This window comes from Saccharothrix sp. NBAS 001 (assembly GCF_056640475.1).
Genome location: NZ_CM153251.1, coordinates 3257591 through 3718963, shown reverse-complemented (window position 1 = coordinate 3718963; position 461373 = coordinate 3257591). Strand labels below are relative to the sequence as shown.

At 73.3% G+C, this 461373-nt stretch carries 367 protein-coding genes, 5 tRNA genes and 13 pseudogenes (2 of these 385 only partly in view); 217 read left to right on the top strand and 168 right to left on the bottom strand.

Annotation, left to right across the window (positions count from 1 at the left end):
• From AC0HI0_RS15655 to AC0HI0_RS15585, 15 genes and pseudogenes are all read left to right on the top strand, one after another.
• Nucleotides 1-1837, top strand: partial view of an ATP-dependent Clp protease ATP-binding subunit gene (locus AC0HI0_RS15655; protein ID WP_480933083.1) — the 3' portion only. Its footprint begins 647 nt before the window's first position; only the last 1837 of its 2484 coding nucleotides appear in the window; the start codon falls outside the window, past its left edge; its stop codon occupies nucleotides 1835-1837.
• Between the two features lie 98 nt (nucleotides 1838-1935).
• The gene (locus tag AC0HI0_RS15650; RefSeq protein WP_480933082.1) at nucleotides 1936-2592 is read left to right on the top strand and encodes a winged helix-turn-helix transcriptional regulator; all 657 of its coding nucleotides are present in this window, start codon (nucleotides 1936-1938) and stop codon (nucleotides 2590-2592) included.
• Between the two features lie 273 nt (nucleotides 2593-2865).
• Nucleotides 2866-4068, top strand: a complete 1203-nt coding sequence (locus AC0HI0_RS15645) for a DUF6004 family protein (RefSeq protein ID WP_480933081.1) — start codon at nucleotides 2866-2868, stop codon at nucleotides 4066-4068.
• A gap of 131 nt (nucleotides 4069-4199) precedes the next feature.
• Nucleotides 4200-5099, top strand: a complete 900-nt coding sequence (locus tag AC0HI0_RS15640) for a class I SAM-dependent methyltransferase (protein ID WP_480933080.1) — start codon at nucleotides 4200-4202, stop codon at nucleotides 5097-5099.
• Nucleotides 5099-5737 (top strand): NHL repeat-containing protein, encoded by a 639-nt coding sequence (locus AC0HI0_RS15635; RefSeq protein ID WP_480933079.1) that lies wholly within the window; start codon nucleotides 5099-5101, stop codon nucleotides 5735-5737. The genes AC0HI0_RS15640 and AC0HI0_RS15635 overlap by 1 nt, the downstream gene beginning before the upstream one ends.
• Before the next feature lie 16 nt (nucleotides 5738-5753).
• A complete protein-coding gene (locus tag AC0HI0_RS15630) occupies nucleotides 5754-7055 on the top strand; it encodes an ABC1 kinase family protein (RefSeq protein WP_480933078.1) in 1302 nt (433 codons plus the stop codon).
• A 69-nt stretch (nucleotides 7056-7124) separates the two neighbouring features.
• Complete coding sequence (locus AC0HI0_RS15625) at nucleotides 7125-7805, top strand: winged helix-turn-helix transcriptional regulator (protein ID WP_480933077.1); 681 nt, start codon at nucleotides 7125-7127, stop codon at nucleotides 7803-7805.
• A 181-nt stretch (nucleotides 7806-7986) separates the two neighbouring features.
• Nucleotides 7987-8778, top strand: a complete 792-nt coding sequence (locus tag AC0HI0_RS15620) for a crotonobetainyl-CoA--carnitine CoA-transferase (protein ID WP_480933076.1) — start codon at nucleotides 7987-7989, stop codon at nucleotides 8776-8778.
• A complete protein-coding gene (locus AC0HI0_RS15615; RefSeq protein WP_480933075.1) occupies nucleotides 8775-10049 on the top strand; it encodes an aminotransferase class V-fold PLP-dependent enzyme in 1275 nt (424 codons plus the stop codon). The genes AC0HI0_RS15620 and AC0HI0_RS15615 overlap by 4 nt, the downstream gene beginning before the upstream one ends.
• A 43-nt stretch (nucleotides 10050-10092) precedes the next feature.
• Nucleotides 10093-10932, top strand: coding sequence for a class I SAM-dependent methyltransferase (locus AC0HI0_RS15610; RefSeq protein WP_480933074.1), 840 nt, complete (start codon nucleotides 10093-10095; stop codon nucleotides 10930-10932).
• A gap of 81 nt (nucleotides 10933-11013) precedes the next feature.
• A pseudogene (locus AC0HI0_RS15605) lies at nucleotides 11014-11322 on the top strand (hypothetical protein); the annotation flags it as partial.
• Between the two features lie 3 nt (nucleotides 11323-11325).
• Complete coding sequence (locus AC0HI0_RS15600; RefSeq protein WP_480933073.1) at nucleotides 11326-11583, top strand: WD40 repeat domain-containing protein; 258 nt, start codon at nucleotides 11326-11328, stop codon at nucleotides 11581-11583.
• Nucleotides 11584-12282: 699 nt separating this feature from the next.
• Nucleotides 12283-13080, top strand: coding sequence for a GHMP family kinase ATP-binding protein (locus tag AC0HI0_RS15595; protein WP_480933072.1), 798 nt, complete (start codon nucleotides 12283-12285; stop codon nucleotides 13078-13080).
• Nucleotides 13080-14117 carry a cysteine synthase family protein gene (locus tag AC0HI0_RS15590; RefSeq protein ID WP_480933071.1) on the top strand — a complete coding sequence of 346 codons (1038 nt, stop codon included), beginning with the start codon at nucleotides 13080-13082 and terminating at the stop codon, nucleotides 14115-14117. Before AC0HI0_RS15595 ends, AC0HI0_RS15590 begins: the two co-directional genes overlap by 1 nt.
• Before the next feature lie 261 nt (nucleotides 14118-14378).
• Nucleotides 14379-14882, top strand: a complete 504-nt coding sequence (locus AC0HI0_RS15585) for an alanyl-tRNA editing protein (protein ID WP_480933070.1) — start codon at nucleotides 14379-14381, stop codon at nucleotides 14880-14882.
• Nucleotides 14883-14908: 26 nt separating this feature from the next.
• Here the strand turns inward: AC0HI0_RS15585 and AC0HI0_RS15580 are convergent, their stop codons facing one another.
• The gene (locus AC0HI0_RS15580; RefSeq protein ID WP_480933069.1) at nucleotides 14909-15769 is read right to left on the bottom strand and encodes a formyltransferase family protein; all 861 of its coding nucleotides are present in this window, start codon (nucleotides 15767-15769) and stop codon (nucleotides 14909-14911) included.
• Between the two features lie 264 nt (nucleotides 15770-16033).
• On the opposite strand from AC0HI0_RS15580, the gene AC0HI0_RS15575 reads away from it, so the two are divergent.
• The gene (locus tag AC0HI0_RS15575) at nucleotides 16034-17575 is read left to right on the top strand and encodes a peptide ligase PGM1-related protein (RefSeq protein WP_480933068.1); all 1542 of its coding nucleotides are present in this window, start codon (nucleotides 16034-16036) and stop codon (nucleotides 17573-17575) included.
• A gap of 362 nt (nucleotides 17576-17937) precedes the next feature.
• On the opposite strand, the gene AC0HI0_RS15570 is transcribed toward AC0HI0_RS15575, so the two are convergent.
• From AC0HI0_RS15570 to AC0HI0_RS15560, 3 genes are all read right to left on the bottom strand, one after another.
• On the bottom strand, nucleotides 17938-20010 hold the full coding sequence (locus AC0HI0_RS15570) for a hypothetical protein (protein ID WP_480933067.1): 2073 nt from the start codon (nucleotides 20008-20010) through the stop codon (nucleotides 17938-17940).
• Nucleotides 20011-20099: 89 nt separating this feature from the next.
• Nucleotides 20100-22352, bottom strand: a complete 2253-nt coding sequence (locus tag AC0HI0_RS15565; protein ID WP_480933066.1) for an EAL domain-containing protein — start codon at nucleotides 22350-22352, stop codon at nucleotides 20100-20102.
• 59 nt (nucleotides 22353-22411) lie between these two features.
• Nucleotides 22412-22993, bottom strand: coding sequence for an RNA polymerase sigma factor (locus AC0HI0_RS15560; RefSeq protein WP_480933065.1), 582 nt, complete (start codon nucleotides 22991-22993; stop codon nucleotides 22412-22414).
• A 548-nt stretch (nucleotides 22994-23541) separates the two neighbouring features.
• Between AC0HI0_RS15560 and AC0HI0_RS15555 the strand changes: the two genes are divergently transcribed.
• The 5 genes from AC0HI0_RS15555 to AC0HI0_RS15535 all read left to right on the top strand — a co-directional run bounded on the left by AC0HI0_RS15555 (nucleotide 23542) and on the right by AC0HI0_RS15535 (nucleotide 30542).
• Nucleotides 23542-24330, top strand: a complete 789-nt coding sequence (locus AC0HI0_RS15555) for an SAM-dependent methyltransferase (protein WP_480933064.1) — start codon at nucleotides 23542-23544, stop codon at nucleotides 24328-24330.
• A 144-nt stretch (nucleotides 24331-24474) separates the two neighbouring features.
• Nucleotides 24475-27402: a hypothetical protein gene (locus AC0HI0_RS15550; RefSeq protein ID WP_480933063.1), complete on the top strand. Its 2928-nt coding sequence runs from the start codon at nucleotides 24475-24477 to the stop codon at nucleotides 27400-27402.
• 320 nt (nucleotides 27403-27722) lie between these two features.
• On the top strand, nucleotides 27723-29387 hold the full coding sequence (locus AC0HI0_RS15545; RefSeq protein ID WP_480933062.1) for a hypothetical protein: 1665 nt from the start codon (nucleotides 27723-27725) through the stop codon (nucleotides 29385-29387).
• Nucleotides 29388-29540: 153 nt separating this feature from the next.
• Nucleotides 29541-29738, top strand: a complete 198-nt coding sequence (locus AC0HI0_RS15540; RefSeq protein WP_480933061.1) for a hypothetical protein — start codon at nucleotides 29541-29543, stop codon at nucleotides 29736-29738.
• A gap of 240 nt (nucleotides 29739-29978) precedes the next feature.
• Nucleotides 29979-30542, top strand: coding sequence for a hypothetical protein (locus tag AC0HI0_RS15535; RefSeq protein WP_480933060.1), 564 nt, complete (start codon nucleotides 29979-29981; stop codon nucleotides 30540-30542).
• Here the strand turns inward: AC0HI0_RS15535 and AC0HI0_RS15530 are convergent.
• The gene (locus tag AC0HI0_RS15530; protein WP_480933059.1) at nucleotides 30487-32556 is read right to left on the bottom strand and encodes a hypothetical protein; all 2070 of its coding nucleotides are present in this window, start codon (nucleotides 32554-32556) and stop codon (nucleotides 30487-30489) included. The genes AC0HI0_RS15535 and AC0HI0_RS15530 overlap by 56 nt on opposite strands.
• Nucleotides 32557-33107: 551 nt before the next feature.
• On the opposite strand from AC0HI0_RS15530, the gene AC0HI0_RS15525 reads away from it, so the two are divergent.
• Entirely contained in the window at nucleotides 33108-33857 is a 750-nt protein-coding gene (locus AC0HI0_RS15525; RefSeq protein WP_480933058.1) for a metal-dependent hydrolase, read from the top strand.
• 82 nt (nucleotides 33858-33939) lie between these two features.
• Here the strand turns inward: AC0HI0_RS15525 and AC0HI0_RS15520 are convergent, their stop codons facing one another.
• The 3 genes from AC0HI0_RS15520 to AC0HI0_RS15510 form a co-directional block, all read right to left on the bottom strand.
• Nucleotides 33940-34473, bottom strand: a complete 534-nt coding sequence (locus AC0HI0_RS15520) for a hypothetical protein (protein WP_480933057.1) — start codon at nucleotides 34471-34473, stop codon at nucleotides 33940-33942.
• 288 nt (nucleotides 34474-34761) lie between these two features.
• Nucleotides 34762-35898: a serine hydrolase domain-containing protein gene (locus AC0HI0_RS15515; protein WP_480933056.1), complete on the bottom strand. Its 1137-nt coding sequence runs from the start codon at nucleotides 35896-35898 to the stop codon at nucleotides 34762-34764.
• A gap of 183 nt (nucleotides 35899-36081) precedes the next feature.
• Nucleotides 36082-36522 (bottom strand): hypothetical protein, encoded by a 441-nt coding sequence (locus tag AC0HI0_RS15510; protein WP_480933055.1) that lies wholly within the window; start codon nucleotides 36520-36522, stop codon nucleotides 36082-36084.
• A 105-nt stretch (nucleotides 36523-36627) separates the two neighbouring features.
• On the opposite strand from AC0HI0_RS15510, the gene AC0HI0_RS15505 reads away from it, so the two are divergent.
• Both AC0HI0_RS15505 and AC0HI0_RS15500 read left to right on the top strand, forming a co-directional pair.
• Nucleotides 36628-37170 (top strand): hypothetical protein, encoded by a 543-nt coding sequence (locus AC0HI0_RS15505; protein ID WP_480933054.1) that lies wholly within the window; start codon nucleotides 36628-36630, stop codon nucleotides 37168-37170.
• Nucleotides 37171-37333: 163 nt separating this feature from the next.
• Nucleotides 37334-38071 carry a 2OG-Fe(II) oxygenase gene (locus AC0HI0_RS15500; protein WP_480933053.1) on the top strand — a complete coding sequence of 246 codons (738 nt, stop codon included), beginning with the start codon at nucleotides 37334-37336 and terminating at the stop codon, nucleotides 38069-38071.
• A 1-nt stretch (nucleotide 38072) separates the two neighbouring features.
• Here the strand turns inward: AC0HI0_RS15500 and AC0HI0_RS15495 are convergent, their stop codons facing one another.
• The 4 genes from AC0HI0_RS15495 to AC0HI0_RS15480 are packed head-to-tail and all read right to left on the bottom strand — an operon-like array spanning nucleotide 38073 to nucleotide 40460.
• Entirely contained in the window at nucleotides 38073-38564 is a 492-nt protein-coding gene (locus tag AC0HI0_RS15495; protein ID WP_480933052.1) for a methylated-DNA--[protein]-cysteine S-methyltransferase, read from the bottom strand.
• Entirely contained in the window at nucleotides 38531-39067 is a 537-nt protein-coding gene (locus AC0HI0_RS15490) for a hypothetical protein (protein ID WP_480933051.1), read from the bottom strand. Before AC0HI0_RS15490 ends, AC0HI0_RS15495 begins: the two co-directional genes overlap by 34 nt.
• Nucleotides 39064-39843 carry a methylated-DNA--[protein]-cysteine S-methyltransferase gene (locus AC0HI0_RS15485; protein ID WP_480933050.1) on the bottom strand — a complete coding sequence of 260 codons (780 nt, stop codon included), beginning with the start codon at nucleotides 39841-39843 and terminating at the stop codon, nucleotides 39064-39066. The genes AC0HI0_RS15490 and AC0HI0_RS15485 overlap by 4 nt, the downstream gene beginning before the upstream one ends.
• Nucleotides 39840-40460, bottom strand: coding sequence for an RNA polymerase sigma factor (locus tag AC0HI0_RS15480; protein WP_480933049.1), 621 nt, complete (start codon nucleotides 40458-40460; stop codon nucleotides 39840-39842). Before AC0HI0_RS15480 ends, AC0HI0_RS15485 begins: the two co-directional genes overlap by 4 nt.
• Before the next feature lie 184 nt (nucleotides 40461-40644).
• On the opposite strand from AC0HI0_RS15480, the gene AC0HI0_RS15475 reads away from it, so the two are divergent.
• The 7 genes from AC0HI0_RS15475 to AC0HI0_RS15445 all read left to right on the top strand — a co-directional run bounded on the left by AC0HI0_RS15475 (nucleotide 40645) and on the right by AC0HI0_RS15445 (nucleotide 49599).
• Nucleotides 40645-41436 carry an SDR family oxidoreductase gene (locus AC0HI0_RS15475; protein ID WP_480933048.1) on the top strand — a complete coding sequence of 264 codons (792 nt, stop codon included), beginning with the start codon at nucleotides 40645-40647 and terminating at the stop codon, nucleotides 41434-41436.
• Nucleotides 41437-41594: 158 nt separating this feature from the next.
• Nucleotides 41595-42566, top strand: a complete 972-nt coding sequence (locus AC0HI0_RS15470) for an aldo/keto reductase (RefSeq protein ID WP_480933047.1) — start codon at nucleotides 41595-41597, stop codon at nucleotides 42564-42566.
• A gap of 111 nt (nucleotides 42567-42677) precedes the next feature.
• Entirely contained in the window at nucleotides 42678-43535 is an 858-nt protein-coding gene (locus tag AC0HI0_RS15465) for an AfsR/SARP family transcriptional regulator (protein ID WP_480933046.1), read from the top strand.
• Entirely contained in the window at nucleotides 43520-44587 is a 1068-nt protein-coding gene (locus tag AC0HI0_RS15460) for an LLM class flavin-dependent oxidoreductase (RefSeq protein WP_480933045.1), read from the top strand. The genes AC0HI0_RS15465 and AC0HI0_RS15460 overlap by 16 nt, the downstream gene beginning before the upstream one ends.
• Nucleotides 44588-44592: 5 nt before the next feature.
• Nucleotides 44593-46182, top strand: coding sequence for an FAD-binding oxidoreductase (locus tag AC0HI0_RS15455; protein ID WP_480933044.1), 1590 nt, complete (start codon nucleotides 44593-44595; stop codon nucleotides 46180-46182).
• Nucleotides 46183-46286: 104 nt separating this feature from the next.
• Complete coding sequence (locus AC0HI0_RS15450) at nucleotides 46287-47966, top strand: FAD-binding oxidoreductase (RefSeq protein ID WP_480933043.1); 1680 nt, start codon at nucleotides 46287-46289, stop codon at nucleotides 47964-47966.
• Nucleotides 47967-47979: 13 nt separating this feature from the next.
• Nucleotides 47980-49599 carry an FAD-dependent monooxygenase gene (locus tag AC0HI0_RS15445; protein WP_480933042.1) on the top strand — a complete coding sequence of 540 codons (1620 nt, stop codon included), beginning with the start codon at nucleotides 47980-47982 and terminating at the stop codon, nucleotides 49597-49599.
• 13 nt (nucleotides 49600-49612) lie between these two features.
• Here the strand turns inward: AC0HI0_RS15445 and AC0HI0_RS15440 are convergent, their stop codons facing one another.
• Genes AC0HI0_RS15440 through AC0HI0_RS15425 form a run of 4 tightly spaced genes read right to left on the bottom strand, consistent with a single transcriptional unit; the run spans nucleotide 49613 to nucleotide 54798 of the window.
• Nucleotides 49613-50242, bottom strand: a complete 630-nt coding sequence (locus tag AC0HI0_RS15440) for a cupin domain-containing protein (protein WP_480933041.1) — start codon at nucleotides 50240-50242, stop codon at nucleotides 49613-49615.
• A gap of 25 nt (nucleotides 50243-50267) precedes the next feature.
• Complete coding sequence (locus tag AC0HI0_RS15435) at nucleotides 50268-52181, bottom strand: FAD/NAD(P)-binding protein (protein WP_480933040.1); 1914 nt, start codon at nucleotides 52179-52181, stop codon at nucleotides 50268-50270.
• A 26-nt stretch (nucleotides 52182-52207) separates the two neighbouring features.
• Nucleotides 52208-53191: a methyltransferase gene (locus AC0HI0_RS15430; RefSeq protein ID WP_480933039.1), complete on the bottom strand. Its 984-nt coding sequence runs from the start codon at nucleotides 53189-53191 to the stop codon at nucleotides 52208-52210.
• Entirely contained in the window at nucleotides 53188-54798 is a 1611-nt protein-coding gene (locus tag AC0HI0_RS15425; RefSeq protein ID WP_480933038.1) for a class I adenylate-forming enzyme family protein, read from the bottom strand. Before AC0HI0_RS15425 ends, AC0HI0_RS15430 begins: the two co-directional genes overlap by 4 nt.
• A gap of 179 nt (nucleotides 54799-54977) precedes the next feature.
• Between AC0HI0_RS15425 and AC0HI0_RS15420 the strand changes: the two genes are divergently transcribed.
• Together AC0HI0_RS15420 and AC0HI0_RS15415 are read left to right on the top strand one after the other, a co-directional pair.
• Nucleotides 54978-56366: an MFS transporter gene (locus AC0HI0_RS15420; protein WP_480933037.1), complete on the top strand. Its 1389-nt coding sequence runs from the start codon at nucleotides 54978-54980 to the stop codon at nucleotides 56364-56366.
• Nucleotides 56363-57127: an SDR family oxidoreductase gene (locus tag AC0HI0_RS15415; RefSeq protein ID WP_480933036.1), complete on the top strand. Its 765-nt coding sequence runs from the start codon at nucleotides 56363-56365 to the stop codon at nucleotides 57125-57127. The genes AC0HI0_RS15420 and AC0HI0_RS15415 overlap by 4 nt, the downstream gene beginning before the upstream one ends.
• Before the next feature lie 8 nt (nucleotides 57128-57135).
• On the opposite strand, the gene AC0HI0_RS15410 is transcribed toward AC0HI0_RS15415, so the two are convergent.
• Genes AC0HI0_RS15410 through AC0HI0_RS15395 form a run of 4 tightly spaced genes read right to left on the bottom strand, consistent with a single transcriptional unit; the run spans nucleotide 57136 to nucleotide 61312 of the window.
• Nucleotides 57136-58014 (bottom strand): bifunctional transcriptional activator/DNA repair enzyme AdaA, encoded by an 879-nt coding sequence (locus tag AC0HI0_RS15410; RefSeq protein ID WP_480933035.1) that lies wholly within the window; start codon nucleotides 58012-58014, stop codon nucleotides 57136-57138.
• A 22-nt stretch (nucleotides 58015-58036) separates the two neighbouring features.
• Nucleotides 58037-59356 carry a class I adenylate-forming enzyme family protein gene (locus AC0HI0_RS15405; protein ID WP_480933034.1) on the bottom strand — a complete coding sequence of 440 codons (1320 nt, stop codon included), beginning with the start codon at nucleotides 59354-59356 and terminating at the stop codon, nucleotides 58037-58039.
• A 13-nt stretch (nucleotides 59357-59369) separates the two neighbouring features.
• On the bottom strand, nucleotides 59370-60503 hold the full coding sequence (locus AC0HI0_RS15400; RefSeq protein ID WP_480933033.1) for a 3-dehydroquinate synthase II family protein: 1134 nt from the start codon (nucleotides 60501-60503) through the stop codon (nucleotides 59370-59372).
• On the bottom strand, nucleotides 60500-61312 hold the full coding sequence (locus AC0HI0_RS15395; RefSeq protein WP_480933032.1) for a 2-amino-3,7-dideoxy-D-threo-hept-6-ulosonate synthase: 813 nt from the start codon (nucleotides 61310-61312) through the stop codon (nucleotides 60500-60502). Before AC0HI0_RS15395 ends, AC0HI0_RS15400 begins: the two co-directional genes overlap by 4 nt.
• A 141-nt stretch (nucleotides 61313-61453) precedes the next feature.
• On the opposite strand from AC0HI0_RS15395, the gene AC0HI0_RS15390 reads away from it, so the two are divergent.
• Together AC0HI0_RS15390 and AC0HI0_RS15385 are read left to right on the top strand one after the other, a co-directional pair.
• Nucleotides 61454-62344 carry an AfsR/SARP family transcriptional regulator gene (locus tag AC0HI0_RS15390; protein WP_480933031.1) on the top strand — a complete coding sequence of 297 codons (891 nt, stop codon included), beginning with the start codon at nucleotides 61454-61456 and terminating at the stop codon, nucleotides 62342-62344.
• Nucleotides 62345-62779: 435 nt separating this feature from the next.
• Nucleotides 62780-63814: an FG-GAP-like repeat-containing protein gene (locus AC0HI0_RS15385; protein WP_480933030.1), complete on the top strand. Its 1035-nt coding sequence runs from the start codon at nucleotides 62780-62782 to the stop codon at nucleotides 63812-63814.
• A gap of 235 nt (nucleotides 63815-64049) precedes the next feature.
• On the opposite strand, the gene AC0HI0_RS15380 is transcribed toward AC0HI0_RS15385, so the two are convergent.
• Entirely contained in the window at nucleotides 64050-64769 is a 720-nt protein-coding gene (locus tag AC0HI0_RS15380) for a hypothetical protein (protein ID WP_480933029.1), read from the bottom strand.
• A 242-nt stretch (nucleotides 64770-65011) separates the two neighbouring features.
• Here AC0HI0_RS15380 and AC0HI0_RS15375 point away from each other — a divergent pair, with 242 nt between their 5' ends.
• From AC0HI0_RS15375 to AC0HI0_RS15360, 4 genes are all read left to right on the top strand, one after another.
• Nucleotides 65012-66208 (top strand): sensor histidine kinase, encoded by a 1197-nt coding sequence (locus tag AC0HI0_RS15375; protein WP_480933028.1) that lies wholly within the window; start codon nucleotides 65012-65014, stop codon nucleotides 66206-66208.
• A 184-nt stretch (nucleotides 66209-66392) separates the two neighbouring features.
• The gene (locus tag AC0HI0_RS15370; RefSeq protein ID WP_480933027.1) at nucleotides 66393-67034 is read left to right on the top strand and encodes a hypothetical protein; all 642 of its coding nucleotides are present in this window, start codon (nucleotides 66393-66395) and stop codon (nucleotides 67032-67034) included.
• Nucleotides 67035-67038: 4 nt separating this feature from the next.
• The gene (locus tag AC0HI0_RS15365; RefSeq protein WP_480933026.1) at nucleotides 67039-67941 is read left to right on the top strand and encodes an ABC transporter ATP-binding protein; all 903 of its coding nucleotides are present in this window, start codon (nucleotides 67039-67041) and stop codon (nucleotides 67939-67941) included.
• A complete protein-coding gene (locus AC0HI0_RS15360; RefSeq protein ID WP_480933025.1) occupies nucleotides 67938-69506 on the top strand; it encodes a hypothetical protein in 1569 nt (522 codons plus the stop codon). The genes AC0HI0_RS15365 and AC0HI0_RS15360 overlap by 4 nt, the downstream gene beginning before the upstream one ends.
• A gap of 75 nt (nucleotides 69507-69581) precedes the next feature.
• Here the strand turns inward: AC0HI0_RS15360 and AC0HI0_RS15355 are convergent, their stop codons facing one another.
• The 11 genes and pseudogenes from AC0HI0_RS15355 to gntD form a co-directional block, all read right to left on the bottom strand.
• Nucleotides 69582-70247, bottom strand: coding sequence for a response regulator (locus AC0HI0_RS15355; RefSeq protein ID WP_480933024.1), 666 nt, complete (start codon nucleotides 70245-70247; stop codon nucleotides 69582-69584).
• A gap of 63 nt (nucleotides 70248-70310) precedes the next feature.
• Entirely contained in the window at nucleotides 70311-70520 is a 210-nt protein-coding gene (locus AC0HI0_RS15350) for an MbtH family protein (RefSeq protein WP_480933023.1), read from the bottom strand.
• Nucleotides 70521-70529: 9 nt separating this feature from the next.
• On the bottom strand, nucleotides 70530-71864 hold the full coding sequence (locus AC0HI0_RS15345; RefSeq protein WP_480933022.1) for an MFS transporter: 1335 nt from the start codon (nucleotides 71862-71864) through the stop codon (nucleotides 70530-70532).
• Complete coding sequence (locus tag AC0HI0_RS15340; protein ID WP_480933021.1) at nucleotides 71861-73165, bottom strand: serine hydrolase domain-containing protein; 1305 nt, start codon at nucleotides 73163-73165, stop codon at nucleotides 71861-71863. Before AC0HI0_RS15340 ends, AC0HI0_RS15345 begins: the two co-directional genes overlap by 4 nt.
• Nucleotides 73162-84003 (bottom strand): amino acid adenylation domain-containing protein, encoded by a 10842-nt coding sequence (locus AC0HI0_RS15335; RefSeq protein WP_480933020.1) that lies wholly within the window; start codon nucleotides 84001-84003, stop codon nucleotides 73162-73164. Before AC0HI0_RS15335 ends, AC0HI0_RS15340 begins: the two co-directional genes overlap by 4 nt.
• Nucleotides 84004-84043: 40 nt before the next feature.
• Nucleotides 84044-93547 (bottom strand): annotated as a pseudogene (locus AC0HI0_RS15330) (amino acid adenylation domain-containing protein); the annotation flags it as partial.
• A 333-nt stretch (nucleotides 93548-93880) separates the two neighbouring features.
• A complete protein-coding gene (locus tag AC0HI0_RS15325) occupies nucleotides 93881-94774 on the bottom strand; it encodes an ArsR/SmtB family transcription factor (RefSeq protein ID WP_480933019.1) in 894 nt (297 codons plus the stop codon).
• Between the two features lie 393 nt (nucleotides 94775-95167).
• A complete protein-coding gene (gene mppR / locus AC0HI0_RS15320) occupies nucleotides 95168-95995 on the bottom strand; it encodes an enduracididine biosynthesis enzyme MppR (RefSeq protein WP_480933018.1) in 828 nt (275 codons plus the stop codon).
• Nucleotides 95992-97239 carry an aminotransferase class I/II-fold pyridoxal phosphate-dependent enzyme gene (locus tag AC0HI0_RS15315; RefSeq protein ID WP_480933017.1) on the bottom strand — a complete coding sequence of 416 codons (1248 nt, stop codon included), beginning with the start codon at nucleotides 97237-97239 and terminating at the stop codon, nucleotides 95992-95994. Before AC0HI0_RS15315 ends, mppR begins: the two co-directional genes overlap by 4 nt.
• Nucleotides 97236-98366, bottom strand: a complete 1131-nt coding sequence (gene mppP, locus AC0HI0_RS15310) for an enduracididine biosynthesis enzyme MppP (protein ID WP_480934307.1) — start codon at nucleotides 98364-98366, stop codon at nucleotides 97236-97238. The genes AC0HI0_RS15315 and mppP overlap by 4 nt, the downstream gene beginning before the upstream one ends.
• Before the next feature lie 53 nt (nucleotides 98367-98419).
• A complete protein-coding gene (gntD, locus tag AC0HI0_RS15305; protein WP_480933016.1) occupies nucleotides 98420-99436 on the bottom strand; it encodes a guanitoxin biosynthesis L-enduracididine beta-hydroxylase GntD in 1017 nt (338 codons plus the stop codon).
• Between the two features lie 316 nt (nucleotides 99437-99752).
• On the opposite strand from gntD, the gene AC0HI0_RS15300 reads away from it, so the two are divergent.
• Complete coding sequence (locus AC0HI0_RS15300; RefSeq protein ID WP_480933015.1) at nucleotides 99753-99905, top strand: hypothetical protein; 153 nt, start codon at nucleotides 99753-99755, stop codon at nucleotides 99903-99905.
• Nucleotides 99906-100463: 558 nt separating this feature from the next.
• On the opposite strand, the gene AC0HI0_RS15295 is transcribed toward AC0HI0_RS15300, so the two are convergent.
• From AC0HI0_RS15295 to AC0HI0_RS15280, 4 genes are read right to left on the bottom strand one after another with little or no spacing between them, the layout of a single operon-like run.
• The gene (locus AC0HI0_RS15295) at nucleotides 100464-101513 is read right to left on the bottom strand and encodes a 3-deoxy-7-phosphoheptulonate synthase (protein ID WP_480933014.1); all 1050 of its coding nucleotides are present in this window, start codon (nucleotides 101511-101513) and stop codon (nucleotides 100464-100466) included.
• Nucleotides 101510-102418, bottom strand: a complete 909-nt coding sequence (locus AC0HI0_RS15290) for a DMT family transporter (RefSeq protein ID WP_480933013.1) — start codon at nucleotides 102416-102418, stop codon at nucleotides 101510-101512. The genes AC0HI0_RS15295 and AC0HI0_RS15290 overlap by 4 nt, the downstream gene beginning before the upstream one ends.
• Entirely contained in the window at nucleotides 102415-103875 is a 1461-nt protein-coding gene (locus AC0HI0_RS15285; protein WP_480933012.1) for an AMP-binding protein, read from the bottom strand. Before AC0HI0_RS15285 ends, AC0HI0_RS15290 begins: the two co-directional genes overlap by 4 nt.
• Nucleotides 103872-104855, bottom strand: a complete 984-nt coding sequence (locus tag AC0HI0_RS15280) for an FkbO/Hyg5 family chorismatase (RefSeq protein ID WP_480933011.1) — start codon at nucleotides 104853-104855, stop codon at nucleotides 103872-103874. The genes AC0HI0_RS15285 and AC0HI0_RS15280 overlap by 4 nt, the downstream gene beginning before the upstream one ends.
• A 704-nt stretch (nucleotides 104856-105559) precedes the next feature.
• Between AC0HI0_RS15280 and AC0HI0_RS15275 the strand changes: the two genes are divergently transcribed.
• From AC0HI0_RS15275 to AC0HI0_RS15265, 3 genes are all read left to right on the top strand, one after another.
• Nucleotides 105560-105772: a cold-shock protein gene (locus AC0HI0_RS15275; RefSeq protein ID WP_480933010.1), complete on the top strand. Its 213-nt coding sequence runs from the start codon at nucleotides 105560-105562 to the stop codon at nucleotides 105770-105772.
• 121 nt (nucleotides 105773-105893) lie between these two features.
• On the top strand, nucleotides 105894-106922 hold the full coding sequence (locus AC0HI0_RS15270; RefSeq protein ID WP_480933009.1) for a hypothetical protein: 1029 nt from the start codon (nucleotides 105894-105896) through the stop codon (nucleotides 106920-106922).
• A gap of 187 nt (nucleotides 106923-107109) precedes the next feature.
• Nucleotides 107110-107298 carry a hypothetical protein gene (locus AC0HI0_RS15265; RefSeq protein WP_480933008.1) on the top strand — a complete coding sequence of 63 codons (189 nt, stop codon included), beginning with the start codon at nucleotides 107110-107112 and terminating at the stop codon, nucleotides 107296-107298.
• 70 nt (nucleotides 107299-107368) lie between these two features.
• Here the strand turns inward: AC0HI0_RS15265 and AC0HI0_RS15260 are convergent, their stop codons facing one another.
• Nucleotides 107369-108529 carry an alpha/beta hydrolase family protein gene (locus tag AC0HI0_RS15260; RefSeq protein ID WP_480933007.1) on the bottom strand — a complete coding sequence of 387 codons (1161 nt, stop codon included), beginning with the start codon at nucleotides 108527-108529 and terminating at the stop codon, nucleotides 107369-107371.
• Nucleotides 108530-108684: 155 nt separating this feature from the next.
• Here AC0HI0_RS15260 and AC0HI0_RS15255 point away from each other — a divergent pair, with 155 nt between their 5' ends.
• Nucleotides 108685-109800 (top strand): sensor histidine kinase, encoded by a 1116-nt coding sequence (locus AC0HI0_RS15255; protein WP_480933006.1) that lies wholly within the window; start codon nucleotides 108685-108687, stop codon nucleotides 109798-109800.
• On the top strand, nucleotides 109797-110510 hold the full coding sequence (locus tag AC0HI0_RS15250) for a response regulator (protein WP_480933005.1): 714 nt from the start codon (nucleotides 109797-109799) through the stop codon (nucleotides 110508-110510). Before AC0HI0_RS15255 ends, AC0HI0_RS15250 begins: the two co-directional genes overlap by 4 nt.
• A 56-nt stretch (nucleotides 110511-110566) precedes the next feature.
• Here the strand turns inward: AC0HI0_RS15250 and AC0HI0_RS15245 are convergent, their stop codons facing one another.
• Nucleotides 110567-111343, bottom strand: coding sequence for an IclR family transcriptional regulator (locus AC0HI0_RS15245; RefSeq protein ID WP_480933004.1), 777 nt, complete (start codon nucleotides 111341-111343; stop codon nucleotides 110567-110569).
• Between the two features lie 473 nt (nucleotides 111344-111816).
• On the opposite strand from AC0HI0_RS15245, the gene AC0HI0_RS15240 reads away from it, so the two are divergent.
• Complete coding sequence (locus tag AC0HI0_RS15240) at nucleotides 111817-112233, top strand: SH3 domain-containing protein (protein ID WP_480933003.1); 417 nt, start codon at nucleotides 111817-111819, stop codon at nucleotides 112231-112233.
• Nucleotides 112234-112381: 148 nt separating this feature from the next.
• Here AC0HI0_RS15240 and AC0HI0_RS15235 read toward each other — a convergent pair whose 3' ends face one another.
• Complete coding sequence (locus tag AC0HI0_RS15235; protein WP_480933002.1) at nucleotides 112382-113578, bottom strand: MFS transporter; 1197 nt, start codon at nucleotides 113576-113578, stop codon at nucleotides 112382-112384.
• A gap of 74 nt (nucleotides 113579-113652) precedes the next feature.
• On the opposite strand from AC0HI0_RS15235, the gene AC0HI0_RS15230 reads away from it, so the two are divergent.
• The 4 genes from AC0HI0_RS15230 (at nucleotide 113653) to AC0HI0_RS15215 (ending at nucleotide 121229) form a co-directional block, all read left to right on the top strand.
• On the top strand, nucleotides 113653-114102 hold the full coding sequence (locus AC0HI0_RS15230; protein WP_480933001.1) for a helix-turn-helix domain-containing protein: 450 nt from the start codon (nucleotides 113653-113655) through the stop codon (nucleotides 114100-114102).
• A gap of 225 nt (nucleotides 114103-114327) precedes the next feature.
• Nucleotides 114328-117465, top strand: coding sequence for an AfsR/SARP family transcriptional regulator (locus AC0HI0_RS15225; RefSeq protein WP_480933000.1), 3138 nt, complete (start codon nucleotides 114328-114330; stop codon nucleotides 117463-117465).
• A 96-nt stretch (nucleotides 117466-117561) separates the two neighbouring features.
• Nucleotides 117562-119370, top strand: coding sequence for a PLL family lectin (locus tag AC0HI0_RS15220; protein ID WP_480932999.1), 1809 nt, complete (start codon nucleotides 117562-117564; stop codon nucleotides 119368-119370).
• Between the two features lie 44 nt (nucleotides 119371-119414).
• Nucleotides 119415-121229 (top strand): PLL family lectin, encoded by a 1815-nt coding sequence (locus AC0HI0_RS15215; protein ID WP_480932998.1) that lies wholly within the window; start codon nucleotides 119415-119417, stop codon nucleotides 121227-121229.
• 67 nt (nucleotides 121230-121296) lie between these two features.
• Here the strand turns inward: AC0HI0_RS15215 and AC0HI0_RS15210 are convergent, their stop codons facing one another.
• Entirely contained in the window at nucleotides 121297-122178 is an 882-nt protein-coding gene (locus AC0HI0_RS15210) for a TIGR03619 family F420-dependent LLM class oxidoreductase (protein ID WP_480932997.1), read from the bottom strand.
• A gap of 153 nt (nucleotides 122179-122331) precedes the next feature.
• Between AC0HI0_RS15210 and AC0HI0_RS15205 the strand changes: the two genes are divergently transcribed.
• Complete coding sequence (locus tag AC0HI0_RS15205; RefSeq protein ID WP_480932996.1) at nucleotides 122332-123201, top strand: hypothetical protein; 870 nt, start codon at nucleotides 122332-122334, stop codon at nucleotides 123199-123201.
• 55 nt (nucleotides 123202-123256) lie between these two features.
• Here the strand turns inward: AC0HI0_RS15205 and AC0HI0_RS15200 are convergent, their stop codons facing one another.
• From AC0HI0_RS15200 to AC0HI0_RS15185, 4 genes are all read right to left on the bottom strand, one after another.
• Nucleotides 123257-124030 (bottom strand): TIGR03084 family metal-binding protein, encoded by a 774-nt coding sequence (locus AC0HI0_RS15200; RefSeq protein WP_480932995.1) that lies wholly within the window; start codon nucleotides 124028-124030, stop codon nucleotides 123257-123259.
• 69 nt (nucleotides 124031-124099) lie between these two features.
• The gene (locus AC0HI0_RS15195) at nucleotides 124100-124834 is read right to left on the bottom strand and encodes a hypothetical protein (RefSeq protein WP_480932994.1); all 735 of its coding nucleotides are present in this window, start codon (nucleotides 124832-124834) and stop codon (nucleotides 124100-124102) included.
• Nucleotides 124821-126404, bottom strand: coding sequence for a substrate-binding and vWA domain-containing protein (locus AC0HI0_RS15190; RefSeq protein ID WP_480932993.1), 1584 nt, complete (start codon nucleotides 126402-126404; stop codon nucleotides 124821-124823). The genes AC0HI0_RS15195 and AC0HI0_RS15190 overlap by 14 nt, the downstream gene beginning before the upstream one ends.
• Entirely contained in the window at nucleotides 126395-127564 is a 1170-nt protein-coding gene (locus AC0HI0_RS15185; RefSeq protein ID WP_480932992.1) for a hypothetical protein, read from the bottom strand. Before AC0HI0_RS15185 ends, AC0HI0_RS15190 begins: the two co-directional genes overlap by 10 nt.
• Nucleotides 127565-127899: 335 nt before the next feature.
• Between AC0HI0_RS15185 and AC0HI0_RS15180 the strand changes: the two genes are divergently transcribed.
• Together AC0HI0_RS15180 and AC0HI0_RS15175 are read left to right on the top strand one after the other, a co-directional pair.
• Complete coding sequence (locus tag AC0HI0_RS15180; RefSeq protein ID WP_480932991.1) at nucleotides 127900-128364, top strand: ricin-type beta-trefoil lectin domain protein; 465 nt, start codon at nucleotides 127900-127902, stop codon at nucleotides 128362-128364.
• Nucleotides 128365-128796: 432 nt separating this feature from the next.
• Complete coding sequence (locus AC0HI0_RS15175) at nucleotides 128797-130371, top strand: helix-turn-helix transcriptional regulator (RefSeq protein WP_480932990.1); 1575 nt, start codon at nucleotides 128797-128799, stop codon at nucleotides 130369-130371.
• Here AC0HI0_RS15175 and AC0HI0_RS15170 read toward each other — a convergent pair.
• On the bottom strand, nucleotides 130368-131513 hold the full coding sequence (locus AC0HI0_RS15170; protein WP_480932989.1) for a Dyp-type peroxidase: 1146 nt from the start codon (nucleotides 131511-131513) through the stop codon (nucleotides 130368-130370). The two genes, AC0HI0_RS15175 and AC0HI0_RS15170, sit on opposite strands and share 4 nt — an antisense overlap.
• Nucleotides 131514-131577: 64 nt before the next feature.
• Here AC0HI0_RS15170 and AC0HI0_RS15165 point away from each other — a divergent pair, with 64 nt between their 5' ends.
• A complete protein-coding gene (locus tag AC0HI0_RS15165; protein ID WP_480932988.1) occupies nucleotides 131578-132903 on the top strand; it encodes a right-handed parallel beta-helix repeat-containing protein in 1326 nt (441 codons plus the stop codon).
• A gap of 4 nt (nucleotides 132904-132907) precedes the next feature.
• Here the strand turns inward: AC0HI0_RS15165 and AC0HI0_RS15160 are convergent, their stop codons facing one another.
• Nucleotides 132908-133681 carry a hypothetical protein gene (locus AC0HI0_RS15160; RefSeq protein ID WP_480934306.1) on the bottom strand — a complete coding sequence of 258 codons (774 nt, stop codon included), beginning with the start codon at nucleotides 133679-133681 and terminating at the stop codon, nucleotides 132908-132910.
• Between the two features lie 130 nt (nucleotides 133682-133811).
• Here AC0HI0_RS15160 and AC0HI0_RS15155 point away from each other — a divergent pair, with 130 nt between their 5' ends.
• Nucleotides 133812-136283, top strand: coding sequence for an SdrD B-like domain-containing protein (locus AC0HI0_RS15155; RefSeq protein WP_480932987.1), 2472 nt, complete (start codon nucleotides 133812-133814; stop codon nucleotides 136281-136283).
• Between the two features lie 778 nt (nucleotides 136284-137061).
• The gene (rph, locus tag AC0HI0_RS15150; protein WP_480932986.1) at nucleotides 137062-139665 is read left to right on the top strand and encodes a rifamycin-inactivating phosphotransferase; all 2604 of its coding nucleotides are present in this window, start codon (nucleotides 137062-137064) and stop codon (nucleotides 139663-139665) included.
• Nucleotides 139666-140428: 763 nt separating this feature from the next.
• Here the strand turns inward: rph and AC0HI0_RS15145 are convergent.
• Complete coding sequence (locus AC0HI0_RS15145; protein ID WP_480932985.1) at nucleotides 140429-140611, bottom strand: hypothetical protein; 183 nt, start codon at nucleotides 140609-140611, stop codon at nucleotides 140429-140431.
• A gap of 662 nt (nucleotides 140612-141273) precedes the next feature.
• Here AC0HI0_RS15145 and AC0HI0_RS15140 point away from each other — a divergent pair.
• The 3 genes and pseudogenes from AC0HI0_RS15140 to AC0HI0_RS15130 form a co-directional block, all read left to right on the top strand.
• Nucleotides 141274-141528: pseudogene (locus tag AC0HI0_RS15140) on the top strand (IS256 family transposase); the annotation flags it as partial.
• A complete protein-coding gene (locus AC0HI0_RS15135) occupies nucleotides 141410-141916 on the top strand; it encodes a transposase (RefSeq protein WP_480934305.1) in 507 nt (168 codons plus the stop codon). The pseudogene AC0HI0_RS15140 and the gene AC0HI0_RS15135, both read left to right, overlap by 119 nt.
• Before the next feature lie 63 nt (nucleotides 141917-141979).
• A complete protein-coding gene (locus AC0HI0_RS15130) occupies nucleotides 141980-143455 on the top strand; it encodes an APC family permease (protein ID WP_480932984.1) in 1476 nt (491 codons plus the stop codon).
• A gap of 59 nt (nucleotides 143456-143514) precedes the next feature.
• Here AC0HI0_RS15130 and AC0HI0_RS15125 read toward each other — a convergent pair.
• Both AC0HI0_RS15125 and AC0HI0_RS15120 read right to left on the bottom strand, forming a co-directional pair.
• Nucleotides 143515-144420: pseudogene (locus AC0HI0_RS15125) on the bottom strand (IS630 family transposase); the annotation flags it as partial.
• 168 nt (nucleotides 144421-144588) lie between these two features.
• Entirely contained in the window at nucleotides 144589-145644 is a 1056-nt protein-coding gene (locus tag AC0HI0_RS15120; RefSeq protein ID WP_480932983.1) for an amidohydrolase family protein, read from the bottom strand.
• 371 nt (nucleotides 145645-146015) lie between these two features.
• On the opposite strand from AC0HI0_RS15120, the gene AC0HI0_RS15115 reads away from it, so the two are divergent.
• Nucleotides 146016-146588, top strand: a complete 573-nt coding sequence (locus tag AC0HI0_RS15115) for a peptidase inhibitor family I36 protein (RefSeq protein WP_480932982.1) — start codon at nucleotides 146016-146018, stop codon at nucleotides 146586-146588.
• Nucleotides 146589-146672: 84 nt separating this feature from the next.
• Here the strand turns inward: AC0HI0_RS15115 and AC0HI0_RS15110 are convergent, their stop codons facing one another.
• The 4 genes from AC0HI0_RS15110 to AC0HI0_RS15095 all read right to left on the bottom strand — a co-directional run bounded on the left by AC0HI0_RS15110 (nucleotide 146673) and on the right by AC0HI0_RS15095 (nucleotide 152687).
• Nucleotides 146673-146954, bottom strand: a complete 282-nt coding sequence (locus tag AC0HI0_RS15110) for a hypothetical protein (RefSeq protein WP_480932981.1) — start codon at nucleotides 146952-146954, stop codon at nucleotides 146673-146675.
• 294 nt (nucleotides 146955-147248) lie between these two features.
• Nucleotides 147249-149252 (bottom strand): hypothetical protein, encoded by a 2004-nt coding sequence (locus AC0HI0_RS15105; RefSeq protein WP_480932980.1) that lies wholly within the window; start codon nucleotides 149250-149252, stop codon nucleotides 147249-147251.
• A gap of 56 nt (nucleotides 149253-149308) precedes the next feature.
• Nucleotides 149309-151960 carry an nSTAND1 domain-containing NTPase gene (locus AC0HI0_RS15100; RefSeq protein WP_480932979.1) on the bottom strand — a complete coding sequence of 884 codons (2652 nt, stop codon included), beginning with the start codon at nucleotides 151958-151960 and terminating at the stop codon, nucleotides 149309-149311.
• Between the two features lie 94 nt (nucleotides 151961-152054).
• Entirely contained in the window at nucleotides 152055-152687 is a 633-nt protein-coding gene (locus AC0HI0_RS15095) for a CGNR zinc finger domain-containing protein (RefSeq protein ID WP_480932978.1), read from the bottom strand.
• Between the two features lie 51 nt (nucleotides 152688-152738).
• Between AC0HI0_RS15095 and AC0HI0_RS15090 the strand changes: the two genes are divergently transcribed.
• Nucleotides 152739-153512 carry an MBL fold metallo-hydrolase gene (locus AC0HI0_RS15090; protein WP_480932977.1) on the top strand — a complete coding sequence of 258 codons (774 nt, stop codon included), beginning with the start codon at nucleotides 152739-152741 and terminating at the stop codon, nucleotides 153510-153512.
• Between the two features lie 238 nt (nucleotides 153513-153750).
• Here AC0HI0_RS15090 and AC0HI0_RS15085 read toward each other — a convergent pair whose 3' ends face one another.
• Nucleotides 153751-156378 (bottom strand): helix-turn-helix transcriptional regulator, encoded by a 2628-nt coding sequence (locus AC0HI0_RS15085; RefSeq protein WP_480932976.1) that lies wholly within the window; start codon nucleotides 156376-156378, stop codon nucleotides 153751-153753.
• A 183-nt stretch (nucleotides 156379-156561) separates the two neighbouring features.
• Between AC0HI0_RS15085 and AC0HI0_RS15080 the strand changes: the two genes are divergently transcribed.
• Entirely contained in the window at nucleotides 156562-157719 is a 1158-nt protein-coding gene (locus AC0HI0_RS15080; protein WP_480932975.1) for an MFS transporter, read from the top strand.
• Between the two features lie 67 nt (nucleotides 157720-157786).
• The gene (locus AC0HI0_RS15075; protein ID WP_480932974.1) at nucleotides 157787-158593 is read left to right on the top strand and encodes an NmrA family NAD(P)-binding protein; all 807 of its coding nucleotides are present in this window, start codon (nucleotides 157787-157789) and stop codon (nucleotides 158591-158593) included.
• A gap of 16 nt (nucleotides 158594-158609) precedes the next feature.
• On the opposite strand, the gene AC0HI0_RS15070 is transcribed toward AC0HI0_RS15075, so the two are convergent.
• The 4 genes and pseudogenes from AC0HI0_RS15070 to AC0HI0_RS15055 all read right to left on the bottom strand — a co-directional run bounded on the left by AC0HI0_RS15070 (nucleotide 158610) and on the right by AC0HI0_RS15055 (nucleotide 162123).
• Entirely contained in the window at nucleotides 158610-159107 is a 498-nt protein-coding gene (locus AC0HI0_RS15070; protein ID WP_480934304.1) for a phosphopantetheine-binding protein, read from the bottom strand.
• Nucleotides 159108-159278: 171 nt separating this feature from the next.
• Nucleotides 159279-160307 (bottom strand): annotated as a pseudogene (locus AC0HI0_RS15065) (AMP-binding protein); the annotation flags it as partial.
• On the bottom strand, nucleotides 160304-161587 hold the full coding sequence (locus AC0HI0_RS15060; protein WP_480932973.1) for a condensation domain-containing protein: 1284 nt from the start codon (nucleotides 161585-161587) through the stop codon (nucleotides 160304-160306). The gene AC0HI0_RS15060 and the pseudogene AC0HI0_RS15065, both read right to left, overlap by 4 nt.
• A gap of 29 nt (nucleotides 161588-161616) precedes the next feature.
• Nucleotides 161617-162123 carry an FBP domain-containing protein gene (locus AC0HI0_RS15055; RefSeq protein WP_480932972.1) on the bottom strand — a complete coding sequence of 169 codons (507 nt, stop codon included), beginning with the start codon at nucleotides 162121-162123 and terminating at the stop codon, nucleotides 161617-161619.
• Nucleotides 162124-162486: 363 nt separating this feature from the next.
• Between AC0HI0_RS15055 and AC0HI0_RS15050 the strand changes: the two genes are divergently transcribed.
• The 13 genes from AC0HI0_RS15050 to AC0HI0_RS14990 are packed head-to-tail and all read left to right on the top strand — an operon-like array spanning nucleotide 162487 to nucleotide 183193.
• Nucleotides 162487-164352, top strand: coding sequence for a non-ribosomal peptide synthetase (locus tag AC0HI0_RS15050; protein ID WP_480932971.1), 1866 nt, complete (start codon nucleotides 162487-162489; stop codon nucleotides 164350-164352).
• Between the two features lie 12 nt (nucleotides 164353-164364).
• Complete coding sequence (locus AC0HI0_RS15045) at nucleotides 164365-164583, top strand: MbtH family protein (RefSeq protein ID WP_480932970.1); 219 nt, start codon at nucleotides 164365-164367, stop codon at nucleotides 164581-164583.
• The gene (locus AC0HI0_RS15040; RefSeq protein ID WP_480932969.1) at nucleotides 164580-166040 is read left to right on the top strand and encodes a lyase family protein; all 1461 of its coding nucleotides are present in this window, start codon (nucleotides 164580-164582) and stop codon (nucleotides 166038-166040) included. The genes AC0HI0_RS15045 and AC0HI0_RS15040 overlap by 4 nt, the downstream gene beginning before the upstream one ends.
• Before the next feature lie 27 nt (nucleotides 166041-166067).
• Nucleotides 166068-168338, top strand: coding sequence for a pyridoxal-phosphate dependent enzyme (locus tag AC0HI0_RS15035; protein ID WP_480932968.1), 2271 nt, complete (start codon nucleotides 166068-166070; stop codon nucleotides 168336-168338).
• The gene (locus AC0HI0_RS15030) at nucleotides 168335-169381 is read left to right on the top strand and encodes a GntG family PLP-dependent aldolase (protein WP_480932967.1); all 1047 of its coding nucleotides are present in this window, start codon (nucleotides 168335-168337) and stop codon (nucleotides 169379-169381) included. Before AC0HI0_RS15035 ends, AC0HI0_RS15030 begins: the two co-directional genes overlap by 4 nt.
• Nucleotides 169378-174663, top strand: a complete 5286-nt coding sequence (locus AC0HI0_RS15025) for an amino acid adenylation domain-containing protein (RefSeq protein ID WP_480932966.1) — start codon at nucleotides 169378-169380, stop codon at nucleotides 174661-174663. Before AC0HI0_RS15030 ends, AC0HI0_RS15025 begins: the two co-directional genes overlap by 4 nt.
• Nucleotides 174660-175559 carry a GHMP family kinase ATP-binding protein gene (locus tag AC0HI0_RS15020; RefSeq protein ID WP_480932965.1) on the top strand — a complete coding sequence of 300 codons (900 nt, stop codon included), beginning with the start codon at nucleotides 174660-174662 and terminating at the stop codon, nucleotides 175557-175559. Before AC0HI0_RS15025 ends, AC0HI0_RS15020 begins: the two co-directional genes overlap by 4 nt.
• Complete coding sequence (locus AC0HI0_RS15015) at nucleotides 175559-176242, top strand: hotdog family protein (protein WP_480932964.1); 684 nt, start codon at nucleotides 175559-175561, stop codon at nucleotides 176240-176242. Before AC0HI0_RS15020 ends, AC0HI0_RS15015 begins: the two co-directional genes overlap by 1 nt.
• A gap of 1 nt (nucleotide 176243) precedes the next feature.
• Nucleotides 176244-177935 carry a non-ribosomal peptide synthetase gene (locus tag AC0HI0_RS15010; RefSeq protein ID WP_480932963.1) on the top strand — a complete coding sequence of 564 codons (1692 nt, stop codon included), beginning with the start codon at nucleotides 176244-176246 and terminating at the stop codon, nucleotides 177933-177935.
• Nucleotides 177932-179218 (top strand): cytochrome P450, encoded by a 1287-nt coding sequence (locus AC0HI0_RS15005; protein WP_480932962.1) that lies wholly within the window; start codon nucleotides 177932-177934, stop codon nucleotides 179216-179218. The genes AC0HI0_RS15010 and AC0HI0_RS15005 overlap by 4 nt, the downstream gene beginning before the upstream one ends.
• The gene (locus AC0HI0_RS15000; protein WP_480932961.1) at nucleotides 179193-179963 is read left to right on the top strand and encodes a thioesterase II family protein; all 771 of its coding nucleotides are present in this window, start codon (nucleotides 179193-179195) and stop codon (nucleotides 179961-179963) included. The genes AC0HI0_RS15005 and AC0HI0_RS15000 overlap by 26 nt, the downstream gene beginning before the upstream one ends.
• Nucleotides 179960-181909, top strand: a complete 1950-nt coding sequence (locus tag AC0HI0_RS14995) for a carbamoyltransferase C-terminal domain-containing protein (RefSeq protein WP_480932960.1) — start codon at nucleotides 179960-179962, stop codon at nucleotides 181907-181909. Before AC0HI0_RS15000 ends, AC0HI0_RS14995 begins: the two co-directional genes overlap by 4 nt.
• On the top strand, nucleotides 181910-183193 hold the full coding sequence (locus AC0HI0_RS14990; protein ID WP_480932959.1) for an MFS transporter: 1284 nt from the start codon (nucleotides 181910-181912) through the stop codon (nucleotides 183191-183193).
• Nucleotides 183194-183242: 49 nt separating this feature from the next.
• Here AC0HI0_RS14990 and AC0HI0_RS14985 read toward each other — a convergent pair whose 3' ends face one another.
• The 4 genes from AC0HI0_RS14985 to AC0HI0_RS14970 are packed head-to-tail and all read right to left on the bottom strand — an operon-like array spanning nucleotide 183243 to nucleotide 187885.
• Nucleotides 183243-184751: an AMP-binding protein gene (locus AC0HI0_RS14985; RefSeq protein ID WP_480932958.1), complete on the bottom strand. Its 1509-nt coding sequence runs from the start codon at nucleotides 184749-184751 to the stop codon at nucleotides 183243-183245.
• The gene (locus tag AC0HI0_RS14980; protein WP_480932957.1) at nucleotides 184748-185404 is read right to left on the bottom strand and encodes an FMN-binding negative transcriptional regulator; all 657 of its coding nucleotides are present in this window, start codon (nucleotides 185402-185404) and stop codon (nucleotides 184748-184750) included. Before AC0HI0_RS14980 ends, AC0HI0_RS14985 begins: the two co-directional genes overlap by 4 nt.
• Nucleotides 185405-185415: 11 nt before the next feature.
• Nucleotides 185416-186684, bottom strand: coding sequence for a lysine N(6)-hydroxylase/L-ornithine N(5)-oxygenase family protein (locus AC0HI0_RS14975; RefSeq protein WP_480932956.1), 1269 nt, complete (start codon nucleotides 186682-186684; stop codon nucleotides 185416-185418).
• 19 nt (nucleotides 186685-186703) lie between these two features.
• Nucleotides 186704-187885: an NAD(P)/FAD-dependent oxidoreductase gene (locus AC0HI0_RS14970; RefSeq protein ID WP_480932955.1), complete on the bottom strand. Its 1182-nt coding sequence runs from the start codon at nucleotides 187883-187885 to the stop codon at nucleotides 186704-186706.
• A gap of 470 nt (nucleotides 187886-188355) precedes the next feature.
• Between AC0HI0_RS14970 and AC0HI0_RS14965 the strand changes: the two genes are divergently transcribed.
• Both AC0HI0_RS14965 and blsG read left to right on the top strand, forming a co-directional pair.
• Nucleotides 188356-193380, top strand: a complete 5025-nt coding sequence (locus AC0HI0_RS14965) for an amino acid adenylation domain-containing protein (protein WP_480932954.1) — start codon at nucleotides 188356-188358, stop codon at nucleotides 193378-193380.
• A gap of 14 nt (nucleotides 193381-193394) precedes the next feature.
• Entirely contained in the window at nucleotides 193395-194534 is a 1140-nt protein-coding gene (blsG, locus tag AC0HI0_RS14960; RefSeq protein WP_480932953.1) for an arginine 2,3-aminomutase, read from the top strand.
• A gap of 85 nt (nucleotides 194535-194619) precedes the next feature.
• Here the strand turns inward: blsG and AC0HI0_RS14955 are convergent, their stop codons facing one another.
• The 8 genes from AC0HI0_RS14955 to AC0HI0_RS14920 all read right to left on the bottom strand — a co-directional run bounded on the left by AC0HI0_RS14955 (nucleotide 194620) and on the right by AC0HI0_RS14920 (nucleotide 203426).
• A complete protein-coding gene (locus tag AC0HI0_RS14955) occupies nucleotides 194620-196158 on the bottom strand; it encodes a hypothetical protein (protein ID WP_480932952.1) in 1539 nt (512 codons plus the stop codon).
• Nucleotides 196159-196237: 79 nt separating this feature from the next.
• On the bottom strand, nucleotides 196238-197281 hold the full coding sequence (locus AC0HI0_RS14950; RefSeq protein WP_480932951.1) for a maleylacetate reductase: 1044 nt from the start codon (nucleotides 197279-197281) through the stop codon (nucleotides 196238-196240).
• Nucleotides 197278-198144, bottom strand: coding sequence for a dioxygenase family protein (locus AC0HI0_RS14945; RefSeq protein ID WP_480932950.1), 867 nt, complete (start codon nucleotides 198142-198144; stop codon nucleotides 197278-197280). Before AC0HI0_RS14945 ends, AC0HI0_RS14950 begins: the two co-directional genes overlap by 4 nt.
• 13 nt (nucleotides 198145-198157) lie before the next feature.
• Nucleotides 198158-199225: an alpha/beta hydrolase gene (locus AC0HI0_RS14940; RefSeq protein WP_480932949.1), complete on the bottom strand. Its 1068-nt coding sequence runs from the start codon at nucleotides 199223-199225 to the stop codon at nucleotides 198158-198160.
• Nucleotides 199222-200832, bottom strand: coding sequence for a bifunctional 3-(3-hydroxy-phenyl)propionate/3-hydroxycinnamic acid hydroxylase MhpA (gene mhpA, locus AC0HI0_RS14935; protein ID WP_480932948.1), 1611 nt, complete (start codon nucleotides 200830-200832; stop codon nucleotides 199222-199224). The genes AC0HI0_RS14940 and mhpA overlap by 4 nt, the downstream gene beginning before the upstream one ends.
• Nucleotides 200833-200953: 121 nt before the next feature.
• The gene (locus AC0HI0_RS14930) at nucleotides 200954-201952 is read right to left on the bottom strand and encodes a helix-turn-helix transcriptional regulator (protein ID WP_480932947.1); all 999 of its coding nucleotides are present in this window, start codon (nucleotides 201950-201952) and stop codon (nucleotides 200954-200956) included.
• A gap of 188 nt (nucleotides 201953-202140) precedes the next feature.
• Nucleotides 202141-202620, bottom strand: coding sequence for a GbsR/MarR family transcriptional regulator (locus AC0HI0_RS14925; RefSeq protein ID WP_480932946.1), 480 nt, complete (start codon nucleotides 202618-202620; stop codon nucleotides 202141-202143).
• The gene (locus AC0HI0_RS14920; RefSeq protein WP_480932945.1) at nucleotides 202617-203426 is read right to left on the bottom strand and encodes an alpha/beta fold hydrolase; all 810 of its coding nucleotides are present in this window, start codon (nucleotides 203424-203426) and stop codon (nucleotides 202617-202619) included. The genes AC0HI0_RS14925 and AC0HI0_RS14920 overlap by 4 nt, the downstream gene beginning before the upstream one ends.
• Before the next feature lie 305 nt (nucleotides 203427-203731).
• Between AC0HI0_RS14920 and AC0HI0_RS14915 the strand changes: the two genes are divergently transcribed.
• Nucleotides 203732-204118, top strand: a complete 387-nt coding sequence (locus AC0HI0_RS14915; RefSeq protein ID WP_480932944.1) for a hypothetical protein — start codon at nucleotides 203732-203734, stop codon at nucleotides 204116-204118.
• Between the two features lie 30 nt (nucleotides 204119-204148).
• On the opposite strand, the gene AC0HI0_RS14910 is transcribed toward AC0HI0_RS14915, so the two are convergent.
• Nucleotides 204149-205039 carry a hypothetical protein gene (locus tag AC0HI0_RS14910; protein WP_480932943.1) on the bottom strand — a complete coding sequence of 297 codons (891 nt, stop codon included), beginning with the start codon at nucleotides 205037-205039 and terminating at the stop codon, nucleotides 204149-204151.
• 96 nt (nucleotides 205040-205135) lie between these two features.
• Nucleotides 205136-205762, bottom strand: a complete 627-nt coding sequence (locus AC0HI0_RS14905; RefSeq protein WP_480932942.1) for a hypothetical protein — start codon at nucleotides 205760-205762, stop codon at nucleotides 205136-205138.
• A gap of 18 nt (nucleotides 205763-205780) precedes the next feature.
• Here AC0HI0_RS14905 and AC0HI0_RS14900 point away from each other — a divergent pair, with 18 nt between their 5' ends.
• Nucleotides 205781-205942: a hypothetical protein gene (locus tag AC0HI0_RS14900; protein WP_480932941.1), complete on the top strand. Its 162-nt coding sequence runs from the start codon at nucleotides 205781-205783 to the stop codon at nucleotides 205940-205942.
• A 126-nt stretch (nucleotides 205943-206068) separates the two neighbouring features.
• Here AC0HI0_RS14900 and AC0HI0_RS14895 read toward each other — a convergent pair.
• A pseudogene (locus AC0HI0_RS14895) lies at nucleotides 206069-206761 on the bottom strand (transposase).
• A 68-nt stretch (nucleotides 206762-206829) separates the two neighbouring features.
• A complete protein-coding gene (locus AC0HI0_RS14890) occupies nucleotides 206830-209415 on the bottom strand; it encodes a WD40 repeat domain-containing protein (RefSeq protein ID WP_480932940.1) in 2586 nt (861 codons plus the stop codon).
• A gap of 375 nt (nucleotides 209416-209790) precedes the next feature.
• Here AC0HI0_RS14890 and AC0HI0_RS14885 point away from each other — a divergent pair, with 375 nt between their 5' ends.
• Nucleotides 209791-210246 carry a hypothetical protein gene (locus tag AC0HI0_RS14885; RefSeq protein ID WP_480932939.1) on the top strand — a complete coding sequence of 152 codons (456 nt, stop codon included), beginning with the start codon at nucleotides 209791-209793 and terminating at the stop codon, nucleotides 210244-210246.
• A gap of 273 nt (nucleotides 210247-210519) precedes the next feature.
• Here the strand turns inward: AC0HI0_RS14885 and AC0HI0_RS14880 are convergent, their stop codons facing one another.
• On the bottom strand, nucleotides 210520-211614 hold the full coding sequence (locus tag AC0HI0_RS14880) for a hypothetical protein (RefSeq protein ID WP_480932938.1): 1095 nt from the start codon (nucleotides 211612-211614) through the stop codon (nucleotides 210520-210522).
• A gap of 177 nt (nucleotides 211615-211791) precedes the next feature.
• Nucleotides 211792-212523, bottom strand: coding sequence for a hypothetical protein (locus AC0HI0_RS14875; protein ID WP_480932937.1), 732 nt, complete (start codon nucleotides 212521-212523; stop codon nucleotides 211792-211794).
• Between the two features lie 343 nt (nucleotides 212524-212866).
• Here AC0HI0_RS14875 and AC0HI0_RS14870 point away from each other — a divergent pair, with 343 nt between their 5' ends.
• The 11 genes from AC0HI0_RS14870 to AC0HI0_RS14820 all read left to right on the top strand — a co-directional run bounded on the left by AC0HI0_RS14870 (nucleotide 212867) and on the right by AC0HI0_RS14820 (nucleotide 225773).
• Entirely contained in the window at nucleotides 212867-213445 is a 579-nt protein-coding gene (locus AC0HI0_RS14870; protein WP_480932936.1) for a hypothetical protein, read from the top strand.
• Between the two features lie 79 nt (nucleotides 213446-213524).
• A complete protein-coding gene (locus tag AC0HI0_RS14865) occupies nucleotides 213525-214781 on the top strand; it encodes a signal peptidase I (RefSeq protein WP_480932935.1) in 1257 nt (418 codons plus the stop codon).
• Between the two features lie 516 nt (nucleotides 214782-215297).
• Complete coding sequence (locus AC0HI0_RS14860) at nucleotides 215298-216716, top strand: hypothetical protein (protein WP_480932934.1); 1419 nt, start codon at nucleotides 215298-215300, stop codon at nucleotides 216714-216716.
• The gene (locus AC0HI0_RS14855) at nucleotides 216713-218323 is read left to right on the top strand and encodes a DUF4407 domain-containing protein (RefSeq protein WP_480932933.1); all 1611 of its coding nucleotides are present in this window, start codon (nucleotides 216713-216715) and stop codon (nucleotides 218321-218323) included. The genes AC0HI0_RS14860 and AC0HI0_RS14855 overlap by 4 nt, the downstream gene beginning before the upstream one ends.
• Nucleotides 218324-218337: 14 nt before the next feature.
• Entirely contained in the window at nucleotides 218338-219051 is a 714-nt protein-coding gene (locus tag AC0HI0_RS14850) for a vWA domain-containing protein (RefSeq protein ID WP_480932932.1), read from the top strand.
• Nucleotides 219051-220016 (top strand): protein phosphatase 2C domain-containing protein, encoded by a 966-nt coding sequence (locus AC0HI0_RS14845; protein WP_480932931.1) that lies wholly within the window; start codon nucleotides 219051-219053, stop codon nucleotides 220014-220016. Before AC0HI0_RS14850 ends, AC0HI0_RS14845 begins: the two co-directional genes overlap by 1 nt.
• Complete coding sequence (locus tag AC0HI0_RS14840; RefSeq protein WP_480932930.1) at nucleotides 220013-220960, top strand: hypothetical protein; 948 nt, start codon at nucleotides 220013-220015, stop codon at nucleotides 220958-220960. The genes AC0HI0_RS14845 and AC0HI0_RS14840 overlap by 4 nt, the downstream gene beginning before the upstream one ends.
• Before the next feature lie 2 nt (nucleotides 220961-220962).
• Entirely contained in the window at nucleotides 220963-221706 is a 744-nt protein-coding gene (locus AC0HI0_RS14835) for a protein DA1 (RefSeq protein ID WP_480932929.1), read from the top strand.
• Nucleotide 221707: 1 nt separating this feature from the next.
• Nucleotides 221708-222421 carry a nucleotidyl cyclase domain-containing protein gene (locus tag AC0HI0_RS14830; protein WP_480932928.1) on the top strand — a complete coding sequence of 238 codons (714 nt, stop codon included), beginning with the start codon at nucleotides 221708-221710 and terminating at the stop codon, nucleotides 222419-222421.
• On the top strand, nucleotides 222418-224646 hold the full coding sequence (locus tag AC0HI0_RS14825; protein WP_480932927.1) for a hypothetical protein: 2229 nt from the start codon (nucleotides 222418-222420) through the stop codon (nucleotides 224644-224646). Before AC0HI0_RS14830 ends, AC0HI0_RS14825 begins: the two co-directional genes overlap by 4 nt.
• The gene (locus AC0HI0_RS14820; protein WP_480932926.1) at nucleotides 224643-225773 is read left to right on the top strand and encodes a hypothetical protein; all 1131 of its coding nucleotides are present in this window, start codon (nucleotides 224643-224645) and stop codon (nucleotides 225771-225773) included. The genes AC0HI0_RS14825 and AC0HI0_RS14820 overlap by 4 nt, the downstream gene beginning before the upstream one ends.
• A 23-nt stretch (nucleotides 225774-225796) precedes the next feature.
• Here AC0HI0_RS14820 and AC0HI0_RS14815 read toward each other — a convergent pair whose 3' ends face one another.
• Both AC0HI0_RS14815 and AC0HI0_RS14810 read right to left on the bottom strand, forming a co-directional pair.
• The gene (locus tag AC0HI0_RS14815) at nucleotides 225797-226432 is read right to left on the bottom strand and encodes a hypothetical protein (protein WP_480934303.1); all 636 of its coding nucleotides are present in this window, start codon (nucleotides 226430-226432) and stop codon (nucleotides 225797-225799) included.
• Nucleotides 226433-226605: 173 nt separating this feature from the next.
• Nucleotides 226606-227151 (bottom strand): RICIN domain-containing protein, encoded by a 546-nt coding sequence (locus AC0HI0_RS14810; RefSeq protein WP_480932925.1) that lies wholly within the window; start codon nucleotides 227149-227151, stop codon nucleotides 226606-226608.
• A 534-nt stretch (nucleotides 227152-227685) separates the two neighbouring features.
• Here AC0HI0_RS14810 and AC0HI0_RS14805 point away from each other — a divergent pair.
• The 15 genes from AC0HI0_RS14805 (at nucleotide 227686) to AC0HI0_RS14735 (ending at nucleotide 247307) form a co-directional block, all read left to right on the top strand.
• On the top strand, nucleotides 227686-228699 hold the full coding sequence (locus tag AC0HI0_RS14805; protein WP_480932924.1) for an Lrp/AsnC family transcriptional regulator: 1014 nt from the start codon (nucleotides 227686-227688) through the stop codon (nucleotides 228697-228699).
• A gap of 19 nt (nucleotides 228700-228718) precedes the next feature.
• Nucleotides 228719-230344 (top strand): ABC transporter substrate-binding protein, encoded by a 1626-nt coding sequence (locus AC0HI0_RS14800; protein ID WP_480932923.1) that lies wholly within the window; start codon nucleotides 228719-228721, stop codon nucleotides 230342-230344.
• 4 nt (nucleotides 230345-230348) lie between these two features.
• On the top strand, nucleotides 230349-231299 hold the full coding sequence (locus AC0HI0_RS14795) for an ABC transporter permease (protein WP_480932922.1): 951 nt from the start codon (nucleotides 230349-230351) through the stop codon (nucleotides 231297-231299).
• Nucleotides 231296-232111: an ABC transporter permease gene (locus AC0HI0_RS14790; protein WP_480932921.1), complete on the top strand. Its 816-nt coding sequence runs from the start codon at nucleotides 231296-231298 to the stop codon at nucleotides 232109-232111. The genes AC0HI0_RS14795 and AC0HI0_RS14790 overlap by 4 nt, the downstream gene beginning before the upstream one ends.
• The gene (locus AC0HI0_RS14785) at nucleotides 232108-233916 is read left to right on the top strand and encodes a dipeptide ABC transporter ATP-binding protein (protein WP_480932920.1); all 1809 of its coding nucleotides are present in this window, start codon (nucleotides 232108-232110) and stop codon (nucleotides 233914-233916) included. Before AC0HI0_RS14790 ends, AC0HI0_RS14785 begins: the two co-directional genes overlap by 4 nt.
• Nucleotides 233913-235568 carry a gamma-glutamyltransferase gene (locus AC0HI0_RS14780; RefSeq protein WP_480932919.1) on the top strand — a complete coding sequence of 552 codons (1656 nt, stop codon included), beginning with the start codon at nucleotides 233913-233915 and terminating at the stop codon, nucleotides 235566-235568. The genes AC0HI0_RS14785 and AC0HI0_RS14780 overlap by 4 nt, the downstream gene beginning before the upstream one ends.
• A gap of 20 nt (nucleotides 235569-235588) precedes the next feature.
• A complete protein-coding gene (locus tag AC0HI0_RS14775; RefSeq protein WP_480932918.1) occupies nucleotides 235589-237376 on the top strand; it encodes a M28 family peptidase in 1788 nt (595 codons plus the stop codon).
• The gene (locus tag AC0HI0_RS14770; protein ID WP_480932917.1) at nucleotides 237373-238104 is read left to right on the top strand and encodes an SDR family NAD(P)-dependent oxidoreductase; all 732 of its coding nucleotides are present in this window, start codon (nucleotides 237373-237375) and stop codon (nucleotides 238102-238104) included. Before AC0HI0_RS14775 ends, AC0HI0_RS14770 begins: the two co-directional genes overlap by 4 nt.
• Complete coding sequence (locus tag AC0HI0_RS14765) at nucleotides 238101-239108, top strand: ketopantoate reductase family protein (protein WP_480932916.1); 1008 nt, start codon at nucleotides 238101-238103, stop codon at nucleotides 239106-239108. Before AC0HI0_RS14770 ends, AC0HI0_RS14765 begins: the two co-directional genes overlap by 4 nt.
• Nucleotides 239109-239287: 179 nt before the next feature.
• Nucleotides 239288-242467, top strand: a complete 3180-nt coding sequence (locus AC0HI0_RS14760) for a S8 family serine peptidase (protein WP_480932915.1) — start codon at nucleotides 239288-239290, stop codon at nucleotides 242465-242467.
• A 91-nt stretch (nucleotides 242468-242558) separates the two neighbouring features.
• Entirely contained in the window at nucleotides 242559-242918 is a 360-nt protein-coding gene (locus AC0HI0_RS14755; protein ID WP_480932914.1) for a hypothetical protein, read from the top strand.
• 90 nt (nucleotides 242919-243008) lie between these two features.
• Nucleotides 243009-244520 carry an alpha/beta hydrolase gene (locus tag AC0HI0_RS14750; RefSeq protein WP_480932913.1) on the top strand — a complete coding sequence of 504 codons (1512 nt, stop codon included), beginning with the start codon at nucleotides 243009-243011 and terminating at the stop codon, nucleotides 244518-244520.
• 445 nt (nucleotides 244521-244965) lie between these two features.
• Entirely contained in the window at nucleotides 244966-245529 is a 564-nt protein-coding gene (locus AC0HI0_RS14745) for a papain-like cysteine protease family protein (protein WP_480932912.1), read from the top strand.
• Between the two features lie 10 nt (nucleotides 245530-245539).
• Complete coding sequence (locus AC0HI0_RS14740; RefSeq protein ID WP_480932911.1) at nucleotides 245540-246406, top strand: LPXTG cell wall anchor domain-containing protein; 867 nt, start codon at nucleotides 245540-245542, stop codon at nucleotides 246404-246406.
• A 733-nt stretch (nucleotides 246407-247139) separates the two neighbouring features.
• A complete protein-coding gene (locus AC0HI0_RS14735; protein ID WP_480932910.1) occupies nucleotides 247140-247307 on the top strand; it encodes a hypothetical protein in 168 nt (55 codons plus the stop codon).
• A gap of 95 nt (nucleotides 247308-247402) precedes the next feature.
• Here the strand turns inward: AC0HI0_RS14735 and AC0HI0_RS14730 are convergent, their stop codons facing one another.
• Nucleotides 247403-249070 carry a serine/threonine-protein kinase gene (locus AC0HI0_RS14730; protein ID WP_480932909.1) on the bottom strand — a complete coding sequence of 556 codons (1668 nt, stop codon included), beginning with the start codon at nucleotides 249068-249070 and terminating at the stop codon, nucleotides 247403-247405.
• Nucleotides 249071-249190: 120 nt separating this feature from the next.
• Between AC0HI0_RS14730 and AC0HI0_RS14725 the strand changes: the two genes are divergently transcribed.
• Nucleotides 249191-249883, top strand: a complete 693-nt coding sequence (locus AC0HI0_RS14725) for a class I SAM-dependent DNA methyltransferase (RefSeq protein WP_480934302.1) — start codon at nucleotides 249191-249193, stop codon at nucleotides 249881-249883.
• 46 nt (nucleotides 249884-249929) lie between these two features.
• Entirely contained in the window at nucleotides 249930-250391 is a 462-nt protein-coding gene (locus AC0HI0_RS14720) for a VOC family protein (RefSeq protein ID WP_480932908.1), read from the top strand.
• 34 nt (nucleotides 250392-250425) lie between these two features.
• Here the strand turns inward: AC0HI0_RS14720 and AC0HI0_RS14715 are convergent, their stop codons facing one another.
• Nucleotides 250426-250632 carry a hypothetical protein gene (locus AC0HI0_RS14715; protein WP_480932907.1) on the bottom strand — a complete coding sequence of 69 codons (207 nt, stop codon included), beginning with the start codon at nucleotides 250630-250632 and terminating at the stop codon, nucleotides 250426-250428.
• 198 nt (nucleotides 250633-250830) lie between these two features.
• On the opposite strand from AC0HI0_RS14715, the gene AC0HI0_RS14710 reads away from it, so the two are divergent.
• The 7 genes from AC0HI0_RS14710 to AC0HI0_RS14680 all read left to right on the top strand — a co-directional run bounded on the left by AC0HI0_RS14710 (nucleotide 250831) and on the right by AC0HI0_RS14680 (nucleotide 255041).
• Complete coding sequence (locus tag AC0HI0_RS14710) at nucleotides 250831-251976, top strand: glycosyltransferase (RefSeq protein ID WP_480932906.1); 1146 nt, start codon at nucleotides 250831-250833, stop codon at nucleotides 251974-251976.
• Between the two features lie 192 nt (nucleotides 251977-252168).
• A complete protein-coding gene (locus AC0HI0_RS14705; protein WP_480932905.1) occupies nucleotides 252169-253113 on the top strand; it encodes a phosphotransferase in 945 nt (314 codons plus the stop codon).
• Between the two features lie 602 nt (nucleotides 253114-253715).
• Nucleotides 253716-253801: transfer RNA gene (locus AC0HI0_RS14700), tRNA-OTHER, on the top strand.
• Nucleotides 253802-253862: 61 nt separating this feature from the next.
• Nucleotides 253863-253934: transfer RNA gene (locus AC0HI0_RS14695), tRNA-Glu, on the top strand.
• Between the two features lie 23 nt (nucleotides 253935-253957).
• A tRNA-Thr gene (locus AC0HI0_RS14690) sits at nucleotides 253958-254029 on the top strand.
• 39 nt (nucleotides 254030-254068) lie between these two features.
• A tRNA-Leu gene (locus AC0HI0_RS14685) sits at nucleotides 254069-254151 on the top strand.
• A 482-nt stretch (nucleotides 254152-254633) separates the two neighbouring features.
• A complete protein-coding gene (locus AC0HI0_RS14680) occupies nucleotides 254634-255041 on the top strand; it encodes a hypothetical protein (protein WP_480932904.1) in 408 nt (135 codons plus the stop codon).
• On the opposite strand, the pseudogene AC0HI0_RS14675 reads toward AC0HI0_RS14680, so the two are convergent.
• The 4 genes and pseudogenes from AC0HI0_RS14675 to AC0HI0_RS14660 all read right to left on the bottom strand — a co-directional run.
• A pseudogene (locus AC0HI0_RS14675) lies at nucleotides 255036-255488 on the bottom strand (recombinase family protein); the annotation flags it as partial. The gene AC0HI0_RS14680 and the pseudogene AC0HI0_RS14675 sit on opposite strands and share 6 nt — an antisense overlap.
• 1125 nt (nucleotides 255489-256613) lie before the next feature.
• Entirely contained in the window at nucleotides 256614-258446 is a 1833-nt protein-coding gene (locus AC0HI0_RS14670; protein ID WP_480932903.1) for a hypothetical protein, read from the bottom strand.
• A gap of 239 nt (nucleotides 258447-258685) precedes the next feature.
• Complete coding sequence (locus tag AC0HI0_RS14665) at nucleotides 258686-258943, bottom strand: hypothetical protein (RefSeq protein WP_480932902.1); 258 nt, start codon at nucleotides 258941-258943, stop codon at nucleotides 258686-258688.
• A 142-nt stretch (nucleotides 258944-259085) separates the two neighbouring features.
• Nucleotides 259086-259292, bottom strand: coding sequence for a hypothetical protein (locus AC0HI0_RS14660; RefSeq protein WP_480932901.1), 207 nt, complete (start codon nucleotides 259290-259292; stop codon nucleotides 259086-259088).
• A gap of 265 nt (nucleotides 259293-259557) precedes the next feature.
• On the opposite strand from AC0HI0_RS14660, the gene AC0HI0_RS14655 reads away from it, so the two are divergent.
• Both AC0HI0_RS14655 and AC0HI0_RS14650 read left to right on the top strand, forming a co-directional pair.
• Entirely contained in the window at nucleotides 259558-261072 is a 1515-nt protein-coding gene (locus tag AC0HI0_RS14655; protein WP_480932900.1) for a helix-turn-helix domain-containing protein, read from the top strand.
• 418 nt (nucleotides 261073-261490) lie between these two features.
• Nucleotides 261491-262501 (top strand): cupin domain-containing protein, encoded by a 1011-nt coding sequence (locus AC0HI0_RS14650; protein WP_480932899.1) that lies wholly within the window; start codon nucleotides 261491-261493, stop codon nucleotides 262499-262501.
• Nucleotides 262502-262579: 78 nt separating this feature from the next.
• Here the strand turns inward: AC0HI0_RS14650 and AC0HI0_RS14645 are convergent, their stop codons facing one another.
• The 3 genes from AC0HI0_RS14645 to AC0HI0_RS14635 form a co-directional block, all read right to left on the bottom strand.
• On the bottom strand, nucleotides 262580-262846 hold the full coding sequence (locus AC0HI0_RS14645) for a hypothetical protein (RefSeq protein WP_480932898.1): 267 nt from the start codon (nucleotides 262844-262846) through the stop codon (nucleotides 262580-262582).
• Between the two features lie 195 nt (nucleotides 262847-263041).
• Nucleotides 263042-263896: a helix-turn-helix domain-containing protein gene (locus AC0HI0_RS14640; RefSeq protein ID WP_480932897.1), complete on the bottom strand. Its 855-nt coding sequence runs from the start codon at nucleotides 263894-263896 to the stop codon at nucleotides 263042-263044.
• Nucleotides 263883-264407, bottom strand: a complete 525-nt coding sequence (locus AC0HI0_RS14635; RefSeq protein WP_480932896.1) for a DUF6879 family protein — start codon at nucleotides 264405-264407, stop codon at nucleotides 263883-263885. Before AC0HI0_RS14635 ends, AC0HI0_RS14640 begins: the two co-directional genes overlap by 14 nt.
• A 517-nt stretch (nucleotides 264408-264924) precedes the next feature.
• Between AC0HI0_RS14635 and AC0HI0_RS14630 the strand changes: the two genes are divergently transcribed.
• A tRNA-Ser gene (locus AC0HI0_RS14630) sits at nucleotides 264925-265013 on the top strand.
• A gap of 99 nt (nucleotides 265014-265112) precedes the next feature.
• On the opposite strand, the gene AC0HI0_RS14625 is transcribed toward AC0HI0_RS14630, so the two are convergent.
• From AC0HI0_RS14625 to AC0HI0_RS14615, 3 genes are read right to left on the bottom strand one after another with little or no spacing between them, the layout of a single operon-like run.
• Complete coding sequence (locus tag AC0HI0_RS14625; RefSeq protein WP_480932895.1) at nucleotides 265113-266408, bottom strand: hypothetical protein; 1296 nt, start codon at nucleotides 266406-266408, stop codon at nucleotides 265113-265115.
• On the bottom strand, nucleotides 266405-267343 hold the full coding sequence (locus AC0HI0_RS14620) for an ATP-binding protein (RefSeq protein ID WP_480932894.1): 939 nt from the start codon (nucleotides 267341-267343) through the stop codon (nucleotides 266405-266407). The genes AC0HI0_RS14625 and AC0HI0_RS14620 overlap by 4 nt, the downstream gene beginning before the upstream one ends.
• A 53-nt stretch (nucleotides 267344-267396) precedes the next feature.
• Nucleotides 267397-268812, bottom strand: coding sequence for a hypothetical protein (locus AC0HI0_RS14615; RefSeq protein WP_480932893.1), 1416 nt, complete (start codon nucleotides 268810-268812; stop codon nucleotides 267397-267399).
• A 198-nt stretch (nucleotides 268813-269010) separates the two neighbouring features.
• Between AC0HI0_RS14615 and AC0HI0_RS14610 the strand changes: the two genes are divergently transcribed.
• Complete coding sequence (locus tag AC0HI0_RS14610; protein WP_480932892.1) at nucleotides 269011-269715, top strand: HEAT repeat domain-containing protein; 705 nt, start codon at nucleotides 269011-269013, stop codon at nucleotides 269713-269715.
• Nucleotides 269709-270737, top strand: coding sequence for a MerR family transcriptional regulator (locus tag AC0HI0_RS14605; protein WP_480932891.1), 1029 nt, complete (start codon nucleotides 269709-269711; stop codon nucleotides 270735-270737). The genes AC0HI0_RS14610 and AC0HI0_RS14605 overlap by 7 nt, the downstream gene beginning before the upstream one ends.
• A gap of 67 nt (nucleotides 270738-270804) precedes the next feature.
• On the opposite strand, the gene AC0HI0_RS14600 is transcribed toward AC0HI0_RS14605, so the two are convergent.
• Nucleotides 270805-271827, bottom strand: coding sequence for an LLM class flavin-dependent oxidoreductase (locus AC0HI0_RS14600; protein ID WP_480932890.1), 1023 nt, complete (start codon nucleotides 271825-271827; stop codon nucleotides 270805-270807).
• Nucleotides 271828-271968: 141 nt separating this feature from the next.
• Here AC0HI0_RS14600 and AC0HI0_RS14595 point away from each other — a divergent pair, with 141 nt between their 5' ends.
• The gene (locus AC0HI0_RS14595; RefSeq protein WP_480932889.1) at nucleotides 271969-272805 is read left to right on the top strand and encodes a spermidine synthase; all 837 of its coding nucleotides are present in this window, start codon (nucleotides 271969-271971) and stop codon (nucleotides 272803-272805) included.
• A gap of 22 nt (nucleotides 272806-272827) precedes the next feature.
• On the opposite strand, the gene AC0HI0_RS14590 is transcribed toward AC0HI0_RS14595, so the two are convergent.
• Nucleotides 272828-273838, bottom strand: a complete 1011-nt coding sequence (locus tag AC0HI0_RS14590; RefSeq protein WP_480932888.1) for a metallophosphoesterase family protein — start codon at nucleotides 273836-273838, stop codon at nucleotides 272828-272830.
• A 161-nt stretch (nucleotides 273839-273999) separates the two neighbouring features.
• Nucleotides 274000-274347, bottom strand: a complete 348-nt coding sequence (locus tag AC0HI0_RS14585; RefSeq protein ID WP_480932887.1) for a hypothetical protein — start codon at nucleotides 274345-274347, stop codon at nucleotides 274000-274002.
• A 137-nt stretch (nucleotides 274348-274484) separates the two neighbouring features.
• Here AC0HI0_RS14585 and AC0HI0_RS14580 point away from each other — a divergent pair, with 137 nt between their 5' ends.
• The 3 genes and pseudogenes from AC0HI0_RS14580 to AC0HI0_RS14570 all read left to right on the top strand — a co-directional run.
• Entirely contained in the window at nucleotides 274485-275405 is a 921-nt protein-coding gene (locus AC0HI0_RS14580; RefSeq protein WP_480932886.1) for a DUF4436 family protein, read from the top strand.
• A gap of 171 nt (nucleotides 275406-275576) precedes the next feature.
• Entirely contained in the window at nucleotides 275577-275840 is a 264-nt protein-coding gene (locus AC0HI0_RS14575) for a hypothetical protein (RefSeq protein WP_480932885.1), read from the top strand.
• Nucleotides 275841-276130: 290 nt separating this feature from the next.
• Nucleotides 276131-276358, top strand: a pseudogene (locus AC0HI0_RS14570) (IS481 family transposase); the annotation flags it as partial.
• A gap of 75 nt (nucleotides 276359-276433) precedes the next feature.
• On the opposite strand, the gene AC0HI0_RS14565 reads toward AC0HI0_RS14570, so the two are convergent.
• Entirely contained in the window at nucleotides 276434-277525 is a 1092-nt protein-coding gene (locus tag AC0HI0_RS14565) for an LLM class flavin-dependent oxidoreductase (RefSeq protein WP_480932884.1), read from the bottom strand.
• 27 nt (nucleotides 277526-277552) lie between these two features.
• Nucleotides 277553-277927: a hypothetical protein gene (locus AC0HI0_RS14560; protein ID WP_480932883.1), complete on the bottom strand. Its 375-nt coding sequence runs from the start codon at nucleotides 277925-277927 to the stop codon at nucleotides 277553-277555.
• 176 nt (nucleotides 277928-278103) lie between these two features.
• On the opposite strand from AC0HI0_RS14560, the gene AC0HI0_RS14555 reads away from it, so the two are divergent.
• On the top strand, nucleotides 278104-279108 hold the full coding sequence (locus AC0HI0_RS14555; protein WP_480932882.1) for a BUD32 family EKC/KEOPS complex subunit: 1005 nt from the start codon (nucleotides 278104-278106) through the stop codon (nucleotides 279106-279108).
• Between the two features lie 18 nt (nucleotides 279109-279126).
• Here the strand turns inward: AC0HI0_RS14555 and AC0HI0_RS14550 are convergent, their stop codons facing one another.
• A complete protein-coding gene (locus AC0HI0_RS14550) occupies nucleotides 279127-279975 on the bottom strand; it encodes an SDR family NAD(P)-dependent oxidoreductase (RefSeq protein WP_480934301.1) in 849 nt (282 codons plus the stop codon).
• An 87-nt stretch (nucleotides 279976-280062) separates the two neighbouring features.
• On the opposite strand from AC0HI0_RS14550, the gene AC0HI0_RS14545 reads away from it, so the two are divergent.
• Nucleotides 280063-280710, top strand: coding sequence for a TetR/AcrR family transcriptional regulator (locus AC0HI0_RS14545; protein ID WP_480932881.1), 648 nt, complete (start codon nucleotides 280063-280065; stop codon nucleotides 280708-280710).
• Here the strand turns inward: AC0HI0_RS14545 and AC0HI0_RS14540 are convergent, their stop codons facing one another.
• The 3 genes from AC0HI0_RS14540 to AC0HI0_RS14530 form a co-directional block, all read right to left on the bottom strand.
• A complete protein-coding gene (locus AC0HI0_RS14540; RefSeq protein ID WP_480932880.1) occupies nucleotides 280711-282834 on the bottom strand; it encodes an acyltransferase family protein in 2124 nt (707 codons plus the stop codon).
• Nucleotides 282835-283058: 224 nt separating this feature from the next.
• The gene (locus tag AC0HI0_RS14535) at nucleotides 283059-283235 is read right to left on the bottom strand and encodes a hypothetical protein (RefSeq protein ID WP_480932879.1); all 177 of its coding nucleotides are present in this window, start codon (nucleotides 283233-283235) and stop codon (nucleotides 283059-283061) included.
• A 122-nt stretch (nucleotides 283236-283357) separates the two neighbouring features.
• A complete protein-coding gene (locus AC0HI0_RS14530; protein WP_480932878.1) occupies nucleotides 283358-283972 on the bottom strand; it encodes a hypothetical protein in 615 nt (204 codons plus the stop codon).
• A gap of 229 nt (nucleotides 283973-284201) precedes the next feature.
• Here AC0HI0_RS14530 and AC0HI0_RS14525 point away from each other — a divergent pair, with 229 nt between their 5' ends.
• From AC0HI0_RS14525 to AC0HI0_RS14510, 4 genes are all read left to right on the top strand, one after another.
• On the top strand, nucleotides 284202-284744 hold the full coding sequence (locus AC0HI0_RS14525) for a hypothetical protein (RefSeq protein WP_480932877.1): 543 nt from the start codon (nucleotides 284202-284204) through the stop codon (nucleotides 284742-284744).
• 71 nt (nucleotides 284745-284815) lie between these two features.
• Complete coding sequence (locus AC0HI0_RS14520) at nucleotides 284816-286696, top strand: M48 family metalloprotease (RefSeq protein ID WP_480932876.1); 1881 nt, start codon at nucleotides 284816-284818, stop codon at nucleotides 286694-286696.
• 196 nt (nucleotides 286697-286892) lie between these two features.
• Nucleotides 286893-287090 (top strand): lasso RiPP family leader peptide-containing protein, encoded by a 198-nt coding sequence (locus AC0HI0_RS14515; RefSeq protein WP_480932875.1) that lies wholly within the window; start codon nucleotides 286893-286895, stop codon nucleotides 287088-287090.
• Nucleotides 287047-288888 (top strand): asparagine synthase-related protein, encoded by a 1842-nt coding sequence (locus tag AC0HI0_RS14510; protein ID WP_480932874.1) that lies wholly within the window; start codon nucleotides 287047-287049, stop codon nucleotides 288886-288888. The genes AC0HI0_RS14515 and AC0HI0_RS14510 overlap by 44 nt, the downstream gene beginning before the upstream one ends.
• 162 nt (nucleotides 288889-289050) lie before the next feature.
• Here the strand turns inward: AC0HI0_RS14510 and AC0HI0_RS14505 are convergent, their stop codons facing one another.
• Nucleotides 289051-289530 carry a hypothetical protein gene (locus tag AC0HI0_RS14505; RefSeq protein WP_480932873.1) on the bottom strand — a complete coding sequence of 160 codons (480 nt, stop codon included), beginning with the start codon at nucleotides 289528-289530 and terminating at the stop codon, nucleotides 289051-289053.
• A 486-nt stretch (nucleotides 289531-290016) separates the two neighbouring features.
• Between AC0HI0_RS14505 and AC0HI0_RS14500 the strand changes: the two genes are divergently transcribed.
• From AC0HI0_RS14500 to AC0HI0_RS14490, 3 genes are all read left to right on the top strand, one after another.
• Nucleotides 290017-290667, top strand: coding sequence for a peptidoglycan-binding protein (locus AC0HI0_RS14500; RefSeq protein WP_480932872.1), 651 nt, complete (start codon nucleotides 290017-290019; stop codon nucleotides 290665-290667).
• Complete coding sequence (locus AC0HI0_RS14495) at nucleotides 290646-291458, top strand: helix-turn-helix domain-containing protein (protein WP_480932871.1); 813 nt, start codon at nucleotides 290646-290648, stop codon at nucleotides 291456-291458. The genes AC0HI0_RS14500 and AC0HI0_RS14495 overlap by 22 nt, the downstream gene beginning before the upstream one ends.
• A 106-nt stretch (nucleotides 291459-291564) precedes the next feature.
• Nucleotides 291565-292266 (top strand): hypothetical protein, encoded by a 702-nt coding sequence (locus tag AC0HI0_RS14490; protein WP_480932870.1) that lies wholly within the window; start codon nucleotides 291565-291567, stop codon nucleotides 292264-292266.
• A gap of 97 nt (nucleotides 292267-292363) precedes the next feature.
• On the opposite strand, the gene AC0HI0_RS14485 is transcribed toward AC0HI0_RS14490, so the two are convergent.
• The 3 genes from AC0HI0_RS14485 to AC0HI0_RS14475 are packed head-to-tail and all read right to left on the bottom strand — an operon-like array spanning nucleotide 292364 to nucleotide 295491.
• The gene (locus AC0HI0_RS14485; RefSeq protein ID WP_480932869.1) at nucleotides 292364-293026 is read right to left on the bottom strand and encodes a response regulator; all 663 of its coding nucleotides are present in this window, start codon (nucleotides 293024-293026) and stop codon (nucleotides 292364-292366) included.
• A 3-nt stretch (nucleotides 293027-293029) separates the two neighbouring features.
• Nucleotides 293030-294304, bottom strand: a complete 1275-nt coding sequence (locus AC0HI0_RS14480) for a sensor histidine kinase (RefSeq protein WP_480932868.1) — start codon at nucleotides 294302-294304, stop codon at nucleotides 293030-293032.
• 2 nt (nucleotides 294305-294306) lie between these two features.
• Complete coding sequence (locus tag AC0HI0_RS14475; protein WP_480932867.1) at nucleotides 294307-295491, bottom strand: glycosyltransferase 87 family protein; 1185 nt, start codon at nucleotides 295489-295491, stop codon at nucleotides 294307-294309.
• A 200-nt stretch (nucleotides 295492-295691) separates the two neighbouring features.
• Here AC0HI0_RS14475 and AC0HI0_RS14470 point away from each other — a divergent pair, with 200 nt between their 5' ends.
• Nucleotides 295692-296573 carry an alpha/beta fold hydrolase gene (locus AC0HI0_RS14470; RefSeq protein ID WP_480932866.1) on the top strand — a complete coding sequence of 294 codons (882 nt, stop codon included), beginning with the start codon at nucleotides 295692-295694 and terminating at the stop codon, nucleotides 296571-296573.
• A 43-nt stretch (nucleotides 296574-296616) separates the two neighbouring features.
• Here AC0HI0_RS14470 and AC0HI0_RS14465 read toward each other — a convergent pair whose 3' ends face one another.
• The 8 genes from AC0HI0_RS14465 to AC0HI0_RS14430 all read right to left on the bottom strand — a co-directional run bounded on the left by AC0HI0_RS14465 (nucleotide 296617) and on the right by AC0HI0_RS14430 (nucleotide 305777).
• Entirely contained in the window at nucleotides 296617-298107 is a 1491-nt protein-coding gene (locus tag AC0HI0_RS14465; protein ID WP_480932865.1) for a bifunctional 3-(3-hydroxy-phenyl)propionate/3-hydroxycinnamic acid hydroxylase, read from the bottom strand.
• A gap of 216 nt (nucleotides 298108-298323) precedes the next feature.
• On the bottom strand, nucleotides 298324-301266 hold the full coding sequence (locus AC0HI0_RS14460; protein WP_480932864.1) for an ATP-binding protein: 2943 nt from the start codon (nucleotides 301264-301266) through the stop codon (nucleotides 298324-298326).
• A gap of 328 nt (nucleotides 301267-301594) precedes the next feature.
• Nucleotides 301595-302002 carry a hypothetical protein gene (locus AC0HI0_RS14455; protein WP_480932863.1) on the bottom strand — a complete coding sequence of 136 codons (408 nt, stop codon included), beginning with the start codon at nucleotides 302000-302002 and terminating at the stop codon, nucleotides 301595-301597.
• Between the two features lie 329 nt (nucleotides 302003-302331).
• Nucleotides 302332-302466 (bottom strand): hypothetical protein, encoded by a 135-nt coding sequence (locus AC0HI0_RS14450; RefSeq protein ID WP_480932862.1) that lies wholly within the window; start codon nucleotides 302464-302466, stop codon nucleotides 302332-302334.
• A 79-nt stretch (nucleotides 302467-302545) separates the two neighbouring features.
• Complete coding sequence (locus AC0HI0_RS14445; protein ID WP_480932861.1) at nucleotides 302546-302929, bottom strand: serine hydrolase; 384 nt, start codon at nucleotides 302927-302929, stop codon at nucleotides 302546-302548.
• 143 nt (nucleotides 302930-303072) lie between these two features.
• On the bottom strand, nucleotides 303073-303840 hold the full coding sequence (locus tag AC0HI0_RS14440) for a class I SAM-dependent methyltransferase (protein WP_480932860.1): 768 nt from the start codon (nucleotides 303838-303840) through the stop codon (nucleotides 303073-303075).
• 4 nt (nucleotides 303841-303844) lie between these two features.
• Nucleotides 303845-304570 carry a phosphatase PAP2 family protein gene (locus tag AC0HI0_RS14435; RefSeq protein ID WP_480932859.1) on the bottom strand — a complete coding sequence of 242 codons (726 nt, stop codon included), beginning with the start codon at nucleotides 304568-304570 and terminating at the stop codon, nucleotides 303845-303847.
• A gap of 52 nt (nucleotides 304571-304622) precedes the next feature.
• Nucleotides 304623-305777, bottom strand: a complete 1155-nt coding sequence (locus AC0HI0_RS14430) for a serine hydrolase domain-containing protein (protein WP_480932858.1) — start codon at nucleotides 305775-305777, stop codon at nucleotides 304623-304625.
• A gap of 107 nt (nucleotides 305778-305884) precedes the next feature.
• Here AC0HI0_RS14430 and AC0HI0_RS14425 point away from each other — a divergent pair, with 107 nt between their 5' ends.
• Nucleotides 305885-306538, top strand: a complete 654-nt coding sequence (locus tag AC0HI0_RS14425; RefSeq protein WP_480932857.1) for a TetR/AcrR family transcriptional regulator — start codon at nucleotides 305885-305887, stop codon at nucleotides 306536-306538.
• 15 nt (nucleotides 306539-306553) lie between these two features.
• On the opposite strand, the gene AC0HI0_RS14420 is transcribed toward AC0HI0_RS14425, so the two are convergent.
• Nucleotides 306554-307261 carry an SDR family NAD(P)-dependent oxidoreductase gene (locus AC0HI0_RS14420; protein WP_480932856.1) on the bottom strand — a complete coding sequence of 236 codons (708 nt, stop codon included), beginning with the start codon at nucleotides 307259-307261 and terminating at the stop codon, nucleotides 306554-306556.
• 178 nt (nucleotides 307262-307439) lie between these two features.
• On the opposite strand from AC0HI0_RS14420, the gene AC0HI0_RS14415 reads away from it, so the two are divergent.
• Nucleotides 307440-307685, top strand: a complete 246-nt coding sequence (locus AC0HI0_RS14415; RefSeq protein WP_480932855.1) for a hypothetical protein — start codon at nucleotides 307440-307442, stop codon at nucleotides 307683-307685.
• Between the two features lie 127 nt (nucleotides 307686-307812).
• Here AC0HI0_RS14415 and AC0HI0_RS14410 read toward each other — a convergent pair whose 3' ends face one another.
• Nucleotides 307813-309552: an ABC transporter ATP-binding protein gene (locus AC0HI0_RS14410; RefSeq protein ID WP_480932854.1), complete on the bottom strand. Its 1740-nt coding sequence runs from the start codon at nucleotides 309550-309552 to the stop codon at nucleotides 307813-307815.
• Nucleotides 309549-311237 carry an ABC transporter ATP-binding protein gene (locus tag AC0HI0_RS14405; RefSeq protein ID WP_480932853.1) on the bottom strand — a complete coding sequence of 563 codons (1689 nt, stop codon included), beginning with the start codon at nucleotides 311235-311237 and terminating at the stop codon, nucleotides 309549-309551. Before AC0HI0_RS14405 ends, AC0HI0_RS14410 begins: the two co-directional genes overlap by 4 nt.
• Before the next feature lie 258 nt (nucleotides 311238-311495).
• Here AC0HI0_RS14405 and AC0HI0_RS14400 point away from each other — a divergent pair, with 258 nt between their 5' ends.
• Complete coding sequence (locus AC0HI0_RS14400; RefSeq protein ID WP_480932852.1) at nucleotides 311496-311987, top strand: GNAT family N-acetyltransferase; 492 nt, start codon at nucleotides 311496-311498, stop codon at nucleotides 311985-311987.
• A 43-nt stretch (nucleotides 311988-312030) separates the two neighbouring features.
• Here AC0HI0_RS14400 and AC0HI0_RS14395 read toward each other — a convergent pair whose 3' ends face one another.
• Entirely contained in the window at nucleotides 312031-313071 is a 1041-nt protein-coding gene (locus AC0HI0_RS14395) for a hypothetical protein (protein ID WP_480932851.1), read from the bottom strand.
• 267 nt (nucleotides 313072-313338) lie between these two features.
• Between AC0HI0_RS14395 and AC0HI0_RS14390 the strand changes: the two genes are divergently transcribed.
• Together AC0HI0_RS14390 and AC0HI0_RS14385 are read left to right on the top strand one after the other, a co-directional pair.
• Complete coding sequence (locus AC0HI0_RS14390) at nucleotides 313339-313998, top strand: peptidylprolyl isomerase (RefSeq protein WP_480932850.1); 660 nt, start codon at nucleotides 313339-313341, stop codon at nucleotides 313996-313998.
• 131 nt (nucleotides 313999-314129) lie between these two features.
• Complete coding sequence (locus tag AC0HI0_RS14385) at nucleotides 314130-314702, top strand: DUF4240 domain-containing protein (protein ID WP_480932849.1); 573 nt, start codon at nucleotides 314130-314132, stop codon at nucleotides 314700-314702.
• A gap of 83 nt (nucleotides 314703-314785) precedes the next feature.
• Here the strand turns inward: AC0HI0_RS14385 and AC0HI0_RS14380 are convergent, their stop codons facing one another.
• Complete coding sequence (locus AC0HI0_RS14380; protein WP_480932848.1) at nucleotides 314786-316204, bottom strand: nitrilase-related carbon-nitrogen hydrolase; 1419 nt, start codon at nucleotides 316202-316204, stop codon at nucleotides 314786-314788.
• The gene (locus AC0HI0_RS14375) at nucleotides 316188-316769 is read right to left on the bottom strand and encodes a TetR/AcrR family transcriptional regulator (protein WP_480932847.1); all 582 of its coding nucleotides are present in this window, start codon (nucleotides 316767-316769) and stop codon (nucleotides 316188-316190) included. The genes AC0HI0_RS14380 and AC0HI0_RS14375 overlap by 17 nt, the downstream gene beginning before the upstream one ends.
• Before the next feature lie 108 nt (nucleotides 316770-316877).
• On the opposite strand from AC0HI0_RS14375, the gene AC0HI0_RS14370 reads away from it, so the two are divergent.
• Complete coding sequence (locus tag AC0HI0_RS14370; RefSeq protein WP_480932846.1) at nucleotides 316878-317975, top strand: calcium:cation antiporter; 1098 nt, start codon at nucleotides 316878-316880, stop codon at nucleotides 317973-317975.
• Nucleotides 317976-318007: 32 nt separating this feature from the next.
• The gene (locus AC0HI0_RS14365) at nucleotides 318008-318139 is read left to right on the top strand and encodes a hypothetical protein (RefSeq protein WP_480932845.1); all 132 of its coding nucleotides are present in this window, start codon (nucleotides 318008-318010) and stop codon (nucleotides 318137-318139) included.
• A 164-nt stretch (nucleotides 318140-318303) separates the two neighbouring features.
• Here the strand turns inward: AC0HI0_RS14365 and AC0HI0_RS14360 are convergent, their stop codons facing one another.
• From AC0HI0_RS14360 to AC0HI0_RS14350, 3 genes are all read right to left on the bottom strand, one after another.
• Entirely contained in the window at nucleotides 318304-318639 is a 336-nt protein-coding gene (locus AC0HI0_RS14360) for a hypothetical protein (protein ID WP_480932844.1), read from the bottom strand.
• A 116-nt stretch (nucleotides 318640-318755) separates the two neighbouring features.
• Entirely contained in the window at nucleotides 318756-319973 is a 1218-nt protein-coding gene (locus AC0HI0_RS14355) for a 4-hydroxybenzoate 3-monooxygenase (RefSeq protein WP_480932843.1), read from the bottom strand.
• 116 nt (nucleotides 319974-320089) lie between these two features.
• Nucleotides 320090-321463: an MFS transporter gene (locus AC0HI0_RS14350; protein WP_480932842.1), complete on the bottom strand. Its 1374-nt coding sequence runs from the start codon at nucleotides 321461-321463 to the stop codon at nucleotides 320090-320092.
• Nucleotides 321464-321580: 117 nt separating this feature from the next.
• Here AC0HI0_RS14350 and AC0HI0_RS14345 point away from each other — a divergent pair, with 117 nt between their 5' ends.
• Entirely contained in the window at nucleotides 321581-322465 is an 885-nt protein-coding gene (locus tag AC0HI0_RS14345) for a LysR family transcriptional regulator (RefSeq protein ID WP_480932841.1), read from the top strand.
• 45 nt (nucleotides 322466-322510) lie between these two features.
• Here AC0HI0_RS14345 and AC0HI0_RS14340 read toward each other — a convergent pair whose 3' ends face one another.
• Nucleotides 322511-323563: a S1C family serine protease gene (locus AC0HI0_RS14340; protein WP_480932840.1), complete on the bottom strand. Its 1053-nt coding sequence runs from the start codon at nucleotides 323561-323563 to the stop codon at nucleotides 322511-322513.
• A gap of 111 nt (nucleotides 323564-323674) precedes the next feature.
• Entirely contained in the window at nucleotides 323675-324178 is a 504-nt protein-coding gene (locus AC0HI0_RS14335; RefSeq protein ID WP_480932839.1) for a GtrA family protein, read from the bottom strand.
• Nucleotides 324179-324413: 235 nt separating this feature from the next.
• On the opposite strand from AC0HI0_RS14335, the gene AC0HI0_RS14330 reads away from it, so the two are divergent.
• Complete coding sequence (locus tag AC0HI0_RS14330) at nucleotides 324414-325226, top strand: S1 family peptidase (protein ID WP_480932838.1); 813 nt, start codon at nucleotides 324414-324416, stop codon at nucleotides 325224-325226.
• Between the two features lie 46 nt (nucleotides 325227-325272).
• On the opposite strand, the gene AC0HI0_RS14325 is transcribed toward AC0HI0_RS14330, so the two are convergent.
• Nucleotides 325273-325779, bottom strand: coding sequence for a GNAT family N-acetyltransferase (locus tag AC0HI0_RS14325; RefSeq protein ID WP_480932837.1), 507 nt, complete (start codon nucleotides 325777-325779; stop codon nucleotides 325273-325275).
• 33 nt (nucleotides 325780-325812) lie between these two features.
• The gene (locus AC0HI0_RS14320; RefSeq protein WP_480932836.1) at nucleotides 325813-326064 is read right to left on the bottom strand and encodes a hypothetical protein; all 252 of its coding nucleotides are present in this window, start codon (nucleotides 326062-326064) and stop codon (nucleotides 325813-325815) included.
• Nucleotides 326065-326286: 222 nt separating this feature from the next.
• Between AC0HI0_RS14320 and AC0HI0_RS14315 the strand changes: the two are divergent.
• Nucleotides 326287-326597 (top strand): annotated as a pseudogene (locus AC0HI0_RS14315) (hypothetical protein); the annotation flags it as partial.
• A 108-nt stretch (nucleotides 326598-326705) separates the two neighbouring features.
• Here AC0HI0_RS14315 and AC0HI0_RS14310 read toward each other — a convergent pair.
• Nucleotides 326706-328022, bottom strand: coding sequence for a sodium:proton exchanger (locus tag AC0HI0_RS14310; protein ID WP_480932835.1), 1317 nt, complete (start codon nucleotides 328020-328022; stop codon nucleotides 326706-326708).
• 349 nt (nucleotides 328023-328371) lie between these two features.
• Here AC0HI0_RS14310 and AC0HI0_RS14305 point away from each other — a divergent pair, with 349 nt between their 5' ends.
• The 3 genes and pseudogenes from AC0HI0_RS14305 to AC0HI0_RS14295 all read left to right on the top strand — a co-directional run.
• Entirely contained in the window at nucleotides 328372-328827 is a 456-nt protein-coding gene (locus AC0HI0_RS14305) for an STAS domain-containing protein (protein WP_480932834.1), read from the top strand.
• A gap of 103 nt (nucleotides 328828-328930) precedes the next feature.
• On the top strand, nucleotides 328931-330535 hold the full coding sequence (locus AC0HI0_RS14300) for an MFS transporter (protein ID WP_480932833.1): 1605 nt from the start codon (nucleotides 328931-328933) through the stop codon (nucleotides 330533-330535).
• 253 nt (nucleotides 330536-330788) lie between these two features.
• Nucleotides 330789-331169 (top strand): annotated as a pseudogene (locus AC0HI0_RS14295) (hypothetical protein); the annotation flags it as partial.
• A gap of 311 nt (nucleotides 331170-331480) precedes the next feature.
• Here the strand turns inward: AC0HI0_RS14295 and AC0HI0_RS14290 are convergent.
• A complete protein-coding gene (locus tag AC0HI0_RS14290) occupies nucleotides 331481-331861 on the bottom strand; it encodes an STAS domain-containing protein (protein ID WP_480932832.1) in 381 nt (126 codons plus the stop codon).
• A 112-nt stretch (nucleotides 331862-331973) separates the two neighbouring features.
• Nucleotides 331974-332858, bottom strand: a pseudogene (locus AC0HI0_RS14285) (nSTAND1 domain-containing NTPase); the annotation flags it as partial.
• A 351-nt stretch (nucleotides 332859-333209) separates the two neighbouring features.
• Here AC0HI0_RS14285 and AC0HI0_RS14280 point away from each other — a divergent pair.
• The 6 genes from AC0HI0_RS14280 to AC0HI0_RS14255 all read left to right on the top strand — a co-directional run bounded on the left by AC0HI0_RS14280 (nucleotide 333210) and on the right by AC0HI0_RS14255 (nucleotide 340239).
• Entirely contained in the window at nucleotides 333210-335720 is a 2511-nt protein-coding gene (locus AC0HI0_RS14280) for an AAA family ATPase (protein ID WP_480932831.1), read from the top strand.
• Between the two features lie 147 nt (nucleotides 335721-335867).
• Nucleotides 335868-336548 (top strand): hypothetical protein, encoded by a 681-nt coding sequence (locus AC0HI0_RS14275; RefSeq protein ID WP_480932830.1) that lies wholly within the window; start codon nucleotides 335868-335870, stop codon nucleotides 336546-336548.
• 185 nt (nucleotides 336549-336733) lie between these two features.
• Nucleotides 336734-336958 carry a hypothetical protein gene (locus tag AC0HI0_RS14270; RefSeq protein ID WP_480932829.1) on the top strand — a complete coding sequence of 75 codons (225 nt, stop codon included), beginning with the start codon at nucleotides 336734-336736 and terminating at the stop codon, nucleotides 336956-336958.
• 114 nt (nucleotides 336959-337072) lie between these two features.
• On the top strand, nucleotides 337073-337693 hold the full coding sequence (locus AC0HI0_RS14265) for an HAD-IA family hydrolase (protein WP_480932828.1): 621 nt from the start codon (nucleotides 337073-337075) through the stop codon (nucleotides 337691-337693).
• A 1389-nt stretch (nucleotides 337694-339082) separates the two neighbouring features.
• Nucleotides 339083-339532, top strand: coding sequence for a hypothetical protein (locus AC0HI0_RS14260; RefSeq protein WP_480932827.1), 450 nt, complete (start codon nucleotides 339083-339085; stop codon nucleotides 339530-339532).
• Nucleotides 339533-340035: 503 nt separating this feature from the next.
• The gene (locus AC0HI0_RS14255) at nucleotides 340036-340239 is read left to right on the top strand and encodes a hypothetical protein (RefSeq protein ID WP_480932826.1); all 204 of its coding nucleotides are present in this window, start codon (nucleotides 340036-340038) and stop codon (nucleotides 340237-340239) included.
• An 881-nt stretch (nucleotides 340240-341120) separates the two neighbouring features.
• Here AC0HI0_RS14255 and AC0HI0_RS14250 read toward each other — a convergent pair.
• The gene (locus AC0HI0_RS14250; protein ID WP_480932825.1) at nucleotides 341121-341402 is read right to left on the bottom strand and encodes a hypothetical protein; all 282 of its coding nucleotides are present in this window, start codon (nucleotides 341400-341402) and stop codon (nucleotides 341121-341123) included.
• Between the two features lie 511 nt (nucleotides 341403-341913).
• On the opposite strand from AC0HI0_RS14250, the gene AC0HI0_RS14245 reads away from it, so the two are divergent.
• Both AC0HI0_RS14245 and AC0HI0_RS14240 read left to right on the top strand, forming a co-directional pair.
• The gene (locus AC0HI0_RS14245) at nucleotides 341914-343161 is read left to right on the top strand and encodes a nucleotide sugar dehydrogenase (protein WP_480932824.1); all 1248 of its coding nucleotides are present in this window, start codon (nucleotides 341914-341916) and stop codon (nucleotides 343159-343161) included.
• A gap of 66 nt (nucleotides 343162-343227) precedes the next feature.
• Entirely contained in the window at nucleotides 343228-343761 is a 534-nt protein-coding gene (locus AC0HI0_RS14240) for an EF-hand domain-containing protein (RefSeq protein WP_480932823.1), read from the top strand.
• A gap of 117 nt (nucleotides 343762-343878) precedes the next feature.
• Here the strand turns inward: AC0HI0_RS14240 and AC0HI0_RS14235 are convergent, their stop codons facing one another.
• The 5 genes from AC0HI0_RS14235 to AC0HI0_RS14215 are packed head-to-tail and all read right to left on the bottom strand — an operon-like array spanning nucleotide 343879 to nucleotide 348043.
• Nucleotides 343879-344754 carry a Gfo/Idh/MocA family protein gene (locus tag AC0HI0_RS14235; RefSeq protein ID WP_480932822.1) on the bottom strand — a complete coding sequence of 292 codons (876 nt, stop codon included), beginning with the start codon at nucleotides 344752-344754 and terminating at the stop codon, nucleotides 343879-343881.
• A complete protein-coding gene (locus AC0HI0_RS14230; RefSeq protein WP_480932821.1) occupies nucleotides 344751-344960 on the bottom strand; it encodes a hypothetical protein in 210 nt (69 codons plus the stop codon). Before AC0HI0_RS14230 ends, AC0HI0_RS14235 begins: the two co-directional genes overlap by 4 nt.
• Complete coding sequence (locus AC0HI0_RS14225) at nucleotides 344957-346186, bottom strand: M20/M25/M40 family metallo-hydrolase (RefSeq protein WP_480932820.1); 1230 nt, start codon at nucleotides 346184-346186, stop codon at nucleotides 344957-344959. The genes AC0HI0_RS14230 and AC0HI0_RS14225 overlap by 4 nt, the downstream gene beginning before the upstream one ends.
• Complete coding sequence (locus AC0HI0_RS14220) at nucleotides 346183-347022, bottom strand: sugar phosphate isomerase/epimerase family protein (protein ID WP_480932819.1); 840 nt, start codon at nucleotides 347020-347022, stop codon at nucleotides 346183-346185. The genes AC0HI0_RS14225 and AC0HI0_RS14220 overlap by 4 nt, the downstream gene beginning before the upstream one ends.
• A complete protein-coding gene (locus AC0HI0_RS14215; protein WP_480932818.1) occupies nucleotides 347012-348043 on the bottom strand; it encodes a Gfo/Idh/MocA family protein in 1032 nt (343 codons plus the stop codon). Before AC0HI0_RS14215 ends, AC0HI0_RS14220 begins: the two co-directional genes overlap by 11 nt.
• A 317-nt stretch (nucleotides 348044-348360) precedes the next feature.
• Here AC0HI0_RS14215 and AC0HI0_RS14210 point away from each other — a divergent pair, with 317 nt between their 5' ends.
• From AC0HI0_RS14210 to AC0HI0_RS14175, 8 genes are all read left to right on the top strand, one after another.
• On the top strand, nucleotides 348361-349395 hold the full coding sequence (locus AC0HI0_RS14210) for a DegT/DnrJ/EryC1/StrS family aminotransferase (protein ID WP_480932817.1): 1035 nt from the start codon (nucleotides 348361-348363) through the stop codon (nucleotides 349393-349395).
• Complete coding sequence (locus AC0HI0_RS14205; protein WP_480932816.1) at nucleotides 349392-350537, top strand: DegT/DnrJ/EryC1/StrS family aminotransferase; 1146 nt, start codon at nucleotides 349392-349394, stop codon at nucleotides 350535-350537. Before AC0HI0_RS14210 ends, AC0HI0_RS14205 begins: the two co-directional genes overlap by 4 nt.
• A complete protein-coding gene (locus AC0HI0_RS14200) occupies nucleotides 350531-350665 on the top strand; it encodes a hypothetical protein (protein WP_480932815.1) in 135 nt (44 codons plus the stop codon). Before AC0HI0_RS14205 ends, AC0HI0_RS14200 begins: the two co-directional genes overlap by 7 nt.
• Entirely contained in the window at nucleotides 350662-351957 is a 1296-nt protein-coding gene (locus tag AC0HI0_RS14195; protein ID WP_480932814.1) for a protoporphyrinogen/coproporphyrinogen oxidase, read from the top strand. The genes AC0HI0_RS14200 and AC0HI0_RS14195 overlap by 4 nt, the downstream gene beginning before the upstream one ends.
• Nucleotides 351954-352886 carry a class I SAM-dependent methyltransferase gene (locus AC0HI0_RS14190; protein WP_480932813.1) on the top strand — a complete coding sequence of 311 codons (933 nt, stop codon included), beginning with the start codon at nucleotides 351954-351956 and terminating at the stop codon, nucleotides 352884-352886. Before AC0HI0_RS14195 ends, AC0HI0_RS14190 begins: the two co-directional genes overlap by 4 nt.
• Before the next feature lie 196 nt (nucleotides 352887-353082).
• Nucleotides 353083-354276, top strand: a complete 1194-nt coding sequence (locus AC0HI0_RS14185; protein WP_480932812.1) for a class I adenylate-forming enzyme family protein — start codon at nucleotides 353083-353085, stop codon at nucleotides 354274-354276.
• 382 nt (nucleotides 354277-354658) lie between these two features.
• Entirely contained in the window at nucleotides 354659-355672 is a 1014-nt protein-coding gene (locus AC0HI0_RS14180) for an alpha/beta hydrolase (RefSeq protein WP_480932811.1), read from the top strand.
• Between the two features lie 78 nt (nucleotides 355673-355750).
• Complete coding sequence (locus AC0HI0_RS14175) at nucleotides 355751-357310, top strand: outer membrane protein assembly factor BamB family protein (RefSeq protein ID WP_480932810.1); 1560 nt, start codon at nucleotides 355751-355753, stop codon at nucleotides 357308-357310.
• An 11-nt stretch (nucleotides 357311-357321) separates the two neighbouring features.
• Here the strand turns inward: AC0HI0_RS14175 and AC0HI0_RS14170 are convergent, their stop codons facing one another.
• Nucleotides 357322-357600 carry a hypothetical protein gene (locus tag AC0HI0_RS14170; protein WP_480932809.1) on the bottom strand — a complete coding sequence of 93 codons (279 nt, stop codon included), beginning with the start codon at nucleotides 357598-357600 and terminating at the stop codon, nucleotides 357322-357324.
• A 541-nt stretch (nucleotides 357601-358141) separates the two neighbouring features.
• Here AC0HI0_RS14170 and AC0HI0_RS14165 point away from each other — a divergent pair.
• The 12 genes and pseudogenes from AC0HI0_RS14165 to AC0HI0_RS14110 all read left to right on the top strand — a co-directional run.
• Nucleotides 358142-359071, top strand: coding sequence for a hypothetical protein (locus AC0HI0_RS14165; RefSeq protein ID WP_480932808.1), 930 nt, complete (start codon nucleotides 358142-358144; stop codon nucleotides 359069-359071).
• A 108-nt stretch (nucleotides 359072-359179) separates the two neighbouring features.
• Nucleotides 359180-360253 (top strand): isopenicillin N synthase family dioxygenase, encoded by a 1074-nt coding sequence (locus AC0HI0_RS14160; RefSeq protein ID WP_480932807.1) that lies wholly within the window; start codon nucleotides 359180-359182, stop codon nucleotides 360251-360253.
• Entirely contained in the window at nucleotides 360250-361536 is a 1287-nt protein-coding gene (locus AC0HI0_RS14155) for a bifunctional o-acetylhomoserine/o-acetylserine sulfhydrylase (protein ID WP_480932806.1), read from the top strand. The genes AC0HI0_RS14160 and AC0HI0_RS14155 overlap by 4 nt, the downstream gene beginning before the upstream one ends.
• A complete protein-coding gene (locus AC0HI0_RS14150; RefSeq protein WP_480932805.1) occupies nucleotides 361529-362335 on the top strand; it encodes an alpha/beta fold hydrolase in 807 nt (268 codons plus the stop codon). Before AC0HI0_RS14155 ends, AC0HI0_RS14150 begins: the two co-directional genes overlap by 8 nt.
• 19 nt (nucleotides 362336-362354) lie before the next feature.
• Complete coding sequence (locus AC0HI0_RS14145; protein ID WP_480932804.1) at nucleotides 362355-363899, top strand: ABC transporter substrate-binding protein; 1545 nt, start codon at nucleotides 362355-362357, stop codon at nucleotides 363897-363899.
• Nucleotides 363896-364846, top strand: a complete 951-nt coding sequence (locus AC0HI0_RS14140; RefSeq protein WP_480932803.1) for an ABC transporter permease — start codon at nucleotides 363896-363898, stop codon at nucleotides 364844-364846. The genes AC0HI0_RS14145 and AC0HI0_RS14140 overlap by 4 nt, the downstream gene beginning before the upstream one ends.
• Entirely contained in the window at nucleotides 364843-365673 is an 831-nt protein-coding gene (locus tag AC0HI0_RS14135; RefSeq protein ID WP_480932802.1) for an ABC transporter permease, read from the top strand. Before AC0HI0_RS14140 ends, AC0HI0_RS14135 begins: the two co-directional genes overlap by 4 nt.
• Nucleotides 365670-366461, top strand: coding sequence for an ABC transporter ATP-binding protein (locus AC0HI0_RS14130; RefSeq protein ID WP_480932801.1), 792 nt, complete (start codon nucleotides 365670-365672; stop codon nucleotides 366459-366461). Before AC0HI0_RS14135 ends, AC0HI0_RS14130 begins: the two co-directional genes overlap by 4 nt.
• The gene (locus AC0HI0_RS14125) at nucleotides 366458-367240 is read left to right on the top strand and encodes an ABC transporter ATP-binding protein (protein ID WP_480932800.1); all 783 of its coding nucleotides are present in this window, start codon (nucleotides 366458-366460) and stop codon (nucleotides 367238-367240) included. The genes AC0HI0_RS14130 and AC0HI0_RS14125 overlap by 4 nt, the downstream gene beginning before the upstream one ends.
• The gene (locus AC0HI0_RS14120; protein ID WP_480932799.1) at nucleotides 367237-367854 is read left to right on the top strand and encodes an LLM class flavin-dependent oxidoreductase; all 618 of its coding nucleotides are present in this window, start codon (nucleotides 367237-367239) and stop codon (nucleotides 367852-367854) included. The genes AC0HI0_RS14125 and AC0HI0_RS14120 overlap by 4 nt, the downstream gene beginning before the upstream one ends.
• Nucleotides 367851-368771, top strand: a complete 921-nt coding sequence (locus tag AC0HI0_RS14115; protein ID WP_480932798.1) for an LLM class flavin-dependent oxidoreductase — start codon at nucleotides 367851-367853, stop codon at nucleotides 368769-368771. Before AC0HI0_RS14120 ends, AC0HI0_RS14115 begins: the two co-directional genes overlap by 4 nt.
• A 16-nt stretch (nucleotides 368772-368787) precedes the next feature.
• Nucleotides 368788-369675 (top strand): annotated as a pseudogene (locus AC0HI0_RS14110) (LLM class flavin-dependent oxidoreductase); the annotation flags it as partial.
• Here AC0HI0_RS14110 and AC0HI0_RS14105 read toward each other — a convergent pair.
• Nucleotides 369588-370064 carry a GNAT family N-acetyltransferase gene (locus tag AC0HI0_RS14105; protein WP_480932797.1) on the bottom strand — a complete coding sequence of 159 codons (477 nt, stop codon included), beginning with the start codon at nucleotides 370062-370064 and terminating at the stop codon, nucleotides 369588-369590. The pseudogene AC0HI0_RS14110 and the gene AC0HI0_RS14105 overlap by 88 nt on opposite strands.
• 108 nt (nucleotides 370065-370172) lie before the next feature.
• On the opposite strand from AC0HI0_RS14105, the gene AC0HI0_RS14100 reads away from it, so the two are divergent.
• Nucleotides 370173-371330: an NAD(P)/FAD-dependent oxidoreductase gene (locus tag AC0HI0_RS14100; RefSeq protein ID WP_480932796.1), complete on the top strand. Its 1158-nt coding sequence runs from the start codon at nucleotides 370173-370175 to the stop codon at nucleotides 371328-371330.
• 3 nt (nucleotides 371331-371333) lie between these two features.
• Here AC0HI0_RS14100 and AC0HI0_RS14095 read toward each other — a convergent pair whose 3' ends face one another.
• Entirely contained in the window at nucleotides 371334-371603 is a 270-nt protein-coding gene (locus AC0HI0_RS14095) for a hypothetical protein (protein ID WP_480932795.1), read from the bottom strand.
• A gap of 360 nt (nucleotides 371604-371963) precedes the next feature.
• On the opposite strand from AC0HI0_RS14095, the pseudogene AC0HI0_RS14090 reads away from it, so the two are divergent.
• Nucleotides 371964-372821, top strand: a pseudogene (locus AC0HI0_RS14090) (transposase family protein).
• Here AC0HI0_RS14090 and AC0HI0_RS14085 read toward each other — a convergent pair.
• On the bottom strand, nucleotides 372716-373687 hold the full coding sequence (locus AC0HI0_RS14085) for a magnesium transporter CorA family protein (protein WP_480932794.1): 972 nt from the start codon (nucleotides 373685-373687) through the stop codon (nucleotides 372716-372718). The pseudogene AC0HI0_RS14090 and the gene AC0HI0_RS14085 overlap by 106 nt on opposite strands.
• A 48-nt stretch (nucleotides 373688-373735) precedes the next feature.
• A complete protein-coding gene (locus AC0HI0_RS14080; protein ID WP_480932793.1) occupies nucleotides 373736-374710 on the bottom strand; it encodes an Acg family FMN-binding oxidoreductase in 975 nt (324 codons plus the stop codon).
• Nucleotides 374711-374845: 135 nt separating this feature from the next.
• Here AC0HI0_RS14080 and AC0HI0_RS14075 point away from each other — a divergent pair, with 135 nt between their 5' ends.
• Entirely contained in the window at nucleotides 374846-376528 is a 1683-nt protein-coding gene (locus AC0HI0_RS14075) for a sensor histidine kinase (protein WP_480932792.1), read from the top strand.
• Nucleotides 376529-376545: 17 nt separating this feature from the next.
• Here AC0HI0_RS14075 and AC0HI0_RS14070 read toward each other — a convergent pair whose 3' ends face one another.
• A complete protein-coding gene (locus AC0HI0_RS14070) occupies nucleotides 376546-377436 on the bottom strand; it encodes an RNA polymerase sigma factor (protein ID WP_480932791.1) in 891 nt (296 codons plus the stop codon).
• 583 nt (nucleotides 377437-378019) lie between these two features.
• Here AC0HI0_RS14070 and AC0HI0_RS14065 point away from each other — a divergent pair.
• The 12 genes from AC0HI0_RS14065 to AC0HI0_RS14010 all read left to right on the top strand — a co-directional run bounded on the left by AC0HI0_RS14065 (nucleotide 378020) and on the right by AC0HI0_RS14010 (nucleotide 399358).
• Complete coding sequence (locus AC0HI0_RS14065; protein ID WP_480932790.1) at nucleotides 378020-378211, top strand: MbtH family protein; 192 nt, start codon at nucleotides 378020-378022, stop codon at nucleotides 378209-378211.
• 184 nt (nucleotides 378212-378395) lie between these two features.
• Nucleotides 378396-380099 (top strand): amino acid adenylation domain-containing protein, encoded by a 1704-nt coding sequence (locus AC0HI0_RS14060; RefSeq protein ID WP_480932789.1) that lies wholly within the window; start codon nucleotides 378396-378398, stop codon nucleotides 380097-380099.
• A complete protein-coding gene (locus AC0HI0_RS14055) occupies nucleotides 380096-384292 on the top strand; it encodes a type I polyketide synthase (RefSeq protein ID WP_480932788.1) in 4197 nt (1398 codons plus the stop codon). The genes AC0HI0_RS14060 and AC0HI0_RS14055 overlap by 4 nt, the downstream gene beginning before the upstream one ends.
• A complete protein-coding gene (locus AC0HI0_RS14050; protein ID WP_480932787.1) occupies nucleotides 384285-385472 on the top strand; it encodes a MupA/Atu3671 family FMN-dependent luciferase-like monooxygenase in 1188 nt (395 codons plus the stop codon). Before AC0HI0_RS14055 ends, AC0HI0_RS14050 begins: the two co-directional genes overlap by 8 nt.
• Nucleotides 385469-389422, top strand: coding sequence for a non-ribosomal peptide synthetase (locus AC0HI0_RS14045; protein WP_480932786.1), 3954 nt, complete (start codon nucleotides 385469-385471; stop codon nucleotides 389420-389422). The genes AC0HI0_RS14050 and AC0HI0_RS14045 overlap by 4 nt, the downstream gene beginning before the upstream one ends.
• Nucleotides 389415-390644, top strand: a complete 1230-nt coding sequence (locus AC0HI0_RS14040) for an MFS transporter (RefSeq protein WP_480932785.1) — start codon at nucleotides 389415-389417, stop codon at nucleotides 390642-390644. The genes AC0HI0_RS14045 and AC0HI0_RS14040 overlap by 8 nt, the downstream gene beginning before the upstream one ends.
• The gene (locus tag AC0HI0_RS14035) at nucleotides 390634-393516 is read left to right on the top strand and encodes a non-ribosomal peptide synthetase (protein ID WP_480932784.1); all 2883 of its coding nucleotides are present in this window, start codon (nucleotides 390634-390636) and stop codon (nucleotides 393514-393516) included. The genes AC0HI0_RS14040 and AC0HI0_RS14035 overlap by 11 nt, the downstream gene beginning before the upstream one ends.
• 27 nt (nucleotides 393517-393543) lie before the next feature.
• Nucleotides 393544-394869 (top strand): enoyl-CoA hydratase/isomerase family protein, encoded by a 1326-nt coding sequence (locus AC0HI0_RS14030; RefSeq protein ID WP_480932783.1) that lies wholly within the window; start codon nucleotides 393544-393546, stop codon nucleotides 394867-394869.
• On the top strand, nucleotides 394866-396377 hold the full coding sequence (locus AC0HI0_RS14025; RefSeq protein WP_480932782.1) for an AMP-binding protein: 1512 nt from the start codon (nucleotides 394866-394868) through the stop codon (nucleotides 396375-396377). Before AC0HI0_RS14030 ends, AC0HI0_RS14025 begins: the two co-directional genes overlap by 4 nt.
• Nucleotides 396374-397573, top strand: a complete 1200-nt coding sequence (locus tag AC0HI0_RS14020; protein ID WP_480932781.1) for an ATP-grasp domain-containing protein — start codon at nucleotides 396374-396376, stop codon at nucleotides 397571-397573. The genes AC0HI0_RS14025 and AC0HI0_RS14020 overlap by 4 nt, the downstream gene beginning before the upstream one ends.
• Nucleotides 397560-398228 carry an HAD family hydrolase gene (locus AC0HI0_RS14015; RefSeq protein ID WP_480932780.1) on the top strand — a complete coding sequence of 223 codons (669 nt, stop codon included), beginning with the start codon at nucleotides 397560-397562 and terminating at the stop codon, nucleotides 398226-398228. The genes AC0HI0_RS14020 and AC0HI0_RS14015 overlap by 14 nt, the downstream gene beginning before the upstream one ends.
• Nucleotides 398225-399358: a hypothetical protein gene (locus AC0HI0_RS14010; protein ID WP_480932779.1), complete on the top strand. Its 1134-nt coding sequence runs from the start codon at nucleotides 398225-398227 to the stop codon at nucleotides 399356-399358. Before AC0HI0_RS14015 ends, AC0HI0_RS14010 begins: the two co-directional genes overlap by 4 nt.
• Before the next feature lie 18 nt (nucleotides 399359-399376).
• Here the strand turns inward: AC0HI0_RS14010 and AC0HI0_RS14005 are convergent, their stop codons facing one another.
• The 3 genes from AC0HI0_RS14005 to AC0HI0_RS13995 form a co-directional block, all read right to left on the bottom strand.
• Nucleotides 399377-400459 carry a branched-chain amino acid aminotransferase gene (locus AC0HI0_RS14005; protein ID WP_480932778.1) on the bottom strand — a complete coding sequence of 361 codons (1083 nt, stop codon included), beginning with the start codon at nucleotides 400457-400459 and terminating at the stop codon, nucleotides 399377-399379.
• Nucleotides 400460-400718: 259 nt separating this feature from the next.
• A complete protein-coding gene (locus AC0HI0_RS14000; protein ID WP_480934300.1) occupies nucleotides 400719-401378 on the bottom strand; it encodes a response regulator transcription factor in 660 nt (219 codons plus the stop codon).
• A 38-nt stretch (nucleotides 401379-401416) separates the two neighbouring features.
• Nucleotides 401417-401554, bottom strand: coding sequence for a hypothetical protein (locus tag AC0HI0_RS13995; protein ID WP_480932777.1), 138 nt, complete (start codon nucleotides 401552-401554; stop codon nucleotides 401417-401419).
• Nucleotides 401555-401718: 164 nt separating this feature from the next.
• Here AC0HI0_RS13995 and AC0HI0_RS13990 point away from each other — a divergent pair, with 164 nt between their 5' ends.
• The 6 genes from AC0HI0_RS13990 (at nucleotide 401719) to AC0HI0_RS13965 (ending at nucleotide 410097) form a co-directional block, all read left to right on the top strand.
• A complete protein-coding gene (locus AC0HI0_RS13990) occupies nucleotides 401719-402591 on the top strand; it encodes a universal stress protein (RefSeq protein ID WP_480932776.1) in 873 nt (290 codons plus the stop codon).
• A gap of 88 nt (nucleotides 402592-402679) precedes the next feature.
• A complete protein-coding gene (locus AC0HI0_RS13985; protein ID WP_480932775.1) occupies nucleotides 402680-405016 on the top strand; it encodes a phosphoketolase family protein in 2337 nt (778 codons plus the stop codon).
• Complete coding sequence (locus tag AC0HI0_RS13980) at nucleotides 405016-406074, top strand: acetate/propionate family kinase (RefSeq protein ID WP_480932774.1); 1059 nt, start codon at nucleotides 405016-405018, stop codon at nucleotides 406072-406074. Before AC0HI0_RS13985 ends, AC0HI0_RS13980 begins: the two co-directional genes overlap by 1 nt.
• A gap of 126 nt (nucleotides 406075-406200) precedes the next feature.
• Nucleotides 406201-406893, top strand: a complete 693-nt coding sequence (locus tag AC0HI0_RS13975) for a GNAT family N-acetyltransferase (RefSeq protein ID WP_480932773.1) — start codon at nucleotides 406201-406203, stop codon at nucleotides 406891-406893.
• A gap of 50 nt (nucleotides 406894-406943) precedes the next feature.
• Entirely contained in the window at nucleotides 406944-407423 is a 480-nt protein-coding gene (locus AC0HI0_RS13970) for a nuclear transport factor 2 family protein (protein ID WP_480932772.1), read from the top strand.
• Nucleotides 407424-407565: 142 nt separating this feature from the next.
• Nucleotides 407566-410097, top strand: a complete 2532-nt coding sequence (locus AC0HI0_RS13965; protein WP_480932771.1) for a phosphocholine-specific phospholipase C — start codon at nucleotides 407566-407568, stop codon at nucleotides 410095-410097.
• A gap of 45 nt (nucleotides 410098-410142) precedes the next feature.
• On the opposite strand, the gene AC0HI0_RS13960 is transcribed toward AC0HI0_RS13965, so the two are convergent.
• From AC0HI0_RS13960 to AC0HI0_RS13950, 3 genes are all read right to left on the bottom strand, one after another.
• On the bottom strand, nucleotides 410143-410709 hold the full coding sequence (locus tag AC0HI0_RS13960) for a carboxymuconolactone decarboxylase family protein (protein ID WP_480932770.1): 567 nt from the start codon (nucleotides 410707-410709) through the stop codon (nucleotides 410143-410145).
• Nucleotides 410710-410838: 129 nt separating this feature from the next.
• Nucleotides 410839-412494 (bottom strand): cellulose binding domain-containing protein, encoded by a 1656-nt coding sequence (locus AC0HI0_RS13955; protein WP_480932769.1) that lies wholly within the window; start codon nucleotides 412492-412494, stop codon nucleotides 410839-410841.
• 109 nt (nucleotides 412495-412603) lie between these two features.
• Nucleotides 412604-413494 (bottom strand): DMT family transporter, encoded by an 891-nt coding sequence (locus AC0HI0_RS13950; RefSeq protein ID WP_480932768.1) that lies wholly within the window; start codon nucleotides 413492-413494, stop codon nucleotides 412604-412606.
• A 40-nt stretch (nucleotides 413495-413534) separates the two neighbouring features.
• Between AC0HI0_RS13950 and AC0HI0_RS13945 the strand changes: the two genes are divergently transcribed.
• Nucleotides 413535-414044, top strand: coding sequence for a MarR family winged helix-turn-helix transcriptional regulator (locus AC0HI0_RS13945; RefSeq protein WP_480932767.1), 510 nt, complete (start codon nucleotides 413535-413537; stop codon nucleotides 414042-414044).
• Here the strand turns inward: AC0HI0_RS13945 and AC0HI0_RS13940 are convergent.
• The gene (locus tag AC0HI0_RS13940; protein ID WP_480932766.1) at nucleotides 414034-415218 is read right to left on the bottom strand and encodes a cytochrome P450; all 1185 of its coding nucleotides are present in this window, start codon (nucleotides 415216-415218) and stop codon (nucleotides 414034-414036) included. The genes AC0HI0_RS13945 and AC0HI0_RS13940 overlap by 11 nt on opposite strands.
• Before the next feature lie 89 nt (nucleotides 415219-415307).
• Here AC0HI0_RS13940 and AC0HI0_RS13935 point away from each other — a divergent pair, with 89 nt between their 5' ends.
• The 9 genes from AC0HI0_RS13935 (at nucleotide 415308) to AC0HI0_RS13895 (ending at nucleotide 427775) form a co-directional block, all read left to right on the top strand.
• Nucleotides 415308-416510, top strand: coding sequence for an MFS transporter (locus AC0HI0_RS13935; RefSeq protein WP_480932765.1), 1203 nt, complete (start codon nucleotides 415308-415310; stop codon nucleotides 416508-416510).
• 57 nt (nucleotides 416511-416567) lie between these two features.
• Nucleotides 416568-417308 carry a class I SAM-dependent methyltransferase gene (locus tag AC0HI0_RS13930; RefSeq protein WP_480932764.1) on the top strand — a complete coding sequence of 247 codons (741 nt, stop codon included), beginning with the start codon at nucleotides 416568-416570 and terminating at the stop codon, nucleotides 417306-417308.
• A 7-nt stretch (nucleotides 417309-417315) separates the two neighbouring features.
• Entirely contained in the window at nucleotides 417316-418383 is a 1068-nt protein-coding gene (locus AC0HI0_RS13925; protein WP_480932763.1) for a FecCD family ABC transporter permease, read from the top strand.
• Nucleotides 418383-419189, top strand: a complete 807-nt coding sequence (locus AC0HI0_RS13920; protein ID WP_480932762.1) for an ABC transporter ATP-binding protein — start codon at nucleotides 418383-418385, stop codon at nucleotides 419187-419189. Before AC0HI0_RS13925 ends, AC0HI0_RS13920 begins: the two co-directional genes overlap by 1 nt.
• On the top strand, nucleotides 419186-420196 hold the full coding sequence (locus AC0HI0_RS13915) for an ABC transporter substrate-binding protein (RefSeq protein ID WP_480932761.1): 1011 nt from the start codon (nucleotides 419186-419188) through the stop codon (nucleotides 420194-420196). Before AC0HI0_RS13920 ends, AC0HI0_RS13915 begins: the two co-directional genes overlap by 4 nt.
• Nucleotides 420193-421245, top strand: coding sequence for a pyridoxal-phosphate dependent enzyme (locus tag AC0HI0_RS13910; RefSeq protein ID WP_480932760.1), 1053 nt, complete (start codon nucleotides 420193-420195; stop codon nucleotides 421243-421245). Before AC0HI0_RS13915 ends, AC0HI0_RS13910 begins: the two co-directional genes overlap by 4 nt.
• A complete protein-coding gene (locus AC0HI0_RS13905; RefSeq protein WP_480932759.1) occupies nucleotides 421242-422408 on the top strand; it encodes an ATP-grasp domain-containing protein in 1167 nt (388 codons plus the stop codon). Before AC0HI0_RS13910 ends, AC0HI0_RS13905 begins: the two co-directional genes overlap by 4 nt.
• A 66-nt stretch (nucleotides 422409-422474) precedes the next feature.
• Nucleotides 422475-426932: an nSTAND1 domain-containing NTPase gene (locus AC0HI0_RS13900; RefSeq protein WP_480932758.1), complete on the top strand. Its 4458-nt coding sequence runs from the start codon at nucleotides 422475-422477 to the stop codon at nucleotides 426930-426932.
• A 12-nt stretch (nucleotides 426933-426944) separates the two neighbouring features.
• Nucleotides 426945-427775 (top strand): hypothetical protein, encoded by an 831-nt coding sequence (locus tag AC0HI0_RS13895; RefSeq protein ID WP_480932757.1) that lies wholly within the window; start codon nucleotides 426945-426947, stop codon nucleotides 427773-427775.
• Between the two features lie 280 nt (nucleotides 427776-428055).
• Here the strand turns inward: AC0HI0_RS13895 and AC0HI0_RS13890 are convergent, their stop codons facing one another.
• The 3 genes from AC0HI0_RS13890 to AC0HI0_RS13880 all read right to left on the bottom strand — a co-directional run bounded on the left by AC0HI0_RS13890 (nucleotide 428056) and on the right by AC0HI0_RS13880 (nucleotide 431599).
• Nucleotides 428056-429897 (bottom strand): trypsin-like peptidase domain-containing protein, encoded by a 1842-nt coding sequence (locus tag AC0HI0_RS13890; protein WP_480932756.1) that lies wholly within the window; start codon nucleotides 429895-429897, stop codon nucleotides 428056-428058.
• Entirely contained in the window at nucleotides 429897-430541 is a 645-nt protein-coding gene (locus AC0HI0_RS13885; protein ID WP_480932755.1) for a hypothetical protein, read from the bottom strand. The genes AC0HI0_RS13890 and AC0HI0_RS13885 overlap by 1 nt, the downstream gene beginning before the upstream one ends.
• A gap of 185 nt (nucleotides 430542-430726) precedes the next feature.
• Nucleotides 430727-431599 carry a sigma-70 family RNA polymerase sigma factor gene (locus AC0HI0_RS13880; RefSeq protein ID WP_480932754.1) on the bottom strand — a complete coding sequence of 291 codons (873 nt, stop codon included), beginning with the start codon at nucleotides 431597-431599 and terminating at the stop codon, nucleotides 430727-430729.
• Between the two features lie 78 nt (nucleotides 431600-431677).
• On the opposite strand from AC0HI0_RS13880, the gene AC0HI0_RS13875 reads away from it, so the two are divergent.
• Nucleotides 431678-432670 (top strand): oxidoreductase, encoded by a 993-nt coding sequence (locus tag AC0HI0_RS13875; protein ID WP_480932753.1) that lies wholly within the window; start codon nucleotides 431678-431680, stop codon nucleotides 432668-432670.
• Here the strand turns inward: AC0HI0_RS13875 and AC0HI0_RS13870 are convergent.
• The gene (locus AC0HI0_RS13870; RefSeq protein ID WP_480932752.1) at nucleotides 432661-433578 is read right to left on the bottom strand and encodes a LysR family transcriptional regulator; all 918 of its coding nucleotides are present in this window, start codon (nucleotides 433576-433578) and stop codon (nucleotides 432661-432663) included. The two genes, AC0HI0_RS13875 and AC0HI0_RS13870, sit on opposite strands and share 10 nt — an antisense overlap.
• 74 nt (nucleotides 433579-433652) lie before the next feature.
• On the opposite strand from AC0HI0_RS13870, the gene AC0HI0_RS13865 reads away from it, so the two are divergent.
• Entirely contained in the window at nucleotides 433653-434558 is a 906-nt protein-coding gene (locus AC0HI0_RS13865; RefSeq protein ID WP_480932751.1) for a DMT family transporter, read from the top strand.
• Between the two features lie 164 nt (nucleotides 434559-434722).
• Here the strand turns inward: AC0HI0_RS13865 and AC0HI0_RS13860 are convergent, their stop codons facing one another.
• Together AC0HI0_RS13860 and AC0HI0_RS13855 are read right to left on the bottom strand one after the other, a co-directional pair.
• On the bottom strand, nucleotides 434723-435214 hold the full coding sequence (locus tag AC0HI0_RS13860) for a Gmad2 immunoglobulin-like domain-containing protein (protein ID WP_480932750.1): 492 nt from the start codon (nucleotides 435212-435214) through the stop codon (nucleotides 434723-434725).
• Nucleotides 435215-435326: 112 nt separating this feature from the next.
• On the bottom strand, nucleotides 435327-436172 hold the full coding sequence (locus AC0HI0_RS13855) for an SDR family oxidoreductase (RefSeq protein WP_480932749.1): 846 nt from the start codon (nucleotides 436170-436172) through the stop codon (nucleotides 435327-435329).
• Between the two features lie 82 nt (nucleotides 436173-436254).
• Between AC0HI0_RS13855 and AC0HI0_RS13850 the strand changes: the two genes are divergently transcribed.
• Complete coding sequence (locus AC0HI0_RS13850) at nucleotides 436255-436632, top strand: winged helix-turn-helix transcriptional regulator (RefSeq protein WP_480932748.1); 378 nt, start codon at nucleotides 436255-436257, stop codon at nucleotides 436630-436632.
• Nucleotides 436633-436694: 62 nt separating this feature from the next.
• Here AC0HI0_RS13850 and AC0HI0_RS13845 read toward each other — a convergent pair whose 3' ends face one another.
• Together AC0HI0_RS13845 and AC0HI0_RS13840 are read right to left on the bottom strand one after the other, a co-directional pair.
• Nucleotides 436695-438545 (bottom strand): ABC transporter ATP-binding protein, encoded by a 1851-nt coding sequence (locus AC0HI0_RS13845; protein WP_480932747.1) that lies wholly within the window; start codon nucleotides 438543-438545, stop codon nucleotides 436695-436697.
• Entirely contained in the window at nucleotides 438542-440272 is a 1731-nt protein-coding gene (locus AC0HI0_RS13840) for an ABC transporter ATP-binding protein (protein ID WP_480932746.1), read from the bottom strand. The genes AC0HI0_RS13845 and AC0HI0_RS13840 overlap by 4 nt, the downstream gene beginning before the upstream one ends.
• An 88-nt stretch (nucleotides 440273-440360) precedes the next feature.
• On the opposite strand from AC0HI0_RS13840, the gene AC0HI0_RS13835 reads away from it, so the two are divergent.
• Nucleotides 440361-440957, top strand: coding sequence for a TetR/AcrR family transcriptional regulator (locus AC0HI0_RS13835; RefSeq protein WP_480932745.1), 597 nt, complete (start codon nucleotides 440361-440363; stop codon nucleotides 440955-440957).
• Between the two features lie 250 nt (nucleotides 440958-441207).
• On the opposite strand, the gene AC0HI0_RS13830 is transcribed toward AC0HI0_RS13835, so the two are convergent.
• A complete protein-coding gene (locus AC0HI0_RS13830) occupies nucleotides 441208-441642 on the bottom strand; it encodes an N-acetyltransferase family protein (RefSeq protein WP_480932744.1) in 435 nt (144 codons plus the stop codon).
• A 92-nt stretch (nucleotides 441643-441734) separates the two neighbouring features.
• On the opposite strand from AC0HI0_RS13830, the gene AC0HI0_RS13825 reads away from it, so the two are divergent.
• A complete protein-coding gene (locus tag AC0HI0_RS13825; RefSeq protein ID WP_480932743.1) occupies nucleotides 441735-442397 on the top strand; it encodes a thiaminase II/PqqC family protein in 663 nt (220 codons plus the stop codon).
• A 175-nt stretch (nucleotides 442398-442572) separates the two neighbouring features.
• Here AC0HI0_RS13825 and AC0HI0_RS13820 read toward each other — a convergent pair whose 3' ends face one another.
• The 4 genes from AC0HI0_RS13820 to AC0HI0_RS13805 form a co-directional block, all read right to left on the bottom strand.
• The gene (locus AC0HI0_RS13820; RefSeq protein ID WP_480932742.1) at nucleotides 442573-442725 is read right to left on the bottom strand and encodes a hypothetical protein; all 153 of its coding nucleotides are present in this window, start codon (nucleotides 442723-442725) and stop codon (nucleotides 442573-442575) included.
• A gap of 41 nt (nucleotides 442726-442766) precedes the next feature.
• Nucleotides 442767-444836 (bottom strand): diguanylate cyclase, encoded by a 2070-nt coding sequence (locus tag AC0HI0_RS13815; RefSeq protein WP_480932741.1) that lies wholly within the window; start codon nucleotides 444834-444836, stop codon nucleotides 442767-442769.
• A gap of 388 nt (nucleotides 444837-445224) precedes the next feature.
• On the bottom strand, nucleotides 445225-447606 hold the full coding sequence (locus AC0HI0_RS13810; protein ID WP_480932740.1) for an HAD-IC family P-type ATPase: 2382 nt from the start codon (nucleotides 447604-447606) through the stop codon (nucleotides 445225-445227).
• A gap of 240 nt (nucleotides 447607-447846) precedes the next feature.
• On the bottom strand, nucleotides 447847-448623 hold the full coding sequence (locus AC0HI0_RS13805) for a PP2C family protein-serine/threonine phosphatase (RefSeq protein ID WP_480932739.1): 777 nt from the start codon (nucleotides 448621-448623) through the stop codon (nucleotides 447847-447849).
• 114 nt (nucleotides 448624-448737) lie between these two features.
• Between AC0HI0_RS13805 and AC0HI0_RS13800 the strand changes: the two genes are divergently transcribed.
• Nucleotides 448738-449289 carry a hypothetical protein gene (locus AC0HI0_RS13800; protein WP_480932738.1) on the top strand — a complete coding sequence of 184 codons (552 nt, stop codon included), beginning with the start codon at nucleotides 448738-448740 and terminating at the stop codon, nucleotides 449287-449289.
• A 12-nt stretch (nucleotides 449290-449301) separates the two neighbouring features.
• On the opposite strand, the gene AC0HI0_RS13795 is transcribed toward AC0HI0_RS13800, so the two are convergent.
• Nucleotides 449302-450219: a GAF and ANTAR domain-containing protein gene (locus AC0HI0_RS13795; protein WP_480932737.1), complete on the bottom strand. Its 918-nt coding sequence runs from the start codon at nucleotides 450217-450219 to the stop codon at nucleotides 449302-449304.
• A gap of 122 nt (nucleotides 450220-450341) precedes the next feature.
• A complete protein-coding gene (locus tag AC0HI0_RS13790; protein ID WP_480932736.1) occupies nucleotides 450342-452978 on the bottom strand; it encodes a winged helix-turn-helix domain-containing protein in 2637 nt (878 codons plus the stop codon).
• Nucleotides 452979-453494: 516 nt separating this feature from the next.
• Between AC0HI0_RS13790 and AC0HI0_RS13785 the strand changes: the two genes are divergently transcribed.
• Nucleotides 453495-454985, top strand: coding sequence for an amidase (locus AC0HI0_RS13785; RefSeq protein WP_480932735.1), 1491 nt, complete (start codon nucleotides 453495-453497; stop codon nucleotides 454983-454985).
• 34 nt (nucleotides 454986-455019) lie between these two features.
• On the opposite strand, the gene AC0HI0_RS13780 is transcribed toward AC0HI0_RS13785, so the two are convergent.
• From AC0HI0_RS13780 to AC0HI0_RS13755, 6 genes are all read right to left on the bottom strand, one after another.
• Nucleotides 455020-455664 (bottom strand): NUDIX hydrolase, encoded by a 645-nt coding sequence (locus AC0HI0_RS13780; protein WP_480932734.1) that lies wholly within the window; start codon nucleotides 455662-455664, stop codon nucleotides 455020-455022.
• A 20-nt stretch (nucleotides 455665-455684) separates the two neighbouring features.
• The gene (locus AC0HI0_RS13775) at nucleotides 455685-456932 is read right to left on the bottom strand and encodes an adenylosuccinate synthetase (protein WP_480932733.1); all 1248 of its coding nucleotides are present in this window, start codon (nucleotides 456930-456932) and stop codon (nucleotides 455685-455687) included.
• Nucleotides 456929-457915: a hypothetical protein gene (locus AC0HI0_RS13770; RefSeq protein WP_480932732.1), complete on the bottom strand. Its 987-nt coding sequence runs from the start codon at nucleotides 457913-457915 to the stop codon at nucleotides 456929-456931. Before AC0HI0_RS13770 ends, AC0HI0_RS13775 begins: the two co-directional genes overlap by 4 nt.
• A gap of 1 nt (nucleotide 457916) precedes the next feature.
• Complete coding sequence (locus AC0HI0_RS13765) at nucleotides 457917-458915, bottom strand: protein kinase family protein (RefSeq protein ID WP_480932731.1); 999 nt, start codon at nucleotides 458913-458915, stop codon at nucleotides 457917-457919.
• 78 nt (nucleotides 458916-458993) lie between these two features.
• Nucleotides 458994-459371 (bottom strand): AfsR/SARP family transcriptional regulator, encoded by a 378-nt coding sequence (locus AC0HI0_RS13760; RefSeq protein WP_480932730.1) that lies wholly within the window; start codon nucleotides 459369-459371, stop codon nucleotides 458994-458996.
• On the bottom strand, nucleotides 459260-459634 hold the full coding sequence (locus AC0HI0_RS13755; RefSeq protein ID WP_480932729.1) for an AfsR/SARP family transcriptional regulator: 375 nt from the start codon (nucleotides 459632-459634) through the stop codon (nucleotides 459260-459262). Before AC0HI0_RS13755 ends, AC0HI0_RS13760 begins: the two co-directional genes overlap by 112 nt.
• A 188-nt stretch (nucleotides 459635-459822) precedes the next feature.
• Here AC0HI0_RS13755 and AC0HI0_RS13750 point away from each other — a divergent pair, with 188 nt between their 5' ends.
• Entirely contained in the window at nucleotides 459823-460056 is a 234-nt protein-coding gene (locus AC0HI0_RS13750) for a hypothetical protein (protein WP_480932728.1), read from the top strand.
• 196 nt (nucleotides 460057-460252) lie between these two features.
• Here the strand turns inward: AC0HI0_RS13750 and AC0HI0_RS13745 are convergent, their stop codons facing one another.
• Nucleotides 460253-460702, bottom strand: a complete 450-nt coding sequence (locus AC0HI0_RS13745) for a DUF6069 family protein (protein WP_480932727.1) — start codon at nucleotides 460700-460702, stop codon at nucleotides 460253-460255.
• Nucleotides 460703-460890: 188 nt separating this feature from the next.
• Here AC0HI0_RS13745 and AC0HI0_RS13740 point away from each other — a divergent pair, with 188 nt between their 5' ends.
• Both AC0HI0_RS13740 and AC0HI0_RS13735 read left to right on the top strand, forming a co-directional pair.
• The gene (locus AC0HI0_RS13740) at nucleotides 460891-461250 is read left to right on the top strand and encodes a YciI family protein (protein WP_480932726.1); all 360 of its coding nucleotides are present in this window, start codon (nucleotides 460891-460893) and stop codon (nucleotides 461248-461250) included.
• A 24-nt stretch (nucleotides 461251-461274) separates the two neighbouring features.
• Nucleotides 461275-461373, top strand: partial view of an RNA polymerase sigma factor gene (locus AC0HI0_RS13735; RefSeq protein WP_480932725.1) — the 5' end (the start) only. Its footprint extends 1122 nt past the window's final position; 99 of the gene's 1221 nt are visible here — the first part of the coding sequence; its start codon is at nucleotides 461275-461277; its stop codon lies off the right edge, out of view.

The window sequence follows — 461373 nt, the reverse complement described above, 5'->3', positions numbered from 1 at the left end:
TGTGGGCAAGACGGCGGTGGTCGAGGGTCTGGCGCAGATGGTGGTCAAGGGCGAGGTGCCCGAGACGTTGAAGGACAAGCAGCTGTACACGTTGGACCTGGGTTCGTTGGTGGCGGGGTCGCGGTACCGGGGTGATTTCGAGGAGCGTCTGAAGAAGGTGCTCAAGGAGATCCGGACGCGTGGGGACATCATCCTGTTCATCGACGAGATCCACACGTTGGTGGGGGCGGGTGCGGCGGAGGGTGCGATCGACGCGGCGTCGATCCTGAAGCCGATGTTGGCGCGGGGCGAGTTGCAGACGATCGGCGCGACGACGTTGGACGAGTACCGCAAGTACGTGGAGAAGGATCCGGCGTTGGAGCGGCGGTTCCAGCCGATCCAGGTCGGTGAGCCGTCGTTGGAGCACACGATCGAGATCCTGAAGGGTCTGCGGGACCGGTACGAGGCGCATCACCGGGTGTCGATCACGGATTCGGCGTTGGTGGCGGCGGCGACGTTGGCGGACCGGTACATCAACGACCGGTTCCTGCCGGACAAGGCGATCGACCTGATCGACGAGGCGGGGGCGCGGATGCGGATCCGTCGGATGACCGCGCCGCCGGATCTGCGGGAGTTCGACGAGAAGATCGCGGACGTGCGTCGGGAGAAGGAGTCGGCGATCGACGCGCAGGACTTCGAGCGGGCGGCGAAGCTGCGTGATTCGGAGAAGCAGTTGTTGGGTCGCAAGGCGGAGCGGGAGAAGCAGTGGAAGGACGGCGACCTGGACGTGGTCGCCGAGGTGGACGACGAGCAGATCGCCGAGGTGTTGGCGAACTGGACGGGGATCCCGGTGTTCAAGCTCACCGAGGAGGAGACGACGCGTCTGCTCCGGATGGAGGACGAGCTGCACAAGCGGATCATCGGCCAGGTGGACGCGGTGAAGGCGGTGTCGCAGGCGATCCGTCGGACGCGGGCGGGGTTGAAGGATCCGAAGCGGCCGTCGGGGTCGTTCATCTTCGCGGGGCCGTCGGGTGTGGGCAAGACGGAGTTGTCGAAGGCGTTGGCGCAGTTCCTGTTCGGTGAGGACGACGCGCTGATCCAGATCGACATGGGCGAGTTCCACGACCGGTACACGGCGTCGCGGTTGTTCGGTGCGCCTCCGGGGTATGTGGGGTACGAGGAGGGCGGGCAGCTCACGGAGAAGGTGCGGCGCAAGCCGTTCTCGGTGGTGTTGTTCGACGAGATCGAGAAGGCGCACCAGGAGGTCTACAACACGCTGTTGCAGGTGTTGGAGGACGGCCGGTTGACCGATGGTCAGGGTCGGACGGTGGACTTCAAGAACACGGTGATCATTTTCACGTCGAACCTGGGTACGTCGGACATCTCGAAGGCCGTGGGGTTGGGGTTCACGTCGGGGCAGGACACGGCGTCGAACTACGAGCGGATGAAGAACAAGGTCAACGACGAGCTGAAGAAGCACTTCAGGCCGGAGTTCCTGAACCGGATCGACGACATCATCGTGTTCCACCAGTTGACGCAGGACGAGATCATCAGGATGGTGGATCTGATGATCGCGCGGGTCGAGGCGCAGCTGAAGAACAAGGACATGGCGATCGAGTTGACCGATCGGGCGAAGATGTTGTTGGCCAAGCGGGGGTTCGACCCGGTGCTGGGTGCGCGTCCGTTGCGTCGGACGATCCAGCGGGAGATCGAGGACCAGCTGTCGGAGAAGATCCTGTTCGGCGAGATCCAGCCGGGCCAGATCATCATCACCGACGTCGAGGGCGAGGACCCGGGGACGGAGGTGTTCACCTTCGCCGGCCGCTCGTCGGAAGTCCTCGTGCCCACCGCCGACTGAGGGCGGCGCCGCCCCGCCGGGCGGCGGACGGGGCGTTCCCCCGGCACGCCGATTGCTACGCTGGTCAGTACGTATCGGCCGGCGGAGGAGTGGGTGGCGTGGTGGTCGCGGGCAAGCGGGACTACGGGCAGTTCTGCGGGCTCGCGGCCGGCTTGAACGTCATCGGCGAGCGCTGGACCCTGCTCGTCGTGCGCGAGCTGCTGGTCAGCCCCGCCCGGTTCAGCGAGATGATCGACAACCTGCCGGGCATCGGGCCGAACCTGCTCGCCGAGCGGCTGCGGACGCTGGTCGAGCACGGGGTGATCGAGCAGCTCCCGGTGCCGGGCGACGGGCGCGGCAAGCTCTACCAGCTCACCGAGCGCGGCCGGGAGCTGCGCGGCCCGGTGCTGGCGCTGGCCCGCTGGGGCATGACGTTCCTCGGCGAGGACGACAGCGACGGTGCCGTGCGCGCGAAGTGGGCCTTCCTCGCGGTCCAGGCGATGGTGGAGCGGGACCTGGTGCCCGACGTCGACGAGGTCTACGAGTTCCGGGTCGGCGACCAGGCGTTCCTGATCGAGGTCAAGGCGGGGGAGGCGCGCTTCTCCCGGGGCAACGCCCAGGACCCGGACCTCGTGGTCACCAGCGGCCCGGAGACGTTCGTCCGCATCGGCGCACGGCTGCTCACGCCGTTCACCGCCATCGCGACCGGCAAGGTGACGATCGAGGGGCACCCCGACGCGATCCAGCGGTGCACGCGGATGCTCGGCCTGGCCTGACTCACCGATCGCGGTAGCGGAGCCACCCCACCCGACCGTGCCGCGCACGTCGGTCGTTCCGCCGTGCGGCGGATCCGGGACGCGCGGATGGCCTCATCCCACCGACTCCTGCGGCACCCGTGCGGGTGCCGGCGCACTTCGGCCACCTCCCCGTGTTGACAATACTTAAAAAAAATATAGCATTTTGGGTGCAGCTTGAGTGACCGCTCCGCCTGCCGATCACGGCGACGGGTTCCGGCGGTCCCAACGCGACAGACGCTGGAGGTGTCTGGATTGAGTTTCTCCAAGGAGAACTACGAGTCCCTGAACCTGGAGCCCAAGCCGATCCGCCCGCACATCCTCGCCGCGGCGACGGTGGTGTTCGGCGACGACTACTACGCGGGCCGGCGGGAGACGATCAACCTCTCCGGGTTCGTGCAGCTGAACAAGTGGCCCATGCCGGGCTTCGAGCACCGGGTGGACGAGAAGGGCTACGCCTCGTTCGAGACCGAGCTGATCAGCGCGCCCGAGGTCGGCATCAAGGGCTACAGCTACGAGCTGGACGACCGCCTCCAGGTGCTGTCCAACCCGTTCCTGCCCAACTCGGGCCACGTGAAGCAGATCGTGCCGGGCAAGAACTTCCCCGCGGAGTTCTACATCCGCCGCTTCGGCATCCTGGAGAGCAGCACGCTGCGCCTGGCGCACCGCAACGTCATCGACATCTACGGCATCGTGGACAACGTGCCGCCGTTCAAGAAGCCGCTCACCGGTCCGTACCTGGGCCGCCCGCGCGGCGACGGCCCGTTCGACGTCATGCCGGCGCCGAACGTCGCGCGCGGCACCACGCTGCCCGAGGCGTGGTACCCGGCCAACGACGAGAACGAGCCCGTCGGCATCACGCCGGAGGTCTTCTTCGCGCCGAGCGCGGGCCCCTGCATGTCGATGCTGGTCGACCCGTCGCTGATCATGCAGGTCACCCTGGAGGGCAGGCTGGAGCTGGAGGTCGGCGGCAAGACGGTCCGGGTCGACCTGGGCGGCGACTACCGCAAGGCCGCCGGCGCCGAGATCCTGCTGTTCGGCCCGGAGAAGCACCACGAGGGTCCGGGCGTGCTGGCGCAGCTGTCCCGCGTGGCGGTCAGCGGCCACTGCGCCGAGCTGGGCGGCCGGGTCATGCTGCGGGCGAGCTGGCCGCGCGTGTCGGGCGGCACCCTGGGCGACGGCACCGAGGACGGCCTGAGCCGCGTCACCTTCCCGAGCGACCTGCACATCGACACCAACTTCGAGCTGTGCACGCCGCAGGGCACGCTCTACGCCGACAACTCCGTGCACGTCGCGGGCAAGCTGCGCGACGTGGAGGCGACCGGCACCGAGCTGCGGATGGACGGCGTCGACTCGCCGCTGGTGTCGGTCGACAACGAGGTCAAGGCGCGGCTGACGGGCGTGCAGCTCGCCATGCGCGACGCGCACGTCGGCGAGACGGCGGCGGTCAACATCTGACCCGCCCCCCGTTCGCCCGGTTGCGGGCTCCGACAGTAGTGGTTTAAATTCGGATAGTGAGTTCGGTTGAGCGTCGTCCGCTCCGGCGGGCGACGCCCAAGCGTCCTGCCCGGCGACCGAGGGAGGCGCACGTGGATGCCCGGCTCCTCGTCATGCACCAGGTGATGCTCGCGGACCGACCACGCCTCGACGCCTACGACCGCGCGCTCGCGCAGGCCGTGCGACCCGGCGACGTCGTCGTGGACGTCGGCGCGGGCACGCTCGTGCTGTCCGTGCTCGCCCTCCGGCACGGCGCGGGGCACGTCTACGCCGTGGAGGCCGACCCGCAGATGGCGGCGCTGGCCGAGCGGATCGCCGCGGACAACGACCTCGGCGGCCGGCTCACCGTCGTGCAGGGGGACGCCCGCGTGGTCCGCCTGCCCCGCAAGGCCGACGTCGTGGTCGCCGAGCTGATGGGCAACCTCGGGCCGGAGGAGGAGATGGTCGAGGTCGTCTCCGCCGTGGTCCGGCGCAACCTCGCGCCCGGTGGCCGGGTCGTGCCGCGCCGGCTCACCACCCACCTCACCGCCGTCCAGTACGACGACGAGGGCTGGGGCGTGTGGCGCGACGACTACCTGGGCTACCGGCTCGGCGCGGTGCGCGACGCCGTGGCCCCCGGACCCCAGCTGCACTTCTTCCAGCGCGACCCCGTCCTGCTCAGCCCGCACGTCGTGGTCGCCACCAGCGAGGTCGGCGCGAGCCGCTCCGGCAGGCCGACCGGTTCGCGCGGTCTCGTCGTGCGCCGGGCGGGCGAGCTGCACGCGGTCATGGGCCACTTCAGCGCGGAACTGGCCGACGGCGTCACCCTGTCCAACTTCCCCTCCTACCCGGGCTGCAACTGGGCGGTGTGGATCTCGCCGGTCCGGCACACGCCCGTCCTGCCCGGCGACGAGGTGCGCGTCGAGTTGACCGCTCCACCGAGGTCCACCTCGGTCCGGGACGTCACCGGGTGGCGCCTGGACTGCGCCATCTCCCGGCGAAGGAGCGCCTGATGCCCATTTCGGTCGGCACCGTCCGCGACATCCCCGTCCGCGCGCTCAAGCTGTGCGGGCTCACCTGGTCCGGCGAGTTCCTGTGGTTCTCCGAGGCCGTGTCCAACCAGGTCATGGCCCTCGACCCGGCCAGCGGCGAGGTCGAGCGCCGCCTGCCGTGCCCGGAGGTCCGCACCGACCTCACCACGTTGTCCGGCAACCTCGTGCAGGTGGTCGGCGAGCGCCGCGCGCTGCGCGTCCTCGACCCGGTCACCGGGGAGTCCGTGGTCGAGATACCCAACCCGCGCCCCGGCAACGTGCTGTGCGGCCTGGAAGCGGCCCGCGACGGCCTCTGGCTGGGCTACGAGGACCTGCGGGTGCTCGAACTGCGCAACGTCGACAGCGGTGAGCTGATCGACGCCATCCCGGTGTCGCGCCCGCCGGCCGGCCTGACCGTCTCCGACCACTACCTCGCCTACGCCGACCACCGCGCCGGGACCATCAACCTGGTCGACATCGCCCAGCGGCGCGAGGTCGCCAGCTACGACGTCGCGGGCAACCCCACCGGGCTGACCTGGGACGGGAGTTGGATCTGGTACTGCGACTACACGACCTTCCAGCTGCGCGCGATCGAGGTCCCGGGCCTGAGCCGGGCCTGACCAGGCGGGAGCGACCATGGACCGGTCCGACGAGGGCGCGCCCACCCGCCTCGGCGCGGCGGCGCGCGCGGTGCGGGTGGGCGCGATCGTCCTGGCCGTGCTGGTGCCCGCGCTTGTGGTGGGCCTCGTGCGCGCCGCGGCGTCCGGCCGCGAGGCCGGGCTGCGGCACTTCTACCGCCGGGTGACCGCGTTGCTCATCCGGCTCGGGCCCACGTTCGTCAAGGCCGGTCAGGTGCTGGGCACGCGGCGCGACGTGCTGACGCCCGCGCTGTGCGCGGAGTTGGCCGTGCTGCAGGACGACGTGCCCCCGATGGGGCGGGCGCAGACCGACCGGGCGCTCGCCGAGGCGTTCGGCGACGAGCTGCCGGCGCTGTTCGCCGACATCGACCGCACGCCGGTGGCCAGTGGCAGCGTGGCGTGCGTGTACCGGGCCAGGCTCCGCTCCGGCCGCGAGGCGGCGCTCAAGCTCCGCCGCCCCGGCGTGGCCCGGGTGATGGCGCTCGACCTGGCGCTCATGCGGCGCGGCGCGGCCCTGGTGGCCCGGCTCCCGCTGTTCGCCGGGGTGCCGGTCACCGACGTGGTCGACCACGTGGCCGGGGCGGTGCTCGGCCAGCTCGACTTCGAACGCGAGGCCGACGCGCTGGTGCGGCTGCGGGCGAACCTGGCGGCCGTGCCCAGGGTGTGGGTGCCCCAGGTGTTCTGCGACGCCTCGCGGCCCCGGTGCATCGTCATGGAGTTCATCCCCGGCCTGGACACCGGCACCGCCGCCCGCTGCACCCCGGCGGCGCGCAAGCGGTTCGGCGTCTCCGGGCTCACCGCGATCTACCAGATGCTGTTCGTCGACGGCTTCGTGCACTGCGACATGCACCCCGGCAACCTGTACTTCACCACCGGGGGGCAGGTGGTGGTGCTCGACGCCGGGTTCAGCGTGCGGCTCTCGGACACGCTGCGCCGGCTGTTCGCCGAGTTCTTCATGAACATGGCGATCGGGCGCGGCGACCGGGCGGCCGAGATCGTGGTGGAGAGCGCGGCGGGGCTGCGGCCCGACGCCGACGTGCCGGGGTTCCTGGCGCGGATGGCCGACCTGGTCGAGCGCAGCCACGGCCAGTCGGCCAAGGAGTTCAGCCTGGTCGAGTTCGCCGCCGAGATGTTCGACCTCCAGCGCCGGCACGGCGTGCACGCCGCCCCGGAACTCATCTTCCCCCTGCTGTCGCTACTGGTCATCGAAGGGACCATTCGCGACCTCGACCCCGACGTCGACTTCCAGGAGGCGGCGAAGCCGGTGTTGGTGAAGGGCTTGTTCGGGAGCGGGGGCTGACGTGGGCCTGGTCGGGACGTCCACCCGTCCGCTATCGGTTAGGATAGTGGGTGTCGAAGGGGTGAAGCCATGGGCACCAAGCGGACCTACCAGCAGTACTGCGGCCTCGCGTCGGGCCTCGACGTCGTCGGTGAGCGTTGGACGCTGCTGATCATCCGCGAGCTGCTCATGGGGCCCGCGCGGTACAGCGACATCCTGGCGAACCTGCCCGGGCTGGGCACGAACCTGCTCGCCGAGCGCTTGAAGTTCCTCGTCGCGCGCGGCGTCGTGGGGCAGGTGGACCTGCGCGGCACCGGCTCGCAGCTGGCCTACGAACTCACCCCGGTCGGCGAGGAGCTGCGGCCGGTGGTGCTGGGCCTGGCCCGCTGGGGCCTGGAGTTCGTCGGCGACCTGGACGCGGAGGACGCCGTGCGCCCGCACTGGGGCTTCCTCGCCGTCGAGGCCATGCTGGACCAGGCGCGCGTGGCCGGCCTGGACGAGCGCTACGAGTTCCAAGTGGACGACCAGGTGTTCCACATCGACGTGTCCGACGGCCGCGCGCGTGCGGTGAAGGGCGCGGCGGACGGCCCGGTCATGCGGGCCAAGACCGACGCGGCCACGTTCGTGCAGATCGGCGCGCACCGCCTCACCCCGCTCATGGCGATGGTGACCGGCCGGCTCGTGCTGGAGGGCGAGATGGACGCGGTCGTCCGCTGCTGCGACCTGCTCGGCCTGGAGACCGGCACCCCCGTGCGCCCCGCCGGGGTCTGACGCCGCCGGACACCCCACCCTGGGCGGGTTTCGCGCGCCCTCAGCCGGGTTTCGGGGCGGCGTGCCGTTTCCCCGGCCTGCGCCGATCCCCGCGCCGTCGCGCTCCGGAGTCGGCGGCGAACCCTGTGCGGTTGTCGATCGTGCTACGGTTTACTTGAAAAACAGATGCCATCCTGAGGTGATGCAGGAGGGATCGTTGGCCCAGCAGCGCGACACCGCCCAGGACCTCGTCGCCGTGGCGCAGTCCTACGTCGACGGTCGTGCGGACCTGCCCGCCGTGTCGATGGCGGAGTTCGGGCGGTTGCCGCTGCGGCCGGTCGAGCGGTTCTGCCGCGAGGTGGCCGACCTGTTCGAGGCCGCCCCGATGTGCGCCTGGAACGCCGACCTGGAAGACCGCTACGCACTGCTGAAGCGGGAGAACCTCGCGCAGTACCGGGCGATCCGGGCCGCCGGGGTGCGGGTGCGCCCCTGGTCGGGCACCACCCAGCCCTACCGGGATTCACGGCACCTGGTGCGCCACGTGCGCGAGACCGGGGTCCTGCACGTGTACCTCACCTCCGCCGGGCACGGTCCCGGCCCGACGACCGGCTTCCACCCGCTGCGCACGCCCTCCGGCGTCGTGGAGGACGGCGTGGAGCTGACCCACAACGACGTCTTCCGCACGGTGCACGACGTGTTCGGCCACGTGATGCACGGCAACGCGTTCGGGCCGCGCGGCGAGTTCCGGGCGACCCGCTGCCACCTGGCGATGTACCCCGAACGCGTGCACCCGGTGCTGCTGGCCGAGCAGATCGGCCAGATCTGCTGGTTCTTCGACGGCCCGCACCTGCGCGTCGACGGCCGCGTGCCCGGACGCGGCGAACCCGGCCACGTGGACCCGGCGCGCCGGCCGTACGCGCCGCAGAAGGTCTTCGCGTTCCCCCGGCACCACGTCGACGCCTTCATCAGCCTGTCCGAGGAGGAGCCCCGATGACCTACGTCGCGGACCACGGTGTCACCGGCGCGGCGCTGCCCGCGTCGGTGCGCGCCGACTTCCCGATCCTGGCCACGCGCGGCGGCGCGTACCTGGACAACGCCGCCACCACGCACAAGCCGCAGGCTGTGCTGGATGCGATCGTGCGGTACTACACGACGGCCAACAGCAACGTGGGCCGTGGCTACCACGAGCTGGGCAGGCTCTCCACCGACGTGTACGAGGCGGCGCGGGCCGACGTCCAGACCGCGCTCAACGCCCGCCACCCCGACGAGGTCGTGTTCACCGGCGGCACCACGGACTCGGTGAACGCGGTGGTCGACGGCCTCGCGCGCCGCCTCGTCGGACCGGGCGACGCCGTGCTGGTGTCCGGCATGGAGCACAACAGCAACCTGCTGCCGTGGCGCAGGCTGACCGAGGAGGTCGGCGCCCGCCTCCTGGTCGCCCCGGTCGACGGTCGGGGCCGGGTCGACCGCGAGGCGTTCGCGGCGCTGCTCGGGCCGCGCGTGCGGCTGGTCGCCGTGTCGCACGTGTCCAACGTGCTGGGCACGGTCAACCCGGTCGCCGACCTCGTCGCCGAGGCCCACCGCCACGGTGCCCTGGCGCTGCTGGACGGCGCGCAGGCCGTGCCCCACCACCCGGTGGACGTCCGGGCGCTCGACGCGGACTTCTACTGCTTCTCGGCGCACAAGACCTACGGCCCGATGGGCACCGGCGTCCTGTACGGCAAGCGCGACCTGCTCGCCGAACTCCGCCCGGCGCGCGTCGGCGGCGGCACGGTGAAGGGGGTCAGCGCCACCGAGCCGGTGTCCTACGTGCCGGTGCCGAACCGGCTGGAGGCCGGCACGCCGAACGTCGCCGGCGCGGTCGGGCTGGTCGCCGGGCTGCACTACCTCGCCGGGCTCGGGTGGGACGCGGTGCGCGCGCACGACGAGGGCCTGGTGCGGCTGGCCGTGCGGCGGCTGGGGGAGCTGCCCGGCGTGCGGGTCGTCGGCGCGCCGGAGGAGACGCCCAGCGGCATCGTGTCGTTCGTCGTGGACGGCATCCACCCCTACGACGTGGGCGGGCACCTGGACCGGCACGGCGTGGCCGTCCGCGCCGGCGTGCACTGCGCCAGCACGTTCCTCGACGTGCTGGGCCTGGTCGGCACGGTGCGGCTGTCGTTCGGCGTCTACAACACCGCCGACGACGTGGACGCGGTCGTGCGCGCGCTGGAGACCGTGCGCCCCGGTTCCTGGACCACCGAACACCCCACCACCCGCTTCCTCTGAGACCGGCCCCGGGACCGGGTCCCGGGGCGGAGAGGTGCCACCCATGCCCATCACGACCGACGAATCGGACCGCGTCCGGCAGGAGCAGACCGCCGTCTGGGACGCCGTCAGCGCGGGCTGGGCGACGTGGAGCGACGACTTCGAGCGCGCGGCGTCGGCGACCTCCGCGCTGCTGGTCCGCCGGGGCGGGGTGCGCCCCGGCCACTCCGTGCTCGACTTCGGCACCGGGTTGGGCGAACCCGCGCTCACCGCGGCCGACCGGGTCGGACCGGCCGGGCACGTCCTGGGCGTCGACCTGTCGCCCGTGATGGTCGAGTCCGCCCGCGCGCGCGCCGCCGGTCGGGCCGGGGTGGAGTTCGCGATCGGCGACGTCGACGTGGCGCCCGGCGGCCACGACGTCGTGCTGAGCCGCTGGGCGCTGCCGCTCACCGCCGACCCCGTCGCGACGCTCCGGGCGCTGCGTTCCGCGCTCGTGCGGCACGGGGTGCTGGCCGCCGCCGTGTGGGGACCGCCCGCCTCGGTGCCGATGATCGCCCTGGGCTTCGCCACGCTGTCCCGCCACCTCGCCCTCGACCCGCCGCCGTCCGGCGGGCCCGGCCCGTTCGCCCTGGCCGACGCCGGCCTCCTGCGCGGCGCGGTGGAGGCCGCCGGGTTCCACGACGTCGAGGTGGAGGAGCACGTCGTGGACTTCCGCCTCGACTCGCCCGACGCCTTCGCCAGGTTCACCCTCGACGTGCTGCCGCCCCGACTGCGCGGCCGGTTCGGCGACGACGACCTGCCGGCCGTGCACCGGGTGCTGGCGGAGGCCGCCGCACGGCACGTCGTCCCGGATGGCCGGGTGGCGCTGCCCTCGGTGTGCCTGTGCGTACGCGCGGTCGCGTGAGACAGCCCGGCGGCGCGGACGTCAGGACCTCGGGACGTCAGGACGTTTCCGTGGCCGTGACGCGCTGTCGGGCCGGTCGCTCTGCCGGTCGCCGCGAGCTGCGGCCGGCTCCTGCGCGAGGGCGATCTGACGGCGGACGACGAGGTTTGTCGACCACTCCGGGGATCGGCGGGACGGCGTCGCGCTCAACGAAGTCCACTTCAGCCCCGACGGCGCGCTGATGGCGACGGGCAGCGACGACGGCAACGCCTACCTCTACGCCGTCGACGCACCGGGCCGGCCGACCGGCCCGCGGCCATCGGCGAACCGCTGCACGGCCCGGTAGCCGACGTCGACCGACTGGCGTTCCACCCGACCCGCGACGAACTCGCCGCGGGCAGCGCGGACGGCACGGTGTGGCTCCGGGACCTCGCCGACCCGGCCGGACCGGAACGCACCGCGTCGGTCACGGCCTCCGGCGCGGTGATGTCCGTCCAGTACGGCCCGGACGGCTCCGTCGTCGCGGCGGGGAGCCGGGACGGGAAGGTGCGGTTCTGGCGCACCGACCCCGAGGCCACGATCCGCTGGATCTGCGCCACCGCCGAGAACCGCGTCACCGAGGAGGAGTGGCGGCAACTCCTGCCGGGCACCGCGTACGCCCCGGCCTGTTGAGCGCCGCCGTCGCGGGCGGTTCGCGCGCGTCGAGCAGTCCACTGAGGACTCACCGGCGAGGTGTCGACGCGCACCTGTCGGGACCGTCGCGCATTTCCTGCGGAAAACCGTATCGACACCGGGATCCGCGCGGTTCCGCGATCTCGGCGGGGCCGCGGAGCCGTTGTCGATACGGCGGGTCTGTCGGCGGAGACGTCGGTACTTCGGTGAGATCGTCGCGGGCGGGATCGGCGCGTTTGCAATCACTCTTCGGTTTGTGGGCACGTCCCCTGGAAGGGGGATTGTCAATCGGTGGCCCCCCATGTTTTGGTTGTTCTGGACGCCTTCTCCGCTCAAGTCGCCGAATAATGCTCGCGTCCATCCGCTGCTGGTGTCGGACCTCTTGACGGGGGAATCGTGACGACTCCGCCCGGCCGCCGATCCGCGACCCTTTTCACGAACCTCCCGGCGCCCGCCCGGTCTGCGCGCCCGCCGGCGCGGTGCGGACCGGAGGCGGGCAGCAGGGGCGGGTGCCGCCCCGGTGGGTCACGCGCCAGGCCACCCCGCCCGATCACGCCCTAGGGGGAAGGTTTGCTGTCTTCAACGCATCGGCGTGCCGCCCGCCGACCGCCCGAGCGACAGCGCCGGGTGGGTATCGGCGCGGCGCACGCCCACCACGGTGAACTCCTGCAAGGCACCTTCCGCCACGGTGACGGCCTCGTGCGCGCCCTGGTGACGCTGCCCTACCCCGAGCTGGGCAGCCGGGTCGAGTTCCACCCCGGCACCGGTGCCGGGGTGGAGCTGCCCGGACCCGGCTACGAGAAGGTCGGCCGGGCGGTCGACCTGACGCTGCGCACGCTGTCGCCCGGACTCGCGGGTGGCCGGGTCGTGGTGGTCAGCGACGTCCCGCGCGGTCTGGGCATGGGGTCCTCGACCAGCGACGTCACCGCGGCCGTCCGGGCCGTCGCGGACAGCTGCGGCACCGTGCTCACCGAGGGCGAGGTGGCCCGGCTGGCGGCGCAGACCGAGGGCGCCTGCGACTCGATCATGATCGTGGACCGGGTCGTGCTGTTCGCGCACCGCAAGGGCGCGGTGGTGGAGTCCTTCGGGTCGGCGTTGCCGCGCATGGTCGTCGTCGGGTGCGACACCGACCCCGGCAACCCGGTCGACACCCTCGCCCACGAGCCCGCCCGGTACGACGAGAACGAGCTGGCCGTGTTCGGCGTCCTGCGCGGTGCCCTGCGGCGGGCGCTCGCGGTCGGCGACGTCGGGCTGCTGGGCCGGGTCGCGACGGCCAGCGCCCGCATCAACCAGCGCCACCTGCCCAACCGCGCCTTCGACCTGCTGCTCGACGTGGCGGCCGAGACCGGCGCGGCGGGTGTGCAGGTCGCGCACAGCGGGACCGTGGCGGGGCTGATCTTCGACCCCGCGCGGCCGGGCCTGGCCTCCCGGGTGGCCTCGGCGCAGGCGCGGGTGCGGGCGGCGGGGCTGCCGGTGACCGGCGTGCTGGACGCGTGATGGCCGCCGGCTTTCCCGATGCCACGGCCGCCTACCAGACCCCCAAGGTCGTCAGGCTCGCGGACAACCTCTACGGGCTGTGCTTCACGCTCATGAAGATGATCCCGGCGCGCTACATCCTGAACCGGGCGCAGGAGCAGGGGTTGCTGGAGCCGGAGACGGTGGTCGTGGAGACCACCTCGGGCACGTTCGGCCTGGCGCTGGCCATGCAGACCGCGCGGATCGGGCGGCGGCTGATCCTGGTCAGCGACCCGGCGGTGGACGAACGGCTGCTGCGCAGGCTCACCGACCTGGGCGCGGTGGTGGAGCGGGTGTCGGCCTCGACGCACGCGGGCGGCTACCAGTCCGCGCGGTTGCGGCGGGTCGCCGAGATCCGCCGCGAACTGCCCTCGACGTACTGCCCCGAGCAGTACAGCAACCCGGACAACCCGCGCTCCTACGCGCTGGTGGCCGAGGTGCTGGCGGAAACCCTCGGGCAGGTGGACTGCCTGGTGGGGCCGGTCGGCTCGGGCGGCTCGATGTGCGGCACGACCCGGCTGCTGCGCTCGGTGGTGCCCGAGTGCACCGCGATCGGCGTGGACTCCCACAACAGCGTCCTGTTCGGACAACCGGACGGCCCGAGGGTGCTGCGCGGCCTGGGCAACAGCCTGCTGCCGCCCAACCTCGACCACGCGGTGTTCGACAGCGTGCACTGGTGCACCGCCGCCGAGGCGTTCCGCGCCACCCGGGAACTGCACCGCGAGCACGCCTTGTTCATGGGCCCCACCAGCGGGGCCGCCTACCTGGCCGCCCGGTGGTACGCCCGGGAGCACCCGGACGCGCTGACCGCCGTGCTGCTGCCCGACGAGGGGTACCGGTACCTGGACACGGTCTACGACGACGCGTGGCTGGCGGGGGAGGGCCTGGCCGCGCGGGCGGTGCCGGACGCGCCCGTCCCGGTCGAGGACGCGACCACCCCGGGCACCCGCTGGTCGGCGATGGCCTGGGGCAGGCGCAGCCGCGAGGAGGTCTTGGCGGAAATGAGTGGTGCGCAGTAGGTGCAATACGATGTGCGCATGGGAGTAACGCACCACGGCCGCAGCTATCGCCTCGATTGGGCGGATTCCACGGTTCGGGAATGGGACTGCACTGTGCTGTGGTCCGACCCCGCCGATCCGGAAGCCGGAATCGTGCTCGACCGCTCGGCGTTCTACCCGGGTGGCGGCGGTCAACCGCCCGATCACGGCGTGTTGTTGTGGCAGGGCGTCTCCACTCGAATAGTCGGTACCCGAAAGGGTGAAGATTTCTTTCTGCTGCCGATGCCGGGCGACCCGGTCCCACCCGCGGGCACGGCGGTGCAGGGCGCGCTGGACGACGAGCGCCGCAGCCGCCTCATGCGCACCCACTCGGCCTTGCACGTGTTGTGCGGCACGGTGTTCCGCGACTTCGGGGCCAACGTCACCGGGGGCAACATGGAGCCCGGCGAAGCCCGGATGGACTTCAACCTCCCGTCCGTCGTCGAGGGCTTCAAGCAGGCCCTGGAGGACGCCGTGAACGCCGAGATCGAGCGCGACCGGCGGATCGACGTCCGCTTCGTCGAGCGGCAGGAGGTGCTCACCGACCCCGGCCTGATCCGCACCGCCAACGTCGCGCCGCCCGGCGACGACCCGGAACTGAGGGTGGTCGACATCGTCGGGCTCGACGTCCAGGCCGACGGCGGGACGCACGTGGCCTCGACCGCGCAGATCGGGCGGGTCACCGTGGTGAAGGTGGACAACAAAGGCAGGCAGAACCGCAGGGTGCGGATCAAGCTCGCGGACTGAGGGGCGCCGGTCCGGGCGGCCCGCGGCTAACGCCCGGCGCCGCCCGCCGCCGCCCGCATGGCGAGGTAGCCCTGCTCGGCGGCGGCGTGCCGGTCCTCGCGGAAGCCCGCCCGCACGAACTCCGCCGCGCCGTGCGACGAGGGCGCGGGCACGACCCCCGCCGGCTCGGCACCCGGCCGCCTGCCGAGATCCCGCGCCGCGTCGACCAGCAGGTCGAAGGTGAGCTTGAACGCGTGGGCCTTGCAGCTCCAGACGGAGTCGAACCCGAACGGGTCCCGGAGCTTCTCCACCCGCACGATCGGCCCGGTGTCCACGCCGGTGTCGATGTAGTGCACCGAGGCCCCTGCCGCTTCGCCGAACAGCACGGCGTCCTGGGCGGCGGCTATCTGCTCGATGGAGTAGATGCCTCGGGCGTGCGGCAGGACCGCCGAGTGTCCATTGAGGACTCGGGAGCCGGTGAGGTCGATCCACCAGGGCGCGAGGACCTTGTCCACGAAGATGAATACGTAAGGCCGCGCGGTCTCGCACTGGCGGGTGAGCCACTTCTGCGCGCCGGGCCCGTTCGGCGGCCCGATGAAGATCGTGTCCGGCGAGTGCGCCACGCTGCGCGCCGGGACGCCGAACTCGCCGATCATGGCGCGCTCGGTGGCGGTCAGGCCGGGGTAGAGGTCGAGCAGTTCCCGCCACCCGGCGGAGTCCAACTCCGTCTTCGCCCGGTGGCGGCGGTGGAAGTCCTCGCGGGCCGAGGTCAGCTCCGCCGGCAGCGGTTGCTCGCGCAGCACGATCCCGCCGAAGTCCGCGTCCCCGGAGAACGCCTCCAGCCAATCGCTCACCAGGTAGCTCGCGTGGAAGGTGTCCTCGGTCATCACGAAGAACGGGTGTCCCACAGATGTCCTCCAGTCCCGCGGATTCGCCCAGGAAGTCTCCTACCTGTGGTACCGATTTTCGGGCAGCGCGCGAGGCGACGTTCAACAGTAGTAGCCCAATAGATCAATCAGTCACCCGTTCGGGTGGTCGGTGATCTTGGGTCGGACGCGAGCTTGCCCGCTCGCGGGAGATTCCGGCACCATCGACCAATCCGGACTCGGCACCGGTGTCCGCCTCATGTGAGCCTTTCCCGGGCGCGCCGGAGCGAGGAGAATCCACCGAGCATGTTCGACGACGACGTCCTCGACCGCATCGACCGGTTCGACCGCTACCTGGCCGGCCGGCCGGAACTCGCGCTGCGGGTGTGCTGCCCCTCCCAGGAGTTCACCCGCGAGGAGATGTCGCACGGCGTCGGGCGCTGGCTGTCCGGGGCGCGCGGCCTCTGGGAGTCGCTGGCCGTCGCCCAGGACCCGAACCTCGCGCTGGTCATGCTCCAGGCACCGCCGGTGCCCGATCCGGTGGTGCGCCACCTGCTCGGCCTGCGTCCGGGCAGCGACCCGGCCATCGCGGACCGCCGTCAGCGGCACCTGCTGGTCGGGATCGACGACGACGCCGAAGTCCACCTGAGCGAGAAGCTGCTCGCCCGGCCGCACGTCCTGGCCCGGCTCCGCGAACTGGTCGCCGCTGCCCGCGCGCGCGGGCAGCGGGTGGACGACCTGTCCTGCTACCAGTCCAGCGCGCGGATGGACGCCGTCGCCGACGCCCTGGGGCTGGGGCTGGTCGAGACGCCGAGCGCGACCTTGGCGTGGGGGACCAAGGAGGGCAGCCGGCGGGCGTTCCGGTCGGCGGGCGTCGCCCACCCGCCGGGCACGTACCAGGTCGTCCGCGACCTCGCCGAGCTGGCCGCCCAGGCGGCCGGCCTGTTCCGGCGGCACGGCGCCCGGCACTGGCTGGTGAAGATCAACGAGGGTTTCGGCACGGGGCACGGGAACGCGGCCCTCACCGTCGACGCCGAGGACCCCGCCGCCGTCCTGGCCGAGCTGGAGAACCGGCTCGTGCCGATGGCCAAGAACATCTCCCGCGCGGACTTCCTGCACCACGTCACGGTCGAGGGCGCGATCCTGGAGCAGTTCGTGCGACCGCCGGGCGAAGGCCGGGTCCGCACGCCCAGCACGCTGTTCTTCGTCGACCGCTCGAAGGGGCGGGTCGACGTCCGCCTGCTGGGCACCCACGACCAGGTCATGGGCGGGGAACTCGACTTCACCGGCGGCCGCTTCCCCGCCGCCGCCGAGTACCGCTCGCCGATCATCGAGATGTCCAGGGCGGTGGTGGGGGAACTGGTGGAGGCCGGCGTCCGGGGCCACGTCGGCGTCGACTTCCTCGCGCTGGAGACCGCCCCCGGCGACTGGGACCTGCGCGCGCTGGAGATCAACCTGCGGCAGACCGGGACCACCCACCCCAACCGGACGGTCCGCGCCCTGGTGTCGGGCACCTGGCACCCCGACGGCACGCTCACCCACCTGGGATCGCCGGTCGCCTACGAGTCGACCGACGGGCTGATCGACCCCGCCTACCGGGCGATCCCGCCGGAGGCGCTGATCGCCCGGCTGGAGACCACGCCCGACCTCCGCTTCGACCCGCAACGCGCTCGCGGCGTCGTCCCGCACCTGTGGACGGCGTTGCGGCCCTTCGGCAAGATCGGCGCAACCTTCATCGGCGACTCCGAGGACGACTGCGCGGCCTTGCGCACCCGCTTCGTCGAAGTCCTGGCGGAGCTGGCGGAGTCGCACAGCGCCAACCTCACCGGTACCGGAATCCACTCGTAGGAAAGGAAGTACGGCCCGCTCGCAGGGAAACGGCCCCCGGCCTCGACCGCGCGGTCGCCCAGCTCGGTGGGCACGTGCGGCCGGTACTTCGCGCCCACCCCGTCCCGCGACAGGCCGGATCGTGCCTGTCGTAGCCCGGGTGGTCGGTGAACTCGCCTGCCTGGCCGATTCCGGCAGCCTCTTGGTCGACTGCCGGAGCACCCCGCCCTCGTCGGTGGGCTTCGACCCGGCCGGGCCTTGCCCGGTTCACCGACCGCGTGGCGAGCCGGACCGTCGGGACCGGGCTCGGGCTTCGGTTCCTCGTCGGCCGCTGGTGTCCACTGTGGACGGTGTGCGTCCTGCCGTCCGACGTCGGGCCGGGCCTACGTGGTGGCCGGGTGTTGTCGCCATTGGCGGAACCGCTGGTACATGGTGGCCGTCGTGGTCGTGAGCTGCTCGTAGGGGATCGGCAGCGCGTCGTGGACCTCCGGGTGGCGCCCGATCTCGGTCAGGATGGCGAGCAGGTGGCGGAACTCGGCGTCGAGGGTGTCGAGGTCGGTCGGCCGCCGGGTCTCGTGGGCGTGGTGCCACAGCCGGGCGACGAGGGTGGTCTGCGCGGCGAGGCCGCTGAGGTCGTTGTGGCCCAGGGCTTGTCGTTCGGCGTGGACGACGGCGCGGAACCCGTCGACCACGTCGGGGTGGGCGTGGGGCGTGGCGGCGGCGGTGATCCAGGCGAGGTCGAATCGGCAGGACTGGGTGAGCGGGTGGTGGTCGCCGAGGTGGGCGGCGCACCGCCGCACGAGGTCGGTGAACTCGGTGTGGCTGCGCCGGGTGTGGTCGGGGGTGGTGCGCGGGTTGCGGGTGAAGCGCAGCCAGGCGATGTCGCGGTGCAGGGTCAGGACGTCGGGGTGGTGGTCGCCGAGGTGGCGTCGGCGGGTGTCGAGCACGTGGGCGAACAGGGTGTGGGCGCGGGCGTGGGCCCCGGTGAGGTGGGCCAGCACGGCTATGGTGCGGGTGAGCTTGGTGGCGAGCAGCTCCCAGGTGTCGGGCAGGTCGTCGCGGCGGGCGATGTGGTCGACGATGTGTTCGCAGTGCGGGGCGAGCGCGGCCCAGTGCGACAGGTGGGCGGGGTCGGTGACGGTGAGGTGGGTGGTGGCCCCGTCGAGGACCGCGACGCACAGCGCGAGGTAGGGGTGCGGCGCGTCGTCCAGGTCGGGCTGGTGGCGGTTGGCCTCGCGGATCACCGGGTGCAGGAGCAGGCAGCGGGTGGAGGCGGTGGACGCGCGCGGGTCGTGGAACGTGGTCTCGTCCAGCAGCCCGAAGTCGTTGAGGGCGGCGACGGTGCGCACGACGTCGATGCCGGTGACCGCCGGGAACTTCGGCGAGCGGGCCAGGATGTCGGCGTTGACGACGGTGCTGGGCAGCGGTGCGGGGGCGAAGCCCGCGAGCCAGCGCAGCAGCGGGCGGGCGTGCGGCAGGCCCAGGTCGGTCAGCAGGTCGAGGGTGAGTTCCCAGGTCCGGGTGAGCAGGGTGCGGTCGTCCAGCCGGCCGCCGAGCCGGTGCAGGTGGTCGACGTGGGGGAACTGGGTGGCGAACACGTGGCGGTAGTGGTCGAAGTCCAGCGGCAGGTCGACGCCGGACACGGGCGGGCGGCGGGCGGCGGCGGCCAGGTAGCGGCCGGCGAGGTGTAAGGCCAGCGGCAGCCCGCCCAGGGTGCGGCCCAGCCGCAGGGCCTGGTCGCGGGTTCCGGCGTCGGGCGCGAGCGCGCACAGCATGTCGGCGGCGTGCCGGTCGGCCAGCGGGCCGAGGTGGTGCAGCCGGGTGTCGGGCGGCCAGGTGTCGGGCTGGCCGTCGCGGGTGGTGATCAGCACCGTCCCGGCGTGCCGGCGCAGGGCGGGCAGCCACGGCGTGACGGTGCGGGTGTCGTCGGCGTTGTCCAGGACCACGAGCGTGTGCAGGGGTGTGGCGGCGAGGGCGTCGGACAGGACGCCGATCGGCGAGCGGGTGCCCGACCAGGCGGCGATCACCTGGTCGACGGGTGCGCCCGCGTCGAGGGCGATCTCGCGGAAGCCCGCCGAGAGGGTCCGGTCGGTGGTGGCGTCGACCCACCACACGCGCACCTGGCCGTGGTCGGCCAGCCGTGCGGCCAGGGCGAGGGCGAGCGCGGTCTTGCCGCTGCCGCCGCAGCCGTGCAGGGCGATGGTGGTGCCGTCGTGGCGCAGGACCGTGTCGGTGAGGGTGTCCAGGAGGGGGTCGCGGCCGTGCAGCGGGCCGGGTGCCCGTTCGACGGGCGGCGCGGTGGACACCAGGCCGGTGGCGGGCAGGGCGGGCTCGCCGTGGACGGCGACGGGGCCGTTGACGGTGCCGATCTGGAGCAGCAGCGCCGTGTGGTCGCCGGTGGCCTGGTTGGCGGTGGAGGCGGCCGGTGGCGTGGCGTCGGGTGGTCGGTGGGCCATGGGAGGAGGTCTCCGGAGTCGTCGGGGGAGGTGGGGTGGCTGCCGCGACCGGCCGGTGGCGGCGGGTACCGGCCGGGGTCGGCGGGCGGTCACACGGCGATCGGCCGGTCGGTGACGAGGTGTTCGATGTCCTCGGGGGTCTGGGGGCCGCCGTACAGGTCGCCCTGCCCGTAGGTCGCGGCGAGGTCCAGCGCGGTGTCGCGTTGGACGGTGGTGGACACCCCCTGGACGGTGACCTCGCGGCTGACCGATCTGCCCATCCGGATGAGGTGCTTGGCCACGGACCGCCTGCTGGCCTCGGTGGGGGGACCGTCCAGCGCCTGGGTCAGCTGGGGCGGGATGACCACCGAGGCCAGGGGGAGCCTGGTCAGGGTGTCGTAGCGGGCGGAGTCGATGCCGAGCCCTTCCAGCGCGACCGGGACCGGGATGCCGCCCAGCTGGACGAGGTTCTCCTGGGGGCGGCCGTGCTCGTCGGCGACCGCGCCGTGGGTCATCCCGAGCATGAGCTGCGAGCCGGACACCCCGGCCGCGGTCAGGGCCGATTTCACGTGGCCGATCAGGTCCCGGTCGCGGGCGAGGCGGCGGGGCACGTTGACGGTGATGCGGGGCGCCGCCTCGCCCAGCGCCCGGCGCCAGCGGGCCGCCTGGTTCAGCACCCGGTGCAGGATCCACGGGCCCCACCGCAGGGCCAGCCCGATGTCGTCGGCCAACGCCACCAGGTCGTCGACCTGCCGGCGGGTGCCGTCGGGGCGCTGCCACCACGTGCTGGCCTCCGCGCCGACCACGAGCCCGTCGCTGAGGCGGACGATGGGGGTGTAGGCGACCACGATCTCGTCGCGTTCCAGCGCGTCGGGCAGCCCGGCGAGCAGGTGCGCGACCTCGGTGTTGCCCATGCCGGCGCGCACCACCCGCCAGCGCGGCCGGGACGTGCTGTCCGAGTGCAGCGCCACCTGGGCCTGGGCCAGCAGCTGGCCCGCGTTCGTGCCCCGCCGGACCTCGGCCACCCCGGCCGCCGGGGACAGCACCAGTTCCTGGCCGTCGATCCACATCGGTTCCGACACCCACGCCACCAGGCGGCGCACGGTGTCGGTGACGCCGTGCCAGCCGTGCCGGTCGGTGACCAGGACGGAGAAGGTGTCCCGGTCGAGCCTGCCGACGACCGCCGCCGTCGGCATGTCCACGACGGCGGCGGTGATGCGGGCGGCGACGGTCGTGGCGATCCGGTCGCGGACGTCGGGCCCGTACAGCCGGGTGAGCGTGCCCAGCTCGCGCAACCGCAGCGTGCACAGCCCCAGCGTGGCGCTGCGGTCGGCCCTGTCGATCGCGGCCTGGACGCGGTGCAGGAAGTTGCGCTGTTCCGGCAGCCGCGTGACCTCGTCGTGGTCGTTGTCGGGCAGCAACGCCTGCCGCCACATGCGTTCCGCGGTGACGTCGTGCAGGACCACGTGGAACGTGCCGTCCGCCTGCCGCGTCGCGGTGATCGCGACCTCGGCCGCGACCTGCCCGTCCGGGCCGGTCAGCGTCACGTCGGCGTCGCGCGTGCCGTCGGCTTCGGCGTCGGCCAGCACCCGTTCCAGCGTCGCCCGGTCGCGGTCGCGCGCCAGGTGGCGGTGGAAGTCGAAGCGCTCCTGCCGGCCGGTCGGCAGCCGCAGGATCGCGTACAGCGCGGCGTTGGCGTGCAGGACGGCACCCGTGCGGTCCAGCACGCACGCCGGCCGGGCGCGGTCCACCGCCGAGCCGGGACCCGACGCCGGGGGGCTCGCGGACCCGGGGCGTGCCGGTGCCGTCGCGGCGGGCCGTCGCGGCACCGCCGCCCACGCCTTGGCCATGAACAGCTGTTCGTCCAACGCCCGTTCGCGGGCGCCGTCCCCGAAGCCGCCGGCGAGACCGGCCAGGACGCTCGCGCGCCGGCCGACGCCCGCGCCGCGCAGCGTCTCCAGCCACGGCACCACCAGTTCGAGCATGTCCTGGAACGAGTGGGCGGTGACCTTCAGCCCGAGCGCGAGTTCCCGCCCGATCCGCTGCGCGGGCCACTGCCCGGGGTTGCCGCCGGTCGCCTGCCGCTCCAGCGATTCGGCGAAGCTCGTCAGCAGCGCCTCCACCTCGCCGGTCGACTGCACCAGGGCGCTGTTGGACCCCAGCGCCCGCGCCCACCGCCGCACCGCCTGGGCCGTGGCCGGCTCCGCGCCGCCCTCCGGACCCGGCGCGGTTGCGGACTCGGCCGCGTCCTCCCGCTCCCGCGCCGCCCGCGCGAGAATCCGTTGCAGGGCGGCGTCCTTGTCCTCCGCGCTGCTCGGCGCGGGCGGCCCCGACCGCGCACGCCACCGCAGCGCCGCCCGCACGGTCCGCCACTTCCTGTAGGCCCTGGTACCCGGAATCCTGTACGCGACCCGCCGCCACATCACACGTCACCCCTGTTCTGTCGTCCCCCCGGACCACGGCCCCCCGAACGGCCCTTCCCACCCGCGCGGTCGTCGCCGTCGTCGGTGGTCAGCCGTTGACGTGCTTCCGACAGATAGGTCGACACCGTCCTCTTGCTGCACCCGATCTCCTCGGCGATCTCCGCGGTGCTTAACCCGAACGCGTCGAGCTTGAGCGCGTTGCGCAGGTGCCGAGGCAGCAACTCGACCTCGTCGAGGGCTTCGAGCAGTTCCCACCGCGCGTACCCGTCCGCCGTCGGCGGCACCATCGCGACGTGCCCGTCGTCCGGGTCCACCGGGACCGCCTGCCTCTTGGCCTTCCTCCGTCCATTGAGGACACCGTGGCGGGCCGCGGCGTACACGAACTTCCTCGGGTCCTCCAGGGACCGCCACTGCTGCCACGTCGTGAGGAACGCGTCGTCGGCGACCGCCTCGTCGTCCACGTCCTGGTCCAGCCAGCGGATGTGCCGTCGGACGGCGTCGACGTGCGCCCGGAAGAACCGATCGAACTCCTGCGTTGCGCGGGCCTCGTCGTCGGGGCCCTGCGGGCGAGCACGCGTCACGGACTGTCGCCCCGGCCCGTCCCCGCGCCGGCAACCACCCGCGGCGGTGTCCGCCGTGCACCACAGCCGTCGCCCGGTGCCGTCACCGGCCGACGGCGGCCGTTCGCGACCGACCCGGGAGCACCGGGGCCGGTCGCCGCACGGCGGGCACCCCGGCCCGGCCGGGCGGCGCGCCGACAGACCCGCGGACCTGTCGACCTCACCACCGCACACCGGCGGAGACCCACCGTGATCGTTTCCTGGGGCAGCAACACTCAACCCTCTCGCAGCGGGACCAGGCACGCCCGTGATGGGCGCACACCCACTACGGGTCCCCCGACGCTCCGATGTCCGTGCCCGACACGGCAGGTTCACCCGAATGTGCCCATATGCGATGTGCCCTGTACTAAAGACACCACCCTCGCGATACCCGAGGACGCCGGCAGGGTGAAACGAACCGGAACCACGGCAGACCAGACCGGCCACCACGTCCCGCCACCGGCCGCACACCGCGACCATGGAGGAGCGACCCGACCGTCGCCAGCACACCGCGCCCCGGAGGACCGACCGTGCCCCAGGACCCGGACAGACCCGCACCGCCCGACTTCGACCACCCCAACGCCGCCCGCATCCACGACTGGCTGCTCGGCGGAACCCTCAACACCGCCCTCGACCGCGACGCCGCGGACCTCGCCCTCGGCCACCGGCCCGGCCTGCGCGACCTGCTGCGCCACAACCGCGCGTTCCTGCACCGCGCGACCGGGCACATGATCACGACCGGGATCCGGCAGTTCCTCGACCTCGGGTCCGGGCTGCCGACCACCACCCCCACCCACCACGTCGCCCACGCCCACGACCGGACCATCCCCGTCGTCTACGTCGACAACGACCCCACCACCGTCGCCCACACCCGCCTCATCCTCGACGACACCGCCACCGCCACCGTGGTCGAGGCCGACCTGCGCCGACCGGGCACCGTCCTGGGGCACCCCCGGACCCGGCGCCTGCTCGACCTCGACCGCCCGGTCGGCATCCTCGCCGTCGACATCCTCGACACCCTCGCCGAGGACCCCGGCGGCGTCCTCGGCGGCTACCTCGACGCCGTCGCGCCGGGGAGCGCCATCGCCCTGACCCACGTCACGACGACCCACCCCGACGCCGGACACCCCGAGACCGGACACCCCGAGACCGCGCTGCCCCCGCGGATCCCGCGACCGCCCGCGACCATCGCCACGTGGCTCGCCGGGCTCGACCTCGTCCCGCCGGGGCTCGTCGCGCCGTGGGAGTGGAGGACCGACCGCGAACCCGACCACCCGCCGGGGATCGCCGCGCTGTGCGCCCTCGGCTCCACACCGTGAACACCCGGCCGGACGGACCCCGGAGCCCGGAGCCGAGGCCGCCCGCCGGCCGGTGTTGTGGACGTTCGGTGAAAACCACGGCGTGAACCGGCGGTCCCGTTGTCATGATCTTCCCCCAGTGGACCCGAGATCAGGGGAGAACCCATGACGACCTGGCGAAGAACCGTGCTCGCGGTCGGCGTGACGGGGTTGCTGAGCACCGCGCTCACCGTCTTCGCCGCCGCGCCGGCGGCGGCCGACGACCACGTGCCGACCACCACCGTCACCCGGGCACAGTGGGGATACGTGGACCGCGCCACGCCACTGCGCGCGCACCTCGGCCACCAGGGCGACGCGCCGATCGGCGCGGGCAACGGGTGGCACGTCAGCCGTTCGTACTTCCGCTTCGACCTCACCGCGTTCGACGGAGCCACCGTGCTGTCCGCCGCGCTCTCCGGCCGGGAGACCCGTGCGGCGAGCTGCGCCGTCCGCTCCCTCCAGGTGTGGCGGACCGACGCGCTCACCGCGCGCTCGTCGTGGCTGCTCCCACCGCGCGAACGGGAACTCCTGGCCACCGCCGGCCCGGTCGACGGCCAGTGCCCGGCGTCGGTCGACGCCGACCTCACCGCCGCGATCACCGCGGCCGTGCGGCGCGGCGACGACTCGATCACCCTGGGACTGCGCGTGCCGCGCGCCCACGAACCCGACCGGGCCTACGGCCGAGCCGTCGCCGACGACCTCAAGCTCGTGGTCACCCACAACCGCCCGCCCGCGACGCCGACCGGCCACCGGATCGCGCCCGACCCGGGCTGCGCGGCGACCGCGCCGGGCACCTACCTCAACCCCGAGCGGCTCAACGACGCGCAACGCCTCGTGCTCACCGCGCGGCTGAGCGATCCCGACCCGGGCGACGCGCTGACCGCCGAGTTCGCGCACTGGCCGGTCGCGGACCCCGCCGCGCGGGAGACGCTCCAAGCGCCCGCCGGCGCGGACGGCACGGTCGTCGCACAGGCCAACGACTGGGCGTTGGCCGTGGACGGCACGCACGCGTGGACGGTGCGGGCCCTCGACGGCACCGCCGCCTCCGCCGAAACCACGCCGTGCTACTTCACGATCGACCGCACCAAGCCCGCAGCGCCGACCACGTCCTCCCCGGTCTACCCGCGCGGCTCGACGCGCGGCGGCGGCTACGGCGTGCCCGGTGCCTTCACCTTCACCACGACCTCGGACGACGTCGTCGCGTACGAGTACCGGTTCATGGACGCGACGCAGTGGTCCACGGTCGTCCCCGCCGTGCCCGGTGGTCCGGCGACGATCACCTACACCCCGGCCCGGTCGGGCTACGACTACGTCACGGTGAACGCCGTGGACCGCGCGGGCAACCGTTCGCAGTCGGGCGAGTCGTACTCGTTCGAGGTCCTGGAGAACCGGCCGTTCGTGTTCTCGGACCTGTACTCGGACCAGGGCGTCAACCCCAGCGGTGGTGTGGGCGTGCCCGGCTGGTTCGACTTCTCCTCGAACCTGACCTCCGTGGCGAGCTACACCTACCGCGTGGACGACGGTCCGGAGACGACGGTCGTGGCCGACGCGAACCGCAAGGCGCGCATCACCTACACGCCGTCCCACGGTGGGCACAACGTGCTCAAGGTCCGCAGCACGTCCGCCGACGGTGTCTCCTCGCCCGAACGCGAGTACCGGTTCACGGTGGACAACGCGCCGGTGGTCACCCGCGAGGGCGCGGTGCTCGTCGGGTCGTCGGTCCGGTTCGCGCTCCAGCCGCGTCAGACGGGTGCGGTGTCGTACACCTACTGGTTCTCCCGCTGGAACGGCCCGGACTCGACGCCGGTGACCGTGCCCGCCGGGGCGGACGGCACGGGCAGCTTCACCTGGTCGCCGGTCGACACCGACGCGAACTCCGTCACCGCGCTGCGGGTGCGCAGCACTAACGCCGCCGGAGCGGTGTCGGAGACGCGGTCCGTGGAGATCCACGTCGACGGCGCGGCACCGCGCATCGGGATCGTCGGCGACTCGCCCGCCCGTCCGGCCACGTTCACCTTCGCCACCGGCATGGTGTCGCCGACCGAGTACGAGTACTGGTTCGACCACGCGCCTTCGGTGAAGTACACCGTCGCGGCCGACGCCGGCGGCGTCACCACCGTCGCGCACACCGCCGACCGCACCGGGAACCTGGTGCTGCGCGCCCGTGCCCGCAACGCTGCCGGCACCTGGACGGCGGTGGGCTCGGCAGGGTGGTCGGTGCACGACAACCCGGACGTCACCTCGGCGGACTTCCCGTACGGGCAGGGGCGCCCGTGGCGCGAGGGCGCGCTCACGTTCAGCGCCAACCAGCCGGGCGCGGTGGAGTTCCAGTACACAGTGGACGGTGTCGCGATGACCGTGCCGGTCGGCCCGGACGGCACCGCGACGGTCCGCTTGACGCCGACGCACGCCGGTGACCAGTACCTGAAGGTGACCAGCCGGACCGCGTCGGGCGCGGAGTCGAGCCACACGACCCACCAGTTCCGGGTGGTGGACAACCCCGGTGTCACCTCGGCGGACTTCCCGGCGGGGCAGACCTCGCCGTGGCGCGAGGGCGCGCTCACGTTCACCGCGAACCGGCCGGGCGCGGTGGAGTTCCAGTACACAGTGGACGGTGCCACGACGACCGTGCCGGTCGGCCCGGACGGCACCGCGACGGTCCGCTTCACCCCGGCGCACGCCGGTGACCAGTCGATCGTGGTGACCAGCCGGATGGCAGCGGGCGCGGTGTCCGCCGCCACGACCTACCGGTTCGAGGTCGTCGACCAGCCGTCGGTGGTGTCGGCCGAGTACCCGGAGGGCTTCTACCCGGCGGTGCCGGGCACGCCGGGCACGTTCACCTTCACCGGCCGGGCCGAGGTGGTGGAGTACACCTACCGCTTCGACATCAACCGCCGGCGGGGGACCGAGTACACCGTGGCGGCCGTGGGCGGCGCGGCGAGCATCACCTACGCCCCGCCCTCCTACGCCGGTTACGTCCTGCGCGTCACGGCGCGCTACGCGGACGGGTCGACGTCCACCGTCCGTTCGTACAACTTCACGATCGTGGAATAACGGCGGCCGACCGATCACGCGCGGGCCTTCCGGTGACGCCACCGGAAGGCCCGCGCCCGCGGTCCGGGAAGTGTGGATCAATCAATTCCGCCGATGTGCGGACGGCGTTCGATGCCCGGCCGATCCACTTATTGCGGCCGGTCCGCGCGAACCTCGATTTCCGGTCACGGTCGCGAATCGGCTGGGCCACGTTCCGGTCAATGCCCTAAAGCGGGCTACTCCACTCAGGTGGCGGGCAATCGGGCGGCTAACACCTCCGGGTCGCGTGCCGACAGGCAGCAAAACGGAAAGTGCCGCTGCGACCGACCGGGGTGTGGGCGTTGAGAAGCGTGTTCAAGTGGATGTCGATAGTGATCCTCTTATTCTTGGCCATCGGCGACGCGCTGGTCGTTTCCTCGGTGACGGCCCACGCGGGCGACGGATGGCCGATACTCGCCCTGCTGGTCATCGCCTCCGTGGTGCTGCTGCGCCTGCACACCGAGGTCTTCCACCGGCGTCCGTTCCTGGCCAAGCCGGCCAAGCCGTTCGAGTTCCACCAGGTGCCCGCGGACCGGGCCCGGTCGCTGCGCGAAGAAGTGCGCAAGCCGGCCGAGCTGAAGCCCCACGAGGCGGTGATCTTCGCCGCCGCCGTGGTGCGACCCGAGCAGTTCCGCCGCCGGATCGTGGAGGAGTACACGCCGGAACGCCGCACCCTCAAGAAGCTGACCACGGTCGACATCGACATCCCGAAGCGCTTGCTGGGCAGGAATCACAAGGAGCACGTCTACCTGCCGGTCGTCATCAACAAGAAGGGCGACCTGCTGGACGATTTCCACATCTACGAGGGCAACAGCGACGAGACGCAGTGGCTCTCGTACCGCCAGTACCTCAGCCTGGCGGCCGAGGTGCTGCACGTCCTGCTGCTCAGCACCCACCGGCTGCCCCTGGGCGAGGAGCTGCCGGCGGGCACGGCGGAAGCGGAGCTGCTGGCGTTGCAGTGCATCGTGCACCGCCACGACACCCGCAACCCCGCGCCCCCCGACTTCAGCGGGGCCGAGGCGATCGAGAAGCTGGTGGTCGCGAGCCCGAGCACGCGCGACCTGGCCGGCCTCTTCGTGCGGCAGTTGAGCATGAACTTCGCCATCGTGGCCTCGGTCGACGGGCCGGTCGCCAAGCGCCACCGGTTCAAGTACCAGCTGACCCTGACGCCCGAGGTGAAGCTGAGCGGGCCGTCGGCCGGGAAGAACCGGTCGGTGGGCGGCTACTTCCGGTTGCTCGTCGGCGCGCGGCCCGTCGCGCTGCACCTCGACATCGCCAACGCGGCCACCTGCGAGAGCTACCACCTGCACGTACACGCCCCTGACGACCTCTACCTCGCGCTCCAGGAAACGGTCGGCCTCGACGGCGTGGTGGGACGTCGGGCGGAAAAGGCGCCCACACCCCCGCACTGCCGCTTCCGCAGGCGCCTCGGACAACCCCACGCCCACTTCTACTGCCGCTACCTGCCGGCCCTTGAGGCCGGCGAGAGGCCGCTCATCCGCCTGCGCTTCTTCGAAGTGCCGCCCGGGTCGGTGATGCGGGCGGCGGTGACCGCCGTCGCCGCGTTCGCGATCCTCTGGCTGGTCGGTTACGTGAACTCGCGGACGAGCGCTCCGGACACCGACGCGCCGGCGTTCCTGCTCGCTTTTCCCGCTCTGGCGGCCACCTGGCTGGGCTTCGACGCGCCGTCCCGGAAGTTGTTGGAGGGGACGCTTTCCGCGCGGGTCTGCCTCATCGCGTCCGCCGTGCTGTCCCTGGTCGGCAGCGCGCTTTTCCTGCTGCACAAGACCGGCGGCGAGGGTACCGGTTGGGTGGCCGTCCCCGGCGGCAATTCACTGCTCGGGGTCACCGATCTCGGCTGGGCGATCACGGTGGCCCTGGCGCTGCTCAACGCCGCGCGAATCAGTTATCAGTGCTTCATTCGAACGTGGGAGTATTCACACCTTCTGACGAAGAATGTCAACTAGCGTGTACACCGGCCTTTTCTCGTGCTACCATCCGCTACGAGTTGTGCCACGAATGTGATCATGATGCGGATGGGCGACATTATGAGCGGAATGGCGAATTCCGGCGAAGCGGGCGTGGCCGGCTCACCGGACACCGAGTCGAGGAGATGGAAGATGAGTCACTTATCCAGCCTGTTGCAGTCCCGGAAAGTCCAGGTCGACCAGGACGAGGAGTTGTCCGGCTACTACGTGGCGACCCACACCTGGACACCCACCCCCAACGCACCGCAGCTCTCGCTCGACGACATGTACGAAGCCCTTGACGGCGTCAACGACGTGTACCCCGATCCTTCCGAGCGCCGCTCCTCCTGAGCGTGCGACGTTGGTGGGGATCCCGTCCCTCCGCGTGGTGACGGGATCCGTCGTGCGGCCGGTCCACCGCAGCTGACACGACAGAGCGGGTCGCCGGTCGAGGCGTCCGGCCGCACGTCGGCCGGTGACCCGCTCGACGTCGGGTCCGGCACCCCACCTCCTATTCCACGCCATTTGTACTTGCACGGTCGTCGGCCGATTTCCGCGTGCGGCGCCCGGTGAGCCGGCAGGCTTCGATCCGTGAACCCGATCGTCGCGCAGGTGTTGACCATCGTCGGCGTGCTGCTCGGCTCGGCCGCCACGTTCGTCATCACCTCCACCACCGAGCGGACCCGTTGGCGGCGCGCGCAGGCCACGCGGTGGGATGACAAACGCCTCCTCGCGTACTCCGAGTACGCCGACGCGGTCAAGCACATGGTCCGGCTGTGCCGGCGGATCGCGGAGACCAACGGGCTGCTGTCCACGGGACAGCCGCTCGACCTCGAATCCCCGCTGACGGCGCTGGCCGAGGCCGAGACCCAGCGGGCCGCGCGGTGGGAGACCGTCCTGCTGCTCGGCGAGCCCGCGACGATCTCCGCCGCACGGGCGTGGAGCGAGCAGGTGTGGCGCTTGGAGCACATCCTGCGCGAAGACCACCCCGACGCGACCGCGTTCATGAACGCCTACCGCGATGCCATGCGCCTGCGCAACGCGTTCTACGACCAGGCCCGTGCGGATCTCGGCATCACCAGTGGCGCATTACCCGAACTCACGTGGAAATCGCTCCAACCCCAGCCACCGCCGGAGCGGCCCGCCGCCCCGTGACCGGGCCGGACAAAGGCGCCGGCCGTTCGAGGCACACAGGCGTGCGGCTCGACACCCGAACCACGAGGTTGCCCTGCGACTGCGGGACGTGGGTGAACCGCGCCGTGCCGTCCGGCCCGACCGGCGCGACGAACTCGGTGGAGCCGACGCTCCGGACCACCTCGTGCGACCCGGCCACGTGCGGGGTCGCGACGAACTCGACCGGCCGGCCCACCTGGCCCGTCGACGGCCCGCCCTCGGGGTACTGCGGGCTGGTCGACGTCGGCGGCAGCGCCTTGACCGCGAACGAGCGGTACTCGGGTTCGCTGTCGAAACCGCTCGCGGACACGCCGATCACCCGCAGGGTGCCCGGTCCCGGTGCCTTCGGCGTCCACCGGACGGTCGCGGTGCCGTCCGGGCCCGCTGCCACGGTGTGCTCCTCGCCGCCGTCGAACCGGTACCGGTAGGACGTCACCGGCAGGCGCGGCGACGAGAACGTGAACGAGCCCTCGACGCCGGGCCCGCCGGCCTCCTGCCCCGACGGGTAGTCGGTGCCGACCACGGTCGGTGCGTGGGCCGTGGCCTCGAACCAGTCCTCGCCCCAGCCCGACCGGATGCCGGTGCTGGTGACGCCGGCCGCGCGGACGAGGTGGGAGCCGGGGGCGGTGACGGTGTACTCGTAGGTCGCGCCGCCGTTCGCGTCGACCGGGACCGTCACCTCCGCGCCGTCGCGGACCTGGAAGACGTAGGCCACCACGTCGGGGCGGTCCCGCAGGCTCGCCGCGGTGACCACGACCCGGTCACCGACGAACGGGTCGTAGGCGTCCGTGCCGACGATCGGCTCGTACTGCTCGACGTAGATGTCCTCGTCGGCGATGCCCGACTTGGCCCCGCCGGCGTCGACGGTCCACACCGCGAGCGAGTGCTCCCGCCGGCCGGCGAGGAAGGTCAGCGCCACCCGGCCCGTGCGGTCGGCGTCGACCGGCACCGTCCGCTCCGGGCCGTCGTCCAGCCGGTAGTCGAACGAGGTCGCGCCGTCCTGGGTCGCGGTGAACACCACGTCCCAGGGCACCCCCAGGTCGAACAGCGGCATCCGCACGTACGGCGCCGTGGTGCGGATCCAGTACCGGTAGGAGCGGACCGGCGAGCGGTTGCCGGCCCGGTCGACGCCGGTGACCTCGATGGACACCGGACCGTCGGTGGTCGGGGTGGTGGTGATCCGCGCCGTGCCGCCGGGCCGGTCGGCGGAGACGCGACCGCTGCCCACGGCGTGGCCGGAGTACTCGAACGCCACCACGTCCTGGTCGCCGCCGGCGTCGAAGGTGAACTCGCCCGGGACGCCCTCGCCGCCGTCACTGGGCGGGCCGGCGTCCTCCCGGTACACCGGGGAGGTCACGGCCGGGGCGTTGGCGGGCGCGGTGAAGTCGGCGGTGAACACGCAGGGCGCGGACCACGCGGAGTCGGCGTGGCCGTCCTCGGCGCGGGCGGCGAAGGCGAACTTCCGGCCGTCGCGCACCACGTCCGCCGGGAAGTAGCCGCCCAGCGAGCCACCGCCGCCGTAGACGGGGTGCTCGACGCGCTCGGCCGGCGCGTCGAGCGGCCGGAACGCCAGTCGGCCGTCGATGCCGCCGGGGTCCGGGTCGGACGCCAGGGCACTGGCGAACGGTTGGCGCGACGCGGTGACGGTCTCCGCGCCGCACGGCCTGTCGTCCAGCGCGAGCCCGGTGGGCGTGCCCGGCGGGGTGTTGAAGGTGACTTCCAGCCCGGGGCCGATCCCCAGGCTGCGGCCGTGGGCGACGTCGCCCTGGTGGTCGCGGCCGATGCGGGCGACCAGGGTCAGCGACGTGCGGCCCTCGGTGACGGCGTTCTCGACGATCTCGCCCAGGTCCCACACCAGCCGGGGATCGGTGCACGGCGTGGAGCCGGCCGGGGCGGGGGCCTTGACCAGCTCGCGCGGCTGGAACGCCCAGCTGATCGGGCCGTGCGGCTCGGCGGTCCACAGTTCGAGCGCGCGCGGCTTGGCGCAGTCGCCCACCGCCGTCGAGTCCGCCGACCAGGGCGCCGAGCACCAGCCCGACGCGCGCGACGCGCCGGGGTCTTCCGGACGATCTCATGCTCCCCCCTCAGGGGTCACGCGGCGGCGTACCTCCGCCGCTGCGGGGATCTTCGCAGGTGAGGGGCTTGCTGTCCGGGAAGTTCGGTGCGCCGGGAACGTCGTCGCCACGCCCGGTGGCAGGAGCGGGACGGGTGCCGGCCTCGGCTGTCGCGGCAAACGGTCGGCGGCGATCCGTCATCCGGTCGAACCGGGGCCGTGGCGGAGGTGGTCGGAGGGTGGCGGTGGCTGCCGCGGGGACGGCGTCGGGCCACCTCCGTGAGTCCGATGTCCCGCCGCTCCGGCGGAGGTCTTGCGCCGAGGCCCGCAGGTGGGGTTGGTTCGGCGCGGGCCGTACCGGGTAGATCGGGAGCAGATGATCACGGGGGAGGTTCCGGTGTGGTGAGTGGAGATCGTGCGGGCCGTCCGGGATCGCCCGGCTGCCGGCCCGGGCCGGGTCGACGGCCGGGCGCGTCGTCGTCCCGGGGATCGTGATGCTCGGCAGAACCCACGCCGCGACCGGGTGGTGCGCCGGGCTCGCCCTCGCCCCGCTGCTGGGTGCCCACACCCTGCCCCAGGCCGTCGTGGTCGCCACGGTCACGGCGGGGTCCGCGCTCATCCCGGACCTCGACCACCCCGCTTCGCGCGCCTCCCGGCTGGTCGGTCCCCTCACCTGGCTGCTGTCGGTCCTGGCCCAGGGCGCGTCGCGCGGCCTCTACCAGCTCACCAAGGGGCCGCGCGACGAGCCGGTGTCCGGGGAGCACCGGCACGCCACCCACACGCTGGCGTTCGCCGGTCTGCTCGGCTGGTGGATCAACTGGGCGACCGGCTCGATGGGCCCGTGGGCGGTCGGCGTGGTCCTCGCGCTCGCGGTGCTGCTCGCGGTGGACGCGCTCGGCGACTGGGTGTTCGCCGGGGTCGCGCTCGTCGGGCTGCTGTGGTTCGCCAACGGGACGCCGGAGCAGGAGTTGGCCGCCGTCGCGGGGTGGATCGGGTGGGCGGTCGCGGCGGGGTGCCTGACGCACTGCCTCGGCGACGCGCTGACCCTGTCGGGCTGCCCGTTCCTGTGGCCGATCCCGATCGCGGGGGAGACCTGGTACGAGATCCGGCCGCCCCGCCTGCTGCGCTTCCGCACCGGCGGCCCGGTCGAGCAGTTCCTGGTCCTGCCGACGTGCGTCGTGGCGGGAACGCTCCTGCTGCCCGGCGTGTGGCCGATGCTGCTCGCCCTCGCCGACCGCACCTGACCCCGCCGGCGCGGCCGTGATCCACAGTGGACATCCGGTGCCCTCGGTCGCGCGCGGGCCCGTGGAGAGGTCGGCCGGGTCGTCAGACGATGATGACCCGGGCGATGATCCCCCGGTAGAGGTAGCCCCACTCGCCGATGGCGAGCAGCACCTCGCCCTGGCTGGTGACGTTGTAGTTGTCGCCGAGGTCGGGGTGGAAGAGGCGGTAGTAGGGAACGCCCTGGGTGGAGTCCGCCGGGTACACGTACGCGTCGATGCCCCGGTACTCGTAGCCCCTGTTCTCGGTGGAGTCGACGACTTCCTGCCAGCTCGTGGTCTGGTAGTAGTCGCGCTTCGCGCCCAGGTACAGCCGGTACAGCGGGATGGTGCCGGGCTCCTGCACCTCGAACACCCGGACGGAGGAGTTCTCGAACTTGTAGCCGCCGTGCCCGACCTGGGAGACGACCTCGATCCAGTCGGTGGTGTAGTAGTGGTCGCCGGTGGTGGGACTCACGATCCGGTAGAACGGCACGGGTGCCGCGGTCTTCGGTGCCGCCTGGGCCGGCGTCGCGAACGCCAGCGCCGACAGCGCGAGGGCCAGCGCAGTCGCCAGGCGGAAGGTTCTCCTGTTTCGCACAGCAACCCCTGTCGGTCGGTGTCGATGCCGTGATCCAGTCTGTCCGGGCGCGGCGAGACCGGGCAATCCGCTGTTCGCACCATGGCCCCGCAATTCCGAAGCTGTCCGGAATATCGCTCTGTACAACGAGGTTCGCATTCCACGCGACCGCTCCGGCGGCCACCGGCCGCAGCCGTGCCGCACGGCTGCGGCCGAGGTGACCGTCCACGAAGGAGTGTCGTGCGCCGGTCCGTCAGGAGCTGCGCGCGGACGGCCCGACAGCCGAGGCGGTCGCCGACGCGGTCCGGGTCAGCGTCGGCACAGGGCCGCCCGCATGACGGCGAACTGGTCGTCCCGGGGTTCGACCGGGAAGTAGTCGACCGCCACCATCGCCGCCCGGCCGTCCTCGGTCGCGCCGGACACCGAGGTCGACCCGAACGTGCCGCCGAGGTGGCCCCAGTAGGCACCACCGCACTCGGCGGGCAGCGGGAACCGGTAGATCCCCAGCCCGTACTCGACCCCCGGCCGGTTGGGCACCGGCACGGTCCGGCGCATCTCGGCGAGCTGCGCCGGCGGGAGCAGCCTGCCGTGCAGCAACGCCCGCAGGAACCGGGTGACGTCCGCACCCGTCGACACCAGCCCGCCCGCCGCCGGGGCCCACGACACGTCGGTCTCGGTCACGTCGAAGAACCTCTCGCCGTTCAACGGGAGGTACAGGCGCGGGTGGGGGCCGCGGAGGGTGTGCTCGCGGTCGGCGGGCAGGTAGGTGTCGTGCAGGCCGAGCGGGCGGATGATCCGCCGGTCGACCTCCTGGTGCCACGGCCGGCCGGTCACCTTCTCGATGAGCACCCCGGCCATGAGGTAGTTCGTGTTGGTGTAGCTGTACTTCGTGCCGGGAGGGAACACGCGGTCGTGGGCCAGCGCGGTGTCCAGCAGCTCGGCGGTGGTGAAGAACCGGTACATGACGTCCGGCCCGTACTTCGCCCGGAGCCTGTTCTCGTACTCGGGCAGCCCGCTGCGGTGCTGGAGCAGCTGCCGGACCGTGATGTCCTGGCCGGTGTTGCCGGTGGACGTCCCGTCCGGGGCGAGGACCGGGTGGATCACCCCGGGCATGTACCGCTCGACCGGCTCGTCCAGCCCGACCCGGCCTTCGGCCACCAGTTGGAGGACCACGGTGGCCACGAACGTCTTGGTGCTGCTGCCGATCCGCACCGACGCGCCGGCCGGGTACGGGCGGCGCGTCACCACGTCGCCGACCCCGGCCGTCACCGCCTTCAGCGGACCGCGCCGGTCGCGCCACACGACCTCGCCGCCGGGCAGGTCGTTCCCGGTGACCAGGGCGTCCAGCGCGGCGCGTACCCGATGGCGGTCGCCCGACGCGGACGCCGGGCCGGTGGCCGTGATCCCCGCGGCGGCGATGGTCGCGACCACCGCGACCGTTCTCACTAAGGTTCTTCGTTGTACTCGCACGGGAAGATCGTCCGGGACCCGGGCAACGCGGCACATCATCCCCGCGAAGGACCGGAACCCTGCCCGGTTCCTCAGGGGGACCACCACCCGAAGTCGCTCGACCGTCTCCGGGGCGGAGCTCGTGGCCACGGTCGGCGCGACGTGGGCGCGTGTTCGAGGTCAGCGGCGGCCCGTGGCCAGGACGACGAGGAACTGGCCGCCGCCCGCCTCGACGTCGGCGGTCACCGGCAGGTCCGGGGTCAGCCGGGAGAACCGGTCGACCAGCCAGTCCGCCGCGTCCCGGGCGTCCTGCTCGGTCGGGCAGCGGGCGACCATCTCGCGGCCCCCCTTGCGCTCCAGCCTCCCGGCGACGGTGATCAGCGGCGCGGGATCGGCCACGTGCAGGCGGTCCGGCCAGGCGATGACCACCTTGACCGCGCCCTTGCGGGTGTTGCACCCGCGGTGCGCGAGCCGCTCGGCGACCTTGGCCTTGCGGTCGGCGGTCCGGCTGTCGACGCTGGGCCCGCGCGGGTCGTTCACCGACATGTCGGGGTCCACCGGTTCGTCGCACACCCAGCACCGCCAGCCGTCGCGCTCGGCCACGTCATCGAGAAGGCTCATCCGGGCAAACTAGCCTGCCTGCCTGCTTGCGCTTCAGCCGGTCCGCGTGCAGGTGACCGGCAGCGGGGGTAGGTTCCACGCTGATCCCGAGGGGCGGGGGTGCCGATGGGGAAGCGGAGCAGCGCCGACTCGATCCGCGCGCTGTACGACGCGGATTTGCGTCGGGCGTACGGGGATCTCGCAGCGCCGCGGCGCGGGTTCGCGCTGGAGGCGTTGGACCGGGATCCGCACGGGGCGCTCCTGCTCGGCCTGTCCGCGGTCGGCGCGGTCGAGGACGACACGGACGTCAACTACGAGGTGGCCTTCACCTACTTCGTGCGCGGACGTCGGTTGCTGATCGTCAAGCTGTCGATGGTCGGCCCGTACGCGGTCGTGCTGGGGCTGGACGAGGACGGCTCCGGCACCGGGGAGCCGATCTCGCCCCCCACCGGGAGGTTCGAGTCGCGGGTGCTGGAAGTGGTGGTGTCGCACGGGTTCCGGCTCGTGCCCGTCGAGCACCTGAAGACGTCGGTCCGGCTGGCCGTCGTCCCGGGACGGGCCGAGGTGTCGCTCTACGCGGCGCTCTTCGAACCCGAGGTCGAGCCCGAGGTCGAGCCCGAGGTCGAGCCCGAGGTCGAGCCCGAGGTCGAGCCCGTGTGGCCGAGCTGACCCGGACGGGTCCTCGGCGGTCCGACCTCGACGGGGGAGCGCGGAGTCCGGCAGGTGCCCACGACCTCCGGTGGTCGCTTCGCGCAGGTCGACCGTCCGGCGCAACCTCCGACGTCGGTCCGGTGTTCCTCCATGAGGACCACTCGACGCGAGGAGTGCACGTATGCCGTCACCGGACAGTCTCGAACTCGACTTCGGAGCGGGCGAGGCGCCGCCGCCGTTCGGCGGGATCGAGGCGATCACGGAGGAACTCGACCGCAACGGGTGCGCTCGGATACCGGGATTGCTCGACGCGGACGCGTGCGCGGAGGTCGTGGCGATGTTCGACCGGGACGAGTTGTTCCGCAGCACGATCGTGATGGCGCGGCACGCGTTCGGCGAGGGGAAGTACCGCTACTTCGCCGATCCGTTGCCCGATCCGGTGGCGCGACTGCGGGAAGCGCTCTACCCGCCGCTGGCCTGGGTGGCGAACCGGTGGGCCGCGCGGTTGGGCGAGCGCACGTGGCCCGCGACGTTGCCCGAGCTGGTGCGCGAGTGCGCCGAGCACGGCCAGCACAAGCCCACGCCGCTGGTGCTGCGGTACCAGGAGGGCGGCTACAACTGCCTGCACCAGGACGTCTACGGCGAGCTGACGTTCCCGCTCCAGGTCGCGGTCATGCTCAACCGGCCGGATGTCGACTTCACCGGCGGTGAGAGCGTGTTCGTCGAGAACCGGCCGCGCCAGCAGTCCCGGCCCGTGGTCCTGCGGCCCGGGTTGGGCGACGGGATCGTGTTCCCGGTGCGCCACCGGCCCGTTCCCGGCGCGCGCGGCGACCGCCGGGTGGCGATGCGGCACGGGGTCAGCGCAGTCCACAGTGGACAGCGCAACGTGCTCGGGCTCATCTTCCACAACGCGCCGTGAGTCAGAACTCCAACGCCAGCAGGTCGGACGCGGACTCCAGGTCGAGGAGTCCGCGCTTGGCCGGCAGGCCGCCCGCGTAGCCGACCAGCGCGCCGTCGGCGCCGAGGACGCGGTGGCACGGCACCACGACCAGCACCGGGTTGGCGGCCATCGCGCCGCCCACCGTGCGCGCGCCCGCGCCGGACAGCCCCAGCGACCGGGCCAGCCGGCCGTAGGACGTGGTCTGCCCGTAGCCCACGGCGTCCAGGCCCTTGAGCACCTTCCGGTGCAGCGGGCTCGCGTGCCGCAGGTCGACCGGGACCGAGAACGTCGTGCGCTCGCCGGCGAAGTACTCGTCCAGTTCGGCCTGCGCGCGGTCGAGCACCGACTGGTCGGCCTCGGTCTCCGGGTACCGGCGGGCGCAGTCCTCCTGGTCGGCGAACGAGCACACGGTGAGGCCCGTGGTCGACGCGGCCAGCGTCAGCGGGCCGAACGGGGTGGGGTGGGTGCGCATGAACCCTCCGATCTCGTGCCTACGCGCAGTTCTCCGTCGAGGAAGACCCAGTCCTCGCCGGTGGTCGTGACGCCGCGCAGCCCTTCGGACGCCTCGCCGCCGGCGAGGGACGGCAGGGCCGGGTCGGCCAACCCCGGGAAGGCCACCGTGCGGGTGGCCCGCCAGCGCGTCGCCACCAGCCTGCGGCCGAGCCCGGACCAGCCGACGGGGCTGTCGGCGACGACCCACGCGTCCGGCGAACCCCCGGCGAGCCGGCAGGCCGGGCGCAGCCACGAGGCGGCCTCGCGCGGCCACGACACGACCACGCCGACGTGCCCGCCCGCTTCCTCCCACGCCGCGGCGAACGCCTCGGCGCGCCGCAGGTCCGGCTCCGCGCGGCCGGACCCGACGTTGACGACGGCCGCGCGCGCCCGGCGCAGCAGCCGCAGCACGGCGGCCACCTCCACGTCGAGCGCGGCCGGGCCGGTCGCGGTCCGGCCCCGCTCCGCGTCGCGGGCGGTCATGCGGTCCGGTCCAGGACGCCGGGACGGCAGTGCAGGCACGGGCGGTAGCCCGCCTCGCCCGCGTCGGCGATGGTGCGGAAGCCCCTGCGGTGGGGCGGGGTGATCCGCCGGGCGTGGGCGCACGTCGGGAAGCACACGATCCCGGTCGTGTCGCTGCCGAGGTAGAACACCCTGGCCCTGGCCAGCGCGCGCACCCGGTCGAGGTCGACGTGCTCCGCCCGCAGCAGCGATTCCTTCACCTCCGGGCCCAGCACGTACCGGCCGATGCCGCCGTCCGCGCGCACCACCCGGTGGCACGGCACCAGCAGGGGCACCGGGTTGCGGGACAGGGTCGCGGCCACCGCGCGCACCGCCGTCGGGTGGCCGACCTCGCGGGCGATCCAGGCGTGCGGGCGCACCTGGCCCGCCGGGATGCGCCTGATGGCGGCCAGCACGGCGCGGTCGAAGTCGGTGAGGCCGCGCAGGTCCAGGCGGGGGCCCCGGGCGCCCGACCGGTTGCGCAGCGCGGGCAGCAGGCCGGCGGGCACGGCGTCCACCCGGCGCAGCGGTCGGCGCAACGCCGCCCGGAACGCGGCCTTGAAACCCTCGTCGCCGTCCACCGCCGACGCGGTGCGCAGGTAGCTCACCCCCGCCTCGGAGAACGCGACGTACACGTCCTCCAGCGGACCCGGCACCCGCGTCCACCCGGTGAAGATCACCCCGACCAGGTCCCGGGGTGCGCGGGTGGCCAGCCCGGCGAGGGCGGAGACCAGCGGGTCGTGGCCGTTGACCGTCATCGCTGACCCCTTCCGACCGCCTGCGCCGCCACGGGCAGCGGCACCGAGGCGGCAGGTCCGATGTAGTCGTCGCGCAGCACCCGCAGCCGGCGCAACCCGCGCGACACGTGGGACTTCACGGTGCCGACCGGCACGTGCATGACCTCGGCGATCTCCGCCACCGGCAATCCCACGACGTGCCGCAGCACGACCGCCGCGCGCTGGGCGTGCGGCAGCAGGGCGAGGAACTCGTCCAGCTCCCGCCGCGTCTCGCCGCCCTCGACCACCTCTTCGACGCTCGGTCCGCGCGCCGGCAGGTCCGGCAGGTCCTCCAGCGGGGCCTGGCGCGGCGTCCGCGACGCGTCGCGCACGCTGTTGCGCCACAGGTTCAGCACGATCGTCACCAGCCACGCCCTCGGCCGCAGGTCCAGGATCCGGGCCCGCTCGTAGCCGAGCAGCGCGCCGTAGGCCCGCAGGAACGCCTCCGAGGTGAGGTCCTCGGCGTCCTGGCCGCGCCCGGTCATCCGCAGCGCGACCGAGTACACGACGTCCTGGTAGGCGCGCACCAGGTCGGCGAAACCCTCGTCCAGGTCCGTGACGAGGGCGCGCGACAGGGCGTCCGGTGTGGTGGTCTCCACGGGGACACCGTCCCCAGTCCAGTCGCGCATGTCCAGTGGAACACCGACCGGCCCGATTCGGTTGCACTCGTCCGGAAAAAAGCCCCGATTGGCCCCCGCAACACCGGCCGGCACGTTTCGGTTGCACTATTCGCAAAAGAAGTGCCGGTGGATCCGATTGGTCACCCTGGGCATAATGAGCGGTATGGATCTCTCACTCAAGGGCAAAGTCGCAGTAGTCACCGGCGGTAGCAAGGGAATTGGGTTGGCCATCGCCCGCGCGTTGGCCGCGGAGGAGGCGCTGGTCGTTGTCGGTGCACGCACCGTGACCGACGAGGTAGCCCAACTGCGTGACGAGCAGGGCGTCACGGTCATCCCGGCCGACCTGTCCACGCCGACCGGCCCGGCCGAGCTGATCGCCGCCGCCGAGGAGGCGCACGGCGGCATCGACATCCTGGTCAACAACGTCGGCGCGAGCGAGCCCGGCCCGACCTTCGAGCAGATCGGCGACGACGCCTGGCAGCGCATCTTCGACATCACGTTCTTCAGCGCGGTGCGCGCCTCGCGCGCGGCCATCCCGTTCCTGACCGCCCGCCGGGGCACCATCGTCAACATCAGCTCGATCAACGCCAAGCTGCCCGACCCGGCGATCGCGCACTACAGCGCCGCGAAGGCCGCCCTGACCAACCTCAACAAGTCGCTCGCGATCGAGCTGGCGCCCAGCGGCGTCCGGGTCAACGCGATCTCGCCCGGCCCCGTCCGCACCCCGTTCTGGACCGCGCCCGGCGGCTTCGCGCACGTCGTCGCGGGTGCCGCGGGCACCACGCCGGAGCAGGCCGTGGACGAGGTCGTGCCGGGCGCGCTGGGCATCCTCACCGGCCGGTTCAGCGAGGCCGACGAGGTCGCCGCGCTGACCCTGTTCCTCGCGTCCGACCTCGCCGGGAACATCACCGGCGTCGACTACGTCCTCGACGGCGGGACGATCAAGACCGTGTGACGCCGCGTGACGGCGACCTCGCCGACCCCTCGAATGCGCCGCGTATTCACCGCTCGGCCGTCCGGGGTTGCCCGCGAGCCGTCGGGAGGTCGTCGTCCGATTTCCGCCGGCGGAATTTCTGAAGCGGAACCTCAGGTCGTGGCCGGTAGCTTGGGAGTATGCGGAACCGGTTATTGCGGACCTTGGCGGTGGCCGAGGTGGGATTGGGCTGCCTGCCCCTCTCCCCGGTCTACGGACCGGTCGACGACAAGAATTCCACGGCACTGGTGCACCGGGCGCTGGACCTGGGTGTCACCCTCCTGGACACCGCCGACTTCTACGGTCGCGGGCACAACGAGGAGCTGGTCGGCAAGGCGATCGCCGGCCGGCGCGACGAGGTCGTCCTCGCGACCAAGTTCGGCATCCACGGCCACCGCGCGGACGGCGGCCTCGACGTCGACTCCAGCCCGGCCTACGCGCGGCGCGCGCTCGAAGGCTCGCTGCGCAGGCTGGGCGTCGACGTGATCGACCTGTACTTCGTGCACCGCCGGAGCCCGGACGTCCCCGTCGAGGACACGATGGGGGTCATGGCCGAGTTCGTGCGGGCCGGGAAGGTGCGGCACGTCGGGCTCTCCGAGGTGGGCGCCGGGACGATCCGCCGCGCGCACGCCGTGCACCCCGTGACCGCCGTGCAGACCGAGTGGTCGCTGTTCGAGCGCGAGATCGAGGACGAGGTCGTGCCCGTGTGCGACGAACTCGGCATCGGTGTCGTCGCGTACTCGCCGTTCGGCCGGGGCCTGCTGGCCGGCGGGGGCGAGCGGCTGCGGGAACTCGCCCCCGACGACTACCGGCGCACCGACCCCCGGTTCCAGGGCGACAACCTCGACGCGAACCTGACGGCGGCCCACCGGGTGGCGCGCATCGCCCACCGGCTCGGCGTGACGCCCGCCCAGGTCTCGCTCGCCTGGCTGCTCGCCCGGCACCCGTCGGCGGTGCCGATCCCCGGCACGTCGCGCGGCGGGCACCTGGCGCAGAACGTCGCGGCGGCGTCCCTCGAACTGGGCGCGGCCGAACTCGCCGAACTGGCCGAGGCGATGCCCGCCGCCGGCCACCGCTACCCCGGGCGGGGCATGGCGGACGTCGGCACCTGACCGCCCGACCGCACGCCCCCGAACCAGGAGCCGCCTGACCAGGAGCCGCCCAACCAGGAGCGCGCCGTCCAACCGCCATGACGCGGTCCGCCGCGTCGAGAAAGGGAAACCGTGCGATTCGAGGTCCTCGGTCCGCTCCAGCTCATCAGCGACGGGCGCTCGCACGTGCCGTCGGCAGCCAAGCAGCGCCAGATGCTGGCGCTGCTGATCGTCAACCACAACCGGGTGGTGACCGTCTCCTCGCTCATGGAGGAGGTCTGGGGCACCACGCCGCCGCGCAGCGGTCCGGCCGCCGTGCACACCCACGTGACCCAGCTGCGCAAGGCGCTGGAGGCGCCCCGGTCGGCGAACCCGCCCACCCGCCGGCTGACCACCAACGGTCGCGGCTACGTGTTCCGCTGCGCGCAGGCGGAACTGGACACGCACGCCTTCGAGCTGAGCGTGGAGGCCGGCCGGCGGGCCCTCGCCGAAGGGCGGCTGGAATCGGCGTCCCGGCTGCTGGCCGGCGCGCTGGCGGTGTGGCGCGGCCCGGCGCTCGGTGACGTCGCGCTCGGCCCGCTGCTCGCGCCGAGCGCGCTGGCGCTGGAGGAGCGGCGGCTCGCCGTGCTGGCCGAGCGGGTCGACGTCGACCTGCGGCTGGGCCGCCACCACGAGCTGATCGCGGAGACGACCGCCCTGGTGCACCGGCACCCCGGCCGCGAGGTGTTCACCGCGCAGCTGATGACCGCGCTGAGCCGGTCGTGGCGTCGGGCGGACGCGCTGAACGCGTTCCACTGGCTGCGCGAGCACCTCGCGCGCGAACACCGCCAGCCGCCCTCGCCCCGCCTCCGGCGGCTCTACTACGACATCCTCTCGTCCAGCCAGGACGCCGACGCCACGGTGGACGGCCCGTTCCGCCTGTCGCTCGACCTCGTGGCCGCATCCGCCGACACCGCACCGAGCTGGGAGCAACGATGGAATTCGGCCTGAACTTCTTCCCGGTCTTCCCCCCGTCGGCCAAGAGCGCCGGGGACTACTACCGCGACGTGCTCGCGTTGAGCGCGCTCGGGGACGAACTCGGCTACGAGCACGTGCAGACGGTGGAGCACTACGGATCCTCGTACGGCGGCTACTGCCCGGACCCGGTGACGCTGCTCGCGGCCGTGGCGGCGCGCACCGAGCGGATCCGGATCACCACCGGCGCGGTGATCCCGGCGTTCTCCCACCCGGTGAAGCTCGCGGGCAAGTTGGCGATGCTGGACAACCTCAGCGACGGCCGGTTGGACGTCGGGTTCGCGCGGGCGTTCCTGCCCGACGAGTTCGCGTGGTTCGAGGTGCCGATGGACCAGAGCCGGGCCCGGTTCGCCGAGGGCGTCGAGGCGTGCCGGCGGCTGTGGACCGAAGAGGACGTGGAGTGGAAGGGCGAGTTCTACACGTTCGGGCCGATCACGTTGCTGCCGCGGCCCGTGCAGCGCCCCCACCCGCCGATCTTCGTGGCCTCGGCGACGAGCCCGGAGTCCTGCGCGGCGGCCGGCGCGGCGGGCCACCACCTCCAGCTCGTGCACCTGATCACGACCGCCGAGCAGGTGCGGGACATGCTCGACCGGTACCGGTCGGCGTGGCGGGCCGCCGGGCACCCGGAGGGCGGCGGGCGCGTCCAGGTCAAGTACAGCTGCTACCTCGCCGAGGACCGGGCGGAGGCGGTCGCGGCGGGCGAGCGGATCGAGCGCTCCTACGTGGACGAGATGGTCCGGGCGTTCGCGTCCTGGTCCACCACCCGGTCCGCGGCCTACCCGGGGTACGAGAAGGTGCTGGAGCAGGTGGCCGGGTACGACTTCGGCACGGCGGTGGCGGAGAACAAGGTCCTCGTCGGCACGCCCGCGCAGGTGCGCGAGCAGATCGCCGAGATCGGGGAGGCGTTCGGGTCCGACATCACCGTCAGCCTCCAGGTGAACCCGGGGCTGTCCGACCTGGCGTGGGGCGAGCGGGCGCTGCGGCTGTTCGCCGACGAGGTCGCGCCCGCGTTCACCGGCCGGGGCTGAGGGCCGTGGGCGCGAGCAGGCGGGCGTTCCTCGCGGGCGCGTCCGGGGTGGCGGGCGGGGTCGCGTTCGCGGGCGTCGCCGAGGCCGCGCCGACCGCGCCGCCGTCGACCGGCACGCCGACGACCGTGACACCGGCGGACGCGCGCTACCCGGACCTGGTCCGGGGCTTGAACCAGCGGTGGGTCGGGTCGCCGGCGCGGGTGCACCTGGCCGCGTCGACGCAGGACGTGGTCGACGCGGTCGGTCGCGCGGTCCGGGCGGGCGAGCGGCTCTCGGTGCGCAGCGGCGGGCACTGCTTCGAGGACTTCGTCTACCGGCCCGGCGTGGCCGCCGTGCTGGACCTGTCGGAGCTGGGCGGTGTGCGGTTCGACGAGCGGCGCGGCGCGTTCGAGGTGCGGCCGGGGGCCCGGATCCTGGACCTCTACGAGACGATGTACCGGCGGTGGGGTGTGGTCGTGCCCGCCGGGATCTGCTTCACGGTCGGCGTCGGCGGGCACGTCCCGGGCGGCGGCTGGGGCCTGCTGTCGCGGGCGCACGGACTGGCGGTCGACCACCTCGACGCGCTGGAGGTCGTGGTGGTCGACGCGGCCGGCGCGGCGCGCGCGGTGGTGGCGAGCCGGGACCCCGCCGACCCGAACCACGACCTGTGGTGGGCGCACACCGGCGGCGGAGCGGGCGGTTTCGGCGTGGTGACGCGGTACTGGTTCCGGACTCCGGGCGCGCAGGGGCCGCCCGCCGCGCTGTTGCCGACGCCACCGGCCCGGGTCCTGGTGGCGACCGCGTCGTGGTCCTGGGACCGGCTCGACGCGGCCGATTTCACCGCGCTCGTCGACAACTTCGGCCGCTGGCACGAAGAACACGCCGCACCCGCCGGTCCCGAGACGGGGCTGTGCGCGCTGCTGAGCCTCAACCACCGGGCGAACGGGCGGATCACGTTGGCGGTGCAGGCGGACGAGGCGGCACGGGCCGCGCTCACCGGGTTCCTCCAGGCGATGGGACGCGGCGTGGCCGCGCCGATGACCCAGGAGGTGCGCGCGATGCCGTGGTTGCAGTCCGCGCGGTGGTTCGGCACGACCGACGGGGCGCTGAACGACCCGAGCCGGCGGATGGACTACAAGTCGTCGTTCCTGCGCCGGCGGATGCCGTCGACGCACATCGCCGCGCTGCACCGGCACCTGGCCGCGCCGACCGGCGGCAACCCGACCGCGATGGTGCAGCTGCACTCGTTCGGCGGCAGGATCGGGGCCGTCGCGCCGACCGCGACCGCGTACGCGCACCGGGACGCCGTCTACAACATCATCTGGTACGTGCAGTGGGACGACGAGGCGCACGACGCCGCGAACCTCGCGTGGATCCGGGGTTGCTACGAGGACGTGTACGCGGCGACGGGCGGTGTCCCGACGCCCGGCGACGTGACCGACGGCTGCTACGTCAACTACGCCGACGTCGACCTGGGCGACCCGGCCCGGAACCGGTCCGGCGTCCCGTGGCACACCTTGTACTTCAAGGAGAACTACGCGCGGCTGCAACGGATCAAGGCCGCGTGGGACCCGCTGGAGGTGTTCCGCCACGGGCAGTCGGTGCGCGCGAACTGACGCCACCGTCGGTGGTCGGACGATCACCTGGCGTTCTCCAGGGAATGCTCAGCCGACGTCGGGAGGATCGGTCGTGGCCCGGTTCCCCGACGGAAGGCTCCCCGATGACGCACCACCCCGGAACGGTCGGCAGGCGTGGCTTCCTGGTCGGCGCGGCGGCGGCCGGCGGCGGCGCGCTCGTCGGAACGCCGGGAGCGGCGGCTTCTCCGGGCCCGGCCACGCCGGGCCCGGCCACTCCGGACCCGGCGACGGTGGTGCGGCCGACCGACCCGCAGTACCCGGACCTGGTCAGCGGCCACAACCAGCGGTGGCAGGCCCGGCCGGACTCGGTGCACCTGGTGACCACGACCGAGCACGTGGTCACGGCGGTCAAGGAGGCCGTGCGGACGGGCGTGCGGGTCACCGTCCGGGGCGGCGGCCACTGCTACGAGGACTTCGCGCACGACGAGACCGTGAAGCTGATCATCGACACCGCGCGGATGAACCGGGTGTACTTCGACCCGGCGCGCTCGGCGGTCGCGGTCGAGGCGGGCGCGACGCTGCTGGACGTCTACGAGGTCATGTACGAGCAGTGGGGCGTCACGATCCCGGCGGGCATCTGCCACGCGGTCGGCGTCGGCGGCCACGTCCCGGGCGGCGGCTGGGGACTCCTGTGCCGCAAGGAGGGCCTGAGCATCGATCACCTGCACGCCGTCGAGGTCGTCGTGGTGGATGCGGCCGGCGGGGTGCGGGTCGTGGTCGCCACCCGTGATCCCGGCGACCCGAACCGCGACCTCTGGTGGGCCCACACCGGCGGCGGTGGCGGCAACTTCGGCGTGGTGACCAGGTTCTGGTTCCGCGCGCCCGGCGCGTCCGGCAGCACACCGGGGCAACTCCTGGTCAAGCCGCCGCAACACGTGCTGATCAAGGCGATCTCCTTGCCGTGGAAGGACATGACGGCGGACCGGTTCACCGCCCTGGCCCGCGCGTACGGCGCGTGGCACGTGGCGCACCGCGCGCCGGGCGACCCCTACGAGGGCCTGTGCAGCTACCTGGAGCTGAACCACCGCTCCAACGGGGCCATCGGGTTGACCACGCAGATGGACGCGACCGCGCCGGACGCCGAGCGCCTGCTGGAGGACTACGTCGAGGCGGTCGTCGGCGCGGCCGGGGTCCGGCCGGAACCGCTCGTCACGCCGATGGGCGAGCGCAACCCGATGCCGCAGTTCTTCGCCGCACGCCGGGTGCCGTGGTTACGGGCGATGCGGTTCATGGGGTTGACCAACGGCGTGCTCAACGACCCGACGTTGCGCGGCGAGTTCAAATCCGCCTACATGCGCAAGAACTTCCCGCAGGCGCACCTGGACGCGTTGTGGCGCGGGCTTTCCTCCGACACGATCGCCAACCCCACCGCGCAGGTCACGCTCAGCTCGTTCGGCGGCCGGGTCAACGCCGTGGCCCCCGACGCGACCGCGTTCCCGCACCGGGACAGCGCCTTCAAGGTGTACTGGCAGGTGCTGTGGAACGACGCCGCCGACGACGAGCGGTACGTGACGTGGCTGCGGGACTTCTACGCGGGCATCTACTCGGCGACCGGCGGCGTCCCGACGCCCGGCGACGTGACCGACGGCTGCTACCTGAACTACGCCGACGCGGACCTGTCCGACCCGCGATACAACAGGTCCGGCGTGCCGTGGCACGACCTCTACTACAAGGGGAACTACCCGCGCCTGCAACGGGTCAAGGCGGTCTACGACCCGCGAAACGTGTTCCACCACCGGCAATCGGTGCGGTTGCCCGACTGAACGGAGACCTGCCGTGGACACCTCGGTCGCGATCGTCGGCGGCGGCCCGGTCGGGCTGCTGCTCGCGCTGTTCCTCGACCGGCACGGCGTGTCGTCGGTGGTGTTCGACAGCGAGCCCGGCCCCCACCCGCACCCCCGGGGCAGCACGCACAACGCCCGCACGATGGAGCACTACCGGACGCTCGGCCTGGCCGACCGGGTGCGCCGCCTCGGGCTGCCGTGGGACCACCCGACCGGCATCGGGTTCGCCACCCGCTACACCGGGTTCGTGCTGGCCGACCTGCCGCACCCCTCGCAGCGCGAGCAGGCCGAGGCGTCGCCCGCCGACCAGGTGCCGGAACCGCTGCACCGGGCCAACCAGGTGTACGTCGAACGGCTGCTCGCCGAGCGGGCCGCGTCCCGGCCGAGGGTGCGGATCCGGTACGGCTCAACGGTCACGTCCGTGTCGCAGGACGAGTCCGGGGTCACCGCCCGGTGGGTGTCGGACGCGGGGGAGGGCGTGCTGCGCGCGGCCTACGCGGTCGGCTGCGACGGAGGGCGCAGCACGGTGCGGCGCGGGCTCGGCATCCGGTACCGCGGCCCCGGCTCGATCGACCAGGACGTGCTGGGGCGCACGGCGGTCGCGGCCCACCTGCGGTTGCCCGGGTTCACCGCCGACGTGCTGCGCGAACGCCGGGCCTGGAGCAACTGGGTGTTCAACGACGAGCTGGCGCTCAACCTGATCGCGCTCGACGGCGCGGACGAGTTCTTCCTGCTGACCAGCTCGGTCGACCCGGCCGGGGCGGGCGGCGGCGCGCTGGCCGACCTCGTGCGGCGGGCGGTGGGCCGGCCGTGGCCGGTGGAGGTGGTGGGCTCGCGCGCCTGGACGCCGGGCGCGGCGCTGGTCGCCGAGCGGTTCGGCGTGGGCCGGGTGCTGCTCGCGGGCGACGCGGCGCACCTGTTCACGCCCAACGGCGGCTTCGGCATGAACACCGGCGCGGACGACGTGGTGAACCTGGCGTGGAAGCTCGCCGCCGCCGTGCGCGGGTGGGCCGGCCCCGGCCTGGTGGCCTCCTACGAACTCGAACGCCGGCCCGTGGCGGTGCGCAACACGGCGGCGGCCAGGCGGCTCAACGAGGGCCTGGGCGCGATCCCGCGACCGGCCGCGCTGGAGGCGGACTCGCCGGTGGGCGCGGCGGTCCGGGCGGAGGTCGGCGCGCTGCTCGCCGCGTACGGCCGGGGCACGGTCGACACGCTGGGCGGGCAGCTCGGCGCGCGCTACGACGGCTCGCCCGTGGTCCTGGCCGAACCGGACGACGTGCCGCCGCCCGACCGGTTCGACGTCTACGAGCCCTCCGGCGTGCCCGGTGGCCGCGCGCCGCACGCGTGGCTGGACGGCGGGTCGCTGCACGACCGGTTCGGCGTCGGGTTCACGTTGCTGCGGATGGGCGGCGCGACGGACCGGGGGCTGTTCACGGCGGCGGCCCGGCGGCACGGGATCCCCTTGACGGCGCTGGACGTCCCGCAGGACGTGGTCCGCGACCTCTACGGCCGCGACCTCGCGCTGGTGCGGCCGGACCGGCACGTGGCGTGGCGTGGCGACCGGGTCCCGCAGGACCCGGCCGCCGTGTTGCGCGCGGCCGTCGGCGCGTGACGGCCGCGCGGCCTCACCTGCCCGCGTCCTGCGCGACGCCCGCCGGCAGCGGCTCCGGCTCGGTGATCTCCGCCGGCTTCCGGTCCTGGTACGACGGGTCGTAGCCGCGGTAGCCGAGCAGCCGCGCGACCGGCGCGAGCGCCCGGAACGCCAACCGCTGCACCGCCCACGGCGGCCGGCTGAACCGCATGACGTCCTCGAACTCCAGCGACGTCACCACCGTCTGCCACAGGTTGGGCATGCCCTGGGCGTTGGTCCGGCCGTCCTGCGCGAGGTGGAACAGCTGGCGGAACACCATCTGCTCGAACCGGTCCGCCGCGCCGCGCACCTCGACCAGGATCCGCGCCTCCTCGTCGCCGGCGTTCCACCAGTAGTGCGGCGTGTACGCGGGCGCCAGCGCGCTCTGCCCGACCCGGTCGAAGATCTGGGTGCGACCGGCCATGCGCAGGCCGAGCCGCCCGCGCAGCAACGTGAACCGCTCCTCGATCGACGGGTGGTAGTGCTCGCCGACCACGGCACCGCCCGGTTCGAGGTAGAGGTCCCACTGGATGCGCTCGCCGTTGGTCTCGTCGTTGCCGACCCTGATCACGACCCGTTCCTTGCAGGCGGGGTTCTCGTAGACCTCGCCGCGCCGCACGACCATGCTGTTCTCCCTCGTTGTGTCGGTGTCACCGGGTGCGCGGGTGGCTCAGCGCGTGCTCGACGGCAGCCCGTGCCACCGCGTCGGCGTCGGACAGGATCACCGAGTTCACCCACGGCCGGATGCCCGCCGCGGTGACCCAGTGGACGGTTTCGGTGGGCACGCCGAACGCGAACCGGCCCGGGTGCGCGCGACCGGCCGCGTCGACCACGCGGTACGGCCGCGTCGTCACGGCCAGGCCGCCGGTCGCGTACACCGAGGACGCCGGGCCGTGGATGCGGTGCGCGCCGACGTCGCCGCGCGCGGCCAGCGCGCGCAGCAGCGGATCCGTGGTGGTGTGCAGGTCCCCTTCCGCCAGCCGGGCCTCGACCAGGGTGGTGGCGGCGACCTCGTCGCCGGGCACCAGCGTCGAGCGGGCCCGGAACACGCCGGCGTCCGCGTCGAGGCGCACCGCGAGGCCCGGCCCGAGCAGCCGCACCACGCCCGCGTCGACCAGCGCCACCAGCTCCTCCACCCGGCGCGCGGGCGGCCCGATCGACAGGTAGGCGTTGAGCGGGGTGTACCAGCCGCGCAGGTCGTCGCGGTAGGACTGGCCGGAGAGCCCGCCGTGGTCGACCACCAGGCGGATCTCGTTGCGCAGGTCGCGGAGCACGTCGAGCGCGGCCTTGAGCGGGCTGTCGACGTTGCCGCGCCGGGCCTCGCGCACGTCCTCGCCCAGGTGCCTACGCAGCCACGCCCGGAACGCCGGGCCGGACACCAGCTCCGCCGTCCCGTACGGCACGGCCACCCGCGCCCAGTCCCAGCGCGGCAGGTCCACGACCCCCAGGTCCGCGCGCAGCCGCCGTTCCGCGGCCGACTCGACCACCGCGAACGGGTCGTCCGGCGGCGGCACGACCTGGCCCGCCGCGGTGGCCGCGAACCGGCGGACGGCCTCGTCCGCGCCGGGTTTCCCGGCCAGCGCGGGGTAGTAGACCGAGCGCACCTCCAGGTCGATCAGCGGCCACACGTCGCGCCGGAAGTCGGCGGGGCCCCGGCGCAGCCGGGACGCCGTCGCCGGGGTGAGGAACAGCGGGGTGTGCCGCCCGGCCGCACCCTTCTGGTTCTCGCCCCGCGCCTGGTAAGGCACGCCGCGCCGGGAACCGGCCACCAGCTCCGGCTCCTGCCCGGAGGGCAGGTAGGCCAACCGGTCGTCGGCCGACCGCTTGAACCGGCCGCCGCGACCCGTGGTCAGCAGCGCGAGGTGGTCGAAGAACGTCAACCCCAACCCGTTGAGCAGCACGGGTTCCCCCGGGCGCACACCGGACAGGTCGAGGTCGGCCGGGTTGCCCGGCGGCACGTACCGCGTGCCGGTGCGCGCGGCGAAGTCCGCCGCCGCGCGTTCCCACGGCGTCGGCGCGGTGGGCAGGTGGCCCTGCACCAGGACCACCGAGTCGACGCCGGTCACCACCGTGCCGTCGTCGAGCACGAGTTCCTGGGAGCCGTCCGGCGCGGTGCGCAGGTCGAGCGCCGTCGCGCCGTGCAGCTCGACCCGGACGGGCGCGGTCCGCAGCACCCGGTCGAGCACCCACCGCAGGTAGCACCCGTAGAGCGCGCGCGACGGGTAGTCGTCCGGGCCGAGCGCCCGCGCCTCGGCGGCGGCCCACGCGGGCAGGTCGGGCCGCGCCCGCGCCCACTCGTAGAGCGAGGGTCCCGGCACGACGGGCCCGGCGCACTCGACGCTGTCGTCCACGAACATGCTCACCTGGCACGCCACGGTGTTCATCAGCAGCGCCGGGTCCTGGTCCCGCCGCCACACCCGGCCGCCCCGGCCCACGTGCGGGTCCACCACCGTCACCCGCAGCGCCCGGCCCGCGAGCAGGCCCGGCGCGTTGGCGCACAGCCGCTCCAGCACCGAAAGGCCCCTCGGCCCGAGCCCGACCACGGCCACGTGCCCGGCGTCCACCGCCGACCCCCTCTCGTCCCCGGACCTCACACCGGCGCGACCACGAACAGCGTCGTCTCCAACGCGAGCGCCGCCGTCCGCTCCACCCGCAGCCCGGCGGCGGCGAACAGCGCGTCGTACTCCGGCCGGGTCCGCTCGGACCCGCCCGCGACGACCAGCAGGTGCAGGTCCCACGCGAGCGCGAGCGCCGCGTCCGGCGCGACCACCCGTTCCACGACCAGCAACCGGGCGTCCGGCGCCATCGCCTCGCGGCAGCGGGCCAGCAGCCGCGCGCACGCCGCGTCGTCCCAGTCCTGGAGCACCCGCGACAGCAGGTACACGTCCGCGTCCGGCGGCCGGTCCCGGAAGACGTCGCCGACGAGCACGTCCTGCCGGTCGCCGAACTCCGCCAGCGCGGCGCGGGCCGTGGGGGCCATGTGCGCCAGCTCCACGACCGTGCCGCGCAGCTGCGGGTACCGGCGCAGCACGGCCGCGAGCAACGCGCCCGCGCCGCCCGCCAGGTCGACCGCCGTGCGCGCCGCCGAGAAGTCGAACGCGTCGGGCACCTCGGCGAAGAACGAGCTGCCCGCCGCCATCGCGTCCAGGAACCGCCCGCCCGCTCCGGGTTCGGTGGCCAGGTGCGCGTGCAGCGAACGGCCGAACGCGACCTCGAACCCGGAGCCCCCGGTGCGCACCGCCTCGGTGACCGACGCCCACGCCCGGTGGAACTCGCCGCCGTAGAGCCGGCACAGCGCCCGCAGGGAGCCGGGCTCGTCGGCGCGCAACCGCTGCGACACCTCGGTGAGCCCGTAGCCCGACGTGCCGTCGGTGAAGACCCCGGCGTGCACCAGCAGGCGCATCAGGCGGCGCACCGACCTCGGGTCGGCACCGGCCCAGCGCGCCAGGTCGGCCGGGGTGCGGTGGCCCGCCGCGATCCCGTCCGCCAGCCCGAGTTCGGCGGCGGCGTGCAGCGCCTGCGCCCGCCACGTGCCGGTGAGCAGGTCGACGACGACCCGGTCGGGGGAGGTCATCGGGCCACCGCGACGTCGGGGCGGGGCGGTTCGGAGAGCAGTCCGGCGTGCCGTTCGCGCAGCACCCGCTTGAGCACCTTGCCGGTGACGCCGACCGGCAGCCCGGCGCGGTCCGCCGCCACGACCAGCGCGCGCAACGGCGTCAGCCCGGCGGCCACCAGGGCCTCGTTGCAGTCGGCCAGCAGCGTGTCGGCGTCGGCCGCGCGCCGCCCGGCGAACAGCACCACGCCGGCGGGCGCGGCGCGGTCCGGTGCGTCCGGGTCGGCCACGGCGAACACGGCCGCGTCGAACGCGCCGGTGCTCAGCAGCACGACCTCCTCCAGCGGCAGGCTGTAGACCGGTCCGCCCTCGGCGTCGATCACGTCGGGCGTGCGGTCGAGGTGGTAGAAGTCGCCGGCCTCGGTCCGGCGCACCACGTCGCCGGTCAGGAAGTACCCGCCGAGCCGCGAGATGTCGTCCAGCCCGGGGTCGTTGACGTACCCGGGCGTCACGCTCGGCGTGCGCACGCCCAGCAACCCGGCGCGGCCGGGCGGCAGCGGCCGGCCGGCCGGGTCCAGGGCCGCCGCGCTGCGGACCACCTTGACCGGTTTGCCGATCAGCCGGCCGTAGTTGTCGGTGTCGCGGGTGTGCGCGACCCGGAACAGCACCATGCCCATCTCCGACGAGCCGAGCCCGTCGACGTACCGCCCGCCCAACTCCACCAGCGGCCGGATGTGCCGTTCGTGGGAGGCGTCGCCCATGCCCATCCAGGTGTGCACCCGGTTCGCCGCGCGGTCCTGGACGGCGGCCGGGTCCAGACCTGCCAGCGTGATCGGGAAACCGATCACGACGGTCGGTTCGAAGCCGTTGATCGCGGCCGCCAGCGCGTCGCCCGACGAGTCGTCCACCATCAGCGTCGGCAGGCCGAGCAGGATCGCCAGGCTCACGTAGCTGATGCCCGCGGAATGGCTCTGCGGCAGCGCCGAGAGCAGCCGGTCCGACCGCAGCGACGGGAAGTTCCACAGCCGTTCCCGCTTGCCGATGAAGAACGACCGGTGCCCGAACCCGGTCGGCTTCGGCTCGCCGGTGGTCCCGGACGAGTGCGAGACCAGCACCAGGTCGCCGGGGGAGTGCCGGTGCAGCCGGGGCAACCGGGCCGGCGCGTCGACCTCCTGGACGTCCACCGACTTCACGTCCAGCCCGGCCACCGCGGCCAGCCGCTGCCGGTCGGCGACGACGAACGTCGTCTCGGTGCGGGCGAAGTAGCGTTCGGCGACCTCCGGTGCCATCGACGGGTTCGCCAGCACGGTCGCGCCGCCGAGCGCCGTGATCGCGACGTGGTGCAGGAGCCCGGCCAGCCCGTCGGCGGTGTAGACGCCGATCCGGGAACCGGGGCGCGCGCCGTGCGCCGCGTGGAAAGCCGCGTACCGGCTCACCTCGTCGCGCAGCTCGCGCAACGTCCAGCTCCGCTTGCCCGCCGGCTCGACCCGGTGCAGCAGCGGCCGGTCGAGGCCGGCGGACCCGGCGACCCGGCAGGCGTGCCAGAAGAAGTTGCCGGCGCCGAGGCCCGGCGCGAGGGCGAGCGCCAGCCGACGCGCCGCCGACCGGTGGGTTCCGGTGAGGTCCATGCGTTGTCCTTCCGGGCCGGGGAATCCGCCGCACCGGCACGCTATTCGCGGTGAGCGCGGCCGAGCGATCGTCATGTTGCTGCGGTGATCGGGAGACGGGAGCAAGAAACCGGGCGCACGGCGGCGTCCGGAGTCCCTACGGTCGGCACCGGTTCGGGACGGCGGCGGAGGGAACACGCATGCGGGTCACCCGGTCGCCGGTGTCGCGACCGCTGGTGCTGGTCCTGCTCGGCGCGCAGTTCCTGGTGGCGGCGGACTTCAGCGTGCTCACCGTCGCGCTGCCCGCCGTGGTGGCCGACCTGGGGCTGGACGTGGGCACGATGTCGTGGGTCAACGCGGCGTACGCGCTGCCCGCCGCCGGCCTGAGCGTCCTGTTCGGACGGTTGGCCGACGTGGTCGGCCGCCGGCGGGTGTTCGTGGCGGGGTTGGCGCTGTTGACGGCGGCGTCGCTGGCCGGCGGGTTCGCCGGGTCGGCCGGGGTGCTGGTGGCCGCGCGGGCGGCGCAGGGCGTCGGCACCGCGCTCGCCGCGCCGGCGGGGTTGGCGTTGCTCACCGACCTGTTCCCGGCGGGGCCTCGGCGGGACCGCGCGCTGGGGTTGAACGGCGCGCTGATCGGCGGCGGGTTCACGGCGGGCGCGGTGGCGGGCGGGCTGCTGGCCGAGTTCGCGGGCTGGCGCTGGACGTTCTTCGCCGGAGTGCCCGCCGGCGCGGTGCTGCTGATCGGCGCGTTCGCGTTGGTGCGCAGCGGTGCGCCGCCCGCCCGGCGCCGGCTCGACGTCCCCGGTGCGGTGGTGGTGACCGCCGGGTTGCCCGCCGTCGTCCACGCCGTGACGACCGCCGACCGCACCGGGTGGTCCTCGGCGGTGCTGCCCGGTGTCGTCGGAGTGCTCTGCCTGGTCGCCTTCCCCTACGTGGAGAGGAGATCGGCCGACCCGCTGGTACCGGTGCGGCTGCTGCGCGCGCCTGCGGTGCAGGCGGCGAACGTGGCCGGTTTCGCGGTCGTCGCCTGCGCCACCGCCATGTCCTTGTCGAGCACCCTGCACCTGCAACGCGTGCAGGGGTTGTCCGCCCTCGCCACCGGGTTGCTGCTCGCGGGAGCCGGCACGTCGCTCGTCCTCGGCGGCCTGCTCGCGCCACGCGCGATGGCCCGGGTCGGCGCGCACCGGGTGCTGGTGTGGTCGGTGGCGGCGCAGGCCGTCGCGTTCGGCTCACTGGCCCTGGTGCCCGGCAGCGCGCTCGGCGTGGCGCACACGACCGCCGCGATGGCGGTCGCGTTCCTGGCGCACGCGCACAGCCTCGTGGCCTACCTCGTGATCGGCACGACCGGCGTGCCGGACGGCGACCACGGCGCGGCGACCGGGTTGACCAGCATGAGCCTGCAGACCGGCAGCGCCCTGGGCATCCCGGTGTTCGCCGGCGTCGCCGCGGCCTGGGGCGCGACCGCCTCGGCACCGCCGGCGGCCGTGCTCGCGGGCGGCCGGGTGGGCGCGCTCGCGGTCGGCGCGGCACTCGTCGTCGTGACCATGTTCGTCCACCTCCGCCTGAAGAGGGAAGGGAGCCCGGCGTGAGCACACGCACCGCCCTGGTCACCGGGGCCAGCCGAGGCATCGGCGCGGCCGTCGCCCGCCGGCTGGGCGCGGACGGCGTCGCCGTCGCCGTCCACTACGCCCACCGCGCGGACGCCGCGCGCGACGTGGTCCGGACGGTCGAGGACGCGGGCGGGCGCGCGTTCGCGTTCCGCGCGGTCCTGGGCGACGGGGCGGACGACGGCGTCGGCGAGTTCTGGGCCGCGTTCGACCGCGCGTGCGCCGACGACGGCCGGGACCCGGCGCTCGACGTGCTGGTCAACAACGTCGGCACCACGCTGCCCGGCGCGTTCCCGGACGCGACCCGCGCCGACTTCGACCGGATGGTCGCGGTGAACCTGCGCACGCCGTTCTTCCTGACCCAGCAGGCACTCCCGCGACTCCGACCGGGCGCGCGGGTGGTGACGCTGTCGTCGGCGGTCACCCGGCTCGCGCTCACCGACGCGATCGCCTACGCCGCGACCAAGGGCGCGGTCGACGTGTTCACCAAGGTGCTGGCCAAGGAACTGGGGCCGCGCGGCATCACGGTCAACGCCGTCGCGCCCGGCTGGACGGACACCGACCCCAACGCGGCGGTGCTGCGCGACGACCCCGTCGCGGCGGCGGAGATCGCCGCGCAGACCGCGCTGGGCCGGTTCGGCCGCCCCGACGACGTGGCGGCCGTGGTCGCGTTCCTGGTCGGGCCGGACGGCGGGTGGGTGACCGGCCAGGTGGTGGACGCGAGCGGCGGGACGCGGCTGTGACCGCGCCGTCACGCGCCGCCCGACGGCGGGACGACCCGCGCGAGCGCGGACCGCACCCGCGCGTCCACGGCCGCCGCGCGGATCTCGGCGGGCAGCCCGGCGGCCGGCGCGTGCCGCTCCGCCGCGCGGACACCGGCCTCGACCCGGGCCCGCAGGCCGGGGTCCGCCGACGCCAGCACCGCCCGGTCGAACGTCGTGGCGAGCCGGTGCACCAGCTCCTCCGGCCCGGCGTCGCGCCGGCCCGGGAAGACCGCGCACACACCCCGCTCCGCGACGCCGACCAGCAGCCGTCCGGTCTCCCGGGTGAGCACGCAGTGCCGGATCACCGCGCCCGCCCCGCCCGACCGGAAGCTGCCCGGCGTCATGCCGAGGATGTCGCCCGCGCTGGTGTAGAAGTGGCCGTTCGAGCCGAAACCCGCGCCGTACAGGGCGTCGGTGACGGTGTCCGCGCGGGCCAGCGCCGCCCGGACCCGCTCGGCGCGCCGAGCGGCCAGGTAGGCGTGCGGCGTGACGCCCGTGACGGCCTTGAACACCCGATGGAAGTGGAACCGGCTGAACCCCGCCACGTCGGCCAGGTCGCGCAGCGCCGGCGGCGCACCGCCCCGCTCGGCCAGCGCGCACGCCCGCGCGACCGCCGCGACGTGCCGCGGGTCGACGGCCGGCTGCCTCGGGCGGCACCGCAGGCACGCCCGGAAACCCGCCCGCTCGGCGTCCGCGGCGGTCCGGTGGAAGCGCACGTTCTCCGGCCGTGCGGGCCGCGACACGCACGACGGCCTGCTGTAGACGCCCGTCGTGCGCACCGAGTAGAAGAACCACCCGTCGGCGTCGGGGTCGCGGTCGAGCACCGCGTGCCACCGCCGCCTTTCGGTCGCGTACCGGTCGAGCATGAGTGCCCCCAGGGAGTGGTGGTCAAGGTCGGGCGGCGGCGCGCAGCACGCCGGGGTGGCGCACCGCCTTGCCGTTGGTGGTGCGCGGCAGCGCCCGCAGCAGGTGCACCCGGATCGGCGGCGCCGGGCCGAGCCGGCTGCGGCACCACGCCGCGAGTTCCCGCTCGTCGAGCGCGGGGGAGCCGGCGACGTGCGCCTCCACGCCCCGGTCGGCCACGACGACGGCCTCCCGGACCTCGCTGTGCTCGCGCAGGACGTGCTCGATCGCGAGCAGGTCGACGTCCCGGCCGACCGCGCCGGCCCGGCCCGCGCGCCCGCGCAGCCGGAGCACCCCGTACTGCGGATCGCGCCACACCAGGTCGTTCGTGGCGAACCAGCCGTCCGCGTCGCGCCGGTCGGCGTCCAGGTGGGGCGGGTCGGGCAGCCACACCTGGAGCCCGCCGTCGACCACCCTGGTCCGCAACCCCGGCGTCGGCGGGCCCACGCCGGGCGCGTGCACGCCGAGCGGGTCGGCCGCGATGAGCCCGGTCTCGGTGGTGCCGTACGCCTGCCCGACGCGCACGCCGTGCCGTTCGGCGAACCGCAGGGCCACGGCGTGCGGCAGCGCGTCGCCGCCGGACACCGCGACCCGGGGGCCGCGCCGCCCGGCCGGCGCGCCCGCCAGCGCGGCGAAGTGCTGCGGGTTGCCCAGCACGACGTCCGCGTCGGCCGGCGCGGCGGGCGCGAACAGCACGACCGCGCCCACCGCCAACGCGTGCAGCACCCCGCCGACCAGCGCGAACGACCGGGCGGGCGGTTCAAGCAGCAGCACCCGGTCGCCCCGGCCCGGCAACCCCGGCACGAGCGCCGAGCGCGCCAGTTCGGCCCGCAGCGACGTCGCGGTCCGGCCGACCGCGCGGACCTCGCCGGTCGTGCCGGAGGACAGCTGGACCAGGCAGTGCCCGGTGGTCGCCGGCCGACCCGCCCGGTCGTGCCGCAGGATCACGCCGCACTCGTCCCGGAACACCTCGCGGACGTGCGGCTCCGGCCCGAACGACAACCGGAACACCGGCCGGCCGGCCGTCGCCGCGTCCACGGCGGCCCGGCGCACCCCCGGTTCGGCGAGCACGACCTGCGCGCCCAGCGACCACAGCGCGAACACCGCCCACAGCTGGGTGAAACTCGCGACGCCCTGCACCAGCACGGTGCTGCCCGCGCGGACGCCCTGCACGGCCAGCAGCGCGGCGCAGCGCGCGACCTCGGCCCGCAGCACGCCTTTGGTCACCGGGTTGCGGCCGTGCGCCCACGGGGCCGAGTCCGGTCCCGAGCCGAGCAGGTCCGCGCCCCACCAGTCCGCGGCCATCGCCGTCCTCTCCCTAGCGCTCCAGGCAGAACTCCCCGACCGGCCAGCCGACGTGCCGCTGACCGGTCGCCAGGTAGCCGAGGACTTGGTCGCCCTCCTTCAGCTCGGTCACGTTGAGCACCGAGCCGCCGGGGCCGAGCACCCGCACGTGCCAGTCGTCCTGCACGATCAGGTTGACCCGGACGCCGTCCTCGGACTCGGCGTCGATGCTCAGCAGCGGCCGCGATTCGAGCTTGGCGCGCCCGACGACGATCCGCCGCGTGCCGCCGTCGACGTTGACGCCGAGGACCGTGCTGCCGGCCTGCAACTCGCTGAGGTAGTTGGTCCGGTTGTCCGCGCCGTAGACGTAGGAGTGCAGCGCGCCCGCGTTGATCCGGAACGGCCGCGTCGGCATGTACGGCAACGGGTGCGTCTCGCTGCAACACAGGATGAAGCCGGACGAGTAGGAGCCGACGAGCAGGCCCTCGTCGGGCTCGAAGTGCGTGCAGGTGTCGACGCACACCCGGTCGCCCAGCCCCTGGTGCCGGATGGACCGGATCGTCAACTTCGACAGCGCCAGCGGCGGGGTGGTCCCGCGCAACAGCCGGACGAGCCCGAACACGTCCGCCGCCGACCTCGGCGCGAGCAGCACGCCCTCCGAGCCCTTCTCCAGGACGTCCACCACGATGCCCGCCTCTTCGAGGTCGTCGGCGTGGCAGATCAGCGCGCCGGGCGCGGAGTCGGCGGCGGCGATCACGATCTCCAGCGGGATCTTGGTGGGGTCCTGGAAGCGCACGACGGTGTGCGGCAACGACGAGGCGGCCTGGCACGCCAGGCGCAGCGAGGCGTCGTCGCGGACGTGCACGAACGCGGCGGCGTCCGGTCCGGCGGCGGTCAACGCGTCGACCTCGTCGGGCGTGCGCGCCTCGACCAGCGTGACGGTGGCGGACCCGTCGTCCGGGGTGTCGGGGCCCGGAGCCCTCCCGTTGGTGTCGAAGGGCTTCCCGGCCGGCGCGGTGAGCACCTTCCGCACGGTCGGGGGGAGTGGGGCGAGCACGGCGGGATCGTCGGCGACCAGCGCGTCCACCCGGGCGTGCAGCGCGGCGTCGACCACGGCCTCCAGGCGTTCGGCGGGCACGGAGCGCAGGTCGATCCAGGCGAGTTTCACGACACACCAACCATTTCTGCGTGGGGGATGGGTACGGGCGCGCGGTTCTCGCCGTGCACGGTGGCGTTGAGCGCGCGGACGACGCGTTCGGGATCGGGGTCGGTGAACACCCGGCGGCCGACCGCGAGCCCGCGGCACCCGACCGCCATGGCGGCGCGCGCGAAGTCCTCCACCGTGCCGCCGAGTGGGCCGCCGGCGACGACGACCGGCAGGTGGGTGCTCGCCACGACGTCGGCCATCTCGTCGACCGGCACGGCGAGCACCGTCTTCACGATGTCCGCGCCCAGGTCCGTGGCCACCGAGACGGCGTGCGCGACGAGTTCGCCGCCGGCGGGCGCGGTGATCCGCGGTCCGCGCGGGTAGACCATCGCGAGCAGCGGCACGCCCCAGCGGTCGCACGCCGCGCCGACCACGCCGAGGTCGCGGAGCTGGTCGGATTCGGTGTCCGAGCCCAGGTTCACGTGCACGCTCACCGCGTCGGCACCGAGCGCCACGGCTTCCTCGACGTCGCCGACGAGCACCTTCGCGGTGGTGTCGCGAGCGCGGGCGGTGCTCGCGCTCAGGTGCACGAGGAGGGCGTGGCGGCTGTCGAGCAGCGGCGCGACGAAGCGGGCGCGGCCCTTGTGCACGACGACGCCGTCCACGCCGCCGGCGCACAACAGGCGCACGAGCCGGTCGACGGCCGCCGCGCTCGCGATCGGCCCGTCGGACACCGAGTGGTCCAGCGGCACGAACAGGTATCTGCCGTCGCCGGGTCGGGACAACCTGCCCAGGCGCACGGCCTTTCCGATCGAGGACGTCGTCGCCATCGCATTCTCCAATGGATTGGAATCGTGGTAGGCGCACCCGGCGCACGGTTCTCCCTCGGACGCCGGTGGACCCACCATCGCACCGGCCGCTGAGGAACTGAGCGAGACGAGTTGGCATCACGTCACCGCATCGGACTAGCGGTGCTCGGCTACACTCACGGGTGGGGGCAGCCGGACTCGAAGTCCGGTACCGGTGGGAAAACCGATCCGACGTCGCTTTCTGGAACCCCTTGCGAGCGCGGGCCTCGCCGGTCCGTCGTACCGCGTGTCGGTCACCGGGGGGAAATCGTGCAGATTCGTGTGCTTGGACCGCTGTCGGTAGTCCACGAGGGCGCGTTGGTGCTGCCGAGCGCACCGAAGTGCCGCCAATTGCTGCTGTTGTTCCTCTTACGGGTCAATTCGATCGTCACGGTGGACGACTGCATCGAGGAGTTGTGGGGCGAAGCGCTGCCGAAGACGGCGCTGTCGACGTTGCAGACCTACGTGCTGCAGATCCGGCGGGCCCTGCGCAGGCTGCCGGACGCCGATCACGGCCTGGTCACCCACAATCGCGGCTACCTGTTCGCGGCGTCCCCGGACTGCGTGGACCACCTGGTGTTCCGCAGGCTCGCCGACGAGGCGCGGCACGCGGTGCGCCAGGGGGAGGACGTGAAGGCGTCGTCGCGCTTCGCGGAGGCTTTGCGGCTGTGGCACGGCGAAGCGGGCGCGGACGTCCGCCTCGGTCCGCTGACCTCGGCGCACCGCGCGGAGCTGGCGGAGGCGCGCCTGGGCGCGCTGGAGCAGCGGATCGAGGCGGACCTCAGGCTGGGCAGGCACGACGACCTGTTGGAGGAGCTGGGGTTCCTGACCGCCCGGCACCCCGGGCACGAGAACATCAGCGCCCAGTACATGATCGCGCTGTCCCGCTCGGGCGAGGTGACCCGGGCGCGGCGCGCCTACGAACGCCTGCGCGAACACCTGGTGGCGGAACTCGCGCTGGAACCGTCCCAGGCGTTGCAGGACCTGTACGCCAGCCTCTGCTGCCTGAACTAGGGTCTGCCACCGGCCGCCCGACGGCGAGCCGAGGAATCCTCGGAGCTTCCTCCGGGGCGCGATTTCCCCCCGTGGACACCGATCCGGGCCAACCGCACCGGACATCGAGCGGTGCGCCCGCGCGTGCGGCGCACCCGATGGCCACCCGGCGAACAACGTTGGTACACCACGTGGATCGTGCGGTGGCCGAGACAATCCTGTTGCGCCGCACGGCATTTCCGGTCGCACCGGCCGGTGGCGCTGGTGTTGCGGCGGAAGGCGGTCGCGACGGCTTCGGCGCGGTGACTAGGGTCGGTCACGGCCGGAGTCGACATCACCGACCTGCCCGGTAACCGTGCGCGGTACCGCCCGGCCACGTCCAGAACCGCGGTGTTCACCGCCGTGCGACCGGTGCCGGTGTCCCGGTGCCGGGGTGTTGTGACGAGAGGGGAACCCATGTTCAGGAGAACGACCGCGCTGCTGGCCGGCGCGGTGGCGATCGCCGGACTGGCCGTGACACCGGCCGCACACGCCGACGACTCGACCGGGGACGTGTACGTCTCGCTGTCCGACGGCGCGCGGTTCGCGCAGAGCGGGTGGAAGTGGCACGACTGGTTCGGCATCGGCGGCGAAGTGCCGCTGACCGGTGACTTCAACGGTGACGGGCGCGACGACGTCGCCACGTTCACGCGCGGCGACGCGGCGGACGTGTTCGTGGCGCTGTCGACCGGCGGGAGTTTCACGGGCACCGGGGAGAAGTGGCACGACTTCTTCGCGGCGGGCGTGGAGACCCCGCTGGTCGGCGACTTCAACGGCGACGGGCGTGACGACATCGCCGCCTTCGCCCGGGGCACCACGGGCGACGTGTTCGTGGCGCTGTCCAACGGTTCCGGGTTCGTGGGTACCGGTGTGCTGTGGCACGACTTCTTCTCGGTCGGTGCCGAGGTGCCGAAGATCGGCGACTTCAACGGTGACGGGCGCGACGACATCGCCACGTTCACCCAGGGCACCGCGGCGGACGTGTGGGTGGCGCTGTCCACGGGCAGCTCGTTCGGCCCGAGTTCGGTCTGGCACGACTTCTTCTCGGCGAGCGGCGAGGTTCCCGACGTCGGGGACTTCAACGGCGACGGCAGGGACGACGTGGTCACGTTCTTGCGCGGCAACGGCGGTGACGTGTTCGTGGCGTTGTCCAACGGTTCCGGGTTCGTGGGTACCGGTGTGCTGTGGCACGACTTCTTCTCGGTGGCCGCCGAGGTCCCCGACGTCGGCGACTTCAACGGCGACGGGAAGGACGACGTGGTCACGTTCCTCCGTGGTACCGGCGGTGACGTGTATGTGGCGTTGTCCAACGGTTCCGGGTTCGTGGGTACCGGTGTGCTGTGGCACGACTTCTTCTCGGTGGCCGCCGAAGTTCCCGACGTCGGCGACTTCAACGGCGACGGCAGGGACGACGTCGTCACGTTCCTGCGCGGCACACCCCAGGCGGCATGACGTCGGTCCGTGACCCGCTCGCGGCCCGTGCGCCGGCACCGGGTCTGTCCGGTGTGGAGCGCACCGGTCCGTGACGCCCAGCGTGCTCCGGCCCGCCCCACCGCTCGGGCCGTGCCGCTCCGGCGGCACCAGGGGACCGGAGGTTCGGCCTGCCGGCCCCCGACGGCCGGTGTCCGGCGCGATCGGGCGGACGCGGCAGGCCGAACCGGGCGTCAGCGGGGCGGGTCCTGCTCGGTCAGGGCGCGTACCTCCCGGGTCCGGTCGGGTGGTTCGGCCTGGTGGTGGCGGGGTCGTGGTGGTCGGTGACCTCGTCGGGGTCTTCGCGCCGCAGGCCGCTCCGGCGGGGTTCTCCGTAGGCGGCACCGCGGCGGAGGCCGTGGACGACGTGGCGCTCCGCGAGTGGGCGGGCCGGGTGGGCGGCGCTGTCGGGCTCGCCGTAGCGGGCGACGAACCGGTGGCGCACCCGGCTGAAGTCCTCGCGGTCGGCGCAGAACTCGGCCCGCCACGAGCGCCAGGTCAGGCCCTCGCGGTCGAGGTTGTGGACGCGCCGGTAGAACTGGCTGGTGTAGCCGATGAACACCGGCAGGCCGCCGTCGCCGAACAGCACGAACGCCACCCGGGCCCCCGTGCCGGGGTAGCCGCCGGCGCGGCGCAGGCCGTGGAAACCGGTCTGCCCGAGCCAGATTCCGTCCTCCGGGACGGCGCGCGCGCCGGTCGGGACGGCGCTCTGCGCCCTCGCCCTGACCTGGTCGTAGGCGGCCAGCAGGCCGTGCCGGTCCAACCGGCCGCCGGCGTGTGCGCGGGCGACGCTGCCGAGGTACGCGGCCTCGGCTTCGATCGTCGCCGCCGTCAACCGCGCCAGTTCTTCGTGCAGCCGCCGCACTTGCGCTGCGGCGACGTCGACCTCGGGTATCCCGCAGGTGCCCGATGGGTCGAAGGGTGCTTTCGTTATCACGGCGGGAGCATCGCGCCATCCGGCGATCGGGTGACGGACCCACACGCCGGCCAGGCACTTGACCACCCGAACGTGTCCTCTTAGGACGGCGTCGGACCCCAGGCGAGGGGGCTCGGCCGCGGGCCGGGCCGCGACCGGCCGACGACTGGGCCGTTCGGAGGGGGGCTCCGGACGTCGCGCCAAACCGGTGATCCTGGCGCGTGTGCCGGATCGCCGGGCGTGCGGACCCTAGTGTGGAGCGGGTGCCGAGCCTCGTCCCGATCAGCCTCCGGCGGCCGAAGAACGCCCTGCGCACCTCACGGCGTCGTGGGTGGTGCGCGGTCGTCGTGGTGCTGCTGGTCGCGCCCGCGCTGTTCGGTCCCCCCACTTCCCTCCTGGTCGCCGGGGTGACCGCCCTGGTGGCCGCGATCGCGGTGCTGCCGTGGTCGCCGGGGCGGGTCGGTGCCGCTGCGGCGGTGGCCGCCTGCGCCTCGCTGGCGCTCGACATCGGCTACCCCGGGCCCTACCAGCCGCTGCTCGCCTGGGCCGCCTTCGGGATCGGGGCGCTGCTGGTGCTGCTGGTCCGCGTGGTCCGGTTCGCGCCGGTGCGCCAGGCGGTCGCGGTGGGCGCGCTGGTGGCGGTGGCCCTGCCCGCCGCCCCGGTGGGCGCCGTCCTCCGGATGCCCGGCGACACCGCCGAGCAGGTGGTCCTGATCTGCCTGCTGGTCCTGTTCCCCACCATGCTGGCCGGGGCGGTCGGGCTCTACCTGAGGTCGTCGGACAACCGGCGGGTGGCGGCGGTCCGGCAGGCGCGCCGGGAGCAGCGCCTGGAGGTGGCCAGGAACCTGCACGACTTCGTCGCCCACGAGGTCACCGGCATGGTGCTGGAGGTGCAGGCCGCCCGGATCGGTGAGCTGGACCGGGAGCAGGTGGACGAACTGCTGGCCCGCCTGGACGACGCGGGCCGGCGTGCGCTCGACCTGATGGACGACACGCTCCAGGCGTTGCGCGACCCGACCGACCCCGCCGAGCCCTCCGGCAGGCAGCCGCCGGGGCTCGCGGACCTGCCGGAGCTGATCGACCGGTTCGCCGTCACCGGGAGCGCGCCGGCCCGGCTGGACCTCGACCGGGACCTGGTCGACGTGGTCCCCGGCCCGGTCTCCACCACGGCCTACCACGTCGTGCTGGAGGCGTTGACCAACGTGCGCCGCCACGCCGCCCGCGCGACCGCCGTCGTGGTGCGGGTGGCCCGCGCGGACGACCGGGCGCTGGAGGTGTCGATCACCGACGACGGCGCCCAGTCGCTGCGCCCGGCGAGCAGGCACTCCGGCGGCTCCGGCCTGATCGGCCTGCGGGAACGGGTCTCCGCGATCGGCGGCACGGTGACCGCCGGCCCCGACGGCGCGGGCTGGCACGTGACCGCGACGCTGCCGCTGCCCTCCCGCGCCCGCCGGCGGTAGGAAACCCCGCCGATATCTCCCGATCGGGAGATGTGCCCGCCGCGCCCCGCCCGCGAACCTGTACCCCTGATCGGAGCGCGGGGGAGGGAACGTGGTGCGAGTGCGTGGTTGGGTGGTGTGTGCGGCCGTCGGCGTCGTACTGGTGACCGGTGGCTGTACCGCCACGGGGTCGCGCAGCGACACGATGAGCTTCGAACTCACCGGTGACCGGCTCACCGTCGAGGCGAACGAGGCCACGGTGCGCCTGGAGACGGGCAAAGCCGGCCGGGCGGTCCAGGTGGACCGGGTGCTGTCCGGGAGCGCCACCAAGCCGGGCAACGCGGAGTGGTCCTCCAGCGGGTCGACCCTGAAGCTGAGCGTGAACTGCACCGCGCTGGTCAGCTCGTGCGAGGGCGCGCACGTCGTCAAGGTGCCCGAGGGGGTGTCGGTCGAGGTCAAGGCATCCGGCGGGGTGTTGGAGACCACGGGCCTGTCCAGCGCCTTGTCGGTGCAGACGACCTACGACGGCGCGGTCCGGGTGGACGGCCACAGCGGACCCCTGCGGCTCAACAGCGTGGGCGGCAACATCAAGGTCTCCCAGGCCAAGACGGCCGAACTGGTGGTCGAGGCGACCGCCGACGCCAACGTCTCGGTGGCGTTCGCCGCGCCGCCCACCAGGGTCGACGTGCGGGCCTCCGGCAACGTCGAGGTGGTGCTGCCCCCGGGACCGGAGACCTACCGCATCGACGGCGCGCAAGGCACCGCGCTCACCAGCGACCCGAGCAGCGAGCGGTCCGTGTCGGTCGGCTCCTACGACGGCGAAGTAATCGTCCGGAAGGCTTCCTGATCCAATGCTTGAACTCATCGAAGTCAGCAAGGTCTACCGCGGCGGGAAGCTCGCCGTCGACGGCATCACGATGCGGCTGGAGCCGGGCGTGATCGGCCTGCTGGGGCCCAACGGCGCGGGGAAGTCGTCGCTGATGCGCATCGCGGCGACGGTCACCCGCCCGACCTCCGGCCGGGTGGTCTTCGACGGCGCGGACGTCGTGGCCGACCCGGACGTCCTGCGCCGCGTGCTGGGCTACCTGCCCCAGGACTTCGGCGTGTACCCGAACCTGACCTCGCGGGAGTTCCTGTCCTACCTGGCCGCCGCCAAGGGCGTCCCGGCGCGGGCCGCCCGCGCCCGCGTCGACGAGCTGATCGAGCTGGTGAACCTGACCGACGCGGTGAAGCGACCGCTGGGCAAGTACTCGGGGGGCATGCTGCGCCGGGTGGGCATCGCGCAGACCCTGCTCACCGACCCGCGCGTGCTCATCGTGGACGAACCGACCGCCGGCCTCGACCCCGAGGAGCGGCTGCGGTTCGGCAACCTGCTCGGCGACCTGGCCGCCGACCGGGTCGTGCTGCTGTCCACGCACATCGTGTCCGACATCGAGGCGGTCGCCGGTGACATCGCGGTCGTGGCGAACGGCCGGCTGTGCGGTCGCGGCACGCCGGAGGACCTGCTCGGCGGGGTGACCGGGCTGGTGTGGGAGGTGGTGGTGCCCTCGACGCAGGTCGCCGCGGTGCAGGCGCGCTACGCCGTGGGCCGCACCGTGCGCACGCCGCGCGGCGTGCGGGTCCGGCTGCTGGCGCGGTCGCAGCCCTACTCCGACGCGGAGCGGGTGATGCCGAACCTGGAGGACGCCTACCTCGGACTCGTCCGCGAGTCCACCGGCGCGGTCCCGCAGTCGGCCAGGGTGGTGGCCCCGTGACCCTGTCGGCCGCGCCCCGGCTCGCCGTGGGCGACTTCCTGGACCGGGTCCGGCGGCCCGCCTACCTGGCGGTGCTGGTCGCCGCCGTGGCGCTGGGCTACATCGCCGCCCCCGCCGCCGACGCCCAGTGGGTGGTCGTGGACGTCGGCGGGTACCGGGGTGTCTACAACAGCGCCTACCTCGGTGCGACGACCGCGCTGGCCGCCGCGATGTGGTTGATGCTCGGCGGGTTCTACGTCGTGCGCAACGCCGTCGCGCGGGACGAGAGCACCGGGGTGGGCGTCCTGCTCGCGGCGACCCCGCTGCGCACCTCCACCTACCTGCTCGGCAAGTTCCTCGGCAACCTGCTGGTGCTCGGGTCCGTGGTCGGCGTCCTGGTCGTCATGGCGGTCGTGATGCAGTGGGGCCGAGGCGAGGTGACCTCGATCGACGTGCCGGCGCTGGTGAAGCCGTTCCTGCTGATCACCCTCCCGGTGGTCGCGCTGACCGCCGGCGCGGCGCTGCTGTTCGAGACCGTGCCGGTGCTGCGCACCGGTGTCGGCAACGTCGTGTGGTTCTTCGTGTGGCTGGTCGCGGCGACGGTCGGCCAGCAGCCGGGCCTGCCGCTGGGCGGTCTCGGCGTCCACCGGATCGTGGAGTCGTTGCAGGCCGCGAAGGAAGCGGCGGGGTCGGCCCCCGGCGTGGAGTTCAGCCTCGGGCTGACCAAGCTCGACACCCCGCTGCGCACGTTCCTCTGGAACGGGTTCGAGGTGGACGGGGCGTTCGTGGCGAGCCGGGTGGTGTTCGCGCTCCTCGCGCTGCCGCTGGTGCTGCTGCCCGCGCTGTGGTTCGCCCGGTTCGACCCCTCGGCCGGGCGGGCACCGGCCCCGGTGGCCGCGCCGCCGGTCCCGGAACCGGGCGCGACCCGGTCCGCGCCCTACCGGGGGCTGCCCACCACGGTCGTGACGGTGCGCGCGGTGTCCACGCTCCGGCTGCTCGCCGGCGAGATCCGGGTGCTGGTGCTGGGGATCCGGCGGTGGTGGTGGCTGGGCACCGCCGTGATCACCGCCGCGGCGCTCGTGCTGCCGGTGGACGCGGTGACGTCGACGGTGCTGCCCGCGGCGTGGATCTGGCCGGTGCTGATCTGGTCCAGGCTCGGTTCGCAGCGGTACGAGTCGGAGGTGCAGGCGATCCTGGGGTCCTACCCGTCGGCCGGCCGCCGGATCGTCGCGGAGTGGCTGGCGGGGGTGCTGTTCACCCTCGTGTGCGGCGTCGGACCGTTGGCGCGCATGGTCTTGGCCGGTGACGGTCCGGGCGTGGCGGCCATGGTCGTCGGCGCGTTGTTCATCGCCGGCCTGGCGCTGGCCCTGGGCCTGCTCAGCCGGGGGCACCGGTTGTTCCAGGCGGTCTACCTGCCGCTGTGGTACTCCACGGTGAGCGGCTTGTCCCTGCTCGACTTCATGGGCGCGGTCCGGGAAGGCGGGCTTCCGGCCGGCCCGCACCCGCTGGTCGTGGCCGGGCTGACGGCCGTCCTGCTGTGCGTTGTCGCCGTTGCACACTCCCTCCGTGACGGCGCACGGCGATGAGGTGACCCACCCCCCAGCACCTCATCGCACCCCGCGGCCGACCGGTCCGACCGGTCGGCCGCGGCGCGTGCCGGCTCACCGCCTGCCGGGCTGCTCCTGCACCAGGCCCAGTTCCCACGCGCGCACGGCGATGCCGACGCGGTTGCGGACGTCGAGCTTGCGCTGGACGTTGGCCACGTGCGTCTTGACGGTGCCCGGCGAGATGAACAGGTCCGCGGCGATGCCCGCGTTGGTCTTGCCCTCGGCCACCTTGGCGACGACCTCCAACTCCCGCTCGGTCAGCGCCTCGCCGGGCGGCGTGCGTTCCGCGCGGTGCCCGGTGACGTGCCTGAGCAGGCGCACCGTGATCGACGGGCTGATCAGGCTGTCGCCGGACATCGCCGCGCGGACGGCCTCGACCAGCAGGGCCGGGCCGGAGCGCTTGAGCAGGAACCCCGAGGCGCCGTTGCGCAGCGCGGGGTACACGTACTCGTCGAGGTCGAACGTCGTCACCACCACGACGCGCACGGGCGTCCGCGCGCCGGGCCCGGCCAGCCTGCGGGTCAGCTCCAGGCCGTCCATGCCCGGCATCCGGATGTCGACCAGGGCCACGTCCGGACGCAGCTCGCGGGCCAGTTCCAGCGCGGTGATCCCGTCCGCCGCCTCGCCGACGACCTCCATGTCGGGTTCGTGCTCCACGATCCTGCGCAGACCGCGGCGGACCATCTCCTGGTCGTCCGCGATGAGCAAGCGAGTCGTCACGAACCGTCATCCTGCCACGCGGGGTGATGCCCGCACGGGTGCGCTACGACTCCGCGCACGCGGTCATCCCGTTGCCTCGCGCAGGCTCTTGGGCCGCATGTCGGTCCAGCTCCGGGTGATGTGGTCCAGCGCCGCCTGCCGGTCCCCGGCGGGCAGCGCCACCGTCCAGCCCGCCGGCACCTCGGCGAACTCGGGCCACAGCGAGTGCTGCTCCTCGTCGTTGACCAGCACCAGGAACCGACCGTCCTGGTCGTCGAAGGGGTTCGTGCTCATCGTGTCTCCTCAGCTGTCCTCGACTTGCCGGTCAGTGGTGGTGGAGCGGTCGGGGGCCGGGAACCGGCGCATGGTCGGGCTCAGCGTCGTGCCCAGCGCGATCAGCGCGAAGGCGGCGGCGCACACCGCCACCGCGGTGCCGCCCCCGCCGGTGGCGGAGATCAGGACGCCGCCGAACAGCGGGCCCAGGACCCCGGCGCCGCCCGCGCACAGGCCGACCACTCCGCTGAGCCGGCCGCGCAGCCGGTCCGGGGTGGTGGTCATCTGGTAGGTCAGCACGGTGGTGTTCGCGACGGGCGCGAGGAACGCGCCGACGCCCAGCAGCACGCCCAGCGGCAACCCGGTGGGCACCACGGCCATCGCCGCCGTGGTGGCGACGACGGCCCAGGAGAACCCGAGCACCACCACGGGCGGCGGCAGGCGGTCGTGCAGGCGGCCGGCGATCAGGCCGCCGAGCAGCCCGCCCGCGCCGAAGCAGGTCATGGTGAGGCCGAGTTCGGCCGGGCCGACGTCGTCCTCGCCGGACATCACCAGGACGAGCACCACCAGCGCGGCGAAGACCAGGTTGGTGGTCGTCACCCAGATCAGGGTGGTGCGCACGACCTTGTTCCCCAGCACCCACCGCAGGCCCTCCACGAGGTCGCCCGCCGCGCCGTTGCCCGGTTCGTCGGCGCCGTCGTCGGAGGCGTCGTCGGCGGGGTCGTCGTCGACGGGTGCCGCGGGACGTCGTGCGGGCAGGCGCAGGAACAGCAGCGCCGTGAACGCGGTCAGCAGCATCACGGCGTCGGCGGTGAACGCGTGGACCGGGTGCAGCGCGAACATCAACCCGGCCAGCGCCGGGCCGAGCAGCGTCGCCACGTAGGGGCGGGCGGTGTTGCGCGCGATGGCGGCGGACAGCTGGGAGGCGGGCACCACCTGGGGCAGCGCCGCGTGCTCCGCCGGGTCGAACACCGAGCCCAGCACACCTTCCACCAGCACGACGGCCAGCACGTGCGGAAAGCTGTAGGCGTCGAGGAGCAGGGCGACGACGAGGCTGGTCACCGCGGCGATCCGGCCGAGCTGGCACAGCAGCATGACGCGGCGGCGGTCCCACCGGTCCGCGACGACCCCGGCGGGCACCGCCGCGACCAGGCTCGCCGCCGCCATCAGCGCCGCCGCCAGCCCGAGCTGCCACGGCGAACCGGACTTCGCGAGGACCAGCAGCGGGATCGCGATGGCGACGATCTCCACCGCCAGCTCGGACAGCAGCTGCGCCGACCAGAGGATGTTGTAGTGGCGGTTGCGCGACAGCGGCACGACCGCGGCGTCGACGGTGTCGGGAACGACCTGGCCCACCGCGATCACCGGTCCGATCCGACGCGCCGGGCGAGCCTGCCGGAGATCTGGAGGCGGTCGACCTCGCCCGCGAGCCGGCGCAGGAACCGGCCCCGGTAGCCGGGTTCCGGGGCCTGCGGGTCCCTCAGGTCGAACCGCAGGTCCGGTCCGCAGCACAGGGTGAAGGGGCGGCCGTCGGCGACCAGCCGCGCACCGCCGCCGTCCTGCTCCACGACGTACTCGGAATCGCCGTTGCGGTAGGTGCCCCGGCAGTCGGCGGGCAGCGGCACCGCCTCGGTGACCGGGGGCGGCGGCGGCTCGCCGGCGGGCAGCCCGGCCGAGCGCAGCACGCCGGCGAACTCGGCCCACAGCGCGTGGCCGGAGGACGCGTTGGCGGTCAGCGCGACCACCGTGCCCGTCCGGGGGTGCAGCCGCACGTGGCAGGCGGTGCCGTCGCCGCTGCCGTCGTGGCCCCACCACTCGCCGGGGCCGCCGTAGCGCGCCCACCCCAGCCCCCACCCGTCGGCCAGGCCGTGCGGGCCCGTGCCGAGGGCGTCGAGCTGGTCGTGGCACATCGCCGCGAAACCCGGCGAGGGCAGGGGAGCGGGCGGTTCCCGTCCCGGCAGGAAGGCGGCCGCGAACGCCGCGAGGTCGGCCGCGCTCAGCGCCAGGCCGCCGTTGGGCGCCTCCACGGCGGGCACGTCCTGCTCCCGCACCGGCACGATCCGGCCCGGCCGCACGTTGTGCCCGTGCGCCACCGGCCGGGGCCCCGCCGTCCCGGATTCGTCCACGAAGGACGGTTCGACGCCGAAGGGGTCCAGCAGCACGGAACCGACGGCCTCGTGCCAGGTCAGGTCGAGCAGCGCCTCCACCAGGCGCCCCACGACGAGGTAGCCGATGTTGGAGTAGGAGAACGCCGTGCCGGGCGCGTGTTCGAGGTGCTCCTCGCCGCAGTGCGCGGCGATCCACCGGCGGCGGGTGGGTTCCCGGTGCGCCGGCGACGCGTTCGACGCCAGCCCGCCGGTGTGGCTGAGCAGGGCGCGCAACGTCACCACGCGTCCCGCCCCGAACTCCGGCAGGTGCTCGCGCAGCGGCTCGTCCAGGTCGACGTCGCCGTCGGCGACGAGCGTCATCGCGAGCGCGGCGGTGAACGGCTTGGTGACCGAGCCGAGCGGGAACGGGGTCGCGTCGGTGACCGCGACGCCGGCTTCCCGCTCGCCGACGGCCGCGGTCAGCAGCCGGCCGCCGGTGAGGACGGCGACCTGCGCGCCCGGAACCTGGTGCCGGGTGGTCGCGCGCACCAGGGCGGTGCGCAGTTCGTCGGCGTTCACGAGTGCTCCCCGAGGTGCGCCGCGACCGCCTCGACGGCGTCCCGGAACCGGGCGGCGACGCGCTGCACCGTGGACCGGTGGTGCACGTCCGCCGAGTAGTACCAGGTGAAGCGCAGCTTCCCGGCGTGGACCGCGCCGACGACCTCCAGCACGTGGTCGAGCCGTTCCGCCGGGTCGCGTTCCCGGCCGATCGGGTCGAGGAAGGCGTGGTAGAGCGTGCCGGCGGCGTTGCGCGCCGCGTCGTCGGCCCGACCGTGGTAGTTGAACAGCGCCTGGCCGCCCACGTCGGGAGTCCCGTGCAGCCCGCTCGGGCCGGGGAGGTGCCGCAGCGCCTGGTACCCCAGGCCCTTGCCCGGCACCGCGCGGGTCTGCCGGCGCACCGCCGCCACCAGCCCGGCCACACCGGTCTCCGGCGGAACCACCAGGGCGACCGGGTGCACGGTGGTGAACCACCCCACCGTCCGCGACAGGTCGACGTCGTCGAACAGGTCCTGGCGGCCGTGGCCCTCGACGTCCACCACGACGCGGTCGCCACCGCTCCACTCGGTCAACGCCCGCGCGAGGCAGGCCAGCAGCACCGTGGCGGGCGGGGTGCGCAGCACCGCCGCCGACCGGTCGACCAGCAGCCCGGTGTCGTGCTCGGCGAGTTCGACCTCGACCGTGCGCGTCGAGCCGACCGTGGCCACCCCCGGCAGGTCCACCGGCAGCGGTGCCGACCGCAGGCCCGACCAGTGCGGGAACTCGTCGGCGAACCCGCCTCCGGCCACGTGGCGTCGCAGGCGGTGCGCCCAGTCCCGCACCGAGCCGGTGCGCGCCGGCAGCCGGACCGGCGAGCCCGCCAGCCGTTGCCGGTAGGCCGTTTCCAAGTCCTCCAGGAGGATCCGCCAGGACACCGCGTCCACCACGAGGTGGTGGGCGGTGACGAACAGCCTGGCGCGGGCGCCGTTCCCGGCGTCGAACAGCAGCGCCCGCACCAGGGGGCCGCCCGCCAGGTCGAACCCGGCGTCCGCCCGGCTCGCCGCCTCGTCCACCGCCGCCCGGTCCGCCGGGTCTACGTGCAGCCTGGTGAGCACGTCGACCCGGTCCGGCGCGGCGAAGTGCTGGCCGTCGGGGGTGAACCGGGTGCGCAGCGCGTCGTGGTGGACCAGCAGGTCGGTCAGCGCCTCGCGCAGGGCCGGTTCGTCCACGCCGGCCCGCAGTTCCACGAACGTCGACTGGGTGAAGTGGTGTGGTGCCAGCGGATCCCGGCTGAAGTAGTCCCGCTGGATCGGGGTCAGCGGGGCCTCGCCGGTCACCGGGCCGAGGGCCGCGACCGGCGCGGTCGTCCCCGCCGCGGCCGCGGCGATGCCGCGGATCGTCTGGTGCCGGAACAGGTCTTTGGTCGCCACCAGCAGCCCGGCGCGGCGCGCCTGGTGCACCACCTGGAGGCTGAGCAGCGAATCGCCGCCCAGCTGGAAGAAGTTGTCGTCCACGCCGACCCGGTCCAGCCCCAGCACCTCGGCCCAGATCGCGGACAGCGTCGCCTCGGCCGGGGTGCGGGGCGCCACGTGCGGGCCGATCTCCGGCGCGCCCGCCTGCTCGGCGCGCGCGTTGTCGGCGGTGGAGCGCCGCATCCCCGCCGCCGCGACCAGCTCGATCCCGTCGATCACGGTGCCGTCCGGGCCCTCGTCGGCGGCCGCGGCCAGCACGACGAGCAGGTCCTGGGCGATGCGCTCGACGGACTCCGGTTCGAACAACGCGGTGCCGTAGCCGATGGCGGCGAGCAGCCTGCCGTTGCGCTCCACGAAGTCGAAGCTCAGGTCGTGGCTCACCCGGTCCGGCACGAACGCGACGGGTTCCGCCCGCAGCCCGGACCACCGCTGCCGGGCCGGACGCTCGACCTCCAGCCCGACGAACACGTCGACCAGGGCGTTGCGGCTCGGGTCGCGCTCCAGCGCCAGGTGGTCGATCACCCGGTCGAACGGCACCTCGTCGTGCGCGAACGCCTCCAGCACCACCTCGCGGACCCGGCCGAGGTGCTCGCCGAAGCCCCGCGACCCGTCCACCGGGCAGCGCAGCGCCACCGTGTTGACGAACAGCCCGACCACGTCCTCCACCTCCTGCCTGGGCCGGCCGGAGGTGGCGGTGCCGACCACGACGTCCTCCCGCCCGGTGTAGCGGGCCAGCAGCACCTGGACCGCCGCCACCAGCGCCATGAACAGCGTGGCGTCGCGCGCGGCCGCCAGCCGCCGCAGCGCGGCGACCACCGGCGGCCCCACCTCGACCAGCCGCATCGCCCCGGCCGGGTCGCGCACCTCGGGGAACGGGTGGTCGGTCGGCAGGTCCAGCGGCCGCAGCCCGGCCAGCCGCTCCTGCCAGTACGCCAGGTGCGCCGCCGTGTCGGGGTGCTCCAGCCGACGAAGTTGCCAGGCCGCGTAGTCGGCGTAGGACGACGCCGGCGTCGGCAGCGCCGGGGGTTCGTCGCGCAGCGCCGCGTCGTAGCAGGCGCTCAGCTCCTCGGTCAGCACGGTCATCGACCAGCCGTCCGTCGCGATGTGGTGCACCACCAGGGAGAACACGTGCTCGGCGGCGTCCAGCCGCAGCAGCACCGCCCGGTGGACCGGGCCGCGGCGCAGGTCGAAGGGCGTGTCGGCGGCGGCCCGCAGGTGCTCGCGCAGCACCCGCTCGCGCTCCTCGCCGTGCAGGTGCGACAGGTCGACCACGGGCAGCGGGTACCGCTCGGCCGGCGTCGGCTCCGCGATCACCTGCACCGGCACGCCGTCCGGCGCGTCGAACGTGGTCCGCAGCGTCTCGTGCCGGGCCACCACGGCGGCCATCGCCGTGCGCAGCGCCGGCACGACCACCTCGCCGGACAGCCGCAGGACCGTCACGATGTTGTACTCGGCGCTGCCCGGGTCGAACTCGGTGTGGAACCACAGCCGCTGCTGGGCCGACGACGGCGCGAGCGGGGCGGTGCGGTCCACCGGGCGCAGGTCGTCCGATCCGGTCGCGGCCGGTGCGTCGTCGGCCTCCAGGGTCCGGGCCAGCTCGGCCACGGTCGGGGTGTCGAACAGCCGGCGCGGTGACAGGGCCGTGCCGAACGCGGCCCGCACGCGCGAGATCACCCGGATGCTGAGCACCGAGTCGCCGCCGAGGGCGAAGAAGTTGTCGTGCACGCCCACCGGGTCGACCTCCAGCACCTCCGCCCAGATGCGCGCGAGGACGTGCTCGGCGGTGGTGCGCGGCGCGACGTGCGGCGTGGTCGCGTCGGTGCCGACGAGGGTGGTCGGCGCGGGCAGGGCCCGCCGGTCGATCGTGCCGCTGGTCGTCGTCGGCATCCGGTCGAGCACCACGAACGCCGACGGCACGGCGGGCGCGGGCAGGCCCGCCGCGACGAACTCGCGCAGCTCGTCCGGCTCCGGCACGTCGTCGCCGCGCGGCACCAGGTAGCCGACCAGGCGGGTGGAGCCGCGCGCGTCGACGCGGGTCGCCGCCGCGGCGGCCAGGACGCCGGGGTGCGCCGCGATGGCCGCCTCCACCTCGCCGAGTTCGACCCGGAAGCCGCGGATCTTGACCTGGTCGTCCACCCGGGCGACCCACTCCAGGTTGCCGTCGGCCCGCCGGCGCACCAGGTCCCCGGTGCGGTACAGCCGGGCGCCCGGGTCGGCGGTGAACGGGTCGCGCAGGAACCGCTGCGCGGTCAGCTCGGGGCGCTCCCGGTAGCCCCGGGAAACCCCGTCGCCACCGATGAAGCACTCGCCGACGACGCCGACCGGCACCGGCCGCATCCGCGCGTCGAGCACCCTGATCGGGGTGTTCGCCAGCGGCCTGCCGATCGGCACGAAGGGCGCGTCGCCGAGCGGGTCCACGCCGAGCTGGAAGACGACCGAGTCCACCGTGGTCTCGGTGGAGCCGTAGGCGTTGACCACGACGGTGCCCGGCTCGACACCGTTGAGCACCTCGGCGGCGGAGTCGAGGGGCCAGCCCTCGGAGCCGACCATCAGCAGCCGCAGCGATCGCGGGCGCACCCCCCGGAAGGCGAATTCCGCGAACAGCGCCTGCGCCAGCACCGGCACGGTCACCAGCAGGTTCGCCCGGGACTCCAGCACCAGGTCCGCGAGGGCCACCTGGTCGGCGACGTCCTCCTGCGGGCACACCACCACCGCCCCGCCGAACGCGGTCGCGAGCAGCACGTCCGCGAAGAACAGGTCGACCGCCAGGCTGGACACCGAGAGCACCCGGGGCCGCAGCGCGGTCAGCCCGTAGCGGTGGTCCCAGGCGCGCAGCATGTGGTGCATGTGCCGGTGCTCCACCATGACGCCCTTGGGCCGGCCGGTGGTGCCCGACGTGTAGACCACGTACGCCAGGTCGTCCGGCGTCGTCGGCACGTCCGGCGCCCGCGCCGGCAGGCCGGCGACCACGGCCCGGTCGCGGTCCAGGCACGTCACCGGCCCGCGCCGGTCGGCGAAGCGGTCGAGCAGCGCCTCCTCGGTCACCAGGACGGCCACGTCGGCGTCGGCCAGCATCATCCGCAGCCGCTCCACCGGGTGGGCCGGGTCCAGCGGCAGGAACGCGCCACCGGCCTTGAGCACGGCCAGCAGCGCCACCACCACGTCGACGCCCCGGTCCGCGCACACGCCGACGATCGAACCCGCGCCGACGCCCAGCGAGATCAGGTGGTGGGCCAGCCGGTTCGCCGCGGCGTCGAACTCGGCGTAGGTGAGCCGCTCCGCGCCGCAGGCCACCGCCGTGGCGTCGGGCGTGCGCCGCGCCTGCTCGGCGACGAGGTGGTGCAGGCACCGGGCGGGCGGGAACGGGACGACCGGGCCTTCCCAGGCCGCCAGCTCCGCCCGCTCGTCGTCGGTGAGCAGCGGCAGGTCGGCCACGGCGGCGTCCGGTGCCGAGGCGATGGCCTCCACGACCGTGCGCAGCCGGCCGGACAGCCGCCGGACGGTGGCGTCGTCGAACAGCGCCGGGTCGTAGCCCAGCGCCAGCACCAGCTCCCCGGCCACCAGCTGGGCGGTGAGGGTGAGCGCGTAGTTCGTGTGCTCGTCGCCCAGGTACTCCGCCAACCGCAGCCCCGACTCGGCCGCCGCGTGCTCCTGGGGGTGGTTCTCGAAGACCACGATGCTGTCGAACAGGGAGGTGCCGGCGGGCACCCCGCTCCACCGCTGGATGCGGTTGAGCGCCGCGTGCTCGTGCGCGCGGGCGTCGAACGCGGCGGCCTGCGTGGCGCGCAGCCACTGCGCGACCGGGGCGTCCTCGTCCAGGCGCAGCCGGACCGGGACGGTGTTGGCGAACAGGCCGATGATCGACTCCGCGCCCGGCAGGCCCGGTGGCCGCCCCGACGCGGTCGCGCCGAAGCACACGTCGGCCTCGCCGCTGTGCCGGGACAGCAGGACGGCCCACGCGCCGCGCACCACCGTGCTCAACGTCAGCCGCTCGCGCCGGGCCGTGGCGACCAGTTCGGCGGTGCGCTCGGCCGGCAGCGACGTCCGCAGCTCGCGCGAGGACCGGGTGCCGTGCGCGCGCACCGCCGGGCGGTCGGCAGGCAGCGGGGTCGGCGCGGTGAACCCGGACAGCACCTCGCGCCAGTACCGCTCGGTCTCCTCCCGGTCCTGCCCGGCCAACCACTCCAGGTAGTTCCGGTACGGCGGGCGTGGCACGGGCGCGGCGGTCCCGCCGGAGGCGTACTCGGTCAGCACGTCGGACATCAGCCCGGTGAAGCTCCACCCGTCGACGAACATGTGGTGGGTGGTCCAGAACAGCTGCACGTCCCGGTCGGTCAGCCGCACGACGGTCAGCCGCAGCGGCGGTGCCTGCGCGAGGTCGAGGGTCACCTCGGACCGGCGCTCCCACAACGCCGCCACCTCGTCGCGGCGCTCCGCCTCCGGCAGCGCGCGCAGGTCGAGGTGGGTCACCGGCACCTCGACCCCGCCGTGCACCAGCTGGAGGGGCTGCGGCACGCCCTGCCACGCCACCGAGCTGCGCAGCGCCGGGGTCCGGTCCACCACGCGCTGCCACGCCCGGCCCAGCGCTCCCGGGTCGGTGACGCCGTCGAGCCGGGCGCCGAAGTGCCCGGTGTAGATGTCGCGGCCGGGTTCCGACAGCGTGTGGAACAGCATCCCGCTCTGGCCGGGCGTGAGCGGGTAGACGTCCTCGACCGGCAGCGCAGCGCCGGTCAGGCGGTCGACGGTGTCCTGGTCCAGGCCCGCCAACGGGAAGTCCGACGGGGTGTGGCCGCCCACGCCGGGCCGGCCGCAGTGCTCGGCGATCTCCACCAGGGCGGCGGCGAACCCGTCGGCCAGCCGGCGGACGGTGTCCGGCCGGTGGTGGTCGGTGGAGTAGGTCCAGTGGAACTCCAACCGCCCGCCGGTGGCCGCCCCGTTGATCTCGATCAGGTGCGGGCGCACCTGGTGCGGGCTGCGCTCCGCGCCGCCGCCGGCGCGGGCGTCCAGCACCAGCGCGGAGTCGGCACCGGCCACGTCGAGCCGGCCCAGGTAGTTGAAACCGACCTCGGGGTGCGCGTCGGCCGGGCCGCCGCCGGGGTGACGCAGGGCGCCGTGGCCGAGGCCGTGGCCGGGTACCGCGCGGAGCTGCTCCTTCACCGCCTTGAGCACCGGGCCCCAGCCCCCCGGGTCCTCGGGGTCGGGGTCGCCCGGGGCGGGTATCGACAGCACCACGGGGTGGATGGTGGTGAACCACCCGACGGTGTCGGACAGGTCCAGGTCGGCGAGCACGCCCGCCCGGCCGTGGCCCTCCAGCGCGACGGCCACCCGGTCGGTCCCGGCCCACCGGCCGAGCACCCGGCCCAGCGCGGCCAGCAGCACGTCCTCCACCCTGGTCCGGTACGCGCTGTGCACCGTCCGCAGCACCGCGTCGGTGTGCCCGGCGTCGAGTCGCACGGTCGTGGTCGCGGTCGCGCCGACCACGTTGGGGCCGTCGCCGTCGCGGGGCAACGGCGCGGTGGCCGCGACAGCGGCGTCCACCTCCGCCCAGTGGCCGGCCTCGGCCGCGAAACCGCCCGCCGCGGTGAACTCCGCCAGCCCGGTCGCCCAGTCCCGCAACGACGTCGGTGCCGGTCCGAGGTCGGGCCGCTGCCCGCCCAGCGCCTGCCGGTAGGCCCGGTCCAGGTCTTCGAGCAGGATCCGCCAGGACACGCCGTCCACGGCCAGGTGGTGCACGACCACGTGCAGCCGGTCCGGCCGTCCGGGACCGAACCGGAACAGCAGGGCGCGCAGCAGCGGGCCGCGCCCGAGGTCGAAGCCGGTCGAGGCGCGGGCTACCGCCTCCGCCACCGCGCTGTCCTGGTCGGCGGGGGTGGCGGCGGTCAGGTCGAACCGCTCGACGAGCCGGCCGTCCTCGCGCGCGACGGTCCGCAGCCGCCACCCGGGACCGTGCCGCTCGGCGCGCAGCCGCAGGGCGTCGTGCCGGGCGGTCACGTGCGCCAGCGCGGTCCGCAGCGCCGCCTCGTCCGTCCCGTCGCGCAGGTCCAGCACCATCGTCTGGGTGAACCGGTCGAGGCTGTCCGCGAGGTTGTCGAAGAACCAGTGGTGGATCGGGGTCGGCGGCACCTCGCCCGGTTCGCCGGCACCGGGCCGCGACGTCGGCGCGGTCGTCCGGGCGTGCGCCGCCAGCTCCGCGACGGTCTGCCGCAGCAGGGTCTGCCGCGCGGTCAGCGCCAGCCCGGCGTCGCGCGCCCGCGACACCACCCGCAACCCCAGGATGGAGTCGCCGCCCAGCTCGAAGAAGTTGTCGTGCACCCCCACCTCGGGCAGGCCGAGCAGGTCGGCCCAGATCGCGGCCAGGGTGCGCTCCACGTCGTCGCGCGGGGCCACCCGGTCGTCGGTCGACACGTCCTGCGCGGTCGGGTCCGGCAGCGCCCGGCGGTCCACCTTGCCGTTGGGGGTGAGCGGGAGTTCCGGCAGCACCACGAACACCGCCGGCACCATGTGCTCGGGCAACTGCCGCTTGGCGAACTCGCGCAGCCCGGCCCGGTCGGTCCCGGCGGACGGGGCGGCCACCACGTAGGCGATCAGCCGCCGGGTGCCCCGGTCGTCCTCCTTCACCACGACCGCGACACCGCCGACCCCGGGGTGGTGCGACAGCACGGCCTCGACCTCGCCCGGCTCGATGCGGTACCCGCGCACCTTGACCTGGTCGTCGGCGCGGCCCAGGTAGTCCAGCCGGCCGTCGGGCAGCCACCGCGCGCGGTCCCCGGTGCGGTACATCCGGCCGCCCGGCGGGCCGAACGGGTCGGCGACGAACCTCGGCGCGGTCAGGTCGGGCCGGTTCAGGTAGCCCCGGGCGAGCGCGACCCCGGACAGGTGCACCTCGCCGGGCACGCCCACCGGCACCGGGCGCAACCACCGGTCCAGCACCGCGACCCGCACACCCGGCAGGGGGCGGCCGATGGGCACGTTGCCGAGTTCCGCGTCGGCGGCCACCAGCGGCTCGCTCATGGTCGCGCACACGGTCGACTCGGTCGGCCCGTACGCGTTGATCATCCGGCGACCCGCCGACCAGGCGCGCACCACGCCCGGCGGGCAGGCCTCCCCGGCCACGACGAGCGTCATGCCCGCCGGCAGCGCCGCCGGGTCCAGGGCGGCGACGGCGCTCGGCGGCAGCGTCACGTGCGTGACCCGGTGGCGGTTGACGACGTCGGTGAGGGGCGCGCCGGGCAGCAGGTCGTCCTGGGCCGCGACCACCAGCGCGCCGCCGCGCAGCAGCGACATCCCGATGTCGGCGACGGCGGCGTCGAAGCTGATCGACGGGAACTGCAACACCCGCGCGCCCGGCCCGGTGCCGAAGCGCTCGGCCTGCGCCGCGACCAGCCCGTGCAGCCCGGCGTGCGTGACCTGCACGCCCTTCGGCCGGCCGGTGGACCCGGAGGTGTAGATCACGTACGCGGTGTGGTCGGGGCGCAGCGCGGGCACCGGAGCCCCGCCCGGCAGCTCGCCCTCCGCCGCGAGCGCCCCGGCGACCTCCGGGTCGTCCAGCAGCAGCACCGGCGTGCCCTCGGCGAACAGCGCCCGCTGGGCGCGGGCCGTGACCGCCAGGACGGGCGCGGCGTCGGCGACCACGTACCGCACCCGCTCCGGCGGGTAGGCGGGGTCGACGGGCAGGTACGCCGCGCCCGCGCGCAGCACGGCGAGCAGCGCGACGACGAGGTCGGGGGAGCGGGGCAGGGCGATCGCCACGACGCGGTCCGGGCCCGCGCCCCCGGCGACCAGCAGCCGGGCCAGGCGGTCCACCCGCCGGTCGAGCTGCCGGTAGGTCAGCGTCCCCTCGTCGGAGATCAGCGCGGGCGCGTCGGGCGCGCGCCGCACCTGCTCGGCGAACAGGTCCGGTGCGGTGCGCGGGTCCCGGCCGGGACCGGTGACCGCGAACCCGGCCAGCGCGCGCCGCTCCGCGTCGGGCAGCGCGTCGATCCGGGCGAGCACGTCGTGCGGCGACCGGGTCAGCCGGTCGAGCAGCACCACCAGGTGCTCCGCGATCCGCGCCGCGGTCGAGGGGGTGAACAGGTCGGTGGCGTAGCCCAGGTGGCCGACCAGTTCGCCGGCGCGCTCCTCGAAGTCGAACTGGAGGTCGGCGCTGGCCACCACGAGCGGCGGCGCGACGTCGTCCACCACCAGCCCGTGCATCCCGGCCGGCGGCCTCGGCGCGTTCTGCAACGTCACCGCCACCTCGGTCGGCGTGGGCCTGCTCGGGTCGCGCTCCAGCCGCAGCGCCTCCACGACGTGGTGGAACGGGACGTCGGCGTGCGCGAAGGCGTCCAGGGTGGTCGACCGCACCGCGCGCAGCACGTCGGCGAACGTGCCGGACTCGTCGACGTCCGTGCGCAGCACGAGCGTGTTGACGAAGAACCCCACCAGGCCCTCGGTCTCGACCTGGTCCCGCCCGGCCACGGCGGTCGTCACGGCGATGTCCCGGCGTCCGGTCCAGCGCGCCAGCAGCACCTTCGAGACCGCCACCAGCCCCATGAACAGCGTCGCGCCGTTCGCCCCGGCCACCTCGGCGAGCCGGGCCGCCGACGCGCCCGGGACGGTGAAGCGGTGGCGCGAGCCGGCGGCGGAGCGGACCGGCGGGCGCGGCCGGTCGGTGGGCGGGTCGAGCGGTTCCAGCCCGGCCAGCCGGTCCGCCCAGTGGGCGGCACCGCGCCGCGCCGCCGCGCCGCGCGCCCGTTCCACCTGCCACGCGGCGAAGTCGGTGTAGCGGATCGGCAGGTGGGGCAGCGCGGCCCGGTCGCCCCGGGCCCGCGCGCTGTAGGCGACCGCCAGCTCCGAGGTCATGACGCCGACCGACCAGCCGTCGACCGCGATGTGGTGCACGCCGATGACGAGGTAGTGCTCCGCCGGGCCGGTCCGGAGCACGACCGCCCGCAGCACCGGGCCCCGGCGCAGGTCGAACGGCCGGGTGAGTTCCGCGAGGAGGTGCCGGTCGACCTCCTGCGCCACGTCGCCGCCGGCCGGCGCGGACAGGTCCACGACGGGCACCGGCACGTCCGCCGCCGGGTGCACGACCGGTTCCGCGCGCCCGTCCTCGGACCTGAACGTGGTGCGCAGCACCTCGTGCCGGGCCACGAGGTCGCCGATCGCGCCCTTGAGCGCCGCGAGGTCGAGCCCGCCGCGCAGCCGCAGCACCTTGGCGGCGTTGTACTCCACGCCGTCCGGGTCCACCTCGTGCAGGAACCAGAGCCGCTGCTGGCCCGGCGAGAGCCGCAGCGGCGCGCCGTCGGCGGCCCGGACGACGCCGTCCGCCGCGCCGCGCGCCCCGGCGGTGAGCCGTTGGTGCAGCCGTTCACGGAGGTCGGCGGGCAGTGCTGCGATGCGTTCGGCGTGGCTGGGAGGAGTTTTCACGGACGTCTCCGGGGCTCGTCGCGGGCGGGCGGGGCGGTGCTCAGGTGCGGGCCGACTCCTCCTGCTCCAGCTCGGCGAGGATGGCCTCGCGCAGGTGGTCGGCCAGCCCGGCGACGGTCGGCGAGTCGAAGAAGTCCCGCGCCGCCACCGCCGCTCCGAAGGCCCGGCTCACCCGGGACAGGAGCCGGAGGCTGGTCACCGAGTCCCCGCCCAGGGCGAAGAAGTCGTCGTGCACGCCGACGCGCTCGACGTCGAGCAGTTCCGCCCAGATCCCGGCCAGCTCCTGCTCGGTCGGGTCGCGGGGGGCCACGTGCTCGGCGTCCCGGTCGCCCCACACCGGGGCGGGCAGCTGCCGGGCGTCCACCTTGCCGGTCGGGCTCAGCGGCAGGGCGTCGAGCGTCGCGAACGCCGACGGCACCATGAAGTGCGGCAGCACCTCGGCCAGCCGTTCGCGCAGCTCCTCGTGCGGCGCGGTGGCACCGGGGCGGGCCACGACGTAGGCGATCAGCCGCTTGTGGCCGCTGTCGTCGGCACGCGCCACCACCACCGCCTCGGCCACCTCCGGCAGCGCGCGCAGGGCGTTCTCGATCTCGGCCACCTCGACCCGGTAGCCGCGGATCTTCACCTGGTGGTCGGTGCGCCCGACGAACTCCAACCGGCCGTCCGAGGTCCAGCGGACCACGTCGCCGGTGCGGTACAGGCGCCCGCCGGGCGGGCCGAACGGATCGGCGACGAAGGCCGCCGCGGTCAGGTCCGGCCGGAGGTGGTAGCCGCGCGCCAGGCACCGCCCCCCGACGTAGAGTTCGCCGGGCACGCCGATCGGCGTCGGCACCAGCGCGCGGTCGAGCACGTGGCACCGCACGCCCGCCAGCGGGCGGCCCAGCGGGACGCTGCGCAGGACGCGGTCGGGGTCGACCAGGTGCGTCGCGACGGCCACGGTGGCCTCGGTCGGCCCGTAGGCGTTGAACAGCGACCGGCCCGGCGACCACGCCCTGGCCAGCTCGGGCGGCAGCACGTCGCCACCCGAGGCGACCGCGACCAGCCCCGGCACGTCGGCCGGGTCGAGGGTCGCGAGCACCGCCGGCGGCAGGATCACGGTGGTGATCGCGTCCTGGCGGAGCTGCTCGGTCAGCAGCGCCGGGTTGTGCCGCACGTCCGGGCGCGGGACCACCGCCGTGGCACCCGTGACCAGCGCGGTGAACAGGTCCCACACCCCGCCGTCGAAGCTCAGCGGGTAGAACTGCAACGCCCGCGCGCCCGGCCGCAGCCCGAGCCGCGCGCCGACGGCCTCGGCGAAGCCGACCAGCGAGCGGTGCTCGACCAGCACGCCCTTGGGCCGCCCGGTCGATCCCGAGGTGTACATCAGGTAGGCGGGGTCGCCCGGCGCGCCCACGCCGCTCGGCGCGGTCGCGGGCCGGGCGGAGATCGCGGGCGCGTCGCGGTCCAGCAGCACGACCGCGCCACCGGGCGCGGTGAACCGGCCGGCGAGCGAGTCCTGGGTGAGCAGGACGACGGGCCGGGCGTCGGCGAGCATCGCGTCCAGCCGGGGCGTCGGGTACTCGGGGTCCAGCGGCAGGTAGGTCGCGCCCGCCTTGAGCGCGCCCATGATCGCCACGGGCATCTCCAGCCCGCGCTCCACCGCGATCGCGACCACGTCGCCCCGGCGCACGCCGGTCGCGAGCAGGTGGTTGGCCAACCGGTTCGCCCGCGCGTCCAGCTCCCCGTAGGACAGCCGCGCCCCGGCGTGCTCGACCGCCGTCGACTCCGGCGCGAGGCGCGTCCGCTCCCGGACGACGTCCTCGACGCGGCGGTCGTCGCGGGTCTGTTCGGCGGTCGCGGCCCAGTCGCCCAGGACGGCGCGCGATTCGGCCGGGGTGAGCGCGGGTAGCTGCCCCAGCGTGCGGTCGGTGCTCTCGGCGACGGCCTCGAACAGCATCCGCAGGTGTTCGGCCAGCCGCTCGACCGTGGTCGCGTCGAACAGGTCGGTGTCGTAGTGCAGCAGCAGCGAGAACGTCTCGTCGGCGTAGACGACGGCGGTGAGCGGGTAGCTCGACGAGTTGCTCGCGCCCAGCTCCCGCAGCCGCAGGCCGTGGCGGGCGGCGGACTCCGGGTCGACCGGGTAGTTCTCGAAGGCCACCATGCTGTCGAACAGGGTGGTGCCCTCGCGCAGGTCGCCCCACGACTGGACCTGGGCCAGCGCCACCTGGTCGTGCCGGCGCGCCTCGGCCTGGGCGCGCTGGGCGGCGCGCAGCCAGTCGTCCAGCCGCGCGGCCGGGTCGACCCGCAGCCGCACCGGCAGGGTGTTGATGAACAGCCCGATCATCCGGTCCGCTCCCTCCAGGTCGGTGGGGCGACCGGCCGCGGTGGCGCCGAAGCAGACGTCCGGCTCGCCGCCGAAGCGGGCCAGCAGCACCGCCCACACGCCCTCGACCAGGGTGTTGACCGTGACCCGCGCCGATCTCGCGGCGTCGTAGAGGCGGGCGGTGGTCTCCGGCGACAGGCGCAGCCGCAGCTCCGCCGGCAGGCCGGGCTCGCCGTCGGCGGACCGGAGCCGGTCGTAGGGCAGCGGCGTCGGCGACTCGAACCCGGCCAGTTCCGCGCTCCAGAACCGCCGCGCCTCGGACAGGTCCTGGTCGCGCAGCCGGCGGACGTGGTCGGCGAAGGGGCGGCGCGGGCGCGGGGCGAACGCCGGCCCGCCGGTCGTCGCGTCGTAGTCGGCCAGCAGCTCGGCCAGCAGCTGCACGGTGCTCCAGCCGTCGAGCACGCTGTGGTGGAAGGTCCAGATCACGTGCACGCGGTCGTCGCCCAGGTCGGCCAGCGCCAGCCGGGTCAACGGCGCGGTGGTCAGGTCCAGGCCCTGCCGCCGGTCGCGGCGCAGGTGGTCCTCGCGCGCCCGGACCACGCCGGGGCCGTCCAGCCCGCGCCAGTCCAGCCGGCTCACCGGCAGCGCGACCCCGGTGTGCACCACCTGCACCGGCTCCGGCAAACCGGTCCACCGCAACGCCGTGCGCAGCACCGGCGTGCGGTCCGCCAGCCGCTGCCACGCCGAGGCGAGGGCGTCGAGGTCGGCGATGTGGTCGAGGTCGAACCAGAGCTGTTCGAGGTAGGTGTTGTGGTGCGGGTCGCGCAGCGAGTGGTAGAGCAGCCCGCTCTGCGCGGGCGTGAGCGGGTAGACGTCGGCCACCGACCGGCCGGTCCCCACGAGGTCGTCCAGGGTGGCCTGGTCCAGGCCGCAGCCGGGGAAGTCCGCCGGCGTCCGGCCGCCCGAGGCGGGCAGCGCGCAGTGCGCGGCGATCTCCGCCAGGCCGGCGGTGAACTCCTCGGCCAGCCGCCGCAGCGAACCTTCGTCGTGCGCGTGCGCCCCGTAGGACCAGTCGAACTCCAGGACGCCGTCGCGCACCTGCCCGACGACGTCGATCAGGTGCGTGCGCACGGCGGCCGGGTCCTCCCGCAGGCCGATCCGGGAGACCTCGCGGCACAGAGCGCCGGCGGCCGGGTCGAACCGGCCGAGGTAGTTGAAGCTGATCCGGGGCAGCGCGTCGTCCGCCAGCGCCGGTTCGCCCCGCACGTAGCGCAGCGCGCCGTAGCCGAGCCCGCGACCGGGCACGGCGCGCAGTTGCTCCTTCACCGACTTCAGCCGCTCACCCCACCCGGCGGACGCGTCGACCTCCAGGGCGACGGGCGCGTAGGAGGTGAACCAGCCGACCGTGCGGGTGAGGTCGACGCCGTCGAGGATCTCCTCGCGCCCGTGGCCCTCCAGCGCCACCAGCACGCGCTCCCGGCCGGTCCACCCGGACAGGGCCCGGCCCAGCGCGGTGAGCAGGACGTCGTTGACCTCCGTGCGGTACACCGGCGGCACGTCGTGCAGCAGGGCACCGGTCGTGGCCCGGTCCAGCCGGACCCGGAACGTGCGGGTGGACGAGATCACGTCGTCCGGCCGCCCGTCGATCGGGAGCGGGTGCCGCGCCCCGTCGGTCTCCGCCGCGCGCCAGAAGTCGACCTGGTGGTCGAAGCCGCCGTCGGCGACGAGGCCGGCCAGCTTCCGCGCCCAGTCCCGGAAGGCCGTGGTCTTGGCACCGAGCGCGACCGGGGCTCCCCGGCCCGCCTGGTCGTAGGCCGTTTCCAGGTCCTCCAGCAGGATGCGCCACGAGACGCCGTCCACCACCATGTGGTGCGCGGTCAGCAGCAGCCGCGCCGCGCCGCCGGGCAGGTGCGCCAGCACCGCGCGGAACAGCGGTCCCGAACCCGGTCGCACGGCGTCGTGCGCGGCCTGGGCCTCCCGGTCGAACGCCGGGCCGGCGTCCTCGGCGGCCAAGTCCGACAGGTCCACCACGCGCAGCGCCGAGGGCGGTTGCGGCGGGACCGGCGGGTAGTGCTGGACGGGGCCGCCGTCGGTGTCGAGGATCCGCGTCCGCAGGGCGTCGTGGTGCTCGACCAGCGCGGCCAGCGCCGTGCCCAGGGCGGTCACGTCGACGTCGTGGCGCAGCTCGACCTCGACGAACTGCGCGAAGGTCGACGACGGCGGCCGGTGCGCGAAGAACCACCGCTGGATCGGCGTGAGCGGGGCCTCGCCGACGACCGCGCCCCGGTCCTCGACCGCCTCGCCGCCGCCGACGACCTCGACGTGCTCGGCCAGTTCGCGCACCGTCTGGAAGCGGAACAGGTCCTGCGACCGCATCCGGAGCCCGGCGCGGCGGGCCTCGGACACCACGCGCAGGCTCAGGATCGAGTCGCCGCCGATGGCGAAGAAGTTGTCGTCGGCACCGACCCGGTCGAGCCCGACCGCGCGCGCCCAGATCCCGGCCAGGGTGCGCGCGACGGGCGTCGAGGGCTCCTCGGACGCGCTCGCGGCGGGCGGCGCGACCGGCAGCGGCAGCGCGGCGCGGTCCACCTTCCCGTTCGGCGTCATGGGGAACGCGTCGAGCACGGTGAACGACGAGGGCACCATGTAGTGCGGCAGGTGCCGCCCGGCGAACGCGGCGAGGTCGGCCGCTTCCGGCCCGGCGGGTGCCGCCGGGCCCCCGGCGGCCAGGACGTAGGCGGCCAGCCGCCGCGAACCCGACGCCGTCCCGCGGACCACCACGACGGCCTGGGAGACCGAGGGGTGCCCGCCGAGCACGCCCTCGACCTCGCCGAGTTCGATGCGCAGGCCCCGGATCTTGACCTGTTCGTCCGCCCGGCCGACGAACACCAGCGCGCCGTCGGCACGCCGGCGCACCAGGTCGCCGGTCCGGTACATCCGCTCGCCGGCAACGCCGAACGGGCACGCCACGAACCGCTCGGCGGTGAGGTCCGGCCGCCGGTGGTAGCCCCGCGCCAGGCCGTGGCCCGCCAGGTGGAGTTCGCCGACGACGCCGACCGGCACCGGCTGGAGGTGCCCGTCCAGCACGTAGGCGCGCAGGTTGGCCACCGGGTGCCCGATCGGCGGCGGCCCGGCGGCCCGGCCGGCCGGCTCCACCGGCGCGCCGGTGGCGACCACGGTGGACTCGGTCGGGCCGTAGAGGTTCACCAGCCGCAACGGCAGCGCGGGGTCGGGCCGGCGGTGCAGCACGTCGCCGCCGGCGAACAGCACGCGCAACGCGGTGCCGGTGATCCCCGGCTCGTCCAGGACCGCGTCGAGTCGCGGCGTGGGCAGCAGGCAGATCGTGGTGCCCATCCGGGCGAACCAGTCGACCAGGGCGGCGGGGTCGTCCACGGTGTCCTGGTCGGGCAGGTCCACGCGGGCTCCCGCGCACAGGTACGGCCAGGTGTCGACCACCACGGCGTCGAAGCCGAGCCCGGCCACCGTGCACGAGCGGTCGTCGGGGCCGACCCCGTGGGCGTCCACCAGCCACTCGCACAGGTCGACCAGCGAGCTGTGCGAGATCATCACGCCCTTGGGCGTCCCGGTGGAGCCGGAGGTGTGGATCACGTAGGCCAAGTCGTCGGGGTGGACCGCCACCTCCGGGTCGGTCGCCGGTCGGGCGGAGACCCGGGCGCGGTCCCGGTCGAGGTCGAGCACGGCGGCGGTGCCGGGCGCCGCGGCGGCGACCTCGGCGGCGCGGGCGGCGGCCGTCACCACGACGACCGCACCGGTCTCCTCCACGACGTGGCGCAGCCGCGCGGTGGGGATGCCGGTGGCGACGGGCACGTACGCCGCACCGGCCTTGAGCACGGCGAGCATGGCGACGAGCAGCTCCGGCGTGCGGTCCAGGCACAGCACGACCAGGCCGCCCCGGCCCGCGCCGAGCGCGCGCAACTCGTGCGCCAGGCGGTTGGCCCGGCCGTCCAGGTCGGCGTAGGTCAGCACCCGGTCGCCGGCGCGCACCGCGACGGCGTCGGGCCGGCGGGCGGCCTGCGCGCGGACGCGGTGGTGCGCGCACCGGTCGCCGGTGACCGCCGTCGCGGTGTCGTTCCAGCCGGTGAGCAGTCGCCCCCGCTCCGCCTGCCCGATCATCGGGACGCGGTGCAGCGGCACCTCGGGAGCCCGCGCCACGCCGCGCAGCAGCACGCGCAGGTGTTCGGACAGGCGCTCGACGGTGTCGGCGTCGAACAGGTCGGTGGCGTACTCCACCGCCACGTCGAGCACGTCGTCGCGCTGGGTGAACTCCACGGTCAGGTCGCAGACCGACGCGGGGCGGGGCAGGGCCAGCTGCTGCGCGCGCAGGTCCCCGAGCGCGCGGGTGCCGGCGGGCGCGTTCTGGAGCACCACCATGACCTGCACCAGCGGCGGCGTGCCGGGGTCCCGTTCGACGCCCAGCGCGTCGACCAGCCGGTCGAAGGGGACCCGCTGGTGGGCGAAGGCGTCCAGCACGGTGTCGCGCACGTCGCCGAGCAGGTCCCGGAACGACCGGGAGTCGTCCACCGGGGTCCGCAGCACGACGGTGTTGATGAACGCGCCGACGAGCCGTTCCAGGTCCGGGTGGTCGCGATCGGCGACGACCGTGCCGACCGCCACGTCCTGCCGGCCCGAGTACCGCGCGAACAGCACCCCGCAGCCGGCCACCAGGGTCATGAACAGCGTGGCGTCGCCGTGCGACCCGAGGTCGCGCAGCGCGGCGAGGTCGGCGGCGTCGAGGGTGAACCGGTGGACCGCGCCCGCCCAGGCGCGCACGGGCGGCCGGGGGCGGTCGGTGGGCAGCCGCAGCGGCTGGAGCCCGGCCAGGCGTTCCCGCCAGTGCGCCACGGCCGCCTCGGTGGCGGGCTCGGCGAGCCGGTCGTGGTGCCACGCGGTGTAGTCGGCGTAGCCGATCGGGAGCGGGGCGGGCGCGACACCCCGGTAGAACGAGTCGAGGTCGTCCAGCAGCACCCCGGCCGACCAGCCGTCGGTGGCCATGTGGTGCACGCCGACGACCAGGACGTGCTCGCCCGCCGACAGGCGCACCAGCAGCGCGCGCAGGAGGAGGTCGTGGCGCAGGTCGAACGGTCTGCCCACTTCGGCGTGCAGCAGCAGCCTGAGTTCCTCCTCCCGCCACGCGGAGGGCTTGGCGGACAGGTCGACGAACGTCGGCGCGACCGACACCGCGTCGGCGGGGGCGATCACCGCGACGGGGTCGCCACCCGCGTCGGACACCGTGGTGCGCAATGGTTCGTGGCGGGCCACGACGGCGGTGAGCGCCCGCCCGAGGGCGGCCACGTCCAGTTCGCCGTGCAGCCTCAGTCCGAAGTGGACGTTGTAGTCGACGCTGTCCGGATCGGACTCCTGGGCGAACCAGAACCGCCGCTGGGTGGCGGAGAGCGGGACGGTCGCGCCACGGGGCACGGGCGCGATGCCGGACGCCCGCCCGGCGCCCGCGCCGCCGCCCGCCGCGAGCGCGGCGACCGTCCTGCGCTCGAACACCGCTCCCGCCGCCAGTTCGACGCCCGTCCGCGCCCGCACCCGCGACAGCGCCCGCACCACCGACAGGGAATCGGCGCCCAGGTCGAACAGGTCGTCGGTGACCCCGACCTCCCTCAGGCCGAGCACCTCGGCCCAGATCTCGGCGAGCGCGCGCTCGGTGTCGTCGCGCGCGGCGACGAACTCGCCGTCCACGCTGTCCCGCCGGGTCGGCGCGGGCAGCGCCGTGCGGTCGAGCTTCCCGTTGGTGGTCAGGGGAAAGCGGTCGAGCAGGACGAAGGCGGTCGGCACCATGTAGTCGGGCAGCGCCTCGGCGGCGACCGCGCGCAGGAACGACGGGGTCGGCCGGTCGCCGGGCGCGGGCACGACGTAGGCGACGAGCCTGCGCTCACCGGACCCGTCCTCCCGCAGCGCGACCGCCGCCTGGTCGACCGAGGGCGTCCGGTCGAGCGCACTCGCCACCTCGTCCAGCTCCACCCGGAAGCCGCGCACCTTCACCTGGTCGTCGGCCCGGTCGGAGTACTCCATGCCGCCGCCGGCCGTGCGCCGCACCACGTCGCCCGACCGGTACATCCGCTCGCCCGGCGCGCCGAACGGGCACGCCACGAACCGCTCGGCGGTCAGGTCCGGCCGGTTGGCGTAGTTGCGCGCCAGGCCCGGCCCGGTGACGTACAGCTCCCCGGCCACCCCCACCGGGACCGGGCGCAGTTCGTCGTCCAGGACGTGGAACCCCGAGTCCGGCAGCGGCACGCCGATCTCGCTGCCGGCGGCGGTGGCGGCGGTCGCCCGGTCGAGCGCGACGAACGAGGCGTGCACCGTGGTCTCGGTGATGCCGTACATGTTGACCAGCGTCGGCGCGTCGTCCGGGTGCGCGGCGTACCACTCGTCCAGCTTGCCGAGGTCCAGCGCCTCGCCGCCGAACACCGCCCACCGCAGGCACAACCCGCCGCGCAGGTCCGGGTGCTCGCGGTCGGCCCGCATCAACTGGTAGAACGCCGAGGGCGTCTGGTTCAGCACGGTGACCCGCTCGTCCACCAGCAACCGCAGGAAGTCGTGCGGCGACCTGGTGACGGCGGTGGGCACGACGACCAGCCGGCCGCCATGCAGCAGGGCGCCCCACAGCTCCCAGACCGAGAAGTCGAAGGCGAACGAGTGGAACAGCGACCACACGTCGTCCTCGCCGAACCCGAACCACCCGGCGGTGGTGGTGAACAGGCGCACCACGTTGCGGTGCGGGACGACGACGCCCTTGGGCCGCCCGGTGGAGCCCGAGGTGTAGATGACGTAGGCGGGGGAGTCCGCGTCGCCCGCCGGGGTGAGCGGGCGGTCGTCCGCGCGGTCCAGCGCCGCGACGGTGTCCGGGTCGTCGAGCGCCAGCCAGGTCGCGTCGGCGACCACCGACTCCCGGGCCACCGCGCCGGTGGTGACGGTGAGCGCGGGCCGGGCGTCGCCGAGGATGTGCGCGATGCGGTCCGCCGGGTAGGCCGGGTCGACCGGCACGTAGCCGGCACCGGTCTTGAGCACGGCCAGGATCGCCACGACCACGTCGGCCGACCGGGGGAGCAGCAGCGCCACCAGCCCTCCGGGGCCCGCGCCGCGCGCGGCCAGCAGCCGGGCGAGCCGGTCGGCCCGCGCGTCGAGTTCGGCGTAGCTCGTCGGGTGGCCCTCGAACACCAGTGCGGTGCGGTCCGGCGTCCTCGTCGCCTGCGCGGCGAACAACTCGTCCAGTCGGCTACTCCGCCACGGTCCGGTCACAGCAACCCCCAAGCGGCGGGCACGGACACCGCCGAGTTCGGATGGAATATCAACGCCGTCGGGCCGGCCCGGCAACCCCGGCGGCCCGCGCGGAAAACCGTCTGGATCGGACGGATTTCCGGCGCGGCGCGAGTGCCGGCCCACACCGGGTCGGTGGACCCGAGGCGCGCCGCGGGGCGGTGCCGCCGTTGATCGCGCGCTCGTCGAGCGATCGGCGGAAACGGGTTCGGCTGCTTCGATTATCGTTTTCCGGCGACGCCGGGCACACCTGTTTGAGCTATTGGTGAAACAGCGGCGCCGGACCGCTCACGAAGCGGTCCGGCCATTCGCGGTCGCCGTGCGCGCGAAGACCGGGGTCTGCCCGGCGATAGTGCGGTTGGTCAGCAGCGCCAAGCCGAGCGAGGTCAGGTTGTGCAGGGCGGTATTGCGGTACCGCCTGGTCGCGATGAGGCCGGCGCTGCGCAGCACGGTGGCGTGCTTGCTGGCGCTGGCCAACGACATGTTGAGGCGGTAGGCCAGCTCGCTGGTGGTGCAGCCGTCGGTCAGCGCCTGGAGGGCGGCGGCCCGCGTGTGCCCGATCAGCGCACCGAGCGCCGGTCCGTCCTCGTCGCCGTCGAGCCCGGTGAACACCCGGTGGTCGGGCGCGGTGGAGAAGATGAGCGTGGGTGGTCCGGCGCCCGGCGGCGCGTCGATGAAGTGGCAGGGTTGCCTGGTCAGGAACATCGACGGGCTCAGCAGCAGCCCGCGCCCGCCGAGGTGCACGTCCGGGCCGGTGCTGCCGATCAGCTCCAGCACCGGGGGCCGCCAGCGGACCTTGGGGTGCAGCGTGTCCAGCAGCCAGCCCGCGCCGCTGGTGGCCATGATCCGGCCCCGGACGTCCCGCTCCGCCTCCAGGTGCGCCAGGGTCCGCTGCCAGTAAGGCCCCACCGCCACGTTGCAGAACTCGAACAAAGTGGCCCGGGCGCGCTTGCGGGCCGAGTCCGCGGGCCACCCGGCGGTCGGCCGTTCGGCGCCCTGTCCCACCAGGGCCAGCAGTTCGGCCGTCGTGTAGTGCTCGCCCAGCAACCGCTCCACCTCGCCGATGCGGTTGCCCAGTCCTTCGCGCACCAGCCGCCGCCACCGGCCGAACGGTTCGTCGCGGTTGCGCCCGAAGTGGTCGAGGGCGAAAACACTTTCCCCGGCCGGTCCTATTGTGGCCACAATCCGTAATCGAACCAGATCCTCGACCGAAAAATATATCAGCACCTGTCCCCCATCTGGTTCCGCGTGCGGGAATCCAGTCGCCGGCGCGGGGGACAGCGTCGTACGCGCCCCCCGCCCGGGTCTGTGGGCCGCACATTCCGCCACGTCCGGATGCAGGACCCGCTGCGTCCGGACATGGAGCCTACCAAGGTGCCACCGTAATTGCCACGTATCATGTTGCGGTTTTACCGGGGTGGCTCCGGCCTGCGAATTTCGTGCTGGTGGAAATATCCGGTGTCGAACACCGCCGGTGGTCGTGGGCCGACCGGTAGGCGGTCCTGCTCCAGATGGTCGATTTTGTATGAAATCGCATTAGTGCGGAAGTTGAAATATTGCGCCGGACAGCCGACATCAATGCGACTGGCCGGGCGGGCGGGTGGCCAGCGGGCGTCCGCCGCGCAGCGTCTCGGCGTAGGAGAAGGTGTAACCCCGACCGACCTCGACGGGCCGGAGGCGGGCGAAGTCGCCGTCGAGCACGTCGTACAACTCCAGTTCCGCCGGCCCCGCCCCGACGTCGGAGAACTCGACGCCGTCCACGATCGAGGCGACCAGTTCGCGGCCGGCGGGCTCCTCCGTCGCCCACGAGGGGAACGCGCGCGTGTGCACCAGCGGCACGTCGTGCAGCCGGGGCAGGCGGTCCACCCGCTCCTCGACGTGCACCGAGGCGCGCGCGACGCGTTGGCCGAAGACCGACGCCACACCGTGGAAATCGCCCGCGCCGGACTCCCGGGGCGCGGCCCGGCCCACGCTCATCGGGACCGTCAGGTGGATGGACCCGAACTGCTTCGGCATCCCCTGCACCCACCCGCGCACCAGGGACACCGGGCTGTCCACCCAGGCGTACGGGCAGCGCGCCATGGTCGAACCGCCGTGCTCGCAGCCCAGCAGGATCAGGAACTCGTTGAACTGGCTGCGCGCCGGGTCGGCCAGCTCCTCGCCGGACTCGGAGCACCACTGCCAGCGCGCCCACACCGCCGCCGCGGCACCGGGGTCGGCACCGGGGTCGAGACCGGCGGGCAGGAAGCGCGCGGCGACCTCCGGGTCCACCCGGTACTCCACCATCACGACCTGGCCGGAGAAGTGCCACGGTGGCGGCGTGAGCATCGACGACGTGCCGGACGGGGACAGCGGCAGGCTGTAGCCCCGCAGATCGGTGTCGACGACCGCGTCGGTGGTCATGATCGGTTCCTTCCGTCGGGTGTGCCGGTCAGGGCCGGCCCCAGGGCGCGGGCCAGCGCGCCGGCCGCCGTCGCGAGCCGGTCGGGGGAGTTGAAGCTGTAGGCCAGGCGGACGGCGGGGTTCGAGGTCCGCCCGAACCTCGACCCGGCGGCCACCCGGACCCCCGCCCGCCCGGCCGCGTCGAGCAGGTCGGCCTCGTCCTCCACCGGCGCTTCGAGCCAGACGAAGAAGCCGCCGCCGGGCGTGGTGAAGGACGTCCGGGGGTCCGCGTCGCGCCGCAACGCGGTGACCACGGCGTCCCGGCGCTCGCGCAACCGGTCGCGCAACCAGCCCAGGTGCCGGTCGTAGTCGCCGTCGCGCAGGAGCACGGTCATGGCCAGCGAGCCGAGGTGGTTCAGCCCGCCGCCGCTGACGAACACGCCCAGCCCGGCCAGCCGCGCGGCCAGCCCGGCGGAGGCCACCAGGTAGCCCAGCCGCAGGCCCGGCCCGACCGTCTTGGAGAAGCTGCCCAGCCGGACCACGCCGTCGTAGTCCGCGAGCCCGGCCATCGAGCACGGCACCGGCCGGTCGTCCAGGGCGAGTTCGACGTAGGGGTCGTCCTCGACCACCAGCACGCCGTGCCGGCGCGCCACGGCCAGCAGCGCCCTGCGCCGCGCGACCGGCGCGACCGCTCCGCTCGGGTTGTGGAAGGTGGGGTTGAGGTAGACCAGCGCGGGCGTGGCACCGGCCGAGCGGCACGCGCCGAGCACCTCGTCCAACGCCTCCGGGATCATGCCGGAGCCGTCCGCCGCCGCGGTGGCGGTGCGCAGGCCGCAGTCGGTGAGCACCTTGCGGCCGAAGTCGTAGGAGGTCTGCTGGACCACGGCGACCTGGCCGCGTTCGGCCAGCGCCGTCGCGACCAGGTACAGGGCCTGCGACGTGCCGGAGGTGACCACCACCTGCCCGGCCCCGCACGGCACGCCGTCGGCCGCGTGGATCCGGGCCGCCAGCAGTTCGCGCAGGGCGACCACGCCCTGGTCCTCGCCGTAGCTCAGCGCCGCGGCGCCGAACTCGGCCAGGGCCCTGGCGTAGCCGTCCGCCACCAGGTCCACCGGCAGCAGCGCCGGGTCCAGGTAGCCGGGGCCGAGGTCGACCACCGAAGGCGGGGAGACCGTCTGCACGATCCCGGCGTGCCACCGGTCGGCGTGGGAAAGGGGGCCCGCGGTGTCCGCCACTCCCGCCGCCTCCGCGCCGGGAGCCGTCATCCGTCCAGCAGCACGTGCCGCAGCGCCAGCGCCGCCGCCTCGACCGACGCCGGCGGCCGGGAGAGCGCGATCCGCAGCGAGCGTTCGCCCTCGGTCGGGTTCGCCCAGTGGAACTTCTGGCAGGGCAACGTGTAGACGTTGTGGGCGCGCAGCGCCTGCCACACGTCCCCGGCCGTCCGCGAGGTGAGCAGGACCCGTTCGACGCTGGCCCGGGAGTGCGGGTCCATGACCGCCGCGCCCGGCACGTCGGCCAGCGCGTCGCGCAGCAGCGCGCGGTTGTCCGCGATCAGCCGGTGCAGGTCGGCCAGGCCGCCGTCGGCGGCGTCCTCGGCCAGCCGCCGCACCATGAGCATCACCAGCGGGGACACGCCCAGCAGGATGTCGGAGTACACCTTGGCCACCGGCAGGCCGACGTTCTCCGACCGGACCAGGAACCCGATCTTCAGCTCCAGGGTCGGCCACAGCTTGCCGGTGTCCTCGATGACGACCCAGCGGCAGCCGCTGCTCTCCAGGATCTCGTAGTGGTCGTAGTGGGCGTCCGGGTCGAACCCCCGGAACGAGGTATCCAAGGTCAGCACCACGTCGTGCTCGGCGCACTGCGCCGCCAGCGCGCGCAGCCGCTCCGGCGACAGGACCACGCCGGTCGGGTTGTTCGGGGTGGTGACGAACAGGCAGCCGAGCCGGTCGAGCAGCGCCGGGTCGAGGTCGCCGCCGTGCAGCACCTCCTCCGGCACCGGCACCAGTTCCATCCCGACGCCGCGCAGGATGTCCGGGATGTTGTCGAACGTCGGGTGGATGAGGCCGATGGTGTCCGCGGTGGTCGCCAGCGCCCTGGCGAAGATCTCCATCGCGACCGAGGACGAGTAGCAGCTCAGCACCCGTTCACGCGGGTAGGAGCGCTGGCCCAGCAGCTCCAGGTACGCCCGCTGGGCGTCCCGCTCGGTCTCCTCGACCGGCTGGTCCAGCGCTTCCAGCCACAGCGAGGGCAGGTCGCCGACGATCTTCGCCTGGCCGGGGGTGAGTTCCTGCCGGGCGTGGCCGTCGGACAGGTTGTAGGTGCTGTTGAGGGCCAGGAACTCCAGTTCGGTGAGGTTGACGTCGGCGAGTCCGCCGGGCGACGTGGTCATCTTGGTCACGGACACCTCTGGGTGTGAGTGGGTGAAGGTGGCGTGCCGGGCCGTCAGTAGATGACCCGCGAGCCGGCCGTGAGCCGGTTGGCACGTGACTTGCGCAGATCACGGGTGACGTTGAGGCGGCGCAGCCAGCGGTCGGCCCCGTCGAAGCGGGCGTGGAACGGCTGGCGGCCGTGCACGACCCGGTAGTTGTCGATGAAGATCATGTCGCCGGGGGACAGCACGGCACCGCCCATGGCGGCGTCGATCGCCGAGCACACCGCGCCGAGCGCGCGTTCCTGCTCGGGCCCGTGGTCGGGGGCCATGAAGTGGGGGTCCAGCCGCAGGTACGGCGAGTCCTCCGCGCCGAACAGCACCGCGACCGGCTTCGGGTCGGACAGGGCCTGCTCCACCTGGGCGTGGCTGCGGGCGCGCAGCGCGGCCACCTTCGGGTCGTCCTCCGCGACCGGCGCACCCCGGTGCGAGTGGTCGGGCAGGATGAAGAACTGCTCCTCGCGCAGGGCGCGGACGGTCTGCTCGCCCAGTTCGACCTCGGAGACGTCCAGCATGGTGGTCTCGACGCCGTCGGGGTTGCGCAGGCACAGCAGGCCGAGGTAGTCGGTGCGCAGCGGGTGGTAGGCGTCCTCGGTGTGCCACACCAGGACCTCGGCGCTGCCGGAGCCGATCTGCTCGTGCTCGTGGCCCTTGATGGGGGCCACGTCGTGCATGATGCGGCCCTCCTGCTGCGTCGCCCAGGCGATCGGTTCCCCCAGCACGGAGGCGATCAGGTAGAACGCGATGTCCTCGCGCACGGTGGGGGAGGGGGCGAGCGCCCGTCTCCAGTGCTCCGGCGTCGGCCCGATCGCGTCCTGGCGGACCGGGAACCCGGACACGACGATCGCGCCGGCCGGTTCGCGGTCGCGGAACTCGTGCAGCGTGGCCCGCAGCCGTCTGGGCAACTCCTCGGCGTGGAGGCGGGCGATCGCCTGGAACTCCTCGGTCTCCACGCTGTCGAACCGCGCGCGCAACTCGTCGACGACGGCTTCGACAGCGGTGACGTCGTCGTCCTCCAACTTCAGCTTCAACAAGAGACTCCCCTTCCTGGCTCGATCGTCGGGTCGTGCCATGACGGTTGCGAGACTGCTGGAGAACCGCCCGGCGCTCCACGTGTTTGAATCAGGTCCGAAACAGGGCTGCCGAGCGCTCGGTGTCCGAGGCACGTCACGCGGTATGCGGGCGGTGTTGGAATCACGCGTTGCGCCGGGTGGCCGGGAAAGAGGCCGAAGTAGGGCACATGTCCTACCGGAGGGGGACGTGCGGTGACATCGACGGTCGGTAGCGTCGGGTTGTTGCCGATGGCGACCGCATCCGTTGTCCGACTGAAGGAGTGCCGTGTCCCTCATGCGCAGTAGCTCGTTCGGCGTCAACCGCAGAGACTCCGGCGCGGTCGCCCGCCGGGTCGCCCGCCTCGAAAGAGAGGTGCGCCAACTGCGGGAGGCCAACGAGATCCTCCGTGCGATAGCGGTCCACTTCGCCGCCAAAAGGGACGCCTAGCGCGGAGTTCGCGACTCCGGTCCTGTCAGGACAGTGACCGTTCCCTGAGTGCGATGGCTCATGACGTCGGACAAGACGTGTGGGACGACCGTGCGCACATGTGTCCACACAGGACTTTTCTGCGTTGTCCGTGCCGCAGGCGGGCGGGTGACGGGCGGTGGTGGCGGGGATCCTGCACGCGGTGGGCTTCGGGTTCGACCGAATCGGTGGCCCACCGCGTTGTTCTGCGGGAACCGCGCGGACGACCGCACGCCGAGTTGCGCGTCGCCGATCCGTGATACGACCGGCAATCCCGAGGAAGCGCCCGCGCCCGACCGACGCCGACCGCAGCCAGGACAGGTGCCGCAGTTGATTCGGGCCCGCGCGACATCGCCCGGTCACCACCCGTCGCGGCAAGGACCATACCAAACGGGCGGCGTTACCAGAACACGCTGTGGCAAAAGAAAAGTCCACATCGCAACTCATCCCGCACCGACCACTCGGCGACCGGTTCACCGGAGCGGGACCACGACGGCGCGAGCCGCCCGGACGCGCCGCGCGCGTCCGGGCGGCCTGTCGCTACCCGCGCCGGGCGCGCACCGCCGCGGCCAACGTGTCCAGCACGTCGACGGTCTCGGGCAGGGCCAGGCAGGAGTCGGTGATGCTGACGCCGTAGCGCACCGGAGCGTCCTGTCGACCCTCGTGCAGGAACGACTCCACCATCACGCCCACGAGCCCCCGTTGCCCCCGCGCGATCTGACCGGCCAGGTCGGCCACGACACCGGGCTGGCGACGGTGGTCCTTGCCGCTGTTGCCGTGCGACGCGTCGACCACGACCCGTTCCGGCAGACCCGCCGAGCGCAGCCGGGCCAGTGCCCGCCCGACGGATTCGGCGTCGTAGTTGGTGCCGGTCGCGCCGCCGCGCAGGATGAGGTGCGCCTGCGCGTTGCCCGCGCCCTGCTGCACGACCGGCGCGCCGTCGTGGTCGACGCCGGGGAACACGTGCCGCGCGGTGGCGCTGCGGATCGCGTCGACGGCGACGCCGACATCGCCGTCCACGGCGTTCTTGAGGCCCACGGGCATCGGCAGCCAGGACGCGAGCTGCCGGTGCGGCTGGCTGGCCACCGTGCGGGCGCCGATCGCCCCGTAGCCGATCACGTCCGCCAGGTACGGCGCGACCAGCGGGTCGACGAACTCGGCGGCCAGCGGCAGACCGGTGCCGGCCGCGTCGAGCAGGAACGCCCGCCCCAGCCGCAGCCCTTCGGCGACGTCGCCGCTGCCGTCCAGCGCCGGGTCGTGCACCAGGCCCTTCCAGCCGACCACCGAACGCGGCTTCTCCAGGTACGCGCGCAGGACCACCAGCAGGTCGCCGGCCCACCGCGCGGAAGCGGCGGCCAGCCCGCGCGCGTACTCCAGGCCCGCCACCGGGTCGTGGATCGAGCACGGGCCGACGACGGCCAGCACCCGGTCGTCCTCGCCGTCGAGGACCCGGCGCACGGCCTCGCGGTGCGCGGCGATCCCGTGCCCCGGGGGCACCGGCAGGTCCGCCACCAGCTTGCCGGACGTGGGCAGCAGCCCCAGCGTCTCCGGCGCGGTCAGGTCACGTGGGGGCAGGACTCGCGCGGTCATGTGCGTTCCTGTCGGGTTCGTGGGGCGGAGGGCTTCGTCCGGGACACCGCGACGCCGACCAGGCACAGCGCGCCGCCCAGCACGGCCACCAGGCCGGGCACCTCGTCGAGCAGCAGCCACGACAGCAGCACGACGATGGCCGGGACGGCGTAGGTCGTCGCGCCGAGCTTGCCGGTCGTGGTGCGGGACAACGCGTAGGCCCACGTGTAGAACGCCAGCGCCGTGGGCAGCAGGCCCAGGTACACCACGGACAGCGTGGCCGAGGCGGGCGCTTCGGCCACGTCGTCCAGGAGCTGCCCCGCGAACGGCAGGCAGGCCACCGCGCCGACGACGCAGCCGAACGTGGTGGCCTGCAACGCCGACGCGTGCGCGAGGGCGGGCTTCTGCAACACCACGCCCACCGCGTACCCGGCGGCGGCGAGCAGGCACAGCAGCACGCCCGCCGTGGTGGACGACCCCGTCCCGCCGGACAGGCCGACCGCCGCGGCCCCCGCGAACGCGATCACCAGGCCGATCACCAGCCGGACCCCGAGTCGTTCCTTGAGCACGACGCCCGCGAGGATCGCGGCCAGGATCGGGCCGATGCCGATGACCAGCGCCGCCGTGCCCGCGTCGGTGTGCCGCTCGCCCCAGTTCAACGCCACCATGTAGAGCGCGAACCAGAACACCCCCGACCCGAGCAGGCCGGGCCACGCCGCGCGCGGCGGCACCTGCACGCCCTTGGCGACGGCGATCGCGCTCAGCGCGATCGCGCCGACGAGCAGCCGGCCCAGCGCCAGGGAGCCGGGTTCGTAGTGCGCACCGGCGTAGCGGATGCCGACGAACGCCGACGCCCACAACACCATGGTGACGACCACGGCGGCCACGGCCTTGACGTCCACTTTGGACTCTTCGACGGTGCTCACCGGGCCGCCGCCATCGCGCGGACCTCGCGCCGGCGCAGCTTCCCCGTCGGTGTGCGGGGCAGGGCGGTTACGAACACCACGTCCTCCGGGACCTTGTACCACGTGAGCTTTTCCTTTGCTGTGGCGAGGAGTTCGGCGCGCACCCGGTCCGGTGAGCAGCCGTCGCCCTTGAGCGCGACGAACGCGCGCAAGGTCGTCACACCGGTCTCCCTCCGGGTCGAGCACACCCCGGCCTCCTGCACGTCGGGGTGTTGCATGAGCAGGTCCTCGATCTCCGTGGGGTGCACGTTCTGGCCGCCGACGATCTCGATGTCGTCCAGCCTCCCGTGCAGCCGCACGAAACCGTCGTCGTCCACGGTCGCGGCGTCTCCCGTCGCGTACCAGCCCGTCGCGCGCAGCGGCCCGTCGCCACCGCGTCGCGAACCGAGCGCGATCGACGGCCCGGCCACCTCCAGCCTGCCTTCCACGTCCGGCGCGACCTCGTCGCCGTCGTCGTCCACGACCCGCAGCCGGTAGGGCGGCAGGATGCGGCCGATCGTGCCGTCGCGGCTCGCACCGAGCGCGTTGGCGACCAGCGCGTGCCCGATCTCCGTGGTGCCGAAGATGTTGAGCAGCCGCTCTCCCAGCACCTCCCGCAGCCGCGCCTCCAGCGACTCGGGCAGCACCTCGCCCGCGACGAGCGCGAGCCGCAGCCCGGACAGCGCCGCGTGGTCGGCGTGGCGCAGCAGGCGGGCGAAGAAGCTGGGCTGGCCGTAGAGGACGGTGACGCCGTGACGCCGCACCAGGCGCAGCGCCTCGTCCTCGGTGGCGCGTTCGCGGGACAGCACGGTCGCGCCGCCCCGGTGCAGCGGGAACAGCACCGAGTTGCCCAGCCCGTAGGAGAAGTACAGGCGGGAGACGGAGAAGGTGACGTCCCGCGGCGTGATGCCGACGACCTCGCCGATCGCCCGCTCGTACACGCCGGGGTCGCCGTGGGTGTGGAAGCACAGCTTCGGGTCCCCGGTGGTGCCCGAGGTGAACACCGCGTACGCCGGGTCGTCGGCGGTGACCTCGGCGACCGGGGCCTGTTCCCGCACCGCCCGCAGCTCCGCCGGGTCGACCACCGCGTCGAACAGCCCCGCCAGGTCGGCTTCGGCGACCACCAGGTCCGGCTCGGTGACGCGGGTGGCCAGCGCGATCTCCTCCGGGTGCAGCGTCGAGTTGACCGGCACGGCCACCGCGCCCAGCCGGGCCGCGCCGAGGAACGCCCACACCGCGTCGATGCCGTCGGGCAGGGCCAGCAGCACCCGGCCGCCGCGCCCCAGACCTCGGGCGGCGAGCCCGGCGGCGAACCGCGCCGCACCCCGGTGCACGTCCTCGAACGTGTGGACCTCGTCGCCGGCGTAGTAGGCGGGGCGGGGGTTCCAGCCGTTCTCGGACGCGCGCAGCGCCAGGTACCCGGCCAGGTTCGCGGTCACCGGACGATCCCCTCGATCTCGACCAGCAGGTCGCGCCGGCACACGTCGACGTTGAGGTAGACCACGTCCGCGTCCGGGCTCAGCACCTGCTCGCAGCGGGCCCGCACCAGCGGGATGTCGGCCTCGTCGCGGACGTAGACCTTCACCAGGTCGAGGTCGGCGAGGGTGAAGCCGCCGGACAGGCCGTGCCGGCGCAGGTTCTCCGCCCCGATCAGGTTGGTGATGTTGTCGAGCGTCACCTCGGTCTGCCCGAGCACGTCGCCCTGGCGCACGGTCTCGTCGCCGATGATGCTGGCCGTGCCGGACACGTAGAGGGTCCCGTCCACGTAGGTCGCGCGGGCGAAGCTCGGCGACTTGGGCCCGTACTCGTCCGGGTACTCGTAGGCGGGCGTCTGGTGCGGGTTCTCCAGGTGCACCGGCTCCGCGGCGGGCGTCCCGGCGAGGAAGTACAGGTACACGTCCGGCCCCCGGGTGCCGATGCCGGTGGCGGCCGGGATGCGCCCGACCCGCCCCGACCACGTGTCGAACGCCTCGGCCCGGCCCACGCAGAAGTCCCGGTAGATCTCCAGCCCGTCGGCGTTGTCGTCCACGATCCCGCCGACCAGGTTCCACATGCGCAGCACCTGCGGGTAGCCCAGGCGCGTGATCAACTCGAACGCGGAGTCGTAGGCGATGCGCACCGCGTCCCGGTACACCCCGCGACGGTCGATCCGGACCGCGCAGAACAACCGCTCACCGTCCTCCGCGTAGACCAGCCGACCGTCGATACCGGAACGTACCGGCAACCTCGACGTGAACACCTCCTGGAATCGGCCGCCCATCGGCACCACGACCGTGGGCACCCCGTCGGCAATTCCGGGTTGGGCACCCCGGTCGTCGAACACGACCCGCCCCAGCACATTCCTGTCGTCCACCGCGCTGCCGACCGGCTCGAACGCCGAACCGACTCCGCGAACGGGCACCGCACTGCCGACCGTCATCCCCACTCCTCTTTTTCCGCCCACGGTCGATCGGCCCCGCGACAACGTCGCGTGACCGCACGACCAGGTGGACCCCGACCGGAAAAGGACCTTTTCAGCACACTTCGCACGGTGCCCCGCGGCAGACGCCGAGGACATCGCGGACGCAACCCCAGTTCAACCCGGGCCAACCCCAGCCGGCCCGTTCCGAGACTGGTGGAGACCCCTGTGGCTGTCAAGCTTTCCCATGAAACTACCGGCGTCCACGAGTCCGCCGGGTAATAGTCGAATATCTCGGAGGGCGACTTTTCGATTGGTCGGTGAAACCGGATTTCCCCAGGCCGCCGCGCCGCGCGCCCAGTAGCCGGAAGTGGTTGACACGCCTTCCGTGCGGATTTCCGAAGCGCGCCACCGGACGTACGTCTCAACAGTTGACGACCGCGCCCCGGTGATCAATTCCCGGGTCGACCCGGACATCTTGGACGCGCGGTCGGCGGTGCACCGGCGGAACCCGTCGACGGTCCGGCGGCAACGCCCGGCCGGACCACCCGTCCGGGTGCCGCCCGAACGCGCGAGCGGCACCGGATCCGCTGTTCGCCCTCCTGTTCGCGGGGCGGACACCCTTCGGGTGATCGTCGGCTCGACGCCCCTGCGGACCCGCCACCGGTGCACCAGACTCGGTCCCGGGCCTCTCGGCCGCCGACGAGACACCTCCCGGGAGAAACATGTCCGAGCGCCAGAACGGCACCGTGAAGTGGTTCAACGACGAGAAGGGCTACGGGTTCGTCACCCCGGAGTCCGGTCCCGAGCTGTTCGTGCACTTCCGCGCGATCGAGACGAGCGGGTTCAAGTCCCTCCAGGAGGGCCAGCGGGTCAGCTTCGAGGTCGTCGAGGGCCAGAAGGGGCTCCAGGCCGACAAGGTCCGGGTCGAGCGGTAGGCACCGGCCGCGCGGGCCTTCCGGTCACGAGAGGGTCTATCCGCCGGCTTTCGGAGATCATTCCCGGGTAGCGTCACGCTGCCGTCCACAACGGACGCTCGCCGCCTTGGGGGAAATCCGGATGTCGTCACCACGAAGACTGCCCGCTCTGCCCGCTGCCCTGCTCTCGCTGTCGCTGACGGCCGCGTGCGGCGTGACCGGCACGCCGACCGCCGCCACCTCGTCGGCGACCACCGCGCCGTCCACCACCGCGCCGTCCACCTCGGCACCCACCACCTCGGCCGCGCCCGAGGCCCCCGCCGCCGCGGAGCAGGGCGACGGTTTCGTGGTGATCCCCGGTACCGAGGTGGCATTGCGCCCGCCCAAGGGCATGGAGGTCGACGCGAACCTGCCCGGCCTGGCCCGCGCGGGCAGCCGGACCTCCGTGGTCGTCATCACCTCGCAGGTGCCGGACGGCAAGACGGTCGCCGCGGTGCTGGACGAGGTCGCCGCCGCCTACTCCGGCCCCCGGCTCGCCGAGCAGGGCATGAGGTTCGACGCTCCGCTGCGCATCAGCGTGGCCGGCCACCCGGCGGTCGCCTCGACCGGTGAGCAGGTGGTGGACGGGGTCACCTTCGGCAAGGCGGTCGTCGAGTTCGTGGCGGGCGGCCGGCTGGTGATGCTGGTCGGCAACGTCGAGCCGGGCGACCCGGTGTCGGCGGCGGACCTGCTGATCACGCTCCGCGACGCCCGCTGGAGCGGCGAGGTCGGGCTGGGCATCGAACTCACCCCGGCACCGGGCTACCAGCGGCTGCCCCGGACCGACGCGATCTGGCTCAGCCTCGACGGCACCGACGTCATGGGCGTGCCGAAGGTGGTCGCCGCGCCGATCACCGGGATGCGCACGATCCCGGTCGACGAGCGCCGGGCGGTCGCCGTGGAGCGGTTCGGCAAGCTGCCGACCACGCCCACCGCCACGTCGGTGACCGAGGTCGCCATCGCCGGGCACAGCGGGTTCGAGCTGATCGGCTACGGGCTTTACACCACGTGGGCGGTGGTCCTGTTCTCCTACGACGGGTACATCCTGATCTGCGGCGATTTCGACCCGGCGAACTACCCCGACCAGGTGCCCGCGTTCCGCGCCATCGCGCAGTCGCTCGCCATGACGTGACCGGCGAGGACGGGCCGCGACCTCGCCGGGTTCGAAGTCACGCCGAGCCTGCCCGCCGCGTGCCAAGCCCTGCTCCACCGGTCACGGCCGGGGGAGAAGCGCCCCGACGTGTGGCCGAGCTGCGTCGCGGGACACGGCTGCTCCACGTCGGCCCGGCGCACACGACGGCGTCACGCCGTTCGTCCTCATGGGCTCGGTGCGCGGCGTGCTCGCGGCGCTGGAGCGGATCCGCGCGCTGGGGCCGGCGCTGCTCGACCAGACCGAGGACGACCTGCGCCGGCTCCAGGACCTGGCACGTGCCGGCCACGCGACCGTTCGGCCACCTGCTCGACGCCGAGCGGTGCGCTGGACGTGCCGGGTGCGTTCCCGGACATGATCGCCCACCACGGCGGCCTGCCGGTCAGCCGTGCCTGAACCCCGCTCGGCGGCGCGCTTCCACCGGCGGGTCAGGGGATGAAGACGACTTCCGGGAATCGCGGGGACGGGCCGTCGAGCAGGTGGCCGGTGTCGCGCAGGTGCCGGTCGAAGAAGGCGGTCGGGTAGGCCCGCTGGACCGCGACCGCCCGGACCGGGGCCACCGTGCCGATCTCGGCCTCGACGTCCTCCTGGCTCAGGCCGAGCAGCGGCGCGGCCTGCGGGAGGACGACGGCGAAGTCGCCGTAGGTCGAGTGCGCCGCGCCGGTCAGCGCGATGTCGCGCTTCCAGCCGCGCAGGTTCGACCAGAACGTCCGCAGGTCGGGCAGGGCCGCGCGGGTCGCCCGGCCGTCCATCAGCAGGTAGGGCCGGTCGAGGCCGGCGGTGACCACCGGGCCGGTGACGGGGCCGTCCACGCCGATGCCCGCCCGCACCCGCCGGTCCTGGAACAGGGTGGTGGCGGTCGTGGCCGCGCCCGCCGAGTAGCCGAACATGCCGATCCGGCCCAGGTCCGGCGCGCCGCGCAGGCCGGCGGGGAGCGGGTGGCCTTCGGCGTCGGGGTTGCCGCCCCGGTCCAGGACCGCCAGTTGGTCGAGGACGAAGCGGACGTCGGCCACCCGCGCGTCGGCGATCAGCGCTCCGGTGTCCGGTCCGTCGTGGACCGGGGTGCTCACCCGGCCGCCGGGGAACTCGACGAGGGCGTCGTGGGTGTGGTCGATCGTGACGACCAGGTAGCCCCGGCTCGCCAGTTCCTCGACCACCACGGTGTTGGCCGAGCGGAACGAGTCGTTGCCGGGGGAGTAGACGACGACGGGCAGCCTCCTCCCGCACCGCGCCACGGGAGCGCCGTCGTGGCCGTGCGTGTCGGGCACGCGGAGGTCGCCGGGGGCCAAACCGTTGTCGCGCAAGTACTGCGCGGCCGCGGCCGGAGGGAGCCAGGGGACCGCGGGGTGCCCGGCGGTGTCCCCGGCGGGGTACCAGAGGCTGATCATCAGCTCACGAGGAGCGGGCGGGTCGCTCAACGGGTCGGTGCGCGACCGGTCGACCAGGTGCAGCGACGTGCTGCCCACGGCGTGCGGGCCGGTCGGCGGCGGCAGGGTGAGCTGGAGCGGGTCGGCGGCGGCGACGTCCGCCGAACTCGCCGCCAGCACCAGGGCTGCGGCCAGGGTTGCCAGGCGGGCAGGGGTTTTCACGAGACCTCCTGTGGTCGGGGTGTGGAGGTCACGATGCCGTGGGACCGGGTGGCCGGTCGTCCTCCTGCGGCCGTGTCAATCCGGCCGCAGGGTGCCCCGGGGAGTACGCCTGTGGGCTGATGGCCGCGCACGTCGTCGCGCCCTACGCTGCGGCCATGCGTTCCAGCGCGATCGCCCGATGGCTCGACGGCGCGGCCGGGTTCGGGTACGCCGTGGCCCTTGTCGCGCTCCAGTTCGCCGACAGCGGTCCACATGCGACGTTCCGGCTCAGTCCGGACGGGATCGCCCTGGTGCTCTGGCAGGTCGGGCCGGTCGGGGTGCTCTGCGCGGTGGTGCCTGGGGTGGCGGTGGCGCTGCGCGGTCGGTGGCCGCTGGTCGCCGCCGCGTTGGTCGCCGCCGCCGTGCTCCCCCCGTGGGCGGGCCTGTTCGGGTGGGTGCTCGTCCTCTACTCCGTCGCCGTCGCACGGCGTCCGCCGGTCGCCGCCGCGGTGCTCGCGATCGCCGTCTCGGGCGTCGTGATCCGGGAAACCACTGCGGGAGCGGTGATCCCGGTGCTGGTGATGGGGCTCGCCTGGGTCGTCGGGCTGGCGGTCGGCCGGCACCGCGCCTACACCGCCGAGCGGGTCCACCGCGCGCTCGCGGAGGTCGAGCGGGCGCGGGGCGTCGCGAACGCCCAGCGCCTGCGCATCGCCCGCGACCTGCACGACGTGGTCGCGCACAGCATGAGCGTGATCACCGTGCAGGCGGGGTACGCGCACCTGGTGATCGGCAGCCGGCCCGAGCAGGCGCGCACCGCGCTCGGCGTCATCGAGACCACCGGGCGGGAGACCCTGGTCGAACTGCGCAGGCTGCTCGGCGTCCTGCGCGAGCACCCCGGCAGCGAGACCGACCCGCCGGGCCTCGGGAACCTGTCGCGGCTGTTGGAGCGGACCGCGCGGGCCGGGGTGCGGGTCGACGTCACCGCCACCGGGAGCCTGGAGCTGCCCGCCGGGCTGGACGTGTCGGCCTACCGGGTCGTGCAGGAAGCGCTCACGAACGTGGTCAAGCACGCGGGAGCGGATTCGTGCCGGCTCACGATCGCCTCCGGCGACCGGGAACTGCGCGTCGAGGTCGAGGACGGCGGCGCGGGTGCCGCCCCGGTGATCGCGGGCCACGGCCTCACCGGCATGCGCGAACGCCTCGCCGCGCACGGCGGCACCCTGCGCGCCGCGCCCGTCCCGGGTGGCGGATTCCGCGTCACAGCGCGGTTCCCGATCGGGGACGACGAGTGACGATCCGGGTCGTCGTCGCGGACGACCAGCACCTGGTGCGCGCGGGCCTGTGCGGGATCGTGGACTCCGCCGAGGACCTGGCCGTCGTCGGCGAGGCCGCCACCGGTGTCCGCGCGGTGGAACTGGCGCGTGACCTGCGGCCCGACGTCGTGCTCATGGACGTCCGGATGCCCGAGATGGACGGCGTGACCGCCACCGGCCTGGTCACCGCCGACACGGCCGCCCGGGTGCTGGTCCTGACCACGTTCGACCTCGACGAGCACGTCCACGCCGCGCTCCGCGCCGGTGCCCGCGGGTTCCTGCTCAAGGACACCCCGCCGCTGGACCTGCTCGCGGCGATCCGGGTGGTCGCCGCCGGCGACGCACTGCTGGCACCGGGGATCACCCGCAGGCTCATCGCCGAGTTCGCCGCACGCCCGACGCCTGCCGCCGCGCCACCCGCCGCTCCGTCGCCCGCGTTGCCCATCACCGCCAGGGAGCGGGAGGTGCTGGTCCTGGTGGCCCGGGGGCTGACCAACGGCGAGATCGCCGACCACCTGCACATCAGCCCGGGTACCGCCAAGGCCCACGTGCGCAGCCTGCTCACCAAGCTCGACGCCCGCGACCGGGTGCAGTTGGTGGTCCTCGCCTTCCGCACCGGCTTGACGACCGCCGGGAGCGGTCGGCCCGACGTCACCGGTCGTGCCGGGAGCCGCCCGCCGCGATCGTGAACCCGCCGCGACCGGGCTCCTGATCCACCTCGGCAGACGCCCGCCGGACCGGCCGGTCAGGCCGCCGCGTACCGCTGGATGACCGTGTGCGCGTGCGCGGCGGCCTGCCGCACCAACCCGGACGCGGCAAGCACGTCGAACTGGTCCCGGTACGCGCCGATGCTCAACGCCGCCACGGGCCGGCCGTCGGTGCCGAACACGGGTGCCGCCACCGCCGATATCCCCTTCGCCTCGTCGCAACAGCTGTGCGCCAATCCCCGGCGTCGGATCTCCGGAAGCTCGGTGCGCAACGCCAGGAGCAACGAGTCGTCGGCATCGCCGATCCGCTCCGCCAAGTCGACCGTCAACGCCGGGTCGTACGCCATCAGCACTTTGCCCGCAGCGCTCGCGCTCAGCGGCGTTTCCTCCTCTATCCGAGGCATCACCGCGCAATACTGCCACCGGTAGACGACGTCGATGAACTCCACGTTCCTGGTTCCCGCGTCCGCCAGGCCGACGACGTACCGGGTCTTCTCGTGGATGCCCACCAGCAGCGGTTTCAGGGCCGTGCGCAAAGCCGCCCTGCGGTTCGTCCCGACCGGCTTCTCCAGTTCTTTCAGCGCGGCACCCGGCCGATAACGGCCGCCGCGCCTGGCCACCAGGTCCTGGGCACCCAGCTGGGCCAGCAGGCGGTGCGCGGTGCTGAGCGGTATCCGGGTCTCCCGTGCCACGTCGGTCAGCCGCAGCGTGCCGTTTCCCCGTTGCACCACCCTCAGGACGAGAAGTATCCGCTGCGGGAACTTCTCGTTCTCCGCCGAGTCGCGCCCTCGCTTCCCCTGCCGTGCTGTGGACACTTCGACCAACTTTCGCCGACGGGATCGGACAACGACGGATCGAACCTTTCCCGAGCCAACCACCGGAGGCCCGCGTCCGACTGCGCCGAGATCCGTCGGATGCGTCGAGAACCGGAACGCCCTTGACGCGAAAAGGCCGGCCGGACTTCCCGCAGCGGGGCCGGCGCGCCACCTGACTGTCCACTGTGGACAGACCTGGTGACGGTGGCTCCGGCGCAGCTCACCGTTGTCGCGGGCAGGTCAGGCCCCCGCTCGCGCCGCGCGGCGAGCCACCTGCCCGCACCCTGCGGTCAAGATCGACACCCGCCGGTCAACGCGTTGACCACCCGCCGGGCAGCGCGGCCGGCAACGAAACGGCAACCCCGGCTCGCCACGCTGTGCCACACGCATCAACAGAGGGGAAGACCGTGGTGCCGCACAAGTCGAAGGGCATCGGTCGTCCCGGCGAAAGTCCCGACGCGGAGGAGATTGTCATGCGAAAGACCCTGGGGGCTGCGATGGTGGCCGCGTTCGTCGTGGTCGGCATCGCCTCGGGGGCACCGGCGAGCGCGACCCCGCAAGGGGCCTCGGGTTCGGTCGGCGTCCTGCACGCCTCGTGCGGCACGGAGGGGCCGAACCGGGAGAACCGGGTCGTCGTCGACGCGGCGGACGGCGGGGCGGCCAACCAGCGCAGTGGTTCCTCGACCAGTTGCAGTTCGCCGGGCGCGATCCAGCCGACCGACGACGTCCGCTACTACTGCTACACGGTGGAGAGCGGCACCAACGCCCGCTGGACCTACCTGGAGAACCTGCGGACCGGGGTCCGCGGCTGGGTGCGCAACGACCTGCTGGACCTCAACCACCCCACGTCGCCGGCGGCGCAGGGCAGCTACTACTGGTGCGGCTTCTGACGAACGCGCCCGGGGCCCTCGCCGGTGCGTCCGGTGAGGGCCCGGCCCGTTTCCCGGCCCGTCCAAGACCCCGAACGCGACGGTGGCCGCCGTCCTCGTCCGATCGGTGACGCGCACCAGGTGATCCCGGCGCGGCACGACGATCCGGTCAGCCCGCGACCGGGGGCACCAGCAGCAGGCTCAGCACGCCCGCGCCCAACGTCAGCGCGCACGCCGCCAGCAGCGCCGGCATCAGCCCGGCACCGCCGGCCAGCACGGGGCCGAGCAGCGCACCGATCAGGGTGGCCAGCGCCTCGCCGGTGAAGAACGCGCCCATGACGCGGCTCAGGATCGCGTTGGGCACCACGCGTTGCAGCGTCGTCATCGGCACCACCAGGCACATCGACCCGAACACGCCGACCACCACGGCCGCCGGCACCGCGGTGACCAGCGACGTCGACAGGAACAGGCCGAGGTAGCCGGTCGAGGTCAGCACCAGGGCCGTCGCCGTCAGCCTGCCGGGCTGCACTCGGTCCACCAGGAGCCTGACCAGGGGTGCACCGAGCAGGAACCCGACGCCGAGCGCCGACAGCACGACTCCGGTGGGTTCGGTGCCGCCCAGGTAGGTGATGCCGAACGGCACGAGCAGCGCGGTCAGCGACGCGTTGGCCGCGAGGAAGACCGAGTTGACCACCAGCAGCGACCGCGCTGTCGGGTCGGCGCGGACGAAACCCAACCCCTCGCGCAGTTCGGCGACGATCCCGGCGACCGTGACCGCCGCGCGCTCACGTGGTGCGGTCCTCCTGCCGGTGAACAGCACCAGCGACGTCGACAGCAGGTAGCCCGCCACGTCCAGGCAGATCAGCACGTCGGACCCGGCGGCGGTGAGCAGCACCGCGCCGGTCGACGCGCCGACCAGTCGCACGACGCCGTCGGTGACCGCGTTGAGCGAGTTGGCACTGGTCAGCAGCTTGCCGGTGCCCAGCACGGCGGGCAGGTGGGCTTGCAGGGCGGGGCGGAACAGCACGGTGCCGGTGCTCTCCACCACCAGGGCCGCGTAGATCAGCCACAGCATGCCGGGCTCGCGCACCAGCAGCATGAGCGCGATCGCGCCCGCGCGCAGCAGGTCCGTGGCGAGCATGATCCGCCGGCGGTCGAACCGGTCGCCGACGACGCCCGCCAGCGGCCCGAGCACCAGCGGCGGCAGGAACTCCGCGAACAGGGTGAGGCCGGTGGCCACCAGCGATCCGGTCATCGCGAACACGTGCGCGGGGATGGCGATGACCAGCAGCCACTGCCCCATCGTGCTGACCAGCCGCGCCGCCCACAGCAGGCGGAAGTCACGGACTTGTAAGGCGCTCGACACCGGTCCCTACCCCCTGGACTATTCTGACAGAAAAACTTCAGGACCAACCCTGACTGTCAGAATAGTCGGTGATCATGAACTTCACGACCCTCGGCACCCGGCTCCGCGCGCTCCGCGACGCCTCGGGCCGCACCGTCGCCTCGGTGGCGGTGGAGGCGGGGCTGTCCGTGCCTTACATCTCCAACCTGGAGAACGGGCGCGGCAACCCGACCGCGTCCACGCTCGCCCGCCTCGCGAACGCGTTCGGCACCCGGCTGCTGATCGACTTCGTGCCGGCCGCCGAGGGCGACGGTCCCGCGCACCCCTCCGCCGACCTGGTCCGGTTCAGCCGGGAGCCGCGATTCCGCAAGGCCCTGCACGCGATCGCCGCGCGCCTGCACCGCGCCCCCGACGAACTGTCCGGCGAACTGACCGAGTGGCTGGGCCGGTTGAATCGCACGCTGGGCCGTGAACTCGGCCCCGGCGACCTCGACCGAATCCTCGACGCGGTGCTGCTCGTCGTGGACCACCCCCGCGAAACCTGATTACGTGGACCGCGCAGGGTCTTTCGCGCGCGGGGAAGGAGAAGTCGCCGCCGGTCGGATCCACCGGCCTGGACAACGGTGCGGAGCACCGAAGACGCCCGGCCTCGTCGTTGTCGGCAGACGGCGGATCACGGCGTTGACCTCAAGGATTACGGGTTGACTCCGAGGAATACTTGAAACGTGGACATCCGGGGGGAGTGCATGCGAGTCAACGCGTTGGGACCCGTGGAGGCAGTGGCGGGTGCCGTCGCGGCGAACCTGGGCGGACCGAAGCCGCGGACCCTGCTGGCGGCCCTGCTGCTGGAACCGGGCCGGGTGGTGTCCGTCGAGCGCCTGATCGACCTCGTCTGGGACGACCGCCCACCGCAGACCGCCGCCGCGCTGGTGCACACCTACGTCGCCGGGCTGCGCCGGAGCTTCGCCGCCGTCGGCGAACACCACGCGCTGGCCACCCGCGCTCCCGGCTACGCGCTCGACGTCGCCGAAGTGGACCTGGTGCGCTTCGCCGGCCACCTCGGCGACGCCCGGCGGGCCGAGCGGACCGGCGACGAGACGGCGGCGGCCGGGTCCTACCGGCACGCCCTGGCGCTGTGGCGCGGCCCCGCGTTCGACGGCGTCCCGGCGCGTTTCGCCCGGGTGCGGGCCGCCGCGCTGGAGGACGACCGCCTCGCCGCCGAGGAGGGCCTGGCCCGCTGCCGGCTCGCGCTGGGCCAGCTCGCCGCCGTGGTGTCCCGGATGACCTCGCTGACGGCGGCGCACCCGGCCCGCGAGGAGGCGCGCAAGCTGCTCATGGAAGCGCTGTACCTGAGCGGGCGGCGGGCCGACGCCCTGGCGGTGTTCCGGGACGGCCGCGAGCACCTGGTGGCCGAACTCGGGGTGGAGCCGGGGCCGGCGTTGCGGCAGCTGCACGCGCGGATCCTCGACGGCACCGTGGCCCGCCGCCGGGCGGAGGTCGCGCTCACCACCCCAGGCCGCACGCAGGCGACCACCGACCAGCCCGCGCCCGGAGCGCAGCCGGGCACCGGCGGGCACCTGGCGGCAGCCGAGCAGCCCGTGGGGACCGTGTTGCGGGAGCCGCCGCAGAGCGCGCCGGGGCGTGCGCCGAACCAGCTGCCGCCCGGTCTCGCGGATTTCGTGGGACGGCAGGAGCAGGTCGACCGGGTGCTGACCCTGGCGGGCACGACGAACCGCCCGGCGGTGCCGATCGTGGTGATCTCCGGTGTGGGCGGCGCGGGCAAGTCGACCCTGGCCGTGCACTGCGCGCACGCGCTGGCCCGCAGCTACCCGGACGGCCAGCTGTTCGTGAACCTGCGCGAGGCGGGCCGGACGGTGGACAGCGCGGAACTGCTGGGGCGCTTCCTGCGCGCGCTGGGCGTGCCGGGCACCGACCTCCCGGACAGCGCGGACGAGCGCGCCGAGCTGTACCGGATGACCACCGCCGACCGGCGGCTGATCATCGTGCTCGACGACGTCCGCGCCGAGCAGCAGGTCCGCCGCCTGTTACCCGCGTCCGACCGCTGCCTGGTGCTGATCACCAGCCGGTCGAGGCTGACCGGCATCGCGGGCGCGGTGCCGGTGGAGCTGGAACTGCTGTCGCCGACCGCGTCGGTGGAGATGCTGCGCCGCATCGTCGGCGACGACCGGGTGGCCGCCGAACCGGAGGTGGCGGAGCGGATCGCGTGGCTGTGCGGCGGCATCCCGCTGGCCATCCGGCTGGCCGGGGCGAAGCTGCTGGCCCGGTCGCACTGGCCGTTGGCGACGCTGGCGTCCCGGCTCTCGCACGAGCACCGAAGACTGGACGAACTGGCCGTCGGCGACCAGGCGCTGCGCGCGAGCCTGGAACTGGGCTACGCGGAACTGGACGCCGGGCAGCGCCGGGCGTTCCACCTGCTGACCATGCTGGACCTGCCGGACTTCGGTTCCTGGCTGGCCGCCCCGCTGCTGGACACCTCGTTGGACGAAGCCGAGGACGTGGTCGAGGAACTGGTGGACCTGCGCCTGCTCGACGTCGTGGGCGTGGACCCGCTGGGCCGCATCCGCTACGCGTTCCACGACCTGGTGCAGCTGTTCGGCGCGGAGCAGGCCGAGCGGCACGAGCCGGCGGACGTGGTGTCGGCGGCCCTGAGCCGGGCGTTGCTGACCTGGATGGCGCTGGTGGGCGTCAGCGCGTCGCACCTGCCCCGGGTCACCGTCGGGCTGACCCCGGTGCCGGAGGTCGCGCTGGAGGTGGACGACCGCCTGACCGCCGACGCCGAGCGGAGCCCGGCCGCCTGGCTGGCGGCGGAGACGAAGACCATCGTGCGCGCCGTGGAACGCGGCCACGAACTGGGCGTGGACGAGCCGAGCACGATCCTGATCGCGGCCATGCTGTCCTCGCCATTCGCGGTGCGCAACGAGTTCGACGGCTGGCAGCGCACCCACCGCGCGGCCTTGGCGGCGACCGTCCGCTCCGGCAACCGGACCGCCGAGGCGACGGTCCGGGCGGGCCTCGGGCAGCTCTTCTACGAGCGCGACGACTTCCCCGCCTCCCTCGGGCACTTCGAGAGCGCCCTGGAGCTGGCGCGGGCGGTGGGCGCGACGGCGGTCGAAGCGGTGGCGCACCTGGGCATCGGCACCGTGTACCGCGACCAGGGACGTCTGGGGCAGGCGCGGGAGAGCCTGGTCGAAGCGGTCCGGCTGGGCGATCCGCCGGTCGTGGCCGCCGCCGAGTACGGCCTGGGCGCGATCCTGCGCGACCAGGGCGAGCTGGCCGCCGCCGCGCTGACCCTGCACCGCTGCGTGGACCTCTACCGGGAACTGGGCGACCGGCGGGGCGAAGCCCTGACCGTGCGCGGCCTGAGCCTGTGCCGGCGGGCCGCCGGCGACCCGGACGCCGCCGCCGAGCTGAGCGGTCAGGCGCACGCCCTGCTGACCGGCATCGACGACGTGCTGGCCGCGACCTACGCGGCGCAGTCCCTGGTGAAGGCGGACCTGCGGCGCGGGCGCGCGGACGGCGCGGCGGCGACCTTGACCACCTGCCTGGACGTCTGCGAACGGCACAACGACCGCTTCGGCGCGGCCCTGATGACCCGCACGCTGGGCGAACTCGCCCTGGCCGAGGGGGACCTCGACCGGGCCCGCGAACTGCTGACCGCCGCGCTGGAGCAGTGGCGGGAACTCCGCCTGGCCCCGTGGGAAGCCCGCACCCTGCGCGACCTGGCCGCGGCCACCAGCGCGCACGACCCGCGCGCGGCCGCCGACCAGTGGGCGCAGTCGGTCCGGCTCGCCGCCGAGGCGGGCGTGCGGGAGGAGCACGAGCTGGCCGCCTTCACCCCGGACACCTGGCGGGCGCACGTGTCCGGCCCGCTTGCAGGAAACCTCTAGGGAGCACCCTCCCCGCACCCCACCGCTTTGCAGGTGATCTGAAGCCGCATCGCGGACTCTCGTTCCTGTCACCGCAGGAACTACGAGGGGGACGAGATGATCAGGCAGACAAGGGCGGCGCTCGGCAGACGGGCGTTGCTGATAGGCGCGGTGGTCGTCGGGCTGGGACTGGGTTCGGCGACCGTTCCCGCGTCGGCCGACACGAGGCCGTTCCCACCGGAAGCGCCGGGAGTCGGCCAGGTGCAGGCGACCCAGGCGGACTTCCAGGCGAGCGCGACCCTGACCCGCAGCGAAGTGCTGACCAGGGCCCGCAGCTGGGTGGACGTGAACGTCAAGTACACCCAGTTGGCGGCCTACACCAACCAGTACGGCACCTACCGCCGTGACTGCTCCGGGTTCGTGTCGATGGCGTGGGGGTTGTCGCCGTCCGGCATGGGCTCGCCGACCACGTTCACGCTGCCCAGCTACGGCACCTGGCTCAACAGCCTGGACGACCTGGCACCGGGCGACGCGATCAACGACGTGAACAACCACATCGTGCTGTTCGTGAGCTGGACCGACAGCAGCCACACCGCGGCCAACGTGTACGAGCAGACCTCCTACACCGGCATCGAGGGCCCCGACCCGGGCGCGATCGCCAGCACCTGGACCCGTTCGAAGCTGGTCAACGGCAACTACCGGCCGTTGCGCTACAACAACATCGTGGACGACGGGCCGTCGACTCCGGCCGGCGTTCGTTCGGTGGTCACGACTTCCGACGGTTCGCAGTTGTTCGGTATCGCGCCGGATGGTCACGTCGTGTCGACGTTCTGGTCGGGCTCGATCCCGACGAACGGTGGTTGGCACGAGTGGTTCGCGATCCCCACGGGTTACGCGAACGGGAAGACGTCGGCCAACGCGTCGGTGACGTTCACGAAGATCAACGGCCAGATGCAGCTGTTCACCACAGCCCCTGACGGCCAGGTGATCTCCACGTTCTGGTCCCCGTCGATTCCCACGAACGGTGGTTGGCACGACTGGTTCGCGATCCCCACGGGCTATGCGAACGGCAAGACGGCGGCGAACGCGACCGTCACGGCGACGACGATCAACGGTCAGCCGCAACTGTTCTCGACCGCGCCGGACGGCCAGGTCATCTCCACCTTCTGGTCCGGCTCGATTCCCACGAACGGTGGTTGGCACGACTGGTTCGCCATCCCCACGGGTTACGCGAACGGCAAGTCCTCGGCCAACGGCACGGTCACCGCGACGGTGATCAACGGTCAGCCGCAGTTGTTCGCCACTGCGCCGGACGGTCAGGTGATCTCGACGTTCTGGTCGCCGTCGATCCCGACGAACGGCGGTTGGCGCGAGTGGTTCGCCATCCCGACCGGGTACGCGAACGGCAAGGCAGCAGCCAACGCGACCGTCACCGCCACCACCCTGAACGGTCAGCCGCAGCTGTTCACGACCGCGCCGGACGGCCAGGTGATCTCCACGTTCTGGTCGGGTTCGATCCCGACGAACGGTGGCTGGCGCGAGTGGTTCGCGATCCCCACGGGGTACGCGAACGGCAAGGTGTCGGCCAACGGCTCGATCACCACGACGGTGATCAACGGCCAGGTCCAGCTGTTCGCCACCGCACCGGACGGTCACGTGATCTCGACCTTCTGGTCGGCCTCGATCCCGACCAACGGTGGTTGGCACGACTGGTTCGCGATCCCCACCGGCTACGCCAACGGCAAGGCGGCCGGCACCGCGCGGGTCGGCATGATCACGCTCAACGGCCAGCCGCAGCTGTTCACCGCGGCGTCCGACGGCCAGGTGATCTCCACGTTCTGGTCCCCGTCGATCCCGACCAACGGCGGTTGGCGCGAGTGGTTCTCCATCCCCACCGGCTACGACAACGGCAAGGTGCGGATCTGATGGCGCGCCGGGAAACGACCGACCGAGCGAGGAGCACGAGGCCCGTGCGCACACGTCGCGCCCTGTCCACCGCCCTGGCGTTGGCCGCGCTGGTCAACGGAATCGCCCTGGTGTTCACCGGGACGGCGAACGCCGCCCCGGCCGTCGACCCGGACGAGGTGTGGCCGCAGCAGGTCGACGCCGCGTTCAACCCGCTGCCGTGCGTGCCCGGCGGCCCCACCGCCCAGGACGCGGCGAACGCCGCCACCCTGAACCCCCAGCTGACCAACAAGATGCGCGGGAACCTCAACGGCTACAACATGTCCTGCGCCCGTGCCGTGGTGGAGGCGGTGAAGGGCAAGGGGTACAACGAAAGGGCGGCGGCCATCGCCGTGTCCACCATCATCGTCGAGGCCAGCATGGCCAACCTCGACGGCGGCGACCTGGACTCGGTCGGGCTGTTCCAGCAGCGCGCCTCGTGGGGCTCGTTCACCCAGCGGACCGACCCGCCGTACGCGACCGGTCAGTTCCTGAACGTGATGGCCGCGTTCTACCCGAACGGTTCCTGGAACTCCGCGCCGATCGGCGACGTCGCCGCGGACGTGCAGCGGCCCGCGTCGCAGTATCGCTACCGGTACGGCGTGGAAGCGGCGGACGCGGTGCGGATCGCCAACCTGCTGTGGGGCACGCCCCCGTCGACCCCGGCGGGTGTGCGTTCGGTGGTCACGACGTCGGACGGTTCGCAGTTGTTCGGTATCGCGCCGGATGGTCACGTCGTGTCGACGTTCTGGTCGGGCTCGATCCCGACCAACGGTGGTTGGCACGAGTGGTTCGCGATCCCCACGGGTTACGCGAACGGGAAGACGTCGGCCAACGCGTCGGTGACGTTCACGAAGATCAACGGCCAGATGCAGCTGTTCACCACAGCCCCTGACGGCCAGGTGATCTCCACGTTCTGGTCCCCGTCGATCCCGACCAACGGTGGTTGGCACGACTGGTTCGTCATCCCGACCGGTTACGCGAACGGGAAGACGGCGGCGAATGCGACCGTGACGGCGACGACGATCAACGGTCAGCCGCAGTTGTTCTCGACTGCGCCTGACGGTCAGGTGATCTCGACGTTCTGGTCGCCGTCGATCCCGACGAACGGGGGCTGGCGCGAGTGGTTCGCGATCCCCACGGGGTACGCGAACGGCAAGACCGCGGCCAACGCGAGCATCACCGCGACGGTGATCAACGGTCAGCCGCAGTTGTTCTCGACCGCTCCTGATGGCCAAGTGGTTTCCACGTTCTGGTCGGGTTCGATCCCGACCAATGGCGGTTGGCACGACTGGTTCGCGATCCCGACCGGTTACGCGAACGGCAAGACCGCGGCGAACGCCTCCGTGACCGCGACGACGATCAACGGTCAGCCGCAGTTGTTCTCGACCGCGCCGGACGGCCAGGTCATCTCCACGTTCTGGTCGCCGTCGATCCCGACCAACGGTGGTTGGCACGACTGGTTCGCCATCCCCACGGGCTATGCGAACGGCAAGTCCTCGGCCAACGGCACGGTCACGGCGACGGTGATCAACGGTCAGCCGCAGTTGTTCGCCACTGCCCCTGACGGTCAGGTGATCTCGACGTTCTGGTCGCCGTCGATCCCGACGAACGGCGGTTGGCGCGAGTGGTTCGCCATCCCGACCGGGTACGCGAACGGCAAGGCGGGCGCGACCGGGGCCGTCTCGGTCATCACCCTGAACGGTCAGCCGCAGTTGTTCACGACCGCGCCGGACGGCTACGTGGTCTCCACGTTCTGGTCCGGCTCGATCCCCACGAACGGCGGTTGGCACGAGTGGTTCGCCATCCCCACCGGCCACGCGGACGGCAGGCTGCGCTGACCTGGTGAGAATCGCCGCCGGCGGGGGACACCCCCGCCGGCGGCGCACCGCGTTGCACAGCGACCTGTCACGCGGACGGCCCGGCGGGCGCCGTGCCGCCCAAGGCGAACCGCTCGGCGAACGCGGACAACTGGTCCTGCTGCTCGCCGGGGTCGGGGCTGGTCGCGGTGACCACGATGCGGGTCACGCCCTGTGCGGCCAGGTCTTCCACCTGCTCGTGGGACATGTCGAGCGAACCCCAACGCGTGTACTCCAGCGCGTCCGGGTCGCGGCCGGCGGCGGCCGCGGTGGACCGGGCGAGGTCCAGTTGGACCGCCCGCTCGTCGGGAGTCGGCACGCCGCCGGGGAAGTACCCGTCGCCGCGCAGTCCCGCCCGGCGCGCGGCGGCGCGGCTGGACCCGCCGACGTGGACGGGAAGCCGCGTGACGCCGTACGGCTTGGGGAAGCTGCACAGGTTCCGGAAAGCGAAGAACTCGCCCGCGAAGTCGACCCCGTCCTCGCCGCCCGCCCAGAGCAGCCGCAGCACGTCGATCGCCTCGTCGGCGCGCCGGCCGCGAGTGGCGAAGTCGACCCCGACCGCCTCGGCCTCCCCGGGCAGCACGCCCAACCCGACGGTCAGCAACCGCATCCGCCCCCGGGACAGCACGTCGACCGTCGCCAGGCGCTTGGCCAGCACCACCGGGTGGTGGTACGGCAGCAGCAGCACCCCCGTGCCCAGCAGGATCCGGCTCGTCGACGCGGCGACGAAGCTCAGGCAGTCGACGGGATCGGCGTAGGGCAGTCCGGGCGGGATCCGGTGGCCGCCGACCTCCGCGCCGGGGTGCACCGCGATGTGCTCCGGCAGGTAGAACGCCTCGAACCCGCACTCCTCGGCGTGCCGCGCGTACGCCGTGATCCGATCGGGGTCGACGCCGAAGTAGGCCGTGCTGTAACTGATCGCGAACCTCACGGTGGCGACGCTAGAACCTGCCGTCGACGTCAAGGCAAGCCCGAGCACCACCCCGGGCCGGCCGGCGGGACCGCCGATCCGGCAGGATGGGTGTGTGAACCAGCCTGGCGGGGGAACCCGGTTACCTGTGCGGTCGGCAGGGGTGGACGCGTGGTGAGCCGGAGGAAGCGCGAGCGGGCGCGGGTGTCCACGCGGATCCGGCAGATCTGGGAGATCACCGTGACCGCGGTGGCGCTGCTCGCCGGCGTCTACCTGATCCTCGTCACGATCGAGCCGACCAGGATGGTGCTGGAGCGCTACATCGGGCGTCTTGAGCTGCCGGGGCTGGTCGCGCTGATCGGGGTGATGCTGGAGATCACCACCATCGCCGTCTACCAGCTGGGGCGCGAGGTCCGGGAGCTGCGGTCCAAGCTGACCGGTGCCGAACGCGAGGCGGGCACGCACTCGATGACCGAGGTGCTGTCCGCGTTGGGCGACGACGCGATCCGTCGACGGCACCGCAGGCTCGCCGTGCTCGGCCTGACGTTGAACACCAGCTGGCCGGTGCTCGCCGGGTGGCTGACCGCGCCCGACCGCCCGACCGGCTGGCACATCACGTTGCTGTGCCTCGACCCGGACTTCGTCGCGAGGTCCGGCGAGCTGCCCGCCGAGTGGGCGGAGGAGGCCCGGCGCAGCACGGCGCGAATCCGGTCGTTCGTCGAGCAGGAGGCCGACGACCTGCGTCGGCGGGGGATCACCGTCGAGCTGAAGTCCTACGCCTGCGTCCCCGTGGTGCACGGCTTCCGCTTCGGTGACGGCACCGTGTACGCCTCGTACCTGCAGTGGACCGAGACCGGTCGGATCCGTCCGTTCGAGTTCTACGACCGGCTGTCCCCGGACGACCGGTCACCGCGCACCGGGCACTACCGCGACCTCTTCGACAGCTGGTACACCCGCGCCGCCACCCTCCGCGCCGTCCCCGCTGTCGAGGCCGGTGCCGCCGAGCCCGGTGCCATCGGGTCGGCGGACCGCCCGGCCCGGTGACCGGCCGCGTGACGACGCGTGCCGCCACAGCCCAGGTCGAGGAAGATCGGCTCTTTCAGAGGAAGACGCGCGCGATTTCCAGCCACTTCCGCGCGTCTTCCCCGGTCGCGGTGAGGTCGGTCGCGGTCAGCGGCCTGCGTCGGGTGACCCGGAGGCAGAAGTCGACGGCGCTGCCCCGGACCCGTTGCGCGGCGTCCTCCGGGCCCCACGCCCAGTCTTCGCCGTCCGGGCCGGTCAGCTCGACGCGGAACGGCTCGGCCGGAGGGGGCGACTGGGCCGCGTGGAACGACAGTCCCCGTCCCGCCACCCCCAGCGTGGCCACGTGCCGGAGCCGGCCGGTCGGACGGTGCGGGACGCCCAGGGTGTCGTGGACGTCCTGTCCGTGCGCCCAGGTTTCCATCAGCCGCAGCGGCACCATGAGCGCCGGGGTCAGTTGCGAGCCGTACCACGGAAACCCCTGGCCCCACGCAGTGTCGCGGAGCGCCGCCGCCACCTCGGCGCGACCGGCGCGCCACCGTTCGAGCAGCACCGGGCGCGGTTGGGCGGCTCCCGCGCCGGCTTCGCGGTCGGCGTGCCCGCTACCCGCGGCTTCGGTCCGCTTCAGCACCGCGTCGAACGCCTCCGGGGTCCGGAGGGCGATGAGCACGTTCGCGTCGGCGGCGGCGAGGTGGGCGATCTGGTGGGCGATCGTCCACCCGGCGGCCGGCGTGGGCTGGGACCAGTCGGCGTGCGCCGAGACCAGGTCGTCGAGTTCGTCCCCTTCCGCCACCAGGTCGGGCAGCGCGAGGTCGCGCTCCACGGCGGACATGTCGAGGCCGTAGTCCAGCATCCGACATCACCCTCACACGTAGTCGGCGCGCCGGGAGCCCCGGGGTCCGGATCGGTGCGCACCGGCCGGTCAGCGGAAGATCGCCATGGCCCACATCTTGAGCACCCGGTTGGGCTCGTCCCAGTTCTCGACCTTGCCGAGCACCCGGCCCCGGAACGCGGCGTTGCGCTCCAGCACCACGTCGTTCTCCCGCAGCCCGCTGCGGGCGATCTTGATCCGGACGTGGGCGTTGCCGCCGGGGTAGGGCGCTCGCAGGCGCAGGTAGTCCTTGTCGGAGCCGTCGCGTTCCTCGTAGGACTCGAACGGGCCCGTGACCGACAGGAACATGGTGATGTCGCTCAGGTTCGCCTGGTCGACGGTGCCGCCGTCGAGGCTGCGGTGCGCGTGCACCTCGCCCTTGTGGAGGTCCGCGTAGACGATGGCGTCGGCCGCCTCCAACGCCTCCACGACCTTGCGGATGGCCGTGATGGGCTCCTCCACGGCCTCGAAGACGCGGGTGGTCTGGTTCTCGTGGCCCCGGCTGCCGCTGAAGCTGAACCAGCGGGACTTCGCCTCGGCCCGCCCCTCGGCGGTGTCGCGGGTGTAGCGCTCCACCTGCTGCTTGAGCGCCGGGACGTTGCCCCGGTACTGGAGGACGTCCATGACGATGGTCTCGTTGAGGTACATCAGCACCTCGTGGTCGCCGATCACGCCGGGTTGTTCGGGCCTGCTCCGCCTGCGGCGCAGGCCCAACACCGTGGCGACGACCACCGAGCCGACCCCCAGGCCGGCGAGACTCCACAACAGCGCGCTATCGACAGCCACGGATCTCCTTGAACGCCTCGGAAAGGGATGTCGCGTTCGCGTCGACCATGCGCCCGCCGGTGGCTTTCGCCGCCTGGTCCAGTTCCCGGGGGTCGGCCTCGCCGAAGCGGACGGTGTAGGTGTGCACGGCTTTCGCGGCGGCCGGCCGTGCCTCGTTGTTGCGCAGGAACTCCTCCAGGCCGAGGCCGGTGTTGTTCTCGCCGTCGGTCATCAGCACGATGGTGACCGGCTGGTCGGCGTCGGCGGCGGTGACGGCGGCGGCCTTCCGGTAGGCGGCCTCCAGCGCCGACCACACGCCGGTCGCGTCCTCGAACCGGTCGGTGGCGATGTGGTCGCGGATGGCGTCGAGGTCGCCCTGGCCGGAGATCGTGAAGTCCCGCTCGTCGATCACCTGGCCGCCGAAGCGCAGGACGGTGAACTTCTCGCCCCGGTAGAACCGGGTGAACTTGCCCGACGTGGACGGGTCGGCTCCACTGAGCCCGGCGATCGCGGCCCGCAGCTCGGCGATCCGCCGACCCCGCATCGAGGTGGAGAAGTCGAGCGCGAAGATCACGTACGAGGGGTTGCGGGACAACGGGTCCGCGTAGGTGGCGGCGAGCCGGTCGATGGTCTCCTTGCGCTCGGGGAAGTACAGGGTGTTCGCGCCCAGTTCGCGGAACCGCCCGTCGCGCGGCACCCGGTCGCTCAACGGGCGGCGCAGCGTGCGCTCCATGATCTCGCGCTGCACCCGGTCGGACTGGAACCACGACAAGACCTTGTCGAAGCTGTCCCGCTTGGCCGGGTCGAGCAGCAGCATCGGGTAGTCGGCCAGGATGATGCCGTCGCGCGGGTAGAGGATCTCCAGCGGCTCGTGCAGCCGCCCGCTCGCGTTCAGCGACATCAGCACCGACTCGTAGTTGATCAGCGCGTCCGCCGAGCCCTGGTCGGCGGCGTAGCTGTCCGCGAGCTTGCGCGAGGTGTCCTCGGTGAGGGTGCGCCCGGTGAAGAAGCCGCGCAGCCGGTCGCAGGTGATCTCCTCCTCGCGCAGCGCCCCGCCGGTGTCCGCCGCCGCCGTCGCCACCCCGATCAGCGCGGACAGCCCGCTGCCCGCGTGCCTCGGGTCCGCCATGCCGAAGCGGACCATGCCGGCCGCCGACCGGTCGGCCAGGTCCGCCCAGGACAGCTGCCCGTCGGCGGTCGAGGTCCGCAGCAGCTCGGCGACCTTCGGCTTCACCCCCACCGCCAGCGGCGAGAACATGAACCTGCCGCTGAGCGGGCGCTCCCCGGTGTAGCCGCGCTGCTTGAGCTTCAGCTCGAAGTAGCGGTCGGTGGACAGCCAGGCGATGTCGTGCCGGTAGGCGCCGGGGTCGAGCGCGTCGGTGGCGTCGATCGTGCCCCGGTGCTCGACGACGAGTTCGATGCCGGTCTCCCGGCGCAGCTCGTCCAGCAGCGGGCGCATGTCGCTCAGCTCGGAGGAGGCGAGCACCGAGAGGGTGGTGTGCGGCGCGGGGTCGGACGTGCACGCCGACGCCACCATGAGCACCGCGCAGGCCAGCGCGAGCCGGCGCGTGCCGGGCCGCGTCACGTGCACCCGCCCACGGTCGTGATGAACTTCTCGAACACATCCAGCGTCGGCAGGTACGCGCGGGTGAAGTCGTTGTCCGTCGACGGTGCCTCCAGCCCGTGCTCGGCGAGCCGCCCGGCCAGCACCGGGCTGGCCGTGGCCAGGCCCGGGTCGAGCACCCGGAACCCCAGCTCGGCGGCCCGCTTGCGCAGTTCGGGGTCGGTGCGCAGCAGTTCGCCGAGCTTGGCCCCGTTCTCGGTGAGCGCGATGAACGACGGCTGGCTCTCGAAGTGGTCGGCAGGGTAGAGCAGCACCCGGTCGAGGTCGGGCTGCCCCTGGGGCCGGCGCAGCTGGTGGGCGAGGTACTGGTGCTCGTAGATCACCACGATCGGCGAGATCCGCTTGCCCTCCGGTGACAGGTAGAACGGGACCCGGTCGGGCGTGGGCGTGCCCTGCTGCCGGTACGCGTCCCGCAGCGACTCGCCGATCGCGACCGCCTCGCTCTCGGCGGTCATGACCCTGCTGCCGGTCTTCGCGAAGGCGATCAGGCCCTGGTACGTGCCACCGGAGTTGGACTTGCACACGTCGGAGGTGTGGGCGAGGACGATGTTGTTGTTCTGGATGCCGTACTTGGCGATGCCGATGTCGTTCCACCGCTTGCCCTGCTCGGTCAGCGCGACGAACTTGCCGACGTCGAGTTCGTAGTAGAGCGGGTCCGGCGTGGTCGGGTTCATCGGCTTCGCGATCCCGGCGGTTTCCAGCGCCTGCGCGTACGGGCGGTAGGTGGCCAGCACGATGGGGCTGACGAAGGGGTCGATCGGCTCGGCGTACTTGCCGCCCTGCCGCCGGGTTTTCATGATCATCTCGGTCGCCGGCTGCCCGGACGGGAACGCGAAGTCCTCCTGGTCGATGTCGTGCGTGGCGATCTCGCGCGAACCGGAGTTGCCCACGCGGACCTCGATGTTCTTGCGCTTGAGGATCTGCTTCACCTCGTCGTCGCGGAAGAAGTCGATCTTCGAGCCGGCCTTGCCCCGGATGACGGTCACCGGTTGGGCCGGTTGCGTCGTACCGGCCAGCAGCGCGGTGACCGCCACGATGATCAGCCCGGCCAGCCCGAACGCGAGCACCGGGGTGCGGGAGGGGCGGGGTGTGGGCATCCTGATCTTCAACAGTGGCTCGGTGGCCAACGTTTCCTCCAGTGGCGCCCCTGCTGCGGCGGTGTGCCGCTCCAGCACTATGCCCGCCCGGTGAACGCGGGCGGGCGTCGCGGTAACGGTTCGACGCCGATTTCGGCCGGAATTACCCGCAGCGGGGTCTTGCGACGCCATAAGGCCGATCAGGGCCGCACAATTGCGGGCGGGTTCTCCCTTGTGGTGCAAGGTCGGTGCAAGGGCCGTGTCATCCGCACCTGGGAACGTCATTCGGGTCCGGGGCGCAGACGGCTTCGCTCGGCCGAATGAGGGAGATTCCGAATGGGGGGAGAAACCTGATGAGACGGGTTTTCCGATTTATCGGGGTGCTGGTGCTCGGGTTCGCGGCCGTGGTCGTGGCCGGCGGTCGGGCCGGTGCGGACGTCAATGCGCTCGCCGGGGCCGTGATCCACGTGGAGCACGACAACCGGTGCCTGGACGTCTACGCGGGCGGGGCCGGGCCCTGGGTGCAGGCGTGGAACTGCAACGGACAAGCCAACCAGAGGTTCCACTACGTGCTGTACCCCGAGGGCACGGCCGAGATCCGCACGAGCGACTACTGGTGCGTGGACGGTCGGTGGGGCCAGGGCGCGTCGCTGGAGCGCGCGCAGTGCGACGGCAGCCCCGGCCAGCGGTGGCGGGTCCAGACCGTGCCGGAGAGGCCGGGATACGCGATCTGGAGCGTGCAGTACCCGAACCTGCTGTGGGACGTTCACGGGCGCGGCAGCGGCACCAAGGTCCAGTTGTGGACCTACAACGGGTTCCTGAACCAGTTCTGGTACTTCGAATCCGCGTGACGCGGGGCCGCTGCGAGGGCGGTCGCGGACGACCGCCGGCGGCACCGCGCCGCCGGCGGTTCCACCACGCCCGCCGCTCGCGGGCGGCGTCGGGAATCCGGTGTCCGGCCGGAATGGTCCACCGGGGACAAGACCGGTCGGCAAACCCGATCGGTGCGGACACGACGGTCGACGGCGGTACCTTCGGGTCGCCGTACCGGGGGGTTATGAGGGGTGCTCGATCTTCGAGGTGGCCCGTTCACCTGGAGGTGGTCAAGTTCACCCGGTTGTCGGGCATGACGGCTGTTGTGTCCAAGTGCAAAGGTGATGGCTTGTCCACACGAGTGCGAGGCGGGGAAAACCGGGCGCCGCATGCTTGCGAATGAGATCCATCGGCCTGGTCTTTGGGGGGCGGAGACGGTGCCGCATCGAACGCAACCCGTTCGCCCGTCCGTGGCCGACCTGCCCGAGACGCTCGCCAGGATCGCCGAGGACCGCGACTGGGCCGCGCTCGAAGCCCTGTGCGACCGGCACATCCTCGCGGTGGACGGCGACCTCGCCGGTCGGCTGCTGCTCGTGCTCGGCCAGGTGCCGGACGAGGAGCTGCACGCCCGCCCGCGCCTGATGATCTCCTGGATCAGCGCCTACTACGCGATGAACCAGCCCCACTCCGGCGACCTGCGGCCCTATCTGCGCCACTACACCGAACTCGGCACCCGCCTGGCGGCGACCATGGACATCGAGGGCGAGACGTCGGCGGCGACCCTCGTCACGGTCGGCACGGCGGCGATGATCGGGCTGCGGATGCGCGGCGCGAGCGCCGAGGCCGAGGAGTTGGGCGAGCGCCTCACCGCCCGCGCCGCGCACCTGGGCTCGTTACCCGGCTGCGACGTGGAGCCCCGTCCCGGATGGCTTGCCCTGCAACGAGGTCTGACGCGCTCGCTGATGGCCGACTTCCCGGCCGCGGTGGAGTTGTACCGCCAGGCCTACGAGCGCGCCACGGTCGAGCCGCAGACGGCGGCCACCGCCCTCAACGCCGCCGCGAACCTCGCCATGACCTTCGCGCACCTCGGCCACGGCACCCTCGCCCACCAGTGGCTCGACCGGATGCGCTGCTTCGAGTCGCCCTCCGAGCGGGTCCGCTTCCTGCTCACCGTCGGCGGGACGATCGCCGAGGGCTGGGACGCGCTGGACCGCTACGACGAGGCGGGCCTCGTGGACCGCCTGGAGGTCACCGGGGACGGCACCCGGCAGCTTGAGGTCTGGCCCTTCGTCGCGGCGCTGGTGTTCGCGCACGGGCTGCACCTGGGCGACCCGGCGACGTCGCTGGCCCACCTGGGCACGCTCCCGCTCGGCCACGCGCCCGAGGTCGTCGGGCAGGGCACCGCCGTCCGGGTGGTCCGACGCGCCCACGTCGAGCTGCTGATCGCCACCGGGCAGGCCACCCGCGCGCTGCGGTTGATCAAGGAGACGGATCCGCACGGCTCGTGGTCGGCGCTGCCCGCCGCCCGGCTGCGGCTGCTCAACGGCGAGTACGAGGCGGTCCGCGCGATGGCCTCGCGCACGTCCTGGCACGAGACCACGTCACGTCGGGACGTCCGGCAGATGCTGCTGCTCAAGGCGATCGCCGCGCTGCGCATGGGCGACGAGGGCGAGGCGCGCCGGTCGCTGGTCCTGGTCCGCCGCGTGCGCACGCCGGACGAGGTGCTCTCGCTGGCCACGTTGTCGCCCGCCGACCGCGACGAGGTGATCCGGCTGGGCGACCTCCCGTTGACCGACGAGGCGGCGCAGCGCCTGGCCCGCGCCCGGCCGGTGTTCCCGGACCGGGTCGAGCTGGTGGAGCTGACCAACCGGGAGCAGGTGGTGCTCGCCGAACTGGACGCCGGCCTGACCCTCGGGGAAGTCGCGCGCAAACTCGTCGTGTCGGTCAACACCGTGCGCACTCAGGTCAAGAGCGCCTACCGCAAGCTCGACGCCTCCAGCCGTGAAGGCGCGCTGATGCGGGCCCACGAACTCGGCGTGCTCTAACGGAACAGCGTGGAACCCAGCGGGTGCCGCTCGTCGAAACCGGGGAGGACGAGGAAAGTCGCACTGGCGGTGGTGGTGGTGAACGCCAACAGCGCGTCGCCGTTGTCCATCCGGGTCAGCGTGGTGGTGAAGGTCCTGATGTCGTTCTGGAAGCTGACGAACAGCAGACCCGGCACGGGTTCGTCGATGCTGTAGGAGCGGCGCAGCATCAGACCGACACCGGCCACACTGGAGTGCGCGCGGCGCAGGTGGGCGTCCGCCGGGATCAGGTAGCGCCCGTCCGGCGTCTTGGCGCCGAGGTCCGGGTCGGCGGCGACGGTGCCGCCGGAGAGGGGCGCGCCGGTGTCCCGGCGTCGGCCGAAGACGGCTTCCTGGGCGGCCACGGGCAGCGCGGCGAACCGGGGCAGGTCGAGTTCCATCCGCCGGACCACGGCGATCGTGCCGCCGGCGACCGGAGCCGGCCCGGCCAGCCACAGATCCCGCTGCCGCTGGGCGTCGGTCTGCGGGCCCACGATCCCGTCGACGAAGCCGAACACGTTCCGTGGCGCGGTGAGGTCCTGGTTCACCGGAATGGTCGAACCGCGTCGCCCGGACTGCCGCCAGCGCTCGTGCGCCCGTTCACCGGCCTGGCCCAGCAGCGCCGCCGCGACGATCGACAGGACGAGCGGGTCGCGGGCGCAGATCTGCACCATCAGGTCGCCACCGCGTGCCTGCGGGGCGACCTGCTCGCGGGAGAACTGCGGCAGGTCCGCCGCGCCCGGCAGCGCGGGGTCGACCAGGCGCACCAGCCGGGGGCCGATCCCGACCGTCACGGTGAGATCGCCCGGCGACAGACCCAGCAGCCGCGCGTCGGTCCCCGCCGTGAGGGTGCGGACGGCCTCGCCGAGTTCGGCGAGCAGCGGGCCGACGGCCACCCCGTCGGCCACGTCGGCGACCACCACCAACAGGTTCGGCTGGGGCTCGCGGGGGAGCGTGATGCCCGCCTGGTGCGGGCCCGTCGGCGATACGGCGGCGTCGGGGGCGTCGTGCTGGTCCGATCGGGCGGCACCCGGTTCGCACGCCGCGGTGAGACCGGCGGCCAGCACACCGGCGCCGACGCCGAGGAACGCGCGGCGGGACGGGTGGTCTTCGGCTCGGCGCACGGTGTGGAGAGTGCCAGATTCGCCCTACCACAGGCGAATCCGGTGGCCGTGCCAGACTGGGCGCATGCTTCGTTTCGGGCTTGCCGTGATCGTGGCGGTGCCGGCGCTGGTGCTCGCCGGTTGTGGCGCAGGCGATGGCGGATCGGGGAGCGGCACACGACCGGCCGGTGCGCACGTGACCATCCGGGTGCCGGCCGACGCGCCGACGATCTCCGCCGCGGTGGCCCTGGCCGAGCCCGACGACCTCGTGCTGGTGGCACCCGGCGTCTACCACGAGTCGGTCAAGGTCGACCGGGAGCGGATCACGCTGCGCGGCGAGTCCCGCGACACCGTCGTCATCGACGGGCAGTTGCGGCAGCCCAACGGCATCGTCGTCACCGCGCCCGGGGTGGCCGTGGAGAACCTGACCGTCCGGAACAACACGCAGAACGGGGTCCTGGTCACCGGTTCGGCGAAGGCGGCCGCCGGGACGCCGGGCCAGGGCGGCTACGACACCGGCGACGAACCGGTCACCTTCCTGAAGTCGTTCCTGGTCTCCCACGTGACGGCCACCCGCAACGGCCTGTACGGCATCTACGCGTTCTCCGCCCAGGACGGCGTCATCGAGCACTCGTACGCCTCCGGGTCGGCCGACTCGGGGATCTACGTCGGACAGTGCAAGCCGTGCCGGATCGTGGTGCGCGACAACATCGCCGAACTCAACGCGGTCGGCTACGAGGGCACCAACGCCGGCGGCGAGATGTACGTGGTGGGCAACCGGTTCACCGGCAACCGGGTCGGGCTCACCACCAACTCCGACCACCAGGAGAAGCTGCTCCCGCAGCAGGACGCCGTCGTCGCCGGCAACCTGATCGCGGCCAACCAGCAGGCGTCGACGCCCGAACAGGCCGACGGCGGCTGGGGGATCGGCGTCGGCATCGACGGCGGCAGCGGCAACCAGGTCGTGCGCAACCGGATCGACGGCAACGCCAACGCCGGCCTGGTGATCACCGCCACCGCCGACCTGCCGCCCAACGGCAACCAGATCGTGGACAACACCTTCACGGCCAACGGCGTCGACGTCGGCTGGACGTTCCCCACCGCGACCCGGGGGCAGGGGAACTGCCTGCGCGGCAACGAACTCACGACCACCGTGCCCGCTCAGCTCGGGCAGACCGCGGCGTGCCCGTCCGGGGAGAAGTCGCCGTCCGGCACGTGGACGAGCCCGAAGCCACCGCGCGGCATCCCGTTCACCGACGTGGCCGCGCCCGCCGCGCAGCCCCAGCTGCCGAACGCCACCACGAGCGGGGCCACCGCCGTCCCGGCCGTCGTGGTGCTGCCGGACCTCGCGAAGATCACGCTGCCGCCCGTATCCCTGCTGGCCGAGGGCGCGCTGGTGCGGACGTCCTGAGCGGCTACCGCGCCGGGGCGATTCCGGGTAGGGGCTGGACCGCGACGTACTGCCGGGCGTCGAAGTCCACGACCACCGGCTGCGGCTCGGAGTCCACGTCGGCCCGGACGCGGTGCATGGTGCCGTCCGAGTCGACCCAGTAGCGGACGTTCCCGGTGGTGCCGGGCTTGCCGCGAGCCGCCGGTCCGCTCATCACGTCGACCTGCCGGCCGCCCACCTCGTCCCGGCCCACCCAGGCGGCACCGTTCTGCGGCAGCAGTTCGGCGTTGTCCGGCCGGTCGCTGCCCAGGCTGAGCGCGATGAGCAGCGAGCTGTCCAGCGAACTGCCGGAGGTCCGCAACGGCCGGCTGTGCCAACCGGAGCCGGGCGGCGTCGCGGGCGCTTCCGCCGGGGCGTCGGTCATCGGGTGGACGAGCACAGTGGTGGTGTTCCACTGGATCAGCCCATCGCCGGACGCGTCGCGCCCGGTGCCGCGCACCACCGCGTAGCCGAGCTTCGCCCGGTAGTCGACCGATCCGGTGATGACGAGTCCCCCGGCCGTGGTCGGCACGGTGATCGTCACCGCGCGCCCCCCGGCCTCGTAGTTGCGGAACCGGGTGATCGCCAGCCGGTTCACCTCGTCCGAGGTCAGGGCGCGCGGACCGGAGGGCTCGGAGCGGGCGTCGACGATCAGGAACGCCGCCACCCCGAGCACGGCGACGGCCACGAAGCCGATGAGGACCACCACCCAGCGGCGACGCACCCACCGCCGCTGCGGGAGACGTCGCTGGGCTCGCATGCTCGGCACGCGGCGGGACACTAACAGGCCCCCTGATTCACCCCCTGATTCACCCGATCATCGGGCGCACCCGGACACGTCGTTCTGGTTTCCTGTGACGGCTCACGACGACGGTGCGAGGAGATGGCGGATGAGCCGGACAACCCGGAGGCCGTTCGGTCGGCCGGCACGAGTGGGGCTGGCCGGTCTGCTGCTGGCGAGCAGCGCCATCACCGGGGTGACGGCCGGGACCGCCGCCTCGTCCACGACGGACGGCACGCTGACCGTCCAGGTGTTGCGCGACTTCTTCGGCACCGGCGTGATCAACACGACGATGGACGTGCCGCAGCGCGGCATGCGCGTGGACGTCTCCGACCGCGAAGGCCACCACGTCACCGGGACCACCGACGTCGCCGGCAAGGTCGTGGTGCCGCCGTCGTCGGAGCTGGCCGGCGGGCACTACCGCGTCGACGTCACGGTTCCCGAGCCCTACAACGGTTATCTCCGGGCCGCGCCCGCCTCGACCGCCGAGAACCACTTCGACAGCTTCACGACCTTCGTGGACGTGTCGGCGGGCAAGAACGACTCGGTGATCACCGGTGTCTGGAACCCCGACCACTACACCCTGCCGGATTCCCGGTACTTCGTGCCGGTGCAGAACGGCGGCACCGGCACGGACACCAGGGCGTTGGTGGCGTTCGGGATCAACACCCGCGGCACGTGCCCCGGGTCCGTCGCGTGCCCGACCACGCTGGCCACCCAGGCCCAGGTCGGCACGACGTTCGGCCTGGCCTACGACAAGTACCGCAAACGCCTGTTCCAGAGCGCTTTCGCCCGGCGGCACGCCCTGTACGGCCCGGACGGCGGCGACGCGATCTACACCGTGCCCGTCGACGGCGGCGGCGCGCCGACCCTGTTCGCGAAGGTGCCCGGCGCCGCGGTGACGCCGCACGACACGGCCAACACGATCAAGGACCCCGGGTTCACCCAGGCTCCCGGCAAGGAGAGCATCGGCGGCCTGACCCTGTCGGAGGACGGCACCACGCTCTACGCGGTGAACCTGCTGACCAAGACCCTGGTCGCCTTCGACGCCACCGCGGCCACCGCCGCGGAACCCCGTGCCACGGTGCCGATCCCGGACCCGGGCTGCGCGGCGTCCGCCGACTGGCGGCCGTTCTCCCTGCTCGCGCACGACAACACCCTGTACGTCGGTGGTGTGTGCAGCGCGGAGAGCACGCAGAACCGCGCGGACCTGAAAGCCGTTGTCTACGCCTACAACGGCACGCAGTTCACCACCGTGCTGACCCGGACGCTGACCAGCGAGCGCGGTCAGGTCCTCGCGGGACGATCCATCCCCGGCCAGACCAACGGCTGGAACCCGTGGAACTCCGACCTGGCCTCCTGGGACAAGCACGACACCGGCGGCGGCGCGCTGATCGACCCGCAGCCGCAACTGGCGAGCCTGGCCTTCGCGCGTGACGGGTCGATGATCCTCGGCTTCCGCGACCGGTTCATGGACGTGGTCGGCTGGGGTTCGCTCGACCCGCGACCGGGCGACAACACCACCGAGAACGGGTTCTCCGGCGGTGACATCAACATGGCCTGCGTCAACCCCGCCGGCGGGTACTCCTGGGAAGGCACCGGGGCCTGCCCCGACCACGCGGGCACCCTCAACGACGGCGGGCAGGCCGCGAGCGTGGTCGAGTACTTCCCGGGCGACTACTTCTCCCAGCAGGGCCCCGCAGGGCTTGCCGCGCACCAGGAATCCGCACAGGGCGCGGTCGCCTACATCCCGCAGCAGCAGTGGGTCGTCAGCACGCAGATGGACCCGACCGTCAACGTCGCGACGGGCGGGACCGGCTACTACGGCATCACCAGCGGCGAGGGCCCCGGCAACAACCCGGCGGCCAACGCCTACGAGTTCGTCGGCTCGAACCAGAACGGCTTCGGCAAGGCCGGCGGGCTCGGGGCGATCGCCTACCAGGCGGCGAACGCGCCGATCCAGATCGGCAACCTGGTGTGGTTCGACGGCGACCACAACGGCGTCCAGGACCCGGCGGACGTGCGACTGCCGGCCGCGACGATCAACCTGCTGGACTCCACCGGCAAGCAGGTCGCCACCACCAAGACCGATGCGGCCGGCGAGTACTACTTCGGCGGTGTCGGCGCGGCCTACGAACTCACGCCGGGCGCGAAGTACACGGTGCAGTTCAACGTCTGCACGGCGGACACCGCCAAGGTGCCGAGCCAGCCGCCCGCTGCCGACCTGCGGTTCACGCTCCCGGTGGTGGGTGACGACCGGGTGCACGACTCCAACGTGGAGCCGCCGACGACCGGCCTGCTGTGCAACGGGTTCGCGCCCGTCACGGCACCGGCCAACCCGGGCGAGGTCGACCACACGATCGACGCCGGCGTGTACATCCCGCAGCCGCAGCCGACCACGACGCCGCCGACGACCACGCCGACGACGACCCCCGCACCGTCCAAGCCGAACCCGCCGGACTCCCTGGCCGAAACCGGTGTCTCCGGCCTGCCGTGGGTGATCCTGGCCGGTGTCCTGGCACTCGCCGCGGGCGTGGCACTCACGCTCGTGAGCCGAAAGCGCCGGTCGAAGAAGAGCTGATCCAGGTCTGCGACAGATATGCCCGCCCGCGTCGGAAGTGATGCGGGCGGGCAGTTCGCGTATTCGCCGTGCGCCGGAGGCCGACCGACTGGGGCGTGTCCTGCGGATCTTTCTCGTGATCGTGTGCGGATGATGGTGTGTGGTCGTCAATGACGACTCCCTCGGGACGCCGGGAAACAGGGGGCTGCGCGGACTGGACCGACGCCCTCGCCGTCGACGGGGGAGTGTCCCGGACGCTCCCGCGGAGGACCGACCACCGGACTCCGCCCGGCCGTCGACGCCGCGGGTCTGCTGTCGGCGGACGGCGGGTGCGGGTCGGGCGGGTGATCGCCGACAAGGCCCACACCCACCCGAGTACCCGCACGGCGTCACGCAGGGGACGGATCCTCCAGGTGAAGATCCGCAGGACGGGTCCTAGCCGTTGCCCCGGGCCGCGCTGCCGCGCGTGCCACGCCGAATCAGCGGAATCCGCCAACGGCGGCCATGATGGCGTGGCGTCGATACCGGTTCGGTTCGCAGCGGACGGAGGCCACGGGGAGCGGAGGACGACAAAAGAAAAGGCAAGGAGTCAACGCACTCCCCGCCACTTTTAACATATAGCACAGAGGGGGTCTTGCGGCAAGACCCCGGTCGTGTCGCAGAATCTCCAGCCGAAACCGGAAGCTGCGGAAATGAGGGGTCGGTACCCGCGCTGTCACCACATGAGAACGGGCCCGAGGGTCGGCTGGGCGACGAGGAACGAGAAAGGCCCGACAGGGTGAACGGGAAGGGTGAACGGATGGGCAGCTACGTGCTCGGTCTCCAGGAGGTCGACCGGACGCGGGTCGCTGTCGTCGGCGGCAAGGGGGCGCAGCTCGGCGAGCTGTCGCGGATCGAGGGCGTCCGCGTGCCGGCCGGGTTCTGCGTGACCACGGACGCCTTCCGGCGCATCGTGGAGGAGTCGCCGTCGATCGGCGAGCGGCTGGATCGACTGGCCCTGCTGAACCCGGACGACCGGGAGGCGATCCGCGCGCGGAGCGCGGAGATCCGGCAGGTCCTCGAAGCGACCGAGGTCTCCGACGACGTGGCGGCGGCGATCACCGAAGCCCTCGGCCGGCTCGACGAGCGGGCCGCGTACGCCGTCCGGTCGAGCGCGACGGCGGAGGACCTGCCGACGGCCTCCTTCGCGGGCCAGCAGGACACCTACCTGAACGTCGTGGGCCCGGAGGCGATCCTCCGGCACGTCAGCCGGTGCTGGGCGTCGCTGTTCACCGAGCGGGCCGTGACCTACCGGCTGCGCAACGGCTTCGACCACCGCAAGGTCCACATGGCCGTGGTCGTGCAGCAGATGGTCTTCCCGCTCGCGGCCGGAGTGCTGTTCACGGCCGACCCCGTCACGTCCAACCGCAAGGTCGCCGCAGTGGAGGCGGTCTACGGGCTGGGCGAGGCCCTGGTCTCCGGCCTGGTGAACGCGGACGCCTACCAGGTGCGCGACGACGAGGTCGTTGCGCAAGCGGTCGCCACCAAGGAGTCCGCGCTCGTCGCCTCGCCGGCCGGCGGGATCCGGGAAGAGGCGGTCGAGCCCGCGCGGCGGGAGCAGCCGGTGCTGACGGAGGAGCAGGTCGTGCGGCTCGTGCGGCTCGGTCGTCGGATCGAAGCGCACTTCGGCCGCCCCCAGGACGTCGAGTGGTGCCTGGTCGAAGACGGCTTCCGGATCGTCCAGAGCCGGCCGATCACCACGCTGTTCCCCATCCCCGAGGCCGGGGACGAGGACAACCACGTCTACGTCTCCGTCGGCCACCAGCAGATGATGACCGACGCCATGAAGCCGCTGGGGCTCTCCCTGTGGCAGCTGACCACTCCCCGGCCCATGGCCGAGGCCGGCGGGCGGCTGTTCGTCGACGTCACCCGGCTGCTCGCGGCACCCGCGAGCCGCGCCGGCTTCCTGGACGTCGCGGGGAAGTCCGACCCGCTGATGGAGGACGCGTTGCGGACCGTCGTGGAGCGCGCCGGCTTCATCGCGCCGCCGCTCCCGGACCAGCCGCCCGGCGACCCCGTCCCCGGCGTCGCACCGGTCACGATCGAGACCGATCCGGCTCTCGTCACCGAGCTGATCGGGCGCAGCGAGGCTTCCATCGCGGCGGTGAAGCGCGACATCCGGACGAAATCCGGGACGGAGCTGCTCGACTTCATCCTGGCCGACGTCGAGGAGTTGCGGCGAATCCTGTTCGACCCGCAGAGCCACCAGGTGTTCATGTCGGCGATGCAGGCGACGTGGTGGCTCAACGAGCACCTGGAGGACTGGCTGGGGGAGAAGAACGCGGCCGACACGCTCACGCAGTCCGTGCCCCACAACGTCACCTCGGAGATGGGGCTCGCGCTCCTCGACGTCGCGGACGTGGTCCGCCCCCACCCGGACGTCGTCGCCGTGCTGCGAGAAGCCCGGGACGAGGACTTCCTGGACGACCTGGCGGAGGTCGAGGGCGGCCGGGAAGCACGTGACGCCATCCTGGCCTACCTGGACAAGTACGGCATGCGCTGCGTCGGCGAGATCGACGTCACGAGGCCGCGCTGGAGCGAACGCCCCACCACGCTGCTGCCGATGATCCTCGCCAACGTCAAGAACTTCGCGCCCGGCGAAGCCGCGCGCCGCTTCGAGCAAGGGCGCCAAGAAGCGTTGCAGAAGGAGCGGGAACTGCTGGAGCGCCTGCGGGACCTGCCGGACGGGGAACAGCCTGCCGAGGAGACCAAGCGGAAGATCGACCTCGTCCGGACCTACATCGGGTACCGGGAGTACCCGAAGTACGGGATGGTGAGCCGCTACTTCGTCTACAAGCAGGCCCTGCTGGCGGAGGCCGACCGCCTGGTGCGGGCCGGCGTGCTCGCCGAGCGGGAGGACGTGTTCTTCCTGAGGTTCCAGGAACTCCGGGAAGTCGTGCGCACCAACCAGGTCGACCACGAACTCCTCGGTCGGCGCAAGGACGACTTCAAGTCGTACCAAGCGCTCACCCCGCCCCGGGTGCTCACCTCGGACGGCGAGGCCGTCTCCGGGACGTACCGGCGCGACGACCTGCCACCCGGTGCGCTGGTCGGCCTGCCGGTGTCCGCCGGGACGGTCGAGGGACGGGCGCGGGTCATCCTGGACATGGCGACCGCCGACGTCGAACCGGGCGACATCCTGGTCACGGCGCACACGGACCCCAGTTGGTCGCCCCTGTTCGTCGCGATCGCGGGCCTGGTGACGGAGGTCGGGGGCCTGATGACCCACGGGGCGGTGGTCGCACGGGAGTACGGGCTGCCGGCCGTCGTGGGGGTGGAACGCGCGACCCACCTGATCAAGGACGGGCAGCGCATCCGGGTGAACGGAACCGACGGGTACGTCGAGATCCTGTCCGGCAGCTGACGACCCGGACCTGTTGAACCGGACACGGCCCAGGCCCGTACGTGCCGTCCCCGACCCGAGCTGTGCCGGGGACGGCACCTGCGGTCCGAGGAGTGGCTCGGCAGAACGCCACTCCTCGGTCTGGGCCGTGGTTCAGATGTGGCGCGGCCAGGGGGTTTTCCGAGCAGGCTGAGGCCGCATTCGACGGCGTGGCGCTGTTGGTAGACCTCGGTGTCGAAGGCGGGTGGTCGTCCGCCATCGTCGGGCCCGTGTCGGGCGGCTCGGCCTGCGATCGAAGGACGACAACGATCGAAGGACGACAACGGCCGCAACAGGGTCCACTGCGCGTCGGCCAGGTCCAACCGCCCCGCTGCTGCCACGCCCGGCCACGAGGTCTCCGGTACTGCGGTTGTGCATGGCTGCCAAACCACGGTGGTGTCGTGCGGTCTTGGCGACAGTCGAGATGGCCCCGGTCCGTCGAGTGGTGGGGGTTGTCGCATGGCCGGTGGCCCGTTGTTGTCGTTCGAGGAGCGGGAGCTGATCTCCCGGGAGTCGAGCCGGAACGGTAGTTGTTCGACCCGTTTCCCGGCAGCGCTTCTCGGTCGGCATCATTCGACGGTGGGGCGGGAGATCGCCGCGAACGGCGGCCGTCGTGCTTGTCGGGCCGTGCGCGCGCAGTGCCGGGTCGCCGACATCCGCCGGCGGCCCGGGCTGCGTAACTGGAATCGTCGGCCCGCCCGCACGACGCGGTGAACGCCGGACTTCGGGAGAAACGGTCGCCGCATCAGATCGGCCGTCGGCTGCCCTTGGACCGCCCGGACGATCCGGAGATGCGCGTGTCGCACGAGACGATCTTCCAGGCGGGCTGCGCACCCAACTCAAGCTCGCGCTGCGCCAGGGCCGCCTCCACCGGGTCGACCGCACCCGGCCCGCGACCGCCCGCCAGTACGTCAAGAACATGGTCCACATCAGCGACCGGCCGAAAGAGGCCGACGACCGCGCCGTCCCGGCTTCCGGGAAGGCGACCTCATCATCGGACGCGGCAACGCCTCCCGGATCGCCACCCTGGTCGAACGCACCACGATGCGCACCGGGATGCCGGTCTACTTCTGCGACCCTGCACAGCCCCTGGACGCCCCCGCCAGACCCTCGACCGACGGACACCCCACGAGGTCTACGACGACCTGGTCAACACCCACACATCGCCAGGACCACTTCATCCCACCCGCCTACCGGAGATTCCGCCTCGTCGGTGGCGACGACACGGGACTGTAAAACGAGTGGCGTAACTCCTGATCAAGGATGCGCACCTGATGCCCGAGATGATGTACGGCGTGGAGAACGTCGGGACGCCAAGCCCGAGACCGCCCTGGAGGGCCTGGACGAGCAGCTGGTCGACGAGCTGGTCAGCCGGGCCCGCGCCGGTGGGCTGAAGCCGACCGGTGAGGGCGGGGTGCTCCAGCAGTTGACGAAGCGGCTGCTGGAGTCGGCGCTGGAGGGTGAGATCACCGGTCATCTGGGCTACGACAAGCGCGATCGGCCGGTCGCGGGACGGGCAATTCGCGTAACGGCACCCGCTCGAAGACCGTGCTCACCGAGCTGCGCAACCGCGACGTCGCCGACGTGCTCATGCTGGTCTGCGACGGGCTGACCGGCCTGCCCGACGCGGTCACCGCCGTCTGGCCGCGCACCGTCGTACAGACCTGCATCTGTGCACCTGCTGCGCAACAGCTTCCGCTACGCCGGACGCCGGCACTGGGGCGCCATCGCCAGGACACTCCAACCGGTCCACGCGGCCCCGACGGAAGCCGCGGCGAAGGAGCGCTTCGCCGAGTTCGCCGACGCCCGGGGCACCTGCTGTCCGGCATCGTCCGGCTCTGGGACAACGCCTGGGCCGAGTTCGTGCCCTTCCTCGCCTTCGACGTCGAGATCCGGCGGGTGGTGCTCGACCAACGCCATCGAGTCGGTCAACGCCCGGATCCGCCGCGCGGTCAAAGCCCGAGGCCACTTCCCCAACGAGCAGGCCGCGCTCAAGTGCGTCTGCCTCGCGGTGATGAGTCTGGACCCGACCGACACCGGCCGCGAACGCTGGATGAAGCGGTGGAAGCCGGCGTTGAACGCCTTCGAGATCGCCTTCGACGGCCGCCTGGCCGCCGGCCGCAAGCAACCCTCCCCAACTCCGAGTTGCACCACTCGATTGACGGACCCGACGACCGGCGATCACGTCAGTTTTGAGACGCGGCCCGGCGGGTGCCGTGCGCGGGTCGCGTAGGTGCAAGACGTGTGCGCGCTGCGGCAAGTTCGGCCTCGGTCGCCGGTTGGATACTCGCCAGCCATGAGTCGCAGCGAGTCTCGGGACGAGACGGCATTGGCCCGCAACGTGCTCGGAGTGCCCGGCATCGTCTTTCTCGTGCTGGCCGCCGTCGCACCGTTGACCGGGATGGTCGTGATCGCGGCCCTCGGCATCGCGCTCGGCAACGGCGGCGGCATGGTCGTGGCGTTCATCGCGGCGACGGTCGTGTTGTTGCTGTTCGCCGTGGGCTACGCGCAGATGTCGAAGAGCCTCACCAACGCCGGTGGGTTCTACGCGTTCGTCGTGCGCGGGTTGGGCAGGGCCTTCGGTCTGGTCGCGGGGTTCATCGCGATGCTGGGCTACAACTGCTTCGTCGCCGGCGCGATCGGCACCAGCGGGTTCTTCACCTCGACCGGGATCGCGGAGGTGTTCGGGCCGGACCTCGACTGGATCGTGTGGAGCGCGCTGTCGGTGCTGCTGGTGTTCCTGCTCGGCCGGCGGGGCATCGGCGTGAGCGCCCGGGTGCTCGCGGTCTGCCTCGTCCTGGAGGTCTCGATCCTGCTGTTGCTGGACTTCAGCGTGCTGGTCCGGCACGGCTTCTCGCTGTCGGTGTTCGACCCCTCGGTGGTGGCGCAGGGCGCGGGCGGGCTGGCCCTGTTGTTCGCCGCGAACGCGTTCATCGGGTTCGAGGCCACGGCGCTGTTCGGCGAGGAGGCGAAAGACCCGCACCGGACGATCCCCAGGGCGACCTACCTCGCGATCGGGTTCATCGGGATCTTCGCCGCGTTCACCACCTGGGCCGTGGTCAGCGCGATCGGCGTCGCGCAGGCCCAGGACGTCGCCCTCGCGCACCTCTCGACCGGGGACCTGGTCTTCTCCGTGGCGCGGGAGTACCTGGGCGAGGCGTTGACCAAGGTGATGACCGTGCTGCTGGTCGTCAGCCTGTTCGCCGCGCTGCTGGCGCTGCACAACTCGGCCACCCGCTACCTCTACGCGCTGGGGCGGGTGGGCGTGCTGCCCCGGCAGTTGGGCCGCACCCACCCCGGCACCGGCGTGCCTCGGCGCGCGGCGGTCGTGCAGCTGCTGTTCGCCTCGCTGGTCGCGCTGGGCTTCCGGCTGGCCGGCCTCGACCCGGTGACCGCGCTGACCGCGAGCATGACCGGGATCGGCACGCTCGGCATCCTCGTGCTCCAGTTCCTCGCGGCGGTGGCGATCGTGGTCCACTTCCGCAGGGTCGGCGACGGCCGGTTCGTGCGCACGGTGCTCGCACCCGGACTGGGCGCGCTCGGCTTGGCCGTCATCGTGGCGCTGGCGATCGCGAACTTCTCCACGCTGGCGGGTTCGGACAACCCCGTCATCGCCCGGTTGCCGTGGCTGCTGCCGCTCGTCGCGGTGGCGGGCCTGGCGGTGGCCTGGTGGCTGCACCGCTACCGCCCGTCGGTCTACCAGGCGCTGAGCACCGACCTGGAGCGCGACCCGACCCCGGCGGACGGCTCGCCGAGCGGCAGCGGCGACTGACCGGGCCCACACCAGTCTCCTGAGTTGGGAATTCTGTTCAGACATCCGGCGAGGCGTTCGAGGATCTGGTCGGCGGTCCGGATCCGGACGTAGGGCTTCGGATCGCTGTTCCAGGTGGCGATCCAGTCGCGGATGTCGGCCTCCGGTGCCGCGACCGAGGTGCGGACGCCTCGTCGGAGTCGCTTGGTGATCAGCTCGGCGAACCGGCGTTCGACCAGGTTGAGCCAGGACGAGCCGGTCGGTGAAGTGCAGGTGGAACCGGTGATGCGAGATCAGCCGGCGTGTGACCGCCGGGGTCTTGTGGGTGGCGTGGTTGTCGCAGACCAGGTGCACGTCCGGCCCTGCCGGAACCTCTTTGTCCAGTATGGACAGAAACGCCTTGAACTCCTCCGTGCGGTGACGACGGTCGAGTGAGCAGATCACTTTGCCGGTGGCCACTTCCAACGCGGCGAACAGGGTCGTGGTGCCGTGCCCGACGTGGTCGGAGGTCTGCCGTTCGGGGACCGCCGGAATAATCGGCAGCACCGGCCGGGACCGGTCCGGTGCCTGGATCCGCGACTTCTCGTCGACGCGGAACACCAGGGCGCGTTCCGGCGGGTCGAGGTAGAGGCCGACCACGTCGTGCACCTTGTCCACGAAGTACGGATCGGCGGACAACGCGAACGGCTCGGCGCGGTGCGGTTGCAGGCCCAACGCCCGCCAGATCCGCGACACCGCCGACTGCGACCGCCCGGCATGTCCGGCCATCGACCGGGTCGACCAGTGCGTGGCGTCGACGCGGCGCTCCTCCAGCGTTCGGCGCACCACCTCGACCACCTGTTCGGCGGACACCGTGCGACCACGTCCTTGTTCGTCGCACCTTCCGCACAGGGCAACACGATCCGGCACCGCAACGCCCACGCCTGCGGCGTCTACCCACGCCGCACCCAGCCCTCCAAAGTTGCCCGCTCTTCCTCGCGCAACATCAACTCGGCCTTCGGTCGCCCGCACGGCCATCCAACCAGCCCACATGTCAACAGAACTCCTGACTCGGGAGACTGGGAACCGGTGTTCGGGCTGTGCGGTCCCGGCGGGTGCCTGGCCGGCGGGCGTGTGGGGTGCGGGGCGGTGCGCCGGGATGCGGCGGGCGGTGGTCATGCGCGGGCCAGGGTGGTCGGTGAGGGTGGTGGGGGCGTGAGGTGGCCGGTCAGCCGTTCCCAGTTCCCGGACCCGATGGCGGCCTTCTCCTCTTCGGTGAACGGCGCGTGTTCTAGGAAGGAGCGGGCCGCGCCGCCGCTGGTGTCCAGGTGGGGGAAGCCGCCCGGCCGGGTGCCGAAGGAGTAGGGGTAGTCGGTGGAGTAGAGCATGCGGTCGGTTCCGACGACCTCGGCCGTCCACCGCAGGTACCGCTCGCTGACGGTGCCGCTGCCCGCGACCCAGAAGTTCTGCCGGAAGTAGTCGGCCGGCGGCCGGCGCAGCCCGGCCACGCCCTGCACGACACCGATGTGGTCGAGGTAGAACAGGACCACCTCGCCCCAGTGGCCGGCGATCACCTGCAGGCCGGGGTGGCGGTCGAACACCCCGGAGAAGATCATTCTCAGGTACTGCACGCCGAGGTCGTAGTACCAGCCGAGCCCGGCGGTCGCCAACGCCGGACCGACGCCCTCGGGCAGCCCCGAGTAGTAGGCCCGCTGGACGGCCTGGACCGGGGCCTGCGGGTGGAAGTGCAGCGGGACGCGCAGCTGTTCGGCGGCTGCGTAGAGGTCGTCGAACTCCGGTGCGTCGGCGAGTTTGTCGCCGGTGCGGCCGTAGAGCATCGCGCCGCGCAGGCCGAGCCGGGTGACCGCGCGCTCCAACTCCGCCGCGGCGGCTTCGGGCGCGGACGTCGGGATGGCCGCGAACGCCTGGAACCGCGAGGGGTTGGCGGCGACGATCTCGGCGAGGGCGTCGTTGGCCGCGCGGGCGACGCCCACCGCCTCGGCCGCCGGGAGGTTCTGCACGCCCGGTGTGGACAGGGACAGCACGGCGACGTCGATGCCCTGCTCGTCCATGTCGGCGAGGCGGCTGTCCCCGACCTCGCCCAGGCGTCGGGTGACCGGGTGGTCGGCGCCGTAGCCGTGTGGCTGGACGCCCGCCCTCGCCCACGCGTCGAGCAGGACCGGGAGGACCACGTGCTCCTCGACTCCGATGATGCGCAGCTTCTCCGACATGTCGCCGAACCCCCTGTATCGATGTTTCCAGTGCTACTGGCGTGACGTTATCATGGATAGCATCGCTGGAAACAGGGGTTGGGTATCGGTGCTACCCGATCGGGGGGTGTGGATCTCGGTCGCCGCCGGCGTCCGCGCGGCCGACCGGGTGGTTCGCGCGGTGGGACCGAGCCTGGCCCGAACCGGCGAACGGGACTGCCGGGAATACCCATCTTTGCCCGTGGCCGGCGTGGAATGGCGCTGTTGATTGCCGATGTGCGGTGGAAAGCGCACGTCGGCGCTGGTTGTGGGCCGGTTCGGCGGGCCGGCATTCTGCGTCCGGCGGCGCGCGCCGGAGTCGACATCCACCAGGAACTCTCGGAGGTACTCCCATGCGCAGGATTTCCCGGATCGCGGCCGTCGTGGCAATGGTGTCGGCGGGAGTGGGCTGGACGAGTCCGAGCGTCACCGCGACACCGGCCGTGGCCGTGCGCGAGCAGGTTCCGGTGCCGAGCTACAGCCAGGCACAACTGGCCACGCTCCAGTCGCAGGTGGACCGGCACCTCGCCGACTACGACGGCGGCAAGCAGATCGGGATCAACCAGATCGAGTACCAGGACGGCGGAATGGTGCTGACGCTGCCCTTGCCCGGCGAGAAGGCCGCCCGCGCGTTGACCGAACCGGTGCGCGCCCAAGCTGATCCGGACTGCCCGTCCGGCTCGTCGTGCCTGTGGGACGACACCGGCTACGAAGGCGTGCGGCTCGCCCGCTCGAAGTGCGGCCCGGTCACGCTGAGCGCGCCGTTCAACGCCAGCGTCGGCTCGTTGCACAACAACAACTACAGCCAGACCGTGCTGTTCAACTCGGCCGGGCACTTCCTGAACGCGAACCAGTACCCGACCCGGATCAACGACACCGGTGTCGGCGCGCGCTGGTTCGTCCACCACTGGGAAGCCTGCCCCTGATCGCGGTACCTCGGCGGCACCCGGGCGGAGAACCGGTGACGAGGACGGCGGTGCGCGTCTGCCCGCCGTCCTGCCGTGACCGACTTACACGAACCCCAACACGCCTTGGACGACCGCAGCCACCGCGATGAGCCCGGCGGCCACCTTCCACCTCGTCTGCCGGTCGTCCTCGGTTTCCCACTGGAAAGCCAACTTCCAGGCGATGCCGAGCGCGATCACGGCCACGATCGGCGCGAGGAAGTTGATGCTCTCGTCCTTCACGACCACACCGTCGACCCGCACGACGCTGCGGCTGCCCAGGAAGATCACGAACGGCAGGGCCAGGAGCACGACGGCGGCCACGATCAGCTTCACCTGTCTGTTCATGCGGCTTGGACGTGCGGTCCCAGCCACCGGTTGCACCCGGACCGGACATCGCACGGCGACCCGGCAGGTACGTCGGGGCGGATTTCTCCGCCTCTGCGGACGTGCGCCACCGTGTGACTGCGACGTCGTGGGTCCGAGCCGAGACGTCGAACGGCCCGTCGCGGAGCTGGTCGTCCAGCGCCGGCTTCGAAACCGGAATCCCCTTCCGGAACCGGGCCACCGGTCCGCGCCGTGCGGAGTTCGACGGGCTGTGCGATCGGGGCGTCGGCAGGCTGCCCGAACGCCGGTAGGCGGTCAGCGGGTGGTGGAGAACGTGGATGCGCCGATCCGTCGGCCCTTGTAGAGCAGGGCGCTCAGGTCGATGAGGGATTTGAGCTGGCCCGCGAAGCCCGTGATGTAGTCGAAGCAGCGCACCGCTTTGGCCAGCGCGTCGACGTTGTCCTGGGCGGCGGTGAGGGCGTTGAGGGCTTTGCTCAGGCGGGTTTCGGCGTCGGGCAGGGTGGTCGAGCGGAGCTTGTCGAGGGCGGACCGGATCTGGTCGATCCTGGTCTGGAGGCGGTTGTGCTGCTGTCGGCAGAGCGGGATCTCCACGTTGCAGGTCAGCGCGATCTTCTTGGCCTGGGTTGCCTGGAGGTCGACGTCGTGGGACGTGATCTGGCCGTTGACCGCGGAGATCCGCGCTCTGCGCTTGTCCACGGTGTCGGTGGCGGCCGCGACGCCGTCCTGAGCCTTGGCGTGTTGGCGTTCCACACGGGACTTGGCGTTGCCCAGCGCCACGACGGACACGCGGTCGCCCAGTTCGTAGGGGTTGTCGACGGTGCCCTGCCACGTCTCGGCCACGGCCGCGGCCAGCTGGACCAGGTCGCCGATCTTCGGGATGGCCGCGCCCGTGTCGGTCACCAGTGCGCGGAGCCGGGTGGCTTCCGGTTCGGTGGTCAGGGCTTTCCAGATGTGGCCCGTCGCGCGGGGCAGGTCGCCGTTGCCGCGCAGCACCTTGGTCAGCTCGGCCACCGCCGCGCGCGATTCCGGCAGGGGCCACCGGGAGGCGTTGTCCCAGGCGGCCACGGCCTTGCCCAGGGCGTCGACGTCGATGGTGCCGGTGGTGATCGTCTTGAGGAAGCCGCTCAACGCCGTCGCGGTCAGCGCGCGGTCGTCCGCGATGTCCACGCGGACCTGGAAGCTCTGCGGCACGGCGTCGAAGCAGCCGCCCGCCCACGTCGCCACGGCCTTCGGCGGCAGCAGGCCGACCGTGGCGATCAGGCCCGGTTGCGGCCGGTCCACCAGGCTTTCGGACGCCGAGGTCGTCAGCGAGGCCCACACGTCGATCCGGGACTCGACCTTCAGCACGGTGTCGACGGGGTCGCAGGCGGCGTCGGTGGCTTCGCCGCGGATCAGGTCGTTGGCCGCGGTGTCGTCGGTGTGGATGCCGAAGCCGATGGACACGGTGCGGTCCGCCACCAGGCCGTCCGCGCCGACCGCCACCTGGTAGTTGCCGGCTCGCGGCGCGGTCCAGGTGACCTCGGAGGTGGTACCGATCGGGGTGCCGTCCACGGTCCAGGTGTAGTCGGAGTTCCAGGGGATGCGCACGGTGAACTTCCGGGTCAGCGGGTCGACCCGGGTCACGTCGAAAGCGAGGTCGGCGGTCACCGAGAAGGCGCGGACACGGGCCTCCACCCGGCACAACGGCGACGGCGAGGCGAGGCGGCAGACCGACAGGGACGCGGTGTAGTGGCCCGGCGGGAGCGTCAGGGTCACGTCGGCACCGGACGGTTGCGCCACCGGCGCGCCGCCCTCCGGCTGCACGCTCCAGTTGAACTGCGACGCGCCGTTGACCGGGTTCGACGCCCTGAGCCGCACCGAAGTGCCGGTCACGGTGACCTCGGGGGTGGCGTCGGGCAGGCCGCTGTCCTGGGTGGTGAGGGTGCCGTCCACCCAGTTGAAGAACGTGGCGGCCTCGTCCTCGGCCCACACGTGCACCGCGTAGTCGCCGTGCGCCGGAAAGGTCACCGTGTACGAGGTCTCCCGTGCCAGGGAACGGGTTTCGTTCCACGGGGCGTTCGAGTCGGTGGAGGTGAAGCCGAACGAGAACCACTCCAGCCGACGGCCACCGCCCCGGCACGCCACGTCCGCGTCGAGCTGCCAGGAGAACGTGAACGTCAGTTCGCCGACCTCCGTCACGGACAGGCACTGCGGCGAGTGGGTGGCGTCCCACCGCCACCCGGGACCCGCCGAAGCGATGGCCGGTAACAGACCCGACCACACCAACGCGACCAGCACAACGGCGAGCAAGCGCCTCATGTCGACCTCCGCGGCAGCAGCGACTGATGGTCAGGTCGCGCGACCGCGCCCCGGCGTTAGCAGGGCGGCTGGAAATCGATGCCCTGGAGGTGCTTGTCCCACTCGGTGGCGGTGATCCGGGGCGTGGCCCGGCAGGCGAGGGTCGCCGCGTCGGCGACGTCGAGGTCCCAGATGTGCGCGGTCCGGTCGGTGCTGCCGGTGGCCATGGTCCCGTCCGGGGCGAACGCCACCGAGGTCACCGCGCCCACGTGACCGGTCAGCACCGCGCGTTCGGTACGGCTGTCCACGTCCCACAGGCGCACCGTGCGATCGGTTGCGGTAGAGGCGAGGGTGCGGCCGTCGGGGCTGAACGCCACCGACAGGACCACGTCGTCGTGACCGGTCAGCACGGTGGCGGGCTGGAAGTCCCGCACGTTCCACAGCCGCACGGTGCGGTCGTCGCCGCCGGTGGCCAACAGTTGCCCGTCAGGGCTGAACGCGGTCGTCGTCACGAAGTCGCCGTGCCCGGACAGGACGGCCACCTCGACGGGCTGCCCCGGCCGGCTCACGTCCCACACGCGCACGGTCCGGTCGTCGCTGCCCGCAGCCAGCAGCCGGCCGTCCGGGCTGAACGCGACGGGTTTGACGTTGAGGGCGAACCCGCCCAGCACGGCCATCTCCGCGCCGGTCGCCGCGTCCCACAGCCGGACGGTGTGGTCCCAGCTGCCGGACGCGACGGTGCGGCCGTCCGGGCTGAACGCCACCGACCACACCGCGTCGGTGTGCCCGCGCAGCGTGGCGAGCTTCGTGCCGGACGGCAGGTCCCACAGCTGGACGGTCCGGTCGCCGCTGCCGGTGGCCACGCGGGTCCCGGCCCGGTCGAGGGCGACGGAGAAGACGGTGCCGTCGTGGCCGGTTTCCAGCACGGTGCCGGGCTCGCCCGCCGATCCCCACACCCGCACGGTCCGGTCCTTGCCGCCGGTCACGAGGTGTTTGCCGTCCGGGGTGAACAGCACCGCGTTGACGTAGTCGCGGTGTCCCGCCACGGTGGTCGCGAGCGTGCTCAGCAGCCCGTCACGGGCTTCGGGGGTGGGTGCCAGGCGGTAGGCGCTCAAGCTCAGCTGCGCGGCCAAGGCCGGGTTCGCGGTGCGCAGCCCGACGGCTTCCGCGGCGACCTTCTGCGACAGCGCGACGTTGCGCTGCGCGGTCACCGCACTGTGCGCCCGCACCGCGTAAGCGGTCGCGACCGTGCTGACGACCAGCAGCGCCACCAGCGTGGCGACCAGGTACCGCATGCGCCTGGTCCGGCGTCGCACGGTGGTCTGCTCGGCGAGTTCGAGGGCCACCCCGGCGTCCACGAACGCGCGTTCGCGGGCGGTGAGCCGGGGCAGTTCACGGGCCAGCGCGAGCCGGGTGCCCCGGTAGAGCGAGCCGGGGTCGAGGTCGTGCGCCTCCCAGGCGTCGGTCGCGTCGGTCAGCTCCCGGTGCCGGCGCAGCCCGTCGCGGTCGTCGGCCAGCCAGTCCCGCATGCGCGGCCAGCAGCGCACGAGCGCTTCGTGGGTGATCTCCACGCCGGTCCGGTCGAGCGTGACCAGCCGCGCGCGGGCCAGGTGTTCCAGCACGGGCGCGGTGTCCGGGTCGAGTTCGCCGCGGTTGAGCCGGCGCTTGGTGTCCTCGGTGCCGTCGCCGAGCGCGACCAGCCGGACGAACACGTCGCGGGTGAGCTGCCGCCGCTCGGGCGGGAGCGTGTCGTAGGCGGCCTCGGCGGTGCGCGCGATCGCGTCGGCGATGCCGCCCGCCTGCCGGTAGCCGGCGAGGGTGAGCAGGGTTCCGCGCCGACGCCGCCAGGTCTCCAGCAGGGCGTGCGAGAGCAGCGGGAGCACGCCGGGCCTGCCGACGGCGTCCGCGACGACGGCGGGCACCAACTGGTTGTCCAGCCGGTACCCGGCGGCGGCGGCCGGTCCGGTGATCACCACGCGCAGTTCGTCGGCGGTCAGCGGACCGACCGGTAACTGGCCGTCGCGCAGCACGGCCACCAGTTCCGGGTGTTGGGCGCAGTGGCCGTAGAAGTCCGCGCGCACCCCGATCACGACGTGGTGCTCCAGCAGCGCCGCCACGAACCGGGCGCGCTCGTCCTGGTCCTGGCAGAGGGTGAACAGCTCCTCGAACTGGTCGACGACCACCAGTTCGCCGGGCTGCCCGGTGATCGCGGCCAGCCGGGGCAACGGGCGGTGGCCGGGCGTGATCACGACGGTCGGCCGCGTCCCGCGCGCGTGCACGAGCCCCGCGTGCAGCAGCGACGACTTCCCGGACCCGGACGGCCCGATGACCACCACGGCCCGCCGTGTGGCCACCAGCGAGCACAGGTCGGCGACCAGGGCGTCCCGGCCGAAGAACCGGGCGGCGTCGCCCTCGCCGAAGGCCGCCAGCCCGACGTAGGGCGCGGCGTGCCGGGCCGTCCCGACGACCTCCGCCGCCACGCCCCGCCACCGGGCCTCCCACTCGTCCGGGTCGCCGCCGCACGCGCGCACGTAGGCCAGCGCCACCTCCAGCGTCGGCAGCTTGCGGCCGCCGGCGGCCTCCGCGAGCGACGACGCCGAGAAGTGCGCCCGCCCGGCCAGTTCGCGGTAGGACGGGCCGCCCGCCCGTTCCCGCAGCCGCCGCAGACCGCCCGCGAACTCGGTCAGCGCGGACCCCTCGGCGTCCAGCGGACGCTCGGCTCTCGGCACCACAACCCCCCGGCCGTTGTCGTTGCGACGATCGTCGTCGAGCCTCGGCCAACGTAGCCGCCACGGCCCGAGGGGTCCGGGGTCGCGGTCGTGCCTAGTCCTCCGCCGGGCGGGAGCGGCGGGCGTAGGCGCGGGCCGCCCGTGCGCGGTCGCCGCAGCGGGTCGAGCACCAGTGGCGGCGGCCGTGGCGCAGCAGGAAGCGGTTGCAGGGCGGGGAGCCGCACGCGGTCAGGCGCTCGGCGTCCGGGCCGGTGAGCAGGTCTGCCGCGTTGGCCGCCAGCGCGGCCAGCGCGTGGTCGAGGATCTGGTTGACCGGGTGCGGCGACGCGCGGTGCGGGCCGGTCTTCTCGTCCCACAGGAGCAGCGCGGCGGTCGGGACGCGGGTGAGCGCGTCGTTGACGGCGGCGACCGCCGTGGGCAGGGCGGGCACGCCGGCGACCCGCGCGGCGAACAGCGAGCGGACCTGTTCGCGCAGCGCGCGCAGCTGGGAGGTGCACATCTCGGCGAGGCCCGCGTGCTCGGGCGCGAGGTCGTGGTCGGCCAGCCACCGGTCGGCGGACGCGGGCGCGCCGAGCAGGTCGGTGAACCGGCCGCCGGGCAGCGCCGGCGCGCTGTTGGCGAAGTCCAGCGCCGCGTACTGCTCCGCGCCCGGCGCGGGTGGGGGTGCGGCTTCGACGTCCTCGTGCATGTGCTCATGGTAGAGCTTGCGCTCATCCGTGAGAAACACTAGCGTCTCCTCACGGATAGAAACCATCCATCCGTGAGGAGATCGAGACCCGTGACGACCACCGAGCAGTTCCCCGTCCGCGTGTTCGGCGGCCCGACCGCCCTGTTCACCTACGGCGGCCTGACCTTCCTCACCGACCCGACCTTCGACGGGCCCGGCACCTACGGGCAGGGCACCGGCCGGGAGCTGGCCAAGACCGCACCCGCCTCGGCCACCCCGGCCGAACTGGGCCGCGTCGACGTCGTCCTGCTGTCCCACGACGAGCACCCGGACAACCTCGACAACGCCGGCCGCGCCCTGCTCGCCGACGTCCCGCTCACCTTGACCACCCCCGGCGGCGGGCAGCGGCTGGGCGAGGGCGCGAAGGGCCTGGCGGACTGGGAGACCGTCGAGCTGACCCGGCCCGACGGCGGCACCGTCACCGTCACGGCGGCGCCCGCCGTGCACGGTCCCGGCACCCGCGAGGAGGTCGAGCCCGTCACCGGCCAGGTCGTCGGCTTCGTCCTGACCGCACCCGACCTGCCCACGGTCTACGTCAGCGGGGACAACGCCTCGCTCGACGTGGTTGGGCAGGTCGCCGAGCGCTTCCCCTCGGTCGACACGGCGATCCTGTTCGCCGGCGCGCCGCGCATCCCGGTCGTGTTCGACAACGCGCCGCTCGTCCTGGACAGCGCGTCGGCCGCCGAGGCCACCCGGATCCTCGGCGCGCGCCGCGTCGTCCCGGTGCACTACAACAGCTGGAGCCACTTCTCCGAAGGGCGCGAGGAGCTGGTGGCGGCGTTCACCGCCGCCGGCCTGGCCGACCGCCTCGACCTGGAGGGATGAGCCGACGGGAGCGCGGGTGGCGGCACCCCCGGGCCGCCACCCGCTCCCGGTGGTCGTGCGCCGGGCACGCGGACGGCCGCTGGCTGTACTGCCCGGTGAGGTTGGGGACGCGGCCGGCGGGTGGTTGGCCGCCCTACGGCGCGAGCAGAGCCCACGGGTCGAGTGTCGGCGCCGCCTGCTGCCCCTCCGGGCAGCTCCGGCGGCGAAGGTGTCGGCGGCCAGGCCGATGTCGGACCCTTCACAACCTCCCGGGGCAGGACGGCTGGTCGAGGTCCAACCGGGACAGCTCGCGCCGTGACCGCACGCCGAGCTTCGGGTACGCCCGGTACAGGTGGTGCTCGACCGTGCGCGGGCTGAGGAACAGCTGTGCGGCGATCTCCCGGCTCGTGCCGCCCTCCGCCGCCAACCGGATCACCTGGAGTTCCTGCGGGGTGAGGCGATCCAGCGGGTCGTCGGCGGTGGGGGCGGCGGTCGGGCCGGAGTCGCCGGTGGCGTCGAGTTCGGCCCGGGCGCGATCGCTCCACGGCTTCGCGTGCAGCCGCGAGAAGATCTCCGCCGCCGAGCGCAGCGGAACCCGCGCGTCGCTGCGGCGCTTGGCTCGGCGTAGCCACTCGCCGTAGAGCAGTTCCGTGCGCGCCCGTTCGAAAGGCCGTTCACCGGTCGAGTGCAACTCCAGGGCGTGCAGGAACTGCGCCTCGTCGTTCTCCAGCACGGCGAGGCAGCGCGCCACGACCGCCTTGGCCCAGGGCAGCCCGCCTGCCCGCGCCCACGCCGCGAACCGGCGGAAGGCGGGTTCGGCCCGGCCCGGATCGCCCAGTCGCACGGCGGCTTCGAGCTGGTCGGGCACCGCCACGATCGCCGCCGTGGTGTACCCGAGCGGGCCGCGCAGCACGGCTCCCAGTCGGTCCACAGTGGACTCGTACCGGCCCAGGCCGAGATCGAGCAGGGCGAGGGCGGCCGTGCTCGCCACACCGCCGGCGTCGGGCGGCACCTCGGTCAGCTCCCGGCACCGCCGCTCGTCGCCCTCGATCGCCGCCGTCCGGGCGAGCACCGCGTTGAGCCGGGGGAGCCGCCGGTGCGACCCGGTGTCCCGGGAGATCCGCACCGCTTCGGCCACCGACGCGGCCGCGTCCCGGTGCAGCCCGGCCGAGACCTGCGCGCCCGCGAGGTCCTGGAGCACCTGCGGCAGCACGCCGATCAGCCCCTCCCGCCGGCAGCGCGCCACCTCGGCGGACGCGAGTTCCCTGGTCGTCGCGTCGTCGCCGAGGATCATCGCGCAGTAGGTCCGGCCGGGGTCGGAACCCGGCGCCCGCGCGACGTACTCGGCCAGCAGCGGCAACCCGGTCGCGAAATCGTCGTCCACCAGCGCGGCCAGGCCCCGCACCAGCGGATCGCCGCCGGCCAGCGCGTCGTTCGCGTCGTGCACCGTCGCCCGGTCGCCGCAGAACCAGGCGTACCGCGCCGCGGTGCGCGCCATCTCCACCGCCCGCGCCGGTTCGGCGGACCGGGTGTGCGCGACGAGCAGGCGGGCGGCCTCGCGCCCGTCCCCGAGTTCGAACTCCACGGCCGCCCGCACCTGCGCCAGGCCCGCGCGCGCCTTGGCGTCCCCGGTCAGCGGCTGCGCCTGCCGGGCCAGGTCGGCGGCCTGCCGCAGGTTCCCGGCGGCCGACGCCAGCGCCGCCGCCTCCGCCAACCGCCCGGCCCGCACGCCGTCGTCGACGGTGAGCTGCGCGGCCTGCCGGTACAGCCCGGCGGACGCGGCGAACGCCGTGCGCGCCCGTGCGCGTTCGGCCGAGCGCACGATCTCGGCGGCGACCCGCTCGTCGGGGGCGGTGGTGGCCGCGGCGAGGTGCCGGACCCGGCAGTCGGCGTCCGAAGTGGACGCGGCGAGCGCCTGGTGGACCTCGACCCGGCGCGCGAGCACGGCACCCTGGTAGGCGGCCGTGCCGATCAGCGGGTGCCGGAAGGTGATCGTCGTCCCGACGACGTCGAGCAGTCGCGCCGTCTCGGCCTGCGCCAGGTCGGCCAGGCCCACGCCGAGGAGGTCGGCGGCACCGAGCAGCGTCGGCAGGTGCCCGCGTCCCTCGGCCGCGGCGAGCAGCATCATCAGCCGGGTCCGCTCGGGCAGCGCGCCGATCTGCGCGCGGAAGCCGGCCAGCACGCGCTCGGCCACCGGCAGCGGCCCGGCGGCGACGTGGTGCTCCTGTTGGGCGGCGGCGAATTCGAGCAGCGCCAGCGGGTTGCCCGCCGACTCCGCGATCACCTGCGCCGGGGACGGCGGTGCCGGCCCGCGCTCGGCGAGCAGGCGCGCGGCGTCCGCCGCGTCGAGCCGGGCCGGGCGCAGCTCCGGCAGGTCCGGCGCGGCGAAACCGGTGTCCCGCGCGCCGAACAGCACGGCGACGCGTTCCGCGGCCAGCCGCCGGGCCGCGAACAGCAACGCGTCGGCGGTCGCGCGGTCGAGCCAGTGCGCGTCGTCCACCAGGCACAGCACCGGGCCGTCCTCGGCGACGTCGGCGAGCAGCGTGAGCACGGCGAGCCCGGACACGAACCGGTCCTGCCCGCCGGTGCGGCCCGGGTCCAGCACCGCGCGCAACGCCTCCGCCTGCGGGCCGGGCAGCGCGGCGAGCCGGTCCTGCACCGGCCACAGCAACTGGACCAGACCGCCGAACGCGAGATCGGCCTCGGCCTCGATCCCGCGCACCCACAGCACCCGCAGCCCGGTGGCGGCGTCGGCCGCCCACCTCAGCAGCGCGGACTTCCCGATGCCCGCTTCCCCGCGCAGCACCAGCGCGCCGCTGCGACCGGCCCGGGCCGCCGCGAGCAGCGCCTCGACCGCCGCCTGCTCGCCGGCCCTGCCGTACAACACGCCGGCCCCCCGTGACCGTGAGTGAGGTACGTAGGCCGAATCCCAGTACCCCGGTACCGAAACCCTACCGATTCGGCGCGGGCCCGCCCGGACCACGCTGAACGGCATGAACGCGCTGCCCCTCCCGCTCGACCCGGGTCTCCCGACCCCGCCGGACCCCCTGACGACGACGGGCGGCACCCGGTGAGCGCCCGGATCCCGGGGCCGTGGCTGGCCCTGCTGGCCGGTCCGCTCTCGTTCGGCATCGCCGGGCCGTCCCTGGTCCTGCCGGACGCGGCCGCCGCGCTCGGCACCGGGACCGCCGCGGTGACGTGGATCGTGACGGCGTTCGGCTGGGGCATCGCCGTCGGCACCCCGCTGCTCGCCGGGTTGCAGAGCCACCGGGGCGTCCGGGCCGCGCTGCTCACCTGCACCGCGCTGGTGCTGACGGGCGCGGTCGCGGTGGCGACGGTCGCGTGGCTGCCCGTCCTGATCGCGGGCAGCGCGTTGCAGGGGCTCGGCACCGCCGGGTTCACCACGACCGCCATGAGCCTCGCCGGCTCGGCGCGGGCGATGGGCCTGGTCACGTCCTCGCTCGCGGTGGTCGGCTCGGCGTCGCCGCTGATCGGCGACCTGGTCGGCGACGCGCTGGGCTGGCAGTTCGCGCCGGCGCTGCCCGCGCTCAGCCTGCTCGCCGTGCCGGCGGTGCTGCGGTCGGCCCCCGGGGCACCGCTCGCGCCGGCGCGTTTCGACCCCGTCGGCGCGGTCCTGGTGACCGCGCTGGTCACCGCGCTGGTGTTCGTGCCGCACGCCTGGCTGCCCGCCGGCGTCGCGGTCGTCGTCATCGTGGTTCTGCTGGCCGCGAACCTGCGGTCGCGGCCGGACGGGTTCGTGCCCCTCGCACTGCTGCGGACGCCGGTGTTCCTGCTCGCGTCCGGACTGGCGTTCGCGCTGGCGGTGGTCAACTTCGGGCTGATGTACGTGCTCCCGCCGCGACTGACCGGGGATTCCGGTTGGACCAGCGGCGAAGTCGGGTTCGCCATCCTGTGGCCGCTGCTGTTCGGCGGACTGGTGTCCTACGTGGTGGTCGCCGTGACGGCGAGGACGCCGTTCCGCGCGGTGGTGGTGTTGTTCCCGGCGCTCGCCGCCATCGCGCTGGTGCTCACCGGCACGAGCGTCGCCCCGGCCGTGCTGCTGGTCGCGCAGGCTTCGGCGTCCCTCGCGGCGGCCTCGGGCCAGGGCGTCTACGCCGTCCGCGCCGTCGACGCCGCCCGCTCGCACCGCCCGGCGGCGATGGGCCTGTTCAACCTCACCTACCTGCTGGGGGCCGCGTTCGGCCCCGCGATCGCCGCGCTCCTCTGAGGACTCCGCGCCTTGACCTCCACTCCAGTCGAGAGTCCACCATGGCCTGGACGAAGGGAAATCGAAGATGACCGTCTTGGTAACGGGGGCCACCGGGAACACCGGCCGCCACGTTGTTTCCGGACTCCTGCGCCGAGGTGAGCGCGTGCGCGCCCTCACCCGCGACCCCGCCTCCGCCCGTTCGAGACTTCCCGCGGGCGTGGAACTGGTCGAGGGCACGCACACCGCGCCCGCGACCTTGGCCGACGCGCTCGACGGCGTCACCCGGCTGCACATCACCGTGACGGCCGGGCTCGCCGACGTCGGCGCCGAACTGGTCGAACGCGCCGTCGACGCGGGGGTGCGCCGGATGACCGTCGTGTGGGGCGGGTACGTGGGGCCCGTCGAACAGGCCATGGCCGAGTCCGGGGTGCAGTGGACTCGGCTGGAGCCGCAGGAGTTCATGTCCAACGCGCTGACGTGGGTCGACTCGATCCGCGCCGAGGGCGTGGTCCGCGAGCCCTACGACCTGCCCGCCGCGGTGGTGCACGAGGCCGACATCGGCGCGGTCGCGGTCACCGCGCTGCTGGAGGACGGGCATTCGGGCCAGGCGTACAACCTCACCGGGCCGGAGACGTTCACCACGCGGGAGCGGATCGCGATCCTCGCCGAAGCCCTCCGCCGGGACATCGCGTTCGTCGAGCTGACCCACGAGCAGGCGGTCAAGCGCCTGCTGGACGACGGGGTCTCCCTCCAGGACGCCGAGTACGTCGTGGGCTGGCACGCCGACCCGCCCGCCGAGGCGAGCCGCGTGGTGGACACCGTCGAGCGGGTGACCGGCCGCCCGGCCCGCACGTTCGCGCAGTGGGTGGCCGAGCACGCCGACCGCTTCTGAGCCGACCGCCGCCCGGTCAGCCGGACTCCAGGCGCTTGGCCAGCAGGCGCGGCGTCGGGTGCTCGAAGACGTCGCGGACGGTGATGCGGGTGGCGGTCCGCTGGTGCAGGCGGGAGATCAGGCGGACGGCCAGCAGCGAGTCGCCGCCCAGCTCGAAGTAGGACGAGTCCGGGTCCGTCGGCGCGCCCAGGACTTCCTGGTAGGCGGCGGTGACCAGGTCGACGGTCGTGCCGTCGTCGTCGCGCGCGGCGACGGTGTCCGGGCGGTAGAGGTCGTGCAGCGCGGACCGGTCCACCTTGCCGGTCGCGGTCAGGGGGAGGGCGGCGCGCCGCGCCACGCGGTGGGGGAGCAGGGCAGGGGGCAGGTGGGCGCGCAGGTGCGCGATCACCTCGTCGGGTGCGGCCGGGGTGGTCTCGGAGGGGACGTAGACGCCGATCAGGTTCGGGTGCTCGTCGCCGACCGCGAAGACCGCCACCGCCGCCACGCCGGGGCAGCGCATCATGGCCCGTTCCACCTCGGCGGGTTCCACGCGCACGCCCCGGATCTTCACCTGCCGGTCGACCCGGCCGACGAAGGTCAGCCCGCCGGGACCGGTCCGCACCAGGTCGCCGGTCCGGTACAGGCGTCCGCGCGGGCTCGGCACGAACCGGTCGGCGGTCAGGTCCGGGCGGTCGTGGTAGCCCCAGGCGACGGTGGGGCCGCCGATGCGGAGTTCGGCGGTGTCGTTGTCCCGCGGCGTCAGCACTTCCTCGATGTGCGGCAAGGAGTGGCCGATCGGGACCACGTCGTCGTCGTGCAGGGCCCGGCCCACGGCACCGCCGATGTCCGCGGCGTGCGTGACCATGACGGTCTCGGTCTGGCCGTAGGCGTTGATCAGCTCCGCGTCGACGCGTTCGCACCACTGCCGCACGGTGCGGGCACGCGCCTCCTCGCCGCCGATCACCACCAGCCGCAGGCACGGCGGCGGGGTCGTGCCGGTGGTGAGGACGTGGTCGGCCATCTCGTTCCACAGCGCGGTCGCCAGGTTGATCACGGTGACCCGGCGCTCGGCCACGACCGCGAACAGGGTGTCGATGGACGCCTGCGCGGTCCGCTCGTCGGTGACCACGGCGGCACCGCCGAACAGGGTCGGGTAGATCTCTTCGCCGCTGGTGTCCCAGATGAGCGACGTCAGGTTCAGCACGCGGTCGGACGGGACGATCCCGTAGCGGGCCCGTAGTGACGTCCCGGCGGCCAGCACCGCGCGGTGGGGCACCAGGACGCCCTTCGGGGCACCGGTGGACCCGGAGGTGTACATCAGGTACGCCAGGTCCTGCGGTCCGGTCGTCGCGCCGCCCGTGCCGGACAGGTCTTCGAACGGCAGGGCGGGCACGCCCAGGTCCGGCAGCGCCGCCAGGGACGCCGCGCGGCCGAGCACGGCGGTCGCGCCGGCCGCCGCTACGGCCGAACGAAGTCGGCTCGGCGGGTCCGCCGGGGACAGCGGCAGGTACGCGCCGCCCGCGTGCAGGACGCCCAGCGCGCCGGCGACGGTGGTCCAGTGGCGTTCGGCCAGCACGGCCACCCGCGCGCCGCGCGGCAGCGGACCCAGGCCGCCCGCGATCCGGTCGAGTTCGGACACCAGGCCGCGGAAGGTCAGCTCGCGGTCGCGGTCGACCAGGGCGAGGGCGTCGGGGGTGGCGGCGGCGACGCGGGCGAGTTCGGCGGTGATGCTCACCGGGCGTCCTCCAGGTGGGTGCGCAGGGCCGTCAGGTACTCGCCGGCCAGCGCTTCGATCGTGGCGTGGTCGAACAGGTCGGCGGCGTACTGGGCGAACCCGGTCAGCCCGGCGCCGTCCCAGGCCAGCTCCAGCTCCAGCTCGAACTCGCTCGTGCGGCCGGGCAGCGGGAGCGGTGTCGCGTCGACTCCGGGGAGCCGCAGGTCGTCCTCGGCGAAGTCCTGCACGGTGAACACCGCCTGGAACAGCGGGGTGCGCGACAGGTCGCGTGGTGGGGCCACCGCCGTCACCACGTCCTGGAACGGCACGTCGCCGTCGTCGTAGGCGTCGAACGCGACCGAGCGCACGCGGCGCAGCAGCTCCGGGAACCCGGGCGCGCCGGAGAGGTCCACGCGCATCACCACGGTGTTGGTGAACAGTCCGATCATCGACTCTTCGTCCGGGCTCTCCCGACCGGACAGCGGCACGCCCACGGAGAGGTCCTGCTGCCCGCCGCGCTGTGCCAGCACGGCGAAGAAGTTGGCCAGCAGCACCATGAACAGGGTCGCGCCGTGCCGCCGCGCGTAGTCGCGGGCCTGTGCCACGAGTCCGGGTTCGACGGTCATCGGCACGCGCCCGCCCTCGGCCGACCGGATGCGGGGGCGGGGCCGGTCGGTCGGCAGGTCCAGCGGGGGCGCGCCGCGCAGCCGCTGCCGCCAGCGGTCCAGGGCGGCGGGGTCCGGTGGTCGGGTGAGCCGCTGTTCGACCACGTCGAGGTAGCCCAGCGGCAGCGCGGGCGGTTCGTCGCCCCGGTAGAAAGCGGCCAGGTCGGCGCAGAACACCGGCAGCGACAGGCCGTCCGCGCACAGGTGGTGCAGCGCGGCGGAAAAGATGTGATCATCGGGTGCCAATCGGATCAGCAGCACCCGGAACGGATCTTCGGTGTCCAGCCGGAATGGCCGCTCCAGGTGCGCGGCGATTGCGCGGTCCGCCGCTGCGGCCGGGTCCGAATGTCCCGCCAAATCAACCCGATCGGGGGATATGGGGGCTGCGGACAACACGCGCTGTCGCGGTTCGTCGGCGATCGGACCGATCCGGGTGCGCAAAGTTTCATGCCGTCGGGTCAATGCCGACAACGCGCCGTCGAGCCGGTCGGCGGCCAGTGGTCCGCGCAGCCGGTGCGCGAACGTGATGTGATAGAGGCTGGACGGCCCGGTGAATTGTTCGGTGAACCAGATGCCGTGCTGGGCCGGGGACAGCGGCGCGATCCGTTCGGTGCTCCGGACAGCCTCGTTCGGCACGTGATCCCCCCGAATAGCCGGTATGCGGATTACCGATGTGATTGCGTGGTGAGCACCTTGTCCACGAACTGGCCGATGTTGCCGATCATCCGGGCGATGCGCTCGTCCTCGCCGATCGTCTCCGCCGGTTGCGGCACGGCCGGCTTGCGCCTGCGCCGGACGTAGGCGGAGCAGGCCAGGTCGGCGCACGCGTAGGTGCCGATCGTGTCGCCGTTGCGGCCCGCCGCACCGGCCTTCGGGGCGGCGAACAGCGCCACGTCCGACACGGCGTGCGTGGTCAGGCAGAACGCGCACACCGACTTGCGGAACGTCCCCGCGCGCGGGGGGTTCGCGCGCAGCGCCAGGCCCACGATCCCGTCGCCGCGCGGCAGCACGAGGTAGGCGTTGTTGACCGCGCGCGGATCGGTCCACCCCAGGAAATCGGTGACCGCCCAGTCGGTCGTCGCGAAGTCCGCGGGCAGCGACAGTTTTTTCGTCTCGCCCTTGGAACAGTTGACGAACGACTTTCGTATTTCTTCCGGATCGGCCGGGCGCACGCCTTTACCCCCGAATTTCGCACACGTCACGTCCTGGCCAGTATGCATGACGCGCCCCGTCGGTCAAACATCCGAAAGTAGTGTGTCTTCGGGTACACGGTCCCCCGGACCTGCGCAAGAGTGCGTTGGGGTGCAACCCGGGCGGGGGTCGGAGGTGATTGCGGGGCGTCGGACCCTGTGCTAGGAAGTGATCGGCCGCAGTTGTCGTAAATCGGCGTGGCGGCTGCTGGGCAGGGACCGTCCGGTCGGTGCGGAATCCGCGCCGGCTGATCACATTGTCGGCATCCGGGAAGGCGCGCCACCGACCGGCCCGCCGCGGTCGTGGTGCACGACCGACTTGATCGCGTCTGGGGAGACTTGATCGTGCCTGGGGAATGGAACGACACCGATTCGCCCTTTCCGGCCGGGCGGGGGCTGCACGAACTCGTGGCGGACCGGGTGCGGGACCGCGGCGACCGGCCGGCCGTCGTGCACGGCGCGGCCGAGCTGACCTACGCGCAGCTCGACGCCCGCGCCAACGGCCTGGCGCACCGGCTGGTCGAGTCCGGCGTCGCCGTGGACGACGTGGTCGGGTTGTGCGTCGACCGCTCGTTCGGGATGGTCGTCGGCCTGCTCGCGATCCTCAAGGCCGGCGCGGCCTACCTGCCGCTGGACCCCGAACTGCCGCCCGGCCGGATCGCGCAGATCACCGCCGGCGCGAACGCCCGCGTGTGCGTGGCCGACGACGGCTACCGCGCCCTGCTGCCCGCCGACGTGACGGCCCTCCCGCCCGAGGCACGCCCCGAGCCGGCCGGTCCCGATCGCGGCGCGTGCGGGGACAACCTCGTCTCGGTCTACTTCACCTCCGGCTCGACCGGCGTGCCCAAGGGGGTGGCGAGCACGCACGACGGCTGGGTGAACCGGATGACGTGGTCGCAGCGCACCCACCGGCTGCGGCCCGAGGACGCGGTGCTGCACAAGACGACCCTGACGTTCGACGACGCCGCGCTGGAACTGTTGTGGCCGTTGACGGTCGGCGCGCGGGTGGCGCTGCTGGACCCCGGCGCGCACCGCGACCCGAGGGCGATCCTGGACGCCCTCCAGGCGTACCGCTCGGTCTACCTCCAGGTCGTGCCGAGCATGCTGACGATGCTGCTGGACGAGATCGAGTCGGGCCCCGTCCGCGACCTGTCGGCGCTGCGGGACGTCACCTCCAGCGGCGAGGCGCTGCCCGCCACGACGGTGGCGCGCTTCCTCGCGCTGCTGCCGGGCGTGCGGCTGCACAACACGTGGGGCGCGACCGAGGTGTCCATCGACTCGACCAACCACACCTGCGGCCCGGCCGACACCGCCGCCACCGGGCCGGTCTCGGTGGGCCTGCCGATGCACAACAACCGGGTGTACGTGCTCGACGCCGATCTGCGCGAACTCCCCGTCGGGGCGGTGGGCGAGCTGTACATCGGGGGGCTGGGCCTGGCTCGCGGCTACACCGGCGACCCGGTGGCGACCGCGAAGGCGTTCGGCCCGGACCCGTTCACGCCGGGGCAGCGCGTGTACCGCACCGGGGACCGGGGCCTGCGCCGTCCGGACGGGACGGTCGAGTTCGTCGGCCGCGACGACCACCAGGTCAAGATCCGGGGGATGCGGGTCGAACTCGGCGAGGTCGAGTCGGCGCTGCGCCGCGCCCCGCTCGTGCGCGACGCCGTGGTGCTGCTGCGCCGCATCGGGGAGGCGGACCAGCTCGTCGGCTACGCCACGCCCGCCGATCCCGCGCGGCCCCCCGACCCGGCGGCGCTGCGGGACCTGGCGGCGCAGTGGCTGCCCGGCCACATGGTGCCCTCCGCGGTGCTCGTGCTCGACGCGTTCCCGCTCAACAGCAACGGCAAGGTCGACCGCTCGGCGTTGCCCGAACCGGACCGCGACCGCGCGGGCGACGCCGCCTACGTGCCCTGCGAGGGCCCGGCCCAGGAGGCGATCGCCGCGATGTGGCGCGAGCTGCTGGGCGTGCGGGTGGTCGGGGCCGACGACGACTTCTTCGACCTCGGCGGGCACTCGCTGCTGGCCACCCGGCTGTCCGCGCGCGTCCGGCAGCGCTTCGGCGTGGACCTGTCGGTGCGCACGGTGTTCAGCCGCCCCACGGTCGCCGAACTGGCCGAGGAGGTCGAGGCCCTGCTCGTGGCCCGGATCGACGACATGTCCGCCGAAGAGGTCGCGGCCCTGCTCGGGCCCGCCGACCGCCCGACACCGTGAGGAGCCGCCACCATGCCCGAACGCGATGACGAGGACACCCGCGCCTACCGGGTCGTGCTCAACGCCGAGGAGCAGTACTCGGTGTGGCCCGCCGACCGGGACGTGCCCGCCGGGTGGCACGAGGAGGGCACCACCGGCACCAAGGAGGAGTGCCTGGCGCGGATCTCCGAGGTGTGGACCGACCTGCGCCCGCTGAGCCTGCGGCTGAAGATGGCGGAGGGCGCGCCGTGACGGCGTTGACCGGCAGGCTGTCCGCCGGGCCCGCCGACCTGCTCGACGAGGAGGTGCTGCGGCCCCAGTTCGAGCGTGAGGTCCGGCACCTGCTGCCGTACTACCTCGCGGTGGAACGGGTGCTCGCGCTGGAGTACCGGCGGATGGGCCTGCTGTCCGCCGAGCAGGCCGACGACGTGCTGCGGCTGCTCGGCGAGGTGCGGCCGCAGGCGCTGGCCGCCGATCCGGCGGCGAACCTGTCCGACATCGCGTTCGCCCTGGAGCGGCACGTGGAGTCCGGCGTCGCCGTGCCCGTCCCGGCCTGGCACGTCGACCGCAGCCGCAACGACCTCCAGGCGTGCGCGCAGCTGATGTTCGCCCGCGACCGGCTGGCCGCGCTCGGCGTCGACCTGCTCGGCCTGGCCGAGGCGGCCCACCGGGTGGCCGCGCGCCACCTGGACACGCCGATGCCCGGCTACACCCACCACCAGGCGGCGCAGGTGTCCACGCCGGGGTTCCACCTGGCGGCGCTGGGCGAACGGCTGCTGCACACCGGGCGGCGGCTGCTGGCCACGTTCGACGGCGTGGACGGCTGCCCGCTGGGCGCGGGCGCGATGACCGGGCAGCACCTGCCGTGGGACCGGGACCGGATGGCCGCGCTGCTCGGGTTCACCGCGCCGGGCCGCAGCGCGCTGACCGACGTGGCCTCGCGCGGGTTCGTCGCGGAGATCACCGCCGAGCTGTCGGTGTTCGGCGTGACGCTGAGCCGGTTCGCCACCGACCTGATCAACTGGACGGGCGGCAGCCTCGGGTTCGCCGACCTGCCCGACGAGTTCTGCGGCATCTCCTCGGCGATGCCGCAGAAGAAGAACTTCCCGGTCCTGGAACGCATCCGGGGCCGCACCGCCCACCTGACCTCGTGCCACGTGGACGTGGCGCTGGGCCAGCGCGGCACCCCGTACACGAACCTGGTCGAGGTCTCCAAAGAGGCCGGTGCGCAGTTCTACGACGCCCTGGACGCCGCCCGGTCCACGATCCGGCTGCTCACCGCCGTGCTGGCCGGGCTGACCTTCCGCGCCGACCGGATGCGGGCCGCGTGCGAGCGGGAGTACCTGGGCGGGTTCACCCTGGCGACGCTGCTCACGCTGCGCGCCGACGTGCCGTGGCGGCGGGCGCAGGTGCTGGCCGGGCGCTACGTGGTGGCCGCGCTGGACGCCGGGCTGCCGCCGGCGCGCCCGGACGGCGGCCTGCTGGCCCGGCTCGCGGCCGACGAGGGCCACGCCGTCGCCGACCCGGTCGCGTTGCTGACCGAGGCGTTCGACGTGGACGCGAACCTGCGCGCCACGCGCACCACCGGTTCCGCGCACCCCGACGCCGTGGCCGCCGAACTCGCGGCGCAGGCGGGCGAACGGGACCGGCAGGGCGCGCAATGGGCGCTGCGGCGGGAAAAGCTCGACCGGGTACACGACATCAGGTAGCGCGGACATCGGGGGGACGGGCAGGCCATGCTCTTCGACGGCATCACCGACGCGATCGGCCACACGCCGCTGGTGCGGCTGCGCGTGCCCGCGCCCGAGGGCGTGGCGGTCTACGCCAAGCTGGAACTGCAGAACCTGTTCGGGATGAAGGACCGGGTCGCCGCGAACATCGTCGCCGAGGCCAAGCGGCTGGGCGCGCTGCCCGACGGCGCGCACATCGTGGAGAGCTCGTCGGGCACGATGGCGCTCGGGGTGGCGCTGGTCGGCACCGCGCTGGGACACCCGGTGCACATCGTCACCGACCCGCGCATCGACCGCATGACGCTGGCGAAGCTGCGCGCGTTGGGGTGCCGGGTGCACGTCGTGGAGAAGATGACGTCGCACGGCTGGCAGAGCGCCCGGATCGAGCGCCTGGAGCAGCTGATGGCGGAGCTGCCCGGCGCGTTCTGGCCCCGCCAGTACAGCAACCCGGACAACCCGGCCGCCTACCGCGCGCTGGCCGCCGAGATCCTGGCCGACGTCGGCCCGATCGACGTGCTGGTGGGCTCGGTGGGCAGCGGCGGCTCGCTGTGCGGGTCGTCGCGGGCGCTGCGGGAGAGCCTGCCGGACCTGGTCGTGGTGGGCGTGGACTGCGTGGGCAGCGCGCTGTTCGACCAGCCCGACGAGCCGCGCCGGTTGCAGAGCGGCCTGGGCAACAGCCTGCTGCCGCAGAACCTCGACCGGGGCCTGATCGACGAGGTGCACTGGCTCAACGACCACGAGGCGTTCGCCGCGGCCCGCGCCCTGGCCGCCGAGCAGCAGATCTTCGCGGGCAACACCTCCGGCTCGGTCTACCGGGTGCTCACCGACGTGGCGTCGCGGGCCGAGCCGGGCACCCGGATCGTGGGCATCTTCCCCGACCGGGGCGACCGGTACGCCGACACCGTCTACAGCGACGAGTTCTGGGCCTCCTCGGGCCTGACCGGGCTGCCGGTGGCGCGGACGCCGGAGCCGGTCGACTACGGCACGACCGTCACCGGGTGGTCGCGGTCGGCCAACAAGAGCGGCGCGGACCTCGACCGGCACCTGCTGTTCGTGGAGGCCAACACCACCGGCACCGGGATGCTCGCGCTCGACCTCGCCCCGGGCCTCGGTCTCACCCCCGTGCTGCTGACCAGCAAGCCCTCCCGGTACGCGGGCCTGGCCGACACCGGTGCCGAGGTGTTGGAGTGCGACACGAACTCGCCGGTCGCGCTGCGCGCGGCGATCCAGGAGCGGTTCCGCCGCGACGAGCTGGCGGGTGTCACGAGCACCAGCGACTTCTACGCGCCCGCCGTGGCGGACCTGGCGACGTGGCTCGGCCTGCCGCGCAACCCGGTCGACGCGGTGCGCACGTGCCGCGACAAGTCGTTGCTGCGGGCCAGGCTGGCGCAGGCGGGGGTGCGGCAGCCCCGGTTCGCCGTGCTGCACGAGCCGGTGTCGCCGGACGCGGTGGCCGACGCGGTCGCCCTGGTGGGTCTGCCGTGCGTGGTCAAGCCGGTGGACGACTCCGGCTCCAACGAGGTGCTGCTCTGCCACGACGCGCACACCGTCGCGGCACAGGCGGAACGCATCCTGGCCGTGCGCACGAACGTGCGCGACCTGCCCACCGCGCGGTCGGTGCTGGTGGAGCAGCACCTCGCGGGCGAGGAGTACAGCGTCGAGCTGTTCGGCTGGAACGGCGACACGCACCGGGTGGGCGTGACGCGCAAGTCCGTCACGCCCGGCCCGCGCTTCGTGGAGCACCGCCACCTGTTCCCGGCCCCGCTGCCCCCGGACGTGGCCGACGAGGTCGTGGACACCGCGCGGCGGGCCGTCGCGGCGGCGGGCGTGGTGCTCGGCGCGACCCACACCGAGATCCGGTTCGGCCCGGACGGCCCGGCGGTGGTCGAGATCAACCCGAGGCCGGCCGGCGGCATGATCCCCGAGCTGATCCGGCTGGCCACCGGGGTGGAGCTGCTGGAGCAGCAGGTGCGGGTGGCCGCCGGGCTGCGCCCCGACCTCACGCCGGCCCGCGCCGGCCACGCCGGCATCGCGTTCCTGCTCGCCCCGGCCGAGGGCGTGCTCGCGGAGGTCGCGGGCGTCGACGCGGCGCAGGCCGTGCCCGGCGTTGAACGGGTCACCGTCACCGCCCGTCCGGGAGCCCCGGTGCGCCCGCCCGCCAACGCCTACGACCGCCTCGGGTACGTCATCGCCGTCGGCACCTCGCCGTCCGAAGTGGACACCGCGCTCGACGGCGCCCTGGACCGCATCGGCATCCGTCTGGAGGACGCCCGGTGATCGAACTGCGCAGCGACACCTTCACCCTGCCGACGCCGGACATGCTCAAGGCGATGGTCGACGCGCCGCTGGGCGACGACGTGTACGGCGAGGACCCGACCGTGCGCGAACTGGAGGAGCTGGCCGCCGACGTCACCGGCAAGCAGGCGGCGTGCCTGATGCCCAGCGGCACGATGGCCAACCTCGCGGCGATCCTGGCCCACGCCGGCCGCGGCGCGAAGGTGCTGGCCGGCGACGAGAGCGACATCTACGTCTACGAGGCGGGCGGACCGTCCGTGCTCGGCGGCGTGGTCCTGGAACCGGTCCGGACCGGCCCGCGCGGCACGCTCGCGCTCGACGACCTCGCGCGGGGCTTCCCCGACGACCCGGAGGACCCCCAGTTCGCGCTGCCCGCCCTGCTGTGCCTGGAGAACACGCACAACCGGTGCGGCGGCCGGGTCCTGCCGGACGACTACCTCGCGGCGGTGCGCCGGTTCGCCGACGAACGCGGCGTCGCCGTGCACCTGGACGGGGCGCGGCTGTTCAACGCCGCCGTCGCCTCGGGCGTGCCGGTGGCCGACATCGTCGCGCACGCCGATTCGACGCAGTTCTGCCTCTCCAAGGGCCTGGGCGCGCCCATCGGGTCGATCACCGCCGGTTCGGCGGAGTTCATCGGACGGGTGCGCCGGCTGCGCAAGATGCTCGGCGGCGGGATGCGGCAGGCGGGCGTCGTCGCGGCGGCCGGGATCGTGGCGATCCGGGAGCACGCGCGGCTCGCCGAGGACCACGAGCACGCCCGGCTGCTCGCGGCGGGGCTCGCCCAGGTCGACGGGATCGAGCTGGCCTACCCCGACGTCGAGACGAACATCGTGATGTTCCGGGTCGTGGACGAGCGGTTCACCTGGCAGGCGTTCGTCGCCGCCGCCGCCGCGAAGGGCCTCGCGCTGGCCGAACTCGGGCACGGCCGGGTGCGCGCGGTCACCCACTCCGGGGTGACCCGCGAGGACGTGGAGCGGGCGGTGGCGATCGCCGGCGACGTGCTGCGAGAGGGGCCCGGGCGATGACCACCGGCACGGGCGTCTACCTGTTCCCCGCGTCCCGGGCGCAGTACCAGCTGTTCTTCGTGCAGCAGGTGCTCGGCGACGAGCCGACCTACCACGTGCCGCTGTGCTACCGGCTCGGCGGCGAGGTGGACGTGGCGGCGCTGCGCCGCGCGGTGGCGTTCAGCGTCGCCCGGCACGAGGCGTTGCGCACCCGCTTCGCGCTTTCGGACGGGCGGCTGCTCCAGGTCGTCACGCCGGAGGCGGACGTGGAGTTCACGGTCGGCACGGGCGGCGCGGTGGCCGACTGGGCGCGCCGGGAGGCGGCCCGGCCGTTCGACCTGGAACGCGGCCCGCTGTTCCGCGCCGCGCTGCACCACGGCGACGACGGCACCGCGCTGCTGCTCACCATGCACCACATCGTCTGCGACGGCTGGTCGGCCAACCTGGTGCTGGACGAGGTCGTGACGGCCTACGGCGCGTACGCGACCGGCGGCGAGCCGGTGCTGCCCGAGCCGGATTTCCAGTACGCCGACTACGCGGGCTGGCAGGACGAGTGGCTGACCGGCCCGGCCGCCGCCGCCCAGCTGGACTTCTGGCGGCGGGCGCTGGCGCACCCGCTGCCGGTGCTGCCGACCGGGCGGACCGCCGCGCCCGCGCAGTCGGGGGCGAGCCTGCCGTTCGACCTGCCGGCCGACGCGGTGGCCCGGCTGCGCGCCCTGGCCGCCGGGTCCGGCGCGTCGCTGTTCATGGTGCTGCTGGCCGCGTTCACGGTCGTGCTGCGCGAACGGCTCGGCGACGACGTGATCGTGGGCACGGCCTCCGCGAACCGCGCCCGGCCCGAGTTCGACGGCACGGTGGGCTTCCTGGTCAGCACGCTCGCGATCCGGACGAGCCTGGCCGGCCCGCTGACCTTCCGCGGCCTGCTGGAGCGGGTCCGATCGTCCACTCTGGACGCCTTCGCGCACCAGGACGTGCCGTTCGAACTGGTCGTGGAGGAGGTGAAACCGCCGCGCGCGGCCGACCGCCACCCGGTGTTCCAGGTGCTGTTCACCTACAACGACCTCGGCGACGGCCGCCGGTCGGCGGCGGGGGTGGAGTTCGCGCCCGAGCTGCTCGACTCCGACACCGCGAAGTTCCCGATCTCGTTGGAGGTCAACGAACTCCCCGACCGGCTGGAAGCGGGTGTGGAGTACCGGGCGGACCTGTTCACCGCCGAGGAGGTCGCCGCGCTGGCCGAGCGCTACCGCGAGGTGCTGCGGGCCGCCGCCGACGACCCGGACGCGCCGGTGGCGACCGATCCGGCGGGCGCCGCGGTCGCCGACGACTGGGACGAGCCCGCGCCGTACGCGCCGCCGACCACCGCCGTGGAGGTCGCGCTGGCCGAGATCTGGGCGACCGTGCTGGGCCGCGACGCGGTCGGCATCGACGACAACTACTTCGAGATCGGCGGCGACTCGATCCGCAGCGTGCAACTGCTGGCCCACGCCCGCGAACGGGGGCTGGGCGTCAAGATCACCGATCTGGTGCTGTGCCAGACGATCCGCGACCTCGCGCCGCTGGTGACCGACGTGGTGCCGGAGACCGCGAGCGCCGCCCGGCTGGACCTGCTCGCCCCGGCGGACCGCGAACTCGTCGGACCCGACCTCGTGGACGCCTACCCGTTGACCGCGCTCCAGGCCGGGATGCTCTACCACAGCGAGTCCTCGGAGTCCGAGCAGCTGTACCACAACGTGGCGACCTACCACCTGCGCGGCGAGTACTCGGAAGAGGCGTGGCGCGGGGCCGTGGCGGAGGTCCTGGAGCGGCACGAGGTGCTGCGGACCTCCTTCGCCATCGCGGGTTTCAGCGAACCGGTGCAGCTCGTGCACGCCGGCGTGCCCGCGCCCGTCACGTTCGAGGACGTGCGCGGCACCGACGTGGAAACCGCCGTCTCCCGACGGTTCCGCGCCGAGCGCGCCCGTCCGCTGGACTGGACGGCACCGCCGCTGGTCCGCTTCCACGTGCAGCGCCGCGCCGACGACGAGGCGCAGCTGTGGATCGTGGAGCACCACGCGGTCATGGACGGCTGGAGCGGCCGGTCCCTGTTCGCCGAACTGCTCAACCTCTACGTCCGCCGGCTCGGGCACGACCGCGAGGTCCCGCCACCGCCGCGCGCCCGTTTCCGCTCCTACGTCGCCCTGGAACGGGCCGCGCTCGCCGATGCCGGGCAGCGCGCGTTCTGGGCCGAGCGGCTGGGCGACGCGACGGCGGGCGCGCTGCCGCTGGGCGGCCCCGCGCGCGGCAAGCCGGACATGGTGATGGCCGAGGCCGACCTGCCCGACCTGGGCGACGCGCTGGTGGCGCTGGCGAGCCGGCTCAAGGTCCCGGTGCGGGTCGTGCTGCTCGCCGCGCACCTGCGGGTCATGGCGCTGGTGTCCGGGCGCGACGACGTGGTGACCGGCGTGGTCTACAACGGGCGCGGCGAGGAACCCGACAGCGACCGGGTGATCGGGCTGTTCCTCAACACCGTGCCGTTCCGGCTGGACGTGGGCGGGGGCGGCGCGGCCGACCGGAGTTGGGCGGACCTGGTCCGCCGGGTGGCCGCCGAGGACGTGGCGATCCAGCCGAACCGCCGCTTCCCGCTGGCCGAGGTGCAGCGCGAGAACGGCGGCGCGCCGCTGTTCGAGACGTTCTTCAACTACACCCACTTCCACGTCTCGCGCGGCGCGCCGGACGCCTCGGAGCTGGCGGTGGTGGACGAGGACAGCCTGGTGCCGACGAACTTCCCGTTCGGCGCGGAGTTCTACCGCGACGCCGACACGGGCCGGTTCGCGCTCGGCCTGCGCCACGACCGCACCCGGCTCGACGTCGACCGGGTGGACCGCATCCGGGGCTACTACGAGGCCGTGCTGCGCGCGATGGCCACCGACCCGGACGGGCCGCACGCCGAGGCGGACCTGCTGCCGCCGGCCGAGCACGCCCGGCTCGCCGAGTGGAACGCCACCACCCGCCACTACGACCGACCGCACGTGCTGCACCTGCTCACCAGCCGCGACCACCCGGACGCGCCCGCGGTGCGGTTCGCGGGCGGCACGCTCACCTACGCCGAGTTCGACGCGCGCGCCAACCGGCTCGCGCACCGGCTGGTCGAGCGGGGCGTGCGGCCGGGCCGGTTCGTCGGGGTCAGCGCCCGCCGGTCGGACGTGCTGGTCGTCGCGCTGCACGCGGTGCTGCGGGCGGGCGGCGGGTACCTGCCGCTGGACCCGGACCTGCCGCCGGCGCGGATCGCGGAGCTGGTCGCGGAGGCCGGGCCGGTGCTCGTGCTGGCGGACCGGGACCTCGACGGCGCGGTGCGGCTGGAGGTCCCCGAGGACGGGCCCGCGACGCCGCCGGACGTGGCCGTGACGCCCGCCGACCCGGCGTACCTGATCTTCACCTCCGGCTCGACCGGGCGGCCCAAGGGCGTGGTCGTGTCGCACCGGGCCATCGCGAACCGGCTGCTGTGGATGCAGGAGGCGTACCCGATCGGCCCGGGGGACCGGGTGGCGCAGAAGACGCCGTACTCGTTCGACGTGTCGGTGTGGGAGTTCTTCTGGCCGCTGATGACCGGCGCGTGCCTGGTCGTGGCGAAGCCGGACGGGCACCGCGACCCGGCCTACCTCGCCGGGCTGATCCGGTCCGAGGGCGTGACGGTCGCGCACTTCGTGCCGTCGATGCTGAGGGCGTTCCTGGACGCCGAACCCGCCGGGCTCGCCGGGCTGCGCCGGGTGTTCGCCAGCGGCGAGGCCCTGCCGCACGACCTCCAGCAGCGCGTCCTGGCCCTCGGGGACGCCGAACTGGTCAACCTCTACGGCCCGACGGAGGCCGCCGTCGACGTCAGCCACTGGCGCTGCCGCGACGACGGGCGCGCGGTCGTGCCGATCGGCCGGCCCATCGCCAACGTGACGCTGCACGTGCTCGACGCGCGCCGCCGCCCGGTGCCGATCGGGGTCGCGGGCGAGCTGCACATCGGCGGCACGGGGCTCGCCGACGGCTACCGCAACCAGCCGGGACTGACCGCCGAGCGGTTCGCGGGCGGCCTCTACCGGACCGGCGACCTGGCCCGGCACCTGCCCGGCGGCGAACTGGAGTACCTGGGCCGGGTGGACGACCAGGTCAAGATCCGGGGCTTCCGGGTCGAGCCCGGCGAGGTCGAAGCCGCACTGTCCGGTGTGGACGGTGTGCGGGACTGCGCGGTCGTCGCCCGGGACGGCGCGCTCGTCGCGTTCGTCGTCGGCGACGCCGACCACGCGGCCCTGCGCGCCCACCTGGCCGAGCGGCTGCCCGCCTACCTGGTGCCCGGCGTGTGGCGGACCGTGGACGCGATCCCGCTGTCGCGCAACGGGAAGGTCGACCGCGGCGCGCTGACCGTGCACGAGGTGCCCCAGGCGGGGCGGGTCGAGCCGGCGACCGAGACCGAACGGGTGCTGCTGGAGTTGTGGTGCGAGGTCCTGGGCACCACCGAGGTCGGTGTGCTGGACACGTTCGCCGAACTGGGCGGGCACTCCCTCAAGGCGCTCAGACTGCTCACCGCCGTGCGCAAGGCGTTCGGGCGGGCCCTGCCGGTCAACGACCTGCTCGACGGCGGCACGGTCCGGTCGCTGGCCGCGCTGCTGGCACCCGACGCGGGCGCCGGCACCGACGACGTGCCGAGGCTGCGCGAACTGCGCGCGGGCGACGGCGTGCCGGTGGTGCTGGTGCACCCCGCCGCGGGCACCCTCGCCGGCTACCGGGACCTGGTGGCCGCGATCGACGCCCGGCGACCCGTGCTCGGCATCTCCGGGGCCGCCGCGCCGAAACCGACCGTGGCGGAGCTGGCCGGGCAGTACCTGGCGCTGCTGGCCGACGTGCCGCGATTCCACCTGGTCGGGTGGTCCTTCGGCGCGGTCGTGGCGCACGAGATGGCCGTGCGGGCACCGGAGCGGGTCACCGTGCTGGGCATGGTGGACCCGTCGTTCCCCGGCCAGTACGACCCGGAGCAGGTGGACGTGGCCGCCGCGCTGCGCGCCGAGCTGGGCGACGTCGCGCACCACGGGCTGCTCGCCGTGTACGAGGCGAACGTGCGGGCGCACGTCGCGCACCGGCCCGGCGCGTACCCCGGCGACGCGTTCTTCGTGCAGGGCTTCGAGAACCGGGAGCACGGCGCGGCGGCGCGCTGGGCGCGGACGGTGCACGGGCGGTTCAGCGTCCACGACCTGCCCGCCGGGCACTTCGACCTGGTCCGCCTGCCACACGTCGCCGAGGTGGCCGACGTGCTCGACGCGAGGGTGGGGGGACGGACGTGACGGGTGTCGGACACGGCCGCGCCTGCGGCACGTTCGGGGAGCTGCTCCAGGGCGTGCTGCCCGAGGAGGAGCGCGACTTCCTGGTGACGCTGCCGATCGCGGAGTTCTCCACGGCCAGCTTCGAGCTGACCGGCGAGCACGACCCGGTCGTGGTCGCACCGCCCACCAAGGAGAAGTCGCGCCGGCTGGTGGAGCGGATGCTGCGCGAGCGCGGCCACCGGGGCGGCGGCGTGCTGGACCTGACCAGCCGGCTGCCCGAGGGCAAGGGCCTGGCCAGCTCGTCGGCGGACCTGGTGGCCACCGCCCGCGCGGTCGGCGCGGCGCTGGGGCAACCGCTGGACGCGGGCGCGATCGAGACGTTCCTGCGGCACATCGAGCCCACCGACGGCGTGATGTACGAGGGGATCGTCGCCTACTACCACCGCGAGGTGCGGCTGCGGGAACGGCTGGGCTGCCTGCCCGCGCTGACCATCGTCGCCGTCGACGAGGGCGGCCAGGTGGACACCGTGCGGCACAACCGCATCCCCAAGCCGTACACCGACCGCGACCGGCAGGAGTACGCCGAACTGCTGGGCGTGCTGACCGGCGCGGTGCGCGCGCACGACCTGCCGGCCGTGGGCGCGGTGTCCACGCGCAGCGCCGAGCTGAGCACGAAGGTCCGGCCGCGTCCGCTGCTGGAGCAGGTGCGGCGGATCCACCGCGACGCCGACGCGCTGGGCCTGGTGCTCGCGCACAGCGGCACGGTGATCGGCGTGCTGGTCGCGGACAGCGATCCGTTGCGGGAGGCGAAGGTGGCCTACGTGCGCTCACGGCTGCGTGAACTGTCGCCGGCGGTGTCCACGCACACGTCCCTGTGCGTGGCGGACACGTGCCTGCCGTGGAAGGTCGGTGCCTGATGGAGGTCCGGGTGCCCGCGAGGTTCAACGGCCCGCCCGCGTCCGGGCAGGGCGGCTGGGTGTGCGGCCTGCTGGCCGGGCTCGCGCCGCCTGCGGCCGGCCGGGCCGTGGTCACGCTCATCGCCCCGCCGCCGCTGGACACCCCGATGCGCCTGGAACCCGGGCCGCGCCGCGCCCACCTGTGGCTCGGCGACGAGGTCGTGGCGACCGTGTCCGGCTCGAACGGTCCGATCGACGTGGTGGACCCGGTGACGCCCGCGGAGGCGGCCGAGGCGTCCCGGGGGTTCCTCGGGCACCGCGCCCACCCGTTCCCGACGTGCTTCGTGTGCGGCCAGGACCGGCCGGACGGGCTGCGCCTCGCGCCCGGACCGGTCGCCGGCCGGGCGGACACCGCGGCCTGCGGGTGGGTGCCGGGGGAGACCACCACCGAGGTGCTGTGGGGCGTGCTGGACTGCCCCGGCGGGTGGGCGAGCGACCCGCGCGCCGAGCCGATGGTGCTCACCCGGATGACCGCCGACGTCCTCGCGCCGCCGCGCGCGGGGCAGCCGCACGTGGTGGTGGCCCGCCGCGCGGAACGGGCGGGCCGCACCGCCGTGAACCTGACCAGCGTCTACGGGCCGAGCGGCGAACTGGTCGCCACCGCGTCGGCGCGCTGGACGGCCCTCGATGGCGAAGGGGTGTGACATGACGACGATCCCGGAGCTGTTCGCCCGCCAGGTCGCGGCCGGGCCCGACCGGGTCGCCGTGACCGGTGCCGGCGGCACGCTGACCTACGCCGAGCTGGACGACGCGTCCGCACGGCTGGCCGGCGCGCTGCGGGCGCGCGGGCTGCGGCGCGGGCAACCGGTGGCGGTGGCCCTGCAACGCTCACCCGCCCTGGTGGTCGCGCTGCTGGCGGTGGTCCGCGCGGGCGGCTGCTACCTCGGTCTCGACCCGCACGACCCGCCCGCCCGCCGGGAAGCGCTGCTGGCCGATTCGGGCGCGCTGCCGCTGGCCGAGGCCGACCTGGCCGCGTCCGGCCCGCGCGGCGAGGACGTGCCGGTCGGGCCGGACGACCTGGCCTACATCGCCTACACCTCGGGCTCGACCGGGACGCCGAAGGGCGTCTGCGTGCCGCACCGGGCCGTGGCCCGGCTGGTGTCCGGGCCGGACTTCCTCGACATCGCGCCCGACGACGTGTTCCTCCAGTACGCGCCGGTCGCGTTCGACGCCTCCACGCTGGAGCTGTGGGGCCCGCTGCTCAACGGCGCGACCCTGGCCGTCGCGCCGCCCGGCGACCTCGCCCCCGCCGAGCTGGGCGCGTTCGTCCGCGACGCGCGGGTCACCGTGGCGTGGTTGACCGCCGGGCTGTTCCACCAGGTCGTGGACGCGGCCTTGGCCGACCTGAAGGGCCTGCGGACGCTGCTCGCGGGCGGCGACGTGCTCTCACCGCCCCACGTGGACCGATTCGTGGCCGGCCTGCCGGAGACCGCGCTGGTCAACGGGTACGGCCCGACCGAGAACACCACGTTCACCTGCTGCCACCGCGTCACCGCCCCGCTCACCACGCCGACCGTGCCCGTCGGCACGCCGATCCGGGGCGGCCGGGTCCACCTGCTCGACGACGACCTGCGGCCGGTGCCCGACGGCGAGGTGGGCGAGCTGTACGCGTCGGGCGCGGGCCTGGCGCACGGCTACCTGAACCGGCCCGGCGCGACCGCCGACCGGTTCCGGCCCGACCCGACCACCCCCGGCGGCCGGATGTACCGCACGGGCGACCTGGCGCGCCGGCTGCCCGACGGGGCGCTGGAGTTCGTCGGCCGGGTGGACGGCCAGCTCAAGGTGCGCGGCTTCCGGATCGAGCCGGGCGAGGTCGAGGCGGCGCTGCTCGCCGACCCGGACGTCGCCGACGCCGCCGTGGTCGCCCAGCCCGACCGCTCCGGCGGCCGCCGGCTGGCCGCGTTCTACACCAGCGAGAACCCGGTGTCGGTGCCCGAACTGCGCCGCGACCTGGCTGCCCGGCTGCCCCGGCACCTGGTGCCCGCGACGTTCACCCGGCTGCCGGCGCTCCCCTTGACGCCCAACGGGAAGCTCGACCGGGCCGCGCTCGTCGCGACGCCCGTGCGCACCCGCTCCGGGGTGGACGCCGACTACCGGGCACCCGAGGGGCCGGACGAGTCGTGGCTGGCGCAGCTGTGGGCCGACGTGCTGGAGCTGGACGCGGTGGGCGTGGACGACGACTTCTTCGAACTGGGCGGCCACTCGCTGCTCGCCACCCTGATCACCGCCGAGATCGGCAACGAGCGCGGCCTGTTCGTGCGGGCCCGCACGTTCTACGAGAACCCGACCGTCGCGGAGCTGGCGGAGCACCTGACCGGGCTGGAGGAGCCGCGATGAGACTCAGCGCCCCGGCGGGCTGGGAGGACGTCGACCTCGACGCGGTCGACCTGTTCGACCCGCGCACCTACTCCGACGGCGACCCGCACCCGGTGTGGCACGCCATGCGGGAGCGCGCGCCCGTGCACCGGCAGACCCTGGACGACGGCCGGTCGTTCGCGTCGGTCACCCGGCACGCGGACGTGAGCGTCGTGCTGCGCGACCACACCAGGTTCACCTCCCGGCGCGGCACGCTGCTGTCGATCCTGGGCGGCGTGGACCCGGCGGGCGACAAGATGATGGCCGCCAGCGACCCGCCGGTGCACACCGCGATGCGGGAGCCGATGGCGAAGGTCCTGTCGTTCACGGCGTTGCGCTCGCGGCACCCGTCCGTGCTGGAGGTGGCGCTGCGGCTGCTCGCGCCGATGGCCGGCGGGCAGCCGTGGGACGTGGCCGAGGACTTCGCGGGGTTCCCGATGGCGTTCACCGGGGCGCTGATGGGCCTGCCCGAGGCGGACTGGCCGGAGCTGACCCGGCTCACCACCATGGCCATCGCCCCCGAGGACCCGCTGTTCGGCGCGGAGGCCGGGCACGGTTCGCTGGTCGCCGCCCACCACGAGCTGTTCGAGTACTTCGCCGAGCAGGTGCACCGCCGGGGCGAGCGCGACGACCTGGTGGGCTTCCTCAAGGGCATGGCGGTCGGCGGGCGGCGGATGCGCGTCGACGAGATCGTCTTCAACTGCTACAGCCTGCTGCTGGGCGCGAACGTCACCACCCCGCACGCCGTGGCCGCCACCGTGCTGGCGTTCGCGGAGCACCCCGCCGAGTACGCGCGGCTGACCGGTGACGAGCGGCAGGTCGCGGTCGCCGTGGAGGAGGGGCTGCGGTGGTCGTCGCCCGCGAACCACTTCATGCGCTACGCCGTGGCGGACACCGAGCTGTCCGGGCGGCCCGTCCACGCCGGCGAGGCCGTCGTGGCGTGGCTGGGCTCGGCGAACCGCGACCACCGGGCCTTCGCCGACCCGTACCGGTTCGACGTGGCGCGCACCCCCAACCGGCACGTGGCCTTCGGTTTCGGGCCGCACTACTGCATCGGCGCGCCGCTGGCCCGCATCGCGCTGCGCCTGCTGTTCGGCGAGGTGGTGCGGCTGGTCGAGCGGTTCGAGACCGCCGGGCCGGTCGCGCACCTGAGGTCCAACTTCGTCGCGGGCATCCGGAACCTGCCGGTCCGCGCGGTCCTGCGGCCCGGTGCCGCCGACGAGCTGAGGAGGTACGCCGATGTCGCCACCGCCTCGGCGCGGTAAGTGGCTGCTGCGCAAGCCGGACCCGGCTGCCGCCGCCCGCCTGTTCTGCTTCCCGTACTCCGGTCTGGGCGCGTCGATGTTCGCCCGCTGGCCTGCCCGCGTGGGCGCGCTGGAGGTGTGCGCGGTGCAGCCGCCGGGGCGGGAGAACCGCATCCGGGAGCCGCACTACGGCGACTACCCGGACCTCGCCGCGCAGGCCGTGCCCGCGCTGCTGCCCTACCTGGACCGGCCGTTCGCGTTCTTCGGGCACTGCGGCGGCGCGCTGGCCGCGTTCGCCACGGCCGCGCACCTGGCGCGCACGGGCGGGCCGACGCCGGCGGTGCTGTTCATGTCCTCCCAGGTCGCGCCGCACGACGGGCCGTTCGGCCGGTTCCTGTCCATGACCGATGCCGAACTCGGCGTGGAACTGGGCGAACTGACCCGCGCGATGGGCGGCCGGCCGGACCCGGACATGATCGAACTGGGTCTGGGCGTGCTGCGCGACGACATCGCGGCCAACCGGCACTACCGGCTCGACGCCCCGCTGCCGCTGCCCTCGGACGTGTGCGCCATCGGGTGGTCGGCCGACGTCGAGATCCGGCCCGACCAGATGGGCGGCTGGCGCGAGTACGCCCCCGACGCCGGGTTCTCCGCCCCGGTGCTCGACGGCGGGCACCACGCGTTCCTGTCCGCACCCCAGAACCTGCTCGTCGAACTGGAGCAGACCATGACCAAGTCACTGGCCCGAACCGGGGGGACGCGGTGAGCGAGTACGTCCTGTCCTGCTACCTGACACCGCCGGGCCCGCTCGCGGTGCTGCAACCCCGACACGACCAGAACGTCAGCCTGTGGCGGCGCACCGCCGACGAGGTCGAACTGGTGCGGCTGTGGGAGGTCGAGCGGTTCAGCGGGCAGAAGCACCACTACTGGCCGCTCTACACCGCCGAACGCGCCGAGACCGTCCTCAGTGGACTCCTCGCGCAGGAGGGGCTCACGCTCGCCGACATCGGCACCACGTGGGGCACGCCCGGCCTGCCGTCCGCCCGCGACCTGCCGATCCCGGCCGGTGCCGAGGACTACGCCGTGCACGCGCTGGCGCACCTGTTCAGCGGGCTGCTCATGGACGGCACGGCGTTCCGCGAGGGCACGATCGTCGCGATGGCCGTGGACGCCGCGCCCGACTTCGTGCTGGAGCAGGACGCCAAGCCGTACTGGTACGCGGGCGCGGTGTCCGTGCGCGGCGAGATCACCTACGCGCCGGTGGAATCCCCGGCCCCGCTGTACTCGGCGGCGGAGCAGCTGTTCGGCAAGGAACCGGGCACGCTGATGGCGCTGGCCACCGCGTGCGCCACCGAGATCGTGTTCGACGTCGAGGGCGTCACCGCGCTCAACCTCTACGGCGGGCGGGTGCACCCGGTGTCCGAGGCCGTGCCGTTCGTGGGCGCGATGGTCAAGGCGGCCGGCGACCAGCTCGCCGGGCGCGACCTCGACCCCGCGTTCACGGTGGAGGAGCACCACCAGAGCGCGGTGATGAAGCACGTGCAGCGGGCGTGCGAGCTGATCGCCGCGCGCAACGTGCGCAGGCTGTGCGATCTCGGCGGGGTGGACCCGACCACCGCGTACCTGTCGATGAGCGGCGGCTTCGCGCTGAACTGCCCCACCAACACCCACCTGCTCGACACGTTCGGCTTCCGGGGCCTGCTCACCCCGCCGTGCGCCAACGACTCGGGCCAGTCCTACGGCCTGGGCCTGCTCGGCTTCTACGGCGAGGGCGTGTTCGACACCGCCCGGCACGACCTGGGCGACGCCTACCGGGGGGCGCTCGCCGACGACCTGGACGAGGCGCTCGCCGAGTTCGCGCCGTGGGTGCTGGACGTGTCGGACTTCTCGCCCGGGCAGTTCGTCGTCGACGTCACCCGCGCGCCGCTGGCCTGGGTCGACGGCGCGGCCGAGATCGGGCCGCGCGCCCTGTGCCACCGCAGCCTGCTCGGCGACCCCCGGTCGATGAAGACCAAGCAGCTGCTCAACGAGCACAAGCAGCGCCAGTGGTGGCGGCCGGTCGCGCCGGTGGTGCTGGAGGACGCGGCGGGGGAGTGGTTCGCGAGCGACCGGCCGTCGCCGTACATGCTGGAGGCGGTCCTGGTGCGCCCCGAGGTGCGCGACCGGGTGCCCGCGATCCTGCACCTCGACGGCACCGCCCGGCACCAGACCGTGACCGAGCGGGTGAACCCGCTGCTGCACCGGGCGATGACCGCGTTCCACGCCGAGACCGGCGTCCCGATCCTGTGCAACACCTCCCTCAACGACCGCGGCGAACCGATTGTGGACACCGTCGCGCAGGCGCTCACGTTCTGCGTGCGAAAAGGCATCGGCGTGCTCTACGCGTCCGGAAAGCGGATCGGACTCCGGGTCGACGGGACGGCCGCGGACATTCCGCCGCGAACCCGTCGGGAAGATTTATTCGCCGACCAGGAATCGGATCGCGACGCGGCCTGGCGGCGGTGGACCGACGCCGGTTATTCGGAAAGCGCGATGTACCTCATGACGCAACTGCCGCAGTTGCGGGACGAGCCCGACCCGGAAGGCGCCGAGGACGTCAACGGGCTCGCCGACTATGTTGGCTCGGTCGACCCCGCGTTCGGGTTCTGGGTCGACGAGTTCCGGCGCGACCAGGGTCCTGGCGCGCGGTTCCCACCCCGAAAGGCGCGGTAGATGAGCGGGCGGATCGGCGGACTGTTCCGGCAGGCGGACTTCCGCAACCTGTGGCTCGGCCAGACGCTCTCGCTGTTCGCGGCCGAGATCACCGCCGGCGTCATCCCGCTGATCGCGGCGCTGACGCTGGACGTGAGCGTGTTCGAGATGGGCGTGCTGTCGGCGGTGACGTTCCTGCCCTACCTGGTGATCAGCCTGTTCGCCGGGGTGTGGCTGGACCGGCTGCCCAAGCGGCGGATCATCGTCGGCGCGGACCTGGTGCGCGGCGCGCTGCTGCTGCTGATCCCGCTGGCCAGCCTGCTCGGGATGCTCGACCTGACCTTCCTGCTGGCCATCTCGGTGCTGGTGGGCGCGGCGACGGTGGTCGCCGACGTCGGCGCGTCGTCGTTCCTGCCCAGCGTGGTGGCGCGCAAGGACCTGGTCGAGGGCAACGGCAAGCTGGAGATCAGCAACAACGCCTCGCGGATGGCGGGCGAGGCGGTCGGCGGCGCGCTGGTGCAGGTGTTCTCCGCCCCGTTCGCGCTGCTGTTCAACACCGTCGCCTACGCGCTGTCGGGTCTGTTCACGCAGCGCATCCGGGTCCGCGAGGACGCCGTGCCGGACGACGACGAGGACGACGAGCAGGCCGACGGCACCAAGGCCGACTTCTGGCGCGAGATCGGCGAGGGCCTGCGGTTCGTCTTCGGGAACCCGATCGTGCGCACGCTGGCCATCACGGCGCTGCTGTTCAACCTGTTCACGTTCTTCATCGAGCCGGTGTTCCTGATCTTCATCACCCGCACGCTCGACCTGGAGCCGATCTACATCGGCCTCATCCTGTCCTCGTCCGGGGTGGGCGGCGTGGTCGGCGCGGTGATCTCGGGCTGGGTGTCGCGGCTGATGCCGCTGGGCAGGCTGCTGGTCGTCACGCAGTGGCTGGCCGGCGGCGCGTCCCTGCTCATCCCGGTGGCCACGCTGGTGCCCAGGCCGGCGGCGGTGGTGCTGATCATCGTCATGCACTTCGTGGACGCGGTGATGGTCATCGTCTACAACGTCAACCAGCGCAGCTACCGCAGCGCGGTCACGCCGGACGCGCTCCAGGGGCGGATGAACGCCTCGATCCGGATGATCGTGATGGGCGTGTGCCCGGCGGGCGCGCTGCTCGGCGGCGTGGTCGGCGAGGTGCTCAGCGCGACGACGGCCCTGGTCATCGGCTCGCTGGGGATCCTCAGCTCGGGCGTCTACATCGCGTGCACCCGGATCCGCTCGGTGAAGGAGATCCCGACCGAGCTGCCCACCACCTGACCGGACGTCCCGGCCGGCGCGAGCACGTCGCGCCGGCCGGGACCCGGGGTCAGATGGCGGCGGCGATCCCTCGGGCCACCGCGTCCCGGTCGACCTTGCCGCTGGGGGTCCGGGGCAGTTCGGGCAGCACGGTGATGGACTGCGGCACCGAGTGCGACGGCAGCACGGCGTCCAGCGCGGTGAGCAGCCCGGCCACGTCCAGTTCCGCGCCCGGCTTCGGCGTCACGGCCGCGCGCAGGCCGCGCGCGCCCTCGCCCGCCTCCACCACGACGCACACCGCCGCGGCCACGCCGGGCTGTTCGAGCAGCCACGAGTCGACCTCCAGCGGGTTGACCCGGTAACCCCGGATCTTCACGTCGTGGTCGATCCGGCTGAGGAACTGCACCACGCCCCCCTCCACCCGGACCAGGTCGCCGGTGCGGAACAGCCGGGTGTGGCCGTGCGGCGTCGCGGGCACCTCGACGTAGCGCCGGGCGTTGAGGTCCGGCTGGTTGAGGTAGCCCAGCGACACCGGCAGCCCGGCCACCAGCAGCTCGCCGACCTCGGGCACGGCCGGGTCGGTCGGGTCGACCAGCAGTTCGGTGCCGGGCAGCGGCACGCCGATCGGCGGCAGCGCCGGCCACGACGAACTCGGCCCGGTCAGCACGTGCGCGCTGACCATCGCCGACTCGCTCTGCCCGTAGTGGTTGGTCAGCCGGCACCCCGGCAGGCGGGCGAACAGGGCCCGGATCGCCGGCGTGCACAGCAGTTGCTCGCCGGCGGTGTTGATCTCGACCAGCGCCAGGTCCGGGACCGGTTCCTCGGCGGACGCGGCGGTGGCCAGCATGTTCAGCGCGACGTTGGGCAGGAACAGCCGCTCGACCCGGTGCTCGACCAGCCAGTCCAGCAGCTCGAACGGGTCCTGCCGCAGCTCCTCGGGCACGATCAGCAGCGTTCCGCCGCCGCCGAGCGTGCCCAGCACCTCCTGGAACCACACGTCGAAGTTCAGCGGCGCGAACTGCGCGGTCCGCAGGTCCGGGCGAGGCGAGTGGGTGCGCTGCCACTGCGCCATGTTGTCGATGCAGCTGTGCGGCACCGCCACGCCCTTGGGCCAGCCCGTCGAGCCGGACGTGTAGATCACGTACACCGGCAGGTCCGCCGCGCACGCCACCGCCGGGTGGTGGTCGCCGCCGCCGGCCGGCGGGATCGGCACGGCCGAGGCGAAGTAGGCGTCACCCGCGCTGAGCACCAGCGACGCCGCGCTGTCGGCGAGCATGTGCGCCAGCCGGCGCGGCGGGTAGGAGGCGTCCAGCGGCACGTAGGTCGCGCCCACGGTGGCCACGGCCAGGAACGCGGCGACCACCTCCGCGCTGCGCGCGCCGGTCACGGCCACCCGGTCGCCGGGCCGCACGCCCTTCTCGTCCAGCAGGCGCGCGATCTCGCCGACCCAGCCGTGCAGCTCGGCGTAGCTGAACGACCGGTCGCCGTCCACCACCGCCGTGCGCGGCGACCGGGCGTGCCCGGCCAACGACGCCAGCAGGCACGGCGGGTCCGCCGGGCCGCCCCACAGTCCGGTCATGTGCCCTCTCCATCGTCGCGGCCCAGGCCGTGCTCCCGCATGATCCGGCACAGCTCGACGCCCGGTCCGGGCGTCGCGCGCAGGCCGGCCATGATCCGCGCCTGCACGTCGGGCGCCTTCTCCTGGCTGAGCTTGAACATCGAGTCCACCGACTCGACGTGGAACCGGAACGCCCCCACGCCGGGCAGGATCCGCGCGAAGTAGTCCAGCGAGGTGTCGTTGGACCAGCCCGCGCCGAAGGACTTCTCGAACACCTCGGCGGTCAGCTTCACCACGGCCATGGTCACCCCGCGGTCCGGGATCGGCTCCACCCGGCCGTGCACGTGCACCGACACGAAGTCCCAGGTGGGCGCGGCGGGCGTGGTGCGGTAGAGCGCGGGCGTGATGTAGGCGTGCGGTCCGGTGAAGATCAGCACCGCCGGGGTGCCGTCGGCCAGCGCGCGCCAGTGCGCGTTGGCGCGGTTGAGGTGGCCCCACAGGGTGGTGCCGGCCAGGTCGCCGTGCTCCGGGCTGCCCGGCGCGGTCACCACCGGCAGGTGGGTGGCGAACGGCGTGCGCGGGCCGTTGCTGACCAGGGTGGCCAGCGGGTAGTCGCGGACGATGGCGCGCGGCCACCGGTCGTCGTCGGCGCGGTACATCGGTGGCACGTGCATCCGGCGGCCTCCTAGACCGGCTGGTCGAGGATCGAGCGGACGATCTCGCCCGCCCGGACGGCCGTGGTGGACAGCAGCCCGGCGGACAGGCCGTGCGACGGCTCGGCCACCGCGCCCTGGAGGTAGATGCCGCAGCGCACCGAGTCGGAGGTGACCACCCGGTAGTCGCGGTCGAGCACCGGGCGGCCCGCGTCGTCCAGCTTCGCCAGGCCGCGCAGCAGGGGGCCGGGGTCGGCGGGCCGGTAGCCCGTCGCGTACACCGCCGCGTCCACCGCGAGCGTGCCCACCACACCCGTCGGCAGGTACTCCACCTGCAACGACACCTCGTCCCCGGTGGTGCGCACCGACCGCACCCGCGACACGTTGACCACCCGCAGCCGGGACGCCCCGGTCACCTGCTCCAGGTAGCGCCGCCGGTACAGCTCAAGCGACAGGTCGGCGTCCACGACCGAGTAGTTCGTGTTGCCGTGGTAGGCCATCAGCGCGGCCCGCACCGACGGCGGCGAGTCGTAGAACAGGTCCACCGCCTCGGGGTCGAACACGCCGTTGGTGAACGGGCTGTCGTCGGCCACGCTGTAGCCGAAGCGGGAGAACACCGCGATCACCTCGGCGCCGGGCAGGCTGTGGTGCAGGTACCCGGTCACCTCGGCGGCGCTCTGCCCCGCCCCGACGACCGCCACCTTGCGCACCCCGCGCGCCCGCAGGTCGTCCACGCGGTGCAGCAGCTCGCTGCTGTGCCACACGCGGTCGCCGCAGGTCAGGTCCGCCGGCACGTGGGGGACCAGGCCGGTGGCGATCACCACGTTGCGGGCGCGCCGGACGGTGGTGCGCCCGTCGCGGCGGACCACCACGTCCAGGTCGGTCACCGCGCCGTCGCGGGTCACCGGCTCCAGGCCGACGATCTCGCTGCCGTAGGTCACCGCGTCGGCGAAGTGCCCGGCCACCCACTCCAGGTAGTCGTGGAACTCCACCCGCAGCGGGTAGAGCGTCTTGGCGTTGATGAACTGCGGCAGCCTGCCCTTGGCGTGCAGGTAGGCCACGAAGCTGTGCCGGCTCGCCGGGTTGCGCATGGACACCAGGTCCTTGAGGAACGACACCTGCATGGTCGCCCCGTCGATGAGCATCCCCCGGTGCCAGCCGAACCGGGGTTGGCGCTCGTAGAAGTCGGCGGACAGCGTGCCCGCCTCCTCCAGCGCCACGGCCAGCGCCAGGTTCGACGGGCCGAACCCGACCCCGACCACATCGGCGGCGGGCGTGTCCCCGCGCGGTACCGCAGCCACTTCGCCTCCCCGGGTCGTGTCAGATCAGGTCGAGCAGTTCGTCGTCGAGCAGGTCCTCCATCGCCAGCAGCCCGGCGGAGACGGCGAAGTAGCCGGCCGTCAGCTCGGGGCTGCGCGCGAGCGCCCGCAGCAGCGCCAGCCGCGACTCGGTGACCTCCAGCCGGGCCAGCGACAGCGTCGCCTGGTAGCCCTCGGCCAGCGCGTCGTCGCGGCGTTCGGCGAAGTCGGCCAGGGCCGCGTCGAGCCGCGCCGGGTCGTCCAGCGCGCCGCCGACCGCGTCGGCGAGCAGCTCGGCCTGGGTGAACGCGTTGGTGATGCCCTGGGCGCTGATCGTGTCCAGGTGGTGCCCGGCGTCGCCGACCAGCGCCCAGCCGGGGCCGGCGGCCTGCCGGAAGAAGTTGCGCTGGTCGCCCGTGCCGACCAGCCGGTCCGCCTGCTCGCCCCGGGCGAGCTGCTCGAACACCTCGGGGGCGGTGGTGGCGACGGCGTCGAGGTGGGCCGCGCGCGGGTCGGCGCGCACCCGGTCGAACTCGGCCTGCGGGAAGTAGGTGGCCAGCATCGTCTCGCCGTCGTGGGTCGGGATGGTGGCGATCCAGCGGCCGGTGCGCTCGTGGAAGCCGAACCCGGTGTCCAGACCGGCCCAGCGCGAGTAGTAGACGCAGCTCAGGCGGGGGTCTTCGACCGAGGTCCGGGCGCCGACCAGGTCGGCGACCCGGGAGCGCATGCCGTCCGCGCCGACGACCAGGCGGGCGCGGGCGGTGCCCTCGGAGCCGTCGGGGGAGCGGAACCGCACCCCGGTCACCCGGTCGCCCTCGGCGAGCACGTCCACGACCGGGTGGCCGTCGGCGAACTCCGCGCCGGCGGCGGCCGCGGCGTCGACCAGGATCTGGTCGAGCACCTGCCGGCGCGGCCCGTAGGTGGCCGTCACGTCGCCGAGCGCGGGCGCGGGGCCGGCCAGCCGCACGTCGGCCACGTGGTGGTGCACCGCGGTCAGCGGCGGGGCGCCGGAGGCGATCACCCGGTCCAGCACGCCCCAGCGCGCCAGGCGGGCGACGCCGGGCTGGTGGATGTAGAGGGTGGACATGGTGTCCGCCGGGAACCGCGCCCGGTCCAGCAGCAGCACCCGGTGGCCCCGGCGGGCGAGCAGCAGCGCCGTCGAGGCGCCCGCGCAGCGCGCCCCGACCACGACGGCGTCGTACATGCCCGGCCCCCCTCGAATACCCCCGGACGGCGTCCCCCGGACGCGGCCCCCAGTGCGCCGAATAGCCGGGAATGCGATAGCGGAACATCATCGAACAAAGCGGTCCGATTTCTGTCTCCTGCTCGCAACGTAACTGATCGCCGGGCCGCGCGCAACGCCCCGAAATGGTCGTCGGTACGGGGTAAAAGGCCGTCGGTAGACGCCTTGACAACCTCTGGGGTGACTGCTGTAGTGGCCTGGAGGGCAGTTGTCGGCACTAGGGGAGCGATGACGCTGGGGTGTCCGCCGCGGTAACTCGGCGGTGGTCCGATCGGGTGTTCGGCGAACCGATCGGGTGAATTGAGTAGCCGGTCCGGTATCGGTCGGGAATTCCGTCGTCGGGTCGGTCGAGTCGGTTTGCGCGCGGGCGGTGTCGGGAATTGTTTCCGCGACGCCGGCCGACGCCTGCCCCGGGACGGATGGGAATCACGATGGTCGACAGCGTCGCGCAAGCCAGGCGAGAGCTACTGCGGCGGATGCTCACCACCGCGCCCGACGCGGCGGACCGGGAGGCCGGGCCCGCCGAGCGGTCGGGCCGGCTGCCGACGTCCGCCGCGCAGCAGCGCCTGTGGTTCCTCGACCAGCTCAACGGCCCCAACTCCGCCTACAACGTCGCCTTCGTGCTGACCTTGCACGGCGACCTGGACACGGCGGCCCTGTGGGGCGCCCTGGACGACCTGGTGGCCCGGCACGAAGCGCTGCGCACCACGTTCGAGGTCGTGGACGACGAGGTGTTCCAGGTGATCGCGCCCGCGCCCGCACCGCACCGCGAGACCGTCGACCTGCGCGACGACCCCGGCTCGGCGGACCGCCTGGTGGCCGACGCGGCGGCCCGGCCGTTCCGGCTCGACGGCGAGCCGCTGGTGCGCGCCCTGCTGCTGCGCACCGGCGGGCAGGACCACCGCTTGGTGGTCAACCTGCACCACATCGCCACCGACGGCTGGTCGGAGGGCGTGCTGTTCCGCGAACTCGGCGTGCTCTACACGGCCCGCGTCCAGGGGCGCGACCCCGGGTTGCCGCCCGCCGCCCAGTACGCGGACTACGCGGCGTGGGAGGCGGGGCAGGCGGGCGGGTCGCTGTTCGCCGGGCAGCTCGCGCACTGGAAGCAACGCCTGTCCGGCGAACTCGGCGAGGCGAGCATCCCGGCGGACCGCCCGCGCTCGGCCGACGCGGGCACGCGGGGCGCGTCGGTGCCCGTTCCGGTGCCGCCGGACCTGCGCGCCCGCTTGGGCGGCACGTCCCTGTTCACCGGGGTGACGACCGCCTTGGCGGTGCTGCTGCACCGCTACAGCGGCGAGGACCGGGTGGTCGTGGGCGTGCCGGTGGTCAACCGGACCCGCGCGGACTGGGAGAGCGCGGTCGGGTTCTTCGCCAACACCGTCGCGCTGCGGCTGGACCTGTCCGACGACCCGACGCTGGCCGAGGTCGCCGGACGGGTGAGCGCCGAGACCCTGGACGCGCTGACCCACCAGCACGTCCCGTTCGACCGGGTGGTCGACGCGTTGGACGCCCGGCGCGATCCGGGCATGAACCCGGTCTTCCAGGTGATGTGCTCGGTCAACGAGGCCACCGCGCCGCCGGAGATGGCGGGCCTGGCCGTGACGCTGCGGTCGCTGGACAACGACACCGCGAAGTTCGACGTCGAGTTCGCCGTGGAGTACGAGGGCGACGCCGTGGACTGCCGCTTCGAGTACGCCACCGACCTGTTCGACGCGCCCACGGTCGAGGCGCTGGCCCGCCACTACCGGGTCGTGCTCGACGCGCTGCTGGCGCAACCGTCGACCCGCGTGGGCGAGCTGGTGCTGGCCGACGAGGCCGAGGCCACGGCCACCGTGGACGGGGTCGAGGTGGTGCTGCGCGACCGTTACGGCAAGCCCGTCCCGGTCGGCGTGCCGGGGTTCGCGGACGGCAAGCGGGTGCGGCTGCTGCGGGACGGCGCGGTGCGCGCGCTCGACGCGGCGGCGCGGACCGGACCGTCCGCAGAGGACCACGTGGAGCCCGCGACGCCGACCGAGTGGGCGCTGGCCGAGATGTGGCAGGAGGTGCTCGGCCTGGCCCGGGTCGGCCGGGAACAGCACTTCTTCCGGGGCGGCGGCGGGGACTCCATGCTCGCGACCAAGGTCGTGGTGCGCGTGCGCCGCAAGTGGAAGGTCCGGGTCACCGTCCGGCAGATGCTCAAGTTCCCGGTGCTCAAGGACTTGGCGGCGCACATCGACGTGCTGCTGCCCGAGGGCGGCCCGCCGGCCATCGAGTCCGAGCCGGCGTCCGCCGAGGTGCCGCTGTCGTTCGCGCAGCAGCGCCTGTGGTTCCTCGACCAGCTCGAACCCGACAGCGCCGCCTACAACATCGCCGAACTGCTCGACGTCGAGGGCCCGCTGCGCCCCGACGCGCTGGAACGCGCCCTCAACGCCGTCGTGGCCCGCCACGAGGCGCTGCGCACGACGGTCGTGGTCGTGGACGGCGTTCCGTTGCAACGGATCGCGCCCGTAGCCGACCTCAAGCTGTCCATTGTGGACGCGCTGTCCGGCGAGTCGGCACGGGCCGCCGCCTGGCGGGACGCGGACCTGCCGTTCGACCTCGCCGCCGGACCGCTGCTGCGCGCCACCCTGCACCGCGTCGGCCCGCAGCGCCACCTGCTCGCGTTCACCTGGCACCACCTGGTGTTCGACGGCTGGTCGCAGGACCTGTTCTTCCGCGAGCTGAGCGCCTGCTACGCCCGGGAGACCGGCCTCGACGTCCCCGTGCCGCCACCGCCCGCCATCCAGTACGCCGACTACAGCCGCTGGCAGCGGGCCGCGCTGCGGGACGCCGAGCTGACCCGCCTGCACGACTACTGGTCGGCCGTCCTCGCCGACGCGCCCGGCCTCCTGGAGCTGCCCACCGACCGGCCGCGCCCGGCGGTGCGCGGCACGAAGGGCGGCAGCCTCGCCGCCCGGCTGGAACCCGGGCTGGTGCGCGACCTGCGCGCGGTCGCCGAGCACCACGGCGTGACGCTCTACCTGGTGCTGTTCGCCGCGTTCAACGCCCTGCTGGCCCGGCACACCGGCCGGGAGGACCTGGTCGTCGGCGGCACCACCGCCAACCGCGCCACACCGGAGACCGAGAACGTCATCGGCCTGTTCGTCAACACCCTGGCGCTGCGCACCGACGTGTCCGGCGACCCGTCGTTCGGCGACCTGGTCGGCCGCGTCCGGGACGGCGTCCTGGGTGCCTACGCCCATCAGGACCTGCCGTTCGAGCAGGTCGTGGACCTGCTGCGGGTGGAGCGCTCGCCCAGCCACTCGCCGCTGTTCCAGGTGCTGTTCGACTACCAGGACGGCGGCTGGGCGGAGCTGGCGCTGCCCGGTCTGCGGGTGGCGCAGGTGCGCGGCGAGGACAACGCGGCCATGTTCGACCTCACCCTGGTCGTGCTGACCGGGGAGGACGGCCTGCACAGCGACCTCCAGTACGCCGCCGACCTGTTCGACGAGGCGACCGCGCGGCTGCTGCTGGCCCGGTGGGAGACGCTGCTGCGGTCGATCGCGCGCACCCCCGACGCGCGCCTGCACGAGCTGGACCTGCTGCCCGCCGCCGAACGCGCCCTGGTCACCGCGACGTTCGGCGCACCCCGCCGGGTCGACCCCGGGCCGGGCCTGGTGCACGAGCGGGTCGCCGCAGCCCGGCCCGACGCGGCCGCCCTCGTGCACGGCGACCGGACGGTGACCTACGGGGAGCTGAACGACCGCGCCGACCGCCTCGCCGCCCGACTGGCCGCGCTCGGCGTCGGCCGCGGCGACCGGGTGGTGGTGTGCGCCCCGCGCGGCGTGGACTACGTGGTCGGCTCGCTGGCCGCGATGCGCGCGGGCGGCGCGTACACGCCGGTGGACGCGGCGTTCCCGCCCGCCCGCATCGGCCACGTGCTGGGCCTGTCCCGCCCGGCCGCCGTGCTCGTCACGCCGGAGACCCGAGCCCTGGTCGACCACCCGACCGTGCTGGAGATCGACGCCGACCACCCCGCCGCGCCCGCACCGCGCGTGGTCGTCGGCCCGCAGGACACCGCCTACGTCATCCACACCTCCGGTTCCACCGGCCGGCCCAAGGGCGTGCAACTCGACCACGGCGGGCTGCTCGCCCGGATCGACTGGTACAACGCCGACTGCGGGCTCACCCCGGACGACCGGGTGTCGCAGGTCGCGGGTACCGCGTTCGACGTGTCCGTGCTGGAGATCTGGGCGACGCTCACCGTCGGCGCGCAGTTGCACCTGGCGGACCCGGACACGGCGGCGTCCGGCGAGCACGCCGTCCGGTGGCTGGCCGACCACGGCATCACGGTGTCGTTCCTGCCGACGCCGCTGTGCGAGCTGGCGCTGGACGTGCCCTGGCCCGCCGGCAGCCCGTTGCGGGTGCTCACGACCGGCGGTGACGCCCTGCGCAAGCGGCCCCGCCCGGACGCGCCGTTCACCCTGCTCAACCTCTACGGCCCGGCCGAGGCCACGGTCGTCACCACCTCCGCCACCATCCCGCCGGAGGGCACCCGCGTGCCGCCCATCGGCGTCCCGGTGCCCAACACCCGCGTGCACGTGCTGGACCGTCACCTCAACCCGGTCGGCGTCGGCGTGCCCGGCGACCTGCACATCGGCGGCGCGGGCGTCGCCCAGGGCTACGCGGGGCGTCCCGACCTGACGGCGGACCGGTTCGTGCCCGACCCGTTCGGCTCCGGCGGACGCCTGTACCGCACCGGGGACCTGGTGCGCTGGCTGCCCGGCGGCGAACTGGAGTACCTGGGACGGCTGGACGCGCAGGTGCAGCTGCGCGGGTTCCGCGTCGAGCCGGGCGAGATCGAGGCCGTGCTGCTGGCCCACCCGCACGTGGCGGACGCGATCGTCGTCGCCCGCCAGGACGCCGCCATCGGCACCCACCTGGTGGCCTACGTCGTCGCCACCCCAGATCCCGGAACCCCGGATCCCGGAACCCCGGACCCCGCAACGTCGGATCCCGGCAGTCCGGACGCCGCCGCTCCCGACGCCGAGGCGTTGCGGACGCACCTGCGCGCCGAACTGCCCGACTACATGGTGCCCGGCACCGTGGTGTTCCTGCCCGAGCTGCCGCTCAACCGCAGCGGCAAGGTCGACCGGGCGGCGCTGCCCGAGCCGTCGCGCGGCGCGGACCACCACGTGCCGCCGCGCACCGAGCTGGAAGCGGCCGTCGCGGCGATCTGGCGGGAACTCCTCCAGGTGGACCGCGTCGGCGTGCACGACAACTTCTTCGCCCTCGGCGGGCACTCGCTGCTCGCCACCAAGGTCGTCGCCCGCATCCGGGCGGACCTGGAGTGCGGTCTGCCCGTCCGCCAGCTGTTCGAGACCGGGACCGTGGCGGAGCTTGCCGCGGTGCTCGCGTCCACCCGGACCGAGGGCGACCGGGAGCCCGCGGTGGTCAAGCGCGAACGTCGCCTTCAGCAGCCGCCCGTGACCCTCTGAGCAACGGAGCACACATGTCCCAGTCATTCGTGGCGCCCACCACGGCGCCGGGCTCGCCGTCCGCCGAGGAGTGGTCGGACTGGCGCTGGCACATGCGCCACCGCGTGACCAACGTCGACAAGCTCCGGGAATGGGTGAAGGTCAGCCCCGAGGAGGAAGCGGCGATCAGCGGCTCGGCGGGCAAGTACCGGTGGAGCGTGACGCCGTACTACGCCTCGCTGATGGACCCGGAAGACCCGCTGTGCCCGATCCGCCTGCAGGCCGTGCCGTCGCAGGGCGAACTGCTGGAGTTCCCGGACGCCGACGTCGACCCGGTCGGCGACATGTTCTACCGCAAGACCAACCGCGTCGTGCACAAGTACCCGGACCGGGTGATCCTGCTGGTCACCGAGTCGTGCCCGGTGTACTGCCGGCACTGCACCCGCAAGTTCCACACCACCGACGTGGAGGGCACGTACTTCCGCGACAACGAGGGCGGCGACTACGAGGAGGACCTGCGCTACATCGCCGAACACCCGGAGATCCGCGACGTGCTGCTCACCGGCGGCGACCCGCTGTCCTACCGGGACGAGAAGCTGGAGAGCATCATCTCCGGCCTGCGCGCCATCCCGAGCGTGGAGATCATCCGCATCGGCTCCCGCTTCCCGGTGCTGCTGCCGCAGCGGATCACCGACGAGTTCTGCGAGATGCTGGCCCGCCACCACCCGGTGTGGCTGAACACCCACTTCAACCACCCGCGCGAGATCACCCCCGAAGCCTCCGCCGCCGTGGACCGCCTGCTGCGCCACGGCGTGCCGGTGGGCAACCAGACGGTGCTGCTCAAGGGGATCAACGACGACGTGCCCACGATGCGCAAGCTGATGACCGAGCTGCTGCGCATCCGCGTCCGCCCGTACTACCTGTACCACTGCGACAACGTCACGGGCGTGTCCCACTTCATGACGTCGGTCGAGAAGGGCTGGGAGATCATGGAAGGTCTCCAGGGCCACATGACGGGCTTCGGCGTGCCGCAGTACGTGCTGACGACCCGCATCGGCAAGATCCCGATCACCCAGCCGTACCACGAGGTGACCGACGACGGCCTGCTGCTGCGCAACTACAAGGGCCAGACCATGACCGTGACGGGCGAGCACTACCGCACGAACAACCCCTGATCCACCGTCTCGCGCCGGTGCCGGGCCGGTCCACTGTGGACCAACCCGGCACCGGTGCGCGATCCGTGGGGCAGCGGTGTCCCGCTCACGATCCGGCGAGCGCGTCCAGCCACTCCCCGAAGGTGGTCTTGCGTCCGGGTGGGCTGTCCTTCAGCGTGGACAGGCCCTGCCAACGCCGGAGATCGTCGCCGCACGCCGTGGCGATCAACCGGGCGACCTGGTCGGCCTGCTCCGCGCTCTCCAGCACGAGGACGGTGGGCAGCCGGCGGAGGACGTCGGCGGTGGTGAAGCGCGACCTCAGCAACCCCGCGCAGGTGTGGTCCCGTTGCGCGGCCGGCCCACGCAGGTGCCGCACGTGCTTGCGCAGCTCCTCCGCCGGTTGCGGGAGCCGGGCCAACTCGTCGTCGGCGGGAACGTCCACCATCACCGGCTCACGGGCGACCCGCTCCGCGCGCAACCGTTCGAGGCGTTCGCGGGCGGCTTGGTCCAAGGCCGGATCGCCGTGCGGGAGCAGCACCTCCAACGCCTGCTCGTCCAGCGACGGCAGCACGGCGAGGATCGTGCCGGCCGGCACGTGGGGGTTGGCGGCCAACGCCGCCACGGCCCGCGCCCGCTCCAGGTACCACTCCGCGTCGCGCGCCCGGTCGGCACGACCGTGGTTCGGCGCCTGCGCCGCACCGAGCGCGGCCACCGCCGAGGCCAGGTGGGCGGGATCGGAACCGAGTTCGGCTAGGGCCGCGAGCTGTTTCCAGTCCGGCCCGAGTGAACCCCGTCCCGCGGCCTGCCAGCCGTCTTCCACCACTTCCCGGACCACTCGCTCCAGGTGCTCCGCCGCGAGGTCGCGGATCCGGGGGCGGCGCCGCACCCACTGCGCGACCTCGCGGAGCCGGACACCGGCGAGGCGCACGCCCGGGTCGACCCGCCGCAGGTACTCGGCGGTGATGACGGGCAGGCACGCCACCAGGACCTCGTCGGGCAGCTCGTCCGCACGCTCCAGCAGAACGTGCCGCACCGCGTCGCCGTGATCGGGGTCCTGCGCGTGCCGGAGCCACAGCCCCGGTTCAGGCTCCAGCAGCCGCCACACCCGGCCGGCCCGCACCTCGTACGCGGCCTGGAGTTGCTCGATGGACTGATCGCGTTCCCACTGTTCCGTGCCCGATTCGTCCGTGCCCGACTCGTCCGGCGCCGGCTCCTCGGCCGAGAGCACGGCACGCACCAGCGCCGAGCGCACGTCCGGCGGCAGCGGCTCGCCGAGTTCGCGCTCCCAGCGGTACTGGAGGTCCGCCGCGTCGGCCGGCCGGAGGCGTCCGGCCAGTTCGACCGCGTCGGCCCGCCGGCCGTGCGCCGCGCCCGACACCACCAGGCCGGGCGTCGCGCCGTGCTGCTCGACAGCGGCGTCGAACAGCTCGTCCGCCCAGGACAACGCGCCCATCACCCGGTCGAGCAGGAAATCGGGCGCCGCGCGCACGAGGTCGGCCCGAACGTCGACCGGTACGTCGCCCCGCTCGGCGAGTTCGACCAGCGCGAACGGGTCGAGGCCGGCCAACGCCGCGATGGCGCCACGTCGTCGGCCGGCGGACATCCCGTCCAGGCACGCGAGTGCGATCAACGCCGGATAAGCCACCGGGGCAGCATGGCACGACGGTCGACCCCGGCATCGCGGAGATCGTGCGACCGCTCGGACACGACGCCGGACCGGGCGTTCACAGCGCTGCCGCCAGCAGCCGTTGCAGCGCCGCCCGGTCGACCGGGCGGGGGTTGGCGTACGGGTTGGCCACCACCTCCTCGACCACGGCGGGCAGGTCGGACGTGCCGACCCCGAGTTCGGACAGCCGGCGTGGCGTGCCGAGCCGGTCGGCCAGTGCGTCCAGCGCGGCAACGGGGTCGCCGTCCACCGCGCGCTCCAGGACGGCCCGTGCCCGCGGTGCCGCGGGCAGGTTGAACGCGGCCACGTGCGGCAGGAGGATCGAATGGGTCTGCGCGTGAGGCAGGTCCAACTGCCCGCCGAGAACGTGGCACAGCTTGTGGTGCAGGCCCATCGTGGTCGCGCCCAGGCACGCCCCGCACAACCAAGCGCCCTGCAGCGCCAGCGCGCGGGCCTGCGGGTCCGATGGGTCTTCGCCGATGGCGGGCAGGGCGGACGCCAAGGCGCGCACCCCCTGCTCGGCCATCACGTCGACCACCGGTGAACCGTCGGGCGCGTACAACGCCTCCACGGCGTGCGCGAGCGCGTTCAGGCCGCTGGTCGCGGACATCGCGGGCGGCAGGGACATCGTCAGATCGGGGTCGTACAGGACGGTGCGCGGCAGGACGGCGCGGTCGCGGCCGGTCCGCTTGCGCGCGTTGTCGGTCAGGCCCCAGATCGGCGTCATCTCCGAGCCCGCGTAGGTCGTCGGCACGGCGAGGACCGGCAGCCCCGACCGCAGCGCCAAAGCCTTGCCCAGACCGATGGTCGACCCACCCCCGACCGCGACGCAGCCGTCCACGCCCAGGCTCTCGGCGACGTCGGCGGCGGCGGCCACCACGTCCACCGGCACGTGTGCGCGGGCCTGGTCGAAGATGCCCGCCGCCGACCCGGCGAGCAGGCCGGCGGCGCGTTCCGCCAGGTCCCTCTGGTGCGGCGTGGACAGCACGAGCACGCGGCGCGATCCCAGCCGGGCGGATTCGGCGGGAAGCTCGGCGATGCTCCCGGAGCCGAACACGACGCGCATCGGGAGGGCGTCGTACACGAACCGACGAGGGGTCATGCCGGGGCCTGCGCCGGTGGGAGTCGGATGTCGAAGTGCGCGTGCCGGAATGGCGTGCCGACGCCGTGGCGCGCGGCCTCCGCCGGGTCGTTCGACTCGGCGAACTCCACGACGAGGCTCCGCTTCACGGCGAACACCGCGTCGCTGTCGATGTACGGGCTGTCGGCGACGAACATGTGGGTGGTCAGCTCCTGATGGCCGGGTGCGCGCGCGATCACGTGCACGTGGGCCGGCCGGTACGGGTGGCGCAGGGTGGCTTCGAGCAGCCGGCCGACCGGACCGTCGGTCGGGATCGGGTAGTGGCTCGGCACCACGGTGCGGAACCGGAACCGGCCCTCCTGGTCGGCGTGGAACAGGCCGCGACCGTTCCCGGGTGGTTGCCGGTCCGGCTGCTGCACGTCGTAGAAACCGTTCTCGTCGCACTGCCAGATGTCGACGACGGCACCCGCGAGCGGCACGCCGTCGACGTCGGCGACCGTTCCGGTGATCACGCACGGGGTGCCGGTGCCGATCAGGTCGATGGAGTCGCCCAGTTCGCGCGGCGGTGATTCGACCATGTGGAACGGGCCGAGCACGGTCCCGTCGGTGCCGTGCCGGTCGCCGTTGAGGGTCTCGACCAGCATCGAGATCCCCAGCACGTCGGAGAGCAGCACGAATTCCTGGCGGGTGTCGTCGCACTTGTGCCCGACGGCGGTCAGGAACCCGATCGCCCGCTCCCACTCCTCGTGGGTCGGCCGCAGCTCGCGCACGGCGGCGTGCAGGTGGCCGGCCACCGTGGTCAGGATCTGCCTCAGTCGCGGGTCCGGTGTGCCCTGGAAGCTCTCGATGACCGCTGCCAGTGCGGTGTGTTCGTCGACGTCCATCGCCGTCCGCCTCTCAGTCGTGCTTCGCGAACCGGTCGGCGAACCAGTCGGCGACGTACGCGGTCCGCTCGGCGGAGTGGTTGTAGATCGTGTGCTCGCCGTCGTCCCACACCCGCAGCGTCACGTCGTCGTGCGTCGCGGCGTCCAGGAACGGCTGCTGGTCGGCCAACGCGACCAGCGGGTCCCGCCCGCCGTGCAGCACCAGCACCGGGCAGTGGATGCGGTCGTCGGCCCGCAACGCGATCCGGTCGAAGTTCCGCTGGATGAGGGCCCGGTCGGTGGTGCCCAGCATCGCGGCGGCCTGCTCCTCGTAGGAGCGGAAGTCGAGCAGGCGGGGGAACGCGGGCGCCCCGTTCACGCACACGGCGGCGACTCGCCGGTCCGCGGCGGCCGTGGTGGCGGCGTAGAGGCCGCCGTTGCTGTTGCCCCACAGCCCGACCGGCCCGAGACCTCGCGAGACGACGTGCTCGACGAACGTGCCGTACGCGGCCCGGACGTCCACGTCCAGCAGCACGCCCCCGCCGAACCGGGTTTCGCCCTGGCCCGGACCTTCGGCGAGCAGCGCGGCCACGCCGCGCCGGTTCAGCGCGTCGGCCTGCTTGACGTAGGCCGGGCCCCAGCCGCTCTGGCCGCCGAAGACGACGACCGTGCCGAGCACCGGCCCCGGCGGCGAGATCAGCCAGCCGGTCAGGCGACCGTCCGCGAAGGGGAGTTCCCGGCGTTCCCACTGCGGCTGCGACAACGCCCCGGCGGCACCGAAAGCGCCGACGAGCCGCGCGTAGAGCCCCAGCTTGCGCGGCTCGTCGAAGTTGTAGGCCATCTGGGCGAACAGGAAGCAGCAGGCGGCCGACCGGTACGCCTCGACCGCCGTCGCCCGCCGACCCGCCCGCGCGGCGACCTCCGCCCGCTCCAGGTGCCGCTCCGCCAAGCTCTCGGCGGCGACGTCCCACGGCGTGCCGGATCCGGTCAGGTGCCGGAGGCCGAGGACGTCGGCGTAGTCGAGGCCGTAGTCCAGCATCCGGGTCGGCGACATGGCCCGCCACAGCACGTCGGCGGGAGGGAGGTCCGTCGAGGGGCTCATGCCGGGACCTCCGCGTTGCGCGACGTCCAGCACAGGCGAGCGCGCAGGTCGTCGACGGCTCCGGGGAGGTCCGCGAGGGCACCGGCCCAGAACAGGTGGAAATCGGGCCGGCCGATGAACGCCTCCACCCCGTTGTCCCGCAGGAACCCGGCGTAGGTCCCCTCGACGTCCTGCACCGCACCGGGGTCTCCGGGCGCCAGGCTCGCCACGGTGGCGTCGAGTTCGGCGAGGAAGGCCCGCTGCGCCGAGGTCAGCACGGTGCTCGGGTCGGCCGCGGCGACCACGCTGAAGCCCCGGCCGACGACGTCGTCGAACAGGCCCGTCACGCCGTCCTTGCCGACCACGCCCTGCGGTGCCAGGGTCCCGGCCCGCGAGGTCGGCAGGCCCGCCGCGCCCTGGTGGACGACGCCCGCGACGATCGTCGGGAACGGTGGTGGCGGCGGTGCGGTGCCGTCGCGGAACGCCTGGTCGCGCGCGGCCGCGGCGACCGGGTCGTGGGTGTTGGCGACCCTGCCCAGCGCGGTGGAGAACTCGACGATGGCGGTCGCGTGCGGCCGGCGTTCGGTCTCGTAGGTGTCGAGCAGGTCGTCGTCGGCGAGCCCGCGCAGCACCAGGTCGAGCTTCCAGCCCAGCGTGATGCCGTCGCGCATCCCCGAGCACGCGCCCTGCCCCATGTACGGCGGTGTGGTGTGCGCGGCGTCGCCGGCCAGGAACACCCGGCCGATCCGCCAGCGCTCGGCGATGCGCGCCTGGAAGCCGTAGACGACCTGGCGCAGGATCTTCACGTCGTCGGGGCCGAGCCCGTGCTGGTCGCGCAGCCAGGTCCAGGCGAAGCCCGGGTCCTCGAACGCCGAGGCGTCCTCGCCGGGCAGGACGGCCAGTTCGAAGCGCTGCCGGCTGCGGCCGATGGGCATGTGCATGTGCCCTCGGACGGGATCGCAGTGCTGGGTGAGCCGGCCGAGGTGCTCGGGCAGGGGGCGCAGGCGTTCGGTGTCGATGTTGAGCCACCGGTCGTCGATCCCGAGGTCGCTGCGCTCCACACCCAGCGTGGCCCGCACGAAGCTGTTCGCGCCGTCCGCGCCGACGAGGTACTTCGCCGTGACGGTGCGCTCGTCGCCCGCGTGCGACCACTGCCCGGTGCGCGACTGCGTCCACGGTCGGGCGGTCACCTCGACACCGTCGTCGTGGGCGCGGAGGTTGACCACCGCCCAGCCCTGGTTCACCTCGACGGTTCCGCAGGCGCGGACGTGCCGGTCGATCGCGTCCTCGATGTCGGGCTGGTACATGGAGATGTGGGCCGGGTGGCCGCACGACGTCCCGCGCCAGTCGAGTTCGAGCAGCTGCTCGCCGGCACCGTTGAAGTAGCGGTAGTCCGGGATCGGCCAGGCGTCCCGCAGGGCGTGGTCGAGGTCGCCGACCGCCTGGACGATCCGCGCGGTCTCGCCGTCGACGTGCGTGAGCCGGGGCTGCCCGTACAGGCCCGGCCAGCGCTCGAACACCACGACCGAGTGCCCCGCCTTGCCCAGGGCGGAGGCCAGGACCAGACCTGACGGGCCGTAACCGACGATCGCTACGTCGTACTCGTGGTTCATCCAGCTGTCTCCCATCGACCCACACCTGCGCCGTTGTTGGGAGAGGACGGTAAACGCGCAGGTCAGTCGCGCCGATCCGGTTCGCGACAGGGCGATCCGGTGCGCGACAGGACTGTGTCGGTGGTCTCCGGCCGGGTCACGTCGGGCGCTTGCGCAGCGTCGCGGACGGCAACTCCCCGTACCGGTCCCGGTACGCGCCGGCGAACCTCGGCACGTGGCCGAACCCCCAGCGCAGGGCCACGTCCGCGACGGTCACCCCGCTCGCCGGGTCAGCCGCCAGCAGGTCCTCGCGGACCCGCGCGAGGCGCACCTGCTGGACGTACTCGCGGGGCGGCACCCCGACGTGGTCGCGGAAGTGGCGCTGGAGCGAGCGGGGGCTCACCCCCACGTGCGCGGCGATCCGCTCGACCGACAGGTCCGTCTCGGGCCGCGACTCGACCAGGTCGAGCGCCCGCTTGAGCGGCGCGGGGCGCAGGGCGCCGTCCCGCCCCGACGCCAGTTGCTCGCTGTAGTTGTGCGGCTGCGCCACCAGCAGCCCGGTCATCAGGAACGCGGCCCACGGATTCGTCCCGCCCGGTTGGCCGGACAGCCCGGACGTCGAGTCGAGGTCGCGCACGAGCAGCCGGACGGCTCGCGCCCACGACGCCGCCGCGGGCCGGCGCAGGTCCATGGCGGCCTTGAACCGGATCGGGGCCACCACCGGGCGACCCAGCAACTCCTCCAGGTGACGTTCCAGGGCGTGCCGTTCGACGCGGACGTGGAGCTGCCGGTACTCCGTGCTCAGGTGCATCCGGGCCCGCGTGGGCGGCGAGATGATCCCGGCCGTGGACCGGTCCACGACGACCTCGTCCACGCCGCAGGTGATCCGGTTCTGGCCGCCCCACGACATGTTGACGTCGTAGTAGTCGACCTGGTCGGTCAGCCAGGCGCCGAGTTCCGCGCCCGCGTGCTGCCCGTAGATCAGCGACAGCGGCCCCAGCGGCGCGACCGCGACACCGCTGCGGACCGCCTGGTCGGGCCGGCCGAGCGGCGTGAGCCGGTGCGGGGTCAGTACACGGGAGACCGCGGCGCGAAACGCGTCCAACTCGGCGTCGCGCAGCACCGAGTAGCGTCCCAGCACACCCTCGTGCGTCATGACCGCGCTCCTTGCTCCCGCCGGCGGGCGACCTCCTCGTCGCTCGGCGGCGTTCCCACCATCGTACGGACCACACCGTCCACAAGCGAACAAGCGACCTGGCGGCACGACCGCCGCCGTCCGAACCGCCGGGGAAGCAAGGCAGTCGCCGATCCGCCACCATGATCGTCCACAGTGGATCGGAACGATCACCGGGGCCGACGCCGGGCGCCCTCTGCGGCGTCGTTGCGCGATGTGCGGTCGTGGAGCATCGCGTCGCCGGCGTTCACGTAGGAGGTGAAGAAGTCGGCGACCTCGGTGAGCCGGGCTCGGGCGTGGTCGTCGTCGGCGAGGCGGGTGCCGTCGCGCAGTACCCGGACGAAAGCCCGGGTTCGCGCGTGGGACGCGGCCAGCAGTTGGTCGAAGCCGCCCGCCGCTTCCACGAGCAGGCGGCGGCTGCCCGGTTGCGGGATGGTGCGGGCCAGCCCCCACGAGACGAGTTCGCGGACGGCCGTGCTCACCGCGCCCTTGCTGAGTTCGAGCGCGTCGCCGAGGGCGTCCAGGGAGGTCGGGTCGGCGTTGAGCAGCAGTTGCCCGTACACGCGGCCGGTCGCGCGCGGCAGGTGCCACGATGCGAGCAGGTCGCCCAGCGCCGCGACGAACGCGGCTCGGTCGTGGTGCGCGGTCATGCCGTGACCTCCCACTGGCCGACGAGTTCGCCGATCACGGCGGCGGTCGCGTCGGGGGCGTCCAGGGTCACGTTGTGCCCCGCGCCGGGGATGACGTGCTCGGTGACTCCTTCGGCGACGGCCCAGCGGGGCATCGCGGTGGCGATGTTGCCCGTGCGGTCGCGTTCGCCGCGCAGGAGTCCCAGCGGCACCGGTGTGCGGTAGCCGGGCTCCGGGTCGACCAGGGACGCGGTCGCCCGCCACACGTCCAGGAAGACCTGCTTGGGCATGCGCGCGAACGTCGCCTCCGACTCCGCGACGCCGGCCCGCGTCACCGCCGAGGCGCGGGCCATCAGCCCCGGCAGCCGGGAGGCGGGCACGAGTGCCAGGGCCGGCGCGGCGAGCCGGAGCAGGAACCGTTCGGCGCGGTTGAGCGGCCCGGTGTTCCACGTCGCGTCCACCACGATCAGCCCGTGCACCCGGCGGGGCAGGCGGTGGACGAGCGCCTGCGAGAGGTTGCCGCCCAGCGAGTGCCCGACCAGGACCGGCCGCTCCAGGTCGAGGTGGTCCAGCAGCGAGACCAGGTCGTCGAGCGCGGCGCTCGCGGTGAACCGGGACCCCGCCGCGAGGGTGGACTCGCCGTGGCCGCGCAGGTCCCAGCCGACCACCCGGTGCCCGGCCTCGTTCAGGGCGCGCGTCGGCACGTCGAACATCCGGTGGTCCATCCCGGCCCCGTGCGTGAACACGACCGGACGCCGCCCGCCCGCGAGGTCGCGGTAGCGCAGCACCGCGTCGTCCCGGCGCAGCACCCCATCCAGATTTACCATATTCAGAATATAGCAAATATAGCTCGCGCGTGGTGCTTTGCGCCGTTCCGGCCCCTGCAAGGCGAAAGCGACTGTGAAAACGTCCACTGTGGACTCTTCGGCGGCATGCCTGACCGGCCGGTCCGAGGTGGCGGGCGTGGGCCGGCGCATCCCCCGAACGGTCCACAGGCGGTCCGGCGGGCCATCCGACGACGCGGTGAGCGGGCTGTGCGTCATCGCGCCGAACCTCCGGCGAACCGCCCACGCGGGCAGGCGGCTTCCCCTACCCTCGCGGACCTTCGACCACCGTTTCGGAAGAGGTGCGCATGAAGGTCCGCTACAGCCCGGTCATCGCCTGGTTCGTGCTCCTGCTCGGGATCGGCGTGCTCACCCTCGGGATCTGGGTGACCGCCGTGGGCAGTTTCAGCGCCGCGATACCGGCGGGCGTGGTCGCGATCCTGATCGGCTGGGCGTACTTCGTGCGCCCCTACTTCGTGGTGCTGCCCGACGCGGTCCGGCTGTTGATCCTCGGGCGACCCCCGAAGGACTACCCCTACAAGCGCCTGGAGCCCGTCGGCACCCGATTGGTCGCGGTCGGTCGTGACGGCAGCCGGCGCAAGCTCCCGCTGGTCCGCTGGTCGTGCCACTCCGCGGACTGGGACGCGCTGGTGGCGTCCCTCGCCGACCCGTCCGCCCGCCGCACCGACCGCTGACGACCACCGGGTCGTGGCGGCGGTGACCGATCAGCACGTGTTCCCGGCGTTCGACCGGTGGACCTGCTTGGTGGTCACCGGGCGGCCTTTGGCCGGGAGCCCGATCGACTCCTGCGAGTTCCGGTACCTCTCCTGGTACCAGTCGACTTCGGCGGTCGTCATCGCCTGGACGGTCAGCAGGTAGTCGTTCTCCTCGCCGGGGTTGCCCACGGTGACGTTGTCCGCGGTCCACGTGCCGTCGCCGTGAAAGGCCACGGCCTGCTCGGAGTACACGTTCTCGCTGTTGACCTGGCGGACCAGCATCATCGCCGCGCCTTCGGCCGGTCGGTCGCCGACGCCTCGGACGTCCGTGCAGAACGTCACGGTGTCCGGCGAGGTGATGGCGAAGTTCGGGTGTTGCGTCGGCGGGGGAGGCGGGGCCGGTTCGGGGGTCGTCGTGGCAGGGGGCGGGGTCCGCGTCGGCTCGTGCGTCGGGCCCGGCGTCGTCGGGCCCGCGACGGTGCCGGTCGGACTGCCGGGCGAGGTGCCGGTGACCGCGCCCGGACCGGTGGTGGCGGAAGCGGCGGACGGCGCGGGCGTCGACGTGGTGCCGGTCGTCGAGGACAACCCGCCCGCGCGCGGTGCCTGCAGGAGCGTGCCCATCAGGACGCCGCCGACGAACACGATCACGGCCAGCACGACCACCACCGACGCGGCCACCTTGCGCCGGCTGGGGCGTTTCCCGACCAGCACGTACCCCAGGATCACCGCGCCGAGCACCGCGGCGGCGACGACGGCCGTCACCAACGCCCACACCTTGTCGGCGGTGAACGGCTCGAAGAACTGCTGGAACGCGGCGAACAGGCCGAACACGGCGGCGTAGGTGGAGAGGATGGCGGTCACGCGCTTCGGCCCGTCCTGCGGCAGGAGTCGGTTCTCCATGCGATCACCTCAACCGCTGATCGCCCGGTTCCCGTCCCGCGTTAGCCCGTGTCACGGCCCCGTGTTCCGGCCGATCCCGAACCGAGCCGTGGCCGGTCAGCCCGTCGGGATCGCGACCGCGATCTCGTCGCCGAGCCGGGCTCCCGCCGACAGCTCCAGTTCGTCGCCGCTCCAGAAGCGGCCGGGGTCGTACCAGTTCGGGTCGCGGTCGGCGGGGAGCAGGCCCATCGCCTGGTAGGTGACGGCGACGACCTCCGCGCAATAGGCGGTCTCCAGCGCCGCGTCCGACCGTTTGCGCAGGGGCACGCGACCGCGCAGCCAGCGTGACGCGAGCCGGGCCGTGGAGGGGAACGGCGTGCCGTCCATCCGGGCGATCGTGCGCAGGACGGCGTCCTCCGCCTCACGCCCCACCGGGTGTTCCAGTTGACGCAGCCAGGCGCGCTGGCCGTACTTGCGCGCCCAGGTCAGGACGGCCTCGCGGAGGTCGTGCAACTGCGCGCCGCGCTGTTGCCGCCCGGACCACATGTCGGGCAGCGACCGGCCCAGTTCGGCGTGCCACATCAACGGCGGCAGGTCGTCGATCACCACCGACATGCCGACGTGGTTGACCGGGCTGTTGGTCAACGCCTGGATCGCGCGGTCGGCGGCGCTGCGGCCGCGGAACACCCACACGTCGCCGGTGCGCGTCGCGTCGAGAGCTTCGTCCAAGGGGATACCCGCCACGGGCGGTAGCCTAGGCACATGCGTTGGTGGAAGCTCGCCGGCCTGGCCGCGTTCGTCGGAGTCGCCGCGACCGGGGCGGTGGTCGCACGCGCCGAACGCCGCCGCCGCGCCTACACCCCGGACCAGGTCCGCGAACGCCTCCACGCCCGCCTGGCCGAGGCGGACCGACCCACCGGCTAGTGTCCTCCGCCGGAAATCCGCCTACACAATCGGGCGATCGACTCCAAGATCTCTTCGGCTGTCCTGGCCCACAGGAACGGGTGCGGATTGGTATTCCAGTCGGGGCCTTGTGGGTGCCGTATCGGATCATGTGGTTGATGTCAGGGTCTTCAGCCACATGACCGCTGCTCGCAGGTGCAGTCCGGCCTCGTAGCTCTGTGGTGTCCTGTCGTAGCAGGTGGCCAGGCCCTGCCGTGTCTTGATTTCTGGAAGCAGCGTTCGATGGTGTTGCGCCGCTTGTAGCGCGTGGGGTCGAAGGACACGGGCCGCCCTCCGGGTAGGTCCGGTTGGCCTTGGAGGAGTACGTCTTGTCTGCGGCCGGCGCGTCCAGACGGGTGCGAGGCCGACCGGTCGGGCCGGGAACCCGGATCCGGTCGAGCACCGTCCGGAACCAGGGGCTGTCGGCGGCCTGGCCGGGGGTGGGCACGAACGCCAGAGGCAGCCCGGCGGCGTCGACCGCGGCGTGGATCTTGCTGCTCAGCCCGCCCCGGGACCGGCCGAGCCCGGCCGCCTCGGCCCGCGCCCTCCGACGCCGCCGGAGGGCAACACGGTCCCGACCGGCGGACGTGCCCGCGTCCGGCGCGGACCGCGACGCACCACCCTCAGCACCCGGGGCCCGCACCGTTCCGGGACGTCACGCCGGCCCGACCCGGTGCGGAACCGCCACGGGATCCCGTTGAGCTGTCCCCGCACCCGACGCGGCAACGGCCCGGTGGCCGCCACCGGCACGTGCGGCTCGATCAGGGCCCACTCGGCATCGGTCAGATCAAAACGCGCCACACCCGTGTCCTACCAGCCCCAACCAGCACACCACCGCGGCGAACCTGGATCCGAACCTCAAACAGCTCCTAGCTCCGGGCAGTCGCCGGCCGGTCGAGGACGACCACGTCCCAGCCCGAGGCCAGCACGATCTCGCCGGCGGGTCCGACGCGGAGGGTTTGTTGGCGTCGGCCCGTGTAGTGGAACCGGGCGAGGGTTTCCCCGTCGCCGGACCGCCAGATCCGGACGGTGTGGCGGTCTGCGGTGATCACGACCGGCGTGCCGTCGATGACCGCGCACGCGGCGGAGACGACCGCGCCGTCGTGTTCCCGGTAGGTGAGCCTGGGCTCCCCGGTGGCCAGGTCCCAGATCCGGGCTGTGCCGTCGTAGCTCGTCGTGACGACCACCGGCGAGTCGCCGCCGCCGGCGGCCGTGGCTAGGTCGGTGAGGTGCTCGGCGTGGCCTGACAACGTGAAGATCCGCCGGCCGCTCAGCGTGTCCCACACGTGCGCGGTCGCTCCGCCGGTCGTGATGACCACGTGCCGTCCGCCGACGACGGCGCACCGCACCGCCTCGTCGACACCGTAGCCGGCGGTGAACCGGCTGCGGACCGCTCCGGTGAGCAGTTCCCACACCTGCACGGTCCGGTCGGCCCCCGTGGTGACCGCCAGCGCGACGCCGTCCAGCTCGGTGCAGGTCACCGCCCGGACCGAGTTGACGTGGCCGGTGTAGGTGAGCACCGGTTCCCCGGTGGTCGCCTCCCACACCCGGGCCGTGCCGTCGAAGCTGGTCGTGACCGCGAGGAGGCGGCCGTCGACCTCCGCGCCCGCCACGGAGGCGAGTGCGGCGCGGTGACCGGTGTAGGTGAGCACGGGCCGCCCGGTCGCGAGGTCCCACACCCTCGCCGTGGTGTCGAAGCTGCTGGTGACGATCAAGGACCGGTCGGGGGCACCGAGGACCGCGACACCGTTGATGTCGTGCTGGTGCCCGTCTTCGGTGGCCGAGGGCGCGGCACCGGTCAGATGCCACACCTTGGCCGCCGTGTGGTCGGCCGTGACGACGACCGGGCGGCCGTCGACCACGGCGGGTGCCACCGCGTGGATGAACTCGTGGTGCCCGCGCAAGACCGCTCGGGGTTGCCCGGTCTCCAGGTCCCACACCCGGACCGTCTTGTCGAAGCTCGACGTGACCGCGACGGGCCTGCCGCCGACCGAGGTGCACGCCACGGCGTAGACCTTGTCGTCATGGCCCCGCAGGGTGGCGCGCAGCGTGCCGCCGGCCAGGTCCCAGACCATCGCGGTGGCGTCCGAGCTGGTGGTGACGGCGACCGCTCGTCCCCCGACCGAGGTGCACGCCACGTCGCGCACCAGATCGTCGTGGCCGGCGAGCGTGGCGAGCAGCCCGCCGTCGCGGAGGTCCCACACCCGGACGTGCTCGTCCTCGCCGGCGGTGACGACGACCGCGCGGCCGTCGACCTCCGCGCACGCCACCCCGTACACCTTGTCCTGGTAGGCGCTGATGATCTCCGTCATGGTCAGCCCGGTCTCGTCCTGCGGGTAGTCGCCGGACAGGACCGCCCGCAGCGCGCCGGTCGCCGCGTCCCACACGCGCGCGGTGCGATCCCAACTGCCGGTGACCACGACCGGCACGCCGTCGACGGTGCCGACGGCCAGCGCGCGGATCAGGTCCCCGTGCCCGATGAGCTTGGCGCGCAGCAGCCCGGTGTCGGGGTACCAGAGCCGTGCGGTGTGGTCGTCCCCGGCCGTGACGACCACCGGTTCGCCGTCGACTTCGACGCACGCGATCGCGTGCACGGTGTCGGTGTGCCCGACCAGCGTCGTCAGCAGCGTGCCGGTGGTCAGGTCCCACACGTACGCGGCGAAGTCCGCGCCGGAGGTGATCGCGACGGGCCGGCCCCGGATCGTCGTGCACGCGACGACCTCGCCGGCCCGGTCGTGGCCGAAGTCGTTGCGCAGGACGCCGGTTCCGAGGTTCCACGAGGTGATGGCGTTGTACCCGCAGACGACGGCGACGGGTTCGCCGTCGACCACGGTGCACGCCACGGCCTTGCCGCCGGCGAGGGTCGCGTGCAGCGCGTGGTCGACTTGTCGGCCGGTGGCCCACCGGGGTGCCCATTCGAGATCTTCGGCGAGGCGGCGGCGCAGGGCGTCGGCACCGAACCGGGCGGCGTCGGTGGCTGGCACGAGACGCCGGCGCTCCGGGGCCAGCCGGCGGTGCAGCGTGGCGGAGGCCCGGTAGACGGCGCGGGTGAGGAGCCCGCGTTCCCCGGTGACCGTGTGCAGCGCGACGAGCAGTTCGTCGGGATTCGCGTGGACGACGTAGTCGCAGTCGTCGACGAGCGCGTCCACGGAGCCGCTCGCGGCGGCGTGGGTGGCGATGTGGTCGCGGGTGTAGCGGTGCGCGGTGTCCCAGCGGCGTCGGCCGGTGGCCGGATCGGTCGCGACCTGGGCCAGCAGCGCCTCGGTGATGGTGTGCTGGGCGTGGTGGTCGCGGCCCGCGCGCAGGTGCTCGGCCATCGTCTCGTGCACCAGCCGGAACACCGCCTCGCCCGCCACCTCCGTCTCCACGAGGTAGGCACCGGCGTGGTCGTGCAACCGGCGCAGGTCTTCGTCGGTGCACGCGACCCGGACAGCGCTTCGACCAGGTTCGCCCACACCCCGGACCAGGGCAGCCCGGCTCCTTGCGCGTAGGCCAGGGGGCGCATCAGCCGCTCCACGGAGGACCGCAGCGGGCCGAAGCGGTCCAGGTAGGCGGCGAACGCCTGCCGGGCGTCGGACGGCAGGTGCCCGCGCCACCCCGGGTTCGTCGTGTCGACCGTGATCTGCCCTTGGACCAGGGCCCGCGCGGTCATCCGGGCCACGAGGAACGAGGTGCCCGCGCGGGCCGCGATCGCCTCGGCGACCGGCCGGGCCCGGCGGGCGTCGTCGCGGTAGGGCGAGCGGCTGTCCGGGTCCTGGGCGTCGAGCAGCACGGCGCAGGCGTACTCGGCGACGTCGTCGGGCCGGACGTGGTCGGGCGAGTCCAGGTCGATGACGACCACGGCGTGGCCGAGGGCGGGCATCGAGGGCGCACGGGCACCCACCACCAGCCGGACCGCCGGCATGGTCGTCAGCGGGTGCAGCAGGTCGCGCCCGATCCGTTCGCCCTCGGCCGGGTCGCCCGCCGTGCCGGCCTCGTCCAACGCGTCCACCAGGACCATGACGGGCCGGGCGCGCTCGGCCAGCGCGCCGAGCAACTCGTGCCGGTCCGCGCCGGGACGGCCGATCGCCCAGGCGAGGTGGCGGGCCAACGACTCGGCGGTGGCGCGCCGCGCGTGCAGCGGCACGACGTCCAGCGCCACCTCGGTGAGCAGCAGCAACCTGCCCAGCACGGCGGACTTGCCCGACCCGGGCAGCCCGGTGACCACCCGCGCCCGGCGGTCGTGGACCTCCGCGCCCAACCAGGCCGTCAACTGCTCCAGGGCGGGCACGCGGGCGGTGAAGTAGTCGCCGCGATCGGCCACGTGGTCGACACCGCGGCCGGCGACGCCGAAGTGCGCGCGGTGCCGTTGCCGCACCACCTCTTCCGGGACCGCGTCGTCCTTCCCGTCGTGGAAGTGGGCGATGAAGTCGCGCGCCGTCTGCACGATGACGCCGTGGTCCGAGGCGTGCGCCGTCTGGCGCACCTCGGACCACCGCTCAGGTCTGGGATCATCGGCCACGACCGCGATTGTGCCGCTTCACGGTGCTCCTGCGGACGCGCACGACCGTGTCGCGACCTCAGGGGCCGCAGCCGGGCACCACGACCGGAGCGCAGTCGACGGGTTTGTTGCCCACCACCCCCGAGCCGTTGTTCAGGGTGATCGGGACCGGGGCCGTCGAGTTCCACTCGACGTAGAGCCCGCCGCCGGGGCCGCGCTGCGCGTCGGACGCGGCCGGACCGGTCGAGTTGCCGCTCACCCTGGTCTGGTCGGCGGTGTAGTGCGCCGCGGGAGCGGACGACCCGGCCCAGAGCAGCGCGAGCCCGCCGCCGTCGCCGCTGCGCCCGAGCGGCCCACCGGCGCCGGTGACGTTGTCGCCCACCGTGCTCGCCGTCGGCTCGTACGACCCGGACGTCGCGATGCCGCCGCCGCGCCCGCCCCGCCCGCCGGGCCCGTTCCCGGCGGCACCCGTGGTGTTGTGCTCGACGTAGCCGAGGTGGCTCCGAATGGTGCCGCCGACGCTCGCGATGCCGCCGCCGTCACCGCCGACGCCGCCGACCGAACCGTCACCGCCCTTGCCGGTCGCGTTGTTCGACACGCTGGCCTTGGCGAACGCCACCGAGCCGCCGTCGTTGAAGATGCCGCCGCCCCGGCCGCCCCGCCCGCCGGGCGCGGCCGGGCCGCCGTCGCCGCCCGCGCCGGTCTGGTTGTACATCACCCCGGAGTACAGGCTCATCGCGAACGACCCCGCGTTGTAGACGCCGCCGCCGTCGCCACCGGGCTGCCCCGGCGCGCCGTCGGGCGTGTGCCCGCCGCTGATCCGACCGGACCCGGTGATGGCGACCGCGCCACCCCTGGCGATCTCGAAGATCCGGAACCGGGGCGCGGTCGGCGCGCGGGTGATCACCGCCCGCGCGACCTGGAAGTCGATCTGGCCGGTGACGATCGGCAGCCCGTTGGGCCCGTGCTCGCCGACCGACGCGGGCGCGGTCAACGTGTAGGTGCAGCCTTCGGCGAGCCACAGCTTCGTGAACCCGCCCTTCGCGTTCGCGTCCGAGATCGCCTTGACCAGGCTGGGCGTGTCGCACGCGACGATGTCGATCGCGCCGGCCGGTGGCGCGCCACCCGCCCCCAGTCCGAGCACGGCCAACGCGACGATGAGCGGGTGCCCCATGACGCCTCCCCGACGAAGTAAGGACCTCACCTGGTCATCGGCAGCGCCCGCACCCGCCCGGAGCGCCGACCCGGCCGAACCCCGGGGTGCGCATCGGCCCAGCGGGCGGGCCCCGAACGTCCCCGGGAACGTCGACGTGGGCCAGTCCGGGTCGGGTGGCCTGCGGGGCGGGCGGTCTCAGCGTCGAACGGCGCGCGACTTGCGCCAGACCCGCCGGTAGTACATCTCGTAGGACTCGAACGTGTTCGGCGCGATGCGTGGCCACGACCCGTCGGACGGCCGGATGAGCTGCTTGACCGTGCGACGCCCGGCCTCACGTGCCGCTTCTTCGGCCGCAGCGGCGTCCGCACCGCCTTCCGACGCTTTCTTCTCCGCATCCCGATAGGCCGACCGGTAGAACTCCTCGCCGGGCATGGCGGGACCGGACCGGCCGATCCGGCTCTGGAAGCCCAGCACCGTGCCCTCGACCTCCTCGTCCACCATGCGGTCGACGTACCGCTCCTCGTCGGGCGAGGCGTCGGCATCGGGCGAGGCACCGGATTTCTTGCGCTCGACGTGGTACATCTCGTGGACGAAGTAGCCGGCCAGACTCGCCGCGTCCAGCTTGAGGTTCAGGGTGCAGCGGGAACCGCCGTCGTAGGACGCCGCGCCGCCGTCGACCCACGACAACGTGATGCCGTGGTCGTCCTGCACCTTCAGCGCGTGCTGCCCTTCGGGCGTGCTCGCGAGAACGGCCATGAACTTCGCCCGCTTCACCTGGAGGCGGTACGAATCCCCCAGCAGACCGCGCTGCACGACGATCGTGAACGCCCGATTCCCGATCCGACTCCGCAACGGGGCGCTCGCCTCGTCGCGCGCCTTCGACCGGTCCGGATCACCGCGCTGCCCGCCCCGCGCATTCCTCCACACGATTCCTCCCCCGTGCGTGACACACCCGCGCACCCTCACCGTGGACCCGCGCGGGCAGGCGGACCACTGCCGCAAGGCCGCCCGGAAGGGCATCTTGTTCCGCCCTTTCGGGCTGGGCGCGGCACGTCGCCCGGCGGCCCGTGGACGACGCGCACCCTGGCGGTGTCACCGTCCACTGTAGATCGACTTCTGCCGTGAATTCGTGATCATGTAAGGAAAGCTGCGGCGTAGTGTTCCGGAGCACGGTGTGCCGCGTCACCGGTGACCTGGCCTACGAACCGGCTTCGCCGCGTGTTCCTCCACTTAGGATGAGCTTCGCCGGTCCTCGGAGGGAAAGAGTGTGATGACGAAGTCGACGCGAACCAAGGCCATCGTCCGCTACGCGGCGGCACCGCTGGGAATCCTGCTGTCCGGGGTGCTCGTGCTGTTCGCGTCGCAGGCCGCGTTCACCGCGCAGACGTCGACCCAGTCGAACTCGTGGAGCACCGGCACGATCAACCTCACCAACGACCACGAGGGCACGGCCGTGTTCGCGGTCGACAAGCTCGCGCCGAACACCGGGGGCAGCAAGGACGTCGTTGTCACCTACACGGGTGACTACGCCTCGGACATCCGGCTGTTCGCCACCTCCCCGGTCGAGCCGACCGGTAGCCTGGCGCAGAACATCACCCTGAACATCCAGCGCGGCACGGGCTCCGGCGCGTCCTTCACGCCGGACCAGAACGCGCAGTGGAGCGGCACGCTGGCCGCGTTCGACGCGATCGGCTCGTACTCCAACGGCGTGCTCGGCTACCAGACGCCGGGCTCGGTCACCAAGACCTTCCGGATCGCCTACAACTTCGCCCCCACCGGCGACACCACCGGCCTGATGGGCAAGAACACCGGGGTCACCTTCACCTGGGCCGCCGAGACCACGTCCTGACCGTCCCCCGAACAGGCGAGGCCGAACCATCCGACACCGCGAGAGCACCGCGCGGCAGACCCCCGACACCTGGCCCGCCGTGGTCGGGCGGGCGGTCTGCCGCGCGGTGCTCGGCGTCGTGGTCGGCCTCGTGCTGTGGTCGCTGGTGCCGCCGCTGATCGGCTGGCACAGCACCGCCGTGGTGTCGGGTTCGATGGCCCCGCGCGTCGACCGGGGCGACGTCGTGGCGGCGTCGCCGATCGCCGGGCAGGAGGTCGCGGCCGGGCAGGTCGTCCTGTTCACCGACCCCGGCCCGAACGACCGCAGGGTCCTGCACCGCGTGCTCACGGTGAACACCGACCGGACGTTGACGACCAAGGGCGACGCGAACGCCGACCCGGACCCCACCCCGGTCCCGGCCGACGACGTGCTGGGCCTGGCGCGGCTGCGGGTGCCGTGGGTCGGCTACCCGCTCACCTGGGTCGGCGAGGGCCGCTGGCTGCCGCTCGTCGCCACGGCGGGCGCGCTGTCGCTGCTCACGGCCGGCGCGTTCGGCCCGGGGCCGCGTTCGGCCAGGCAGGCCGTGGCCGCCGGGACGGCGCTGGTCGTGCTGGTCGCGGTCGGCGTGACCACGGCGCGGGCCGGTTTCACCGACACCACCACGACCGCCGCGAGCTGGCGGACCGCCGCGCTGAGCGGGTACCCGGCGGCCGTGCTGGCCGACCAGCCGCAGTACTACTACCGCCTCGACGACGCCGCCGGCCCGAGGGCCGCGGACTCGTCGGGCAACAACCGGCACGCCGAGTACCGGGGCACGCCGCAGTACGGGGCACCCGGCGCGCTGACCTCGGAACCGGGGGAGAAGGCGGTGGCCTTCCCGTCGAACACCGGCCTGGGGTTCGCGACCACGACGGTGCGCGCGGTGCCCTCGGTGTTCACGTGGGAGGCGTTCGTCAAGGCCGACTACACGTCCTCGGAGAGCACGCTGTTCCAGTTCGTGGCGGCCAACGGCGCGGCGACCTACCGGATCGTGCTGCGCGGCGGCGAGATCGGCCTGCTGCAGAACTCGTCCACCCAGCTGATGGCCCTCGGCTCGGGCTACCTGACCAACGGCTCGTGGCAGCACGTCGCCATCACGGTGTCGGAGACCTCCGCGCAGGTGTTCGTCAACGGCAAGCCGAGCCCGGTCTCGCCGCTGCGCGTGCCGGGGCTCACCGTCCCGGCCTCCCGCCTGTCGTTCGCCGGGCCGGACGGCACTCCGGCGGACAAGCCGTTCAAGGGCGTGCTGGACGAGGTCGCGCTCTACCCCGGGGCGCTGACCGCGGCCCGGATCCAGGCCCACTACAACGCCCGCTGAACCGGGCCGCCGATCCGGCGTCCCCTATTCGCGCCGGCACTTCCTGTCAACTGATGGCTTCCGTTCCGCAGAATCGTTGAAGGTGCAAGCACCCGATCGGCCGGAACGCGCATATCGACCCGTCCGACTTCGGCGTTACGGATTGCGCCGGGCCGGGCGCTTACGTTCGGTCAGCGGTTACCGCCATCGGGGGTGGGCCCGCCGTCGGCGAGTCGCGGAGTTCGAATCGTTATACATGAGCCCCTTTCAGGCCGTTTTCCCATGTCGTGGGTGTGATCGCGGGTAACAGTGGATCGGCGAAACCCGGTATTCTCCGGATTTGCCGCGCGGGTTGTCACTAATTTTGCGGATAGCCCGTCGCGTAGCCGCATTCTCGCCGCCCCGATTGCGGTAGCGTCGCCGCCCAGTTGATTGCTCGATGACCGCACGGGACCGTCGATGACCGACGTGCTGTGGCCCGAGGCAATGGGTTCCCGTGCTCGGACGATTAAGCGACGGCCGCTGAAGAGGTACGACATGGGCAATTCCGGTCCGGACCCCTCCATATCCGTGGACCACGCCGACCTGGGCACGCCGGGTGCCCGGCTGGGCCGTGGCGGTGAGGCGACGGTGTACGACCTGCCCGGGTTCCGGCTGCCCGACGTGCGCGGCGAACTGGTGTTCAAGCACTACCGCGCGGTGCACGCCCAGCCCGAGGCGCTGCGCCGCGTCGTGGCCGCGCGCACCGCGCTGCCCGACGACCTGCGCGCCCGGCTCGACGCGATGACCGCGTGGCCGGTGCGCGTCGTGGTGACCGGGGAGCAGGCGGTCGGCGTGCTCATGCCGCGCATCCCCGGGCCGTTCTTCGACCTCGTGCAGCGCAACTCCGGCGAGCGGCGCGTCCTGCGCGAGGTGCAGAACCTGTTCATCGACGAGGCGCGCGCCCTGCGCGTCGGCAGACCGGTGCCGACCCCGGAGCAGCGGCTGCGGATCTGCCGGGACTTCGCCGCCGCGCTGGCGTTCCTGCACGACCGGCTGAAGATCGTCTTCGGGGACGTGAACCCCAAGAACGAGGTCTTCCGGCTCGACGCCGAGCCCATGGTGATGTTCCTGGACTGCGACGCCGTCCGGCCGAGCGGCGTGGTGTCCCGGACGCGGCAGCTCGACGCGCCCGACTGGGTGCCGCCCGAGGGCGGCGTGCTCAACCGCGCCACCGACCTGTACAAGCTCGGCCTGTTCGTGCTGCGGTGCCTCACGCCCGGTCACTTCTCCTCCACCTCGACGGACCCGGCCGCCGCGGCGGGCGTGCTCGACGCCGAGGGCATGGACCTGCTGCGCAGCGCGCTCGGCCGGGACCAGAACGTCCGCCCGGCCGCCGCCGAGTGGGTCCGCTACCTGCGACGGGTGCTCGGCCAGGCCGCCGCGCCGCCGGTGCTCGGCGCGGTGCGGCTGGACCGGGCGCTCGTCCTGTCCGCGCAGCCGGTGGTCGTGGAGTGGGAGGCCCAGGAGGCCCGGCACGTCGAGATCACCACCGGCGCGCGGACCGCCCGGGTGGACGGCCGCCCCGGGCGGGGCCGCACGGCGGTGACCCCCGACGCGTCCGGCCCGATCGAGGTGCGCGCGCTCAACGACCTCGGCGAGGACCGGCGCGAGGTCGGGCCGGTGACCGTCCTGCCCGCGCCGGAGGTGGTGTCGCTGCCGGTCCCGCTGCCGGAGATCCCGTGGCCGGGTCGGGGCGCGGCCGCTCCGCTGCTGCCGGTGCCCGGTCCGGCCGCGCACGCCGTCGTCGCCGCGTTGCCGCCGCTGCCCGGCATCGGCGGGCACGTGGTCCCGCTGCCGCAGCTGCCCGCCCCGTGGCTCGCGCGGTTCCCGCTCGACCTGAACGCGATGTTGTCCGACACGCCCGCCCTCAACCTCGACGTGGGCGGCCCCGATCGTGGAAGAGATGGCCGATGAGCCTTTCCCTGGCGCTCGCCAGACTCGCCGGCGCCCGCATGTCGGTGTTGCAGAAGAGTCCCGGCGACGTGAACAAGCACGCCGCGATGGGCGGTGTCCTGCTCAGCACCTCCACCGTCGCCGCCGTCTCGGCGTTCTTCGCCCTGCACTCGATCCTGGAGCTGCCGGCCTACGCGGCGGCGGGGGCCGGACTGGCCTGGGGCGTGGTGATCTTCAACCTGGACCGGCTGCTGATCGTCACCATGACCAGGGCCAACGGGCTGTTCCTGAACATCCTCGCGGCGCTGCCCCGGATCGCGCTCGCCGCGGTGATCGGCGCGATCATCTCGATGCCGCTGGTGCTCAGGATCTTCGAGCCGGAGATCAACTCCGAGCTGATCGCCATGCAGGCCGAGACGACCAAGGCCAACCAGGGCCGGTACGACGAGGCGTACCGCAAGATCACCGAGCTGGAGGGCGAGGAGACCCGGCTGCTGGCGGTGGTCTCCGGGCAGGCGACCGCGACGGTGTCCGACGACCCGGACGTCAAGGCCGCGAAGTCCAAGCTGGACACCGCCGAGAAGGCGTTCCTGGACGCCAACGCGCTGGCGCAGTGCGAGTTCGACGGGAAGTGCGGCACCGGCGTGCCCGGCGACGGCGAGTCGTACCGGCAGAAGAAGCGGCTCGCCGACGACGCCCGCACCGTGCGCGACAAGGCGCAGCGGGAGCTGGACGACATCACCGCGAAGGTCACCGGTCGGCTGGAGAGCGGCGCGGTCAACCTGACCGAGCAGGCCCGCAACCGCCTGCCGCAGGTGCAGGCCGAACTCCAGCGGCTGCGCACCGAGCGCGGGGACCTGGAGAAGCGCGGCAACTCCGCGACGGTGGCCGACACCGGCCTGCTCGCCCGGCTGGAGGCGCTGGACCGGATCACCGCCGGGCGGCAGAGCGGGTCGCAGGCGCACATGGCGCTGTTCCTGCTGTTCCTCTGCATCGAACTGCTGCCGGTGATCGCGAAGCTGCTGTCGGGCCTGGGACCGGAGACGCTCTACGACCGGATGGTGCGGCGCGCGGACGACGGCGCGGACGACGACGACAAGGTGTGGGCCGACCGCGACCGGGACATCGCCGAGGCGCGCGCCGACCAGCAGGCCGACGTCGAGCGCCAGCGGCTGGCCGCGCAGACCACCGCGCACGCGCGCACCACCCAGCTCGTGGCCGACCAGCAGTTGAAGATGGCGACGAGCGCCATCGACGTGTGGGGCAAGGTGGCCGAGCAGCGCACCAAGGAGGAGCTGCACCGCTGGTACCGGCAGCACGCGGGGTCCGGCGACCCCGAATCGACCACGCCGATGCCCAGGATCGGCCCGTCCCACCCGACGACCGGCACGCCCCCGTTCGGCGCCACGTCCTTCGGCCCGCGCGGCGCCGCCGCGTCCACCCCGAACGGCTCGGCGGGCCTGGTGGTGCCGGGCACCGTCCCGAACTCCGCACCCCCCAACGGTTCCGCCGCGCCCGGCGGGCCTTCGGCGGACGCCGCCGACACCCTGCGGTTCCCGCCCGTCCGGATTCCCCCCACGCACGGCGCGCGCGTCAACGGCACGCCGTCGACCGGCCCCAACCCCTGAACGGAGACTCCCAGGTGGAGAGCGACAAGGCCAAACTCCTGCCGTTCTACCTCGTCATCGACGTCTCGCTGTCGATGAGCGGGGACAAGCTCAAGCAGGCCAACATGATCATGCCCCAGGTGGTCGACGCGCTGGCCGACGCGCCGATCCTGTCGGACAAGGTCCGCTTCGGCGTGATCGACTTCGGCAGCGACGCCCAGGTCCGGTTGCCGCTGTGCGACCTGCTCGACGACAACGTGACCCTGCCCTCGCTCGCCGTGCGCGGCGCGACCTCCTACGCCGCCGCGTTCCGCCTGCTGCGCTCGGAGATCGAGAGCAACGTCAAGCAGCTCAAGGCGGACGGCTTCATGGTCCACCGCCCGGCGGTGTTCTTCGTCAGCGACGGCATCCCCACCGACCACGCCGACGAGTGGCGCGCGGCGTTCCGCGACCTCACCGAGAACTTCCCGACCTACCCGAACCTGGTGCCCTGCGGCGTGGACGAGGCCGACCCGGCGACGCTGGCCACCCTCATCCACCCGGCCTCGGGACCCAAGGCCATGCAGCTGTACCTGATGGGGCAGGGCCAGAACCCGGCCGACGCCATCGCGGCCATCGCCGAGGTCCTGATCTCCAGCATGCTGGCCTCCGGGCAGAGCATGGCGCAGGGCGGTTCCGGGCTGCTGCTGCCCGACCGCAACGACCTGCCGGCCGGCATCACCGCGCACTCGTCGGACGACTTCGTCTGATGGAGACCACGACCGAACCCGTGGCCGACCCGCCCGCCGCGCCCGCGCCGGACTGGCGCGGCGAGGTGCGGCCCTACGAGGTCGGCGACCCGGGCCGGGCGGCGGCCAAGGTCGTCCCGGTGCCGGACCCGGCCGGCTGGGACCGCCGGGACACCGTGCTGGACGGCTTCGCGCTGCTGGACGGGCCGAAGAAGCCGATCGCCGAGGTGCGCGCGGCGAGCGTGCGCGGGTTGTCGCACCGGCACTACGGGCGCGTGCGGCAGGACGAGTACGGCATCCGGCGCACCGACGACGGCCGCTACTTCGTCATCGGCGTCGCCGACGGGGTGTCGTCCGGTCCGATGTCGCACAAGGCCGCGATCCTCGCGGCCCGGTGGGCGACCGAGAAGCTGGCGTCGGCGCTGGCGTCGGCGGAACCGGAGCGGTTCCCGTGGGGCACGTTCGTGCGGGGCGTCGCGAACCGGATCGAGCGGCGGGGCCGCGACATGCTGGGCCGCGAGGACGCCGACCTGCGCGAGGTCGCCGACCACCTGGCGACCACCGTCCTGTACGCCGTGGTCGACCTCCGGCCGGTCGACGGCGCGCACCCGGTGCACCTGGTGTCGATCGGGGACACCTCGGCGTGGGTGCTGCGCGAGGGCGGCCGGTGGGAACCGCAGGCGGCGGTGAAGAACGACGGGGCGGACCTGTACACGGGCTCGGTGCACGCGCTGCCGGTGCCGCTGGCCGCCGACCCGGTCCCGGTGCGGACCACCATCGCGCCGGGGGAGGTGCTGATCGTCGTCACCGACGGCGTCGGGGACCCGCTCGGGCACGGCACCGGCGCGGTCGGCGCGTTCCTCGCCGACGCGTGGGCCGCGCCGCCCGCCTCGGCGCTGGACTTCGCCGCCCAGGTGGGCTTCGCCCGCAAGAGCTTCGACGACGACCGCACCGCGGTCGCGTTCTGGCCGGTGGCGCGCGCGTGACCGAGCACGCCGTCACCCTCGCCGAGATCGGGCCGTTGGGCGCGCTGCTCGGGTCCGGCGGCCAGGCGAGGGTGTTCAGCGTGCCGCACGCGGCGTTGCCCGACGTGCCGGGGCCCTTGGTCTACAAGCAGTACAAGGCCGGGCACGCACCGCCGCACGGGCTGGCCTCGGTGGTCCGCCGCCGGTTGCGCATGGACGAGGACACCCGGCTGCGGCTCGACCTGTCGACCGCGTGGCCGGTGCGCACGGTCGAGGAGCACGGCGTCGTGCTCGGCGTGCTCATGCGGCTGATCCCCGAGTGGTACTTCGAGGACCGGCTCATGCCCAGCGGTGCGCCGGCCAGGTCCCTGCGGGAGGTGCAGCACCTGTTCGTGGACCCGGAGCGGTCGCTGCGGCTGGGGATGCCGGTACCGGGCCTGGCGGGCCGGCTGCTGGTGTGCCGGGACTTCGCGCTCGCGCTGCACCTGCTGCACCGCGCGGACCTGGTGGTCGGCGACATCAACCCGAAGAACGCGGTGTTCCAGCTGGTGCGGCGGCCGTGCGTGATGCTGGTCGACTGCGATGCGATCCGGATCAAGGGCGCGGTCGCGGTGGTGCGCCAGCTCAACGCGCCGGACTGGGAACCGCCCGAGGACACCCTGAACCAGCCCACCGACCGCTACAAGTTCGGGCTGTTCGTGCTGCGCTGCCTCACCCCCGGCCCGTTCGCGTCGACCACCCGCGACCCGGCGCGGCTGGAGGGCGTGCTGCCCGACGAGGGCACGCGGCTGCTGCGCGCCGCGCTGGGCGACGATCCCGCGCTGCGGCCCGGCGCGCAGGAGTGGGGCCGGTACTTCGACTCGCTGCTGCTGCCGCCCGGATCGCCGGCGGAACCGCCACCGGCGCAGGTGACCGGAGGGTGGCGGCGGGACCCGCGCACCCGGCGCTGGATCCCGGTGGGCTGAGCATGTCCGCCGATCTGTGCACGGTGTGCCGCCGGCCGCCGACGGGCCGCTACGCGGTGTCCCTCCAAGGCGAGGCCACCTGCGCCCGCCACCCCCAGGACGGCGTGTGCGCGCTGTGCGGGCGGCCCCGCCACGTCGGGGAAGGCGGCTGGGCCGCGTTCACCGCGTCCACGGTGCGCTGCCCCACGTGCCGGCGGCAGGCGGTGGAGGACCAGGTGACCGCCCGCGCCCACATCCCGCGCGTGCGCGAAGACGTGGCGGCGCTGGGCATCCGGCTGCAACGGCGGGTGAAGGTGACCCTCGTCGACCCGGAGTCGATCAACGCCGACCCGAGCACGTTGTGCCTCGGGCGCACGCACACCAGGACCTCGCAGGAGGAGAGCAGCGTGCTCGGCATAGAGATCGCGCGCGGCCTCACCCCGGTGCACTTCGGCGCGACGGTGGCGCACGAGATAGGGCACGCGTGGCTGTTCCAGCGCGGTGCGCGGATGCTGCCGCCGGTGGTCGAGGAGGGCGTGTGCGAGCTGTTCGCGGGCGCGTGGCTCAAGCGGCAGCGCGTCCCGTTCGCCGACGCGCTGCGCGACGCCGCCCTGAAGTCGGCGGACCCGGTGTACGGCGCGGGCTACCGGCTGGTGCGGGACGCGGTCGTGGCGCACGGCATCGCGGCCGTGCTCGACGCGGTCTGCGCGCGCGGCGAGTTGCCCGGGGTGCGAGGCAGAGCAGACCAACCGCAGAGGAGCAGGTGACATGGAGATCCAACCCGTCAGCCGCTCGATCCTCGTCGTCGACGTGGAGCGTTCGAGCGACCGGACCGACCCGGAGAAGGCCGAGTTGCGCGCCGCGCTCTACGGCGCGCTGGGCCGTGCGATGAGCGCGGCCGGGTTCGACGAGGTGCCGCACCGGATCGACGACCTCGGCGACGGGGTGCTCGTCGTGTTCGACTGCGAGGTGCTGCCGGTGCTGGACACCCTCGTGGAGGCCGTGCTGGGCGAACTGGCCGCGCACAACGCCGTGCGCGGTCGGGCCGAGTGGACCCGGCTGCGCATCGCCGTCCACTTCGGACTCGTCTCGCGCGACGGCCACGGCTGGGTCGGCGAGGCGATGACGACGGCGTTCCGCGCGGCGGAGGCGGAGCGGGGTCGGGAGGTGCTGCGCCTGGCGGAGCACGGGCAGGCGGTCCTGCTGGTCACCGACGAGGTCTACCGGTCGGTGGTCCGCCAGGGGTTCCGGGGGCTGCGCCCGGACGCGTACCGCGCGCTGGACGAGCCGACCGGCCGGGTGTGGGCCCGCGTGCCGGGGTACGTGACGCCGCCGCTGCCCGCCGCCGAGCCGGAAGCCGCCGCGCCGGACGCCGCCGCCGGCGTGGCCGTGACGTTCACCGGGAACTCGATCGGCACGGTGGTCAACGCCCAGTCGGTGCCGTCCATCGACGCGCGCAGCTACTTCGGGAGCGGGCGGTGAGCGACGAGCGGCCCGCCGACGAGGAGCGGGAACCCGAGTCCGAGGCGGCCGAGGCGAAGCCGGAGGACGCCAAGCCCGACCCGGCGCCGGACCCGCCCGAGGAGGACGCCCAGAACGCGAAGGCGACCGCGACCGACCCCTCCAAGGCGCGCCACCTGCACCAGAACAGCCGTGCGCTGGAGGACGCGGTCGCCGCTCTGCTCGGCGAGCGCGGCACCGTCGGCAACGTGTTCCTGGCCAACACGATCGGCCTGGTCGAAGCCGGCTCGACGCGCGGACCCGGCGGGCACGGCTCGGTGCCCACCGGCCCCATCGCGCGCGACGCGCTGGACTCGATCACCGCCACCTACGTGGCCCCGGAGAACTACCGCGACCTGAAGGAGCGGTTGCGGGACAACCGGATCCTGCTGCTGCGCGCCTCCTCCGGCTGGGGGCGCACCGCCACCGCGCTGCACCTGCTGGGCCGGGAGTGCGCCCGGGGCGTGGAGAAGCTCAGCCCGGACATCGACCTGCGCGTGCCGTCCACCCCGATCGAACTGGCCGTCGACCACGGCTACCTGCTGGAGGCGCTGGACGTCGGGCAGGCGGCGTCGCTGTCGGCGTTCGTGCTCGACCAGTGGAAGCGGCGGCTGGACGCGGCGGGCGCGCGGATGGTCGTCCTGGTCTCCGCGCACACCCCGTTGCGGGACCGCGAGATCGACGAGTTCCTGGTCGACTGCGCGGCGCGGGTGGACGACCGGGAGCTGGTGCACAGCCACTTCCGGGACGGGCTGCGCCGGGCGGGCAAACCCCGGCAGGACCTCGCCGACTTCGCCGAGTTCGCCGAACTGGTCGAGGAGGTCGTGGGCCGGTCGCTGCGCGCGCACGACTTGGCCGAGTTCGGGCGCGGCCTGTGCCAGGTGGTGCTCGGCGAGCGCGAGGTGGCCGACGTCCGGCAGCGCTACACCGCGCACGCCGAGTCGGGTTTCCGCGAGTGGTTCGAGGGGCTGACCGACAACGACCACCGGGCGTTCGCGATCGGGCTCGCGGTCTTCGACGGCCTGCCGCTGGCCACCGTCGCGGAGAACGCGACGAAGCTCGCCAAGGCCATCCAGGCGGCCGAGGTGCCCGATTTCCGGGACCGGGCCCGCAAGGTGTTCGCGGTGCGCACGCTGTCGCTGGCCGAGCAGATGGAAGCCGAGATCACCACCCGGCTGGAGGACGGCGACCTGGGCAGCCTCGCCGTCGAGGTGGTCCGCTACCGCGACCCGCACCGGCCGCGCCGGGTGCTCGAACACATCTGGCTGGAGTACCCGGAGGCGCACGCCGTGGTGCGCGACTGGCTGTGCGAGCAGGGCAGCTCGCCGGACCGCAACGTGCGCTTCCGGGTCGGCGTCGCGGTCGGGCTGCTGAGCCTGTCGGCGTTCGAGCACACCCGCCGGTACGTCATCGAGCGCTGGGCCGACGAGAACGGCGCGTGGGAGCGCCACGCGGTGATCGGCGCGTTGCGGCTGCCCGCGATGCAGCCCGAGTTGCAGCCGCTGCTGGCCCGCATGATCGACCAGTGGCTCCAGGGCGCCCGGGTGACCGGTCGGCGGGTCGCGGCGGTCGCGGTGCTGGGCGTGCTGCCGATCATGACGACGGCCGAGTCGCTCAAGCGGCTGCGCAAGGCCTCCGACACCGAGACCCCGGCCATGGTGATCGCCATCGCCGACGCCATCACGAACCTGGTGGTGGAGCACGACAAGCTGGACGCGGTGCTCGGCGAGCTGATCAAGTGGTCGGTGTCGACGAAGCCCGCGGCCCGGGCCACCGCGCTGATCTGCGTGGTGCAGCTCAGCGTCTACCTCCAGGTGTCCGAGGACGGCAGCACCGAGCCGTGGCCGGGCCTGCTGTGGGTGGCCGAGGTCGACCGGCGCGGCACCGCGCGGGCGGACCGGGTGGCCGTCGGCCCGCGCCGGGTGACCCGGCGCGAGGCGGTCGTCACGCTCGTCGCCCGAGCCCTGGAAGCCCCGTTCTACCTGCACGAGATGCTCGACGTGTTCCGCCGCTGGGTGAAGACCGCGCAGCGCGACCCCACCCAGCGCGCGCCGCTGGGCAGGCTGTTCGCCGACCTTGTGCGCGGCACCGGCGACCCGGTGACGCTCCGCTTCTACCTGGAGGACTGGGCCCGCGCGCGCAACGGGCCCCGCGACGCCGTCGCCGACCTGCTCGCCGCACTGGACGAAGAGGAGAACCGACCGTGATCAACCGGAACCCCAGCCACACCACGCCGTTGGTGACCCGGGTGGACCTGAAGTACTCGGAGCTGCTGAAGAAGCGGCCGGTACCCCGGTCCGACCAGGCGACGGTCTACCTGGACCGGCACGGCAAGTACCACCACCTGACCCACCAGCTCGGCCTGGGCGACGGCGCGGGCCTGCGCGCGGTGTTCCTGGTGGACACCTCGGTGGTCAACCGCAACCTGGCGCTGCGGGTGCCCAGCGCCGAGCGGGCGTACAGCTTCGTCGCGCACGTCACCGCGTCGTGGCAGATCAGCGACCCGGTCGAGGCGGTGAAGACGAACCTGACCGACATCGAGTTCATCGTGAAGTCCTACGTGACCAAGAAGCTGCGGGAGATCACGGTCCAGCACGCGATCGAGGAGGTCGCCACCGCCGAGCAGGAGGTGCACCAGGTCTTCGGGTTCGCCGGCAAGCAGACGCTGTCCCAGGGCGTGAAGCTGCTGGACTGCGGTGTGGCGCTCAGCCTGGACGACAGCACGGCGGCCGAGGTGCGCCGGCGCAAGGAGCACACCCGCGCGCTCGCGGCGCGGCGGCGGGAGAACGAGGCGACCCAGGCGGACCTCGACCTGCGCGCGGCCGAGCAGCGGGCGAAGCTGGACCTGGAGGCCCAGCGCGCGGCGTTCGAGCTGCAGCGGCAGCGGCAGCAGCAGGAGCACGAGCTGGCGATGAAGCGGGCGGAGATGGAGTTCTACGCCGACGCCATCAAGAACGACGAGATGAACCTGATCGGGCTGAAGCTGGCCGCCAACCCCAACCAGGTCAACGAGGTCATCGCGCTGTTCATGCAGCAGCGCCGGCTGGACTTCGAGGGCGCGCGCGGGCTGCTCAACTCGTTGCTGGAGAACGGTCTGGTCAGCCGGGGCAACGTCGCCGACATCATGGCGAAGGCCACCGCGGTGATCGCGAACGGCCTGTCCGACACGCCCTTCGCGATCGACTTCGGCGAGAAGCAGTCGTCCCTGCCGGGCGGCGGGCCGCTGGGCGCGGTCGCCGGGTCCGCGCCGGCCGCCACGCCGTTGAGCGCGGTCGACCTGTTGGGCGCGGAGGACTCCGACGACCTCGACGATGACGACGACGATGACGCGTGAGCCCGGACCCGCGTGCGGGCGGGTCAGTCGTCCTCGGCGGGCGGGCGCGGCGCTTCGATGGTCAGGGGTGTCGTGGTGCGGCCGGTGATCTGGCGCAGTTCGGTCATGGCGTGGTCCAGTTGCCGGGCGAGGCGCGGCACCGTGGTGGGTGGCACGTACAGGTCGGCACCGGCGTCGAGGAGGCGCCGGACCGGGCCGAGGTAGCTGATGCCGAGTTCCTCGTCCTCGATTTCCGCGATGACCACGCGGGCTTTCGGGAACCGCGAGCGCAGGATCGCGATCAGCTGGGGGCTGACCGCCGGGATCAGCACTACGTCGGCGCTGTCGGGGGCCGCGTTCATGTCCAGCACCACGTAGTCCGGGCCGAGTCGGGCGGACAGCGAGGCGCGGGCGGAGGCCGACAACTTCATCGCGGTGGCCACGACCGTCACGTTCTCGTAGACCGGTGACGGGTGTTCGGCGGCCTGGCCCTCCCGGCGTCCGGGATCGACGACGCCGGCGGTGTGGAACGGGCCGGATTCGCCGGATATCGTCGCGATCGGCCTGCCGTCGCGCGTGATGAGCACGTCCTCGCCGGGACCGAGCGCGTCGATCAGCGCCACGAGTTCTTCGGGAAGTCGGCCGACGTCGATCCGCCGTGCGGTCTGCTCGCCCGTCATCAGACCCGGGACGAACGCGGTGCGGTGCCGGTGCGGGGGACTCCGGGAAGTCTGGTCATGGTTCACCATTCTTCCACGGTGCCCGGTTGTGCCGCCGCAACCGGCGAATCGACGGCGGAAACGACGGGGCGAGCGCCGGGGGTCGGCCCCGGCGCTCCCGGTCACCTGCCCGGTCACCACCAGCCCTGTTGGGCGGAATTGTTGCAGTCCCACAGTTGGACCCTGGTGCCGTTGCCCCCGTTGTTGGCGTCCGCGTCCAGGCAGCGGGCGCCGGTCAGTCCGTTGGTGAACCTCGCCGTGGCACCGTCGGAGGTCAGGTGCCACCTCTGCTGGGGGGAGTTGTTGCAGTCCCAGATCTGGACCGTGGTGCCGTTGCCGCCGTTGTTGGCGTCCGCGTCGAGGCACTTGTCCGACCACTCGATGTGGATGTAGAACCAGTTGCCGCCGATGGCCTGGAGACCCCACCCCTGCTGGCTCGTCCCGTTGCAGTCCCAGAGCTGCACCTTCGTGCCGTTGTTGGGCAGCGTGTTGGCGTCCGCGTCGAGACATCGGTTGTTCAGCCTGGTGTGGATCGGGCCGTAGGCCGGCGCGCCCACGTCCGAGGTCGGGCGCTGGATCGGGGAATCGCCCGCCCCCGCTGCGGACGAAACGCCCGTCAGGCCCGCCAACACCGCGAAAACGGCAATGGCCAACGTGCACAGCTTCGCTATCGCGCTCATGCTTCACCTATCGATCGATTGCCGAGGTGCAAGCGCACCGATTGGATCGGGAATCCCGCTCCCGCGCCCTCCCCGGCGCTTCGGGCAACGGGACAACGGTCCCCGCCCCGGCCTTTGCCGCGATAGCCGCCGATCGAGTGAGAGGCTGTTCCGGGGCCAGGAATTTCACATTATTTGCAACAATTCCAGTCGAGTGTCGGTGTCCGATGCAGTGCGTTGTGACGGTTTCCGGCGGGTCGCCCCGTCCGGGAGTTTCCGCGAGTCCGTAATTGAATGCGCTGGTCGACGGGCGGGGTGTTCCGGTCCGGCCGAATGGTGCGCGGGGATGTCCCGCGCACCGGTCCGGGTCCCCGTGGTCGCCGGCCGGTGCCCGTGCGCACCGCTGCCGTCGCGGTGGTCGCCGGCGGCGCGCCCGACCCGCCGCGCGGCCGCCACCGCGCGCCGAGAACGTCACGGAGACGGCGGTCAGGTGCGGATCTCATCAACTTGGTGTCGAGTATGGACGGATACCGTCATGCTGCGTACGGTGCTCGCATGAGTTCACCAGACGGTCCGACGCCCGGCGGGTGGTGGGAGCACGCGTCCCTGGACGCGCGGTTGGCCGCGGCCCTCCAGGCCAACCCCCGGGTGAGTTGGCGTGACCTGGCCAAGGCCGTGGACAGCTCCGAGTCCACGGTGGCCCGCCGGGTCCGGGCGCTGACCACGTCCGGCGCGTTGCGCACGACCGTCGTGGTGGACTCGATCCGCACCGGGCAGGGGTTCCCGGTGACGGTGTACTTCGCGGTCACCAACAAGTCGCTGCGGACGCTGGCCGACCACCTGGTCGCCAGGGCGGACGTGCGCATGGTCGCCGTGCTGACCGGGCGCCACGGGCTGCTCGCGGAGTTCATCACCCCGTCCACGTCGGACCTGGCGACGATCCTGCTGGACACGCTCACCGGGGTCGACGCCACGTTCGAGTCGATGTCGGAACCGGTGCTGCGCGAGTTCAAGTCCACTGTGGACTGGAGTCACTCGCTGGTCGCCGACATCCCCGGCGTGCGCCTGCCGCTGCTGGACCTGGCGGCGGACGACGAGCCGCTGCCGCTGGACCCGGTGGAGGAGTCCATCGCGGAACTGCTGCGGGTCGACGGCCGGATGAGCTTCGCCGACCTGGCCCAGGCGACCGGGTTGAGCGAATCCGCGGTGCGCCGCCGCACCGACGCGCTCATCGCGGCCGGTCGGCTGCACCCGATGACGCTGGTGGACGCCGAGTTACTCGGCTTCCACGTCCAGGCGTTCGTCTGGGTCGACCTCGCGCCTTCCGCCCTGGCGGGCGCGGTGCGGGCGCTGGTGGCGCGTCCGGAGGTGCGGTACGTGGCGGCCACCGCAGGGGACAGCGACCTGCTGGTGGAGCTGATCATGCCCGCCCAGGCCGACCTGTTCCGGTTCCGCAGCGAGGTGCTCGGCAACCTGCCGGGTGTGCGCGGCACCCGGGTGTCGATCAACATCCGGACCCTCAAACGGGCCTTCCTCCCCGTCGAAGTGCCCGGCCCGTCCGGCGAGTAGTGCCGCAGAAGGAGAAACAATGACGATTCTCGACAAGCGCAGACGGAAGATCGCCGCCGCGGCGGCGGTCGCGGGCCTGCTCGTGACGGCGTGCGCGGGCGGTGGCGACGGTCCCGGCACCACCGCCGCGGCCGGCGTGGAGACCGAGTTCGACAGCTTCGTCTGGGCGTTGCAGCAGCTCCCGGTGTCGCTGGACCTGGCCAAGGACGCGACGGTCAACACCCAGCAGGTCATCAGCCTGGTGACCGAACCGCTGGAACGGGTGTCGAACGACGGCACGTTCCGCCCCGCGCTCGCGGCCAAGGTCAGCCAGCCCGACCCGACGTCCATCGTCTACGAACTCGCGCCCGGCACGCAGTTCTCCGACGGCACCGCGCTGACCGCCGACGACGTGGTGTGGAGCCTGCAGCACGTGACCGACGCCAAGGCCGGCGCGCAGACCGCCGGGCGGGTCAAGAGCATCGACAGCATCACCGCGACCGCGCCGACGACGGTCACGGTCAAGCTGAAGTTCGCCGACCCCACGGCGCGCGACAACCTCGCGGTGATCTCCTACGTGCAGTCGAAGAAGGTCGCCGAGGCGGCCGGCGCGGGGCTGGGCACGTCGTCCGGGCTGCCCGTGGGCACCGGGCCGTACGTGTTCAAGTCCAGCGGCCCGGACAAGATCCTGTTGGAGCGCAACGCCAAGTACCCGAACAACCCGACCAAGGCCAAGGCCGTCTCGTTCGTCCCGATCAAGGACGACAACACCGGCCAGCTGGCGATGCGCTCGAACTCGATCAACGGCGCCCAGGTCACCAACGTCAAGCAGATCGCGCAGTGGAACGGCATCTCCGGGGCGCAGACCGTCCAGCTGCCCGCCAACGTGACCAGCTACCTGACGCTGGACACGTCGCAGCCGCCGTTCAACGACATCCACGCGCGGCGCGCGGTCGCCTACTCGATCGACCGGCAGGGTGTGTCCCGCGCGGTCTACGGGGCCAACGGCGTGGTGCTGCGCGGCCTGGTGCCGCAGACCCTGCTGGAGAGCGTCGCCGGGTCCGCCGACACGGCCAAGGGCTTCCTGGAAACCCTGCCGCAGTACGACCTGGACAAGGCCAAGGCGAAGTCCGAACTGGCCCAGTCCGCGACGCCGGGCGGGTTCGAGGTGACCATCCCCTACACCACCAGCTCGCCGTGGGCGGAGCCGACGATCCTCAACCTCCAGGAGAACATGAAGGAACTCGGCGTCACGATCACGCCGAAGCCGGAATCGCCCGAGGTGTGGGCGAAGCGGGTGTTCGCGCACGACACCCCGGGCATCCAGTCGATGCAGCTGATCGCCACCATCCCCGACCCGAACGCGGTGCTGCCCCGGGTGGTGGGGCAGGCGGGCATCGCCGCGCCGGGCCTGAACCTGGCCAACTGGACCACCCCGAAGATCGAGGAGGACGTCAAGGCGCTCACCGGCTCGGTCGACCGCGACGCGCGGTGGGCGGCCACCCGGTCGGTGCTCGGCCAGGTCGCCGAGCAGCTGCCCTACATCCCGCTGTACGCGCCGAACTTCGTGGTCGCGCTCGGCAAGGGGTTCACCTTCTCGGAACCGGTCGACCAGTCCGACATCCTCGACGGCACCTGGATCCTCCGCGTCCGGGCGACGGCGTGACGCCATGACCAGGTTCCTGGCCCGACGCCTCGCCGCGATGGTCGCGATGCTGCTGCTGGTGTCGTTCCTGGTGTTCAGCCTGCTCGCGCTGGCACCGGGGTCGCTGCTGGCGACGCTGATGGGCACCGCGCCGACCACGCCGGAGCTGATCGAGGCGACGACCGCCAAGTACCACTTGGACGACCCGTTCCTGGTGCAGTACGGGCGGTGGCTGGCCTCGGCGGTCCGGTTCGACCTGGGCACCTCCGTGCGCTCGGGCGAGGACGTGCTCGACGCGCTGGGCCAGGCCCTGCCGATGTCGTTCCAGCTCGCGCTGTTCGCGCTGCTGCTGGTGGTGCTGGTCGGCATCCCGCTCGGCGCGGCGGCCGGCCTGCGGCGCGGTGCCGCCACCGACCGCGTGGTGTCGACGGCGGCCGCGTTCGGGATGAGCGCGCCGCCGTTCGCGGTGGGGTTGTTGCTGGTGTACGTGTTCGGGGTCCTGCTCGACTGGTTCCCCGTGTTCGGTCCGGGCGACGGCTTCGCGGACGGCGTGTGGCACCTGGTGCTGCCGGCGGTCTCGTTGGCCGCCGCGCTGATGGCGATCGTGCTGCGGCAGACGAGGGCGGCGATGCTCGACGTGATGGACCAGGACTACATCACCTTCGCGCGGGCGAGGGGGGTGGCGCCGGGACGTGTGCTGGTCAAGTACGCGCTGCGCAACGCGGCGGTGCCGATCGTGACCTCGTCCGGGGTGGTGCTGATCGCCGCGCTGTCCGGCGCGGTGCTGGTGGAGACGGTGTTCTCGCTGCCCGGCGTCGGGTCGTTGCTGGTGGTTTCGGTCAACACCAAGGACATCCCGATGGTGCAGGGCATCGCCATGGTGGCCGCGGCGTTCGTCATCCTGGTCAACCTGGCGGTGGACGTGCTCACCGGTCTGCTCGACCCGCGCATCCGGGCCCGGCAGGTGGCGTCGTGACGCGCCCGGGAGCACCCGCGATCGTCGCGGCCGTGCCGCTGGCGGTGATCCTGGTCTGCGTGGTGACCGGCGACCTGCTCGCGCCGTACCCGCCCAACGCGCAGGACCTGATGCTCAGCTCCAGCGGGCCCGGCGCGCAGCACTGGCTGGGCACCGACGACCTGGGCCGGGACGTGCTGTCCCGGGTGATCTCCGGCGCCCGGGTGGCGGTGGTCGGCCCGCTCACGGTGGCGCTGGTCGCGGTCGCGGTGGGCGTCTGCCTCGGCCTGGCGGCGGCCTACTACCGGGGCCGGGTGGACGCGGTGATCAGCCGGCTGGTGGACGTGATGTACGCGCTGCCCGCGCTGCTGGTGGCCATCGTCGTGGTCGGCATCTCCTCGGGCGGCTACGCGGTCACCGTGCTGGTGCTGGCGCTGCTGTCGGTGCCGACCGCGATCCGGATGATCCGCAGCGCGGCGAGCGTCCAAAGTGGACTGCCGTACGTGGAGGCGGCGCAGAGCCTGCGGCTGCCCGCGCGCACGGTGATGTTCCGGCACATCCTGCCCAACATCGTGCCGACGGTGGTGGCCACCTTCCTGCTGGACTTCGTGGTCGCCCTGATCGCCTTCTCCGCCTTGGCGTTCCTGGGCATCGGCGGCGAGCCGGGCAGCGCCGAGTGGGGCGTGATGATCGCCGACGGCCGCGAGCAGATCCTGTCCGAGCCGTGGCTGTCGCTGGCACCGGCCGTGATGATCATCCTCACCGCGGTCTCCGCGACCGTGCTGGGGGACAGCGTCTACGACCGGCTCACCGCACGGCGGGAGGCACGATGAGTCTGCTCACGGTGGACAACGTGGAAATCAGCCACCAGGGTCGTCGGCTGGTGCGGGACGTGGCGTTCTCGGTCGCGGCGGGCACGTCGGTCGGCATCGTCGGCGAGTCGGGCAGCGGCAAGTCGCTCACCGTCCGCTCGCTGGTCGGCCTGCTCCCGCGCGGCGTCGACGCGACCGGGTCGGTGACCTTCGACGGGTGGGAGCTGCTCGGCCTGCCCGAGCGCGAGCTGCGAGCGGTGCGCGGCGGTCGGATCAGCCTGCTGATGCAGGACCCGTTCTCCATGCTCAACCCCGTGCAGACCGCGTTCGCGCACGTGGCGGAGGGCCTGCCGGCCGAGATCCGGCGCGACCGCGCCAAGCTGCGCGCGGAGGTGCACGGGCGGCTGGAGGAGGTCGGCCTGGACCCCGAGCGGACGGCGCACCGCTACCCGTTCCAGCTCTCCGGCGGGATGCGGCAGCGGGTCGCGCTGGCGGCGGCGCTGGCCGGCGACCCGGAGCTGCTCATCGCCGACGAGCCGACCACCGCGCTGGACGCCACCACGCAGGCGCAGGTGCTGGCCCTGCTCGACCGGCTGCGCCGGCGGCGCGGGATGGCCCTGGTGCTGGTCACCCACGACCTCGGCGTCGCGTTCTCGGTGTGCGACCGGATCATGGTCATGTACGCCGGGAGCCTGGTCGAGCAGGCGCCGGCCGAAGAACTGCGGCGCGAGCCCCGGCACCCCTACACCGCCGGGCTGCTCGGTTCGCACCTGCCGGTCGACCGCCGGGTCGAGCTGATGCGGTCCATCCCCGGCCGGGTGCCCCCGGCGGACTCCGTCGGCGGCCAGTGCGGGTTCGCCTCCCGCTGCGCGTGGGCCGTGGACGACTGCCGGTCACAGCGGCCCGCGCTGCGGGTCAGCACCCCCGGCCACACGACCGCCTGCCTGCGGTCCGACGAGATCGCCCCGGATCTCCTCGGTGCGGCAGAGGAGGAGGGACAGGACACCGGGGACGCCGACGTCGCCGTCCCCGGTGTCCTGCTCACCGTTCGCGAACTGCGCAAGTCCTACCGGGACCGGTCCGCGGCCAACCAGCGCACCGAGGCGTTGAAGGGGGTGTCCTTCGACGTCGGGGTGCACGAGTCGGTCGGCCTGGTCGGCGAGTCCGGCTCCGGCAAGACCACCATCGCCCGGTCGCTGCTCGGCCTGGTCCACCCGGACTCCGGCGGCATCGAACTGGGCGGGCTCGACCTGGCCGACTACCGGCGGCTGGGCCGGGCCGAGGAACGCGGCGTCGCCCACCTCGTGCAGGTGGTGTTCCAGGACCCGTACTCGTCGCTGAACCCCGCCCGCACCATCGGCGCGACCCTGCGGGAGGCGATCACCACCCGCGACCGCACCGCCGACCACCGGGCCGAGACCGCCGAGCTGCTCACCCAGGTCGGCCTCACCGAGCAGCACGCCCGGCGTCGCCCCGCGCAGCTCTCCGGCGGCGAACGCCAGCGGATCGCGATCGCGCGCGCCGTCGCGCTGCGGCCCCGGCTGCTGATCTGCGACGAACCGGTGGCCGCGCTGGACGTGTCGGTCCGCGCGGAGATCCTCACGCTGCTGCGCGAACTGCGCGAGCGGTACCGGATGAGCATGTTGTTCATCACCCACGAACTGTCCGTCGTCCGGCAGATGACCGATCGCGTCCTGGTGCTCTACCGGGGCGAGATCGTCGAACAAGGCCGCACGGGCGACGTTCTCGACAACCCCGGGCACGAGTACACCGCACGCCTCGTGGGCTCGGTGCTCGGGCTCGACCAGGAAGGAGTCGTCAGGTGACCGACGGCCGCGTTGGACCCAAGACCCCGGTGTCGGGCGGACGGGCGGTGTGCTCCAGCCAGCACCCGATCGTCACCGACACCATGCGCGACGTCCTGTCCGGCGGCGGGACGGCGGTGGACGCGGTCATCGCCGGGTCGCTCGTCCAGGCCGTCGTGCAGCAGGACCTGACCAACCACGCCGGCATGTTCACCATGCTGTTCTGGGAGGCCGAGACCGGGACGGTGCACGAGCTGAACAGCCACGGCACGATCGCGCCGGACCTGCCGCCGTTCCACCGGGTCCCGCCGCCGCGCAGCCAGTACTCGGCGAGCGGCGCCGGGCCGTACGCGGTGATCCCCGGTTTCATGCCGGGCATGAAGGCCCTCTACGAGCGCTTCGCCACCCGACCCTGGGCGGAGCTGTGCGCGCCGGCGGTGCACTGGGCCGAGGTCGGCCACGTGGTCGACTCGTTCGAGCACCTGGTGATGGCCCAGTCCTACGACTTCTTCCTCTACACCCCGTCCGGCCGCGCCCACTTCGCGCCCGGCGGCCACCTGCCGCAGGTCGGCGACCGGTGGCCCAAGCCGGAACTGCACCGCACGATGGTGCGGCTGGCCGAGGAGGGCCCGGACTACTTCATCACCGGCGGCTGGGCGCAGGACTTCCGGCGTCGGGCCAACGAACTGGGCTGGCCGATCACCGCGGAGCACATGGCGGTGTCGAAGGCCGAGTGGGGCACCGGACTGCGCTACGAGCACCGCGGGCACGAGATCGTGCAGCTCTCGCCGCCGGAACGCCAGGCCGTGTTCTGCTCGATGGTGCTGGGCATCCTCGACGAACTCGACATCACCTCGCTGGGCCACTACACCGAGTCCGCCGACGCGCTGTACTACCTCGCGCACGCGCTGCGCCGGGCCGACAAGGAGGCCAACCTCCTCAACGACCCGAGGATCTTCGACAACCCGACCGAAGTGCTGATGTCGCGCGAGTTCCACGCGATGGTGGCCGAGCTGATCCGCCGCAGCAGGCCCACCGCCGACCTCACCAGGCACGTCGAGGTGACCGGGGGAGCGGCGCGGCTGGCCGCGATCGGGCAGCTGCCCCCGGCCAAGCCCGCGCAGTCCGCCGGCAGCTGCGAGCTGTCGATCGTGGACCAGTACGGCAACTGGGTGCAGTCGATGAACACGTTGCAGGGCTCGGGCATCCCGGGCGAGGTGATCGGCGGCGTGCCGATGATCGGCAGCAACGGCGTCAACAGCATGGACATGTGGCTCGGCGGCTGGTTCACCGGCGGCGGCCGGATGCGCTGCGCCATCGGCAACACCCTGGTCCTCAAGGACGGCCGGCCCGTGCTGGGCCTGGGCTCGCCGGGCAGCGTCTACTGCACGGTGCCCCAGGTGCTGTCGAACATCCTGGACTACGGCATGGACCCCTACGCCGCCGAGGACGCGCCCCGGCTCTACCCGCTGCGCGACGACTACCAGTTCTCCATGGAGAGCCGGGTCCCCGACGAGGTCACCCGGGGCGTGACCTCGCTCGGCCTGCTGATGTCCCCGCTGCCCGCCTACGACTGGCACCTGGGCTCGTTCCAGATGAGCTGGCGCGGGGCCGACGACCGGCTGTTCGGCTGCGCCGGACCGCGCCGCGCGGGCAGCGCCGCCGCCCTGTGAACCCGAGAGGACCATCCGCAGTGGACAACACCGAGACAATCGACAGCGGCCCGGTCGCGCTCGCGGACACCGCGAGGACCGCGGCCGACGACCGCACCGGGGCGCTCGCCGACGTGCTCCGGGTGACCGACGAGGTCTCCGCCGAGCGCCTGATGGCCGTGCTGACGCCGATGGCGCGCTGGACCAAGCACGCGGGCACCCCCGAGGAGCTGGACAGCCTCGCCTACGTGCGCGGCCAACTCGACGAACTGGGCTTCACCACCCGGCTGATCAGCCACGACGCCTACATCAGCCTCCCGGTGTCGGCCCGGGTGGAGGTCGCGGGCGAATCGCTCACCGCGCTGGCCGTGTCGTTCTCCCAGTCCACCCACCGCGCCGGGCTGACCGGCCGCCTGGTGGCCGTGGGCCGGGGAACCGCCGCCGACTACGACGGCCTGGACGTCGCCGGGTGCGTGGTGCTCGTCGACGGCGTGCCGGGCCCGGACCAGACCATCGAGGCCGGGCGGCACGGCGCGATCGCGCAGGTGCACGTCAGCCCGCACGACAAGCTGCACGAGATGTGCGTGTCCCCGGTCTGGGGCAGTCCCGGCGACGACACGGTGCACGAGCTGCCCGGCACGGCGGTGTGCTCGGTCGGCGCGACCGACGGCGTCCGCCTGCGCGAGGTGGCGGCGGCGGGCGGCGAGGTCACCGTGCACACCGAGATCGACACCGGCTGGCGGCCGACCCCGATCCTGATCGCCGACCTGGTGGGCGACGACGAGCCGTTCGTCTTCTTCACCGGCCACCACGACACCTGGCACCACGGCCTGATGGACAACGGGACCGCGAACGCGACCATGGTCGAGGTCGCCCGGATCGCCGTCGCGCACCGCGACCGGTGGCGGCGGGGGCTGCGGCTGGCGTTCTGGTCCGGGCACTCCCAGGGCCGCTACTCCGGTTCGGCCTGGTACGCCGACCACCACTGGGAGGAGCTGGAGGCGCGCGCGGTCGTCCACGTCAACATCGACTCGACCGGCGGCAACGGCAACACCGTGGTCGCCGACGCCACCTCCGCCGCCGAACTCGGCGAGCTGGCCCGGGAGGCGCTCGACGCCCAGGCGGGGCAGGAGTGGGCGGGCCGCCGGATGCACCGCGCCGGCGACCAGTCGTTCTGGGGCATCGGCGTGCCCGCCATCTTCGCCAACATGAGCGAGCAGCCGATCGACCCGTCGCTGCTCAACGCCCAGGCTGCGGTGTTCGGCGGCGGCCCGCGCAAGGGCAACGGCACCGGCTGGTGGTGGCACACCCCCGAGGACACGCTGGACAAGATCGACCCCGAGCTGCTGGCCCGCGACACCCGCATCTACCTGCACGCGGTGTGGCGGCTGCTCACCGACCCCGCGCTGCCGCTGGACTTCACGCCGACCTGCGACGCGCTGGTCGACCGGCTGCGCGAACTCCAGACCGCCTCGGGCGGGCGACTGGACCTGTCGGTCGCCGTCGAACGCGCGCTGCGGGCCCGTGACCTGGCCGCGAACCTGTGGGCGGAACGGGACTCGGAGGACACCGACTGGTTCAACTCGGTCGTGCACCGGCTGTCGCGCCTGCTCGTGCCGCTGGACTACACGCGCGGAGACCGGTTCCGGCACGACCCGGCGCTGTTCGTCGGCGGCCTGCCCGGCCTGGCCGACGCGCCGCGGCTGGCCGCGCTGGACCCCGCCGGCGCGGAGTTCCGGTTCCTGCACTCCCGGCTGCTGCGCGAGCGCAACCGCGTCGCGGTGAGCCTGCGCCAGGTCGTGTCGTTCCTGGAGGAGGTGCTCGGATGACCGGACCGGCACGCTACCTGGTCACCGGCGCGGCGGGCCGGATCGGGCGGGCCGCGGCCGCGCTGCTCGCCGAGCGGGGCGCGCACGTGGTCACCCAGGACCGGACCGGCGACGTGGACGTCCGGGCCGACCTCGCCGACCCGGACCCGACCTCCGTCGTGGCACGCGCGGAGGCGGCGGGACCGCTCGACGGGGTCGTGTTCGCGCACGGCGTCTACCCGAACCTGCCGGTCGCCGAGATGACCGCGGCGGAGTGGGACCGCGTGTTCGCGGTGAACGTCCGGGCGGTCGCGCTGATCACCGGCGAACTGTTCCGGCGCTGGATCCCGCGCGGCACGCCCGGCTCGATCGTCGTGGTCTCCTCGGGCGCGGCCCGCTCGGCCCGCGCCGGCGGCGGGCACTACTGCTCCTCCAAGGCCGCGGTCGAGATGTTCACGCACGTCAGCGCGATCGAAGGCGGTCCGCACGGCATCCGGGTGAACGCCGTCGCGCCCGGCCTGGTGCTCGACGAGGTGATCCGCCCGGACACCCCGGACGTGCCCGACTACTTCGCGCAGACCCTCGCGGCCACCCCGCTGCGCCGCACCGGCGACCCGGCCGACATCGCCGAGGCGTGCGCGTTCCTGCTGTCCGACCGCTCGTCGTGGACCACCGGGGCGATCGTGGACGTCAGCGGCGGCTCGCACACCGGCCGCCCGCACCTACCGTTGACGAGGGACCTGAAATGACCATCCACATCGTGGGCGCGGGCGCCATCGGCGGCCTGGTCGGGGCCCACCTGCACCGGGCCGGGCACGACGTGGTCCTGGTCGACGCCAACGCCGAGCACGTGGCCGCGATCAACGCCGACGGGCTGCGGATCACCGGCGAGGCGGAGTTCGTCGCACGGCCGCGCGCGGTGCGCCCGGACCTGCTGGACGAGCCGCTGCGGACCGTGCTGCTGGCCGTGAAATCGCGCCACACGCAGGACGCCCTGAAGGTGATCACACCCCTGCTCGCCGACGACGGGTACGTGGTGTCGTTGCAGAACGGGCTGGAGGAGTACCCGATCGCGGAGGCCATCGGTCCGCAGCGGACGGTCGGCGCACTGGTCACGTTCGGCGGCTTCTACGAGGGGCCGGGCCACATCGTCTACGGCGGGCCGGGCACCTTCCGGATCGGCGAGATCGGCGGAGCGGCCGGCGAGCGGGTGGGCGGCCTGGCCCGGCTGCTCGCCGGGTTCCACCCCACCGAGGTCACCGACAACATCTTCGGCTGCCTGTGGTCCAAGACGGCGATCGCGGCGGTGTACTTCGCGACCGCCGTGGCCGACGAGGACGTCCCGGTCCTGCTGGCCCTCCCGAGGCACCGCCCGCTGTTCGGCCGCCTGGTCGCCGAGGTCGTCCGGGTCGCCGAGGCGGCGGGTGTGCGCTGCGAACCCGTGGACGGCTTCGACCCCACCCTGTTCACCGGGGGCTCGCAGGACCCGGCCGCCGTGGAAGCGGCCTGGCAGGCGCAGATCACCTACTGGGTGTCCCACCAGCAGACCCGCACGGGTGTGTGGCGGGACCTGGCGATCCACCACCGCCAGACCGAGGTGGACCACATCCTCGGCCCGGTGCTCGACCTGGCCGCCCGGCACGGAGTCGCGGTCCCGCACGTGGGCGCGGTGGTCGACGCGGTGCACCGGGCCGAACGGGATCCGGGCACGATGGGCACGGCGGTGCTGGACGACCTGGCCGCCGTGCGCTGAACCCGGCCCCGGCACGCCGCCGCCGACCCGGCCCCCCAGGGGCCCCGCGACGGTCGGCGGTGCGGCCGTTCCGGGGCAATTCCGGCCGGGATTCAACAGCAGCGCCTCCTCGGGAGTTTCCCCTGTCGTAGGGAAGTGGCGGCGGTCAGGCGTCGTCACGGTGAACCGGGGAGTGACCCATGGCCCGCAGGAGCACAACGCTCCTGGTGGCGGTGCTGATGGCGACGTCGATGTCGACCGCCGCCACCAGCACCGCCACCGCCGCAGGACAGCCGCCCGCAGTGGGCCCGGACGGGGTGGTCACGTTGGTGACCGGCGACCGGGTCGAGGTGCGCGACGGGCGGGCGCAGGTGCGGGGTCGCGCCGGCGTGGTGTTCTGGCAGTACCGGGACGAGCGGGGTGACCTGCACGTCGTGCCGTCCGACGCCGCCGCCGACGTCCGGTCCGGGCGGTTGGACGAGCGGCTGTTCGACGTCACCGGGCTGATCCGGGCCGGCTACGACGACCGGTCCAGCGCCGTCACGCCGCTGATCGTCACCTCCTCCGGCACGCGGTCGGCCCGCGCGCTGGACCTGCCCGGCATCGGCGGCTACGCGCTGGAGGTCCCGAAGGACGCCGGGTTCTGGTCCGGCGCGCGCACGGCCGGCGTGGACAAGGTGTGGTTGGACGGCCCGGTGCGCGCGTCGCTGGACCGCAGCGTGCCCCAGGTCGGCGCGCCCGAGGCGTGGCAGGCCGGGTACACCGGGCGCGGCGCGACCGTCGCCGTGCTCGACAGCGGAATCGACGCGACCCACCCGGATCTCGCGGGCGCGGTCGTGGAGGCGAAGGACTTCAGCGGCAGCGGTTCCACCGACGACCGGGTCGGCCACGGCACGCACGTCGCCGCGACCATCACCGGCTCGGGCCGCTACCGGGGCGTCGCCCCGGACAGCGCGCTGCTGGTCGGCAAGGTGCTCGGCGACACCGGCGGTGGTCGGGAGTCCGGCATCATCGCCGGGATGCAGTGGGCCGCCGAAGCGCACGCCGACGTGGTGAACCTCAGCCTGGGCGACTCGTGGCCGACCGACGGCAGCGACCCGATGTCGACGGCGCTCAACCGGATCAGCGCCGAGCACGACGTGCTGTTCGTGGTCGCGGCGGGCAACAGCGGGCCGGACGGCCAGACGATCGGCAGCCCGGCGGCGGCCGACGCGGCGCTCACCGTGGGCGCGGTCGACCGGGACGACCGGCTCGCCGGGTTCTCCTCGCGCGGCCCGCGCCGGCAGGACGACGCGATCAAACCGGACATCACCGCACCGGGCGTGGGGATCGTGGCCGCGAAGGCGAAGAACGGCGCCATCGGCGAGCCGGTGGACGCCACCCACGTCGCGTTGTCCGGCACGTCGATGGCCACCCCGCACGTCGCGGGCGCGGCGGCGATCCTGGCCGCCCAGCACCCGGACTGGACCGCGCAGCAGCTCAAGGGCGCGCTGATGGGCAGCGCGAAGCCGAACCCGGCGCTGTCGGTGTTCGAGCAGGGTGCGGGCCGGGTCGACGTCGCCCGCGCTTCCCGTCAGACCGTGTGGTCGTCGCCGGGGTCGCTGAGCCTGGGCACCGCGCTCTGGCCGCACGACGACGACCCGGTGATCGAGCGGACGGTGTCCTACCGCAACGACGGCGCCGACCCCGTGCCGCTGACGTTCGCGGCCGGGTTCACCGACCCGGCCGGGAACCCCGCGCCGGCAGGCATGGTCACCGTCACGCCCGCCGAGGTCGTCGTGGCCCCCGGCACGTCCGCCGACGTGCGGGTGGCCGTGCGGACGTCGTCGGCCGGCCCGGACGGCATCTACAGCGGCGCGCTGGTCGCGACCGGCGGCGACACCGTCGTCCGCACGCCGCTGGCCGTCACCAAGGAGGTCGAGAGCTACGACGTCAAGCTCACCGTCCGGGACCCGGCGGGCGAGGCGACCCCGGACTACTGGGCCCGGTTCGTCAGCATCGCCCAGTCCCGCGCCTACGTGCCGTACGACGCCTCCGGCGTGGTCCGCACGCGGCTGCCGAAGGGGGAGTACTACTTCGACGGCTGGGTCCAGCGCGCGGGCGAGGACCGCCGGACCATGGTGGTCGAGCCGAGGCTGGTGGTCGACCGGCCGGTGGAACTCGACTTCGACGCCCGGGAGGGCAGGCGGATCACGATCCGGGTCGACCAGGCCGGTGCGGCGGTCGGGCGGGCCGAGACGTTCCTGACGATGCGGACCGACTGGGGCAGCACCGGCAGCGGGTCGACCTCGCGGGACTTCGGCACCCAGTTCTACGTGCCCTCGAAGACGTCGTCGCCGGGCCGGGCGCAGTTCACCGTGCAGGGCACGCTGGCCGAACCGGACGGCGGCGGCACGTTCGTCGGCAGTCCGTACCAGTACCACGTGTCGTCCACAAAGGACGGTGGGGTCCCGGTGGCGCTGGATTTCCGGCACGCCGACCGGGACCTGGCGCGGGTGGAGTCGAGGGTCGCCGCGTCCGGTGAGGGGCAGTTCGGGTTCCGCGACCAGGTGGCCGGCGGTCCGCTGCCACTGCGGCTGGTGGAGCGGTACACGCCGGGCGTCGACTGGTACGGCGGCTTCGCGCAGGACGACAACCCGTGGACGTACCCGGCGGCGTCCCAGAGCGACGCGGCACCTCGTCGGTTCGCACCGCGCGGCCAGGCCGGGACGGGGTGGAACCAGGCGGTGTTCGGCCCGGCCGTGCCGTTCGTGCCCACGCGGCCGTACCGCTGGGCGGCGCGGGAGGGCGACGCGGTGAGCGTGGGCGTGCCGCTGTTCACCGACCAGGACCCCAACCACTACGGGTTCTCGTGGACCGGCACAGCCCGGACCACGCTGCACCGCGACGGGACGTTGATCGCCGACGTGGCCTCCACCGGGCTGAACACCGACGTGCCCGCCGGCAAGGGCGCGTTCCGGCTGCACACCGAGGCGGCGCGGGACGTCGTGTCGGAGCTGTCCACGCGGGTCGGCGCCACCTGGACGTTCGGGTCGGACACGGTGGCCGGCGACCCGGCCGCGCTGCCGCTGCTGGTCGTGCGGTTCGCGCCCCTGCTGGACGAGCGGAACCGCACCGCCGCCGGACGTCCGTTCGCGTTCCCGGTGTACGTGCAGCGCAACGGTTCCGCGCAGCCCGGCGACGTGAACACGTCGGTGCAGGTGTCCTACGACGACGGCGCGTCGTGGCGGCCCGTCCCGCTGCTGCGGACCGGCGACCGCTGGATGGCGGCCGTGCTGCACCCGCCGGGCGCGAAGTACGTGTCGCTGCGGGCGTCGGCGAACGACCGGGACGGGAACTCGGTGGAGCAGACGATCATCCGCGCGTACGCGCTGAAGTAGCCGGACGGCCGGGTGGACCCGTCGAGCCCGGGTCCACCCGGCCGTCCGGTGTGCTCTACGGTCGGTCCGGAGCCGAGGGGAGGTTGGTGGGATGTCCGGATCGGACCGGAGCCCGTGGCGGGCGAACCGGGCGCGGCTGATGGCCGTCGTCGCAGAGGCGCGTGCGCGGGCGTCGTCGGCGGGCCTCGACTTGGCGGCGGACGTCGAACCGGCAGAGGAACCCGCCGAGGAACCCGACCCCCGGCCGAGCTGGAACTGGCACCTCACCTTCACGGCCGGCGGACTCGCCGTCGACGCGCTCGCCGCCCCGGACCTGACTTCGTTCCTGATCGAGGACGGCACCGGCCGGTTCGAGATCGGCACCACGCCGGGGGAGTTCCCGAAGGCGCTGGTGGACCGACTGGTGAACGCGTGCTGGTGGAGGGCGTCGAGCGTGGCGGCTCACACCTGAGAGTGAGCCCGTTGGGCCGATTGCGTCCCCGTTCGCACTCCTGAACACTTCGCTGACCCCAATGGGCGGCGGGGAGTCCAGGAGGAACTTGTGGGAGCGACATCTCGGGTGCTCGGTGGCCTGGCCGCCGTGCTCGCGCTCGTCTCGGGGACGACGACGCCGGCTTCCGCCGCGCCGGACGACTTCCGGCCCGCTGCCGTCGAGTGGACCCCGTGCCCGGAACTCCCCGAGGTCGAGTGCGGCACGCTGCGGCTGCCCGTCGACTGGTCCCGGCCGCGCGGCGCGAAGTTCGACCTCGCCCTGGCCAGGCGCAAGGCGACCGACCCGGCCAAGCGCGTCGGCAGCCTGGTGATCCACCCCGGCGGGCCCGGACCCTCCGGTGTCGAGTTCGCGTTCGCCGCGCCCCAGTGGTTCAGCCCGCAGCTGCGGGAGCGGTTCGACATCGTCGGCTTCGACCCGCGCGGCATCGGCCGCAGCGAGCCGGTCACCTGCTCCGCCGACCTGATCGCCCGCCGTCCGTCGACGTACCCGACGACGCAGGCGGGCTTCCAGGCGCTGGGCCGCTACAACCGCGACCTCGCCGCCGACTGCCGCGCGCGCAGCGGCCCGATCTTCGACCACGTCGACTCCGCGTCGGTGGTCGAGGACGTGGACGCCATCCGCCGCGCTCTGGGCGAGCGGAAGATCAGCTACTACGGCCTGTCCTACGGCACGTTGATCGGCCAGCTGTACGCCGAGCGCCACGGCCGCGACCTCCGCGCCATGGTCAACGACTCCAACCTGGACCACAGCCTCGACGCGTGGACGTTCAACGAGGGCACCGCGACCGCCGCCGAGGATTCGTTCCGCGAGTTCGTGAAGTGGTGCGGTAAAGCGGTTTCCTGCGCGTTGCACGGCCAGGACGTCGGCGCGTTCTGGGACGACCTGATCGCCCGCGCCGACCGGGGCGAGATCTCCGAGCCCGGCGATCCCACGCGCCCGGTGGCGGCGGAGCAGATCATCGACTACGCGTTGCTGTCCTTCTACGACCCGAGCTGGACCCAGCTCGCGGAGTGGCTGGTCGCCCGCGCGCGGACCGCTCCCGCGACGGCGCGGGCGGCCGTGGCGGCCGAGGAGACGGTGCCGTTCGCGTTCCTGCCGACGTTCTGCCAGGACTGGCAGATCCGGCCGCGCTCGCTGCGCGAGTACACGAGCCTGCTGCGCCGGTCCGGCGAGATCGCGCCGAAGATGTCCCGCGCGTTCCTCGGCCACCAGGTCGTGCACGGCTGCGTCGGCCTGCCCGACGCGACCAACCCGCAGCGCCGCCCGAACCTCGACGGCGCGCCGAAGATCCTGATGCTGAACAACCTGCACGACCCGTCGACCGGCTACGGCTGGGCGAAGTCGTTCCACCGCCAGACCCGGGGCACGACCGTGCTGCTCACCTACGAGGGTTGGGGCCACGGTTCCTACCTCCGGACGGACTGCGTGCGCAACGCGGCGGACCGCTACCTGATCTCGCTGCGCCCACCTGCCGACGGCACCCGCTGCGCGCCCGCCGAATCGCCCGAGCTGCCCATCCCGACGGCGGCGAGGGCGACGACGCCCCGCACCGTGTGGTGACCGGTCGACGTCAGCACGCGGGAGAGCCCCTCACGTTGTCCGGGCTCGCGGAGCGCTGTAAAATAGACGGCCTCGAAATACGTTCCGGTCTGCCATTTCATCCGCCGCCAAAGCGACCCGCGTTCACCTCGCAGTGTTAAAGCCCATGACGCGGTCGCGTTGCCCGATCGCGGATCGTCACCCTCCTGCGATCGGCGATACCGTAAAGAGTGTGGCGCTGCAACGATCGTGGCGCACGCCGCGAAAGTAGGGACATGTCGGGCGCGCGGTAGTTGATGTTCGACACCCCTCGGCACGGACCCCTGGACGTCCGGTTCCGCACCAAACATGGAGTTCACTCTTCCCGGCACATTTCCTGCTTGGGTCTGCGTGGCGACGGCATTTCGCGCTGTCATGTCAATGCAGATCGCCCGGCACTCCACGTGTACACGGGAAGGCAGAAAGTATGGGCAGGTTCAAGTTCTCGACCGCGGTGTCGGCCATCGCGCTGACAGCGTGCGGGCTGCTCGTGGCCGGCGGGGGCGTCGCCCAAGCCGAAGCGGGATACGACAACATCGCCATGCAGAAGCAGGAGAAGACCCAGTGGTGCTGGGTCGCCTCCGGCCTGACGATCGCCAAGTACCAGGGTTTCGGCAGCACCCAAGCCGATTTCTGCAGCCGGGCCCAGCCCTACTACGGCTGCAACAACCAGCCCGCGACGCTCGACGACATGGCCAAGGGCTGGAGCAGCCTGGGCATGACGCGCACCGGCTCGGGTCTGAACAGCGCGGCGTCGTTCAACCAGATCTACACCGACGTCAAGGCGTCCCGCCCGCTCGGTGCGCGCATCGGGTGGTCCTCCGGCGGTGGCCACATGAACGTCGTCTACGGCTTCGACACCGCGAACAACACCATCGGCGTGGCCGACCCCTGGCCGGACACCACCACCTACACGTGGTGGAACTACAACGACTACGTCAGCAACAGCTCGTTCAAGTGGACCCACTCCCGGATCGGCATCTCCCGTTAAGGCAGGCGACATGCGCGAAACTCCACCGTCCGGCGAGCGCACCACCTCGCGCCTCTCCCGCCTGGCGGCCGTCCTGGCACTGGGCGCGTCCGCCCTGCTGTGCTTCGGCGGTCCCGTCCACGCGACCCCGACCCAGGACGTGTCGGCCGACATCCCCGACTACCCGGCCGCCCTCGCCGCCGTGAAGTCGCCCGCCGTGCGCGAAGCCGTGTGCCGGTTCCTGAGCGTGCCGGTGCCCGAGGGCGGGCCCGGAACGCCGCAGACCATCCCCGAGAAGGAAGACCCGTGCGAGGGCCTGCCGGTCTTCACGCTCAAGGACCCGTTGGCGGTCAACGAGATCACGCCCGGCTTCGTCGCGGGCACGTCCCGACCCGTCGCCACCGAGGCGTTCCGGCTGAGCCACCTGGTGTCGTCGCTGAACACGCCGGTCAACGACCGTCAGGCCACCGTCCTGCTCGCGCCCACCGAGGGCGGCGGCTGGCACCTGGCGGCCGTGCGCGACGGCGACAGCGACGCGACGTTCGCCGGCAAGGCCGAGCCGGGGAGCCTGGCGTTCAGCGAACCTCAGATCCGCGGCTGGTACCAGCTCAAGCTCCTCACCGTGTCGCCCCTCAACGACCAGGCGCGGGAAGGTCTCGGCGACCGGGCGTCGATGTCGTTGAGCGAGTACCAGAAGCTGCTCAAGACCCGGTACGCCGACAAGCTGTCCGGGTCGGAGTACGACAAGAAGGGCTTCTCCAGCGGCTACAGCGCCGCGGGCAAGGAGACGGCGGACACGTCACCCTCCGCACCGTTGATCGTGGGTGGGTCGAGCGCCGTACTCCTGTTGGCGGGTGGGGCTTTCCTGCTCCGTCGGCGGCGTGGCGCTACTGATTGAGCCCTGTCCCTTGCGCCCCGGTCTTGCCGTGGAGGCGGGCCGGGGCGCAGGGCGACCTACCGTGCGGCGATGATCGGCCGGCGGGGAAGTGGCGAAACCTGTACTCGGAGTTCGCGTGAGACAGGGCCGGGTGTTTGGCTGCGGCGCGTACGTTGCGCGACCTTGAGGGATCCCGGTGAGGTCGCCGCCGAGGCCGTGTTCACCGATCGGTAGACGTCACCAGCCAGACTCTGCCCGCTGACGGACCACATGCGCCGGCGTGGCGACGATCTACGCGCTGGCCGGTCGAACTACGGCTGACAGGACTACCCCCGCTCGCGCGGGGAAGACACTTGTTGACCTGTGAGTTTACAGGGCGACGGGGCGGAATTGATTCGGTGCATGGCGGTCTCGTTTTTGGATCACCCTGGGAATGAGCGCCGCTCGGTGGGTGTGGTTGAGAGTCCAGAGGTCGGGTTTCGGTCGTCCTTCGACGGGGACGGTCAGCGACCGGCACGCGAGCCACGAGCTACGACGTCGACTACGAGACCACCGTCTTGGCGCTGCCCGATTGTTCGACCGGTCGTTGGTCAGTCCGGTCTGATCCAGTTCTCGTCGCCCAACGAGCACACCGCCCGCGCGATCCTCTACCTGACCAGCGCAAACCCGCCTGACCGACGCGTTCACCACCCCGCTGCGCGAGATCTTCGCCAACGCCGGGCACGACCCGCCGGCATCGACGGCGGAACTGCGGATGGCGGCGAACTGCGTGTCCTGCCCGTTCCTCGACGCCTACCTGGGCAACCACGTGGCCAACGCCAAGACCTCCGGCCGCAACCTTGCCGAGGGAACGATCCGGGCGCGCGTCGTGGAACGCGCCGTCGCCGCACACATCGCGCGACGACCCGCGAGACATCCCTGACCTCTCACCGACCCGAACGGCCAAGCAGGCCCCGGAGAAAGCACCCCCACCCTCCTGCCCACCTCAAGACACCAGCACGACTCCCGACGACCCGGTCACTTGTCGCGCGGGTAGGTCTTCTGGACCTCGCCCTTCAGGTTCGCCCGCAGGTACGCGCCGCCGTAGTCGTCGACCAGGTACACCTTCACCGACGCCGACCCGTCGATGATGTCGGTGTCGATGATCAGGTACCGCATGGTCGGCTTCGGGACGCCCAGTTCCGCGTTCGCCCGGTCGAACAGCGCGGGCAGCGCGTCCCAGTTCACCTCGTTCATGTCGAGCACCGCGCGGTCGGCGTCGACCCCGTCCGGGCCCGTCCGGGTCGCTTTGCCGCCCTTGTACTCGAAGTTGTCGAACCCGTGCGCGACCGCCGCCGTCGGAGCGGACGCCGTCGCGCGCTCCGGCCACACCGTCAGCTCCGACACCTTGCTGCCACCCATGACTTCGCTGAACGCCCCGGCCGCCTTCCGCGCTCCGGCGGGCGTGAGCAGGTCGTCCTTCGTCGCGGCGGCGGCTGCGGTGGTGGTCGTCGTCGGGCCGGTGGGCAGGGCGGTGTTCGGCTGGGTGGGCACCGACGTGGTCGTCGAGTTGCCGCCGGGGTTCGCCGAGTTGTCCGCGTCCTTCATGCGGATCACCAGCAGCGTGGTCGCGAAGATCAACGCCACCCCGACCAACGAGAGGACCAGGGCACCGGTTCGCTTGCGCGCCTTCGGCAGCGGGGTCGGGTAGGACTGCGGACCGCCGTAGTGGTGCGGTCCGCCGACCGGTGGCGGGGTCGGTCCGGACGGCCACTGGGCGGCGTATCCCTGCTGCGGCAGCGGGCCGCTGGGCGGGCCTGTGACGGGGAACCCGGCGGGGGTGGGCGGTCCGAGGCGCGGGGCCGAATCGCGTTCGGCGGCGGCGAACATCTGGTCCAGCACCTCGCCGCTGGGCCGTTCGGCCGGGTCGTTGCGGAGGGCCGCGTTGAGCGCCGGGGCCAGGGCGCCCGCGCGTCGCGGCGGCGGGACCGGCTCGGTCATCACCGCGGCGAGGGTCGCCATCGTGGTGGCGCGGCGCATCGGGTGGTTGCCCTCGACGGCCACGTACAGCAGCATCGCGAGCGACCAGATGTCCGACGCGGTGTGCGTCTCGTCGCCGCGCAGGCGCTCCGGGGCGATGTACTCCGGGGAGCCGATGACGTCACCGGTCGCGGTCAGCTGGGTCGAGCCCTGGAGCGCGGCGATGCCGAAGTCGGTGAGCACGGCGCTGCCGTCGGTCCGCAGCAGCACGTTGCCCGGCTTGACGTCGCGGTGCATGACGCCGGCGGAGTGGGCCGAGCGCAGCGCCGCGAGCACGTCCCGGCCGACCCGCGCCGCCTCGGCCGGGCTGAGCACGCCCTCGGCCAGGCGCGCGTCCAGCGACGTGCCTCGGACCAGCTCCATGACGATCCACGGGTACAGCGAGTCGGTCGACTCGATGATCTGGTAGATCGACACGACGTTGGGGTGCTGCAACCGGGCCAGCGCGCGGGACTCGCGCAGCACGCGCTCCCGCAGCTGCGCGGCCATGGTGGGGTTGCCCTCGATCTGCTCGGCGTCTACCGGGCGGACCTCCTTGATGGCGACCTCGCGGTGCAGCCCCAGGTCGAGGGCGCGCCAGACCGTCCCCATCCCACCGCTGCCCAACCTCTCCAGCAGCTCGAACCGGCCGTCGAGGATTCGCCCGGTGTGCTCTCGCTCAGACACGGCGTCACGCTAGCAACCGACCGCCGGTCGCCGGGTGGCCGCCGGTATTTCGTTCGCACTGGTAATCGTGGCGCGCTATCCGCCCGGCGGCTCCGACACCCCGGACGTCGGCCGCCGGCTATGGTTTCCGCCGTGACCGAACCCTCCGGCCCGCGCGATGTCGGGGCTGCCTACGACGCTGTCGCGACCCTCTACGCGGAGCTTTTCAGCAACGTGCTCGACACCTTGCCGATGGAACGCGCGCTGCTGTCCGCGTTCGCCGAACTCGTGCGGGCCCGGGACGCCGGGCCGGTCGCGGACATCGGGTGCGGGCCCGGCCACGTGACCGCGCACCTGCACTCCCTCGGGCTGACCGCTTTCGGCATCGACATCTCGCCCGAGATGGTCGCCCTGGGCCGCCGGGCACATCCGGACCTGCGATTCGACCAAGGTTCGATGGCCGCCCTGGACCTCGCGGACGGGGTTCTGGGCGGCATTCTCGCCTTCTACTCGATCATCCACCTGCCGCCTGGGCAACTGCCCGACGTGTTCGCCGAGTTCCGGAGAGTGCTGGCACCGGGTGGCCACCTGATGCTCGGTTTCTTCGCCGGCGACGATGCGCGGCCGCAGGAATTCGACCACAAGGTCACGCCCGCCTATCGCTGGTCGCCGGACCGGCTCGCGGAACTGCTGCACGACGCCGGGTTCGTGGAGGTCGGCCGAATGCGGCGCGCGCCGCACGAAGGCGAGCGGTTCCAGCAGGGCCAACTGCTGGTTCGCAAGCCCGACACGGCGGATCGGCCGGCTATCGCGGACAGCGGATGTCCGCGATAGGTGTAATGGTGGCCCGGACACACCACCGAGGAACGGAGCAACTCCGATGAGCCGCCACGTGCAGGTCACCTTCGACGCCCACGACCCGCGCGCCCTGTCCACCTTCTGGCGCGAGGTGCTCGGCTACGTCCACCCCGGGCCGCCCGGGGTCGAGTTGCCCGAGGGCGCCGACGCGCTGGCCGCGTGGGACGACTTCCTGGCCCGCATCGGCGTGCCGGAGGACCAGCGCAACTCCCGTTCGGCCATCGAGGACCCCGAGGGGCACGGGCCGCGCATCTTCTTCCAGCAGGTCCCGGAGGGCAAGACCGCGAAGAACCGCGTGCACCTCGACGTCCGGGCGGCTCCCGGGCTCACCGGTGACGAGCGGATGGCCGCCCTGGAGGCGGAGTGCGAACGGCTGGTCGCGCTCGGGGCCGGGCGGGTGCGCCGGTTCGAGCCCGAGCCGCCGATGGGGTTCGGGTTCATCGTGATGACCGACCCGGAGGGCAACGAGTTCTGCCTGGACTAGGGCTCGACCGTCCTGGACCGCGCCGGGGTCGGGCCTAGACCCGGTTGTACTGGAAGTACCAGCCGTCGTCGCGCTGGTAGCAGCCCCACGCCGGGTAGAGGCGGTTGTAGCGCTCCTTGTCGGGCTGGCAGGACTCCTTGGTCGGGTACGGGCCGACCGTGATCCAGTTCGTGGCCTGCGCCGCGCCGGGCGCGAGGAGCAGGACGACGATGGCGGCCAGGCCGGCGGTGATGCTGCGCATGTGGTCCTCCTGGGCGGGTACGACGGTCATCGTGCCCGCCCGCGCCGGTCGGCCACACCGCCGATCGGCACGGTGGTCCAGACCTATTCGGGGGCCTCCGGCGGCGCGTCGGCCGACCCGACGTGCCGCCTGCTCCATCCGCAGGAACCGAGCAGGGGTCACCTTCTGCCGAAAACGGGATTCACTACGTTCTGCCCGGTGCGAATCCTCTTCTCAAGCCTCGGCTCACACGGGCACACCTTCCCCCTCCTGCCGCTCGCGATCGCCGCCCACGAGGTCGGCCACGACGTCACGTTCGTGACCACGGCCCCGTTCGCGAGCGCGGTGACCAGGTACGGCATCGACCACGTCGCCGGCGGCATGGACATGCTCGCCGCGTTCGAACTCGCCAACGCGGGCCCGGCCGCCCGCAAGTCGCCCGACTTCCGGCCGGAACGGGTCTCGAAGGTGTTCGGCTCGATCCTGCCGCGCAGCTACGCCGCTGACCTGGCACCGATCATCGTCGACCGCAAGCCCGACCTGGTGGTGCACGAACTGGCCAACCCGGGCGCGGGGTTGGCCGCGAAGGTCGCGGACGTGCCCGCGGTGTGCCACTCGTTCGGCCGGATGTGGCGGCCCACAGGACCTCCGGAGGCGATGCGCAGAAACCTGGCGGAGGTCGCCGCCGACCTCGGCGTCGACCTGCCCGACGGCGACCTCATGCCGCTGGGCAACCCCTACCTCGACATCTGCCCGCCTTCGGTGCAGGACCCGGAGTTCCCGGTCTCGCCGACCCACGTCGTCCCGCTGCGGCCGGTGCCGTTCTCCGAGCCCGGCGAACTGCCGTCGTGGGTGCGCGAACACCGGGATCCGTTGGTGTACCTGACGTTGGGCACCGCGTTCGGTGACGCGAGCGTGCTGCGCACCGCGATCGCGGGCCTGGCCACCCTGGACGTGAAGGTGTTCGTGTCGACCGGCCCGAGCGTCGAGGTCGCCGCGCTGGGCGACGTGCCGGACAACGTGGTGGTCCAGCCGTGGCTGCCCCAGGCGGACCTCCTGCCGCACACGGATCTCGTGGTGCACCACGGCGGTGCGGGTGCCACGATGGGCACCTTCGCCACGGGCGTCCCGCACCTCGTGCTGCCCCAAGGGGCCGACCAGTTCAGCAACGCCGACACGGTGACCGCCGCCGGGCTGGGTGACCAGATCCTCGCAGCGGACCTCACCGCCGAGCTGATCGCCACCAAGGCCCGACGCCTGCTCACCGACCAGGCCGTACTGGCTGCGGCCGAGGCCATGGCCCGGGAAGTGGCCGCGATGCCCTCGACGCACGACGTGGCCCGCGCGCTGCCCGACTACGCGTGAAACCCGTTCGCCCGCCCGCCCGACCGCGCCGAGCTGGCCGTGGTCGGGCGGGCACGTCACCCTCGGGTCTGCGGCGACCGTCCACTCAGGACTGAATCGGACTCGGCCGTGGGACGGGGTTTCCCGTCGGCATCCGGATAGTCCGGGGCGCATGACTGCCCTAGGGTTGGCACGGTGATCGGAAACGACGTTGTGGCCACTCTGCTTGAGCACTACCGGTTGGCGGGGGAGGACACCGCGCTCGCCAACCAGGGAGCGGACAACGTCACCTACTTCGTCGGTTCGGGGGAGAAGCGGCGGGTACTGCGCTGCTACGGCGTCACCGCCTCCGATGAGATCGATTTCGAACTCGACCTGATCGACCACCTGGTGGGCTCCGGATTCCCCGTTCCGGCGGTCGTGCGCACCTCGGCCGGTGATCGGCGGGTCACCGCCGGCACCGTGCACGCCGTGCTGTTCGAGTTCGCGCGGGGCACGCCGATCGACCCGGCACGGCCGGAGAGCCCCAACCTGGTCGCGGCCCTGGCCGCCCGCCTGCACGTTGCCACGCCCGGCTTCACCGGCGGCACGCGCTCCCGGTCCGACGAAGGCCGTCTGCGCACCCTGCTGGACGCCCTCGCGACCGACCCGGGCCTGGGCGGGAAGCACGGCGCGGTCCGGCTCGCCGAGCACCTGCGCGAACTGCTGGCGGGCCTGGCCGGACTGCGCGCGGCGCGACTGCCGTCCGGCGCGGTGCACCACGACTACGACGCGGGCAACATCCTGGTCCGGCAAGGCGACGACGGCCCGGCGGTGTCCGCGCTGCTGGACTTCGACGAGTCCTACGCCGGGCCGTTCGTGTTCGACCTCGCCGCGGTGCTCACCCAGTGGGCCAAGGGCGACCGCGACTGGTTCGACGTGGCGGTCATGCGGGACGTGCTCGCCGAGTACGAGCGGGTCCGCCCGCTCACGCCGGCCGAGCGGACCGCGCTGCCGTTCGCGGTGCGGGTGTTCAACGCGGCGGACGCGGCCGAGTACGTCCTGCGCACCCACCGGAAGCGTCCGGACGGGTTCGAGCTGTCCGACTGCCTCTCGCTCGACCTCTACTACGCGCTGTCCGAACGCGACGACTGGCTGCGCGGGCTCGACGTCGGGTGAGTGCACCTGCTCCACGCGAGGCCGGCGGAATACCCGCGTTCGGCCGTGTCGCTCGGCGAAAGGGCAATAAACGCATTGCGGTGGCAGGGGTTCCGGGTGCAAGCTTGCCGCACACCACGAGATGAGGGGCCGGAGTCATGACGAGCACGGGGAAGCGAGGGTCGCAGCGCTTGTGGGAGCGCACCGCGATCGTTGCCGGCTACTCGTCCTCAAGTCGGTACGGCATTGTCTCGACGTGGTATGAACGCGGCTTGAGCTGCGCGGACTCCCCGCCCTGACCCGACTCGGGTCCAGTGGCCAGGGAGCCGCCCATCGGGGAACCGATCCGGGCGGCTTCTCTTTTTCGTGCCTGAGAATCATTTCCCTGGTGACGTGCTTGGGAAGCGGAACGGCCTCCAAAACCGTTGCCCGAGGGTTCGACTCCTTCCGTCACTGCCGGCCGCCGACCGTTCGCCTCGGAACGGTCCGGCGCGTTCGTCGACAATTCCACAGGGAGCAGATCGATCCATGCCCGGTGTTCCGGTCGCGGTGCGGCCGGGCGGGGGTGGGGGAGGGCGGCCGTCGCATCCCGGACGGCTCGGCCCTCTCGGTGACACCTACTTGGTGGAGACGGGCTGTGGTGCCCACCCCGGCTGTAAACCGGGTGCCCCTCGGGGCGTTGTCGGTTCGACTCCGGCCTCCACCACCAGGTCCGGCACTCCGGGGGTGAGCCCGGAGCCGGAGGACACGCCGCCGGGTGTGTCCCGCACAGCGCGTTGGTCCAGTGGAACGGATACCGGGCTTTCACCCCGGTGACGCGGGTTCGACCCCCGTACGCGCTACGAGAAGGGGCTTGGCCCCCACTGCCTCTTCAGCTCGACAGGAGGAGCACCCGCCTCGTAAGCGGGAGGACCGGGTTCGAGTCCCGGAAGAGGCTCGCGAACGCACCGCCACCGGCCGCTCGGCCGGTGGCACGGCCCCTGTGGCGGAACGGCAGACGCGCACGGCTCAAACCCGTGTATCCGCGAGGGTGTGCAGGTTCGACTCCTGCCGGGGGCACGTTGTAGATCTGTGCAGTGTGTGGGGGCCGTGCCTGGGTTGGGTGCGGCCCCTTCTGCGTCACTGGTGTTGGTGATCGTCTGGGTGGTGTGGGTGATCGCCGGTAGGTGGTCGGCGTTGATCGTGATCGTGACGTTGGCTTGTTGGCGGTCGGGGTGTAGGTGCACGGTGAGACTGGTTGCGGTGAACAACCGTCGGAGGTGATCCACCGGAACCCGTGCGAGTCCTTGCGGAAGCAGGGGCAGGGCGTCGAGTAGGGCAAGATCGTCCATACTGGGTTGGTAGGGCGCGTCCTGGTCGGCTTGGTCGAGTTGTTCGAGGGCTGCGCGGGTGGCGGTGTGCTCGGCGTCGAGTTCGCTGTAGCTGGCCGCTAGGCCGCGTGCGTAGGGGCTGCTGGGGTCGTCTTGGTCTTGGGCTTGCCGCATGAGGTTGTTCTGCCGCCTGGTGATGTCGGCGAGGGCGCGTTGTAGCCGCTCACGCTCTTGGGTGCGTTCGCGGGTGGTGCGGTCGTCGGTGCTGCGGATGTGCTCAGCGAGGATGTCTCGCCGGTCCGGCCCGAAGATCCGTTCGGCGTACACCGCCCGAACCTGATCAAGAAGGGTGTCTTCCCGAACGTAGGTACTGCCCTCATGAACGGTGGCCTTGTCCATGCGTCCACGGTTGTTGCTGCGCGGGTAGCAGGTGTAGTAGGTCATGGTTGGGCGGGTGTTGCCGTGCAAACGCCGACCACACGGACAGAAAATCATGCTGCGGAACAGATAGGTGGTTTTGGTTTCGGGGTGGGGGTTGAGGGTGTCGCCTTGCCGGACACGGCGTTTTGCGTTGCGGCGCGCGGTCAACTCATCGAACATCCATTTAGGAATGAGGGGTTGGTGGACGGGTTCGGGTGACCAGACCCAGAATTCGGGTGGGTTGACTTTGCCGTTGCGGGATCGGGACGCGCGCCGGTTGTAGACCATGTGTCCGGTGTATTTCGGGTTGCGGAGAAGGTCAGCGACACTAGATTTTCCCCATGCGCCTCGTGCTCGCAGTCCGCCCGCTGGTTGCGGGACTGGGTATTGCTGGGGGTCGGCGTTGAGGCGGTCAACAATCTCCGCGTAGCCGAGATCATCGTAGTAGCGCCAATGCGCGATCTGGGTCACCGTCAACGCACGCTGGTCGTCAGGTTCGAGTTTGGACTTCCGCAGGCCCTTGTCTGCTTTCGCGGCGTTGGGGTGCCGAAAGGCTTTCGCCCGATACCCGTACGGTGGTTTACCGACGTTCCAGCCCTCACGCGCATGGGTGCACAGTCCACCCCAGGACAGTTCCAGGGCGTGAACGACTTCGTATTCCGCCATGCCCTGATTGACACGCCGGTGCAGAATCTGTGAGGCGCGGCGTCCGTCAAGGTTGATCGGCTCATCGGAGGCCAATAGGGGTACTTCGGCGGTTTCGAGCTCACGCTCAACCGACAAGCCTTCATAGGCTTTACGGGCGACACGCGAGACGCCTTCACAGATCACGACATCAAACCGGCGACGCGGACTCTGCGCCTCAATCAACAGGTCATTGATTCCCCCGTCACGGGGCACCGGAATGCTGTACTCCTGCTCCGGGTTCACAACCTGCCCCCGCTGGCCGCGCTCGGACAGGGCCTTACGCCCGGACTCGACGTCGTAGAAGTGGCAGGTCACTACCCACGCTGCGGGTAGTGCGCTTGTGCAGCTTCCTACCTGACGGATGATCGACTGACGGGGGTCTTGCCGATCATCGGTAGAGGTTCGGGCGAGGATCGCGACGCGGACGTTTTCGCCCAACATGCGGTTCGACATCCGCATCGGACCGATCGCATAATCCGACAGCCCCGATGGACCCGATACCGACGGTGGCGTGCCGGATGGGTTGAGGGGCATCAGGGGTGAAGTGTTCTGGGTGGTCATGTGTGGTCACCGCCTAGGGTTTCGTCTTGCTCTTCCGCTTGATCGTTGATCACCCATCGCAGCAATTCCCGTAGTACGTCGGCGAATGCGGCGGTTTGGTGGGGTGATCCGGTGACCCAGCAGATTTCCACGTGATAGGTGAAAGTTTGGCCGTGGGTGAGCCGTTGACGATACTCGTACACCTCGCTCGTGACTAGCTGCTCACGAGTGACACCCAAAGGTTTTTGGTGCGGTGGCAGGAAATCTTTCGGATCGCCGGTAGTGGGGGAGGGGCTCACAGCATCGCGCGAACCACTCCCCCACTACCGCCAACCGTGACCCAAGCGCCAGTAGCGGCCGTAAAAGCCTGATAGGTGGTGACCGTGTTGTGGGCGGGTGTTCGCGCCTCACCCCCTATCCCGGCGGCTACCGCCGCTACCGTGCTACATCCCAGGTCACAGCCCCTATTGCTGCTGCTACAGGGCCGCTGCGCACTGCTACACGACCCGCTACAGCCGCTACAGGATGATGGCGTGTAGCGGGTGTGTAGCGGGTGGGTGGTGGTCATGACAGCCACCCCTGATAGGCGGTCTCGATCGCATACCGGTCATAGCCGCGTTTGTTGGTGCTACCGCGCCGAATCTGCACCGGAGTAACCCCGAGCGGACGTAGCGCCGATGCAAGATCGCTTGCCGCCCAACCCCGGTAACGGCCGTCATAACTGACTAGGCGGGAAAGGAGATGTTCGGTCCACAGCCGGGAATCGTCGCGGAAGGCAAACAGAATCGCCGCGATCGCTGCATGATCCACAGTTGTATCGGGGCTACCGGTCGTGCCGTGTAGCAGCGCTGCGCGCTGCACGGTCGCCGCATCAACCACCCGCACCCCACCTGTTGCCGCACGGGCTTGGCCGCGTTCGTGGGCTTGCGCCGAGGTCAGTGGGGTGATCTTGCACAGGATCGGTTCCCGAATGCTCGGGGCGGAGACGTAGCAGCACCCGGCATCCTCCGGGGTGGTCTCATCGATGGCCGGGTGGAGCCGGTCAGGCCGCCACCCTTCGGCGATCATGCGAGGCCCGAACACCAGCCGCACATCCGCATGACGGGACGGGAGCATGACCCGGATCGCCGTGGTGTCCGCGATCGCCCGACCCAACACATCCGAGGTCGCATCACTCGACGCCAACACCACCGACACCCGCGCCTTCCGACCCACCCCCAACAAAGTCGCGGCCAGCTCCTTAGCCCGTGGCGACAACTTCGGATACTCATCAATGATCACCACAACCGCCGGACCGGTAGGGCTCGGTTGCCACTCGTCACCCATCCCCGTCTCAGCAGCCAACAGCGGGCGGGCCGCCGCGTAGCCGATCGCCGTCTGCAACGCGGCCTCAATGCCCGCCGGGGTGCGTTCCCGGCGGCTAATCGCCGCCCCGTAGGCGTCCAGGCCGACGCCGACGGGGGCCAGGTCCCAGCACACCGCATCCCGGCACGCCGTCACCACATCCCCCAGCACCCGCAACGTCATCGACTTGCCCGCGCCACTGGTACCGATCACCACCACATGAGCACCATTCAAACGAAGCGCAAGCGGCAATCCATCCATCCGTGAACCCACCATGTGCGCATCCACAATGGACAGTGACCCCGGTGATCGTTGCGGTGCGGGAGGCATGGTGGCGAACGGGTCCCGCGCCACCAACCGCAACACCACCCGCGCCCGCCGCTCCCGATCCGGTGTCGCCAACACCCCACCCGACCGAAGATCCAACACAGTCTCCAGCTCACCCAAACGAGCCACCAGATCAGCCGGAGTACCCGTACGCAGCACCACCGGAACCTGCCACCCCCACGGCTGGCGATGGGCCTCACCAACCAGCCGCAGCACCACACCCTCAGCCACCACCGCCCGCCGCACACACTCGGCGACCTCACCACGGGTATGCGCATCAGCCAACGGGAACGGCTCATCTAGGCCAACCCCCACCGGCAGCTCCGCGCCCGGTTCCAACGGCGGGGCCGGGCGCACAATCCGACCCACCCCCGCGCACACCATCAGGGCGACAAATCCCAGCCCCCACAGGGAACTCTCACCGTAGACGACGACCGTCGCCCGGACACCCACCACCAGCACACCAACCACCAGCAGTACGCCGGTGAGGCGGTGCCTGATCGCCCGTCGCCACTGCTCCCGCAACAACTTCACCCGGCGAGGCTTCACCAACCCCTCAGCCTCACCAATCACACCGGAATAATCCCGAAAACCCGACACATACCGCGCCACCGACGATACGAGCCACCAAAAGCCACACCAGCTATAACGCAACAAACGCCACAGCCCCCGCGGCAACCACCAACCCAACCTATCCAATTGCCTACCCAGCCAACGGAAAAACACGCGCGGGACGGTAAACCACAACCAACCCGCAGCATCAACCAACCAACGGCCGCAGACTGTCCACAATCGACACAACCGCCGCGTTACCGCCGCCACAACCCGGTACGCCACCAGTTGAGCCCACACCACAAGCACACCAACAACCACGGAAAACCGTTGGCGTATAACATGATAGAAGCGTCCACACCGGACAATTGATACTCGCAGACGACCCCAGCGGCGACGCCGCTGGCCGGCGGTCAGACCTGATCCCCGCCGCTCTCGCCAGATTCCGTTGCACCGCAACGGTTACGCAACTCCGCCCGAGCCTTCACAGCCTCGATCCAATACTCCCACGCAATCACCGCGACTTCATCAACCTCGGTCAAGATCTGGCGATACAACCACGTACCACCCGGCGTAGCCACAAAATCCGGCAACAACTCTCCCAGCGCACCCAAACGCGCCAACCGCTCCTGAAACTCCTCAACAGACACCAAAGTAACCAAAACATTCACATCCCTTTCCTTGAAATAAATAACTCCCCTCGCATCACAAACAAAACCCAGGCTTGATCGGAAGACCCAGACAACACCTAAAACCCAAACAGCCCAACCACATCACCACACCAGCCCACAAACCCAAAGCCACACAACACAATCAGTCACCAAAACCAGAACGCTCACGCGCCAAATCCGCACGATCCTGCGCCAATACGTACAAATCCGAATTCAACCTACGCTGCACCACCGCCTGACGGCGCGACCGCGCCGCCAAACCCGCCAACGCCAACGACCACCCCACCATGCCACCCACCACCACCAACACCACACACCCCAACACCACAACCAAAAACACCAACACCACCCCAATTCCATGCCACCCCGGACCGACTAGCCGCCACCCGCCCGAGCCCGCCGCCCGCTGCGGCCTGGAATCAAGGATCTCCAACCACACCCCCACAACACCCGGTCAACCATTCGGAGGATCACCCCAAGTCACACACCTACTCCAACCAGGCACAACACACCCCTACCGGGAAGTAACTCCCCAAACATGCGGACCCACACACCCCACAGCAGCCCTACCCTGGAACCTCCACCAGCCGCAAGGGCAACAAGGGGCGATGCGGATGGCACGCAATGAGCCACCGGGTACCAAGGCAGCGCGGGACTGCCTACGCAGGGAGATGCAGGCTCAGGGCTGCGCGCCTGATCAGATCGCTGCTGAGATGGCACGCCGCTGGGGCTTCAGGCCGCGTCAAGCGTGGCGACACACTTACGGCTGGACCCAAGGAGAAGTAGCCGCACGCTACAACGAACTTCTCGACGACCCTAGAGCGCCTATGACCGACAAGCGAATTAGCGACTTTGAGAGTTGGCCGAATGGCGGCACGAAACCTGGGATCAGCGCGATATCCATTCTGGCACAGGTTTTCGGCACTTCGGCTTCCGCGCTTGTGGATCAGGTTGATTTCGCAAACTACTCTCGGCACGAGAAAGTTGCATTGCAGGCGTGGGCTGGCGATGGGAAGGTTCAATCTAATCCGAAATTGATTCAAACCCAAACGAATGAAGTGAGATTTTCCAGGACTACGCACGATCCGCACGACACGATAAGATCGGTCTCCGAACTGGTCATTTCGGCGGCACGCGAGTCGCGACGACACGCAGAAGAGGCACAGGGGCACTTTATGCCAGAAATTACCCTTGATGAGGTGACTGCTGAAGTTGGGCGGCTTGCCAAGGAACAACTTTACACCGATCCGCTGACCATCTTTCCTGACGAGGTCCAAGCCCGCGATCGCATTTACCGCCTTTTGGAAAGAGGGCAATACCCCAGGCAAATCAACCACCTCTACTACTTGGCGTCCGTGATATGCGCGCTTATGGCTGAGACGAGTGCCAGTGTCGGGCTATCTCATGCTGCTGTTGAACAGGCTCGTGCGAGCGGGGCGTACGCGGAAATAATCGGGCACAACTCGTTGCGCCTGACCGCGCGCACGATGCAGGCTTCATTGGCGTATTGGGGAAATCGTCCGCAGCGTGCCCTGGATATGGCCGAGTCAACTATGGCCTGGGCTACCGAGCCAATAGCACGGTCGTTTCTATTGAACGGGATGGCTCTTTTCTACGCAACGACAGCTCGTTCAGGTGAGGCAAGGGCAGCACTCGCAAAAGCTCTCAATGCGCACGAATCGTCGCGAGGGGACAGCGAGTTCTTTGATCAACTCGGCGGAGTGTTCAGCTTTTCGCGAGCTAAACTTCTCCAGATATCGGCTGCCACTCATCTCGAACTCGGTGACGCACATGGCGCGGAGATGAATGCGCTAGAGGCTGTCCAACTTTACGTGGAGGGGCCGGCAGAACTACGGGCAGTGGGAAATGAAGCTTCAGCTCGAATCGACGTAGGCCACGCTCGGTTGCTCAAAGGCGACGATGACGGCGTCAGTGAGGCGTTGGAACCAGTTCTAAACCTTCCCCCTGCACTCCGTGTTGATTGGGTTGGATTCCGCCTGAAGGCATTTCAGTCCAAGATGCGCGAACATCAGATTGCAACGTCGAACACAGGGCGGACGATCGCGGAAAGTATTGAGGAATTCTTTGAAACAACCGCCTCTCACAACTTTCCCAAAGCCGGCAGGTAGAAGGAACTTACATGTTCGCTAGCTAGCACGCCCGTGCACCGCAAAAGCAGAAAGGCAACCATGAGCATTGAGAGTCACACCAATGATCACCACGATTTATCCGCTCGGCTACCGAGCCATAGTCTGCTCGCTGAAATAGCCCCCCTTCTGGTGCCCCAAGTTTGGCTTAGCGTTAACGACCCCAGCGACGATAGTGATTCCGGCGGCGGCGGAAACGTAACCTTTACCGAATAGAGGGAAATTGACGAGCCTGCATCTAGGGGACCTAATTTCCCCTCAGGGGATACAGGATTTTGCTCGCACAACGTACGGCAAATCTTGGATGCTTTATCCAGGAGAAGAAGGACGCTTCGGTCAGCTCGCAGGCTGGGAGACCTTGACTCATCTTCTAGAGAACCATCGCTTTGATCATCCCCGAATGCGCCTTTCCCGTCAGGGAGAAGCCATTAGTGCAGACAGCTACACTGAACAAGTTACAACCTCACGCGGGAGCACCTATCGACGCATTATCGCAAGCCTTCTGTTAGGTCACGTGCGAGATGGTGCCACTATCACCTTCAATGGTATAGAACAAGCCCATGAACCTGTGCGCCAGTTGACCGCAGCAGTATCCTCTGAGTTGAGAGCGCGTGCGTCAGCAAATCTGTATGCCAGTTGGATGCCGATTCCAGGTTTTAGGCCCCACTGGGACAGTCATGATACCTTCGCTATACAACTGTGTGGACGCAAGTACTGGCAATTGTTCAAACCCACGCGCCAGTGGCCGCAGGTACGTGACAGCGAAGAAGCTCCACGACCGACCGAATCACCTGTGGCCGAATTTGAAGTTGTAGCGGGCGACGTACTATACCTTCCTCACGGCTGGTGGCATTCAGTTACCTCCATAGGAGAACCCACGCTGCATCTCGTGGTTGGTGTCGTTCCTGATACTGCACTCGATGCTCTTTCCTGGCTGACTGATCGGGCGATGGAAGACCCTTTTTTCCGCGAACGTATCCCCAGATTCACGGACAACGCGACGCGCAGCGCATACCTGGCAAGATTCAGGGAAAAGTGGAGCAAGTTGATGGCTTCAGATGAGCTCCTAGATGACTTCTTCCTTTACTCAGATGGAGTCAGTCGCGGATTCCCTATGTTCAGGTTTCCGGACATTCTAGACACAAATTCAGTAGCTGCAAACAAGGATGCGAGAATCGCACTCACCGCACCGAGGGCAACCACGTCCGTCGAGGGAACGACCCTGACTTTGGCAGCCCTAGGGCGACGATGGTCGTTCGCGCAAGAAATCAAACCCATCATCGACACGATCCTTTCGTCAAAGGATGTTTCGGTTGGCCAATTGATGGGACGACACCCAGGAGTGACCGATGAACAGGTCGTCGAGGTAGTATTTACCTTGCTTCGGGCCGGGATCATCGCGCTTAAATAGATGGCCCAGTATTGTTTGACGCGAGGTTCGGCGAGCGCATGGCGCTGTCGGCCTAGACTGAATTTCGCATGTCGCGCGCTAATCTGCCTTATCCATCGCACGTCTTGCCGCGTCACGTACTTTCTTTATTGCAGTGTCGCTGGTGTTGATTCGTACCTGTTCCCACGACGAGGTGTTGGTCCATGTTGCTTCGGCGAGTGCACGTGCTTCGTTGATGGGCAGGTAAACTGTTACCTTGATTTCGTTGCTTTCTCCTTGGCTGCCAGGTTGCGGGTTGACCGGTTGGCGGCGGCTTCGTCGGCGGGGTACCGGCACGGTTGGAACGTTTTTGGTGTTGGTAGGCATTGTGTGAATGCTCGCTGTCGGCAGGCGTGAGTCACCGGAGTGAAACTACTAGGGGGCGCTACGTTTTGCCGCGCTGTCGCGAGCTATCCGCAGCGGTTAGCTTGCGGCGACCTATGTCGCCAGTTACCGTGTTTTTGTGGCCAGATCTAGCGATTCTGGTCCTACGATAGGGTTTGCCTCAGTTGTCAGCTAGTTTCAGTCGGGGTTTGGCATAATTTGGTCTGCTACCTGGTGTAGGAGCGCGATAGCGCCATCACCGGCGGTGGCGTGGGTGGTGAAGTAGTTGTAGATGTTGTGGTGGTAGGTGATGTCTTGGGGGTCGCGGAAGACGACTTCGCCGGAGAATAGCTCGACGGCGACGAGTCGTTGATCGTAGATCACGAAGAAGTTCATGGGCACCGCGCCGATCGGGGCCGCTGCGGGGATGATGCTTAACTCGACGTTGGGTAGTGCTGCGACCTGTGCGATGTGGGCGCATTGTGCGGCGAGGATGTGGGCGGGTGCGCAGGGCCAGCGTAGGGCGTTTTCGGTGAGCAGAAAGTGAAACCGGCGGTTGGTGTCGTGCAGGGTTTCCTGTGTCCTCAGGCGTGCTTGTACTGCCTTGTCGATATCCCACGCGACGTCGCCGGGGATGGCGGGTGTGAGGACGTGGCGCGCGTACTCGGGTGTCTGCAATAGTCCGGAGGGGATGACGGGGAGGAATTGGCGGATGGTGGTGGAGGAGCGGATGAGCGCGGTGATTTCTTCTTGCGCCCGCCATAGTCCGGTTTCCGCGTAAGCGCGCATAGATTTGTAGCCTACCGACGCCACCCGAGCAAGGTCGAGAAACTGCTCCCGTACCTCCGCCGCTACACCCAGGCCGATCAGGATGCGGTCTACATCGGCGACGGTGGGTACGGTTTTGCCGGTTTCGATGCGGCTGATTTTGGCTTGGGACATGGCAATTCGGGCGGCTAGCCTCTCCCCGGAGAGACCCGCCGCCCGCCGCAACCCTCGTAGCCCACTAGCCAGATCGAGGCGATCCTTCGGCAGGCGGTCAGGTTCGAGCATCCATCCAATCCCGCAACGGCACCGAACGTGTCACCGCAGCGTCCCGCCACAACAGCATCAGGTCAAGGTCCGGGCGCTCCACCAACTCCCGATCCACCAACCGGCCCTGGGGATCAAAGTTCAAGAACACCACGGTACGGTCATCGAAGATCCAAAAGTCCTGTTGCGGCAACGCGATCTCGGCGGCATCGTCCGGGTAGAGGATGCGGACCTCCTCACCCGCCGCCACGTTGCCGGGGATGCTCCAAGCGAGTTGGTAGCGCTGATAGTCCGTTAGTGGCTCCGACACCACCCGTACCCGGCTGATCCGCTTGCCCACCTGACGCCATGCCCGGATCTGCTCGTGCCAATCGGCGTTGTGCCCCGGCGGTTCGGGCTCCCCAGCGAGGAACCGGGCGAGGTCGGCTTGCTCATCGGGGATCGTGTAGGTGGGTTGAGTTTCCCACCGCCACGCAGTCCGCCCGAACCCCTCAAACAACGACCAGAACATCTCCCCATCAAGGGCGCTCACGCGACCGGGTGCCCTTCCAACCCGCGCACCGCCTCCAACAGGACCTCACGGGGCAACCGCACGGCGATCTCCCCCGGACCCAACGTCACACCCTCCACCCCATCCACCGGGACACCCTGGGCCAGCACCGACCCATCATCGGCCAGATACACCGCCGGACAGTCAGTCTTGTTACAGCTCGTGGTCAGCCTCAACGCTCTCATGCCCTGACAGATACCAGACCCAACAACCCAGACAGAGCCGCAAGTCACGGTCCCGCATAAACCCCACCCACCCGCAGTACCCACAACCAGCGGGGCCGCCCGGCCAACACCAGACGACCCCGCCCCAACACCCTCCACCGGCGACTAGCTCTCACCCGAGAGATCCACCACCGCAGACACCCGCAGCTCACACCGCCTACCACCCCGCACAGATGTCGCCGGACTCTTGCTGGGGGTACATTCCAGATCTGCACGAATATCCTGGGCAAACGGTGCAGATGTTCGCCGAGTCTTGCCGGGGGCACGCACGACTGGGAGGGCCGGCCGAGTGGCAAGGCACCGGATTGCTGATCCGAGGTCCGGACCTGGCGGTCCGGCGCGCGTTCGATCCACGCGCTCTCCGCGCGCGACGAGGTGGGCGCGGCGAGGTGGGCACGGCGAGGTGGGCACGGCGGACGCTCGACGGAGTGGCCGAGTCCGGTCCGGTCGCCGGGACCGGGGTTCACCTGGACCGGCGGGTTCTGTTCCGGCGCGTGTCGGCGCGGGAGTCCCGGTCGAGGGGTGCCAGTTGCGCCAGTCGACGTTCGATGGCGTCCAGCCGCAGCAGGATCTCGTCGTCCACCGACCGCCGGGGTTGCGCCGCCGCCTCCTCGGGCTCGACGGAGAGGACGGCTCGGCGGACGGCTTCCGCCAACACCTCGTCGGTCACGACCCCGGTGGGTTGGGCTGTCCGGGTTCCGGCGACGGCGTAGAGGTAGTGGCACAGGCGGAGGAACCTGCGCGGGTTGCCGCCCGACGCCTCGTGCAAGCGGTCCACAGTGGACTCGGTGAAGGGTGCGAGGTCGGCATCGGGTCCCGGGTCGAGGACCTTCCTGGTCAGTTCACGGGTTTCCGCGCGGCTCATCGGATCGACGGTGACGGAGTGGCCGATGCGGTCCCTCGTCGCGTGCGGGATGGCCCGGAGGTAGTCGGACGCCCCGCACATCACCACGAAGGCCCCGGTCCGCGCGAAGCACTCCAGCAACTCCTGGAACGGGCCGATGTCCGTGTCGGGGCTCGTCGCCGAGAACAGGCGGTCGGCTTCGTCCACGATCAGCGCGAAACCCCGCCCGCGCCCGGTCACCATGCGGGTGAGGGTGCCGAGCGTCCGCAACGCCTTCTCGTCCGTGTGCACGGGCTCGGCGTCGGGGCCGGTCGCCGCCGGTCGCCCGTCGAGCGCCGTCTCGCGAATCCAGGTCCACACCTGTTCCACCGTGCCCCGGTGGGCCAACTGCCCGATCAGGCGGCCGAGTTCGGCGTCCCCGGTGACGTCGGCGACCTTGCGGTTCACCTCGGCCCACAACGTCGATTCGGGCAGGCCGGTCGTGGTCACCAGCTTCCTGACGTCGGCGTCGTCCGGCGGGGCCAGGTCGGCGAGGTCGCTCTCCCGGAGGAGTTCGACCACGACGTCCCGGTAGTAGCCGTCGATCTGGGCGCGGAGCCCGTCCACCTCCATCGCGTCGAGCACGCTGCCGCACAGCGACGAGAACCCGTTGCGCGCGTCGACCCGCGTGACGAGGCCGTCCGGCAGGCGGTCCGCGACCCACGTCGCCAACTCGTTCGCCAGGTGGGTCTTGCCGCTGCCCACGGCACCGGTGACGGCCACGACGACGCCTCGGCGCGGGTCGGCGACGTACTCGTCGAGGATGTCGGAAACGCGCTGGAGCGCGGAGGACAGGACCGTCGCGGCGGTGAACGAACCGGCGACGGCGGTGGCCGGGAACGGGTTGCCGCGCCGCGCGGGCTCCGTGCCGTTCACAAGCGCCCGTCAGCGGGTGACCGGTACGCTTCCAGGATCACTTCACGGATGTCGTTCGCCGTCACGGTGCCCTCGTCGCCGGGTGTGGTCCGGGCCGTGCGCAACCGGTTTTCGTAGGTCCGGTGGAGAAGCCGCTGGAGCATCCCGACATTTCGGCAGAGGTTGCCCAGCAGGGTGATGGCGTCGGCCTCCAAAGCGGGGTACCTGATCCCGTCGCGCCGCCGGGACAGCCGGTCGTCCACGAACTGCTCGACGTCACCAGGTTTCAGGTCGCCGACCTGGAGGACGACGGGCGGGCCCCAGACCTCCGTGCGGCGCACGATGTCCTCGACGCCCGACCGGTCGAGGAACGAGGACTCCGCGAAGAACAGCACTCGCGCGCTCCGCAACGGCCCGCAGTACTGGACGACCTCTTCGCCGAGGTCCACGGGGCTCGGCAGGATCACGACCAGCACCACGTCGTCGTCCATCAGGTCGCCCAGGTGGCGCAGCAGCCGGCCGGCGTACCCCGGGCGTTCGCTCAGCGACTCCACGGCTCCCGGATCGACCAGCCCTCGGGAGAGGACGTGGTCGAGCAGCACGTCCGCGACCACCTCGATCCGGTGCTGGACGGTCGATTGCCGGTCTGCGGGCAGGTACCCGCTCAGGTCCAGCACGGCCGGCCGGAAGCGCCGGTCGGGCAGCGCGTCGGCGACCCAGCCCGCGCAGCGGTTGACCAGGGCGGTCTTCCCGGTGCCGGAGTCGCCGACCACCAGGACGTACCGGCCGTCCCGGACCGTGCCCTGGAAATCGCCCATCTCCCGCTGGAACTCGTGGAACGCGGAATCGGTACCGCCGACGTCGACGTAGTAGTCGCGGTGCGCTTTCCGGTCCCACGGCCGCAGCGGCCGCATCGGCGAGTGCTCCCAGCCCGGGATGGCGAAGGGGTTGGCCACCTCGGGCTCCGTCGCCACACCCACCCCCCGCCAGTCCACCGACCTGTCGGAGACTACCGCCCGGCGCGCGGGCCCGAGGACCAGAGCCGGTCGACCAGCTCGGCGGCCAGCCCGGTCAGCTCGGTGCCGCCGAACCGGCCGATCCGGGTCCACGTGCCCAGGCTGACCTCGTAGATCGGCAGGTCCCAGGCGTCCGGGTCGGTCAGGTACCCGAGGAAGTCGTTGGCGTACCCCACGGTGAGCACCCGCCGCTCGTCGTCCGACCGGCCTTTCAGGCTCAGCCCGAGTTCCACGAACGGCTCGCCCGGCAGCCCGGCGAGCGCCACGTCACCCAGGCGCAGCACCTGCACCTCGGAGGTGACCGGGTCGGTGCCCCGGTCGATGGCGACCAGCTCCTCCTCGGTGTTCTGCGCCTGCTCGGTGAGTGCGACGACGGTGGCCCGGGGCGCGCCGGAGGCCACCGCGTCGGCCACCGCCTGCCGACGGGCGTCCAGTTCGGCCTGGTACGGCGCGCGGTCGGGCAGCTCGCGGGACGCGACGTCGCGCCGCTGCGACCGGGCGGAAACCGGGCCGGACACGACCACGGCCGCGTCCCGGGCGACCTCGACCACCTTCATGCCCAGCGCCAGGCCCACCCGCTCGGCGTGCGCGAACGCGTCGCGGACGTTCTCGGGCACCAGTTCGTACTCCGCGTCGAACGGCGACCGCCACGCGCCGTCGTCCTCGTTGGTCAGCGGGTCGGGCGGCGGCCCCAGGTTGCCGCAGGCCCCCTGGAGGAACAGCGCCGCGCGGCAGTCGGGCACGTTGCGCTCGACGAAGTCCGAGGTGACGCCGGGGTAGTCGGCGGAGGCGTAGGGCTGCACCTGCACGATCACCGGGTGCGAGGCGAAGTTGTAGAGCACCGCGCTCCAGCCCGGCGCTTCCAGCACCAGCACGTCCAGCTCCGGGTCGTCCGGCGCGGCGGCCGGGTCCGGGTACGCCCAGGCGTTCCGGTTCGCGGACAGGGTGCCGCGCATGACCTCGCCCGTGCCGCGCCGGGCGGTGACCGGACGGCGGTCCTCGAACGCCTGGACCGCGGCGTCGACCAGGGAGCCGGCGAACCCCGCGAGCCACACGTCCGCGCCGGGGGTGTCGAGCAGCGGGCGCACGTCGGCGGTCTCCGGGCTGGAGTGGGTGTGCGAACTGGCGATCATCACGTGCGTGGGCGGCACTCCGGTCGCCTCTTCGACCGCGGCCCGCACCTCGTCGGTGAAGTGCCTGCCGGGGCCGAGGACGTGGTTGTTGATGCCCAACGCGTCCACGGCGACCACGATGACCGTCTCGCCGTCGGCCTCGCCGAACGCGACGGCGCGGGCGTACAGCGCGTCGTGGACGCCGAAGTACGGCGAGTGCCGGGGGATGCCGCCCGCGTACGGGATCGTCAGCGGAGGTGTCAGGTCCACTTTCGCCGCACCCGCCGTGTAGGCCATCGCGCCCCTCCCCGCACTCGGTCCGTCCAGGATGCCCGCCTCCGGCCGGCGTGCGGCGCACTCCGACCTCGACCACCCGATCAGCCGCACGCCTTGCCACCACCGTGCTCCCGCACCGGGCCGACCTCCGAGTCGCCGGTCACGGGCTTGACCTTGACACTGTGACAAGGTGTCCATTGGGTGCAGGAGGTGGTCCCGATGAACACGACAGGCGGAACCCCGCACCACACCCGCGTGATCGACGCCCTGGGCGCCGAGGACTCGTCGGTACGGCTCCAGGCGGCGCTGGCGGCGGGCTCGAACCCCGACCCCGGCTTCCTGGAGACCCTCGTCGAGCGGTGCGGGGTCGAGCCGGACTTCTTCGTGCGGGACATGCTGTCCTGGGCGCTGACCCGGCTCCCGCCGGAGGTCGCCCTGCCCCGGCTCCGCCGGGAACTGGACTCCGCGCACGCCCGGGCCCGCGCCCAGGCGCTGCACACGCTGTCCAAGATCGGCGACCGGAGCGCGTGGGCGTGGATCACCCGCGACATGCTGCGCGACCCGGACGACGAGGTCGCGCGGACCGCGTGGCGGGTCGCCGTCGCCCTGGTGCCGGCGGAGCGCGAGGCGGACCTGGCCGACGAGCTGGTCACCCAGTTCGGCCGGGGCGACCGCACCGTGCGGCTGAGCCTGAGCCGGGCCCTGGTCGACCTCGGTGGCGTGGTCGAGCCGGCCTTGGCGAAGGCCGCCGCGCACCCCGACCCGGCGGTGGCCACGCACGCCCGTGCCACCGAACTGCTCCTGCAGGACCCGGAGACCGGTTTCGACGCGGCCGTGCACGAGGCGACGCGGATCGTCGCCCTGGGTCCGCGACGAGCCGCCGAGCCCGCGCCGACCACCGGGTCGGAGGTCGCGGGTTGCTGATCGGCGACGTGTCCCGGCGCTCGGGGGTGAGCACCCGGATGCTGCGGCACTACGACGCCCTCGGCCTGGTGCGCCCGACCGGGCGCACCGTCGGCGGCTATCGCGAGTACTCCGCCGAGGACGTCCGCAGGATCTTCCACGTGGAGAGCCTGCGGTCGCTCGGGCTCTCGCTCAAACAGGTCGCGCGCGCGTTGGAGGACCCGGCCTTCACGCCGTCCGCCCTGGTCGGCGACCTGATCCGGTGGGCGGAGGACCGCCTGGCGCGGGAGCGGGAGCTGCTCGACCGGCTGCGCGCGATCGACGCGTCGGCGCCCACCGGCTGGCAGGGCGTCCTGCGCGTGGTGGAACTCATGCAGGGCCTGAACTCGACCAGCGCCGCGCGCCGGCAGCAGGCCGTCCTGGGCGGGCCGGAGGACGTGCCGGTGCCCGCCGAGCTGCTGGCCGGGGCGGTCCTGGCCGAAGCCGACCCCCACGTCGCGGGCGCGCTGCGCTGGGCCCTCGCCCGATCGGGCGACGACGCGGTGGCGACGCTGGCCGCCGGCGTGCGGTCGGCGGACGTCGACGTGCGGCGGCGCGCGGTGCTGGCGATCGCCGAGGTGGTCGACGCGCCGGGCGTGACCGCCGTTCTCGCCGACGCGCTCGGGGACCCGGACCGGGCGGTGCGCGGACACGCCGCCCTGGCGTTGGGCGGGCGTGGCGTGCCGGCGGCCGTGCCGACGCTGGTCGGCATGGTGGTCGAGGGCTTCCACGACGTCGAGGCGGCGGAGGTGCTGGGCGCGCTGTCCGGCGACCCCGGGGCCGCGAGCGGGATCCTGGCCGCGCTGGTCGAGGCGATCGCCGCCGGCACCGCCGACTCGGCGACGCGGATACGGCTGGTCCAGGCGTTGGTCGAACTGCCGGGGGCCGCCGCGCGGGAAGTCCTGCGCGGACTGGCCCACGACGACGACCGCGCCGTCGCCCGCGTGGCCGGGGCCTTCGTCGGAGTTCTCGACGCGCGACCGCCGGCCGACGCGGACGGGTGAGGTGCCGGTCGGCTCCGGCACCGGCCGGGACGGGTCCGGGGACGTCCTCGGCCGTGCCGCGGCCGGGTCAGCGCCAGCCGAGCGCCGGGGCGACGTGGGTCAGGATGCTGTCGAGCACGTGGGTGTTGTACTCGACGCCGAGCTGGTTGGGCACGGTCAGCAGCAGCGTGTCGGCCTCGGCGATCGCCTCGTCCTCGGCCAGCTGCCCGACCAGGACGTCGGGTTCGGCGGCGTAGGTGCGGCCGAAGATCGCCTTGGTGTCGGCGTCGATGTAGCCGATCTTGTCGGTGCTGCCGCTGTCGTGGCCGAAGTAGGCGCGGTCGAGGTCCGAGGTCAGCGCGAAGATGCTGCGCGAGACCGAGACGCGCGGCTGGTGCGGCCACCCCGCGTCCGACCACGCCTTGCGGAACGCCCGGATCTGCTCGGCCTGCTGGACGTGGAACGGCGCGCCGCCCTCGTCGTTCTTCAGCGTCGAACTCATCAGGTGCATGCCCTGCTCGGCCGCCCAGACGGCGGTGGCGTTGGAGCCCGCGCCCCACCAGATCCGGTCGCGCAGCCCCGGCGAGTGCGGTTCGACGCGCAGCAGCCCCGGCGGGTTGGGGAACATCGGCCGGGGGTTGGGCTGGGCGAAGCCCTTGCCCTCCAGCACGCTCAGCAGCACCTCGGTGTGCTTGCGGGCCATGTCGGCGTCGGTCTCGCCCTCGGCCGGCTGGTAGCCGAAGTAGCGCCAGCCGTCGATCACCTGCTCGGGCGATCCCCGGGACAGCCCGAGCTGGAGCCGGCCGCCGGAGATGAGGTCCGCCGCGCCGGCGTCCTCGGCCATGTACATGGGGTTCTCGTAGCGCATGTCGATCACGCCGGTGCCGATCTCGATGCGTTCGGTCTTGGCGCCGATCGCGGCCAGCAGCGGGAACGGCGAGCCGTGCTGCTGGGCGAAGTGGTGCACGCGGAAGTGCGCGCCGTCCACGCCGAGTTCTTCCGCGGCCACGGCGAGGTCGACGGCCTGCAACAACGCGTCCGAGGCCGTCCTCGTCCGCGAGTGCGGGCTGTCGGACCAGTGCCCGAAGGACAGGAATCCGATTTTCTTCACGTCCGGTGGAACGCCCCGACCCGCTGGTTGATTCCTCAACTACCCGGCGGGTCCGCCCCGGAGTGCGCGACCCCACAGCCGGCGGCTCGCGCCTCGCCCGGCCGGGAGGTCCGGCGGTCGGCCGGCGTCTAGGGTTGCCGCGTGGAATCCCGCGAGGCCGTGGAACGCCAGGTGAGGTTCGGCGTGGCGCGGCTGGCCCCGGCTCCCTATCACCCGACCGGGTGGCTGCTCACGGTCGACGGCGCACTCCAGTCCTATGTGGATCCGGCCCACCCGACGTGCCTGCGCCTGCCGTACACCGAGTGGGCGGCCCGGGTGCTGGACCTGCACTGGCCCGCCGGGGTGCCGGTGTCGGCCGTGCAGGTCGGCGGGGGCGGGTTCACGATCGCGCGGTACCTGGCCGCGACCCGTCCGGGCTCGCCCCAGGTGGTCTACGAACTGGACGGCCCGTTGGTCGACCTCGTGCGCGAGCACCTCGACCTGGCGGCGGTCGCGGACCTCCGGGTGCGGGTCGAGGACGGCGAAGCCGGGATCGTGCGGACCCCCGACCGCGCCGCCGACGTGGTGGTCGTGGACGTCTTCCGGGGCGGCACCCCGACGCTCCACCTCGCCGCCGTCGAGTTCCTGCGCGAGATCGCCCGGGTGCTCCGCCCCGGCGGCCTCTACCTGGGCAACATGTGGTCCGCGCCGGACATGACCGTGCCGCTGCGCGCCGTGGCGTCGCTCACCTCGGTGTTCCCGCACGTCGTGCTGCTCGCCCAGGCGGGCCTGCTGCTGGGCGGGCAGGCCGGGAACGTGATCCTGGCCGCCTCCGACCGCGAGTTGCCGCACGGGGCGCTCACCGCGTGGGCGGAGGCCGCCGGACGCCGGGTGTTCTGCCTCTCCGCCGCCCAGCTGGCGGCGGTGCGCGGCGTGCTGCCGCCGCTGACCGCCGACAGCCCGGCGGACACCGCCGCCGTGCCCCGCTGGACGAGGTAGCCCGCGCCCGTCCCGGCCGTGGTCAGAGGCTGTCGCGCAGCGGGACGGTGGTCTGCTTCAGCCACGTGCCGGTGGTGAAGTCCCGCGCCTTGATCACCACGGCGCGGCGGTACACCTCGACCTGGAGGCCCTGGTTGAAGCTGCCGCCCAGGGAGACCTCGCCGCCCTTCCCGTCGTCCACCCAGCCGGTCTGCACGGCGCCGGTGTTGACCACGGTGAAGCCTTCGAGGTTGCCGCTGCCCGGGACGACCCGGCGCACCACCCAGTCCGACAGGGTGAGGTCCCAGTGGGTGTGCCCGGAGAACAGGAAGACGTCCCGGTACTTGCCGAGCACCGCGAGCAGCCGGTCGGCCTGGAGGTAGTCGCCGAGGTAGAGCTTGTTGCGGGTGCCGGAGACCGTGTTGGGCAACGGGTGGTGGGTCAGCACCATCACCGGCTTGCGCCACCGGTCCCAGTACGCCAGCCGCTGCTCCAGCCAGGAGAACTGCTGGTCGCTGAGCCACACCTCGTCCCACAGCTTCGGGTCGTGGTACTTGGCGTAGCGCTCGGTGCCCAGGCACAGCACCGGCACCCCGCCGAACGAGGTCTCGGAGTAGACCGTGTTGCGCCGGGCGAAGTTGTAGAAGCCGCGGAACAGCGAGTCCTCGGTGGTGCCGTTGGGCCAGGTGTCCTGCGCGAGGGTGTCCGGGTCGCGCCACTTCGGCACGTAGAACTCGTGGTTGCCGATGGCCCACGCCACGTTCCTCGGGTGCGGGTGCTTGTCGAGCACCGACCGCACCTGGGCGTACTCGAAGTCGTAGCCGCGCGGGGTGATGTCCCCGGCCACGCCGAGGCCGGCGCTGCGCGGGTTGATCGCGTTGATGTCGTCCAGCGCCTTGCCGAAATCGGCCAGGTCGCCCTGGATGTCGCTGATGATGTTGAACCGCACGGGCGTGCCCAGCGGATCCCGCCCGGCGGCTTCGGCCGGGGAGCCCAGGACGGTGGTCGCGGCCACCGCGCCACCCGTCGACAACAAGAACGACCTGCGATCCATCGAACACCCACATTCATCACACCGGCACGAACCGGCCGAAGGTAGGACGTTCGAGGTGACCGGCGGTGACGTCCCGAGGACCCCGGTGTGTACGCGAAGGTAACTTCAGGTTTTGGTCCTGACCAGGTGTTGAGCCGGGTCGTGGCCCCGGTCGGGCCGGTTCACGAGGTGCCGGGGCGCACCTTGCCAGCGGTGTTGCGGCGGGGGACGCCGTCGACTTCCAGGCAGAGGCCGAAGACGCGGCCGTGGTCGGTCCACCCGTTGATCCGGCCGCGGTTGTTGCCGATCTGGACCCGGTGGCCGTCGACCGCGACGACGAGGTGCAGGTAGGTCGCGCCGGCGACCCTGGCGAGCACGATGTCGCCCACCTCGACCCGGGCCGGGTCGACCGGCGCGACGGTCACCTCCTGGCGGCTGCGGATCAACGGCACCATGGAGGAGCCGCTCGGCCGGAACCGCACGGTCGAGCCTTGCGCGACCCGAGCCGCGATCGCGTCCAACACGCCCATCGCCAGAGCATCGGAGCCCGGCCCCGCCGCCCGCAACCCGATTCGACCGCCCCGCGTCGCCCGATCTTGTGAACCGGCGGTCCCGCAAGGAGGAACCGGGTGGCGACGGCCCAGGCGTCCCGCTACTCGTGACGGGCATGACCGCCGACACCAGTCGTTCCACGCCGTCCGTTCCCCGCCAGGCCACGTCGTCCGAACCGCCCGGGCAGGCACCGTCGAAGCGGCGGTCGCGCGTCGTGCTGGTGATCACGGCGCTGGTGGTGATGACCATCGCCTACGCGGTGATGCTGGTGACCTTCAGCAGCACCGGCGACGGGAGCCGGATCTCCTACACGCCGGGCAGTTCCGCCGGCCCGGACCGGTTGGTCATCGAGGCGAGCGTGCTGGACGTGGACCCGATCCGGGGCGCCTACCAGGTGCGGCTCGCCTACCGGCCGGAGGGCGCGTTGCGGGCCCCGGACGGCTCGTTGACCCGGACGGTCCAGATCGAGATCGACGACATCGGCTCCGAACCCGTGGAGACCTACGAGGCCGGGCGGCGGATGCCGTTGCACGACCTGAGGCTCACCGCGAGCGGCGACACCTCGCTGTACCCGTTCGACGGCCACGACATCCCGCTGGAGATCAGCGTCTTCGACGACGCCCGCCGACCCGTCCCCGCCGCCTTGGTGTTCCAGGCGTCGCTGCACGACTGGCACGTCACCTCCAGCATGCGGCCCGACTCGCGCGACGGCAGCATCCTGCTCGACATCCAGGCCCACCGGTCGGTGTCGGTCATGGTGTTCGCCATCGGGCTGATGTGCGTGCTGTTCATGCTCGTCGTGGTCACCGTCGGCATGGTCGCCCGCGCCGTCTCGCTGAAGAAGGTCGGCTTCCCCACCCTGGCCTCGCTGGCCGCACTGCTGTTCGCCGTCCCCGGCATCCGCAACTCCATGCCCAACACCCCGCCGGTGGGCACGCTCAGCGACTTCATCGTCTTCTTCTGGGCGCTGCTCATCACCACCGTGTGCATGGTCGTCGCCTCGGTCTCCTGGCTGCGCAACGCCGAGCAGGACTGACCCCCGGCCGGCCGTCGACACGGTGCGTGATCCCGGCCCGCGCGACGTCCCCCCTCGCGGCGACCTCGGCCACCGGGGCAGGTGATTCCGCCCCCACCGATGGCGGGGCGCACGGGAGTTGCGTCTACTCGTCGCGTGGTTCCGAGCAGGCACGACGTTCTGGAGGACAGGGTGAAGGCACTCGTGGCACGGAGTTCGCTGGTCGGGTTGGCGCTGGTGGTCGCCGGCGTCCTGGTACCCCAGGTGGCCGCCGCGACCACCGCACCACGCGGCTTCGGCGAATGCATGGACATCGCGGTCGGCAACGACGCGGACCCGTGGATCGCCCACGAAGCCTGCGAATCGACCTCCATCACGGCCTGCTACCGGGTCTTCCGCGACGAGTACGGCCGGCAGGAGTGGGCGTTGCGCGCCTGCCAGGCCCGCAAGGACTAGGTGTACTGCCTTGGGAGGTTGTGAACGGTCCGACGCCCCGGTCGGATGATCTCGGGATGAGGGAGGGCCTCCGGGTTCGGTGTGGATTGCGACGTCCTGCACCGGCCGACGGAGGCCCTCGTGGCCCACGCTGACGCACCACCGACCCCGACCGGCAGGCCGCGCCCGGCCCGGTGCGTCGTGGACGACCGGCGGCCGCAACAGCTCCGCCCACCGCGACCCCGCCCGGCCCCGCACGGTCCACGGTCGCCCGAACCCGGGCTGCTCCTACCCGCACAACGCCGTGGACGACCACAGCCGGCTCGTGCCACCGCCCACGCCTGTGGCGCGACCCCCTCGCCGCCGGCGGCATCACCCACCAACGCACCCGCCCCCACCGGCCCCACCTGTCCGAAACCGAACGCCGGACGGCACTGCCGCGCCGGCAGCACACCTGCAATCACCACCGCAGCCACACCGCACCGGGCGGCCGACCACCAGCCCACCGCGTCCCCAACCTCACCGGGCAGTACAGCTAGCCCTTCCCGCCGGGAGTCGACCACGTCGGTCCGCACCCACCCGGGGCGCGCTGCGACGCACGACGGGCCGCCGGCTCAGGTGCGGACGCCCCGGGCGTGCAGGCGGGGGAGCACCTCCTGGGCGAAGTAGCCCAGCTCGGTGAAGTAGTCGACGAAGCTCAGCGCCATCCCGGCGAACCCGGCCTGGTGGAAGCGCGCGATCTGCGCCGCGACGTCGTCGGGGCTCCCGATCAGCGGGCACGTCCCGTGGCCGGCGGCGAACCGGCTCCGGAAGGTGGCGAGCATCTCCGGCGTGAAGGACTTCGCGTGCAGCCCTTGCAGGCGCATGAGGTTGTCGACCGCTTCCCAGTCCGCGTGGTCGTGGGCGTAGTGGTGCAGGTAGTCCTCGGCTTCGCGGCGGGTCGGGCGGCACACCACGTGGGCCGGTGTGAACACGCCGACCGCCCGGCCGTGCTGCCGCCGTGCCCGCTCGGCCAGCCCGCGCACGACCACCTCGCCGTCCTCCGGACCCGCGACGATGGTGAACGCGATGTCGGCGTTGCGGGTGGCGAAGCCGCGCCCCTGGTCCGACAAACCCGCGTTGATCACCGGGAGCGGACCGTCGTACGGGCCGGGCAGCCCCTCGACGTCGCGGAGGCGGAAGAACCGGCCGTCGTGGTCGAAGGGGCCCTGGTGTGCCCAGATGGTCCGCACGACGTCCCACCACTCCTGGGCCAGCGCGTAGCGGTCGTCGTGGCTGTCGGGCAGTTCGGTGCCGAAGGCGTCGTACTCGGGTTTGTGCCAGCCCGCCACGATGTTGATCCCGGCCCGCCCCTGGCCGATCTGGTCGAGCGTGGCCAGTTGCTTGGCCGCGCCGACCGGGTGGTGGAAGGCGGTGTGGAGCGTGGAGAACACGACCAGGCGGCTGGTCCGGGCCAGGAGCCCGGCGCCCGACGTCGTCGGGTCGAGGGCTTCGTCGTGGAAGCCGCCGCGCCCGCCGTAGCCCTTCCAGCGGGCGGCGGGCAGCAGGAAGTCGATGCCGACGTCGTCGGCCCGGACCGCGAGCCGCAGGTTGTCCGCCCAACTCCCGGACCACCGCTCGGGGACCGAGGTCGCGGCCATGCCCGACGAGCAGTTCGCCCCGAACAGGCCAAGCTTGAAGCCCTTGCCGTCCACGATCGCCTTCACCGGGCGTCCTTTCGTCGCGAAGTGCCGCTACGACTTCACGTCGTCGCCCGCCGGCGGGTCGAACGACGTGTGGAGTCGGGACAGGTCCAGTTCGTCGGTGCCGTCCGACGCCGTGCTCTCGTGCGGTGTGCGGACACCGCGCTGCTTCTCGGTGCGACGCGCGGCGGCGTAGGTCTCACGTTGGGCCGTCCACCGGTTGCGCAGCAGGATGAGCAGCTCCAAGGCCGCGTCCAGCGCCTGCTCGTCCTGCTCGAACGGCCCGGCCACCTGCCGCAGGTACTGCAGCGTCTCGGCGTAGGGAGCGGCGGGGAACGCGCGGACGGACGACCGCAACGCCGTCACCCGGTGCGGCAGCGGCACGGTGCGGTCGCCGGCTCGGCGCGTGTGGCCGGAGAAGCTCACGTCCGGCTCCCCTCTGGTCGACGGAAACACCTGCGGTGATCTCGTCGCAAGCGCGATCACCGCACCTCCTCGTGCCGGCCGAGGATAGTCGCCGCACCCCTGTGCGGTGCCCCGAATCCGGTGCGCCCGATGCGGGCCGCGCCCGAACTCCACCAGGTCGCCGGCACTGTGGTGTCATGACGACTACCGCGAACACCCGCCACCGCGAACTGTCGGCTTTCCTGGCTTCGTGCGACGACGTCGAGCTGGCCGCGCTCGTGGACGCGGGCCGGGCCAACGACGCGGGTGCGGGCGGCGGGTCGGCGGTCCTGGAGGTCGACGGCGTGCCGGTGTTCGTCAAGCAGATCCCGTTGACCGACCGGGAACTGGCCCACCCGGAGTCCACCGCGAACCTGTTCGACCTGCCCGCGTACTGCCAGTACGGCGTGGTCACGCCGGGGTTCAACGCGTGGCGCGAGCTGGCGGCCAACCGGATCCTCACCGACGCCGTGCTGGCCGGCGAGACCCGCTCGTTCCCGCTGCTGCACCACTGGCGGGTGCTGCCTGGCCGTTCGCCGGTCGCGGCCGAGCACGCCGACACGGACGCGGTCGTCGCCGCGCTCGGCGGGAGCCCGGAGGTGCGCGCCCGGCTCGAAGCGCTCGTCGCCGCGTCGCACAGCCTGGTGCTGTTCTGCGAGTACGTCCCGCGCCCGCTGGAGGACTGGCTGCGCGAGGACCCGGTGGGCAAGGCCGCCGACGTCGAGCGGCAGTTCGCGCACATCGTGACGTTCCTGCGCGAGCGCGGGCTGCTGCACATGGACGGGCACCTCGGCAACATGCGCACCGACGGGGACCGGATCTGTCTCGCCGACTTCGGGCTGGTGACCTCGCCGCACTTCGACCTGTCGGCCGACGAACGCGACTTCGTCGGCCGCCACGCCGGCCACGACGCCGAGTACGCCGCCATGCGCCTGGTCAACTGGCTGGTGACCGACGTCTGCGGCGTGCGGGTGCCCGGGAGCGGCGGCCCGGTCGCCCGCAACGAGTACGTCCGCCGGTGCGCCGCCGGGCACGTCCCGGACGACGTGCCGCCGGTCGTGGCCGGGATCCTGGCCCGCCACGCGCCCGCCGCCGCGAGGATGAACGCGTTCTACTGGAGGTTGTTCGACGGCGAGATCCACGCGGAATACCCCGTCGCGTAAGGCAGTTCGAAACCCCGGTCATCCGCCGTGCGCGGGTGCGGCTCCCCTCGGGTGGTGCCGGCGGAGGTTGGCGGCGGCGGCGAGGTCGAGCGCGCGGTCCGGCAGGACCCGGGCCAGGCGGGTGATCAGGGCGGCGTCCCGGCCGATGGTGTAGCGGGTGCGCGGCTTGCGGGCCGTTACGGCCTTCGCGACGACGCGGGCGGCGGCGTCGGCCGTCACGCCCGACGCGGTGCCCGAGGCCATCAGGGTGTTGGTCGCCCGGACCAGGTCGCCGTAGCGCTCGTCCTGCTCCGGTGTCATCCGGGTCGCGAGGTCTTGCGCCGTCGAGATGCCCCGGGCGGCCATCTCCGTGCGGATGCCGCCGGGCTCGACCACGACGACCTGGACGCCCAGCGGCGCGACCTCCCGGCGCAGCGAGTCGCTGACCGCCTCCAGGGCGAACTTCGCGCCGGCGTACGCGCCGTAGGTGGCCATGGCGACCTTGCCGCCGATCGAGCTGATGTTGATCACGCGCCCCCGGCTGCGCAGCAGGGCGGGCAGGAGTGCCCGGGTGACGGCGACGTGGCCGAACAGGTTGACCTCGAACACCCGCCGCCACTGCGCCATCGGCAGGGCTTCGACCGGCCCGTTCACCTGGATGCCCGCGTTGTTGACCACCGCGCGCAGCGGGCCGGGGCCGTCGGCGACCCGTGCGGCGAGCGCCGCCACGTGCCCGGCGTCGGTGATGTCGAGGATGACCGGCTCGACGCCGGCGGCCCGGACGGCGTCGGCGTCACGTTCGCGTCGCACGCCGGCCAGGACGTGGAAACCCCGGCGGGCGAGTTCGCGGGCGGTGGCCGCGCCCAGGCCGGTGGAGGCCCCGGTCACGACGATCAAGTCCCGATTTTCGGATGACGTTGTCACCTCACTGACGCTACCAGTTCAGATGACATCGTCAACTGTATGCTGGGCGTCATGGTCACCCGTGCGGAGTCCGCCGCCGCCACCCGCCGCGCGCTGCTCGACGCGGCGGCCGAACTGCTCGACCTCGGCGGGCCCGAAGCGGTCACCGTGCGCGAGGTGGGCGCGCGGGCGGGCGTGACGCGGGGAGCGCCGTACCGGCACTTCGCGGACAAGGACAGCCTGCTCACCGCCGTCGCGGCGGAGAGCTGGGAAGGGATCGGCGACCGGGTGCACGCCCTGCGGACCGACCCGGCCCTCTCGCCCGCCGAGAAGCTGCGCGGCGCCCTGCGCGCCCTCATCGGCGTCGGCCAGGACCGGCCGCACCTGTACCAACTGCTGTTCCGGCGGCCCGGACGCGCTCCCGGGGAACGCGGCGACGGGTTCGAGCGCGTCCGGCGTCAGCTGTGCGGGCCGGAGGGCGACCCGGCTGCGGCCGTCCGCGCGGCCGAACGGTTCCAGGACGAGTTCCTGGCCGTCGTCGCGGGCCTGGTGGGGGAGCGGGACGCACGGCACCGCGGTGCCCTGCTGCTGGCCGGTGCCCACGGCATCGCGGGCATGGAACTCAGCGGCCACCTCGCTGCGGACAAGTGGCTCACCACGGCCGACGAACTCGTCGACACCCTCGTCCGCGTGGTCGCGCAGGAGGGTGCGACGAGGTAGCTACCGGGGTGCGGCTCCGAGCGCTTCGGCGATGACGGGCCGCAGGGTGCGGCTGAACTCGCGGTTGAGGTGGTTGCCGTCGTAGTAGACGACCACGCCGCCGACCACGCCGTAGCACTTGCGCTCGTCGCAGAAGTAGTCGGTGGTGTCGACGTAGGTGACCCGGGTGTTCCCGGTCGACCGCGCGGCCTCCGCCAACGGGTCGACGGGCTGGGCGCGGATCCGGTCCACCGCGCACACCGCCGGGTTGCGCGGGTTGAGCCCGATGCAGTCCAGCGCCCGGACCTCGCCGTTGAGCGGCGGGTCGCCCAGCACGACCACCTCGGCACCCTGGTCGGTCCACTGCTTCCAGTACGGGTCGAGGCCGTCGCGGTAGTACTCGGCCTGGGTGCGGCCCGAGTTGTCGCGGGCGAGCTGCTGGCGGGCGTAGAAGGACATGAAGACGGTGTCGGGGGTGGACCGGGTGACCTCCGAGGCCACCTCGGCGACCCAGTCCGTGCAGCGCTTGGCCTCCTCGGGCGAGTCGACGCCCTGGTAGCCGACGAACGGGACCTTCGCGAACGGGCAGCCGCCCAGCAGGCTCATGTTGAGCACCCACTTGCGCTCGCGCGCCAGGTCGAGCAGCGGGGCCTGCCACTGCTCGCCGTGCGAGTCCCCGACCAGCCACACCTCGGCCGGATCGGGGCTGCCACCGCTGAAGTCGCACCGGGAGGTGGTGTTGCGACCGGCCACCACGTGCCGGTCGACGGCCGTGCACGAGCCCGCGCCCGCACCCCAGGGCGCGTTGGCCGGGCCGAGTTCGGTGGTCTTGGCGGGCCCGAACGGGTCCGGGCAGGTCCGCCCGGGGAACAGCGCGGCCGCGCCGTGGCACTCGGTCAGCGCCTGCGCGGCGAGTTCCTCGGCCGCGTGGGCGACGTGCCGGTGGTAGGTCCACAGCAGGCCGCCCGAGACCAGGCCGACGGCGAGGATCCCGGCGACCATCGCGGCGAACGTCCGGCGGGTGCTGTCCGCCAGCGGCGCCCAGGTGATGCCGCGCTGCTCGACCAGCACCTTCGACAGCCAGGCCAGCCCGATCGCGGCCCCCAGGACCCCCAGCCGGTGGGCGAAGGTCAGCCGGCCCTCGTCCAGGGTGCCCGCGAACGCGAACGGCGCGAGGACGATGAGCGGCCAGTGCCACAGGTACAGGGAGTAGCTGATGTCGCCGAGGAACTGCACCGGTGCCGAGGCCGACAGCGGGGTGTGCCACTGGCGCCCGCCCCCGGTGCCCGCGAGGATCACCAGCGCCGTGCCCACGGTCGGCACCAGCGCGAGGAAGCCGGGGAACGCCGTGTGGTGGTCGAACAGCACGGCCGAGCCGACGATCATCACCAGGCCCGCGAACGCGGCGAGCCCGGCGGCGACGCGGGGCAGCGCGAGCCGCGCCCCGCCGAACGCGATCAGCGCCCCGATCGCGAACTCCCACACCCGGGCGGGGGTGACGAAGTACGCCTGGCTCTTGGCGACCTCGGTGAAGTAGACGCAGAAGGCGAGCGAGGCCGCGCCCACCGCGCAGACGCCGATGATCTGGGCCTTGCGCTGCTTGATCTTGAACAACCACACCAGCAACAACGGCCACAGCAGGTAGAACTGCTCCTCCACGGACAGCGACCAGTAGTGCTGGGACAGGCTCGCGACCGCCGTGAACGCGGAGTAGTCGACCGAGTTCACCGCCAGCAGCCAGTTCTCCGCGTACAACGCGCTGGCCAGCGCCTCGTGGACGTTGCTCTCCCAGCGCCCGTACGGCAGCAGGAGGTAGGCCGCGACGAGGCTGACGCCCAGCACCAGGAACGCGGCGGGCAGCAGTCGGCGGATCCGGCGCGCGTAGAACCGGGCCAGGCGGACCCGGCCGGTGCGCACGATCTCCCGGTCGAGGTGGGAGCTGATCAGGAAGCCGGAGATCACGAAGAAGACGTCCACGCCGACGTAACCGCCGGTCAGCCGGGTCGGCCACAGGTGGTTGAGCACGACGGCCAGCACCGCGACGGTGCGCAGCGCCTGGATGTCGCTCCGGAACGCCCTTCTCGGCGCAGGGGAGTTCGTCGCAGGCGCGGCAGCGGTCGCCGCAGCGTGCGTTTCGGCTGTCATCGTGCTCCCCAGATCCTGACCCCGGGGGTCGGTTCGGTCCGGGCGGGCAGTCTACGAGAACGAAAGCGCTGCGGAACCCGGCGAAGGACGGAAATCACGGCCGGAATTCCTGCCACCGCACGCCTTTGCGACCGTGTGCGGCACTGGGCGTGCCGGTATCGGCACGGACGGTCACGGTCGCCCTTGGCGTGGTCAGGTCGCGCCCGGCGTCCGCAGGCGGTGCGTCATGCAGCCGCGCGGGTGGCGAGCCGTTCGCGGGCGGGGTGCTCGGCGAGGGCCGGATTGCTCGCGGCGGCGGTGCTCAGGCTGTACTCGTTTGCCGTCAACAGCTCCGGCACGGCGCGTTCAGCGGCAGGGTCGGGTCGCAGCGCGGGGTGCTCGGCCGGCTCCCACTTCGCCACCCCGGTCTCCGGGATCAACGCGGCGGTTCGACGGTCGCCGCCGGCTCCCGGACGTCGCCCGGCGAGCGCCGCCGCAGCACGCCCATGTGCACACCTATCCGGCGGGTGCGGTCCGGAAATCGTCAGTCGACCTTTTCGAGTTTGAGCGGCGTGATGGTGACGCGGGCCGACGGGCACGCCGGCAGCCACCGGTGCCCGGCGTCTTGACCGTCCGGCAGCTTCATCCGGTAGTCCTGCTTCTCGTACGGGCAGTAGTCGTAGTGGACCGTGAACGCGGCGGCGTCGTCGGTGGTGAGCAGGAGTTCCGGTGTCGGGCCGGGCAGCTGGACCAGCTGCACCCGCGCGTTCTCGAACCGGATGTCGACCCGACCGCCGATGGTGCACGACTCGTTGCGGAGGTTGATCATCCGGATTTCGTACTCCACGACGCCTTGCTCGGCGGGGCGGTCCAGGCTGGCGTCCACCCACCGCTTGTGCCAGCGCGGGTCGCCGTCCTGCGGGCGCAGGTCCTTGAGCAGGCACGGGCCGGGCGGCGGGGTGGTCGTCGTGGTGGTGGGCCTGCGCGCGGCGGAGGTCGTCGCGGACGGTGCCGGCTTGGCGGCGCGCGTGGTCGTCGGTTGCCCGGTCGTCTGCTCCACAGCGGGACCTTCCGGGTCCGCGCGCCAGTCCGGGCGCGGCTGGGCGGTGCAGCCCACCAGCAGGAAGACGGTCGCTGCGGCGACGGCGGTGCGGATCACCGCCCGATCTTCGGTGTCGTGAGCGCACGGCGGGTGACGATGGGGTGAAGGACCGCACTCCGGCGGACCAACTGCACGGCGGCCGGGCGTGCCGCTGCGGGCGGTACGCCACCCGTGGACCGTGGCGCGGAATGCGGCTCTCTGGGAGAGTGTTTCGAATTCGGCTCCTCGAATTCGACCGCATGCGGAATTTCCGGTCTTCGTTCGCCGACCCCGGTGGAGGATGTCGATGACCCAGCGCGAGGTGCCCGCTCCGGCCCAGGCCCTGTCCGGCGAGGCGGTGGAGCTGGCGCGTGCGGTGGTGCGCGAGCACTTCGACTCGGAATCGGAGGCGTTCGAGGACATCCTGGTCGACTACGCGGCCGATCCGGACGGCACGGTGCGCGGGGTGCGGTTGAGGGCCCCGGTCGGGATCGGGATCGAGTTGGCGGCGGTCACCCCCTACGTGCTCACCGCTGCGGGCATGGTCGCCGGCGTGCTGGTCGAGAAGGCCACCGAAGGCGTGGTGGACTCCGTCCGGCAGTGGCTCAAACGGGTCTGGGCACGACGCCGTGACGGCGAAGGTGCCCGGGTGGGCCTCGACGACGTCGAGAGCGGCCAGGTCATCACGACGATCACGGTGAACCTGGTCGTCGTGGGCGCGGACGAGGAGACCGCGCGTTCGGTCGCGCGGCACGTCGTGGCGGAACTCGTCACGGGCAAACCGGCCGAAGACCGGACGGCGCAAGGCCATTCGGCGGACGACCGCCCGGCGGGCGGGCCCTCGACGTGACCGAGCCCGGGTTACCGAGATCGACGGGACCGACCCGCGCGCGTTACGCGCTGCTGATCGGGGTTCCGGTCGTGGCGGCGATCGTCGCCGGAAACCTGCTGTACAACCATTTCTACCGTGGCTGGGTCCCGGTGGTGCAGGCGTGCCTTGCGCAGTCGGCAGGGCGCGATCCGGCGGACAACACCTTCGGGCTGTGCATCGCGGGGGTGGAACGGCTGCGGGTGCTGTGCTCGCTCGGCGGCGGCCTGGGGGCGGTGCTCGTCGGTGTCGGGCTGTTGCGCCTGCTGCCCGCCCGGATGTACCGGCGGCTCGGCCGGGTCCGTCCGGCGGGCGAGCGCTGGCAGCGGGCCGCAGCGGAGGCCGTGCGGTCGATGGGCGGCCGGGAGGTCCCGCTGGTCGAGTTCGCCTCGGCGGCCCGTGAGGCGTTCACCGTGCGGATCCGGCGCAGGGCGCGGATCGTGCTGCCCAACGGGATCATGGCGCTGCCGCCGGAAGAGGCGAACGCCTTGCTGCGCCACGAGTGCGCCCACGTGGTCGCGGGCGACGCCGGCCGGGTCTGGCTGACCCGGGGGGTGTGGTGGGCGACCCCGGTGATCCTGGCCCTCCCGCCCGCGATCAGCCTGGCGGTGGACCTGTTGTCGGGCACCACCCACAACTTCTGGAACGAGTACTACCGGGACTACGCGATCCGGTCCGCGCTGCTGCTGGCGTTGGTGTGGTTCGTGTCCCGCAGCGTGCTGCGTTCGCGCGAGCACGAAGCCGACCTGTTGTCGACGCGCGACGTCGAGCACCGCCTCGCGTTGCTCGCGCTCCTGGGCCGGGGACGCGACGTGGCGGCGTCGAGGGCACGGCGGCTGTCGGCCCTGCACCCGTCGTTCGCCCGACGGCTCGCCGTGGTGCGCGACCCCGGACACCTCGGGCAGGCCCGGGGCGTCGAAGGGCTCGCCTTCGGCGCGTTGGCGGGCAACGTCCTGCTGGTCGGGACGTCCTACCTCACGCCGCTGTTCAGCGGTGTCGAGGACCCGAACCTGTCGATCACGTTGTCCAGCCTCGCGGTCGCGCTGATCCCCGGCGGTCTGCTCGGGTACGCCTGGGGCACCGCCGTCTGGCGGGCGGCGGGCGCGGACGACCGGCGCCCGTGGCGCACCCGCCTGGTGGACGCGCTCGGCCTGCCGGTCGGGGCGCTGGTGGGGCTCGCCCTCGCGCTGACCGAGGACGGCCTGCCGTGGAAGGACGCCACCACCGCCTCGTGGTGGGTCGTCCTCCCGGTCGCATTGGTCGGCACGTCGGCGCTGTGCGCGGGCGTGGCCGCCGTGCGCCGGCGGTACGGCGGCGGGCCGGTGCCGGGATGGGCGGCAACGCTGGTCGCGGTCCTGTTCATCGGGGCGATCACCTCGGTCCAGGCGTCGGCGGTGATGCTCGGCGTCGGCTGGGAAGTGTTCCTGGAACACCTGGTGCTGGTCCCGTCCTGGTGGCTGCTGACAGGTCAGCTCGTCGCCGCCGCCGGGATCTGGTGGTGGAGCAAGGGCATCCGGCTGAGGCTGCTCGCGGTGACGGCCGCGGTCGTGGTCGTGGTGTCGGGAACGCGGTTGTGGCTCGTCGAGCCCGCCACCCTGGACAACGTGGCCGAGCAGCAGCGGACCGACGTGCTGCTGGCCGCCGCGACCGGGCTGGCGGTCGCCGTGGCGCTGGTCCTGGTGCGGCAGCGCGCGGGACTCGGGCTGGGGGTCGCCGCGTCGTGGCTCGCGACCGCGACGATCGCCCTGGTGCTGCCGCTCAGGTTCGCCTACCCGTCGGAGGCCCTGTACTACTACCTCGTGCCGTCGCTGGGCATCCTGGCCGCCGGGCTCTACGTCGTGGCCGCCGCCACGGCCCTGGTGCGCGACCGCGTCCGGGGCGCGGAAGCCGTCGTGCCCGCCGGGAGCCCCGTCCACGCCGATCCGGTGGCCTGAGCCCGAAGCCGCACCTGCCCGGCCGGCCGGGGGATCGGGCGTCACGTTCGGGGTGTCCCGGTGGGGGCCGGTCGCTCGGTCGGGGGTCGGTCCTGGTGACCGGGTGGGGTCGTCGCGGTGCCAACGGCGGACACGCCCGGTTCGGGAGGGTGGATCGGCACGGGTGTCCTGGTGGTGGTGCCGGCGGTGCCCGACGATGGTCCCGGGATCCGTCCGTTGTGGACGGGCTCCGCGACATCGGAGGTTGATTGTGGCTACCACCAAGGATGTGACGCCGACGAAGCCCTTGCGGCCGTACCAGCGTCCGCTGCTCGTCGAGGTCGGGACGTTCGCCAAGGACACCATGGGCCATGGGCCGCACGGCCACGACCGTCGGCGCCGTCGGCACCACTGACACCGGGATGCGTGGTTTCGTCGTCTTGTCCGACGTCCCCGCCGCCGGCCAGGTGGTGGGGACGTCGTCCGGCGGTGTCCCGGTGGCGTGGCACCGCTCCGGCCGCCCGCTGGTGGTGCGGTGGGGAGCGCCCGAGCCGATCGCGTCGGCGGTCGTCGGCGCGGTGCGCCTGGTGGTGGTCGGGTACTGCCCGGTCCACCCGGCGCGGCTGGTCGAACTCGCCGGCCTGGTCCGGTCGATCGGCGACGTCGACCGGGTCGCGCGCGCGTTGCCGGGCAGCGCCCACCTGATCGCCGCGGTCGACGGCCGGGTCCGGGTGCAGGGCACGCTCGCCGGTCTCCGCGTCGTCGTGCACGCCACCGTGCGGGGGGTGCCGATCGCCGCCGACCGCGCCGACCTGCTCGCCTCCCTCACCGGGGCCGGTGTCGACGCCGAGGCGCTGGCGGTCCGGGTGGTCTGCGGCGACAGCGTCCCGGCCCCGCTGGGCGACCGCAGCATGTGGTGCGGCGTGACCGCCGTGCCACCCGGTCACTGCGTGGTGCTCGGTCAGCGCAACGCACGGGTGGAGCGCTGGTGGACCCCGCCCGACCCCGCCGCGCCGCTGGAAGCCGGTGCCGAAGCGGTGCGCGAAGCCCTGGTGCGGGCGATCGCCGTGCGGCCCGACAAGCTCAGCGCGGACCTGTCCGGAGGTCTGGACTCGACCTCGTTGTGCTTCCTCGCCACGCACCACCGCACCCCCGACCTGACGACCGTCCGCGTCGCCGACACCGACCCGCACAACGACGACGCGGTGTTCGCCGGCCACGCCATCGGCGCGCTGCCCGACGCGCGGCACCTCGTGCTCGACCCGGCCGAGCTGCCGGCCCTCTACACCGACCCGGCGCGGGGGATCGACGCCGACCAGCCGACCGCCTGCGCCCGCACCGACGCCCAGGAACGCCACATCGCCCGGGTGCTGGCCGAACGCGGCTCGCGCCACCACATGACCGGCCACGGCGGCGACGAGCTGTTCCTGCCACCGCACGGCTACCTCGCGCGCCTGCTGCGCCGGCAGCCCCTGGGCGCGTTGCGCCGCGTCCGCGCCTACACGTCGCTGGGCCGCTGGGCCCTGCCCGCGACCGTGCGCGGGCTGGCCCGGCCCGGCAGCGTCCGGCAGTGGTGGCGGTCCCAGGCGGAACACCTGACCGGCCCGCCCGTCCCGACGCGGCACCCCGCCCTCGGCTGGGGCCTCGAACCGCTGCGGGCGCACGCCTGTGCCACGCCGGAAGCGGTCACCGCCGTCCGCGCCGCGTTGCGCCGCACCGCCGAACAGGCCGTCCCGCTGGCCGAAGACCAGGGCCAGCACCAGGCGCTGCTCGCGATCCGGTCCACCGCCGCCGGCTACCGGCAGCTGACCGCGCTGCACGCCGAGCAGGGGGTCCACCTCGACCTGCCGTACCTGGACGACGCCGTGGTCTCCGCCGTGCTGTCGGTGCAGGTCCACCAGCGGTCGACGCCGTGGCGCTACAAGCAACTGCTGAGCGAGGCGGTGCGCGGCATCCTGCCCGAGGTGATCCGCAACCGGTCCACCAAAGCCGATTTCGGCCCGGAGGCCGTCAGCGGCCTGCACCGCAACCTGCCCGCGATCCGCGAGCTGTTCGCCCGGTCCGCGCTCGCCGACCACGGCCTGGTCACGCCGGCCGGTCTGCGCAGAGTGCTCGAACTGGCCCCGTTCGTGCCCACGGCGCACCACGCGCTCGAAGACCTCATCGCGTGCGAATCCTGGCTCACCGCCACCACCGCGACGACGTCGTCCTGAACCCGGTTTTCGCGCAGCGCAAGGATCCCCGGTCCGGTCCGGTCGGCGGCTGCGGAGGGCGACTGTCCCGGTGGCGCATCATCGGCCGACCAGTGGCGCGGGGGCCGGTTCCGAGAACGCCCTCGGAACCGGCCCGTCCGCGCGGGGACTACTTGCGGGGCCTCACATAACCGGCGACACCCCTGGTGGACGGGTGCACGTGCTTCCGGTGCACGACCTTGTTGTTCGGGCCTCGGCCGGCGTTGCCTTCGACCGTGTCGATGTCGTTGCGGCCGTGTACCACGGTCCGCTGATGTCGTTGCCGCACGGGGCCGGACGGTGGCCGTACCACCAGTACTTGTTGTCGCACCCGGTGGGTTCGCCGACACCGACCTCGGCCAGCGCGGCCCGCTGGATCCGCTTCTCCAGGTAGGCGGGGTCGCGGTGGGCCGAGTCGTCGCCGGCGGCCTCCTCCGGGCTGTCGGTGAGTTCGCCGGGCGAACCCTCGTCCTCGCCGTTCGCCGGCGGGTCGGCGGGCGTCGAGGCCCCGATGGCGGTCGTGGTGAGGCTCGTCGCCGCTTCGGCCGTCCCGCCGGCCACGGCGAGTGCGAGGAGCAGACCCGCGAACACACCCGCGAGCGCCTTCCTTGTGCTGCTTGGCATTTTCCCTCCTTCTCGACGGCCGCCGGGCGGCGGCCTGGTTTGCGCCGGTACCCGGCGGTGCACCTGGTCGTTGTCAAGACGGACGAGACAGGTCCACGACGTGATGCCTTTTCGCCGGCCATCGGGGCGAGTGCGCGGTTCGCGCATCGATTCCCCGTGGTCGCGGCGTACTCCGCCGGAAGCGCTCACTCAGGCTGTACCCGGTGGTCAGGGTGGTGGAAGGAATGCGCCCGGGCGCGGTGAGAAGCGGGACTTCCCGGCACCTGACCTGCATGAACCCGTCGCGGGACGGCGCATTCGCGGGACGGCGGGACAGGGTGTGGCAACACTCCGCCATTCGGTTGTCAGGACTCCCGCTGCCGAGTGCGGCGGGTGTTGGATGGGTCCGGGGAATTCAGCAGAGGTCAAAGCGCAAAAATGGGGGGAGCCATGGCTCAGTGGCAACCACTGGCAACGGATCTCAGTCCCGCCCGGCGGGAATTGATCGTGCGACTGCGGGAAGTCAAGGACGAACTCGGGATCACCTTGGGGACGCTGGCCCGGAAAACCCCGTACAGCCGCTCGTCGTGGGACCGGTACCTGAACGGGCGCACGCCGGTGCCCCTTGAGGCCGTCGAGGCGTTGGGCGCGCTGGCCGGGGCGGACCGGGCGCGGCTGTCGGCCCTGTGGGAACTGGCGGACCAGGCCCCGGCGGCGAAGCAGCCGGATGCTGCCGAGCCCGCGCCGCAGGGCGGCGGGCGGTGGAGGTCCGTGGCGATCGCCGCGGCGGCCTTCGTGCTCGTGGTCGCGGCCGGCGTGTGGTGGCTGGTGGTGGCGAGCCGATCGGACGACGCGCCGACCTCGACGGGTGCCGTCGCGGAGATGCCGCAGGGACGCGGCTGCGAGTACGCGATGCGTGACGGGCGCTGGTACGCCGGGCACAGCGCCACGTCGGAGCACCTGGTCGTGCTCAACGCGGGCGGTCCGGACGTGGTCGAGGTGCAGTGCCTGCTCAAGCGCCAGGACCTCGACCCGGGACGGATCGACGGGCTGTTCGGTGAGCGCACCGAACAGGCGGTCAAGCGGTTGCAGCAGTCGGCCGGGCTGGTGGTGGACGGCAAGGTGGGACCTCGGACGTGGACCCGGCTGCGCGGGTGACGCGGTCCCGGCGTCCGCTGCCGGACGCCCTCGCGCCCGAGGTCGCCCACCTGGTGCGCCTGCTCAGGGCGCTGAAAGACCGCTCCGGGCTGAGCCTGGCGGCACTCGCGGTCCGGAGCAGGCACAGCAAGTCGTCCTGGGACCGGTACCTCAACGGGGTGGCGCTGCCGCCCCGTGATGCCGCCGTGGCGCTCGCGCGCCTGACCGGGGAACCGGTCGACCGGGTGACGGCGCTGTGGGAACGGGCCGAAGCCGCGTGGAGCGGGCGCGCCGCGTCACCGGGGGGCGATCCGGTGCCCGCACGGCCCCCGGTGCCGCCGCGGAACCAGTGGATCCGCAGGGCGGCGGCGGTCGCAGCGGCGGTCGCCGTGCTGGTGGCCCTCTTCGTGCTGGTGAGGCCGTCGACCGCGCCGACCGCCAGGGAAGCGGGCTACTCGGTCGCCTGCCGCGCCGAGCGGTGCGTCGGAGCGGACCCGCACGCCACCGCGTGCGACGTCGACGCCGCGACCCTCGCCGAGTTGCAGTCCGGGGAGACCATCCTGGAACTGCGCCGCAGCGAGCAGTGCGGCGCGGCGTGGGCGCGGGTGTCCCGGGCGGCGACCGGTGATCAGGTCGAGGTGCTCGACCGCAGCGGTCACCATGAGCGCGCCGTCGTCCCCGACAGCACCACCGCTGCCCTGTACGTGCCCACTCACATGGTCGCTGCGGTCGATCGCACGGCTGTGCAGGCGTGCGTCCTGCGCGGCACCGGGGAACGCCACTGCACACCGCAGGGCGGCGAAACACGCTGAGAGGGCGGGCGGACCGATCGACGGACGAGGATTGTCGGTCCCCCTCGTTACTGTGTGCGCACGAACGGATACGCGTCCGTTCGGTCCAGTCAGTGGAGGGTGGGCGATGTCGGGCTTCTACACCGACCCGCAGGGGCGGGTCAGGCCGATCCGGGGCAAGGGCGGCGCGGGTACCGCAGTGGCGGCGGGTGCGCTTGCGTTAGGCGTGTTCGCCTCGGGCGGGGTGTCGGCAGTGGGCGGTGCGGCCGGGGAGGTGGCCGGGGAGGTGGCGGGAGAGGTCGCCGGTGCCGGGCGTGGTTCCTCGGGTTCGTCGCTGCGGGCGCGGCGGAGCGAGGGGCAGAAGTCCGCGCGCAAGGGGGACGCGGACGGGTCGTGGCGCTCGATGAAGGTGCGTCAGCTGCGGCGGTCGGTGCGGCAGCGGGCGGAGTGCGTGGCGGTGTCGTTCGGCGAGGTGCGGGAGTTCTTCCTGCGCACCCGGTGCACATCGCTGGAACGGGTGGTGTTCGCGCTGGTCGACGACGCCGGGAACACGGCGGTCGTGTCGGTGGTGTGGACGGGGATGGCCGATGCCGGTGCCGCCCGACGCCTGAAGACGGTGATGGACCGGCACGGCAGCGGCGACATCCGCCCGCTCGGGGCGGCGGTGCTGGAACTGGCGGACGTCGAGTTCACCGGCCTGCGCTACGGCAGCGACCGGGACGGTGCCACGGTGACCTTCGCCGAAGCGGAGAACCTCCCGGGCAGCGGGTTCGACCACGACACCCTCGACGCGCTGGCCGAGGTCGCCGCCTGGCTGCCCCGCGTCTGACCGCCGATCGCCGCTTGACCACCGCGCCCGATCACCGCGCCCGATCACCGCGCCCGATCACCGCGCCCGATCACCGGGATCGGGCCAGGGCTCGGGCTCACTCGCCCGGCACGACGATGCCCATCTCGTAGGCCGCCACGACGGCCTGCGCGCGGTCGCGGACGCCGAGCTTCGCGAAGACCCGGCTGACGTGGGTCTTCGCCGTCTGCTCCACGATCACCAGGGCGTCGGCGATCTCGGCGTTGGACAGGCCGCGCGCCACCAGCCGCAGGACCTTGCGCTCCTGCGGGGTGAGGCGGTCGGCGTGCCGGGTGTCGACCGCGCCCGTTCGGCGGCCCGCGAACTCCGCGATCAGCCGCCGGGTCACGGTGGGGGCGAACAGCGAGTTGCCCGCCGCGACCACGCGCACCGCGTTGACGAGGTCGTCGAGCGGCGCGTCCTTGAGCAGGAAGCCGCTCGCGCCCGCCCGCAGCGCGCCGTAGACGTACTCGTCCACGTCGAACGTGGTCAGCATCAGCACCCGCACGGTGCCGGCGTCCGGGTCGTCCAGGATCCGCCGGGTGGCCTCCAGGCCGTCCATCACCGGCATCCGGACGTCCATCAGCACCACGTCGGGCCGGTGCCGCGCGCACGCGCGCACCGCGTCCGCGCCGGTCCCGGCCTCGCCGACCACGGTGATGCCGGGTTGCGCGGTCAGCACCGCGTGGAAGCTCTGCCGCACCATGACCTGGTCGTCGACGATCAGCACGCTGGTGTCCACCGGCTACTCCCCGCCCAGCGGCAGCGTGGCCGCCACGACGAACCCGCCGTGTTCGCCCGGCCCGGCGCGCAGGACCCCGCCCAGCGCGGCGACCCGTTCGCGCATCCCCAGCAGGCCGTGCCGGGCGCGCCCGTCGTCCGCCGCCGGCCGCGCCTGCCCGGGGCCGTTGTCGGCCACCAGCAGCCGCAGGTCGTGCGCGTCGACCTCGACCCGCACGTCCACGGCCGCGCCGGGCGCGTGCCGGACGGCGTTGCTCAGCGCCTCCTGCACGATCCGGTAGGCCGACAGCGCGATCCCGCCCGGCACGGAGTCCAGCTCGCCCCGCACGTCCAACGTCACCGCCACCCCCGCGTCGCGCACCCGGTCCACCAGTTCGGCCACCTGCGCGGACCCGGGCTGCGGCGCGGTCTCCGGCCGGCCGTCGGCACCGCGCAGCACGCCCAGCAGCCGCCGCATCTCGGTCAGGCCCTCGCGCGCGGTGTCCCGGATCGCCCCGAACTCCTCGCGCAGGTCGTCGGGCAGGTCGGCGAACCGGTAGTGCGCGGAGCCCGCTCTCAACACCAGCACGGACATATGATGCGCCACCACGTCGTGCAGTTCACGCGCGATCAGCGCGCGTTCCTCCAGAGTGGCCGCGCGCACCTCCTCCGCCATGCGCAGCCGTTGCTGTTCCCGGCGGCCCTCCTCGGCGATGAGCCGCGACCGCTTCGTGCTGCCGAGCGTCAGCAGCCCCAGCACGACGGCACCGACCAGCACGAGGTGCGCGCCGTCGCGCAGGTGCCACCAGACGACGCCCATGGTGATCGGCAGGACCCACCCGAGCACGGCCTGACCGCTGTTGCACGCCACCACGTACAGGACGGTCGCGGCGGCGAGGAGCAGCCCCGCCGTCCACGGCCAACCCGACGGCCGTGCGTGGTCGCCGGGCACGAAGGGCGTCAGGGCCAGCAGGACGACGACCCACCGCCACGCCCACAGTGGATAGACGATCGAGACGACCACCGGCAGCACCGTCGCGGCCGTGATCAGCAGAGCGGTCAGCCCGAACCACGTGGCGGAGCCGTAGACCGCGATCGGCAGGGCCACGTCCACCAGGACGACGCACACCGCCGACACGAACGCCGGCCAGGTGCGACGCCGGTCGGGCCACTCCGCCCGGCGCGACGACAGGAACACCTCGCCCACCACGGCCGGGAACCTGCGGACGGCGCGTGCGAAAGCGCTGTCCGGCAACGAATCTTCGGGGGTCCGCGACATCTCGGCCTCTCGGAAGGACATGATCAGCTCCGTCCCGACGAACGGACCGGTTCCCCGGGCTCCGCGGTGACCCGTCCACGACGGTACCTCAGCGCCTCGGCGCGGGTGAGCACCAGGGCCGCGACGCCGCCCACCAGCCCGGCCAGCACGTACACGTTGTCCAGGAACGACGAACCGGAGGTCGCCGCGTCGACCGGCACGACCGCGACCCAGCACGTGAAGACCACCCACAGCACGCCCAGCGCCACGCGGTTCCGGCCGATCAGCAGGCCCGCGAGCGGGACGACCCACACCCAGTGGTGCGACCACGAGATCGGGCTGGCCAGCAGCCCGGCGAAGGCGGTGGCGAGCAGGGCGAGCAGGCCCTGGCCCTGCCGGTGGGCGACCCTGGCCAGCGCGATGCCCGCGACCACGCAGCACGCGGCGAGCACGACCGACACCACGGGAGCCCACTGCGCGCCGCCGCTGAGCCGTTGGACCGCGCCGAACACGGACTGGTTGGTGAGCCACCCGTTGCCGGTCGCGTGGTTGCCCTCCACGAGCGCCGATCCCCAGTACCGCAGCGAATCGGCGGGCAGCAGGACCAGGCCCGCCACCTGCAGACCGACGAACGTGACCACGGCCCGCGCCGCGTCCTTGCGGCGTCCGGTGACCAGCAGGTGGACCACGAAGATCAGCGGCGTGAGCTTGATCGCGGCGGCGACGCCCGTCAGGACGCCCGAGGCCCGCGATCCGCGCAGCACCAGCACGTCGACCACGACCGCCGCCATCAGCAGGAGGTTGACCTGGCCGAACCCGATCGTCCGCCACACCGGTTCGAGGCTGAACACCAGCACGAACGGCACCAGCGACGGACCCCAGGTGTGCCGCAGCACCACCCGCAGCGCCGCCGCCGAGGCCGCCGCGATCGCGGCCCACGCCAACTGCGCCGGCAGGATGGTCAGCGGTACGAACGACAACGCCGCGATCGGGGGGTAGGTGAAGGGCAGCGCCGGCGACCACGAAGGAGTCGCGGGCAGCACCCCGTACAGCGGTTCACCGGTGAGCACGGCCACCGCGCCCGACCGGTAGACCGAACTGTCGATGCCGACCGGAACGTCCAGGAACACCGCCGCCACGCCGAAAACCGCGAACAGCGCGACCGGCCACGACGCGGCGGCCACCCTCCGCAAGTCGAACCGGGCGTTCCCCGCACGCACCTGAACCATTCCCCGACTCCAGCCTGATGGTCGTTGCTGTGGCTGGAGATGACGCTAGGTTCGCGCGTGTTCCGAGTCGTCTTACCGGAGAGCCGAATCCACGCACTACCCCGGTAGCACCCACGTGCGCTGTGCTACCGGGGTAGCACAGCACGTAGTCCATAATGGACAAACGGGCTCGGGTGCCGCCCGGAGGACGGTCGGGTACGGTGCGTTCGGTTGATCAGGAGGGGGACGTCGTGGTGGAACGGCTGGTCGCGTCAGGTTCGGTCGAGCTGTGGAGCGAGGTGCTGGGGGAGGCCGGCGGTGTGCCGGTCCTGCTGGTCATGGGGGCCAACGCCCCGGCCCACGGGTGGCCCGACGAGTTCGTGGCGCTGCTGGTGGCCGGCGGGTGCCGGGTCATCCGGTACGACCACCGCGACACCGGCCGCTCGACCAAGGCCGACGCCGGCGACTACGGCATGGGCGACCTCGCGCGCGACGCCGTCGCGGTGCTCGACGGGCACGGCGTCGAGCGGGCGCACGTCGTCGGGATGTCGATGGGCGGGCTCATCGGCCAGTTGCTCGCCGTCGACCACCCCGACCGGCTGCGCTCCCTGACGCTGATGCACACCGGGGCGCTGGACATGGGCACCACGGAGGAAGCGCCGCCGCCGGCGGGCGAACGGCTCGAACGCCTGATCGCGCTCGCCGTGCCGGGCGCGGACGAGGAGTCCGAACTGGCGCGGCGGGTCGCGTTGTGGCGCGAGCTGCACGGCGGCGGGCTGCCCTTCGACGAGGCGGAGTACCGGCGGCTGGAGGCACGCGCCATCGCGCACGCCGGGACGTTCGCGCCGAGCACCGCGCACGTCCGGCTGGGCGCTGAGCCACTGCCGCGCGGTGCCGACGACCTGCGCCGGGTGACCACGCCGGTGCTGGTGGTGCAGGGCGGGCTGGACCCGTTCTACCCGCCCGGTTTCGGCCGCCACCTCACCGCGCTGCTCCCGGACGCGACGCTGCTGGAGATCCCGGGGATGGGCCACTCCCTGCCTGCCGCCGTGCACCACACCATCGCCGACGCGATCCTGGACCACATCCGCCGACACCCCTGACCACCCGTCCGAGACCTCCTGACATCCACTGTGGACAGAGGGGTCAATGTGCTGCGGCGCGATCCCGGTTGCCGACCTCGGTGGCGTGCACGAACCGGTCCGGGCGCAGCACCACGACGTCCGTGCCGTGCTCGGCGAACCACGCGGCGAGCGTGCCGTCCACGTCCTCCACGGTGGTGATGTCGGCGACGGCCGCGCCCGGCGGCACGACCCGCACGAAGCGGGCGACCGGGCCGCGCCAGCCGATCGCGGTGGCCGCGTCCACACCGGGGCCGACCACCGCGAACTCCGCGCCCAGCACGTCGTCCAGCGGCACCCGCGTGCCGCCGACGGCCACGTCGGGCTGGGGGAACATCGTGCCGACCGCGCCCCGCCGGTCCGGCAGCGCGGGACGGGGCTTGAACTCGAAGTGCCGGATCGCGCGGCGGACCCGGGGCACGGTCTGCACCGCGCGCAGCACGGCGTCCCGGACGGCCGCCCCGAACCGGTTGCGGACCAGGAACACCCGGCCCAGCCGCACGCTGGTCAGCGCCATCGCCTCGGTGTGCGGGCGGCGCTCGGCCTGGTAGCCGTCCAGCAGCGCGTCATCGGCGTGGCCGCGCAGCACCTGCGCGATCCGCCACGTCAGGTTCGCCGCGTCGCGCAGCCCGCTGCACAGGCCCTGGCCCAGGAACGGCGGCATCTGGTGCGCCGCGTCGCCGAGCAGGAACACCCGGCCGTCGCGCCAGCGCTCCGCGACCAGGTGGTGGAAGGTGTAGACGACGGCGCGGGTGACCCGGAACCGGTCCGGGTCCACGTACGGCGCGATCAGCCGGCGGATGGTGGCCGGGTCCGTCATGGCCGCCGGGTCCTCGCCGTCGAGGAGCATGAACTCCATCCGGTGCGTGTCGAACGCCCCGGGCGACACGAACGCGGGCCGTCGCCAGTCGCACACGAACCGGGTGGCGTCGACGCGGGTCGCGCCCGGTTCCACGACGCCGGAGACGGCCAGCCACAGTTCGGTGTCCGAGGTCCCGGCGAGCGGGATCCCGGCGGCGGCGCGGGTGGTGCTGCGCGCCCCGTCCGCGCCAAGCACGTACCGGGCGTCGACCCGCTCGCCGCCGTCGAGGGTGACGGTCACGTGGTCGTCGTGCCGGGTCAGGCCGGTCGACTCGGTGCCGGTGCGCAGCGTGACGTGCGGGAACCGGTCCAGCCCCCGGCGCAGCACCGCTTCGAGCCTCGGCTGGTCGAAGAAGTGCAGCGGACGCGCGCCGAGCCCGAAATCGATCTCGTCCAGGGCGATCTCGGCGAACACCCGGCCCCTGGCGTTGACGTACTCGGCCCGGCCGGGCGGGTACGTGTCGCGCTCGACCTCCCGGCGCAGGCCGGCCTGCTGGTAGATGCGCAGGGCCTCGTCGTCGCACGAGAACGCGCGCGGCTGCCCGTGCGGCTCGGTGCTCCGCTCGACGACCAGGGTGCGCACGCCCCGTGCGCCCAGCAGGTTGGCGGTGAGCGCGCCGACCGGCCCGCACCCGATGACCACGACGTCGTACATGGGTTCCCCTCCGTTGTGCTGTCCGCGACCCATCGCAGCGCAGGGCTGTGGAAATCGTGTGGAGGTTCCGGTGGAGGCGCTGGTCGCACGTGGTCCGGTTCGATCTCACGTGGAGGACTGCCCGCGGTTGCGGCGGTGGCAGAGGACTGATCGACCCAGGGCCTCACCCCTGATCGACCGGGGTGCGGACCGACCTCCCGGAGGGGGGAACCCGAGCTAGGGGAAGCGGGCCAGCAGCAGGTGCGCGCCCTGCGCCCGGGCGATCCGGCGGCCGGCGGCGAGGTCGTCCGCGTCGCCCGAGGCCAGCCCGCGCACGCGGTGCAACTCGGCGCTCAGGACGTGCTCGCCCACGGCCCGGGCGGTGTCCAGGCCCTCGTCGGCGAGCGCTGCGGCCCGCTCGTGCAGGCCGGCGACCAGGTGGGCGTCGGCGACGGCCGCGATCGTGATCGTCCGGGTCGAGCGCAGGCCCAGCCGGTAGATGCCGTCGGCGGCGGCGCGCACGGCCGCCGACCGGGCCGCGTCGCCCCGGCGCAGCGCCACCCACTCGGCGAAGAAGTCGCCGGTGGTGACGAAGTGCGCCATGTGCCCCCGGACGCCGATCCGGCGGCACTCGGCGGCGGCCCGCTCGACGGTGGGCACGTCGTGCTCCTGGAGCGCCGCCCACCCGGTGAACAGCTCCGCGTTGGCCCGGCCGTACGGGTCGCCGGTCCGCTCGGCCAGGGCACGTGCGGCGGCCAGGTCCCCTCGCGCGTCCACACCGCGCAGCGACCGCACGAGCGCGCGGAACTCGTGGACGGCCAGCGTCGGCGTGCGGCCGGTCTGGCCGCGCAGCAGGCGTTCGTCGAGGTGGTCGACGGCGGTGGTGAGGTGGGTTTCGGCGTCCGCGAGCCGGCCCGCGAAGTAGGCGGTGACGCCGAGCAGGTAGTGGGCGGCGGTCCTGGTGAGCGGGCCGCCGTCCAGGGCGAGCAGCCGGGTGGCGAGGTCGGTGGCCAGCGGGAACTCGGCGCGGTTGCAGGCCAGCTCGCCGAGCGTCCACAGGGTGGTGGCCAGGTCGGCGGGGTCCCGGCTCAGCCTGGTCAGCAGGTGGTGGGCGCGCGCCGCGGCCACGGCCACGGCGTCGCTGCCGACGCCGACGGTGATCTGCAGCAGGGCCATCCGGCGCAGCTGCGCGGCCAGCTCCCCGGCCGGGTCGGTGAGCAGCAGCGCCGCCGCCCGGTCCAGGTGGGCCAGCGCGTCCTCGAAGGCGAGCCGGCCGGTGGCGTCCTCGGCGGCTTCCCACGTCCAGTGCAGGTGGTCGGCCCGGCGGTCCCGCGCCCGGCCGTAGTGGTGGGCCAGTTCCGCCGGGGTGAGCAGGTCGCGGGCGGTGTCGGCCAGCCGGGCGTGCAGCGCGGCGCGCCGGGTCGGCGAGAGGTCCGCGTACGCGGCCTCGGCGAACAGCGGGTGCCGGAAGCCGACGACGCCCGGCGCGGTCTCGGTGACCAGGTGGTCGGCGGCGGGGGAGGGCGTGCCCACGGCGGCCACGTCCAGGTCCCGGCCCGCGACGCTGAGCAGGTCCAGGCAGTCCCGGGTGGCCTCGTCCAGGGCGTGCAGGCGGCGGCGGACGGTGTCCCGGATGCTCGGCGGCGGGTCCTCCGGCGAGGTCAGCAGCTCGGTGAGGAAGAACGGGTTGCCGCCGGTCCGGGTGACCAGCCGGGCCACGGCGGCGGCCGTCGGGGTGGTGCCGGTGTGCTCGCGCACCAGGTCGGCGACGGCGTCGGCGTCGAGCCCGGCGGGGTGCACGCGGCGGTGGCCGGGGGAGCGCGCCACGTCGGCCAGCGCGGCGACCAGGTCCGGATCGTGCTCGTACGGGCGCAGGGTCGCGACCACCAGCGTCCGCGACGTGTGCAGGACGGGCGCCAGGTAGCGCAGGAGCAGCAGCGAATCGGGGTCGGCGGCGTGCAGGTCGTCCAGGACCAGCACCAAGCCGTTGTCCGAAGCCGCCGTGTGGACGAGCGCGGCCACGGCGTCGTAGGCGCGGAAGCGGGCGGCCGGATCGACGCGGTCGGTGCGGTCCGGGGCGAACGGACCGGTGAACCCGGCCAGCGCGGGCACCACACCGTCCGGCGACAGCGCGCGGACCACCTGCGTCCACAGCCAGAACGGCGGCGTCTGCCCGATGTCCGGGCACCGCGCCCACACGACCGGTGTGCCGGCCGCCGCGGCGCGCGCCCCGACGACCCGGGCCAGGCTCGTCTTCCCGATGCCCGGCTCGCCGACCACCGCCACGAACCGCCCGCCCGCGTGCCGGGCCGCGACCAGCACCCCGTCCAGCAGCGCGAGTTCCCGCTCACGGCCCACGATCCGCGTCCCGTCGACCCCGGCGGCGGCGCGCGGGACCGGCGGCCCGACGGCCCGGGGCGCGGCGGCGACCTCCGGCACGTCCTGGGCCAGGATGCGCCGGTGCAGGGCGCGCAACGGCTCGGCGGGCGTCACGCCGTGCTCGTCGAGCAGCACCCGGCGGCCCTCGTCGTAGACCGCCAGCGCCTCGGTCTGCCGGCCGGCGCGGTAGAGGGCGAGCATCAACTGGCCGCGCGCGTGCTCCCGCTCGGGGTGCTCGGTCACCAAGCGCCGCAGGTCGGCGAGGACTTCGTGGTGCCTGCCCAGGGCCACGGACGCGGTGGCGAGCCCTTCCTCGGCGACCAGGCGCGCCTCGACCAGCGCGGTGAGGTCGGCGCGCACGGCGGCGAGGTCGACCGCCACGTCGCCCCGCCACAGGGCCAGGGCCTCGCGGTAGCGGTGTTCGGCGAGCGGGGCGTCACCGGCCGCCAGGGCCGTCGCCGCGTCGTCGGCGAGGGCGGTGAAGCGGGCGGCGTCCACGGAGTCGGGCGGCACGGCCAGTTCGTAGCCGCCGGTGTGGCCGCGCAGCAGGTCGGCCGGCGCGCGGTGGCCGCGACCCGGTTCGAGGGCGCGCCGCAGTCCCGCCACGTAGGTCCGCAGGGTCACCGCGGCGCTGGCGGGCGGCCGGCCGTCCCACAGGGCGTCGGTCAGCCAGTCGGCGGTGTGCACCTCGTTCGGGCGCAACAGCAACAGCGTCAGCAGGTCGCGTCGACGCGGCCCGCCGACCGGGACCTCGACGCCGTCGCGGTCGACCCGCAACGGCCCCAGGATCGCGAACCGCACGACATGACCCCCTGGTGGCAGCGCGGAGGAGCGTACCCTCCGGCCGCCGTGGTGTGTCGTGCGCTCGGCGCGGCCCCCATCCACAAAGGCCGGTCGCCACGGGCGGTGGCCACCGGGCCGGGTCGACCGAGGACTGGCGGGGTCCTTTCCCGACAGGTCCGGCCGATGATTCCGCGCGCGGCGCTTGTCGTTGTGCGCCAAGGCGAACAGTGGTGCCGAACGCGGCCGGGCGTGCGGCGGCTCGATGGTTGTCCGGTCCGTCGAGACCGCCGCACGCCCGGCTGCTACCGGACAATCGGTTCGGTCACGCCCGTGCGGGCGTCGCGGGTCACCACCAGACGGTGGAGTTGTCCGCGGTGCAGGTCCCGTTCGGGTCGGCCACGTAGCACGCCCGGAAGGCGCGGTCCGGGCTCGTGCTGGTCGGGTACGCCTGCGTGTAGTTGCGCTGGCTCGCGGTGTAGGTGGAGAAGTCGTCCGCGACCCGGTCGCCGTTCAGGTCGACCTCGAAGCGGATGAACTCCGGACCGTTGTAGTTGAGGATCCGGCCCCAGCCGTACTGCTGGCCGCCGCAGTTGCCCGTGCGGACCTGCACGATCCGGCCGTCCACCGTCCGCTGCACCGCCGTGGTCGGGTTGCTGCAGCTCGCCGGGTCTCCCCACCACGGCGCAGCGGCTGCGGCCTCGGCCGAAGCGGTCCCGGCGACCAGCACCCCGGTCGCGGCCACCGTCGTCAGCACAGCCGCGATTCTCGTTGTCGTCCTCATGTTTCCCCCTTGTTGCCGATTCAGCGGACGGCGCCGCCCGCACGGCCCTGCCGGCTCCCGGCACGTGCGGCCCCGGAGGTGATCCCGTCGAAGGCCGTGCGGATCCACCAGGCGGTGTCCATTCGGCGTCGGTGTTCCGGCACAGCTCGGTGTCGTCACTCCCCGCCGACACGAGCGCCTCGCCGTCCGCCTCCGATGGTCCCACCGCCCGCCGCCGTTCGCACCAACCCGACCGGGTGAACACCCGATTGGCAGATTGCGCAGCGTGACCTCCGTGCGGGTGGGCCACGGGCCGGTCGCCGTCAGCGGCCTTCGTCCTCGGTCAGCCGTGCGAGCAGGGCGAACCCGTGCCGGTCCACCGGGACGGCGGTCGCGGACAGCAGGACGACGGCGGTGCCGGCGGCGCGGTCGAGCAGCGCGGCGGCGAGCCGGGCCACGTCCTGGACGGTCGCGCGGAGCCGCCGGCCGGCCCGAGCGCTTCACCGGCCCGCGCCCGCCCCGACCGGGTCGTGCCGATCAGCGCACCGGGCCGCAGGTCGTCCGGCGTCGCGGGGAGGTAGCACCCGGCGAGGCCGACGCGGGCAGGCTCGGCGGCCCCGACCGGTGGGTGCTGATCGAGGCGAGCGGCACGCCGGCCGCCGGGGTCGCACCCAGCGGCAGCAGTTCGCCGAGCGTGGTCGACGGGCGGATCTCCCCGCGTTCGAGCGCGTCGACGTACAGCAGACCGGTGACACCTTTGGAGATCGAGCCGATCTCGTAGTCCGCGTCGAGCGGCGCACCCACGCTCGCCGCCGTCGTTCCGCGCGCCGAGACCGTGGCGGCGGCGACCACCGGGTGCCGGGACCCCGACCGCTCGGCCGACATCCCCGCGAGCCCGACGTCTCCGTGCGCGCCCGTCACAACCGACCACCGGACACGCCGACGAACTCCCGAAAGCCCTTCCCACAACGACGATCCGACCGTATCCGGCACCCTCCCGCCGGGACACGAGCCCTTCGGCTACCGGCGGCGCGACTTTCGGTCCGCTCGCCCGGCGGCGGTGTTCACCGTTGTCGGACGCGCAGGACACCGGTCAGCAGCGGCAGGGTGAACTCCCCGTCGGCGGTCTCCGGGGTGTCGGCGAGGAACGCGCGGATCCGGGCGAGCGTGGCCTCCCGTTCCCGGTCCGGCATGACCAGCACGCCCGCGCGCGTCGCGAGGGTCGCGACGAGGGAGTCCGCGGTGCGGCGCTGCCCGTGCGGGAACTCGGCCTGTTCAGGCGCGCCGAAGCGGGGGAGCGGGCCGGGACCGGGCAGGTGCGCGGTGGCCGTCGCGGCGCGCCAACTGCCCAGCGTGTCACGGGGGCCGATGACCGCGTCGGTGCCGACCTGTTCGAGCCCGGCGACCCAGCCGACCCGGTCGTCCACGACGTTCCACAGTCCGGCCAGGACGCCGCCGGGCGTGAGGACCCGGGCGATCTCGGGTCCCGCGACGGCCATGTCGAACCAGTGCAGGGCGTTCCCGGCCAGCACGGCGTCGACGGACGCGTCCGGCAGCGGGATCGCCTCGGCGCTGCCCGGCAGGGCGCGGACGTCGGGCAGGGCGCGGTGCAGCCCGGCCCGCATCGCGGGATCGGGTTCGACCGCGACGACCTCGATGCCGAGCGCCACCAGGGTGCCGGTGAGCTTGCCGGTGCCGGCGCCGAGGTCGAGCACCTTCCGGCCGGGCGCGGGTTCCAGCGCCCAGCGCACCGCGTCCGGCGCGTAGTCCGGGCGGTGCTCGGCGTAGGCGTCCGCCGCCGCCCCGAACGACAACCGCACGTCCCGTTCCACGCGGTCAACCCTTCCGTGCCGCGAGTTCGTCCTGCGGCTGACGATGTCGGGTCGCCCCGGCCACGATCGCGACCAGGGCGACGCCGGCCACGACGTCCACGACGTAGTGGTGCCCGGTGACGAGGACGACGAACGCGGTGAGGGCGGGGTAGAGCCAGACCAGCCAGGCGGATCGGGTGCGCAGGGCCGTCCACAGGGCGTAGGCGCACCAGGTCGTCCACGCGACGTGCATGCTCGGCATGGCGGCCAACAGGTTCACGCCCGGCCGGGGCACGCGCGAGTCGGCTCCGAAGAGGATGTCGTGCGTGGCCATGTAGTCGACGATCCCGGGTTGGGCGAAGCGGGGAGGGGCCTCCGGGTAGAGGAACACGAGCAGGACGTCCAAGAGCATGATCACCACCAGGACGGTCCGCAGGTGCCCGTAGTGGGTTCGCCGGGCGATGTAGAGCCAGATCAGCACGAGCGGCACGGCCGGCACGCTGAGGCGGTAGAAGTAGCCGGTCAGGTGGATCGCGGCGGGGAGGTCGAGCACCGCGTGGTTGAGCGGCTGCTCGATCGCGATGTGGAGGAACTGCTCCAGGCGCTGGACTTGCAGCGCGTTGGCGGTCGCCGCCGGGTCGCCGCGGTCGACGCCCGCACGGGCCAGGCCGAACGCGAAATACCCGGCGACGATCAGCGGAACTTCCCAGTACCACGCGAAACGCTTGTGCAGGACGGGTAAGAGCGGCATGCGCCGTGACGGTACGTGGACCTCGCCGACGCGCTGCCGCCGGGGCGGCCGGTCATGCCGCGCCGTACATCGCCACCTGGTGGAGGGCCGCGAGCGCGTGATCGACGGGGTGGGGCTGCGGCCGGCCCGAGGAGTCGAGCCCGTTCCACCGTTGCAGGTTCACCGCGACCGACAGCTGCCGCTCGCCGTCGGCGCGGATCAGCGACAGCGTCCCGCCGCCCCACACCGTGCCGCCGTGGCCCCAGAACGTGGGTTTGCCGGGTGCCCCCACCGGGTGCAGGCCGAGGCCGTAATCGATCACCCTGCCCTCCTGGGAGATGATCCGGACGGTCCGCCGCATCTGCGCCAGCGCGGCCGGACCGACGAGTTCGCCCGCGAACAGCGCGCGGTAGAAGCGGTTGAGGTCCGCGACGGTCGAGATCAACGACGCCGACGGCCCCACCCACGACATGTCGTAGACGCTGTAGTCGCGCGGCGGGTCGATCTTGCCGAACCACGCCTCGTAGAGCCGCGAGTGCGGCCCGTCGACGTGCGGTCCGGTGGGCAGCGCGGTGTCCCGGAGCCCGGCGCGCTCGATGACGTCGCGGGTGATGCACTCGTCGGCCGGTGTGCCGGTCACCTGTGTCAGGAGTTCGCCGAGGAGCAGGTAGTTGGTGTTGGAGTAGCAGCCCGGAGTGCTGCCCGGGGTGCCGGTCGCGGGCGCGGCGACGCCCATCGCGATCAGGTCGACGGGGTCGAAGCGGGTGAACCGGAGGTCGTCCAGGCTCTCCGGGCCGGTGTTCGCCAGGTCGGGGTACGCCTTGAGGGACGGGTAGGCGTACGGGAGGTACTCGGCGAGCCCGCTGGTGTGGTCGAGCAGCATCCGGACCGTGATCGCGGCACCGCGCGCGCCGGGGACCAGCCGGGGGAGGTGGTCGCCGATCGGCGTGTCGAGCCCGATCCGGCCGTGCTCGACCTGCTGGAGCACCGCGACGGCGGTGAAGGTCTTGGTGACGCTGCCGACGCGGTGCCGCAGGTCGGCGGTGACGGGGCGGCCGGTGGTCACGTCGGCGACGCCGGCGGCACCGCGCCAGACCTGGTCGCCGGCGCGCACCTCGGCGAACAGGCCCGGCATCCCGGCGCGGCGGACCTCCTCCAACGCGGCGTCCAGCGCCGCCGGGTCCAGCGTTGTCGGGGCCGATGCGGTGCGGTCCAACGGGTTCGTCACGGAACGAGTCCTCTCGAAGTGCTTCGGGGGTTGGATGTCCTCATTATGCACGCGGTGCGTGCATCAGCAAGTGCATAGGCTATGCTGGGGTCGGCGAGAGGAGCGGGATGACGGGCCGCAGGCGTTGGTCGACCGAGGACATCCTGGACACGGCGGCGGAAATGCTGCGCACGAGCGATGCCGAGTCGTTCAGCGTGCGCAAGCTCGCCGCCGCGCTCGGGACCGATTCCTCCAGCCTCTACCGGCACTTCCGCAACAAGACCGAACTGCTGCGCGCGGTCGCGGACCGAATCCTCGTGGCCGCCATGGACGGCTACCGGCCCGAGGGCGACTGGAAGCAGCGCATCACCGCCACGGCGCTGCGCCTGCGGGAGGCTTTCGGGCGGCAGCCCCAGCTCGCCGCCATCTGGGGGCGTTACGCCTCGGGCGGCGCGGGTTCCCGGCTGGTCATGGAAGAGGTGTTGCAGGCGCTGCGCTCGGCGGGCGTGCCCGACGAGCAGGTCCCGGTGCGCTACCACCGGCTCGCGGTCCTGGTCGCCGCGTTGATCGCCGCCGAGGCCGGGGGCCGCGCCCTCACCCCGGTGGAGCAGGAGCAGGGTCTGGAGCAGTTCCGCGTCGCGGTGCTCGGCGCCGACCCCGACCGCTTCCCCGCGCTGGCCCACTTCGCCCGGGACGTCCGACCCCTCGGGGCCGATCGCGACGTCGCCTTCGAGCAGCTCCTCGCCGCCCAGCTCGCCGACGTCGAGGCCGCGATCCCGTGACCCCGGGCCCCGGCGCTACCAGGGCAGGGTGCCCGTGGCGTCGAAGTAGCCCCCGGTGGGGCCGTCGGGACCCACCTGCGCCATCCGCACGATGATCTCGGCACCCTGCTCGACGGTCCGCGTGCCGCGGTTCCCGTTCAGGTCGGTCCTGGTGAACCCGGGCTCGACCGCGTTGATCCGCATTCCCGGGAACGCTTTCGCGTACTGCACGGTGATCATATTGACGGCGGCCTTCGACGCCGGGTACGCGACCCCGGGATAGCGGTAGGCGTGGCTGCCCGGCGTGCTGACGCGGGTCAGCGACGCCAGGCCGCTGCTGACGTTGACCACGACCGGCGCGGCGGAACGTGCCAGCAGCGGCAGGAAAGCGCGGGTGACGCGCACGGTCCCGAAGACGTTCGTCTCGAACGTCCGCCGCATCAGCTCGGCCGTCAGGTCCTCGGCCCCGACCACGTCGCCGGCGCGCCACTCCTCGGCGACACCGGCGTTGTTGATCAGCACGTCCAGCCCGCCGCCGGCCGCGACGGCCCGCACCGCGGCCTCCACGGACGCGTCGTCGGTGGTGTCGAGCCGAACCGTCCGGGCCCCCGCGCGTTCGGCCGCCCGGCGTCCGCGTTCGGCGTCGCGGCTTCCGATGTAGACGGTGTGACCCGCCGCGACGAGCCGCCGTGCGGTCTCGAAGCCGAGACCCTTGTTGGCGCCGGTGATCAGTGTCGTCGTCATGGCCGGACGCTACGAACTGGAGCGCGCACCAGGTCAAGCCCCGGCGCGCGGGCGGAACCGGAAGCGGCCGGACGGCTGACACCGGGTTGGGGCCGAGCGGTCCGCGCTCGACTGGAGCCTTTTGGTGGTGCCGAGGGCGAACTTAAGATCCGGAGACCTCGACACGATCGGAGTGCTCATGTCTCGACGTGCGATCGCAGCGGCGGCGTTGGCCGTGGCCGCGGTGGGTTCCCTGGTCTCCGGCGCGGTCGCTTCGGCCGCGCCGAAGGTGATCTTCCAGGAGAGCGGGTACTGGGAGACGATGGAGGCGTGCAACGCCGTGCGCGAGCAGGTCGGTGCCGATCAGACGCTGGTGGTCCCGACCGGGTACGGGTGCTACCACCGCGACTGGGGCTGGTACTTCCTCCAGGGTCCCCAGTACTGAACCCGGCGCGGGGCGGGGACGTCGGGTCGACGCCACGCCGGGACGCAGGAGCGCGCCGGCCTCCTGCGTCCACTGTGGACTTGAGCGGACGACCGCTGTGGGCTCGCGCGCGGGAGTCCGACCGGTGTCAGGTGCGGCCTGCCGTCCACGCCGCCCACAGTTGCGCGTAGTGGCCGCCGGCCGCGACGAGGTCGCGGTGGGTGCCGTGTTCCACGACCCGGCCTTGGTCGAGCACCACGATCAGGTCCGCCGTCGCCGCCTGGGTCAGGCGGTGTGCCACGACGATCGCCGTCCGGTCGCGGAGCACCCGCGTGGTCGCCTTCTCCAGCAGGCGGGCGCCGCTGCTGCCCGCCTCGGCGGTCGCCTCGTCCAGGATCGCCACCAGCGGGTCGAGCAGGAGCAGGCGGGCCAGGGCCAGTTGTTGGGCCTGCACCACGGTCAGGTCGTGGCCGCCGTCGCCGACGACGGTGTCCAGCCCGTCCGGCAGGGCCCGCACCCAGTCGGCCGCGCCCACGGCGTCCAGCGCGGCCCGGAGTTCGGGTTCGCCGGCCTCGGGGCGGACCAGGCGGAGGTCTTCGGCGAGGGTGCCGGCGAAGACGTGGACCTCCTGCGTCACCAGCGCGACCGTCGTGCGCATGGTGTCGGCGTCGATGTCCTCCAGCGCCACGCCGCCGATCCGCACCGCGCCGCCGGTCGGTTCGTGCACGCCGGCCAGGAGCTTGGCGAGGGTGGTCTTGCCGCCGCCGCTGCCGCCCACCAGCGCCACCGTGGCCCCGGTCGGGACGTCGAGTTCGACGCCGTGCAGGACGTCGTGACCCGGCAGGTAGGCGTAGCGCAGGCCGACCGCCTTCACCGACCCGTCGGACGGGCGGTCGCCCCGGCCGGGGCGCGCCTCGACCGGCATCTCCACCACGCCGACCAGCCGGGCCAGGCTCGCGGTCGCCGACTGGAGGGTGTCGAGCAGGAACAGCACGCCGTTGATCGGGGTGAACAGGTTCGCGAAGTACAGCGCCGCCGCGCTCGCCGCGCCGATCGTCGCCACCTCGCCGCGCACCAGCAGGAACCCCGCGATCAGCACCGCGCCCAGGCCGACCACCTCGGCCAGGTTGAGCCGGCCGAAGAACCGGGTCTGCACCCTGGTCACCGCCACGGCCATCTCGACGCTGCGGTCCACCCGCCGGGCGACCCGCCCGACGTGGTCCGCGCCCAGCCGGAACGCCCGCACGGTCACCGCGCCGCTCAACGAGTCCAGCAGTTGCTGCTGCTCGCCGCCGGCCGCCTCCCGCCGGGCCGCGTAGAGCGGTGCCGAGCGGCCCAGGTACCAGCGGGACGTCCACGCCTGGATGGGCACGGCGAGCAGCGCCGCCGCGCCGAACCGCCAGTCCAGCGCGGTCAGCCCGACCACGGTCAACGCGATCACCAGCGCGGACTGCACGAACTCGGGCACCGCCTCGCGCAGCGCGGTGCTGACCATCGCCACGTCCTCGGTGATCCGGGACGTCAGGTCGCCCGACCCGCCCTGCTCGATGCGCTCCAGCGGCAGGCCCAGCGCGTGCGCGACGAAGTCCTCCCGCAGCGCCGCCAGCACCTGCTCGCCCAGCCGGGAGGTGGCGCGCAGGCCCACGTACGCCAAGGTGCCCTGGGCCAGCGCGATCGCCACGAGTTGCAGCACGGTCACCGTGATCGACCCGCCGGCCACCGCGAGGTCCACCACGCGGCCGAGCAGGCGGGCGGTGAACATGCTCACGCCGGCCGCGCCCAGCAGGCACACCGCCGCGCCGAGCGCCGACCAGCGGTGCGCGGCGATCAGCCGGACCAGCAGCGCCCGCGTCCGCTTCGAGGTGGCGATGGGGAGCAGGGCGGTCACGACAGGATCAGCTCCCGGTAGCGCTCGTGGGTGCGCAGCAGTTCGGCGTGGTCGCCGGACGCGGTGACCACGCCGCCTTCGACGTAGACGACCCGGTCGGCGACGGCGAGCAGCGCGGGGCTGCTGCACAGGACGATGGTGGTGCGGCCGGCGCGGACCTCGCGCACCCCGGCGGCGATGGCGGCCTCGGTGACCGCGTCCACCGCCGTGGTCGGGTCGTGCAGCACGAGCACCGGGGGATCGGCGTGCAGCGCGCGGGCGAGCGCGACGCGCTGCCGCTGCCCGCCCGACAGCGAACGCCCGCGCTCGGTCACGGTCGTGGCGAGCCCGTCGGGCAGCGCGGCGGACATCCGGTCGACCTGCGCCGCGCGCACGGCCACGCCCACGTCGCCGCCGCCACCGGCCAGGACGTTGTCCTCCACGGTGCCCTCGAACAGGTCCGCGTCGTGCGGGGAGACCAGCACGGCCGCGCGCAGCGCGTCCGGCGCGATGTCGGTCAGCGGCGTCCCGTCGAGGGTGAGCCGCCCGCCGTCCGGGTCGGCCTCGCGGCCCAGGAACCGGCGCAGCGCGGTCGCCTCGGCCGGGTCGGCGGTCACCACGCACACCAGTTCGCCCGCCGGCACCGCCAGGTCCAGCCCGGCCAGCCGGCCGCCGGTGACCGAGGCCAGGTCGACCCGCCCGGCCACCGGGCCGAGCGCGTCCGCGCCACCGGTCACGGCGGGCGCGGCGTCGAGCACCTTGGCGATCCGGGTGGCCGACGCGCGGCCGGCCGCGACCGAGGCGGTGATCTCGCCCAGCGTGCCCAGCGGGCCCAGCAGGAACTGCGCCAGGCCGACCGCCGAGACCAGGTTGCCCACGGTGATCTCGCCGGCCGCCGCGAGCCCGCCGCCGACCAGCGCCACCACCGCGAGGAACACCCCGTTCACCGCGATCACCGCGCCCGAGTAGCCCGCTTCGGCCCGGCTGGTGTGCAGGGTCGCGGCCAGCGACGCCCGGCTCACCGCCCGGTACCGGGTCACGCCCGCGCGCTCCGCGCCCAGCCCCTTGACCACCCGCACCCCGCGCACCAGATCGGTGCCGACGCCCGCCGCCTGCGCGGCCTGCTCCTGCTGCGCCGACGCCCGCCGTTCCAGCGGACCGCTCAGCGCCCGCACCAGCAGCATCACCGGGGGCGTCCCGAGCAGGATCAGCAGCCCCAGGGGAACGGACACGAGCAGCAGCGCGACACCGGCCACCACCACGCCCACGACGGCCGCGATGCCGTGCGGGAGCAGGTAGTTCACCATCGCGGTGCGCCGCACGTCGGCTGTGGCGATGCTCACCAGCGCGCCCGGCGGCAGGTCCCGGTCCGCGCCGCCCCGGCCGTCCAGCACGCGCCCGGCCAGCGCGAGCCGCAGCGCCCGGTCCGCGCGCACCCCGGCCAGCAGGCCGACCCGCGCGCCGAAGCGGTAGCACGACGACAGCACCAGGAAGTCCGCCGCGAGCACCACCAGCCAGAACGCCAGCGCGCCCGGGTCGCCGGTGGTGATCGCCCGGTCCAGCACCACGCCGATCAGCAGCGGCACCAGCGCCTCGCCGCCCTGGTGGCCGATGAACAGCGCGGAGGTCGCGGCGATCCGGCCGCGCTGGGCGAGCACGGACCGGCGCAGGACGCCGCCGTCGTCCGGGGAACCAGGTCGGCTCACCCAGTCCTCCCTCGGTTGACTCGGACTGAAGTATGCCTACCCTAACCAATCGCGGCGGTCGGTCTCGACACCGACGTGGCGACGGCGGCCCGGCGGGGGTGCGGGGGGCTAGGCTTGATCGACGGCGCGAGTGCGCCCGGTGGTCGGCGACCAGGGGGTTGATGAACATGGCTGTCCACAGCCGTTTTCAGCGTGCCCTCGTCCGGTCCGCGCCCTTCTAGCGCGCACCGGGTCGTTCAACCGACCAGGAGCATTCCCATGTCCCACTTCGCGGTGGCCGATCTGACCACCGACCGCCTGATCCTGCGCCCGTGGACGCCCGAGGACGTCGACGCGGTGGTGGCGGGCGCGCGTTCGCCGCACTGGGCGGCGGACTTCCCCGCCGAGGGCGACCTCGTGATCGCCGGGCTGTTCGCCGAGCACCCCGGCTGGTACGGCCCGTACGGGCACCGCCTGATCGTCGAACGCGCCACCGGCCTGGTCGTCGGGTCGATCGGGCTGTTCTGGCCGCCGCGCGACGAGGCGGTCGAGATCGGGTACGGCGTCGTCGCGTCCCGGCGCGGGCGCGGGTTCGCGTCCGAGGCGACGCGGTGCCTGGCGGCGTTCGCGTCGGCCGCGCCGGGCGTCCGCCGGGTCCACGCCACCGCGGACCCGGCGAACCCCGCGTCGATCAGGGTGTTGGAGAAGTGCGGTTTCCGGCGCGTGCCGGCGGACGACGCGTCCGGCACGGCCCGTTACGCCACTCCGTAGCCCCGCGCGGCTCGGCGGCCCCGCGCCGCCGAGCCGCCGCGGGCTAGTTCGTCACCTGCCAGTAGTCGTTGGCCGACGGCAGCGAGAACGACAGCCCGCCGCACCCGAGACTGGCGCTGGACACGCTGCCCGGCGGCGTCACCGACGAGTTGGCGGTGGTCAGCAGGCTCCAGGTGCCGCCGACGTTGATCGAGATCCCGGCCGCCGCGAACAGGGTGCCCGAGGTCTCCGCGCAGTAGTAGCCCTCCCCGGTCGCCGAGTTGTACTCGGTGTAGACCTCGAACATGCTCCACCCGCCGCCGGGGTTGGTGAGCTTGCCGGCGTCGGCGCTGGTGAACAGCGCGTCCCAGTACCCGGTGGAGTAGTTGAACAGGTAGGCCGTCCACGAGTTCGTGACGGGGTCGGTCTGGACGTCCTTGATCGTGTAGGCGGGCGGGCCGAGGTGGGTGTCGGAGTAGGCGCTGAGGAAGGCGGCGTCCATCCAGGCCACCGCGGCGAAGCCGGGCGAGGCGGCGCACCAGTCCCACGCGCCGACGCCGTTGCCGCCCCGCCAGTAGAACGTGGTGACCTCGATGCAGGTCTTGCCGCTGGGGTCCAGCGTCGGCGCGTACACCACGTCCGGGTTGCCGGGCGGGATCGTGATCCCGGGGTTGATGGTGTGCGTGGCGATCGCGCCGTCGGAGTTGACGTTCGGGAACGCGCCCCACACGGCGTGCAGCGCCCCGCTCCACGGCGGGATGCTCGTGGCGCCGACGGGGTTCCCGGCCTGGGCCGGTCCGCTCGCGCGGGTGGCGTGACGGGCTTCGCCGCGCTTGCGGAACTTCTGGTCGAGTTCGGACCCGGCGACCGCCCGTGCCGCGTCACCGCGCAGCGCGGGCACCAGCCGGCCGCTGGTCGGCGAGTCCGGCCGGGCGACCTTGGCAGCCTTGTCCACTGTGGATGGAGCGGTCGGCACGTTCGCGGTGGCGGGTGCGACGGAGGTCAGCAACGCGCCCAGGGCGAGCAGCGCGACGACGACCCGGCGCGCCGGCGAACGGCGTAACCGGGACGGTGGAGGAGCGGGCGGTGAAGAAGGAGACGGCATTGCGACAGTCGTCCTCTCGATAGGCGAACTGGCTCACCGCAGACGAAGAAGGACGCAAGCGACACGTTTCGGTGTCCCCCCAAGGACATTGCGGTACTCGCAGCCTGCTCCACGCCGGCGATCGCGGCCATAGGGCAACTGGCCGCCGGCATCGGTGATCAACATGACATTGAGACGACTGTCGAATTGTGGTACAAACCACAGTGCTTTCCCGGTGGTTCGGGTTCGCGCGGCCCACGCCCGGTCGAGGGGCGCTAGCCTCGGCGCATGGGAAGGTATGCCGTCTCCGCCGTCATCCTGCTGACCGCACTCCTCGGCGTCGTGGCACCGACCGCGGGTGCCGCTCCCGCGGAATCCGGGCCGGTGAAGCACTGCGCGTTCACCCCGACCCCGGACAACCCGGCGGCCAAGCCGGTCCGCCCGCCGCGCGCCACCGCGCCGACCAGGGGCTCCGCGACCTCCGTGCTGCACACCAATTACGGCACGGTCGTGGTCCGGCTGGACCGGTCGGTCGCCGCCTGCGCGGCGCACAACTTCGAGCACCTCGTGCGGAACCTCTTCTACAACAACACCCAGTGCTTCCGCCTCACCAACTCCGCGCGCCTGGGCGTGTTGCAGTGCGGGGACATCTACCGCCAGGAGGAAGGCGGACCCGGCTACAGGTTCGACGACGAGGTGACCGGCGCCGAGACCTACCCGCGCGGCACCATCGCGATGGGCAACCAGGGTCCGGGCACCAACGGCAGCGAGTTCTTCATCGTGCACTCGCACGCCGACATCCCGCCGGTGTACAGCGTTTTCGGCCGGGTCGTGCACGGGATGGACACCCTGGACCGGATCGTCGCGGCGGGCATCGCCGGCGACGCGCAGGACGGGCCGCCCAAGCACCCCGTCCGCATCCTCTGGGCGTTCACGCTGCCCTTCTGAAACTCGGGGCGGTGACCGGCGCGTCCGTCCACACAGGACGGTTACTCGTCGTCACGTGGCACGCCGCCGGTCCGCGACGCGGAGCGCGGAAGGTCGCGGGACTGTCGGGGGTCGAACGTAGGATCGCCGCCATGGAAATCGACACGTGGTGGGGCATCATCGACCGGGCGCGGGCCGCCGTCGGCGACCGGGCGGACGACCGCGACGGCGCGGACGACCCGTTGCCGCAGGCCGTGGTCGAGGTCCTCGCCGCCCTGCCGGCCGAGGAGATCGCCGACTTCGCCGTGACGCACGTCGAAGTGACGGACTCCGCCTACCGCACCGACCTGTGGAACGCCGCCTACCTGGTCGAAGGCGGCTGCGGTGACGACGGGTTCATGGACTTCCGCGACGGGCTGATCCTGCTCGGGCGGGAGACGTTCACCCGCGCCGTCGCCGACCCGGACACGCTCGCCGACCTGCCCGTGGTGGTCGGCATGGGCAACGGCGGCAAGGGCTGGATCGGCTTCGAGGCCCTGGGCTACCTGGTCAAGGACGCGTACCGGGCCGTCCGGGGCGAGACGGACTCGTTGGACGCGGTGTTGGACGCGGCGTTGGAGGCCATGGACCGCCCGGAGCAGCCGGCGGGGGAGCAGTGGGACCCGGAGGACGAGGACGAGACCCGCCGCCGCCTGCCACGGCTCGCCGCGATCTTCGCCGACTGAGGTCCGGGCGTGCCGGGCGGTCGCGGCGAACCGCGCGCCGAGCGGTGCCGGCGCGGCCCGCACGGCGCTTCCCGGCAGGAGCGTTACGAGTCGCGGTCGGCGGCACCCCTCCGCCGCAGGACGCCCCTCGGCGGCAGGAGCAGCCCTCCCAGCGCGATCGCCAGGCACAGGTGGGCGAACCAGTCGCCGAACCGCGTGTACGGGGTCGCACCGGAACCGACCGGGACGTCGGCGACGATCGTGGTGAACGGCCCCGGACCGCCGGTGTGGGCGTCGGCGAGCACCCGGCCCCGGTCGTCGGCGATCATCAGTGCCCCGGTCCGGCCCGACCAGATCACCGCCTGGCCGTTCTCCACCCCGCGCAGCAGCGCCATCCTGCTGTGCTGCCACCCGTTGTCGTCCTCGTCGGACGCCGGGACGGCGAGCAGGCGGGCCCCGGCGGCGGCGTAGGAGCGGCTCGGGTCGGGGAAGTTGACGTCGAAGCAGATCGCCACGCCCGTGCGGCCGTCGGGCAGGAACACGAGGTCGCGGCCCGGCGGGCTGACCGCGTCGTGGTGCTTCAGGTACCGCGACGGGTCGCCGCCGCCCGCCGGGAACGTCAAGGCGTAGTTGAACTTCACGTCCCCGCTGCGGTGGGCGAAGCCGACCACGACGTCGATGCCGCGCGCCCCGGCGGCCTGGCCGATCGTCTCCGCGAGGACCGCCGGGCGGGCTTCGGTCGAGCGGAACGACTGCTCCGGCAGCACGACCGCGCGCACGCCCTCGGGCAGGCTCCGGATCCGCGCGGCGTAGGCGGCGGCCAGGTCGCGGCCCTCGGCGGTCGCCAGGTCCGGTGCCCAGATCCGCTGGTTGGTGGCGATCGCCGCCACTTTCACGGTGGGCGCGTCGTCCCCGGCCAGGCGCAGCGCGCCCGCACCCAGGACCACGACCACGATCCCGAGTGCGACCGCGACCGAACGCCGGTCGCCGGCGGTCGCGAGCGCGGCGGGCAGCAGCACCACCAGGAACTCGACGCCCCACATCCCGGCGACGGCGGCGACCTGCACCACGACCGGCACGTCCGCCTGGTGGTTGGCGAACGTCCCCATCAGGCCCATCGGGTTGGCCACCGACACCAGGTACAGCGCCCCGGTCCACACGGCGGGAGCCGTCAACGCGGCCACCAGCGGCCGTCCACGACGGACGTGGTGGCGGAACGTCCACACCGCGAGCGTGAACACCACCGCCATCCCCACGTCGATCGCGACCCCGACCGGCCACAGCGGCTCGTCGTGCGAACGCAGCTGGAACCCCCAGCTGTTGGCCGTTCCCAGCAGGTAGGCGAGGAACGCGGCGGCGATCGCGGCCCACGCCGGCAACCGGGTCGCGACCAGCAGCACGGGTAACGGCGCGAGCCACGTCAACGCGGCCACCGGGGCGAACCCCGTGCCGAAGAAGAACAACACCGCCGCGCACGTCACGGCCGCCGCGACGCGCCACGCCGGTTCACGCCCGGAGTCCATCGAGCACCCTCCCGGTCGTCCGCTTGCACAACGCGCGGAACTCGTTGTCGGACATGGAGATCCGGTCGCCGTGGTAGAGCTGCACCAGGCCCATCACCGGCGTGGTGAGGGCGAGCGTGGCCTCCAGCGGGTCGTCGGCGCGCAGCACGCCGTCCCGGACGGCCTGCTCGACCGCCTCGAACACCGGCCGGAACGACGGCGACCCGCCGGCGCGGAAGTCCTCCGGGAACCGCCGCGCCCGCTCGCGCCGCTCGGTGACCACGTACCGGTAGAGGTTCGGCCGGCCCAGCGCGAAGTCCAGGAAGTCGTCGGTCAGCCGGTCGAGCCGGGCGGCGAAGTCCAGGCCCTCGTGCCCCCGGCCCCAGTCCCGGGTGATCTCCGCTACAGCGCTGTCCACGGCGGTGCGCAGCAGGGCTTCGCGGTTGGGGTAGTGGCGGTAGGTGGCCATCGCGGTCACGCCGACGTCGGCCGCCACCCGGCGCATCGTCACGGCCTGCGCCCCTTCGGCCAGCAGGATCGCCAGTGCCGCCGACGCCATTCGCTCGGCCGTGGTCCCCTCGGTCATGTCTACAGCGTATACCTGCCTGGTCTACGGTGTAGACCTGCGGCCGCCACGCGCCCGTGGTACCGCGCGCGACGTGCGAGGTCCGGCGGATGGTGTCAGGGTTGGCGGATGATCGCTGTGTCTCGCCTGCGGCAGGTGTCCTGGACCGAAGTGGTCCCGGTGTTGGGTGCGGTGGTGCTGGCCCTGGCCTGGGGGCGTGATCTGGGCGCGGTGCTGGTGACCATCGTCGCGGTGGTGCTCGCGGGCACCGTGCTCGCGGCCGTGCACCACGCCGAGGTGGTCGCGCACCGCGTCGGCGAGCCGTTCGGGTCGCTGGTGCTCGCGGTCGCCGTGACGGTGATCGAGGTCGCGCTGATCGTGACGATGATGATCTCCGGCGGGCCGGACACCGCGTCGCTGGCCCGCGACACGGTGTTCGCCGCCGTCATGATCACCACCAACGGCATCGTCGGGTTCTCGCTGCTGGTCGGCGCGTTCCGCTACGGCGTGACGCTGTTCAACCCGGAGGGCAGCGGCGCGGCGCTGGCCACCGTGGCGACGCTGGCCACGCTGTGCCTGGTGCTGCCGACGTTCACCGCCAGCACCCCCGGCCCGGAGTTCTCCGCCTCGCAGCTCGCCTTCGCGGCCGTGGCCTCGCTCGCGCTGTACACCACGTTCGTGCTGACCCAGACCGTGCGGCACCGCGACTTCTTCCTCCCGGTCACCGCCGAGGGCGAGCCGGACGCCGAGGAGCACGCGTCACCGCCCTCGACCAAGGAGACCTGGATCAGCCTGGCGCTGCTGATGGTCGCGCTGGTCGTGGTGGTGGGCCTGGCGAAGGTCGAGTCGCCCGCCATCGAGGCCGGGGTGAAGGCGGCCGGGTTCCCGCCCTCGTTCGTCGGCGTGGTGATCGCGCTGCTGGTGCTGCTGCCGGAGACGTTGGCCGCCGGCCGGGCCGCCCGCCGCGACCGGGTGCAGATCAGCCTCAACCTGGCCTACGGCTCGGCCATGGCCAGCATCGGGCTGACCATCCCGGCCATCGCGCTCGCGTCGGTGTGGCTGGACGGGCCGCTGTCGCTGGGCCTCGGGGCGACGCAGATGGTGCTGCTCGGGCTCACCGTCGTGGTCAGCGTCCTCACCGTGGTGCCCGGTCGGGCGACCCGGATGCAGGGCAGCGTCCACCTGGTGCTGCTCGCGGCGTTCCTGTTCCTGGCGATCAACCCCTGACCGCACGCGGCCGGGCGGGCGAACTCCGGCCGGTGGCCGGGGACGCGTCCGGCGGCACGTTCTTCGTGTGCGGCGGACCGGTGCTGTACGCGAGGCGCGTGCCGGACCTCGACGCCATGCGCGCCGCGTTCGAGTCCGGCCACCGGAGGTGCTCGCCCGGCTGAGCGCGGCGCTGACCGGGCTCTCGCCCGCCTACCGCCTGCTCGACGAGGAGGGCGACGAGCACGAGGCACTGTGACCCCTGCCGGAAGTCCCGTGCCGGCAAGGGTTGCGGTACGCCGACGGGCCGGCCCCCGGAGCGGGAGCCGGCCCGTCGTCCCCCCTCGCGTCAGCAGGTGCTCGCGCCGTCGAACCGGCGCGGGACCTTGGCCACCTTGCTGGTGAGCGTCCAGCCGGCCCGCACGGTGGAGCACGAGCCGTCCGACCCGTTCGCCCAGATGATCTTCAGGTTGAGCGACCGGCCGCAGTCGTTGCGGGCGTGCCCGGTCTGCGTGATCGTGCCCTTGGTGACCCACACCGTCACGCACGACGGCGCGTTGCCGTACACCTCGACGTCCCCCGCCGGGTCGCCCGCCGCCGCGGCCGAGCCGCCCAGCAGACCCGTCGCGACCGCCCCGGCCGCGACGACGACCGCCGCGCGCCGCCCGATGTCGTTGAACCGCATCTCGTAGTCCTCCCCTGACTGTGGTTCATCCCCTCCGGCCCCCGAGAGCGCCGGTGAGTGCAGGTTAGGGACCGGCGGCGGCTGCCCGTGACGGTCGATCACCCCACAAATCCCGGTTACGCCGTGCCCGCCATCGACGCGGCGAAGGCCCGTGCGGCGGCGGGGGAGGTGAACAGCCGGTCGAGCCGGGCCCGCGCGAGCCGCCACCGGAACGGCCCGGCGGTGGCCACGTCCGCGCCGTGGAACACGACGTCGCTCAACCACCGGGAGAACTCCTGGTCGTGCCACACCCGGCGCAGGCAGGTCGCGGAGTACGCGCGCAGCGGGCCGGTGTCGTCCTCGCGCACCGCGGCGGACAACGCGCGCGCCAGCACGTCCGCGTCGGCGATCGCCAGGTTCATCCCCTTGCCGCCCATGGGAGGCACGATGTGCGCGGCGTCGCCGACCAGGAACAGCCTCCCGTGCGCCATCGGGTCGACCACGAAGCTGCGCACGTCGATCACCGCTTTCTCCACGATCGGGCCGTCGGTCAGCCAGTCGTCGGTCAGCCGCAGCCGCAACTGCTCCCACACCCGCTGGTCGGTCCACTCCGCCAGGTCGTCGCCCGGCGCGCACTGGAGGTAGAAGCGGCTGGCTCCCGGACCGCGCCCGAAGTGCGCGGCGAACCCGTGCGGGCTCAGCGCGAGCAGCGGGTGGGCCGGCGGCGGCGAATCGGCCAGCACGGTGAACCACCCGACGTCGTCGGCGTGCCGGTAGGTGGTGAGGGCTTCGGGCGGGACGCTCGCCCGGCTCACCCCGTGGAACCCGTCGCAGCCGGCCACGTAGTCCGCGTCGACCCGGTGCGCCACGCCGTCCGCGTCGCGGTAGGTGACGTGCGGCCGGTCGCCGTCCACGTCGTGCGGCGTCACGTCGGCCGCCGCGAACCGCAGGTCGCCGCCGTCCTCCAGGAACGTCGAGATGAGCCGCCGCACCAGCAGTTGCTGGGGGATCAGCCGACCCGCCCGCCCGTCCGAGTGCGCGTCGACGTCGAACATCCGGGATACCCCGTCGACCCGGAACTCCAGCAGGCCCGACCGGGGCGCGCCCGCCATCAGCCGGTCGCCCAGCCCGGCCCGCAGGTAGACCTGCTCGGCGGCGTGGTCGACGATCCCGGCCCGCTGCCGCCCCTCGACGTGCCCCCGCGTGCGCCGTTCGAGCACCACGCAGCCGATCCCGTTGCGGTGCGACAGGTTCGCCACGGTCAGCCCCGCCACCCCCGCACCCACGACCACCACGGTCGTCCCCTCGCGCGCGCCGTCCACCGCCACCCCTCCCGAGTCCGGATCCACCGCCACGCTAGGCCCGCGCGCCCCGCTCCACTTCGCGCATACCGGTGGTCCACCCCACGCGATGAGGTGACTCCCGGTGCAACCCCCGCCGCGACCCGGCCGACCTCGTCGCCGACCGGCGTTCACGTCCGGCGCGACCGCAGCCGCGCCCCGACGACCACGGCCAGACCGAACGCCACGCCCGCCGAGGCGATCGCGAACGTCCAGTGCGTCGCCCGGGTCACGTCCGCCGCGGACGCCGTGGCGACATCGCCGGCGACCGAGGCGAAGATCGCGCCCATGACCGACGCGCCGGTGATGAAACCCAGGTTCCGGGACAGGTTCAACGTCCCCGAGACCAGGCCGCGCCGGCTCGCGGTGACGTCCTTCATGACGGCGGTGTTGTTGGCCGCCTGGAACAACGCGTAGCCGGCCGTCACGACCACGAGCGGCAGCACGTACCCCAGGACACCGGCCGAGGTGGGCGTCACGGCCAGTGCGGCGGTACCGGCGATCACGCCGCCGAGCCCGACGACCACCGTCGTCGCGGTGCCGAAGCGGTCGGCGGCGCGGCCCGCCGGGATCCCGGCCAGGGCGGCCACCACCGGTCCGGCGGACATCACCAGGCCCACCAGCGCCGGGGCCAGGCCGAGCGCCCGCGCCAGGTGGAACGGCCCGACCACGAACGTGGTCATCACGACCGTCGAGACCAGGGCGTTGGTGGCGAGGCTCGCGGTGAACCCGAGGTCGCGCAGCATCGACAAGGACAGCAGCGGTGCCGGGACCCGGCGCTCGACCACGACGAACAGCACCAGCCCGACGGCGGCGACGACCAGGCCGGGCGTGCCGCCGTCGACCGTCATCGCCAGCGCGTACGCGCCCAGGGTGCCGGCCAGCAGCGCCGTGCCCGCGAGGTCGAACCGGCGGGGCCCGGGAGCCGGCGCGGAGGCGGGCAGCGCCCGGACGACCAGCACCAGCGCGAGGGCGCCGAGCGGCACGCCGACCAGGAAGATCGCCCGCCACCCGAAGCCCGCGACCAGGAAGCCGCCGAGGGTGGGCCCCAGCGCGGTGCCGACCGCGGACATCGTGCCGAGCAGCCCCATGACCCGGCCGGTGCGGTCCGGGGCCACGGTCTCGCCGACCAGGGCCATGGTCAGCGCCATCATGGCCGCCGCGCCGACGCCCTGGACCGCCCGCGCGGCGACCAGGGCCGGCAGGTTCGGGGCGAGACCGCACAGCAGCGTGGCGAGGGTGAACACGGCGGTGCCGCCGAGCAGCAGCCTGCGGCGGCCGACCAGGTCGCCGAGTCGGCCCGCGCCGACGATCACCGTGGTGACGGCCAGCAGGTAGGCGATCACCACCCACTGGACCTCGCCGAACGACGCGTCGAGCGCGGTGGCGATGTCCGGCAGGCCGACGTTGGCGATGCTCGTGCCCAGCGAGGGCAGCACCGTGCACAGCGCCAGCGCGGCCGGCGCCCGGCTCCGGGACTTCGCGGGAACGGTCGTCGGTGTCAACAGGACTCCTCGGGTCGAAGGGGGCGCTTCGACGCTAAGTCCCGAGGTGGGCCGGCGGAAGGCGCAAAGATGGCAATGAACATGTGCACCGGACGCCAGGTGTGGCAGCCTGGAGGCATGGCCCGACCCGACCTGAACCTGCTGGTCACGCTGGACGTGCTGCTCGACGAGGGCAGCGTCACGCGGGCCGGCGAACGGCTCGCGCTCAGCCCGTCGGCGATGAGCCGCGCGCTGGCCCGGCTGCGCCGGGCGACCGGTGACCCGCTGCTCGTGCGGGCCGGTCGCGGGCTGGTCCCCACGCCGCGCGCCATCGAGTTGCGCGACCGGGTGCGCGGCCTGGTCCGGGAGGCCGAGGAGGTGCTGCGGCCCGCCGCCCGGCTGGACCTGGCGACGCTGGAGCGGTCGTTCTCGCTGCGGGCGAGCGACGGGTTCGTGGAGCGGTTCGGTCCCGCCCTGGTGGCCGTGGTCGGCGCGGTGGCGCCCGGCGTGCGGCTGCGATTCCTCCAGAAGTCGGCGCAGGCCGCCGGGGCGTTGCGCGCCGACGAGATCGACCTGGAGACGGGCGTGGTCGACCGGCCCCTGCTGCCGGACGTGCTCGACGCGCCCCTGTTCACCGACCGGTTCATCGGGGTCGTGCGCGGTGAACACCCGTTGAGCACCGGGACGGTGACGGCGGCCCGGTACGCGGCGGCGCGCCACGTGCACGTCTCCCGGCGCGGGCTCACCGAAGGGCTGGTGGACGTGGCGTTCCAGCCCGGCGGGCGGCGGGACGTGGTGACCGTCGTGGAGGGGTTCGGCGCGGCGCTGGCGCTGGCCCGCGCGTCCGACCTGGTCGCCACCGTGCCGGAGCGCTACACCGAGACCCTGCGGGCCGGGATGCACCGGTTCGAGCTGCCGTTCCCCGCACCGGAGGTGACGGTGTCGCTGCTGTGGCACGCCCGGTTCGACGCCGACCCGGCGCACCGCTGGCTGCGCGAGCGCGTGCGGGAGGTCACCGCGTGAGCGCCGGGCGGGCCTCCCCGCCGCGATCGGTCCACAGCGGACCCGCTACAGCTCGCCCAGGGTGACGTCGACCTTGCTGGTGTCGTTGCCGCGCAACACCGTCACCGTGGCCCGCTCACCCGGCTTGCGGGACGCGAGCACCCGGTTCAGGTCGGCGATGGTCGGGGTGTCGGAGCTGCCCACCTTCGTGATCACGTCGCCCGCGCGCAGACCCGCCTGCTGCGCCGCCCCGCCCGGCACCACCGAGACCACGCCGACCCCGACGTCCTTGCGGTTGCGGTCGATGACCGTGCGGCCGGTGATGCCCAGCGCGGCCCGGCCGGACTCGGTCACCTTGCCGTCGCGGATGATCTGGTCGGCGATGCGCTTGACGGTGTTGACCGAGATCGCGAACCCGATGCCGGGCGCGGCCCCGCCCAGCTGCTGGTCGGTGGCGGCCAGGGTCGGGATGCCGATGACCGCGCCCGACATGTCCACCAGCGCGCCGCCGCTGTTGCCGGGGTTGATCGCGGCGGAGGTCTGGATCATGTCCGCGATGGTCGTGCCGGGTGAGGCGGCGCTGCCGGGTTCGGCGACCGTGCGGCCCAGGGCCGAGACGATGCCGTTGGACACGCTGCTCGACAGGCCGAGCGGGTTGCCCATCGCGAGCACGAGCTGGCCGACCCGCAACTGCCCGGAATCGCCGAACTTCGCGGGCGACGACGGCAGCGACCCGTCCACCTTGATCACCGCCAGGTCCTCCGGCGGGTGGCTGGCGACCAGCGTCGCCGAGTGCGGGGTGCCGTCGTTGGCGAACGACACCTGGAACCGGGTTTCGGTGCCGACGACGTGCGCGTTGGTGACGATGTGGCCCTTGTCGTCGTAGAGCACGCCCGAGCCCAGGCCTCCCTCGGTGTTGATCTGCACGACCGACGGCAGGGTGTCGTGCACGACCTGCTCGTAGCCCTGCTCCAGCGAACTCGCCGCCGGCGACGCCGACGCCTCGATCGTGGTCGACCGGCCGTTGCCGGTACTCGCGGTGTCGGCGGGGGTGCAGCCCGCGATCAGCGCCGCGCACGCGACTCCCGAGCCGATCCGCGCCACCAGGTTTCGGTCCACAACGGCCTCCCGCGCACGCCCGGATTCCCTTGTGGACGCTAGGTGACGGCGGTGGGACCGGCCACCCGGCCCACCGGATTCACCCGTCCGGACGTCCCCGGCCGGGCGGCGTCAGCGCGCGTCGGCGTCGCGGAAGATGACCCAGCGCATCACGCAGTACATGTAGACGGCCTCGCACATCCCGGCGAGCACGCGCGACAGGTGGTACTGCACGCCCAGCGCCGCGAGCCCGCTGCCGACGCCGAGGATGAACGCCAGGTAGTTGATCAGGACGGCGACCGCGTACCGCACGGCCTGCGGGCCGACCGGGGCGTGCGAGCGGAAGTTCATCGCGCGGTTGAGCACGAAGCTCAGCCCGAACGCCAGGACGTAGGCGACCGTGAAGCTGACCGCCACCGGCAGCCCCAGCACGCTGTGCAGCAGCGTGAGCAGCAGCAGGTCGACGCCGAACGTGAAGCCGTTGATCACCGCGAAGCCCAGCAGGCTCGCCGGGACGATCCGCGCCAGGCCGAACGGCAACCGGCGGACGACGGCCGCCATCAGCGCGTGGAACCGCTGCCCCCGGTCGGGCCCGGACTGGGTGGCGCTGGTGTTGGCCTGGTCACCGACGGTCATGCCGTGACGGTGGCACACCCGGGTTAACGCAACCTTGTCGGGAGCGGGCGGATTGGGTGATCGTTTGCCGACCACGACGCGTCCGGCCGCCGGGCGTCGAGGTGGTGCCGGCACCACCACCGGGGTCGCGCGGCCACCACCGCGCACCGACCGGTTGCCCTGATGGCGTCCGTCCACAGTGCACGGACATGCTCGTCCTGATCGATTTTCCGGACGAAGGACGAGCATGCCGAAAATGAACGCCGTGCGCCGAAACCTGATGCGGGCGGCCGGTGTCGCACTCGTGGTCGGGTTCTGCGCGACGGCGATGTCCAGCAGCGCCCAGGCCGTCGTCAACGGGAAGGAGTCCACCGAGCGCTATTCGTTCATGGCCTCGATCCCGGAGTCCGTGCCCGCGTTGGGCGGTGTCGGGGGCGTCTGCGGGGCGGCGCTGATCCACCCGCGCTGGGTCGTGACGGCGGCGCACTGCGTCGACCCGGAGGGCACCGGCGCGGTGCCGGACGGGATCGTGCGCGTCGGCAGCGACCGGCGGACCTCCGGCGGCGCGGTCCGCGCCATCGACCACGTGGTGCGGCACCCCGGCTACCGGCTGGGGCAGCCGAACCGGAACGACATCGCGCTGGTGCGCCTGGACCGCCCGGTCCCGCAGCGGCCGATCCGGATCGCCGACGGGCCGGGCGCGCCCGGCACCCCGACCCGGCTGCTCGGCTTCGGCACCACGCTGGACACCGTCGACATCACCAAGGCGGTGTTCCCCGACCGGCTCCAGCAGCTCGACACCCGCCGGGGCGCGGAAGCGGAGTGCTCGCCCGGCTACGCGGACCCGACGCGGCTGTGCACGATCAGCCGGGTGCCGAACGCCATGGCGTGCGTCGGCGACTCCGGCGGGCCGCAGGTCCGGCGCGGCGCGGGTGGCCGGTGGGAGCTGATCGGCACCACCTCCGGCCCCGGTGACGCGGACGCGGTCTGCGCGAACGGACCCGGTCTGTACAGCAACGTGCCCGCCCACGCCGACTGGATCCGCCGGACGGTCCGCGGCGACCGCTGACCCCCTCCGGTGCGCCCGGTGCCCGTCGCGGGTGCCGGGCGCCCGGTCACGTGCCGGGTTCGGCGATCTCGATCCAGTACCGGCGCACCGGGCCGTACTCGGTGTCCCGGACCTCCTCGAAGACACCCCCGGCCCGCTCGATCGTGGCGGCCGAGGCGACGTTGCCGGTCGCGCAGACCACCAGCACCCGGTCGAGCCCGACCCGCCGCGCCTCGTCCAGCATCCGCCCCAGCGCCCACCCGGCCAGCCCCCGCCGGCGCGCGGTCGGCCGGACGCCGAAGCCGATGTGCCCGGCCCAGCGCACGTGGTCGTCGAACTCGTGCCGCAGCGCGATCCCGCCGAGCACCCGGCCGTCCTCGACGATCCACCGGCACGTGGCGCGGCCCGACTCGGCGGCCAGCCGGGCCACCCAGGCCGCGAACCCGTCCGGCGTCTCGACCTCGTCGGTCGCCGCCAGCCCGAAACCGTCCTCGTGCAGGCCCGGCCCCCACTCGGCGTGCGCGTCGAGCCAGGCGCGGTGCAGCGTGGTGGTGGGTGCGATCAACTCGGGCACACCTCGACCTTAGCGAGCGGCCGGCCGCCGCGCTCACGCGATCGCGCAGGCCAGGTCCTGCCTGGCGAACAGGCGGGTCAGCGCCCGCGGGTCGTCCTGGGCGCAGACGTCGGCGACCTCGTCCACGAGCAGGTCGTAGTCCGGGCCCGTCCGGCCCTCGTAGGCGGCGGTCATCCGACCCCGCTCGTCCCACGGCAGCACTTCCCGCTTGCAGAGCGCGGCGAGGTCGCGGACGGCGTTGCCGCTGATCTCGGCCGGACCCCACGCGTGGTCGACCCCGGACACCCCGAACCTCCGCCCGTCCACCAGGCCCCGCCGGTAGCGGGCCCACGCCTCGCCGCCGGTCCGGCAGGTCCGCGATCAGCGGGAGCTGTGCCGGGTGCAGGCTGGTGAACGGTCCGGGCCGGGAGTAGTCGAGCACGTCGTGCATGTCCGGACACGCCAAGCGCTGTCACGTGACTCGGTGGTGGGGTCGTCGGGACGGATCGTGGATCATGATCGGGTGCAGTGGACGGCACCCTGGTGCCCACCCGCGACCACCGCCTGGCCGCCCGGTCGAAGAACCATTGCCACTCCACGAACCCGCAGGTCGCCATCGACGCCGACGCCCGCCTCGTGATCGCCACCGGCGAACCGCAACCCGGCAACCGCAACCCGGCAACCGCAACCCGGCAACCGCAACCCGGCAACCGCAACGACGGCACCGTCCACCGCGACTCCGGCATCGCCGACATGCTCGACGGCCGACCCGTCACGGCCGACGGCGGCCACCAGGGCAACCCCGACGTGATCACGCCCTCCGCACACCCCGCGACGGCCCGCACCGAACACGCCCGGCCCGCATGAGGAACCGGACCATCCCGCTACGTGACCCCTTGAGGGGACGTCGTGGGGGAGCCCGTCGTCTTCCGGGGACCACGTCCGGTTCAGGACCGTCGCGCCAGCTCGGAGAACGGGGTGCGCAGGCCGTCGCGCACGGTGCGCAGGGCGGCGCGGCGGTGGCGGCCGAGCAGGCCGAGGGCGAGCACGAGGTAGAGCGCGGACAGGCCGATGACGACGAACCTGTTGGCCTGCGCCGGGAGCGCGATGCTCGCCGTGAACTGGACGGCGAACAGCGCGAACAGGGTCACCGCGCCGGACGTGGTGAGCGCCAGGTCGGTCAGGATGCTGACGGCGAACAGCGACTGGGCGGCGGTGATCAGCAGTTCCAGCCGCTGGTGGTCGTCGAGGGGCAGCCCGTGCCCGCCGCCGCCGGACAGCGCGAACACCGCCGGGACGGTGCCGACCAGCAGCGTCCACTGGTTGACCTTGCTGGACAGCAGGGTGCCCAGCGACTGCGACGCGGTCAGGCGGGCCGCGTAGAGGCAGGCCACGATCAGCTCCGGCGATTCGCTCGCCAGCGGTGCCACCCACTGGACCAGCAGGAACTCGTCCACGCCCAGGCCGGTGCCGGCCCGCACCAGGCTGGTCGCGAAGTGCTCGGCGGTGGCCAGGATCACCAGGCCGGCCGCCGTGAACATCCCGACCACCCACCACCGCCTGGCGTGGCGGGCCTTGCCGCCCACCCACGCCGACACGCCCAGCAGGTGCGGTTCCTCGACGGGGGCCTTGGCCAGCCGCCACACGTACCCGACGAACACGGCCACCAGCACCGCCCCGTCCAGCACGGTCAGCGACGACCGCAGCGGCAGGCTCAGCGAGTACAGGGTGGCGATGCCGAGGAACACGACCTCGGCCGACATCACCGGCGGGAGCACCACCCGGCCCCGGTGGGTGGACGTGCTGTCGTGCTTCGCGCGCCGCACCGCGACGGCGGCCACGAGCACCACCAGCGGCCAGCCGATGCCGACCAGCACCCGGTTCGCGCCGGTCATGTTCGCCAGCGCGAGCGAGCACGGGTCGGCCTGGCCCGGTGGTGGCGCGCACGTGCCCTGCTGCGCGTACTCCTGGCCCGCCTGGACGGTGAACACCAGGTCGACGGCGTACTCCGGGAGCACGGCCACGAGCGCCAGCAGCGCGATCGCCACGCCGGCGCTCACGTCCACCTGCGCCGCTTCGGCCGCCCACGAGAGCACGAACGCGGCTCCGACGATCGCGATGCCGAACACGGCGGCGGCCACCGCGTCGGGCAGGTGCGGGTGTGGCAGGCCGAGCAGGTCGGCCACGCCCAGGTACGCGCCGGGCAGGGCCGCCGCCGCGGCGAGCAGCGACCGCGACGGGAAGGCCGGGCGTTCATCGGACAAGGCTCGACCTCCGCGCCTGGTCGCCGACGGCCGTGCCGAGACGCCCGCCCGTGGGCGGTCGGGGCCCGGGGTGGCCGGTCGGGTGTGGCGGTCGGGTACCCCGGTCCTCGCGCCGCACACCCACGGTCAGGTGAACGTGCGGATTGTTCGGCCGCTTGGTGGGTAACCGGGTCCACGGACGAGGGAGGTGCTCGCGCGCACGTCGTGCTGCTCGGAACGCGTCCCGCCGAAGGGTGGTTCTTCCAGGGCCGGAAGCGGGAAACCGGTCCGCTGACGGTGTCGAGCCCCCGGCGCGAGGACAAGATCTCCCCAGACCGTCCACCCGACCGACATGTCACGAGGAGCGATCGTGGGCGACAACGCCGCACAACCAGTCACCGAGCCGAGCCCACCCGAGCCCGGCCCGTCGTCCTGGGCGCGGGTCGACAGCGTCGCCGACGGGCGCGTGGTCCGGGTGACGGTCGGTGGCGACATCGACCAGGCCACCGTGCAGGCCCTCGACGACGGGCTGGACGAGGGCGTGGCGCTGGCCGCCGACACCGGGGCCGACCTGGTCGCCGTCGACCTCGACGCGGCCGGCTTCCTGGCCTCGGTGGGCCTGTCCGCGCTGATCCGCGCCCACCACCAGCTGCACGAGGCGGGCCGCGAGCTGGTCGTGGTGGTCGCCGAGGACCACAGGCTGATCCGCCTGCTGTGGACCACCGCGCTCAACCAGGTGGTGACGGTGGTGTCCTCGGTCGAGGAGGCGCTGGCCGAGCGCGCCGACGCCGCCGGCAGACCGGCCGCGGCGCCCGACCAGGGCTGACGCGGCCGGCCCCGGGTCGCGTTCCGGCAGGTCGGGAGATCGTCGCGGGTGTATGACTGTCCCGGCCGGCACGCACGACCAGGAGCTACCGGAGGGCCATCGCATGGGCGGCGATTCGGCGTGGGCACCGTTGCGGCGGCGGGCCTACCGCGCGCTGTGGCTGGCGCAGTTCGCCTCCAACATCGGCACCTGGGCGCAGACCGTGGGCGCGCAGTGGCTGATGGGCGACCTGGGCGGCGGTGCCCTGGAAGTGGCGCTGGTGCAGGCCGCCACCACCGTCCCGGTGTTCCTGCTGGTCGTGCCGTCCGGCGCGGTGGGCGACATCCTCGACCGGCGCAACGTGCTGATCGCCGGCCAGTCGCTGATGCTCGCCGGCGCGGCCGGGCTGGCCGTGCTCACCGCGGCGGGCGGGGCCACCCCGGTGTCGTTGCTGACGCTGATCGCGCTCATGGGCGTGGGGCAGGCGCTGGCCATGCCGTCGTTCCAGGCGATCCAGCCGGAGTTGGTGCCGCGCGACGAGATCGCGCGCGCGGCGCTGCTCAACGGCGTGAACATGAACGTCGGCCGGGCCATCGGGCCCGCGCTGGGCGGTGCGCTGATCGCGGCGGCCGGGCCGGAGGCCGCGTTCGCCTTCAACACCGTGTCGTTCCTCGGTGTGCTGCTGGTGCTGTGGCGGTGGCGGCGGCCCTCCGACCACCGGCCGCTGGGCGCGGAGCACGTGGTGACCGCCGTGCGGACGGGCGCGCGGTACGTGCGCAGCGCGCCGCTGTTCCGGCGCGTGCTGGTGCGCTCGGTGCTGTTCGTCGTGTTCGGCAGCGCGTTGTGGGCGTTGCTGCCCGCCGTCGCGCGTGGTCCGCTCGGGTTGGACGCGGGCGGGTACGGCGTGCTGCTGGGCAGCGTCGGCACCGGGGCGATCGCCGGCGCGTTCGTCGTGCCCCGGCTGTTGCGGCGCACCGGGAAGAACCTGCTGATCACCCTCGCCACGGTCGCGTACGCGGTGGCGATCGCGGCGGCCGGGCTCACCTCGTCGGCGGTGGTCGCGGTGCCCGCGATGCTGGTCGCCGGGGCGTCGTGGATCGCGGTGCTGTCCACGCTCAACGCCACCGCGCAGGTGCTGCTGCCGGCGTGGACCCGGGCTCGCGCGCTGGCCTACTACCAACTGGTGTTCATGGGCGGGCAGGCCGTCGGCGCGCTGGTGTGGGGCGTGGTCGCCGACGTGCTCGGGGTGCGCGGCGCGATGGTCCTGCCGGCCGCGGCGATGGTGCTGGTGGTGGCCGTGGCGGCGCGCGCGCTGCCGCTGACCGAGCGGCAGCTCGACACGTCCCCGGCGAGCCTGTGGGACGCGCCGCCGGAGATCGCCGACGTCGGGCGCGGGCCGGTGCTGGTGACCGTGCAGTGGCGGGTCGACGGCGCGCGGGCGGCGGCGTTCGTGGCGGCCATGCGCAAGGTCGGCCGCTCCCGCAGGCGCACGGGCGCGACGCTGTGGGGCCTGTTCCGCGATTCCGAGGACCCCGACGTCTACCTGGAGACCTTCACCGTCGCCACCTGGCAGGAGCACCTGCGCCAGCACCTCGAACGCGGCACCGGCACGGAGGTCGAGGTGGAGCGCACCGCGCGGGACCTCGCCGTCGCCCCGCCCGTGGTGCGCCACCTGCTCTGGGCCGACGACCTGCCCGTGGTGGAGCAGGAGGAGGACGAACCGGCCTGAGCCGCGTGCGAACCCGGGCGCACGGCAGGGATCAAGCGCTCCACGGCCGCGCGAGGCGCGGCGTCCGACCAGGCGGGCATCGCGCGGCGGGCGAGTCGGGACGCGGCCGGCGTGCCGGCCGACCTGCTCGACGGCTACCTGGAGGCCCTGGTCGAGGTCGGCGCGACCGGCGGGGTGCTGGGGCCCGACCACATCGCCGCGCGGCGGGCGTTCGGCGCGCGGGCCGCCGAGCGCGGCTTGTCCATGCGCGGCGCTGGGCGGTGCGGCGCGAGGAGTCGTTCCGGCGCGAGTTCGTCGACGACCTGCCGGCCGGGCCAACTCGCGGAACGGGCGCAGCGCTTCGGGTCCCGCCTCGCCGGGCGCAACGTCGTGGCCGAGCCGACGGTGGACGGCGATCCGGTGGTCCGGCAGGTCCGAGACCGCGCTGCGGCACCGCGTCGACAGCCGCGACGTCCTGGGCACCGCGAAGGACGGCCTGCTGGTGTGCATCGCGCCGGACACCCTCGTCGGGCTGGTCGAGGAGTTCGCCCGGCAGGCCGGGGCGGCGCTGGGCGGATCGGGAGGGCGGGTCGGCGTCGGCCGGTCGCCCGGCGGGCCTGGCGGACCGGTGCGGTCGTTCGAGCAGGCGCGCGACGCCGTGGACGTCGCCACCCGCCTCGACCTGCCCGGACGGCGTGCACCGGGTGCGGGAGCTGACCGGGTTCTGCGTGGACGACCCCGTCCAGGCGCTGACGCTCCAGGTCGCGGTGCTCAGCGGTCGGCTGCTCGACCGCTGAGACCGCCGCTTGCCGGAACCCGGTAAGCAACACCCTGTCCGGACCGCCAGGGTGCGGCGTTGTGCACGGGTCCGGCAGGTCGCACCATGGTCCGCTCGGCGATGCCTGGGGCATCACGCGGCGGCCGGCCAAAGGGGAACACCTCGGGGAGGGGGGCTCCGGCCGGTCTTCACCGGGAGCGCGCGGCGTCCTCCCCGGCGGCGGCCACGGCCCGCTCGGCGGTCTCGTGCAGCGGCAGGAGGGTGTTCATCGCGGTCAGCTCCAGCGTCCGCCGCACGCCCTCGGCGGCCGCGACGTGGATCGGGCGCCTGCCGCTGCCGGTGTTGTGGCCGTGCAGGTGGGCGAGCACCGCGATGCCCGACGAGGCGAAGAACGTGACCGCGGACAGGTCGAGCACGACCGCCGCCGCGCCGCCGTCGAGCACGCTCACGCCGAGGTCCCGCAACTGGTCGCTGTTGGCCAGGTCGACGTCGCCGACCACCCGGAGCACGACCACGTCGCCGAAGGTCTCGGTGCCCATCCCGGCGGCCGGCTTGTGCGCTGAAGACATGAGCACATGGTGCCCATGCCACCCGCCCGGGAAACGCCTGCGCCGGGTGGACCCGGTCGGTGCCCTCGCCCAGGGCGGTGAGCCGCAGGAGCACCTGCCGGACCAGGGCCCGGCGGTCCGGTTCGAGTGCGGTGTAGGCCGTCTCGGCGGTGTTGGCCACCGCCCGGTCCAGGCCGCCCGCCGACTCGTAGCCGGCCGGTGTGAGCGCGTTGCCGCGCCTGCGCCGCCACGTCTCGCGCAGTGCGTGCGACACCAGCGGCAGCACCCCGCGGCCTGGCCGCCGGCGTCGCCTACCAGCCGGGACACCAGCGCGTTCTCGACCGTGATCGCCTCGCGCAACTCGTCGGTGGGTCATCGGGCCGATTGTCGGCGTGCCGTCCCGCAGCACGTCCGCCAACTCCGGGCTCGCCGCGCAATGCGCGTGGAAGTCGGCCCGCACGCCCAGCACGACCCGGGCGTGCTCGGCGGCGGTGACCAGGCCGGTGATGAACGCGGAGCGCTCGCGCCGGTTCGCGCACAGCGTGAACACCTCCTCGAACTGGTCCACCACGACCAGCGGCCGGTCGAGCCGGCGGACCAGCCGGAGCAGGCCGCGCGGGTCGGCCGGCAGCTGTCCCGGCGTGCCCAGGCCGAGCCGGGCCAGGCCGACCGCGCACTCCTCCCACGGCGGCGCGCCTGGCGTGAACAGCACCACCGGGCCGTCCGCGCCGGTGGCCAGGCCGGCCCGCAGCAGCGACGATTTGCCCGCGCCCGAAGCGCCGAACACCACCAGCGCGGGCCGCCGGTCCAGCCGCTCGCGCAGCTCGCCGAGCAGCCGGTCCCGGCTGAAGAACCGGTCCGCGTCCGCCGGCTGGAACGCGCCCAGCCCCACGTAGGGCCCGTCGTCGGAGTCGTCCTGCGGCGGGGGCGCGAGTTCGGCCGCCACCTCGTGCCACCGCTCGGTCCACGCGTCCACGTCGCCGCACGCCCGCACGTAGCCCTGCGTGACGGCGAGCATGGGCAGCTTCCGCCCGCCCGCCGCGTCGGACAGCGTCGCTGTGGAGTAGTGCGCCCGCGCGCCGAGTTCCCGGTAGGTCGGTCCGCCGGCCTCGTCCCGCAGTCTGCGCAGGTCCGCCGCGAACGACAGCAGTGGGCCGTCCCCGTCCGCCAACGGGCGTTCACGCCGCGCCACCAGTCGGCTCTCACGGCCCGCCCGGCGGCGGTGGGCGGGAACCGGGAGGTCGATTGGGTGGCACGACCGGGGTGGAACTTGGTGTGGACTCCGCTGTCGGGGCACCGCTTAGCGACCGTTTAGCCACCGTCCGTATCCGCCGCGCGGCCGTGGCCCTCCTTGTCGAGGGGAGGGGCCATGACCACTGGGGAACCGGTCGGGGTCCGGGACGCACCGGACCGGGCGGCGGACCTGCCGGAGCCGGGCGGCGGACCACGGCGGGTGCGCGTCGTCGGAGGGGCCGGCGCGGGCAAGTCGTGGCTGCTCGGCGCGTTCGCCCGCCGCGCGCGCCGGGACGGCGTGCCGGTGCTCGCCGCCCGGGGCACGGACACCGGCCGGATGGTGCCCTTCGGCGCGCTCCGCGACGCGCTGCGCCGTCCCGCCGACGTGCCCGACCCGGCCGTGCGCACCGCGTTCCTGCTGCTGCGCGCGGTCTTCCACTCGTTCCTGGAGCCGGGTCCGGGCCGCTCCGCGGTGCCCTCCGCCGAACGCCACCGCCTCTACCGCACGGTCGGCGAGCTGGTGGCGTCGGCGGCCGGACCGGCGGGCCTGCTGGTGCTGCTGGACGACGCGCACCTGGCCGACGCGGGCTCGCTGGAACTGCTCGGCCACCTGCTGCGCCACCCGCCGCAGGCCCGCCTCACGGTCGTCGCCGCGCACGTCCCGGGTTCCTGCCCGGCCGCGTTCGCCGACGCCGATGAGGTCGTCCTGCCGCCCGCCGCGCCGGACCCGACCCCGGTCGAGCCCGGGGACCTGCGGGTCGCGCAGGCGGTGGCCGTGCTCGGCGACACCGAACCGCACCTGGTCGCGGCTGTGGCCGGGCGGACCCTGCACGAGACCCGCGCCGCCCTGGTCCGGCTGGCGGGCCGGGGCGTGCTCGGCGTCGAGGACGGCGAACCGGACCACCGCCACGCGCGCCTGCGCCGGGCGGTCTACGACGGTGCGGACGCGGAGTGGCTGCGGGCCGCGCACGCCCGTGCCGCACAGGCGCTGCGGGACGAGGGCGTGCCCGTCGCGGTCCGCGCCCACCAGGTGGCGCGCGCCGCCCGGGAAGGCGACCTGACCGCCGTGGCCGATCTCGTGCGCGCCGCCGAGGCTGCGGCCGGCATCGCGCCCGCGATCGCCGCGCACTGGCTGACCGAGGCGCTGCGCCTGTCGCCGCGCGCGAGCGGCACGGCCCGGCTGCGGCTGCTGCGCCGGCTGGCCGCCGCGTCCCGCGCGGCGGGACGCCCGGAAGCGCACCTGGACGCGGTGCGGAGCCTGCTGGCGGGCCGCCCGGCCGACCGGGCGGAGATCGCGTTGCGCGCCGCGCTGGTGCAGCGGGCCTGCGGACGGCACGTCGCGGCCCGCGACCTGCTGCGCGATCTGCGCCACGACCCGGGCGGACCGCGCGGCCGGGTGCTGCTGGAACTGGGCCTGGCCACCGACCCGGCGGTGAGCGCGCGGCGTGCCGACGAGGTGCTGGCCGCCGCCCGCGTCGTGGGCGACGACGCCGTGCTGGCCCTGGCGCTGGGCGTCCGGCTGGGCAAGCCGCCGCACCGCCCGGCGCTGCTGGACGAGGCGGCGGCGCTGGCCGACCGGCCGGCCGACTGCCCGCCGGAGTCCCTGCTGTGGCTGGGCCGCGCGGAAACCGCGCAGGAACGCCTGCCCGACGCCGTCCGGCACCTGGACCGGGCGATCCAGGTCGCCCGCACCACCGACCGCGACGACCTGCTGCCGCAGCTGTGGCTGGCCCGCGGCGAGGCCCTGGAACGGCTGGGCCGGCTGGCCGAGGCCGCCGAGTGCTTCACCGACGCCGCCGAGGCCGCCGAGCTGGCCGGGGCCTCCCAGTGCCTGCCGCTGGCCGGGCTGGCCCGGATCGCGGTGTGGCGCGGCGAGGCGGCCGAAGGGCTCCGGCTCGCCGAGCGGGCCGTCACCGAGGGCGTGGAGAGCCGCGCGCACGTCGCCCTCGCGCTGGCCCACCTGCACGCCGACGACCCCGACCGGTGCGCCGCGCACCTGCTCGCGGTGGACGTGCCGCCGGCCGACCCGCTGGCCGCCGTCGAGTGGTGCAGCCTGGTCGCGCTGGCCGAGGGCGCGCGGCACCGGGTGCCCGACGCCGTGCGGTGGGCCGAGCGGACCGGCGACCTGGCCCGGGAGCTGCCCGCCGACCTGCGCCGGGGGTACGCGAACCTCGCCCAGGTGGGCGCGCTGCGGCGGACCGACCCGGAAGCGGCGGCGGTCGAGGCCGTCCAGGCGGCCGAGTCGTTCGAGCGGATCGGCAACCGGGTGCACGCCGGCCGGGCCAGGTTGATGGCCTCGGCGCTCTACCACCTCTCCGGGTGCGCACGGCAGGAGCGCGCGGAACGCGACCGGGCGCGGGACCTGCTCGACGGGTGCGAACCGGGCCTGTTCGAACGCGTCGCGGGCAGCTGGGCACCGGTCGCCGACCACGGCCTGACCGACCGCGAGCACACCGTGCTGGCGGTGTTGGCGCAGGGCCTCACCGCGGAGGCCATCGCCCGCCGGATGGACATCTCGCCGCGCACCGTCCACCGGCACCTGCAACACCTGTACCGCAAGCTCGGCACCGCCGACCGGCTGTCCACCGTGCTGCGCGCCCAGGCCCTGGGCCTGCTCGCCGACTCGCCCGCACCGGCCGGCTGCTGAGCCGCCGGCCCCGAGGGCGCCTCGCGGCCGGCGGGTCAGTGGGTAGTTGTGCCCATTCCCGTATTCGTGCGGTGGCGCGACGGTTGACGGGCTGAGACCGCCGGTGGCTGTCCAGCGGCTCATCGGGTGATCTCCTGGGGGAGTGCGGTGACTGGTGTGACGGTGCAGGGTCCGGTCGAACGCGGCCGGAGCCCGAGACGGGTCGAGGTGCCGGTGGGCGGCACGAGCACGTTCGGCACCTGCGGGTGCGGCCGGTGCCGGTGGGACCTGCCGATCTCCGGCGGGCCCGGCTCGCGGGTCGACTTCCGGGGCGCGGTGGACGCCGACGGCGCGGTGTGGTGGGTGGCCAACCTGTCCGACCGGGAGCCGCTGTTCGTGGCCGACGTCGACCACCCGGGCGAGGCCGTCGCGGTGCGGCCCGGCGAACGGCAGCCGTTCGCGTTCGACATGGCGATCGCGACCCCGGACCGGCGGCCGGGCGGGCTGTCGGTGACGGTGTTCGCCTCGGCCGCCGCCCGCCCCGTGCCGAGCCCGCCGCGCTGCCCGGCGATCCGGCCGGACGTGCGGCAGCTCGACCCGGACGCCCGGTACTACGCGGTGCTCGCCGCCCTGTGCGACGGCACCGGGCCGTTCGTGCCGACCTCCGCGGACATCGCCGCCCGCCTCCGGATGAGCCCGCGCGCCGTCGACGCCCACATCGACTACCTGGTGCGCAAACTCGACATCCCGGGCCCGCCGATCCGCCGCAACGGCTGGAAGCGCACGGCGTTGATCGACCACGTCCGCGCGCACGGCACGCTGCGGGGCGCGCTGGCGAGGACCGCGTGACCCACGACGTCTCCCGAACCCGGGAACACCCGGACGCGGCGGCCCCGGTGCCGGTCGGCGTGCCTCGGGACGCCGTCGCGCGCGAACCGCGGAGTCGCCGAGAAGTTCGTCACCGCGTCGATCGACGGCCACCCGATCCGCCTGTGCCGGACCGGTGGCCCGGGCACGGTGGACGCCGACGGCGTGTGCCGAGGGCACCGAGGGGCGGCCGACGCCACCCCGCCGCGCTGCCCGGCCACCTGTGCCGGGCGGCGACCTTCCCGTTGTCCCCCAACGGGAAGGTCGACACCCTGGCGTTGCCCGTGTGCCCGGCCCGCCGCCCGGCGGCGGTCGGCCGCGATCGGGACCAGGCGGATGCCGCGACGGCGTCCGCCACGCCGGCGGGCGCGCTGGGGGCGCTCGCCGGGTGACCCCGTCCGTGCGCGCCCGCGCCGACCGCGGGCGCGCACGGACGGGGCAATTCGGGCGGCCGGAACCAGCCGCGCCGCCCGGGGCGCGCGCCGGGACGTGCTACGAATGGTTCCGTGGCGGGGATTCGGGTCGTGTGGACCGACTTCGGCGGCGTGCTCACGCCCCCGGTCGAGGAGGATCTGGCGAGGGTCGCGGCGGCGGCCGGCGTGCCGGTCGACGCGTTGCTGGGGGCGATCAAGCGGGTCGCCGGCCCGCGCGGGCTGCTGGAGCTGCTCGAACTGGGGCTGGTGACGCAACGCGAGTGGGGTCGGCTGGTCGACGCCGAACTCCGCCCCCTGGTGTCGCGGGTGGACCTGGGCGAGCTGGGCGTGCACTGGCACGCCGGGCGGGCGTTCGACCGGGAGCTGTACGACGGCCTGGTGGCGGTGGCCGGCGACCGGCCGCTGGGACTGCTCACCAACACCATCGCCGAGTGGGAACCGCACCGGGCGGCGATGATCCCGGCCGGTGTCCGGTTCGCCCGGGTGGTCAACTCCCACCAGGTCGGGGTGCGCAAGCCGCAGCCCGAGGTGTACGCGCTGGCGGAACGCGCGTTCGACGCCGCGCCGGCGCAGTGCCTGCTGATCGACGACCTGGAGGTGAACTGCGCGGCGGCGCGCGACCGGGGGTGGACGGCGATCCGGCACACCGACCGGGCCGACACGCTGCGCCGAGTGCGCGCCGCGCTGGGCTGACGCCCACCCGCCGAGTCGCCTCCGGTCGTGGTTCACCTGGAATTCGTCCGGTGCCGGCAGGGTCGTCGCCGACGCCCCCTGCGTGCGGAGTTCGTGGTGGAGTTCCGGCACCTGCAATCGTCGAGCCCGGCGAACCGCGTCAACCGACCGAGGCGGCGCGATAGGTGATTACGGACGTCGGCCGGTTGCCCGTTGCGAATGCCGGGCTCCGCGAACCATCCACAGTGGACTTGAGCGTCGTGGAGGCGCTCGCCGTGGCAGGCGGCGGTCGAGGCACCGACCTGCTCGCCGTCATGGGCGAGTGGCCGTGCGCGGCGCGCGAGTTCGCGCCCGACCCCGAAGGGCGCCGCGACTGCCCGGATGCGCCGCACCCTGTCGGAAACCCCGGGTCGGCGGTCCCGGAGTGGCCACCACGGCCGAATTCCCGGACCGGGTGCCGGACCACCCCGATTTCCGGCAGATCCGCCACCACGCCCGATTCCTGGGAAACCCCGGAGCGCTCCACTGAAGAGGTTATCCGTTTTGGTCCGGATCGTCCTGCTCACCGCCCGCGCACCCATCGTCGGACCGCCCCGGCGACCCGCGTCGGGCGCGAAACCGCCGGGTACTCCCGTCCGGTCCGCCGGGCCTGACCTGGACGAACCGCCTATGAGCCGGGGAGATGTCCGTGCCGAAGCGCTACGGATGACGGACTTGCCCGGTTCGAGGGTGGCGGGGTGATGCCGGTCGCCCGCGAGGCCCTCGGCTCGGTGGGCGAACCTGCGGTCGCGCCGATCCCGGCAGTCGGGACAGCCCCGGCCGAGGTGCTCGGCAGGTGGCCGGGACCTCCGGTCGGCCCCGGTTCCCGGGTTCGCGGGCAGCCCGCCGAGTAGATCCTGATCAAGGTGCTGACCAGCGCAGACACTCAGATCGCGGGCTCTGCGGAGGTCGACTCCCGCCAGTGCGGGCCAGGGTCGCGGGGAACCCGCTGATCAGACCGGACCCGGCCCGGCCGGCACCCCGGAGGCGCGCGCGTCCTCGCCCGGTGGTGGGTGCCGGCGAATCCGGGATGGCATGATGGAGGCAGTCGAGAAAGTGGTCTACGAAGGGGCCGATCCGAACTCGACGGTCAAAGTGAGGCAAGAGGAGTTGGGACTGTCGATGCCCGCGGGAACCGGGCGTTGACGGTCGCGGTCCCTTTCGGGCACCGCCGGATACGCATCGGCACGAGATATTTCTTACTCCGTGTCGACGCGGCGTCCGGCGCGTCGATCGGACAGGATGTGCGGCATGACCAGTGGCCGGAGAATCGTCACCGCTTGGTCCGCGCTTTCAGCGGACGAGTTGGGCGAACAGGTGCGAGCGCATGTGCGCGTCACGGACGGCACAACGCGTGCCGTGTGGGCGGCGGTGCGTGACGACCAGGTGCTCAGGGCCAGGGTGCGGGGCGCGTTGTCGGGGTTGAAGGCGGAGTTCCGGGGGCACCGGGACGAGGCCATGTGGCTGCTCTGGATCACCCGGGTGCAGCAGCAGCTCACCGTCGAGCCCCAGCCCGCCACCGCGGCCGAGGTGGTCTCCGACCGGGCCGATTCCGCGTGGGCGACCGCGATGGACGCGCCCGAGGCCGCCGACGCCCAGGCCGACGCGGCGTGGGACGCGGCCGTGCAGACCTCGGACGGTCGCCGGTCGGCCACCGAGAGCGCGGAGGACTCGAAGGCGTGGGCGGCCTCGTTCGAGGCACCGGAGTCGCCGAAGTCCGCCGTGCCGACCGCCGAGGCCCCGGCTCCCGAGCAGGCCACCGCGCCGGCCAAGCCGCGCCCCCAGGTGCCGATGGTGGTCTTCCAGACGCCTGCGGGCTGAACCGGGGCGGGCTCGCGGCCCGCCTCGACCCCGGCGGTCACCCGAACGACTCGACCGGGCACGTGCGGTTGCCGTAGGCGACCGGCTTGCCATCGGAGTAGTGCGCCTTCGCCTCCACAGCGGCCTCGCAGGTCGGCGCATTCCGATGCCCTCGGTGATCCCCTTGTCCGGCAACGTGGTCAGCTCGCCGATCCGATCGGCGCACGGCGGTGCTCCGGCCTGTCCGGATCGATCGGGGGTCCGGTGCAACGGGCCGGCGGTGCGGGGCGTGTGGGGTCGGCGCAAAGCACGGACAGGCTCCGGCACCGGTCTTGGTCACGTCGTCCACTGTGGATCATCCCGTGGCGCGTCTGCCCGTGCGGTGAACCGCCCTGCGATGACCCACCGTTCGGGGGAGAGGTGGCCGCGGCCTGAATCGGGCCTGAACGATCGGGTTCGAGTCGAGATCCCGGGCTGGTGGGTGTCGGCCCGGGTTCGTTGTCCACCCCGGTCATTTCGCGCGGGTGGCTGCGGTCGACGGTTCGCGGTGGACGGTGCGTCACCGCCCGGCGACCCGGCGTTCGGGCCTGTCGTCCGGCATATGCGACATCGTGCGGAATGCCGAACTCCTCATCGGGACGGTGCCGCGCCGTGAACGGGGTCCGCCGCGCGGCGTCGAACCGCTCGACACCGGCGCGTGGCGGCCGGTGCGCGGCGGCCTCTGGTGATGCGTGACTTCTTTGCCGCACAACGGTTCACGCCGAAACAGTGCGATCGGGAGTCAGGCCGCGCGGTGAAACCGGCGCAGGTGCCGGCGCATACGGCCGAACCGGCCATCCCGCCGAGCTGTCCAGGAGCTGTCGGTGTTGTCGACGGTGCGCGAGTGGTTCGACGCGGCGGCGTCCCGCGCACCTGACCGGACCGTCACGTTTCCCGTTGGAGGGGAGCGGATCGCCTACAGCGCACGGCGGGAGACCTCGACGCGAATGGGGGCGCACTGCTCGCCGCCGGCGCGCGGGACGTCGTCGGCGTACTGTGCCAGAACAACACCGCGTTCCCGCAAGGAGTTCTGTCGGCGAGCCGGATCGGAGCGGCGGCCTGCCCGTTGCCACTGCCGATGGGGCTGCGCGACCTGGAAGGCTACGTCCGGCGCACCCGGCGGATCATCAGCACCGCCGGGCTGCGCCACCTCGTGACCGACCTCCGGCCCTCCAGTCCACCTCCGGCGGTACGTCGGACCCACGGGGGCGCGGTGCCGTCCCACGGGAACGTGTTGTCCTGAGCGGAATCCATCACGATCAAACCCGGGACCGGATGGGGCAGCCTGCTCCGAACGCCGCTGTCCACCGCCACAGGTGAATCCGCCCGCCAGGCCGGGCAGATCGCCGATCGAGCTGTCGAGGCAGGTTCCCCCATCCAGGGTATTACCCCTCATCGAAGTCGGATCCATCGCGCGTGGGCGGCGTCGGCGTAGTTGTCCAGCAAGAGCGGCCTCGGCACCGGCGACACGGACAGCACGTGGCCCCTGGGCGGCGCGCGACCGCGACGGGCCGCCCACCGGTCCGTCCAGCACAACGTCCACAGTGGACCAATCGGTCGTCGTGGAAGGTCATCCGGTCGGACGGCCCGGCAGTGGGAAAGTCCGCTGCGCGGACAGCACGACGGTCATCGGGTTGAGGAACACCAGCGTCGGTGACAGCAGCGTGATCCACCGGGTGGTCTGCCACCGGGTCGCGCCGTCCGGCGACGCGGCCTGACCGCAGTCGCCGCTGATCCCGGACGGGCCCGCCGCGACGATCGGCACCGCGAACCCCGGCGCGTGCCACCCGGTGACGAGGGTGATCACGACCTGCGTGGGCACGCTCTCCCGCAACCGGTGCGGGCCGGTCACGTCGCCGAGCCCAGGACGACCTTCGCGGTGCGCTGACACGCCGACCCGAGTCGCGTACGGTGACCGCAGTTGTGCGGTTCTGTCCAGTGTGGTCACGCCGCGCGTTCGACCTGTCCGCACGTTCGCGGAAGTCGACTGGCGAGAATCCCTCGACCTTGTGAATTCGTGCACGTGCAACCACGGATCACCACCTTCGACGGACCGGTCGCTGCCATCCGGATGAACCTGGTGCCTGGGCGGCAACCTGCGCGGGTGGTGTTCCGAGCCGTCCCTGCTTCTAGCTCTGGGTGACTGTTAGCTTGCGGAGAGCGATGTTCTCTCCGGCTGGCTGTTCCCCGCGGAGGTTTGGGATGAAACGTTCGACCGTCCACGGCGGCCCGCGCCGTCCCGGGGTTGCGACCCCGGCCGCGCCGCGCGCCCACGTACCGCCCGCCGCGGCCTCGCCCCGCGTGTGATACCGACTGGGAAACCTTGGGGCACAACACATTCCGATGTGGTGGAAAGGGCGCACGTGTCCGTCGATCTCGTCGTCGTGGGAGTCGGCTACGTTGGACTTCCCCTGGCGGCCGCGGCGAGCGCCGCGGGCCTGTCGGTCGTCGGGTACGACATTTCGCCGACAGTCCGCGACGGTCTTCAAGCAGGTCTCTCGCACGTTCCGGACGTGTCGCCGGCCCAGCTGCGGGCGATGCTCGCGACCGGCTTCCGGGCCACCACCGACCCGTCCGCGATCGCCGGTGCCGACACCGTCGTCATCTGCGTGCCCACCGGGCTCGGCCCGGACGGCAATCCGGACCTCGCCGCCGTGCGCGCCGCGACCGCGACCGTGTCCGACCACCTGAGGCCCGGCACGCTCGTCGTGCTGGAGTCCACCAGCTTCCCCGGCACCACCGACGAGGTGGTGCGGCCCATCCTGGAGCGGCACGGCCTCGTCGCCGGCGACGACTTCCCGCTGGCGTACTCGCCGGAGCGGATCGACCCCGGCAACCGGCGGCACCGCATCCACAACACGCCGAAGGTGGTCAGCGGGCACACCCCGTTGTGCGCCAAGCACTGCGCCGCGTTCTACGGCCGCTTCGTGGACACCGTCGTGGTGGCCAAGGGCACCCGCGAGGCGGAGATGGCCAAGCTGCTGGAGAACACCTACCGGTACGTGAACATCGCGCTGGTCAACGAGATGGCCGTGTTCTGCGACCAGCTCGGCCTGGACGTGTGGGACGTGCTGCACTGCGCGGCGACCAAGCCGTTCGGGTTCGCGCCGTTCACCCCGGGGCCGGGGGTCGGCGGCCACTGCATCCCCATCGACCCCCGCTACCTGCTGGACAAAGCGCGTCGCGAGGGCACTCGCCTGTCGGTCGTGGAGGCCGCCCGCGAGGTCGACCGGAACATGCCCGGCTACCTGGTGGACCGGGTGACGCGGTTGCTGGCCGGTGACGGCAAACGCGTCGCCGGGGCGAGCGTGCTGCTGCTGGGCGTGGCCTACAAGGCGGACGTGCCCGACACCCGGGAGTCGGCCGCGCTCCGGATCGCCGCCGGGCTGACCGCGCTCGGCGCGCGGATCTCCTACCACGACCCGGTCGCGGGCGAGGTGCCGCAACTCGGCCCGCCCGTGCCGGACCTGGACGCCGCGCTGCGCGAGTCGGACGCGACCGTCCTGCTCGTCCCGCACCGCGGTTACGACCTGGGCCACCTGGCCGGGAACGCGCGGCTGCTGCTCGACGTCACGGGTCGCGTGCCGGGCGGGGAGGTCCAGCGCCTGTAGTCCACCGGGCGAGCAGGCCCCCGACCGGGTGCCACGCACATCGCGTTCGCGGAGGGGTGCGCAGCAATGGCCAGGGCCATCAGGAACGACCGACTGGAAGCGCGGTTCGACGAGTGGGACCTCGACGGTGACGGGCGGATCGAGCGGTCCGACCTGGACGGCGCGGCGCACCGGGTGCTCCGGGTGTTCGGGGAATCCCCGCACTCGCCCAAGGGCCGCCGGGTGCTGGAGTCCTTCGGGCGCATGTACGACCACCTGGCCGAGCGCGCGGGGGTCGGCCCGCAGGGCGCCCTCGACCGGCAGCGGTTCCTCCAGGTGGTGGAAGCCGAGGTGTTCCAGGGCGGTGACGCGGCGTTCGGCCGCGCGGTGCGCCCGACCGTCGAGGCGATCCTCGACCTCGCGGACACCGACGGCGACGGCGAGGTCGGCCGCGCCGAGTTCACCCGCCGGCCGGCGGAGGTCGACGTCGACCGGTCCCCGGCCGAGTGGGCGTTGCGCGCCATCGACCACGACCGCGGCGGCGCCCTCACCGCGGACGAACTGGTCGCCGCGGTGAAGGGGTTCCACTTCGGCGCGCTGGACGTCTACCTGCGGGGCTGACCCCACCGACCCGGCGACAGGCCCCGGTGCACCCCGGGCCCTCCCGCCATGCGAGGTTGCGCCGCACAGGCCCTGGTGCCACAGGGCCCGTGCGGCGCAACCGGGGCGGGTCGCGCGCTACGAGCCCTCACGCCGGTACACCTCGTCCACCAGCGACAGCGCGGCCAGGCCGCCGTCCGGCCGGCCACCGGCCCGGACCACCCGGGCGAAGTCGGCCAGCACGCCCTCGTACTCGTGCCACAGCGAACCCTTGAACTCCCGGTACCCGGCCAGCAGGTCGGCGCGCAGCACCGTGCCGTCGACCAGCCGCGCCTCCACGTCCTTGGCCTCGCCGGGGAACGACCAGTCCAGCTCGACGACCGCCGGCGCCGACCCGCGCACGTGCAGCAGCGCCTGCCGGTCCACGCCGTCGGCGTCCCGGACGATCTTCGCCGACTCGAACGTCAACGGCCCGAGGAACAGCCGGGCCAGGTCCAGCGCGTTCGGCCCGTTGTCGGCCACGCACCCGCCGCCGTTGCGCGCCATGTCCAGGTACCAGCGGTCCCGGCCCACGTGGTCCTCGATCCGCTCCAGGTAGCGCACGGTCAGCGACTCGACCGGCGGCGCGCCCGCCAGCCGCGCGCGCAGCGCCCGGACGTTGGCGTTGTAGCGGCGGTGGAACGCGGTGAACACCAGCCCGCCCCGGGTGGCCAGGGCCATCCCCTCGGCGAGCGTGGTGGCCAGCGGCTTCTCCACGCACAGCGGCAGCCCGGCGTCGAGCACGTCCCGCCCGACCGAGGCGTGCGCGTTGTTCGGCGCGGTCACCACCACCGCGTCCAAGTCGCCGTCCGCGAGCATCGCGCGGTGGTGCAGGTAGTCGCGGACCCGGTGGCCGGCCAGCGCCTCGCGGTCCGCGTCGCACACCGCTTCGAGCCGGAAGTCGGGGGAGCGCGCGATCGCGGCCAGGTAGAACTTCGAGACCACGCCCAGCCCGACCACGCCGACCCGGATCACCCGGCGGTCCGCGGGCCGGGCCCGAAACCCCGGCAGGCGCGCGTTTCGGGCGGTCCGCCGAGCCGCCCGAGCGGCCGGGACGGGTCGCGCCCGGCCGCCTGCGTCGGCGGGCGGGCGGCCGGCGGCGGCAGGTGCGGCGGGGGCAGGTCGCGGCGGCGTGGCGGCTCGGCGGCGGTCGGCAACGTCGGGAAGGGCACGGCGGTCATGTTCCTCCGTTCCGGGCGAACCGCACGACGACCTCGCGCACCACCTCGGAGAACCGGTCGAGGTCCTCGACGTCGGCGTGCTCGCCGCGCGCGTGCGCGTTGTTGGCGTCCAGCGAGCCGGGACCGAGCACGACGGTGCGGCTGTCGGGCACGTCGGCCAGCCAGATCGCGTCGCAGGTGAACGCGGGCAGGTCCGCCGGCCACCGGGGCACGACGGCGTCGAGCAGCGGCACCTCCCGGGCGGGCAGCGCGGGCAGGCCGTGCTTGCGCCACACCAGGCGGGTGATGGCGGCGGCGTCCACGGCGGTGCGGTGGAACGGCGGGACGGCGCGGAACTTGCGGGTGAACTCGGCCAGCCCGTCGACCAGCGCCCGCTCCAGCGCGGCACCCAGCACCCGGGCCGACTCGACGCTGCCGTAGGACAGGTTGAGCAGCAGCTCGCCCGAGCCGTAGACCCGGTTGTGCATGCGGCCGGTGTGCAGGCCCGCCACGCACACCTGGCCGTCCGGCACCCGGACCAGCGCACCGGCCAGGTGCTGCGCCAGGAACCCGAGCAGCACCGACGCGTTGTGCCCGGCGTGCGGCTGGTCGTCGATGGCGTCCTCGCCCGCCACCACGACCGCCGCGGTCATCGCGGCCGTGCAGCGCGGCAGGTAGCGCAGCCCGGTCGGCTCGCAGAACACGTTGAGCCGGCCGTGGTAGCCCGCCTCGACCAGCGGGCGGGTGCCGAACACGCCCATCGCGCCGCCCTCCTCGCCGGACACCGCCTGCACCAGCACGCTCACCCCGCGCACCGCCGGGTCGGCCGCCGCCCGCCGGATCCCGGCGAGCAGGGCGACCGCCGGGCCCTTGGCGTCGATCGCGCCCCGGCCGTGGAACCTCGTCCCGTCGAACCCGGCGGGCTCGAACGGCGCGACGGTGTCCAGGTGCACGTTGAACATCACGGTCGGCTCCGCGTCGCCCAGGCGCAGCACCAGGTTCGGCTGACGGGCCAGGAAACCCGGGTCCCGGGCGACCGCCTCGCGGACGGCGGCCGGCACGTCGGGCCGGTCCACGTCCTCGGGCCGGGCGGGCGCGAGGTGCGCGGTGGTGAAGCCGATGTCGTGCGCGGCGGCCTGGTAGGCGTGCATCGCGTCCCAGAGGTGGACCTCCGCGCCGGTCTCCAGCGGACCCGCCGTGGGCAGCCGCAGCAGCCCGAGCAGCAGGTCCCGGTCGGCCGCGATCACCGCAGCAGGCGGGCCATCGCCCGGCCCGCCGCGACGAAGGCCGCGGCGGCGTCCGCGGCGGGCGCGCCGGCCACGTGCGGCAGCAGCGAGACGTGCGGTTCGAGCGACCACGCGCCCTGGTAACCGTTGTCCCGCAGAAGTTTCACGCAGTCGGCGACCCTCGCGGCACCCTGCCCCGGTGGCACGAAGCGGTCGCCGACCGCGTCCTTGACGTGCACGTGGACCACGTGCGGCAAGACCTTCTCCAGCAGGGCGAGGCCGTCGTAGCCGTGGGCCACGCCGTTGCCGGTGTCGAACAGCAGTTTCAGGGCCGGGCTGCGCACCTCGTCGAGCAGCTCCAGCGCCCGCTCGGCGCTGGTGCCCGCCCAGCCGGAGCAGTTCTCGTGCAGCAGCACCACGCCCGCCGCCTCGGCGGCCTCGGCGAGCACGCCGATGCGGGCGATCACCCGGTCCCGCCAGCGGCGCTGCGGCAGGCCGGAGTTGGGGTAGGACATGATCCGGATGTAGCGGGTGCCCAGTTCGCCGCAGCGCCGCACGAGCGTGTCGAGTTCGGCCAGGTCGTGCTCGAACGGCGTGGCCACCGGGCGCGCCCAGCCGCCGATCCGCGACGCCAGGCAGACCACCCGCACGCCGTGGTCGGACAGCGCCTTGGCGACCTCGGTGAACCGGCGGTCGGACAGCGCGGCGACCGGGACCGCGTCGACGGTGCGCAGCTCGATCGCCGACCAGCCGAGTTCGGCCAGCACGGCGAGCTGGCCGGGCAGGTCCGGCGCGGCCTCGTCGGTGATCCCGGCCAGCACCGGGTGGTGCTCGCGACCGGCGTGGTCAGCGGGCATGGGCGACCACCGGGACTTCCGCGCGCGAGGACGCGACGACCGGCTCGGCGCAGATGTTCTTGGCCACCGACAGCAGCTGGACGACGTCGGTGGCGAACGCGAAACCCCGCGCGTGCTGGTCGCCGACGCCCCGGAACAGCTGGTAGGCGCGGATCATCCACTCGGTGAGCGAATCGTCGCGCAGCACCTGGTGCTCGCGGTGGCCGTTGCGGGTCACCGACAGCTGGGAGTGGTCGTCGTCGGCGCTGACCGCGTAGTGGCCGACGGCCGTGCCCAGCTCGAACTTCACCGTGATCCGGCGTTCCCGGACCGGCGAGGTGAGGTCGGAGCTGATCTCGGTGCGCACCCCGCTGTTGTGCCGCAGGCCGACCCGCGCGCCGCCCATCCGGGGCACCAGCACGTCGCCCACCACCAGGTCGAAGCCGGCCGCGTGGGTGACCCGGGCGTTGCCGGCCAGGCGCAGCGCGAGGCCCACGCCGTGCGGCAGCTCCACGTCGAACGCCGTCGGGTGGCTGGGCCGGGCCAGCGAGCGGCGGAAGCGCGGCTTGTTCTGCACGATCGCGATCGACTTCGGCTCGCCCAACGTGCCGCCGCGCACCAGGTCGGTCAGCCGCCCGGTGAGCGCGCTGGTCAGCCACGGCTCGACCACCGCGATGCGCAGGCCGTGCTTGCGGCGCAGCCGGATGATCCGGGCCAGGTCGTCGGTGTCGGCGGCCAGCGGCTTCTCCACGATCAGGTGGCGGAAGCCGCGTTCGGCGAGTTCGCCGATCACCTCCGTGCGCACGGTGGGCGGTGTGCAGACGTGGGCGACGGTGTCCGCCGGGTCGACCAGCGCCGCGGCCTCGGCGACGCTGTTCGCCGTCACCAGGCCGGGCCGGTCGCTCAGCACGCGGCGCGGGTCGCAGGCGACCACCGGGTGCTCGCCGAACAGCCGGCGGGCCGCGGCCCGCGCCCGGACGAGCACCGGCAGGTGCAGTTCCGCGCCGGCCCGGCCGAGTCCCACGACAAGTGTCCGCACCATTGAGCCCCTGTGTTCGTCGGCGTGTTCGCAAGACGTACGAATAAAGCGACCGAATTTGATCGATAACGACGTTGTACGACTTGGCCCGTGCTGTCAACGGAGTCCGCCGTAGTTGACCAGGAAGAGTGAACTCCCGTGCGTGCGAGCGTGCCCCAGAGCCCCTGTCCTACGCTCCGAACCGAGCTTCGACAGCGGAGGTGAGTACGCTGCCAGTCCCATTCTTCACGCAATCCGCCACCTTTTCCCGACAGTGGCCGATAACGCGGAAGAACATTGTCCGGGCGATCCGGAACGGCAGGTATTCACCGGGTGCCGGGGTGGCCGAGTTGGAAAGCGCCTTGGCGCGCTACACCGGGGCCCGGCACGTGGTCGGCGTCAACAGTGGCACGGATGCGCTGGTGCTGCTGCTCAGGGCGTGCGGGCTGCGCCCCGGCGAGGAGGTGGTGGTGCCCGCGTTCTCCTTCGTGGCCACCGCGTCCTCGGTGGTGCTGGCCGGCGGGCGCCCGGTGTTCGCCGACATCGACCCGGAGGGCTACGGCCTGAGCGCGGCGTCGGTGGCCGCCGTCGCCGGACCGGCCACCCGGTTCGTGCTGCCGGCGCACCTGTTCTGGCACACCGCCGACATGGCCGCCCTCGACGCCGTCGCCGAGGCCCGCGGCCTCACCGTCGTGGAGGACAGCGCGGAGGCCATCGGCGTGCGCCACGGCGGCGTGCACGCCGGGCTGCTCGGCGTCGGCGGAGTGCTGTCCTTCTTCCCCACCAAGACGTTGGGCGCGCTCGGCGACGCGGGCGCGGTGCTCACCAACGAACCGGCGATCGCCGAGACGGTCGGTGCGCTGCGCCACCACGGCCGCTTCGGCCGGACCCTGGACAACGTCCCCGGCATCGCCACCACGACCGGGCTGCCGGGGGTGAACAGCAGGATGGACGACATCCAGGCCGCCGTGCTGCTGACCAAGCTCGACCGGCTGGACGCCGACATCCACCGCCGCGCGGTGCTCGCCCACCGCTACACCGAGCGGCTGGCCGGTGTGCCCGGGGTGCGTCGGCTGCCGTCCGTGCGGCCGGGCGTGCGCGGGGTGTTCTACGTCTACGTGGTCGAGGTCGAGCGGCGCGACGAGCTGGCCGCGCACCTCGCCTCGCGCGGCGTCGGCACCGAGGTCTACTACCCGACGCCGCTGCACCTCCAGCCGTGCTTCGCCGACCTCGGGCACCGGCCCGGCGACTTCCCCGAGGCGGAGGCGGCGTGCCGGCGCGCGGTCGCGCTGCCGCTCTACCCGGACCTGGCCGACGCCGACGTCGACGTGGTGTGCGCGGAGGTCGAGGCGTTCTACGCGGGCAGGCGCGCGTGACGGTCCCGTTCTGCCCGCCGGAGGTGTTCGACGACGACCAGGAGGTGCTGCTCGACCTGGTCGAGGAGATCGGCCGGGCACCCGACCAGCGGTTCATCCTCGGCCCGCGCACCGCGGCGCTGGAGGCCGCGATCCGCGACTCGGTGGGCGCGGCCGACGCCGTCGCCTGCGGCAGCGGCACCTCCGCGCTGACCCTCCTGCTGGACGCGATGGACGTCGGCCCCGGCGACGAGGTGATCGTCCCCGCCTGCGGTGGCGCGCCACTGGCCGCCACGCCCGTGCTGCGCGGCGCGACGCCGGTGTTCGCCGACGTCGACCCGTCGACGGCGGTCGTCGACCCGGGGGACGTGGCGGAGCTGGTCACCGGGCGGACCAGGGTGATCATGCCCGCGCACGTGTTCTCGGCGATGGCCGACATGCCCGCGCTGCGCCGGATCGCCACCGGGGCGGGCGCGCGGCTGCTGGAGGACTCGGCGGCCGGCCTGGGCGGCGTGCTGGGCGGCCGGGCGGCGGGCACCTGGGGCGACGCGGGCGTGTTCTCCTTCGCCCGCGCCGAGACCTTCGGGATGCCCGGCGAGGGCGGCATGGTGGTGACCGGCGACCCGGCGCTGGGCCGCGTGGTGCGGATGCTGCGCAACCACGGCCAGGACGGCACGACCCGCTTCCGGCACCACCGGGTCGGCTACAACAGCCGGTTCGACGAGATCATGGCGGCGTTCCAGCTGCACCGGCTGGCCGGGCTGCCCGAGCGGCTGGAGCGGCGGGCCCGGATCGGCGACTACTACACCGGGCGCTTCACCGGCCTGCCCGGCGTGGTGGCGCCGCCGCCCGGTCGGGAGGGCCGCTGCTTCCACGTCTACTCGCTGCTCGTCGAACGCCGTGACGCGCTGCGCGACCACCTGGCGGCGCGCGGCGTCGACAGCCACGTCCACTACCCGACACCGCTGCCCTACCAGCCCGCGTTCGCGCGGCACGCCGCGCCCGGCCGCGACTGGCCCTCGGCGTCCTTGGCGTGCCGCCGGCAGCTCGCCCTGCCCGTCCACCCCCAGCTGACCGACGCCCAGGTCGAGCACGTCGCCGACGAGGTGTGCCGGTTCGCGCTGTCCCGAGGAGATGCCATGACGTCCGAGGACCCGTGCTGACCGCGCTCGCGGCCCCGGGCCGCGCGGTGGCGTGCGTCCGGCCGACGACGCCCGACGCCGTCGACGGCCGTGCCGACCACACCCCGGACACGCCGGCCGGCGCGCCCGCGGCGGTGAACCTGCGATGACCCCGGACGTCGACGTGGTGGTGGTCGGCGCGGGCGTCGCCGGGCTCACCGCCGCGCACGAACTGGCCAAGGCCGGGCGCGAGGTGCACGTGCTGGAGGCGTCCGACCGGATCGGCGGCCGGATGGCGACGCTGCACCACGACGGGTTCCTCATCGACTCCGGCGCGCAGGTGATCCCCGAGCGCGGCCACGACGCCACCTGGTCGCTGCTCGCCGACCTCGGCGTGGCGCGGGCCGACGTGCCGAGGATCGGCCGCCGGCTCGGCGTGTGGCGCGACGGCCGGGTCCGGCCGGGTCTCGGCCACCCGCTCGGGCTGCTGACCGGGGCGGGCCTGTCCGCGCGGGCCCGGCTGGACCTGGTCGGGCTGCTGCGCGGCCGGCACGAGTTCGACCGGCCCGAGGACGCCTCCGCCGAGACGGTCGCCGCGTTCGCCGCGCGGCACCACTCCGACCTGCTGGACTACCTGTGCCAGCCGGTGGTCTCCGGGTTCTGCGGCTGGGACCCGGCGCGCTCGTCGGCCGGGCCGTTGCTGGCGCTGCTGTCGTCGGTCGGGCCGTCGTCGGGGTGGCGCACCCACCGCGACGGCGCGGACACCTTGGTGCGGCTGCTCGCCGAACGGGTCGACGTCACCACCGCCGGCCCGGTCCGCGAGGTCGTCGCGGAGCCGAAGTCGGCCCGGATCTCCTTCGGCGGCAACGAACTGCGCGCGCGTTCGGTGGTGCTGGCGGTGCCCGCGCCGCTCGCCCGGCGGGTCTACCCGAACCCGCCGGCGCACGAGCGGCCGTTCCTGGAGGCGTCGAACTTCGCGCCCGTGGTGCAGGTGCACCTGGTGCTGGACCGGCGGCCGGCCGCCAGGACCTTCCTGGTCCTGGTGCCCGGGGTGGCCAGCCGGACGCTGTCGACGATCGTGTTCGACCACCTCAAGCACCCGGACCGGGCACCCGCCGGACGGGGCCTGGTCACGCTGGTCGCGCACCCGAACGTCGCCCACCGGCTGCTGGAGGCGTCGGACGCGGACGTGGCGGACATCCTGGCCACCGCGGGCGAGGAGTTCGTGCCGGGGCTGCGGGCGGCGACCCGGGACGCGGTCGTGCGCCGGTTCCGGTACGGGCTGCCGGAGGCGACGCCGCGCGCGGTGTCGCTGCGCGCCGCGTTCGCCGCGCGGCCCAGCGGGGTCGTGGACTACGCGGGCGACTGGGTCGGGGTCATGCCGTGCGGCGAGTCGGCGGTGCGCTCCGGCCGCCGGGCCGCCGCCCGCGTGCTCGCCGAAGCCGCGAAGGAGAGCGTGTGAAACCGCACGACACGGGCACGTTGCCCGGTGAGGCCGCCGCGCACCGGTCGGCGACCGCGCCGCCGCCGGGCCGGCGGTTCGACGCCGTGCCCGAGCGAGCCACGACATCCGCTGCGGCGGCACGGCCGGGCCGCCCGCCCGGGGGTCGGCACCGCGCGGCGGACGTGACGGTCGTCGCCGAGCGCGGCCCGCACACCACCGAGCAGTTCCGCTGCCTGTCCGCCGCCTACGACCCGATCACGCTGGCCCGGCTCGGGCAGACCGGTGTGCGCAAGGGCTGGCGGTGCCTGGAGGTCGGCGCCGGCGGCGGCAGCGTGGCCCAGTGGCTCGCGCACCGCTGCGGATCGGTGCTGGCCACCGACCTCGACCCGAGGCACGTGCCACCGGCGCCGGGGTTGTCCGTGCGGCGGCACGACATCGTGCGCGACCCGTTGCCCGAGGGCGAGTTCGACCTGGTGCACGCCCGGCTCGTGCTGGCCCACCTGCCCGAGCGGGAAGCGGTGCTGCGCAAGCTCGCGCTGTCGCTCAGACCCGGCGGCTGGTTGCAGGTCGACGAGTTCGACAGGAGCTACGCACCGGTCCTGGTCGCGCCGGACGAGGACGCCGCCCGGCGGTACGCGGAGTTCGTCGCGGCGCGGGATCGGGTGTTCGCGGCGGCCGGGGCGGACGGCGAGTGGGGCCGCAAGGTGGCCGCGTCGATGGTCGAGGCGGGCCTGGTCGACGTCGACCCGGTGCCGGTGACCCAGCCGTGGCGCGCCGACTCGCCCGCCGTCCGGCTGCTCGCGCACCACACCCACCACCTGCGGGACCGGCTGGTCGAGGCCGGGATGACCGACGAGGACCTGCACCGGGTGCGCGCGGTGCTGGCCGATCCCGCGTTCCGGGCGTCGTCGTGCGTGTTCTACTCGGTGCACGGGCGGCGGTTGTGACGGCGGCGCACGGGATCGCGTCGCGGTCGGCCGAGCCGTTGGGCGGCTCGTCCCGGTGGTCGTCGGGTGGAGTCCGGCGGGGGCCGGTGTCCGGCCGGGGCGCCGAACCCGCTCCGACCGCGCCAGTGCGCACCGACCTCACGGCACCGCGCCGGTACGGGTGGGTGTTCTCCGCTTCGCTCCGGGGGTTCCCGCGATGACCTGGTGTTCCTCCAACGGCGTCGAGTTGCGCGACCTGGTGCCCGAGGCGTCCCGCCGGGCCTGGGTGGCGGCCGGCCACTGCCCGGACCGCGACCTGTACTCACTGTTCCGGGAACGGGTCGCGCGGCACCCCCGGCGCACCGCCGTGGTGGACGACCGGGGCTCGCTGGACTACGCGTCGCTGGACGCCGAGGTGCGCCGGCTGGCCGGTGCCCTGCACGGGTTCGGGCCCGCGGACATCGTCGGCGTGCGGGTGCCCAACAGCCGCGACGCGGTGATCGGCGAACTGGCCGTCGCGGCGATCGGCGCGGTGGCGCTGCCCTTCGCGGGCGGCCTGGCGGACGCGGTCAGCCTGCTCGGCCGGTCCCGGGCCGGCGCGCTGATCACCGATTCGCCCGCCCCGCAAGGCTTGCCGGACCTGCGGAAGGTGCTGCCGGTGACGGCCAGGGGCCCGGCCTGGCAGCCGGTCGAGGTCGACCCGGAGGCCCCGGCGCGGATCCTGGTGTCGGCCGGGGGCGAGGCCGCGCCGACGATGGTGGCCTACTCGCACAACGCGATCGCCGGCGGCCAGGGCAACTACGTGCGGGCCGTGCACCGGGACACGGCGGTGTGGCGGGACCTGGTGCTGGTGCCGCTGTCGTCGGTGTTCGGGTCGTTCGGTGCGGCGGTCACGTTGTGCCGGTTCGGCGGCACGGTGTTGCTGCTGCGCAGGTTCGACGCCGCCGCCGCGCTGCGGATGATCGCCGGCCAACGGCCCACGCACGTGTTCGGCGTGCCCGCGATGCTGGCCCGGATGGCCGCGATGGCGTCCACTGTGGACACTTCGTCGCTGCGGGCGGTGGTGGCCGGCGGCGACGTGCTGCCGTTGCCGGTGTTGCGGGCGTGCCGGAACGTGTTCGGCGTCGACGTGGTCGACGTCCACGGTTCGTCGGACGGCGTCAGCTGCCACACCACGACCCCGGAGCGCGGCGTGGGCCGGCCCGATCCCGCCGTCGCCGACATCCGAGTGGTCGACGGCGAGATCTGCGCCCTGGGCCCGATGACCCCGCTGTGCCACGTCGGCGCGCCCTCGCCCCGGCTGCCCGGCGGCTGGGTGCGGACCGGCGACCACGGCCGGTTCGACGAGACCGGCACGCTGCACGTCGTGCGGCGGCCCGCGCGGGTGGTGGTCCGCTCGCCGGGTTCCTGACCGGAAGGCCCGGCGTGACGCCGCCCGGCCTGCCGGAGTTCCCGTTGGAGCACAACGGGAATGCCTGCCTGCGCACGTTGACCCGACTCACCGGGGGAGCGGCACGGCGGAGCCCGATGGCGTTCGCCCCCTCGCCTGACCCGGTCGTCACACCGGACCGGTCCGCGATCGGTGTGATCACCGTCTGCCGGTCGGCCGGTGGCGGTGGGCCTCGAAGTCCTCTGTGGACAATGAGGGTCGCTCGCCGGGCCGTCGTCGGCCGAGGGAGTGCCGCCACTCGACCAGGTGATCGCCATTCCCTGAAAGTGGACGCCGCTGCAACGGTTGTAGCGTGCTCGCCACCCTCCTTGTCCCCACCACGCAATCCCCGAGAGGATTCGCCGTGCGACTCCGCGCCTTGGCCGCCTCGCTCCTGCTCTCCGCGAGCCTGTTCACCCCGCCCGCGCACGCCGGCCCCGCCGTCGCGTGCGCCGAGACCGACCTGCCGGTGTCGCTGGGCCTGTTCGCCCAGACCGTGCACGGCCAGCTCTGCCTGCCCGCCGGAGCCGCACCCGACACCGTGCAACTCCTGGTCCACGGCGCGACCTACAACCGGCACTACTGGGACCTGCCCTTCGACCGCGGCCGGTTCTCCTACCAGCGGGACCTGGCGCGGCGCGGGGTGGCGACGTTCGCGGTGGACGGCATCGGCTCGGGCGACAGCTCGCAGCCGCTGAGCACCCTGGTCACCGGCACCGGCCAGGCCTCGGTGGTGCACCAGGTGGTCGGCGGGCTCCGGTCCGGGGGCGTCCTCGGCCACCGCTTCGACCGGGTCGTGCTGGTCGGGCACTCGATGGGCGCGGGGCTGGCGGTGGTCGAGGCGACCACCTACGGCGACGTGGACGGCGTGGTGCTGACCGGGTTCAGCCACTCGGTGGACCTCCCGGAGGTGGCGCGGGTCTTCGTGGAGGGCCTCCGCCCGGCGGTGCTCGACCCGGTGCTGGCCGCGCGCGGCGGCGACCCCGGCTACGTCACCACGATGTCGGGCGCGCGCAACGTGTTCCACGACCCGGGCGTGGTCGACCCGGCGGTGCTCGCGGCGGACGAGGCGACCAAGGACCAGTTCCCCGCGACCCTCGTGCCCGACCTGGTGACCGAGGCGTTCCTGAGCCCGCTCACGCGGCGGATCACCGTGCCGGTCCTCCTGGTGGACGGCCAGGTCGACTCGCTGTTCTGCGCGTCGCGGTGCGAAGACCGCACGCGGTTGCTCGACGCCGAGGAGCCGTTTTTCTCGCCGGGCACCCCCGTGGACGCGTTCCTGCTCCCGCGCGCGGGCCACACCCTCGGCTACGCGCCCAACGCCGCCGACTACCGCACCGCCGTGCTGAACTGGACGAACGCTCACTTCGGGGGGTGAAGCGCGGCACCGGGAGTTCACGTCCGGGACGGAACGCGCGGTGCCGATCTTCCGTCTGAGCGGCGGAGGTTCCCACACATGCTGCGTTACTTGACGCTCGTCGGTGCGGCGGCGGCCGTCGCCGCACCCCTCCTGCCGGGCGGTGCCGCGCGATCGGAACCGGTGGACGGGCCGGTCATCGGCCTGGCGGCGGCCGTGGTCGCGGTGGCCGCCTTGGGGTTCGCCCGGTCGAAGGTCGCGCGGATCGCCGCCGTGCTGGGCGCGGTGGCCGCCCTGGCGCTGGTGCTGCGGATCCTGGTGCCCGACCTCGGCGCGGGGCTGACCGGGCCGCGCCTGCCGGTGCTGGCGGTGGGCGCGCTGGCCGTCGCGATCGGCACCGGGCTGTCGGACAGCTGGCGGTTGCGGCCGGTCGGCGCGCTGGCGGCGGTCGTCGCGGTGGCCGCCGCGGTGCTCGCGCCGGTCGGGGCGGACGCGCTGATCGTCCGGTCCACCACCCGCGACGAGCGGGGTTTCGCGCCGCCGCCGGTCGCCGAGCGGCTGACCGGCCGGCAGTGGGCGTGGCAGCCGCCGGCCGACGTCGCGGCGGTGGTGGCGGCCGGGCACGGCGTGGTGGTCGGGGTCGGCGGCGGGGTCGTCGCGGCGCTGGACGGTTCGGACGGCGACGAGCAGTGGCGCTACACCCGGCGGGGCGCGCACGTGGCCGCGCTGACCGCGTCGAAGGACGGCCGGGTGGTCGTCGCGGCGTTCCGGTCGGTGCTCGACACCCGCAGCCAGTTGCTGGTGGCGCTGGACGCCGACACGGGGGCCGTGCGGTTCGAGAAGGTCGTCCCGTCGGTGCTGGCGGAGATCGGGGCCGTGGTCCCCGGCACGGCCGTGCTGGCGCTGCGGGACCAGGACGTGCTCACCGGCTACGACCTGGCGACCGGCGACGAGAAGTGGCGCTGGACCCCGCCGGAGGGCTGCACCGCGCCGTTCACCCGGGCCGTGCGCGGCAAGACCACGGTGCTCACCGCCGTCGAGTGCCCGGACGCCGCCCGGCTGGTGGCGCTGGACGAGACCACCGGCGCGGAGCGGTGGCACCACGAGGTCCGGCTCGGCCGGGCCGACGGCCGCCGGTTGGACGTCCACCTCGCCGGCGCCCCGGACGGTGCGGTGGTCTGGGCGCAGTTGCTCTCCACCCGGGCGGCACCGGGTGCGGTCACCCGGGCGTTGTTCGACGCGGAGACCGGAAAGCTGCTCTACCAGCCGGATCCGCGCTGGGTCGTGCGCGTCGACGTCGGGCCCCGGGTGCTGCTGGAGGTTCAGGACGGGCCCACCGTCAAGGAGGTGCACAGCCTCGACCCGGCGACCGGCACGACCCGGCCGCTCGACCCGAGCGCGTGCCAGGACCGCACGGCGGACGTCACCACCGCCACCACCTACGTCCGCGAGTGCGCCGACAACGGCCGCGAGATGACGGTGGTGCTCCAGGACTTCGACGGCTCGCCGGCGGCCGGCGTGCCGGTCCGGGTGGACGGCTCGGGCGGGCGGCTGGAGTCGTTCCTGGTCGCCGCGCCGGGCGCGATCGTGGTCGCGCGCAGCGCTCACGGCGGCACTCCGTCACCGGTGGTGGGGCTGGTCGGAGGCGAACGCGGGTAGCGGTCGTCTGGTCAGCGGTGCGACTGGGGCGGGCAGTGCGCCGCGTCGCCCGCGTCGTAGACCACGGACCCGGCGAGCGCCTTGCGCGACCGCTCGTGGTGGTAGCGGCACAGCAGCAGGTCGACCGGCCGGGCCGGGTCGTCGGGCAGGGTCACCAGCACGACGACGGCCGGCTTGGCCAGGCAGCAACAGGCCCGCTCGGCGGACCACAGCACCGGAGCCCACTCCGACGCGAGCGGCGAGACGTGCTCCGCGATCGCGCGCCGGAGCCAGTAGAGGTTGTTGTCCACCCGTGCAGCGTCACACGGCGCGGGCCTCCGTGGGAGGGAACAAAGTCACTGTGGGGTAGGGAAAGCCACGGAAAGTCAGCGAATCCCCCGGGAAAGGCCCGGAAAGACGAGTGATCGTCACAGTCCGGCCGGGCCGCCCGCGCCCGCACCGGGCCGGGTTCCGGCCCCGCGCCGGGGTGTCGGCTCCGGGTCTTGGTCGGCACGCCGCGCAGCCGCCGCCGTTCGTCGTCGGCCGAGTGGCGGACCGGATTCGGCGGCGATCGGGGCGGGCGGTTCGACCGACCGCCGCGCGACCACCTCGCCCGGACCCGCGCGCCGCACCTCGGCCGGCCCTCCGCAACGCCCGCCGGCATCGCGCGTTCGTCCTCCCGCCGGGCACCGGGTGGTGCGTCCGAATGGTTTCCCGGTGTTGTCGTGGAATAGCCGCACAACGGCGGAAGTGCGCGTTCATGCGGTCGGCGGTTGTTGCCCGACGAAATCACGAATACGTTGTGGAAACGATGATTGCTCCCTCGCATTGGAATCTACCAAGGAGTGCGTCGTGAGTCGAAGATCGTCGTTCGGGTGGGCTCTCCTGCTCGTCACCGCCACGGTTTTCCCTGGTGTGGCGCAAGCGGAGCAGGCCGGTGCCACGGCTGCGGAAGAGTGCACGGGCGTCACCTGGACGGTCCGGAACAAATTGTGGGACCGCGATCTGACCATCGTCGGGTCCGACGTCCACACGAATGCCTATCGCGGCGACACGCCGTGCGACAGCTCGTTGCCCGTGCTGTGCCTGCGGAAATCGCAACTGCCGGTGCCGCCGGGGATCACCCCGACCTACCACGAGGGGTGGAGCGGCGGCGAAGTCCGGCTGACGCCGCCGGTGTCCGGGTACGCGTTGTACAGCCGGGCGGCCGCGGACGGGTACTGCGCCAGCCGGTTCGGCGCGGGGTGGCGGATGGGTGAGCACCACGACGGTGGCGGCGGCTGGTCCTGGTGGGCGGTCGGCGACCTGAACCGGGTCTGGACCTACATCAACGACCAGCCCGCGAACCCGTGGAACACCACCACCGGCCGCGCGATGACGTGGACCAAGCGGGCCCAGGAGTGGAACCGCGACCTGGTCGACTGGACGTCGGACAAGAAGACCGACGCCTACCGGGGCGACACCCCGGTCACCTCGAAGCTGCCGGTGCTGTGCCTGCTCCAGGACGGGCGGGAGGTGCCGAGCGGGATCAACCCCGCCGACTACTACAACGGGTGGGCGCGTGGCGAAGCGCGGATCACCACACCGGTCGTCGGCACGTCGTTGACCTCGCTCGCCGCCGCGAACGCGCTGTGCGCGGCCCAGTTCGGCGCGGGCTGGCGGATGGCCGAGTTCCACGACGGCCGGGGCGGCTGGGGCTGGTGGGCCGCCGGCGACCCCAGCCGGTTCTGGACCGCGATCGACGACCAGCCGGCCAACCCCTGGGACCACCTCGGCTCCTGAGCCCCGCGTTCCCCGGCGGCCGCGCGGTCGCCGGGGAACCTCCGGCGCGAGGACCCGGCAGGAACCGTCCGTGCACCCGGTTCACCCGAACGTGCAAGCGTGTCCGGGATGTGGGAAGCGCGTTTCGCCAGGTCGGATCGCCCTACGCTCGGGTTCGTGAGTCCCTCGACCGCTCCCGCGCTGCCGTTGATCGACATCTCCCGCTTCCGCGACCCCGCCGCCGACCGCGCCGCGTTCCTCGCGGACCTGCGCCGCGCGGCGCACGAGGTGGGGTTCTTCTATGTCGTCGGGCACGGCGTGCCGGACGAGCTGACGTCGGGGATCTTCGTCGCCGCGCGCGAGTTCTTCGCGCTGCCGCTGGAAACCCGGCTGGCCGTCGAGAACGTCCACTCGCCCCAGTTCCGCGGCTACACCCGCACCGGGCACGAGTACACCGGGGGCGCGCCGGACTGGCGCGAGCAGCTCGACATCGGCCCCGAGCGGGCCGCGCCGGAGGTCGGTCCGGGCGATCCGCTGTGGCGGCGGCTGATCGGGCCCAACCAGTGGCCCGCCGGCCTGCCCGCGCTGCGCGAGACGACGTTGGCGTGGCAGGCCGAGGCGCTGCGGGTCAGCCGAGAGGTGCTGCGCGCGCTCGCCGCCGCGCTGGGCCAGGACGAGGGCTACTTCGACACGTGGTTCGACGACGAGGCGTCGACGCACGTGAAGATCGTCCGCTACCCCGGCCGCCCGGCCGACGACGCCGACCAGGGCGTGGGCGCGCACAAGGACTACGGCTACCTGGCGCTGCTGCAGCAGGACGACGTCGGCGGGCTCCAGGTGCAGGCGGCGGACGGCGGGTGGATCGACGCGACACCGGTCCCCGGCAGTTTCGTGTTCAACATCGGCGAGATGCTGGAGATCGCGACCCGGGGGTACCTGACCGCGACCCGGCACCGGGTGGTCAGCCCGCCCGCCGGCGTCGAGCGGTACTCCGTGCCGTTCTTCCTCGGGCCCCGGCTGGACGCCGTGGTCGAGCCGCTGGAGCTGCCCGCGGAACTGGCCGCGCGGGCGCGCGGGGTGAGCCAGGAGGCGGACAACCCGCTGCACGCGGCGTTCGGCGACAACGCGGTGGTCGGCTGGCTGCGGTCGCACCCGGAGGTCGCGCGGCGCTGGTGGGCCGACGTCGTGGCGGACCGGGGATGAGCGGCTGGTCGTTCGAGACGCGGCAGGTCCACGCGGGCGCGCGGCCCGACCCGGCGACCGGGGCGCGGGCCACCCCGATCTACCAGACGACGTCGTTCGCGTTCGAGGGCGCGGACCACGCCGCCGAGGTGTTCGCCCTGCGGGACCTGGAGAGCCACGCCTACACCCGGCTGTCCAACCCGACCACGCTGGTCGTGGAGGAGCGGATCGCCGACCTGGAGGGCGGGGTCGCGGCGGTCGCCGTGGCCAGCGGCCAGGCGGCGACCACGTTGGCGCTGTTGAACATCGCGCGCGCCGGCGACCACGTGGTGTCCTCCGCCGCGCTGTACGGGGGCACGTACAACCTGCTCGCGCACACGTTCGCCGACCTGGGCATCGCGGTGGACTTCGTGCGCGACCCGGACGACCTGGCCGCGTGGCGGTCCGCGATCCGGCCGAACACCAAGGCCCTCTACGCGGAGACCGTCGGGAACCCGCGCGGCGACGTGCTGGACGTGGCGGCGGTCGCGGACGTGGCGCACGCGGCCGGCGTGCCGCTGGTGGTGGACAACACCGTGCCGACGCCGTACCTGTCGCGGCCGATCGAGCACGGCGCGGACGTCGTCGTGCACTCCACCACCAAGTTCCTGTCCGGGCACGGCACCGGCATCGGCGGCGTCGTGGTCGACGGCGGCCGGTTCGACTTCACCGCCGACCCGGCCCGCTGGCCGCAGCTCAACCGGCCCGACCCGAGCTACCACGGCCTGGTGTTCGGGCAGGAGTTCGGCGACGTGGGCTACAGCCTGCGGCTGCGCACCAGGCTGGTGCGCGACCTCGGTCCGGCGGTGTCGCCGTTCAACAGCTTCCTGCTGTTGCAGGGGATCGAGACGCTGTCGTTGCGGCTGGACCGGCACGTGGCCAACGCGCGGGCGGTCGCCGAGTGGCTCGTCGAGCAGCCGCAGGTGACGGAGGTGCACTACGCCGGGCTGCCCGGCAGCCCGTGGCACGACGCGGCCAAGCGCTACCACCCGCTGGGCGTCGGCGCGATCGTCTCGTTCGAGCTGGCGGGCGGCCTGGCGGCGGGCCGCCGGTTCGTGGACCGGCTGGAGCTGTTCAGCCACTTGGCGAACATCGGCGACGTGCGCAGCCTGGTGATCCACCCGGCGTCGACCACGCACGCGCAGCTCACCCCGGAGCAGCAGGTGGCCGCCGGCGTGACACCGGGCCTCGTCCGGCTGTCGGTGGGCATCGAGGGCGTCGGCGACCTGATCGCCGACCTGGGTCGGGGTCTGGCCGATGGGTGAGTTCGCGGGCCGCACCGGAAAAGTCCACTTCGGACAGTGGGGTCCCGCCGAACCGGACGCCGTGGTCGTCTTCCTGCACGGCCTCGGGGAGCACATCGGCAGCTACGAGCCGCTCGCGGCGGCGTTGACGGGCGCCGGGTTCGCGTTCTGGGCGCACGACCACGCCGGGCACGGCCGCAGCGAGGGCGAACGGGTCCTGGTCGGCTCGGTGGACGACCTGGTGGACGACGCGGAGACCTCGCTGGACCTGGCCCGCGCCGCGCACCCCGGCCTGCCGGTGGTGCTCGCGGGCCACTCGCTGGGCGCGACCGTGGCGACGCTGCTGACCGGGGAACGCCTGCTGGGCAAGGAGAAGGCCCCGGTCGCGCTGGTCTTGACGGGCGCGTCGCTGCTCCCCGAGGCGTCACCGCTGGAAGCCCTGCTGGCTTCCGGGGTCGACCCGTGGGAGCTGCGCAAGGACCCCGGCGAGATGACCCGGCACACCGGCTACGCCCAGCAGATCCGCGACGATCCGCTGACCTGGCAGGGCGGGCTGCGCCGGGAGACCTTGCGGGCGCTGACCGAGGCCGCACCCCGCACGCACGCCGTGGTGCCGCGCCTGGACCTGCCGGTGCTGCTGCTGCACGGCGAGCAGGACGACCTCGCTCCCGCCGCGAGCGCCGCCCGCGCCGCCGACGTGCTGCCGAACGCGCGCCTGGCGGTCTTCCCCGAGGACCGCCACAACATCCTGAACGAGGTCGACCGCGACGAAGTGCACCGCGTCTTCGCCGATTTCGTCGCCGCGCACACCCGCGGCTGACGCCGTACCGAGGAGAACCATGCGACGCCTTGCCCGGATCCCGGCTGCCCTGATCGCGGTGTGCCTGTCCATCGCGGCCTGCGGCACCGGCGGGGCGGTCGACCCCGGCGCGGTCGCCGCGAGCCAGGAGGCCACGCCGCCGGACGACCGGCTCGACCTGGACGCCGAGGTCGACGTCCGGCTGGTGCTGGAACCCACCGGGCTCGACCTGTTCTCCACCGCCGGCGCGGCGCTCGACCAAGTGCTGCTGGACAACGTCTACGAGGGCCTGCTGTCGGTCGACACCGACGACAACGACAGGATCGTGCCCCGGCTGGCGTCCTCGCACGAGGTGTCGCCCGACGGCCTGACCTACACCTTCCACCTGGTGTCCGGCGCGAAGTTCCACGACGGCACGCCGCTCACGTCGGCGGACGTCGCGTGGTCGCTGGAGCAGCAGGCCGCGCCCGGCTCGAAAGCCGTCTTCGCGGCCGAGTTCGCGTCCGTCGCGTCGGTCGCCGCGCCCGACCCGGCGACGGTCGTGGTCACCCTGAAGGAACGCGACACGTTCCTGCTGTGGAACCTGACCCAGCGCGGCGGTGCGGTCTACCGCAAGGGCACGGACTTCGCCTCGCTCGCGGGCAGCGCCAACGGCTCCGGCCCGTTCACGCTGACCCGGTGGAACCGGGGCTCGACGATCACGTTGAGCCGCAACAACGACTACTGGGGCGCCCGGCCCAAGGTGGCGAAGGTGGTGTTCCACTACATCCCGGAACCCAACGCCGCCAACAACGCCCAGCAGACCGGCGAGACCGACGTCCAGACGGCGGCCGACCCGACGCTGCTCCAGCCGTTCACCGGCGACGGGTACACGGTCCTGCGCGGCACCACGACGGACAAGTTCACGTTGGCGTTCAACGGGACCCGCGCGCCGTTCACCAACCCCGACGTGCGGCGCGCGATCCGGCAGGCGATCGACAAGCAGGACGTGATCAAGGCGGTCGGCGCGGGCACCGCGATCGGCAGCGCGGTCCCGCCGCAGGACCCCTGGTACGAAGACCTGACCGCGATCGACGCGCACGATCCCGACAACGCCCGCAAGCTCCTCGCCGGCGCGGGTTTCCCGAACGGCCTGGAACTCACCCTGACCGTGCCGTCGGTCTACTCGCGGGCGATCGGCGACGTCCTGGTCTCGAACCTGAAGGAGGTCGGGATCACGCTGGTCGTCAAGCAGGTGGAGTTCCAGACCTGGCTCTCGCAGGTGTTCCGGGACAAGGACTTCCAGCTCAGCCTGGTTGACCACGCCGAGGCGCGGGACCTGGTGAACTACAGCAAGCCCGGCTACTACTTCGGCTACGACGACCCGCAGGTCCGGCAGTGGTACGCGCAGGCGCGGACCGCGTCGGGCGACGGCGAGCGGGACGGCCTGCTCAAGCGGGTGGCGCGCAAGATCTCCGAGGACGCCGCCACCGACTGGCTGTTCCTCAACCAGACGCACACGGTGGTGCGCAAGGGCGTCTACGGCGTCCCGAAGGCGGAGACCACCAACCGCTACGACCTCTCGTCGCTCGCGGTGGCCAAGTGACCTGGTTCCTGCTGCGGCGGACCGGGCTGCTGGTGCTGTCGCTCGCGGCGGCCAGTGCGCTGGTGTTCGTGCTGTTGCGGCTGCTGCCCGGCGACGTGGCCGCCACGATCGGCGGCCTCCAGGCCGATCCCGGGCAGCTCGCCGCGATCCGCGCGGACCTGGGGCTCGACCGGCCGGTGCACGTGCAGTACGGGACGTGGCTGTCCGGTGTGCTGCACGGGGATTTCGGCCGCTCGCAGCTCAACGGCACGTCGGTGGGCGCGGAACTGGGGCGCAAGCTCCAGGTGACGGCCCCGTTGACGGCCGGTGCGGTCGTGGTGGCGCTGGCGGTCGCCGTGCCGTTCGGGACGTGGGCGGCGCTGCGGTCGCGTTCGTTCGCCGGCACCGCGATCAGCGCCTTGGCGCAGCTGGGGATCGCCGTGCCGACGCTGTGGCTGGGCTTGGTGCTGGTGCTGGTGTTCTCGGTGCAGCTGGGCTGGCTGCCGGCGCAGGGGTTCCCGGTCGACGGCTGGCGTGATCCCGGAGCGGCGGCGCGGAGCCTGGTGCTGCCGTGGATCGCGCTGGGCCTGACCGAAGGCGCGGTGCTGCTGCGGTTCGTGCGGTCCGCGGTGCTGGGCGTGCTGCACGCCGACTACGTGCGGACCGCGCGCGCCAAGGGTTTGACGCGGGCGCAGGCGTTGCGGCGGCACGGTTTCCGCAACGCGGCGCTGCCGGTGGTGTCGGTGCTCGGGTTGCAGTTGGCGGCGCTGGTGGTCGGCGCGGTGGTGGTCGAGCGGGTGTTCACCCTGCCCGGGGTGGGCTCGATGCTGGTGACCGACGTGGGCAACCGCGACCTGGTGAAGGTGCAGGGCGAGGTGTTCCTGGTGGTGGCGGCGGTGCTGCTGATCGGCTTCGCGGTCGACGTGGCGCACCGGCTGATCGATCCCCGGCTGCGGGACCCCCGGTGATCCGCGCGGTGCTGCGCAAGCCCGGCGGCGTCTTCGGGGTCGTCGTCCTGGCCCTGCTGGCCACCGGCGGGGTGGTGTCGTGGTGGTGGACGCCGTTCGACCCGCGCGCCGCCGATCCGGGGCGGGCGTGGCTGCTCCCGTTCCAGCAGGGGCACCTGCTGGGCACCGACCGGATCGGGCACGACCAGTTCAGCCAGTTGCTGGCGGGCGCGGGCGGCACGCTGGTCACGGCGGTGGCGTCGGCGGCGGTCGCGGCGGCGGTGGGCCTGCTGCTGTCGTTGACGGCGGTCCTCGCGCCGCGCCCGGTGGCCGCCTCGGCGGTGGGGTTGGTCGACGTCCTGGTGGCGTTCCCGACGCTGCTGCTGGCGATGGTGCTGGCAGCGGTCTACGGGAGTTCGGCGGCGACGGTGGTGGCGGCGATCGGCATCGGGTTCGGCGTCGGCGTCGCGCGGGTCGCGCGGGCGGAGCTGGCCTCCGCGCTGGGCAGCGATTTCGTGCTGGCGGCACGGGCGTCGGGCGCGCGGACCGGGCGGATCGTGCGGCGGCACCTGCTGCCGACCGTCGCGCCCACGCTGATCGTGCAGCTGTCGCTGGTGATGGCGCTGGCGGTGCTGGCCGAGGCCGCGCTGACCTACCTCGGCTACGGCGCCTCGCCGTCCTCGCCGTCGTGGGGCGGGATGCTGCACGAGCAGCAGGCGTACATCGCGGCCCGGCCGCTGCTGGTGATCTGGCCGGGCCTGGCCGTGGCGATCACCGTGCTCGGGTTCAACCTGCTCGGCGACGCGCTGCGGGACGCGTCCGACCCGAGGCTGGTGACCTCCCGGTGAGCCTGCTGGAGGTCGCCGGCCTCACCGTGCGGTCCGGCGCGCGGACCCTGCTCGACGACGTGGGTTTCGCGCTGGACGCCGGGGAGCGGGTCGGGCTGATCGGCGGTTCCGGTTCCGGGAAGTCGTTGACGGCCTTGGCCCTGCTGGGGCTGCTGCCCGAGGGCATGGCGGTGTCGGGCAGCGTCCGGCTCGACGGGGTCGAGCTGCTCGGGCGCGGCGACCGGGAGCTGTCGGCGGTGCGCGGCGCGCGGATCGCCATGGTGTTCCAGGAACCCCGGACCGCGCTCAACCCGTTGATGCGGGTGGGCAGGCAGATCACCGAGCCGTTGCGCGCGCACCGGGGGCTGTCCCGCAAGGCGGCGCGCGCGGAGGCGGTGCGGCTCGCGGACAAGGTCGGCCTGCCCGACCCGGAGCACGCCGTGCGCGCGTTCCCGCACCAGCTGTCGGGCGGGCAGCGGCAGCGGGTGGGCATCGCGATCGCGCTGGCCTGCCGTCCGGCGCTGCTGCTGGCCGACGAGCCGACCACCGCGCTGGACGTGACCGTGCAGGCCGGGATCCTGCGGCTGCTGCGCGAACTCGTCGCCGACGAGGGCACCGCGCTGCTGTTCATCACCCACGACCTCGCGGTGCTGGCCCAGGTCGTGCACCGGGTGCTGGTGCTGGGCGGCGGCCGGCTGCTGGAGCAGGGCGTGCTCGCCGACGTGCTGCGCTCCCCGGCGCACCCGTCGACCCGGGAGCTGGTGGCGCTCGCCCGCGCCGGGTCGTTCCGGCGCGGGGAGGTCTCGTGACGCTGCTGGCCGCCGACGGGGTGAGCCGGTCGTTCCGGCTGCCCCGCCGCAAGGTGTTCGAACGGGCCGGGTTCCGGCACGCCGTGCGGGACGTGAGCCTGTCGCTGGCCGAAGGCGGCCGGCTCGGCATCGTCGGCGAGTCCGGGTCCGGCAAGTCCACGCTGCTGCGGCTCCTGCTGGCGCTGGACCGGCCGGACGCGGGCACCGTCCGCTACCGGGGCCGGGAGGTCGTCGGCCGCGACCTGACGTGGTTCCGGCGCGAGGTGCAGGTGGTGCTCCAGGACCCGTTCAGCTCGTTGAACCCCCGGCACGTGGTGCGCGAGATCGTCGCGGAACCCCTGGAGTGCCTGGACGTCCCCGGCGACCACGACGCCCGGGTCGCGCAGGTGCTGGCGGCGGTGGGGCTGGACCCCGACGCGGCGACCCGCTACCCGCACGAGTTCTCCGGCGGCCAGCGGCAGCGGATCGCGCTGGCCCGCGCGCTCGCGCCGAACCCGAAGGTGCTGGTGGCCGACGAGCCGTTCGCCGCGCTGGACGCGGCGGTACGGTCGCAGGTGATCGACCTGGTGGCCGGGCTGACCGCGGAGTTCGGGCTGTCGCTGGTGCTGGTGTCGCACGACATCGGCGTGGTGCAGCGGCTCTGCGACCGGCTGGCGGTGATAGAGCACGGGCGGGTGGTGGAGGAGGGCGTGACCGGAGTGATCCTGCGCGACCCACGGCACCCGCGCACCAGGGCGCTGCTCGACGCCGTGCCGCGACTTCCCGAGGAGGCCGGGTGAGCACGTTCAAGCTGGGGTTCCACCTGCGCGGGGACACCGATCCGCGCAAGCTGCTGGACGTCTTCGCCGCCGCGAGCCGGCTCGGCTTCGACGGCGGCTGGATCGGCGCGCACCTGGCGTCGCCGCTGGTGTTCCTGGGCGCGGCGGCCGTGCGGGCTCCGGGGCTGCGGCTGGGCGCGGTGGCGGCGACCTTCGCGCACCCGTTGCGGCTGGCCGAGGACGCGGCCGTGCTGGACGCGTTCAGCGGCGGGCTGCTGGAACTGGGCGTGGACGAACCGGACGCGGTGCGCGCCGCCCTGCGCGGCGAGGCGGGGCAGCCGACCGCGCCGGCGCTGGCGGAGCGGATCTGGCGGCGGGCGGCGGACACCGGCGACGCGGCCCGGGTCGGCCGGGACGGCGACGGTCTGCTCACCGCCGACCGGCACATCGCCCTGGCCTACGCGCAGGCCGCCCGCCGGCCCCGGTTCGCGGTGCCCGAACCGGGCCTGGTCGACCTGCTCAACGCGGACAGCTGGTTCCTGCCGGTGGTCACCCTGGTCGACGTGGACGCGGCGGTCGAGGAGCTGAGCCGGGTGGCGACGGTGATCGCGCCCGCGCTGGGGTGGCGGCGATGACCTTCCACCTGGGGTTCCTGACCCACGTGCACGGCGAGGGCGTGCCCGCCGGCACCCTCTACCGCGGCCTGGTGGAGCTGTTCGTGGCCGCCGAGGAACTGGGCTACGAGTCCGGCTGGGTCGCCCAGCACCACCTCGGGCCCGAGCACGGCCGGCTGCCCTCGCCGCTGGTGCTGCTGGCCGCGGTGGCCGAGCGGACCAGCCGGATCCGGCTGGGCACGGCGGTGACCGTGCTGCCGCTGGAGGACCCGGCACGGCTGGCCCGCGACGCGCTCGCGCTCGACGAGCTGTCCGGTGGCCGGCTGGAACTCGGCCTGGGCAGCGGCGCGCCGGTGCCGGCCGAGTTCGCCGCGTTCGGGCGGGACGTGGCGCACCGGCACGCCGACTACGACCGGAACCTGGCCGCCCTGACCGACCTGCTCGCCCCGCACGACCTGGCCGGCCGGCTGTGGGAGTCCAGCCTGCGCGCGGAGGTCGTGCGGCGGGGCGCGCGGGCCGGGCGCGGGCTGCTGCTCGGCGTCGGCCCGGCCGACCCGGTGCAGCGCGACCTGGCCCGCCACTACCTCGACGCGGGCCCCACCCGACCCCGGGCGGCGGCCGTGCGCGGGGTGTTCCCCGCCGCCGACAAGGCGACCGCCGCCGCCGAACTGGCCCCGGACGTGGCCCGCTACCTGCCGCTGCACGTCGCCGCCGGCTGGGCCCCGCACGACCGGATCGACGTGCACGAACTCCTGCGGCTGATGAACGTCCAGTACGGCGCGCCGGAGGAGATCGTGGCGTCGCTGCGCGCCGACCCGGTGTTCGACACGCACCTGATCGCCGCCGTCCAGGCCGAGAGCTCCACGCTCGACCAGGCCCAGCACCGGCTGGACGTGCTGGCCGCGAAGATCGCGCCGGAACTGGGGTGGACCCGGTGACCGGGTTCCTCGGGCCGGCCGCGCCGGCCGTCGACCGGACTTCGCGACGCACGCCGGGTTCGACGCGTACCCGGTCGGCGACGCCGAACCGGTCGAACCGCTGACACCGCTGTCCGCGCTGTCCAGCACCACCCGGCGGATCGGCCTGGTCGGCGCGGCGCGCACGGCCGGGCACCAGCCGTTCCACACCGCCCGCGAGTTCGCCTCGCTGGACCACCTCTCGCGCGGCCGGGCCGGCCGGCAGCCGATCCCCGGCGACCGGACCGCACCGACGAGTTCGTGCTGGTGGTCGACCTGTGGGGCACGGACTGGGCCGGACGGCCGGTGGTCGTGCGGGCCGGCGCGTCCGAGGACGGCAGGCGGTTCGCGGCGCGGGTCGCCGCCGTGGTGTTCTCCGGGCAGCGCAACCTGGACCGGGCGGTCGAGTTCGCGGCCGACATCCGGCGGCGCTGCGGACGTTGCTGCCGCCGCAGGTGGCGGCGGCGCACCTGGGGCACCAGTTCGGCGGGGTGTCGCTGGTCGACCACCCGCTGGACGGGCCGCTGCCGGACCTGCCGGAGTCCAACCGTCCCGCAGCGGCCAGGCCGAGGTGTGCCGGAGGGCGCGGGCCGACCGTGCGCGAGCCGGCGGCCGAGATCGGCGACGACGCGGGCACGCTGGTCGGCCCGCCGGAGGAGATCGCCGACCACGTCGAGGAGTGGCACCGGCGCGGGGCGGCCGACGGGTGCACCGCGATCTTCCCGTACCTGCCGGGCGCGCTGGACGGCTTCGCGAGGCCGGCGCTGCCCGAACCGCGCCGGCGCGGCCACCTCCGGCTCACCCGGTGGGCCGGGTCAGGTTCAGCCGCAGCACGACCTCGCCGTCGTCCACCTCGCCGGTCGGCTCGAAGCCGAACCGCCGGTAGAACGGCAGCGGCTCGCCGACGCCGGGCTGGTAGCTGGTCAGCAGCTCGGCCGCGCCGTCGGCCCGGACCAGGTCGATCACCTGCCGCAGCGCCTCGCGCCCGTACCCGTGCCGCTGGTGGCGGCGGTCGATCAGCAGCCGCCACAGGCAGTACGGCCCGAGCACGCCGGGCCGGGGCGGCGCGTTCCAGCTCAGCATCACGAACCCGACCGGCACGTCGTCCGCGTACGCCGCCCGGCACCAGGGCGCGGCCTCGGGCGTCGCCGCCGCCTCGGCCAGCGACTCGGACACCGAGTCCACGAACCGCCGCTGCCGGCGGCGCACCCGCACCCGGCGCACCTCGGTCCGGTTGTCGTCGGTGATCTCCCGCAGGTGGACCCGTGGCGTCACCGACCCGATTGTCCCCGCCGGCCGGTCCCGGGGCGAGGGGGATCGCGGCGCTCGACGCGGGCGGGTCCGGTGATCCACGATGGGCGGGCCGGGGGAGAGGGGGTCGCGGTGGCCGAATTGCCGAGCGAGGCGTCCGTGGTGATCATCGGCGGCGGGGTCGTCGGGGTCAGCGCCGCGTTCCACCTGGCCGAGGCCGGGGTGTCCGACGTCGTGCTGCTGGAACGGGCCCAACTCGGGTCCGGCTCGACCTGCAAGGCGGCCGGCGGGGTGCGCGCCCAGTTCTCCGACGAGCTGAACATCCGGCTCGGCGCGCGCAGCCTGGAGGCGTTCGCCCGGTTCCGGACCCGCCCGGGGCAGGAGATCGACCTGCACCGGGTCGGCTACCTGTTCCTGCTCACCGACCACGACGACGCGGCGGCCTTCGAACGCCACGTCGTGCTCCAGAACCGCCTCGGCGTGCCCAGCCGGATGGTCGACCCGCGCACCGCGCGGGAGCTGTCGCCGCTGGTCGAGGTGGACGACGTGGTGGCCGCCGCGTTCTCGCCGGACGACGGCCACTGCACGCCCGAGTCGGTCGTCCTGGGCTACGCCGTCGCCGCGCGCGGGCTGGGCGCGCGGCTGTTCACCGGCACGTCGGTGGCCGGCCTGGAGGTGGTGGGCGACGAGGTCCGCACGGTGCGCACCGACCGCGGCCCGATCCGCGCCGGCACCGTGGTCTGCGCGGCCGGGGCGTGGTCGGCCGGGGTCGGCGCGCTGGCCGGCGTGGACCTGCCGGTCACCCCGGTGCGGCGGCAGGTGCTGGTCACCGCCCCGATCCCGGACCTGCCCGACCGGCTGCCGATGACCATCGACTTCGGCACCTCGTTCTACTTCCACCGGGAGGGCCGGGGCCTGCTGCTGGGCATGTCCGACCCGGCGCAGGAGCCCGGTTTCCACCTCGACTACTCGCCGCGGTGGCTGCCCGCCCTCACCGACGCCATGGCCCGCCGCGCGCCGCGCCTGCTCGACGCGGGCGTGCACCGGGGCTGGGCGGGCCTGTACGAGGTGACCCCGGACCACAACGCGCTGATCGGCCGGGCCGACTCGCCGTCGAACTTCCTGTACGCCACCGGGTTCTCCGGCCACGGGTTCCTCCAGGCACCGGCCGTCGGCGAGGTGCTGCGCGACCTGCACCTGGGGCGAGCCCCGTTCGTGGACGTGACGCCGCTGTCGGCGAAGCGGTTCGCCGGCGACGCGCCGATCCGGCCGGAGGCGCACATCGTGTGACGCCTACAGGTGGTCGAGCGTCCGGACCAGACCGCGCCACGCCGTCGACGCGTCCTCGGAGGTCCCGCGCGGCCCGTGGAACCACGACGCGAACCCCGCCACGTCCACCAGCGCCCACCGCAGCCAGTACAGCGCGAGCGCGTCGACGTCCGGCACGTGCCCGGTGGTCTCCGCGTACCGCCGCAGATCGTGCCGGGGTGCGGCTCGCCGTGTGTGACCACCGCCCGCCGCCCGGCGGACCAGCCCGGCCGGCCGGTCGAACCCGGCCGGCACCGACTCCAGACCGTCCTACCTGTCCACGGCGACCTCCACGGGCCGCGCGGGCGCCGCCGCCGCGCGCAGAACGGCCGGCGCGGCGACGACCCGGTCCCCCAGTGCAGCTTGTGCGCCAGATCGGCCATGGTCGCGAACCACCGGCCGTCGACCACCCAGTGGAAGTCGCCGAACCCGACCAGCGCGTGGGCACCGACCGGGCCCGGATCCCGAACGCCGCCGGCCCGTCGCGGACCCGGTCCCCGCTCAGATGATTGATTCCAAGGGGTAGGCGCCTGGAGACAGGGGGCGGGGGTGTCGATGTGCGGGTTGTGACGACCGGCATCGACACCCGCGCGACCGCACGTCAGGACCGGCGATCTGCTGAAGGCCGCGCCGCACCTGGCCCCGTGGAGTCCGGGTCGGCATCCGACCCGGGTTGACCGATGCGGAGCTGGTCGCCCCGGGCGGTGATGCGGGCACTGCTCGGGTTCACCTCCGAGGCCAGGTGGCGGTGCCACGCCCGCACCCGCCTGGGGCGCCTGTTCCGATACCTGCCCGGCCAACCCGGCTGCAACAAGCGGCTGTGCAAGGCGTCCGGCCTGCTCAAGGTCGTGATCAGGGTCCTGGCGGTCGACACCGCGCTGTGGACCGACGACGTGTGGGTGGTCGACTCCTCCCCGGTGGAATGCGGTCGGTCCCGCGAGACCACGAAACGCCCGGACCTGGCCGGATGGGCCCGGTACGGCTACTGCGCCGGCCATTCCCGCCGGTTCCGGGGCCACGCCTCCACCTGGTCCGCACCCCGGGAGGTCTGCCGGTCGCCTACGCCCTGACCGGAGCCGAGGCCGACGAACGCACCACCCCGCTCGACATCCTCGACACCGACCCAAGCCGCTGCGCCAGACCGTCGAGTCGATCGACCAGACCCTCAACGCCCGACTCGACCTCGAACGACACGGCGGACGCACACCCGCGGGAGTGATCGCCCGCGTCCCGCAACGCGTCCTCGCCCCCACCGCAGCCATCCGGCACAACGACCACACCGGCCAGCCGATCATGCGCTCGCTGACCGCCTACGACCACCAACCCTTGAAATCAACCATCGCGGCCCCGCCGGCGGCGCGCGCACGTCACAGCCAATCCCGTCGCTTGAACGTCACGTACAACCCGCCGGACATCAGCACCATCGCCGCCGTGGACACCCAGAAGCCCCACACCTCGCCGGAACCGGGGTAGGGCACGTTCTGCCCGTAGAACCCGGTGACGGCGGTCGGCACCGCGATGATCGCCGCCCACCCGGTGACCTTCTTCATGATCAGGTTGAGCCGGTTGCCCTGGATGTTGAGCCGGGTCTCCCGGATGCTCGCGACCATCTCGCGCAGCGACTCGGTCCACTCGCCCGCCCGCAGCACGTGGTCGTAGACGTCCTGGAAGTAGGGCATCAGCGCGCCGTCGACCAGGTCGTGGTCACGGTGCATCAGCCCGTTGACGACCTCGCGCATCGGCAGCACCACCCGGCGCAGCGTGACCAGCGACCTGCGCAGCGCCAACGTCCGCCGCTGCATGTCGACGTCGTCCGGGCGGACGTCGAACACCTGGTCCTCCAGGCGCTCGATGTGCTCGTCCAGCGCCTGCACGGCCTCGAAGTGGCTGTCCACCACGCAGTCGAGCAGCCCGTGCGCCAGGTACCCGACACCGCTCCCGGCCAGGTGGGGCGACTCGTCCCACCTGGCGACGACCCGGCCGATGTCGAACCGGTCGTCGTCCCGCACGGTCACCAGCGCCTGCCTGGTCACGAACGCGGACAGCTCGGCGTGCTCCAGCCGCCCGGTCGGCTCGTCCAGCCGCACCGCGTAGGCGGACAGGAACATGTGCGTGTCGTACTGGTGCAGCTTGGGGCGCTCGTGAGCCTGCAGCGCGTCCTCGACGGCCAGCGCGTGTAGGCCCAGGTCCTCGGCGAGCGCGGCGAGGTCGTCCGGCGACGGTCCGCACAGGTCGATCCACATCAGGACGCCCTCGTCGTGCAGGTGGCGGGCCACCTCGCGGACCGGGAGCCCCTCGGCCTCCAGCACACCGTGCCGGTAAAGGCGTGTCCGTGCCATCGGCCCAGGGTAGATCAACTGGACCGGGTGCGACGGGACGGCGCGGGCTCACCGCACGGCGGGCTCCATCAGCAGGTCGCGCACCGCCCGCCGGGGCGTCGGCGGGACCGGCGAGCCGAACCCGATCCGCAGCACCGCCTGCGGCACCACCATCCCGCCCAGCGCGCGGCGCAGTTCGTCGCGCACCGGCCGCACCTCGATCGGCTGGGACATGAACGACACCGACAGCCCGAGCGCGGTGGCGGTCAGCAGCACCCGCTGCAACGCCTGGCCCGCCTGCCACTCGCCCAGCGGGCCGTCGTAGAACGAGCACAGCACGACCACCAGCGGGTCGGACTCGTAGTCCTTGCCGGGCCCGCGCTCCCCGGCCCGGAAGTCGCGCAGCGCCCACTCGTCCTGCGGCGCGGGGCGGATCCCGGCCGATTCGGCGGGCACCCCGCCGTCGTGCGGCCGGTCACCGGTCCACGCGGCGAGTTCGGCCCGCACGCCGGGGTCGGCGGACTGCGCCCGGTGCGCCCGCGCCACCATCCGCCGCAACCGGAACCGCTCGTCGTGGTCGGCCACGACGTGCAGCCAGGCCCGTTCCCGCTCGGCCGCGCGGACCAGCGCCCGCCGGTGCGCGACCGGCACCGGCACGTCGTGGAACGGCTTGCGGTCGGTCCGCCGCGCGGGCACGGCGGCGAGCAGCGTCCGGGTCTCCTCGTCCACCGGGTACCGCCCGCCCCGCCGCACCTCGGCCACGCCGGAATCGGGCAGCAGCGACACCATCGGGCGGATGCCGCGCGCCTGCAACGCCAGCCGCAGGTTGAACAGCGCCGCCCCGCACGCCAGCCGCAGCTCGCGGTCGTCCGGGTCGGTCGCGGGCAGCCGGCGGGTCGGGTCGGGGTGCAGCTCGATCCGGTCCGGCGCCAGCCGGAACCGCCACGGCTGCGTGTTGTGCACCGAGGGGGCCAGGGTGGCGGTCGTCAGCACCTCGACGACGCCGTCCGGGTCCAGCCCGAGCACCCCGGTCACCTCGTCCATAGCCGACACCTCCGTGCTCGCACCACCGACGTCCACTGTCCGGCCCGGCGCGGCCCGCCCACACGGCCGAAGGTCCCTGACAAGCCGGGACGAGCGGACTTGGCGGTGCGCTGCGGCCGTGGAACGCTACGGTCCGTGGTCGGATCCGAGGACGTGCCCCAGCGCCTGCTCAGCGGTCTGCGGCTGGACGAGCTGCTGGACGAGATGCGCGAGCGCCTGACCGAGATCGGCTCTACCCGGGACAAGATGCAGCGGCTGCTCGACGCCGTGCTGGCCGTCGGGGCGGGCCTGGAGCTGGACTCGACGTTGCAGCGGATCGTGCAGGTCGCCGTCGAGCTGGTCGGCGCGCGTTACGGCGCGCTGGGCGTCCTGGGCACCCGTGACGACCTCTCGGAGTTCGTCTACGTCGGCATCGACGAGGCGACGCGGGCGACGATGGGCCACCTGCCGGAGGGCAAGGGCCTGCTCGGCCTGCTGATCAAGGACCCCCGGGTGATCCGCCTGCACGACCTGACCAGGCACGAGCTGTCCGTGGGCTTCCCGGCCAACCACCCGCCGATGCACAGCTTCCTGGGGGTGCCGGTGCGGGTGCGCGACGAGGTGTTCGGCAACCTCTACATGACCGAGAAGACCGACGGCGCGGACTTCACCCCCGACGACGAGGTGGTCCTGTCGGCGCTGGCCGCGGCGGCCGGCGTGGCGATCGAGAACGCGCGGCTGTTCGAGCGGTCGCGGATGCGCGAGCGGTGGCTGGAGGCCGCCGCGGAGATCAACTCGGTGCTGTTGGGCGGTGCGTCGGCGGAGGACGCGCTGCACCTGATCACGCTGCGCACCCGTGAGCTGTCGGCGGCGTCGATGTCGCTGATCGTGCTGGCCGAGGACGGCGGGCGGCTGCGCATCGCCTCCGGCGCCGGGGCGCACGTGGAGGGGCTGGTCGGCGCGGTGCTCGCGGCTCGCGGCACGGTCGCCGGCGAGGTCCTGGAAGCCAGCACCCCGATGCTGGTCGAGGACCTGGGCGGACGCCTGGGGGAGCGGCCGGTGGCCGTCGGGCCGGGCGTCGTGGTGCCGCTGCGCACCGGGTCGACGGTCAACGGCGTGCTGCTGGCCGCGCGGGACAAGGGCAGCAGCCAGTTCGGTGCGGACCAGGTGCCGCTGCTGGCGTCGTTCGCCGACCAGGCGGCCGTGGCGCTGGAGTTCGCCGAGAACCAGCGCGCCCGGCGGCTGGTGGACGTGCTGGAGGACCGCGACCGGATCGCCCGCGACCTGCACGACCACGTGATCCAGCGGCTGTTCGCCACCGGCATGAGCCTGCAGGGCGCGCTGGCGTCCATCCAGCAGCCGCGCATCCGGGAGCGCGTCGAACGGGCCGTGGGCCAGTTGGACGAGACCGTGCTGGAGATCCGCACGACGATCTTCGACCTCCAGGCGTCCGACGACGCGCCGGGCCTGCGCCGCCGGCTGCTCGACCTGGTGTCCGAGGTGACCTCGGCCGCGGCCGTCACGCCGACCGTCCGGATGACCGGCACGGTGGACAACTCGGTGCCCGACGAGATCGCCGAGCACGCCGAGGCGGTGGTGCGCGAAGCGGTGAGCAACGTGGTGCGGCACGCGCGGGCGACGGAGTTGACCGTGACGGTGGAAGCCGCCGACCGCCTGACCGTGACGGTGGTCGACAACGGTGTCGGCCTGCCCGACCAGGTCGCCCGCAGCGGCCTGCACAACCTCGAACAGCGGGCGGCGGTCCTGGGCGGGACCCTCTCGGTCACCCCCGACACGACCGGCGGCACCCGCCTGGCCTGGCAGGTCCCGCTGCCCTGACCGGCCGCTCGGCGGGGTCACGGCCGGTGAGTGCCGGTCGCCGGCGTGCCGGCGGGCGCGGGTCGGTCGGGCGGCTCGACCGGCCTCGGGAGCCCCGGGGTGGCCGCGGGCCGTCCCGCCGGTGCCGGCAGCGGCGACGGGAGGACGGTCGGCACGGACGACGTGCCGGCCGGGGTGGTGATCAGGACCGCCGCGACCACCGCGACCAGCAGCGCGCCGGAAACGGCGGCCAAGGCCGGCCGGAACCGGTCCACGCCCGCCGTGACGCCGACGCCGGCCGCGAGGTGGACGTCGCCGACGTGCGCCCACAGCCGCTGCTCGCCGGGGTCGACGCCCGGCGCGCAGGCCAGTCCGCCCGCCCGCACCCGGTCCACGGTCGGCGACGCCCGCAGCCGCGCCAACGCCCGGGACAACCGGCTCTTCACGGTGCCCGGAGCGATCCGCAGGGTCGCCGCGGTCTCCGCTTCGGACAGGTCCAACAGGTAGCGGCACACCACCACCTCCCGGTACCGCCCGGGCAGTTCGCGCAGCGCGGCCCGGACCGCGTCCCGACGCTCGGCCGCGACCACGTCCTCCTCGGCGGACGGCCTCCCCGTCACGTCCGCCGAGGAGGACACCCCCAGCCGGGCCGCCAGACCGCTCCGGCGGCGGGCCGACCGCAGGGCGTTGAGCGCTTCGCGGGTCACGATGCTCAACAGCCACGGGCGGAACGACCCGTCGCCGGCGAACCGGTCCAACGTCGAATGGGCCTTCAGCAACGCGTTCTGCACGATGTCGTCGGCGTCCGCGTGGCCCGCGACCAGTGCGGCGGTGCGCCGGGCCGAGGGCAGGTAAGGGCGGACGAGCAACTCGTACGCCCGTGGATCACCCTCGCGCGCCTGATCGACCAACTCCGCGTCCCCCGCCACCGGGCCTCCCCTTCCGAACCTGTCGAGCTTGCGCACCCTCTACACCGCCCGGCCGCGATCGGTTCCCGCAGCGCGCGAGCCGGCCCGAGTGGACTCGCGAACATCGGTGCGGGGGAACGCTTTCCGGACAATTCACACGATCGAGCGGCTCACTCCGGGTGACCGGCCCGGGGTGGGCCGGCGGCGCGTTCGGCCGCACGCTCCGGGAACCGGTTCGTTCCGGTGCGGCCCGCAGCCGCCCGGTGCCGCGGCCCGATCCGGGGGCGCGGCGGCCGTTCGGCCGGTCAGGACCGAGGTGAACGGCGGCAGGGGGCGGCGTGATCGGGGGCCGGTTCCCGGCGAACGGGCTGCTCGCGGTGCTGCCGACTGCGCGTCGGATCATCAGGACATGGGATGCGGAATCCGTGATCGCGGTTCATTGACCTGTGCATTCGTATTCCCGTACGAACTCGACCGGGGCTCTTCGGCGGGTTGACGTGGGCTGTGTGCGTGGGGCACAGTCCGGTGTGCGGGGCAAATCACGCGGCTGCGTCGAGCGGGGGCTCGACGGTGACATCCGGGTGACGGCCGCGAAGGGGGAAAAATGGGGGAGTCCACGTATCGCGTCGTCGTGAACGACGCCGAGCAGTACTCGATCTGGCCCGCCGGCGGGGAGCTTCCGCCTGGCTGGGCCGAGGCCGGCATGGCCGGTACCAAGGAAGACTGCCTGGCGCACATCGACCGGGTCTGGGTCGACATGCGCCCGGCCGGAGTGCGCGCCCGGATCGCCGGGTAGTCGCAGAGCTTCACCACACCCGTCCGCCGCGTGTCGCGCCGGGCAATTCCGCGTGCGTTCTCGACTTTTGTTCAAAGCGCAATCAAAGACCTTTCCCGGATGGTCTCCGGGGTGCCGGTCCGGTGGCCCGCACCCGGATTCCGGCCGTGTTTCTCCTGGCGCGACAGCGCAGAAAGGATGCACCTTGTCGGTCGACAGCGACTGCATCCACCGATGGTTCGAGCGGCAGGTGGGACCGCGCGGCGACGCCGTCGCGGTGGTCTCGGGCGCGGACCGGTTGACCTACCGGGAGCTGGACCTGCGGGCGAACCGGCTGGCCCACCGCCTGCGCGGGTTGGGGGTCGGGCCGGAAGTGCCGGTCGCGGTGTGCGTGCGCCGCTCGACCTGGCTGGTGGTCGCCCTGCTGGCGACCCTCAAGGCGGGCGGCTGCTACCTGCCGCTGGACCCCGCGCACCCGGCCGACCGGCTGGCCGCGATGGCCGCCGACGCCGGGGTGCGCGTGCTGGTCGGCGACGGGTCGGCGGACCTCGACGTGGAGCACGTGGTCGCGCCCGACGTCGCCGACGGGCCGGGCACGCCGCCCGAGGTCGACGGGCTCGCCGCCGACAACCTCGCCTACGTCATGTACACCAGCGGTTCCACCGGCCGGCCCAAGGGCGTGATGGTGGAGCACCGCAACGTCCTCGGCCTGCTCACCGCGACCCGCGACCTGTTCGGGTTCGTGCCGCGCGACGTGTGGACGATGTTCGCCTCCGCCGCGTTCGACGTCTCGGTGTGGGAGATGTGGGGCGCGCTGCTGCACGGCGGCACGCTGGTGATCGTCCCGGACGAGGTGAAGCGCTCGCCCGAGGAGTTCCGCGACCTGCTGCGCGCCGAGCGCGTCACCGTCCTCAACCAGACCCCGGCGGCGTTCGGCCGGCTGGTCGACCTCGACACCACGGGCCTGGCCGTGCGGGTCGTGGTGTTCGCGGGCGAGGAGTTGAAGTTCGCGTCGCTGCGCCCCTGGTTCGCCCGGCACGGCGACCGGAAGCCGTTGCTGGTCAACATGTACGGCATCACCGAGACCACGGTGCACTCGACGTTCCGGGTGGTCACCGCCGCCGACCTGGACACCGCGCCGGGCAGCATGATCGGCGGCGCCCTGCCCACCCAGTCGATCACGTTGGCGCAGCGGGAGATCCACGTCGGCGGGACCGGCGTCACGCGCGGCTACCTGGGGCGTCCGGGGCTCACCGCGCAGCGCTACCTGCCCGACCCCGACCGGCCCGGTCAGCGGGTCTACCGCTCCGGCGACACGGCCCGCGCGGTGGGCGACGACCTCCAGTACACCGGGCGGGTCGACCACCAGGTGAAGGTCCGGGGCCACCGCATCGAACCCGGCGAGGTGGAGGCCGCGCTGCGCGCGCACGGCGGGGTGAAGGACGCCGTGGTCACGGCCCTGCCGGACCAGTCCGGCGACCGGCGGCTGGTGGCGTACCTGCTCGGCGAGCCCGCGCCGGACCTGCGCGAGCACCTGAAGCGGACGCTGCCCGGGTACATGGTGCCGGCGGTGTTCGTCGAACTCGACGCCTTCCCGTTGACCGCCAACGGGAAGGTCGACCGCGACGCGCTGCCGGAGCCCGACGGCGCGCGCCCCGACCTGGCCGAGCCGTTCGCCGCGCCCGCGACACCGCTGGAGAAGGCGATCGCGGAGATCTGGGCGCAGGCCCTGTGGGTGGACGACATCGGTCTGGACGACGACTTCTTCGACCTGGGCGGGCAGTCGCTGCTGGCCACCCAGGTCGCCGCGACGATGCGCGAGCGGCTCGGGGTGCCCGCGTCACTGCGGCTGATCCTGGACGAGACCACGATCCGCTCGTGCGCCAAGGCTTTGGAGCGCAGGTCATGAACGACGAACTCGACGGCGTCGCCATCGTCGGGATGAGCGGGCGCTTCCCCGGCGCGCCGGACCTCGACCGGTTCTGGTCGATGCTGGTCGCCGGCGACGAGGGCGTGAGCCACTACACCGCGGACGAGCTGCTCGCCGCGGGCGTCCCGAAGGACCTGGTGGACGACCCGTCCTACGTGCACAGCTCGCACGCGCTGGCCGATTTCGGGCTGTTCGACGCGGAGTTCTTCGGCCTCACCCGCAGCGAGGCCGACCTCACCGACCCCCAGCAGCGGCTGCTGCTGGAGTGCTCGTGGGAGGCCCTGGAACGCGCCGGGCACCCGGTGCCGGTCGAGCGGACCGGGGTGTTCGCCGGGGTCTCGCACAGCACGTACCTCACCGAACGCCTGGCGGACAACGGGTTCGCGCACCCGATGCAGGTCCGGATCGGCAACGATCCCGGCATGGCCGCGCTGCGCGTGTCCTACAAGCTCAACCTGTCCGGGCCGAGCCTGACCGTGCAGACGGCGTGCTCCTCGTCGCTGGTCGCGGTGCACCTCGCGGGCCAGAGCCTGCTGACCCTGGAGTGCGATCTCGCGATCGCCGGCGGCGCGGCGGTCCGGCTGCTCGGGCCGCGCGGCCACCTCCACGAGGAGGGCGGCATCCACTCCACCGACGGGCACTGCCGGCCGTTCGACGCCGACGCCACCGGCACCGCGTCCGGCGACGGGGTGGCCGTCGTGGTGCTCAAGCGGCTGGCCGACGCGGTGCGCGACGGCGACCACGTGCACGCGGTGATCCTGGGTTCGGCGGTCAACAACGACGGTTCGGCGAAGATCGGCTTCACCGCGCCGTCCACCGCCGGGCAGGTCGCCGTGCTGGACGAGGCGCTCGCCGTCGCGGGAGTGGACCGCGACACCGTCCAGTACGTGGAGGCGCACGGCACCGCGACCCCGCTGGGCGACCCGATCGAGGCCCGCGCGCTGGCCGAGGTGTTCGGGTCGCGGGTCGAGCCGGGCGTGCTCGGGTCGGTCAAGGGCAACGTGGGCCACCTGGACGCCGCCGCGGGCGTCACCGGGCTGATCAAGGTCGCGCTGGCGCTGGAGAACGGGGTCATCCCGCCGACCGCGCACTTCCGCCGGCCGAACCCGGAGCTGGACGCGATGCCGTTCCGGGTCACCGCCGAACCGGTGCCGTGGCCCTCGGCCGCGCACCCCCGGCGGGCCGGTGTCAGCTCCTTCGGCATCGGCGGCACGAACGCCCACGTGGTGCTGCAGGCCGCTCCGGCGCGGCGCGCCGACGAACCGCGACGACGCCTGCACGTGCTGCCGCTGTCCGCGCGGACCGCGACCGCCCTGGACGAGGCGTCACGGCGGCTGGCCGGGCACCTCGCCGGCGCGGACCCGACCGCTGCGGACCTGGCCGACACCGCCTACACCCTCCAGGTCGGGCGGGCCGCGTTCACGCACCGCCGGGCCGTCGTGGCGGACAGCCGGGAGAGCGCCGAAGCCGCGCTGGGGAGTCCGCGCCGGACGGAGGCCGGCGAGCCCTCGGTGGTGTTCCTGCTGCCCGGTCAGGGAAGCCAGCACACCGGGATGGGCGAGCAGCTGCACCGCGACGAACCGGTGTTCCGCGCCGCGTTGGACGAGTGCGCCGAACTGCTGCGCCCGCACCTGGGCTGGGACGTGCGCGAGGTGGCGTTCCGAGGCGAGGACCTGCGGTCCACGCTGCGCACCCAGCCGACCGTGTTCAGCGTCGACTACGCGATGGCGAAGCTGCTGGAGTCGTGGGGCGTGCGGCCCGACGCGCTGATCGGGCACAGCCTCGGCGAACTGGTCGCCGCGTGCCTGGCCGGGGTGTTCGACCTGCCCGACGCGCTGCGCGTGGTGGCGACCAGGGCGGCGTTGATGCAGGACCTGCCGCCCGGCCGGATGGTGGCGGTGCCGCTGGACGAGGCCGAGGTGTCCGCCGCGCTGGCGGGGCTGGGCGGGGTCGAGGTCGCCGCCGTCAACGCGCCCGGCAGTTGCGTGGTCGCGGGCCCCGGGGACGCCGTCGCCGAAGCCCGCTCGCTGTTCGAGGCCAGGGGGTTGGTGGTCAAGGACGTGCCGACCTCGCACGCCTTCCACACCGCGATGGTCGACCCGGCGCTGCCCGGGCTCCGCGCGGCGCTGCGCGACGCCGTCCTGGCCAAGCCCCGGCTGCCGTTCGTGTCGAACGTGACCGGTACGTGGATCACCGACGAACAGGCCGTCGACCCGGAGTACTGGGTGTCGCACACCCGGCAGCCGGTGCGGTTCGCCGACGGGCTGGGCGCCGTCGTCGCGCGCGGGGCGTCGGTCCTGGTCGAGGTCGGGCCGGGTAGTGTCCTCAGTGGACTGTCCCGGGCCCACCCGGCCCGCCCGGCCACCGCCGTGACGCTGCGTCGCGGCGAGCCGGAGGACCGCACGGTGCTGGAGGCGGTCGCGAAGGTCTGGGAGCACGGCGGCGAGGTCGACTGGGCCGCGCTGCACGCCGGCGAGCGCCGGTTGCGCGTGCCGCTGCCGACCTACCCGTTCCAGCGGCGCGAACACCTGGTCACCCCGGCCACGTCGACCCCGCGCCGCGCGCCGGCGCGGTGGACCTCGGCCCCGGTCTGGCTGCCCTCGCGGGCCTCGCGCGGCAAGCCCGCCCCCGCCAAGTGGCTGGTGCTGGCCGACGCGCTCGGCGTGGCCGAGGCGCTGGCCGCCGAACTGCCCGGCGAGGTCACCGTGGTGCCGCCCGGCGGCGACCTGCCGGACGTCCGGCCCGACCGCGTGGTGCACGCCTGGAGCATCCGGGCCGACAGCGGAGCCGACGCGGCGACCCGCTACCGCACCAGCCAGGACGACGGCTTCCACAGCCTGCTGGACCTGGCGCGCGGGCTCGGCCCGGACCCGGTGCGCATCGACGTGCTGACCAACGACCTCCAGGACGTCGGCCCGGTCATCCTGCCGGAGCGCGCGACCGTGCTGGGCGCGGCGACGGTCCTCGCCCAGGAGTACGGCAACGTGACCTGCCACAGCGTCGACGTGACGCTGCCCCGCAGCGGCGAGGACCTGTGGCGGCTGGTGGACCAGCTGCTGGCCGAGCTGTCCGGGCCGCAGCGCGAGGACCAGGTGGCGCTGCGCGGCGAGCAGCGCTGGACCCGGTCCTACGCGCCGGTCGCGCTGCCGGACGCGCGGGCGTGGCAGAAGGGCGCGACCTACCTGGTGACCGGCGTGGACGGCGAACTCGGCCGCGCCTTCGCCGAGGACATGACGCGGGCCGGCGCGAAGGTCGTCACCGCCGAGCCCGGCCGGATCGCCGAGCTGGCCCGCCGGCACGACATCCGGGGCGTGGTGCACGCGGCCGACGTCCGGGGCGCGGGCCTGATCGCGCTCAAGACCAGGGAGCAGGCCGAAGAGGTGCTGGCCGCGCACGTGGCGGCGGTGCTGGAGATCGACGAAGCCCTGCCGGACGCGGACTTCGTGCTGCTGTGCTCGTCGACCACCGGCGTGCTGGGCGGGTTCGGCCAGGTGGCGAACTGCGCGTCGGCGGCGTTCCTGGACGCCTTCGCGCCCGCGCGCGGCCGGCTGGTGGTCGACTGGGCGCAGTGGTCGTGGGACGACTGGCTGGAACGGCAGATGGCCGACCTGCCCGAGGTGCGCGAGCGGTTCCGCCGGCAGCGCCTGGCCGAGGGCATCACCGCGCACGAGGGCGTCGTGCTGGCCCGCGCCGCGCTGGCGGCCGGCCTGCCCCGGCTGGTGGTGTCCACCGTGGACTTCAGCGACTCCTTGGCGGAGAAGGACGAGCTGACCGCGTCGGCGTTCGTGGCCGCCCTGGGCGGCGACACCGACGCGGACGCCGACTGGGACCCGGCGCGGGTGTGGCCGGACGACGAGGTGGCGCGCGGCGTGGCCACGATCTGGCGGGAGACCCTGGGCGTGCCCCGGATCGACCCGGACGACGACTTCTACGAGCTGGGCGGCAACTCGCTGTTCGCCATCCAGATCGTGTCGCGGCTGCGCCAGGTGCACGGCGACCTGCCGATGAGCGCGATCTTCGAAGCGCCCACGGTGACCGCGCTCGCGTCCGCGATCCGGGCGCACCGGGCGGAGGCGATCGGGTTGGACGAGTTCGACGCGCTGCTGCGGGAGATCGAGAACCTGTCCCCGGACGAGGTCGAGGCCCGGCTGAACGGAGAATCCGGTGTCTGACGAACGCCTGCACCGGTTGCGCGAGCGGATGTCGTCGCTGAGCCCGGCCCGGCGCGCGGCGCTGGAACAGGCCATGCGCGACCGCGAGGTCGCCGCGCCGACCGTGAAACCGCCCGCCCGAGCGCCCCGGCGCACCCGGCGCGGCTCCAGCACCATGGAGTTCAGCCTGTTCTTCTTCTCCGGCGACGGTTCGGCGCAGGGGCCGGGCAACTACCGGCTGCTGCTGGACAGCGCCGAGTACGCCGACCGCAACGGCTACTCCGGGATCTGGGTGCCCGAACGCCACTTCGTGGACTTCGGCGGCCTGTACCCGAACCCGTCCGTGCTGGCCGCCGCCATCGCGGTGCGCACCGAGCGGATCCAGATCCGCGCGGGCAGCGTCGCCGTGCCGCTGCACCACCCGGTGCGCATCGCCGAGGAGTGGTCGGTGGTGGACAACCTGTCCGACGGCCGGGTCGCGATCGCGTGCGCGTCCGGCTGGCACCCCGACGACTTCGTGATCGCGCCCGGTGGGCGGGAGCGCTACGCCAGCCGCAAGGACGACATGTTCGACGCGATCGAGACCGTCCAGCGGTTGTGGGCGGGGGAGGCGGTCGACGTGGACGGCGTGCCGGTGCGCACGCTGCCCCGGCCCCGGCAACCCCGGCTGCCGCTGTGGATCTCCTCGCAGGGCAGCGTCGACACGTTCGTCCGGGCCGGTCGGATCGGCGCCAACGTGCTGACCGGCCTGGTCGCCCAGCGGCCCGCCGACCTGCGGGACAAGATCACCGCCTACCGGGAGGCGCTCAAGGAGGCCGGGCACGCCGACGGCCGGGTCACCGCCATGGTGCACACCTTCCTGGGCGCGGACGAGGACGAGGTGCGCGAGCGGGTGCGCGGCCCGCTGATCGCCTACCTGCGCACGTTCCTGGCGCAGCAGGGCAACTTCGACAGCCAGTACAACCGGCTCGACGACGCGGGCCGCGAGGCGATGCTGGCGACGACGTTCGACCGCTACTTCGAGAGCCTCGCCCTGCTGGGCACCCCGGACAAGGGCGAATCGCTGGTCGAGGACCTGGTGGACCTCGGCGTGGACGAGGCCGCGTGCCTGGTCGACTTCGGCCTGGCACCGGAGACCGTGCTGGCCGGGCTGCACCACCTGACCGAACTCAAGGACCGCTACCGAGGAGCCCGGACGTGACCGACCTGTCGGACCGGCTGGCCCGCCTGACCCCGGCCCAGCGGGCGCTGCTCGACCAGCGGATGCGCCGCGACCCGGCCGCGCGGCCGGGCATCGCGCGCCGCGCACCGGGCCGCACCCACCGGCTCACGCTCGACCAGGAGCGGATCTGGCTGATCCACCAGTTCGACCCGACCGACCCCGCCTACAACATCTTCTTCGCCACCCGCCTGCGCGGCGAGCTGGACGTGACCGCGTTGCGGCGCTCGATCACCGCGTTCGCCCAGCGGCACGAATCGCTGCGCACCACCTACGAACTCGCCGACGGCGTGCCGGTGGCGGTCGTGCACGACCGGGTCGACGTGCCCGTCCGGCAGGTCGAGGTGGCCGACGAGCAGGAGGCGCTGCGGCTCGCGGAGGACGAGATCCGGGTGCCGTTCGACATCGCGACCGGCCCGCTGTTCCGGGTCGTGCTCTACCGGCTGGGGGAGCGCGACCACCTGATGGTCGGCTCGATCGACCACCTGGTCTGGGACCGGGCGTCGCTGGGCATCTTCGCGGACGAACTGGTCGAGTACTACACGGCGTTCACCTCGGGCCGCGCGCCGGACCTGCCGGAACTGCCGATCCAGTACGGCGACTACGCCGAGTGGCAGCCGGGGTGGATCCGGGACGAGGTCGCGAAGCGCCACCTGCCGTACTGGACCGAGCACCTCGCGGGCGCGGAACTGGTGCTGGAGCTGCCGACCGACCGGCCGCGCCCGCCCGTGCAGACCTTCAACGGCGCGCGCCACCAGTTCCGGCTCACCGCCGGACTCACCGCCGCCGTCCGCGAGTTCGCCCGCGCGGAGTCGGTGACCGTGAACGTGGCGCTGATGGCGGCGTGGCAGTTGCTGCTGCACCGGCTCACCGGTCAGCGCGACATCATCGTGGCCACCACGTCGTCCACCCGCAGCCGACCGGAGACCGAGCCGCTGGTCGGCTACTTCCTCACCATGCTGCCGCTGCGCGTCCGGGTCGAGCCGGGCGAGGGCTTCCGCGAGCTGGTGAAGTCCGCGCGCGCCACCATGTACGGCGGGTTCGACCACAACGACATCCCGTTCGGCGTGCTGCTGGACGAACTCGACGTCGACCGCGACCCCAGCCGCAACCCGATCTACCAGACCACGTTCATCTTCGTGGACTTCCACCACGAGCAGCGCGGCGAGCTGCCCGGCCTGACCCAGGAATCGCTGCTGCTGGACAACCACACCGCCAAGGACGACGTCACGCTGGGCTTCTTCGACGACGAGGCGTTGGGCGGCAACGCGTTCCTCGGCCTGCTGGAGTACAACACCGACCTGTTCGACCAGGAGACGATCGTCCGGCTGGCCGGTCAGCTGACCCGGCTGCTCGAACAGGCCGTCGCGGAGCCGGCCCGCCCGGTCGCGGAACTGTCCCTCGTGGACGAGGCGGCGGCGCGCCGGCAGCTGGTGGAGTGGAACCGCACGGAGGTCGGCCGCGAACCGGCGGTGACGGTCGAGGAACTGGTGCGGCGGCAGGCGGCGCGGACGCCGGACGCGGTCGCCGTGTCGTGCGGGCCGGCGAGCCTGACCTACCGCGAACTGGTCGAGGCGGCGCAACGGGTCGCGGGCGTCCTCCAGGAACGGGGTGCGGGCCCGGACGCCGTGGTCGCGGTGTGCCTGCCGAGGTCGTGCGACCTGGTGGTGGCGCTGCTGGGCGTGCTGATGTCCGGCGCGGCCTACCTGCCGCTGGACCCGGACCACCCGGAGCGCCGGCGCGCCGGGATGGTCGAGGACGCGGGCGCGCGGATCGTGCTGTCGGAGCTGCCGCCGGGCACCGGCGCCTACCGGCGGCCCGAGGCCGACGACGAGCGCCTGGCGTACGTGATCTACACGTCCGGGTCGACCGGGCGGCCCAAGGGCGTCGAGGTCCCGCACCGGGGCGTGGTCAACCTGCTGCTGGCGATGACCGGCGAGATCGGGCTCGGGCCCGCCGACGTGCTCGCCGCCGTCACGTCGGTCTCGTTCGACATCGCGGGCCTGGAGCTGTTCGGGCCGCTGGTGACCGGCGCGCGGTGCGTCGTGGTGACCAAGGAGCAGGCGCAGGACGGCCGCGCGCTGGCCGCCCTGCTGGCCGACGTCGGCGCGACCGTCGTGCAGGCGACCCCGGCGACCTGGCACCTGCTGGTCGAAGCCGGCTGGCGGCACGGCGAACAGCTGCGGGTCGTGGTCGGCGGCGAGGCCCTGCCGCGCGCGCTGGCCGACCGGCTGGCCCCGGGCCGCACCTGGAACGTGTACGGGCCGACCGAGACGACCATCTGGTCCACCGCGTGGCGGCTGGCCGACGGCGTGATCTCGATCGGCACGCCGTTGGCCAACACGCGGGCGTACGTGCTGGACGAGCGGTTCGCGCCGGTCCCCGTCGGCGTGCCGGGCGAGCTGTTCCTCGGCGGCGACGGGGTGGTGCGCGGCTACCGGGGCCGCCCGGCGGCCACCGCCGAGCGGTTCGTGCCCGACCACCTGTCCGGCCGGCCGGGTGCGCGGCTCTACCGCACCGGCGACCGCGTCCGGCAGCGCGCCGACGGCAGCCTGGTGTTCCTGGGCCGCGACGACGACCAGGTCAAGCTGCGCGGCTACCGGATCGAACTGGGCGAGGTGGAGGCCCGGCTGGCCGACCACCCGGACGTGCGGCGCGCCGTCGCGGTGCTCCGCGAGGACCGGCCCGGCGACCGGCGGCTGGTCGGCTACGTGGAGACCGACCGGCCGGAGCTGCGCACGGCCGAGCTGCGCGCGCTGGTGCGCGAATCGTTGCCCGACTACATGGTGCCCAGCGCGGTCGTGCCGGTCGCCAGGTTCGCGCTGACCACCAGCGGCAAGGTGGACCGCCGCGCGCTGCCCGCGCCGTCGGTGGAACGCGGCGAGGACTACGCGGCCCCGCGCGACCCGGTGGAGCTGGAGGTGGCGCGGGTCTGGGAGGAGGTGCTGGGCACCGGGCCGATCGGCCTGCACGACCGGTTCTTCGACCTCGGCGGCCACTCGCTGCTGGTGCTGCGGCTCATCGCCGAGATCGAACGCCGGTTCGGCCGGGTCCTGCCGATGGCCGCGATCTTCCAGGGCGCCACGGTCGAGCGGTTCGCGCGGATGCTGCGCGAGGGCTACCGGGACGAGGAGCGGGCGCACCTGATCGAGCTGCGCGCCGGCGCTCCCGGCGTGCCGCCGCTGTTCTTCGCCCACCCCGCCGGCAGCGAGGTGGTGTGCTACATGCCGTTCACCAAGCTGCTCGAACCGGCCGAGCGCCCGCTGTACGCGCTGGGGTCGCCGCCGCCGCGCGACGGGCGGTCGCCGTTCGCCACCTTCGAGGAGCGCGCCCGCGCCTACGCCGCGCTGGTCCGCGAGGCCCAGCCCGAAGGCCCGTACGAGCTGGCCGGCTGGTGCTACGGCGGGTCGAACGCCTACGCCGTCGCGCAGGTGCTGGAGGAGCAGGGCGAACAGGTGTCGGTGGTGCTGATCGAGTCGCACCCGCCGGACCTGGAGGACGGCCCCGAACCCGATCGGGCGGAGATCGTCGAGGCCGTGGCGGCCAACCTCCAGTGGGACTACCTCGACGGCAGGCGCACGATCGAGGACCTGCGGGCCATGTCCGACGAGGAGCACCTGGAGTACCTGCTGGCCGTGGCGCGGGCGGGTGACTACCTGCCGCCGGACGCGGGGCGCGAGCAGATCGGCGCCGTGCTGGAGATGTGGATCGCGAACCTGCGCCTGCTGTGGGCCTACCGCCCGGGGCCGCTGCGCGGGAAGGTGACGCTGATCCACGCGGAGCAGGAGGACCGGGGCGCGTTCCGGACCTGGCACTCGCTGGCCCGCGACCTCGACGTGCGCGAATCCCCCGGCAATCACTACACCGTGATGCGGCCCCCGCTGGTGCGGCACCTGGCGGCCGTGTTGCACGAGGTGGCATCGGATGTTTGAGCTTCTCAAGGACAGCACCTACCTGCGCTACTGGCTGGCGGTGGTGGCGTCGTTCCTCGGTGACGCGATGGCGCGGATCACGCTGATCTACGTCGCCGCGACGCTGACCGACGCGCCGACGGCGCTGATCGCGCTGGTGATCATCGCGCAACTGCTGCCGACGGGCGTGCTGGGCGTGTTCGCGGGCCCGCTGACCGACCGGCTGCCCAAGCGGGTGCTGCTGGTCGGCTCCGACCTGGCGCGGGTGGCGATCGTGCTGGCGATGATCCCGGCGCTGCACTCGTCCTGGCTGCTGCTCGGGCTGATCTTCCTGGAGGGCCTGGGCAAGACGTTCTTCGAGACGGCGCGGATCGCCGCGATCCCGGCCATCGTGGGCTCGCACAGCATCCCGTCCGCCGTGGCGCTGTTCCAGAGCACCAACCACACGCTGAACCTGGTCGGTCCGGCGTTGGGCGGCGTGCTGATCGCGATCGGCAGCGTGCCGGTGGTGCTGATGATCAACGCGGGCACGTTCGTGGTGTCGGCGCTGCTGCTGGGCAGCATGAAGGTGCTCAAGGCGGTGCCGGTCGCCGCCGGCGAGCCGCAGCGGTACTGGGCGGCGCTGCGCGAAGGGCTGCGCGAGGTGCTGAAGGTGCCGACGCTGCGGTTCCTGTTCGCCTTCCTGGTGCCGATGATGATCGTGCTGGGCCTGTTCACCACGAACTTCAACGCCCAGCTGCTGACCGTGTTCGGGCTGCCGGCCGCCGAGTACGGGCTGGCGCACGCCCTGTTCGGGGCGGGTGCGGTGCTCGGCGCGCTGTTCGGGCCGATGCTGGTCCGCCGGTACCAGGTGCGCGGGCTGCTGCCGGCCACGGTGGCGCTGTTCGGCGTCTCGCTGGTGGTGCTCGCGCCGACCGAGTGGGCGCGCGGCCAGTTCGGCATCACGGCCGTGGTGACCTGGTGCCTGATCGCCGGGCTCGGGTCGAGCCTGTTCCAGGTGCCGATCGCGAACACCGTCCTGCGCGACCTGCCCGAGGTGCTGCGGGGCCGCGGCGTCGGGCTGCTCAACTCGGTGATGACCTCCAGCATGGTCATCGGGGTGGCCCTGGGCGGCCTGACCGCCTCGTGGGTCGGCGTCGCCGACTCGATCGTCTACGCGGGCGTGGCGCTGCTGCTGTGCGCCTTGGTGTTCGCGCTCCCCGCGCGCCGTGCTCCCCGGCTGGAGGCGACTCATGAGCACTGACCGGTTCCCCCTGTCACCGGCCGCCGCACGGTTGTGGACGCTGTCGCGGATCCGGCCCGGCGACCCGTTCTTCAACCACCCCTTCGCGGTGGACGTCGCCGGCCCGCTGGACGTGGACCTGCTCGGGCGGTGCCTGACCGCGATCGTCGCCCGGCACGAGCCGCTGCGCTCCCGCGTGGCGGACGGGATGCACGTCGTCGAGCCGGCCACCCCGGTCGAACTGTCCGTTGTGGACGGTGTCGAGGAGGACGGCGACCGGTTCGGGCAGCGGCCGTTCGACCTGGCCGCCGGACCGCCGTTCGAGGTGCTGCTGCTGCGCCTCGCGCCGGACCGGCACCGGCTGGTGGTCAACGTGCACCACATCGTCATCGACGGCCTGTCGCTCGACGTGTTCATGACCGAGCTGGTCACCCTCTACGGCGGCGGCGAGCTGCCCGACCTGCCGGTGCGGTTCGGCGACCTGCCGGCGGCCGGTGACGACCGCGAGTACTGGACCCGCCGGCTCGCCGGGGCTCCGGCGGTGGTCGACCTGCCGACGGCCGGGCCGAGGCCGATGGCCACCGACCACCGGGGAGCGCGCCGGACCCGGCTGATCCCCTCCGAGGTGGTGGACCGCGTCCGCCAGGTCGCCCGCCGGGTCCGGGCGACGCCGTACATGGCGCTCAAGGCCGCGTGCGACGTCGTGCTGGCCCACTACGGCAACGACGACGTGCTGATGGGCATGGCGTTGTCCGGGCGGGACTCCACCGCGCACGCCGGGCTGATCGGGTACCTGGTCAAACCGGTGGTGCTGCGCACCGGGTTCCACGACGACCCGACCTTCACCGAGGTCGTGCGCCAGGTCCGCAACGACGTCCTCGACGCGCACGAACACCCCGACCTGCCGCTGGAGGACGTGCTGAGCGCGCTCGCCGTGGTCCGCGATCCCAGCCACCACCCGGTGTTCCAGGTGATGTTCACGCACAGCGTGGCACCCGCGCCGCAGGTCGTCGGCGGAACCACGTTCACCCGGCGGGACATGCGGTTGGAGAGCCTGAAGGTCGAGCTGACGTTCGTGCTCACCGAGACCCCGCAGGGCCTGGAAGCCGCCGTCGACTACCGGGTCGACCTGTTCGACGAGTCCATCGTGGACTCGATGTTGGCGCGGCTGGAGGTCGTGCTGCGGCACGTGGGCGACGACCCCGAACTGCGGGTGTCCGAGCTGCGATCGGCCGGGGTCGACCAGCGCGCCGAGCTGCCGCCGCCGGTGCGGCGGTGCGTGCACGACCTGTTCGCCGAGCGGGTGGCCGAGCGGCCGGACGCCCTCGCCGTGGACGCCGACCAGCGGTGGACCTACCGCGAACTGGACGAGGTGGCCTGCGGCGTCGCCGGTCGGCTCGGTGATTTCGGGGTGGGGCCGGAGGTCCGGGTCGGGGTGTGCGCGGCGAGGTCCGCGATGGTGCCCGCCGCGATCCTCGGCGTGCTCAAGGCCGGCGGCGTGTGCGTGCCGCTCGATCCCGCGCTGCCCGCGTACCTGTTGCGGGCCATGGCCGAGCAGTACGGGCTCGCGGTCGTGCTGGCCGACGAGCGGTCCGAACCGGTGCTCTCGTCGGCGTCGGTGCCGGTGGTGCGCCTGCAACGGTGGCCCGCGCGACCGGTCACCACTGCGGTGACCCCGGCCGACGCCGCGTTCGTGCTGCCCACGGCGGGCGACGACCCGCAAGCGGTCGTCGTGGAGCACCAGGCGTTCGCGAACTCGTTGCGCTGGCAGGGCATCGCGTCCTGGCCGATGGCCGGGCCGCTCGCGTGGGCCGCCACGGTGTTCGAGATCCTCGCACCCCTGACCACCGGTGGCGCGCTCGGCGCGGGCACGACCCTGTTCGACACCCCGGCTTCGATCGCCGAGCAGCACGTCGCCGGACGTCTGCCGGACGCGGTGCGCACGATCGTCACGACCGGCGCGACCCCGCCCGCGTCGCTGGTGTCGGCGTTGCCCCACCTGGACTTCGTCGACCTCTACGCCACCGCCGAGACGTCGGTGGCGCTGGTCGACGGCCGACCGCTCGACGGCGTGCTGGCCTACGTGCTGGACGACCGGCTCCGGCCGGTGCCGCCCGGCTGCGTCGGCGATCTGCACATCGGCGGCCACGGCCTGGCGCGCGGCTACCTGGACGACCCGGCGGCCACCGCGCTGCGGTTCCGCCCGGACCCGTTCGACCCGCGCCGGCGGATCTTCGCCACCGGCGACCTCGCGCGCCGCGACCCCGACGGCACGGTGCACGTGGTGCGGCGCAGCGGCCGGGTCGACCTGGCGGCGGTCGAGTCGGTGCTGCTCGCGCACCCGGCCGTGCGGCGGGCGCACGCGTTCGACGGCGAGGACGGCGTGGTGGCCGTGGCCGTCGTGCGGCAGGGGATGACCGCCCCGGACCTGCGGGACTGGCCGGCCCGGCGGCTGCCCCGGCACACCGTGCCGTCGACCGTGCGGCCGGTGGACGCGCTTCCCGTGCTGCCCAGCGGGAAACCCGACCGGGACGGCGTGCTGCGGCTGCTCGCCGGGACGCCGGAGCAGGCGGGCGAGGAACTCCCGCTGACCGAGACCGAGCGGACCGTCACGCGGGCGTGGACCTCCGTGCTGGGGCGGACGGTCGGCGTGCGGGAGAACTTCTTCGACGCGGGCGGGAACTCGCTGCTGCTCGTGCGGCTGTGCGAGCAGTTGCGGGTCGCGTTCGACCGGCAGGTCGGCGTCACCGACCTGTTCCGGCACCCGACCGTGCGGGCCATGGCCGAGCACCTGGCCGGCACGGCCGAGCAGGCCGCGCCGGACGCCGCCGAACGCGGCCGGGCCCGGCAGGAGGCGCTGCGAGCGCGCGGGAAGGCCCGACAACACCGGTAACGCCGGAGCACATGGGGGAATCCGACAGTGTTCATCGACGACACGCCCGCGCTCGGTCGTGGCTTCGACCGGGACGGCACGACCGCGACCGCGTTCCTGTCCCGGGTGGAGGACGAACTGGCCGCGTTGCCGCCCAAGGCGCAGCGCGACCCCGACCAGCGCCGGTCCGCCGACGCGGTGACCAACGCGGCGCGCACGGTGCGCCGCAGGTTCATCGAGCTGCACGCGGGCAAGGTGCACGGCGAGCTGACCGACGCCGGCCGCGCGCCGCTGCGCCTGCACGACCTGGTCGACCAGGCCACGGAGCTGTGGCCGGGGCTGGTGCCGACCAAGGCCCAGCAGGAACGCGAACGCGTGCTGCCCCAGGCGGAGAAGGAGGGGCGCGAGGTCGACCTCGGGATCTTCTTCTGGGGCCTGCTGCGCGACGCGACCGCCGGCGACCGGCTCACCGAGGCGATGCGCCGGCCCACGCCGCAGGCGATGGTGGCGCTGCCCGCCTTCCGCGCCACCGGGTTCGCCGACCTCGGCGTCGTCACCGTGCGGCGGGAGGACGGCGTCTCGGAGATCGACCTGAAGAACCTGCCGTACCTCAACGCCGAGGACGACGTCGTGGTGGCCGCGCTGGAGGTCGCGGTCGACCTGGTCCTGCTCGACGACGCAACCGCCGTGGGCGTGCTGCGCGGCGGCGCCATGGAGCACCCGCGCTACCGGGGCCGCCGGGTGTTCGGCGCGGGCATCAACCTCACCCGGCTCTACCAGGGCGAGATCTCCCTGCTGGACTTCTTCCTGAGCCGGGAACTGGGCTACATCAACAAGATCGTGCGCGGCCTGGTCACCGACCGGGACGACTGGCTGCCCGACCCGGTGGAGAAGCCGTGGATCGCGGTGGTGGACACGTTCGCCATCGGCGGCGGCGCGCAGCTGCTGCTGGTGTTCGACCACGTCATCGCCGAGCGCGGCGCGTACTTCACGCTGCCCGCGCTGCGCGAGGGGATCATCCCCGGCGCGGCGAACCTGCGGCTGCCCGGCGCGTCCGGGCCCAGGCTGGCCCGCCAGATGATCTTCCGGGACCGGCGGGTGGACGCCGACGCCCCGGAGGCCGCGTGCTTGTGCGACGAGGTGGTGGACGCCGCCGCGCTGTCCGCCCGGACCTCCGCCGCGGCGGACGCCTTGGCCGACCCGGCGGTACTGGCCAACCGGCGGATGCTGCGCCGGTTCGAGGAACCGGAACCCCGGTTCCGGGAGTACATGTCCTGGTACGCCCTGGAGCAGGCGCGGCTGCTGCACAGCCCCGACCTGGTGGCGAACCTGGAGCGGACGTGGGTCGCACGGCACCCGGGAGGCAAGCGGTGACGCTCTACGAGTGGTTCGACGCGGCGGCGCGGAAGTTCCCCGACCGGACCGCGCTGGTGATCGGCGGGCAGCAGTGGACCTACGCCGAGCTGGAGGCGCGGGCGCTGGCCCTGGCCAAGGCCCTCACCGCCGTGCCGGGACCGACGCCGACCCGGGTCGCGTTGGTGACGACCAAGAAGTTCACCGCCTACGCGGGGTGGCTGGCGATCCAGCGGGTCGGCGCGGGCGTGCTGCCGCTCAACCCCGAGTACCCGCGTGACCGCAACCTCGACATCGCCCAGCGGGCCGGGGTGCGGGTCGCCCTGGTCGACCCCGGCGCGGACGTGTTCTCCGCGCTGCCCAAGAGGTTCCGGCCCACCGTGATCCCGTTGGACGCCAACGGGGACGGCGTGCTGCCCGACGTGCCGGAGGATCCCGAACTCGAAGCGTACGTGCTGTTCACGTCCGGCTCGACCGGGCAGCCCAAGGGCGTGCCGATCCTCCAGCGCGGGATCGCGCCGTACGTGGGCTACAACATCGAGCGCTACGAGGTGGACGAGGGTTCCCGGCTCTCCCAGGTGTTCGGGCTGACGTTCGACGCCTCGACGTTCGACATGTTCGTCACGTGGGGCGCGGGCGCGACGCTCGTGGTGCCCGACAAGGAGGACCTCTACCGGCCGGTGGACTTCATCGACCGCAACCGGTTGACGCACTGGTTCTCGGTGCCCTCGGTGATCCGGGTCGCCGAGCAGGTCGGCAACCTGCCGCGCGGGCAGGTGACCACGGTGCGGCACGGCCTGTTCGGGGCCGAGCCGGTCACCGTGCAGGACGCGCAGATGTGGCACGAGGTCGCGCCGCGCAGCCGGTTCCACAACCTGTACGGACCGACCGAGGTCACCATCACCTGCACCGAGTACGAGGTGCCGTTCGACGACCGGGACGCGTGGGCGAACGGCGCGACCGTCCCGATCGGGCGGATGTACCCGACGTCGGAGGGCGTGATCCTCGGCGAGGACGGCCTGCCGGCCGACGACGGCGAACTCTGCCTGCGCGGGCCGCAGCGGTTCGACGGCTACCTGGACCCGCGCGAGAACGCCGGCCGGTTCGTGCGCTACGAGCAGGGCTCGCCGGCCGTCGTGCACGACAGCCCGACCCCGCCGACCCGTGACCTCTGGTACCGCACCGGGGACCGCGTCCGGTGGGAGGGCGCGGAGATGGTGCACCGGGGCCGGCTCGACCACCAGGTGAAGATCATGGGCCACCGGGTCGAGCTGGGCGAGGTCGAGGCCGCGCTGTACCGCCACCCCGACATCGTCGCGGCCGGCGTGGTCGCGGTCGCGGTGGCCGGCGAGACCCGGCTGTGGGCCGGGTACACCGGCAAACCGCTGCCCGGACCGGACCTCGACCGGTGGCTGCGCGACCAGGTGCCCGCGCACATGGTGCCCGACCGGGTCCGGCACCTGGACACCCTGCCGCTCAACGACAACGGCAAGACCGACCGCGCCAAGCTCACGGAGGTGCTCGGGTGAAGCTCGTCGTGGTCTACGACACCGGGAGCCTCGCCCCGACCCGGATCGCCGCGGCCGCCGCGCAGATCGACTGCGAGGTGGTGTTCGCGGTCGCAGACTCCGCGCACTGCCGGGACATGGCGCCCACGCTGGAGATGCTCGGCGCGGTCGTGCCGGCCGACGCCGTCACCGACCTCAAGGCCCTGCGGCCGGACGGGATCGTGACGTTCAGCGAGCACCGGCTCGCGCCCACCGTCGCGCTCGCCGAGGCCCTCGGCCTGCCCTACCACTCGGCGACCGACATCGACGCCATCACCCGCAAGGACCGGCAGCGCGCGCGGTTCGCCGAAGCTGGCCTGGAGTCGATCCGGTTCCGGACGCTGACCTCGGTCGACCAGGTGGACGAGGCCGTCGCGCACGTCGGCGTGCCCGCGATCATCAAACCCGTGCTGGGCGCGGGCAGCCGCAACACGACCGTCGTGCACACGCCCGAGGAGTGCCGGCGGTGGGTCGCGCAGGCCCTGGAGACCGAGGAATCGGTGCTGCTGGAGGAAGTCCTCGTCGGCCGGCCCACCGCGGGGCCGTGGGCGGACTACATCGCGGTGGACTGCGTGGCGACCGGCGACCTGGTGCGGCCGGTGTTCGTGACGAGCAAGTTCGCGCTGGCCGAACCGTTCCGGGAACGCGGCGGCTACGGCGGGCGGTCCGTCGTGCCCGCCGACGAGGTCCGCGAGGTCGAGGACCTGGCGTGCCGCGCGGTGCGCGCGCTGGGCATCCGGCGGGGCCTGGCGGACGTGGAGATCAAGCTCACCGCGCAAGGCCCCCGGGTCATCGAGGTCAACGGGCGGCTCGGGGCGTGGGTCGACGACCTCGCGGTCCGATCGTCCACATCGGACCCGGCGGCGGTGGCGGTGCGGTCCGCCGTCGGTGCGGAGTTCGACCTGGAACCGCGCTACGACGGGCCGATCGCGTTCCACTACGTCGTGATCCCGCCGCTGTGGGCGACCGAGGTGCGGTCCCTGCACGGCGTCGGCCGGCTGCGGCGCACCCCGCACGTCGACCGGATCGCCGTGCTGACCGCGCCCGGCGCGTCGGTCGACTGGCGGATGGGCACCCGCAGCCACGCGGCGTCCGTGCTCGGCCACGTGGACGACCACGACCAGTTGGCGCGGACGATCGCCGCGATCGAGGAGGTGGACTGGATTGACTACCGATGAGCACGACTCCGGGGTGGACCTGCTGATCCTGGACCTGGACGGGGTGCTGGTGGACACCCAGGACGCCGAGGACGGCGCACTGGCGCACCTGGGCGCGCTGATGGGCGTGCACCTGGAGCACCGCGAGGCGCAGAAGCTGTTCTCCGGCAAGAAGGTGCAGGAGTGCATCGACCTGCTGGAGGAGATGGCGCACCGCCCGCCGCCGCCGGACGCCGTGGCGATCGTGCGGGCCAAGTGCCGCGAGCTGATCGGCCCGACGCTGGACCCGGTGCCCGGCGTCCGGGAGGCGCTGGCGCGCATCGGCGTGGACATGTGCGTGGCGTCCAACAGCCCGCTGGAGCTGATCGAGCAGCGGCTGTCCGACTGCGGGATCGTCGACCACTTCGACGGCCGGCTGTACTCGGCCTACGAGGTCGGCGCGTGGAAGCCCGACCCGGGCCTGTTCCTGTGGGCGGCCCGCGACCAGGGCGTGGACGCCGGCCGGTGCCTGGTGGTGGAGGACAGCCGGGTCGGGGTGGACGCCGCCCTGTCGGCGGGCATGAAGGTGTTGCAGTTCAACGTGGTCCCGGTGCGGGCGCCGCACCGCGAGGGCGTGCCGACGTTCTCGTCGATGCACGCCCTGCCGGACCTGGTGCACGGGGGGAGACTGTCATGAGCAAGGTGATGGTGCTGGGTGCGGGCGACCTGGGTCGCCGGGTGTTCCACGAACTCGCGCACGGACCGGGCGACCGGCACGTGCGGCTGGTGGGCCGCGACGAGGACACGACGCTGCGCGCGGCGAACCTCAGCCGGTTCAGCGCGTTGCAGCGCGGCCACCACCCGGTGGTCGACCACGCGACGACCGACCTGAACGACCTCGACCGGACCGCCGAGTGCATCGCGGCCTTCGACCCGGACGTGCTGTTCCTGGCCGCGAGCTTCCAGTCCTGGTGGGTGATCACCACGCTGCCCGGCGCGGCGTTCGACCGGCTGCGCGCGGCCAACTACGGGCCGTGGCTGCCGATGCACCTGGTGCCCGTGCACAAGGCGATGCGGGCGGTCCGGCGGTCGGGCACCCGCGCGGTCGTGGTGAACGCCGCCTACCCCGACGCCGTGCACCCGGTCCTGAAGTCGGCCGGCCTGTCGCCGGACGTCGGCATCGGCAACGTGGCCAACAACGTGCCCGGCATCCGGGTCGCCGCCGCCGACCTGCTCGGCGTGCCGGTGCCCGAGGTCGACGTCCGGCTGGTGGCGCACCACTACGTGTCGCACCGGCTGTCCCGCGCGGGCGACCCCGGCCAGGCCGGGATGGCGCTGACCATCGGCTCCGGCGGCGAGGACGTGACCGACCGGGTGGACACCGCGTCGCTGCTCAAGCGCCTGCCGCTGGAGTACCGCCGGACCGGCGGGATGCCCGGCCAGGCGATGACCGCCGCGTCCGCGCTGAGCGTGCTGGTCCCGCTCGCCGACCGCCGCGACGCCCTGGTGCACGCGCCCGGACCGGGCGGGCTGGTCGGCGGCTACCCGGTGGCGATCGAGGGCGGTCGCATCCGGACCGCGCTGCCGGACGCCGTGTCGCTGGAGGAGGCCGTCGCGGTCAACCTCAGCGGGCAGGTGCGCGACGGCATCGACGCCATCGACGCGGACGGCACCACCCACTTCGAACCGTCCTCGATGGCCGTGCTGACCGCCGAACTGGGCTACGAGTGCCGGACCATGCGGCTGGACGAGGCGGAGGGCCGGGCCGCGGAGATCCGCGAGCGGTTCGAGGTCTATCGCGGTCGCGCGGTCGCCTCGGCGGGCTGACCGCGCGACCGCGCCGCCTCACCCGGCCAGCCGGTACCGCCAGCCGCGCACGTCCTCGACCCGGCCGCGCTGCACGTCGGTCAGCGCGGCCAGCAGTCGGGCCGCCACCGGCCCGGTGCCCACGGCGAACTCGCCGGAGCGCTCGACCACCCGGCCGATCGGCGTCACCACGGCGGCGGTGCCGCAGGCGAACGCCTCGGTCATCGCGCCGGAGGTGGCGTCGGTCCGCCAGTCCTCCAGGGACACCCGGCGTTCCTCGACGGCCAGCCCGAGGTCGGCGGCGAGGGCGAGCACCGAGGCGCGGGTGATGCCGGGCAGCAGCGTGCCGGACAGCGGCGGCGTCACCAGGCGGTCGCCGTAGCAGAAGAACACGTTCATCGCGCCCATCTCCTCGACCCACCGGTGCTCGGCGGCGTCCAGCCAGACGACCTGGCGGCAGCCGTGCTCGGTGGCCTCCACCTGGGCGGCGAACGCTCCGGCGTAGTTGCCCGCGCACTTCGCCTCCCCGGTGCCGCCCGCCGACGCCCGCGCGTACCGGCTGCCCGCCCACACCGCGACCGGCGGCGCGTCGGTGCCGAAGAAGTTCTCGGTCACCAGCGCCAGCACCAGCAAGCGGTACGTGGTGGCGGGCCGCAGCGCGAGGTTCGCGTCCGTGCCGTACAGGATGGGCCGCAGGTAGAGGCTCCGGGTGTCGTCGGCGGGCACCCAGCGGCGGTCGGCGGCCACGAGTTCGGCCAGCGACTCCAGGAACAGCTCCACGGGCGGCTCCGGCATCGCCAGCCGCGCCGCGGACCGCCGGAACCGCTCGGCGTGCTCGACCGGGCGGAACGCGGCGACCGCGCCGTCCGGCTGCCGGTACGCCTTGAGCCCCTCGAACACGATCTGCCCGTAGTGCAGCCCGGCCATCGCCGGATCCATCGGCAGCGGCCGGTAGGGCAGCACCTCGGCGTCGTGCCACCCCCGGTCCGCCGACCACAGGCACGACACCAGGTGCTCGGTCGTCACCTCACCGAACGCGGGCTTCTCGGTCCGCTGCGCCAGTTCCGCTTCGGACAGCCGCTGCTCGTCGGCCAGAATCGTTCTGCTCCAAGCAATCCCCATCCTCACACCATAGGGCGCGGACCGCCCGGCGGTGCGGGATCCACCGCGGTCCTGCGGGGGCGGCAGAACGGCGCGATGGCCTGCACGTGACCGCGTGCACCGTCCGGGTGGCGACTTCCGCCGCCACCCGGGAGCCGAGTCCGAGGCGTCCCGGCGGGACCACGCGCCCAACCTCCGGCGGGTCGCGACCAGCGCACGGGTGACCCCGATCGGGTCATGCGCACCGTGCCGGACGACCCGGCGGTGTCGTGCGCCCGGGTCAGCCGTTCTCCCTGGTCGACGGGTCGGGCTTGCGCAGGCGGGTGGCCAGCACGGCGGCCTGGGTGCGGCGTTCCAGACCCAGCTTGGCCAGCAGGTGCGAGACGTAGTTCTTGATTGTCTTCTCGGCGAGGAACATCTCCTCGGCGATCTGCCGGTTGGTCAGGCCGCGCCCGATGTGGTCGAGCACGACCCGCTCCTGCTCGGTGAGCATCCGCACCGGGTCGCCCTGCTCGCGCTCCCGCCGGATGCGGTTGAGCAGCGCGGAGGTCGAGCGGGCGTCCAGCAGCGACTCGCCGCCCGCGACCGTGCGCACGGCCGAGACCAGGTCGGTGCCCAGGATCCGCTTGAGCACGAACCCGGACGCGCCGGCCATGATCGCGTCGAACAGCGCCTCGTCGTCGGTGAACGAGGTCAGCATCAGGCACTTGAGGTCGGGCAGCCGGGAGCGCAGCTCGCGGCACAGCTCGATGCCGTTGCCGTCGGGCAGCCGCACGTCCAGCACGGCCACGTCGGCCCCGCTGCCCGGCACCCGGGCCAGCGCCTCGGCCACCGACCCCGCCTCGCCGACCACGTCCAGGTCGTCCGCGCTGTTCAACAGCTCCCGGACCCCGACCCGGACCACCTCGTGGTCGTCCACGAGGAACACCTTCGCGCCCACCTCAGCCATCCACGCCTCCACGACCAGGGTATGGGGTGTCACCGGCGCGCGTGTCGCCCGGTCGGGCGTGGCCGCCTCAGCGCCACCACCGCGAGCGCGGTCGCCGAGGTGACGGCGAGCACCCCGGCCGCGGCGTGCAGCGTCAGGTCCCAGTCCGATCCGCAGTACCAGTTCATCCCCACTCCTTCCGCCGTCCATTAGGCCATCCGGGGCACGGGCGGGACGCGGTCCTTGGTCCTCGACCGACCGGGACCTAGGACCACTGCCGACCGGCGGGCGCCCGCCTAGCGTCGGGGTTGTCGACGCGCGCGTTCCGCCGTCTTCGGAAAGGATTGGGTTCATGAGCGTTCCGATCGTGGTCGGTGTGGACGGTTCGGCGTCGGCCTTGTCGGCGGTGAAGTGGGCCGCCGAGGAGGCCGCCCGGCACCACGTGCCGGTCAAGCTGGTGCACGCCTACCTGGTGCCCGGCCGGGGCTACCCGGAGATCGTCGTGACCGGGCAGGAGGTGCGCGAGGCGCTGGAGGAGCAGGGCCGGCAGTGGCTGGCCGAGGCGGAGGCCGCCGCGCGCGCCGCGGCACCCGGGATCGAGGTGTCCGTGGCGCTGGAGCACTCCGGCGCGGCCGGGGCGATGCTCTGGGAGTCCAAGCGCGCCCGCGCGGTGGTGCTCGGGTCGCGCGGGCTCGGCGGGTTCACCGGCCTGCTGGTCGGGTCGGTCGCGGTGGCGGTGTCCGCGCACGGCGAGTGCCCGGTGGTCGTGGTGCGCGAGACCGTGCCCGAGGACGGGCCGGTCGTGGTCGGCGTGGACGGCTCGCCCGCGAGCGAACGGGCCGTGGCGTTCGCCTTCGAGGCGGCGTCGATGCGCGAGGTGCCGCTGGTCGCGGTGCTGGCCGGCAACGACTTCGTGGTGGACGGCGCGTTCGGCGGTCCGCTCGCGGTGGACTGGGAGCGGATCGAGCAGGAGGAGCGCGTGCTGCTCGCCGAGCGGCTGGCCGGGTGGCAGGAGAAGTTCCCGGACGTCGAGGTCGACCGGCTGGTGGTGCAGGACCGGCCCGCGCGCGCCCTGCTCAAGCTCGCCGAGCGGGCGCAACTGCTCGTGGTCGGCAGCCGGGGTCGCGGCGGGTTCAAGGGGATGCTGCTGGGCTCGGTCAGCCAGACCCTGGTGCACCACGCGCCGTGCCCGCTGGCCGTGGTCCGACCGCCCGCGACCGACTGACCGACCGCGCGTGGGCCGGGCCCGCACCGGGTAGCCCGCGGCGGAGCGTGAACCCGAGACAACCGAAACCCAGGGGAGAGGGCTCCGGATGACGGACCTGTCACTGGTCGACGCCTACTGGCGCGCCGCGAACTACCTGTCGGCCGGTCAGATCTACCTGTTGGACAACCCGCTGCTGGCGGAACCGCTGACGGCGGAGCACATCAAGCCCCGGCTGCTGGGCCACTGGGGCACCACGCCGGGCCTGAACTTCCTCTACGCCCACCTCAACCGGGTGATCCTGGAGCGCGAGCTGGACGTGCTGTTCGTGACCGGCCCGGGGCACGGCGGTCCGGCGCTGCTGGCCAACACCTGGCTGGAGGGCTCCTACCCGGAGAACTACCCGGACGTGCCGCGCGACGAGCACGGGATGCGCCGGCTGTTCCGGCAGTTCTCCTTCCCCGGCGGGGTGCCCAGCCACGTCGCGCCCGAGGTGCCGGGTTCCATCCACGAGGGCGGGGAGCTGGGGTACTCGCTGGCGCACGCGTTCGGCGCGGCGTTCGACAACCCGGACCTGCTGGTGGCGTGCGTGGTCGGCGACGGCGAGGCGGAGACCGGCCCGCTGGCGGCCAGTTGGCACGGCAACAAGTTCCTCGACCCGGCGCGCGACGGCGTGGTCCTGCCGATCCTGCACCTCAACGGCTACAAGATCGCCAACCCGACCGTGCTGGCGCGGATCCCGCACGAGGAGCTGGACGCGCTGCTGCGCGGCTACGGCTACGCGCCGTCCTACGTGGAGGGCGACGACCCGGCGGCGATGCACGCGCGGATGGCCGAGGTGCTCGACGGCGTGCTGGACGAGATCCACCGGATCAAGACCGCGGCCGCCGGGGCGGACCGGGAACGCCCGCGCTGGCCGATGATCGTGCTGCGCAGCCCGAAAGGCTGGACGGGCCCGGCCGAGGTGGACGGCCTGCCGGTGGAAGGCACGTGGCGGGCCCACCAGGTGCCGCTCGCGGGCGTGCGGGACAACCCGGAGCACCTGCGGCAGCTGGAGGCGTGGCTGCGGTCCTACCGGCCGGAGGAGCTGTTCGACGCGGACGGCAGCCCGAAGCCCGAGCTGCTCGCGCTCGCGCCCGGCGGCACCCGCCGGATGGGGTCGACCCCGCACGCCAATGGCGGCCTGCTGCTGCGCGAACTGCGGCTGCCCGGGGTCGCCGCGCACAGCGTCGAGGTGACCGAGCACGGCACCACGACCTCCGAGCCGACCCGCGTGCTGGGCCGGATGCTGCGCGACGTCGTGGAACTCAACGCCGGGCAGGAGAACTTCCGGCTGTTCGGGCCGGACGAGACCGCGTCCAACCGGCTGGACGCGGTGTACGAGGCGACCGACAAGCAGTGGCAGGCCGAGGTGCTGCCGGTCGACGAGCACCTGGCCCGCACCGGCCGGGTGGTCGAGGTGCTCTCCGAGCACATGTGCCAGGGCTTCCTGGAGGGCTACCTGCTCACCGGGCGGCACGGCCTGTTCAACTGCTACGAGGCGTTCATCCACATCGTGGACTCGATGTTCAACCAGCACGCCAAGTGGCTGGGCACGAGCCGGCGGCTGCCGTGGCGGCGGCCGGTGGCGTCGTTGAACTACCTGCTGTCCTCGCACGTGTGGCGGCAGGACCACAACGGGTTCTCGCACCAGGACCCGGGGTTCATCGACCACGTGATGAACAAGAAGGCCGAGGTGGTCCGGGTCTACCTGCCGCCGGACACCAACACGCTGCTCTCGATCGCCGACCACTGCCTGCGCAGCCGCGACTACGTCAACGTGATCGTGTCGGGCAAGAACCTCACCCCGGACTGGCTCGGCCCGCAGGAGGCGGCGCTGCACTGCGCGCGCGGCGCGGGCATCTGGGACTGGGCGGGCACGGCGGACGCCGAGCCGGACGTGGTGCTGGCGTGCGCGGGCGACGCGCCGACGCTGGAGGTCATGGCGGCGACCGCGCTGCTCCGCGAGCACCTGCCGGAGCTGCGGGTGCGGGTGGTCAACGTGGTCGACCTGATGCGGTTGCAACCGGAGACCGAGCACCCGCACGGGATGCCGGACCGCGAGTTCGACGCCCTGTTCACGGCCGACCGGCCGGTGATCTTCGCCTACCACGGGTACCCGTGGCTGATCCACCGGCTGACCTACCGGCGCACCAACCACGCCAACCTGCACGTGCGCGGCTACAAGGAGGAGGGCACCACGACCACGCCGTTCGACATGCTGGTGCTCAACGACATGGACCGCTACCGGCTGGTGATCGACGTGATCGACCGGGTGCCCGGCCTGGGGCCGCGCGCCGCCGGGGTGCGCCAGCGGATGCAGGACCAGCGGACCCGGCACCACTCCTACATCCGGGAGCACGGCGAGGACCTGCCCGAGGTCCGCGACTGGGCCTGGCCGTACTGATGCGCGTGCTGGTGGTGAACGCCGGTTCGTCGAGCCTGAAGCTGTCCGTGCTGGACGGGGACGACGTGGTGGCCCAGGAACACCTGGAGCGCTGGGACGGGACCGGCGGCGTGGCCGAGTTCCTCGCCGACGCGCCGGACGTGGCCGCCGTGGGCCACCGGGTGGTGCACGGCGGCCCGGACTTCGCCGGGCCGGTGGTGCTCGACGCCGGGACCCGGGCAGCGGTCGAACGCCTCACCGACCTGGCGCCGCTGCACCAGCCGCGCGCGCTGGCCGGGATCGACGCGGTCGCCGCGCTGCTGCCGGACGTGCCGCAGGTCGCGTGCTTCGACACCGCGTTCCACCACACCATGCCGGGCTTCGCGACCACGTACGCGGTGCCGGCGCGGTGGCGGGACGAGTGGGCGGTCCGGCGCTACGGCTTCCACGGACTGTCCCACGCCTACGCGTCCCGCCGCGCCACCGGGCTGGCCGGCGGTTCGCGGGTGGTGACGTGCCACCTGGGCGCGGGCTGCTCGCTCGCCGCCGTGCGGGACGGCCGGTCGGTGGACACCACGATGGGCTTCACGCCGTTGGCCGGGCTGGTGATGGCGACCCGCAGCGGGGACGTCGACCCCGGGCTGCTGGTGTGGTTGCTGCGCAACGGGAAGCTGTCGGCGGCGGAGCTGGAGGACGACCTGGAGCACCGGTCCGGCCTGCTCGGCCTGTCCGGGAGCGCGGACCTGCGGGACGTCCACCGCGCGGGCACGCCCGAGGCGGCGCTGGCCGTGGAGGTGTTCGTGCACCGGCTGCGGCAGGGGATCGCGGCGATGGCGGCCTCGCTGGGCGGGCTGGACGTGCTGGTGTTCACCGGGGGAGTGGGCGAGCACGACGCGGTCGTGCGCGGGCGGGCCGTCGAGGGCCTCGGGTTCCTGGGCGTCGAGCTGGACGCGCGGCGCAACGCGGGACGGTCGGGCGACGAGGTGATCAGCGCCGACGGGTCGTCGGCCGCCGTCGTGGTGGTGCGGGCGCGGGAAGACCTGGAGATCGCCGCGGGCGTGCGGCGCGCGCTCGGCTGAACCGTCCACGGCGGACGGTACCCGTGCGGACCGGCGTGTTCAGGATGTGGGAGGCGGTGGACAGCGGGTTGCGGTCGAACGGATGATTCGGCCGTTTACGAACCGCTGTGACCTGGGGGCCCGCGCATGTCGGCATCACTGGACCACCCGGCGTGGGCGTCGTTGACCGGCGCGCACGCCCGCTTCGCCGAGCGGCACGGGCAGGTGGTGCGCTACCAGTCGGACGTCGCGCCGTTCCTGGCGCTGCCGCCCGAGCCGGACGAGCGGGTGTGGGACGACGTCGCCGCCCTGGTCGGGCCCGGCGGGGTGACCGGGCTGAGCAGCCCGACCGGCATCGTCCCGCCGGTCGGCTGGGAGGTCGAGTTCCGCGGCGCGGGCGTGCAGCTGGTGGACGACGGCGTGCGGGCCGCCGAGGACCCGGAGGCGGTCCGGCTGACCGCCTCGGACGTGCCGGAGATGCTGGAGCTGGTGGAGCGCGCCAAGCCCGGCCCGTTCCGGGAGCGGACCATCGAGCTGGGCACCTACCTGGGGATCCGGCGGGAGGGCCGGCTGGTCGCGATGGCCGGCGAGCGGATGCACCCGCCGGGGTGGACCGAGATCAGCGCGGTGTGCACGGACGCGGAGTACCGGGGGCAGGGCCTCGCGACCCGGCTGGTGCTGGCCCTGGCGGCCGGGATCCGGGCGCGCGGCGAGCAGCCGATGATGCACGCGACGGCGGACAACACCAACGCGATCCGGCTCTACGAGTCGCTGGGCTTCCGGCTGCGCCGCAAGTCGGAGTTCGTGGCCGTGCGGGTGCCGCCGGCCGAGGTCGCCTGACTTCGGCGATCCGGCCCGGGGCCGCCGCCCGGCCGGGCAGAGTGGTCGTCATGAGCGACGATCGCGACGTGATCGCCCGGCTGGAGCGGGTCGAGGCCGAACTGGCGCTGCGCAGGCTGGTGGGCGAGTACTGCGTGGGCGCGGACCACCGCGACCTGGACCTGTGGCGCGCGGTGTGGACGCCGGACGCGGTGTGGGCAACCAGCCCCGAGCCCGAGCACGTGTTCAGCGGCGTGGAGGCGATCTGCGCGGCCGTCCAGCGGCAGTGGCGGGCGTTCCGGTTCATGCAGCACGGCACGGTCAACCACGTGGTCGACCTCGACGGCGTGCAGCGGGGTGCGGCGTCCGGTCGCAGCGACGTGATCGTGCACGTCCGGCTGGCCGACGACACGTGGGTGACCGGCGGGGGCACCTACCTGGACGAGTACCGCCGGCACGACGGCCGGTGGCGGATCGCGCGGCGGACCGTGCGCCGGCCGTTCGAGGTGGGCCCGCTGCCGAGCTGGGTGCCCGTGCCGGCGGCCGGGTGAGCGCCCGGTCCGCCGCGCACCGGGGCGGCCGGCACAAGATGTCACCAACTATGCGCACTATTGCTCGATAGAAGTCACTTCTGCTTAACTTCGCGCAGTCAGCATCGCCCCGCGCCGCCCCACGCCTGGACGAGGAGATGTGATGAAGCGTCGTGACCTGCTCAAAGCGGCCGCCGCCGGCTCCGGTCTCGCGTTGTTGCCGGTGAGCCTCCAGCGGGCGTTGGCGATGGAGGCGCCGACCGGCGGTCTGGAGACGATCGAGCACGTGGTCGTCTTCATGCAGGAGAACCGGTCGTTCGACCACTACTTCGGCACCCTGCGCGGCGTGCGCGGCTTCGCCGACCCCACCGCCATCACCCTGCCCAACGGAAAACCGGTGTTCCGCCAGCCCGACGGCGCGGGCGAGGTGCTGCCCTACCGGATCGGCGACGAGTTCATGTCCGGCACCCCGCACGGCTGGGCCGACGGGCACGCCGCGTGGAACAACGGCCGGCACGACCAGTGGATCCCGCAGAAGGGCGTCCGCACCATGACCTACCTGGACCGGGCGGGTCTGCCGTTCTACCACGCGCTGGCCGACGCGTTCACCGTCTGCGACGCCTACCACTGCTCCGAGGCGGGACCCACCAACCCGAACCGGTTCTACCTGTTCTCCGGCACGATCGGCTACGAGCCCGGCAGCACCACCAAGCGCGCCATCGGCAACGACAGCTGGCAGAACCCCGGCCACACCGGCTACACGTGGACCAGCTACGCCGAACGCCTCCAGCTCGCGGGCCGGTCGTGGCAGGTCTACCAGGAGTGGGACAACTACGGCGACAACTCGCTGGACTACTTCGCCACCTTCCTCGCCGTCGGCCGCAAGGCGCTGGCCAGGACCAAGGACTCGGCGGGCCGGCCGTTCACCAAGCTGGAGTACTTCTACTACGACGTCACCTCGGCGGCCCCGGCCCGCCGGGACGAACTGCTGGCCCAGCTCGACCAGGGCGTCGCGACGCTCACCGCCGCCGAACGCGCCCTCTACGACCGCGGCCTGGCCCGTCGCCGCCCCGGTCAGCTCGCCTCCGCGTTCCGCGCGGACGTGAACGCGGGCCGGCTCCCGGCCGTGTCGTGGGTGGTCGCGCCGGAATCGCAGAGCGAGCACCCCGACTGGGGGCCCAACACCGGGGCCGAGCTGGTCAAGCAGGTGCTCGACGCGCTGGCGACCAAGCCCGAGGTGTGGAACCGGACGGTGTTCCTGCTCAACTACGACGAGAACGACGGGTTCTTCGACCACGTCCCGCAGCCCGCGCCGCCGGTGTCCACCTCGGACGGCCTGTCCACGGCCGCGACGACCGACGAGATCTACGGCGGGCTGCCCATCGGCCTGGGGCAACGCGTTCCGCTGCTGGTCGTCTCGCCGTGGAGCCGGGGCGGCAAGGTGTGCTCCGAGGTCTACGACCACACCTCCGTGCTGCGGTTCCTGGAGAAGTGGACCGGGGTCGCCGAGCCGAACATCTCGCCGTGGCGGCGCGCGGTGTGCGGCGACCTGACCGCCGCCTTGGACACCGCCGCCCCGAACACCGCCTACCCGCCGCTGCCCACGCCCGTGCCGACCGGGGGAAGCCGCCCGACCTCGCCGAAACCCCCCGCCGCGCAGACCATGCCGGTGGTGGAGACCGGCGTGCGCACCGCGCGGCCGCTGCCGTACCGGCTCACGGTGTCCGGGCGGGTGGCGTCGGACAGGTTCTGGATCGACTTCCGCAACACCGGCACGGCCGGCGCGCACTTCTACGTCTACGCCAACGCGTTCCGCACCGACGGCCCGTGGCGCTACACGGTCGAGGCCGGCAAATCCCTCGCCGACTACTGGCAGGCGGGCGCGCCGACCGGCGCGTACGACCTCGACGTGCTGGGCCCCAACGGTTTCCTGCGGCGGTTCGCGGGCAACCGGGTCACCGCGACCACGTCCGGCAACGCCAACCCCGAGGTGGTGCTGCGCCAGGGCGACGGCGTGGTCTGGCTGACCATGACCAACACCGGCGGCAAGCCCTGCACGCTCACCGTGCGGACGGACAACCGGGGCGGCGGGCCGTGGACCTACACCGTGCCGCCGGGCGGCGGCGCGGAGGACTGGTTCTCCGTGGGCGGCGGCATGAACGGCTGGTACGACCTGACCGCGACCGGCCCGGACGGCTTCGCGCGGCGGTTCGCCGGGCACGTGGAGACCGGCGCGGAGAGCACCAGCGACCCGGTGATGGGGTCGGGACGGCTGGACTGCGCGGTCGACCACGTGGACAGCCAGGAGAGCGGTCCGAACGGGGCCGGCGCGAACGCGGCCGACGGCCGGCCGGACACCATGTGGCACACCAGGTGGTCCGGCGGCACCGACCCGCTGCCGCACGAGGTGCGGCTCGACCTCGGGCGCGCGCGGACCGTGACCGGGCTGACCTACCTGCCGCGCCAGGACGGCGGCGTCAACGGCCGGATCGGCCGGTACGAGGTCCACGTCAGCCAGGACGGCGCGAACTGGGGCGGCGCGGTCGCCGCCGGCGCGTTCGCCGACGACGCGGCGGCCAAGACGGTCCGGCTGTGGCCGGTCGCCGCCCGGTACGTCCGGCTGCGGGCGTTGAGCGAGGCGGGCGACCGGGGGCCGTGGACCTCGGCCGCCGAGGTGGTCCCGCTCGGCTGGTGAAACCCGGGCGGTGCCGGTCCGGAGGCCGGCACCGCCCGCGGACCGCTACGGGGCGGGCGAGTCGGTGAGCGTGGCGACGTAGCCGTGCTCGACGATCCGCTGCGCCGCCTCCTTGTAGACCGCCGGGTCCTCGGGCGCGAGCGTGGCGAGACCGTCCACGTACCGGTTGTACATCGAGAACGCCGCCGCGATCAGCACCGTGTCGTGGATCTCCAGGTCCGTCGCGCCCTCGGCGCGGGCCTCGTCCACCAGCAGCGTGGTGACCTTGCGGCCGGACTCCCGCACCGCCGCGGCGATCTTGAGCAGCGCCCGGAGCTTGTCCGAGATGGGCGCGCCGTACGGGTCCTTGCGGACCTCCTTGACCAGCGCCAGCCCGTCGTCGAGCTGGGCGGCGGCGAACGCCGAGTGCGACTCGCAGCAGAACGCGCACTCGTTGAGCCCGGACACGTACGCGGCGATGAGTTCGCGCTCGCCCTGCGGCAGGGAGTGCGGCGCGCGCAGCAGGGTCTCGGCCAGCTGGTTGAGCGGTCCGGCGGTCTCCGGCCGGAACCGCATCGGGCCGGAGATGCCGGGGAACAGGGACTCGTCCACGCCGAAGTCGATATGCGCCATGACCACCAAGCTAGCGCCCGGTCCGCGGTCGGCGTGCCCCGAAACGGACCAACCCGGGACTCCTCGGCGTCCCGGCACGAGGGGGACCGGACGTCCCCGCTTCGCCGGCGTCGGGCGGCGGCCGGGGCGTCACGGCGTGACCGGGCCGTTGGTCAGCCCGTTGAGCGCGCGGGTCACCGTGTTGGACGCGTGCACCACGTTCGGCAGGGCGGCGCACTTCGACACCGAGGTGATCTTGATGGCGTACTGGCCGACGCCGCCGAGGTCCGAGCGGTTGTCGCGCCACACGTTCCCGCACCCGTTGGCGAACGACGGGGTGGTGGCCGGGTTGTGCGTCTCGTAGCCGTTGGCGAACGTGCCGGGGGAGCCGAAGGTGCCGGTGTTGCCCTCGATCCGGTAGCCCACGCCCTTCACGTCGATCCACGAGTCGGCGGAGTTCTGCCCGGAGATCCCCCTGCCGTCGAACGCGTTGCCGCGGATCACGCCGTCGAACGTGCCCTCCTTGACGTCGATCGGCTCGGCCGCGACGTTCGGCCCGATCCGGTTGCCCAGCACCTGCACCCGGTCGCTGCGGTCGACGCCGCCGGAGTTGCCGTGACAGGCCCAGTTGGAGTTCGCCGACCCGAGGTAGACGCCCTCGCCGTAGCCGGGCTGCGCCAGCCCGGTGTCGGTGACGGTCGAGTCGCGCAGCACGCTGTCCGCCGACGAGCGCCGGAAGTGCACGCCCTCCTCGTCCACGTGGTGCACGGACACCCGCGAGATCACCGTGTGGTGCGAGTTGTCGGCGACGATCCCCTTCTTGGACTCCCGCACGGTGAACCCGGTCAGGTTCCAGTACGGGGCGTCGTAGAGCCACAGGCCGTAGCCGGGGTCCCAGCCCGGGGTCGGTGCCGGGCAGCCCGGCGCGTCGCCGGACGGGCCGTCGTTGACCAGCACGGCGTCGGCCGGGCCGGTGAGCGTGATCGGCGCGGCGGACGTGCCGGGCCGGGTGGCGACGAACGAACCCCGGTACACGCCCGCCGCGAGCCGGATGGTCCGGCCGGGCGCGGCGGCGGCGAGCGCGGCCTGGAGCTGCGCCGCCGTGGAGACGTCCACAGTGGACCCGCCGGCGGCCGGGGCGGTCCGGGCGGCGACCGGGGAACTGGCCGGGGAGGTGTTGCCCGCCGCGTCGCGGGCGCGGACGGTGAAGGCGTAGGCGGTGTCGGGGGTGAGCGCGCCGACCGTCGCCGAGGTCGTGGTGGAGGTGGCGACCACGGTCGAGCCGTGCAGCACCTGGTACTCGGCGACCCCGACGTCGTCCGTGGAGGCTTGCCACAGCAACGAGATCGAACTCGACGTGGCACCGGTCGCGAGCGGCAGGCCGGGCGTGCTCGGCGCGTCGGTGTCGGGGGCCGGGCCGCCGCCCGCGCACGGCGCGCCGTCGACGGTGCACCCGGTGGGCACGCCGAGCCCGGTGACGTTGAAGCCGAATCCCGCCGTGCCGCCGGGGCGGATCCTCCCGTTGGACCCGGCGTTGGCGAACCGGAAGTGCTGACCGGTCCGGGTGGGCACCGAGTTCCACGAGTTGGTGACCGCCGAACCGGACGGGAGGTCGAACTCGACCACCCAGCCGGTGCTGTCGGCGTCGCCGGTGTTCGTCAGGGTGAACTTGCCGCCGTACCCGGTGCTCCACACCGAGTCCTGGCTGAACCGCGCGGTCACGCCGGCCGCCGCGGCCTGGGCCGGTGCGGCGGGGGCGGTGGCGCAGACGACCGCGACGACCGCCGCTGCGAGACGTTTCCTCATGCCGAGGACACCCTTCCGGGCAAGGGGTCGAGTGTCGCGGCACACACCCGTGGTCGGGACAGTTATAAACACGCCGTCCGGCGGAGTCAACGGCAAGGGGTCCGGGTGCTCAGGCGCGTGGAACGGGCCTCGACTCCCGCCGGCCCAGGAACCGGCGCGCGGCGGGTTGGCCGAGCAGCACGCCGACGAGCACCAGCGCGAGCCCGAAGCCCTGCCGCGCGGTCAGCGGCTCGCCCGCCACGGCCATCCCGAGCACCACGCCGGTCACCGGGTTGAGCAGGCCGATCAGCCCGACCGTGCCGGCGTCGAGGTGCCGCAGCCCGGTGAACCAGGCGCTGAACGCGACCGCCGTGGCGATCACCGAGACGTAGCCGAACGCGGCCGCGCCGCTCGCGGTCAGCGGTGGCGGGCCGCCCTCGACCACCACCGCGGCAACGGTCAGCACCAGCCCGCCGGCGATCAGCTGCCACGACGTCACCGACAGCACGTCGGCGTCGGTCGCCCACTTCTTGGTCAGCACGTGCCCGGTTGCCGACAGGAGCATGGCGGCGGCCGACGCGGCCACGCCCAGCGGGTCCACCGCGCCGATCCCGGTCACCAGCATCAGCACCACGCCGCCGATGCCGACCACCGCGCCCACCACCGACAGCGCGCGCGGCCGCTCGGCGAGCGCGAGCCAGGCCACCGCCATCATCGCGGCCGGCGAGACGGCCATGATCGTGGCCGCGAGGCTGGTCGGCAGCAGTTGCGCGGAGACGTAGACCAGCGCGAAGAACGCGCCCATGTTGAGCGTGCCCAGCACGGCCGCGCGCCACCACCAGTCGCCGCGCGGCCGTTCCCGGCGGACCGCCAGCAGGAGCAGGCCGGCGGGCAGCGCGCGCAGGGCCGAGCCCCACAGCGGCTGGTCGGCGGGCAGGAACTGGTGGGTGACGTAGTAGGTCGATCCCCAGGCGATCGGCGCGACCGCGGTGACCAGCGCCCACCGGGTGGTAGCTTCCATGGAAGCAATATAGCTTCCGTGGAAGGTATATTGTCGTGGGGTGAGCGGACACCAGGACCACGTGGCCCGGATCCAGGCCGAGTGGGCGCGCGAACGACCGGAGCTGGACGTCTCGCCGCAGGGCGTCATCGGCCGGCTGCACCGGCTCGCCGCCGCGCTGACCGAGCAGCTGGCCGTGGTCTACCGGCGGCACGGCCTTGGCGAAGGCGAGTTCGACGTGCTCGCCGCGCTACGCCGCGCCGGCGCGCCCTACGAGCGCGCGCCCGGCGAACTCGCCCTGCACACCATGGTCACCACCGGGGCCATCACCAAGCGCATCGACCGCCTCGAACGCGACGGCCTGGTCACCCGCCGGGCCGCCGCCGCCGACGGCCGCCGCCGCGTCGTGGCGCTGACCGACGCGGGCAAGCGCGTCATCGACCAGGCGTTCACCGAGCACATGGCCAACGAGCGCCGCCTGCTCGACGCCCTGGACCCGGCCGACGCGCACCACCTGGAACGGCTGCTCACGACCTGGCTGGGGCACTTCGAGGCACCGCTCACCAGGTGACCGGCAGCGCGTCCAGACCGCGCACCATCCGGCCCCGCCGCCACGGCAGCCCGTCCGCCGGCACGGCCAGCCGCACACCCGGCAGCCGGCGCAGCAGCGTGCCGATCGCGATCCGCAGCTCGGCCTTGGCCAGCCGGGCGGCCACGCAGAAGTGGGGGCCGAACCCGAACGCCAGGTGCGGGTTGGCCGCGCGGGTCACGTCCAGCGCGTCCGGCTCGGCGAACACCGCCGCGTCCCGGTTCGCCGCGTCGAGCTGCACCAGCACCGCCTCGCCCGCGCGCACCACCACCCCGCCCAGCGGCACGTCCTCGGTGGCGATCCGGGTGAACCCGGCCGAGGTCACCGTGGGCGTGAACCGCAACAGCTCCTCCACCGCCCGGTCCAGCAGGCCCGGGTCGTCCCGCACCGCCCGCAGCTGATCGGGGTGGGTGAGCAGGTTGTAGGCGAAGTTGCCGATGTGGTTGGAGGTCGTCTCCAGCCCCGCGTAGAGCAGGGTCACGCCCAGCACGACCAGTTCGTCCTCGCCCAGCCGCCCCTCCCCGTCGCGGGCCGCGACCAGCGCGCCCAGCAGGTCGTCGGAGGGCTCCGCGCGGCGGGCCGCGACCAGCGCCGCCAGGTAGTCCTTCAGCCGGGCGAACGCCGCGTGGATCTCCTCCGGCGGGAACGCGGTCGTCGCCAGCGCCACGTCGATCCACTCGGCGAACCGGTCCTGGTCGGCCACCGGCACCCCGAGCATGTGGCAGATCACGGTGACCGGCAGCGGCACCGCCAGGCCCGCCACCAGGTCCGCGGGCGGTCCCTGCGCCTCGATCCGGTCGATCAGCTCGTCGGTGGCGCGCTGCGCGATCGCGGACAGCGCGGCCACCCGGCGGGGCGCGAACGCCGCCGCCACCAGCCCGCGCAGCCGGCTGTGGTCCGGCGGGTCCATGGTGTGCAGGGTGGCGTCGGTGAGCCGGCGTGGCGACGTGCGCGGCACGTCCCGGCCCAGCAGCGCGGCCCGGCTGAACCTCGGGTCGGACAGCACCAGCCGCACGTCGTCGTGCCGCACCGCCAGCCACGCCTCCCCGCCGTAGGGCAGGCGCACCCGGCTGACCGGCTCGCGCGCCCGCAGGTCGGCGTACTCCGGCTCCAGGTCGAGCCGCTCGGGCGGGCGGAACGGGTACGCGCGGGTCATCGGGACCGCCGATCCGGTAGGGGAGCCGTCGCTGAAGACGAGTCGGCCGGCGGTGTGCGAAAGTTCCCGGCGGAGCGGGGGAGTTGATCGTGGTGAGCGAGGAGGGCCCGCAGCGGCCGGTCGGCGACCTGGCGATGGCCCGGCGGTTGTGGCCGGTGCTGCTCGCCTCGGCGGTGACCCTGTTGCCGTTCACGGTGTTCAGCACGTTCCTGGTGCCGATCGCGCGGGACACCGGCGGCGACGTCGCCGTGGTCGGCGGCCTGCGCGGGCTCGGTGGCCTGGCCGCGCTCGCGGTCGGCGCGCTGCTCGCCCCGCTGCTGGACCGGGTGGCCCGGCTGCGCGCGGCGGCGGTCGGGCTGGTGGTGCTCGGGATCGCGGCGGCGGTCGGCGCGCTGGGCGGGTTCGCCGCGCTGGTGGTGTTCTGCCTGCTGGTCGGCACGGCCATGGCGGTGCTCAACCCGGCGCTGGGCGCGGCGGCGGCCGACCGGTTCGGCCACGGCCCGGTCGCCGGGCGGGCGGCGACCCTGGTGACCGCGACCCAGTCGCTGACGGCGATGCTGGCCGCGCCGGTCGTCGCGCTGCCCGCCGTGCTGTGGGGGTGGCGGGGCGACCTGGTCGCGATCGCGGTGCTGTCCGGCGTGCTGGCGGTCGCGCTGTTCCGCACACCCGGTGCCGCGCCGCAGGGCCGGGCGAACACCGGGTACCTGGCGGCGTTCCGCGAACTCGCCGGGCTGCGGCCGGTGTTCGCGGTGGCGATGCTGCGCACCGCCGCGTTCATGGGGTACCTGTCCTACCTGGCGGCGTTCTACGACGAGCGGTTCCGGTTGACACCGGGGGAGTTCGCGCTGGTCTGGACGCTCAGCGGCACGTCGTTCTTCCTCGGCAACCTGCTGTCCGGACGGCTGCTCGGCGCGGACCGGGTGTCCGCGCGCCGGCTGCTGGTGGGGTCGTTGGCGCTCGCCCTGGTCGCCGTCGTGGCGGTCTTCTTCGCGCCCTGGCTGGGGCTCGCGCTGGTGCTGACCTCGTTGCTGGGGGCCGGTCACGCGGCCGCCGCCGCGTGCGTCGTCACGTTGCTGGTCCGGCGCAGCGGCGGCGCGCGCGGTGCGGCGCTGGGCGTCAACGGCGCGGCGATGAGCGTCGGCACGTTCGCCGGTGCGGCGCTGGGCGGCGTCGGGCTCGGCGTCGCGGGCTACCCCGGCGCGGCCGTGGCCTTCGGCGTGATCACGTTGTCGGCGCTGGTCGCGGCGATGATGGTGCGGGAAGCCGAAATATTCGTGACCGCCGGGAACTGACCGGCCCCTCCTCCCGACTCGTACACCGGGAACGGTGTCGCGCACGGGCGGAGGGCCATGCACTGGTACGAGGACGACGACCTCTGGGTGGGGTTCGCCGACGTCATGTTCCCCGCCCGCCGCGAGGACGAGGCCGCCGAACTGGTCGCCTCCTCGCCGCTGCTCAAGGTCGCGCCCGGCGCGCGGGTGCTGGACCTGGCGTGCGGACCGGCGGTGCACGTCGTGCCGTTCGCACGGGCCGGTGCGGACGTGACCGGCGTCGACCTGAGCGCGGCCATGCTCCACCGCGCTCGCGCGGCGTGCGCGCGGGCCGGTGTGCGGGCCCGGTTCGTGCACGCCGACATGCTGGAGCACGTCGAGCCGGACCGCTACGACCTGGTGGTCAACATGTACACGTCGTTCGGGTACTTCACCGACCCCGGCGACAACCTCGCCGTGCTGCGCAACGCCTTGCGGAGCCTCGCGCCCGGCGGGCGGCTGGTGGTCGACGTGCTCGGCAAGGAGGTGCTGGCGTCGTGGGTCGGCCGCCCGCAGGCGGTGGACGTCGACGGCGGCACGGTGTTCATGCGCGACACCGTCCTGGACGACTGGACCCGGCTGCGCACCGACTGGACGCTGGTGCGCGGCGAGGTCGTGCGGCAGAAGACGATCCTGTGCGCGCTCTACAGCGCCGCCGAGCTGCGGGCGCTGTTCGAGGCGGCCGGGTTCGTCGAGGTCGAGTGCTTCGGCGGGTTCGACGCGTCCCCCTACGACAACCACGCGCGGCGGCTGGTCGTGCGCGGCGTCCGGGCTGGCTGAGGCCGGGGTGGGCCTGCTCGCCGAACCCGGGCCGGAGCGCGCCCCGGGCGGCCTGGTCGCACCCGTGGCGGTGCTGTGCGCGGTGCTCGCCGTGTCCGCGGTGGTCGGGATCGCGCTCGGGCCGACGACCGTGCCGTTGCCCGATGTCCTGGAATACCTGGGGAAAGCGGTCACGGGCGGCACGATCCGGGAGGACCAGGTCACCGACTACTCGATCGTCTGGCACGTCCGCGCGCCCCGCGTGCTGCTGGCGGCCGTGGTCGGCGCCGGGCTGAGCGTCGTCGGGGTGGCGGTGCAGGCGTTGGTGCGCAACGCGTTGGCCGATCCGTTCGTGCTGGGGATCTCGTCCGGGGCGTCGGTCGGGGCGACCGCGGTGGTGGTGTTCGGGCTGTTCGCGTCGCTCGGCGTGCTGGCGCTGTCGACGGCGGCGTTCCTCGGGGCGCTGGGCGCGACCGCGCTGGTGTACCTGGCGGCGCGCAGCCGACTGGGGCTGACCCCGCTGCGGCTGGTGCTGACCGGGGTCGCCTTGGCCTACGCCTTCCAGGCGGTGATGAGCGTGCTGGTGTTCTTGTCGCCCAACGGACAGGCCGCGCAGACCGTGCTGTTCTGGCTGCTGGGCAGCCTCGGCGCGGCCACCTGGGCGTCGTTGCCGCTGGCCGGTGTCGCCGTGGTGGTGGCGGTGGTCGTGTTGCTGCGCAACGGGACCACGCTGGACGTGCTGTCGATGGGCGACGAGACCGCCGCCAGCCTGGGCACCGACGCGGACCGGTTGCGGCGGTGGCTGTTCGGGCTGACCGCCGTGGTGACCGGGCTGCTGGTCGCGGTGAGCGGCGCGATCGGTTTCGTCGGGCTGGTGCTGCCGCACGTGGTGCGGATGGCGGTCGGCTCGGGGCACCGCCGGGTGCTCGCCATCGCGCCCCTGGCGGGCGCGTGCTTCCTGGTGTGGGTCGACCTGGTCGCCCGGACCCTGTTCGCGCCCGAGGAACTGCCGCTGGGCGTGATCACCGCGTTGATCGGCGTGCCGGTGTTCCTCGTGGTGATGCGCCGGCGCGGCTACGCGTTCGGAGGCCGGTGATGCGGCCGCTGCCCCTGTCGCTGCACGAGGTCTCGGTGGAGGTCACCGGGGCCAGGCTCGTGCACGCGCTGAGCCTCGACGTCGGCGCGGGCGAGGTCGTCGGGCTGCTCGGCCCCAACGGCAGCGGCAAGTCGACCGCGCTGCGGTGCGTGTACCGGGCGCTGGAACCGTCGTCCGGGGCCGTGCTGCTCGACGGCGCGGACCTGTCCGGCCAGGCGTTGCGGGACACCGCGCGGCACATCGCCGCGCTCACCCAGGACAGCCGGGCCGACCTGGACTTCACCGTCGAGGAGGTGGTGGCGCTGGGCCGCGCGCCGCACCAGCGCGGCAACCTCCGGCTCTCCGCGCGCGAACGGGAGCTGTGCCGGGAAGCGTTGCGGCGCATGGACATCACGCACCTCGGGCAGCGCGGCGTGCTCACCCTGTCCGGCGGCGAGCGGCAGCGCGTGCTGGTGGCGCGGGCCCTGGTGCAGGAACCCGCCGTGCTGGTGCTCGACGAGCCCACCAACCACCTCGACGTGCGGCACCAGGTCGAGCTGCTGCGGTTCCTGCGCGACTGCGGGCTGACCGTGCTGGTCGCCCTGCACGACCTGAACCTGGCCGCCGCCGTCTGCCACCGGATCGCGCTGCTGCGCCGCGGCGAACTCGTCGCGTGCGGCAAGCCCGCCGAGGTGCTGACCACCGACACCGTCCGCGACGTGTTCGGCGTCGACGTCACCCCGGTCGCCCACCCGGTGACCGGCGTTCCGCAACTGCTCTACGACGTGCCCGTCGACGGCACGACTTCCGAGGGGACCACGCCATGACCCTGTTCCGCACCACCGCCCTGCTGGCCGCCACCGTGCTGCTGGCCTCCTGCGGGGCGCAGGTGGAACCCGCCGCGCCGGGGCGACCCGACCAGGGCGGCACGGCGTCCGGCCCCGCCACGGTGACCAACTGCGGCGCCCGGGTCACCTACCCGAGGCCGCAGCGCGCCGTCTCCTACGACGTGTCCGGCACCGAGAAGATGTTCGCGCTCGGCCTGGCCGACCGGATGCGCGGCTACGTCATGAACTCCCTGGGCGACCCGTCGATCGCGGGCTCGCCGTGGAAGGACGACTACGCCAGGGTCGCCCGGCTGGGCACCTCGCGGGTCACCAAGGAGATCCTGGTCGAGGCCAAGGCCGACTGGGTGATCGCGGGCTGGAACTCCGGGTTCAGCGAGGAGCGCGGCATCACCCCGAAGCTGCTCGACCAGCTCGGCATCCGCAGCTACCTGCACACCGAGACCTGCTGGGAGTACCCGACCTCGAAGGCCGACGCGACACCGGTCGAGGCGCTCTACACCGACCTGCGCAACCTCGGCGACATCTTCGGCGTCCGGCCGCGCGCCGACGAACTGGTGCGGGAGTTGCAGACCCGGTTCGAGACCGTCCGGGCGGGCGCGCCCGGGGACGGGCCGCCGGTCCGGGTGTTCGTCTACGACTCCGGCACCGACCAGCCGTTCACCTCCGGCAGGCACGCCGCCCCGAACGAGATCATCGCCGCGGCCGGCGGCGTGAACGTGTTCGCCGACCTGGAGGACGGCTGGGGCGCGGTCGGCTGGGAGGCCGTCGTCAAGTCCGAGCCCGAGGTGATCGTGGTGGTCGACTACGCCGACCAGCCCGCGCAGGACAAGATCGCGTTCCTGGAGTCCGCGCCGCAACTGGCCCGCACCCCCGCCGTGCGCGACCGCCGGTTCCACGTCATCTCCTACGGCGACCTGGTCAGCGGCCCGCGCAACGCGCACGGCGCCGAGTCGCTGGCCGGGTACCTGCGCTCGATCGGCCGGTGAGCGCGGTGATCGTGCACGAGCACGTCACCGACGCGGTGAAGACTCCCGCGCTGATCCGGTTGACCCCCAACGTCGTGCTGGTCCGGTTCGAGACGCTGAAGGTGTACGCGGCGCTGGGCGCGGTGCGGTCCCTGCTCGCCGACGGGACGGTCCGAAAAGGACAGACGCTGGTGGACAGCTCCAGCGGCATCTACGCGCTCGCGCTGGCCATGGCCTGCCACCGGTACGGGCTGCGCTGCCACATCGTGGCGTCCACCACCGTCGACGCGACCATGCGGGCGCAGCTGGAGGTCCTGGGCGTGACGGTCGACCAGATGCCGCCCTCCGACGACCTGCGGCTGGACCAGCACCGCCGGGTCGCCCGCGTGCGCGAACTGCTCGACCTGCACCCGGACATGCACTGGATGCGCCAGTACCACGACCCGGTGCACTACCTCGGGTACGCCGAGCTGGCCGGGCTGGTGCGCGCGGCCCTGCCCGCCGGGCCGCTGGCCGTGGTGGGCAGCGTCGGGACCGGCGCGTCGACCGGCGGACTGGCCCGCGAGCTGCGCACCGAGGACCCGGACGTGCGGCTGGTGGGCGTGCAGCCGTTCGGCAGCGTCACGTTCGGCAGCGAGCGGTTCACCGACCCGGACGCCATCATCGCGGGCATCGGCAGCGCCATCCCGTTCGACAACGTCCGGCACGACCTCTACGACCGCGTGCACTGGCTGGACTTCCAGCACGCGATGGCCGCCACCGTGGGCCTGCTGCGCGAGCACGCCGTGTTCGCCGGCCTGTCCACCGGGGCCGCCCACCTGGTCGCGGGCTGGGAGGCCGCCCGCGACCCGGCGCGCACCCACCTGGTGATCGGCGCGGACACCGGCCACCGGTACACCGCGCGGGTGTTCGCCCGGCACCGCGAGGCCCTCGACCCGGCGGGCCTCGCGCCGGTCGAGATCGACTCGCTGGACGACCTGGCCCCGCCGTGGTCCGCGATGGACTGGCGGCGTCGCGAGCACCGCGTCCTGGTGCCCGCCCAACTCCGCCGGAAGGACCGCGTGTCGTGACGATCGTGCTGCTGGAAGCCCTCACCTTCGGCCTGGGCCGGCTCGCCGACGCCGCCCGGGACGCGGGCCACGAGCTGTGCCTGCTGACCGGCGACCGGTCGATCTACGCCCACGAGCTGAGCCGGTGCCGACCGCGCGTGGTGGACGTCGACACCACCGACGTGACCGCCTGCGAGCGGGCGCTGCGCGACGTGCCGGACCTGGCCGGCCTGATCAGCTCCACCGACACCTGGGCGGTGCCCGGCGCGGACCTCGCGGCCCGGCTCGGCCTGCCCGGACCCGACCCGGCCGCCGTGCGCGTGCTGCGTGACAAGGCCGCCGTGCGGGCGCTGCTGCACGACCGGGGCCTGAGCAAGGGCCGCGCGCTGCCCGCCACCCCGGACGTGGCCGACGAGCTGGGCCTGCCGCTGGTCGTGAAGGACTCGTCCGGCACGTCGTCCCGCGCGGTCTGGGTGGTCCGCGACCGCGCCGAACTCGCCCGCGCGCTCGGCGCGGCGGCGACCACCGCGTTGCGGGGCGCGCTGATCGCGGAACCGTACTTCGCCGGCCCGCTCTACAGCGCGGAGACCCTGACCTGGGACGGCCGCACCCGGCTGCTGGGCGTGTTCAGCCGCCAGCTCTCGCCCGAACCCCGGCGGCGCGAGGAGGCCGCCGCGTTCCCGGTGGCGCTCCCGGACGACCTCGGGCCGTGGATCGGCGACGTGCTGGCCGCCGCCGGCCTGCGCGAGGGGTTCGCGCACACCGAGTTCGTGCTCACCTCGGACGGGCCGCAGGTCGTGGAGGTCAACGCCCGGATCGGCGGCGCGCTGGTCGGCGAGGCGCTGTGCCGCGCCCTGGGCACGAACGTCTACACCGCGATGGTCTCGCTGGCGCTGGGCCGCGAGCCGGTGCTCGCCGCGCGCGGCGGCCCGGCGGTCGGCTTCGTGCTGCTCTACCCCGACCGGCCGGGCGTGCTGCGCGGCTGGTCCGGACTCGACCGACTGGGTGATCTTCCCGGGTCGCCGCAGTGGTACCCGACCGCGCGGCCCGGCGACCTGATCACCCACCTGGACGACCAGCGCGGCTGCACCGGCATCCTGTTGGCCGAAGGCGCTACTTCCGAGCTGGCGTTGCACCGCGCTTTGGCGGCGGCCGGCGCGATCACCCCGATGACCGCCCAGTAGCAGGGAACCCGAAACCCCCTCGAAGTGTCTCAGTAGGGTAGTGCGACCGCGAGACAGGGGGCGTTGATGGCAGCGGATCACCGGGCCGAATTACCGGACTTCGGGCCGTACCGCATCCTCGGGATGCTGGGCCAGGGCGGCATGGGCGTGGTGTACCGGGCCTACGACACGGTCAACGACCGGATCATCGCGCTCAAGAAGCTGCCGTCCTCGGGCACCGACCCCGAGTTCCGGGCCCGCTTCCAGCGCGAGTCACGGCTCGCGGCCGCGTTGAGCCACCCGAACATCGTGCCGGTCAACGCCTTCGGCGAGATCGACGGCCAGCTCTACCTGGACATGGTGCTGATCGACGGGGTCGACCTGCGCCGGATGCTCGGCCAGGGCTCGGTCGACCAGGACCGCGCGCTGGCGATCCTGCGCCAGGTGGCGCGGGCGCTGGACGCCGCGCACGAGGGCGGCCTGGTGCACCGGGACGTCAAGCCGTCCAACATCATGGTCGACGGCGCGGGCAAGGCGTACCTGGCGGACTTCGGGATCGCCCGGGAGACCTCGTCGGACGCGACCGTGCTCACCCAGTCCGGCGACCTGATCGGGTCGTGGGACTACATGGCCCCCGAACGGCTCTCGCGCGGCCTCGTGGACGGCCGCGCGGACCAGTACTCGCTGGCCTGCGTGCTGTTCGAGTGCCTGACCGGGCGGCTGCCGTACCCGATGGACGACATGGCCGCCAAGGTCGCCGCGCACCTGCTGCAACCGCCGCCCGCGCCGTCGGTGTTCGTGCCGACGATCACCCCGGCGCTGGACGCCGTGGTGCTGCGCGGCCTGGCCAAGGAGCCCGCCCGCCGGTTCGAGACGGTGACCGCGATGCTCACCGCCGCCGAGGAGGCCGCCTACTCCGGCGACACCGCCCGGTCGGCCAAGCCCACCCTGGTCGGCCCGTCCAAGGAGCGCGACCAGGCCCGGATCGTCAAGGCGATCGTCCGGGCCTCCGGCGCGCGCCGGCCCGCCACCCGGCGGCTCGGGCAGGCCCCGGTCTGCCCGTACCCGGGCCTGAGCGGGTTCGAGCGGGCCGACGCGGACATGTTCCACGGGCGCGACCACGTCGTGTCCGACCTGCTGGTGCGGCTGGCCGAGCAGGTCGACGGCGGCGAGCCGGTGGTGGTGGTCGGCGCGTCCGGCTCGGGCAAGTCCTCGGTGCTGCGCGCCGGCCTGCTGCCCGCGCTCGCGGGCGAGGCGTCCGACGCGGAGTGGCCGCAGATCGTGCTCACCCCCGGCCCGGACCCCGTCCGCGGCCTGGCCCTGGCGATGGCGGCCCGGTCCCAGGTCGGCGCGGAGGAGTGGGCGCGGGTGATCCGCGAGACGCCCGACCGGTTCGGCGCGCTGTGCGCCCGGTCGGTCGGCGCGACGACCTCGCGCCCGGTCATCCTGGTCGACCAGTTCGAGGAGCTGTTCACCTACGGCACCCCCGAGGCCGACCGGGTCGCCTACGCCACCGCGCTCACCTCGGCCGCCCCGGCGATCGTGGTGCTCGCGGTCCGCGCCGACCTGGTCGACCGGTGCATCGAACTGGCCGCGCTGCGGCCCGCGCTGACCGCGCCGGTGCTGCTCGGCCCGATGGACGCCACCGAGCTGCGCCAGGCGATCGTCACCCCGGCCCGGGACGCGGGCCTGGAGATCGAGCCCGGCCTGCCCGAGCGGCTCATCGCCGACCTGGGCGTGCGCGGCGAGATCGGCTACGACCCCGGCGCGCTGCCCCGGCTCGCGCACGCCCTGCGCGAGACGTGGAACCACCGCGAGGGCAACGTGCTGACCCTCGCCGCGTACCGGCGGGTCGGCGGGATCGACGGCGCGGTCTCGCGCACCGCCGAGGAGATCCACGACCGGCTCGACCCGCTGGGCCGGCAGTACCTGCGGGACACGATGCTGCGCATGGTGACCGTGTTCGACGACGGCACCGCCGTGCGCCGCCGGGTCGACCCGCGCGAGCTGCCCGCTCCCGCGATCGTGGACCACCTGATCACCGCCCGCCTGGTCACCGTGGACGGCTCCGGCGCGCGGCTGAGCCACGAGGCGCTGCTGACCGCGTGGCCCCGGCTGCGCGGCTGGATCGACGAGGACCGCGCGGGCCTGATCCAGCACCGCCGGTTCGCCGACGCGGTGCGGGTGTGGGCCGAGTCCGGCCAGCTCGGCGACGACCTCTACCGGGGCGTGCGGCTGGCGTCGCTCACGTCGTGGCTGGACACCGCCCGCGACCGGGTCCGGCTCCAGCCCGTCGAGCAGGAGTTCCTGTTCCGCTCCAACGCCGCCGAGCACGCGGGCCAGCTCGCCGCCCGGCAGCGCACCCGCCGGCTGCGGGTGCTGGTCGCTTCGCTGAGCGTGCTGCTGCTGGTCGCCTCCGCCATGGTGGTGGTGACGATCAAGCTCCAGCAGGACGCGAACGACCAGCGCGACCAGGCCAACGCCGCCCGGCAGCTCAACCTGTCCCGCCAGCTCGCCGCCGAGGCGGCCACCACCCGGGGCGTCGACCCCCGGCGCGGCGCGCTGTTCGCGCTCGGCTCGTGGCAGGCCGGGCAGACCGTGGAGAGCCGCAGCGCGCTGCTGTCCGCCCAGTCCGACAGCTACCGGGGCCGGATCGACGCGAACGAGGGCATCATCTCGTCGCTGGCGATGAACGGCGACGCGACCCTGGCCGTCACCGGCAGCCGGGACGGCAAGCTGCGGCTGTTCGACGTGCCCGGCCGCCGGCAGATCACCGAGCTGGACGGCTCCGGCGGCTGGTACCGGACCGTGTCGATGTCCGGCGACGGCAAGCTGGTCGCGGTCGCCAACCCCACCCAGAAGGCGGTGACCATCTGGGACGTCGAGGAGCGCAAGATGGTCAAGCGCCTGCCCGGCACCGGCATCGACGTGGCGATGGCCAAGGACGGCCGGACCGTCGCCGCCCTGATGGACAAGGGCGTCGTCATCTGGGACACCGCCACGTGGAGCGAGATCACCTCGTTCCAGGCGTCCCCGTCGATCTTCCTGGCCTACAGCGCCGACAGCAGGCTGGTCGCCACCACCGACCAGGACAAGGTGGAGGTGCACCGGGTCGCCGACGGCGCGCTGGTGGCCACCCTCGCCGGGCACACCAACATGGTCTCGGCGATGTCGTTCAGCCCCGACGGCACCACGCTGGCCAGCGTCGCCATGGACGGCGCGCTCCGGCTGTGGGACACCACCTCGTGGACCACCCGGCTCAACCTGACCACGTCCGAGGGCGGGCTGAGCGCCGTCACCTGGAGCCCCTCCGGCTCGACCGTGGTCGGCAGCGGCATCGGCACCAGCGTCTACGTCTGGGACCCGCACAACGGGGCACTGGTCGCCCGGCTGGCCACCCGCTCGGTGACCACCTACGGGGTCGCGGTGTCCGGCGACGGGCACACCCTGATCGGCGCGGACTCGGCGGGCGAGATCACCGTCTGGTCGCTGCTGCGGACCGTGCTCGGCGACCGGTCCGCGGCCGTCATCGGCACCAAGTTCCAGCCCGGCGGCGACCTGCTGGCCTCCGTGGACGGGGCCGGCGTGCTGCACGTGTGGGACAGCGCCAAGGGCGACCTGGTCAAACGGGTGCAGGCGCACAAGGGCGCGGCCTACGACGTGGCGTTCAAGCCGGACGGCACCGAGCTGGTCACGGTCGGCGAGGACGGCGCGGTGGTCCTGTGGAGCGCCGAGGGCCGCGAGCTGCGCCGGTTCAGCCGGCCCGGCACGGTGTTCACCGCCGTCCGGTTCAGCCCGGACGGGCAGCGGATCGCGGTCGGCGGGCGCGCCCCGGTCAAGTCGGACGAGGACCGCGACGAGCTGCTGCTGCTCGACGCCTCGAACCTGGCCGAGTCGCCGCAGCGCCGGCCCACCCGGGACAACCCGCGCAACAGCAGCAACACCTCCGAAGAGGTCAAGTCCAACTACCCCAACGGGATCGCGTTCAGCCCGGACGGGAAGACGCTGGCCGTGACGCTGTCCGCGGGCAAGGTCGGCCTGTGGAACCTGGTCGACCCCGGCGCGGAGATGACCATCCTGGGGGGTCACGAGGGGATCGCGATCGACGCCGAGTTCAGCCCCGACGGCACCACCCTGGCCACCGCCGGGTCCGACCGCCTGGTCCGGCTGTGGCGGGTCCGCGACGGCGCCCAGGTGGGCACCTTGACCGGCAGTGATTCGACCGTGCGTCGCGTCGCCTACAGTCCGGACGGCAAGATGATCGCCACGGCGGGCCAGGACACCGTCGTCCGGGTGTGGGACGCGGTCAACCTGCGGCCGCTGGCGCGGATGGACCGGCACGAGGACCAGCTCAACGACGTGGCGTTCGACACGACCGGCACGCGGCTGGCCAGTGGCGGTGCGGACGGCGTCACCAGGGTGTGGGACCTGGACACCGGCAACGGGGTCAAGGTGCTGTGCGGTTCGCTGGACCGGGGCTCGCTGGCCGAGGAGTGGAACGCGTTGGGGCAGGACCGCGGCTCGCCGCCGTCCTGCCCCAACTGAGGAGAGGGTGCGATGCAGCGCGTGGTGGTGCGGGGTTCCGGGATGGCTTCGGTCGTGTTGCGGCCGGGCGAGTCCCTGTTGTTCGGTCGGGCCCCGCACGCCGCCGCGACACCGGGGCCGGGCCGGATCGCGCTGACCCTGCCGGACTGCGCGGCGCACGTGTCCCGGCTGGTCGGCGAGCTGGTGGTCGGCGAGAACACGGTGATGCTGCACTGGCTGGGCGCGGGCGAGGCCCAGCTGTCGAGCCTGTTCGACGCGCCCGGCGGCGCGCGCCGGGTGATCCTGGCGCGCGCGATGTCGGCGCTGCTGGACCGGGGCGAGAACCAGCTCGTGCTGCTGCTCGGCCGGCAGAACGGGCAGGGCTTCGCCGACCTCGTGGTGAACATCGACGTGGAGACCGACCCGGAGGTGCTGTCCGACCTGCCGGAGGGCCTGGACACCGAGAAGGGGCCGGGCCTGGTGCGCGGCGGCCGCGACTGGTTCGTGGCGCTCGCGCTGTGCGAGCCGTGGCTGGCGGGCAGCGACGACTACCCGCGCCCGCCGTCGAACCGGGAGATCTACGAACGCGTGCGGCAGTGGCACGGCTACACCTGGAACCTCCAGCGCCCGCAACGGGTCGACGACGCGATCCGGGCCATTTCGGCGATCGCGTTCGGCGTGTCGGACGACCCGTTCCTGGCACCGCACGTGGGACGCTTGCAGAACATCCGGTTCGCGGTGGCCCGGCGCGCGGCGGAGGTCCGGCTGGTCACCTCCGCCGATCTGGCCGACGTGGAGCGCATCGCGCGCAATCGGAACTTTCCGCCCCCGGAGGGGTCGCCGGAATCACCCGCCGGTCAATAGTCTTCACGCCAACGAGAAAACCCCTGCGGCACCCGGGAATCAGGTCCGGAATTCCATTTCCGGACTTGTTCGGGGTGCGGCTTTCGCGCTGTCGTGAAAGGACTTCGCCATGTCCCAGGCCCATTCCGGACTGCCCGACGCCCGCCCGCGCCCCCGGAAGGGCGCGGGCGTGGTCGTGCTGCTGGTGCTGATGTCCCTGGCCAACGTCTTCGCCCTGGTGCTCGGCGTGGTCGGCATGGTCGACGAGATCGACCACGGCCGGGACTGGGGCGACGACGAACTACGGCTCGCGGCGTTCATCACCGTGATGAGCCTGGTCGCCGTCGTCGCCCTGGTCGGCGCCTGGCTGACCCGCAAGTGGGGTCCCCGGCTCTACGTGGCGGGAACGGGGCTGAGTCTGGTCATCGGACTGGTGATCAGCGGCGGTGCTTCCTTCTCGCCGGTCAACCTGGTCGGCATCGCGCTGGCCGTCGCGCTGTGGATCAGCGCCGAGAACAACTGGTAGCGCCGAGAGGTCCGGGGCGGAGGTGGACACCGTGGGTGCGTCCTCCGCAGCGGGCGCCTTGACGTGTCGGGTGACGGTCGGGTGCCCGTCCGGCGTCGCCGGCGCGTTGTGGTCCGGTCCGGCCGGGCTCTGCGCGGGCGGCGGGGGTGCGGCCTGGAGCGTCGGCTGCGGCGCGGCGGGCGGGGTCTCGCGCAGCGTGGGCCGCGGGACCGGGGCCTGGGCGGTCGGGAACGGTTGCGGCAGCACGGCCGTCGGCTTGTGCGGCGGGGTCTGCGGCGCGGAGCCGGCCCACGGCGACACCCTCGGGTACCCGCCGCCGGGAGTGGCGGGGTACCCGGCCGGGGGCTGCCCGCCCGGCGGGGTCGCGGTGGGGTACCCGCCGGCCGGGGTCGCCGGCGCGTTCCCGGCGGGCGGCGCGGCGTACCCGGCCGGTGCGGCGAGCGCGGCGGCGCGCTTGCGGCGGCTCAGCACGATGGCGGTGCCCGCGGTCGCGGTGGCCACGGCGACGCAGCCGCAGACGATCGCGAAGATCACCAGGAGCGTGGTCGGCGAGCTGCCCGGCACGCCGCCCTTGTCGGTGGCCTGCTTGAGGTAGTCGGCGGCCTGCTGGTTGCCCGGCGAACCGGCCAGGGCGGCGGCGAAGTAGGTGGCCGCGCCGTCGTAGTCGCCCTCGAAGAAGCGGTCCAGCCCGGTCCGGTAGTCCTCGTCGTGCTGCCCGATCCCGACCTGGATCTCCTTGCCCTTCGCCACGTCGGACAGCGTCTGCGAGGACGCGGCGAAGTTGAACGACTGGGTCTCGCCCGGCGTGCCCTGGCTGATCAGGCCGACCACGCCGCCGCTCATGTCGACCACCGGCCCGCCGCTCATGCCGTGCGTGGCGGCGGCGCTGAACTCGTAGAAGGGCCGCCCGCCCTGGGTGCGCTTGGCGGAGATCTGGCCGTTCTTGTTGCTGGGCTCCAGGCTCGGGTCGACCGTCTTGTCCGTCGAGCCGGGGTAGCCGATGGCCAGGATCGGCGTGCCGACCGGGGTCTGGTCCTGGCGGACTTCGAGGGAGGGCAGGTTCGCGCGCGGGATCTTGAGCACCGCCACGTCGCCGTCGCCCGGCGCGACCAGGTCGACCACCGTGGCCGGCGCGACGTCGCGCACCTGCTCGTTGTCGCGCTTCTCCATGCGCTCCACCTGGATCAGCCGGTCCACCGGGCTGTCCGGGTTGAAGCCCTCGGCGAGGCCGTTCTCGGCGAACTGCTGCCGCGCCTTGTTCACGTCGCGCACCCGGCCGGCCTTGGTCAGGTCCGCGATGGCGGCGTCGAACAGCGCACCGCCGCCGCCCATCGGTCCGGTGTGGACGCAGTGGCTGGCCGTGGCGACGAACCCGTCCGGGCTGATGATCGCGCCGCTGCACGAGGTCTTGACCTCGTACCCGGCGGTGCCGCCGAACACCTCGCCGGTCTTCTTGTCGCGCACCCAGCCGTGCCAGGTGACCGAGATGTACACGATGGCCGGCCGGGCGACCGCGGCGGCGCGCTCCTCCGGACTGGACGGCTGCGCGGCCCCGGCGGGCAGCGGCGTCAACGCCAGCAGCGCGGCCACGCCGAGCAGAGCCTTCATCCGCGCCATCAGCCGTACACTCCACTTCCGTCGGTGCGCGCCCAGCGCGCCCGGTAGCCGGAGGGGTTCGTCTCCGCGGCCTGGGTTCCCTCGCACGCGTAGTCGTCCACCTCGTTGAGGTCCTGCTTGGCCTCCTGCGGCTGGGTGGCGAGCAGCCCCCGCTGGTCGTAGAAGGAGTACGTGATGCTGGTGTTGGTCCGGGCCAGGTAGGTGACCTGCTTGTCGGTCGCCTTCCACTTGAACTCGTTGGTCCCGTTGGCCACGATCTTCAACTCGTTGCCCTGGTAGCTGCCCACGAGCGTCACGTTGTCCTGCCGCTCGGTGCCGGTCCCGTCGGGGCGGAACTCGTAGCGCCGGCCGCTGCTGGAGAACAGGATCGGGTCGACGTCGTTGTAGAACTTGACCATCGCCTGCTCCTCGACCGAAACCCAGGAGCCGACCAGGCACAGCGGCAGCCCGGTGGCCCGGGGCTGCCCGGTCTCGCGCGGCGTGGGGGAGGGCCGTTCGCCCGACTCGGCGGCGCTGCCGCGACTCGGGCCGGCTTTCGCCACGGCGACGACGGTCAGCACCGACGCCGCCACGACAGCGGTCGCGGCGACCGCGAACAGGCTCACGACGACGGATTTCGCCGGCGGACGGGACGAATCACTCACGCTCCCATGCTATTGACCGGGTCCGCCGCGCCGGAGCGGAACGGTGCGGAAGTTTCCGACCTGTTGCCCGCGCCGGCGCGGTCCCACCGGGATCGCGCCCGGTCGGCGGTGGTTCATGCGGCGCAACGCACTTCGACGTCCGGCCGCGCGAATCACTCCCGCGAGGGATGTGCGGATCCCTCACGTCAGGCGGTCTCGCGCCAGGCGGGGACGGCGATCTCCAACCGGGCGAGCCGGCGCGGGTCGGCGATCACCTCGAACCGCGCGACCCGGCCGTCGGCCACCTCGATCGCCAGCGCCAGCACGAGCCGCCCGAACGGCGCGACGACCGCGCCCACCGCACCGTCGACCAGCGCCGGCGAGGCGTGGCGGGACTTGGCGGACAGCAGGACGGCCTCCTCGGCGACGGTGTGCGCGCCGCGCACCACGACCGGCGTGCCCGGCGGCACGGTCGCCGGGTCGGCGACCCGCACCACGTCCGGCGCGAGCACGGCGAGCAGCCCGGCCAGGTCGCCGGTCCGCGCGGCGGCCAGGAACGCCTCCACCACCCGCCGGTGCGCGGTGACCTCGGCCTCGGGCAGCCGGGGTGTGCCCTTGATCCGCTGCCGGGCCCGGCTGGCGAGCTTCTTCGCGGTCACCGTGGTCCGGCCGACGATCGGCGCGATCTCGTCGAACGGCACCGCGAACAGGTCGTGCAGCACGAACGCCACCCGCTCGGCCGGCGCGAGCGCGTCCAGCACGACCAGCAGCGCCCGCCCCACCGACTCGGCCAGCAGCGCCTCCTGCTCCGGGTCGGCGCCCGAGGGCCGGTCCGGCACCTGCCCCACCGGCCGCTCGGGCCGGGCCTTGCGGGCGCGCAGCACGTCCAGGCACACCCGGGACACGACCGTCCGCAGCCACGCGGCCAGGTTGTCGACCTCGCCCGCGTCGACCCGGCTCAGCCGCAGCCACGCCTCCTGCACCGCGTCCTCGGCCTCGCCCGCCGACCCGAGCATCCGGTAGGCGACCGCGTGCAGCCCGCGCCGATGGGTCTCGAACAGGTCCGCCAACTCGTCCATGGGTCACCTTTCCCCGTCGTGCCGCGTCGACTGTCACGACGGCCCGGACCCGGGCGAAGTGACAGGAGACGCGTACCGATGACCGACATCACAACCACCCGACCACTGCTGACGCCAGTCGGACTGGGGCAGTTGCGGCTGCCCAACCGGGTGGTCATGGCCCCGGTGACGCGGGCGCGGGCGGGCGACGGGCTCGTGCCGACCGGGTTGCACGCGCAGTACTACGGGCAGCGGGCGACCGCCGGGCTGATCGTCACCGAGGGGACGTGGGTCGGCGAGCGGGCGGTGGGGTTCCCCGGTGTGCCGGGGGTGTACTCCGACGACCAGGTGGCCGGGTGGCGGTGGGTGACCGACGTCGTGCACGCGCTGGGCGGGCGGATCGTCGCGCAGCTGTGGCACGCCGGCGCGGCGGCGCCGCACGAGATGTCCACCGGGGACATCGGGGACGTGGTGGCCGATTTCGCGTCGGCCGCGTCCCGGGCCCGGCTCGCCGGGTTCGACGGTGTCGAGGTGCACGCGGTGGGCGCGTTCCTGCTGCCCCGCTTCCTCAACGCCCGGACCAACTCCCGGACCGACGGCCACCGGGGCGGGCGGCTGCTGTTCGAGGTCGTCGACGCGGTGGGCGCGGTGTGGGGCGCCGGCCGGGTCGGGGTGCGGGTGTCGCCGTACTGGGCGGAGGGGGAGGGGTTCGCGGGGGACGAGTCCACTGTGGTCGCCTACGAGGAGCACGCGCGGGCGCTGGGCGAGCGCGCGTTGGCCTACCTGCACGTGCGCGGGCCCGAACTCCCCGCCGGGCCACCGGAGTTCGCGGTGTTCGAGCGGTTCCGGCGGGCGTTCGGCGGGCCGGTGATCGCGAACCTCGGGTTCGACCGGGCCTCGGGCGACGCGATCGTGGCGGCCGGGGCCGCCGACGCGGTCTCCTACGCCAAGCACTACATCGCGAACCCGGACCTGGTGGCGCGGTTCGCGCTGGGGCACGAGTTGGCGGCGGGCGACCCGGCGACCTACTACCAGGGCGGCGCGGAGGGGTACGTCGACTACCCGGAGAGCCGCCGGCCGCCTCACCGGTAGGCGAGGTGCTCGAACCGGGCGGAGGCGGCGGCCAGGGCGTCCACGCACGCGCGGATCGCGCCGCGCTCGCCGTCCTCGGCCCGGTGGACGGCGTGGATCGTGCGGTTCAGGGCGGGCCGGGTGGTCAGGACGCGGACGCCGTCGGGCACGGCGTCGCGTCCGAGCCGGGGCACGACGGCCGCGCCCACGTTGCCCGCCACGAGGGCGAGCTGGGTGGGGTAGCTGCCGACCGTGCAGCTGATCCGGCCCTGCCTGCCGTACTGCCGCAGCACGTGCTCCAGCCAGCCGTGGCAGCTCGACCCGGCGGACCACGCGATCCACGGGATGTCGTCCACCTCGGCCAGGTCGACGGCCTTGCGGTGGGCCAGCCGGTGGGTGGCGGGCAGCACGAGGTCGGCCACGTCGTGCAGCAGGGTCGTCCGCGACACCCCGGGCGGCACGACGACGGGCCGGTGCTCCCAGCTCTCCACCACCGCCAGGTCCAGCCGGCCGTCGAGCACCCGGGGCAGGGTCTGCTCGGCCTCGCCCTCGTCCAGGGTCACCGCCAGCCCGGGGTGCTGGGCGCGCAGCACGGCCAGCACGGGCGGCAGCAGGGCGTGCACGCTGGTCGGGATCGCGCCGATGCGCAGCGGGCCGGTGATGTCGTCGCGGAGCAGTTCGAGGTCCGCGCGGGCTTGCTCGACGCGGGCGAGGATGCCCTCGGCGTGGGCGGCCAGCACGTGCCCGGCGGTGGTCAGCCGGACCGTGCGGCCGTGCGGCTCCAGCAGGCGCTGCCCGGCCTCGCGCTCCAGCTTCGCCAACTGCTGGGAGACCCCGGACGGTGTGACGTGCAGCGCGGACGCCGCCGCGGCGACCGTCCCGTGGGTCGCGACGGCGTGCAGGGCGCGCATCCGCTCCAAACCGAACACAGTAGGGATGCTACCGGAATCCGCTGACGAACAATCGCTTGTCCTTGATAGTTGCAACCGCGCACGCTGGGCCGGTGACCACGACCGAAGCCCGTCCCGCCACCGTCGCGCCCGCCCGGCGGCAGGTGGACCCGGCGCTGCTCGCGCTGGCGGGCAGCTTCTGCATCGCGCTGTCCTCGGTGTTCATCAAGGTCTCCGGGACCACGGGCGCGACCAGCGCGTTCTGGCGCTGCCTGTACTCCCTGCCGGTGCTGGCGGCCCTGGTGGTGTGGGAGCGGCGGCGCGGCACGGCCACCCGGCGGATCCTGCTGCCGCTGCTGGCCGGCCTCGGCCTGGGCGTGGACTTCGTGCTGTGGGGCGACGCCATCCCGATGGTCGGCGCGGGCATCGCGACCGTGCTGCTGTCGGTGCAGGTGGTGATCGTGCCGGTGGTGGCCTACCTGGTGTTCCGCGAACGCCCGTCGAAGCGGTTCGTGGTCGCGGTGCCGGTGCTGCTGGGCGGGATCGTGCTCGCGGGCGGGCTGGCCGGCACGCCGGCGTTCGGCTCCGACCCGGTGCTGGGCGCGGTGCTCGCGCTCGGCGCGGGGATCGGGTTCGCCGGCTACCTGGTGCTGATCCGGCACAGCTCGGGCCCCGGCAGCCGGGAGCACACGCTGCTGCTGGCGACGGTGTCGGCCGGGGTGGTCGCGGTGGCGTTCGGCGTGCCGACCGGGAAGCTGGACCTCGCGCCCGGCTGGCCGGCGCTGGGCTGGCTGCTCGCGCTCGCGCTGGTCGGGCAGATCGTCGGCTGGCTGCTGATCTCCTCCGCGCTGCCCCGGATGTCGAGCGCGACCGGCGCGACGCTGATGCTGATGCAGCCCGTCTCGGCGATCCTGCTGGGCATCGGACTGCTGGGCGAACGGCCGAGCGCGCCGCAACTGCTCGGGTGCCTCGTGGTGCTCGCCGCGGTGGGTTTCGTGAGCACTTCGGCACGCGGGTAGGGGTTCCCAGCACCTGGGACGGCCGGTCGGGCGCACTTGGGATCCGGAACATGTCCCCGAGATCCCTGGTGCGCAGGCCACGGACGCCGCGCCGTACGTGGTGACCCTGCTCGCGCTGTTCGCCGGCAACGGGTGGCGGGGTGTCGCCGGTCGACGCCGCGCGCTCAGGACTGGGGCACCCGGATGACGTCGCCGGGCCGGATGGCGTTCGGGTCGGTGACGGTCCGCGGGTTCGCCGCCACCAACCGGTGGTAGAGGTTGCCGTTGCCGTAGTACCGCACGGCGAGGCCCCACAAGGTCTCGCCGGGCTGCACGGTGTGCTCCTGGTAGACCCGGTAGCCGGGCAGGATCCGCGGCCCCCACACCACCGGCACGATCACCTTGTCGAGTTCCTCGCCGTCCTTCGGCGAGATCCAGTAGACCTCCACGAACAGCCGGTCGAGGGTGAAGGACGCCGTCGACACGTCGACGGAGAGCTGGAACTGCCCGTGGCCGCCCGTCCCGTCACCGGCCATGAAGGATCCGGTGACCTCATCGTGGCCCTCGTGCACGCGGTAGTTGAAAGCGGCTTCGAACGCGCCGCCGGCGACACCGGCGATCTGGATCGCGTTGCCGACCAGGTCGTAGGAACGGGGCTGCTGGACGTCGATGGACATGGCTGCGCCTCCCGTCGCTCAAGACCGCGAGGCTATCCCATCAGCGGGCGGAAAAGCGTTGCCCCGGAAGGGCGACCGCGCACCGGCCGGTGCGCTGTCGCCCCGCCGGCGGTCAGCGGAAGTCGTCGCGGTGGTCGGCCAGCCACTCCCGGAACGTCCGCGCGGGCGCGTGCGTCACGTCCTCCACAGTGGACGTCGGGGGCGTCGGGTGGTCGACCAGCGCGGCGAGCCCGGCGACCACCTGCCGGGCCAGGTCGTCGGGCAGCAGCCCGGCGTACGTGCGGTCGTCCTCCGGGGCGACCTCGCGCCAGCGCAGCGGCCGGCCGACGGCCTCGCCGATGAGCCGCACCTGCTCCGCCCGGGTCAGCAGTTCCGGGCCGGTGAGGTGGTACTTGGCGCCGTCGTGGCCGTCCTCGGTCAGCGCCCGCACCGCGACGGCGGCGAGGTCGGCCTCGTGCACCAGGGTGTGCGCCGCCCGCCCGTGCGCGCCGCGCACCTCGTCCCCGGCCCGGACCTGCCCGGCCCAGGCGCGGGCGTTGGCCGCGAAACCGTGCGCGCGCAGGAACGTCCACCGCACGCCGGACTCCGCGACGGCCCGTTCCACCTCGGCGTGGAAGCGGGCGATCGGGTTGGTCTGCTCGACGAGCCCGTCGTCCACCGCACCCGTGGACAGCAGCACCACGCGGGACGCGTTCCCGGCGATCGCCCGCGCGACCGCCGACGCCGCCGCCGTGTCGGGGGAGGCCCACATCAGGAACACCGCGTCCACGCCCTCGGACGCCGCCCGCACCGCCTCCGGCGTCGCCTGGTCGCCCCGCACGACCTCGACCCCGTCCGGGAACTCCGCGTCGCGCCGGGTGAGCGCGCGCGGGGCGAGCCCGGCGGCGAGCAGTTGCCGCACCACCTGGCCGCCGACGTTCCCGGTCGCCCCGGTCACCAGAACCCTGCCCTCTGCCACCGTTTCCTCCTCGTCCGGTGAGGGCGACCGTAGGTTCGGCGGAGCCGGCCGGTAAGGGCTTACTCCGACGTAAGCTCACGTCGTGGAGGTAGGCGTGCAGGCAGGCGGGTCCCGACGTGACCGGTTCCACAGGGACTGCCCGGGGTGGGAGCTGTACCGGCACGTGTCCAACCGGTGGGGCGTGCTGATCCTCGGCGTGCTGGCCGAGGGGCCGCTGCGGTTCCACGCGGTGCGCGACCGGATCGGCGGGATCAGCGAGAAGGTGCTGTCGCAGAACCTGCGCGAGCTGGTCCGCGACGGCCTGCTGCACCGCGAGGTGGAGCCGTCCACGCCGCCGAAGGTCACCTACTCGCTGACCCCGCTGGGCGGTCAGCTCACCGCGCGGGTGCGGGTCCTGCTGGAGTGGGTGGGCGACCACACCGAAGAGGTGCTGGCCGCGCGCCGCCACCACGACGGCTGAACCGGGGCCACCCGCCGGCGGGCACGCCCCCCGGCGGGTGGCCGGGGGGACGTGCCGCGGGCTCACACCGCGGCGAACTGCGCCGAGTACAGGCGCTGGTACGCGCCGTCCTTCGCGATCAGCTCGTCGTGCGTGCCCTGCTCCACGATCCGGCCCGACTCCATCACCAGGATGAGGTCGGCGTCGCGGATGGTGGACAGCCGGTGCGCGATGACGAAGCTGGTGCGCGAGGAGCGCAGCGCGGCCATCGCGTGCTGCACCAGCGACTCGGTGCGGGTGTCCACCGAGCTGGTCGCCTCGTCCAGGATCAGCAGCGACGGGTCGGCCAGGAACGCGCGGGCGATGGTGATCAGCTGCTTCTCGCCCGCGCTGACGTTCGAGCCCTCCTCGTCGATGACCGTGTCGTAGCCCTCGGGCAGGGTCCGCACGAACCGGTCCACGTAGGTGGCGCGGGCGGCGGCCAGGATCTGCTCCTCGGTGGCGTCCGGGTTGCCGTAGGCGATGTTGTCCCGGATCGTGCCGCCGAACAGCCAGGTGTCCTGGAGCACCATGCCGGTCTGCGCCCGCAGGTCCTGGCGGCGCATCGCGGTGATGTCCACGCCGTCGAGGGTGATCCGGCCCGCGTCCAGCTCGTAGAACCGCATGATCAGGTTGACCAGCGTGGTCTTGCCCGCGCCGGTCGGGCCGACGATCGCGATGGTGTGGCCTGGCTCGGCGACCAGCGACAGGTCCCGGATCAGCGGCTGCTCCGGGACGTAGGAGAAGGCCACGTCGTGGAACTCGACCCGGCCGCGCCGCTCGCCGGGCACCACGGCCTCGGCCGGGTCCGGCTGCTCCTCCTCGGCGTCGAGCAGCTCGAACACCCGCTCGGCGGAGGCCACCCCGGACTGCATCAGGTTCGCCATCGACGCCACCTGGGTCAGCGGCTGGGAGAACTGGCGCGAGTACTGGATGAACGCCTGCACCTCGCCCAGCGTCATCGCGCCGGAGGTGATGCGCAGCCCGCCCACCACGGCCACCGCCACGTAGCTGATGTTGGACAGGAACATCATCAGCGGCATGATCAGGCCGGAGATGAACTGCGCGCCCAGCGACGACTCCAGCAGCTCGTCGTTGCGGCGGCGGAACTCCTCCTCCGACTCGCGCTGCCGGCCGAACACCTTGACCAGCTGGTGGCCGGTGAACGACTCCTCGATGTGCGCGTTGAGCTGCCCGGTGTGCTTCCACTGCGCGATGAACAGCTTCTGCGACCGCTTCCGGATCCGGCCGGTGGCCAGCACCGACAGCGGGATCAGGGCCAGCGCGATCAGCGCCAGCAGCGGCGAGATGGTCACCATCATCACCAGCACGCCGATCACCGTCAGCAGCGCGGTGAGCAGCTGGCTCAACGTCTGCTGGAGGGTGGTCGAGACGTTGTCGATGTCGTTGGTGACCCGGGACAGCAGCTCGCCGCGCGGCTGCCCGTCGAAGTAGCGCAGCGGCAGCCGGTGCAGCTTCTCCTCGACCTCGGCGCGCAGCTTGTAGACGAACCGCTGCACCACCTTGTTGAGGATGCGGCCCTGCACCCAGCCGAACACCGACGACGCCAGGTACAGGCCCGACACCCAGGCCAGCACCTGGCCCAGGGCGGTGAAGTCGACGCCGCCGGGCTCGTGCCGCAAGCGCCGCAGCACGCCCTCGAAGATGATGTCCGTGGCGTGCCCGAGGATCTTCGGGCCCGCCACCGACAGCGCGACGCTGACCACGCCGAGGGCCAGCACGGCGGTCAGCGCGACGCGCTCCCCGCGCATCCGGCGGACCAGCCGCTTCGCGGACGGCCCGAAGTTCTCCGCTTTGCCCATCGGGATGCCCATGCCGGGCATCCCGCCGCCCATCCGCGCGGGCGTGGGCCGGTTCGTGGTGGGTGCGCTCATGCGGCCTGCTCCGAAGTAAGCTGCGACTGGACGATCTCCACGTAGGTGGGGCAGGTGTCCAGCAGTTCGTGGTGGGTGCCGACGCCGACGACGGATCCGTTGTCCAGGACCACGATCCGCTCGGCGTCGATGATGGTGGACACGCGCTGCGCGACGACGATCACCACCGATTTCGAGGTGTGCGGCCGCAGCGCGGCGCGCAGCCGGGCGTCGGTCGCGAGGTCGAGCGCGGAGAACGCGTCGTCGAACAGGTACACGTCCGGACGCCGTACCAGCGCCCGCGCGATGGACAGCCGCTGCCGCTGGCCGCCCGAGACGTTCGTGCCGCCCTGGGCGATGGCCGACTCCAGGCCGCCCATCTGCTCGACGAAGTCGCGCGCCTGGGCGATCTCCAGGGCCGCCCACAGCTCGTCGTCGGTCGCGTCCGGTTTGCCGTAGCGCAGGTTGCTCGCGACCGTGCCGGTGAACAGGTACGGCCGCTGCGGCACCAGGCCGAGCCGGTCGCACAGCACGTCCGGGTCGAGTTCGCGCACGTCCGCGCCGTTGACCCGGACCTCGCCGCCGGTCACGTCGATCAGCCGGGGGATCAGCGAGAGCAGCGTGGTCTTGCCCGCGCCGGTGCTGCCGATGACGGCCGTGGTGCGGCCGGCCTCGGCGGTGAACGAGATGTCCCGCAGCACCGGCTCGGCCGCGCCCGGGTAGCGGAACTCGGCGTGCCGGAACTCCACCGACGCCCGGCCGGGCAGCTCGCGCACCGGGGCGACGGGCGGGACCACCGACGAGTCGGTGTCGAGCACCTCGTTGATCCGCTCCGCGCACACCGCCGCGCGCGGCACCATCATGGAGATGAAGGTCGCCATCATGACCGACAGCAGGATCTGCACCAGGTAGCTGAGGAACGCGGTGAGCGCGCCGATCTGCATCTCCCCGGTGTCCAGCCGGCCCGCGCCGAACCACATCACCGCGACGCTGGACCCGTTGAACATCAGCATGACGATCGGGAAGATCAGCGCCTGCAGCCGGCCGACCCGCAGCGCGGTGTCGGTGAGCGCGCCGTTGGCGTCGGCGAACCGCGCGGTCTCGGCGGGTTCCCGGACGAACGCGCGGACGACCCGGATGCCGGACAGCTGCTCGCGCAGCACCCGGTTGACCGCGTCGATGCGCTCCTGCATGAGCCGGAACTGCGGCACCATCCGGATCACGATCAGGCCGATCCCGATGATCATGGCCGGCACGCACACCGCGAGCAGCCAGGACAGCCCGACGTCCTCGCGCAGCGCCATCACGATGCCGGCGGCGCAGACGATCGGCGCGGTGACCAGGATCGTGCACACCATCACCACCAGCAGCTGCACCTGCTGCACGTCGTTGGTGGTGCGGGTGATCAGCGACGACGGCCCGAACGCGTTGACCTCGCGGGCGGAGAACTCGCCGACCCGGTGGAACACCGCCGAGCGCACGTCCCGGCCGAACGCCATGGCGGTGCGCGCGCTGTAGTAGACCGCGCCGCCCGAGCAGAGGATCTGCACCAGCGTGACGGCGAGCATCCACCCGCCGGTCGACAGGATGTAGGCGTTGTCCCCGCGCGCGATGCCGAAGTCGATGATGTCGGCGTTGAGGCTGGGCAGGTACAGCGACGCCACCGAGCCGATCAACTGGAGCACCAGCACGATGGTCAGCTCACGCCGGTACGGACGGAGGTATGTCCGAAGTAGGCGATTTAGCAACGTTTCCCCCCATAAGAAACGAATAGTGTCTTAGTGTAGGGCACGGTAGACCTGTTGGATAAGAAACGCAACGTATCTTAGGAGTAGGGTGTCGGAGCCGAAGTCCCGCCGCCGGGGGGCTGCCCTGGAGCAGGCCATCCTCGACGCGGCCTGGGCGGAGCTGAGCGAACTCGGCTACGCCCGGTTCACCGTCGAGGGCGTCGCCGCCCGCGCCGGCACCAGCAAGCCCGTGCTGTACCGCCGCTGGAAGAACCGCGCCGAACTCGCCCTGGCCGCGTGGAACCAGCGGGTACCGGTGTCCCGGGGCGTCCCCGACACCGGGGCACTGCGCACCGACATGCTAGTCCTGTTCGCCCGCATCTCGCGGCGGACCGGGAGCATGATGACCGAGATGATCGCCGGCGTGATGGCCGAGGCGTTCCGCCACCCCGAGGTGGCCGACCTGCTGCGCTCGCGGCTGACCCAGCCCTCGCCGCTGACCGACACCGTGCGCGCGATCGTGGAACGCGCGGTCGAACGCGGCGAACTGCCGCCCGTCACGCTGCCGCACCGCGCGTTGCGCGCGCCGCTGGACCTGGTGCGCAACGAGTACATCACCTGCGGGCAGACCCTGGACGAGGCGACCATCGCCGAACTGGTGGACGACGTGTACCTGCCGCTGCTGCGCGGCCTGCGGACCGACTGACGTGGCGGTTGCGCAAGATTCAAGGATTTCTCAAGCGGGGTGCCGGACAGTGGTGCGCGGGCCGTGCGCGGCCCGGACGCAGACGGCCCCGGGGGAGGGTCCGTCCAGTCCGCGGCGGGGCCCGGTCGAGCCGGTGCACCCCAGGCACCCGGATCCCGGCCCCGCCGCACCACCAGGCCGTCGCGACCGCCGATCGGCGGTGTGCCCGGTCGGACGGCTCCGGGCGCGTGCCCGTCGTGATCTTGTTCGGCTACAAGGGGATCACGTAGTGGATGAAGCCCCGGTTCTCGGCGACCTGGTCGTAGAGCACGCGCGCGGTGCGGTTGTCCTCTTTGGTGTGCCAGTAGACCCGGGAGCACTCCTGCGCGCGCGCCCACTCCTCGACCGCGCCGATCAGCGCCCGCCCGACGCCCCGGCCGCGCGCCGCCGGCGAGGTGAACAGGTCCTGGAGGTAGCAGGCGTCGGGCGAGGTCGTGCTGGCGTGCACCAGGAAGTGCGCGATGCCGACCAGGCTCCCGTCCAGCCGCGCGCCCAGCGCGTGCATCCGGCGTCCGAGCTGGAACTCCCGCCACGCGCGGTCGAGGGAATCGGGCGGCAGCGACCGGCCGTAGAACTCGTTGTAGCCCAGGAAGAGTTCGGCCCAGGCGGGGCGGTCGTCCGGTTCCAGCGGTCCGACACCGATCATGCGGACACCCTACGGGGTGTGCGGTCCCGGGGGAACGATCTTCACCTACGCTGGTTTGGACGCGTGCCACGGTGTGCAGGGGAGAGCGAGCGATGACCCACTCGGCGCAGGAACTGCTCGACCGGATCCGGCGGGAAGTCGCGGACGACCACGGCGAGAACCGGTTCGTCCCGCTGATCACGGCGGGCCGGGTGCCCGTCGCGGTGGTCGGCGCGCTGGCCGCCGAGGAGAGCCGGATCGTGCCGGGGGACTGGCGCGCCTTCCTCACCCTGGCCGCCCGCGCCGACGAGCCCGCCGGGCGCGGCTTCTTCACCAGCCTGTCCCAGGGCGAAGCCCTCGCCCTGCCGCTGCTGACCCCGCTCGCGGCGGCCGCCGGGTTCGACCAGGACGCGGTGCGCGCCTACCGGCCGAAGCCGGGCTGCCAGGCGTACGCGGCCTACGTGGCGTGGCTGGCGCTCAACGCGGAGCCCGCCGTCGCGGCGGTGGCGATGCTGACGAACTTCGCCGCGTTCGGCGAGTACTGCGCGGCGATCGCGACGGCGCTGCGCGACCACTACGGCTTCGACGAGGACGCCCGCGCGTTCTTCGACTTCTTCGGCACACCCGCGCCCGAGCTGGAGCAGCAGGGGTTGGCGGCGGTGCAGGCCGGGATCGACGCGGGGGTGTCGTTCCACGGGGCGATCGAGTTCGTGCGCCTGCTCCAGGGCTACGAGTTGATGTTCTGGAACACGCTGGCCGACCTGAGCGCGAGCTAGGGCCATCGCGACCCGCTTCGACCAGACCGCCGTGCCCTACCGAGGCGTGATCGACCTGGCCACGCTTACCATCGGGCTTGAGGACAGGCCCTGGCACCTCCGGCCGGCTCCGGCACCGCGCGAACTCCGGTCGCCCACGGGCGCCGTGCCGTCGGTCCGGCCGCCGGTGATCGTCCTACTTCTCGGAAGTGGTCCGGCCATTCCCGTCCAAGGCGGTCAGGTCCGGGGTGCTCGACACCTGGAGCGAGCCGGTCCCGGTGGAGCCGTCCCACTGCGCCTCGGCCACGGTGTCCGGCGCGCGCCGAACCGCCCTGACCCGTCGACCCACCGAGCCGATCACCCCGGGTCGACGTTCCGCGCCACCCGGCGCTAGCCCACGACCCGGCCCGCGGTGGGCGAATCGATCCGGCCCGCCGCGTGCAGGTCCAGGAACAGGTCCACGACGTCCGGGTCGTAGCGCGAACCGCGCCCGGCGCGCAGTTCGTCGCGGGCCGCCTCGACGGTCAGCGCGCGGCGGTGCGGCCGGTCGGTCAGCATCGCCGCCCACACGTCGCACACCGCGACCAGCCGCGCCTCCCAGCGGATCGCGCCGCCCGCCAGGCCCTGCGGGTAGCCGCTGCCGTCGTAGCGCTCGTGGTGCTGCCGGATCGCCTGCGCCACCGGGTAGAAACCCGGCACGGTGTCGGCCAGCCGGAAGCCGTGGTCGGCGTGCGCGCGCATCAGCTGCCACTCCTCGCGGTCCAGCGCGGACGGCTTGGTCAGCACCGCCTCCGGCACCACGATCTTGCCGATGTCGTGCAGCCGGCCCGCCAGGCCCGCGACCTTCACGGCGTGCTCGTCGTGGCCCAGTTCGGCCGCGAGCAGGCGGCTCCACCGGCCGACCGCGCGGCTGTTGTGCGGCGCGGACAGCTTCACGTCCACCTGGTCGGCCACCCGGCACAGGTGGTCGAGCATCGTCGGGTCGCAGTCGGGCCGGACCGCGCCGACCACCGCGCGGTCCCGGCCGGACAGCTTGGCCGCGTACAGCGAGCGGTCGGCGGCGGCGATCACCTCGGCCGGGTCGCCGGCGTGCTCGGGGTAGCAGGCCGCGCCGACCGAGACCGTCGCGGTGAGCCACACCGGGCCGCTCACCTCGATCGGGCTGCCCGCCACGCGGTCGCGCAACCGCTGCGCGATGGCGGCCAGCTCGGCCGGGCTCGCACCGGGCACCAGCAGTGCGAACTCCTCGCCGCCGTAGCGCGCCACCACGTCGCCGGCCCGCGCCGCGCGGCGCAGCCGGTCCGCGATCTCCACCAGCACCTGGTCGCCCGCCGGGTGGCCGTGCCCGTCGTTGATGGACTTGAACCGGTCGACGTCGGCGATGAACACCGCCACCGAACCGCCCGCGCGGCGGGCCCGCTCGACCTCGATCGGGAGCTGGGCGACGAAGAACCGCCGGGTGTGCAGGCCGGTCAGCGCGTCGGTGATGGCCAGCCGCCGCTGGTCCGCCACCAGCACCGCCAGGCGCGCGATCACCAGCACGAACAGCATCGCGCACGCCGCCGCGACCACCGGGATGTCGTGGAAGTTGCCGGTCGCGTGCTGCACGACCAGCATCGCGGGCGCGGTGAGGGCGGCGGCGCACAGCGCGGCGATCCGGCCGGGCCCCAGCACGTTCTCGCGCACCGCGGTCGGCTCCGCGACGGCGGACCGGGTGGGGTGCAGCGCCGCCGCGCCCAGCGCCAGGTTGCCGCCCAGCCAGATCGCGTCCAGGAAGTTGCCCGCGTGGTAGGTGCCGTTGAGCTGCTGCACCACGTAGAGCGTGTCGGCGGTGAGGATGGCCAGCAGGTTGACCGCGAGCAGCGCGAACGAACCGGACTTCTTGCCGGTGCCCAGGAACAGCCGGATCGCCACGGCGAGCATCGCCAGGTCCATCACCGGGTAGGCGACCGAGGCCGCGGTCACCAGCCCCGGCTGGTCGAGGCGGGCGCGCGGGCCGATCAGGTACAGCCACGACAGCATCGCGGCGACCACCGCCAGCACCGAGGCGTCCAGCGCGCTCTGCACGTCGCGGCCGGGCGTGCGGCGGCGGATGAGCAGCAGCAGCGCGGCCACCGCGAGCGGGTAGTGGCCGAGGTAGAACACGTCGGCCAGGGACGGGTAGCCGGTCAGGCCGAGCAGGTAGTGGTTGATGTAGAAGGTGCAGTCCGCGATCGAGTACACGACCTGGCTCAACCCGAGCAGCAGCCACGGCAGCCGGGCGGCGGTGCGCAGCCGCAGCGCCGTCCACAGCACGGCGATCGCCGCCGACGTGCTGGTCAGGCAGTACATGACGACGCGGGCGGCGACGCCGAAGCCCTCCCGGGGGATGGCGTAGTAGCAGGCGATCGCCACCAGCCCGGCGGTGAGGTAACCGAGCCAGGCCCTGCCCGAGGTCGGGCGGGGGCCGTTCGCACTCATCGATGAACTCCGCGGTGTCGCCTGGGTGGTGGTGGTCGGCCTGGCACGGCAGCGGCGGCGCCCACCGTCGTTGGATCATGCCGTACCCGCTGGATGTGGGGAAAGCGAGGTCGACTGGTCCATTCGTGTCAACCGGATCGGCCGCGATTGTCGTCCGTTCGGTTGTTCGTCCAGGTCGAAGGCCCACGTCGGGCATTTTTGGCGATGATTCCTCACCTTGTCCAGAAATTCCGGGTGAGCGGGAAAGCGCCTGATCTATTGGCGGAATATTCCACTCTATAGCTTCAGTGTGGAGTGAAAGTTTGCTGTGACGGGTCTGCCGCGCGGTCGGTGGTGGCGCACCGCCGCAGCCCCCGGGAAGAGGGCTGCGGCGGCACGGCCCGGCGGGTTACGCGGTCGTGGCGTCCTGGACCGGGCGGAGGATGACCCGCCCGATGATCTCCACGAGCAGCGCCGCGGCTGCGCCGATGGCGGCACCGACGACCAGGCGCTGCGGCGTCACGTCGAGCAGGAAGATGCCGTTGCCGAGCACCGGGATGGCGAGGATGAGCGCGAACGCGCCCGCGAGCGCGGCGATCAGCGCGATCTTCCAGGCGGTGAACGGCCGGGCGAGCAGCGAGAGCGTCCAGAGCGAGGCGATGGCGACCACGATCGTGGCCACCGTCTGGGCGGCCGGGCGCCCGGCGTCGGGTTCGAGACCCCGGATGGTGAGGTAGCCGGCGAACGCGGCCAGGCCGATCACCGCGCCGGTCGGCACCGCGAGGCGCAGCACGCGGCCCAGGAAGCCGGGGACGTAGCGGCGGCGGTTGGGCGCGAGGGCGAGGATGAAGCCCGGGATGCCGATGGTGGTGGCCGAGATCAGGGTCAGCTGGATCGGGGCCAGCGGGTAGGCCAGCGAGGTGGCGACCACGATCAGCGCGAGGACGAGCGAGTAGACGTTCTTGACCAGGAACAGGTTCGCGGCCCGTTCGATGTTGGCGATCACCCGGCGGCCCTCGGCGACCACGTCGGGCAGGTGCGCGAACCGGCTGTCGAGCAGGACGAGCTGGGCGACCGCGCGGGTGGCGGCGGCCCCGTTGCCCATCGCGACGCCGATGTCGGAGTCCTTGAGCGCCATGGCGTCGTTGACGCCGTCGCCGGTCATCGCCACGACGTGGCCGCGCCGTTGCAGCGCGCCGACGATGGCGCGCTTCTGCTGGGGCGTGACGCGGCCGAACACGGCGTTGTGCTCCAGCACGTCGGCGAGTTCGTCGGGGTCCTCGGGCAGGGTGCGGGCGTCGACGGCCTCGGTGGCGTGGCTGATGCCGGGCAGCCCGACCTGGACGGCGACCGCGCCGACGGTGCGCGGGTTGTCGCCGGAGATCACCTTGAGCGCGACGCCCTGCTCGGTGAAGTAGCGCAGGGTGTCGGCGGCGTCGTCGCGGATGTGCTCGGCGAGCACGACCAGCGCGCGGGCGGTGAGGCCGGCGGGCAGGTCGGTGCCGTCGACCGGCGAGGGGGTGTGCGCGAGGACCAGCACGCGGCGTCCTTCGCCGGCGATGTCGGCGGCGGTGGCCAGCAGCGGGTTGTCGCCGGGGTCGGCGAACACCATCTCGGGCGCGCCGAGCACCCACGTGCCGTGACCCTCGGCGACGACGGCGGACCACTTGCGGGCGGAGGAGAACGGGATGCCGCCGGCGTTGGTCCACGCGGGATCGGTGAACTCGGCGGCCAGCGCGGTGGAGGTGGCGTTGGCGTCGGGGGCCGCCGCGCACAGGGCGAGCGCCTCGCGGACGTCCGGGTCGTCGTCCTGGGCGGTGACCAGCCGGTCGAACACGATGTCGCCGTGGGTGAGCGTGCCGGTCTTGTCCAGGCACACGGTGTCCACGCGCGCCAGCACCTCGACGGCGGGCAGCTCCTGGACCAGGGTCTGCTTGCGGGCCAGGGAGATCGCGGCGATCATGAACGCGAGGCTGGTCAGCAGCACCAGACCTTCGGGGACCATGCCGACGAGCGCGGCGACCGCGCCGGTGGCGGCGTCCTGCCAGCCGTCGGTGTCCGGGACGCGGAACTGGCTCCACAGCAGCAGCGGCGCGACCACGAGCATCATCAGCGAGATCCAGCGCAGCAGCTTGTTCGTGCCCGCGACCAGTTCGGAGCGCACGACGGTGAACTGGCGGGCCTCGGCGGTGAGCCGGGTGGCGTAGGCGTCCGCGCCGACGTGCGTGGCCTGGAACCGGCCGGTGCCGGCGACCACGATCGAGCCGGAGCGGACCTCGTCGCCGATCCCCTTGTGGATCGGGTCGGACTCGCCGGTGAGCAGCGACTCGTCGATCTCCAGCCCGGTCGAGGCGGTGACCGTGCCGTCGGCGACGACCTGGTCGCCGGTGCGCAGCTCGACGAGGTCGTCGGCGACGACGCCGGCCACCTCGATCTCGGAGGTGGTGCCGTCGCGCACCACGCGGGCGTGCGGCGCGTTGAGCACGGCGAGCCGGTCGAGGGTGCGCTTGGCGCGCAGCTCCTGGAACACGCCGATGGCCGTGTTGGCGACGATCACCAGCCCGAACAGGCCGTTCTGCCAGCGCCCGGTGGTGAGGATGACGATGAACAGGGCGAGCAGCAGGCCGTTGAACGGGGTGACGACGTTGGCCCGGATGATCTGGGCCGTGCTGCGGCTGGTCTGCGCGCCGACCGCGTTCGTCCGGCCGTCGGCGACCCGTTCGGCGACCTGGGCACTGGTCAGACCCCCTTCCCGGGCGTCTGCTGCGACCAGCGCGGAACTCTCGGACATCCCCACCTCCACCAACCTGTGCTGCGGGCCATCCTGCCCTCGGGGAGGTGATAGCGCCCGGCCGGGTGGGTGTGTCGGCGGATGCCGCCGATGACTTCGGGGTGCGGGCCGGCGGCGGCGCGCGGCCACCCGGCCCGGGATGACCGGTTCGGTGCGCGGTGTCCGGGTCGGGTGGCCGTGTCGCGGGCCGGTATCGGCGGGCTGTCGAGGGAGCTGTGGGGAGGGTCGCCCGATCGGGGTTCAGCGCAGGTCGGCGACCGCCGCTGCGGCGTTGTCGGTGCCGCCCGCGTCCATCGCGGCGGCGACCAGCAGCCGGGCCGCCTCCGCCGGGTCGCCCGGGGCGCCGCCGATCCGGGCGATCGCCTCGGCGTCGAGCACGGTGTGCACCCCGTTGGTGAGCAGCACGAGCCGGCCCGCGCCGCGCGGTCCGGCGGCGTAGCCGGGCACGCCCTTGCGCCCGGTCGTGGTGACCACCCGGTCCAGGCCCGGGTTGGCGTGCACGCCGCGTTCCCTCAGGTACTGGCCGATCGTGTGGTCGGCGGTGAGCGGCACGGCGGGGCCGCGCCCGGCCGGGGTGTCCGGCACCAGGGGCACCCAGTACGCCCGGCAGTCGCCGACCCACACCACCGACCAGCCGTGCGCGCGGTCGCCCGCCGCGACCGCGTACGTCGTGTCGCCCGCGTGGGCGTCGGTCACCGGGATCACGGCCGTCGCCTGGTCGGGGAGCCTGCTGATCGGCACGGTCGGGCTGGTCCGGGCCAGGGCGTGGCGCACCGCCGGCGGGACACCGGCCACGTCCGCGCCCCACCCCTCGTCCACCGCGACCTCCGCGGCGAGCCGGGCGGCCTGCGCCGCTTCGGGGGTGTCGCCGACGCCGTCCGCGACGGCGATCGCGAACCGGCTCCCGGCGGTGCGCGCGGCGGCGGCGTCGGCGGGCTCCCGCCGCCTGCCCTGGGCGGTGGCCCAGCCGGTGGTCGGGACCTCGGGTCGACGGACCAGGTGGTCGAGGACGGTCATGGCGGCCCTCCGATGCGCGGCGACTGTGCTCTGCCTCCGATGGTCCGTTCGCATGCTGAGGGCAGCCTGTGCGTTCGCTGACAGTCGCCCTTGGTTTCCTGCGATCATGCGCGGGTGGATCTCCTGCCCCTGGACGGACGTGTCGGGCACGTCGCCGGTATCGAGTCGTTGACGGTCGACGGCCGTCGCTACTACTTCGGGTTCGACTACGGCAGCGACCTGGTGGTCTCGCCGCTGGTGGACGACCCGGCGGCGATGGCCGCCTTCGCGGCCCGCCACCTGGCGCAGACCGACGGGCCGCACGACGAGCAGTACTGGGCGGACCTCGTGGCGTACGCGGACTCCGGGTCGGCGCTGACCGGCGATCCCGCGCTCGCCGCGTTCGACTCGGCGGGCCTGCGCGCCGAGTCGCCCGGCTACCACCTGCGCTACCTGCTGGGCGCGGCGAGCGGGTGGGACGACTCGCTGTTCGAGGACGCCGAGGTGGTCGCCGCGCTGCGCCGCCTCGGCCTGGACCCGGACGGCGACTGGAACGCGGTGGACCGCTGCCTCGACCTCACCGGGCCGGACGCCGAACTGGTCGTCGGCCGCTACCTGGCGCACTTGGCCGCCGCGGTGCCGGGCAACTGGCGGACGGTGTTCGCGCCCCTGCTCGACCGCGCCTGATCGCGGCCGGCCTCAGCGGCGTTCGGCGGCCACCGCCGAGGTGACGCCGGCGGCCAGGTCGCCGACCAGACCCGCGCCGTCGGTGGCGGGCTCGTCGAGGTCGGCCCGGGGCGCGTCCCGGTCGTCCTCGTCGTGGGCGTGCGGGACCGGTGCGGCGGGGCGGTCCGGGTCGGGGCCGATCGCGGTCCAGAGTTCCCGGGCGATCCGCCGCGCCTTCGGTTCGCCCACCGCGCGCGCCCCGAACGGGCACGGGCGGTCCACCACCTCGTCCACCAGTTCCGCCGCGACCGCCGGCAGCGCGGCACCGGCGCGCTCGCTGACCTCGTGCAGCAGCGCCCACGCGGTGTCCGCGTCGGTGCGGCAGCGGGCCATCACGATGCCTTTGGCCTGTTCCACCAGGTCCCGCCGGCGCAGCACGGCCAGCACCCGCCGGGTGCGCTCCTCGGTGCCGGTGGCGGCCGACACGGTGGCGATCGCCGCCGCCAGCAGCCGCTCGTACCGGGACAGCACGTCCAGGGTGGCGTCGTCGGGCGGCCGGGCGGCGTAGGCGGTGATCACGACCAGGCCGCCGTCGTCGCGCAGGCCGGGCACCGCCGTCGCGCCGCGCACCTCCCGCAGCGCGCCGCGCCGCCGGGGGAACATCCGGCACGCCCGGTCCAGGTCGAGCTTCGGCCACCGGGGGTCGTGCCACAGGTCGGTGGCGACCACGGGCTTGCCGCGCGCGGCGGCGTCCCTGGTCGGTCCGCAGAGCACCCGGGACTGCACGTCCTGGATCGCGCCGCCCGCGCCGTGCCCGGCGAGCACCACCGGCCGGTGGTGCGGCCGGGACGGATACAGCACGGCGATGTCGGCGCCCACCAGGCCGGGCACTTCCCGGCGCAGGCCGCGCACCACCGCCGCCAACACGTCGTCGAGCCGGAACGAGTCCATGGTTCCTCCTTCGCGTCACGGTCGACACGTACCGTCCTCGGCCCGCGCACCACCGCGCCTCGCCCACCGCGGGTGACCGGACGTGCGCGGCGCGTGGTCGGGACCTCGTCGTCCCGACGCGCTCAGAGGAGGCCGCGCTGCCGCGCCACGACCACGGCGTCGCGCCGCTGGCTGACGCCCAACTTGCGGTAGATGCCGCGCAGGTGGGTCTTCACGGTGTTGACCGACACGTACATCGAGTCGGCGATCTCCTCGGTGGTGCGCATCGAGGGCAGTTCCACCAGCAGGTCCAGCTCGCGGTTGGTCAGCGGGTCCACGTGCCCGGACGCCTGCGCGGGCAGCGCGGGCATCACCGAACCGGCGAACCGGTCCAGCCGCCCGAACCGGCCGACGCCCACGCCCAGCAGGTCGCGCACCGGCGCGCCCGCGTTGACGAACGGCCGCACCACGCCGATCGGCTCGGCCAGGGCGAGCGCCTTCGCCAGCGCCTCGTGCGCCCGGTGCCGGTCGCCGGCCCGGTCCACCAGCACCGCCTCCAGCAGCCACGCGTCGACCGGCGTGGTGGCCGCGACGGTCCGCAGTTCCCCGCGCAGCAACGGTTCCAGCAGCCGGCGCGCCTGCCCGGAGCGCGCCCGGTGCGCCTGCACGACCGCCTGCAGCAGGGCCGTCTCGCCGCCCGCGCCCAGCGCGGCGGACGCCCGTTCGGCGAGTTCGACGGCCCAGCCGAGTTCGCCGACCCGCAAGGCCATCCGCTGCGCGGTGGGCGCGACGTAGGCCAGCAGGGGAGCGGCCACCGACCGGTCGTCCACCGCGCCCCACCGCCCGCGCAGCTTCGCCACCACGGCGTGCGGGTCGTCGGCGTCGTCGAACGCCACCACCGCGTGCAGGCTCAGCGCCGCGAGCGCGGTGGTCGTGTCCGCGCCCTCCGGCAGGTGGTCGACGGCCAGCCGGGCGAACCGCGCGGCCCGTTCCCGGTCGTAGCGCAGGTGGCTGCGCAGCCCCAGCAGGACGTAGGCCATCACCACCGCCGGCCGGCCCGCCCAGCGGCGTTCGGCGGCGAACTCGACCGCGCGCCGGGCCCGTTCCTCGACCAGCGGCAGCTCGCCCCGGGCCGCCGCGATCACCGCCAACTGCACTTGGCAGTGCAGCGCCGCGTAGTCCAGGCCGCCGCGCAGCGCCAGGTCCAGGGCCCGGCGCAGGCCCTCCTCGGCGGAGGTGTGCGCGCCGCGCCGCAGGGTGGCGACGCCGTGGCTGAGCAGCGCCAGCACGTCCAGGTCGCCGTCGCCGCTGCGGCCCACCGGCGGGCGGCCCAGCCCGTCCTGCGCGGGCGGCGGGTCCGGGAACCGGCCGCGCTGCACCAGGACCCCGGCGTGGAAGGCGCGCAGCACCTCCGAGCGCAGCAGCCGGGGCGAGTCGTCCATCCGCTCCAGCGCCCGGTCGGCCGCCGGCACGTCGCACTCCTCCAGCGCGGCGGTCGCGGCGACCAGCGCCACGCCCGGTCGGGCCAGCAGGTGGCCGGGCAGCCTGCCGAGCAGCTCGTGCAGCCGGTCGCCGTCGCCGCGCAGCACCACGCCCAGGCCGGTCTGCTCGACCAGGTCGCCCGCCAGGTCCCGGTGGTCGGCGGACAGCGCGTGCTCCAGCGCGGTCAGCGGCCGGCCGTGGTCGCGGTGCCACTCGGCGGCCACCCGGTGCAGCCGGCGCCGCGCCGACGGCCGGGTACGGGCCAGCTCGCCGCCCAGGAACGCGCGCAGCACCGGGTGCACCCGGTACCACTGGCCGGGCTCGTCGACCCGGCTGACCAGGGCGTTGGCCCGGTCCAGCCGGTCGAGGATCTCGCCGGAGTCGCACCGGTCGGACAGCGCGGTCGCCAGGTCCGGGGTGACCGCGTCGCACACGCTGGTGGACAGCAGGAACCGGCGCACGTGCTCGGGGTGGTGGTCGAGCACCTCCTCGTTGAGGTAGTCGGCCACGGTCCGGTCGTCGGCCGGGAACGCCGGGCGGCCCCGGGTGGTCAGCGACATCGCGGCCAGCCGCAGGCCGACCGCCCACCCCTCGGTGTGCCGCAGCAGCACGTCCAGCTCGTCTGGGGCCAGCTCGATGCCGTGGTTGCCCAGCAGCACCGCCGCCTCCGCCGCGGTGAACGCCAGTTCCACCGCGTGCACCTCGCGCAGCCGGCCCTCCACGCGCAGCCGGGACAGGTGCAGCGGCGGCGGGGTGCGCGAGGCGATCACCAGCCGCAGCCGGTCGGGGGTGTGCCGGGCCAGCAGCGCCAGGCCGCGCACCGCGTCCGGCCCGGTCAGCTCGTGGGCGTCGTCCAGCACCAGGCAGACCGGGGCGGTGACGGTGTCGGACGCGGCGATCAGCGATTCCGGGAAGCCGTCGCCGGCGGCGGGCAGGCCCGCGCAGCCGGCCGCCGCCAACGCCTCGCGCACCGCCGACCACAGGTGGGCCGGCTCGTTGTCGTGCGCGTCCAGCGTCACCCACGCCGGGAACGGCGCGAGCGGGTCGACGGCCCGCCGCTCGGCGAGTCTGCGGGCCCACAACGCCAGCAGCGTCGTCTTGCCCGCTCCCGCCGGCGCGCACACCACGGTCAGCGGCGGCGGTCGGTGCGCGCCCGAGGTGTGCTCGTCGAGCGCGTCGAGCAGCCGGTCGCGGGGGACCGGCGCGGGTGCGGTGGCGGGCGCCCGCAGCTTCGGCGGCGCGACCGGCGGCGAGGCCGGGGCCGCGTCGGGCGCTGCGGTGTGCTCGTGTTCCGGCATGGTCTGTCGTCTCCTGATTCGACGCTGCACCGCGGCCCCGGGGGCGCGGCCCGAAGGCGGTCGGGTCGCGGGTCCCGGGGCGGGGAACCGCGCGGTGCCAAGGGGAAGAGGGATCCGGCGGCCGCGGTCGTGGCCCCGGAGCCGGGCGAGGGTGCGTGGTGTCGCATGTGGACTCCTCTCGTCCGGGCGGTGTCGATCGTGGTCGTCCACCTGCGGCTGATCTTCAACCGAACCGGGTGGCCGGCCCGGCCGGCATCACCCTCCTCAGGTGAGGCACGGCCGCGCCCCGGCTGGTGGGCTCGATCCCGAACCGACTCGGCGGCGGGGCGCGCAACCCCCGCCGCCCGCCCCCGGAGGCCCGTCGCGCCGACCGGCGACACGGCCGCGGCGAGCCTGACCACCTCGCCGCGCGCCGCCGTCGCGACGGGCCTCCGTCCACGTCACCCGGAATCCGGACCGCACGCACCGACCAATGGCGGGTTTACCGCCGCCGGAGACAGGTCTGGACTGGAGCCCATGCGATCACTGCTCGCGGCGGCGCTCGCCGTGCTCCTCGTCGCGCCGCCCGCCCAGGCCGCGCCGGTCCTGGACCTGGACGCGGCCACCATCCCGCAGCTGGTCCGCCGGATGGACGCGGGCACCCTGACCTCCGTCGACCTGACCAGGGCCTACCTGCGCCGGATCCACGACGTGGACGGCGAGGTCCGGTCCGTGCTCGCGCTCGACCCCACCGCGCTCGACCAGGCCGCGGCCAGCGACCGGCGGCGCGCGAAGGGCCACCCGCGCGGCCCGCTGGACGGCATCCCCGTGCTGCTGAAGGACAACATCGACACCAAGGGCCTGGCGAGCACCGCCGGGTCGCGCGCGCTGGGCGTGCCGCCGCGCCAGGACGCCGAGCTGGTCACCCGGCTGCGCGACGCGGGCGCGGTGATCCTCGGCAAGGCGAACCTGTCGGAGTGGGCCAACTTCCGGTCCACGCGCTCCACGTCCGGCTGGTCGGCGGTGGGCGGCCAGACCAACAACCCGCACGTGCTGGACCGCAACCCGTGCGGCTCGTCCTCGGGCTCCGGCGCGGCGGTCGCCGCCTCGCTGGCCCAGGTCGCGGTCGGCACCGAGACCGACGGGTCCATCGTCTGCCCGGCCGGGCAGAACGGCGTGGTCGGCCTCAAGCCGACGCTCGGCGTGGTCAGCGGCCGGGGAGTGGTGCCGCTGTCGACGCGGCAGGACACCGCCGGGCCGATGGCGCGGCACGTGGTGGACGCCGCGATCCTGCTGTCCGCGCTGGGCGGCGGCGACTACGCCACGGCCGTCTCGGCGGCCGGGAACACGCTGCGCGGCGCGCGCATCGGCGTGTGGCGCAGGACCGGCGCGAGCCCGGAAGCGGACCAGGTCGTGCAGCGGTCGGTCGAGGCGCTGCGGCGGGCCGGGGCGACCGTGGTCGACGTGGAACTGCCCTACCAGGACCGGATCGACGCGGTCGAGTTCCCGGCGCTGACCGTCGAGTTCAAGCACGACCTGGAGCGGTACCTGGCCACCCGGCCCGGCCGGTTCCGGACGGTGGCCGACCTGATCGCGTTCAACGAGCGGGACCCGGTCGAGCTGAGCCGGTTCGGCCAGGAGCTGTTCCTGGCGGCCCGCGACGCGCCGCCGCCGACCGACCCGGCCTACCAGGAGCAGCGCCGCACCGCGACCACGCTGGCCCGGCGGTCGATCGACGAGGTGCTGGCCGGGCAGCGCCTGGACGTGATCATGGCGCCGACCAACTCGCCGGCCTGGAAGACCGACTACGCCGCCGGCGACGCCTACGTGCTGGGCACCTCGACCCCGGCCGCGGCGGCGGGCTACCCGAACGCCTCGGTGCCGGCGGGCTTCGCCGGGCCGCTGCCGATCGGCGTGTCCTTCATGGCGGGCCACCGCGCCGACGCGAAGGTCCTGCGGTTCGCGGCGGCGTTCGAACAGCTCACCCACGCCCGCCGGGCGCCCCGCTACCTGCCCACCCTGCCCTGACCCCGACCACCGGCCGACCTCGCCGGGAGCGGGGTCAGCCGGTGGGCCTCCAGCGCCAGACCAGCGGCGGCCGGCCGCCCTTGGGCAGCGCCGCCGCGTGCTGCTCGGTGCGCTCCAGGCCGGGCACGCGGTCCATCGTGCGGCCCAGGTTGGCCGGGTAGGGCCGGTCGCCGGTCAACGCCTCGGTCACGTCGAGGGCCTGCGCGGTGGTGAACTCCCGCCCCAGCAGGCCCGCGGTGAACGGCACGTCCCGCCACAGCCGGTCGGCCAGCATCGGCCGGCAGTCCGCGACGATCCGGTCGTGGTCGAACGCCAGCGCCGGCACCGCGTCCAGCCGCGCCCAGGTCGGGCCCGCCGCCGACGCCTCGGGGTTCACCGCCGCCCACAGCGCGATCGACAGCGTCGGCCCGCGCGGGTCGCGCGAGGGCTCGTCGAAGGTCGCCAACTGCCCGGTCGCGGTCACCGCCGACCCGTCCACGCCCAGCTTGCCGGTCACCGCCCGCAGCGCCGCGTCGCGCAGCCGCTCACCGCGCCCCAGCAGCACACCCGGCAGCGCCAAGGCCCCGGCGAACGGGTCGGCCTCGCGCGGCGCGACGGCCAGCAGCACGGTCCGCGCCCGCGCGTCGAACCGCAGGGTGAGCACGTCCACCGACACCAACGTCGACTCGATCCTCGCCATGCGCGGGATTCTCCCGCACCTCAGCCCGCGACCGGCACGCGCACGCGGTAGTCCGCGCGGTCCGGCCCGCGCCCCTCGACCTCCACCGGCAGCCCGGTCGCCCGCGCCAGCCACGCCACCGGATCGCGCAGCGGCTCCAGCACCGGCACCGACCCCGCCGGCACGACCCCCGACGTCAACCGGGGCACCAGCCGGCGCCCGACCCGGTACGCGGAGGCGACCGACAGGTCCCGCGCGTCCAGGTGCGTGACGGCCAGCGCGTCCACCCCGCACAGCCCGATCGCGTACCGCAGCAGCACCGCGTCGAGGTGCCCGGCCCGCCACGCCCCCTGGTACGCGCCGGTCCCGTTGTGCCGCTCCGGCAACCGGGCCGCCACCGCCGCGTTCTCGGTCGGCAGCGGGCCCGCGCCGTGCCGGGTCTGGTAGGTGCGGGTCACCCCGAGCACCCGCGCCGGGCGTCCGCCCAGCAGGTCGCGGGCGTTGCGCGGGGTCACCGTGGACCAGGTGGTGTGCGGGTGGAACCCGTGGTTCTCGTCCAGCAGCACCCCCTGCGCCCCCTCGAACACCACCCGCCCGCGATCGGCCAGCCGGCCCACCTCGTCGCCGTCGACCACGCGCACCGCGTCCGCGAACGCCCGGTACAGCGCCACCAACTCCGCCACCTGGAACCCGTCGCCGACCAGCGGCGCGTAGAACCGGGCCAGCGCGTCGAGCTTGCGCCGCAACACCGCGGGCGACGCGCAGTCCCCGACCCGGGGCGCGTCGCCGGGCGTGCCCAGGACTTCCTGGTGCTCCACCACGTCCCCGGGCCGGGCGCCGGCGAGCAGCGAGTACCAGACCGTCTCGCCGATGCCCTTGCCGCACGACCCGTGCCGCCCCGCGCCGCGCGCGTCCTCCCGGGCCCGGTTGGCCGCCACGTGCAACGGCGTGGTGAGCAGCGCGCGGGCGTCGACCGACACCAGCCCCAGCGGGTCGGCCACGCCCAGCGCGGCCAGCTCCCGCGACTCGGTCGCCAGCGCGATCGGCTCCACCAGCACGTGCCGCGACAGCAGGGTGGGCACACCCGCGAGCGTGCCCGACCCGAACTGGCTGAACGTGTGGTGCCGGCCGTCGGCGACGACGTTGTGCGCGGCCTGCGCGCCGCCGTTGAACCGCACGACCGCCGACACCGACCCGTCCCGGCACAGCGCGTCGACCACCGCGCCCTTGCCCTCGTCGCCGAACCCCAGCCCGACCACGACGACGTGCCCCGGCTCCCCGGTGCTCACGACAGGGTGACGTCGTCCGGCCCGTCGAGGCCGGGCGGGAGCGCCGAGGTCGAGGTGGCCAAGGCCGTCGACCCGACCTGGACCAGCGCCTTGCCGACCGCGTCCCGCTCGGCGGTGGACCCGACCTCGGCCAGGTCCACCAGCGCCTGGTCCAGGTCGACCACCCGCTCCTCCATCCCGATGGTGGCCGCGATCAGCTCGCACACCGCGCCCGGGTCGTCGAGCTTGAGGAAGTTCTGGCCCAGCAGGTCCCGCCAGTGCTCGGCGATCTGCGGGTCGTCGTAGTACGACGACTGGTTCGGCAGCACGAAGTAGACGTGCCACTTGCGGCTCAGCTCCCGGTACACCGACGCCGGGTCGATGTCCTGGCGCACGTCGTCGCCGATGATCCGGCGGATGTGCCGGGCCTCCAGCCGGGGCTTGTTCAGCTCGTCGCCGATCAGGAACAGGTAGCCCTTGCGGCCCCGCTTCTGCCACGCGTCGGTGACCACGTGCCGGGCCACGAAGTACGCGGCCAGCTCGTAGGACTCGCTCTTCTGCCCGCCGCCGTTGCCCTCCAGGAAGATCGTGCGCAGCTGCTCGTCCATCCGGTTGTCCGACTCGAACTGCCCCACCTGCAACGGCACCCGGTCGCTGTCGGCGTCGCCGATGCCGCCGAACATCAGCTGCGGGTCGGCGAGGTAGCCCTTGCGCTGCAACAGGCCGTGCAGCTTGCCGAGCTTGCGCTGCATGATCTTGGGCACCTGGCCCATCGAGCCGGTCACGTCGAACAGCACCGCGATCGGCGTCGAGTCGGCGTGGTCGGCCGAGTCCCGGCACTCCCGCGCGGTGACCCCGAGCGGGTTCATCGACGGGTCCGCCGTCCACTTGTCACTGGGCTGCGCGCGAAGCTTGGCCGTGTAGCCGAAATCGTCGATCCCCTTGGCCGCGCGGAAGGTCTTGGCCGCCGCGTAGGCGTTGTCGTCCCACTTGCCGTGTCCCATGTCAGGCTCCTGTCGTGTTCGGCAGCGCGAACGGGCGGAAGACCCGCGCGCCGTGGAGTTCGTGGAGGAGGTCGTCGTACTCGTCGATCAGGTCCGCCGCGTCCGGGCGGCGTGCCGGATCGTCCTGCGTGCAGCCGGTGGCGAACATCCGTTGCCGGGACTCGTTGCGCCCCAGCACGTCCAGCATCAGCGTGTGTGCCATGTGGACGTCGGTGGCGGCGGTGAGCGGCCGGCCCGCCGCGACCTCCGGCGGGTAGTCGACCGTCTTCGCGGTGGCCAGCGGGGGCTGCCCGTCGGCGACCGCGAACGACCACCCGGCCAGCACGATCCCGTGCTGCTCGGGGTGCACCAGCACGTTGTCGGCGACGATCGCCCCGTGCACCAGCCCGACCCGGTGCGCGCCCGCGACGGCCCGCAGCAGCCTGCGGTGCATCCACGCGTAGTCGCGCCCGTCCAGCCCGTCCGGGAACGCCCGCCGCACGTCGGCGAGCGTCACGAACCCGTCCACCAGCGGTTCCAGCACGGTGAACGCCCGCTCGCCCCGGCCCGCGTCCCCGGTGTCCACCAGGCGCGGGTAGTAGGGGCGCAGCCAGTCGTGCTCGTCGGTGAACCGCTCCAGGGCGCGCAACGCGTCCCATTCGGCGCGCAGCAACGGGTTCAGCGCCGGGTTGCGCACGATCTTCACCACGGGCCGGCCGTCGGTGCGGTAGACGTTGGCGACGCTGCCCACGGCGTGCCGCGCGGCCACCCGGTAGGTGCCGCGCCCGGTGCGCAGCACGACCGGCCCGGTGTTCTGCCACTCGTGGTAGAGGCGGGTCAGGTCGGCCGACGCGGCGTGCGCCCGGAGGTCGTCGGCGGCGACCCGGTCGGGGTGCAGGGCGGCGGCCAGCCCCCGGTACCGCCGCCGCGCCTCCGTCCGCCGGTCCGGGTCGGCCGGTCCGAACAGCCCCGTCGGGGTCGCCCCGTCGACCAGGTCGAGTGCCTCTTCCCTCGTGAACATGGTTTGAGTCTAGACGACTCAAACCAGGGTCGGCAACCGGGTGTGACCGGGGCCGCTCACGAACGGGCGAGCAAGGTGTCACCCGGACGGTGAAGTGGTCGCGCGGTGCGTCAGGGTTCGAGGAGTCGGTCGAACTCGGTGACGTCCCGGCCGTAGCGGGTGTTCGAACTCTCCAGGACGGCCGCCTCCGGTTCCTTGAACCGCCACCCCCCGCAGCACGGCCTGGTGCAGGGCACGCAGTTCGGGACCGGGGTCGGCGCCGAGTTCGTCGGCCGGCCGCCGCCGGACGTCGGCGTAGCGGCACAGCGCCTCCGCGCTGCGGCCGACCTCGTGCGGCGCGCGCATCAGCAGCGCCTCCACCGGCTCGGCGAGCGGGTACTCGACGGCCAGGTCCGGCAACGCCGCGACCAGGCCCGCCGGTCTGCCCAGCCGCAGCTCGACCCGAGCCCACCGCACCGCCGTTCCCAGCCGTCGCGGACCCGCGCGGCCCACTCGCCGGGCAGGCCCGCCGGCGGCGCTCCCCGCCACAGGGCCAGGGCTTCGGCCAACGCCCCGGCCCGCACCTCGTCGGCCGCGCCCGGGTCGTCGCCGCACCCGACCAGCTGGCGGAACCGGTGCAGGTCCACCAGGTCCGGGTCGACGTCCAGGACGTAGCCGGCGTGCCGGTGCTCGATCCGCACGGCCGTCCCGTCCGACACCTCCCGCAACGACCGGCGCAACCGGCTCAGGTACGAGTAGAGGACGTTGCGGACCGCCGCCGGCGGGTCGCCGCTTCAGACGCGGGCGATCAGCGCCTCGACCTGCACCACCCGCCCGGACGCCCGCGGCTCCACCTCGCCCGACAGCCGAACCTCCATCGATTACCGGAACCCACGTGTACGAGCCAATCGAGCCCAGGAGCCCGCAGATGTCCACGTTCCGCACGAGACGCACGCCGTCCTCGCTCGCCGTCGCCGCGCTCGCGATCGCCGGACTGGTGACCGGCGCGCTGGTCGCCGACTCCGCCGTCGGCACGGCGGCCGGCACCGTCAAGGCCCGCTACAGCCCGCTGGGTGCCACCGCGAACGGGCCCTCCGGCCCGGCCACCGCCAAGTTCACCGCCGGCCCGCACTGCTGCCCGGCTCGCCGGCGCTGTCCCTGAAGGTGGTGTTCGGCAGCACCGCCGACCGCATCGACATCGGGCTCGTCGCGCTCACCGGCGTGTCCGCCTAGTCCCGGGGAGGGCAGGTCGGGTGGGCCCGCGCCGCCGGGCCCACCCGACTGGGCGGCAAGACCACACCGGACGTCCACACCGGACGTCCACAGCGGGTGTCCCCAGCGGGCGTTGGCCGCCGCGTTCAGGCGGGGCTCGGCGCGGTTCCCGGAGCAGGCCGCCGCACGGACCGGAGACGCCGCGCCACCAGCGGGATGACCACGGCCGCCACGACGACGTGCGAGATCATCAGCATCACCTTGGTCGACCACGCGGTGGCTCCCGCCGTCAGCGGCCCCGCCATCGACAGGGCGGTCAGCGCCACGGTGACCCGCGTCCAGGTCCGGGCCGGCGCGCGGCGCGCCCACCGGCCCAGCGCGAGGGCGAGCAGCGTGCCCCAGAACGTGCAGATCAGGGTGCCCATCGCGAACATGCCGACGGTGATCGGCTCGGCCGTCGCGGCACCGGTGCCGCCGGCTTCCATCGGCACGCCGACCAGCCGCGCGAGCAGGCCGTAGACTTCCGCGATCGCGGCGCCGGCGAGCCCGGCGAGTGCTCCGACCAGCCAGATGGGTCGGACGTCGGTGGTGGTCATGGTCGCTCCCTGGTTTTGGCTCCGGGTGGGTCGACCAGTGGTCGTCGCCGACCGGGCGGCGCTCGACATCCGGGCGGGGGAAACTTCTCCGGAGTTTCTCCGGCGGCGGTGTCGAGAACGCCGAGGCGTGCTCCGACCGGGAGTCGACAGCACGCCGCGGGGGTGTGCGGACCGAGAGGACGGCCGACGTGAAGTACCTGCTGATGATCTACGGCAACCAGGAGAAGTGGGACTCGTTCCCGGCCGAGGAGTGGCCCGAGGCGATCGCCCGGCAGGAGGCGTTCAACACCAGGTACCGGGAGAGCGGCGAACTGCTCGGCGCGTACGGGCTGGGCGACGCGGTCACCGCGAAGCTGATCCGCCGGGAGAACGGCGTCGCGGTGGTGACCGACGGGCCCTACATCGAGTCCAAGGAGTACATCGCCAGCTTCTACCTGCTGGACGTGGACAGCGAGGAACGCGCCCGCGAGATCGCCGCCGACATCCCGTTCGCCGACGTCGACCCGGTGGAGCTGTGGCCGATCCTGCACGAGTCGCCCCAACCGTGACGGCGCGGTCGTGACGGTGCGGTCGTGAACGGGGCGAGCGGCGTCGAGGACCTGCTGCGCGAACTCGCGCCGCAGGTGCTCGGCGTGCTCGTGCGCCGGTACGGGCAGTTCGACGCGTGCGAG

Excerpts from the sequence above, each read along its gene's own strand:
- AC0HI0_RS14930 (WP_480932947.1), bottom strand. The coding sequence starts at position 201,952 with ATGACGCACGAGGGTGTGCTGGGACGCTACTCGGTGCTGCGCGACGCC.
- AC0HI0_RS13770 (WP_480932732.1), bottom strand. The coding sequence starts at position 457,915 with ATGGGACACGGCAAGTGGGACGACAACGCCTACGCGGCGGCCAAGACC.
- AC0HI0_RS14735 (WP_480932910.1), top strand. The coding sequence starts at position 247,140 with ATGGCGGCGAACTGCGTGTCCTGCCCGTTCCTCGACGCCTACCTGGGC.
- AC0HI0_RS15130 (WP_480932984.1), top strand. The coding sequence starts at position 141,980 with ATGAGTCGCAGCGAGTCTCGGGACGAGACGGCATTGGCCCGCAACGTG.
- AC0HI0_RS15165 (WP_480932988.1), top strand. The coding sequence starts at position 131,578 with ATGCTTCGTTTCGGGCTTGCCGTGATCGTGGCGGTGCCGGCGCTGGTG.
- AC0HI0_RS15405 (WP_480933034.1), bottom strand. The coding sequence starts at position 59,356 with ATGGCCGCGGACTGGTGGGGCGCGGACCTGCTCGGCTCGGGACCGGAC.
- AC0HI0_RS14155 (WP_480932806.1), top strand. The coding sequence starts at position 360,250 with ATGAGCGGCTGGTCGTTCGAGACGCGGCAGGTCCACGCGGGCGCGCGG.
- AC0HI0_RS13845 (WP_480932747.1), bottom strand. The coding sequence starts at position 438,545 with ATGAGCGCACCCACCACGAACCGGCCCACGCCCGCGCGGATGGGCGGC.
- AC0HI0_RS15370 (WP_480933027.1), top strand. The coding sequence starts at position 66,393 with ATGAGCTTCGAACTCACCGGTGACCGGCTCACCGTCGAGGCGAACGAG.
- AC0HI0_RS13940 (WP_480932766.1), bottom strand. The coding sequence starts at position 415,218 with ATGACCCGCGCGTACCCGTTCCGCCCGCCCGAGCGGCTCGACCTGGAG.
- AC0HI0_RS13895 (WP_480932757.1), top strand. The coding sequence starts at position 426,945 with ATGCAGCGCGTGGTGGTGCGGGGTTCCGGGATGGCTTCGGTCGTGTTG.
- AC0HI0_RS13805 (WP_480932739.1), bottom strand. The coding sequence starts at position 448,623 with ATGACCGTCCTCGACCACCTGGTCCGTCGACCCGAGGTCCCGACCACC.
- AC0HI0_RS15275 (WP_480933010.1), top strand. The coding sequence starts at position 105,560 with ATGTCCGAGCGCCAGAACGGCACCGTGAAGTGGTTCAACGACGAGAAG.
- AC0HI0_RS14885 (WP_480932939.1), top strand. The coding sequence starts at position 209,791 with ATGACGACCACGGCGTGGCCGAGGGCGGGCATCGAGGGCGCACGGGCA.
- AC0HI0_RS15385 (WP_480933030.1), top strand. The coding sequence starts at position 62,780 with ATGTTCAGGAGAACGACCGCGCTGCTGGCCGGCGCGGTGGCGATCGCC.
- AC0HI0_RS14555 (WP_480932882.1), top strand. The coding sequence starts at position 278,104 with ATGACGACTACCGCGAACACCCGCCACCGCGAACTGTCGGCTTTCCTG.
- AC0HI0_RS14785 (WP_480932920.1), top strand. The coding sequence starts at position 232,108 with ATGAGTCTGCTCACGGTGGACAACGTGGAAATCAGCCACCAGGGTCGT.
- AC0HI0_RS14830 (WP_480932928.1), top strand. The coding sequence starts at position 221,708 with ATGGAGATCCAACCCGTCAGCCGCTCGATCCTCGTCGTCGACGTGGAG.
- AC0HI0_RS15110 (WP_480932981.1), bottom strand. The coding sequence starts at position 146,954 with ATGAACAGACAGGTGAAGCTGATCGTGGCCGCCGTCGTGCTCCTGGCC.
- AC0HI0_RS14910 (WP_480932943.1), bottom strand. The coding sequence starts at position 205,039 with ATGGAGAACCGACTCCTGCCGCAGGACGGGCCGAAGCGCGTGACCGCC.
- AC0HI0_RS14610 (WP_480932892.1), top strand. The coding sequence starts at position 269,011 with ATGAACACGACAGGCGGAACCCCGCACCACACCCGCGTGATCGACGCC.
- AC0HI0_RS13955 (WP_480932769.1), bottom strand. The coding sequence starts at position 412,494 with ATGAGGAAACGTCTCGCAGCGGCGGTCGTCGCGGTCGTCTGCGCCACC.
- AC0HI0_RS13915 (WP_480932761.1), top strand. The coding sequence starts at position 419,186 with ATGACCCTGTTCCGCACCACCGCCCTGCTGGCCGCCACCGTGCTGCTG.
- AC0HI0_RS15255 (WP_480933006.1), top strand. The coding sequence starts at position 108,685 with ATGCGTTCCAGCGCGATCGCCCGATGGCTCGACGGCGCGGCCGGGTTC.
- AC0HI0_RS14220 (WP_480932819.1), bottom strand. The coding sequence starts at position 347,022 with ATGCCCGCTGACCACGCCGGTCGCGAGCACCACCCGGTGCTGGCCGGG.
- AC0HI0_RS15525 (WP_480933058.1), top strand. The coding sequence starts at position 33,108 with ATGCTCGGCAGAACCCACGCCGCGACCGGGTGGTGCGCCGGGCTCGCC.
- AC0HI0_RS13985 (WP_480932775.1), top strand. The coding sequence starts at position 402,680 with ATGACGGACCTGTCACTGGTCGACGCCTACTGGCGCGCCGCGAACTAC.
- AC0HI0_RS13920 (WP_480932762.1), top strand. The coding sequence starts at position 418,383 with ATGCGGCCGCTGCCCCTGTCGCTGCACGAGGTCTCGGTGGAGGTCACC.
- AC0HI0_RS15015 (WP_480932964.1), top strand. The coding sequence starts at position 175,559 with ATGGAGGTCCGGGTGCCCGCGAGGTTCAACGGCCCGCCCGCGTCCGGG.
- AC0HI0_RS15485 (WP_480933050.1), bottom strand. The coding sequence starts at position 39,843 with ATGACGGTCAACGGCCACGACCCGCTGGTCTCCGCCCTCGCCGGGCTG.
- AC0HI0_RS14720 (WP_480932908.1), top strand. The coding sequence starts at position 249,930 with ATGAGCCGCCACGTGCAGGTCACCTTCGACGCCCACGACCCGCGCGCC.
- AC0HI0_RS15550 (WP_480933063.1), top strand. The coding sequence starts at position 24,475 with ATGACGACCTGGCGAAGAACCGTGCTCGCGGTCGGCGTGACGGGGTTG.
- AC0HI0_RS14465 (WP_480932865.1), bottom strand. The coding sequence starts at position 298,107 with ATGTACGACGTCGTGGTCATCGGGTGCGGGCCGGTCGGCGCGCTCACC.
- AC0HI0_RS15045 (WP_480932970.1), top strand. The coding sequence starts at position 164,365 with ATGCCCGAACGCGATGACGAGGACACCCGCGCCTACCGGGTCGTGCTC.
- AC0HI0_RS15430 (WP_480933039.1), bottom strand. The coding sequence starts at position 53,191 with ATGACCTCCCCCGACCGGGTCGTCGTCGACCTGCTCACCGGCACGTGG.
- AC0HI0_RS13975 (WP_480932773.1), top strand. The coding sequence starts at position 406,201 with ATGTCGGCATCACTGGACCACCCGGCGTGGGCGTCGTTGACCGGCGCG.
- AC0HI0_RS15155 (WP_480932987.1), top strand. The coding sequence starts at position 133,812 with ATGAGCCGGACAACCCGGAGGCCGTTCGGTCGGCCGGCACGAGTGGGG.
- mppP (WP_480934307.1), bottom strand. The coding sequence starts at position 98,366 with ATGACCACGTCGCCCGGCGGACTCGCCGACGTCAACCTCACCGAACTG.
- AC0HI0_RS15540 (WP_480933061.1), top strand. The coding sequence starts at position 29,541 with ATGAGTCACTTATCCAGCCTGTTGCAGTCCCGGAAAGTCCAGGTCGAC.
- AC0HI0_RS15280 (WP_480933011.1), bottom strand. The coding sequence starts at position 104,855 with ATGACGGTCGGCAGTGCGGTGCCCGTTCGCGGAGTCGGTTCGGCGTTC.
- AC0HI0_RS14815 (WP_480934303.1), bottom strand. The coding sequence starts at position 226,432 with ATGACGGGCGAGCAGACCGCACGGCGGATCGACGTCGGCCGACTTCCC.
- AC0HI0_RS14655 (WP_480932900.1), top strand. The coding sequence starts at position 259,558 with ATGGCACGCAATGAGCCACCGGGTACCAAGGCAGCGCGGGACTGCCTA.
- AC0HI0_RS14360 (WP_480932844.1), bottom strand. The coding sequence starts at position 318,639 with ATGCGGTTCAACGACATCGGGCGGCGCGCGGCGGTCGTCGTCGCGGCC.
- AC0HI0_RS13990 (WP_480932776.1), top strand. The coding sequence starts at position 401,719 with ATGAGCGTTCCGATCGTGGTCGGTGTGGACGGTTCGGCGTCGGCCTTG.
- AC0HI0_RS14480 (WP_480932868.1), bottom strand. The coding sequence starts at position 294,304 with ATGTCCTTCCGAGAGGCCGAGATGTCGCGGACCCCCGAAGATTCGTTG.
- AC0HI0_RS14330 (WP_480932838.1), top strand. The coding sequence starts at position 324,414 with ATGAACGCCGTGCGCCGAAACCTGATGCGGGCGGCCGGTGTCGCACTC.
- AC0HI0_RS15200 (WP_480932995.1), bottom strand. The coding sequence starts at position 124,030 with ATGCTGGACTACGGCCTCGACATGTCCGCCGTGGAGCGCGACCTCGCG.
- AC0HI0_RS13765 (WP_480932731.1), bottom strand. The coding sequence starts at position 458,915 with ATGTTCACGAGGGAAGAGGCACTCGACCTGGTCGACGGGGCGACCCCG.
- AC0HI0_RS15160 (WP_480934306.1), bottom strand. The coding sequence starts at position 133,681 with ATGCGAGCCCAGCGACGTCTCCCGCAGCGGCGGTGGGTGCGTCGCCGC.
- AC0HI0_RS14580 (WP_480932886.1), top strand. The coding sequence starts at position 274,485 with ATGACCGCCGACACCAGTCGTTCCACGCCGTCCGTTCCCCGCCAGGCC.
- AC0HI0_RS14065 (WP_480932790.1), top strand. The coding sequence starts at position 378,020 with ATGGGGGAGTCCACGTATCGCGTCGTCGTGAACGACGCCGAGCAGTAC.
- mppR (WP_480933018.1), bottom strand. The coding sequence starts at position 95,995 with ATGACCACCGACGCGGTCGTCGACACCGATCTGCGGGGCTACAGCCTG.
- AC0HI0_RS14195 (WP_480932814.1), top strand. The coding sequence starts at position 350,662 with ATGACCCCGGACGTCGACGTGGTGGTGGTCGGCGCGGGCGTCGCCGGG.
- AC0HI0_RS14925 (WP_480932946.1), bottom strand. The coding sequence starts at position 202,620 with ATGACCGCGCACCACGACCGAGCCGCGTTCGTCGCGGCGCTGGGCGAC.
- AC0HI0_RS15510 (WP_480933055.1), bottom strand. The coding sequence starts at position 36,522 with ATGAGCCTTCTCGATGACGTGGCCGAGCGCGACGGCTGGCGGTGCTGG.
- AC0HI0_RS14345 (WP_480932841.1), top strand. The coding sequence starts at position 321,581 with ATGGCCCGACCCGACCTGAACCTGCTGGTCACGCTGGACGTGCTGCTC.
- AC0HI0_RS14545 (WP_480932881.1), top strand. The coding sequence starts at position 280,063 with ATGGTCACCCGTGCGGAGTCCGCCGCCGCCACCCGCCGCGCGCTGCTC.
- AC0HI0_RS14300 (WP_480932833.1), top strand. The coding sequence starts at position 328,931 with ATGGGCGGCGATTCGGCGTGGGCACCGTTGCGGCGGCGGGCCTACCGC.
- AC0HI0_RS14640 (WP_480932897.1), bottom strand. The coding sequence starts at position 263,896 with ATGCTCGAACCTGACCGCCTGCCGAAGGATCGCCTCGATCTGGCTAGT.
- AC0HI0_RS15425 (WP_480933038.1), bottom strand. The coding sequence starts at position 54,798 with ATGGACCTCACCGGAACCCACCGGTCGGCGGCGCGTCGGCTGGCGCTC.
- AC0HI0_RS15120 (WP_480932983.1), bottom strand. The coding sequence starts at position 145,644 with ATGTCGGAGAAGCTGCGCATCATCGGAGTCGAGGAGCACGTGGTCCTC.
- AC0HI0_RS13970 (WP_480932772.1), top strand. The coding sequence starts at position 406,944 with ATGAGCGACGATCGCGACGTGATCGCCCGGCTGGAGCGGGTCGAGGCC.
- AC0HI0_RS15105 (WP_480932980.1), bottom strand. The coding sequence starts at position 149,252 with ATGAGGCGCTTGCTCGCCGTTGTGCTGGTCGCGTTGGTGTGGTCGGGT.
- AC0HI0_RS14370 (WP_480932846.1), top strand. The coding sequence starts at position 316,878 with ATGATCGCTGTGTCTCGCCTGCGGCAGGTGTCCTGGACCGAAGTGGTC.
- AC0HI0_RS14970 (WP_480932955.1), bottom strand. The coding sequence starts at position 187,885 with ATGTACGACGCCGTCGTGGTCGGGGCGCGCTGCGCGGGCGCCTCGACG.
- AC0HI0_RS15230 (WP_480933001.1), top strand. The coding sequence starts at position 113,653 with ATGAACTTCACGACCCTCGGCACCCGGCTCCGCGCGCTCCGCGACGCC.
- AC0HI0_RS14385 (WP_480932849.1), top strand. The coding sequence starts at position 314,130 with ATGGAAATCGACACGTGGTGGGGCATCATCGACCGGGCGCGGGCCGCC.
- AC0HI0_RS13780 (WP_480932734.1), bottom strand. The coding sequence starts at position 455,664 with ATGGCGAGGATCGAGTCGACGTTGGTGTCGGTGGACGTGCTCACCCTG.
- AC0HI0_RS14435 (WP_480932859.1), bottom strand. The coding sequence starts at position 304,570 with ATGCCGCTCTTACCCGTCCTGCACAAGCGTTTCGCGTGGTACTGGGAA.
- AC0HI0_RS14115 (WP_480932798.1), top strand. The coding sequence starts at position 367,851 with ATGACCTTCCACCTGGGGTTCCTGACCCACGTGCACGGCGAGGGCGTG.
- AC0HI0_RS15420 (WP_480933037.1), top strand. The coding sequence starts at position 54,978 with ATGCGGGTCACCCGGTCGCCGGTGTCGCGACCGCTGGTGCTGGTCCTG.
- AC0HI0_RS14650 (WP_480932899.1), top strand. The coding sequence starts at position 261,491 with ATGCGCCTTTCCCGTCAGGGAGAAGCCATTAGTGCAGACAGCTACACT.
- AC0HI0_RS15505 (WP_480933054.1), top strand. The coding sequence starts at position 36,628 with ATGGGGAAGCGGAGCAGCGCCGACTCGATCCGCGCGCTGTACGACGCG.
- AC0HI0_RS15075 (WP_480932974.1), top strand. The coding sequence starts at position 157,787 with ATGACCGTCTTGGTAACGGGGGCCACCGGGAACACCGGCCGCCACGTT.
- AC0HI0_RS14080 (WP_480932793.1), bottom strand. The coding sequence starts at position 374,710 with ATGGACGAGGTGACCGGGGTGCTCGGGCTGGACCCGGACGGCGTCGTC.
- AC0HI0_RS15615 (WP_480933075.1), top strand. The coding sequence starts at position 8,775 with ATGACCTACGTCGCGGACCACGGTGTCACCGGCGCGGCGCTGCCCGCG.
- AC0HI0_RS14425 (WP_480932857.1), top strand. The coding sequence starts at position 305,885 with ATGACGGGCCGCAGGCGTTGGTCGACCGAGGACATCCTGGACACGGCG.
- AC0HI0_RS14160 (WP_480932807.1), top strand. The coding sequence starts at position 359,180 with ATGTGGGAAGCGCGTTTCGCCAGGTCGGATCGCCCTACGCTCGGGTTC.
- AC0HI0_RS15450 (WP_480933043.1), top strand. The coding sequence starts at position 46,287 with ATGACGCACCACCCCGGAACGGTCGGCAGGCGTGGCTTCCTGGTCGGC.
- AC0HI0_RS14795 (WP_480932922.1), top strand. The coding sequence starts at position 230,349 with ATGACCAGGTTCCTGGCCCGACGCCTCGCCGCGATGGTCGCGATGCTG.
- AC0HI0_RS13810 (WP_480932740.1), bottom strand. The coding sequence starts at position 447,606 with ATGTCCGAGAGTTCCGCGCTGGTCGCAGCAGACGCCCGGGAAGGGGGT.
- AC0HI0_RS15460 (WP_480933045.1), top strand. The coding sequence starts at position 43,520 with ATGGAATTCGGCCTGAACTTCTTCCCGGTCTTCCCCCCGTCGGCCAAG.
- AC0HI0_RS13980 (WP_480932774.1), top strand. The coding sequence starts at position 405,016 with ATGCGCGTGCTGGTGGTGAACGCCGGTTCGTCGAGCCTGAAGCTGTCC.
- AC0HI0_RS14835 (WP_480932929.1), top strand. The coding sequence starts at position 220,963 with ATGTCCGCCGATCTGTGCACGGTGTGCCGCCGGCCGCCGACGGGCCGC.
- AC0HI0_RS14855 (WP_480932933.1), top strand. The coding sequence starts at position 216,713 with ATGAGCCTTTCCCTGGCGCTCGCCAGACTCGCCGGCGCCCGCATGTCG.
- AC0HI0_RS14515 (WP_480932875.1), top strand. The coding sequence starts at position 286,893 with ATGGTCCCGGGATCCGTCCGTTGTGGACGGGCTCCGCGACATCGGAGG.
- AC0HI0_RS15395 (WP_480933032.1), bottom strand. The coding sequence starts at position 61,312 with ATGGCGACGACGTCCTCGATCGGAAAGGCCGTGCGCCTGGGCAGGTTG.
- AC0HI0_RS14085 (WP_480932794.1), bottom strand. The coding sequence starts at position 373,687 with ATGGCACGGACACGCCTTTACCGGCACGGTGTGCTGGAGGCCGAGGGG.
- AC0HI0_RS14400 (WP_480932852.1), top strand. The coding sequence starts at position 311,496 with ATGTCCCACTTCGCGGTGGCCGATCTGACCACCGACCGCCTGATCCTG.
- AC0HI0_RS15410 (WP_480933035.1), bottom strand. The coding sequence starts at position 58,014 with ATGCTCGACCGGTACGCGACCGAAAGGCGGCGGTGGCACGCGGTGCTC.
- blsG (WP_480932953.1), top strand. The coding sequence starts at position 193,395 with ATGTCCCAGTCATTCGTGGCGCCCACCACGGCGCCGGGCTCGCCGTCC.
- AC0HI0_RS14395 (WP_480932851.1), bottom strand. The coding sequence starts at position 313,071 with ATGCCGTCTCCTTCTTCACCGCCCGCTCCTCCACCGTCCCGGTTACGC.
- AC0HI0_RS14965 (WP_480932954.1), top strand. The coding sequence starts at position 188,356 with ATGGTCGACAGCGTCGCGCAAGCCAGGCGAGAGCTACTGCGGCGGATG.
- mhpA (WP_480932948.1), bottom strand. The coding sequence starts at position 200,832 with ATGGGAGACAGCTGGATGAACCACGAGTACGACGTAGCGATCGTCGGT.
- AC0HI0_RS13745 (WP_480932727.1), bottom strand. The coding sequence starts at position 460,702 with ATGACCACCACCGACGTCCGACCCATCTGGCTGGTCGGAGCACTCGCC.
- AC0HI0_RS14845 (WP_480932931.1), top strand. The coding sequence starts at position 219,051 with ATGGAGACCACGACCGAACCCGTGGCCGACCCGCCCGCCGCGCCCGCG.
- AC0HI0_RS14505 (WP_480932873.1), bottom strand. The coding sequence starts at position 289,530 with ATGCCAAGCAGCACAAGGAAGGCGCTCGCGGGTGTGTTCGCGGGTCTG.
- AC0HI0_RS13930 (WP_480932764.1), top strand. The coding sequence starts at position 416,568 with ATGCACTGGTACGAGGACGACGACCTCTGGGTGGGGTTCGCCGACGTC.
- AC0HI0_RS14860 (WP_480932934.1), top strand. The coding sequence starts at position 215,298 with ATGGGCAATTCCGGTCCGGACCCCTCCATATCCGTGGACCACGCCGAC.
- AC0HI0_RS14760 (WP_480932915.1), top strand. The coding sequence starts at position 239,288 with ATGGCCCGCAGGAGCACAACGCTCCTGGTGGCGGTGCTGATGGCGACG.
- AC0HI0_RS15610 (WP_480933074.1), top strand. The coding sequence starts at position 10,093 with ATGCCCATCACGACCGACGAATCGGACCGCGTCCGGCAGGAGCAGACC.
- AC0HI0_RS14715 (WP_480932907.1), bottom strand. The coding sequence starts at position 250,632 with ATGCGCAGCATCACCGCCGGCCTGGCCGCCATCGTCGTCCTGCTCCTC.
- AC0HI0_RS15575 (WP_480933068.1), top strand. The coding sequence starts at position 16,034 with ATGTTCGACGACGACGTCCTCGACCGCATCGACCGGTTCGACCGCTAC.
- AC0HI0_RS15115 (WP_480932982.1), top strand. The coding sequence starts at position 146,016 with ATGCGCAGGATTTCCCGGATCGCGGCCGTCGTGGCAATGGTGTCGGCG.
- AC0HI0_RS14035 (WP_480932784.1), top strand. The coding sequence starts at position 390,634 with ATGAGCACTGACCGGTTCCCCCTGTCACCGGCCGCCGCACGGTTGTGG.
- AC0HI0_RS13830 (WP_480932744.1), bottom strand. The coding sequence starts at position 441,642 with ATGATCGGTGTCGGACCGCTGGAACCGGACGACCGCCCCGCCTGGGCC.
- AC0HI0_RS14055 (WP_480932788.1), top strand. The coding sequence starts at position 380,096 with ATGAACGACGAACTCGACGGCGTCGCCATCGTCGGGATGAGCGGGCGC.
- AC0HI0_RS15035 (WP_480932968.1), top strand. The coding sequence starts at position 166,068 with ATGCTCTTCGACGGCATCACCGACGCGATCGGCCACACGCCGCTGGTG.
- AC0HI0_RS14740 (WP_480932911.1), top strand. The coding sequence starts at position 245,540 with ATGCGCGAAACTCCACCGTCCGGCGAGCGCACCACCTCGCGCCTCTCC.
- AC0HI0_RS14980 (WP_480932957.1), bottom strand. The coding sequence starts at position 185,404 with ATGCACGTGCCACCGATGTACCGCGCCGACGACGACCGGTGGCCGCGC.
- AC0HI0_RS14490 (WP_480932870.1), top strand. The coding sequence starts at position 291,565 with ATGTCGGGCTTCTACACCGACCCGCAGGGGCGGGTCAGGCCGATCCGG.
- AC0HI0_RS14725 (WP_480934302.1), top strand. The coding sequence starts at position 249,191 with ATGGTTTCCGCCGTGACCGAACCCTCCGGCCCGCGCGATGTCGGGGCT.
- AC0HI0_RS14940 (WP_480932949.1), bottom strand. The coding sequence starts at position 199,225 with ATGAGCCCCTCGACGGACCTCCCTCCCGCCGACGTGCTGTGGCGGGCC.
- AC0HI0_RS14420 (WP_480932856.1), bottom strand. The coding sequence starts at position 307,261 with ATGACGACGACACTGATCACCGGCGCCAACAAGGGTCTCGGCTTCGAG.
- AC0HI0_RS14280 (WP_480932831.1), top strand. The coding sequence starts at position 333,210 with ATGACCACTGGGGAACCGGTCGGGGTCCGGGACGCACCGGACCGGGCG.
- AC0HI0_RS15625 (WP_480933077.1), top strand. The coding sequence starts at position 7,125 with ATGGGCACCAAGCGGACCTACCAGCAGTACTGCGGCCTCGCGTCGGGC.
- AC0HI0_RS14870 (WP_480932936.1), top strand. The coding sequence starts at position 212,867 with ATGACGAAGTCGACGCGAACCAAGGCCATCGTCCGCTACGCGGCGGCA.
- AC0HI0_RS15495 (WP_480933052.1), bottom strand. The coding sequence starts at position 38,564 with ATGCGCACCCACCCCACCCCGTTCGGCCCGCTGACGCTGGCCGCGTCG.
- AC0HI0_RS15300 (WP_480933015.1), top strand. The coding sequence starts at position 99,753 with ATGCGCAGTAGCTCGTTCGGCGTCAACCGCAGAGACTCCGGCGCGGTC.
- AC0HI0_RS14040 (WP_480932785.1), top strand. The coding sequence starts at position 389,415 with ATGTTTGAGCTTCTCAAGGACAGCACCTACCTGCGCTACTGGCTGGCG.
- AC0HI0_RS15295 (WP_480933014.1), bottom strand. The coding sequence starts at position 101,513 with ATGACCGCGCGAGTCCTGCCCCCACGTGACCTGACCGCGCCGGAGACG.
- AC0HI0_RS14390 (WP_480932850.1), top strand. The coding sequence starts at position 313,339 with ATGGGAAGGTATGCCGTCTCCGCCGTCATCCTGCTGACCGCACTCCTC.
- AC0HI0_RS15570 (WP_480933067.1), bottom strand. The coding sequence starts at position 20,010 with ATGGCCCACCGACCACCCGACGCCACGCCACCGGCCGCCTCCACCGCC.
- AC0HI0_RS15025 (WP_480932966.1), top strand. The coding sequence starts at position 169,378 with ATGACCACCGGCACGGGCGTCTACCTGTTCCCCGCGTCCCGGGCGCAG.
- AC0HI0_RS14215 (WP_480932818.1), bottom strand. The coding sequence starts at position 348,043 with ATGGTGCGGACACTTGTCGTGGGACTCGGCCGGGCCGGCGCGGAACTG.
- AC0HI0_RS14005 (WP_480932778.1), bottom strand. The coding sequence starts at position 400,459 with ATGGGGATTGCTTGGAGCAGAACGATTCTGGCCGACGAGCAGCGGCTG.
- AC0HI0_RS15440 (WP_480933041.1), bottom strand. The coding sequence starts at position 50,242 with ATGGTCGTGCGGCGCGGCGAGGTCTACGAGAACCCCGCCTGCAAGGAA.
- AC0HI0_RS14615 (WP_480932893.1), bottom strand. The coding sequence starts at position 268,812 with ATGGCCTACACGGCGGGTGCGGCGAAAGTGGACCTGACACCTCCGCTG.
- AC0HI0_RS14990 (WP_480932959.1), top strand. The coding sequence starts at position 181,910 with ATGAGCGGGCGGATCGGCGGACTGTTCCGGCAGGCGGACTTCCGCAAC.
- AC0HI0_RS14985 (WP_480932958.1), bottom strand. The coding sequence starts at position 184,751 with ATGACCGGACTGTGGGGCGGCCCGGCGGACCCGCCGTGCCTGCTGGCG.
- AC0HI0_RS15635 (WP_480933079.1), top strand. The coding sequence starts at position 5,099 with ATGCCCATTTCGGTCGGCACCGTCCGCGACATCCCCGTCCGCGCGCTC.
- AC0HI0_RS14010 (WP_480932779.1), top strand. The coding sequence starts at position 398,225 with ATGAGCAAGGTGATGGTGCTGGGTGCGGGCGACCTGGGTCGCCGGGTG.
- AC0HI0_RS14915 (WP_480932944.1), top strand. The coding sequence starts at position 203,732 with ATGAAGGTCCGCTACAGCCCGGTCATCGCCTGGTTCGTGCTCCTGCTC.
- AC0HI0_RS14525 (WP_480932877.1), top strand. The coding sequence starts at position 284,202 with ATGACCCAGCGCGAGGTGCCCGCTCCGGCCCAGGCCCTGTCCGGCGAG.
- AC0HI0_RS14805 (WP_480932924.1), top strand. The coding sequence starts at position 227,686 with ATGAGTTCACCAGACGGTCCGACGCCCGGCGGGTGGTGGGAGCACGCG.
- AC0HI0_RS14380 (WP_480932848.1), bottom strand. The coding sequence starts at position 316,204 with ATGGACTCCGGGCGTGAACCGGCGTGGCGCGTCGCGGCGGCCGTGACG.
- AC0HI0_RS13880 (WP_480932754.1), bottom strand. The coding sequence starts at position 431,599 with ATGGACGAGTTGGCGGACCTGTTCGAGACCCATCGGCGCGGGCTGCAC.
- AC0HI0_RS15005 (WP_480932962.1), top strand. The coding sequence starts at position 177,932 with ATGAGACTCAGCGCCCCGGCGGGCTGGGAGGACGTCGACCTCGACGCG.
- AC0HI0_RS14585 (WP_480932887.1), bottom strand. The coding sequence starts at position 274,347 with ATGGGCGTGTTGGACGCGATCGCGGCTCGGGTCGCGCAAGGCTCGACC.
- AC0HI0_RS14880 (WP_480932938.1), bottom strand. The coding sequence starts at position 211,614 with ATGGGGCACCCGCTCATCGTCGCGTTGGCCGTGCTCGGACTGGGGGCG.
- AC0HI0_RS15590 (WP_480933071.1), top strand. The coding sequence starts at position 13,080 with ATGGCCGCCGGCTTTCCCGATGCCACGGCCGCCTACCAGACCCCCAAG.
- AC0HI0_RS13965 (WP_480932771.1), top strand. The coding sequence starts at position 407,566 with ATGAAGCGTCGTGACCTGCTCAAAGCGGCCGCCGCCGGCTCCGGTCTC.
- AC0HI0_RS14945 (WP_480932950.1), bottom strand. The coding sequence starts at position 198,144 with ATGGACGTCGACGAACACACCGCACTGGCAGCGGTCATCGAGAGCTTC.
- AC0HI0_RS14540 (WP_480932880.1), bottom strand. The coding sequence starts at position 282,834 with ATGACAGCCGAAACGCACGCTGCGGCGACCGCTGCCGCGCCTGCGACG.
- AC0HI0_RS13785 (WP_480932735.1), top strand. The coding sequence starts at position 453,495 with ATGCGATCACTGCTCGCGGCGGCGCTCGCCGTGCTCCTCGTCGCGCCG.
- AC0HI0_RS13950 (WP_480932768.1), bottom strand. The coding sequence starts at position 413,494 with ATGGAAGCTACCACCCGGTGGGCGCTGGTCACCGCGGTCGCGCCGATC.
- AC0HI0_RS15470 (WP_480933047.1), top strand. The coding sequence starts at position 41,595 with ATGCGGAACCGGTTATTGCGGACCTTGGCGGTGGCCGAGGTGGGATTG.
- AC0HI0_RS14375 (WP_480932847.1), bottom strand. The coding sequence starts at position 316,769 with ATGACCGAGGGGACCACGGCCGAGCGAATGGCGTCGGCGGCACTGGCG.
- AC0HI0_RS14290 (WP_480932832.1), bottom strand. The coding sequence starts at position 331,861 with ATGTCTTCAGCGCACAAGCCGGCCGCCGGGATGGGCACCGAGACCTTC.
- AC0HI0_RS15010 (WP_480932963.1), top strand. The coding sequence starts at position 176,244 with ATGACGACGATCCCGGAGCTGTTCGCCCGCCAGGTCGCGGCCGGGCCC.
- AC0HI0_RS15220 (WP_480932999.1), top strand. The coding sequence starts at position 117,562 with ATGATCAGGCAGACAAGGGCGGCGCTCGGCAGACGGGCGTTGCTGATA.
- AC0HI0_RS15630 (WP_480933078.1), top strand. The coding sequence starts at position 5,754 with ATGGACCGGTCCGACGAGGGCGCGCCCACCCGCCTCGGCGCGGCGGCG.
- AC0HI0_RS13750 (WP_480932728.1), top strand. The coding sequence starts at position 459,823 with ATGTCCACGTTCCGCACGAGACGCACGCCGTCCTCGCTCGCCGTCGCC.
- AC0HI0_RS13815 (WP_480932741.1), bottom strand. The coding sequence starts at position 444,836 with ATGAGTGCGAACGGCCCCCGCCCGACCTCGGGCAGGGCCTGGCTCGGT.
- AC0HI0_RS14755 (WP_480932914.1), top strand. The coding sequence starts at position 242,559 with ATGTCCGGATCGGACCGGAGCCCGTGGCGGGCGAACCGGGCGCGGCTG.
- AC0HI0_RS14510 (WP_480932874.1), top strand. The coding sequence starts at position 287,047 with ATGGGCCGCACGGCCACGACCGTCGGCGCCGTCGGCACCACTGACACC.
- AC0HI0_RS14810 (WP_480932925.1), bottom strand. The coding sequence starts at position 227,151 with ATGAGCGCGATAGCGAAGCTGTGCACGTTGGCCATTGCCGTTTTCGCG.
- AC0HI0_RS13790 (WP_480932736.1), bottom strand. The coding sequence starts at position 452,978 with ATGCCGGAACACGAGCACACCGCAGCGCCCGACGCGGCCCCGGCCTCG.
- AC0HI0_RS15000 (WP_480932961.1), top strand. The coding sequence starts at position 179,193 with ATGTCGCCACCGCCTCGGCGCGGTAAGTGGCTGCTGCGCAAGCCGGAC.
- AC0HI0_RS14765 (WP_480932916.1), top strand. The coding sequence starts at position 238,101 with ATGACCATCCACATCGTGGGCGCGGGCGCCATCGGCGGCCTGGTCGGG.
- AC0HI0_RS14920 (WP_480932945.1), bottom strand. The coding sequence starts at position 203,426 with ATGGTAAATCTGGATGGGGTGCTGCGCCGGGACGACGCGGTGCTGCGC.
- AC0HI0_RS15350 (WP_480933023.1), bottom strand. The coding sequence starts at position 70,520 with ATGAGCACGAACCCCTTCGACGACCAGGACGGTCGGTTCCTGGTGCTG.
- AC0HI0_RS14230 (WP_480932821.1), bottom strand. The coding sequence starts at position 344,960 with ATGACCGCCGTGCCCTTCCCGACGTTGCCGACCGCCGCCGAGCCGCCA.
- AC0HI0_RS15585 (WP_480933070.1), top strand. The coding sequence starts at position 14,379 with ATGCCGGGCGACCCGGTCCCACCCGCGGGCACGGCGGTGCAGGGCGCG.
- AC0HI0_RS13875 (WP_480932753.1), top strand. The coding sequence starts at position 431,678 with ATGACCGACATCACAACCACCCGACCACTGCTGACGCCAGTCGGACTG.
- AC0HI0_RS14475 (WP_480932867.1), bottom strand. The coding sequence starts at position 295,491 with ATGGTTCAGGTGCGTGCGGGGAACGCCCGGTTCGACTTGCGGAGGGTG.
- AC0HI0_RS15270 (WP_480933009.1), top strand. The coding sequence starts at position 105,894 with ATGTCGTCACCACGAAGACTGCCCGCTCTGCCCGCTGCCCTGCTCTCG.
- AC0HI0_RS15265 (WP_480933008.1), top strand. The coding sequence starts at position 107,110 with ATGGGCTCGGTGCGCGGCGTGCTCGCGGCGCTGGAGCGGATCCGCGCG.
- AC0HI0_RS14950 (WP_480932951.1), bottom strand. The coding sequence starts at position 197,281 with ATGACCCCTCGTCGGTTCGTGTACGACGCCCTCCCGATGCGCGTCGTG.
- rph (WP_480932986.1), top strand. The coding sequence starts at position 137,062 with ATGGGCAGCTACGTGCTCGGTCTCCAGGAGGTCGACCGGACGCGGGTC.
- AC0HI0_RS13795 (WP_480932737.1), bottom strand. The coding sequence starts at position 450,219 with ATGGACTCGTTCCGGCTCGACGACGTGTTGGCGGCGGTGGTGCGCGGC.
- AC0HI0_RS14770 (WP_480932917.1), top strand. The coding sequence starts at position 237,373 with ATGACCGGACCGGCACGCTACCTGGTCACCGGCGCGGCGGGCCGGATC.
- AC0HI0_RS13825 (WP_480932743.1), top strand. The coding sequence starts at position 441,735 with ATGACCCACTCGGCGCAGGAACTGCTCGACCGGATCCGGCGGGAAGTC.
- AC0HI0_RS14150 (WP_480932805.1), top strand. The coding sequence starts at position 361,529 with ATGGGTGAGTTCGCGGGCCGCACCGGAAAAGTCCACTTCGGACAGTGG.
- AC0HI0_RS13995 (WP_480932777.1), bottom strand. The coding sequence starts at position 401,554 with ATGAACTGGTACTGCGGATCGGACTGGGACCTGACGCTGCACGCCGCG.
- AC0HI0_RS15620 (WP_480933076.1), top strand. The coding sequence starts at position 7,987 with ATGCAGGAGGGATCGTTGGCCCAGCAGCGCGACACCGCCCAGGACCTC.
- AC0HI0_RS15500 (WP_480933053.1), top strand. The coding sequence starts at position 37,334 with ATGCCGTCACCGGACAGTCTCGAACTCGACTTCGGAGCGGGCGAGGCG.
- AC0HI0_RS13860 (WP_480932750.1), bottom strand. The coding sequence starts at position 435,214 with ATGTCCATCGACGTCCAGCAGCCCCGTTCCTACGACCTGGTCGGCAAC.
- AC0HI0_RS15315 (WP_480933017.1), bottom strand. The coding sequence starts at position 97,239 with ATGACGGCTCCCGGCGCGGAGGCGGCGGGAGTGGCGGACACCGCGGGC.
- AC0HI0_RS14645 (WP_480932898.1), bottom strand. The coding sequence starts at position 262,846 with ATGCCTACCAACACCAAAAACGTTCCAACCGTGCCGGTACCCCGCCGA.
- AC0HI0_RS14240 (WP_480932823.1), top strand. The coding sequence starts at position 343,228 with ATGGCCAGGGCCATCAGGAACGACCGACTGGAAGCGCGGTTCGACGAG.
- AC0HI0_RS15240 (WP_480933003.1), top strand. The coding sequence starts at position 111,817 with ATGCGAAAGACCCTGGGGGCTGCGATGGTGGCCGCGTTCGTCGTGGTC.
- AC0HI0_RS14175 (WP_480932810.1), top strand. The coding sequence starts at position 355,751 with ATGCTGCGTTACTTGACGCTCGTCGGTGCGGCGGCGGCCGTCGCCGCA.
- AC0HI0_RS14185 (WP_480932812.1), top strand. The coding sequence starts at position 353,083 with ATGACCTGGTGTTCCTCCAACGGCGTCGAGTTGCGCGACCTGGTGCCC.
- AC0HI0_RS13900 (WP_480932758.1), top strand. The coding sequence starts at position 422,475 with ATGGCAGCGGATCACCGGGCCGAATTACCGGACTTCGGGCCGTACCGC.
- AC0HI0_RS14145 (WP_480932804.1), top strand. The coding sequence starts at position 362,355 with ATGCGACGCCTTGCCCGGATCCCGGCTGCCCTGATCGCGGTGTGCCTG.
- AC0HI0_RS14590 (WP_480932888.1), bottom strand. The coding sequence starts at position 273,838 with ATGGATCGCAGGTCGTTCTTGTTGTCGACGGGTGGCGCGGTGGCCGCG.
- AC0HI0_RS14335 (WP_480932839.1), bottom strand. The coding sequence starts at position 324,178 with ATGACCGTCGGTGACCAGGCCAACACCAGCGCCACCCAGTCCGGGCCC.
- AC0HI0_RS13960 (WP_480932770.1), bottom strand. The coding sequence starts at position 410,709 with ATGGCGCATATCGACTTCGGCGTGGACGAGTCCCTGTTCCCCGGCATC.
- AC0HI0_RS13890 (WP_480932756.1), bottom strand. The coding sequence starts at position 429,897 with ATGGCGCGGATGAAGGCTCTGCTCGGCGTGGCCGCGCTGCTGGCGTTG.
- AC0HI0_RS14800 (WP_480932923.1), top strand. The coding sequence starts at position 228,719 with ATGACGATTCTCGACAAGCGCAGACGGAAGATCGCCGCCGCGGCGGCG.
- AC0HI0_RS14415 (WP_480932855.1), top strand. The coding sequence starts at position 307,440 with ATGTCTCGACGTGCGATCGCAGCGGCGGCGTTGGCCGTGGCCGCGGTG.
- AC0HI0_RS15365 (WP_480933026.1), top strand. The coding sequence starts at position 67,039 with ATGCTTGAACTCATCGAAGTCAGCAAGGTCTACCGCGGCGGGAAGCTC.
- AC0HI0_RS15490 (WP_480933051.1), bottom strand. The coding sequence starts at position 39,067 with ATGACCGCCCGCGACGCGGAGCGGGGCCGGACCGCGACCGGCCCGGCC.
- AC0HI0_RS14745 (WP_480932912.1), top strand. The coding sequence starts at position 244,966 with ATGGGCAGGTTCAAGTTCTCGACCGCGGTGTCGGCCATCGCGCTGACA.
- AC0HI0_RS15475 (WP_480933048.1), top strand. The coding sequence starts at position 40,645 with ATGGATCTCTCACTCAAGGGCAAAGTCGCAGTAGTCACCGGCGGTAGC.
- AC0HI0_RS14900 (WP_480932941.1), top strand. The coding sequence starts at position 205,781 with ATGCGTTGGTGGAAGCTCGCCGGCCTGGCCGCGTTCGTCGGAGTCGCC.